This is a genomic window from Nonomuraea coxensis DSM 45129 (assembly GCF_019397265.1).
Taxonomy (GTDB): Bacteria; Actinomycetota; Actinomycetes; order Streptosporangiales; family Streptosporangiaceae; genus Nonomuraea; species Nonomuraea coxensis.
The window spans coordinates 223,631-663,426 of sequence record NZ_CP068985.1 but is presented as its reverse complement, the minus strand read 5'-3'; the positions used below and the strand labels follow the sequence as shown (position 1 = coordinate 663,426).

Annotated in this window: 461 protein-coding genes, 5 tRNA genes and 7 pseudogenes (2 of these 473 running past the window's edge); 212 read left to right on the top strand and 261 right to left on the bottom strand. The window is 71.0% G+C overall.

Going from position 1 to position 439,796, the window contains the following annotated elements:
- The 3 genes from Nocox_RS03430 to dcd form a co-directional block, all read right to left on the bottom strand.
- Window positions 1-853, bottom strand: the 5' portion of a protein-coding gene (locus Nocox_RS03430; RefSeq protein WP_020544728.1) for an inorganic phosphate transporter. Its footprint begins 152 nt before the window's first position; the window shows 853 of its 1,005 coding nt (coding positions 1-853); it begins with the start codon at window positions 851-853; the stop codon falls past the left edge of the window.
- A gap of 9 nt (window positions 854-862) precedes the next feature.
- Window positions 863-1,480 (bottom strand): DUF47 domain-containing protein, encoded by a 618-nt coding sequence (locus tag Nocox_RS03425; RefSeq protein ID WP_020544729.1) that lies wholly within the window; start codon window positions 1,478-1,480, stop codon window positions 863-865.
- Window positions 1,481-1,731: 251 nt separating this feature from the next.
- Complete coding sequence (gene dcd, locus Nocox_RS03420; protein ID WP_026214653.1) at window positions 1,732-2,307, bottom strand: dCTP deaminase; 576 nt, start codon at window positions 2,305-2,307, stop codon at window positions 1,732-1,734.
- Between the two features lie 142 nt (window positions 2,308-2,449).
- On the opposite strand from dcd, the gene Nocox_RS03415 reads away from it, so the two are divergent.
- From Nocox_RS03415 to Nocox_RS03395, 5 genes are all read left to right on the top strand, one after another.
- A tRNA-Gly gene (locus tag Nocox_RS03415) sits at window positions 2,450-2,520 on the top strand.
- A gap of 92 nt (window positions 2,521-2,612) precedes the next feature.
- Window positions 2,613-2,945 (top strand): DUF6247 family protein, encoded by a 333-nt coding sequence (locus tag Nocox_RS03410; RefSeq protein WP_020544731.1) that lies wholly within the window; start codon window positions 2,613-2,615, stop codon window positions 2,943-2,945.
- Window positions 2,946-3,191: a hypothetical protein gene (locus tag Nocox_RS03405; RefSeq protein WP_020544732.1), complete on the top strand. Its 246-nt coding sequence runs from the start codon at window positions 2,946-2,948 to the stop codon at window positions 3,189-3,191.
- A gap of 394 nt (window positions 3,192-3,585) precedes the next feature.
- A complete protein-coding gene (locus Nocox_RS03400) occupies window positions 3,586-3,960 on the top strand; it encodes a type II toxin-antitoxin system RelE/ParE family toxin (RefSeq protein ID WP_020544733.1) in 375 nt (124 codons plus the stop codon).
- A complete protein-coding gene (locus Nocox_RS03395) occupies window positions 3,957-4,286 on the top strand; it encodes a helix-turn-helix domain-containing protein (RefSeq protein ID WP_020544734.1) in 330 nt (109 codons plus the stop codon). Before Nocox_RS03400 ends, Nocox_RS03395 begins: the two co-directional genes overlap by 4 nt.
- A gap of 291 nt (window positions 4,287-4,577) precedes the next feature.
- Here Nocox_RS03395 and Nocox_RS03390 read toward each other — a convergent pair whose 3' ends face one another.
- Window positions 4,578-5,261, bottom strand: a complete 684-nt coding sequence (locus Nocox_RS03390) for a tyrosine-type recombinase/integrase (RefSeq protein ID WP_051112635.1) — start codon at window positions 5,259-5,261, stop codon at window positions 4,578-4,580.
- Window positions 5,262-6,021: 760 nt separating this feature from the next.
- On the opposite strand from Nocox_RS03390, the gene Nocox_RS03385 reads away from it, so the two are divergent.
- Window positions 6,022-6,858 carry a transposase family protein gene (locus Nocox_RS03385; RefSeq protein WP_157383200.1) on the top strand — a complete coding sequence of 279 codons (837 nt, stop codon included), beginning with the start codon at window positions 6,022-6,024 and terminating at the stop codon, window positions 6,856-6,858.
- A gap of 361 nt (window positions 6,859-7,219) precedes the next feature.
- Window positions 7,220-8,074 carry an HARBI1 family protein gene (locus Nocox_RS03380; protein ID WP_219495500.1) on the top strand — a complete coding sequence of 285 codons (855 nt, stop codon included), beginning with the start codon at window positions 7,220-7,222 and terminating at the stop codon, window positions 8,072-8,074.
- Between the two features lie 258 nt (window positions 8,075-8,332).
- Here Nocox_RS03380 and Nocox_RS03375 read toward each other — a convergent pair whose 3' ends face one another.
- The 5 genes and pseudogenes from Nocox_RS03375 to Nocox_RS03355 all read right to left on the bottom strand — a co-directional run bounded on the left by Nocox_RS03375 (window position 8,333) and on the right by Nocox_RS03355 (window position 12,612).
- A complete protein-coding gene (locus Nocox_RS03375; RefSeq protein WP_211212877.1) occupies window positions 8,333-8,929 on the bottom strand; it encodes an HAD family hydrolase in 597 nt (198 codons plus the stop codon).
- 296 nt (window positions 8,930-9,225) lie between these two features.
- Window positions 9,226-9,354, bottom strand: a pseudogene (locus Nocox_RS42760) (integrase core domain-containing protein); the annotation flags it as partial.
- 215 nt (window positions 9,355-9,569) lie between these two features.
- The gene (locus Nocox_RS03365) at window positions 9,570-10,943 is read right to left on the bottom strand and encodes an AAA family ATPase (RefSeq protein ID WP_020547992.1); all 1,374 of its coding nucleotides are present in this window, start codon (window positions 10,941-10,943) and stop codon (window positions 9,570-9,572) included.
- A gap of 78 nt (window positions 10,944-11,021) precedes the next feature.
- Window positions 11,022-11,243 carry a hypothetical protein gene (locus Nocox_RS03360; RefSeq protein WP_051112755.1) on the bottom strand — a complete coding sequence of 74 codons (222 nt, stop codon included), beginning with the start codon at window positions 11,241-11,243 and terminating at the stop codon, window positions 11,022-11,024.
- Between the two features lie 79 nt (window positions 11,244-11,322).
- The gene (locus Nocox_RS03355; protein WP_020543074.1) at window positions 11,323-12,612 is read right to left on the bottom strand and encodes an IS256 family transposase; all 1,290 of its coding nucleotides are present in this window, start codon (window positions 12,610-12,612) and stop codon (window positions 11,323-11,325) included.
- A 53-nt stretch (window positions 12,613-12,665) separates the two neighbouring features.
- Between Nocox_RS03355 and Nocox_RS03350 the strand changes: the two genes are divergently transcribed.
- Window positions 12,666-14,081, top strand: coding sequence for an IS630 family transposase (locus Nocox_RS03350; RefSeq protein WP_219495573.1), 1,416 nt, complete (start codon window positions 12,666-12,668; stop codon window positions 14,079-14,081).
- 177 nt (window positions 14,082-14,258) lie between these two features.
- Here the strand turns inward: Nocox_RS03350 and Nocox_RS03345 are convergent, their stop codons facing one another.
- The 6 genes from Nocox_RS03345 to Nocox_RS03320 all read right to left on the bottom strand — a co-directional run bounded on the left by Nocox_RS03345 (window position 14,259) and on the right by Nocox_RS03320 (window position 18,399).
- A complete protein-coding gene (locus Nocox_RS03345; protein WP_026214385.1) occupies window positions 14,259-14,546 on the bottom strand; it encodes a DUF6204 family protein in 288 nt (95 codons plus the stop codon).
- Entirely contained in the window at window positions 14,534-15,187 is a 654-nt protein-coding gene (locus Nocox_RS03340) for a TetR/AcrR family transcriptional regulator (RefSeq protein ID WP_020543455.1), read from the bottom strand. Before Nocox_RS03340 ends, Nocox_RS03345 begins: the two co-directional genes overlap by 13 nt.
- A 10-nt stretch (window positions 15,188-15,197) precedes the next feature.
- Window positions 15,198-15,809, bottom strand: a complete 612-nt coding sequence (locus Nocox_RS03335; RefSeq protein ID WP_020543454.1) for a TetR/AcrR family transcriptional regulator — start codon at window positions 15,807-15,809, stop codon at window positions 15,198-15,200.
- A gap of 51 nt (window positions 15,810-15,860) precedes the next feature.
- A complete protein-coding gene (locus Nocox_RS03330) occupies window positions 15,861-16,589 on the bottom strand; it encodes an ABC transporter ATP-binding protein (RefSeq protein ID WP_020543453.1) in 729 nt (242 codons plus the stop codon).
- Window positions 16,586-17,728 (bottom strand): ABC transporter permease, encoded by a 1,143-nt coding sequence (locus tag Nocox_RS03325; protein ID WP_020543452.1) that lies wholly within the window; start codon window positions 17,726-17,728, stop codon window positions 16,586-16,588. The genes Nocox_RS03330 and Nocox_RS03325 overlap by 4 nt, the downstream gene beginning before the upstream one ends.
- Window positions 17,729-17,790: 62 nt before the next feature.
- Window positions 17,791-18,399: an EF-hand domain-containing protein gene (locus Nocox_RS03320; protein WP_020543451.1), complete on the bottom strand. Its 609-nt coding sequence runs from the start codon at window positions 18,397-18,399 to the stop codon at window positions 17,791-17,793.
- Window positions 18,400-18,530: 131 nt separating this feature from the next.
- Here Nocox_RS03320 and Nocox_RS03315 point away from each other — a divergent pair, with 131 nt between their 5' ends.
- Window positions 18,531-19,274, top strand: a complete 744-nt coding sequence (locus Nocox_RS03315) for an MBL fold metallo-hydrolase (RefSeq protein ID WP_026214383.1) — start codon at window positions 18,531-18,533, stop codon at window positions 19,272-19,274.
- 76 nt (window positions 19,275-19,350) lie between these two features.
- Here the strand turns inward: Nocox_RS03315 and Nocox_RS03310 are convergent, their stop codons facing one another.
- The 6 genes from Nocox_RS03310 to Nocox_RS03285 are packed head-to-tail and all read right to left on the bottom strand — an operon-like array spanning window position 19,351 to window position 24,357.
- Window positions 19,351-20,478 (bottom strand): TolB-like translocation protein, encoded by a 1,128-nt coding sequence (locus Nocox_RS03310; protein WP_020543449.1) that lies wholly within the window; start codon window positions 20,476-20,478, stop codon window positions 19,351-19,353.
- Window positions 20,475-21,029: a SigE family RNA polymerase sigma factor gene (locus Nocox_RS03305; RefSeq protein WP_157383078.1), complete on the bottom strand. Its 555-nt coding sequence runs from the start codon at window positions 21,027-21,029 to the stop codon at window positions 20,475-20,477. Before Nocox_RS03305 ends, Nocox_RS03310 begins: the two co-directional genes overlap by 4 nt.
- 22 nt (window positions 21,030-21,051) lie before the next feature.
- On the bottom strand, window positions 21,052-22,290 hold the full coding sequence (locus Nocox_RS03300) for an RNA polymerase sigma factor (protein WP_020543447.1): 1,239 nt from the start codon (window positions 22,288-22,290) through the stop codon (window positions 21,052-21,054).
- Window positions 22,287-22,646, bottom strand: a complete 360-nt coding sequence (locus tag Nocox_RS03295) for a YciI family protein (protein ID WP_246649736.1) — start codon at window positions 22,644-22,646, stop codon at window positions 22,287-22,289. The genes Nocox_RS03300 and Nocox_RS03295 overlap by 4 nt, the downstream gene beginning before the upstream one ends.
- A gap of 50 nt (window positions 22,647-22,696) precedes the next feature.
- Window positions 22,697-23,761, bottom strand: a complete 1,065-nt coding sequence (locus Nocox_RS03290; protein WP_020543445.1) for an ABC transporter substrate-binding protein — start codon at window positions 23,759-23,761, stop codon at window positions 22,697-22,699.
- A complete protein-coding gene (locus tag Nocox_RS03285; protein ID WP_157383077.1) occupies window positions 23,758-24,357 on the bottom strand; it encodes a hypothetical protein in 600 nt (199 codons plus the stop codon). The genes Nocox_RS03290 and Nocox_RS03285 overlap by 4 nt, the downstream gene beginning before the upstream one ends.
- Before the next feature lie 89 nt (window positions 24,358-24,446).
- Between Nocox_RS03285 and Nocox_RS03280 the strand changes: the two genes are divergently transcribed.
- Window positions 24,447-25,439 (top strand): aldo/keto reductase, encoded by a 993-nt coding sequence (locus Nocox_RS03280; protein WP_026214381.1) that lies wholly within the window; start codon window positions 24,447-24,449, stop codon window positions 25,437-25,439.
- Window positions 25,440-25,464: 25 nt separating this feature from the next.
- Here Nocox_RS03280 and Nocox_RS03275 read toward each other — a convergent pair whose 3' ends face one another.
- Window positions 25,465-26,268, bottom strand: a complete 804-nt coding sequence (locus Nocox_RS03275; RefSeq protein ID WP_020543442.1) for an SDR family NAD(P)-dependent oxidoreductase — start codon at window positions 26,266-26,268, stop codon at window positions 25,465-25,467.
- Window positions 26,269-26,419: 151 nt separating this feature from the next.
- On the opposite strand from Nocox_RS03275, the gene Nocox_RS03270 reads away from it, so the two are divergent.
- Both Nocox_RS03270 and Nocox_RS03265 read left to right on the top strand, forming a co-directional pair.
- Window positions 26,420-26,923 carry a GNAT family N-acetyltransferase gene (locus Nocox_RS03270; protein ID WP_020543441.1) on the top strand — a complete coding sequence of 168 codons (504 nt, stop codon included), beginning with the start codon at window positions 26,420-26,422 and terminating at the stop codon, window positions 26,921-26,923.
- A 294-nt stretch (window positions 26,924-27,217) separates the two neighbouring features.
- On the top strand, window positions 27,218-27,370 hold the full coding sequence (locus tag Nocox_RS03265) for a hypothetical protein (protein WP_020543440.1): 153 nt from the start codon (window positions 27,218-27,220) through the stop codon (window positions 27,368-27,370).
- Here Nocox_RS03265 and Nocox_RS03260 read toward each other — a convergent pair.
- From Nocox_RS03260 to Nocox_RS03250, 3 genes are all read right to left on the bottom strand, one after another.
- Window positions 27,354-27,701 carry a DoxX family protein gene (locus Nocox_RS03260; protein WP_020543439.1) on the bottom strand — a complete coding sequence of 116 codons (348 nt, stop codon included), beginning with the start codon at window positions 27,699-27,701 and terminating at the stop codon, window positions 27,354-27,356. The genes Nocox_RS03265 and Nocox_RS03260 overlap by 17 nt on opposite strands.
- Window positions 27,702-27,785: 84 nt before the next feature.
- On the bottom strand, window positions 27,786-28,490 hold the full coding sequence (locus Nocox_RS03255) for a class I SAM-dependent methyltransferase (RefSeq protein WP_020543438.1): 705 nt from the start codon (window positions 28,488-28,490) through the stop codon (window positions 27,786-27,788).
- A 29-nt stretch (window positions 28,491-28,519) separates the two neighbouring features.
- Window positions 28,520-28,822: a MazG nucleotide pyrophosphohydrolase domain-containing protein gene (locus Nocox_RS03250; RefSeq protein ID WP_020543437.1), complete on the bottom strand. Its 303-nt coding sequence runs from the start codon at window positions 28,820-28,822 to the stop codon at window positions 28,520-28,522.
- A gap of 152 nt (window positions 28,823-28,974) precedes the next feature.
- Between Nocox_RS03250 and Nocox_RS03245 the strand changes: the two genes are divergently transcribed.
- The gene (locus Nocox_RS03245; protein ID WP_020543436.1) at window positions 28,975-29,154 is read left to right on the top strand and encodes a hypothetical protein; all 180 of its coding nucleotides are present in this window, start codon (window positions 28,975-28,977) and stop codon (window positions 29,152-29,154) included.
- Between the two features lie 95 nt (window positions 29,155-29,249).
- Entirely contained in the window at window positions 29,250-30,233 is a 984-nt protein-coding gene (locus Nocox_RS03240) for an NAD-dependent epimerase/dehydratase family protein (protein WP_020543435.1), read from the top strand.
- 36 nt (window positions 30,234-30,269) lie between these two features.
- Here Nocox_RS03240 and Nocox_RS03235 read toward each other — a convergent pair whose 3' ends face one another.
- Window positions 30,270-31,670, bottom strand: coding sequence for an MFS transporter (locus Nocox_RS03235; RefSeq protein ID WP_020543434.1), 1,401 nt, complete (start codon window positions 31,668-31,670; stop codon window positions 30,270-30,272).
- A 134-nt stretch (window positions 31,671-31,804) separates the two neighbouring features.
- Between Nocox_RS03235 and Nocox_RS03230 the strand changes: the two genes are divergently transcribed.
- Together Nocox_RS03230 and Nocox_RS03225 are read left to right on the top strand one after the other, a co-directional pair.
- Window positions 31,805-33,232 (top strand): purine-cytosine permease family protein, encoded by a 1,428-nt coding sequence (locus Nocox_RS03230; protein WP_020543433.1) that lies wholly within the window; start codon window positions 31,805-31,807, stop codon window positions 33,230-33,232.
- A gap of 59 nt (window positions 33,233-33,291) precedes the next feature.
- Entirely contained in the window at window positions 33,292-33,816 is a 525-nt protein-coding gene (locus Nocox_RS03225) for a hypothetical protein (protein WP_157383075.1), read from the top strand.
- Here Nocox_RS03225 and Nocox_RS03220 read toward each other — a convergent pair.
- Window positions 33,806-35,608, bottom strand: a complete 1,803-nt coding sequence (locus Nocox_RS03220) for an alkyl/aryl-sulfatase (protein ID WP_020543431.1) — start codon at window positions 35,606-35,608, stop codon at window positions 33,806-33,808. The two genes, Nocox_RS03225 and Nocox_RS03220, sit on opposite strands and share 11 nt — an antisense overlap.
- A 128-nt stretch (window positions 35,609-35,736) precedes the next feature.
- Between Nocox_RS03220 and Nocox_RS03215 the strand changes: the two genes are divergently transcribed.
- On the top strand, window positions 35,737-36,363 hold the full coding sequence (locus Nocox_RS03215; protein ID WP_020543430.1) for an HAD family hydrolase: 627 nt from the start codon (window positions 35,737-35,739) through the stop codon (window positions 36,361-36,363).
- 33 nt (window positions 36,364-36,396) lie between these two features.
- Entirely contained in the window at window positions 36,397-37,335 is a 939-nt protein-coding gene (locus Nocox_RS03210) for a ribose-phosphate diphosphokinase (RefSeq protein ID WP_020543429.1), read from the top strand.
- Here Nocox_RS03210 and Nocox_RS03205 read toward each other — a convergent pair.
- Window positions 37,322-38,137 (bottom strand): SDR family NAD(P)-dependent oxidoreductase, encoded by an 816-nt coding sequence (locus Nocox_RS03205; RefSeq protein WP_020543428.1) that lies wholly within the window; start codon window positions 38,135-38,137, stop codon window positions 37,322-37,324. The two genes, Nocox_RS03210 and Nocox_RS03205, sit on opposite strands and share 14 nt — an antisense overlap.
- A gap of 10 nt (window positions 38,138-38,147) precedes the next feature.
- Here Nocox_RS03205 and Nocox_RS03200 point away from each other — a divergent pair, with 10 nt between their 5' ends.
- Window positions 38,148-38,876: a nucleotidyltransferase domain-containing protein gene (locus Nocox_RS03200; RefSeq protein WP_033409157.1), complete on the top strand. Its 729-nt coding sequence runs from the start codon at window positions 38,148-38,150 to the stop codon at window positions 38,874-38,876.
- A 9-nt stretch (window positions 38,877-38,885) separates the two neighbouring features.
- Here the strand turns inward: Nocox_RS03200 and Nocox_RS03195 are convergent, their stop codons facing one another.
- Window positions 38,886-39,446 (bottom strand): TetR/AcrR family transcriptional regulator, encoded by a 561-nt coding sequence (locus Nocox_RS03195; RefSeq protein ID WP_020543426.1) that lies wholly within the window; start codon window positions 39,444-39,446, stop codon window positions 38,886-38,888.
- Window positions 39,447-39,521: 75 nt separating this feature from the next.
- On the opposite strand from Nocox_RS03195, the gene Nocox_RS03190 reads away from it, so the two are divergent.
- The 3 genes from Nocox_RS03190 to Nocox_RS03180 are packed head-to-tail and all read left to right on the top strand — an operon-like array spanning window position 39,522 to window position 41,156.
- On the top strand, window positions 39,522-40,187 hold the full coding sequence (locus tag Nocox_RS03190) for an FMN-dependent NADH-azoreductase (RefSeq protein WP_020543425.1): 666 nt from the start codon (window positions 39,522-39,524) through the stop codon (window positions 40,185-40,187).
- Window positions 40,184-40,498 (top strand): DMT family transporter, encoded by a 315-nt coding sequence (locus Nocox_RS03185; RefSeq protein WP_020543424.1) that lies wholly within the window; start codon window positions 40,184-40,186, stop codon window positions 40,496-40,498. Before Nocox_RS03190 ends, Nocox_RS03185 begins: the two co-directional genes overlap by 4 nt.
- 19 nt (window positions 40,499-40,517) lie before the next feature.
- Window positions 40,518-41,156 carry a maleylpyruvate isomerase N-terminal domain-containing protein gene (locus Nocox_RS03180; protein ID WP_020543423.1) on the top strand — a complete coding sequence of 213 codons (639 nt, stop codon included), beginning with the start codon at window positions 40,518-40,520 and terminating at the stop codon, window positions 41,154-41,156.
- A gap of 60 nt (window positions 41,157-41,216) precedes the next feature.
- Here Nocox_RS03180 and Nocox_RS03175 read toward each other — a convergent pair whose 3' ends face one another.
- Window positions 41,217-41,843: a TetR/AcrR family transcriptional regulator gene (locus tag Nocox_RS03175; protein ID WP_020543422.1), complete on the bottom strand. Its 627-nt coding sequence runs from the start codon at window positions 41,841-41,843 to the stop codon at window positions 41,217-41,219.
- A gap of 60 nt (window positions 41,844-41,903) precedes the next feature.
- Here Nocox_RS03175 and Nocox_RS03170 point away from each other — a divergent pair, with 60 nt between their 5' ends.
- Entirely contained in the window at window positions 41,904-43,082 is a 1,179-nt protein-coding gene (locus Nocox_RS03170; RefSeq protein WP_020543421.1) for an FAD-dependent monooxygenase, read from the top strand.
- Window positions 43,083-43,140: 58 nt separating this feature from the next.
- Window positions 43,141-43,965 (top strand): NmrA family NAD(P)-binding protein, encoded by an 825-nt coding sequence (locus Nocox_RS03165; RefSeq protein ID WP_020543420.1) that lies wholly within the window; start codon window positions 43,141-43,143, stop codon window positions 43,963-43,965.
- Here the strand turns inward: Nocox_RS03165 and Nocox_RS03160 are convergent.
- On the bottom strand, window positions 43,926-44,360 hold the full coding sequence (locus Nocox_RS03160; RefSeq protein WP_020543419.1) for an alpha/beta hydrolase: 435 nt from the start codon (window positions 44,358-44,360) through the stop codon (window positions 43,926-43,928). The genes Nocox_RS03165 and Nocox_RS03160 overlap by 40 nt on opposite strands.
- A 32-nt stretch (window positions 44,361-44,392) precedes the next feature.
- Between Nocox_RS03160 and Nocox_RS03155 the strand changes: the two genes are divergently transcribed.
- Window positions 44,393-44,686 (top strand): response regulator transcription factor, encoded by a 294-nt coding sequence (locus tag Nocox_RS03155; RefSeq protein WP_020543418.1) that lies wholly within the window; start codon window positions 44,393-44,395, stop codon window positions 44,684-44,686.
- Here the strand turns inward: Nocox_RS03155 and Nocox_RS03150 are convergent.
- The 6 genes from Nocox_RS03150 to Nocox_RS03125 form a co-directional block, all read right to left on the bottom strand.
- A complete protein-coding gene (locus tag Nocox_RS03150) occupies window positions 44,665-45,669 on the bottom strand; it encodes an ABC transporter ATP-binding protein (protein WP_020543417.1) in 1,005 nt (334 codons plus the stop codon). The genes Nocox_RS03155 and Nocox_RS03150 overlap by 22 nt on opposite strands.
- The gene (locus tag Nocox_RS03145; RefSeq protein WP_020543416.1) at window positions 45,666-46,640 is read right to left on the bottom strand and encodes an ABC transporter ATP-binding protein; all 975 of its coding nucleotides are present in this window, start codon (window positions 46,638-46,640) and stop codon (window positions 45,666-45,668) included. Before Nocox_RS03145 ends, Nocox_RS03150 begins: the two co-directional genes overlap by 4 nt.
- Window positions 46,637-47,518 (bottom strand): ABC transporter permease, encoded by an 882-nt coding sequence (locus Nocox_RS03140; RefSeq protein WP_020543415.1) that lies wholly within the window; start codon window positions 47,516-47,518, stop codon window positions 46,637-46,639. Before Nocox_RS03140 ends, Nocox_RS03145 begins: the two co-directional genes overlap by 4 nt.
- Complete coding sequence (locus tag Nocox_RS03135) at window positions 47,515-48,567, bottom strand: ABC transporter permease (protein WP_020543414.1); 1,053 nt, start codon at window positions 48,565-48,567, stop codon at window positions 47,515-47,517. The genes Nocox_RS03140 and Nocox_RS03135 overlap by 4 nt, the downstream gene beginning before the upstream one ends.
- Window positions 48,564-50,378 carry an ABC transporter substrate-binding protein gene (locus tag Nocox_RS03130; protein WP_026214379.1) on the bottom strand — a complete coding sequence of 605 codons (1,815 nt, stop codon included), beginning with the start codon at window positions 50,376-50,378 and terminating at the stop codon, window positions 48,564-48,566. Before Nocox_RS03130 ends, Nocox_RS03135 begins: the two co-directional genes overlap by 4 nt.
- Before the next feature lie 192 nt (window positions 50,379-50,570).
- A complete protein-coding gene (locus Nocox_RS03125) occupies window positions 50,571-50,837 on the bottom strand; it encodes a heavy-metal-associated domain-containing protein (RefSeq protein WP_020543412.1) in 267 nt (88 codons plus the stop codon).
- Window positions 50,838-50,954: 117 nt separating this feature from the next.
- Between Nocox_RS03125 and Nocox_RS03120 the strand changes: the two genes are divergently transcribed.
- Both Nocox_RS03120 and Nocox_RS03115 read left to right on the top strand, forming a co-directional pair.
- A complete protein-coding gene (locus tag Nocox_RS03120; RefSeq protein ID WP_020543411.1) occupies window positions 50,955-51,500 on the top strand; it encodes a type 1 glutamine amidotransferase domain-containing protein in 546 nt (181 codons plus the stop codon).
- A gap of 159 nt (window positions 51,501-51,659) precedes the next feature.
- On the top strand, window positions 51,660-53,192 hold the full coding sequence (locus tag Nocox_RS03115; protein ID WP_020543410.1) for an amino acid permease: 1,533 nt from the start codon (window positions 51,660-51,662) through the stop codon (window positions 53,190-53,192).
- A gap of 40 nt (window positions 53,193-53,232) precedes the next feature.
- Here Nocox_RS03115 and lipB read toward each other — a convergent pair whose 3' ends face one another.
- Window positions 53,233-53,871: a lipoyl(octanoyl) transferase LipB gene (gene lipB, locus Nocox_RS03110; RefSeq protein ID WP_026214378.1), complete on the bottom strand. Its 639-nt coding sequence runs from the start codon at window positions 53,869-53,871 to the stop codon at window positions 53,233-53,235.
- Between the two features lie 64 nt (window positions 53,872-53,935).
- On the opposite strand from lipB, the gene Nocox_RS03105 reads away from it, so the two are divergent.
- Window positions 53,936-54,787, top strand: coding sequence for an alpha/beta fold hydrolase (locus Nocox_RS03105; RefSeq protein ID WP_020543408.1), 852 nt, complete (start codon window positions 53,936-53,938; stop codon window positions 54,785-54,787).
- On the opposite strand, the gene Nocox_RS03100 is transcribed toward Nocox_RS03105, so the two are convergent.
- The 3 genes from Nocox_RS03100 to Nocox_RS03090 all read right to left on the bottom strand — a co-directional run bounded on the left by Nocox_RS03100 (window position 54,772) and on the right by Nocox_RS03090 (window position 56,463).
- Window positions 54,772-54,963: a PspC domain-containing protein gene (locus tag Nocox_RS03100; protein ID WP_020543407.1), complete on the bottom strand. Its 192-nt coding sequence runs from the start codon at window positions 54,961-54,963 to the stop codon at window positions 54,772-54,774. The two genes, Nocox_RS03105 and Nocox_RS03100, sit on opposite strands and share 16 nt — an antisense overlap.
- Window positions 54,964-55,024: 61 nt before the next feature.
- Window positions 55,025-55,537, bottom strand: a complete 513-nt coding sequence (locus Nocox_RS03095; protein ID WP_020543406.1) for an HAD domain-containing protein — start codon at window positions 55,535-55,537, stop codon at window positions 55,025-55,027.
- Window positions 55,534-56,463, bottom strand: coding sequence for an AraC family transcriptional regulator (locus tag Nocox_RS03090; protein WP_020543405.1), 930 nt, complete (start codon window positions 56,461-56,463; stop codon window positions 55,534-55,536). Before Nocox_RS03090 ends, Nocox_RS03095 begins: the two co-directional genes overlap by 4 nt.
- Window positions 56,464-56,593: 130 nt before the next feature.
- Between Nocox_RS03090 and Nocox_RS03085 the strand changes: the two genes are divergently transcribed.
- Window positions 56,594-57,460 (top strand): undecaprenyl-diphosphate phosphatase, encoded by an 867-nt coding sequence (locus Nocox_RS03085; RefSeq protein WP_020543404.1) that lies wholly within the window; start codon window positions 56,594-56,596, stop codon window positions 57,458-57,460.
- Here the strand turns inward: Nocox_RS03085 and Nocox_RS03080 are convergent.
- Both Nocox_RS03080 and Nocox_RS03075 read right to left on the bottom strand, forming a co-directional pair.
- Window positions 57,415-58,104: a hypothetical protein gene (locus Nocox_RS03080; RefSeq protein ID WP_020543403.1), complete on the bottom strand. Its 690-nt coding sequence runs from the start codon at window positions 58,102-58,104 to the stop codon at window positions 57,415-57,417. The two genes, Nocox_RS03085 and Nocox_RS03080, sit on opposite strands and share 46 nt — an antisense overlap.
- A 92-nt stretch (window positions 58,105-58,196) precedes the next feature.
- Window positions 58,197-59,345, bottom strand: coding sequence for an MFS transporter (locus Nocox_RS03075; RefSeq protein WP_020543402.1), 1,149 nt, complete (start codon window positions 59,343-59,345; stop codon window positions 58,197-58,199).
- A gap of 92 nt (window positions 59,346-59,437) precedes the next feature.
- On the opposite strand from Nocox_RS03075, the gene Nocox_RS03070 reads away from it, so the two are divergent.
- Genes Nocox_RS03070 through Nocox_RS03060 form a run of 3 tightly spaced genes read left to right on the top strand, consistent with a single transcriptional unit; the run spans window position 59,438 to window position 62,897 of the window.
- A complete protein-coding gene (locus Nocox_RS03070) occupies window positions 59,438-59,761 on the top strand; it encodes an ArsR/SmtB family transcription factor (protein WP_020543401.1) in 324 nt (107 codons plus the stop codon).
- A complete protein-coding gene (gene hrpB, locus Nocox_RS03065; RefSeq protein WP_246649735.1) occupies window positions 59,758-62,238 on the top strand; it encodes an ATP-dependent helicase HrpB in 2,481 nt (826 codons plus the stop codon). The genes Nocox_RS03070 and hrpB overlap by 4 nt, the downstream gene beginning before the upstream one ends.
- Window positions 62,235-62,897, top strand: coding sequence for a hypothetical protein (locus tag Nocox_RS03060; protein WP_020543399.1), 663 nt, complete (start codon window positions 62,235-62,237; stop codon window positions 62,895-62,897). Before hrpB ends, Nocox_RS03060 begins: the two co-directional genes overlap by 4 nt.
- Here Nocox_RS03060 and Nocox_RS03055 read toward each other — a convergent pair.
- Window positions 62,894-64,069, bottom strand: a complete 1,176-nt coding sequence (locus tag Nocox_RS03055) for a threonine synthase (protein WP_020543398.1) — start codon at window positions 64,067-64,069, stop codon at window positions 62,894-62,896. The two genes, Nocox_RS03060 and Nocox_RS03055, sit on opposite strands and share 4 nt — an antisense overlap.
- Before the next feature lie 84 nt (window positions 64,070-64,153).
- Between Nocox_RS03055 and Nocox_RS03050 the strand changes: the two genes are divergently transcribed.
- Window positions 64,154-65,593, top strand: a complete 1,440-nt coding sequence (locus Nocox_RS03050) for an amidase (RefSeq protein WP_020543397.1) — start codon at window positions 64,154-64,156, stop codon at window positions 65,591-65,593.
- A gap of 57 nt (window positions 65,594-65,650) precedes the next feature.
- On the opposite strand, the gene Nocox_RS03045 is transcribed toward Nocox_RS03050, so the two are convergent.
- Genes Nocox_RS03045 through deoC form a run of 4 tightly spaced genes read right to left on the bottom strand, consistent with a single transcriptional unit; the run spans window position 65,651 to window position 69,032 of the window.
- Window positions 65,651-66,496: an aldehyde dehydrogenase family protein gene (locus Nocox_RS03045; protein ID WP_026214376.1), complete on the bottom strand. Its 846-nt coding sequence runs from the start codon at window positions 66,494-66,496 to the stop codon at window positions 65,651-65,653.
- Window positions 66,489-66,686, bottom strand: a complete 198-nt coding sequence (locus Nocox_RS03040; protein WP_157383074.1) for a hypothetical protein — start codon at window positions 66,684-66,686, stop codon at window positions 66,489-66,491. Before Nocox_RS03040 ends, Nocox_RS03045 begins: the two co-directional genes overlap by 8 nt.
- Complete coding sequence (locus tag Nocox_RS03035; protein WP_020543395.1) at window positions 66,676-68,103, bottom strand: aldehyde dehydrogenase family protein; 1,428 nt, start codon at window positions 68,101-68,103, stop codon at window positions 66,676-66,678. The genes Nocox_RS03040 and Nocox_RS03035 overlap by 11 nt, the downstream gene beginning before the upstream one ends.
- Window positions 68,103-69,032, bottom strand: a complete 930-nt coding sequence (deoC, locus tag Nocox_RS03030; protein ID WP_020543394.1) for a deoxyribose-phosphate aldolase — start codon at window positions 69,030-69,032, stop codon at window positions 68,103-68,105. Before deoC ends, Nocox_RS03035 begins: the two co-directional genes overlap by 1 nt.
- Window positions 69,033-69,229: 197 nt before the next feature.
- On the opposite strand from deoC, the gene Nocox_RS03025 reads away from it, so the two are divergent.
- Window positions 69,230-69,376 (top strand): hypothetical protein, encoded by a 147-nt coding sequence (locus Nocox_RS03025; protein WP_020543393.1) that lies wholly within the window; start codon window positions 69,230-69,232, stop codon window positions 69,374-69,376.
- Window positions 69,377-69,485: 109 nt separating this feature from the next.
- Window positions 69,486-72,341, top strand: coding sequence for an ATP-binding protein (locus Nocox_RS43615; protein ID WP_281426316.1), 2,856 nt, complete (start codon window positions 69,486-69,488; stop codon window positions 72,339-72,341).
- A gap of 3 nt (window positions 72,342-72,344) precedes the next feature.
- Here the strand turns inward: Nocox_RS43615 and Nocox_RS03015 are convergent, their stop codons facing one another.
- The 3 genes from Nocox_RS03015 to Nocox_RS03005 all read right to left on the bottom strand — a co-directional run bounded on the left by Nocox_RS03015 (window position 72,345) and on the right by Nocox_RS03005 (window position 74,551).
- Window positions 72,345-72,707: an arsenate reductase family protein gene (locus Nocox_RS03015; protein ID WP_020543391.1), complete on the bottom strand. Its 363-nt coding sequence runs from the start codon at window positions 72,705-72,707 to the stop codon at window positions 72,345-72,347.
- Window positions 72,708-72,795: 88 nt separating this feature from the next.
- Window positions 72,796-73,638, bottom strand: a complete 843-nt coding sequence (locus tag Nocox_RS03010) for a hypothetical protein (RefSeq protein ID WP_033409122.1) — start codon at window positions 73,636-73,638, stop codon at window positions 72,796-72,798.
- The gene (locus Nocox_RS03005; protein ID WP_246649734.1) at window positions 73,613-74,551 is read right to left on the bottom strand and encodes a hypothetical protein; all 939 of its coding nucleotides are present in this window, start codon (window positions 74,549-74,551) and stop codon (window positions 73,613-73,615) included. Before Nocox_RS03005 ends, Nocox_RS03010 begins: the two co-directional genes overlap by 26 nt.
- A gap of 326 nt (window positions 74,552-74,877) precedes the next feature.
- On the opposite strand from Nocox_RS03005, the gene Nocox_RS03000 reads away from it, so the two are divergent.
- Window positions 74,878-75,672: a YwqG family protein gene (locus Nocox_RS03000; RefSeq protein ID WP_020543388.1), complete on the top strand. Its 795-nt coding sequence runs from the start codon at window positions 74,878-74,880 to the stop codon at window positions 75,670-75,672.
- Window positions 75,673-75,914: 242 nt separating this feature from the next.
- Here the strand turns inward: Nocox_RS03000 and Nocox_RS02995 are convergent, their stop codons facing one another.
- On the bottom strand, window positions 75,915-76,328 hold the full coding sequence (locus Nocox_RS02995) for a VOC family protein (RefSeq protein ID WP_026214372.1): 414 nt from the start codon (window positions 76,326-76,328) through the stop codon (window positions 75,915-75,917).
- A 99-nt stretch (window positions 76,329-76,427) separates the two neighbouring features.
- Between Nocox_RS02995 and Nocox_RS02990 the strand changes: the two genes are divergently transcribed.
- The gene (locus Nocox_RS02990) at window positions 76,428-77,291 is read left to right on the top strand and encodes a sigma-70 family RNA polymerase sigma factor (protein WP_020543386.1); all 864 of its coding nucleotides are present in this window, start codon (window positions 76,428-76,430) and stop codon (window positions 77,289-77,291) included.
- A 36-nt stretch (window positions 77,292-77,327) separates the two neighbouring features.
- Here the strand turns inward: Nocox_RS02990 and Nocox_RS02985 are convergent, their stop codons facing one another.
- Together Nocox_RS02985 and Nocox_RS02980 are read right to left on the bottom strand one after the other, a co-directional pair.
- Window positions 77,328-77,684 (bottom strand): hypothetical protein, encoded by a 357-nt coding sequence (locus Nocox_RS02985; protein ID WP_169577037.1) that lies wholly within the window; start codon window positions 77,682-77,684, stop codon window positions 77,328-77,330.
- A gap of 317 nt (window positions 77,685-78,001) precedes the next feature.
- Window positions 78,002-78,235 (bottom strand): hypothetical protein, encoded by a 234-nt coding sequence (locus Nocox_RS02980; RefSeq protein ID WP_157383072.1) that lies wholly within the window; start codon window positions 78,233-78,235, stop codon window positions 78,002-78,004.
- A gap of 258 nt (window positions 78,236-78,493) precedes the next feature.
- Here Nocox_RS02980 and Nocox_RS02975 point away from each other — a divergent pair, with 258 nt between their 5' ends.
- Genes Nocox_RS02975 through Nocox_RS02965 form a run of 3 tightly spaced genes read left to right on the top strand, consistent with a single transcriptional unit; the run spans window position 78,494 to window position 79,943 of the window.
- Window positions 78,494-78,781 (top strand): hypothetical protein, encoded by a 288-nt coding sequence (locus tag Nocox_RS02975; protein WP_157383071.1) that lies wholly within the window; start codon window positions 78,494-78,496, stop codon window positions 78,779-78,781.
- 8 nt (window positions 78,782-78,789) lie between these two features.
- Window positions 78,790-79,170: a hypothetical protein gene (locus Nocox_RS02970; RefSeq protein WP_033409119.1), complete on the top strand. Its 381-nt coding sequence runs from the start codon at window positions 78,790-78,792 to the stop codon at window positions 79,168-79,170.
- The gene (locus Nocox_RS02965) at window positions 79,149-79,943 is read left to right on the top strand and encodes a hypothetical protein (protein WP_157383070.1); all 795 of its coding nucleotides are present in this window, start codon (window positions 79,149-79,151) and stop codon (window positions 79,941-79,943) included. The genes Nocox_RS02970 and Nocox_RS02965 overlap by 22 nt, the downstream gene beginning before the upstream one ends.
- A 44-nt stretch (window positions 79,944-79,987) precedes the next feature.
- Here Nocox_RS02965 and Nocox_RS02960 read toward each other — a convergent pair whose 3' ends face one another.
- The 7 genes from Nocox_RS02960 to Nocox_RS02930 form a co-directional block, all read right to left on the bottom strand.
- Entirely contained in the window at window positions 79,988-80,554 is a 567-nt protein-coding gene (locus tag Nocox_RS02960; protein WP_020543381.1) for a TMEM165/GDT1 family protein, read from the bottom strand.
- A gap of 240 nt (window positions 80,555-80,794) precedes the next feature.
- The gene (locus tag Nocox_RS02955; protein ID WP_026214370.1) at window positions 80,795-81,832 is read right to left on the bottom strand and encodes a UDP-N-acetylmuramate dehydrogenase; all 1,038 of its coding nucleotides are present in this window, start codon (window positions 81,830-81,832) and stop codon (window positions 80,795-80,797) included.
- A 49-nt stretch (window positions 81,833-81,881) separates the two neighbouring features.
- Window positions 81,882-82,892, bottom strand: coding sequence for a hypothetical protein (locus Nocox_RS02950; protein ID WP_020543379.1), 1,011 nt, complete (start codon window positions 82,890-82,892; stop codon window positions 81,882-81,884).
- A gap of 100 nt (window positions 82,893-82,992) precedes the next feature.
- Window positions 82,993-83,421 carry a MaoC family dehydratase gene (locus Nocox_RS02945; RefSeq protein WP_020543378.1) on the bottom strand — a complete coding sequence of 143 codons (429 nt, stop codon included), beginning with the start codon at window positions 83,419-83,421 and terminating at the stop codon, window positions 82,993-82,995.
- On the bottom strand, window positions 83,421-83,870 hold the full coding sequence (locus tag Nocox_RS02940) for a MaoC family dehydratase N-terminal domain-containing protein (RefSeq protein WP_020543377.1): 450 nt from the start codon (window positions 83,868-83,870) through the stop codon (window positions 83,421-83,423). The genes Nocox_RS02945 and Nocox_RS02940 overlap by 1 nt, the downstream gene beginning before the upstream one ends.
- Window positions 83,871-84,062: 192 nt before the next feature.
- Window positions 84,063-84,227 (bottom strand): 50S ribosomal protein L33, encoded by a 165-nt coding sequence (gene rpmG / locus Nocox_RS02935; protein WP_019632658.1) that lies wholly within the window; start codon window positions 84,225-84,227, stop codon window positions 84,063-84,065.
- Window positions 84,228-84,298: 71 nt separating this feature from the next.
- Window positions 84,299-84,372, bottom strand: a tRNA-Met gene (locus Nocox_RS02930).
- A gap of 182 nt (window positions 84,373-84,554) precedes the next feature.
- Here Nocox_RS02930 and Nocox_RS02925 point away from each other — a divergent pair.
- Complete coding sequence (locus Nocox_RS02925; protein ID WP_157383069.1) at window positions 84,555-85,307, top strand: hypothetical protein; 753 nt, start codon at window positions 84,555-84,557, stop codon at window positions 85,305-85,307.
- 75 nt (window positions 85,308-85,382) lie between these two features.
- Here the strand turns inward: Nocox_RS02925 and Nocox_RS02920 are convergent.
- The 4 genes from Nocox_RS02920 to Nocox_RS02905 form a co-directional block, all read right to left on the bottom strand.
- A tRNA-Thr gene (locus Nocox_RS02920) sits at window positions 85,383-85,458 on the bottom strand.
- 39 nt (window positions 85,459-85,497) lie between these two features.
- Window positions 85,498-85,731, bottom strand: a complete 234-nt coding sequence (locus Nocox_RS02915; RefSeq protein ID WP_020543375.1) for a hypothetical protein — start codon at window positions 85,729-85,731, stop codon at window positions 85,498-85,500.
- A gap of 55 nt (window positions 85,732-85,786) precedes the next feature.
- Window positions 85,787-86,323, bottom strand: coding sequence for a C40 family peptidase (locus Nocox_RS02910; protein WP_020543374.1), 537 nt, complete (start codon window positions 86,321-86,323; stop codon window positions 85,787-85,789).
- Between the two features lie 46 nt (window positions 86,324-86,369).
- Window positions 86,370-87,341 carry a GH25 family lysozyme gene (locus Nocox_RS02905; RefSeq protein ID WP_020543373.1) on the bottom strand — a complete coding sequence of 324 codons (972 nt, stop codon included), beginning with the start codon at window positions 87,339-87,341 and terminating at the stop codon, window positions 86,370-86,372.
- Between the two features lie 380 nt (window positions 87,342-87,721).
- Here Nocox_RS02905 and Nocox_RS02900 point away from each other — a divergent pair, with 380 nt between their 5' ends.
- Together Nocox_RS02900 and Nocox_RS02895 are read left to right on the top strand one after the other, a co-directional pair.
- Complete coding sequence (locus Nocox_RS02900; RefSeq protein ID WP_020543372.1) at window positions 87,722-88,663, top strand: ATP-binding cassette domain-containing protein; 942 nt, start codon at window positions 87,722-87,724, stop codon at window positions 88,661-88,663.
- A complete protein-coding gene (locus Nocox_RS02895; RefSeq protein ID WP_020543371.1) occupies window positions 88,644-89,396 on the top strand; it encodes an ABC transporter permease in 753 nt (250 codons plus the stop codon). The genes Nocox_RS02900 and Nocox_RS02895 overlap by 20 nt, the downstream gene beginning before the upstream one ends.
- Here the strand turns inward: Nocox_RS02895 and Nocox_RS02890 are convergent.
- Window positions 89,386-90,447 carry a calcium:cation antiporter gene (locus Nocox_RS02890; protein ID WP_020543370.1) on the bottom strand — a complete coding sequence of 354 codons (1,062 nt, stop codon included), beginning with the start codon at window positions 90,445-90,447 and terminating at the stop codon, window positions 89,386-89,388. The genes Nocox_RS02895 and Nocox_RS02890 overlap by 11 nt on opposite strands.
- A 122-nt stretch (window positions 90,448-90,569) precedes the next feature.
- Here Nocox_RS02890 and Nocox_RS02885 point away from each other — a divergent pair, with 122 nt between their 5' ends.
- Window positions 90,570-91,067, top strand: a complete 498-nt coding sequence (locus tag Nocox_RS02885) for an NUDIX hydrolase (RefSeq protein ID WP_020543369.1) — start codon at window positions 90,570-90,572, stop codon at window positions 91,065-91,067.
- Here Nocox_RS02885 and Nocox_RS02880 read toward each other — a convergent pair.
- From Nocox_RS02880 to Nocox_RS02870, 3 genes are all read right to left on the bottom strand, one after another.
- Entirely contained in the window at window positions 91,064-91,750 is a 687-nt protein-coding gene (locus Nocox_RS02880) for a flavin reductase family protein (protein ID WP_020543368.1), read from the bottom strand. The two genes, Nocox_RS02885 and Nocox_RS02880, sit on opposite strands and share 4 nt — an antisense overlap.
- 115 nt (window positions 91,751-91,865) lie before the next feature.
- Window positions 91,866-93,767, bottom strand: a complete 1,902-nt coding sequence (locus Nocox_RS02875; protein WP_051112562.1) for a S1 family peptidase — start codon at window positions 93,765-93,767, stop codon at window positions 91,866-91,868.
- Window positions 93,768-93,841: 74 nt separating this feature from the next.
- Window positions 93,842-94,429 carry a TetR/AcrR family transcriptional regulator gene (locus Nocox_RS02870; protein WP_020543367.1) on the bottom strand — a complete coding sequence of 196 codons (588 nt, stop codon included), beginning with the start codon at window positions 94,427-94,429 and terminating at the stop codon, window positions 93,842-93,844.
- A gap of 103 nt (window positions 94,430-94,532) precedes the next feature.
- Here Nocox_RS02870 and Nocox_RS02865 point away from each other — a divergent pair, with 103 nt between their 5' ends.
- From Nocox_RS02865 to Nocox_RS02845, 5 genes are all read left to right on the top strand, one after another.
- Entirely contained in the window at window positions 94,533-95,723 is a 1,191-nt protein-coding gene (locus tag Nocox_RS02865; protein ID WP_020543366.1) for an NAD(P)/FAD-dependent oxidoreductase, read from the top strand.
- 35 nt (window positions 95,724-95,758) lie between these two features.
- On the top strand, window positions 95,759-96,970 hold the full coding sequence (locus Nocox_RS02860; protein ID WP_020543365.1) for a cytochrome P450: 1,212 nt from the start codon (window positions 95,759-95,761) through the stop codon (window positions 96,968-96,970).
- Between the two features lie 35 nt (window positions 96,971-97,005).
- On the top strand, window positions 97,006-97,200 hold the full coding sequence (locus Nocox_RS02855; protein ID WP_020543364.1) for a ferredoxin: 195 nt from the start codon (window positions 97,006-97,008) through the stop codon (window positions 97,198-97,200).
- A gap of 110 nt (window positions 97,201-97,310) precedes the next feature.
- Window positions 97,311-97,586, top strand: coding sequence for a GlsB/YeaQ/YmgE family stress response membrane protein (locus Nocox_RS02850; protein WP_020543363.1), 276 nt, complete (start codon window positions 97,311-97,313; stop codon window positions 97,584-97,586).
- Window positions 97,587-97,792: 206 nt separating this feature from the next.
- Entirely contained in the window at window positions 97,793-98,353 is a 561-nt protein-coding gene (locus Nocox_RS02845) for an ATP-binding protein (protein WP_020543362.1), read from the top strand.
- A gap of 5 nt (window positions 98,354-98,358) precedes the next feature.
- On the opposite strand, the gene Nocox_RS02840 is transcribed toward Nocox_RS02845, so the two are convergent.
- Window positions 98,359-99,387 (bottom strand): saccharopine dehydrogenase family protein, encoded by a 1,029-nt coding sequence (locus Nocox_RS02840; protein WP_020543361.1) that lies wholly within the window; start codon window positions 99,385-99,387, stop codon window positions 98,359-98,361.
- A gap of 101 nt (window positions 99,388-99,488) precedes the next feature.
- Here Nocox_RS02840 and Nocox_RS02835 point away from each other — a divergent pair, with 101 nt between their 5' ends.
- From Nocox_RS02835 to Nocox_RS02825, 3 genes are read left to right on the top strand one after another with little or no spacing between them, the layout of a single operon-like run.
- A complete protein-coding gene (locus tag Nocox_RS02835; protein WP_020543360.1) occupies window positions 99,489-100,442 on the top strand; it encodes a helix-turn-helix domain-containing protein in 954 nt (317 codons plus the stop codon).
- 18 nt (window positions 100,443-100,460) lie between these two features.
- A complete protein-coding gene (locus tag Nocox_RS02830) occupies window positions 100,461-100,868 on the top strand; it encodes a PPOX class F420-dependent oxidoreductase (RefSeq protein WP_020543359.1) in 408 nt (135 codons plus the stop codon).
- Between the two features lie 15 nt (window positions 100,869-100,883).
- Window positions 100,884-101,186: an SCO4225 family membrane protein gene (locus Nocox_RS02825; protein ID WP_020543358.1), complete on the top strand. Its 303-nt coding sequence runs from the start codon at window positions 100,884-100,886 to the stop codon at window positions 101,184-101,186.
- A 77-nt stretch (window positions 101,187-101,263) separates the two neighbouring features.
- Here the strand turns inward: Nocox_RS02825 and Nocox_RS02820 are convergent, their stop codons facing one another.
- Together Nocox_RS02820 and Nocox_RS02815 are read right to left on the bottom strand one after the other, a co-directional pair.
- Entirely contained in the window at window positions 101,264-102,079 is an 816-nt protein-coding gene (locus Nocox_RS02820; RefSeq protein WP_020543357.1) for a GNAT family N-acetyltransferase, read from the bottom strand.
- A gap of 33 nt (window positions 102,080-102,112) precedes the next feature.
- Entirely contained in the window at window positions 102,113-102,517 is a 405-nt protein-coding gene (locus tag Nocox_RS02815; RefSeq protein ID WP_033409113.1) for a MerR family transcriptional regulator, read from the bottom strand.
- Between the two features lie 49 nt (window positions 102,518-102,566).
- On the opposite strand from Nocox_RS02815, the gene Nocox_RS02810 reads away from it, so the two are divergent.
- Both Nocox_RS02810 and Nocox_RS02805 read left to right on the top strand, forming a co-directional pair.
- Complete coding sequence (locus tag Nocox_RS02810; protein WP_020543355.1) at window positions 102,567-103,616, top strand: aldo/keto reductase; 1,050 nt, start codon at window positions 102,567-102,569, stop codon at window positions 103,614-103,616.
- A 22-nt stretch (window positions 103,617-103,638) separates the two neighbouring features.
- On the top strand, window positions 103,639-104,076 hold the full coding sequence (locus Nocox_RS02805; protein ID WP_020543354.1) for an NUDIX domain-containing protein: 438 nt from the start codon (window positions 103,639-103,641) through the stop codon (window positions 104,074-104,076).
- 4 nt (window positions 104,077-104,080) lie between these two features.
- Here the strand turns inward: Nocox_RS02805 and Nocox_RS02800 are convergent, their stop codons facing one another.
- Window positions 104,081-104,905: a helix-turn-helix domain-containing protein gene (locus Nocox_RS02800; protein WP_026214367.1), complete on the bottom strand. Its 825-nt coding sequence runs from the start codon at window positions 104,903-104,905 to the stop codon at window positions 104,081-104,083.
- 308 nt (window positions 104,906-105,213) lie between these two features.
- On the opposite strand from Nocox_RS02800, the gene Nocox_RS02795 reads away from it, so the two are divergent.
- The gene (locus tag Nocox_RS02795) at window positions 105,214-105,603 is read left to right on the top strand and encodes a hypothetical protein (RefSeq protein ID WP_020543353.1); all 390 of its coding nucleotides are present in this window, start codon (window positions 105,214-105,216) and stop codon (window positions 105,601-105,603) included.
- Between the two features lie 66 nt (window positions 105,604-105,669).
- Here the strand turns inward: Nocox_RS02795 and Nocox_RS02790 are convergent, their stop codons facing one another.
- A complete protein-coding gene (locus tag Nocox_RS02790) occupies window positions 105,670-106,542 on the bottom strand; it encodes a sigma-70 family RNA polymerase sigma factor (protein WP_020543352.1) in 873 nt (290 codons plus the stop codon).
- Between the two features lie 95 nt (window positions 106,543-106,637).
- Here Nocox_RS02790 and Nocox_RS02785 point away from each other — a divergent pair, with 95 nt between their 5' ends.
- Both Nocox_RS02785 and Nocox_RS02780 read left to right on the top strand, forming a co-directional pair.
- Window positions 106,638-107,051, top strand: a complete 414-nt coding sequence (locus Nocox_RS02785; protein WP_026214366.1) for a VOC family protein — start codon at window positions 106,638-106,640, stop codon at window positions 107,049-107,051.
- A 128-nt stretch (window positions 107,052-107,179) separates the two neighbouring features.
- A complete protein-coding gene (locus tag Nocox_RS02780; protein WP_020543350.1) occupies window positions 107,180-107,374 on the top strand; it encodes a hypothetical protein in 195 nt (64 codons plus the stop codon).
- 46 nt (window positions 107,375-107,420) lie between these two features.
- Here the strand turns inward: Nocox_RS02780 and Nocox_RS02775 are convergent, their stop codons facing one another.
- Window positions 107,421-107,822 carry a YybH family protein gene (locus Nocox_RS02775; RefSeq protein ID WP_020543349.1) on the bottom strand — a complete coding sequence of 134 codons (402 nt, stop codon included), beginning with the start codon at window positions 107,820-107,822 and terminating at the stop codon, window positions 107,421-107,423.
- A gap of 153 nt (window positions 107,823-107,975) precedes the next feature.
- Between Nocox_RS02775 and Nocox_RS02770 the strand changes: the two genes are divergently transcribed.
- Window positions 107,976-108,275: a winged helix-turn-helix transcriptional regulator gene (locus Nocox_RS02770; protein ID WP_211212674.1), complete on the top strand. Its 300-nt coding sequence runs from the start codon at window positions 107,976-107,978 to the stop codon at window positions 108,273-108,275.
- A gap of 20 nt (window positions 108,276-108,295) precedes the next feature.
- On the opposite strand, the gene Nocox_RS02765 is transcribed toward Nocox_RS02770, so the two are convergent.
- Together Nocox_RS02765 and Nocox_RS02760 are read right to left on the bottom strand one after the other, a co-directional pair.
- Window positions 108,296-111,697, bottom strand: coding sequence for a tetratricopeptide repeat protein (locus Nocox_RS02765; protein WP_157383068.1), 3,402 nt, complete (start codon window positions 111,695-111,697; stop codon window positions 108,296-108,298).
- Window positions 111,694-112,110, bottom strand: coding sequence for a hypothetical protein (locus tag Nocox_RS02760; protein ID WP_020543345.1), 417 nt, complete (start codon window positions 112,108-112,110; stop codon window positions 111,694-111,696). Before Nocox_RS02760 ends, Nocox_RS02765 begins: the two co-directional genes overlap by 4 nt.
- Window positions 112,111-112,218: 108 nt before the next feature.
- Here Nocox_RS02760 and Nocox_RS02755 point away from each other — a divergent pair, with 108 nt between their 5' ends.
- Window positions 112,219-113,991 carry a hypothetical protein gene (locus Nocox_RS02755; protein WP_157383067.1) on the top strand — a complete coding sequence of 591 codons (1,773 nt, stop codon included), beginning with the start codon at window positions 112,219-112,221 and terminating at the stop codon, window positions 113,989-113,991.
- 25 nt (window positions 113,992-114,016) lie between these two features.
- Here the strand turns inward: Nocox_RS02755 and Nocox_RS02750 are convergent, their stop codons facing one another.
- Entirely contained in the window at window positions 114,017-114,571 is a 555-nt protein-coding gene (locus tag Nocox_RS02750) for a winged helix-turn-helix transcriptional regulator (RefSeq protein WP_211212673.1), read from the bottom strand.
- 86 nt (window positions 114,572-114,657) lie between these two features.
- Between Nocox_RS02750 and Nocox_RS02745 the strand changes: the two genes are divergently transcribed.
- The gene (locus tag Nocox_RS02745) at window positions 114,658-115,359 is read left to right on the top strand and encodes an SDR family oxidoreductase (protein ID WP_026214365.1); all 702 of its coding nucleotides are present in this window, start codon (window positions 114,658-114,660) and stop codon (window positions 115,357-115,359) included.
- A 31-nt stretch (window positions 115,360-115,390) separates the two neighbouring features.
- On the top strand, window positions 115,391-115,816 hold the full coding sequence (locus Nocox_RS02740; protein ID WP_020543341.1) for a tautomerase family protein: 426 nt from the start codon (window positions 115,391-115,393) through the stop codon (window positions 115,814-115,816).
- Between the two features lie 29 nt (window positions 115,817-115,845).
- Here the strand turns inward: Nocox_RS02740 and Nocox_RS02735 are convergent, their stop codons facing one another.
- Window positions 115,846-116,148: a hypothetical protein gene (locus tag Nocox_RS02735; protein ID WP_020543340.1), complete on the bottom strand. Its 303-nt coding sequence runs from the start codon at window positions 116,146-116,148 to the stop codon at window positions 115,846-115,848.
- 228 nt (window positions 116,149-116,376) lie between these two features.
- On the opposite strand from Nocox_RS02735, the gene Nocox_RS02730 reads away from it, so the two are divergent.
- Both Nocox_RS02730 and Nocox_RS44090 read left to right on the top strand, forming a co-directional pair.
- A complete protein-coding gene (locus Nocox_RS02730) occupies window positions 116,377-116,781 on the top strand; it encodes a hypothetical protein (protein WP_084685676.1) in 405 nt (134 codons plus the stop codon).
- A 29-nt stretch (window positions 116,782-116,810) separates the two neighbouring features.
- On the top strand, window positions 116,811-116,936 hold the full coding sequence (locus tag Nocox_RS44090; RefSeq protein ID WP_157383066.1) for a hypothetical protein: 126 nt from the start codon (window positions 116,811-116,813) through the stop codon (window positions 116,934-116,936).
- Between the two features lie 248 nt (window positions 116,937-117,184).
- On the opposite strand, the gene Nocox_RS02720 is transcribed toward Nocox_RS44090, so the two are convergent.
- Window positions 117,185-117,454 carry a metal-sensitive transcriptional regulator gene (locus Nocox_RS02720; RefSeq protein WP_020543337.1) on the bottom strand — a complete coding sequence of 90 codons (270 nt, stop codon included), beginning with the start codon at window positions 117,452-117,454 and terminating at the stop codon, window positions 117,185-117,187.
- Between the two features lie 126 nt (window positions 117,455-117,580).
- Between Nocox_RS02720 and Nocox_RS02715 the strand changes: the two genes are divergently transcribed.
- The 4 genes from Nocox_RS02715 to Nocox_RS02705 all read left to right on the top strand — a co-directional run bounded on the left by Nocox_RS02715 (window position 117,581) and on the right by Nocox_RS02705 (window position 119,424).
- A complete protein-coding gene (locus Nocox_RS02715) occupies window positions 117,581-117,889 on the top strand; it encodes a hypothetical protein (RefSeq protein ID WP_020543336.1) in 309 nt (102 codons plus the stop codon).
- A complete protein-coding gene (locus Nocox_RS02710) occupies window positions 117,874-118,410 on the top strand; it encodes a hypothetical protein (protein WP_020543335.1) in 537 nt (178 codons plus the stop codon). Before Nocox_RS02715 ends, Nocox_RS02710 begins: the two co-directional genes overlap by 16 nt.
- Before the next feature lie 66 nt (window positions 118,411-118,476).
- On the top strand, window positions 118,477-118,608 hold the full coding sequence (locus tag Nocox_RS43610) for a hypothetical protein (RefSeq protein ID WP_281426315.1): 132 nt from the start codon (window positions 118,477-118,479) through the stop codon (window positions 118,606-118,608).
- Between the two features lie 168 nt (window positions 118,609-118,776).
- A complete protein-coding gene (locus tag Nocox_RS02705; RefSeq protein WP_020543333.1) occupies window positions 118,777-119,424 on the top strand; it encodes an OsmC family protein in 648 nt (215 codons plus the stop codon).
- A 15-nt stretch (window positions 119,425-119,439) separates the two neighbouring features.
- Here the strand turns inward: Nocox_RS02705 and Nocox_RS02700 are convergent, their stop codons facing one another.
- The 5 genes and pseudogenes from Nocox_RS02700 to Nocox_RS02680 form a co-directional block, all read right to left on the bottom strand.
- The gene (locus tag Nocox_RS02700; RefSeq protein ID WP_020543332.1) at window positions 119,440-120,666 is read right to left on the bottom strand and encodes an NAD(P)/FAD-dependent oxidoreductase; all 1,227 of its coding nucleotides are present in this window, start codon (window positions 120,664-120,666) and stop codon (window positions 119,440-119,442) included.
- A gap of 57 nt (window positions 120,667-120,723) precedes the next feature.
- On the bottom strand, window positions 120,724-121,383 hold the full coding sequence (locus tag Nocox_RS02695) for a peroxiredoxin (protein ID WP_020543331.1): 660 nt from the start codon (window positions 121,381-121,383) through the stop codon (window positions 120,724-120,726).
- Between the two features lie 29 nt (window positions 121,384-121,412).
- Window positions 121,413-122,801, bottom strand: coding sequence for an MBL fold metallo-hydrolase (locus tag Nocox_RS02690; protein ID WP_026214364.1), 1,389 nt, complete (start codon window positions 122,799-122,801; stop codon window positions 121,413-121,415).
- A 60-nt stretch (window positions 122,802-122,861) separates the two neighbouring features.
- Window positions 122,862-123,686, bottom strand: a pseudogene (locus Nocox_RS02685) (sulfite exporter TauE/SafE family protein); the annotation flags it as partial.
- Between the two features lie 76 nt (window positions 123,687-123,762).
- Window positions 123,763-124,347: a rhodanese-like domain-containing protein gene (locus Nocox_RS02680; RefSeq protein ID WP_026214363.1), complete on the bottom strand. Its 585-nt coding sequence runs from the start codon at window positions 124,345-124,347 to the stop codon at window positions 123,763-123,765.
- Between the two features lie 205 nt (window positions 124,348-124,552).
- On the opposite strand from Nocox_RS02680, the gene Nocox_RS02675 reads away from it, so the two are divergent.
- From Nocox_RS02675 to Nocox_RS02665, 3 genes are all read left to right on the top strand, one after another.
- Window positions 124,553-124,771 carry a hypothetical protein gene (locus tag Nocox_RS02675; protein ID WP_020543328.1) on the top strand — a complete coding sequence of 73 codons (219 nt, stop codon included), beginning with the start codon at window positions 124,553-124,555 and terminating at the stop codon, window positions 124,769-124,771.
- A 370-nt stretch (window positions 124,772-125,141) separates the two neighbouring features.
- On the top strand, window positions 125,142-125,909 hold the full coding sequence (locus tag Nocox_RS02670) for a MerR family transcriptional regulator (RefSeq protein ID WP_020543327.1): 768 nt from the start codon (window positions 125,142-125,144) through the stop codon (window positions 125,907-125,909).
- A gap of 627 nt (window positions 125,910-126,536) precedes the next feature.
- Complete coding sequence (locus Nocox_RS02665; protein ID WP_020543326.1) at window positions 126,537-126,911, top strand: hypothetical protein; 375 nt, start codon at window positions 126,537-126,539, stop codon at window positions 126,909-126,911.
- A gap of 314 nt (window positions 126,912-127,225) precedes the next feature.
- Here Nocox_RS02665 and Nocox_RS02660 read toward each other — a convergent pair whose 3' ends face one another.
- From Nocox_RS02660 to Nocox_RS02650, 3 genes are all read right to left on the bottom strand, one after another.
- The gene (locus Nocox_RS02660) at window positions 127,226-128,569 is read right to left on the bottom strand and encodes a caspase, EACC1-associated type (protein WP_084685672.1); all 1,344 of its coding nucleotides are present in this window, start codon (window positions 128,567-128,569) and stop codon (window positions 127,226-127,228) included.
- Entirely contained in the window at window positions 128,556-128,900 is a 345-nt protein-coding gene (locus Nocox_RS02655) for an effector-associated constant component EACC1 (protein ID WP_157383065.1), read from the bottom strand. Before Nocox_RS02655 ends, Nocox_RS02660 begins: the two co-directional genes overlap by 14 nt.
- Before the next feature lie 75 nt (window positions 128,901-128,975).
- Window positions 128,976-129,758, bottom strand: a complete 783-nt coding sequence (locus tag Nocox_RS02650) for a COG1361 family protein (RefSeq protein WP_157383064.1) — start codon at window positions 129,756-129,758, stop codon at window positions 128,976-128,978.
- A gap of 792 nt (window positions 129,759-130,550) precedes the next feature.
- On the opposite strand from Nocox_RS02650, the gene Nocox_RS02645 reads away from it, so the two are divergent.
- From Nocox_RS02645 to Nocox_RS02635, 3 genes are all read left to right on the top strand, one after another.
- On the top strand, window positions 130,551-131,219 hold the full coding sequence (locus Nocox_RS02645; RefSeq protein WP_157383063.1) for a hypothetical protein: 669 nt from the start codon (window positions 130,551-130,553) through the stop codon (window positions 131,217-131,219).
- Window positions 131,146-131,568, top strand: coding sequence for a pentapeptide repeat-containing protein (locus Nocox_RS02640; RefSeq protein ID WP_084685670.1), 423 nt, complete (start codon window positions 131,146-131,148; stop codon window positions 131,566-131,568). The genes Nocox_RS02645 and Nocox_RS02640 overlap by 74 nt, the downstream gene beginning before the upstream one ends.
- A gap of 161 nt (window positions 131,569-131,729) precedes the next feature.
- Window positions 131,730-132,293 carry an NUDIX hydrolase gene (locus Nocox_RS02635; RefSeq protein WP_157383061.1) on the top strand — a complete coding sequence of 188 codons (564 nt, stop codon included), beginning with the start codon at window positions 131,730-131,732 and terminating at the stop codon, window positions 132,291-132,293.
- Here the strand turns inward: Nocox_RS02635 and Nocox_RS02630 are convergent.
- Window positions 132,271-133,488, bottom strand: coding sequence for an NsdA family TPR-like regulatory protein (locus tag Nocox_RS02630; protein ID WP_020543324.1), 1,218 nt, complete (start codon window positions 133,486-133,488; stop codon window positions 132,271-132,273). The two genes, Nocox_RS02635 and Nocox_RS02630, sit on opposite strands and share 23 nt — an antisense overlap.
- Window positions 133,489-133,608: 120 nt before the next feature.
- Here Nocox_RS02630 and Nocox_RS02625 point away from each other — a divergent pair, with 120 nt between their 5' ends.
- Window positions 133,609-134,022, top strand: coding sequence for a hypothetical protein (locus Nocox_RS02625; protein ID WP_085996019.1), 414 nt, complete (start codon window positions 133,609-133,611; stop codon window positions 134,020-134,022).
- Between the two features lie 295 nt (window positions 134,023-134,317).
- On the opposite strand, the gene Nocox_RS02620 is transcribed toward Nocox_RS02625, so the two are convergent.
- On the bottom strand, window positions 134,318-135,325 hold the full coding sequence (locus Nocox_RS02620) for an IS3 family transposase (protein WP_219495485.1): 1,008 nt from the start codon (window positions 135,323-135,325) through the stop codon (window positions 134,318-134,320).
- Window positions 135,326-135,354: 29 nt separating this feature from the next.
- Window positions 135,355-135,813 (bottom strand): hypothetical protein, encoded by a 459-nt coding sequence (locus Nocox_RS02615; protein WP_219495483.1) that lies wholly within the window; start codon window positions 135,811-135,813, stop codon window positions 135,355-135,357.
- Window positions 135,814-135,927: 114 nt separating this feature from the next.
- Between Nocox_RS02615 and Nocox_RS02610 the strand changes: the two genes are divergently transcribed.
- The 10 genes from Nocox_RS02610 to Nocox_RS02565 all read left to right on the top strand — a co-directional run bounded on the left by Nocox_RS02610 (window position 135,928) and on the right by Nocox_RS02565 (window position 143,188).
- Window positions 135,928-136,407 carry a hypothetical protein gene (locus tag Nocox_RS02610; protein WP_020546935.1) on the top strand — a complete coding sequence of 160 codons (480 nt, stop codon included), beginning with the start codon at window positions 135,928-135,930 and terminating at the stop codon, window positions 136,405-136,407.
- Between the two features lie 65 nt (window positions 136,408-136,472).
- Window positions 136,473-137,189, top strand: a complete 717-nt coding sequence (locus Nocox_RS02605) for a GntR family transcriptional regulator (RefSeq protein ID WP_020546936.1) — start codon at window positions 136,473-136,475, stop codon at window positions 137,187-137,189.
- A 122-nt stretch (window positions 137,190-137,311) separates the two neighbouring features.
- Window positions 137,312-137,737: a hypothetical protein gene (locus Nocox_RS02600; protein WP_020546937.1), complete on the top strand. Its 426-nt coding sequence runs from the start codon at window positions 137,312-137,314 to the stop codon at window positions 137,735-137,737.
- A complete protein-coding gene (locus tag Nocox_RS02595; protein WP_020546938.1) occupies window positions 137,738-138,004 on the top strand; it encodes a hypothetical protein in 267 nt (88 codons plus the stop codon).
- Window positions 138,001-138,315 (top strand): hypothetical protein, encoded by a 315-nt coding sequence (locus Nocox_RS02590; RefSeq protein ID WP_020546939.1) that lies wholly within the window; start codon window positions 138,001-138,003, stop codon window positions 138,313-138,315. Before Nocox_RS02595 ends, Nocox_RS02590 begins: the two co-directional genes overlap by 4 nt.
- An 86-nt stretch (window positions 138,316-138,401) precedes the next feature.
- On the top strand, window positions 138,402-139,829 hold the full coding sequence (locus tag Nocox_RS02585; protein WP_020546940.1) for an FtsK/SpoIIIE domain-containing protein: 1,428 nt from the start codon (window positions 138,402-138,404) through the stop codon (window positions 139,827-139,829).
- Window positions 139,826-140,029, top strand: a complete 204-nt coding sequence (locus Nocox_RS02580) for a hypothetical protein (protein ID WP_020546941.1) — start codon at window positions 139,826-139,828, stop codon at window positions 140,027-140,029. Before Nocox_RS02585 ends, Nocox_RS02580 begins: the two co-directional genes overlap by 4 nt.
- Window positions 140,026-141,639, top strand: coding sequence for a replication initiator (locus tag Nocox_RS02575; RefSeq protein WP_026215117.1), 1,614 nt, complete (start codon window positions 140,026-140,028; stop codon window positions 141,637-141,639). The genes Nocox_RS02580 and Nocox_RS02575 overlap by 4 nt, the downstream gene beginning before the upstream one ends.
- Window positions 141,636-141,827 carry a helix-turn-helix transcriptional regulator gene (locus Nocox_RS02570; protein ID WP_020546943.1) on the top strand — a complete coding sequence of 64 codons (192 nt, stop codon included), beginning with the start codon at window positions 141,636-141,638 and terminating at the stop codon, window positions 141,825-141,827. Before Nocox_RS02575 ends, Nocox_RS02570 begins: the two co-directional genes overlap by 4 nt.
- Window positions 141,824-143,188: a tyrosine-type recombinase/integrase gene (locus tag Nocox_RS02565; RefSeq protein ID WP_020546944.1), complete on the top strand. Its 1,365-nt coding sequence runs from the start codon at window positions 141,824-141,826 to the stop codon at window positions 143,186-143,188. The genes Nocox_RS02570 and Nocox_RS02565 overlap by 4 nt, the downstream gene beginning before the upstream one ends.
- Window positions 143,189-143,695: 507 nt before the next feature.
- Here Nocox_RS02565 and Nocox_RS02560 read toward each other — a convergent pair.
- Window positions 143,696-143,780: transfer RNA gene (locus tag Nocox_RS02560), tRNA-Tyr, on the bottom strand.
- Window positions 143,781-144,059: 279 nt separating this feature from the next.
- Here Nocox_RS02560 and Nocox_RS02555 point away from each other — a divergent pair.
- Both Nocox_RS02555 and Nocox_RS02550 read left to right on the top strand, forming a co-directional pair.
- Window positions 144,060-144,560 carry a YajQ family cyclic di-GMP-binding protein gene (locus Nocox_RS02555; protein ID WP_246649733.1) on the top strand — a complete coding sequence of 167 codons (501 nt, stop codon included), beginning with the start codon at window positions 144,060-144,062 and terminating at the stop codon, window positions 144,558-144,560.
- Window positions 144,561-145,052: 492 nt separating this feature from the next.
- The gene (locus Nocox_RS02550) at window positions 145,053-145,466 is read left to right on the top strand and encodes an NUDIX hydrolase (protein ID WP_020546947.1); all 414 of its coding nucleotides are present in this window, start codon (window positions 145,053-145,055) and stop codon (window positions 145,464-145,466) included.
- Here Nocox_RS02550 and Nocox_RS02545 read toward each other — a convergent pair.
- From Nocox_RS02545 to Nocox_RS02510, 8 genes and pseudogenes are all read right to left on the bottom strand, one after another.
- On the bottom strand, window positions 145,441-146,925 hold the full coding sequence (locus Nocox_RS02545; protein WP_020546948.1) for a hypothetical protein: 1,485 nt from the start codon (window positions 146,923-146,925) through the stop codon (window positions 145,441-145,443). The genes Nocox_RS02550 and Nocox_RS02545 overlap by 26 nt on opposite strands.
- Window positions 146,926-146,933: 8 nt before the next feature.
- Window positions 146,934-147,785 (bottom strand): zinc metalloprotease HtpX, encoded by an 852-nt coding sequence (gene htpX, locus Nocox_RS02540; protein ID WP_020546949.1) that lies wholly within the window; start codon window positions 147,783-147,785, stop codon window positions 146,934-146,936.
- 102 nt (window positions 147,786-147,887) lie between these two features.
- The gene (locus Nocox_RS02535; protein WP_020546950.1) at window positions 147,888-149,390 is read right to left on the bottom strand and encodes an NADH-quinone oxidoreductase subunit N; all 1,503 of its coding nucleotides are present in this window, start codon (window positions 149,388-149,390) and stop codon (window positions 147,888-147,890) included.
- Window positions 149,387-150,919 (bottom strand): complex I subunit 4 family protein, encoded by a 1,533-nt coding sequence (locus tag Nocox_RS02530; protein ID WP_020546951.1) that lies wholly within the window; start codon window positions 150,917-150,919, stop codon window positions 149,387-149,389. Before Nocox_RS02530 ends, Nocox_RS02535 begins: the two co-directional genes overlap by 4 nt.
- A complete protein-coding gene (locus tag Nocox_RS02525) occupies window positions 150,916-152,835 on the bottom strand; it encodes an NADH-quinone oxidoreductase subunit 5 family protein (RefSeq protein ID WP_020546952.1) in 1,920 nt (639 codons plus the stop codon). The genes Nocox_RS02530 and Nocox_RS02525 overlap by 4 nt, the downstream gene beginning before the upstream one ends.
- 137 nt (window positions 152,836-152,972) lie before the next feature.
- Window positions 152,973-153,254, bottom strand: a pseudogene (gene nuoK, locus Nocox_RS02520) (NADH-quinone oxidoreductase subunit NuoK); the annotation flags it as partial.
- Entirely contained in the window at window positions 153,254-153,877 is a 624-nt protein-coding gene (locus tag Nocox_RS02515) for an NADH-quinone oxidoreductase subunit J family protein (RefSeq protein ID WP_020546954.1), read from the bottom strand. The gene Nocox_RS02515 and the pseudogene nuoK (Nocox_RS02520), both read right to left, overlap by 1 nt.
- Complete coding sequence (locus tag Nocox_RS02510) at window positions 153,874-154,788, bottom strand: NuoI/complex I 23 kDa subunit family protein (RefSeq protein WP_246649732.1); 915 nt, start codon at window positions 154,786-154,788, stop codon at window positions 153,874-153,876. The genes Nocox_RS02515 and Nocox_RS02510 overlap by 4 nt, the downstream gene beginning before the upstream one ends.
- 208 nt (window positions 154,789-154,996) lie before the next feature.
- On the opposite strand from Nocox_RS02510, the gene Nocox_RS02505 reads away from it, so the two are divergent.
- The gene (locus Nocox_RS02505) at window positions 154,997-156,292 is read left to right on the top strand and encodes a serine/threonine-protein kinase (RefSeq protein WP_157383436.1); all 1,296 of its coding nucleotides are present in this window, start codon (window positions 154,997-154,999) and stop codon (window positions 156,290-156,292) included.
- Between the two features lie 21 nt (window positions 156,293-156,313).
- On the opposite strand, the gene Nocox_RS02500 is transcribed toward Nocox_RS02505, so the two are convergent.
- The 5 genes from Nocox_RS02500 to Nocox_RS02480 all read right to left on the bottom strand — a co-directional run bounded on the left by Nocox_RS02500 (window position 156,314) and on the right by Nocox_RS02480 (window position 159,911).
- A complete protein-coding gene (locus Nocox_RS02500; RefSeq protein WP_020546957.1) occupies window positions 156,314-157,264 on the bottom strand; it encodes a hypothetical protein in 951 nt (316 codons plus the stop codon).
- A gap of 196 nt (window positions 157,265-157,460) precedes the next feature.
- A complete protein-coding gene (gene nuoH / locus Nocox_RS02495) occupies window positions 157,461-158,405 on the bottom strand; it encodes an NADH-quinone oxidoreductase subunit NuoH (RefSeq protein WP_020546958.1) in 945 nt (314 codons plus the stop codon).
- Between the two features lie 19 nt (window positions 158,406-158,424).
- A complete protein-coding gene (locus Nocox_RS02490; RefSeq protein ID WP_020546959.1) occupies window positions 158,425-158,967 on the bottom strand; it encodes an NADH-quinone oxidoreductase subunit C in 543 nt (180 codons plus the stop codon).
- On the bottom strand, window positions 158,964-159,488 hold the full coding sequence (locus Nocox_RS02485; protein WP_026215120.1) for an NADH-quinone oxidoreductase subunit B: 525 nt from the start codon (window positions 159,486-159,488) through the stop codon (window positions 158,964-158,966). Before Nocox_RS02485 ends, Nocox_RS02490 begins: the two co-directional genes overlap by 4 nt.
- A 51-nt stretch (window positions 159,489-159,539) precedes the next feature.
- A complete protein-coding gene (locus tag Nocox_RS02480) occupies window positions 159,540-159,911 on the bottom strand; it encodes an NADH-quinone oxidoreductase subunit A (RefSeq protein ID WP_020546961.1) in 372 nt (123 codons plus the stop codon).
- Window positions 159,912-160,054: 143 nt separating this feature from the next.
- Here Nocox_RS02480 and Nocox_RS02475 point away from each other — a divergent pair, with 143 nt between their 5' ends.
- From Nocox_RS02475 to Nocox_RS02465, 4 genes are all read left to right on the top strand, one after another.
- On the top strand, window positions 160,055-161,659 hold the full coding sequence (locus Nocox_RS02475; RefSeq protein WP_020546962.1) for a polysaccharide deacetylase family protein: 1,605 nt from the start codon (window positions 160,055-160,057) through the stop codon (window positions 161,657-161,659).
- A 33-nt stretch (window positions 161,660-161,692) separates the two neighbouring features.
- Entirely contained in the window at window positions 161,693-161,785 is a 93-nt protein-coding gene (locus Nocox_RS44085) for a putative leader peptide (protein WP_425517750.1), read from the top strand.
- 129 nt (window positions 161,786-161,914) lie between these two features.
- On the top strand, window positions 161,915-163,759 hold the full coding sequence (locus Nocox_RS02470; RefSeq protein WP_219495572.1) for a 2-oxoacid:acceptor oxidoreductase subunit alpha: 1,845 nt from the start codon (window positions 161,915-161,917) through the stop codon (window positions 163,757-163,759).
- Window positions 163,752-164,798: a 2-oxoacid:ferredoxin oxidoreductase subunit beta gene (locus Nocox_RS02465; protein ID WP_219495571.1), complete on the top strand. Its 1,047-nt coding sequence runs from the start codon at window positions 163,752-163,754 to the stop codon at window positions 164,796-164,798. The genes Nocox_RS02470 and Nocox_RS02465 overlap by 8 nt, the downstream gene beginning before the upstream one ends.
- Before the next feature lie 37 nt (window positions 164,799-164,835).
- On the opposite strand, the gene Nocox_RS02460 is transcribed toward Nocox_RS02465, so the two are convergent.
- The 3 genes from Nocox_RS02460 to Nocox_RS02450 are packed head-to-tail and all read right to left on the bottom strand — an operon-like array spanning window position 164,836 to window position 168,970.
- Window positions 164,836-166,188 (bottom strand): hypothetical protein, encoded by a 1,353-nt coding sequence (locus Nocox_RS02460; RefSeq protein ID WP_020542724.1) that lies wholly within the window; start codon window positions 166,186-166,188, stop codon window positions 164,836-164,838.
- Entirely contained in the window at window positions 166,185-168,233 is a 2,049-nt protein-coding gene (locus tag Nocox_RS02455) for a glycosyltransferase (RefSeq protein WP_033408716.1), read from the bottom strand. The genes Nocox_RS02460 and Nocox_RS02455 overlap by 4 nt, the downstream gene beginning before the upstream one ends.
- A 2-nt stretch (window positions 168,234-168,235) precedes the next feature.
- Window positions 168,236-168,970, bottom strand: coding sequence for a WecB/TagA/CpsF family glycosyltransferase (locus Nocox_RS02450; protein WP_051112540.1), 735 nt, complete (start codon window positions 168,968-168,970; stop codon window positions 168,236-168,238).
- A 189-nt stretch (window positions 168,971-169,159) separates the two neighbouring features.
- Here Nocox_RS02450 and Nocox_RS02445 point away from each other — a divergent pair, with 189 nt between their 5' ends.
- Entirely contained in the window at window positions 169,160-169,708 is a 549-nt protein-coding gene (locus tag Nocox_RS02445) for a dTDP-4-dehydrorhamnose 3,5-epimerase family protein (RefSeq protein WP_026214243.1), read from the top strand.
- Here Nocox_RS02445 and Nocox_RS02440 read toward each other — a convergent pair.
- Together Nocox_RS02440 and Nocox_RS02435 are read right to left on the bottom strand one after the other, a co-directional pair.
- A complete protein-coding gene (locus tag Nocox_RS02440) occupies window positions 169,647-171,014 on the bottom strand; it encodes an O-antigen ligase family protein (protein ID WP_020542720.1) in 1,368 nt (455 codons plus the stop codon). The two genes, Nocox_RS02445 and Nocox_RS02440, sit on opposite strands and share 62 nt — an antisense overlap.
- Window positions 171,011-171,760 (bottom strand): hypothetical protein, encoded by a 750-nt coding sequence (locus Nocox_RS02435; RefSeq protein WP_020542719.1) that lies wholly within the window; start codon window positions 171,758-171,760, stop codon window positions 171,011-171,013. The genes Nocox_RS02440 and Nocox_RS02435 overlap by 4 nt, the downstream gene beginning before the upstream one ends.
- Before the next feature lie 151 nt (window positions 171,761-171,911).
- Here Nocox_RS02435 and Nocox_RS02430 point away from each other — a divergent pair, with 151 nt between their 5' ends.
- Window positions 171,912-172,712 carry a 2OG-Fe(II) oxygenase gene (locus Nocox_RS02430; RefSeq protein WP_020542718.1) on the top strand — a complete coding sequence of 267 codons (801 nt, stop codon included), beginning with the start codon at window positions 171,912-171,914 and terminating at the stop codon, window positions 172,710-172,712.
- 3 nt (window positions 172,713-172,715) lie between these two features.
- Here the strand turns inward: Nocox_RS02430 and Nocox_RS02425 are convergent, their stop codons facing one another.
- Window positions 172,716-173,525, bottom strand: coding sequence for a hypothetical protein (locus tag Nocox_RS02425; RefSeq protein WP_020542717.1), 810 nt, complete (start codon window positions 173,523-173,525; stop codon window positions 172,716-172,718).
- A 157-nt stretch (window positions 173,526-173,682) separates the two neighbouring features.
- Between Nocox_RS02425 and Nocox_RS02420 the strand changes: the two genes are divergently transcribed.
- On the top strand, window positions 173,683-174,846 hold the full coding sequence (locus tag Nocox_RS02420; RefSeq protein ID WP_020542716.1) for an acyltransferase family protein: 1,164 nt from the start codon (window positions 173,683-173,685) through the stop codon (window positions 174,844-174,846).
- Here the strand turns inward: Nocox_RS02420 and Nocox_RS02415 are convergent.
- Genes Nocox_RS02415 through Nocox_RS02380 form a run of 8 tightly spaced genes read right to left on the bottom strand, consistent with a single transcriptional unit; the run spans window position 174,809 to window position 183,035 of the window.
- Window positions 174,809-175,702 (bottom strand): glycosyltransferase family 2 protein, encoded by an 894-nt coding sequence (locus tag Nocox_RS02415; RefSeq protein WP_020542715.1) that lies wholly within the window; start codon window positions 175,700-175,702, stop codon window positions 174,809-174,811. The genes Nocox_RS02420 and Nocox_RS02415 overlap by 38 nt on opposite strands.
- Window positions 175,702-177,150, bottom strand: a complete 1,449-nt coding sequence (locus Nocox_RS02410) for an oligosaccharide flippase family protein (protein WP_020542714.1) — start codon at window positions 177,148-177,150, stop codon at window positions 175,702-175,704. Before Nocox_RS02410 ends, Nocox_RS02415 begins: the two co-directional genes overlap by 1 nt.
- A gap of 19 nt (window positions 177,151-177,169) precedes the next feature.
- On the bottom strand, window positions 177,170-178,117 hold the full coding sequence (locus Nocox_RS02405) for a hypothetical protein (RefSeq protein WP_020542713.1): 948 nt from the start codon (window positions 178,115-178,117) through the stop codon (window positions 177,170-177,172).
- Window positions 178,117-179,385, bottom strand: coding sequence for a DUF4910 domain-containing protein (locus Nocox_RS02400; RefSeq protein ID WP_020542712.1), 1,269 nt, complete (start codon window positions 179,383-179,385; stop codon window positions 178,117-178,119). Before Nocox_RS02400 ends, Nocox_RS02405 begins: the two co-directional genes overlap by 1 nt.
- Window positions 179,382-180,401: an NAD-dependent epimerase/dehydratase family protein gene (locus tag Nocox_RS02395; protein WP_026214241.1), complete on the bottom strand. Its 1,020-nt coding sequence runs from the start codon at window positions 180,399-180,401 to the stop codon at window positions 179,382-179,384. Before Nocox_RS02395 ends, Nocox_RS02400 begins: the two co-directional genes overlap by 4 nt.
- A 2-nt stretch (window positions 180,402-180,403) precedes the next feature.
- The gene (locus Nocox_RS02390; protein WP_246649731.1) at window positions 180,404-181,075 is read right to left on the bottom strand and encodes a PIG-L deacetylase family protein; all 672 of its coding nucleotides are present in this window, start codon (window positions 181,073-181,075) and stop codon (window positions 180,404-180,406) included.
- Window positions 181,054-181,830, bottom strand: coding sequence for a sugar phosphate nucleotidyltransferase (locus Nocox_RS02385; protein WP_020542709.1), 777 nt, complete (start codon window positions 181,828-181,830; stop codon window positions 181,054-181,056). The genes Nocox_RS02390 and Nocox_RS02385 overlap by 22 nt, the downstream gene beginning before the upstream one ends.
- On the bottom strand, window positions 181,827-183,035 hold the full coding sequence (locus Nocox_RS02380; RefSeq protein WP_020542708.1) for a class I SAM-dependent methyltransferase: 1,209 nt from the start codon (window positions 183,033-183,035) through the stop codon (window positions 181,827-181,829). The genes Nocox_RS02385 and Nocox_RS02380 overlap by 4 nt, the downstream gene beginning before the upstream one ends.
- A gap of 100 nt (window positions 183,036-183,135) precedes the next feature.
- On the opposite strand from Nocox_RS02380, the gene Nocox_RS02375 reads away from it, so the two are divergent.
- Window positions 183,136-183,714, top strand: coding sequence for a dTDP-4-dehydrorhamnose 3,5-epimerase family protein (locus Nocox_RS02375; protein ID WP_020542707.1), 579 nt, complete (start codon window positions 183,136-183,138; stop codon window positions 183,712-183,714).
- On the opposite strand, the gene rfbD is transcribed toward Nocox_RS02375, so the two are convergent.
- The 11 genes from rfbD to Nocox_RS02320 form a co-directional block, all read right to left on the bottom strand.
- Window positions 183,696-184,550, bottom strand: a complete 855-nt coding sequence (gene rfbD, locus Nocox_RS02370) for a dTDP-4-dehydrorhamnose reductase (protein WP_020542706.1) — start codon at window positions 184,548-184,550, stop codon at window positions 183,696-183,698. The genes Nocox_RS02375 and rfbD overlap by 19 nt on opposite strands.
- Window positions 184,547-185,482, bottom strand: coding sequence for a dTDP-glucose 4,6-dehydratase (rfbB, locus tag Nocox_RS02365; RefSeq protein ID WP_033408714.1), 936 nt, complete (start codon window positions 185,480-185,482; stop codon window positions 184,547-184,549). Before rfbB ends, rfbD begins: the two co-directional genes overlap by 4 nt.
- Window positions 185,479-186,546, bottom strand: coding sequence for a glucose-1-phosphate thymidylyltransferase (locus tag Nocox_RS02360; protein WP_026214240.1), 1,068 nt, complete (start codon window positions 186,544-186,546; stop codon window positions 185,479-185,481). Before Nocox_RS02360 ends, rfbB begins: the two co-directional genes overlap by 4 nt.
- A gap of 2 nt (window positions 186,547-186,548) precedes the next feature.
- Complete coding sequence (locus Nocox_RS02355; RefSeq protein ID WP_020542703.1) at window positions 186,549-188,006, bottom strand: sugar transferase; 1,458 nt, start codon at window positions 188,004-188,006, stop codon at window positions 186,549-186,551.
- 266 nt (window positions 188,007-188,272) lie between these two features.
- The gene (locus Nocox_RS02350) at window positions 188,273-188,647 is read right to left on the bottom strand and encodes a hypothetical protein (protein WP_246649730.1); all 375 of its coding nucleotides are present in this window, start codon (window positions 188,645-188,647) and stop codon (window positions 188,273-188,275) included.
- 46 nt (window positions 188,648-188,693) lie between these two features.
- On the bottom strand, window positions 188,694-189,320 hold the full coding sequence (locus Nocox_RS02345) for a GntR family transcriptional regulator (protein ID WP_020542701.1): 627 nt from the start codon (window positions 189,318-189,320) through the stop codon (window positions 188,694-188,696).
- A gap of 10 nt (window positions 189,321-189,330) precedes the next feature.
- Complete coding sequence (locus Nocox_RS02340) at window positions 189,331-190,245, bottom strand: DMT family transporter (protein ID WP_033408713.1); 915 nt, start codon at window positions 190,243-190,245, stop codon at window positions 189,331-189,333.
- Window positions 190,246-190,298: 53 nt separating this feature from the next.
- Window positions 190,299-190,676, bottom strand: a complete 378-nt coding sequence (locus tag Nocox_RS02335; protein WP_157382979.1) for a hypothetical protein — start codon at window positions 190,674-190,676, stop codon at window positions 190,299-190,301.
- 54 nt (window positions 190,677-190,730) lie between these two features.
- A complete protein-coding gene (locus tag Nocox_RS02330) occupies window positions 190,731-191,228 on the bottom strand; it encodes a GNAT family N-acetyltransferase (protein ID WP_246649729.1) in 498 nt (165 codons plus the stop codon).
- An 11-nt stretch (window positions 191,229-191,239) separates the two neighbouring features.
- The gene (locus Nocox_RS02325) at window positions 191,240-191,581 is read right to left on the bottom strand and encodes an MmcQ/YjbR family DNA-binding protein (protein ID WP_425517780.1); all 342 of its coding nucleotides are present in this window, start codon (window positions 191,579-191,581) and stop codon (window positions 191,240-191,242) included.
- Window positions 191,582-191,669: 88 nt separating this feature from the next.
- Window positions 191,670-192,089 carry a VOC family protein gene (locus Nocox_RS02320; protein WP_020542696.1) on the bottom strand — a complete coding sequence of 140 codons (420 nt, stop codon included), beginning with the start codon at window positions 192,087-192,089 and terminating at the stop codon, window positions 191,670-191,672.
- A gap of 770 nt (window positions 192,090-192,859) precedes the next feature.
- Here Nocox_RS02320 and Nocox_RS02315 point away from each other — a divergent pair.
- From Nocox_RS02315 to cpt, 6 genes are read left to right on the top strand one after another with little or no spacing between them, the layout of a single operon-like run.
- Window positions 192,860-193,264, top strand: a complete 405-nt coding sequence (locus tag Nocox_RS02315) for a YbaB/EbfC family nucleoid-associated protein (protein WP_020542695.1) — start codon at window positions 192,860-192,862, stop codon at window positions 193,262-193,264.
- Window positions 193,257-193,604 carry a hypothetical protein gene (locus Nocox_RS02310; protein ID WP_020542694.1) on the top strand — a complete coding sequence of 116 codons (348 nt, stop codon included), beginning with the start codon at window positions 193,257-193,259 and terminating at the stop codon, window positions 193,602-193,604. The genes Nocox_RS02315 and Nocox_RS02310 overlap by 8 nt, the downstream gene beginning before the upstream one ends.
- Before the next feature lie 27 nt (window positions 193,605-193,631).
- A complete protein-coding gene (locus Nocox_RS02305) occupies window positions 193,632-195,779 on the top strand; it encodes an ADP-ribosyltransferase (protein ID WP_157382978.1) in 2,148 nt (715 codons plus the stop codon).
- A 16-nt stretch (window positions 195,780-195,795) separates the two neighbouring features.
- On the top strand, window positions 195,796-196,167 hold the full coding sequence (locus Nocox_RS02300; protein ID WP_020542692.1) for a hypothetical protein: 372 nt from the start codon (window positions 195,796-195,798) through the stop codon (window positions 196,165-196,167).
- Between the two features lie 42 nt (window positions 196,168-196,209).
- Window positions 196,210-196,890 (top strand): NADPH-dependent F420 reductase, encoded by a 681-nt coding sequence (locus tag Nocox_RS02295; protein ID WP_020542691.1) that lies wholly within the window; start codon window positions 196,210-196,212, stop codon window positions 196,888-196,890.
- A 27-nt stretch (window positions 196,891-196,917) separates the two neighbouring features.
- Complete coding sequence (gene cpt, locus Nocox_RS02290; RefSeq protein ID WP_033408712.1) at window positions 196,918-197,451, top strand: chloramphenicol phosphotransferase CPT; 534 nt, start codon at window positions 196,918-196,920, stop codon at window positions 197,449-197,451.
- A gap of 15 nt (window positions 197,452-197,466) precedes the next feature.
- Here the strand turns inward: cpt and Nocox_RS02285 are convergent, their stop codons facing one another.
- Window positions 197,467-197,844: a glyoxalase superfamily protein gene (locus Nocox_RS02285; protein ID WP_020542689.1), complete on the bottom strand. Its 378-nt coding sequence runs from the start codon at window positions 197,842-197,844 to the stop codon at window positions 197,467-197,469.
- A gap of 134 nt (window positions 197,845-197,978) precedes the next feature.
- Between Nocox_RS02285 and Nocox_RS02280 the strand changes: the two genes are divergently transcribed.
- From Nocox_RS02280 to Nocox_RS02265, 4 genes are all read left to right on the top strand, one after another.
- Window positions 197,979-198,509, top strand: a complete 531-nt coding sequence (locus Nocox_RS02280; RefSeq protein ID WP_020542688.1) for a helix-turn-helix domain-containing protein — start codon at window positions 197,979-197,981, stop codon at window positions 198,507-198,509.
- 112 nt (window positions 198,510-198,621) lie between these two features.
- Complete coding sequence (locus tag Nocox_RS02275) at window positions 198,622-198,957, top strand: ArsR/SmtB family transcription factor (protein WP_020542687.1); 336 nt, start codon at window positions 198,622-198,624, stop codon at window positions 198,955-198,957.
- Window positions 198,954-199,424 carry an SRPBCC family protein gene (locus Nocox_RS02270; protein ID WP_020542686.1) on the top strand — a complete coding sequence of 157 codons (471 nt, stop codon included), beginning with the start codon at window positions 198,954-198,956 and terminating at the stop codon, window positions 199,422-199,424. Before Nocox_RS02275 ends, Nocox_RS02270 begins: the two co-directional genes overlap by 4 nt.
- The gene (locus tag Nocox_RS02265; RefSeq protein WP_020542685.1) at window positions 199,421-199,951 is read left to right on the top strand and encodes a DUF6069 family protein; all 531 of its coding nucleotides are present in this window, start codon (window positions 199,421-199,423) and stop codon (window positions 199,949-199,951) included. The genes Nocox_RS02270 and Nocox_RS02265 overlap by 4 nt, the downstream gene beginning before the upstream one ends.
- Before the next feature lie 133 nt (window positions 199,952-200,084).
- Here the strand turns inward: Nocox_RS02265 and Nocox_RS02260 are convergent, their stop codons facing one another.
- Window positions 200,085-200,318 carry a hypothetical protein gene (locus Nocox_RS02260; protein WP_157382977.1) on the bottom strand — a complete coding sequence of 78 codons (234 nt, stop codon included), beginning with the start codon at window positions 200,316-200,318 and terminating at the stop codon, window positions 200,085-200,087.
- A gap of 87 nt (window positions 200,319-200,405) precedes the next feature.
- Between Nocox_RS02260 and Nocox_RS44080 the strand changes: the two are divergent.
- Window positions 200,406-200,510, top strand: a pseudogene (locus Nocox_RS44080) (MerR family DNA-binding transcriptional regulator); the annotation flags it as partial.
- 6 nt (window positions 200,511-200,516) lie between these two features.
- Here Nocox_RS44080 and Nocox_RS42745 read toward each other — a convergent pair.
- Window positions 200,517-200,693, bottom strand: a complete 177-nt coding sequence (locus Nocox_RS42745; protein ID WP_246649728.1) for a hypothetical protein — start codon at window positions 200,691-200,693, stop codon at window positions 200,517-200,519.
- A 158-nt stretch (window positions 200,694-200,851) separates the two neighbouring features.
- Here Nocox_RS42745 and Nocox_RS02250 point away from each other — a divergent pair, with 158 nt between their 5' ends.
- Both Nocox_RS02250 and Nocox_RS02245 read left to right on the top strand, forming a co-directional pair.
- Window positions 200,852-201,457: a DUF1707 SHOCT-like domain-containing protein gene (locus tag Nocox_RS02250; protein WP_020542684.1), complete on the top strand. Its 606-nt coding sequence runs from the start codon at window positions 200,852-200,854 to the stop codon at window positions 201,455-201,457.
- Window positions 201,458-201,508: 51 nt separating this feature from the next.
- A complete protein-coding gene (locus tag Nocox_RS02245) occupies window positions 201,509-202,612 on the top strand; it encodes a protein kinase family protein (RefSeq protein ID WP_033408711.1) in 1,104 nt (367 codons plus the stop codon).
- Here Nocox_RS02245 and Nocox_RS02240 read toward each other — a convergent pair.
- The 6 genes and pseudogenes from Nocox_RS02240 to Nocox_RS42735 all read right to left on the bottom strand — a co-directional run.
- The gene (locus Nocox_RS02240) at window positions 202,572-203,111 is read right to left on the bottom strand and encodes a GNAT family N-acetyltransferase (protein ID WP_026214235.1); all 540 of its coding nucleotides are present in this window, start codon (window positions 203,109-203,111) and stop codon (window positions 202,572-202,574) included. The two genes, Nocox_RS02245 and Nocox_RS02240, sit on opposite strands and share 41 nt — an antisense overlap.
- Before the next feature lie 438 nt (window positions 203,112-203,549).
- Entirely contained in the window at window positions 203,550-203,930 is a 381-nt protein-coding gene (locus tag Nocox_RS02235) for a hypothetical protein (protein WP_246649727.1), read from the bottom strand.
- Window positions 203,931-204,103: 173 nt separating this feature from the next.
- Window positions 204,104-204,310, bottom strand: coding sequence for a hypothetical protein (locus tag Nocox_RS02230; RefSeq protein ID WP_157382976.1), 207 nt, complete (start codon window positions 204,308-204,310; stop codon window positions 204,104-204,106).
- 198 nt (window positions 204,311-204,508) lie between these two features.
- Window positions 204,509-205,027, bottom strand: coding sequence for a type II toxin-antitoxin system RelE family toxin (locus tag Nocox_RS02225; RefSeq protein WP_020542679.1), 519 nt, complete (start codon window positions 205,025-205,027; stop codon window positions 204,509-204,511).
- A 3-nt stretch (window positions 205,028-205,030) separates the two neighbouring features.
- Window positions 205,031-205,339, bottom strand: coding sequence for a type II toxin-antitoxin system Phd/YefM family antitoxin (locus tag Nocox_RS02220; RefSeq protein WP_026214233.1), 309 nt, complete (start codon window positions 205,337-205,339; stop codon window positions 205,031-205,033).
- Window positions 205,340-205,402: 63 nt separating this feature from the next.
- Window positions 205,403-205,495, bottom strand: a pseudogene (locus tag Nocox_RS42735) (peptide-methionine (S)-S-oxide reductase MsrA); the annotation flags it as partial.
- Between the two features lie 122 nt (window positions 205,496-205,617).
- Between Nocox_RS42735 and Nocox_RS02215 the strand changes: the two are divergent.
- From Nocox_RS02215 to Nocox_RS02205, 3 genes and pseudogenes are all read left to right on the top strand, one after another.
- Window positions 205,618-206,736: a helix-turn-helix domain-containing protein gene (locus Nocox_RS02215; protein ID WP_020542677.1), complete on the top strand. Its 1,119-nt coding sequence runs from the start codon at window positions 205,618-205,620 to the stop codon at window positions 206,734-206,736.
- A 5-nt stretch (window positions 206,737-206,741) separates the two neighbouring features.
- Window positions 206,742-207,302 carry a PIN domain-containing protein gene (locus Nocox_RS02210; RefSeq protein ID WP_020542676.1) on the top strand — a complete coding sequence of 187 codons (561 nt, stop codon included), beginning with the start codon at window positions 206,742-206,744 and terminating at the stop codon, window positions 207,300-207,302.
- A 137-nt stretch (window positions 207,303-207,439) separates the two neighbouring features.
- Window positions 207,440-208,221: pseudogene (locus Nocox_RS02205) on the top strand (transposase family protein).
- 105 nt (window positions 208,222-208,326) lie between these two features.
- Here Nocox_RS02205 and msrA read toward each other — a convergent pair.
- Window positions 208,327-208,989, bottom strand: a complete 663-nt coding sequence (gene msrA / locus Nocox_RS02200; protein ID WP_020542673.1) for a peptide-methionine (S)-S-oxide reductase MsrA — start codon at window positions 208,987-208,989, stop codon at window positions 208,327-208,329.
- Window positions 208,990-209,146: 157 nt separating this feature from the next.
- Between msrA and rarD the strand changes: the two genes are divergently transcribed.
- On the top strand, window positions 209,147-210,085 hold the full coding sequence (rarD, locus tag Nocox_RS02195) for an EamA family transporter RarD (protein ID WP_033408705.1): 939 nt from the start codon (window positions 209,147-209,149) through the stop codon (window positions 210,083-210,085).
- On the opposite strand, the gene Nocox_RS02190 is transcribed toward rarD, so the two are convergent.
- From Nocox_RS02190 to Nocox_RS02110, 17 genes are all read right to left on the bottom strand, one after another.
- Entirely contained in the window at window positions 210,047-211,036 is a 990-nt protein-coding gene (locus tag Nocox_RS02190; RefSeq protein ID WP_085996002.1) for a polyprenyl synthetase family protein, read from the bottom strand. The genes rarD and Nocox_RS02190 overlap by 39 nt on opposite strands.
- An 11-nt stretch (window positions 211,037-211,047) precedes the next feature.
- Entirely contained in the window at window positions 211,048-212,640 is a 1,593-nt protein-coding gene (nuoN, locus tag Nocox_RS02185; protein ID WP_020542670.1) for an NADH-quinone oxidoreductase subunit NuoN, read from the bottom strand.
- Window positions 212,637-214,196, bottom strand: coding sequence for an NADH-quinone oxidoreductase subunit M (locus Nocox_RS02180; RefSeq protein WP_026214231.1), 1,560 nt, complete (start codon window positions 214,194-214,196; stop codon window positions 212,637-212,639). Before Nocox_RS02180 ends, nuoN begins: the two co-directional genes overlap by 4 nt.
- Complete coding sequence (gene nuoL, locus Nocox_RS02175; RefSeq protein WP_211212610.1) at window positions 214,196-216,052, bottom strand: NADH-quinone oxidoreductase subunit L; 1,857 nt, start codon at window positions 216,050-216,052, stop codon at window positions 214,196-214,198. The genes Nocox_RS02180 and nuoL overlap by 1 nt, the downstream gene beginning before the upstream one ends.
- Before the next feature lie 73 nt (window positions 216,053-216,125).
- Window positions 216,126-216,371 carry an NADH-quinone oxidoreductase subunit NuoK gene (nuoK, locus tag Nocox_RS02170; protein WP_051112537.1) on the bottom strand — a complete coding sequence of 82 codons (246 nt, stop codon included), beginning with the start codon at window positions 216,369-216,371 and terminating at the stop codon, window positions 216,126-216,128.
- A gap of 47 nt (window positions 216,372-216,418) precedes the next feature.
- Window positions 216,419-217,231, bottom strand: coding sequence for an NADH-quinone oxidoreductase subunit J (locus Nocox_RS02165; protein ID WP_020542666.1), 813 nt, complete (start codon window positions 217,229-217,231; stop codon window positions 216,419-216,421).
- On the bottom strand, window positions 217,224-217,682 hold the full coding sequence (nuoI, locus tag Nocox_RS02160; protein ID WP_020542665.1) for an NADH-quinone oxidoreductase subunit NuoI: 459 nt from the start codon (window positions 217,680-217,682) through the stop codon (window positions 217,224-217,226). The genes Nocox_RS02165 and nuoI overlap by 8 nt, the downstream gene beginning before the upstream one ends.
- 43 nt (window positions 217,683-217,725) lie before the next feature.
- On the bottom strand, window positions 217,726-219,024 hold the full coding sequence (nuoH, locus tag Nocox_RS02155; RefSeq protein WP_020542664.1) for an NADH-quinone oxidoreductase subunit NuoH: 1,299 nt from the start codon (window positions 219,022-219,024) through the stop codon (window positions 217,726-217,728).
- Window positions 219,021-221,396, bottom strand: coding sequence for an NADH-quinone oxidoreductase subunit G (locus Nocox_RS02150; RefSeq protein WP_026214229.1), 2,376 nt, complete (start codon window positions 221,394-221,396; stop codon window positions 219,021-219,023). The genes nuoH (Nocox_RS02155) and Nocox_RS02150 overlap by 4 nt, the downstream gene beginning before the upstream one ends.
- On the bottom strand, window positions 221,393-222,682 hold the full coding sequence (gene nuoF, locus Nocox_RS02145; protein ID WP_020542662.1) for an NADH-quinone oxidoreductase subunit NuoF: 1,290 nt from the start codon (window positions 222,680-222,682) through the stop codon (window positions 221,393-221,395). Before nuoF ends, Nocox_RS02150 begins: the two co-directional genes overlap by 4 nt.
- Entirely contained in the window at window positions 222,679-223,335 is a 657-nt protein-coding gene (gene nuoE, locus Nocox_RS02140) for an NADH-quinone oxidoreductase subunit NuoE (RefSeq protein WP_020542661.1), read from the bottom strand. Before nuoE ends, nuoF begins: the two co-directional genes overlap by 4 nt.
- The gene (locus tag Nocox_RS02135; RefSeq protein ID WP_020542660.1) at window positions 223,332-224,660 is read right to left on the bottom strand and encodes an NADH-quinone oxidoreductase subunit D; all 1,329 of its coding nucleotides are present in this window, start codon (window positions 224,658-224,660) and stop codon (window positions 223,332-223,334) included. Before Nocox_RS02135 ends, nuoE begins: the two co-directional genes overlap by 4 nt.
- Entirely contained in the window at window positions 224,657-225,352 is a 696-nt protein-coding gene (locus Nocox_RS02130; RefSeq protein WP_020542659.1) for an NADH-quinone oxidoreductase subunit C, read from the bottom strand. Before Nocox_RS02130 ends, Nocox_RS02135 begins: the two co-directional genes overlap by 4 nt.
- On the bottom strand, window positions 225,349-225,900 hold the full coding sequence (locus Nocox_RS02125) for a NuoB/complex I 20 kDa subunit family protein (protein WP_020542658.1): 552 nt from the start codon (window positions 225,898-225,900) through the stop codon (window positions 225,349-225,351). Before Nocox_RS02125 ends, Nocox_RS02130 begins: the two co-directional genes overlap by 4 nt.
- 2 nt (window positions 225,901-225,902) lie before the next feature.
- On the bottom strand, window positions 225,903-226,298 hold the full coding sequence (locus tag Nocox_RS02120) for an NADH-quinone oxidoreductase subunit A (protein WP_020542657.1): 396 nt from the start codon (window positions 226,296-226,298) through the stop codon (window positions 225,903-225,905).
- 64 nt (window positions 226,299-226,362) lie between these two features.
- A complete protein-coding gene (locus tag Nocox_RS02115; RefSeq protein ID WP_020542656.1) occupies window positions 226,363-227,616 on the bottom strand; it encodes a geranylgeranyl reductase family protein in 1,254 nt (417 codons plus the stop codon).
- 234 nt (window positions 227,617-227,850) lie between these two features.
- Window positions 227,851-228,567, bottom strand: a complete 717-nt coding sequence (locus Nocox_RS02110; protein ID WP_026214228.1) for a demethylmenaquinone methyltransferase — start codon at window positions 228,565-228,567, stop codon at window positions 227,851-227,853.
- Between the two features lie 78 nt (window positions 228,568-228,645).
- On the opposite strand from Nocox_RS02110, the gene Nocox_RS02105 reads away from it, so the two are divergent.
- Window positions 228,646-229,866 (top strand): NHL repeat-containing protein, encoded by a 1,221-nt coding sequence (locus tag Nocox_RS02105; protein ID WP_026214227.1) that lies wholly within the window; start codon window positions 228,646-228,648, stop codon window positions 229,864-229,866.
- Here Nocox_RS02105 and Nocox_RS02100 read toward each other — a convergent pair.
- Window positions 229,863-230,081: a DUF4229 domain-containing protein gene (locus Nocox_RS02100; RefSeq protein WP_020542653.1), complete on the bottom strand. Its 219-nt coding sequence runs from the start codon at window positions 230,079-230,081 to the stop codon at window positions 229,863-229,865. The two genes, Nocox_RS02105 and Nocox_RS02100, sit on opposite strands and share 4 nt — an antisense overlap.
- Window positions 230,082-230,338: 257 nt before the next feature.
- On the opposite strand from Nocox_RS02100, the gene Nocox_RS02095 reads away from it, so the two are divergent.
- Window positions 230,339-230,560, top strand: a complete 222-nt coding sequence (locus Nocox_RS02095; RefSeq protein ID WP_026214226.1) for a BldC family transcriptional regulator — start codon at window positions 230,339-230,341, stop codon at window positions 230,558-230,560.
- Between the two features lie 162 nt (window positions 230,561-230,722).
- Here Nocox_RS02095 and Nocox_RS02090 read toward each other — a convergent pair whose 3' ends face one another.
- Together Nocox_RS02090 and Nocox_RS02085 are read right to left on the bottom strand one after the other, a co-directional pair.
- Entirely contained in the window at window positions 230,723-230,965 is a 243-nt protein-coding gene (locus tag Nocox_RS02090) for a hypothetical protein (RefSeq protein ID WP_020542652.1), read from the bottom strand.
- 11 nt (window positions 230,966-230,976) lie between these two features.
- Complete coding sequence (locus tag Nocox_RS02085; protein ID WP_020542651.1) at window positions 230,977-231,981, bottom strand: hypothetical protein; 1,005 nt, start codon at window positions 231,979-231,981, stop codon at window positions 230,977-230,979.
- 137 nt (window positions 231,982-232,118) lie between these two features.
- Here Nocox_RS02085 and Nocox_RS02080 point away from each other — a divergent pair, with 137 nt between their 5' ends.
- On the top strand, window positions 232,119-232,409 hold the full coding sequence (locus Nocox_RS02080; RefSeq protein WP_020542650.1) for a PLD nuclease N-terminal domain-containing protein: 291 nt from the start codon (window positions 232,119-232,121) through the stop codon (window positions 232,407-232,409).
- 34 nt (window positions 232,410-232,443) lie between these two features.
- On the opposite strand, the gene ccsB is transcribed toward Nocox_RS02080, so the two are convergent.
- The 5 genes from ccsB to Nocox_RS02055 form a co-directional block, all read right to left on the bottom strand.
- Window positions 232,444-233,427, bottom strand: a complete 984-nt coding sequence (gene ccsB / locus Nocox_RS02075) for a c-type cytochrome biogenesis protein CcsB (protein ID WP_020542649.1) — start codon at window positions 233,425-233,427, stop codon at window positions 232,444-232,446.
- The gene (gene resB / locus Nocox_RS02070) at window positions 233,417-234,979 is read right to left on the bottom strand and encodes a cytochrome c biogenesis protein ResB (RefSeq protein ID WP_020542648.1); all 1,563 of its coding nucleotides are present in this window, start codon (window positions 234,977-234,979) and stop codon (window positions 233,417-233,419) included. Before resB ends, ccsB begins: the two co-directional genes overlap by 11 nt.
- The gene (locus Nocox_RS02065; RefSeq protein WP_020542647.1) at window positions 234,979-235,701 is read right to left on the bottom strand and encodes a cytochrome c biogenesis CcdA family protein; all 723 of its coding nucleotides are present in this window, start codon (window positions 235,699-235,701) and stop codon (window positions 234,979-234,981) included. The genes resB and Nocox_RS02065 overlap by 1 nt, the downstream gene beginning before the upstream one ends.
- The gene (locus Nocox_RS02060) at window positions 235,694-236,251 is read right to left on the bottom strand and encodes a TlpA family protein disulfide reductase (protein WP_020542646.1); all 558 of its coding nucleotides are present in this window, start codon (window positions 236,249-236,251) and stop codon (window positions 235,694-235,696) included. The genes Nocox_RS02065 and Nocox_RS02060 overlap by 8 nt, the downstream gene beginning before the upstream one ends.
- 86 nt (window positions 236,252-236,337) lie before the next feature.
- On the bottom strand, window positions 236,338-236,976 hold the full coding sequence (locus Nocox_RS02055; protein WP_033408801.1) for a histidine phosphatase family protein: 639 nt from the start codon (window positions 236,974-236,976) through the stop codon (window positions 236,338-236,340).
- A 43-nt stretch (window positions 236,977-237,019) separates the two neighbouring features.
- Between Nocox_RS02055 and Nocox_RS02050 the strand changes: the two genes are divergently transcribed.
- Complete coding sequence (locus Nocox_RS02050; RefSeq protein WP_026214225.1) at window positions 237,020-237,877, top strand: DMT family transporter; 858 nt, start codon at window positions 237,020-237,022, stop codon at window positions 237,875-237,877.
- A gap of 4 nt (window positions 237,878-237,881) precedes the next feature.
- On the opposite strand, the gene Nocox_RS02045 is transcribed toward Nocox_RS02050, so the two are convergent.
- The 8 genes from Nocox_RS02045 to Nocox_RS02010 form a co-directional block, all read right to left on the bottom strand.
- Complete coding sequence (locus Nocox_RS02045) at window positions 237,882-238,799, bottom strand: LysR family transcriptional regulator (RefSeq protein ID WP_020542643.1); 918 nt, start codon at window positions 238,797-238,799, stop codon at window positions 237,882-237,884.
- A 197-nt stretch (window positions 238,800-238,996) separates the two neighbouring features.
- Window positions 238,997-240,286 (bottom strand): glutamate-1-semialdehyde 2,1-aminomutase, encoded by a 1,290-nt coding sequence (hemL, locus tag Nocox_RS02040; protein ID WP_026214224.1) that lies wholly within the window; start codon window positions 240,284-240,286, stop codon window positions 238,997-238,999.
- Window positions 240,287-240,333: 47 nt separating this feature from the next.
- Entirely contained in the window at window positions 240,334-240,963 is a 630-nt protein-coding gene (locus Nocox_RS02035; protein ID WP_020542640.1) for a bifunctional DNA primase/polymerase, read from the bottom strand.
- A 132-nt stretch (window positions 240,964-241,095) separates the two neighbouring features.
- Window positions 241,096-242,079, bottom strand: coding sequence for a porphobilinogen synthase (hemB, locus tag Nocox_RS02030; RefSeq protein WP_020542639.1), 984 nt, complete (start codon window positions 242,077-242,079; stop codon window positions 241,096-241,098).
- Window positions 242,076-243,635 (bottom strand): bifunctional uroporphyrinogen-III C-methyltransferase/uroporphyrinogen-III synthase, encoded by a 1,560-nt coding sequence (locus tag Nocox_RS02025; protein WP_157382974.1) that lies wholly within the window; start codon window positions 243,633-243,635, stop codon window positions 242,076-242,078. The genes hemB and Nocox_RS02025 overlap by 4 nt, the downstream gene beginning before the upstream one ends.
- Window positions 243,632-244,546, bottom strand: coding sequence for a hydroxymethylbilane synthase (gene hemC / locus Nocox_RS02020; protein ID WP_020542637.1), 915 nt, complete (start codon window positions 244,544-244,546; stop codon window positions 243,632-243,634). Before hemC ends, Nocox_RS02025 begins: the two co-directional genes overlap by 4 nt.
- Window positions 244,543-245,799 carry a glutamyl-tRNA reductase gene (locus tag Nocox_RS02015; protein ID WP_020542636.1) on the bottom strand — a complete coding sequence of 419 codons (1,257 nt, stop codon included), beginning with the start codon at window positions 245,797-245,799 and terminating at the stop codon, window positions 244,543-244,545. The genes hemC and Nocox_RS02015 overlap by 4 nt, the downstream gene beginning before the upstream one ends.
- Complete coding sequence (locus Nocox_RS02010) at window positions 245,796-246,473, bottom strand: redox-sensing transcriptional repressor Rex (protein WP_020542635.1); 678 nt, start codon at window positions 246,471-246,473, stop codon at window positions 245,796-245,798. The genes Nocox_RS02015 and Nocox_RS02010 overlap by 4 nt, the downstream gene beginning before the upstream one ends.
- 114 nt (window positions 246,474-246,587) lie before the next feature.
- Between Nocox_RS02010 and Nocox_RS02005 the strand changes: the two genes are divergently transcribed.
- Window positions 246,588-246,824 carry a glutaredoxin family protein gene (locus Nocox_RS02005; RefSeq protein ID WP_020542634.1) on the top strand — a complete coding sequence of 79 codons (237 nt, stop codon included), beginning with the start codon at window positions 246,588-246,590 and terminating at the stop codon, window positions 246,822-246,824.
- Here Nocox_RS02005 and Nocox_RS02000 read toward each other — a convergent pair.
- On the bottom strand, window positions 246,814-248,406 hold the full coding sequence (locus Nocox_RS02000; protein ID WP_020542633.1) for a putative quinol monooxygenase: 1,593 nt from the start codon (window positions 248,404-248,406) through the stop codon (window positions 246,814-246,816). The genes Nocox_RS02005 and Nocox_RS02000 overlap by 11 nt on opposite strands.
- Window positions 248,407-248,584: 178 nt before the next feature.
- On the opposite strand from Nocox_RS02000, the gene Nocox_RS01995 reads away from it, so the two are divergent.
- Genes Nocox_RS01995 through Nocox_RS01985 form a run of 3 tightly spaced genes read left to right on the top strand, consistent with a single transcriptional unit; the run spans window position 248,585 to window position 250,926 of the window.
- Window positions 248,585-249,250: a sigma-70 family RNA polymerase sigma factor gene (locus tag Nocox_RS01995; RefSeq protein ID WP_020542632.1), complete on the top strand. Its 666-nt coding sequence runs from the start codon at window positions 248,585-248,587 to the stop codon at window positions 249,248-249,250.
- Window positions 249,251-249,306: 56 nt separating this feature from the next.
- Window positions 249,307-250,029, top strand: coding sequence for a DUF5667 domain-containing protein (locus tag Nocox_RS01990; protein WP_157382973.1), 723 nt, complete (start codon window positions 249,307-249,309; stop codon window positions 250,027-250,029).
- Window positions 250,030-250,047: 18 nt separating this feature from the next.
- Window positions 250,048-250,926, top strand: coding sequence for an HAD family hydrolase (locus Nocox_RS01985; RefSeq protein WP_020542630.1), 879 nt, complete (start codon window positions 250,048-250,050; stop codon window positions 250,924-250,926).
- Between the two features lie 15 nt (window positions 250,927-250,941).
- Here the strand turns inward: Nocox_RS01985 and Nocox_RS01980 are convergent, their stop codons facing one another.
- From Nocox_RS01980 to Nocox_RS01945, 8 genes are all read right to left on the bottom strand, one after another.
- Complete coding sequence (locus Nocox_RS01980; protein ID WP_051112529.1) at window positions 250,942-251,958, bottom strand: LCP family protein; 1,017 nt, start codon at window positions 251,956-251,958, stop codon at window positions 250,942-250,944.
- A gap of 2 nt (window positions 251,959-251,960) precedes the next feature.
- Complete coding sequence (locus Nocox_RS01975) at window positions 251,961-252,542, bottom strand: RNA polymerase sigma factor (RefSeq protein ID WP_020542628.1); 582 nt, start codon at window positions 252,540-252,542, stop codon at window positions 251,961-251,963.
- Window positions 252,543-252,617: 75 nt separating this feature from the next.
- Complete coding sequence (locus tag Nocox_RS01970) at window positions 252,618-253,526, bottom strand: lysophospholipid acyltransferase family protein (protein ID WP_157382972.1); 909 nt, start codon at window positions 253,524-253,526, stop codon at window positions 252,618-252,620.
- Window positions 253,523-254,518: an NAD-dependent epimerase/dehydratase family protein gene (locus Nocox_RS01965; protein ID WP_020542626.1), complete on the bottom strand. Its 996-nt coding sequence runs from the start codon at window positions 254,516-254,518 to the stop codon at window positions 253,523-253,525. The genes Nocox_RS01970 and Nocox_RS01965 overlap by 4 nt, the downstream gene beginning before the upstream one ends.
- Before the next feature lie 22 nt (window positions 254,519-254,540).
- Window positions 254,541-254,639, bottom strand: a complete 99-nt coding sequence (locus Nocox_RS01960; RefSeq protein WP_018654693.1) for a 30S ribosomal protein bS22 — start codon at window positions 254,637-254,639, stop codon at window positions 254,541-254,543.
- 176 nt (window positions 254,640-254,815) lie between these two features.
- Window positions 254,816-255,019, bottom strand: coding sequence for a helix-turn-helix domain-containing protein (locus tag Nocox_RS01955; protein ID WP_026214222.1), 204 nt, complete (start codon window positions 255,017-255,019; stop codon window positions 254,816-254,818).
- 312 nt (window positions 255,020-255,331) lie between these two features.
- Window positions 255,332-256,114, bottom strand: a complete 783-nt coding sequence (locus Nocox_RS01950) for a phosphatase (RefSeq protein WP_020542623.1) — start codon at window positions 256,112-256,114, stop codon at window positions 255,332-255,334.
- A 26-nt stretch (window positions 256,115-256,140) separates the two neighbouring features.
- A complete protein-coding gene (locus Nocox_RS01945) occupies window positions 256,141-257,307 on the bottom strand; it encodes an acetoin utilization protein AcuC (protein ID WP_020542622.1) in 1,167 nt (388 codons plus the stop codon).
- A 134-nt stretch (window positions 257,308-257,441) separates the two neighbouring features.
- On the opposite strand from Nocox_RS01945, the gene Nocox_RS01940 reads away from it, so the two are divergent.
- The 4 genes from Nocox_RS01940 (at window position 257,442) to Nocox_RS01925 (ending at window position 260,966) form a co-directional block, all read left to right on the top strand.
- The gene (locus tag Nocox_RS01940) at window positions 257,442-258,596 is read left to right on the top strand and encodes a sensor histidine kinase (protein ID WP_246649831.1); all 1,155 of its coding nucleotides are present in this window, start codon (window positions 257,442-257,444) and stop codon (window positions 258,594-258,596) included.
- Window positions 258,593-259,255, top strand: coding sequence for a response regulator (locus Nocox_RS01935; RefSeq protein WP_020542620.1), 663 nt, complete (start codon window positions 258,593-258,595; stop codon window positions 259,253-259,255). Before Nocox_RS01940 ends, Nocox_RS01935 begins: the two co-directional genes overlap by 4 nt.
- Before the next feature lie 80 nt (window positions 259,256-259,335).
- A complete protein-coding gene (locus Nocox_RS01930; protein ID WP_020542619.1) occupies window positions 259,336-260,226 on the top strand; it encodes an ABC transporter ATP-binding protein in 891 nt (296 codons plus the stop codon).
- Window positions 260,223-260,966 carry an ABC transporter permease gene (locus Nocox_RS01925; RefSeq protein WP_020542618.1) on the top strand — a complete coding sequence of 248 codons (744 nt, stop codon included), beginning with the start codon at window positions 260,223-260,225 and terminating at the stop codon, window positions 260,964-260,966. Before Nocox_RS01930 ends, Nocox_RS01925 begins: the two co-directional genes overlap by 4 nt.
- A gap of 38 nt (window positions 260,967-261,004) precedes the next feature.
- On the opposite strand, the gene proC is transcribed toward Nocox_RS01925, so the two are convergent.
- Together proC and Nocox_RS01915 are read right to left on the bottom strand one after the other, a co-directional pair.
- A complete protein-coding gene (proC, locus tag Nocox_RS01920) occupies window positions 261,005-261,799 on the bottom strand; it encodes a pyrroline-5-carboxylate reductase (protein ID WP_026214220.1) in 795 nt (264 codons plus the stop codon).
- Between the two features lie 30 nt (window positions 261,800-261,829).
- Window positions 261,830-262,711: a proline dehydrogenase family protein gene (locus tag Nocox_RS01915; RefSeq protein WP_026214219.1), complete on the bottom strand. Its 882-nt coding sequence runs from the start codon at window positions 262,709-262,711 to the stop codon at window positions 261,830-261,832.
- A gap of 163 nt (window positions 262,712-262,874) precedes the next feature.
- Here Nocox_RS01915 and Nocox_RS01910 point away from each other — a divergent pair, with 163 nt between their 5' ends.
- From Nocox_RS01910 to Nocox_RS01870, 9 genes and pseudogenes are all read left to right on the top strand, one after another.
- A complete protein-coding gene (locus tag Nocox_RS01910) occupies window positions 262,875-263,252 on the top strand; it encodes a hypothetical protein (RefSeq protein ID WP_020542615.1) in 378 nt (125 codons plus the stop codon).
- 305 nt (window positions 263,253-263,557) lie between these two features.
- Window positions 263,558-264,343 carry a PQQ-dependent sugar dehydrogenase gene (locus tag Nocox_RS01905; RefSeq protein ID WP_020542614.1) on the top strand — a complete coding sequence of 262 codons (786 nt, stop codon included), beginning with the start codon at window positions 263,558-263,560 and terminating at the stop codon, window positions 264,341-264,343.
- Window positions 264,340-264,672, top strand: coding sequence for a LamG domain-containing protein (locus tag Nocox_RS01900; RefSeq protein WP_020542613.1), 333 nt, complete (start codon window positions 264,340-264,342; stop codon window positions 264,670-264,672). The genes Nocox_RS01905 and Nocox_RS01900 overlap by 4 nt, the downstream gene beginning before the upstream one ends.
- Before the next feature lie 160 nt (window positions 264,673-264,832).
- Window positions 264,833-266,701: a molecular chaperone DnaK gene (gene dnaK, locus Nocox_RS01895; protein ID WP_020542612.1), complete on the top strand. Its 1,869-nt coding sequence runs from the start codon at window positions 264,833-264,835 to the stop codon at window positions 266,699-266,701.
- Window positions 266,701-267,327, top strand: coding sequence for a nucleotide exchange factor GrpE (gene grpE, locus Nocox_RS01890; protein ID WP_020542611.1), 627 nt, complete (start codon window positions 266,701-266,703; stop codon window positions 267,325-267,327). The genes dnaK and grpE overlap by 1 nt, the downstream gene beginning before the upstream one ends.
- Before the next feature lie 19 nt (window positions 267,328-267,346).
- On the top strand, window positions 267,347-268,525 hold the full coding sequence (gene dnaJ, locus Nocox_RS01885; protein ID WP_020542610.1) for a molecular chaperone DnaJ: 1,179 nt from the start codon (window positions 267,347-267,349) through the stop codon (window positions 268,523-268,525).
- A 3-nt stretch (window positions 268,526-268,528) separates the two neighbouring features.
- Window positions 268,529-268,852: pseudogene (locus Nocox_RS01880) on the top strand (heat shock protein transcriptional repressor HspR); the annotation flags it as partial.
- 34 nt (window positions 268,853-268,886) lie between these two features.
- Window positions 268,887-271,460: an ATP-dependent chaperone ClpB gene (gene clpB, locus Nocox_RS01875; protein WP_020542608.1), complete on the top strand. Its 2,574-nt coding sequence runs from the start codon at window positions 268,887-268,889 to the stop codon at window positions 271,458-271,460.
- 196 nt (window positions 271,461-271,656) lie between these two features.
- Window positions 271,657-272,355, top strand: a complete 699-nt coding sequence (locus tag Nocox_RS01870) for a hypothetical protein (RefSeq protein WP_026214218.1) — start codon at window positions 271,657-271,659, stop codon at window positions 272,353-272,355.
- A gap of 110 nt (window positions 272,356-272,465) precedes the next feature.
- Here Nocox_RS01870 and Nocox_RS01865 read toward each other — a convergent pair whose 3' ends face one another.
- Window positions 272,466-272,996 carry a tetratricopeptide repeat protein gene (locus tag Nocox_RS01865; protein ID WP_157382970.1) on the bottom strand — a complete coding sequence of 177 codons (531 nt, stop codon included), beginning with the start codon at window positions 272,994-272,996 and terminating at the stop codon, window positions 272,466-272,468.
- 173 nt (window positions 272,997-273,169) lie between these two features.
- Between Nocox_RS01865 and Nocox_RS01860 the strand changes: the two genes are divergently transcribed.
- The gene (locus Nocox_RS01860) at window positions 273,170-273,514 is read left to right on the top strand and encodes a hypothetical protein (protein ID WP_157382969.1); all 345 of its coding nucleotides are present in this window, start codon (window positions 273,170-273,172) and stop codon (window positions 273,512-273,514) included.
- A 7-nt stretch (window positions 273,515-273,521) separates the two neighbouring features.
- Here the strand turns inward: Nocox_RS01860 and Nocox_RS01855 are convergent, their stop codons facing one another.
- The 5 genes from Nocox_RS01855 to Nocox_RS01835 all read right to left on the bottom strand — a co-directional run bounded on the left by Nocox_RS01855 (window position 273,522) and on the right by Nocox_RS01835 (window position 278,637).
- Window positions 273,522-274,088: a TetR/AcrR family transcriptional regulator gene (locus Nocox_RS01855; RefSeq protein WP_020542604.1), complete on the bottom strand. Its 567-nt coding sequence runs from the start codon at window positions 274,086-274,088 to the stop codon at window positions 273,522-273,524.
- Between the two features lie 153 nt (window positions 274,089-274,241).
- Window positions 274,242-275,930, bottom strand: coding sequence for an SDR family oxidoreductase (locus tag Nocox_RS01850; protein ID WP_020542603.1), 1,689 nt, complete (start codon window positions 275,928-275,930; stop codon window positions 274,242-274,244).
- Window positions 275,931-275,971: 41 nt separating this feature from the next.
- Window positions 275,972-277,054, bottom strand: coding sequence for a CapA family protein (locus Nocox_RS01845; RefSeq protein WP_033408793.1), 1,083 nt, complete (start codon window positions 277,052-277,054; stop codon window positions 275,972-275,974).
- 443 nt (window positions 277,055-277,497) lie between these two features.
- Window positions 277,498-277,719: a DUF397 domain-containing protein gene (locus Nocox_RS01840; protein WP_020542601.1), complete on the bottom strand. Its 222-nt coding sequence runs from the start codon at window positions 277,717-277,719 to the stop codon at window positions 277,498-277,500.
- A 54-nt stretch (window positions 277,720-277,773) separates the two neighbouring features.
- Complete coding sequence (locus Nocox_RS01835; RefSeq protein ID WP_020542600.1) at window positions 277,774-278,637, bottom strand: helix-turn-helix domain-containing protein; 864 nt, start codon at window positions 278,635-278,637, stop codon at window positions 277,774-277,776.
- Between the two features lie 668 nt (window positions 278,638-279,305).
- Here Nocox_RS01835 and Nocox_RS43605 point away from each other — a divergent pair.
- The 6 genes from Nocox_RS43605 (at window position 279,306) to Nocox_RS01810 (ending at window position 284,838) form a co-directional block, all read left to right on the top strand.
- Window positions 279,306-279,437, top strand: coding sequence for a hypothetical protein (locus Nocox_RS43605; protein ID WP_020542599.1), 132 nt, complete (start codon window positions 279,306-279,308; stop codon window positions 279,435-279,437).
- Window position 279,438: 1 nt separating this feature from the next.
- Window positions 279,439-280,089: a hypothetical protein gene (locus Nocox_RS01830; protein ID WP_020542598.1), complete on the top strand. Its 651-nt coding sequence runs from the start codon at window positions 279,439-279,441 to the stop codon at window positions 280,087-280,089.
- A 123-nt stretch (window positions 280,090-280,212) separates the two neighbouring features.
- A complete protein-coding gene (locus tag Nocox_RS01825) occupies window positions 280,213-282,396 on the top strand; it encodes a molybdopterin-dependent oxidoreductase (protein ID WP_020542597.1) in 2,184 nt (727 codons plus the stop codon).
- A 1-nt stretch (window position 282,397) separates the two neighbouring features.
- A complete protein-coding gene (locus Nocox_RS01820; protein ID WP_020542596.1) occupies window positions 282,398-283,012 on the top strand; it encodes an HD domain-containing protein in 615 nt (204 codons plus the stop codon).
- 120 nt (window positions 283,013-283,132) lie between these two features.
- Complete coding sequence (locus Nocox_RS01815) at window positions 283,133-283,951, top strand: Rieske (2Fe-2S) protein (RefSeq protein WP_085996004.1); 819 nt, start codon at window positions 283,133-283,135, stop codon at window positions 283,949-283,951.
- 44 nt (window positions 283,952-283,995) lie between these two features.
- Window positions 283,996-284,838, top strand: coding sequence for an NAD(P)H-binding protein (locus tag Nocox_RS01810; RefSeq protein WP_020542594.1), 843 nt, complete (start codon window positions 283,996-283,998; stop codon window positions 284,836-284,838).
- Here Nocox_RS01810 and Nocox_RS01805 read toward each other — a convergent pair.
- The 3 genes from Nocox_RS01805 to Nocox_RS01795 all read right to left on the bottom strand — a co-directional run bounded on the left by Nocox_RS01805 (window position 284,835) and on the right by Nocox_RS01795 (window position 286,807).
- Window positions 284,835-285,089: a hypothetical protein gene (locus tag Nocox_RS01805; RefSeq protein WP_033408701.1), complete on the bottom strand. Its 255-nt coding sequence runs from the start codon at window positions 285,087-285,089 to the stop codon at window positions 284,835-284,837. The genes Nocox_RS01810 and Nocox_RS01805 overlap by 4 nt on opposite strands.
- Before the next feature lie 23 nt (window positions 285,090-285,112).
- On the bottom strand, window positions 285,113-285,868 hold the full coding sequence (locus Nocox_RS01800) for a sulfite exporter TauE/SafE family protein (protein ID WP_020542592.1): 756 nt from the start codon (window positions 285,866-285,868) through the stop codon (window positions 285,113-285,115).
- 150 nt (window positions 285,869-286,018) lie between these two features.
- Complete coding sequence (locus tag Nocox_RS01795) at window positions 286,019-286,807, bottom strand: ABC transporter ATP-binding protein (protein ID WP_026214216.1); 789 nt, start codon at window positions 286,805-286,807, stop codon at window positions 286,019-286,021.
- 69 nt (window positions 286,808-286,876) lie between these two features.
- Here Nocox_RS01795 and Nocox_RS01790 point away from each other — a divergent pair, with 69 nt between their 5' ends.
- Window positions 286,877-287,593 (top strand): hypothetical protein, encoded by a 717-nt coding sequence (locus Nocox_RS01790; protein WP_026214215.1) that lies wholly within the window; start codon window positions 286,877-286,879, stop codon window positions 287,591-287,593.
- 5 nt (window positions 287,594-287,598) lie between these two features.
- Here Nocox_RS01790 and Nocox_RS01785 read toward each other — a convergent pair whose 3' ends face one another.
- Both Nocox_RS01785 and Nocox_RS01780 read right to left on the bottom strand, forming a co-directional pair.
- On the bottom strand, window positions 287,599-288,216 hold the full coding sequence (locus Nocox_RS01785; protein WP_020542589.1) for a response regulator: 618 nt from the start codon (window positions 288,214-288,216) through the stop codon (window positions 287,599-287,601).
- Window positions 288,213-289,331, bottom strand: coding sequence for a GAF domain-containing sensor histidine kinase (locus Nocox_RS01780; protein WP_026214214.1), 1,119 nt, complete (start codon window positions 289,329-289,331; stop codon window positions 288,213-288,215). The genes Nocox_RS01785 and Nocox_RS01780 overlap by 4 nt, the downstream gene beginning before the upstream one ends.
- Before the next feature lie 121 nt (window positions 289,332-289,452).
- On the opposite strand from Nocox_RS01780, the gene Nocox_RS01775 reads away from it, so the two are divergent.
- The 4 genes from Nocox_RS01775 (at window position 289,453) to serB (ending at window position 293,126) form a co-directional block, all read left to right on the top strand.
- Entirely contained in the window at window positions 289,453-290,130 is a 678-nt protein-coding gene (locus Nocox_RS01775; RefSeq protein ID WP_020542587.1) for an SDR family oxidoreductase, read from the top strand.
- Window positions 290,127-291,137 (top strand): S-adenosylmethionine:tRNA ribosyltransferase-isomerase, encoded by a 1,011-nt coding sequence (locus Nocox_RS01770; RefSeq protein ID WP_020542586.1) that lies wholly within the window; start codon window positions 290,127-290,129, stop codon window positions 291,135-291,137. The genes Nocox_RS01775 and Nocox_RS01770 overlap by 4 nt, the downstream gene beginning before the upstream one ends.
- Before the next feature lie 127 nt (window positions 291,138-291,264).
- Window positions 291,265-291,825 (top strand): hypothetical protein, encoded by a 561-nt coding sequence (locus Nocox_RS01765; protein ID WP_157382967.1) that lies wholly within the window; start codon window positions 291,265-291,267, stop codon window positions 291,823-291,825.
- Window positions 291,826-291,905: 80 nt separating this feature from the next.
- Window positions 291,906-293,126, top strand: coding sequence for a phosphoserine phosphatase SerB (gene serB / locus Nocox_RS01760; protein WP_020542584.1), 1,221 nt, complete (start codon window positions 291,906-291,908; stop codon window positions 293,124-293,126).
- Here serB and Nocox_RS01755 read toward each other — a convergent pair.
- From Nocox_RS01755 to Nocox_RS01740, 4 genes are all read right to left on the bottom strand, one after another.
- Window positions 293,123-293,590: a SixA phosphatase family protein gene (locus Nocox_RS01755; RefSeq protein WP_020542583.1), complete on the bottom strand. Its 468-nt coding sequence runs from the start codon at window positions 293,588-293,590 to the stop codon at window positions 293,123-293,125. The genes serB and Nocox_RS01755 overlap by 4 nt on opposite strands.
- A gap of 350 nt (window positions 293,591-293,940) precedes the next feature.
- Window positions 293,941-296,262, bottom strand: a complete 2,322-nt coding sequence (locus tag Nocox_RS01750) for a sodium-translocating pyrophosphatase (protein ID WP_026214213.1) — start codon at window positions 296,260-296,262, stop codon at window positions 293,941-293,943.
- Between the two features lie 1,093 nt (window positions 296,263-297,355).
- On the bottom strand, window positions 297,356-297,784 hold the full coding sequence (locus Nocox_RS01745; protein WP_020542580.1) for an ATP-binding protein: 429 nt from the start codon (window positions 297,782-297,784) through the stop codon (window positions 297,356-297,358).
- A gap of 1 nt (window position 297,785) precedes the next feature.
- On the bottom strand, window positions 297,786-298,136 hold the full coding sequence (locus Nocox_RS01740; protein ID WP_020542579.1) for an STAS domain-containing protein: 351 nt from the start codon (window positions 298,134-298,136) through the stop codon (window positions 297,786-297,788).
- 409 nt (window positions 298,137-298,545) lie between these two features.
- Here Nocox_RS01740 and Nocox_RS01735 point away from each other — a divergent pair, with 409 nt between their 5' ends.
- The gene (locus Nocox_RS01735; RefSeq protein WP_020542578.1) at window positions 298,546-301,011 is read left to right on the top strand and encodes a DEAD/DEAH box helicase; all 2,466 of its coding nucleotides are present in this window, start codon (window positions 298,546-298,548) and stop codon (window positions 301,009-301,011) included.
- 99 nt (window positions 301,012-301,110) lie between these two features.
- Here Nocox_RS01735 and Nocox_RS01730 read toward each other — a convergent pair whose 3' ends face one another.
- Window positions 301,111-303,429, bottom strand: coding sequence for a fibronectin type III domain-containing protein (locus tag Nocox_RS01730; RefSeq protein WP_219495569.1), 2,319 nt, complete (start codon window positions 303,427-303,429; stop codon window positions 301,111-301,113).
- 1,110 nt (window positions 303,430-304,539) lie between these two features.
- Here Nocox_RS01730 and Nocox_RS44075 point away from each other — a divergent pair.
- Complete coding sequence (locus Nocox_RS44075) at window positions 304,540-304,788, top strand: GNAT family N-acetyltransferase (RefSeq protein ID WP_084685539.1); 249 nt, start codon at window positions 304,540-304,542, stop codon at window positions 304,786-304,788.
- Between the two features lie 356 nt (window positions 304,789-305,144).
- On the opposite strand, the gene Nocox_RS01720 is transcribed toward Nocox_RS44075, so the two are convergent.
- From Nocox_RS01720 to Nocox_RS01685, 9 genes are all read right to left on the bottom strand, one after another.
- Window positions 305,145-305,444 (bottom strand): Rv3654c family TadE-like protein, encoded by a 300-nt coding sequence (locus Nocox_RS01720; RefSeq protein ID WP_246649830.1) that lies wholly within the window; start codon window positions 305,442-305,444, stop codon window positions 305,145-305,147.
- A 367-nt stretch (window positions 305,445-305,811) separates the two neighbouring features.
- The gene (locus tag Nocox_RS43600; RefSeq protein WP_281426321.1) at window positions 305,812-306,096 is read right to left on the bottom strand and encodes a TadE family type IV pilus minor pilin; all 285 of its coding nucleotides are present in this window, start codon (window positions 306,094-306,096) and stop codon (window positions 305,812-305,814) included.
- A gap of 86 nt (window positions 306,097-306,182) precedes the next feature.
- Window positions 306,183-306,320, bottom strand: a complete 138-nt coding sequence (locus Nocox_RS42725; RefSeq protein WP_020542573.1) for a DUF4244 domain-containing protein — start codon at window positions 306,318-306,320, stop codon at window positions 306,183-306,185.
- 768 nt (window positions 306,321-307,088) lie between these two features.
- Complete coding sequence (locus tag Nocox_RS01710) at window positions 307,089-307,937, bottom strand: type II secretion system F family protein (RefSeq protein ID WP_084685557.1); 849 nt, start codon at window positions 307,935-307,937, stop codon at window positions 307,089-307,091.
- Between the two features lie 483 nt (window positions 307,938-308,420).
- Window positions 308,421-309,134 carry a type II secretion system F family protein gene (locus Nocox_RS01705; RefSeq protein WP_051112526.1) on the bottom strand — a complete coding sequence of 238 codons (714 nt, stop codon included), beginning with the start codon at window positions 309,132-309,134 and terminating at the stop codon, window positions 308,421-308,423.
- A 19-nt stretch (window positions 309,135-309,153) separates the two neighbouring features.
- Window positions 309,154-310,332 (bottom strand): TadA family conjugal transfer-associated ATPase, encoded by a 1,179-nt coding sequence (locus tag Nocox_RS01700; protein WP_020542569.1) that lies wholly within the window; start codon window positions 310,330-310,332, stop codon window positions 309,154-309,156.
- A 296-nt stretch (window positions 310,333-310,628) separates the two neighbouring features.
- Window positions 310,629-311,678: a septum site-determining protein Ssd gene (gene ssd, locus Nocox_RS01695; protein ID WP_020542567.1), complete on the bottom strand. Its 1,050-nt coding sequence runs from the start codon at window positions 311,676-311,678 to the stop codon at window positions 310,629-310,631.
- 423 nt (window positions 311,679-312,101) lie between these two features.
- Window positions 312,102-312,461, bottom strand: coding sequence for a hypothetical protein (locus tag Nocox_RS01690; RefSeq protein ID WP_157382965.1), 360 nt, complete (start codon window positions 312,459-312,461; stop codon window positions 312,102-312,104).
- A gap of 213 nt (window positions 312,462-312,674) precedes the next feature.
- Window positions 312,675-313,454, bottom strand: a complete 780-nt coding sequence (locus tag Nocox_RS01685) for a Fic family protein (protein ID WP_026214211.1) — start codon at window positions 313,452-313,454, stop codon at window positions 312,675-312,677.
- A gap of 646 nt (window positions 313,455-314,100) precedes the next feature.
- Here Nocox_RS01685 and acs point away from each other — a divergent pair.
- The 4 genes from acs to Nocox_RS01665 all read left to right on the top strand — a co-directional run bounded on the left by acs (window position 314,101) and on the right by Nocox_RS01665 (window position 318,196).
- Complete coding sequence (gene acs, locus Nocox_RS01680) at window positions 314,101-316,074, top strand: acetate--CoA ligase (RefSeq protein WP_020542565.1); 1,974 nt, start codon at window positions 314,101-314,103, stop codon at window positions 316,072-316,074.
- A 257-nt stretch (window positions 316,075-316,331) separates the two neighbouring features.
- A complete protein-coding gene (locus Nocox_RS01675) occupies window positions 316,332-316,799 on the top strand; it encodes a phage holin family protein (RefSeq protein WP_020542563.1) in 468 nt (155 codons plus the stop codon).
- Window positions 316,789-317,709, top strand: a complete 921-nt coding sequence (locus Nocox_RS01670; RefSeq protein ID WP_020542562.1) for an alpha/beta fold hydrolase — start codon at window positions 316,789-316,791, stop codon at window positions 317,707-317,709. Before Nocox_RS01675 ends, Nocox_RS01670 begins: the two co-directional genes overlap by 11 nt.
- Before the next feature lie 43 nt (window positions 317,710-317,752).
- The gene (locus Nocox_RS01665; RefSeq protein WP_020542561.1) at window positions 317,753-318,196 is read left to right on the top strand and encodes a DUF309 domain-containing protein; all 444 of its coding nucleotides are present in this window, start codon (window positions 317,753-317,755) and stop codon (window positions 318,194-318,196) included.
- Between the two features lie 4 nt (window positions 318,197-318,200).
- Here the strand turns inward: Nocox_RS01665 and Nocox_RS01660 are convergent, their stop codons facing one another.
- Entirely contained in the window at window positions 318,201-319,391 is a 1,191-nt protein-coding gene (locus Nocox_RS01660) for a MarP family serine protease (protein WP_020542560.1), read from the bottom strand.
- Window positions 319,392-319,472: 81 nt separating this feature from the next.
- Here Nocox_RS01660 and Nocox_RS01655 point away from each other — a divergent pair, with 81 nt between their 5' ends.
- Complete coding sequence (locus tag Nocox_RS01655; protein ID WP_020542559.1) at window positions 319,473-319,985, top strand: HEAT repeat domain-containing protein; 513 nt, start codon at window positions 319,473-319,475, stop codon at window positions 319,983-319,985.
- Here the strand turns inward: Nocox_RS01655 and Nocox_RS01650 are convergent.
- Complete coding sequence (locus tag Nocox_RS01650; protein WP_020542558.1) at window positions 319,982-320,632, bottom strand: NUDIX hydrolase; 651 nt, start codon at window positions 320,630-320,632, stop codon at window positions 319,982-319,984. The genes Nocox_RS01655 and Nocox_RS01650 overlap by 4 nt on opposite strands.
- Before the next feature lie 116 nt (window positions 320,633-320,748).
- Window positions 320,749-321,471 (bottom strand): endonuclease III, encoded by a 723-nt coding sequence (gene nth / locus Nocox_RS01645; RefSeq protein ID WP_219495567.1) that lies wholly within the window; start codon window positions 321,469-321,471, stop codon window positions 320,749-320,751.
- 106 nt (window positions 321,472-321,577) lie between these two features.
- Here nth and Nocox_RS01640 point away from each other — a divergent pair, with 106 nt between their 5' ends.
- Both Nocox_RS01640 and Nocox_RS01635 read left to right on the top strand, forming a co-directional pair.
- Window positions 321,578-322,024 (top strand): hypothetical protein, encoded by a 447-nt coding sequence (locus Nocox_RS01640; RefSeq protein WP_020542556.1) that lies wholly within the window; start codon window positions 321,578-321,580, stop codon window positions 322,022-322,024.
- A gap of 128 nt (window positions 322,025-322,152) precedes the next feature.
- Complete coding sequence (locus Nocox_RS01635) at window positions 322,153-322,833, top strand: Crp/Fnr family transcriptional regulator (RefSeq protein ID WP_020542555.1); 681 nt, start codon at window positions 322,153-322,155, stop codon at window positions 322,831-322,833.
- On the opposite strand, the gene Nocox_RS01630 is transcribed toward Nocox_RS01635, so the two are convergent.
- The 4 genes from Nocox_RS01630 to sp36 are packed head-to-tail and all read right to left on the bottom strand — an operon-like array spanning window position 322,815 to window position 325,075.
- On the bottom strand, window positions 322,815-323,606 hold the full coding sequence (locus tag Nocox_RS01630; RefSeq protein ID WP_020542554.1) for an MBL fold metallo-hydrolase: 792 nt from the start codon (window positions 323,604-323,606) through the stop codon (window positions 322,815-322,817). The two genes, Nocox_RS01635 and Nocox_RS01630, sit on opposite strands and share 19 nt — an antisense overlap.
- A complete protein-coding gene (locus Nocox_RS01625) occupies window positions 323,603-324,406 on the bottom strand; it encodes an NUDIX hydrolase (RefSeq protein ID WP_020542553.1) in 804 nt (267 codons plus the stop codon). Before Nocox_RS01625 ends, Nocox_RS01630 begins: the two co-directional genes overlap by 4 nt.
- 55 nt (window positions 324,407-324,461) lie before the next feature.
- Window positions 324,462-324,920 (bottom strand): RidA family protein, encoded by a 459-nt coding sequence (locus tag Nocox_RS01620; protein WP_020542552.1) that lies wholly within the window; start codon window positions 324,918-324,920, stop codon window positions 324,462-324,464.
- Complete coding sequence (gene sp36, locus Nocox_RS01615; protein WP_169577018.1) at window positions 324,920-325,075, bottom strand: Sp36 family protein; 156 nt, start codon at window positions 325,073-325,075, stop codon at window positions 324,920-324,922. Before sp36 ends, Nocox_RS01620 begins: the two co-directional genes overlap by 1 nt.
- A gap of 77 nt (window positions 325,076-325,152) precedes the next feature.
- Here sp36 and bagA point away from each other — a divergent pair, with 77 nt between their 5' ends.
- Together bagA and bagB are read left to right on the top strand one after the other, a co-directional pair.
- Window positions 325,153-326,154 (top strand): ATPase BagA, encoded by a 1,002-nt coding sequence (gene bagA, locus Nocox_RS01610; RefSeq protein WP_026214209.1) that lies wholly within the window; start codon window positions 325,153-325,155, stop codon window positions 326,152-326,154.
- Complete coding sequence (gene bagB, locus Nocox_RS01605; protein ID WP_020542549.1) at window positions 326,151-327,278, top strand: ATPase BagB; 1,128 nt, start codon at window positions 326,151-326,153, stop codon at window positions 327,276-327,278. Before bagA ends, bagB begins: the two co-directional genes overlap by 4 nt.
- Window positions 327,279-327,373: 95 nt before the next feature.
- Here bagB and Nocox_RS01600 read toward each other — a convergent pair whose 3' ends face one another.
- On the bottom strand, window positions 327,374-327,670 hold the full coding sequence (locus Nocox_RS01600; RefSeq protein ID WP_020542548.1) for a WhiB family transcriptional regulator: 297 nt from the start codon (window positions 327,668-327,670) through the stop codon (window positions 327,374-327,376).
- Window positions 327,671-327,913: 243 nt separating this feature from the next.
- Here Nocox_RS01600 and Nocox_RS01595 point away from each other — a divergent pair, with 243 nt between their 5' ends.
- Entirely contained in the window at window positions 327,914-330,190 is a 2,277-nt protein-coding gene (locus Nocox_RS01595; protein ID WP_051112525.1) for a transglycosylase domain-containing protein, read from the top strand.
- A 150-nt stretch (window positions 330,191-330,340) separates the two neighbouring features.
- On the opposite strand, the gene Nocox_RS01590 is transcribed toward Nocox_RS01595, so the two are convergent.
- Window positions 330,341-330,799: a GatB/YqeY domain-containing protein gene (locus Nocox_RS01590; RefSeq protein ID WP_026214208.1), complete on the bottom strand. Its 459-nt coding sequence runs from the start codon at window positions 330,797-330,799 to the stop codon at window positions 330,341-330,343.
- A gap of 89 nt (window positions 330,800-330,888) precedes the next feature.
- Here Nocox_RS01590 and Nocox_RS01585 point away from each other — a divergent pair, with 89 nt between their 5' ends.
- From Nocox_RS01585 to Nocox_RS01575, 3 genes are all read left to right on the top strand, one after another.
- Window positions 330,889-331,755 (top strand): metallophosphoesterase, encoded by an 867-nt coding sequence (locus tag Nocox_RS01585; protein WP_051112524.1) that lies wholly within the window; start codon window positions 330,889-330,891, stop codon window positions 331,753-331,755.
- 66 nt (window positions 331,756-331,821) lie between these two features.
- A tRNA-Pro gene (locus Nocox_RS01580) sits at window positions 331,822-331,895 on the top strand.
- A gap of 94 nt (window positions 331,896-331,989) precedes the next feature.
- Window positions 331,990-332,211 carry a hypothetical protein gene (locus tag Nocox_RS01575; protein ID WP_026214206.1) on the top strand — a complete coding sequence of 74 codons (222 nt, stop codon included), beginning with the start codon at window positions 331,990-331,992 and terminating at the stop codon, window positions 332,209-332,211.
- A gap of 67 nt (window positions 332,212-332,278) precedes the next feature.
- Here Nocox_RS01575 and Nocox_RS01570 read toward each other — a convergent pair whose 3' ends face one another.
- Window positions 332,279-333,283 (bottom strand): helix-turn-helix transcriptional regulator, encoded by a 1,005-nt coding sequence (locus Nocox_RS01570; RefSeq protein ID WP_020542545.1) that lies wholly within the window; start codon window positions 333,281-333,283, stop codon window positions 332,279-332,281.
- A 109-nt stretch (window positions 333,284-333,392) separates the two neighbouring features.
- Here Nocox_RS01570 and Nocox_RS01565 point away from each other — a divergent pair, with 109 nt between their 5' ends.
- The 4 genes from Nocox_RS01565 to Nocox_RS01550 all read left to right on the top strand — a co-directional run bounded on the left by Nocox_RS01565 (window position 333,393) and on the right by Nocox_RS01550 (window position 337,101).
- Window positions 333,393-334,535, top strand: coding sequence for an epoxide hydrolase family protein (locus Nocox_RS01565; protein ID WP_020542544.1), 1,143 nt, complete (start codon window positions 333,393-333,395; stop codon window positions 334,533-334,535).
- A gap of 397 nt (window positions 334,536-334,932) precedes the next feature.
- Entirely contained in the window at window positions 334,933-335,850 is a 918-nt protein-coding gene (locus tag Nocox_RS01560) for a pyridoxamine 5'-phosphate oxidase family protein (RefSeq protein ID WP_026214204.1), read from the top strand.
- Between the two features lie 34 nt (window positions 335,851-335,884).
- Window positions 335,885-336,214, top strand: coding sequence for a hypothetical protein (locus Nocox_RS01555; protein WP_157382962.1), 330 nt, complete (start codon window positions 335,885-335,887; stop codon window positions 336,212-336,214).
- A complete protein-coding gene (locus Nocox_RS01550) occupies window positions 336,202-337,101 on the top strand; it encodes a phosphotransferase (protein ID WP_246649725.1) in 900 nt (299 codons plus the stop codon). Before Nocox_RS01555 ends, Nocox_RS01550 begins: the two co-directional genes overlap by 13 nt.
- Before the next feature lie 43 nt (window positions 337,102-337,144).
- Here Nocox_RS01550 and Nocox_RS01545 read toward each other — a convergent pair whose 3' ends face one another.
- From Nocox_RS01545 to lanL, 7 genes are all read right to left on the bottom strand, one after another.
- Window positions 337,145-338,077 carry a serine hydrolase domain-containing protein gene (locus tag Nocox_RS01545; protein ID WP_246649724.1) on the bottom strand — a complete coding sequence of 311 codons (933 nt, stop codon included), beginning with the start codon at window positions 338,075-338,077 and terminating at the stop codon, window positions 337,145-337,147.
- Between the two features lie 345 nt (window positions 338,078-338,422).
- Window positions 338,423-339,898, bottom strand: coding sequence for a sensor histidine kinase (locus Nocox_RS01540; protein ID WP_020542539.1), 1,476 nt, complete (start codon window positions 339,896-339,898; stop codon window positions 338,423-338,425).
- A complete protein-coding gene (locus Nocox_RS01535; protein ID WP_211212588.1) occupies window positions 339,895-340,599 on the bottom strand; it encodes a response regulator transcription factor in 705 nt (234 codons plus the stop codon). Before Nocox_RS01535 ends, Nocox_RS01540 begins: the two co-directional genes overlap by 4 nt.
- Before the next feature lie 147 nt (window positions 340,600-340,746).
- Entirely contained in the window at window positions 340,747-341,694 is a 948-nt protein-coding gene (locus tag Nocox_RS01530; RefSeq protein WP_020542537.1) for a hypothetical protein, read from the bottom strand.
- Window positions 341,691-342,008: a PadR family transcriptional regulator gene (locus Nocox_RS01525; RefSeq protein WP_084685531.1), complete on the bottom strand. Its 318-nt coding sequence runs from the start codon at window positions 342,006-342,008 to the stop codon at window positions 341,691-341,693. Before Nocox_RS01525 ends, Nocox_RS01530 begins: the two co-directional genes overlap by 4 nt.
- Before the next feature lie 38 nt (window positions 342,009-342,046).
- Complete coding sequence (locus Nocox_RS01520) at window positions 342,047-343,087, bottom strand: radical SAM protein (protein ID WP_033408692.1); 1,041 nt, start codon at window positions 343,085-343,087, stop codon at window positions 342,047-342,049.
- Between the two features lie 303 nt (window positions 343,088-343,390).
- The gene (lanL, locus tag Nocox_RS01515) at window positions 343,391-346,171 is read right to left on the bottom strand and encodes a class IV lanthionine synthetase LanL (protein WP_020542534.1); all 2,781 of its coding nucleotides are present in this window, start codon (window positions 346,169-346,171) and stop codon (window positions 343,391-343,393) included.
- A gap of 188 nt (window positions 346,172-346,359) precedes the next feature.
- Here lanL and Nocox_RS01510 point away from each other — a divergent pair, with 188 nt between their 5' ends.
- Complete coding sequence (locus Nocox_RS01510; RefSeq protein WP_033408777.1) at window positions 346,360-347,196, top strand: phosphotransferase enzyme family protein; 837 nt, start codon at window positions 346,360-346,362, stop codon at window positions 347,194-347,196.
- Here Nocox_RS01510 and Nocox_RS01505 read toward each other — a convergent pair.
- Entirely contained in the window at window positions 347,183-347,968 is a 786-nt protein-coding gene (locus Nocox_RS01505) for an endonuclease/exonuclease/phosphatase family protein (protein WP_020542532.1), read from the bottom strand. The two genes, Nocox_RS01510 and Nocox_RS01505, sit on opposite strands and share 14 nt — an antisense overlap.
- Window positions 347,969-348,090: 122 nt before the next feature.
- Here Nocox_RS01505 and Nocox_RS01500 point away from each other — a divergent pair, with 122 nt between their 5' ends.
- The 3 genes from Nocox_RS01500 to Nocox_RS01490 all read left to right on the top strand — a co-directional run bounded on the left by Nocox_RS01500 (window position 348,091) and on the right by Nocox_RS01490 (window position 353,427).
- On the top strand, window positions 348,091-348,546 hold the full coding sequence (locus Nocox_RS01500) for an iron chaperone (protein WP_020542531.1): 456 nt from the start codon (window positions 348,091-348,093) through the stop codon (window positions 348,544-348,546).
- Between the two features lie 120 nt (window positions 348,547-348,666).
- On the top strand, window positions 348,667-350,046 hold the full coding sequence (locus Nocox_RS01495) for a PQQ-dependent sugar dehydrogenase (RefSeq protein ID WP_020542530.1): 1,380 nt from the start codon (window positions 348,667-348,669) through the stop codon (window positions 350,044-350,046).
- A 57-nt stretch (window positions 350,047-350,103) separates the two neighbouring features.
- Window positions 350,104-353,427 carry an ATP-binding protein gene (locus Nocox_RS01490; RefSeq protein ID WP_157382961.1) on the top strand — a complete coding sequence of 1,108 codons (3,324 nt, stop codon included), beginning with the start codon at window positions 350,104-350,106 and terminating at the stop codon, window positions 353,425-353,427.
- Here the strand turns inward: Nocox_RS01490 and Nocox_RS01485 are convergent.
- Complete coding sequence (locus Nocox_RS01485) at window positions 353,408-354,043, bottom strand: hemerythrin domain-containing protein (protein ID WP_020542528.1); 636 nt, start codon at window positions 354,041-354,043, stop codon at window positions 353,408-353,410. The genes Nocox_RS01490 and Nocox_RS01485 overlap by 20 nt on opposite strands.
- 534 nt (window positions 354,044-354,577) lie before the next feature.
- On the opposite strand from Nocox_RS01485, the gene Nocox_RS01480 reads away from it, so the two are divergent.
- The gene (locus tag Nocox_RS01480) at window positions 354,578-356,173 is read left to right on the top strand and encodes a TROVE domain-containing protein (protein ID WP_020542527.1); all 1,596 of its coding nucleotides are present in this window, start codon (window positions 354,578-354,580) and stop codon (window positions 356,171-356,173) included.
- A gap of 25 nt (window positions 356,174-356,198) precedes the next feature.
- Here the strand turns inward: Nocox_RS01480 and Nocox_RS01475 are convergent, their stop codons facing one another.
- The gene (locus Nocox_RS01475; RefSeq protein ID WP_026214199.1) at window positions 356,199-357,314 is read right to left on the bottom strand and encodes an ROK family transcriptional regulator; all 1,116 of its coding nucleotides are present in this window, start codon (window positions 357,312-357,314) and stop codon (window positions 356,199-356,201) included.
- A 90-nt stretch (window positions 357,315-357,404) separates the two neighbouring features.
- On the opposite strand from Nocox_RS01475, the gene xylA reads away from it, so the two are divergent.
- The 8 genes from xylA to Nocox_RS01435 all read left to right on the top strand — a co-directional run bounded on the left by xylA (window position 357,405) and on the right by Nocox_RS01435 (window position 365,074).
- Window positions 357,405-358,556 (top strand): xylose isomerase, encoded by a 1,152-nt coding sequence (gene xylA / locus Nocox_RS01470; protein ID WP_020542525.1) that lies wholly within the window; start codon window positions 357,405-357,407, stop codon window positions 358,554-358,556.
- Entirely contained in the window at window positions 358,553-359,296 is a 744-nt protein-coding gene (locus Nocox_RS01465) for a sugar phosphate isomerase/epimerase family protein (protein ID WP_020542524.1), read from the top strand. Before xylA ends, Nocox_RS01465 begins: the two co-directional genes overlap by 4 nt.
- Complete coding sequence (locus Nocox_RS01460; RefSeq protein ID WP_020542523.1) at window positions 359,293-360,396, top strand: Gfo/Idh/MocA family protein; 1,104 nt, start codon at window positions 359,293-359,295, stop codon at window positions 360,394-360,396. The genes Nocox_RS01465 and Nocox_RS01460 overlap by 4 nt, the downstream gene beginning before the upstream one ends.
- Window positions 360,397-360,523: 127 nt before the next feature.
- Window positions 360,524-361,876 carry a S8 family serine peptidase gene (locus Nocox_RS01455; protein WP_020542522.1) on the top strand — a complete coding sequence of 451 codons (1,353 nt, stop codon included), beginning with the start codon at window positions 360,524-360,526 and terminating at the stop codon, window positions 361,874-361,876.
- A 1-nt stretch (window position 361,877) separates the two neighbouring features.
- Window positions 361,878-362,087 (top strand): hypothetical protein, encoded by a 210-nt coding sequence (locus tag Nocox_RS01450; RefSeq protein ID WP_020542521.1) that lies wholly within the window; start codon window positions 361,878-361,880, stop codon window positions 362,085-362,087.
- A gap of 41 nt (window positions 362,088-362,128) precedes the next feature.
- Window positions 362,129-363,757, top strand: coding sequence for a lysine--tRNA ligase (gene lysS / locus Nocox_RS01445; protein WP_026214198.1), 1,629 nt, complete (start codon window positions 362,129-362,131; stop codon window positions 363,755-363,757).
- Complete coding sequence (locus tag Nocox_RS01440; RefSeq protein ID WP_020542519.1) at window positions 363,754-364,287, top strand: AAA family ATPase; 534 nt, start codon at window positions 363,754-363,756, stop codon at window positions 364,285-364,287. Before lysS ends, Nocox_RS01440 begins: the two co-directional genes overlap by 4 nt.
- 58 nt (window positions 364,288-364,345) lie before the next feature.
- Window positions 364,346-365,074: a glycosyltransferase family 2 protein gene (locus tag Nocox_RS01435; RefSeq protein ID WP_020542518.1), complete on the top strand. Its 729-nt coding sequence runs from the start codon at window positions 364,346-364,348 to the stop codon at window positions 365,072-365,074.
- 18 nt (window positions 365,075-365,092) lie between these two features.
- On the opposite strand, the gene Nocox_RS01430 is transcribed toward Nocox_RS01435, so the two are convergent.
- Window positions 365,093-365,620: a DUF6886 family protein gene (locus tag Nocox_RS01430; RefSeq protein WP_026214197.1), complete on the bottom strand. Its 528-nt coding sequence runs from the start codon at window positions 365,618-365,620 to the stop codon at window positions 365,093-365,095.
- A gap of 74 nt (window positions 365,621-365,694) precedes the next feature.
- On the opposite strand from Nocox_RS01430, the gene Nocox_RS01425 reads away from it, so the two are divergent.
- Window positions 365,695-366,117, top strand: coding sequence for a hypothetical protein (locus Nocox_RS01425; protein WP_020542516.1), 423 nt, complete (start codon window positions 365,695-365,697; stop codon window positions 366,115-366,117).
- Between the two features lie 5 nt (window positions 366,118-366,122).
- Here Nocox_RS01425 and Nocox_RS01420 read toward each other — a convergent pair whose 3' ends face one another.
- Complete coding sequence (locus Nocox_RS01420; RefSeq protein ID WP_033408690.1) at window positions 366,123-366,554, bottom strand: hypothetical protein; 432 nt, start codon at window positions 366,552-366,554, stop codon at window positions 366,123-366,125.
- Between the two features lie 62 nt (window positions 366,555-366,616).
- On the opposite strand from Nocox_RS01420, the gene Nocox_RS01415 reads away from it, so the two are divergent.
- Window positions 366,617-368,518, top strand: coding sequence for a sensor histidine kinase (locus tag Nocox_RS01415; protein WP_020542514.1), 1,902 nt, complete (start codon window positions 366,617-366,619; stop codon window positions 368,516-368,518).
- Here Nocox_RS01415 and Nocox_RS01410 read toward each other — a convergent pair.
- Genes Nocox_RS01410 through Nocox_RS01400 form a run of 3 tightly spaced genes read right to left on the bottom strand, consistent with a single transcriptional unit; the run spans window position 368,483 to window position 369,914 of the window.
- On the bottom strand, window positions 368,483-368,959 hold the full coding sequence (locus Nocox_RS01410) for an NUDIX domain-containing protein (RefSeq protein WP_020542513.1): 477 nt from the start codon (window positions 368,957-368,959) through the stop codon (window positions 368,483-368,485). The two genes, Nocox_RS01415 and Nocox_RS01410, sit on opposite strands and share 36 nt — an antisense overlap.
- Before the next feature lie 50 nt (window positions 368,960-369,009).
- Window positions 369,010-369,753, bottom strand: coding sequence for an MBL fold metallo-hydrolase (locus Nocox_RS01405; protein ID WP_033408688.1), 744 nt, complete (start codon window positions 369,751-369,753; stop codon window positions 369,010-369,012).
- A 14-nt stretch (window positions 369,754-369,767) separates the two neighbouring features.
- Window positions 369,768-369,914, bottom strand: a complete 147-nt coding sequence (locus tag Nocox_RS01400; RefSeq protein ID WP_020542511.1) for a hypothetical protein — start codon at window positions 369,912-369,914, stop codon at window positions 369,768-369,770.
- A 365-nt stretch (window positions 369,915-370,279) separates the two neighbouring features.
- Between Nocox_RS01400 and rho the strand changes: the two genes are divergently transcribed.
- A complete protein-coding gene (rho, locus tag Nocox_RS01395; RefSeq protein ID WP_026214196.1) occupies window positions 370,280-371,389 on the top strand; it encodes a transcription termination factor Rho in 1,110 nt (369 codons plus the stop codon).
- A 115-nt stretch (window positions 371,390-371,504) separates the two neighbouring features.
- Here rho and Nocox_RS01390 read toward each other — a convergent pair whose 3' ends face one another.
- Window positions 371,505-372,230 (bottom strand): helix-turn-helix domain-containing protein, encoded by a 726-nt coding sequence (locus Nocox_RS01390; RefSeq protein ID WP_020542509.1) that lies wholly within the window; start codon window positions 372,228-372,230, stop codon window positions 371,505-371,507.
- A gap of 215 nt (window positions 372,231-372,445) precedes the next feature.
- Between Nocox_RS01390 and Nocox_RS01385 the strand changes: the two genes are divergently transcribed.
- Genes Nocox_RS01385 through Nocox_RS01375 form a run of 3 tightly spaced genes read left to right on the top strand, consistent with a single transcriptional unit; the run spans window position 372,446 to window position 375,359 of the window.
- Window positions 372,446-372,697 (top strand): hypothetical protein, encoded by a 252-nt coding sequence (locus tag Nocox_RS01385; protein ID WP_020542508.1) that lies wholly within the window; start codon window positions 372,446-372,448, stop codon window positions 372,695-372,697.
- Complete coding sequence (locus Nocox_RS01380; protein ID WP_020542507.1) at window positions 372,694-374,778, top strand: DUF6571 family protein; 2,085 nt, start codon at window positions 372,694-372,696, stop codon at window positions 374,776-374,778. Before Nocox_RS01385 ends, Nocox_RS01380 begins: the two co-directional genes overlap by 4 nt.
- Window positions 374,779-374,792: 14 nt before the next feature.
- On the top strand, window positions 374,793-375,359 hold the full coding sequence (locus tag Nocox_RS01375) for a hypothetical protein (RefSeq protein WP_157382960.1): 567 nt from the start codon (window positions 374,793-374,795) through the stop codon (window positions 375,357-375,359).
- Between the two features lie 360 nt (window positions 375,360-375,719).
- Here Nocox_RS01375 and Nocox_RS01370 read toward each other — a convergent pair whose 3' ends face one another.
- Window positions 375,720-375,896 carry a hypothetical protein gene (locus Nocox_RS01370; protein WP_157382959.1) on the bottom strand — a complete coding sequence of 59 codons (177 nt, stop codon included), beginning with the start codon at window positions 375,894-375,896 and terminating at the stop codon, window positions 375,720-375,722.
- A 165-nt stretch (window positions 375,897-376,061) separates the two neighbouring features.
- On the opposite strand from Nocox_RS01370, the gene Nocox_RS01365 reads away from it, so the two are divergent.
- The 3 genes from Nocox_RS01365 to Nocox_RS01350 all read left to right on the top strand — a co-directional run bounded on the left by Nocox_RS01365 (window position 376,062) and on the right by Nocox_RS01350 (window position 379,682).
- Window positions 376,062-376,316, top strand: a complete 255-nt coding sequence (locus Nocox_RS01365) for a GntR family transcriptional regulator (RefSeq protein ID WP_084685527.1) — start codon at window positions 376,062-376,064, stop codon at window positions 376,314-376,316.
- Between the two features lie 426 nt (window positions 376,317-376,742).
- Window positions 376,743-377,771: a putative RNA methyltransferase gene (locus Nocox_RS01355; RefSeq protein WP_211212586.1), complete on the top strand. Its 1,029-nt coding sequence runs from the start codon at window positions 376,743-376,745 to the stop codon at window positions 377,769-377,771.
- 144 nt (window positions 377,772-377,915) lie between these two features.
- Window positions 377,916-379,682, top strand: a complete 1,767-nt coding sequence (locus Nocox_RS01350) for a S9 family peptidase (protein WP_020542502.1) — start codon at window positions 377,916-377,918, stop codon at window positions 379,680-379,682.
- 244 nt (window positions 379,683-379,926) lie between these two features.
- On the opposite strand, the gene Nocox_RS01345 is transcribed toward Nocox_RS01350, so the two are convergent.
- The gene (locus tag Nocox_RS01345) at window positions 379,927-381,129 is read right to left on the bottom strand and encodes a PP2C family protein-serine/threonine phosphatase (protein ID WP_246649723.1); all 1,203 of its coding nucleotides are present in this window, start codon (window positions 381,127-381,129) and stop codon (window positions 379,927-379,929) included.
- Between the two features lie 27 nt (window positions 381,130-381,156).
- Here Nocox_RS01345 and Nocox_RS42720 point away from each other — a divergent pair, with 27 nt between their 5' ends.
- The 3 genes from Nocox_RS42720 to Nocox_RS01335 all read left to right on the top strand — a co-directional run bounded on the left by Nocox_RS42720 (window position 381,157) and on the right by Nocox_RS01335 (window position 386,399).
- Window positions 381,157-381,510: a hypothetical protein gene (locus Nocox_RS42720; protein WP_246649722.1), complete on the top strand. Its 354-nt coding sequence runs from the start codon at window positions 381,157-381,159 to the stop codon at window positions 381,508-381,510.
- 81 nt (window positions 381,511-381,591) lie between these two features.
- Window positions 381,592-385,767 carry a HAMP domain-containing protein gene (locus Nocox_RS01340; RefSeq protein ID WP_020542500.1) on the top strand — a complete coding sequence of 1,392 codons (4,176 nt, stop codon included), beginning with the start codon at window positions 381,592-381,594 and terminating at the stop codon, window positions 385,765-385,767.
- Between the two features lie 2 nt (window positions 385,768-385,769).
- Window positions 385,770-386,399, top strand: coding sequence for a response regulator (locus tag Nocox_RS01335; RefSeq protein ID WP_026214191.1), 630 nt, complete (start codon window positions 385,770-385,772; stop codon window positions 386,397-386,399).
- A gap of 12 nt (window positions 386,400-386,411) precedes the next feature.
- On the opposite strand, the gene Nocox_RS01330 is transcribed toward Nocox_RS01335, so the two are convergent.
- Together Nocox_RS01330 and Nocox_RS42715 are read right to left on the bottom strand one after the other, a co-directional pair.
- On the bottom strand, window positions 386,412-387,734 hold the full coding sequence (locus Nocox_RS01330; protein ID WP_020542498.1) for an NYN domain-containing protein: 1,323 nt from the start codon (window positions 387,732-387,734) through the stop codon (window positions 386,412-386,414).
- Between the two features lie 186 nt (window positions 387,735-387,920).
- Entirely contained in the window at window positions 387,921-390,530 is a 2,610-nt protein-coding gene (locus Nocox_RS42715; protein ID WP_026214190.1) for a sigma-70 family RNA polymerase sigma factor, read from the bottom strand.
- 136 nt (window positions 390,531-390,666) lie between these two features.
- Here Nocox_RS42715 and pyrE point away from each other — a divergent pair, with 136 nt between their 5' ends.
- The gene (pyrE, locus tag Nocox_RS01320) at window positions 390,667-391,200 is read left to right on the top strand and encodes an orotate phosphoribosyltransferase (protein ID WP_020542497.1); all 534 of its coding nucleotides are present in this window, start codon (window positions 390,667-390,669) and stop codon (window positions 391,198-391,200) included.
- A gap of 7 nt (window positions 391,201-391,207) precedes the next feature.
- Here the strand turns inward: pyrE and Nocox_RS01315 are convergent, their stop codons facing one another.
- Window positions 391,208-391,642 (bottom strand): hypothetical protein, encoded by a 435-nt coding sequence (locus Nocox_RS01315; protein WP_157382958.1) that lies wholly within the window; start codon window positions 391,640-391,642, stop codon window positions 391,208-391,210.
- Between the two features lie 54 nt (window positions 391,643-391,696).
- Entirely contained in the window at window positions 391,697-392,398 is a 702-nt protein-coding gene (locus tag Nocox_RS01310; protein ID WP_033408685.1) for a DedA family protein, read from the bottom strand.
- A gap of 127 nt (window positions 392,399-392,525) precedes the next feature.
- Between Nocox_RS01310 and fbaA the strand changes: the two genes are divergently transcribed.
- The 3 genes from fbaA to Nocox_RS01295 all read left to right on the top strand — a co-directional run bounded on the left by fbaA (window position 392,526) and on the right by Nocox_RS01295 (window position 395,387).
- On the top strand, window positions 392,526-393,548 hold the full coding sequence (gene fbaA / locus Nocox_RS01305; protein WP_026214189.1) for a class II fructose-bisphosphate aldolase: 1,023 nt from the start codon (window positions 392,526-392,528) through the stop codon (window positions 393,546-393,548).
- 34 nt (window positions 393,549-393,582) lie between these two features.
- A complete protein-coding gene (locus Nocox_RS01300) occupies window positions 393,583-393,993 on the top strand; it encodes a DUF3151 domain-containing protein (RefSeq protein WP_020542493.1) in 411 nt (136 codons plus the stop codon).
- A 110-nt stretch (window positions 393,994-394,103) separates the two neighbouring features.
- Window positions 394,104-395,387, top strand: coding sequence for an adenylosuccinate synthase (locus Nocox_RS01295; RefSeq protein WP_026214187.1), 1,284 nt, complete (start codon window positions 394,104-394,106; stop codon window positions 395,385-395,387).
- A gap of 6 nt (window positions 395,388-395,393) precedes the next feature.
- Here the strand turns inward: Nocox_RS01295 and Nocox_RS01290 are convergent, their stop codons facing one another.
- Window positions 395,394-395,942: a GNAT family N-acetyltransferase gene (locus tag Nocox_RS01290; RefSeq protein WP_020542491.1), complete on the bottom strand. Its 549-nt coding sequence runs from the start codon at window positions 395,940-395,942 to the stop codon at window positions 395,394-395,396.
- A gap of 286 nt (window positions 395,943-396,228) precedes the next feature.
- Here Nocox_RS01290 and Nocox_RS01285 point away from each other — a divergent pair, with 286 nt between their 5' ends.
- Entirely contained in the window at window positions 396,229-397,068 is an 840-nt protein-coding gene (locus Nocox_RS01285) for a glycerophosphodiester phosphodiesterase family protein (RefSeq protein WP_246649721.1), read from the top strand.
- Between the two features lie 18 nt (window positions 397,069-397,086).
- Here the strand turns inward: Nocox_RS01285 and corA are convergent, their stop codons facing one another.
- Window positions 397,087-398,130 (bottom strand): magnesium/cobalt transporter CorA, encoded by a 1,044-nt coding sequence (gene corA / locus Nocox_RS01280; protein ID WP_246649720.1) that lies wholly within the window; start codon window positions 398,128-398,130, stop codon window positions 397,087-397,089.
- Window positions 398,131-398,547: 417 nt separating this feature from the next.
- Here corA and purD point away from each other — a divergent pair, with 417 nt between their 5' ends.
- From purD to Nocox_RS01250, 6 genes are all read left to right on the top strand, one after another.
- Entirely contained in the window at window positions 398,548-399,762 is a 1,215-nt protein-coding gene (gene purD / locus Nocox_RS01275) for a phosphoribosylamine--glycine ligase (RefSeq protein ID WP_026214184.1), read from the top strand.
- Window positions 399,763-399,851: 89 nt separating this feature from the next.
- Window positions 399,852-401,483, top strand: a complete 1,632-nt coding sequence (locus tag Nocox_RS01270) for a DUF262 domain-containing protein (protein WP_033408766.1) — start codon at window positions 399,852-399,854, stop codon at window positions 401,481-401,483.
- A complete protein-coding gene (locus Nocox_RS01265; protein WP_020542486.1) occupies window positions 401,480-402,685 on the top strand; it encodes a type II toxin-antitoxin system HipA family toxin in 1,206 nt (401 codons plus the stop codon). Before Nocox_RS01270 ends, Nocox_RS01265 begins: the two co-directional genes overlap by 4 nt.
- Window positions 402,686-402,700: 15 nt before the next feature.
- Window positions 402,701-403,537: a phosphoribosylaminoimidazolesuccinocarboxamide synthase gene (locus Nocox_RS01260; protein ID WP_020542485.1), complete on the top strand. Its 837-nt coding sequence runs from the start codon at window positions 402,701-402,703 to the stop codon at window positions 403,535-403,537.
- 80 nt (window positions 403,538-403,617) lie between these two features.
- Entirely contained in the window at window positions 403,618-404,883 is a 1,266-nt protein-coding gene (gene murA, locus Nocox_RS01255) for a UDP-N-acetylglucosamine 1-carboxyvinyltransferase (RefSeq protein ID WP_020542484.1), read from the top strand.
- A 201-nt stretch (window positions 404,884-405,084) separates the two neighbouring features.
- The gene (locus Nocox_RS01250; protein ID WP_020542483.1) at window positions 405,085-406,374 is read left to right on the top strand and encodes a GTP cyclohydrolase IIa; all 1,290 of its coding nucleotides are present in this window, start codon (window positions 405,085-405,087) and stop codon (window positions 406,372-406,374) included.
- Window positions 406,375-406,639: 265 nt separating this feature from the next.
- Here the strand turns inward: Nocox_RS01250 and Nocox_RS01245 are convergent, their stop codons facing one another.
- On the bottom strand, window positions 406,640-407,077 hold the full coding sequence (locus Nocox_RS01245) for a rhodanese-like domain-containing protein (protein WP_020542482.1): 438 nt from the start codon (window positions 407,075-407,077) through the stop codon (window positions 406,640-406,642).
- Window positions 407,078-407,241: 164 nt separating this feature from the next.
- On the opposite strand from Nocox_RS01245, the gene Nocox_RS01240 reads away from it, so the two are divergent.
- Window positions 407,242-408,183 carry an EamA family transporter gene (locus Nocox_RS01240; protein ID WP_051112522.1) on the top strand — a complete coding sequence of 314 codons (942 nt, stop codon included), beginning with the start codon at window positions 407,242-407,244 and terminating at the stop codon, window positions 408,181-408,183.
- On the opposite strand, the gene hisC is transcribed toward Nocox_RS01240, so the two are convergent.
- The 6 genes from hisC to Nocox_RS01210 all read right to left on the bottom strand — a co-directional run bounded on the left by hisC (window position 408,173) and on the right by Nocox_RS01210 (window position 415,969).
- Window positions 408,173-409,237, bottom strand: coding sequence for a histidinol-phosphate transaminase (gene hisC, locus Nocox_RS01235; RefSeq protein WP_020542480.1), 1,065 nt, complete (start codon window positions 409,235-409,237; stop codon window positions 408,173-408,175). The two genes, Nocox_RS01240 and hisC, sit on opposite strands and share 11 nt — an antisense overlap.
- Before the next feature lie 26 nt (window positions 409,238-409,263).
- Window positions 409,264-409,929, bottom strand: a complete 666-nt coding sequence (locus Nocox_RS01230) for an NUDIX hydrolase (protein ID WP_020542479.1) — start codon at window positions 409,927-409,929, stop codon at window positions 409,264-409,266.
- 45 nt (window positions 409,930-409,974) lie between these two features.
- On the bottom strand, window positions 409,975-411,777 hold the full coding sequence (locus Nocox_RS01225; protein WP_020542478.1) for a DUF4434 domain-containing protein: 1,803 nt from the start codon (window positions 411,775-411,777) through the stop codon (window positions 409,975-409,977).
- Between the two features lie 20 nt (window positions 411,778-411,797).
- Complete coding sequence (locus Nocox_RS01220) at window positions 411,798-412,886, bottom strand: glycosyltransferase (protein WP_020542477.1); 1,089 nt, start codon at window positions 412,884-412,886, stop codon at window positions 411,798-411,800.
- A gap of 19 nt (window positions 412,887-412,905) precedes the next feature.
- Window positions 412,906-414,123 (bottom strand): nucleotide sugar dehydrogenase, encoded by a 1,218-nt coding sequence (locus Nocox_RS01215; protein ID WP_051112534.1) that lies wholly within the window; start codon window positions 414,121-414,123, stop codon window positions 412,906-412,908.
- 160 nt (window positions 414,124-414,283) lie between these two features.
- Window positions 414,284-415,969 carry a glycosyltransferase family 4 protein gene (locus Nocox_RS01210; RefSeq protein WP_020542475.1) on the bottom strand — a complete coding sequence of 562 codons (1,686 nt, stop codon included), beginning with the start codon at window positions 415,967-415,969 and terminating at the stop codon, window positions 414,284-414,286.
- 55 nt (window positions 415,970-416,024) lie between these two features.
- Here Nocox_RS01210 and wecB point away from each other — a divergent pair, with 55 nt between their 5' ends.
- Both wecB and Nocox_RS01200 read left to right on the top strand, forming a co-directional pair.
- Complete coding sequence (wecB, locus tag Nocox_RS01205) at window positions 416,025-417,155, top strand: non-hydrolyzing UDP-N-acetylglucosamine 2-epimerase (protein WP_084685519.1); 1,131 nt, start codon at window positions 416,025-416,027, stop codon at window positions 417,153-417,155.
- 55 nt (window positions 417,156-417,210) lie between these two features.
- Window positions 417,211-419,247 (top strand): glycosyltransferase family protein, encoded by a 2,037-nt coding sequence (locus Nocox_RS01200; RefSeq protein ID WP_020542473.1) that lies wholly within the window; start codon window positions 417,211-417,213, stop codon window positions 419,245-419,247.
- On the opposite strand, the gene Nocox_RS01195 is transcribed toward Nocox_RS01200, so the two are convergent.
- Window positions 419,248-419,907 (bottom strand): hypothetical protein, encoded by a 660-nt coding sequence (locus Nocox_RS01195; RefSeq protein ID WP_020542472.1) that lies wholly within the window; start codon window positions 419,905-419,907, stop codon window positions 419,248-419,250.
- Between the two features lie 309 nt (window positions 419,908-420,216).
- Here Nocox_RS01195 and Nocox_RS01190 point away from each other — a divergent pair, with 309 nt between their 5' ends.
- The 5 genes from Nocox_RS01190 to Nocox_RS01170 all read left to right on the top strand — a co-directional run bounded on the left by Nocox_RS01190 (window position 420,217) and on the right by Nocox_RS01170 (window position 425,580).
- The gene (locus tag Nocox_RS01190) at window positions 420,217-421,890 is read left to right on the top strand and encodes an NAD(P)-binding protein (RefSeq protein WP_246649719.1); all 1,674 of its coding nucleotides are present in this window, start codon (window positions 420,217-420,219) and stop codon (window positions 421,888-421,890) included.
- A gap of 239 nt (window positions 421,891-422,129) precedes the next feature.
- On the top strand, window positions 422,130-424,244 hold the full coding sequence (locus tag Nocox_RS01185; RefSeq protein ID WP_020542470.1) for a sensor histidine kinase: 2,115 nt from the start codon (window positions 422,130-422,132) through the stop codon (window positions 424,242-424,244).
- A gap of 13 nt (window positions 424,245-424,257) precedes the next feature.
- A complete protein-coding gene (locus tag Nocox_RS01180; RefSeq protein ID WP_026214180.1) occupies window positions 424,258-424,665 on the top strand; it encodes a roadblock/LC7 domain-containing protein in 408 nt (135 codons plus the stop codon).
- Window positions 424,662-425,027, top strand: coding sequence for a DUF742 domain-containing protein (locus Nocox_RS01175; RefSeq protein ID WP_020542468.1), 366 nt, complete (start codon window positions 424,662-424,664; stop codon window positions 425,025-425,027). The genes Nocox_RS01180 and Nocox_RS01175 overlap by 4 nt, the downstream gene beginning before the upstream one ends.
- Complete coding sequence (locus Nocox_RS01170) at window positions 425,008-425,580, top strand: GTP-binding protein (protein WP_020542467.1); 573 nt, start codon at window positions 425,008-425,010, stop codon at window positions 425,578-425,580. The genes Nocox_RS01175 and Nocox_RS01170 overlap by 20 nt, the downstream gene beginning before the upstream one ends.
- Window positions 425,581-425,615: 35 nt before the next feature.
- Here Nocox_RS01170 and Nocox_RS01165 read toward each other — a convergent pair whose 3' ends face one another.
- From Nocox_RS01165 to Nocox_RS01150, 4 genes are all read right to left on the bottom strand, one after another.
- Complete coding sequence (locus tag Nocox_RS01165) at window positions 425,616-425,990, bottom strand: DUF742 domain-containing protein (protein ID WP_020542466.1); 375 nt, start codon at window positions 425,988-425,990, stop codon at window positions 425,616-425,618.
- Complete coding sequence (locus tag Nocox_RS01160) at window positions 425,987-428,527, bottom strand: sensor histidine kinase (protein ID WP_020542465.1); 2,541 nt, start codon at window positions 428,525-428,527, stop codon at window positions 425,987-425,989. Before Nocox_RS01160 ends, Nocox_RS01165 begins: the two co-directional genes overlap by 4 nt.
- Before the next feature lie 56 nt (window positions 428,528-428,583).
- Window positions 428,584-429,276, bottom strand: coding sequence for a DUF998 domain-containing protein (locus Nocox_RS01155; protein ID WP_020542464.1), 693 nt, complete (start codon window positions 429,274-429,276; stop codon window positions 428,584-428,586).
- Between the two features lie 157 nt (window positions 429,277-429,433).
- Window positions 429,434-430,567 (bottom strand): S1 family peptidase, encoded by a 1,134-nt coding sequence (locus Nocox_RS01150; RefSeq protein WP_084685513.1) that lies wholly within the window; start codon window positions 430,565-430,567, stop codon window positions 429,434-429,436.
- Between the two features lie 297 nt (window positions 430,568-430,864).
- On the opposite strand from Nocox_RS01150, the gene Nocox_RS01145 reads away from it, so the two are divergent.
- The gene (locus tag Nocox_RS01145; RefSeq protein WP_020542462.1) at window positions 430,865-431,083 is read left to right on the top strand and encodes a hypothetical protein; all 219 of its coding nucleotides are present in this window, start codon (window positions 430,865-430,867) and stop codon (window positions 431,081-431,083) included.
- Here Nocox_RS01145 and Nocox_RS01140 read toward each other — a convergent pair.
- The gene (locus Nocox_RS01140) at window positions 431,077-432,228 is read right to left on the bottom strand and encodes an MFS transporter (protein WP_020542461.1); all 1,152 of its coding nucleotides are present in this window, start codon (window positions 432,226-432,228) and stop codon (window positions 431,077-431,079) included. The genes Nocox_RS01145 and Nocox_RS01140 overlap by 7 nt on opposite strands.
- Before the next feature lie 149 nt (window positions 432,229-432,377).
- Between Nocox_RS01140 and Nocox_RS01135 the strand changes: the two genes are divergently transcribed.
- Complete coding sequence (locus Nocox_RS01135) at window positions 432,378-433,655, top strand: TIGR04013 family B12-binding domain/radical SAM domain-containing protein (RefSeq protein WP_211212585.1); 1,278 nt, start codon at window positions 432,378-432,380, stop codon at window positions 433,653-433,655.
- 21 nt (window positions 433,656-433,676) lie between these two features.
- Here Nocox_RS01135 and Nocox_RS01130 read toward each other — a convergent pair whose 3' ends face one another.
- Window positions 433,677-433,937 carry a hypothetical protein gene (locus Nocox_RS01130; RefSeq protein WP_157382957.1) on the bottom strand — a complete coding sequence of 87 codons (261 nt, stop codon included), beginning with the start codon at window positions 433,935-433,937 and terminating at the stop codon, window positions 433,677-433,679.
- A gap of 185 nt (window positions 433,938-434,122) precedes the next feature.
- Here Nocox_RS01130 and Nocox_RS01125 point away from each other — a divergent pair, with 185 nt between their 5' ends.
- Together Nocox_RS01125 and Nocox_RS01120 are read left to right on the top strand one after the other, a co-directional pair.
- Complete coding sequence (locus tag Nocox_RS01125; protein ID WP_020542458.1) at window positions 434,123-434,311, top strand: hypothetical protein; 189 nt, start codon at window positions 434,123-434,125, stop codon at window positions 434,309-434,311.
- A 100-nt stretch (window positions 434,312-434,411) separates the two neighbouring features.
- On the top strand, window positions 434,412-435,827 hold the full coding sequence (locus tag Nocox_RS01120; RefSeq protein WP_020542457.1) for a xylulokinase: 1,416 nt from the start codon (window positions 434,412-434,414) through the stop codon (window positions 435,825-435,827).
- Window positions 435,828-435,855: 28 nt separating this feature from the next.
- On the opposite strand, the gene Nocox_RS01115 is transcribed toward Nocox_RS01120, so the two are convergent.
- The 4 genes from Nocox_RS01115 to Nocox_RS01100 form a co-directional block, all read right to left on the bottom strand.
- A complete protein-coding gene (locus tag Nocox_RS01115; protein WP_157382956.1) occupies window positions 435,856-437,031 on the bottom strand; it encodes a hypothetical protein in 1,176 nt (391 codons plus the stop codon).
- Complete coding sequence (locus tag Nocox_RS01110; RefSeq protein ID WP_020542455.1) at window positions 437,028-437,540, bottom strand: SigE family RNA polymerase sigma factor; 513 nt, start codon at window positions 437,538-437,540, stop codon at window positions 437,028-437,030. Before Nocox_RS01110 ends, Nocox_RS01115 begins: the two co-directional genes overlap by 4 nt.
- A 61-nt stretch (window positions 437,541-437,601) precedes the next feature.
- Window positions 437,602-438,609 (bottom strand): phosphotransferase, encoded by a 1,008-nt coding sequence (locus Nocox_RS01105; protein ID WP_020542454.1) that lies wholly within the window; start codon window positions 438,607-438,609, stop codon window positions 437,602-437,604.
- A protein-coding gene (locus Nocox_RS01100) for an IucA/IucC family protein (protein WP_020542453.1) crosses the window boundary here: on the bottom strand, window positions 438,576-439,796 show its 3' portion. Its footprint extends 621 nt past the window's final position; 1,221 of the gene's 1,842 nt are visible here — the last part of the coding sequence; its start codon lies off the right edge, out of view; the stop codon is at window positions 438,576-438,578. Before Nocox_RS01100 ends, Nocox_RS01105 begins: the two co-directional genes overlap by 34 nt.

Here is a 439,796-nt window from a genome sequence, read left to right as displayed (position 1 = left end):
AGGTGATCGTGTGCGTGGTGGAGATGGGCGCCCCGAACCCGATGGCGGCCACGTACAGCACCGTGGCCGCCGCCGACTCGGCGGCGAAGCCCTGCGGCGGGTCGAGCGCGATGATGCGCCGGCCCAGGGTGCGCATGATCCGCCAGCCGCCCGCGTACGTGCCGAGCGAGATCGCGCCCGCGGCGGCCAGGATGACCCACTGCGGGATGTCGTCGCCGGGAGAGGCGAACCCGCCGACGACGAGGGCCAGGAAGATCACACCCATGGTCTTCTGCGCGTCCTGGAGGCCGTGCCCGAGCGCCATGGCGGCGGCCGAGACGGTCTGGGCGTAGCGGAAGCCGCGGTTGGTCTTGCCCGGCTGGGCGTGCCGGAAGATCCAGTAGATGGCGATCATGATGACCGCCGCCAGCGTGAAGCCGACCAGCGGCGACAGCACCATGGGGATGACGACCTTCTCGACCACGCCGTCCCAGTGGACGACGCTGGCCGAGGCGAGCGCCGCGCCGACGAGGCCGCCGATCAGGGCGTGGCTGGAGGAGGACGGGAGACCGAAGTACCAGGTGATGAGGTTCCAGGCGATCGCGCCGATGAGCGCCGAGGCGACGATCACCAGGCCGTGGCTGCCGTCCGGTGCGTCGATGATGCCTTTGCCGACCGTCTGGGCGACTTGGGTGCCCAGGTGGGCGCCGATGAAGTTCATGGCCGCCGCCATGAACAGGGCGGCCCTGGGGGTCAGGGCCCGGGTCGAGACGGAGGTCGCGATGGCGTTCGCCGCGTCGTGGAACCCGTTGGTGTAGTCGAAGGCCAGAGCGACGACGACCACGCCGATGACGAGGGCGAGCGTGAGGTCCACTGGTCGGGCCTAGCTTTCCTTGACCGCGATCGACTCGACGGTGTTGGCCACGTGCTCGAAGGCGTCGGCGGCCTCTTCGAGGGCGTCGACGACCTCCTTCATCTTCATGACGGTGAGGGCGTCGTACTCGCCGCTGAACAGCTTGGCCAGCAGCCGGCGGTAGACCTGGTCACCCTGGTTCTCCAGGCGGTTGACCTCGATCCAGTACTCGTTGAGGTTCTTCATCGAGCGCAGGCGCGGCATGGCCTCGGCGGTCAGCTCGGCGGCCCGCTCCAGCACCTCGACCTGGCGCACGACGTCCTTGGGGAGGTGGTCGAGCTGGTACAGGACGATGAGGTCGGAGGCGGCCTCCATCGCGTCCATGACGTCGTCGAGGTTGGAGGCGAGGCGGTAGATGTCCTCGCGGTCGAACGGGGTGATGAAGCTCTCGTTGAGCCGGTTCATGATCGCGTGAGTGCGTTCGTCACCGGCGTGCTCGCAGGCGCGCATCTTCTCGGCCAGGGTCTCCCTGTCCGAGCCGTCACTGATGATCTCCACCAGCAGACGCGATGCCGTGACCAGGTTGTTCGCCGAGTCGGCGAACAGGTCGTAGTAGCTGTCCTCACGTGGCGTGAGACGCAGGCGCACGTCGTTCTCCAGATGTGCGGGGATGGTCCGTGGAAGAGGGTATGGCCTACCAGGCGAAATGCGAACTTCATGTCCCCTTCGCCTAGTGGCTACCCGTGGTAGGTGGTGCGACACGGGGAAAGCCGCTAGTTTTCGGGCCTTTTTGCAGCTCCAGCCCGCCCCGGAGAGCCGGTGACCAGCCCTCGGATCCGGCGGGAGGCCCACTCGTTCACTCGATTGTTCCCCGGCCGTTCACCTGATGTTCATCTGAATCAGATCTTCGTCCGGTGGAAGTTCCGATAGGAGCGCGACGGAGTCGGACCGCGCTGGCCCTGGTAGCGGGAGCCGTACTTGGCGGAGCCGTACGGGTGCTCCGCCGGCGAGCTCAACCGGAACACGCACAACTGCCCGATCTTCATCCCCGGCCACAACTTGATCGGCAACGTCGCCACGTTCGACAGCTCCAGCGTCACGTGCCCGCTGAACCCCGGATCGATGAACCCCGCCGTCGAATGCGTCAGCAGCCCGAGCCGCCCGAGCGAGCTCTTCCCCTCCAGCCGCGACGCCAGATCGTCCGGCAGCGTGATGACCTCGTACGTCGAGGCCAGCACGAACTCCCCCGGATGCAGGATGAACGGCTCCTCGCCGTCCGGCTCCACCATACGCGTCAGATCCGGCTGCTCCACCGACGGATCGATGTGCGGGTAACGATGGTTCTCGAACACCCGGAAGAACCGGTCGAGCCGCACGTCGATGCTGGACGGCTGGATCATCTCCTGGTCGAAGGGCTCCAGCACCAGCCGCCCGGAGTCGATCTCAGCGAGGATGTCACGATCAGATAGCAGCACGGAGAGCAACTTACCGGTCGAGGTCGAACTTCGGCGCCCGGGATTGCTGTTGCGAGCCAAAGTTCCGCTACAGTGGGGGACGCGAGTTTCCCGAAGGCTGCGGGCTGTGAGGTTGTTGCCGGCGCGGGCTTCAGGGGTGCGCGCGGGTGTAGTTCAATGGCAGAACATCAGCTTCCCAAGCTGACAGCGCGGGTTCGATTCCCGTCACCCGCTCCGCTCTCATGCTGTGGCAAGACCGTCTTCTGTGTGCGTGAAAGATGTCGCCCCTCCTCTGTAGTCTCTAGAGGACAAGGAAGGGAGCGGGCATGACCGCACAACCGCAGGACTTCATCTCCGGCGGCACGCCTCTGCCTGAGAAGAACCTGCGGGCGATCCGTGCCGCGTTGGTCGTCCCGGAAGATCGCGAAGCTTTCGACGCCGGGCTCAGGGCCGTGCTCGACGAGGTCAGGGTGAGTCTGGATCTCGGGGCGCTGAACGCTTTCGTACACCGCTGGTGGATCTCCGCCTGTGACACCGCAAAGGATCCCGAGGGGCGCCGTCAGATGCACGTCCGCGCCCAGCAGGCTCTTGCCGGCGAACCCGTTCCTCAGGGGAGGCCGTGGCGGGAGATCCTTGCTGCTCGTGGGATCGATGTCTAGGTGTTCAAGCTCATCATCGATCCCGTAGCCGAGGAACAGATCGCCGCACTACCCGATCCCGCACTGCATCCGCTCGCGGAGCTGTTCGCCCTGCTGGAGACCGCTCCTTGGAGTGGGAACCCGTACAACTCTGCAAATCCCCGGGCGAACATGCTCACGCACCCGTTCGGAGAGCGTGGCCTTGCCACGTACGTGGTCCTGGACCGGCAGCGCGAGGTCTACCTTGTCCGCATTGAATGGCCGTAAGCCCGTGCCCGCTGCGTGCCCGTTCTTGAAGCGACCAGCAGGGAGTCGCGGGGACTCACGGTCACTCGACCGGTACATTCCGGGTCAGCGTTTCCCCTGCGCAGAGGTCTTGATCTCGAAAGAGTTCCCAAGCTGACAGCGCGGGTTCGATTCCCGTCACCCGCTCTCAGTCTGACGACCCAGGTCAACCGGCGGATTCCCGAGACCTGGACTTTGATCGCTTCTAGCCTCCTTTTCGCCCGCAGGCCCGATGGTCAGGGGACTCGCGGTGAATCGAGGCCGCTCGGAGCACCTCGCCATCGGGAGGCTCCGCCCAGTCAACCCCGCGGGTCGCGCGAGGGATCGTGCCCACGATTCGACCGACACGACATGAGTCCTAAGTTATATTCGCTGCATGGCGTGGGATATCATCCTCCTAGAACCGGTGGACGTGTGGTTCTTGAAGCTCTGCGAGTCCGACCCGGACACTGCGGCGCTGATCGAACAGGCCATCGACCGCCTCGCGGAGGTCGGACCCGCGCTGGGGCGTCCGCTCGTTGACACCCTTGAGCACAGCAACCTCAAGAACTTGAAGGAGCTCCGGCCAGGTTCCCGCAAGAGATCAGAGATCCGAATGCTCTTTGTCTTCGACCCCGACCGGGCAGCAATCTTCTTGGTCGCTGGTGATAAAGCAGGACAATGGTCCCGATGGTATGACGAGGCCGTACCACTAGCCGAAGCCCGCTACGCCGATTACCGAGCGGAGCAAGACAAGGAGACCGATCGATGAGCACCGCCCGCCGATGGCAGGACGTCAAAGCCGAGGCACACCGCCGTCACCCCGAGTTGGCGGAGCCGGAACGTCAGGCCAAGGCCCGCACCGAACTCGACGCCTACATTGCCGGCCACCACCTCAAGGAACTCCGCAAGTCTACCGGGAAGACCCAAGCCGAGGTCGCCCAGATCCTGGGTGTTTCCCAGAGCCGGATCTCTCAGATCGAGAACGGGGACATCGAGGCCATGGAACTGGAGACCCTCCGCGCCTACGCCGCCGCACTGGGTGGGCATCTCGACATCACCATCAGCGTCGGACCCCACTCGGTCAAGGTGGCGTAGCCTCATCCCCTTACCCATCGATGGCATGGACCGCGGTCGCAGGCTGATCGTCGTGCCATTAGCGTGCCATTGAACAGGGTGACGAGGGGCAACCGCGGTCACTCACGACCGACCTCAGCCCCAGGTCAGCGCCTCCACGAGCCAAGATCCCTGCAATTCCCAAGCTGACAGCGCGGGTTCGATTCCCGTCACCCGCTCTCATGGTGAAAGCCCAGGTCGACCGATGGATTCGGCGCCTGGGCTTCGGTGTTTCCTCGGGCTGTTGATCTCTGCGTGCCATTAGGGCTGTGATCATCCAGTAGGAACCAGTAGGCCAGGCGGGTCGTCGTCGTCCTCGTCGCGTGCCCGTTCGTGCCCGATTAGGTGCTTGTCGATGGCTTCGGTGATCAGTTTGTCGGCTCCCCGGACGGCGTGTTGATAGATCACCGCAGCCCGGACGTTGTCGTGTCCCATCCGTGCCATGAGGTCCTTGAGGCCCGCGCCCGAGTCCGCCGCGATCATGTTCCCCGTGTGACGGAGATCATGGAAGTGCAGACCTGGAACGCCGATCACCTTCACAGCTTCCACCCACCCGGAGAGCTTGTTGAACCCGCTCCGGCGCATCGGTCGCCCTTGATCCCGGTGAAGACCAGCGCTCCCGCTTCGGGCTTCACGTAGCCGCAGGTGTTCCTTCAGGGCGGGGATGAGGCCTGTGGGATGCCGACGATGCGCCTGCCGGCCTTCGACTTGGGCGGCCAGGCACCGAGCGGCGGCGTTGAAGATCTCACGGGCAACGGTCACGTCGTAGTCGGTCACCGGCCCCGAGGTCGAAACCGTCACCGACGCGTCCGAGGTGTTCAGGTCGAGGCAGGGCTTGCCGGTGTCCCCGAGCCAGGCATGCACCCGCAGCTCCGCCGAACAGAAGGAGACGTTGAACCGCGACGGCTGACCGGGACGCATGGAGACGGTGACGCAGGTGTACGGGCTGAGCGTCATCGACCCGCCACCCCCGGCCCGTTCGGCAAGACGGCGGCGCGGCGCGCCGCCGCACCCCGGCCCTCCGCCCGCCCACCCGCCGTCCGGGCGTGCGGCCTGGGGGCCGGTCCCGGACGGCGGCGGGACACCGGGCCGCGCGCCGCACGCCGGCCACGCCGCACTTACCGAACGCGCCGACCAGGGGTGCCACGCCGCCGCACGGATGCAGCCCTTACGATCGCCACATCGTGGCCGGTCGCCATAGATGGTCGGCGGCGATCGAAGGTCCAGGGCTTCGTTCCTCAGCCCTGGACCACCGGATTGCGTGGAACTCTCCGTGCTGCCTGGGCCATTGGGCTGGGCACTGAAGACTTCTCAAGACCTACAATCCGCACATGAACGCCTTATGCCGGGCCGCAATCGCGGGAAGAGCGCAATCGGGCTGATGGAGGTCTACATCCACCTCTACGGTCCGGAGGACGACTTCACAGGCTCAAATGTGATGCTCCTTGCGCCTTTCCTCGCGGGCTTGCTACTCGAATGGCTGATCAAATTGCCGCGCTGGTGCAGCGTTGGCTCCGTTCGTCAACATTGCAATCATCGTTCTCGCGCTTCACTGAGGTGATCTCAGGGAAATAAATCGGACGATGAGGGATGTCCGGGACGTCGATGGTGGCGTTTCGGGCCTTCCGGGAGAAGTCGTCGAAGGCCGGAGACAGACGTGGAGCCTCCGATAGATGAGTTCTCACCACAAGAAAGCACCATCGCCGAAAGGCTCCACGTGATTGCTCATCGTGCCATGCTCGACGTCTCCCGCGCGGTGGTTCACCACGTTGCCCGTTCACTGCGGGACGAACGACGACGGCTCGGCACCCCCAAGGGCAGCCGCGCCCTGACCCCGTTCTGGCAGGCGGTTCTGATCCTGCGCTGGTTCCGGGGTGAGCACGACATCCCCAAACTCGGCCGCGACCACCGCGTCTCCCGCGCCACCGCCTACCGCTACATTCACGAGGGGATCAACGTCCTTGCAGCTCAAGCCCCTGATCTACACGAAGCCCTCGACCGCGCCCACACCGACGGGCTGGCGTATGTGATCCTCGACGGCACTCTGATCGGCATCGACCGCTGCGCCGAGCAGAGGCTCAGCGTCAAGGGCGAACTCATCGACGCCTGGCACTCCGGCAAGGCCCACCAGCACGCTGGCAAGCTGCAAGCTCTCTCGGCACCCGACGGCCTGCCGTTGTGGGTCGCTGAGGTCGAGCCCGGCTCGGTGCACGATCTGACCGCCGCCCGCACCCACGTGCTGGGCGCGCTGTACGCCGCAGCCGCAGCCGGCCTGCCCACCCTCGCCGACAGTGGCTACGACGGCGCAGGGATCGGCGTCCATACACCGATCAGGCAGCCCGAGGGAAACCAGATCCTCAGCCCGGACAACCGCACCTACAACCGGCTCCTACGCGCTCTGCGCTGTCTCGGCGAACGCGGGTTCGCCCTGCTCAAAGGCCGGTGGCGGACCCTGCAGCACATCACCGTCAGCCCCAGCAGAATCGGCGACATCGCCCGCGCAGCCCTTGTCCTCACCCATTTCGAGCACGACTACCTACCAGCTATTCGCTGAGATCACGTCAATGCCTGACGTTTCCCGAGCTCATGGATCTCGGCGTGCTGCGCGGTAGTCTCCTATTCGCCACCATTGGAGCGGCGGCCATGTGGGAGCGACGGCCATGTTGGTGCAGGCGGATCGAACACTTCGCTTCTCCGTAATCGGCGCACTCATCATCAGGTTCGTCGGCATGTCCTGGAATAAGGACGCGATCAGCGAGGCGGCGCGAGAGCGGAGACTGAGCCGTTGTCGGTAACGAACAGTTGCTGTGCGTGATCTCCTTGGACCCGGCAAGCCAACCTAGTGATCAGCAAGCGTAAAGCCCCTGGTAGAAGTGGTCTTGACTAGAGATCAACTTCAGAACCAGAGGCTTCACGTGCCCACTAGTGTCACATACACCGCGACCCTCGACGTACGTCGCGAGACTGTGCTGTTCCTGGCCGCCCTGCTGCACACTGAACGCCGCCGTCGCGGCACCCGCAAAGGACGCCGGGCGCTGGGCTGCTTCGCCCAGGCAGTCTTGATCCTTCGCTGGTTCCTCGACAACACCCGGATCAAGCAACTGGCCACCGACCACCACATCAGCCGCAAGACCGCCTACCGCTACCTGCACGAAGGCATCGACGTCCTGGCAGCCCACGCCCCCGGCCTGCGGCAGGTGCTCGACAGCGCAGCCGACACGGGCCTGACTCACGTCAACCTCGACGGCATCGTCATCGCCACCGACCGCGTCGCCACGCCCGGCCCGAACGGCGCCGACCTGTGGTGGTCGGGCAAACACAAGCACCACGGCGGCAACATCCAGGTGATCTCCGCCCCGGACGGCTGGCCGTTGTGGGTCTCCGACGTACGCCCCGGCCGCGAACATGACATGACCTGCGCCCGCACCCACGGCATCATCGCCACCCTGGCCACCGCGCGGGACACGGTGCCGGCCCTGGCCGACCTGGGATATGAAGGCGCCGCCGACGTCATCCGGGTGCCGGTGAAGAAGAAGCGCGGCCAGGCCATACTCAGCGACGACCAGCACACCTACAACAAGCTGCTGCGGGGCCTGCGCGGCGTCGGCGAACGCGCGAACGCCCTGCTCACCGTCACCTTCAAGGCTCTGCGCCGAGTCAGCCTCGACCCCTGGCGCATCGGGCAGATCGTCCGAGCCGCACTCGTGCTACTGCACCGCGAGCACGATTGGACCATATCGGCATCACACAACGCGATCTTCGGTTACTGAGAACGACTCACTGGCTCAATCCGGCCTCCCGCTGATCGACCTCGGCTCTCAGCAATACCGATCCGTTTACCTGACGGAGTGGTTCGGCGAATGGGAGGAGGGACCGCCGTCCATCGAACTTGGCTATGCCCGGCTACGCGACCAAGCGGAGATCGAGCTCTACGTCATGACGGGGACAGTCGGGGTACAGGTGGCGAGTGACAGGGTGCCAGAGGCTGACCTGCTCTCCATCCCGGCCGTTGACGATCCCCGGCATGGCTACCGCCCTGTGTAGGGACGGACATCGATGACGGTCATGCCCGCGGCCGCAGCGGCGACGATGCCTTCGTCGCTGTCCTCATAGACGGTGCACCGTTCGGGAACCGCCCCCAGTCGGTGTGCGGCCAGCAGGAAGATGTCAGGCGCCGGTTTACCGCGCTTGACATCCTCGCGAGTGACCACCGTGGTGAAGCGCGACGCATACGGCAGATGCCGCATGGTCTCCAGGATGATGCTGCGGGAACCGCCGGAGGCGACGGCCATCGGCAGGCGACCATACCAGGTGTTGACGATGTCGAGCAGAGCCGGTTGAGCCTGAACGCGGTGGGCCTCTTCGAGAAAGAGCTCGTCGCGATGAGTGACGATTTCTTGCACGGTCACGGGCAAGGTCAGGCTGCGTTCCCGAATCAGGGCATTGATCATCTCTGCTGAGGAGAGCCCAGTCCTGGCGCCGAACCAGGATTCCTCCAGTTCCACCCCGACCTGGGACAACGCCGTGGCCATCGCACGGTAATTGGCGCTTTGGCTGTCTACAAGTGTGCCGTCCCAGTCGAAGAGCAGGCAGTCCGTATCATGCGGAACAAGCTGGGACAGCACGGGAATGATCGCCTTCTTCCGCCGTGAGTGCATCGTACCGAGCGGGAACACATCCTACTGAGCCTTTACCCGGCTCCATGCGACCAGGGGTGGACTGTGCTTCGTAATCTGCCCCGCCGAGCAGCTGCGCGCCGCCGGCATGATCGCATAGTTGGCTTCTCTCCGTACCGAGCCGGAGTGACTGGCAGTGCCTTGATGGCCGGGCCATTAGCGGGCCATTAAGACGGTGACTCATTTGGTGAGTCGGCGGCAGCAAATGAGGGCGGGGGCTCGCCCCGAAGTGTGGACACGGGGTGTTATACGGCGAGCAGCACCTTATCGGTGGTTTGCTGCTCGTAGTCGATAGGGCTGAGGTAGCCGAGGGTGGAGTGTCTCCTTCGGGTGTTGTAGCGGGTGATCCACTTGAAGACGGCCAGGCGGGCCTCGCGCGCCGACGGCCAGCGCTTGGCCCGAATTGCCGCCCGAAGGCTTCCATCACGTCGAAGACGTGTTCCCAACCTGTTCCCGGCCCCAGCACGGTATGCCGCGTCAACGGACCGTACTCGATCGTCACACCGGAAAGGTCCCATCGGCCCGCAACGGCCTGACCAGGGGAAGCGTCAATGAGTGGTATCGCGCAACGTACACGTCGCACCCAAGGTCACGAACCGGTGTACAGCCGCTCCAACCCCACCAACTGCACCCGCCCACCGCTGCGTGCAGCGGCCTCCTGCAGCGCAGGCATGAACCCCGTCCCGCTGAACAGCAGCAGCCGCCCCGGCTCCTCGCCCCTGGCCGCGAGTAGCGCCGCCAGCCGCTCCAGCCGTTCCAAGTGCCCGAGCCCCATGACATCCCCCCACTTGGCCTCTCCGATGGCCAGCAGTGCGCCGTCGGGGTTGCGGACCGCGACGTCCACCTCGTGGCTCGTGCGGGTGGTGGCGTCGTGGATTACCCCGGACTGGACGCTTCCGGCCATGTCGCCCAGCGTCTCCTCGGACGCGAAGTCCTGGCACCACACACGGCACATTCGCTCGTACACCGGTCCCGCCACGTTGCTGCGGAAGCGAGGCTGGGCCGCACGCCAGATCCGCCCGGTACGCCCCTGCCTCACCCGTTCCAACTGTGCCCAGTAGGGGCGCATGATCGCGTGATAGAAGCGGACAAGCGGCTCGGTGATCCGGTACTCGGAGCGGTTCCGGCGGAAGGCGTCCGGGTCGGCCACCAAGAGGCCGGCGTCCTCCAGCACGGTCAGGTGATGGGAGATGTCGACGGCTTTGCGCTCGATTCTGCCCGCTATGCCGCTGCGGGTCGCGTTGCCCTCGGCGACCGCGGCCAGGACCGTGTGATACAGGCCGGTGTCGCGCAGGGTCGGGTCCTCGGCGAGCAGGAAACGCACCTCGCGGAAAAGAGCGCTGGCCGGGTTGAGAACGTACTCGATGACCCAGCGGTCGAAGTCGGCCAGGCTCGCCGGGGCGGCCCCGGCCAGATACTCGGTGCGGTAGGCGGGGGTGCCGCCGACGACGAAGTAGACCAGGGCCGCCAGCCGAGGCTCGGCCGCCAGCCCCCAGAACTCGGCGGCCAGACGGAAGTTGAAGGTGGGCACCACCAGTTCAAGCCCCGCCCGCCCACGTAGCGGCGCTTGACCGGAGAGCAGGCCGCCCATGAAGGAGAGCGACGACCCGCACAGCAGCAGACGTGACCTGGACAGCCCCCGCTGCTCGCGACGTGGCGACAGAGCCTTCTGGATGACCGACGGCAAGTCCTTGGCGTCGCGCACCAGGTAGGGGAACTCGTCCAGGACGACAGGGACGGTTCGCTCAGCACCCAGGGAGAGCAGGCCGTCGATCGCCTCCTCCCAGTTCTCGAATCTGACCCGTCCCGGCGTCCCGGCGAACGCGGAGACGGCCTCCCCGAGTTGGCGCAGCGCCTCCGCCCTGGGCACGGCCTCGGTGGCGGCGTAGTAGAAGCCGCCGGTCGCCTCGCAGACGGCTTCCAGCAGGAAGGTCTTGCCCTGCCGACGTCGTCCGGAGACCACGCCGAGCGTGGCACCCTTAGTGGTGCCGCCTGGAAGTCTCTCGGGGGTTGACGGGCCGAGACTGATCGTGCTTCAGCGTCAGGAGTCGATGCTGGTGACGTAGAGATCGCAGACCAGGTCCAGGGCGTCCTGAGGGGTGCCGCTGAACCAGGGTGCGGCCTCGTAGCGGTCGTTGCTGGGGGTGTGGATGGCCAGCCCCCAGTAGGTGGCCGAGCCCCCGTAACGCAGCCGCATCAGGGGCAGCGTGCCGCCGTCGGTGAGCTGTCCTTCAACGTAGGCGAACTGGCCGTGGTAGCGCACGTGGACCGTGACCAGTTGCGGCCAGTGCTCGTTGGCGTGCAGCGTGGAGCAATAGTCAAGACCTGTGGATTGTGAGTTCCTAGGCGGCTGTCGGGACGGGTGATTCAGCGGGGCGTTCGACGAGCTTGCCGTCGATGAAGACCGCTCCGGCGCGGACCAGGGCGACCAGGTGGGCGCCGTTGACCGCGCGCCAGCGCCGTTGGGCGGACTCGATCAGCTTGAAGGCCATGGCCAGGCCGGCGGCGCGGGAGCCGGGGCCCTTGGTGACCTTGGTGCGGTGCCGGACGGTGGCGAACGTCGACTCGATCGGGTTGGTGGTGCGCAGATGCCGCCAGTGCTCGGCCGGGTAGTCGTAGAAGGCCAGCAGTTCCTCGACATCGTCGGTGATCTTGGCGGCGGCCTTGGGGAACTTGGCGCCGTAGGCGGCCTCGAAGGCGGTGACCGCGGCCAGGGCGTGGTCCTTGCCCTCGGCGTTCCAGATCTCGGCCAGCGCCTTCTTCGCGCCGGGGTGGGCCGACTTCGGGAGCGCCCCGAGCACGTTGGCGATCTTGTGAAACCAGCAGCGCTGTGCTCTGGCCTGCGGGAACACCTCCGACAGCGCCGACCAGAAACCGAGCGCGCCGTCGCCGATGGCGAGCACCGGGGCGCGCATGCCGCGTCGGGCGCAATCACGCAGCAGATCCGCCCAGGACTCGGCCGACTCGCGGTAGCCGTCGGTCAGCGCGACGAGTTCCTTGCGGCCGTCGGCGCGCACCCCGATCAGCACCAGCAGGCACAGCTTGTGCTCCTCCAGCCGGATGTTGACGTGGATGCCATCGGCCCACAGGTAGACGTAGTCGACACCGGACAGGTCGCGGGCGGCGAAGGCGCGTTGTTCGGCTTTCCACTGCTCGGTGAGCTTGGTGATGACCGGGGCCGACAGCCCGCTGCTCGAGCCGAGGAACTGGCCCAGCGCGGGGACGAAATCGCCGGTGGACAGGCCGTGCAGGTAGAGCAGCGGCAGCACCTCGGTGATGGCCGGGCTCTTGCGGCACCACGGCGGCAGGATCGCCGAGGAAAACCGGTGCCGCTCGCCGGTGGTCTCGTCGATGCGCTTGTCGTTGACCCGAGGGGCCTGGACCTCGATCGCGCCCGCGCTGGTCAGCACGGTGCGGGGCTGGTGGTGGCCGTTGCGCACGACCAGGCGGCGGCCGGCCTCGTCGCGCTCGTCGGCGAAAGCGGCGATGTAGGCGTCGACCTCGGCCTTGAGCGCTTCAGCGAGCATCCGGCGGGCACCTTCGCGGACCAGCTCGTCGATGAGCGCCGGCGTCGGGGCGGGGGTGGTGGCGGCGCGGTCGCCGCTGGCGGGATCAGGGACTACGGTGAGCACGGGTGTGCCTTTCCGGCCGACGTTGGCGCGTCGGTCATGCTTGGTGGAATCACATGATCACCGGGAAGGTACACCCCTTTCCCGGCGATCCACAGATCTCAAGCATTGCTCTGCAGCGTGAGCCGCTGGTCCAGCGAGGTCTTGGTCGAGGCGGGGATCGCGGGCATGACCGCCATCTTGCCGTGCAGGCGTGTCAGGCGTGCACACACTGGCACATGCCGGGCAAAGTCGGCGGGTCATTCGTGAAGATCGACTGGAGAAAGATCTCGGTGCCCCGCTGTCGCGCTCGCTTGATCACGCTGACCGCCGCCGAACGGCAGCGGCTTAAGAAGATCGCCTACTCCCACACCGCTGCCTACCAGCTCGTGGTCCGAGTCCAGATCATCCTGGATGCCGCGCATGGCTACTCCAACAACAAGATCGCCCAGCGTCGCGGGGTGACGGTGGACACCGTGCGGTTATGGCGGGGACGCTACCGCAGCCAGGATGGCATCAAGAGCCTGACCGATCGGCCCCGCTCCGGCCGGCCACCTGCCTTCAGCCCGCTCCAGCGCGCCGAGATCAAGGCACTGGCCTGCCAACTCCCGGCCGAGACCGGCGCGCCGCTGTCGCGCTGGAGCTGCCCCGAACTGGCGCGCGAGGCCGTCACCCGCAGCCTGGCAGCGGCGATCTCGGCCTCCACGGTGCGCCGGATTCTGGCCGAGGACACGCTCAGACCGTGGCGGCATCAATCGTGGATCTTCATCCGCGACCCTCACTTCGCCGACAAGGCTGCTCGCGTGCTCGACTTATACGCGCGCCGTTGGGACGACCTTGCGCTCGGCGACGATGAGTACGTCATCAGCGCCGATGAGAAGACCTCCATTCAAGCCCGCTGCCGCTGCCACCCCACCCTGCCCCCGGGCATAGCACGGATGATGCGCGTCAACCACGACTACGAGCGCGGTGGTGCGCTGGCCTACCTGGCCGCCTACGACGTCCACGCCGCTCGCGTGTTCGGCCGCTGCTCGGCCAAGACCGGGATCGTCCCGTTCATGGACCTGGTCACCCAGGTCATGACCCAAGAGCCCTACGCCTCGGCCAAGCGCGTGTTCTGGATCGTCGACAACGGTTCCAGCCATCGTGGCAAAGCCGCCGCCGACCGGCTCACCGCACGCTTCCCCAACGCGGTCATGGTGCACACGCCCGTGCATGCCTCGTGGCTCAACCAGATCGAGATCTACTTCTCCATCGTGCAGCGCAAAGTCGTCACACCCAACGACTTCACCAGCCTTGACCAGGTCGAACACCGGCTGATCGCCTTCGAGCGTCGTTACAACGAGACCGCCCGGCCCTTCAGATGGAAGTTCACCCCGGCCGACCTCGAGGACCTGCTGGCCCGGATCGAGCGACACGAACAGAAAGAGCGCAACTCCCAGCAGCCCACCGGCTGCGACCATCAGCCTGCCGTACTGAACCCCGCCGCATAACCCCAGAAGGATTTACAGCGCGAACCACTTAGCTTGATTGGCGACGAACCGCGAAAGCTGCTCCCACTCCCACTCGCGGTCGAACATGTCCGATGGCCGCGGCAACGTCATGGCGCGCTTCAATCTTTTAGGAGTACAGTTCTTAAAAGTGTACTCCTAAAAGGATCCCAGTCGAAGTCAGGGGCGGCGGCGCGGCTTGATGGTGCGCATGTCGGTCACCGCCACCCGCAGGACGTCATACGTCTGACAGTAGGCGTCGAGGGCGGCGAGGGCTCGCCGGGTGGCGTCCTGCTCATCGTCGTCCGGGCCGGCGGGCATCTGGCAGCGGAAGGTGAACGACGACAGGGTGCCGTCGTGGGTGAAGGCGCCCTGTTCGGTGAAGGCCGCTTCGGACGCGGCGAGTACGGCGGCGCGCCCGGCCTCGTCGAGGTCGCCGAACCGGCCGGAGATGATCACTCGGAACACTGGGTGTCCTTTCTGACGGCGTAGGTGAGGATGTCGCCGGCGAGCAGGTCCTCGGCGGCGTCGAGGATGCCGACGACGGCGGCGGCGATGGTGTCCGGCTCCTCGCCGAGGGCCGTGCGCCGGCCGATCTCGGTGTACACGAGTGCGTGCAGGGCGCCGGTCTGCCAGGCCACCACGCGGGGCAGCGGGGCGTCGGGGGAGGCGCCGGTCTCCTCGGCGAGTACGGCGGCGAGCGCGTCGGTCATCTGCCGGCCGAGGTCCTCCAGCCGGGCCGTCAGCGTGGGCGCGGCCCGCATCATCTCGAAGACGCGGCCGAATCCGTCGGTCAGGCCGAGACCGGGGTCGCGGCGGCGCACCCCGTCGCGCAGGGGGCGCAGCACGGCCGGTACGGCGGCCTCGCCGGGGCGACGGCCGCGCACCATGTCGGCGAGCCGCTGGGGGGACGCCTCGTCCGGTGGCAGGACGAGGTTCTCCTTCGTCTCGAAGTAGTTGTAGACGGTGTTGGCCGACACTCCGGCGGCGGCGGCGACCTCGGCGATCGTGACGTGTTCGAAGCCCCGCTCGACGAACAGCGCGATGGCGGTCTCCCTGATGTGCCGCCGGGTCTCGCGTTTCTTGCGTTCCCGTAGCCCTTCGGACATGGGGAGAACTTTAAGCCGACTCCATACTTGGAGTCGACTGCAATTCGGCCGAGGCGCGGACGAACGGCTCCAGCAAGGCCCGCGCCGACGCCCATACGGTCTGCAGGTCGGTGCCGGACTCGATCAGCCGGGAGCCCGCGAACACGATGGCGTTGATCATTTCCGCCGTCTCGGGCACCGTGGGGACGCCGAGCCGGCGCAGGGTCTCCACCAGCGGCTCCAGGAGGTGCTGGTGCATGGCGCGGCTCTGCTCGGCGACCTTGTCGCCCGGCGCGACCTCCGCGAGGGCGGTCGCCAGCGCGTGCTCGCCCTCGGTGATGAGCTCGAAGTTGGTCAGCACGTACGCGAGCACGCGGTCGCCGGGGGTCGCCGCGGCCTCCATGGCGGCGGCGACCCGGGCGGACCAGCGGGGGAAGACGTCCTCCACCAACGCGTTGAGCAGGTCCTCCGACGACCGGAAGTACTGGTAGAGGCTGGGCCTGGCCAGCCCGGCGCGCGCCGCGACCAGGGTGAGCGTCGGCGGCCGGCCGGTCTCGGCGAGGATCTCCCTGGCGGCGTCGAGCAGCGCCCGGTGCTGGACGGCCCGATGCTCGGCGACGGTCGACGCCCGGATGCGCGGCACCTGCCCTCCTCCCCCCGTGATCGGCCTGCTCCGACAGGCCCCACAGTCGTTCTACTCCGACAGTCTCCCATCCACCATCGACAGGACGCGATCGCAGTGGTGGAGCACGTCGTGGTCGTGGGTGACCATGATCGTCGCGACGTTCGCCTCGTGCGTCTCGTGGGCGAGCAGCGTGACGATGTCGTCGCTGCGGGCGCGGTCGAGCGCGGCGGTCGGCTCGTCCACGAGCAGGACGGCCGGCCGGGTGACGAGCGCGCGGGCGATGCCCACGCGCTGCCGCTCGCCGCCGGACAACTGGTGGGGGCGGTGCCCGGCGCGGTGCCCCATGCCGACGCTCTCCAGCAGCTCTCGCGGGTCGTACCCGTCGCCCGCGCGCCTGCCCGCCACGTCGAGCGCGAAGCGGAGCTGGTCGAGCGCGGTGAGGGCCGGGATGAGGTTGCCGGACTGGAAGACGAACCCGATCCTCTCGCGGCGGTGGCGCGCCTTCTCGCGGGCGCTCGCCCGGGAGATGTCGACGCCGTCGAGCAGGACGCGGCCGGTGTCAGGCGTGGTGAGCGCGCCGGCGACGGCGAGCAGGCTCGACTTGCCGGAGCCGGACGGCCCGACGATCGCGACGAACTCGCCGGGCGCCACGTCGAGGTGGACGTCGTCGAGCGCGGTGACCGTGGCGTCGCCGTCGCCGAGGGACAGGGTGACGCCCTCCACCAGCAGGCCGCTGCTTTCCCGTTCGGCACGGGGCCGGCGGGAGTCAGGGCGCGGGGTCGTGGAGCTGGTGGTCATCTCTGCCCTCCCAGGGCTGCGAGCGGGTCGACGCGGACGATGCGGCCCACGGCCGCCGCGGCGCCGGCGAGGCCGAGGCCGACGAGGAGCAGGGCGGCGAGGACGAGGGGACCTGCCTCCAGCGCGAACGGCATGGGCGTCGTGGTGAGCAGCGTGCCGCCACCCACTCCCGCCAGGAAGCCCACGCCGGTGGACACGACCAGGATGACGGTCGCCTGGATCATCGTGTCCCGCATGAGGTAGCCGGTGGAGGCGCCCATGGCCCGGATGACGGCGAGCTCGTGCTTGCGCTGGATCGTCCACACGGTGAAGAACGTGCCGACGACGAGCGCGGAGATCGCGTACAGGAAGACCTGGATGAGCGTGAGCGTGGAGGTCTCGGCGGAGTAGCCGGGTGAGGCGCTGAAGGAGTCCTCCAGCGTCATGCTCGTGGTGCCCGCGGCGGCGTCGCCGCCGGCGAGGTCGATCACGTTCCCGTCCCGGGCGCGCAGGGCGATGGCCGTGGCCTCCTCGTACGCCCCCTCACGCACCTGGTCGTCCGGACCGGCGCCGGCGTGCACCTGCTGCCAGGAGCGCAGCGGCAGGTACGCCACGTCCACGTGCCCGAAGGTGCGCTGGTCACCGGTGGTGCCGACGACCTTGAGCCGGGTGCCCAGGCGGTCGATGACGACGGTGTCGCCGACGGCCAGGCCCTCGTCCAGGACGGTCTGGCTGACCACGATCCCGTCGGGGTCGCCGAGCCCGGCGCCGTCGGAGACGTCGGGCGCGAGGAACGAGCCGGGCTCGACGCCGAACAGCGCGAGGTCGATCGGCACCTGCGTGCCGGCGGCGGTCGTGGCCTTGGCGTTGACCAGCATGTTGCCGAACGGCGTGGCGTCGCCGACGTCGGAACGGCCCTTCCACGTCGCGGCCTGGCTCACGTTGACCGTGCTGCGGGAGAAGGCGGAGTCGGTCTTGGTGCCCTCGGCGAAGGCGAACGCGGTGACGGGCAGCCGCTGGAGCCCGGAGACGCCGTCGTTGACGAGCCCGGAGGAGAGGCCGGACAGCAGGACGACGAGGATCGCGATGAGGGCGACGACCCCGCCCATCAGGCCGAAACGTGCGCGGGCGAAGACCAGCTCGCGCCAGGCCAGGAACATGGCACTCCTTCACGGAGGGATTTCATGGAGGGATGTCACGGAGACGGACGGGCGCGGCAAACTTACCGACGCGCCGTTGGTAAACATACCAACACCAAGTCGGGATCCGGCACCGCGCCTCCGGCCACCCCACCACGAAAGGCTTCGGGCTGGTCCAGCAGCGCGCCGAAGACATAGCTGCCGGGAGCGTCCGGGTCGTCGCCGGCCCAGAACTCCGTCCAGTGGACGCGGAACTCGTCGCGGGTGAGGCGGCCGTCGCCGTCCAGGTCGAGGCGCGGGAAGATCTCGTCGGTCCCCGCCGGGGCCCCGTTCCACGTCTCGATGAGCACGCCGTACTCGGAGCGGGAGATGAGGCCGTCGCCGTCGAGGTCGATGGCCTCGAACATGGCGTCGGCGGTGCCGGAGACGGCGTCGGCCAGGTCGCCGAGCCCCTCCACGACGCGCAGCACCTCGTCGAGGGAGACCCAGTCGCCGGGACCGGAGGCGGCGCGGAGCACCGGCCACCACCCGGTCATGACGGCGGCCAGCCGCTCCGGGCCGGCGGACCCCGCGACGGCCGTCCAGCGGCGGGCGAGCGCCTGGAAGTCGGCCTCGGTCAGCAGGCCGTCGCCGTCCACGTCCATCGCCCTGAAGACTCCGCCGACCTTCTTACGCTGGAACTCACTGGCCACATTCGCCTCCGTTCTTTCGCATGGAGACTCAATGCTGTCGATAGGTCACTGATCGTGACCATAGTCGGATGAGTGATGGATCTGTCACGCGAGTCACGCGGGCGGCCCGGCCGCTCTGACATTCTGGGCGGATGCGACAGGTCACCGTGCTCGGCAGTTGTGGCGCCTATCCCGAACCAGGCCGTGCCTGCAGCGGTTTCGCGGTGGACTGGGACGGTTTCCGCCTGGTGCTCGACCTCGGCTACGCCACGCTGCCCCGGCTGCTCGCGCACTGGCCGGACGGCGCACCGGACGCCGTCGTCATCACCCACGAACACCCTGACCACTGCGTCGACCTGCACGGGCTGTTCCGGATGCGCTACTACGGCGACCCCGGCGGGCCGAAGCTGCCGCTGTACTGCCCGCCGGGCGTGCTCGACCGCATCGGCGGCCTGGAGCCCGACGTGGACCTGCGCGCGGTCTTCGACGTGCATCCGCTGCCGGGCAGCCACCGGCTCGGCCCCTTCGACCTGACCGGGCTGTCGCTCCCGCACTACGTGCCCAACGCGGGGATCCGCCTGGAGGCCGACGGGGTCGCCCTGGCCTACTCCGGGGACACCGGGCCGACTCCCCTGCTGGCCGCGCTCGGCCGGGACGCCGACCTGTTCATCGTCGAGGCCACCGACCGGGACGGCGAGACCGGTCGCCCCACGCGCAACCTCATGACCTCCGCCGAGGCGGGTCACTGGGCCGGCCGGGCGGGCGCCCGCCGGCTGATGCTCACCCACTTCTGGCCGGGCAACGACCGGGACGCCGCCGTGGCCGCGGCTCGATCCGCCTTCGGCGGCGTCGTGCTGGCCGCCGAGGAAGGGCTCACGATCCCTGTCGGGACGTGAGCGGCTCCCAGTGGGCGACGCGGACGCGCCGCAGCCACAAGTGGGCAGCGACGGTAGCCGTCCGGCGCGCCGCCGGTCACCAGGCCGCCACGAGCTCCTCCCCCTCGCCCAGGGAGGTGGCGTGGCCGCCGTCCACTCTGGTCAGCGGATGGAGGTTGCCCTTCACCAGCAGGTGCCGGCCGGTGGCGTCGTAGCGGATGAGCTCCCACCGGGCCGCGGTGTTCCCGGAGTGGTCCGCGCTGAACACCGTGCGGATCCTCCTGCCGTCCGGCACGGAGTGCTCCGCGATCGCGTAACGCCCCGACCGGGGGGACGTGGCGCCGCCGACCAGGATCGTACGGCCGTCCGGGCTGATCGCCACGCCGGTCGGGGTGCCCACGTCGCGCACCACGGTGCGGCTGTTCCTCAGCGACGCGCCGGCGGCGGCCGTGTCGAGCACGCGCACGTCCGTCCCGGCCGCGAACCCGAGCGTGCGGCGGTCGGCGGCCCACGACAGGCTCCAGATGGCGCCGGCGGCGTTCGTCGTCCAGGAGCGGGTCGTCCCGGCGGGCAGGTCGGCGACCACGAGCCGCGCGCCGGGGCAGAAACGCAGCGTCCTGCCCGTGCCGCACACCCTGCCGTCGAGGCTGTAGGCCAGGCGGGCGCCGTCGTCCGTCGTCGCGATGGAGCTGACGGCGTCACCGGTCACGGGAGCGATCACGTCCCGCATCACCTCGGCGACCTTCCCCCGGTCGTCCACCCGCAGCCGGTGGAACCACGTGGTGCTCACCGCCGTCGTACGCGAGGTCACGCTCCTCGCGACGTAGAACGTCGTGCCCCGTCCGGTCCCCGTGAGCAGGTAGCCGCCGGGAGCGCGGGTGATGCCCGAGGGGGGCGACGGCAGCGTGACCCGGTCGGTGATCCTGCCGTCGCGGGCGTCGCGGACCGTCAGGCCGTCCGCCCCCGCCGTCAGCAGGTAACGCGGACCGGACGACGGGCCGCCTTCCCCCGGAACCACCGGAGGCGGGGCGCCGAACCCGGCCACGACGGCGAACCCGATCACGACCACGGCCAGCGCGGCCATCACCGGGGCCAGGACGAGCACGGGGCGCGGCCGGGCCACCGGCCGCAGGACGGTGTCCGCCGGGCGCAGCGTCTCCGCGCGTACGAGCTCCGCGCCGGCGGCGAAGGCGTCCCGGAGCCGTTGTTCGATCCGCTCGGTCATCGACCCTCCTTGAGTTTCCCGGCGAGCGCGTCGAGCGCGCGGGACACCGTGGACTTCACGGTGCCGCGGCTGACCCCCATGACCTCGGCCGTCTCCGCCTCGGAGAGGCCGAGGTAGTAACGCAGCACCACGGCCTCCCGCCGGCGGCGGGAGAGGCCGCGCACCGCCGCGAACACCTCCCGCCGGGTCTCGCCCAGCAGAGCCTGGGTCTCGGCGGACCAGAACGGCGCCTCCCGTTCGACGCCGAACCGCCGGGCGACGGCACGACGGCGATGAACCGCGCGGCAGCCGTTGAGCACCGCCGTACGGACATAGGGCAGCAGCCGGTCGCGGTCGGCGAGCCGGCTCCATCGGCGGTGGACGGCGGCGAAGGCGTCCTGGACGACGTCCTCGGCCGTCTCCTGGTCGCCCAGCAGGAGGAACGCGAACCGGACGAGGCCGAGACGGTGCTCACTGAACAACTCGGCGACGGCGGCGGCCTCCGCAGGCGTTTCCGTCGCGGGAGGAGGTGGTGGAGGGTCCTCCATCACATTTCTGATCTCACGGTGCATGCCTACCGCATGCGCGGGCGCGTCAGGAGGTTGCTTCGGTGCGCCGGCTTTCTTCGGCGGCGCGTTCGAGCAGCGCCCGGCGTTCCGCCTCGCTGTGCGTCCGGGCGGCGGCCTCGCGGAAGAGCCCGGCGGCCCGGGCGCGGTCGCCGGCCCGGGCGGTCAGGTCGGCCTCGGCGGCCAGGGCGAGCGGGTAACCGTCCAGCGCGCCACCGGCACGCGCCCCGGCGAGCACGGCCAGGCCCGCCCGCGGGCCGTGCGCGTACCCGTGGGCGACCGCGCGGTTGAGCTCGACGACCGGGTTCGGCTGGAGGGCGGCGAGCCGGTCGTAGAGGCGGGCGACGGTCCGCCAGTCGGCGTCGCCGGCGGCGTGGCAGGCGGCGATCCTGGCCTGCAGCACGTACGGGCCGGTGTGCCGCAGGTCGCGCAGCAGGCCGTTCGCCTCGGCGATCGCGGCGCGGTCCCAGCGCGTACGGTCCTGCCGGTCGAGCGGGACGAGCTCGCCGTCCGCGTCGCGGCGGGCGTCGCGCCGGGAGTGCTGCAGCAGGAAGAGGGCGAGCAGGGCGCGCGGCTCGCCCTCGCCGGGCATGAGTCCGGCGAGCAGCCTGGCCAGCCGGATCGCCTCGGCCGCGAACGCGGGCTCCCCGTCGGCGTCGTAGCCGGTGGTGAACAGCAGGTAGAGCACGGCGAGCACGCCGGGCAGCCGTTCGGCCAGCGCGGCCCCGCTCGGCACCCGGTAGGGGATCCGGGCGTCGGCGATCTTCGTCTTCGCCCGGGTCAGCCGGCGGGTCATGGCGGACTCGCTGACCAGGAACGCCCGCGCGACGTCCCGCGTGGGCACCGCGCAGATCGTCCTGAGCGTCAGCGCCACCCTGGCCTCCATCGCCAGCGCCGGATGGCAGCAGGTGAAGATCAGGCGCAGCCGGTCGTCCACGACGTCCTCCTCCGCCACGGGGCCGTCGGTGGCCGCGGTCAGCGCCAGCAGGGCCAGCTCGCGCAGTTTGCGGCGTTCCACGGACGCCCGCCGGATCTGGTCGAGCGCGCGGTTGCGGGCCACGGTCATCAGCCAGCCGCCCGGGTTGCCGGGTACGCCGCTCTCCGGCCACCGCGACAACGCCTGGGCCAGCGCCTCCTGCGCGCAGTCCTCGGCGAGCGTCCAGTCGCCGGTGATCCGGATGAGCGCCGCGACGATCCGCGCGTACGCCTCGGCGGCCGCCTCAGCGACGGCCGCGTCGGCGGGGTGTCTCCCTTCAGGCGCGGTCACTGCTCGAAGTCGGCCACCGGCCGGATCTCCAACCGGCCGCTCCTCGCCATGGGATGCGCCCGCGCGACCTCGATCGCCTCGTCGAGGTCGGCGCACTCCAGCAGGTCGAACCCGACGATGATCTCCTTCGTCTCGGTGAACGGCCCGTCGGACACCAGCAGCTCGCCGTCGCGCACCCGTACGGTGGTCGCCGCGGTCTCCGGCGCCAGCGCCATCCCCTGCAGCCGCTGCCCGGCCGCGTCACGCTCGGCCACCCACACGTCGATGTCGGGGTAGTCGGCGGTGTCGGTGTCCGGCTCCGTGTCGGTGCAGACGAACATCATGTACTTCATCACGCTCTCCTCGTTCGGCTTCACCCTGATGACGTACGGCCGGGCCGGTTCCGGACAGGCGCCGCGAAAATCTTTCAGCCGGTGTGCAGGACCCGGAGACTACCGGGCCGCGCCGGGTCGCGGTCGACGACCTGGACCGGCGGCCACGCCCACTGCCAGACGCCGATGCCCGGCACGCGGGAGAACCGGATCGTCCCCCGGGTCCCTTCGACCACGACGTCCGGCCAGGCCGCGCCCCCGCCGGACCGCAGCGCCTCGGCGAGCACGGCGATCGTGTCGTACCCCTCGAAGGCCACGAAGGACGGCGCTTCGGGCAGCCGCTCGCGGAGGGCCGCCCCGACCCGGACGCCGAGCGGGCCGAGCCGCTCGGGCAGGTAGCGCAGGAACGGGATCGCGGCCCCGTCCTCGCCCAGCGCCTCCTCCCACGCCGCGAGCTCCGGCTGGCCGGCGGGCGCGCCCATCATGATCCCGGCGAGCCGCGGGTCGCGGCGTACGGCCCTGACGATCGACACCGCCGGCTCCGGATGCCCGACCAGGAGAAGGAGGGCGGTCGCGCCGCTGCCCGCCAGCTCGTCGCAGACGGCCCCGGGGGCGCTCATGTCGAGTTCGACGACCGCGCCGCCGCGCGGCGTGAGGTGGTCGCGCAGGATCCGCGTCCCGGACGCCCAGTAGACGCTCGCGTCGGCCGCCACGGCGATCCGGCTGTGGCCCGCGCCGAGGAGGAAGTCGGCGTAGATCCGCCAGCCGTGGGACTGCGCCGGGGCGATGCGCGCGACCTGATCCGTCTGCTCCTCGGTGAGCGCGTCGAGGACCGCCGACGAGCAGAGGAACGGCAGGCCGATCGCGGCGGCGCGGGCGGCGGCGGAACGGGCGACGACGCTGTGGTACTCGCCGGCCAGGGTGGCCACGCCGAGGGCCGCGAGCTCGTCCACGGCCGCCGCCGCCTTCGCGGGATCGGCCGCGGTGTCGCGCACCACCAGTTCGAGCGGCCTGCCGTTGATCCCGCCGGCGTCGTTGACGTCGCTCAAGGCGAGTTCGAGCCCGGCGAGCAGGTGCCGGCCGGCCTGGACCCAGCCGGGCGGGCTCAGCGGTGCGAGGACGCCGATCCTGACGGCCGAGCCGTCCGTGCGCGTGTTCATGGGTGGAGATCTCCGTGGAGGCGGTCGTGGACCAGGCGCCGGCGCTCCGCCGGCAGCCCGCGGGCGGTCATGGCTCTGTTCAGGAGGCCGGCGTCGAACCCGCGCGCGGCCAGGTGGTCGAGGAGGGGTTCGTACCGGTCGGGACGGTCGCGGCGCAGCTCGGTGGCCAACCGCAGCTCCAGGCGTACGACGGGGACGCGATGAGGGCCGCACGGGATCACGACGTAGTGCTCCCAGGGGCCGCGGCCGACGCACTCCATGGCGTCGGAGCCGGTCTCCTGCTCGACGGTGCTGATCTCCACGTGGACCCCGTTCACCTCGTACCGGGTGAAATACTGCGAGCTCGCGGCCAGCCAGGACGCCGCGTGGAGGCAGGGGAAGGACGACAGGGCGGCGGCGAACGCGTCCACGTCCTCCCGCCGGGCCACCAGGAGGTCGAGATCCCCGGTGGGCAGCCGGACGCCCTGCAGCAGGGCGGCGCCGGTGCCGCCCACGCGGTACGCCGGGTCGGCGCCGGCCGCGACCAGGGCGGTCAGGGTCGTCTCCAACGCCGACGTGACATCGACCAGCCGCAGAGACGCACCACCAGCTCCCATGACGATCAGCGTATCGATCCCGTGCCGAGGGTCGGCAGGATGAACGGCATGACGAGAACGGGATCACGATCGAAGGGCGGGGCCGCGTGATGCGTTACCGGTTGCTGGGGCGTACCGGCCTGCGGGTGTCGGAGCTGTTCCTCGGCGCGATGACCTACCGGCAGGTGACGCCGGAGGCGCGGCGGGTCTTCGACCTGTACGAGGAGTCGGGCGGCAACGTGGTGGACACCGCCTCGATGTACGGCGACAGCGAGAACGTCGTGGGCGAGCTGCTGGAGGGCCGCCGCGACCGCTTCGTGCTGGCCACGAAGTACACCCCCACCCGTGACCGCACCGACCTCAACGCGGCGGGCAACCACCGCAAGAATCTGGTCCTGTCGCTGGAGCAGAGCCTGCGGCGGCTGCGTACCGACTATCTCGACCTGCTGTGGGTGCACGTGTGGGACCGGCACACGCCGGTCGAGGAGACGATGCGGGCGCTGGACGACGTGGTCCGTTCGGGGAAGGTGCTCTACGTGGGCATCTCCGACGCGCCGGCGTGGGTGGTGAGCCGGGCCAACACGCTCGCGGAGTGGCGGGGGTGGACGCCGTTCGCCGGCCTTCAGGTGCCCTACAGCCTGCTCCAGCGTGACGTCGAGCGGGAGCTGCTGCCGATGGCGCGGGCGCTGGGGGTCAGCGTGGCGGCGTGGGGGGTGCTCGCGCGGGGGGTGCTGTCCGGCCGCTACGCCGAGCCGGGCGCGGCGGCCTCACGGGTGTCGCCGGAGTCCATCGGCGAGCGGGACCGGGCCGCGGTCCGGGCCGTGCTGGACGTGGCGGCCGAGCTGGGCGTGACGGCGTCGCAGGTCGCGCTCGCCTGGGCGTTGCGGCGCGGCGTGCATCCGATCCTCGGTACGAGCGGCGCCGAGCAGCTCAAGGACAACCTGGGCGCCTCGGCCGTGGCGCGGGCGCTGCCGGAGGAGGCGATCCACCGGCTGGAGTCCGCGGTGACGTTCGAGCTGGGCTTCCCCGGCGACTTCGTCGGCGAGGTGGACCGCAGCCCGGACATCTACGGCGACGCCCTCCCCTACCTCGACGGCCGCTGACCCGGCAGCCCGCCCGCCCGGCCGGTCAGACCTGCTTGAGGAAGCCGCCGTCGACGGCGAGGTCGGCGCCGGTCGTGCTGGCCGAGCGGGGCGAGGAGAGCAGGGCGACCACGTCGGCGACCTCCTGCGGCTCGACCAGCCGGCCGGTCGACAGCTTCATCATCTCGGGCGCCACCTGGGTGATCACGGTGTCGCGGTCGGTCCCGGCCTGGGCGGCGATGATGTCGGCCGCGCCGCCGCTCTCCGTCCACCAGGCGGTGCGCACCGGGCCGGGGGAGACGGTGTTGACCCGGATGCCCTGGGGCGCGAACTCCTCCGACAGGGCCTTGGTCAGGGTGTTGAGCCCGGCCTTGGCGGCGTTGTAGTCGACGTTCATCGGGGCGGGCATGCGGGCGCTGCCCGACGACACGTTGACGATCGACCCTCCGCCCCGGGCGAGCATCGCCGGGACGGCCGCCCGGACCGCGCGGACGACCGAGAACAGGTTGAACTCGAACATCGTCCGCCAGTCCTCGTCGGTGGGGGTGAGGAAGCCGAAGCGCGGCAGCGCCACGCCGGGCGGCGGGCCGCCGGCGTTGTTCACCAGGATGTCGAGCCCGCCGAACTCGGCCACGGCCCGCCCCACGATCTGCCCGGGGGCCTCCGGGTCCATCAGGTCGGCCGGGACGTGGACCAGGTCGCCGGCGAGCGCCTCCAGTTCGGGGGCGCTCTTCCGCGAGACGGCCACGACGCGGGCGCCCTCGGCGAGAAGGGTGCGGGTGACGGCGAGGCCGATGCCCTTGGAAGCGCCGGTGACAATGGCGACCCGGCCGGAAAGCTGGAGGTCCATAATAATTTTCTTTATTTCGATCGGCTGTGTGCTCATTACGTTATGAGTCGCCGTACGAAAAAGGCTGGCGCGATTCAGACTGACAATTACCGCTGATTTCGGACCTGCGATCCGCGACAGGGCGGTAGCATCGCGATTTGTGGTGGATTGGGTGGTTCGGCAGGCTTCGGCGGCGGACGTCGAGGCCGTGGCCGAGTTGCGGGCCGTGGTGATGCGGGCCGATCTCGAACGGCTCGGCCGCTACGACGAGCATCGGGTGCGGCAGCGGCTGCGCGACGGCTTCCTGCCGGCGCATACCTGGGTGATCGAGGTCGATGGGGTCTTCGCCGGCTGTGTCGCGCTGCGGCCGGCGGGCGACGGCGAGGGAGACGGCCGGAGCAGCGGCTACTGGCTGGAGCACTTCTACCTGGACCCCACCGCTCAGGGCAGCGGAATCGGCTCCGCGGTGCTGCGGGAGCTGCTGGAGCGATGCGACCGCGAGGACGCGACCGTCCGGCTGATCGTGTTGCGGGGCAGTCCGGCGCGCCGGCTGTACGAGCGGCACGGGTTCACGTTCGAGCGCGAGGACCCGGTGGACGTGTGCCTGGTGCGTCCGGCAGGGACGCCACGCGGGCGCGGAGGGCTTCGGCGTCGCCCGGGGCCAGTTCGGAGATGAGGCGAGGGCCCGGCGCAGGGACGCGACGCGAGCTGGGCCTCGCCGAGGCGGCGCAGCATACGGCGCCGAGCGCGCGTTTGCCTCCGCCCCGCCAGGCCAGGGAGCGGCTGTAGTAGGCGATCGCCTCCTCGTACGCGCCGAGCTGGGCGTGGAACCAGCCGATGTCGTTCAGGACCCGGCCCTCGCCCGCCTGGTCGTCGGAGCGCCCGTCCTGCGGCAGGAAGCCCCAGCAGGCGCCGGCCAGTTGCCAGGCGTGGACGTCGAACCCGGAGCGGGCCGCCGGTCTTCGCCGAGGTGCTGCGCTGGACGGCCGAGGGGCCCCTGACCGCCGCGTTCTGGTGCCGGCTGCTCTGCGCCGGGCTGCTGCTCGGCCCCGAGGGGCTGGCGCTGTCCCTGGCCGTCAAGGAGTACGTGGCCCGCCTCGCCGCCGCTAGGCGGCTCCGGTGAGCGCCGTCGCGACCACGACCGGCGTCAGGTAGAGCAGCGGGAACGGCACGTGCCGGTACGAACGGGCGCGGAGCACGGTGACGACCGCGCCCGTGAAGTACACCACCAGGCCGATCCCGGCGGCCACGCCGAGCGGGGGCACGACCAGCCCGGCGAGCAGGCCGGCCGCGCCCAGCGCCTTGGCCGTGCCGAGCCAGGGCCACGCGGCGCGCGGGACGCCGTACTCGGCGAGCGGCTCCACGACCCACGTGGCGCCGACGAAGACCGACACGGCCGAGAACCCCACCCAGAGGGCGGTCAGGACGGTGACGACGACAGCGGCGGTGGACATCGGTGGCTCCTTCGGTTGTCACGGATCCGGGCCGTGAACGGCCCGGCATCTCGTTGACCCCTCAGCCGCCGGAAGTGTGACCGCTCAGGAACGGCGCCAGGCGAGCAGGCCGTCGGGAGCGTCCGCACGGGTGAAGCCGGCGCCGGTGAGCTCGCTCTCGATCGTCGGCCAGAGGGGCCGGTATGCCTCGCCGACCAGCTCCTCCTCGCTGATCACCGTGTCCCCCTCGCTGACGCGGTGGACGAAGCGGCCCTCGAAGGTCTCCGCGTCCAGCCGCGTGATCCCGGACCAGACGGAGTAGGTGTGCCGGCCCACCTGGCGGCTCTCGTGCTTCTCGACCGGCCGCGAGGCGGGCGCGCCGCCGTCGTGCCAGGTGAAGACGAGCAGGCCGCCGGGCTCCATGAGGCCGGCGAGCACGGGCCAGAGCCGCTTGCGGTAGTCGTGCGGCAGCGCGTACATGACGTTGATCATCACGACGGCCTCGACCGGCTCCGGCACCCGCGCGGCGAGCGCGTCGCAGGGCAGGACGGTGACCCGGTCGAGGAGCTCGGGACGCCCGCACAGCCGGGACAGCAGGATCCCGCGCATGCCGGCCGAGGGCTCCAGCGCGAAGATCTCCGCCGGGGTCCACTCGGCCAGCGAGACGGTGATCAGGCCGGAGCCGGCGCCGATCTCCAGGATGCTCCGCGTCACCCCGGTCAGGAGCGGCGGCAGCTTCTCACGGATGACCGGGACGTGACCGTTCTCGTGGAACAGGTCGTAGAAGGGGAGGGAGATGAAGTCGGTCATGGGCGGCCACCGTAGTGGACGCGCCGGCCTCAGCGGCGGCTCAGCCACTTGCGCCGGACCTCGTCCTCCACGTCCACGCCGTGATGGCGGGCGAGCAGCAGCACGTGGCACAGGACGTCGGCGAGCTCGGCGCGGAAGTCGGCCTCGATCTCGGACGGGGTGCGGCCCCTGGTCCTGGCCCGGCCGCTGCGGGTGAGGAACGCCTGGGTGAGCTCGCCGACCTCCTCCTGCAGCTTCAGAATGTGCCAGATGTCGTCCCGCTCGATGCCGAGCGAGGCGGCGTACCGGCTGGAGACGGACTCGATCGCGTCGGAGAGCTGCCGCAGGTCCACCCCCGGAGTGTACGGCCCCGCGCCGGCCGGGCCTGCGGGGGATCGAGATTCGGTAAGCGAGGTGCCATGAGGGGCGTTTCGCCACGCTCCGCGCATCCGTGCCGTCCATCATTCGGAACGGACGACGGCGGCGAGAGGCGAGAGGACGGGCGATGCGGGACATCGAGGTGGTGCTGGAAGCCGGTCCGCGCGGCGGCCACGGGCTCACCGTCCTGGTGTCCGGGCGGGCGCGGCCGGGGATGGACCGCGGCGAGCGGGGCGTTCGGAAGCCGCCCCCTCCCCCGGAGTTCGACGACGACGACCTGCTGGACCCGGGCGGCTGCGAGTTCTGAGCGGCCGCGCCCGGCACCGCGGTTTCGCTCCTGGCGATTCCGCTGCGGGCGTGCACGGGTACGCGCGGGCCGCCGCCTGCGCCAGAGTGACTGCCATGAGGATCCTGGTGCTGGGCGGCACGGAGTTCGTGGGGCGGGCGGTGGTCGAGGAGGCACTCGGCCTGGAGTGGGACGTCACGGTGTTCAACCGGGGCACCAACGCGCCCCCTGCCGGCGTGACCGCGTTACTCGGCGACCGCACGGCCCCCGGCGGGCTCGCGGCGCTGGAGCGCGGCGAGTGGGACGTCGTGGTCGACACCTGGTCGTGGGCGCCCTCGGCGGTGCGCGACACGGCCTCGCTGCTCGCCGGGCGGGCGGGCCACTACGTCTACGTCTCCAGCAGGTCGGTCTACGCCGAGCCTGTGGCGTTCGGGGCCGACGAGAGCGCGCCCATGGTGGCGGCCTCGGCCGACCACGACGACCCCTCCGACTACGCCGTGAACAAGGCGGGCGGCGAGCTGGCGGCGGTGGCGGCGTTCGGGGAGCGGGCGCTGCTGGCCAGGGCCGGGCTGATCATCGGGCCCTACGAGAACATCGGGCGGCTGCCGTGGTGGCTCACCAGGATCGCGCGGGGCGGGCCGGTCCTCGCTCCCGGCCCCGCCGACCAGGGGCTCCAATACGTCGACGCGCGCGACCTCGCGCTGTGGTGCCTGCGGGCGGCCGGGCGCGGGATCGGCGGGGCGTTCAACGTGGTGAGCCCGCCCGGGTTCGTGACCATGCGGGAGATCCTGGAGACCTGCGTCGAGGTGACGGGGGCGGCGGCCGAGCTGCGCTGGGTCGATCCTGAGGCGATCCTGGCGGCCGGGGTGCAGCCGTGGACGGAGCTGCCGTTCTGGCTGGTCGGCGCCGACTACGACTTCCTGCACGGCGGCGACGTGTCGAAGGCGGTGGCGGCCGGGCTGACCTTCCGGCCCGTGGCCGAGACGGTGGGCGACACGTGGGCGTGGCTGCGCAGCGTCGGAGGCGAGGCCCCCGTCCGCCCCGACCGCCCCCGCAAGGGCCTCGCCCCGGAGGTGGAGGCCCGCCTGCTGGGCCTGTGAGAGGGAGACCCCTGGCCCCGGCAAGGCGGCCGGGCGTCAGCGGTGGTAGGTGCGGAGGAGGTCGTAGCCGGCGGCCAGCAGGGCGATGAGGACGCACGTGAGCACCACCAGGAGGCCGTGGCGGAAGGCGGTCGGCCAGCCCAGGGGAAGGGAGCTGAAGAAGACGGAGCCGGCGGCGGCGATGCCGATCGACGAGCCGAGGCGCTGACCGGTCTGCAGCACGCCGGCCGCGCTGCCCCCGCCCTGGGGCGGCACCTCGGAGAGGGTGATCGCCTGGTTCGGCGAGATGACCAGGCCGCTGCCCACGCCCGCGACCAGCAGCGGCAGGGCGGTCGCCAGGCCGACGTCGTGGCCGGGCACGAGCACGGTGGCGACCATCGTGGCGCTCAGCCCGACGATCACGGTCGTGAGCCCGGCGGCCACCAGCCGGCGCCCCGCCCGGCCCACGAGTCGCCCGCCGACCACCGAGGCGGAGGCCGACCCCAGCGCGAACGGGGTGATCGACAGCCCCGCCATCAGGGGGGTGTAGCCGAGGCCGCTCTGCAGATAGAGGGTGAAGGCGAAGAAGATGCCGGTGAAGCCCGCGAAGTAGAACAGGGCGATGGCGGAGCCCAGGCTGTAGGAGCGCTTGCGGAAGAGGGCCAGGTTGACCAGGGGTTCGCGGCGGTAGGCGCGTTCCCAGGCCACGAAGGCGGCCAGGACGAGCAGGGCGGCGGGGACGAGGAGCCATTTCGCCTGGCCGTGCCACTGGTGCTGCTGGATGAAGGGCAGGAGGAGGCAGCCGACGCCCAGGCCGAGCAGCAGGACGCCCACCGGGTCCATGCTCTCCCGCCGCCCGGCGAGCTGGGCGGGGCCGGGGGTGGGGAGCACGCGGTGGGCCAGCGGGAGGAGGGCGAGACCGATCGGGAGGTTGACCAGGAAGACCCAGCGCCACCCGAGCTCCGCCCCGAACCCGGTCACCAGGGCTCCGCCGATCAGGGGCCCGGCGGCCGTGGAGACGCCGATGGTGGCGCCGAGGGCGCCGAAGGCCCGGCCGCGCTCGTGCCCGCGGAACATCTGCTGGATCAGCCCCGACACCTGCGGGTTCAGCAGGCCGGCCGCCATGCCCTGGAGGAGCCGTGACACGATGAGCACGTTCATGCTCCAGGCGAGCCCGCAGGCGACGCTGGACAGGGTGAACAGCACCACCCCCCACATGAACAGCGTCCGCCGGCTCCGCGCGTCCCCCAGCCGCCCGGCGGGCACCAGCAGCAGGCCGAACGTGAGCGCGTACCCGGACAGCGTCCACTGGAGCCCGTCCTCCCTCGCGTGCAGGCCCTCGCGGATGGACGGCAGCGCCACGTTCACGATGCTCACGTCGAGCCCGGTCATGAACGCCGCCACCAGGCAGACGGCGAGCGCACGCCCGCGCGGGTCGGCCTGCCACGACGCCTTCATGAACGGCTGCCCTTCCCCCGTCCCCCGGACGGCGTGCGGATATCGTCCTTCCCTAACCAGGATTTCGGCGCCGTAACGATCCCGATATTCGCGAAGGGTGGGTTTCGCCACAGACCGGGAGTAACGTCCGGATCATGGACACGATGGCCGTCGAGCAGAACGGCATCAACGCGGTTCCCGAGGCGGAGCGGCACGGCCGGCCGGGTGACCTCTTCTGGCCGTGGGCCGGCTCCAACCTGTCGCTGTTCGGGGTCGCGTTCGGCGTCTACATCGTCGGGCTCGGGCTCGGCGTCATCCCGGCGATCATCACCGGCGCCGTCGGGTACGCGCTGTCGTTCCTGCTGGTCGGCCTGGTCGCGGTCGCCGGCACCCGGTCCGGCGTGCCGACGATGACGCTGGGCCGCGCGCCCTTCGGCTACCAGGGCAACAAGCTGCCCGCCACGCTGTCGTACATCTCGAACGTCGGCTGGGAGATCGTGCTCGTCACGCTGTCGGCGCAGAGCGGGGCGGCCATCCTCGCCCGGCTCGCGCCCGGCCTCCCCCGCACGACCGCCACCGCCCTCTGCTTCGCGGTCGCGGCGCTCGTCGTGATCGCCGTCGGCGTGTACGGCCACGCGCTGATCATGGTGGTCCAGCGGTACCTGACGTACGCGTTCGTCGTGCTGACCGTCGTCTACATGGCGCTCATGGCGCCCCGGCTCGGCGTGTCGCTGGAGACCACCACCGGGGCCGGCGGCTGGATCGGCGGCATCATCTTCGCGATGACGCTGCTCGGCCTCGGCTGGGTCAACTGCGGCGCGGACTACTCGCGCTACCTGCCCGCCCGCTCGTCCGGCCGGGCGGTGGCGTTCTGGACGATGCTCGGGGGCGCGCTGCCGCCGATGGTGCTGCTGGTGTTCGGGGTGCTGCTGGCGGGCGGCGACCCGAAGCTCGCCGAGGCGGCCGGGGGCGATCCGGTGGCGGCGCTGGCGGGGGCGTTGCCGACGTGGTTCCTGCTGCCGTACCTGCTGACCGCGATCGGCGGGTTCCTGGCGGGGGCGATCATGGACATCTACTCGTCCGGGCTGTCGATGCTGGCGCTCGGGGTGCCGGTGCGGCGGCACCTCGCGGTGCTGATCGACGGGGTGCTCATGGTGCTCGGCGGCTACTACCTGCTGTTCGTCAGCGACAGCTTCTTCGGCACCTTCCAGGCGTTCCTCGCGATCGTCGGCGTGGTGATGGCCGCCTGGGTGGCGATCTTCCTCGTGGACATGTGGCGGCTGCGGGACGGCGGGCGCGCGTACGACGAGTCGCTGCTGCGCCCCGGCGGGCCCGCCGTCAACTGGACGGGGGTCGCCACGCTCGTGGTGGCGTCGGTCGTGGGCATGGGGCTGATCACCTCGGCGGACGAGAACATCGCGAAGGTCGTCGGGTTCCTGATGAGCGAGGAGCTGAAGGGGTCCACGTTCGGGGCGGCGAACATCGGCGTGGTGATCGCGCTGGTGGTGGCCGGGGTGCTGTACTTCGCCGCCACGGCCCCGGCGGGCGCCCGCCGGCGCGCCGCGGGCCGCACCGGCGCCTGAGAACCGTCACCGCCGGGTACGTCGCGTTCATGGCCGATCGCCGTTACTGTTGGTGATCGATGATGGACATACCGTTGCGACTGCTGGCGTGGGCGGTGCATCTCACGCTCTTCGGGCTGCTGGCGATGGCCGTGGTCACCGTGCTGCGCGAGGACCAGGTGGGGGTGGCGGCCGGCGGCGTCCTGCTCGGGGCCCTCTACGCGGCGGGGCCCTCGATGGAGGGCAGGCCGGTGGCCGGGCCGGTGTGGCTCGGGGCGGTGACCGCGCTCTGGCTGGTGCTGGCCGTGGCCTCGGCGCCGTTCGTGTGGCCGGCGTTCCCGCTGCTCTACTCCTATGTGCGGGTGCTGCCGCTCTGGCTGGCGATGTTCGGGGTGGGGGCGGTGACGTCGGTGGCGATCCTGGCCGCGGCGTGGCACGCGGGCGAGCCGGCGGTGCCACTGGTGGTGGGCCCGGCGCTCGCGGCGGCCGTGGTCACCCTGCTCGCGCTGGCCTGCCGTTCCATGCGCGAGCAGGCCGGCCCGACGGCTCGTGACCTGGCGGGGCTGGCGGCTCGTGAGCGGCCCGCGCCTCCCGTCACGCCGTGACGATCGCGAAGTCCCTGATCGGGTGGTCGAGGACGGCCACCAGGCGCTTGAGCGCCGTCGTGTCGCCCTCCCGCTCCACGCCCTCCACGCCCCTGCCCGCCATCAGCCCCACGAGCTGCGCCTTCGTCAGCCGCAGGGTCAGGTCGGGGACCACACCGGCGGGCGGGTTCGGCTGGTGGATGAGGGCGCCGTTGGAGAGCGTCGTGCGGTGGCGCTCGCCGAGGTCGGTCAGGTGCCAGTCGATGGCCAGACGTTCGTGCCAGGCCCGCGGCCCGTCCACCCGTACGGCGAGCGTGTCGAAGATCTGCGCCACGCTCAGCGCGGCGAGCACGTCCGGCGCGGTCCGCTCCGGCGTGGCGGGGACGATGCCGTCGGCCAGCTCCAGCGCGGCCATCAGGTAGAAGTTGCGCCAGGCGGCGTTCTCCGCGCCGTGGCCGAGCCGGGTGTAGACCTCGGCGAGCAGGTCGCGGGCCTCCTTGTTGCCCTCGTCGGCGAAGACGGCGTGGTTGAGGAGCTGGACGGCGAAGCGCAGGTCGCCGTCGTCGATGTAGCGGCGGGCGAAGGCGACCACGGCCGCGCCGCCGCCGAGGCAGGCGACGTACCGGATGGCGCTCTCCCTCGGCGGGTGCTCCCAGAGGTGGGCGGGGTTGCCGTCGAACCAGCCGAGATAGCGCTGGTAGACGGCCTTGACGTTGTGGGCGGTCGAGCCGTGGTGGCCGCGGGCGTGCGAGGCCCGCTCCAGTTCGGGCGGCAGGCGTACGGTCTCGGCGATCTCGGCGGCGGTCAGGCCCTTGTTGAGCAGGCGCAGGGTCTGGTCGTGCAGGTAGGCGTACAGGTCGCGCTGCCGGGTGAGGTGGCCGGCGATGCCGTCGCCGCCCCAGGTGGGCCAGTGGTGGGCGGCGAGCGCGACGTCGGCGTGCGGGGCGAGCAGGGCGAGCGCCTCGTCGAGGTGGCGGGCCCACGTCCGGGGGTCGCGGACCTCGGAGCCGCGCAGGGACAGGACGGCGTGCTGGCCGCGGCCGGCGTTCTCGGCGAGGAACAGCGCCCGGTGCGCGGGGAGGAGGATGCTCAGCTCGGCGGGCCCGCCGCCGCCCAGGGTGAGCTGGAAGAGCAGGTCCACGCCGTCGATCGTCTCCTCCTGCCCGGTGTGGGTGACCTCCAGCGTGGGCGGGAGCAGCGACCGGGTGCCGGGGGCGACGGTCATGCCGAGGCCGGAGCCGAGCTGGCCCTCGGGCGAGCGGGGCAGGGCGGGGCCGTACATGTAGACGGCGCGGCGGGCCCGGGCGGGGCCGGCGTACAGGGTCTCCGCCACCGCGTGCTCCAGGAACCCGGCGGCGGCCAGGATCGGGACGTCGCCGCGGGTGACGCCGCGCCCGCCGCCGTAGTGGTCGGTGTGGGGGTGGGTGTAGACGACGCCGGTGACGGGGCGCTCGCCGCGGTGGGCGCGGTAGAGCCTGAGCGCGGCGGCGGCGCACTCGACGGAGCCGAGCGGATCGATGACGACGACGCCCCGCTCGCCCTCGATCAGGGTCATGTTGGCCAGGTCGAGGCCGCGTACCTGGTAGACGCCCGGGGTGACCTCGTACAGACCTTGGCGGGCGCAGAGCCGGGCCTGGCGCCACAGGCTGGGATGGGCCGTCTCGGGGCATTCGTCGTGGAGGAAGTCGTAGGCGTCGATGTCCCAGATGACCCTGCCGTCGGCCGTTTTGATCACCCCGGGGTCGAGTCTGGCGATGAAGCCGCGATCGGCGTCGTCGAAGTCGCCCGTGTCGCGAACTGGAAGGTCTGCCATGCCTGTTCGCATGCCCGGTAGTGGTTCCCGGCTAGCTCAACAATTCCCCCTTAGAGGATGAATCTCGGGCAATCAGGACAAGCAGGGCAGTCGGCCGTGTGATTAGCTGATCGTTCATGGGAGCGTGTGTGTTCGATCTCGACGGCGTGCTGGTCGACTCCGAGCCGGTGTGGGAGGAGGTGCGGCGGGCGTTCGTGGCCGAGCACGGCGGCACGTGGCAGCCGGACACCCAGGCGCGGCTCATGGGCATGAGCACCGGCGAGTGGGCCGCGTACCTGCACGAGCTGGGCGTCCGCCTGGAGCCTGACGAGATCGCCCGCGGGGTCGTCGACCGGATGGCGGCGCGCTACCGCGACGAGGTGCCGCTGATGCCGGGCGCGGTGGAGACCGTACGGCGGCTCGCGGAAGGGCGCACGCTCGGGCTCGCCAGCTCGTCCCCCCGCCGGCTGATCGACGTGGTGCTGGACGCGGCCGGCCTGGCGGGGTGCTTCGCGGCCACCGTCTCGACCGAGGAGGTCGAGCGGGGCAAACCCGCGCCCGACGGCTACCTGGAGGCGGCGCGCCGCATGGGGCTCGACCCGCGCGGCTGCGTCGCCGTCGAGGACTCCAGCAACGGCCTGCGTTCGGCGCACGCGGCGGGGATGCGGGTCATCGCGGTGCCGCACCCCCGCTACCCGCCCGCGCCGGACGCGCTGGCGCTCGCCTGGCGGGTGCTGCCGGACCTCAGCGCGCTCACCCCCGACCTGATCCGCTGAGTCCCGAGGCTCGCTGGCTATGCTTTCTGGATCGTGAGAGACATCACGGTTTTCAGCGGCAGCGCACATCCCGAGCTCGCTGAGGAGATCTGCGCCCATCTGGGCACGACCCTGCAGCCGGTGAAGGTCGACCGGTTCGCGAACGACGTCCTCGAAGTGCAGCTCCAGGCCAACTGCCGCGAACGGGACGTCTTCCTCATCCAGCCCCTCGTGCCGCCCACGCAGGAGCACCTGGTCGAGCTGCTGCTCATGCTGGACGCCGCCCGTGGCGCGTCGGCGGCCCGTACGACGGTGGTCCTGCCCCATTACGCCTACGCCCGATCGGACAAGAAGGACCAGCCGCGCATCTCGATCGGCGCCCGGCTGGTCGCCGACCTGCTGGTCGCGGCCGGCGCGAGCCGTGTCCTCACGATGACCCTGCACTCGCCGCAGGTGCACGGCTTCTTCAGCGTCCCGGTGGATCACCTGCACGCGCTGCGCGAGCTGGCCCAGCACTTCCGCCGCTACGACCTGTCGAACACGGTCGTCGTCTCCCCCGACCTCGGCAACGCCAAGGAGGCCGCGCACTTCGCCCGCCTGCTCGGCACCAGCGTCGCCATGGGCGCCAAGCAGCGCTACGCCGACGACCGGGTGGTGATCAGCTCGGTCATCGGCGACGTGGCCGGCAAGGACGTGATCATCCTGGACGACGAGATCGCGAAGGGCAGCACCGTGATCGAGCTGCTCGGCCGGCTGCGCGAGCAGAACGTGCGCTCGGTGCGCGTGGCGTGCACCCACGGGCTGTTCTCCGACGGCGCGGTGGAGCGGCTGAGCGCCCTGCCGGAGGTCGCCGAGATCGTCTGCACGAACACCGTGCCGCCGCCCCGGCGGAGCGACAAGCTGACGATCCTGTCGATCGCGCCCGCCCTGGCCGAGGCGATGCGCAGGATCCACGACGGCGAGTCGGTGAGCGCCCTGTTCAGTACATCCTGATCACCTGCGCGGTCACCCGGCGGGCCTGGTGGGAGGCGAGGTAGGTGATCACCTCGGCCACCTCCTCCGGCCGGCCGACCGTGCCGATCGGGCCGTGCGCGCGGGCCAGACTCTCCACCTCCTCGTTGACCCAGCCGGTGTCGGTGATCGGCGGATGCACCATGTTGGCGGTGACGCCGTGGCGGCCCAGCTCGTGCGCCGCCGACATCGTGTAGCTCTCCTGGGCCGCCTTGGCCGCGCCGTAGCTGACCTCGCCGGGGAAGCCCTGCGGCCCCTCGGAGGTCAGGCCGATGATCCGGCCCCAGCTCGCGCCGCGCGCGACGTGCCGCCGGGCGAACTCGGCGATGAGCAGCGCGGGGGCGCGCACGTCCACCGCGAACTGGCGGTCGTGGGTCGCGGCGTCCACCGGCCGGGTCGGGCGGCCGAAGCCGTCGTGCCCGCGCGCCTCGAACGTGTCGCTGAGCCAGCCGCTCGCGTTGTTGACCAGGATCTCGACCGGCCCGAACGCCTCCTCCGCCAGGTCGAACAGCCGGCCGGGCGTCTCCGGGCCGGCAAGGTCGGCCTCCGCCGACTCGGCCCTGCCGCCCGCCTCGCGCACCCGCGCCACGACCTCGCCGGCGTCGCCGGCCCGCAGCCGGTCGTACGCCTCGGGATAGGCGGGATGCTTCAGCGGGTCGAGCCGTTTGTACGTCAGGAAGACCGCCACACCCTGGGCCGCCAGCGCGATCGCGGTGGCCGCCCCGATGCCCTGATTGGCGCCGGTGATCAGCGCGACCTTTCCAGTCAGGCGAGGATCGATCATAGTGACCATCATGCACGTCGCAACCGACCGCCTGCTGAGCCGTTTCCTGGAGGCCGTGGAGCCCGCCGTCCCCCTCGTCGCGCTGTGGGCCCACGGGTCGCTGGCGACGGACGACTACCAGCCCGGCCGCAGCGACCTCGATCTCGTCGCGATCGTGGACGAGCCGGTCACGATGGGGCACTGGCGGCGGATCAAGGCCGTGCACCGGGGGCTGGACCTGCCGCTGGCGGACCGGCTGCACTGCTCGTACATCCCCCGGCAGGAGCTGGCCGAGCCGTCCGCCGAGCACGTGACGTGGGCGCACGAGGAGATCTTCCGCCGTCCGGTGACCCCCGTGACCCGGCGCGAGCTGCACGTGAAGGCGCTCGAACTGTACGGGCCGTCGCCCGCCGGGCTGCTGCCGCCGGTGTCGGACGCCGAGCTGGCCGAGTTCGTCCGTACGGACCTGCGGGACTTCTGGCTGGTGAAGACGCAGGGGCGGCGGCGCTGGCTGCACGACGTCTGGGTGGACCTCGGCACGGTGACGGTCGCGCGGGCCGCGGTCACGCTCGCCGACGGGCGGCTCATCACCAAGCGGGAGGCTCTGGACCTGCTGCCGGGGATGGGGGCGCCCGAGCTCGTGGTGGCCGACGTCACGGCCCGCCGGTACGGCACGCCGCGCCCCCCGCTCAGCCGCTTCCGCCGGGCCAAGCTGGCCCGCGCGTTCATCCGGCCGGCGATCAGGAAGATCCTCGCCTGAGCGCGGCGGTCACGGGGATCCCGGCCCGAGCACGCCGGTCAGGCGGGTGAGCGCCTCGGTGATCCGGCCGGGGGTGAGGCCGAGCCGGGTGCGCTGGTAGCCGTACACCTCGGGGGCGAGGGGGGCGAGCAGCACCTCCACCAGCGCGTCCGGGCCGGGTGTGCCGGCCGCCACCAGCAGGGCCCGCACGTGGGCCCGCCAGAAGCCGTACGCGCCGGTCTCGAAGCGCGAACGCCCCACCTCCGTGCCCAGCACCAGGTGGGCGTGGTCCTCCAGCAGGCGCACCATCGCGGCGTAGAAGGCGGCGAGCCGGTCGGCGGGCGGCGCGCCCGGGCCGAGCGGCGGCTTGCCGCGCAGCAACCGCTCCTGCAGCTCGCGCTCGTGCTCGTCGAGCAGCGCGACGGCGATCGAGGCGCGGTCGGGGTAGCGGCGGTAGAGCGTGCCCCGGCCCACGCCGGCTCTCTTGGCGATGTCGTCCATCGTCACGTCCTGCGGCGGGCGCTCGGCGAAGAGCGCGGCCGCGGCCTCGAGGATCCTGGCCCGGTTGCGGGCGGCGTCGGCTCTCTCCACACGCCCATTGTAGGTGGACACGGCGTCCGGTTATAGTCAAGTGGACACAGTGTCCACATAGCTGGGAGATCCCTCATGCTGCTGCACCTGGACGCCAGCGCGCGCCGGAACTCGTTCTCACGCCTGCTGTCCGCCGAGTACGCCGACGCCTGGCGAGCCGCCCACCCCGGAGCCGGCTACGTCTACCGCGACCTCGCCGCCCGCCCCGTGCCGCACATCGGCGAGGCGTGGACGGAACTGTGCGACCACATCCTGGAGCACGAGATCACCGACCCCGCCCGCTACCCGGAGGCGGCCCGCACGCCCGCTCGGCGGGCCGCCTGGGCGATCGTCGAGCCGCTGCTCGCCGAGGTCGTCGCCGCCGACGTCGTGCTGATCGGCACGCCGATGTACAACTACTCGATCCCGTCGTCGCTCAAGGCGTGGCTCGACCAGATCACCTTCCCCAAGATGTCGCTGGCCGGCCGCTCGTTCGTGGTGACCGGGGCGCGGGGCGGCGCGTACGGCCCCGGCTCCCCCCGCGAGCCGTACGACCACGAGGAGCGCTACCTGCGCGACTTCCTCAAGGGGCACTTCCAGGTCGAGGACGTGACGTTCGTCCACGCCGAGCTGGTCAACGCCCGTCTCGACCCGGCGCTCGCCCACCTGCGGGAACGGCACGAGGAGTCCCTGGCCGCGGCCCTCGCCCAGGTCCGCGCCCAGGCCCGCGAGGAGGCGGCGTCGGAGGAGGCGGCGTCGTGAGCTGGCTCGTCCTGCTGCTGGCCGGGCTGGTCGAGGTGGCCTGGTCGCAGAGCATCAAGCCGACCCAGAACTTCACCCGCCCGCTGCCCACGCTGGTCAGCCTGCTGCTCATGGCCGCCGCCGTCTGGCTGCTGTCGCGGGCCATGAACACCCTGCCGGTCGGCACCGCGTACGCGGTCTTCACCGGCATCGGCGCGGCCGGCGCGATCACGCTCGGCGTGGTGCTCCACGACGACCCCGTGTCCGTGGGGCGGATGGCGGCGCTCGCGCTGATCGTGGGAGGGATAGTGTTGGCCCGGATCACGGCCTGACACGATCGAAGGGCGAGCGATGGCGGAGATCAGGAAGTCGTACGTGACAGCCGCGACGTCGGCGGTGTCGCTGCTCAGCCAGGCGGCCGTGGCGGCGGCCTGGGACAAGCCGAGCGCGCTCACCGAGTTCAGCGTGGCGGGGCTGGCAGGGCATCTGGCGCACCAGGTCGTCCGGGTCCGCGACGTGCTCGACTCGGACGGCGCCGGCCACGAGCCGATCGGCCTGCTGGAGCACTACTCGCGTTCGCCGTGGGTGGAGGCGGGCCTCGACCACGAGACCAACGTCGGCATCCGGCGGGGCGGCGAGGCCGCCGCGGCCGACGGACCGGCCGCACTGATCGAGCGGACGCGGGCGCTGCTCGACGCGCAGATCGCCGCGCTGCCCGCCGAGCCCGCCGACCGGGTGGTCCACTTGAAGTGGTCCGGCTGGGCGCTCACCCTGGACGACTTCCTGCTCACCCGCCTGGTCGAGCTGGCGGTGCACGCCGACGACCTGGCCGCGAGCGTGGGCGTCGAGACGCCCGCCCTGCCGCCGGAGGTCATCGAGCCGGTGGTCGAGCTGCTGGCCCGGCTGGCGGTGCACCGGCACGGCGCGACGGCGGTCATCCGCGCGCTCAGCCGCGCCGAACGCGCCCCGGCCACGATCAGCGCCTTCTGACACCTCCCGGCCCCGCGACCCGCCCCCGGACCAGGGAGTAGCAGGGCCCCGGCCGGGGGCTCAGGCGGTCACCAGGCGCAGGGCGGTGGCCACCTCCCGGCCCGACAGGGCCCGCTCCGGATCGAGCAGCCACTGGGCCAGGAACCCGGTGAGCAGCGCCTGGTAGAGCGCCCCGGTCAGCCGCGCCCGCTCGGGGTCGGCGCCGGGCTCACCGCCGGGCTCACCGCCGGGCTCACCGCCGGGCTCACCGCCGGGCTCACCGCCGGGCTCACCGCCGTCGAACAGCTCGGCGAGCCCGGCCTGGGCCTCCCGGTTCGCGGCGGCGAGCTGCTCGCGCACCTCCGGCAGGTGCTCGACCTGCCCCAGGAGTTCGAGCTGCGTCACCCACAGCGGTCGCAGCCGCCCGAACGACTCCAGCACCCGGTCCCAGGCGACGGCGAAGCGCTCCAGCCGGTCCGCGCCCGGCTCGGCCTCGGCCGACAGCGTGGCCGCCAGCTCCTCGCCCCACTCCCGCATGACCTCGAACAGCGCCTCGTTGAGCAGCGCCTCCTTCGACTTGAAGTGGTAGCCGATGGCCGCGAGGCTCACGCCCGACGCTTTCGCGACGTCGCGCGCCGTGGTGCGGGTGTAGCCCTTCTCGACCAGGCATCGCTTGGCGCCCGCCAGCAGGTCCTCCCTGTTTCCCATGCCGTCAGAGTAGCACAAGCGTCCTAGACAAGCGTCTAAGACGCCTGTACCGTCGGCGGCATGGCGAACATCCTCATCTCCGGCGCGAGCATCGCCGGCACGTCCGCGGCCTACTGGCTGCGCCGCCACGGCTTCACCGTCACCGTGGTCGAGCGGGCCCCCGCCGTCCGCGCCGGCGGCTACAAGGTGGACATCCGGGGCGCGGCGCTGCGGGTGATCGAGCGCATGGGCCTCATGGACGCGGTCCGCGCCCGCGCCACGGACATGCGCGTCGCCACCCACTACGACGCCGCCGGCAAGAAGGTCGCGACCATGGACGCCGACCTGTTCGGCGGGCGCACCGGCGACGACGTCGAGATCATGCGCGGCGACCTCAACGAGCTGCTGTACGAGCTGACCCGCGACGAGGTCGAGTACGTCTTCGACGACTCGATCACGGCCGTCGCCGAGGACGGCACGGTCACCTTCGAACGTTCGCTCCCCCGCGCGTTCGACCTGGTGGTCGGGGCCGACGGCGCGCACTCCAACGTGCGCGGGCTGGCGTTCGGCCCCGAGGAGCGTTTCGTGCGCCACCTCGGCCACTACATCTCGATCTGCTCGGTGCCCGACCCGCTCGGCCTGGACCGCGAGGAGGCGGTGCACGCGGCGCCCGGCCGCACCGCCAACGTCTACAGCACCCGCCAGGACGACGGCGTGGCGCGGGCCGCGTTCATCTGGTCGTCCCCGGCGCTCGTCTACGACCACCGGGACGTCGAGCGGCAGAAGGAGCTGCTGGCCGAGGCCATGTCCGGGATGCGCTGGGAGGTGCCGCGCCTGCTCGACGCGGTGCGCGAGGCCGACGACCTCTACTTCGACGCGGTCTGCCAGATCCGGATGGACCGCTGGTCGAAGGGGCGGGTCGTGCTGCTCGGCGACGCGGCGTACTGCGCCTCCCCCGCCTCGGGGCAGGGCACGAGCCTGGCGATCGTGGGGGCGTACGTGCTGGCCGGCGAGCTGGCGGCGGGCCGTGGCCCGGAGGGCTACGAGCGGGAGCTGCGCGGCTTCGTCGCGGCCAACCAGGCGCTGGCGGACGCCAACCTCAAGGGCATGGTGATCCCGTCACGGCTGGCGCTGTGGTTCCAGCTCGCGATGATCCGGCTGCTCCCCCGCCTGCCGGGCCGCGACCGCGTGGTGGAGCGCGTCGCCGGGCCGATCCGGCAGGCGGCGAACGCCATCACGCTCAAGGATTACATGGAATGAACCATTCCGTTCTGCTAATATAAGAGCAGAACGTTCCGTTCCGAAGGAAGGGTTCACCATGACCGTTCTCGTCACCGGCGCCACCGGGACCGTCGGCCGCCTCCTCGTCGAGGAGCTGCTCGCCGCCGGGCAGCGGGTCCGCGCCCTGACCAGGAACCCCGACACGGCCGGCCTGCCCGAGGGCGTCGAGGTGGTCGCGGGCGACCTCGCCCGGCCCGCCGAGCTGGCGGGCGTCTTCGACGGGGTCGAGGCCGCGCACCTCATCACCTTCGCGGGCGACGACTACGCCCCGCTCCCCGACGGCGCCGCCCTGGTCGAGCTGGCCGCCGAGGCCGGCGTGCGGCGGGCCACCGTGCTTGGCGGGCGCGAGGAGGGCGACCTGGAGCGGGCGCTCGCCGGCAGCGGCATCGAGTGGACGCTGCTGCACCCTGTCGAGTTCATGTCCAACACGCTGCGCTGGTGGGCGGAGACGGTCCGGACGGAAGGCGTCATCAAGGAGCCGTTCGGCGACCGGCTGAGCGCGCTGGTGCACGAGCGCGACATCGCCGCCGTCGCCGCGACCGTGCTCGTCGAGGGCGGGCACGGCGGGCGCACGTACGTGCTGACCGGCCCGGAGGCGATCACGCTCAGGGAGAAGGTCGCGATCCTCGCCGGCGCCGTCGGCAGGGACGTGCGCTTCGTCGAGCTCACCGTGGACGAGGCCCGCGCCAAGTGGCGCGCCGACGGCATGGGCGAGGAGACCGTCGAGTTCCTGGTCCACGCGCTCGGCGAGACGCCGGAGGTCGGCTACACCGTCGTCCCGACCGTCAAGGAGGTCACCGGCCGGGACGCCAGGAGCTTCCGTCAGTGGGCCGAGGAGAACGCCGCCGCCTTCCGCCCCTGATCGGCGACCTCGGGATAGGCGGGGACCGGCGTCGTCCGCCCCCGCAGGTGGCGGTCAAGGAAGGCCGCGAGATGGTCGCGGGTGATCCGGAGCGCCCGCGCGCCGTCGAGCTCCTGCGCGGGGAGGCCGAGCCGGGGCCGCAGCACCGCGTAGTCGACGAAGGCGGAGTGGTCGGTGCCGGCGATCGTGATCCACTTCTTCGGGCCCTTCAGATGGGCCCAGGACTTCTTCCAGGAGTCGTCGGTGCCGTCCCAGGCGTGCGTGCGCGGAGCGCCGATCATCAGGAACGGCCGGTCCAGCCGCTTCACCGGCGGGAAGAAGGTCCCGTCCAGGTTGGCGCCGGCCTTCAGGCGGCGGTCCGTCGCCAGGGCGGCGGCGGAGCTGTTGCCGCCCATCGAATGGCGAGGCGCTGGCGAACCTGCGCGACGTGCTCGGCGTGCTCCGTGCCACCGACCGGGCCACCGACCGGGCCACCGACCGTGCCACCGACCGTGCTCCCGGGTCGCCGCCTGCCGGGCTGCCCGGCCGCGAGGAGGACGTGATCAGAGCCCTGGCCCGCGGCCTGTCCAACGCCGAGATCGGCCGCGAGCTGCGCCTCACCGAGGCCACGGTCAAGGCGCACGTCAGCCGGGTGCTGGCCAAGCTGGGCCTGGCCAACCGGGTCCAGGCGGCCATCCTGGTGCACGACGCCGATCTCGGTCAGCCGGACACGTCCGCGTAGTGGCAGGCCGCCTGCGCCCCGGCGACGGCGGGCAGGACGGCCGGCGGCTCCGTACGGCACCTGCCGTCCACCCCGGCCTCGGCCGCCCGCCCCGAGGCGAGCACCTGGCAGCGGGCGTGGAAGCGGCACCCGCCGGGGATGCGGGTCGGGTCCGGCGGCTCGCCGGTCAGCACCACCCGTTCCGGCGACTCCGGCAGCACCGACAGCAGCGCCTGCGTGTACGGGTGCCGCGGCGCGGTCAGCACCTGCTCGACCGGCCCCGACTCGACGATCCTGCCGAGGTACATCACGGCGACCCGGTCGGCGATGTTCCACGCCAGCCCGAGGTCGTGCGTGACGACCAGCGCCGACAGCCCCAGCTCGGCGCGCAGCCGGAGCAGCAGCGCCAGGATCTCGCCGCGTACGGAGGCGTCCAGGGAGGCCACCGGCTCGTCGGCGATCAGCACCTTCGGATCGAGGGCCAGCGCGCCCGCGATCACCACGCGCTGCCGCTGCCCGCCGGACAGCTCGTGCGGGTGGCGCAGGAAGAACCGGTCCGGCGGCCGGAGCCCGGCGCGGGACAGGGCCGTGGCCACGACGTCCCGCTCGTCGGCGAGGCCGTGGATGCGGGGGCCCTCGGCGACGGCCTCGTACACGGTGTGGCGGGGGTTGAGCGAGCCCATCGGGTCCTGGAGGACGAGCTGGACCTGCCGGCGGTACGCCTTGAGCGCCCGCGCCCGGTAGTCGAGCGCGGCCCCGTCGAAGCGGACCTCGCCGGCGGTGGGGCGTTCGAGGCCGAGCAGGGTGCGGGCGAGCGTGGTCTTGCCGCAGCCCGACTCGCCGACCAGCGCGACGATCTCGCCCTTGCCGATGGCCAGGTTGACGCCGTCGACGGCGCGCGCCCTGCGGCCCCGCGAGCTGAACTCCACGCGCAGGTCGCGGGCCTCCAGCAGGGTGGGCCGCGAGGTCTCGACCGCCTCGGCGGGGGTCTGCGTCTCGGTCATGAGGCTTCCTCCTTGGCCCGTACGTGCACGCAGGCCGCGACGCGGCCGGGACCGGCCGGCCAGAGCTCCACGTCGGTGCTCGCGCATTCCGGCAGCGCGACCGGGCAGCGCGGGTGGAAGGCGCAGCCGGTCGGGAGCTGCATGGGGTCGGGCGGGTCGCCGCCGAGCCCCTGGGGCGCCATGCGCGAGGCCGGGTCGCCCACGGTCGGGAACGCCGCCGCCAGCGCCTTCGCGTACGGGTGCCGCGGGTCGTGGAAGACCTGCGCGGAGGGGCCGTGCTCGACGACGCGGCCGGCGTACATGACCGCGAGCTGGTCGCAGACGTCGGCGAGCACCGACAGGTCGTGCGAGATCATGATCAGCGAGATGCCGTGCTCGGCGACCAGCTCCTTGATCAGCGTCAGGACCTGCGCCTGGACCATGACGTCGAGCGCGGTGGTCGGCTCGTCGGCGATGATCAGCCGCGGCGAGCAGGCCAGCGCCATTGCGATCATCACGCGCTGTCGCTGGCCGCCCGACAGCTCGTGCGGGTAGCTGCGCGCCCGCCAGGCCGGCAGGCCGACCTGTTCGAGCAGCTCGGTCACCCGCTTGCGGGCGCCCTCGGGCTTGGCCAGGCCGTGGACGAGCAGCGGCTCGGCGATCTGGTCGCCGATCCTGCGCACGGGGTTGAGCCCGTGCTGCGCGCCCTGGAAGACGATCGACGCCTCCGCCCAGCGCACGGCCCGCAGGCGTCCCCACGTCATGGCGGCGATGTCCTCGCCGCCGAGGAGGATCCGGCCGTCGACGCGCGCGTCCCGGGGCAGGAGCCGGAGCAGCGCCATGGCCAGCGTCGACTTGCCGGATCCCGACTCGCCGGCGACTCCGAGCGCCGCTCCGGAGTCGAGGGTCAGCGACACGCCGCGCACCGCGGGCACCTCGCCCGCGGCGATGCGGTACGTCACCGACACGTCATCGAGTTCGAGGAGACTCACGCCTTCCTCCTGAGCTGGGGGTTGAGCACGGCCTCCAGCGCCCGCCCCATGAGGGTGAACGCCATGACGACGATGAGGATGGCCAGGCCGGGGATGAGGATGTACCACCAGGCCGCGTTGGTGGCGGCGCCGAAGTCGTAGGAGGCGCGCAGCATCGTGCCCCAGGACGTCTTGTTGGCGCTGGCGCCGAGGAAGGCGAGCGTGGACTCGGTCACGATCGCGCTGGCCACCTCCAGCGTGGTGCTGGCCAGCAGCAGCGGGGCCACGTTGGGCAGCACGTGCCGGGTGGTGATGTGCCAGTGCCCCGCGCCGAGCGCCTTGGAGCGCTCGATGTAGGGGCGGGCCTCGACGGCGAGCGTCTGGGCGCGGATCAGCCGGGCGGTCGAGGGCCAGGTCGTGATCGCGATCGCGGTGACGATCGTCAGTGTGCTGCCGCCCAGGATCGCCGCCAGCACGAGCGCCGTCACCAGCGACGGCAGCACCAGGAACCAGTCGGTGATCCGCATCAGCGCGCCGCCGACCCAGCCGCGGAAGTGCCCGGCCGCGACGCCGACCACGAGGCCGATGACGACGCTGAGCAGCGCGGCGAGGAAGCCGATGAGCAGCGACGTGCGCGAGCCCCACCACACCATGAGCAGGATCGAGCGGCCCGACTCGTCGGTGCCGAACGGCTCGGCGAGGCTGGGCGGCGCGAACTTCTGGCCGGTGCCCTCGACGACGCTGGTCACGTTCTCGCTGATGAACAGCGGGGCGACGAGCGCGAGCAGCACGGCGACCAGCAGGATCACCCCGCCGGCGAGCCCGGCCCGATGGGTGCGGAAGTCGGCCCAGAAGCGGCTCAGCGCGAGGCGGCGCCGCGTCGCGGCGAGGCTCGTCATGCCGACCTCACTCTCGGGTCGAGGATGTGGTAGACCACGTCGGCCAGCGTGTTCATGAGGATCACGGCGACCGTGATCAGCAGGAACGTGCCCTGCATGAGCGTGAAGTCCGGCACCCGCACCGCCTCGTAGAAGAGCTGCCCGAGGCCGGGCCAGGTGAAGATGGTCTCGACGGTGACCGCGCCGCCCACGACGAACCCGATCCGCATGAACACCAGCGTCACGGTCGGCAGCAGCGCGTTGGGCACGGCGTGCCGCCGCCGCACGTCGTCGTCGCGCAGCCCCTTGGCCCGCGCCACGGTGACGTAGTCCTGCCCGACCTCCTCCAGCAGCGACGAGCGCATGACGAGCAGGTACTGGGCGTAGACGACGGCGACCAGCGTCAGGCAGGGCAGCACCATGTGCGAGGCGACGTCCAGCACGTACGCGAACCCGTCGGGCGCGTCCACGCTCTCGATGCCCCTGAACGGGAACAGCCCGGGGATCGGCCCGATGCCGACGCCGAGCACCATCATGAGCAGCAGCCCGAGCCAGAACGTCGGCACCGACCACAGCACCAGCGACAGGCCGGTGGAGAAGCGGTCGAAGCGGGTGCCGTGCCGCCAGCCGGCGCGGGTGCCCTGCCAGATGCCGAGGCTGACCGCGATGACCAGCCCGGTGCCGGCGAGCAGCAGCGTCGGGCCGATGCGCTCGCCGATGAGGTCGAGCACCGGCCGCTTGTACTCGTAGGAGGTGCCGAGGTCGAGCCGGAGGGTCTTGCCGACGAAGTCGAAGAACTGGTCGATCAGCGGCTTGTCCAGGCCCAGCCGGCGACGTTCCAGGTCGAGCTGCGCAGGGGTCATGTTGCGGCCCTGCGCCAGGTTGCGTACGGGATCACCGGGAAGCATGCGGAAAAGGAAGAACGTCCCGACGATCACCATGGCGATGCTGAACAGCGCCCCGCCTGCCTTGGACGCCGCGTAACGCAGCGTGCCACGGCGGGCGGGGCGGTCGTCCGCGGGGCCCGCCGCCTGGACGGCGGGCTCCGCTGACTCGAGAGGTGTGGTCATTCGCGTTCGTCTGCGGTGCTCTTGCGCCGCCTCGTCAGGAAGAAGGCACCCAGGCCGAGGATCACCACGACGCCGACGATCCCGGCGATGAGCCCGGTGTTCGAGCCGCTCTCGCCGCTCGCGCCGGCCGCCGCGGCGGCCTTGACGTCCACGGTGTAGAACGGCCAGTAGCCGCTGCCGCCGTAGAGCAGGCCCTTGTCCTCGGGGATCGGGGTGATGCTGGTGACCTTGTCCTTGCGGTAGCCCTCAAGGTCGTTGGTGTAGTAGATGGCGATGATCGGCGCCTGGGTGTAGAGCCGCTCCTGCATCTGCTTGATCAGCTCGACGCGCTTGGGCCGGTCCAGCTCCTTGAGCTGGTCCTGGTAGAGCTTCTCGAAGGTGTCGTCGCAGAAGAAGGACTCCGTGCCGCCGCCCTCGCCGTTCGGAGCCGGCCGCCGGCTGCACAGGTGCGTGGCCAGGACCTCCTCCGGGTCGGGGTTGACGGACCAGCCGCTGATCGCGATGTCGAAGTTGCCGGTGGTGCCGGTCTCCTCGGTGAACTTGCTGGAGTCCAGCTTGACCGTGGTGACCGTGATGCCGACCTCCTTGAGGAAGGCGGTCAGGTATTCGGCGAGCTTGTCCTCGACCGGCGTGTCGGTGTGGATGGTGAAGCGGAACTCCAGCTTGCGCTTGCCGTCGGGCATCGTGCGGACGCCGTCGGAGCCCTTCTTGTAGCCCGCGTCGTCGAGGATCTGGTTGGCCTTGGCGGGGTCGTAGGTGACCTTCTCCTCGCCGGTGGCCTCCCAGAACCAGTCCTTGTACATCGGCGGCACGATCGAGCCGTCGGCGGGCTTGGCGAGGCCGTTCTGGACCTCGTCGACGAGCTTCTGCTTGTCGATGGCGTAGTGCACGGCCTGGCGGACCTTGACGTCCTTCAGCGCCGGGTGACCGTCGCCGACGGCCTTGCCGTCGGTCGTGGTGGCGCCGTGGTTGACCTGCAGGTACGCCGCGCGCCGGCCCTGGGTGTTCCAGGCCTCGATGTTCGGGTCGTTCTGGATGGCCTCGAACTCCTGCGGGGTCATCCGGCCGAGCAGGTCGATGTCGCCCTTCTTCAGGCCGGCGACGGCGGCCTGCGGGTTGTCGTAGAAGATGACCTGGAGCTCGTCGATCTTGGGCTTGCCCCGCCAGTAGTTGGGGTTGGCCTGCAGCTTGACGTACTGGTCCTTCTTGTGCTCGACCGCGATGTAGGGCCCGCTGCTCACCGAGGGGTACTTCTCGGCGTCGTAGTTGGCCATGTCGGTGACCGACTCCCAAGCGTGCTTGGGCATGATCGGCACCGGGTTCTCCAGCATGGACGCCTGCGGCGCCTTCAGCTTGATGACGAGGTCCTGGCCGTTGGCCGTGACCGTCTCGAAGTTCTCCACCGCGGGGCCGTTCGCCGTCTTGGCGGCCTCGTCGGTCATCATCTTGTTGAACGTCCAGGCGGCGTCCTCAGCCGTGACCGGCTGGCCGTCGGACCACTTCGCCTGGCGGATCTTGAACGTCCAGGTGAGCCCGTCCTCCGACGTCGTCCACGATTCGGCGAGGTCGGGGCTGGGGGCAAGGGTCTTCGGGTCGGGCACCGTCAGGTAGCCGTACATCCAGCGGTGGATGGAGGTCGAGACCAGCCGGACCGCGAGGAACGGGTTCATCGAGTCCATGGACTGCGTCGCGCCGACCCTGAAGATCTTCTTCCCCGCCGCCGGGTCCTGCGCAAGGGCCGCTGTGGTCCCCTGACCTGCTACTAACACCGCCACGCCCAGCGCTACGAAGCGCGCGAGCCATTTCCTCATGAGTGCCTCACCTTCAGGCGGGGTTTTCCTGTGTATGGAAAGGCACACCATACGGAGACCGCGTGTCAACGAAAGACGGAAAATTGTTTCATCTTCGTATCCTTTAGCGGTGTAAATTTTCAGTGCCCGTGGCACCGAGGGCGATGGGGGCCGTCCGCGCGGCCCCCGGACCCCTCCCGGCGGGCCTGGCGGTCAGCCGCAGCCGCAGGAGCCGCCGCAGCACCCGCCGCCCGCCTGGGGCAGCAGCTCGATCCGGCCGGCCAGCTCGTAGCCCGCCTCCTTGACGGCGGCCTCGACCGCGTCCGCGTCGAGCGGCGCGGCGCTCGTCACGGTCACGGCCCCGGACGCCAGGTCCACCTGGACCCCGCTCACACCGGCCACCTTGCCGACCTCCTCGGTCACCGAGCTCACGCAGTGGCCGCAGGTCATGCCTTCCACCTGATAGGTCGTGACGGTCATGACGACTCCCTCCTCACAGTGACGTTCCTCGGGCACTATACCCCCCTAGGGTAAAGACGCATACATCCGGCATGCCCGGATAGAGGGGAGAAAACGGCTACTCATAGGGGAGTTCACATGCTGAACGGCAAGACCATCGCCTTTCTCGTCGCGCCCGAGGGCGTGGAGCAGGTGGAGCTCACCGAACCGTGGAAGGCGGTCAAGCAGGCGGGCGGCACGCCCCGGCTGATCTCCACCGACTCCGGGCAGATCCAGGGATTCAACCACCTGGACAAGGCCGACGAGTTCGCCGTGGACGAAACGGTGGACGAGGCCGACCCGGCCTCCTTCGACGGCCTCGTGCTGCCCGGAGGCGTGGCCAACCCGGACTTCCTGCGCACGCAGCCGGCCGCCGTCCGGTTCGTCCACACCTTCTTCGACACCGGCAAGCCGGTCGCGGCCATCTGCCACGCGCCCTGGACGCTGGTCGAGGCGGACGTGGTCCGCGGACGCACGATGACCTCGTGGCCCAGCCTCCAGACCGACCTCCGCAACGCCGGCGCCACCTGGGTCGACCAGGAGGTCGTGGTGGACACCGAGGGCCCGAACACCCTCGTCACCAGCCGCAAGCCGGACGACCTGAAGGCTTTCTGCCAGGCGGCGACCGACGTGTTCGGCCAGTGACGCGCGGCAGACGGCCGGTGACCTCCTCCTGGAGGTCGCCGGCCGTCGTCGTCCGGCCCTGACGAGATCGAAACTCGCCTGTAACTCCTTGTCCCACGGCAGGAAATGGTCTAGACGTAGACCAAACAGAGCGTCCTCCGCGCCCCCCAGGGAGACCTCATGTCCGTTGACGAGGATTCCAGGCGACTCGCCGAGCTCGGCTACAAGCAAGAGCTGGCCCGCACCTGGAGCGGATTCTCGAACTTCGCCATCTCCTTCTCCATCATCTCGATCCTCGCCGGCTGCTTCACGACCTTCGGACAGGCCTGGAACAACGGCGGCCCCATCGCCATCTCGTGGGGCTGGCCGGTGATCTCGCTGTTCATCCTCATCATCGGGTTCTGCATGGCCGAGCTGGTCTCGGCCTACCCGACGGCGGGCGGCATCTACTGGTGGGCCGCCAAGATGGGCAAGCCGATCCACGGCTGGTTCACCGGCTGGCTCAACCTCATCGGGCTCATCGCCGTCACCGCGTCGGTCGACTACGGCTGCGCCACCTTCCTCAACATCGTCCTCGCCCGCCTGACCGGCGGCGCCTGGGCGGGCACGCTCCCGCAGACGTTCCTGCTGTTCGTGATCGTGCTCGCCCTGCACGCCCTGATCAACATCTTCAGCCACCGGCTCATCTCGCTGCTGCAGAACGTGAGCGTCTGGTGGCACGTCGCCGGGGCCGTGATCGTCGTCGCGATCCTGGTCTTCGCCCCCTCCGACCACCAGTCGCTCGGCTTCGTCTTCGGCGGCACCAACAACAACTCCGGCTTCGGCGACGGCTCCGACGGCCTGCCCTTCTGGCTGTACGTGCTGCCGCTCGGCTTCCTGCTCACCCAGTACACGATCACCGGGTTCGACGCCTGCGCCCACGTCTCCGAGGAGACCCACGGCGCGGCCAGGACCGCCGCCCGCGGCCTGTGGCAGTCGATCTTCTACTCGGCGATCGGCGGCTGGATCCTGCTGCTGGCGTTCCTGTTCGCCGCCACGAACGTGGACGAGCTCAACAAACAGGGCGGATTCGTCGGCGCCATCTTCGAGACCGCGCTGTCCTCGCCGCTCGCCACGGTCGTCTTCGCCATCTCCACCATCGGCCAGTTCTTCTGCGGCATGAGCTGCGTCACCTCGATGTCACGGATGACGTACGCCTTCTCGCGGGACGGCGCGGTGCCCGGCTGGCGGCTGTGGTCGAAGGTGGACCGCAACCGCACGCCCGTCAACGCCATCATCGCCGGCTGCGTCGTGGCCGCCCTCATCACCCTGCCCGCCCTCTACGCCCCCGCGGGGCTGACCACCCCCGTCGCGTTCTACGCCGTCGTGTCGATCGCGGTCATCGGCCTCTATCTGGCCTTCCTCATCCCGATCTGGCTGCGCCTGCGCATGGGCGACGCCTTCCAGCCGGGTCCGTGGACCCTCGGACGCAAGTACAAGGCGCTCTGCTGGATCGCCTGCGTCGAGATCGTCATCGTCTCGATCTACTTCATCATGCCGTTCAGCCCCGCCGGCGTGCCGGGCAGCGACGGCTTCACCTGGACGTCGGTGAACTACGCGCCGATCGCGGTGGGCGTCGTGCTCATCCTCATCGCGCTGTGGTGGACCCTGTCGGCCCGCCACTGGTTCACCGGCCCGCGCCGGACCGTGGACGAGGAGACCGAGACCGTCTGACCGTCCTCCGGGGGGCCTGCCGGCCGGGGCGGGCAGGCCCTCAGGCGGACGCCTCGAACGCCTCGGCGACGGCCTTGCGGACCTCGTCCATGGAGGCCGTCCCCAGCTCGCGCTGGAGCGAGGTCATGTCGACGTCCGGCATGCCGCAGGCCACCGCCCAGCTCCACGGCGTGAGGTCGCCGTCGACGTTGAGCGCGAAGCCGTGGCTGGTGACGCCGCGGCTCTGCCGCATGCCGATGGAGATGATCTTGCGGCCGGTGCCGGACGTCCAGACGCCGGTCAGCAGCTCCGACCCGGGCGGGGTGTCGCGGCGCTCGGCCGGCAGCCCGAGCTTGCCCAGCGCCTCCACCAGGCGCAGCTCCACCTCGCGGACGTAGTCGACGATGCCCTCGTCCTCGGCGAGCTTGACGACGAGGTAGCCGACGAGCTGCCCGGGGCCGTGGTAGGTGAGCTGCCCGCCGCGGCCGGTCTCGGCGACGGGGATGCCGTGCGAGGGGTCGGGCAGGTGGTCGGCCGGGGTGCGGCGGCCGACGGTGTAGACGGACGGATGGCTGAGCAGCCAGAGCGTGTCGGGGCGTTCGTCCCGCTGGCGCTGCCCGACGAGGTCGGTCATGCGCTCCATCGCGGGGTCGTAGTCGACGAGATCGTCCTGGAGGAGTGTCAGCGGCCTTGCCCTCATGGTTCGAGGATAAGCCGCCGCAGGAACGCGGCGGACGCCAGGGACGCCTGCCAGAATGCCCGCTATGCCGACTTTCGCCGCCCATGACGGCACCACGCTCGCCTACCACGTCCACGGCTCCGGGGGCCGGCCGCTCGTCTGCCTGCCGGGCGGGCCGCAGGCGTCGGCGTACCTGGGCGACCTGGGCGGGCTGTCCGCGCACCGGCGGGTGATCACCCTGGACCCGCGCGGCACCGGGGAGTCCGCGACGCCGGCCGACGCCGCGACGTACCGGTGCGACCGGCAGGTCGCCGACGTGGAGGCGCTGCGCGCGCACCTCGGCGAGGACCGCCTCGACCTCCTCGGCCACTGCGGGGGCGCCAACCTCGCCGTCCAGTACGCCGCCCGCCACCCCGCCAGGATCGCCCGCCTCCTCCTGATCACCCCCAGCACCCGGGCGACCGGCGTCGACATCGCCGGGGAGGCGCGCCGCGAGGTCGCCCGCTCACGCGCCGCCGAGCCCTGGTTCGCCGAGGCGTACGCGGCGCTCGAACGGATCACGGCGGGCGAGGGCCGGCCCGGCGACGGCACGCTCATCGCCCCCTTCACCTACGGGCGCTGGGACGCGCCCGCGCGGGCCCACCACGCCGAGGGGGAACGGCGGCTGAACCGGAAGGCCGCGGCCGGGTTCGGCGCCGAGGGCGCCTTCGACCCGGCGGCCACGCGCGCCGCGCTCAAGGCGCTCGACGCGCCCGTGCTCGTGCTGGCCGGCGAGGCGGACGTGGCCGGCCCGCCCCCCGCCATGGCCGAGGTCGCCCGCCTGTTCCGCCGCGCCGGGCTCGTGGTGCAGCCCGGCGCCGGCCACTTCCCGTGGCTCGACGACCCCCTGTGGTTCGCCGAGACGCTGCGGAACTGGCTGGATCAGACGGTGCGGTAACCCTTGGGCTCCTCGGGGACGAGGATCCACATGGCGACGTAGACGACCCAGAGCGGTCCGGGGATGAGGGAGAGGAGCAGCCAGAGGATCCGGACCAGCGTGGGGGGCATGCCCAGCTTGTCGGCGAGGCCGCCGCAGACGCCGGCGAGGATTCTGTGCTCTCGGGAGCGGTACATGTCGTTCCTTCCGTTTCTGGACCTACTGGGTCAACGGACGGGACCCCCTCCAGGACTCCCGTCAGGGACCCTGAGAAAACCCTGTGAGGGTCAGCCACTCCCTTGCCATGCCCAGATGATCGCTGGTCAGTCCGCCCTTGGGAGCCACCTGGACGAGCAGGAAATCGCCGACACCCTGATGGACCCTGAGATACTCCTCGTCCTCCGCCCACACCTGGTCGTCGAACCAGACGAACGGCCGCCGCCCCGCGTACGCCGCCACCGCCGGGGTCTTGAACATCTCGCCGCGCTCGCTCACCGGCGCCGTGCCGGTGTTCACCGTGACGACGGGCAGCGAGGGCAGGCCGATACGCGGCGCGATCCACTCGTTCGCGTGGTGCTCCCACGTCGTCGCCCACACCAGCTCCGCCCCGGTCCCCTCGGCCAGGTCGAGCAGCCGGCGGCCGTGCCCGGGGTCGAGGTGCACGACGTACGTCTCGCCCTCGACGACGCAGCGGTAACGCCGGTAGCCGGGGTGCGGGCGGCCGATCGGGTTGAGCACGCCGTCCACGTCGAGCAGCAGCAGCGGTCTCACTCGACGGCTCCGGCCGGCTGCCGCCGGAACTCCTGGGGGCTCACGCCGCGTACGCGCTTGAACGCGGCGCTCAGCGCGAACGGGCTGCCGTAGCCGACCTTGCGGGCCACCGCCCCGATCGTGGCGCCGGGCTCGCGCAGCAGGTCGGCGGCGAGCGCCAGCCGCCAGCCGGTCAGGAAGGCCATCGGCGGCTCCCCCACCAGCTCGGTGAAGCGCCGGGCCAGCGACGCCCGCGAGACGCCGACCTGGGCGGCCAGCGCGGCGACCGTCCACGGGTGTGCGGGGTTGTTGTGCAGCATGCGCAGGGCCCTTCCCACGACCGGGTCGCCCATCGCTCGGTACCACGCGGGCGCCTCGTGGGTGGCGAAGTAGCGGCGCAGCACGGCGATGAGCAACAGGTCGAGCAGCCGGTCCAGGAACGCCTCCTGGCCCGGCTCGTCCTTGACGATCTCAGCGCCGAGCAGCGTGATGACCGGGCCGCCCGGCTGGACGACGAGCGGCGGCAGCGCCTCCAGCAGCCGCCTGCTGACCTCGCCCTCCATCGTGTACGTGCCGGTCAGCATCACGGTCCCGCCGTCGGCGGCGTTGCCCCATGTCCGCACCCCCAGGTCCATGGCCTGGTGGAGGGTGCTGCCGTCGAGCGTGGTGCAGCGCTGGCCGGGGTGGATGACGATCTGCGGCGCGGTGCCGGGCCGGTCCGCCACCACGTACGGCTCCGGCCCCCGGTTGATCGCCACCTCTCCCGGCCCGAGGCGTACCGGCTCGGCGCCGTCGAGCAGCACCCACGCCTCGCCGCGCACCAGCGCGGTCACCGACAGCGGGGCCTCGTCCTGCACCCGGATCGACCACGGCGGGTCGAGGACGCAGCGCAGCAGGAAGGCGCCACGGGCCCGGGGGCCGTCCAGCAGCGCCGCGAGCTGATCCATGAGTGAGACGATCGCATATGCCGAGGCCCCCGCTCAACCAGGAAGCGTCTCGCCTGCAGGACCGCGCTTGCCGGGGCCGGAGTTCCGCTACCCTCGCTTCGTCACTTCGCGCGTCCGGGAAGGTGTCCACGTGATCGGCTGGCTGGAAGCGGTGATCTTGGGGTTGGTCCAGGGGCTCACGGAGTTCCTGCCGATCTCCTCCAGCGCCCACATCCGCGTGGTGTCCGCCTTCGCCGGCTGGCCCGATCCCGGCGCGGCGTTCACCGCGGTCATCCAGCTCGGCACCGAGACCGCGGTGCTCATCTACTTCCGCAAGGAGATCTGGGAGATCATCTCCACCTGGACGCGATCCTTGTTCGACAAGGAGCTGCGCGGCCACTGGGCGGCCCGCATGGGCTGGTACGTCATCGTCGGCACCCTGCCCATCGCCATCCTCGGCCTGCTGCTGAAGGACCAGATCGAGACGGTCTTCCGCGACCTGCGGCTGGTCAGCACCACGCTGATCGTCTTCGCGGTCATCCTGTGGTTCGCCGACCACACGGCCCGCAACAAGCTGACGCTGGAGCGCCACCTCAGCTTCACCCACGCCGTCGTCTACGGCTTCGCCCAGGCGCTGGCGCTCATCCCCGGCGTGTCCCGCTCGGGCGGCACCGTCACCGCGGGCCTGCTGCTCGACTACCGCCGCGAGGACGCCGCCAAGTACTCGTTCCTGCTGGCCATCCCCGCGGTGCTGGCGTCAGGGCTGTTCGAGCTGAAGGACATCGGCGAAGGGCCGGCCCCCGAGTGGGGGCCGACCATCCTCGCCACCGTCATCTCGTTCGCCGTCGGCTACGCGGCGGTGGCCTGGTTCCTGCGCTACATCAGCACGCACAGGTTCACCGGTTTCGTGGTCTACCGGATCCTCCTGGGGCTCTTCATCCTCTTCGCGATCAGCATGGGCTGGCTCGACCCTCAGGCCGGCGCGCCCTCGGTCACGGCGGGCACGGGCGCCGGGTAGTAGGCCGCCCAGGCTGCGTCCCCCATCCGCAGCACCTTCACGCCCACCCAGCCGAGCGCCACGGCGGGCGCCACCCAGAACGGCACCGTGAGCGGGCCGTACTCCACGGCGAAGGAGCCGACGTAGCCGACGCCCACGACCAGCGGCACCCACCAGTGCACGGCGCCGGCCCGCCACACCGCGAGCAGCACCACCGGCAGGCCGAGCAGGCCGAAGAACATCCACGGCAGCTGGAAGCCGAAGATGACGCCGGGCAGGTTCAGCATCTCGTCGAGGATCTTCTGCGCCTGCTCGGGGGAGTTGCGCTGCCCGAGGTACCACTCGACGGGGTCGATCATGAGCAGCGCCGACAGCGCGAGGTAGCCGAGGATCGTCAGGCCGCCGCTGACGTGCCCGAGCACGCTGGCCCGGCGCCGGGTGAAGTGCACGAGCCCGAGCACGGCGACCGCCATGAGCATCCACGACCAGTGGTAGAGGGCGGACTGGACCTGCGCGAGCACGGGGTTGTCGCCGAAGCTGACCGCCTCGCGGTCGTCGCCCCAGGTTCCCGGGTCGACGACGACGGCGACGGCCTGGAGCAGCGGGGCCACGATCAGCAGGACGCCTGCCGTGACGCGGCGGAAGGTCACCTGGTTCTTCAACATGCCGCGAACGGTAGGCGCCGCTCCCGCGGGCGGTCGTCCACCTGCCGGACGATCCCCCGTCCGCTGCCGGAGGGAGAAGATCGCCCGGCGGGTCAGGCGGCCGGCACCCGCGCGGGGACCGGCGCCCGCGCCGGCCGGTACGTGACCAGCGTGACCACCAGGGCCGTCAGCCCGAACGCGGTGGCGAGCGCCGTCACCCCGGTCCTGCCGAACCAGTCGAGTGCCGCGCCGCCCGCCAGCCCCGCCACGAACAGCCCGAGGTACTGCGCCGACGACAGCAGCCCGAGCCCGATCGGCACGTTGTCCGGCACCGCCGCCACGGTCCTGAACTGCTGCGCGGGGGCAATCAGCCAGCCGAGCACGCCCCACAGGAACGCCCACACCAGCGCGACGGGCAGGGCGAGGTTGGCGACCGGGATGAGGGCCAGGAAGACGGTGGACGCGGCCAGGCCGATGATGATCATCCGGCGGGGGCCGTACAGGTCGGTGAGCCGGCCGCCGAGCTGGTTGCCGGCGACGCCGCCGAGCCCCCACGCCCAGAGCACGGCCGTCAGCGGCAGGTCGAACAGCGACCCGATGTAGGTGTAGGCGGTGAACCCGGCCGCGAACACCAGCAGCTGCGTCGCCAGGACCGCCAGCACCGGCCGTTCGGCCAGCGGCGCGAAGCGCTCGCGCAGCCGCCCGGACGCGGGCATCCTGACCTCGGGCACCACGGCGGCCACCCAGGCCAGGCCCAGCACGCCGAGCCCGGTCACCATCCAGATCGTGGCCCGCCAGCCGGCCTCGCCGCCCAGCCAAGTGCCGAGCGGCACGCCGATCGCCGAGGACACGCTCAGCCCGCCCATCACCAGCGCGAGCGCCCGCCCGCGCCGCGCGGGCGCGCTCAGCGCGTTGGCCACGCCGGACGCGGTCGGGGTGAACACGGCCGCGCCCGCCGCCGCGAGCACCCGCGTGGCCAGCACCAGCGGGTACGTCGGCGCGAGCGCGGTCAGCACGTTCCCCGCCACGAAGACGCCCATGGCGAGCAGCAGCAGCCGTTTGCGCGGCATCCGGGACGTCAGCGCGGCCAGCAGGGGCGAGAGCACCGCGTACGCCAGGGCGAACACCGTCATGAGCTGCCCCGCGGCCGAGCGCGAGACGCCGAGGTCGGCCGAGATGGGCGGGAGCAGCCCGGCGGTGACGAACATGCCGGTGCCGAGGGCGAAGTTCCCGACGGCCAGGGGGTAGAGCCGCGCGCTCAAAGAAGCCTCCAGGGACACACAGTTGGACGCTCATCAAACTGACGTATAGTTGGATTGTTGTCAAACCATTGGACGGAGGTAGGGTTCCAGCCATGCGCCTGCTGCCTCACCCCGCCACCGAGAACATCGAGCTCACCGAGGTCCTGCGGGCGCTGTCCGACCCCGTCCGGCTGGAGATCGTCGCCCGGCTCGCGGTGGCGGGCGAGATGACCTGCACCGTGGCGGGCGACGACCTCGGCGTCCACAAGTCCACGGCCTCGCACCACTACCGCATGCTGCGCGAGGCGGGCGTGGTGCTCACCAAGCAGGTGGGCAGGCTGAAGTACATGAGCCTGCGCCGCGACGACCTCGACCGCCGCTTCCCCGGCCTGCTCGACTCGGTGCTCAACTCCGTGCTGGGCGCGGCCCGCCCGTGACCGCCGTGCCCGCCGTGCCCTCCGACGCGCCGCCGCCCGCCGACACCCTGCCCATCCGGCACGTCCTGCCCGGCCTGCTGGACGCCCTCGACCGGTCAGGGACGGCCGTGCTGACCGCCCCGCCCGGCACCGGCAAGACCACCGTCGTCCCGCTCGCCCTGGCCGAGGCCGGGATGCGGGTGCTGGTGGCCGAGCCGCGCCGGCTCGCGGTGCGCGCCGCCGCCCGGCGCATGGGCGTCAGCTACACCATCCGCGGCGAGCGCCACACCGGGGCCGACCCGAGGGTCGAGGTCGTCACCACCGGCGTGCTGCTCCAGCGCCTCCAGCGGGACCAGGAACTCGCCGGGATCGACACGGTCATCCTGGACGAATGCCACGAGCGGCACCTCGACGCCGACACCGCGCTCGCGTTCCTGCTGGACGTGCGCGCCACGCTCCGCCCCGACCTGCGGCTCGTCGCGGCCTCGGCCACCGCCGACGCCGGACGCTGGTCCGGCCTGCTCGGCGGCCCCGTGGTGGCGGCGAGCGGCGTGGCGCACCCGGTCGAGACCGTCTGGGCGCCGCCGCCGCGCCCGGTCGCGCCGCCGCACGGCCTGCGCGTCGATCCCGCCCTGCTCGCGCACGTCGCCGGCGTGGTCAGGCGGGCGCTCGCCGAGCGCGACGGCGACGTGCTGTGCTTCCTGCCGGGCGTCGGCGAGATCGCCAGGGTCGCCGGGCTGCTCGCGGGCCTGGACGTGGACGTGCTCCAGGTGCACGGCCAGGCTCCCGCCCACGTGCAGGACGCCGTCCTCGCCGCCGGCGCGGCCCGCCGCGTGGTGCTCGCCACGTCCGTGGCCGAGTCGAGCCTGACCGTCCCCGGGGTGCGGGCGGTCGTGGACTCGGGGCTGGCGCGGGAACCGCGCACCGACCACGCGCGCGGCCTCGGCTCGCTGACCACCGTACGCGTGTCGAAGGCGGCGGCCGGGCAGCGCGCCGGCCGGGCGGGCCGCGAGGCCCCAGGAGCCGTCTACCGCTGCTGGACGGAGGCCGAGCACGAGCGGCTGGCCGAGCAGCCGCGGCCGGAGATCGCGCTCGCCGACCTGACCGGCTTCGCGCTGCAGGCGGCCTGCTGGGGCGACCCGGACGCGAGCGGCCTGGCGCTGCTCGACCCGCCGCCCCTGGCCGCCATGTCGGCCGCCGCCCGCACGCTCGGCGCCCTCGGCGCGCTCGACGCCGGCGGCAGGGTGACCGGGCGGGGGCGGCGGATGGCGCTCGCGGGCGTCCACCCGCGGCTGGCCCGCGCGCTGCTCGACGGCGGGCCGCGCGCCGCCGAGGTGGTGGCCCTGCTCTCCGAGCAGCTGCCGAGGGACGCCGGTGACGACCTCGTGGAGGTCTGGCGCGCGGCGCGGCGCGGCGGCACCGGCTTCGCCGCCCGCTGGCGCCAGGAAACCCGCCGGCTCCGCCGCACCGCCACCCCCCGACCGGAGGCGTCCGACGCTTCCGGTTCAGCGACCGGTGCGGTGTCCGGGGCGGCGTCCGCTGCCGTGTCCGATGACGCCGTGGCCGGGCTGGTCGTGGCGCTGGCGTTCCCCGAGCGGGTGGCGCGGCGGCGCGGCGGCGGTTATCTGATGGCCTCGGGCACGCAGGCCCTGCTCGCCGACGGCTCCCGTCTCCTGAGCGCGCCGTGGCTCGCCGTGGCCGTGGCCGACCGCCCCACGGGCGCGGCCTCGGCCCGGGTCCGCCAGGCGGTCGCCATCGACGAGGAGATCGCCAGGCTCGCGCACCCGGTCACGTACGAGGACGAGGTCGAGTGGCGGGTGCCGCCCGGCGGGCGGCGCGGCGACGTCGTGGCCCGCACCGTCGAGCGCCTGGGCGCGATCGAGCTGTCCGCGACCCCGATCGAGGACGCCGACGTCCGCCCCGCCCTCCTGTACGGCCTGCGCACCGAGGACGTGCTGACCTGGACCAGGCAGGCGAGGGAGCTGCGCGACCGGCTGGCCTTCTGCCACCGGGCGCTCGGCGACCCCTGGCCGCCCGTGGACGACCTCGTGGCGCTCGCCGACCGGTGGCTGGAGCCCGAGCTGTCGCGCGCCCGCCGCCGCGCCGACCTGGAGCGGGTCGACGTGGCCCAGGCCCTGCGCCGGTTGGTCCCGTGGAGCGAGCGCCTGGAGCAGGCCGCGCCCGAGCGCGTCGAGGTGCCGAGCGGGTCGCACGTGCGCGTCGACTACTCGGGGGATCAGCCGGTGCTGGCGGTGAAGCTGCAGGAGCTGTTCGGCCTGCGGGAGACGCCGCGGATCTCGGGCGTGCCGGTGCTGGTGCACCTGCTGTCCCCGGCGGGCCGGCCGGTCGCGGTGACGGCCGATCTCGCCTCGTTCTGGGCGAAAGGGTACGGTGCCGTACGCGCGGAGCTGCGTGGCCGTTATCCGAAACATCCCTGGCCGGAGGACCCGCTCACCGCGCCGCCCACCCGACGGACGAACCCGAGGACCCGTTCATGACCTTCGCCGAGCTGGCCGCCCGCGACAACGCCGAGTGGTGCGACACCATGTGCCGCGCCCACGACTCCGGCGGCGTCTTCACCGAACGGGCCTGGACCAGCCCCGTCAGGACGCCGCTCTACTATCCCGACGCGGTGACGCTCTCCCCCGCCGCGACCGCCGCCGACGTGCTCGGCGGCATCGACGCGGGCCCCGGCGCGAGCGTCAAGGACAGCTTCGCCACGCTCGACCTGCCGGGCTTCGACGTGCTGTTCGAGGCGCAGTGGATCCACCACCCCGCGCCGGCGACGCGCCCGTCCCCGATCGTGTGGGAGGAGGCCACGCCCGGCACGCTGCCCGCGTGGGAGCGGGCGTGCTTCGACGGCGAGGTGAGCGGGCTGTTCCCGGCCGCGCTGCTCGCCGAGGTGAGCGTGCTGTGCGGCCGGATCGACGGCGAGCTGGTCTGCGGCTGCGTGCTCACGCCGCGCGAGCGGGTCGTCGGCGTCTCCAACGTGTTCGCCGCCGGCTGCGACGAGGACATCGCCTGGGCCGGCGTCGTCGCGGCGGCCGCCGCCCGCTTCCCCGGCCGCCCGCTCGTCGGCTACGAGCAGGACCCGTCCGCCGCGCTGTACCACGGCTTCCGCGCCACGGGCCCGCTGCGCGTCTGGCTGAAGGGCTAACGCAGGTCCTCCAGCGTGGGGTTCTCGGTCACGGGGAAGGTCCGCGTGCCGACGCCGACGTCCTTGAACCCGCTGGAGGTCGCGACGCACACCACCGGCCCGTCGAACGCGCGCCCCAGCCTCCGGTACGCGGCCAGCCCCGCCGCCCCCGACAGCTCCTGCCACAGCCCGTGCCCGGCGAGGGCGTCCTGGGCCGCCCGCAGCTCCTGGTCGCTCACCCTGACCGCCTCGCCGCCGCTCTCCCGCACGGCCAGCACGCCCCGGTGGCCGCCGACCCCGCCCGCGATGCCGTACGCCGCGCTCGGCCCGGCCTCGACGATCGCGGCGGGCGCGCCGGTGTCGAGGGCGTGCGCGTGCGGGCTGCCGGCCGCGCTCTCGCAGGCGTACATGCGGGGCGTCGATCCGGTCAGCCCGAGCAGCCGCAGCTCGGTGAAGCCCTTCCAGATCCCGAACAGCAGCTCGGCGTAGCCCGTGGGCGCGAACACCGCCGCGGGCACCGCGCCGAGCTGCAGGAACAGCTCGTAGGCGATGGTCTTGTAGCCTTCGGGACCGAACGGGTGCCCGGTGTGGGTGACGGTCTGGTTGCTGACCGGGTGGTAGCCGAGCCGGTCCACGATCTCGCGGAGCAGCGGCCAGCGCCGTTCGGCCGGCACGGACAGGACGCGGGCGCCGTACGCGCGGGCGAACGCCTGCACGGCCGGCGGCGAGTCGGCCGAGGTGAGCACGATCGCGGGCAGCCCGGCGCGGGCGGCGTAGGCGGCGGCCGAGGCCCCGTGGTTGCCCGAGGAGGCGACGACGACGCCGGGAGCGCCGGCCGCGACGGCGGCGCTCACCGCGACCCGGTTGAGCCGGTCCTTGTGCGACCAGGTCGGGTTGCGGGACTCGTCCTTGACGAAGACGCCCTCCAGCTCCACCAGCGGGGTGCCGCCCTCGCCCAGGGTGGGCGCGGCGAGCGGCGGCAGCAGCGGCGCCCAGCGCGCGAGGTCGGGGCCGGGCTCCTGGTCGAACAGGCGGCGGTCGACGCGGTCGTAGTCGTAGACGACCTCAAGGGGGTAGGCGAGTTCGCCGGTGCTGGTGGCGGGGCAGCCGCGGGTCAGGGGCGGGAACAGCGGGTAGGCGGTGGCGCGGTCGCCGAGGGAGCGCTGGCCGGTGGCGAGTGAGGTGCGGATCACATGTTCGGATCCTAACGGTTGCTATCTGGGGGCCATCTCGCGCAACAACTCGCAACAAAGAGTGAAAACCTGCACACTCTAGACATGTTGTGGGCAGGCAGGTCCGCCATCGAGATCGCGACGGCCGTCCGGCAGGGAGAGGTCAGCGCCGTCACCGTCGTCGAGGAACATCTGCACGTCATCGCCGAGCGGGAGCCGGGGATCGGCGCGTTCCGGCTGGTCCGCGAGCAGGTCGTCGAGGAGGCGCAGGCCCTGCGCAAGCGGCGCGACCTGGCCGAGCTGCCGCTCGCCGGGGTACCGGTCGCCGTCAAGGACAACCTGGAGGTCGCCGGCGAGCCCACCCGGCACGGCTCCGCGGCGAGCCCGGCCACCCCCGCGCCCCGGGACCACGAGACGGTCGCCCGGCTGCGCGCGGCCGGCGCGCTGGTCATCGGGCTGACCAACCTGCCGGAGCTGGGGCTGGTGGCGGTCGGCGACAGCGCGTACGGCATCGTCCGCAACCCGTGGAACCGCGAGCGCACCGCGGGCGGCTCGTCCTCGGGCGGCGCGGCCGCCGTGGCGGCCGGCATGGTGCCGCTCGCGCTCGGCAACGACGGCCTCGGCTCCCTGCGCATCCCCGGAGCGGCCTGCGGCGTGCTGGCCGTCAAGCCCGGCGCCGGACTGGTGCCCGCGCCGTCGCCGGACTGGGACGGCCTGACCGAGAACGGCCCGATCGCCGCGACCGCCCAGGACCTGGCGCTCGCCCTGTCGGTGCTGGCCGCCGACCCGTCGCTGGCCGAGGCGTGGCGGACCGGCCGGCGTACGGACCCGGCCCCGCCGATGCTGCGCTCGGTGTGGGCCGACGACGCCGAGGTGTGGCAGCCGCAGCCGCCGCCCCCAGGGCCGGAACCGTTCGACCTGCGGGTGGCCTACGCCCCGCAGCCGCTGCCGGTCGGCCTGCCGGTGGACAGGGAGTTCCAGGCGGCGGTGCGCGCGGCGGCGGAGACCCTGCGCGTGGCCGGGCACACCGTGGTCGAGCACACCCGCAGGCTGCCCGCCTGGCTCGGCCCCGCCACGGTGGCCACCTGGCTCCGCCAGGCCACTGGGACTGCCGAGGGACTGGACGGCGACAGGCTGGAGCGGCGCACCCGGTCGCTGGCCCGCGCCGGCCGGGCCCTCGCCGCCGTGCGCGCGGACGGCAGGCGGGGCCGCGAGCGCTGGCGCGCCTACGGGGCCGATCAGTGGTTCGACAACGCCGACGCGCTGGTCATGCCGGTGCTGGCGACCCTGCCGCCCCGGGCCGAGCGGTGGGGCGAGCGCGGGCTGCTGCGGAACCTGCTGCTGAACGTCCGCTTCGCCCCGGGGGCCGGGCCCTGGAACATGTGCGGCTGGCCCGCGCTCACCGTGCCGGTCGCCACGCACAGCGGCGGGCTGCCGATCGGCGTGCAGCTCGTCGCCCCGCCGGGCGGCGAGCCGCACCTGCTCGGCCTCGCCGCCCAGCTCCAGGCCGCGCACCCTCTCGTACGCCCGCCCGGCTACGCCTGAGGCACCCCGGACCCCGCCGGACCCGCGCCGACCCGGCGTGGCCCGTCGGCCCGGTTGTCAGACGCCCTTGGGGTGCCAGACCGTCTTCGTCTCCAGGAACCTGGTCATGCGCCCGACGCCGGGATCGGCCGTCCAGTCCTCCTGGACCGGCCGCAGGACCCGCTTGAGGTTCTCCGCCGCCTCCTGCTCGCAGCGCAGCGCCAGGTCGGCGTCCGTGACCCCGGTGAGGTCGAGCCCGTTGACGTCCATGTGGGCCGCCAGCCAGGGCGCGAGCTCCGCCTGCCTGCCGGTGAGCAGGTTGACCACGCCGCCCGGCAGGTCGGAGGTGGCCAGCACCTCCGCCAGGGTGATCGCGGCCAGCGGCGACGGCTCCGAGGCCACCACCACGCAGGTGTTGCCGGTCACGATCACCGGCGCGACCACGGACACCAGCCCGAGCAGCGGATCGGCGGGCGCGACCACCGCGACCACGCCCGTCGGCTCGGGCGCCGACAGGTTGAAGTAGGGGCCGGCGACCGGGTTCGCCGCCCCGCGCACCGAGGCGATCTTGTCGGACCAGCCCGCGTACCAGACCAGCCGGTCCACGGCCGCGTCGACGGACTCCAGGGCCGCCCGCCTGCCGCCGCCGTGCTCGTCGGCGAACTGCGCGCGCCGCCCCTCCAGCATCTCGGCGACCCGGTAGAGGATCTGCCCCCGGTTGTAGGCGGTCGCGCCGGACCAGCCGGGGAACGCCTTGCGCGCGGCCACCACCGCGTCGCGGGCGTCCTTGCGCGAGGCCAGCGAGGCGTTGGCGAGGAAGTCGCCCTTGGCCGAGGTCACGGGGTAGGACCTCCCACTCTCCGAGCGCGGGAACGCCCCTCCGATGTAGAGCTTGTAGGTCTTTCTGACGGACAACCTACTCATCGCCCCGCCCCCTCCACGTGGACTCCTGCGACATCTGGACCGGCACGAAGACCTGGCCGCACCGGCTCACGCCGCAGCGGTGGGCGTACCAGCCGGTGCGGACGGGCCGCCCGGCGCGGGCGAAGGCGTGGCCGCGCGTGGCCTGCGCCCGCCGCCCGGCGCGGCCTCGACGGCGATGCTCACACGTCAAGGTAGGCCTCCAACCCGAGCAGGCCGCCCTCACGGCCGTAACCGGACTCCTTGTAGCCGCCGAACGGCGAGGCCGGGTCGAACTTGTTGAAGGTGTTGGCCCAGACCACGCCCGCGCGCAGCCGGTCGGCCATCCACAGGATGCGCGAGCCCTTCTCGGTCCAGATGCCGGCCGACAGCCCGTACGGGGTGTTGTTGGCCTTCTCCACGGCCTCGGCCGGGGTGCGGAAGGTCAGCACGGACAGCACCGGGCCGAAGATCTCGTCCCTGGCGATCGCGTGCGACTGCGCGACCCCCGTGAAGACGGTCGGCGCGAACCAGAAGCCGCGCTCGGGCAGCTCGCACGGCGCCGACCAGCGCTCGGCCCCTTCGGCCTCGCCCAGCTCCGACAGCTCGCGGATCCTGGCGAGCTGCGCGGCCGAGTTGATCGCGCCGACGTCGGTGTTCTTGTCCAGCGGGTCGCCGACCCGCAGCGTCGCCATGCGGCGCTTGAGCGCGGCCAGCAGCTCGTCGTGGATCGACTCCTGCACCAGCAGGCGCGAGCCCGCGCAGCAGACGTGGCCCTGGTTGAAGAAGATGCCGTTGACGACGCCCTCGACGGCCTGGTCGATCGCGGCGTCCTCGAAGACGATGTTGGCGGCCTTGCCGCCCAGCTCCAGCGTCAGCTTCTTGTCGGTGCCCGCGACCGTGCGGGCGATGATCCGGCCGACCTCGGTGGAGCCGGTGAAGGCCACCTTGTTGACGTCGGGGTGCGCGACGACGGCCGCACCGGTCTCGCCCGCGCCGGTGACGATGTTGACCACGCCGGGCGGCAGGTCGGCCTGCCGGCAGATGTCGGCGAACCAGAGCGCGCTGAGCGGCGTGGTCTCGGCGGGCTTCAGCACCACCGTGTTGCCGCAGGCCAGCGCCGGGGCGATCTTCCAGGCCAGCATGAGCAGCGGGAAGTTCCACGGGATGACCTGCCCGGCGACGCCCAAGGGCTTGGTGCCGAACCCGGCGTACTCCAGCTTGTCCGCCCACCCCGCGTAGTAGAAGAAGTGGGCGGCGACCAGCGGCAGGTCCACGTCGCGCGACTCGCGGATGGGCTTGCCGTTGTCGAGCGACTCCAGCACGGCCAGCTCGCGGGCGCGCTCCTGGATGATGCGGGCGATGCGGAACAGGTATTTGGCCCGTTCGGCGCCGGGCAGCGCGCTCCACACGCCGAACGCCTTGCGCGCGGCCTGCACCGCCCGGTCCACGTCGTCGGACGTGGCCGTCGCGATCTCGGCCAGCGGCTCCTCGGTCGCCGGGTTGACGGTCTTGAACGTGGGGCCGGAGCCGTCGGTGAACTCGCCGTTGATGAACAGGCCGTAGGCCGGCTGGATGTCGACGACGGCGCGGGACTCGGGGGCGGGTGCGTACTCGAAGATCGCCATCATCAGTCCAACGTGAAGTAGTCGGGGCCGGCGTACCGTCCGGTGGTGAGCTTCTGCCGCTGCATGAGCAGGTCGTTGAGCAGCGAGGACGCGCCGAGCCTGAACCACTCGGGGGTCAGCCAGTCGTCGCCGGCCGTCTCGTTGACCAGCACCAGGTGCTTGATCGCGTCTTTCGTCGTACGGATGCCGCCGGCCGGCTTGACGCCCACCTGCCGCCCCGTGGCGTCGCGGAAGTCGCGCACCGCCTCCAGCATGACCAGCGTCACCGGCAGCGTGGCGGCCGGGGAGACCTTGCCCGTCGAGGTCTTGATGAAGTCGGCGCCCGCCAGCATCGCGAGCCAGGACGCGCGCCGCACGTTGTCGTAGGTGGACAGCTCGCCGGTCTCCAGGATGACCTTGAGGTGGGCCCGGCCGCAGGCGGCCTTGACCGCGACGATCTCCTCGTACACCTTCAGGTAGTCGCCGGACAGGAACGCGCCGCGGTCGATCACCATGTCGATCTCGTCGGCGCCGGCGGCGACGGCCAGCGCCGTGTCGGTCACCTTGACCTCCAGCGAGGTGCGTCCGCTCGGGAACGCGGTGGCGACCGAGGCCACCTTCACCCCCGAGCCGCGCAGCGCCTCGACGGCCACGGCGACCAGGTCGGGGTAGACGCAGACGGCCGCCACCCGGGGCGCGCCGCCGCCGGGGTGCACGGCCTTGGTGCACATCGCGCGCACCTTGCCGGCCGTGTCGGCGCCTTCCAGTGTGGTGAGGTCGACCATGGAGATGGCGAGGTCGATGGCGGTGGCCTTGGCTGAGGTCTTGATCGAACGGGTGCCGAGCGTGGCCGCCCGCTGGTCGGCGCCGATCCGGTCGACGCCGGGCAGGCCGTGCAGGAAGGCCCGCAGCGTCGCGCCGGACGCGGCGACGTCCGCGAGCGAAGTCGTCATAGTTGACACCATCACAGCATCGCCGACCAGCCCCGCGACCTCCAAACCGATCGCCTAGGGCATAACGGCGGCATCCCTAGGTATCTCCTGCCCGCGTGGGCCCTGGAGATAAGGCATCCACCCGATGTGCGGGGGTGCACCTTAGCCCGATTCTTGAAGATGTCAGCAAGACACACGAAATATCAGGAGACACGGGCATGAATCCCGAAATCGAGTACGAGCTCATGAAGAGCCACGCGAACGAGCTGCGCCGGGCCGCCGCCCAGCACCGCCGCGTACGCGAGGCGGAGCGCGTCAACAAGGCCGGGCGCCGCTCGGTCTTCGGCAAGCGCCGCACGTCATGACCATCCCACGAGAGCCCGGCCACCACCTCCCTCGTGGCCGGGCCTCGATGCCTCCCTAACGCTCACAAATCCGTCGAAAGCATTGATAAGGCATGACATGCTGGATGACATGCGGGGACGAAGCGTCAGTCCCGTCTTCGTCGGGCGGGAAGAGGAGCTGGCGGCCCTCTCCGAGAGCTTCGAGGACGCGCTCAAAGGCAAGGTGACGGCCGTCCTGCTGGGCGGCGAGGCCGGCGTCGGCAAGACCAGGCTGGTCCAGCGCTTCGCCGAGCGCTGCGCGGCCGACGGCGCGCAGGTGCTGCTCGGCGGGTGCGTCGAGCTGTCCACCGAGGGCCTCGCGTACGCGCCCTTCACCGCCGCGCTGCGCCAGCTCGTCCGGGAGCAGGGCCCCGCCGCCGTAGCCGCGCTGCTGCCCGAGGGTGCCGAGCGCGACCTCGCCCGGCTGCTGCCCGAGTTCGGCGAGCCGGTCGGCGACGGCGAGACCGACACCGGCCGGGCCCGGCTGTTCGAGCAGATCCTCACCCTCCTGGAACGGCTCGCCGACGCCCGGCCCACCGTGCTCGTCATCGAGGACATCCACTGGGCCGACCGCTCCAGCCGCGACCTCATCGCCTTCCTCAGCCGCAACCTGCACATCCCGCAGGTGCTGATCCTCATGACGTACCGCAGCGACGACCTGCACCGCCAGCACCCCCTCCGGCCCGTGCTGGCCGAGCTCGGCCGGGTGCAGGGCGTGCACCGGCTCGACCTGCCCCGCCTGACCCGCGACGAGGTCGCCCAGCAGATGACCGCCATCCTCGGCCGCGTCCCCGAGTACGCCAGGGTCGAGAAGGTCTACGAACGCAGCGAGGGCATCCCGCTGTTCGTCGAGGCCATGCTGGACAGCGGCCAGGACGGCGGCTTCCCCGAGTCCATGCAGGACCTCATACTCAACTCGGTCGAACGGCTGCCCGAGGAGACCCAGCGCGTGCTGCGCATCGCCGCGGCCGGCGGCATCAGGGTCGGCCACGCGCTGCTGGCCGCCGTGAGCGGCCTGTCCGACGTCGAGCTGGAGACCGCGCTCCGCCCCGCCATCGCCGGCAACGTGCTCCAGGTCGCCGACAACCGGGCCTACGTCTTCCGCCACTCCCTCATCCAGGAGGCCGTGCACGACGAGCTGCTGCCCGGCGAGCACCAGCGCCTGCACGCCCGCTACGCCGAGGAGATCTCCAAGGACCGCGCGCTCGTCCCGCCCGGCCGCGCCGCCGTCGAGCTGGCCCACCACTGGTACGGCGCCCGCAACGACCTCTGGGCGCTGATCTCGGCGTGGGAGGCCGCGCGCAAGTCGTTCAAGGCGTTCGCCTACACCGAGGCCGTGCAGCTGCTCGAACGCGTGCTCATGCTGTGGGACCGGGTCCCGGACGCCGCCGAACGCATCGGCGCCGACCACACCGCCGTCCTGGAACGCGCCTCCGAGGCCGCGCACGCCGGCGGCGACGTCGACAAGGGCATGAAGTTCGTCAAGGCCGCGCTGAAGCAGCTTGACGAGGCCGCCGAACCCGCCCGCGTGGCGCAGCTCATCGTCCGGCGGGCCGCGTTCAAGAGCGGCAAGGGCCACATGGGTGTCATCGAGGACCTCAGGGACGCCCTCCGGCTCGTCCCGCAGGACAGCCTCGAACGCGCCGAGGTCGTCACCCAGCTCAGCCGCCACCTCATGCTGCGCGGCCGGATCGCCGAGGCGAGCGAGCTGATCACCGAGGGCCTGCGCCTGGCCAGGCGGCACGGCGACCGCTGCCTGGAGAGCGACCTGCTGATGAACCTCGCGCTCGGCCACTCGCTCAACGGCGAGACCGAGTCCGTGATCACGCTCAACGAGCAGGCTCTGGAGATCGGCCGCGAGGAGCAGGCCCACCGCATCATCCTGCGGGCCATCGGCAACAACATCGACTCCCTCATCGAGATGGGCCGCCATGAGGAGGCCCTGGCCCTGGCCGAGCAGGGCTGGGAGACCGCCAGGAAATGGGGCAGGCTGCGCGGCAGCGGCCTGTTCATCATGAACAACTGGGCCGAGGTCCTGGAGGCCCTCGGCCGCTGGGACGAGGCCATCGAGATCGTCGAGGCCGCCCTCGCCTACGGCCCCGCGCTCCGCACCCGCTACGCGCTGCTGCGCGTGCGCGCCGACATCGCGCTCGGGCGCGGCGAGGTGGAGCTGGTCGAGAACATCCTGTCCGAGGTCGGCGTGTTCAAGGACCGCCCCGAGGACTTCGTCCAGGACATCACCAACAACGCGCGGCTGCGCATCGGCTGGCACCTGCTCAGGGGCGAGCCGACGCAGGCGCTGGCCACGGCCGAGCAGGTGCTCGCCCATCCCACGCGCTCCAGCAAGGCCATGCTCGGCTGGCGGCTGCTCTCCCTGCTGCGCACCGTCTGCGACGCCGCCGAACCGGCCGAGCCCGGGCGCACCGCCGCCGTACGGGCGCGGGCCGCCGAGGTCGCCGCGGAGCTTTCGGTCATCGGGCCGGTGGTGGAGGCGTACCGGCTGTCGTACAGCGGGGACTTCGACGCCGCGGCGGCCGGCTGGGAGCGGCTCAACCGCCCGCACAACCAGGCCAAGGCGCTGCTGCGGGCCGCCGCCGACGCCGCCCGCACCGGCGACCGCGAGGGCGCCGCGGCCCTGCTCAAGGTCGCCCTGCCCCTGGCCCGCGCCCTGTGCGCCATCCCGCTCGTCGAGGACATCGAGACCCTGTCACGCCGGGTCGGCGCAGGCGCGCCGCAGTCGCAGGAGCCGTCCGAGCTGCTGACGCCGCGCGAACTGGAGGTGCTGCGCCTGGTCACCCAGGGCCGCACCAACCGCGACATCGCCGCCGAGCTGTTCATCTCGGCCAAGACGGTCAGCGTGCACGTGTCGAACATCCTGGCCAAACTCGGCGTCACCACCCGAGGCGAGGCGGCCGCCGCCGCCCACCGCCTCTCCCTCCTCGCCTGACCCTCACTCCGGGGGCAGCACGGACCGTACGGCCTCCTCGCTCCGCCCCACCACCGCCGTGCCGTCGTCGGCGGTGATGATCGGCCGCTGGATGAGGATCGGATGCGCCGCCAACGCCTCGACCCACCGTTCCCGCGCCCCGGCGTCCTTCGGCCACGCCCCCATGCCAAGCTCCACCGCCACCGCCTCCCCGGTCCTCGCGATGTCCCACGGCTCCAGCCCCAGCCGCCCGAGCACGTCCCGGATCTCCTCCGCGCTCGGCGGATCATCGAGATACCGGCGAACGGTGTAGTCGGCCGCCTCCGCGTCCAGCACCGACAACGCCGCCCGGCACTTCGAACACCCCGGATTGATCCAGATCTCCATACCGCCTGTCACCCTTTCGATGTGGTCGTGCCTGGAGAGAGCCAGACCCGCAGTCGAGGTCGAGCCCCCTGTGAAGTCGCCGGAGGGCTCAGGTTCGTTCCAATGCCTGCACAAGATCGGCGGCCAGCAGAGACGTTGCCAGAGCGACCGTCTCGGGCTCGCCGATTCCCTCCTCCGCGCGTCCGGCCATCATCGAGCCGAGCGCGTCCGGTCCTGTCGCGAACAGCGTCGCCAAATGTTCGACGGCCTGCTCGGTGACCTCGCCGCTGATGGGGTCATGAGCCAGGAGCCTGAACGTGGCGGCCAGTTCCGCGGTATCGGCGTCGATGAGGATGCGGTACATGTCGTGTGCGTCCTTGTCATTCAGCCGGTGGGGGACCGCGACCCGTTCGGCGATCTTGTGGAGCTTCGCCACCAGCAAAGCCGCAGGCCCGGCGACCCTGACTCCATATACGCGGGTATCGGCCGAGTCAAGGGCGGTGACGTCCATCAGCGTATTGTCGACGACAGCGGCTTCGAGACCTCGAGCACGTCGGGTGGCACGGCGATCATGCGGAGGGATGCGGGCTCCGCGCGTGTTCTTCGTACCTGCTCCGGCAAGTGCCTCGGGCACCATCAGATCGACAGGTATGCCCGCGGGGTTCAGCCAGGCTCCGGGTTGTCCCCCCAGGGGGTCGCGGTAGAACCCCGCCCGGCCCATGCATCGTTCCAGAAGCGGATCGTCCTCCAGGACTCTCGGGTCCAGTGCGAGATCGCTGTCCTTGGTCGTTTCGGCGAGGGCGACAGGGCTTCGTGCAGTCCGCAGGTAGACGGCCTGTGCTCCGATCACGATTACGGCGTCGCGATGGGCGTCCAGCGCGGCCAATGCGTCGAGAAGCGCGGACCGAGATCGGACGAGGATGTCGCTACTGCTTACGCCAGGCGGATTCATGTCGCGCCATCCATTCGATGAGTTCTTCGGCTTCAGAGGGGCTGCGTCCAGGACCTGTCATCAGATCGACGGCGACTTGGGGCGGTGCTGCGATCGTGAGACCGGAAGTGTCGGTAAGGGTGCGAGTGAAGACGACGTCGCTCTCAGGCTCGGCCAACATCACGTTCGCGCCGGCATCAGCAGGGCGAAGTTCCCAGAGTCCCGCGGTGTGCTCAGCGTCCGACGTGTAGATCATGGCGGAGCGGGCTGGAGCATAGGGAGCCCAGTTGGCTGCGGCCAGGGTCCCGGTCACGGCGTACCGGGTGGGGTTGTCGACCGCCCGCCGTATGAGGTTGGGCAGGCCTCTCGGTGCTATCCACCGTGTGACGCGGCTGCTTCGTACGAATCCGTAGTCCTCGCTCCAACGCCGCAGCAGCGCAATCCAGTCGGGAACTACGACTGCACCCGAGCTCGTCCGACTTGCCAGGTTCTCACCCTCCAGAAACTCGATCACCCGGTAGGTCGACCCAGTGGACACCTCAGCGACGTCGATCAGCTCACGGATCGCCCACGATCTCTCGTGGTCCAGCAGCGCACGTACGATCTTCGCTGCGGGAGCGCCCTTCAACGTTCCGCGCGGTCTCCCAGGACCGCGCCACGGGTCATGGTCGGCCCCTCGGTCCGCGATGTAGAGACCGGGCCGGGAGACATTCAGGGTGATGTTCCCTGTCGCGTCTATGTAGGACAGGCCGGCCGCCGACAGCCGTTCGCGCACGGGCGGCGACAGGTAGCGGGAGACGACAACCGCATGGCCGCCGGGATGCTCATCCACCGCCGCGTTCAGCTGCTGGCGCAGCGCGGCCGTGTCGCGTCTCTCCACCACGCGCTTGACTTCCACCACCAGCACGACCGAGGTTCCATCCGGTGCTGTCACCTTCCACAGAGCGCCGAAGCGGACATCGGGAGCTCGTAGGCTCAGAGGTTGGAGGTCCCATCCGGCTGGCAGCCGGTCACCCAGCACGGCCATTCCGGCTCGCAAGAGCTCGACCTCATTCCGTGGCTGTGGTCCCGCCTCCATTGGTGCTCTCCATGTCCCTCGACGTTCGGGAAAAATCCTAACTCCGCTGACGACGGAAGATGTGGATTCACCGAACAACAGCCGGAGACAGTTTCCGATGTGGCGCTCCCGAGAGCTCCGCTACCTGGACAAACCTCGCCAAGGGGACTGGATGTCGGTGCACAGTGGCACGATCTCCGAGCATGACGACCTTCGCCGACCTCGCCCGGGCCCATCTGCCCGCCGGCACCGCCGACCAACTGCTCGCGCTGTTGCGTCCGGCGATCCAGCTGTCCGTCGCCCAGGATGACCAGCCGGTGGTCGGGCGGCTGGGTGGAGCCGCGGACCTGCCGGAAGGTGTGCCTTGGCCGGTCGGTCCGAGTGCGCGGCCGCTGTCGCTCGTGGCCACCCTCGACTGCGCGCGCCTCGCCGCCTACGAGGTCGACATCGAGCTGCCCGAGGATGGCGCGCTGCTGTTCTTCGTCGAGTTCGAGGGCGACGGCGATGCCGTGATCCATGTGCCCGCCGGGACGCCCACGCTCCGGCGGTCCGAAGGCTGGGCTCATCCGGAGGAGCCGCTCACCGCGCGAACCGTACTCACCTGGCCGGACAATGTCCAGCCGGAGCTCGCTGAAGCCTTCGGCGGCGATTTGGCGGCGTTCGAGGCGGTGTGGAGGCAGGTGTCGGACGGCCGGGAGTTCATGGAAGTGGTCGGCGAGTACGAGCGGCGCCACCATGGCTCACGGCACCAGGTCGGCGGCCACGCCATGGTTCTGCAGGTGCCGTTCGAGGCCGTTGCCGCCGAACGTCAGGGCGCGGGCTGGTACGGCGAGGAGTCGTTCTACGCCGAGGCCCGCCAGTGGGTGCTGCTCCTGCAACTGGACGAGACGGACCACATGATCTGGGGAGACGGGGCGCACATCATCTGGGGCGTACGCCGGGACCACCTCGCTGCCCGCGACTTCTCCAAGGTCGTCTTCGACGTGCAAGGCCACTGACGTCCAGGGCTCGGGGCGAGGTCAGGGGGCTCGGCGACTACGCGCGGCTCGGTGTCGAGCTCCAGCTCGACACCGACCTCGTCACCGGTCGCTACACCGGCGCCGCCCGGCCGGCCTTTCTGAGGCCGAGCAGGTGGCGGCTGCGCCGAGCACGTCCACTACCTCGGGCGGACTTCCAGCCCTCGTATGGGTTCGGGCGGCTCGGCGAGGGCGCGGAACTTCACGACGTGGTCCTTGACGGGCTACTCCGCGTACGGCTGGTCCTTGCCCTGGGCGCTGTAGCCGAGGCTCCAGATGTAGCCGTCCGGGTCGGCGAAGGTGCCGCCGTAGCCGCCCCACGGCAGAGCACCGGCGGGCTTGAGCACGGTGGCGCCGGCCTTCTCGGCCTCGGCCATGATCTCGTCGACCCGGGCCTCGCTGCGGACGACGTAGGTGAGGACAAGCCCGCCGAAGCCGCTGCCGTCCCGGCTCGTTCCCACCATGTCGGCCAGGCCGTCGCGGCCGTAGAAGCCGACGGGCGAGGCTCCGTCCGACTCGAAGAACACCGAGATGCCGTAGTCGTTCTTGATCTTCCAGCCGAGGCCGTCCGTGTAGAACCGCTTGGCCCGCTCCATGTCCTGGACGCCGAGCAGGATCGAGCTCACGTGCGCTTTCATGGTGTATCCCCTTGTTCGTAGCGTATGGGGCCGGATGTCACATCAGCGTGGATTCGCCGGTCATTTCGTATGACAGGCCGAGACGGAGGAATGTGACACATGGTCGAGCAGGACTGGCTGAGCGAGCGGTTCGCCGAGCACCAGGACCGCCTGCGCGCGGTGGCCCACCGGATGCTCGGCTCACCCGGCGAGGCCGAGGACGCGGTGCAGGAGACGTGGCTGCGGGTCAGCCGCGCCGACACCGGCCAGGTGGAGAACCTGGCCGGCTGGCTGACCACGATCACGGCCCGGGTCTGCCTCAACATGCTTGAGGCACGCCGGTCCCGGCGTGAGGACTCGGCCGGCGCGCTGCCGCCCGAGCCGCCCCCGGACACCTGTCCGGCCGGCCGGGCCGGCCCCGAGGACGAGGCGCTGCTCGCGGATTCGGTCGGTGTCGCGCTGATGGTGGTGCTGGACACGCTCACGCCCGCCGAACGGCTCGCGTTCGTCCTGCACGACGTCTTCGCCGTGTCGTTCGGCGAGATCGGCGAGATCATCGACCGCTCCCCGGCCGCGGCCCGGCAACTCGCCAGCCGCGCCCGGCGCCGGGTGCAGGGCGCGGCGGACGCGTCCGAGGCCGCGCGGTCGGCGAAGCGGGACATCGTCGCCGCCTTTCTCGCCGCCTCCCGTACCGGCGACTTCGCCGCCCTGCTCGACCTGCTCGATCCGGACGCCGTGGCCCTGGAGGTCCGGGGCGCCCACGCGGTGGCGTCGTTCTTCGCGGGCCGAGCTCAGGCCGCGCGGCTCGCCTTGATCGACGGCGTTCCTGGGGCCGTCTGGTCGCACCGCGGCCAGACGAAGGCCGTCTTCACGTTCACCGTGAGCAACGGGAAGATCACCCACATCACCATCGACACCGACCCGGACCGGCTCCGCGACCTCGACATCGTCTTCCTCCACGCCGACCACAAGGAACGGCGATGAGCCCTGACGTCCGAGGCACCGCGCTTCCCTCAGTCCTCACCGAGTACGCCGGTGCGCCAGGATCCCCGCGACCAGCAGAACGACCGCACTCCCGTACCCGACCACCGGCAGCAGATGCCACAGCATCCACAGGACCCGTCCCTCCCAGCCCGCGCAGCCGAGCAGCGTGAAGTACGAGAAGGCCATGAACACCCAGTCGAGCGCGACCACCGCCACGACCAGAACGGCGAGCAGCCCCACCACGGCACTGAACGGCCACCTGGCCCAGGCGGCGACGAGGGTCGACAGCAGCGCGCTCACGGAGGGCAGGCCGTTCAGGGCCACCATGTGTTCGATCACGGGCTCGCGCAGACGGAGCCACGTCCAGTGGAGGTCGTCCCACAACTCCGCCAAGCCGAACGGCAGCGGGTAGTAGCCCGGCGCAGCCCGCAGCGCCGTCCCCCTCGAAGAGGTACGGCAGCCAGAGGGACAGGAAGCTCAGCACGCACATCACCAGCGCGGCCAGGCACCATCGCAGACAGCGGCTACGGGGCATGAGGCTGCCTCTCTGTACGCATGATCGACAGCGGCATTGTGCCCGCGACACGACGCTCCGCCAGCGACTGCATCAACGGGCCGACCACGCTGTTCGATCTCGGGCCCGCCGCCGGACCAGAGTTTCGCCAGTCGGGCTCAGGCCGCCCGGCTCGCCCTGATCGGCGGCGTCCCTGTCACCCTCTTCGACGTGGTTGTGCCTGGATCCCGTTCTCCCTGGCCAGCCGCCGTACGTACGCGTCGGTGAACGGCGAGCGCGCGGCCACGTCGGTGGGACGCTTGCCGGCCTTGAGCGCCGTCACGATGCATTCGACCACGGCGTCACGCGACTTCTCGTGCGCCCGCTCCGTCTCGCGGTAACGGCGCGTGCTCTCCGCGAGCGCATCCAAAGGGTCGATGTCAGTCGCCATACGCGACAAGGTATCGAAAGGCTGTTGCGCCGCCGAGAGGCAGGGACTAACGTTGCCGATACGAAGTATCGATACTGTGTATCGATAGTAGGTCCCGCCCGGTGCACCACCACCCGACGGGACCTGGATCCACTTCCTGCGGATATCAGGAGACAGATCGTGGACAGAAATATACCTTCGGGACCGTGTGATCGCCTGACATGGTGCCGCATTCACCATCCGATCACAGAGACCAGCCGAGAACACATCAGCGCATTGATGGACTTTTCGACCCCCACTCATCTGCTGACCCTTGTGTGCCGTCAAGAAGAACTCAGGCACGCCCAACCCGCTGAACCGTCCATCCGCATCACATACGGACCCACCATCTCGAATTTGAGGCCCGCGTGGCTCGACCTCGCGTTGAGCGAGGCGGATTACCTCGCAGAGCTCCTCAGTCAACTCGCCTTTCACAACCCGGCCGGACTCATCGAGGCTCTGCACACGCTCTCCAACGCCTGCAAGGGAAAGGAACAGAACTGGCATCGGCAGCGGACTTCCGCCTGATCACGCGGATGCGCATACGCGAGGCACGCATCCTGCTGGATCATAAAGAATGGTCGGGAGCGTACTATTTGGCAGGATATGCAGTTAAGTGCGGACTCAAGGTGTGCATCGCACGCGAATTCCGCCAATACTGCATGCCGGATCTTCAGCTCGTCAAAGACGGACACACCCATGACCTCGCCAAGCTCGTCAACCTGGCCGACCTCAAGGGCGCGCTAGCCGTACAGGAAAGCTCCGATCCGGCCTTCGCCGCCAACTGGTCGATCGTCAAGGACTGGAACGAAAGCAGCCGCTATAGGGTCTGGAACGAGAGCGAGGCGAGGAACCTCTACAAAGCCATCAGCCAACGCGGACATGGGGTGCTTCCGTGGGTGAGACGAAACTGGTGAAGCGAGACATCGACGGCGGTGCCCGGCTGCTCCAGGAGTTGAACGACCGGGGCTTCCCCGTCAGTACCGCCCTGTGGGCACACCTGGTGGAAGCCGACGAGTGGCGTCTGATGATCGCGGTCCCGCCGCGCCTGGCAGCCTCGCGAGCGGAGGCCTACAGGCTCGTCCAGGCCGCCATGCTGGATCTCGAACTGGGCTTTCCCCTGAGCCGGACCACCGTGGTGAGCGACGAGGAGCGGTCCGTCCAGAGCCTACGCACGCTGGTAGAGGTCGACCAGAGCCACGCGGTCGGGCTCGCGTTCGGCGCGGCGCGGGTTTGCGGGCAGCAGGTCAGCGAGGGCTTCGTCTACTCCATGGAGGCGCTCGCGTTCGAGCACCAGGTGTTCGCGGCGCTTCGCCGGATGGATGACCTCGGACGTGTCTTCGAAGCGGGCGGAAGCCGCCTGTTCCCCGACGAACCCAGAGAGGTGGACTTCGTCTTCAGCAACGCCAGCAAGATGGTCTTCATCGAAGTGGTGGCGCTGACGCGCAAGGTGGAGGAGAGCCACCTCCGTGAGCTCATGGGATGGCACGCGCGGGTGGCGGACTCGTTCCCCGTCCCTGCGGCGCTGCTGGTCGTCGCCAGGAACGGGTTCAGCGAGCCGGCGCAAACGTACGCGGCGTCCCTGCGTTCCTCCCTCCACCTCGTCACCTGGGGCACGAGGAACGACGCCGCCGCGCTACGGGAAGGCATCACGGAGCTGCTGAACGCAGGAGACGACGCCCGTGATTGACGGGACTTGCGTAAGCTGCAAGTTAGTCACGCACGGCCGGCCCGTCAGATCAGGGCCTGGGCCAGGAGGACGATGCCGAAGACGGCGAAGGCGGCGGCGGCGCCGTAGCGGATGGCCTTCTCGGGGAGGTGGCGGCCGAGCATCCGGCCCACCAGGATGGCGAGGGCGTCGGCGGCCACCATGCCGACCGTCGAGCCGATCCAGGTGCCGACCCAGCCGTGCTGCGTGGCCAGGGTGATCGTGGCCAGCATGGTCTTGTCGCCCAGCTCGCTCAGGAAGAACGCCACGGTCACCGCGATCAGCGCGTTCCTGGTGGTGCGCTGAGCCTTCTTGGACTCCTCCTCGCTCAGCTCGTCGCCGCGCAGCGTCCACCCGGCGAAGCCGAGGAACGCCACGCCGGCCACGATGGAGATGGCCGTCGTCGGGAGGGCGCTGCCGAGCAGGCCGCCCACCGCGACGCTCACCAGGTGCACGAGGGTCGTCGCGATGGTGATGCCCAGAAGCACGGTGGAGGTCTTGAACCGGGTGGCGAAGGTCATCGCCATGAGCTGGCTCTTGTCGCCGAGCTCGGCCACGAAGATGGCGACGAGACTGATCCAGAACGCTTCCAACGGTCCTCTTCCGCGCGAACCGGACCGGAAGCACGAGCCAGGGGATTTCGGGCACGACGACTTCGGCCCGGCAGCGTCTTGTTCGGTGCTGAACTGACTGCCAGGCCGAAGGTCTCGTCCGCCTCACGAAGAAAGGCCCGCGTGACCGGGCGCCGCGAGCGGCGCCAGTGTGTCGACCACGCGATTGGGACTACTCCCCTTCGGTATTACCAACACACCTTAACAGCAACGCCAAGGTTGCTATTCCCCCAGCGCGCAGCCGACCAGGACCGGCTCGTTGACCAGGGTGACGCCGAACTTCTCGCGTACGCCGTCGCGCACCTCGCGGGCCAGCGCCAGCAGGTCGGCGGCGGTGGCGGCGCCGGACGGGTTGGTCAGCGCCAGGGTGTGCTTGGTGGAGATGCGTACGGGCCCGCGCGCGTAGCCCTTCGGGAAGCCGGCCTGCTCGATGAGCCAGGCGGCCGGCACCTTGCGCGCGCCGCCCGGCAGGTCCCAGCCGGGGTGGCCGGGGGCGCGGACGGCCAGCTCGGCGGCCTCCTCCGGGCCGAGGACCGGGTTGGTGAAGAACGAGCCCGCGCTGCGGGTGTCGGGGTCGTCAGGGTCGAGGACCATGCCCTTGCCGCGCCGCAGCGCGAGCACCGCCTCCCTGGCCCGCTCCAGCGGCACCCGGCCGCCGGGCTCGACGTCCAGTCGCCTGGCCAGCTCCTCGTAGCGGACGGGGCCGGAACGGCCGGACAGCTCCAGCGCGTACGTCACCGCCAGCACGACGTAGCGGGCGGGGTCGCGCTTGAACATGCTGTCGCGGTAGGCGAAGCCGCACTGCCTGGCCTCCAGGTCGACGACGTGCCGGGTGCGCCGGTCGTAGGCGCGTACGCACCGCACGGTGTGGGCGACCTCCTGCCCGTAGGCGCCGACGTTCTGGATGGGCGTGGACCCGACCAGGCCCGGGACGCCGGACATGCACTCGATGCCGGACCAGCCCTCGGCCACGGCCCGCCGCACCAGCGTGTCCCAGTCCTCGCCCGCCTCGGCGGTGACGACGATCTGCTCGCCGTCGCGCGAGAAGGACAGGCCGCGGGTGGCCACCTTCACCACGAGCCCGTCGAAGCCCTCGTCGGCCACCACGACGTTGCTGCCGCCGCCGAGCACCAGCGTGGGCACGGCGGCCGCGTCGGCCTCGGCGACCAGGGACACGAGTTGCTCCGCCGTGGTCGCTTCGGCGAAGTCGCGGGCGGGGCCGCCCAGGCCCAGCGTGGTGTACGGCGCGAGCATCTCCATGGGCCACTAGCTTAGGAGGCCCCCGCCATGCCCGGCACGTCCCGCCTGATCACCTTCGGGTCAGGCGCAGGGCGTCGTCGTAGTTGCGCCGGGCTTCGCGGTCGGCGTAGTCGGCGGGCACGTCGTGGGCGTTCAGCCGCACCATCGGCGGCGTGCCCTCGGGCACCACCAGCTCGCCGCGCAGGCCGAGCGAGAGCGCCAGGTCGGCGTTGCGGGCGTAGTGCGCGTCCTCGGGGAGCGCGCCGAGCGCCGCCTGCCGCCGCACCGCGACGATCTCGCCGGTGAGCGCCCGCACCCGGCCGGGGCCGGCCTCGCGCAGGCCGTCGTCGTAGAGGTCCGCGCCGTGCCAGCCGGCCGCCGCCGCGCCCTCGGCGATGGCGGCGAGCAGCGGGGTCAGCGCGTCGCCGCGCAGCGCGACAGAGGTCTCCATGAGGACGTGCACCTCGGAGTCGTCGAGGCGCAGCAGCTTGGCCCGGCTCTCGCCCCAGGTCGCGGTGCCGCCGCGCCAGTGCGGCTGCTCGGCCACCCGCCAGAGCGTGACGCGCTCCGGATGGCGTTCGGCCAGCCCGGCCAGCACGTCGCCCGCGCCGTCCACGTCGCCGAGGTCCAGGGCGAGCACCTTCACGTGCGTGTGCTCGAGCAGCGACTCGACGCAGGCGCGTACGTCCTCCGGCCAGCCGTCCACCAGCAGGCTCACGGCGGCCGTGACGTCCTGGGTCTCCACGCGCTGGCGTTCGGCGTTCAGCCCGGCGTCGTCGAGCCGGTTGGTGGCCAGGGTGGCGTCCCAGACGCGCTGGGCGTGCAGGAGCTCGTCGCCGTGGTCGCCGTGCTGCTCGGGGTCGCCGGAGAAGCCCAGCTCGGCGGCCGGGTTGAGGCGGGCGTGCGTGCCCCGGGGGCGGGCGCCCGCCGTGCCCACGCCCGTCGCCGGCGGAGCGCCGCCGCCTACCCCGTCGTGTCCGGTGGCGGCGCCGCCCGCGGTGTCGCGTCCCGTTCCCGCGCCGCCCGCCACCTGCTCCGGGCGTGCCGGTCGCAGCCGCCCGGGCGGCTTGGCGTCGGTCACGGCGGAGACGGGGATCGACCGGACCGTGGGCCATACCTGTCGCGCAGCTTCAGTCATAGGCACACGGGTACCCGAGCGCCGCCCGACTTATCATGAAATGTCAGGCGAGCTGGACGACCGCCCGCGCCTTCGACAGCACCTTGGCGTCCCCGGCCTTCGCGGTCAGCGCGACGACCACCCGCTTGTCCTCCAGCTTCTCCTCCACGACGCCGCTCACCGAGATCGTCGCGCCCTGGTCGTCGTCCGGCACGACCACCATGGACGAGAACCGCACCCCGAAGTCCACCACCGCGCCCGGATCGCCCGCCCAGTCGGTGACGAACCGCCCGGCCTGCGCCATCGTGAACATGCCGTGCGCGATGACGTCGGGCAGCCCGACCATCTTGGCGAAGCGCTCGTTCCAGTGGATCTGGTTGAAGTCGCCGGAGGCGCCGGCGTACATCACCAGGTTGAGCCGGCGCACGTTGTAGTCGACGGCCGGGATCTCCTGCCCGACCTCCACCTCGTCGTACTTCACCGTGGCAGCCATCAGCCCGCCCCTCCGCGCTCGACGATCGTGTTGTAGGTGACGCAGACCGGCTCGCCCTCGACGGTCGTGACCTCGCTGCGCACGGTCAGCAGCTCGTTGCGCCCCGCGGAGCGGATGTCGGTGATGGTGGCGGTGGTGACGAGCTGGTCGCCGGCGCAGATCGGGCGTACGTACTCGAAGCGCTGCTCGCCGTGGACCACCATGGCGAAGTTGAGCCCGAGGTCGGGGTCGGCCAGCGCCTCGCCGCCGCTCTGGAGGCTGAAGACGATGGGGAACGTGGGCGGCGCGATCACGTCGCGGTAGCCGGCCGCCTGGGCCGCCGCCTGGTCCCGGTAGAGCGGGTTGCCGTCACCGATCGCCGCGGCGAACTCCCTGATCTTCACCCGGCTGACCTCGTAAGGGGCGCTGGGCGGATAGGTCCTGCCCACGAAGTCACGGTTCAAGGCCATCAGTGCTCCCTCGCGTGTCCGTCATCCGAGCGCTGCTGAGGCCGACGGTAACAGAACAAGGTTCGGCTGTCGTCGCGGATGGACGGGTTTTTACGCGACCGCGAGCGGTGCGCACACACGACAAACCGGCGCCCGCGATCGGGACGCCGGTTGTGCGTGATCAGAGGTTGGGGTGGCCCCCCTGGCGAGCCGTTATCGGGTCTCGCGGTGCGCGCGGTGGCAGCGGCAGTTGGGGCAGTACTTCTTCAGCTCAAGCCGATCCGGGTCGTTGCGCCGGTTCTTCCGCGTGATGTAGTTGCGGTGCTTGCACTCCTGGCAGGCCAGCGTGATCTTCGGCCTAACGTCGGTGGCAGCCACTGGGGAGTGCCTTTCTACGTTCGGGATATGGACATACCCGTGCCCAGGTCAGGTGACCTGGGGCTGGGCAGTAGCGGAGGCCGGACTTGAACCGGCGACACAACGATTATGAGCCGTTTGCTCTGCCAGACTGAGCTACTCCGCCTTTGGGCCGGTATGAACCCGGCCCCGTAGAGGATACCCGAAGCGGCGACCAGAGTCGTAACGCACCTGATCGGGCAAGGGTGGAACCAGTATGCATCAGGAACCCCGATAGCAGAAATCCTATTCCCGCCAGGGGCCCGCTCTGCACACTTTCGTGATCAAGGACTGGCACGATCGCCTGCCATGAAACGCATGATCATCATCACCCTGTCCGCCGGCGGCGCCCTGCTGCTGGCCCCTCTGCCCGCCCAGGCCGCGGCCCCCAAGGACCCCGTACGCGCGCTGAAAGCCAAGCTCGTCGCCGGTCACGGCGTCCGCTTCACCGAGACCACCACCCTGGTCGACGGCTCGGACAAGCAGGTGCTGCAGCGCCGCACCGGCACCTTCCAGTTCAGCAGGAAGGGGGTCGCCGCCTCCGACATCACGGCCAAGGGACTCCAGGGGATGGGCCCGGAGCGGGTCATCACCATCGGAAAGACCTCCTATCTGTCCGGCGGCCTCTGGGCGGACAAGCTGCCCTCCGGCAAGCGCTGGTATCGCGTCGGCGGCCTGCACGGCAGCGGCGGCTACAACGGCCAGGTGATCAACCCGGTCGAGCCGGGCACGCTGGCCGCGCTGGTGAAGAAGGGCAAGCGGGCCGGGAACGCGCTGACCGGCACGATCACCTTCAAGGAGCTGGACAAGGTCTCGCCGTGGTTCGCGGCCTCGATCCCGCTGCGCTACCACGACGACACGAAGGTCTCCTACCGCCTCACGCTGAGCGGCGCGGGCCTGGTCACCAGGGTGACCAGCTCGTACGCCGCCACCGGCGTCTTCGACATCTCGGCCTTCGACGGCAAGACGATGACCATCGACACCCGCTTCACCTCGTGGGGCCGCCGGGTGTCCGTCAAGGCCCCGGCCCCCGCCACGGTGTCGACCGAGGTCGACGAGTGACCGCGTATTGAGGGCGCGAAAACACGAACGCCCGGCTCCGAGTGACCTCGAACCGGGCGTTTTTCCTTGTCAGACTGGAGCCCCCAAACGGAATCGAACCGTTGACCTTCTCCTTACCATGGAGACGCTCTGCCGACTGAGCTATAGGGGCCTGTCCGGCGCTGCGGACAGGTGTAACCATACACGGCACTCAGCGATGACGCGAACTGATCCGGGCCTCGACGATCTTCTCCGGCTCGGGCCGGCGCGCGGGCAGCTCGACGACCTCGCAGAGGTCGGCCAGATCGAGGTGCCGGGCCAGCTCGGCCACGGACGAGCAGTCGGCGACCAGCCGGCCGTGCCTGCGCAGCCGGAGCACCTGACGCCCGGCCCGCACGGCGCCCACGACCTCGTATCCGTCGAGACCGACCCATCGCCTTTCCATGCCGCACAGAGTAGCCGCCGGGTCTCTCATTTTCCGCCCGCCCCAGGCGTGTGCCTCAGTAGCGGTAGAAACCGGCGAGGTCCTTCCGGCCGGCGAGGCGGTCGACGCGGACCCGCGCGCCGGTCTCCGGGGCGTTCATCATGAGGTCGCCACCCAGGTAGACGCCGACGTGGTGGGTCCGTACGGTGTCGCCGGCGATCACGCCGAAGAAGACGAGGTCGCCGGGCCGGGGGGCGGAGGGCACGCGGTGCAGGCGGCGTACGTGGTCGTCGGTGTTGCCCGGCCCGAGCACGTCGCGGCCGTGCGCGAGGGCGTACACCCACCGGGTGAAGCCCGAGCAGTCCAGTCCCCGCGTGCGGGCGGCCGGGCAGGGCCGGATGCGGCCCTGGTAGCCCTGGCAGGTGCCGGTGGACGGCCCGGGGAGTTCCGCGTGGCCGCCGCCCCACGAGTAGACGACGCCGAGCCGCCCGAGCTCGTACGCCAGGCGCACGACGCGCGGCTGCGTCCAGGTCGAGACCGGCACGGACGCGGCCACGGTCAGCACGAGAAGCAGGGCCGCCGGCAGGGCCAGGGCCGTGCGGCGCCGACTCATCGCGTCTCCATCCCCCGAAATAACAGGTTTCGGAGCTTATGGTGCCTTATCGGACTTTGATGGTGAACTTCGTCGTTCCGACGGTCACGTTCATGCCCACCGTCCCCCGCGCCCTGCGCGGCGCGGTGGTGAACGTCAGCGTCACCTTCGACCCCCGCGCCACCTCGGCGACCGTGCAGCGGACCGCCGTGCCGCTCACCCGGCAGCCGTCCGGCGCGCGGACCACCCGCTGCCCGCCGAACGTCCGGGCCGCGACCTTGACGTTCGTGACCGGGTAGGGGCCGGTGTTCCTGAGCGTCACCGTGTACGCCTTGCGGCTGCGCGCCGCCGCCGCGACCGAGATCTCGGCCGGCGGGTTGGCCAGGGCCTTGAGGTCGTCCTCCGTGCCGTTGAAGACGTCGCCGCCGCCGGCGAGCGGCCCCTTCTCGGCCGACTGCCAGAAGGTGTGGGAGGTCCAGCTCTTCGGCAGCTCGCCCGGGTCGGCGCCCCAGCGGGCCAGCCACAGCGGGTGGGCGGCGAAGGCCGCCGAGTCGCCGGTGCACGTCCGCCACCAGCTCGTGGTGGTGTAGATGATCGCCTGGAGGCCGGTGCGCTGCTTGTAGCGCTGGGTGAACGCCTTCAGCCAGGCGACCATGTCCTTCGGGGACAGGTCGTAACAGGAGTTCTTGCCGTTCCTGTCGCGGTAGGGATTGTCCTCGACGTCGAGCACTCCCGGCAGGGTGCGGCCGTCCGCGATCCAGGCGCCGCCGTTCTGCAGGAAATAGTCGGCCTGCGCGGCCCCGTCGGATTCATGCGGTTGCGCGAAGTGATAGGCCCCGCGATACAGACCGGCCGTCGCGGCGCCGCCGAACTGCGCGTCGAATATCGGATTACGGACGTTCGTGCCCTCGGTGAGCTGCACGAACGCGAATCTCCCGCCGCCTTCGGCCACATTCGCCCAGTCGATCTCGCCGGTCCAGTTGCTGACGTCGACACCGGCCACCCCGTCGGCCGCGGACGCGGTCCCGCAGCTCCCCATAATCCCCGACGCCGCGATTACCACTGAAATCCCCAGACGTTTCACGCGCGTGATCCTTACGAGGTTTGACAGAACCTCGCAAGGCCAGAAATATCAATAAATCGCATCATGCCCGCCCCCCACCGGGCGGCGCGGCGGGCGGCCCGGCGGGGGGCGGGCGGAAATCGGCGCCTCCGAGCCGGGAAACCGCACGTCAGAGGCCCTGAAATCGCCTCCAGCGACCCCTCGTCACACGTGGTGTTTCCGCAGGTCAGGGCCGTTCATGAACGTGACGTTCGCGTTTGCCAAAGCCGCTTCTTCCTGCACAAACTGGTGCCGATCCCGATCAACCGAGCCCCGACCAGGGGTTTCTTCGTCATGCCCGCAGGAGACCGACCGCCATGATCCATGCCCGGGCGCTGACCCGTACGTTCAGAGTCAAGAAGGAGAAGGTGGAGGCCGTCCGCGGCCTCGACCTCGACGTCGAGGCCGGACAGCTCACGGCCTTCCTCGGCCCGAACGGCGCCGGAAAGTCCACCACCCTCCGCATCCTCACCACCCTCCTGCCCCCGACCTCCGGCACCGCCACGGTCGCCGGGCACGACGTGGCCGCGGAGCCGGCCGCCGTGCGTTCCCGCATCGGCTACGTCGGCCAGCGCGGCAGCGCCGGCGAGGAGTTCCGCGTCCGCGACGAACTGGTGACCCAGGGCCGCTGCTACGGCCTCCGCCCCAGGGAGGCCGCCGCCCGCGCCGACGAGCTGCTCGACCTGCTCGACCTGGCCCCGCTGGCCAAGCGGACGCCGGGCACGCTCTCCGGCGGCCAGCGCCGCCGCCTCGACCTCGCCATCGGTCTCGTCCACCGCCCCGACCTGCTCTTCCTCGACGAGCCCTCGACCGGGCTCGACCCGAAGAGCCGCGCCGAGATCTGGCAGCACATCCTCCGGCTGCGCGAGGCGTACGGGACGACGCTGTTCCTCACCACCCACTACCTGGAGGAGGCCGACACCATGGCCGAACGGGTGGTGATCATCGACAACGGCCGGGTCATCGCCGACGGCACCTCGGAACAGCTCAAGAACGACCTGGCCGGCGACCTCGTCACGCTCACCACCGCCACCGCGGACGACGCCGCGCGGGCCGCCGCCACCATCGGCGGCACGGCGGAGGGCACGACCGTGCGCCTGCGGGTCCCCAACGCGGCCGCCGCGCTGCCCGAGTGCCTGCGCGCGCTCGACGCGAAGCTGGTCGAGGTCGTCACGGCCGAGACCTCCCGCCCCACCCTTGACGACGTGTTCCTCGCCCTGACCGGAAGAAGCCTCACTGATGACGACATTCCTGCGTGACACCGCCACAGTCTTCTCCCGCGAGGTGCGGCCCGCGCTGCGCAATCCGGTGGCGCTGGTGTTCGAGATGGGGCAGCCGCTGCTGTTCCTGTTCCTGTTCGGGGCGCTGCTGGACGGCGCCGTCGGCTCGTCGTGGCAGTGGTTCGTGCCGGGGATCCTCGTGATGATGTGCCTGACCGGGCCCATGTCCTCCGGCTACTCGCTGCTGGTGGAGCTGATCGGCGGCTCGATGGAACGGCTGATGGTGACGCCGCTGAGCCGGACCGCGATGCTGGTCGGCCGGGCGCTCAAGGCTCTCGTGCTGCTGCTGGTCCAGGCCGTGCTGATCATCCTGATGGCGATCCCGCTCGGCTTCGAGCTGCACGCGGCCGGGGTGCTCGCGGGGCTGGCCCAGCTCGTGGTCTTCGGGGTGGGGCTCGGGGCGTTCTCGTTCGTGCTGGCGCTCAGGTCGGCCCCGGGCGGCACGCTGTTCTACGTGGTCAGCCAGTCGATCCTGTTCCCGTTGCTGCTGCTGTCGGGCGTGCTGCTGCCGCTGGAGAGCGCCCCGGCGTGGCTGCGGGCGATCGGGCAGGTGAATCCGGTGACGTACGTCGTGGACGCGCAGCGGGCGCTGTTCGCCGGCGACCTCGCCGACCCGTCCGTCCTGTACGGCACCGCGTCCGCCTGCCTGATCGCCGCGGCCGGCCTCGCCCTGGGGGTCAGGGCGATGCGCAAGGGCCTGATCAGGGGCTGATCGCGAGGAACAGGAACGCCGCGAACAGCACCAGGTGCACCCCGCTCTGCATGAGCGTGGCCCGCCCCGGCACGACGGTGAGCGTGGAGACCACGACCGTCAGCGCGAACAGCACCATGTGCGTGCCGCCGAGCCCCAGGAACAGCGGCCCGTCGAGCCAGATCGAGGCCACCGCGATGGTCGGGATGGTCAGCCCGATGCTGGCCATGGCCGAGCCGTGCGCCAGGTTCAGGCTGATCTGGACCTGGTCGCGGCGGGCCGCCCGGACGGCGGCGATGGTCTCGGGGAGCAGGACCAGCAGCGCGATGGCGACGCCGACGACGGCCTGCGGCAGCCCGGCCGCCGACACCGCCGCCTCGATCACCGGCGACTCCACCTTGGCCAGCCCGACCACCGACACCAGCGCGACCAGCAGCAGGCCGAGGCTGGCCAGGGCGGTGCGGCCGGTGGGCCGGGGCGCGTGCTCCTCTGGATCGACGGGCGCGCCGTCCCGGGCGACCGGCAGGAAGTAGTCGCGGTGGCGGACGGTCTGCGTGATGACGAAGAGTCCGTACAGCGCGAGCGAGACCACCGCCGCGAAGCCGAGCTGCGGGCCGGAAAAGGCCGGCCCGCCCTCGCTCGTGGTGAAGGCCGGCAGGACCAGGCTCAGCGTGCTGAGCGTGGCCACCGTGGCGAGCGCCTTGCCGGTGCCCTCGGCGTTGAACTCCGCGGTCTTCCGTTTCAGCGTGACGGTGAGCAGGGACAGTCCCACGATGCCGTTGCAGGTGATCATCACGGCCGCGAAGACGGTGTCGCGGGCGAGCGTGGAGGTCTGGTCACCGCCGGAGATCATGAGGCTGACGATGAGCGCCACCTCGATCACCGTGACGGCGACGGCGAGCACGAGCGAGCCGAACGGTTCGCCGACGCGGTGCGCGATGACCTCGGCGTGGTGCACGGCGGCGAGCACGGCGCCGGCCAGGAGCAGCGCGAGGAGGATCACGAGCGGACCGGCCGGTTCGCGGCCCCAGGAGAGCCCGAGCGAGAGCAGCGCAAGGGCGGGGATGAGCACGGTCCACAGTCGCGCGGTGTTACGGATCAGGTACAGGGTGTGCCCCCACTTTTGCGGACGGAACGGACTTTTCACCCCAATAATGCCTTGACATCTCCCTAGCTTTGGCTTGGAGTTGCCAGGTGGCCCACCTGATCGCGACGCGAACCGTGCCCTGGATCCCCGTGGCGCACCGCCTCGACGTCATCCGCACCGCCGAGACGCCACCGGTCGCGTCGACCACGTCCGCGTTCGTCCTCGTCGCCGACGGGCTCGGCAGAACCCTCATGACGTACGTCGACAGGGATGGCCGCGGCTGGGACATCCCCGGCGGCCACCTGGAGCCGGGCGAGAGCGCCGTCGAGGCGGCGGTCCGCGAGCTGCGCGAGGAGACCGGGCTGAGCCTGCCGCCCGCCGCGCTGACCGCCTTCGCCTGGCAGCGCGTCGAGCTGCTGGAGCCGCCGCCGGCCGGCTACCGCTACCCCTCACTCGCCTACATGGCCGTCTTCCGGGCCGTCGTCCCCGGGCCCGGCGCTCCCACCGCGCCGCCCGCGGGCTCCGAGAGCGTCAGGGCCGGCTGGCTGCCGCGCGAGGAGATCGCCCGCGTGTGCCCCGACCACGTCTGGCGGGTCCTGGTCTAGAGGGTCCTGGCGCGCTCCAGGTCGGCCGTGCGGTACACCCGCTCGGGGATGGTGGCCAGGGTCGACGGGTGGACCTGCGGGCCCAGGCCGTACAGCTTCTGGAAGCTCATGATGAGCGGACGCCAGGCGTCGGGGTCGATGTGGTCGTCCGTGCCGGCCAGCCTGATCCGCTCGTGCGTCCAGACGCGCCGCACCAGCACCTCGAAGGCGAGCGTGCCGCCGCCCTCGCCGAACGGGTGCACCGCCTCGACCACGGCCTCCATGGCGACCGGGCACTCGGCGGCCCGCGGCGGCGCCACCGTCTCGGACGGCACCGGCGTCAGCCCCGCCCGGCCGAACTTGTCCGCCACGTGCCGGTAGCCCCGCTCCCGCTTGCGCTCGGGGACGGGGTCGCTGCCGGTCGTCAGCGCCAGCCGGTCCACGGCGGCGGCCAGGGCGTCGGAGGGCAGGTTGAGGACGCACTCGCGGGTGCGGAGCAGGTTCTCCGCCGTCCTGGCGCGGGCGCCGAGTCCCAGCAGGCCGCGCCAGCCGAGCCAGAAGGCGGACGACATGGGGGCCAGGTTCGGGGAGCCGTCCTCGTTGAGCGTCGAGATGAGCACGACCGGAGTGCCGAAGTAGAGGATGTTCGGCTCGATGCGGACGTGCTCGCCGACAGCGGTGGTGGTGGTGGTGGTGTTGCTCATGCGTCCCACTGTCGCCGCCGGTCGCCGCCGGGCGCTGGCGGCGATCGGACGTCTCAGCGGGAGGGTCCAGTGGGCTCGGGGCGGTCCGGCGCCGGGCCGGAGGCGCCCCGGGCGCTCACTGCTGGTGGCCATCCGGCGGCGGCGCGAACTGGCCGTAGCGGACGTCGCGGGTGGGGTCGGCGGGGTGCGGGCCGGGGCGGCCGTACTGGTCGTAGTGGCCGGGCTGGTCGTAGGCGCCGTGCTGACCGTGCGGGCCGTAGCCGCCGGACTGACCGTGCTGACCGTGCTGACCGTGCTGACCGTGCTGGCCGTGCTGACCGGGCTGGCCGTAGCCGCCGGGCTGGCCGCCGTACTGGCCGCCGGAGCCGTACTGCGGGCCGGAGGGCTGCTGGGGGCCGGGGCCGTACTGGGGGCCGGAGCCGTACTGGGGGCCGGAGCCGTACTGCGGGCCGGAGCCGTACTGCGGGCCGTACTGGGGGTCGTGGCCGTTGACGTGCTGGCCGGGGGCGGCGGGGAGCTGGTGCTGCGGCCACGGGGGCGAGGGCACCGCGTTGTACGCGGGCTGCGCCGGCGGGCCGTAGGAGACGCCGCGCCGCTTGCGCCGCGTCAGCACGCGGAGCAGCACGAGGGCCAGCACCAGGACGACGAGCACGCCGCCGCCGATCAGCACCCACGTCATCAGGGGCTTGGGCGACTCGTCCTTGCCCGCCGAGATCGCCGTCTGCGACTCGCTGATGTACTTGGCCACGTACGGGTGGTTCGGGAACAGCGCCTGCACCTCGCGGAACTTCGGCAGCGCGTCCTCGTAGTAGTTGCGGAAGTAGTCGTTCAGCGCCTCGTTGTAGCGCGTGGTCGTGGTGGCCTGGGCCGCCTTGATGTTCTTCTCGCCGAGCTTCTCCTTGATGATGCTGACCGGCAGCACGAAGCTCTCGCTCTCCGACGCCTCGCCGCCCTCGCTCACCGTGCCCGCGATCAGCATGCCGATGACCTTGCCGTCCTTGCTGAACACCGGGCCGCCGGAGTTGCCGTGGTAGGACGGGGCCTGGGTCTGGATGTACGGCACGCCGGTCTGCGTGGAGCGCTTGGCGTTGTACGGCCCTTCGGTCAGCGCCGGCTCCAGCTTCGACTCCAGGCTGAAGAAGGGCGTGTTCGTGACGAGGCCGGGGAAGCCGCTGATGTAGAGCGTGTCACCGGTGCGCACGTCGGCGTCCTCGCCGAGCGGCACGGTCGGCAGGTTCTGCTGGCCGTTCACCTTGAGCAGCGCGAAGTCCTTGCCCGGGTAGCTCTCGCCCACCGAGACCAGCTCCGCGGGGACCGCCTTCGCGGTCTTGTCCACGCCGCCGCCGGGCAGGCTCTGCAGCACCGACAGGCTCTGCTTGAGCCCGCGCAGCCGCATGTGGGTGCTGTTGAAGGTGATGTAGATCTGCTGGGCGAGCTTGACCATCTCCTCGTCGGCCTCGATGCCCTGGAGGCCCTTGATGATCTCCTTCGCGTCCTGCTCGTTGAACTTGGCCAGCGCCTGCTGGGCGAAGAGCTGGTTGAGCTCGGTGTCGCCGACCTGGACGCAGTGCGCGCCGGTGACCATGTAGCCGTCCGGGGTGACCCACCAGCCGGTGCACATGCCGCCGACCTCGGCCTCGACCGTACGCTCCGGGGTCGTCTCGACGAGGTAGGCGTCGACGTCGGCGGCGATGCGCTGGAAGAGCCACTTGGCGATGCTGCGCTCGTCGGAGGCGATCTTGCCGTTCTGCACGGCGATGACGGCCTGCTGCGTCAGCTGCTGGAAGGCGTTCTCGTTGATCGTGCTCGTCGGGACGGCGACGGTGCCGGTGTAGGAGAAGCTCGTCAGCTGGACCGCCGGCTGCGTGCGCGCGGCCAGCCAGGTGCCGACGGGGACGTCAGGCCGCTGGTCGGGCGACTCGTCGGCCGCCGCGGGGGCCGCGGGCAGCGCGACCGCCAGGACGACCGCCGTACTCGCGGCGATCTTCGCGAAGGTTTTTCTGAAATATCCGCTCACGGTCGGCCATGGTGCGGTATCGCTCTTGTCCATGGCTTGGAGCCGACTTGGGAACCAAGACGGCGGCGGACCGATCAGGGCGCGGGCGGCGGAGGCGCGCTCACCACATCGTAGAGCGCGTGGAAGAGCGGCCAGGTCAGCGCGGCCATCCGGGCGGGCGGCTCGGGGCATCCACGCTGCAGCCAGTCGGCGGCCACGCCGTACATCGCCCCCGCCGTGAAGGCGGCGGGCACGTCGTGCGTCTGGCGGATGTGCTCGCGCACGCCGTCGGTCAGCCGGCGGCGGATGTGGTCGGCCACCCGCGCGCTGCCCTGCGGCCCGAGCAGGCTGCGGTAGAGCCCGGCGTGCTCGGCCAGGCTGGCGAAGAACGCCTCCAGGGACTGGGTGGCCTCCTCCTGGAGGTCGGCCGAGTCGGGGCCCGGCGAGGGCAGTGACCTGATGAGGCCGTCGATCATCGCGGTGCAGGCGGCCTCGGCCAGCTCGTGGACGTCGCGGTAGTGGTCGTAGAAGGCCGTGCGGCTGACGCCCGCGCGCTCGGCCACGTCGGAGACGCCGATCCTGGACAGCTCCCGCTCCTCGACCAGCGTCAGGAGGGCGCGGGCCAGGGTCGCCTGCGTACGGAGGACCCGCGGGTCGACGGACGGACTTCTGCTGTCTTTCATGCCGGACACATCAAGCAGTTTACCCTTCGCTTACATGTGTCAGTTATCTTGCAGTTGTAAGGTACTGTGGTCAAGTCCGGCCGGCGGGAAGGATCTTTGCGACATGCGCGGCTCTGCAGGTGACGTCCTGATCGTCGGCGCGTCCGCCGCCGGCCTGAGCACCGCCGAGGCGCTGCGCCGGCTCGGCCACGAGGGCCGGCTGACGCTCCTCGACGCCGAGCCCCATCTCCCCTATGACCGGCCACCGCTGTCGAAGCAGGTGCTGGCCGGAGCCTGGGAGCCGGAGCGCGCCCGGCTGCGCGGCCAGGCCCAGCTCGACGCCCTGGACGCGGAGTTCGTCCGGGGCGAGCCCGCCGTGGCGCTGGACCTCGCCGAGCGCGCCGTCACCACCGGGTCGGGGCGCGTCCTGCGCGCCGACGCCGTGGTGCTCGCCACCGGCCTCACCCCGTGCCACCTGCCAGGCCAGAACGGGCAGGAACGTCTCGCCGGGGTGCACGTGGTGCGCGGCCTGGACGACGCGCTCACCCTGCGCGCCCACCTGACCGCGGGCACCCGGCTCGTGGTCGTCGGCGAGGGCGTGCTGGGCGGCGAGATCGCCGCCACCGCCCGCGGCCTCGGGCTGGAGGTCACCCTCGCCGGTCTCGGCCCGGCCGTGCTCGGCGACCAGCTCGGCCCGTTCGTCAGCGGCCTGCTCACCCGTACGCACGCCGCGCGCGGCGTCCGGCTGCGGCTCGGCGTCGCGGTGGAGAGCCTGGCCGGCGAGGGCGGACGGGTCACCGGCGTGCGGCTGGCCACCGGCGAGACGCTGCCCGCCGACGTCGTCGTGATCGCGATCGGCTGCCGCCCGGCCACCGGCTGGCTCCAAGGCAGCGGCCTCGCCCTGGGCGACGGCGTGGAGTGCGACGCCCGCTGCCGCGCCGCCGAGGGCGTCTACGCGGTCGGCGACGTGGCCTCCTTCCACCACGAGGGGCTCGGCAGGCGGCTGCGCCTGGAGAACCGCACCAACGCCACCGAGCAGGCCCAGACGGTCGCGGCGAACGTGCTCGGCGCGGACCGCCCGTACACCCCGATCCCCTACTTCTGGACCGACCAGTACGACGTCAAGATCCAGGCCCACGGCCTGCCGTCGCCGGCGGCCGAGGTGACCGTCGCCGAGGGCGACCCCGAGCGGCACCGTTTCGCCGCCCTCTACCGCGAGGGCGGCCGGGTCACCGCCGTGCTCGGCTGGAACATGCCCAAGCAGGCCCGCCTGCTGCGCCAGCAGGCCCTGGTCCAGCCGCTCACGCCCGCGTGACGACCAACCCGACCGACCTCTGAGGGAGAAGCAGAATGAGCATCGACGAGCAGGTCCTGCCCTACCCCATCCCGAACGATGCGGCGCTGAAGCCGCCCGCGGAGTGGGCCGAGCTGCGCGGCACGTGCCCGGTGGCGCACGTCGAGCTGCCGAGCGGCGACCGGGCCCGGCTGCTGACCCGCTACGAGGACGTCCGGCAGGTGCTGGCCGACCCGCGTTTCACCCGCCAGCTCAACGCGCCCGACGCGGCCCGGCTCTCGGCCGACGGCGGCGGCGTGTTCAACAGCGAGATGGCGATGATCATCCCGGACAGCGGCGAGGAGCACCAGCGCTGGCGGCGGCTGGTCAGCAAGTGGTTCACCGCCAAGCGGATGAACGCCATGCGGCCCGCGATGGCCGGAATCGCCGAGAACCTCATCGACGAGATGGTCGAGCGCGGCGCGCCGGGCGACCTCAAGGCGTCGCTGGGCTTCCCGCTGCCGGTCTACGTCATCTGCGACATGCTGGGCGTGCCGGCCGAGGACCGCGACCGGTTCTCCTACTGGTCGGACACCCTGCTCAACCTGACCCGCTACGGCAAGGACGAGACCGAGGCCGCCCAGGCCGCGTTCTTCCAGTACATGACCGACCTGCTGGCCGGCAAGCGCGCCGAGCCCGGCGAGGACCTGCTGAGCGAGCTGATCGCGGCCGGCGGCCCCGAGAACGGCGGGCTGAACGACCTGCAGATCCTGGTCACCGGCATGGCGTTGCTCGTCGCCGGGCACGAGACCACCGCCAACATGATCGGCAAGATGGTCTCGATGCTGCTCGCCGACCGCGGCCGCTGGGAGGCGCTGCTGGCCGACCGGTCGCTGATCCGCACGACGGTCGAGGAGGCGCTGCGCCTCGACGCCAACTCGGGCTTCGGCCTGCCGCGCTACCTCAAGGAGGGCACCGAGGTCAGCGGCGTCGAGTTGCCCAAGGGCACCACGGTCATCTGCAGCATGGCCGCCGCCAACCGGGACGAGAGCGCTTTCGAGGCCGCCGGGGAGTTCGACCTGACCCGCAGCCCCAACCCCCACCTGGCCTTCGGCGCGGGCGCGCACTCCTGCCTCGGGCAGGCGCTGGCCCGTACCGAGCTGCAGGTCGTGCTGGAGGTGCTGCTGCGCAGGCTGCCCACCCTGGAGCTGGCCGTCCCTGAGGCGGAGCTGGAGCGCGTCGAGGGGCTGGCCGTCGGCGGCCTCCGTACCGTTCCGGTCCGCTGGTAACGACCCTGGAACCACTCGACAAGGAGACATCTGCCATGAAAGTGACCATCGACGAGGACAAGTGCTGCGGCGCGGGGCAGTGTGTGCTCATCGCGCCTGAGGTGTTCGACCAGCGTGACGAGGACGGCATCGTCGTCCTGCTGGACGCCGAGCCGGGCGCGGACCGGCACGCCGCCGTGCGCGAGGCGGCCGCGGTCTGCCCCGCGTTCGCCATCGAGGTGAGCGAATAGCCGCGAAGCGGCTTGTTTCCGCTTTGCGCAAATGGGCAGCACTCGACTGTCAGGTTATGAAGCGTTGACCTGCCCCAGGGTCAGGTCGCCAAGCGACAGGAGCGTGCAGCGTGGCAGTCACCGGCATCATCTCCGCCCTCATCATCGGGCTCGTCATCGGTGTTCTCGGCCGTCTGGTCGTGCCCGGACGCCAGAGCATCCCGATCTGGCTCACCATCGTGATCGGCATCGTCGCCGCGCTGATCGGCACCGCTCTCGCCGCCGCGTTCGGGGTCGCCGACACCGGAGGCATCGACTGGATCGAACTGATCCTCCAGGTGGTGCTCGCCGGCGTGGGCGTGGCGCTCGCCGCCGGGATGTACGGCCGGCGCCGCCACGTGCGGTAAGCAGCCCGGCGTGTCCCCTCGCCGCCTTCACCGTGGGGCGGCGAGGGGGTTTTCCTTTGTAATGATTCGACCAACTTGTACGTGTTAAGCGATCTGCAACCGTTCGGCACGTTCACGCGCGACACTGGCAGTGTGAACGGCGTCCGAGGGCTGCTCGCGGCGCACCTGTCGCCAGCCGTTCCGCCGACGTCGAGAACGGAGGAAGGATGGACAAGCCGGCCGCCATGACGCTGCCGATCGACGCCGACCTGGCCGGGATCCGCCAGGCGGTGCGTCGCTTCGCCGAGGAGGCGGGGCTGGCGGGTGAGCGGCTCCAGAACCTGGTGCTGGCGGTCAACGAGGCCGTCACCAACGTCCTGGACCACGGAGCCGGCACCGGCTCGGTCCACCTGTCGCGGGCCGGCCAGGGCGTGAGAGTGCAGATCGTCGATCCGGCCGGGCGGCTCAGGCCCGCCGACCTGGACCGCTCGCCGCCCTGGCCGCCCACCCACGGGATGGGGCTCTGGGTGATCCGCCAGGTGTGCGACGAGGTACGGCTGGACCATCCAGAAGGGCACTCCCGGCTGGAGCTCTACATGGCCTGCCGGCCCGTCACGGAGCCCGGCGGCACGACGTCGGCCGAGGACGCGCCCCCGCGCGAGGCCCGGCCCCCGGTGCCGCGGCACGTGCTGCGGCTGCGCCGCCACCGCGACCCGCCGCCTCCCGGCGACTCCCCTGAGGACGACCCGGGACGCCCCCGCTTCCAGGACGCCGCCGGCCAGCCCTGACCCCGTCACCGGGCGGCGGCGTGGTCCAGCTCGACCACGATGTGGGGCGCCAGCGCCGCCAGGAAGTCCTCCGCGTCGAAGATCTCCCCCGCCGAGGCCACCCCGGCTGCCCTGGTCCGCCCGGCGAGGATCCGGAGGACGGCCTCCACGGCGAGCGGCGCGCTCACGGCGTAGATGTCCTGTCCCCTCGCCACGGCCCGGCGCTCGGCCGAGCCGGCGCGCACCCGTACGTCCACGACGAACGACTGCGCCGAGCGTCCGAGCTCGTCCACCGCGGCCGGGGCCGGCGTGTCCGCGCCGGAGAGGTCCTTGGCCGCCTCGACCGTCATGTACGAGCACACCTCGGGAATCGCCAGGTGGCTCGGCACGGTCACGATGTCGGCCATCGAGAACTCACCGATGACCTCGCGCACGCCCGCGGGCTCGGGGAACGTCCACGTGCCGGTCGGCGCGGCGTCGTCGCGGTACTCCAGCCGGCCGCCCGCGTAACGCACCCGCCGGCCGTTCCGCCGCCGGCGGGAGACCGCGCCCGCGTCGCGGGTCCCGGTCGTGGGGTGCCAGCTGTCCAGCCCGTACGCCACGTGCGCCGAGTCCGCCTCCCGCCACTCGCCCATCGCCGCCGTGACCAGCAGGTCGCCGAGGCCGCCGTAGAAGGCCATCGCGGGCACGACCACGGCTCCCGCCTCCTTGGCCCGCTCGGAGAACAGCTCGAACGTGTCCAGGTTCGCCTCGATCTCGGCCGCCACGTCCACGTAGGGAACGCCGGCGCGCAACGCCGCCTCGACCACCGGACCCGCCGTGTCGGCGAACGGCCCGGCACAGTTGATCACCGCGTCGGCCCCGGCCAGCGCCCGGTCCAGCGCCGCCGCGTCGTCCACCGACGCCTCACGGACCTCCAGGTCCGGGTACCCGGCGGCCAGGTCCCGCAGCTTGCCGCCGTCCCGTCCCGCGAGGACGGGCACGAACCCGCGCCGCAGCAGCTCCGCCACCACGAAGCGGCCCGTGTGCCCGTACGCGCCGTAAACCGTGATCATCACATCTCCCTCGCCGCCGGAAAGCTTCACCCCCACATCGTGGCGAAGAAGGCGGTCACCGCACGAGCGTCCGGAACGACATGATGCGTACAATTCCGGACGTGAGCACAGTAGCGATAGCCGTCGCCGACGGGATCCTGCACTTCGAGCTGGCCCTGGCGTACGAGCTGTTCAGCGGCTCGCCGCCGATCCCGGTCAGCCACTGGTACGAGCCGGTCATCTGCGGCGCCGCCCCCGTCCGCGCCGACGGCCGTTTCCTGCTCGAACCCGACTGCGGGCTCGACCGGCTCGCCGGCGCCGACACCGTGATCGTCCCCGGCTGGGCCGAGGTCGACGTGGACCCGCCGGCCGACCTCGTGGCCGCCGTCCGCGCCGCGTACGACGCGGGCGCGCGGGTCGCCTCGCTCTGCACGGGCGCGTTCGTGCTGGCCGCCGCCGGGCTGCTCGACGGGCGGCGCGCCACCACGCACTGGGCGCACGCCGAGGCGCTGGCCGCCCGCCACCCCCGCGTCGAGGTCGACGCGGACGTCCTCTACGTGGACGAGGGCGACGTGCTCACCTCCGCGGGCAAGGCCGCCGCCCTGGACCTGTGCCTGCACCTCGTCCGCCGCGACCACGGCTCGGCCGTCGCCAACGCGATCGCCCGGCGGCTGGTCGTCGCGCCGCACCGGCCCGGCGGCCAGGCCCAGTTCGTCGCCACGCCCGTGCCGGAGCCGGACGGCCACCCGCTCGGCGAGCTGCTCGGCTGGACGGTCGAGCACCTGGACCAGCCCCTGACCGTGGAGGACCTCGCCCGCCGGGCGAACCTCAGCTCCCGCCACCTCGGCCGCCACTTCAGGTCGATGACCGGCACCACCCCGCTCCAGTGGCTGCACACCCAGCGGATCCGGCGCGCCCAGGAGCTCCTGGAGACCACGGACGACAGCGTGGACTCCATCGCGGCGGCCACCGGCATGGGCACGGCGGCCACGCTCCGCCGCCACTTCAACCGCACGGTCGGCGTCCCGCCCGACGCCTACCGCCGCACCTTCCGCAGCCGCCGGGCCGCCGGCTGAGCGCGTACGCTGCCGATCATGACCGTTCCGCTCAGCGACGCCGTCCGGCGGCTCCTCGACGCGCCCAACGTCGGCGTCCTCGCCACCGTCAACCCCGACGGCAGTCCGCAGACCTCCGCCGTCTGGATCGGCACCGACGGCGACGACGTCGTCATCTCCTCCCAGGCCGGCCGGCGCAAGATCCGCAATCTCGAACGCGACCCGCGCGCCAGCCTGTGCGTCTTCGACCTCGCCGACACCGAGCGCTACGTCGAGGTCCGCGGCACGGCCGAGGTCACCGTGGACGAGGGGCGGCGGCTCGCGGTGCTCCTGGCCGAGCGCTACGAGGGCGAGGGAGCCGGCGAGGAGTACCTCCGGCTCCCTCCGGAGGCCGTCCGCGTCGTCATCCGCCTCACCCCGCAGCGCGTGCTGGGGAATGTGACCTGAGCTAGCGTGGGGGGCGTGAGGCGTTACCGCAACGGCCGCCTGGCGGCGGTCCTCGCCGGCGCGTACGCCGCGCTGGTGGTGCTCCTCGGCGTCGTCTCGACGGTGATCCTGCTGACCGTCCCGGACCCGATCCTGGTGACCGGCGTCGCCCTCATGATCGTCACCTTCCCCCTCGGGCCGCTCGTGTGGTGGGCCTGGGACGCGGTCCCGTCCGGGCTCGCGGACCCCGTCCTGCTGATCGTGGTCCTCACCGCCGTGGGGGTGCTGCAGGCGTACCTGCTCTGGCGCGTCACCCGCGGCCCGGCGGCGGAAGGATAAGGCTCTCGGGAAGCCCGGACCTCGGCGGCTGCGCGCCGTCCGGAGCCATCTCCCTTCTCCCGCGTCCGCCCGGGGGTTCAGGCCGGTCGGCCGGCTCGGACCCGGTCGTGGTGCTCGCGGACGACGGTGAAGCCGGCCGATCGGTACAACGCCACGGCGGCCTCGTTGGCGGCCGGTGTCGCGACGGCGACCGCGCTCGCGCCGCGCCGGGCCAGGGCAGCGCACGCGCCGAGCACGGCGTCGCGGCCGTAGCCGTGCCCGCGGTGGTCGGGGTGGGTGCCGACCGGCTCAAGCAGCCCGCATCTGCCCGCGCCGGCCAGCCAGCCGGTCGCGGCGGCGGCGGGCTCGCCTCCGGGCGTGCGGACGAGCGTCTCCACGGCCAGCGCGCCCGCCGGCGACCGCTTCATGGCGTGCCACCGCTCGACGGTGAACGTGGAGCCCTCGAACGCGGCCCGCTGCACCAGCACCCGATCGGCCGCGTCGTCCGCACCGACCTCGCCGGCCCGCTCGGCGCGGTCCGGCACCGGGCGCGGCGTCCACGACATGACGAGCCAGGGCGCGCCCTGGTCGAGCTCCCATCCGGGCATCGGCAGCCCGTCGCACCAGTCGTCGCCGGGCCCCAGCACCTCCTCGGCGTCGGCCGCGATCGCACCCACGTCGGCGCCGGGCGCGGCCGTCACGCGCAGCACGGGACCGTCGAGAAAGCCGACCGCCACCGGCGTCCCGTCATCGAGCCAGAGCAGCACGGCCGCGTCGTCGAAGCGCAGGTACCATCCCACGTCCCCGGGATGCAGGCTGCCGCCCGGCACGTCGGCGGGCGTCCACGCGGACAGCGCCCGCAGCGCCGGGCCGGTCTCCGCGGAGGTCAGGCGGCGGCGTACGAGCGAAGGCATGGCCGGCAGCCTAGCCAGGCCGTCCGGCTCCGTTCAAAGGGTTTGATCAGCGCAGTCGGGGACGTGGTCCCGCAGGCCCAGACGGCTCTCGTAGATCCCCACCTTGTGGGTGATCAGCTTGAGGCATTCGTCGAGTTCGTGCCTCTGGGTGAGGACCCGTTCCCGGTGTTCGCGGAGCACTTCCAGCCGTTCGGCCTCGTTGCCCTGGCCCGCCCTGACGAGCTCGGTGTAGCGCCGGATGTCGGTCAGGGGCATGCCGGAGGCGCGGAGCCGGATGCACACGCCCAGCCAGCCGACGTCGTCCTCGTCGTAGACCCGGTGCCCGGCGGGTCCGCGCCGTACCGGCTGGGCCAGCAGCCCCTCCCGCTCGTAGAAGCGGAGGGTGTGCACGCTGAGCCCGGTGCGTTCGGCGACCTGGCCGATGCTCAAACCCGACATGTCGTTGAGTTTGCCTTAGAGCCGACTCTAGGTTCTACGGTTCCGGACCATGAGATATCGCATCCTCGGCGGCACCGGCATCGAGGTCAGCACCTACTGCCTCGGCACCATGATGTTCGGCGCGGCCGGCAACCCCGACCACGACGACAGCATCCGCATCATCCACGCCGCGCTCGACCACGGCATCAACTTCGTCGACACCGCCGACATGTACTCCGCGGGCGAGTCGGAGGAGATCGTGGGCAAGGCGCTGCAGGGCCGGCGGGACGAGGTGGTGCTGGCGACCAAGGTGCACTTCCCGATGGGCGAGGGGCCCAACCGGGGCGGCAACTCGCGGCGCTGGATCATCCGGGAGGTCGAGGCGAGCCTCAAGCGGCTGCGTACCGACTGGATCGACCTCTACCAGATCCACCGCCCCGACCACCGTACGGACATCGAGGAGACCCTCTCCGCGCTGACCGACCTGGTGCGCCAGGGCAAGATCCGGGCCTTCGGCAGCTCGGCCTTCCCCGCGCACGAGACGGTCGAGGCCTACCACGTGGCCCGGCAGCGCGGCCTGTACCGGTTCCGGACCGAGCAGCCGCCGTACAACATCCTCGCCCGCGGCATCGAGGGCGACGTCCTCCCCACGGCGCAGCGGCTCGGCATGGGCGTGCTCACGTACAGCCCGCTGGGCTGGGGGTTCCTGACCGGCCGTTACCGCAAGGGCCGGGAGGTCGACATGTCGCAGGGCCGCGCCGCGCGGGCTCCCGAACGGTTCGACCCGTCGATCCCGGTCAACGCGGCCAAACTGGAGGTCGTCGAAGGGCTGGTGAAGCTGGCGGACGAGCTGGGCCGCACCCTGCCCGAACTGGCCGTCGCCTTCGCCGCCTCCCATCCGGCGGTCACCTCGGTCATCCTCGGCCCGCGGACGATGGAACAGCTCGACGGCCTGCTGAAGGGCGCGTCGCTGATGCTCGACGACGCCGTCCTCGACCGGATCGACGAGCTCGCGCCGCCCGGCACCAACGTCTACCAGCCGGTCGCCCTCTGGAGCCCCGCGCCGCTGACCGACCCCGCCCTGCGCCGCCGCCCGCCCGGCGACCGCGCCGCGAGCTGACCGCGACCGGTACCGTGCTCCCATGAAGGTGCGCGTCACCGGCGTGGTCATCGAGGACGGCCGCATCCTGCTGCTGGACCAGGACACCGGTGACGGCCGCTCGTGGTCCCTGCCGGGCGGGAAGGTCGAGCCGGGCGAGCCGATCGGCGACGCCCTGGTCCGGGAGCTGCGCGAGGAGACGGGCCTCGACGTCCGGCCCGGCCGGCTGCTGTACGTGTGCGACCACCTGCCCGGCGACGGCGCCCACGTCATCCACCTGACGTTCGAGGCCGCCAGGATCGGCGGAGACGTGGGCGCCGTCGCCGAGGGCGCCGACACCACGCCCATCCGCGGCGTCAGGTTCGTGCCGCTGACCGGCCTGACGGCGCTCGGCTTCTCTCCGCGCTTCGTTCAGCTGGCGCGGGACGGCTGGCCCGGCGCCGGCTCCTACATGGGCGCCAAGGCCAACATCGGCCTGTGACCCCTCAGAAGGCGCGCGTGTCGTCCTGGGTGGACACGTACTGTTCCAGGGCCGTGCCGCAGGCCCAGAGCTGGTCGAAGTAGCCGACGAAATAACGCAGGAACTCGACGCTGTCCACCCGGAACCCGCTCAGCTCCTGACTGGCGACCCCGGAGAAAGCGAGAAAAGCGGCGGAGTCGTCGAACAGCGCCATGTTGATGCCGTCCGCGTCCAGCTCCCACCGAATGACCCGGGCATCATAGTTACGAATATCCTTGGTGTCCTCGTAATGGCGGCGCACCCAGTCCCGCATTCCGCGGTTGGAGATGCCGATGATACGCCGCACGGACCGCGCCCCTGGCCGGCGGGCCCAATCAAGCACTGCGGCGAAATAGGCGGCGGCGGCTTCGCTGGTGTAATGGTCCGGCGGTCGCCGCCGCACGTACGTCACCAGAATACGGCTGTGCGTGGCCCGGACCCGCTCGGCCGCGTTGAGATAGAACTGCTCATTGTCGAGATACCAGGCGGGCCGCAGGACGCTCGACTCGGGAACAGCCGGCTCGGGCGTGAAGACCACGCCGTCCGAACGGCTCTCCCGGTCCGCCTGAATCCATCTCCTGCGCCATTCCGCCTCTTCTCCCCCGCATGCCCTGACGAAAGCGCGGGTGTGCTCCCATGACGGGAAACGGTGGCCGTTGAGTATGGCGGAGACCGTCGCGTGGGAGCAGTGCATCGCGGCCGCCAGCACCTGCTGGGTCGGCTTGCCCGCCGCGCGGTGCAGGTCCTGCAGCTCCAGGGCGAAGCGCTCCCGGGGGACCGAGGGGTCGAGCCGGCGTTGCGGAGATGGCATGGGCGTGACCTCGGCTGAAGAGTTGGCCTTACGCCATCATCGCATCTCCGTTCGTTCTTGTCCGCCGCTGTTCGCGGATTTTCGCCTGTCCGTCGACGACCGGCAGGTTCGATCATCTTTCGCACTTGTCGCCGTTGTGGACAGGCCCAAGACCGGAACGCTAAACCTGAGTTCACGGAGTCACGGAGAGGCGGTGATCGGGAAATGTAACGCTAAATCGCTCACGCATTCAAAAAAAGATCGGGCCACCACTTCGACCTAGGCAAGGACGAGAAGTGATGGCCCGTATGGACACGGTAAGGAGCACCATGCCTCACCAGAAGAGAGTACGCCATCGCGTCGCCGATCTGGTCAAGAAGCGTCCGGGGATCATCGGGGCCCTGTTCACCACCGTGATCGTCATGAACGGCACCGTGGCGACGGTGTGCGGCATCGCGATCGGGCTCGCCGTGGCGGTTTTCCTGTGCTCCGTCTCGGCGCTGCTGTGCCGGGCGGTGCTGAAGCCCGACGACCGGTGCTTCGAGCGGACCGTCTACCTGCTCAAGCTGGTGTGTCTCTACGGCCCGCGAGCGCTCCTCGCCGAGCCCAGCGACCGGGTGACGGACGCCTTCATCTCGGCCGTGGCCGTCGAACCGCCCCCGTCCCGGATGCCCCACTGCCCCGAGTGCCTGCTGCACGGCGAGGGCCTGAAGCACTGACGTCCCGGTCCCGTGGCACGGACGGCCCAGCGACGGCGCAGGACCGGAGCCTGGGATCCGGGCCGGTCAACGGCGCTCCTGGTCGCCGCCCGCGAGAATGACGATGTCGAGGTCGCGGAGCCGAAGGGGGTCGGTGTCGATGTCGATGCGGCTGATCCTCCCGTCGGTGACGGTGAACGTGAGGACGGCCTTCGGCCGGCCGAGGTGCGACCAGACGGCCGCCGGTACGCCGTCGACCAGGGCGAGCCTGGCGGCCTGAGCCCGTCCCGAGAAGAAGGCCGCCACGTCGCGGCCACCCCGGACCTCGCCGACCACGGCGTCCGGATCGAGCAGGTCGAGCAGCGCGGCGAAGTCCCCGCCCCTGGCGGCGGCGAGAAACGCCTCGACGAGCTCCCGCTTCGCCGACCGCGCGGCGTCGGACGCCCCTGCCGCTCCCTGCACCCGCCGCCGGGCCCGGCTGGCGAGCTGCCTGGCCGCCGCCGGGGACCGGTCGATGATGGCGCCGATCTCGCCGAACGACACGGCGAAGACGTCGTGCAGCACGAACGCGAGCCGCTCGGCGGGAGTCAGCGCGTTCAGCACCACCATGAGCGCGACCCCGACGGAGTCGGCCAGCAGCGCCTCGTCCTCGGGACCGGCCTGACCGGCGGGCCGGGTGCTCGCGTGCGCCGCGTCCGGCTCGGGCGGCAGCGCCCCGGCCGCGTCCTCACGCCGGGTCCTGCGCGCCTCCAGCATGTTGAGACAGACCCGGGCGACGACCGTGGTCAGCCACCCTCCCGGGTTCTCTATCCGGCCGGTGCCCGCGCGACTGACCCGCAGCCATGCCTCCTGCACCGCGTCCTCGGCCTCGCCTGCCGAACCGAGCATCCGATAGGCCACCGCACGCAGGCGGTCCTGGTGCTCGGCGAACCGTTCGCTCACCCAGTCCTGCTCGACCATCTGTCACATTCCTTCGTCTAGCCGGTCATAACAGTTGACCGGCGTACCGACGCCGATGTGACACCTCACCTCAAGCACCACAAGGAGACAAGACGTTGAAGGCACACGTGAGCTCGATCCTCCTCGGCGTCCGGGACATGGAGGCGTCCAAGCGGTTCTACACGGAGGGGCTCGGCTGGAAGATCAAGGACGACTACGGCATCTCGGTGTTCTTCGCGTCGGACGGAGCCTCGCCTGTCGGCTTCTACGGCCGCGAGGGCCTGGCCGACCAGGTGGGCGTCAGCCCCGAGGGCAGCGGCTTCAGCGGACTGGTGCTGACGTACGTCGTCCGCAGCGAGGCCCGGGTCGACGAGATCATGGCGGAGGCCGGGAAGGCCGGCGCCACGATACTCAAGCCCGCAGGTCCCCTGTCCTGGGGCGGGTACGGCGGTTCGTTCGCGGACCCGGACGGCTACGTCTGGAACCTCGGCTACAGCGCCCGGGGAGAGGACCAGCCCTACGCCGAGTAGCCGCCGGGAATCGGCCAGAACCTCAGCAGCCACGTCCCCTCACACCCGCCCCCGGCATACCCGTCGCCGGGGGTGGGGCTCACGTAGGTGCATGTCCACGCCGGCTGGCGCTCGGCCTCCGCTCGGCGATGCTGCCCGACGCGATGGCCGTCGCCGAGATCGGCGAGTCGTGGCGGCACCTGGAGACCGCACTCATGCTGGGGCTCTGGGCGGTCGCCGGGTTCCTGCCGGCTCCCCTGGTGCTGCGCCGCATGGCCCGCCGCCAGTCGGGCTCGGCCGTCGAGGAGCAGCGCCGCAAGGCCGCGCAGCAGCGTACGACGTGACCGGCGCGGGGGCGGAGGACCGCGGGCACGGGGGCACCCCTACTGGTCAAGGTCCTTCGGCGACTCCCCCCTTCACGCCGAACGGGTTGTCGATGGCGTAGCGCCAACGCCCGTCCTGCCCGCGCAGGGCGACATCGGTGGCGGTGCCCTCGATGTGGACGGGGCGGCCGTCAGGATCCGTGCCGTCGATGACCCAGTCGACGATCAGCAGGGCGATGTCGCCGGCCGTGTAGACGTGTCGGGGTCGAACGGTGATCGGCAGTCCGAGGTTCATGAAGCGCTCGTTGGCGGCACGGGCCTCCTGCCCGGTCAGCGGTGTGCCCGGCTCCGCGACGAACACCGCCCCGCTCTCGTAGACCTCCGCCATCGCCTCCGCGTCACCACTGTTGAACCGCTCGGCGAACACCGTGGGCACGTCCTCGGGACGTTCAGCCAGTTGCCGCGTCATCGATGCACGTCCTTTCAGCAGGTAGAAATTCAGTCAGACGCGGCAACGCCGGGAGGCGCCTTCGTGACTCACCAAACGGTTGGCCACCGGGCCAGGCCCGGCTTGCCCGACGACCCTCTCGCCAAGGTCACCGAACCCGCCCCCTCCTGCCCGGTGGAGATCACCCTCTCGGCCCTGCACGGCCGCTGGACCACCCTGGTGATCCGCGAACTCCTGCAAGGCGCTCGCACGTTCACCGAACTCCGCCATGCCCTGCCCGCGCTGTCGGACAAGGTCCTGTCCGATCGGCCGGCGCACCTGACGGAAGCCGGTGTGCTCGATCGCCGCCGTCAGCCTGGCTGGCCGCCCCGGGTCCACTACACGCTCACCTCTCACGGGCGCCGCCTCGGCCCTGTGCTGCAAGCCCTGTGGGACTGGGGCGCGGCGGTGACCGCGTCCCCACCGGAGAGCTGACCCCATGGGGGCGTACGGGATCAGCCGGCGGCAGGCGGCAGGGCGCGGCCCGAGCGCTCGGCCTTCGCGTACTGGTCCACGAGCTTGCTGTACGTGGTGGACGGGAGGGCCGGACCGCCCTGGCGCAGGGCGTCCAGGAAGGCTCGGGTGGCCTCGGTGATGTGGTGGGCGGGGCCCAGGACGCGCAGGCAGTCGTCGAAGAGCGCGGCGAAGGCGGCGAGGCCGTCGGCCGGGGCGCGGTCGCGCCGGGCCCGCACCTCGGCCAGGCAGCCGCGGACCATGAGCGAGCCGAAGTGGTCGGGCCCCCAGATCCGCAGGGCCACCGGCAGCAGGTCCTCGTACACGGTGACCGACCCGGCGAAGTCCTCGCTGTCCGCGAGCAACTGGGCGTAGGTGGCGCGGACGGGCAGGGTCTCGATGTGGTCGGGCGGCATGATCCGCTGGTAGCCGAGCAGCAGCTCGCGGCACTCCTCGGCCGCCGCGGCCGGCTCACCGGCCTCCCCCCGGCAGTCGAGCAGGCGGCCGCGCATGCCGAGCGTACGCGGATGGTCCGGGCCCAGCACCCGCTCGCAGTCCGCGATCAGCTCCTGGTAGACCGGGATCATCGTGCCGGCCTCCGCCTCGCTGGAGCGGCAGTCGGCCGAGGCGCTGCGCAGCCAGAGGGTGTCCGGGTGGTCCGGGCCCAGCACCTGGCCGTGGATGGAGATCAGGTCCTCGTACACCGCGAGGGCCCCGGCCGTGTCGCCCGTCGCGTCCAGTTTCTCGGCGAGCAACCTGCGGGCGTCCAAGGTCTCCGGATGGTGCGGCCCCAGCACCCGGGTCATGTCCTCCTGCAGGTCGCGGAGGTCGGCGACCGCGCCGGCGTAGTCACCCGCCTCGCCACGCCAGTCGGCCAGGTCCGCGCGCACCGCCAGGGTGAGGAGGTGCTCAGGGCCCAGGGCCCGCCGGCAGTCGGCGAGCAGCACGGCGACCTCCTCGGCTGTCCGGCCCGGGTCACCGATCACTCCCTCGATCTTGAGAAGGTAACGGCGGGACTCCAGCACCTGGGGGTGGTCGGGGCCCAGGAGCGCGCGCATGGAGGCGACGTTCTCCGCCAGGACCTCGGCGGCGGTGACCGGATCGCTCTCCACCAGCGCGTGCTGCCACATCAGGTGCACGGTACGGTTGCCGGCGACGAGCGGGTGCTCGGGCCCGAACAGCTGCTCCAGCAGGTGGGCCGACTCGCTCAGGCCGGCCGGTGCCGCGGTGGCGTCTCCCGCCTCGTTCCGCAGGAGTCCCAGGGTGTAGCGGGCCCGGGAGACGTCGATGTGGTGGGCCCCCAGGACCCGTACCGCGTCGTCGATCATGGCCTCCAGGTCCGCGGCGGCCCCGGCCGGATCTCCGGCGGCCGCGCGCCAGTCGGCCAGTTCGTGCCGCACCAGCAGAGTGCGGTAGTCGTCATGACCGAACGCCGCCAGGTGCTCGTCCAGCAGCTCCGCGAACCGGTCGCGGGCCCCGACGGGGTCGCCCGCCTGGCCTCGCAGGCGCGCGAGCTTGCCGCGGATGTTCAGGGTCATGTCGTCGAGCGGCCCGAGGTGCGTCAGGCAGTCGCCGAGCAGCTCCTCGTACAGGGCGGCGGCGCGCGGCTCGTCTCTCATGTCGTCGTGCAGGGCGGCGATCCGGGAGCGGACCTCGAGGGTGCGGCGGTCGTACGCGCCCCGCACGCGCAGGTGGCCGACGAGCAGGTCCTCGTAGTCGGCTAGCGCACCGGCCAGGTCGCCCCCACCGGCCCGGACGTCGGCGAGGTTGCCGCGGGCGGCGAAGGTGGCGAGGTCGTCCGGCCCGAACAGGCGGGCACAGTCCGCGGCCAGCTCCGAGTACGCCGCCACCGCCTCCGCCGGGGGCGCGGTGAACTTCAGGAAACCGATGGAGTTGGTGCGGCAGGCGAGAGTACGGGGGTGGTCGGCGCCGTACTTCCGCGCGGAGGTCGCCGCGAGCTGCCGGTAGTGGTCCATCGTCGCCTGGTAGAGCCCCGCGCGGGCGAGACTCTGGCCGGTCCTGAGCAGGACCTCGTGCACATCGTGTTCGGACCACAGCAGGTGCTCGTCATGGGAGCGCAGCGCCTCGGCGTTGGCGCGGAACCGCTGGCCGGTGGCGAAGTCGGGCTCCGTCTCCGGCCACGCCTGGAGCAGGGCGTCGGCCGCCGCCCGGACGGTCCGGGCCAGCCGTTCCGGGGGAAGCTGCTCGCGCGTGCTGCGCTGCACCAGCCCGTGGACCTGGACAGGCCGGCCCGGCGCGTGGCTGACGAGGCTGAGCCGGTGCAGCGAGCGCACCGCCCCCAGCGCGTCGGCGGCGTCCACCTCCGTCGCGGAGCCCCGACCGGCGAGGTGGTCCCGCGCGGCGGCGCTGGCGAACAGTTCGGGCGGGATGCCGTCCGGGCTGAGCACGCTGGCCAGCTCCAGCGCGGGGCGCGCCAGGCCGACGGGGTTGAGCCGGTCGGCCAGCTCGACCGAGAGGGACCAGGCCGCCGCCACGGTCACCCGCTGCTGGTCGGGCAGGGCCCCGCTCTCCGGCAGCAGGCCGTCCAGGCGGCGGGTCCGGTCGGCGAGCCGGGCCCGGTAGGCGCGGCAGCCCATGTCCTGGTCCAGCATGTACGCGCACGCCTGCGCGAGGGCCAACGGCAGCCGACCGAGAGCCTCGGCGAGTTCGGCGGCCCCGTCGAGCATCCGGGGGTCCTCCCCGAGCCGGTGGGCCAGATACGACGCGGCCTGCCGTTCGCTGAACGGCCCGAGCTCCACCAGCCTGCGGCCCTGGCTGGCGAGCGCCGCGTCCTGGCGGCGGGTGGTGACCAGGGTCGCGCTCCCGGCCCGCGCGGGGGGCCACAGGTCACGCATGTCCGCGGGCGCGCTCACATCGTCCAGCACCACCATCCAGCGGCGTTCGGTGCGCCCCAGCCAGGCCACGAACCGGGCCGCCGCCTGGTCGGCGTCGGCCACTTCGCCGGGGCAGACATCGGCGGCGGCCTCCGCGTACGCGGCGACGACGGCCTGGCGGGTGGTCGCCGGTATCCACACCAGCAGGTCGACCGCGCCGCCGGCCTGTGCGGAACGGGCCAGGTGCGCGGCCCACTGGGTCTTGCCGACCCCGCCCAGCCCGGTCAGCACGAGCGCCGCGTCCGGGGGCTCCCCGTCGGCCGAGCCGAAGGAGATCAAGGGGGCGTTCGCGCCCCGGGCATGGAACCCCTCGGCGGGCTGCGGCACGGCCCCGACCTGGTGCGGCCACCGTACCGGTTCCTGCTGTCCGTGCAGATGCACGCTGATGAACTGGTCACGAGCGGCCTGGATCACGCGGGCATGTCCGGAAGCGGTGGCCTCCAGCAGAACCTGCGGCTCTGGCTGCGGCTGTCCGGGCTCGTCCGGCCGCCGCGCCGGGGGCGCGGTCACTTCTCGTGGATGGTCTGGTCGCGGCCGGCCTGGTAGACGCGGCCGTGCCCGCTCGCGGTCGCCTTCATCACCAGCGAGCCGACCCGCTCCTGATCGGCCGGCTCCAGCGCCGGGGTGAGCACCTCGTCCAGCACCCGCCGCACCTCGCCGGCCAGCGACGGATCAGCGCGCAGCAGCTGCTGCAACCGGACCTGCCAGGACCCGGCCAGCGCCTGCTCGGTGTCGGCGTCGCCCTCCCCGCGGGCCCGCAGCACCTGCTCGCGCACCTCGACCAGCTCCGCCTCGACGACCTCGGCCTGCTCGGGCCGCACCTTGCGCCACAAGGCGACCGCGCCGTCACGAGCCGACTGCCAGGCATCGGTGGCCATGGCCGTCACCAGCGCGGTGCCGGCGGCCAGGACGATCGGATCCACATGAGCCCCTCTCGTACCGGAAGAACAGTCCTCAGGGTAATGAGAACCGCGGCACCCGGCGAGAGACAGCACAACAACGGAAACGGTGCCGCACTAAGATCGCGTCCCGTGCTCCCCGATGGTTTATGGCGAATTATCAGGACCGTTGCAGTAGCTCTGGTTCTTGCGGCGGCGGTCGCGGGCCTGGTGCTCGGCGACGCCTGGCTCTGGATGGCCGTCGTATGGTCGCCGCCGGCCTACATGGGGTTCTCCGCACCTGACGGGTTCGACACCCTGACGGTGACGGTGCTGCTCGTGGCCGCCCTGGTGAAGGCCGCGCTCCTGTGGCTGATCCTGCGCGCCCCCATGCCGGGACCGCTGGACCGCCGGGCGAGGGCGCTGCGCCTGCTGCTGTATCTGGCGGTGGCGTACAGCCTCGTGCTGTGGCTGCCGATGGCGCTGCTCCCCGACGAGGTCGACGCGGCCTTCCAGTTCGCGCTGTCGGCCGCGATCGACGTGCTCTACCTGCTCGTCATCCGCTGGCGGTCCTGGATGCTGCGTACGGCGGCCGGAGCGGCGTTCGCGGTCGAACTGGCCGGGGCGGCCGACCAGCTGCTCGACGAGCTCGACCTCCTCGAGCTCCGCTCGGGCGGCATCGTGGCGCTGGGCCTGATGCTGGGCGGGGCGGCGTCGGTCGTCCTCACGGTCGTCGGGCAGTGGCGCGACGGCCGGTGGAGCCGCGGCACGCTGATCGCCGGATGGTCGTCACTGGGCGTCTACGCGCTGGTGATCCCGCTCAACCTGCTCTTCGAGGAGATCGCCGGCGGCAGTCCGGCGATGTCCGTCGTGGTGGACACGGCAGGGCTCGTCGGCGCCGTGTGGATGGCGGCGACCGCCCGTGAGCTGCCCACCGGCGACCGCCTGGCGGACCTTCCGCCGGCGCGGCGGCGTGCGGTCCGCGTCGCGGTGGCGGCCGTGGTCGTGCTGCCGATCATCGCCATGATCTCCCCGGAGCAGTCCGCGCACCTCACCTACTCCGACCGGCTGGCGGGCTGCTACCACCGGCCCAGCTTCGGCGACCTGAGACCTGCCGAACGCGACGCCGCGTTCCTGTGCCGGGCGCGGAGCAGAGACGGCGGGGTCCCGCCCATGTTCCCGGACGACCTGTCGGACCAGGCGGTCCTCGCGTACGGGCGGGCGCTGTGCCGGGCGAAGGACCGCGACGAGCAGGAGGCGATTCTGCGGCGGGCCGGGAGCGCGCGGCCCACCTGGGGCGCCGACCCGTGGGACCTCGTCTATGTCTGCCCGGAGACCGTCGGCGCGACCCGTCCCGAACTGCTGCGGTCGACCGCGGAGACGAAGGCGGCGAACGACGCCCACCTCGCCGAGGAGAACGCGAGATGCCGCGATCCATGGCCCCGGACGAAGGGTGTCGTCCAGGCCACGGCCACCTACTTCCTGTTCGCCGACGGCGATCACGGCTATCTGGTCCACGACCCCGAGGACGCGGCCGCCGAGGAGGCGGCGGAACAGGCGGTGGACAAGCTCTACGACGACAGCGCCGGCATCGGGGTGTCCGGCAGCGCGGCGCTCGTCGGGCACGTCGAGGACGTCGCTGACCTGTGCCTGACGGTGAAGGCGCTGCGCACCGCGCCGCCGCGGCGTACGGCCGGGTGGGACCAGGTGACCGAGGTGCCGATCGTCAGCCGCACCGGCCGGCTCACCGTGCCGGAGATGGGCGAAGGCGAGGTGGGCGCGGGCGCCCCGATGCCGAACCTGGCGATCGCGGGAAAGGGCCGCTACCGGCTCCGTGTCCACGTGCGGGTCGGCGAGGCGGGGGAGGAACACCTGGTCGTCGTGTACCCCGGCGCGTCGAGGAAGAGGCTCAAGCTGAAGCCGTGAGCCCGGGGCCGGCGCGCGCTCCTCTTCAGGGCCGTCCGCCTGCGGGCTCCTCGGGATCGCGGCGTTCCCCGGTGCCGGCGCCCGAGGCGGCCAGCCGCGCGGCGACCGCGGGGTTCAGCCGGATCTCGATGTCGTCGCACGGCGTCTCCGGCGCCGCGTCGGCGGTCACGCGGACCCGTACCGGACGGCCGGTGCCGGCCTCGACGAACGACAGGGGCGGGCGGCCTTCCTGGAGGTAGGTGTCGCCCCATTGCATCAGCGACAGGAACACCGGCAGCAGGTCCTGGCCCGCCTCGGTCAGCCGGTACTCCTCCCGTGCCCGGCTGCCCGGCTCCCGGTAGAGAGCGGACGCGACGACGCCCGCGGCCTTCAGCTGTTTGAGCGCCCGGGACACCGCGGGCGCCGAGGTCCCGGTCCGCGCCACGAAGTCGTCGAACCTGGTCGTGCCGTAGAAGCACTCGCGGACCACTAGGAACACCGTCTTGGTGCTGAGCAGGTCGAGCACCCTGGCCGCCGAGCATCCGTCGCCGATCGACCACGCGTCCCGGTCGCCCAGCCGTTCCTCGAACCTCATCGCCATGCCGCCATTGTAACTAACGCTTGTGTTACCCAGCGGGATGTGTTTACATCTCACTAACGAGAACGTTAGCCAGATCGGGGAGCGTTGTGGGAGCAGTAGCGGGCAAGGTGGTCGTGGTGACCGGCGGCCGACGGGGACTCGGCGCGGCACTGGTCGACGAGGCGCTGGCGCGCGGGGCGCGGAAGGTGTACTCGACCGCGCGCTCGGCGTACGCCGACGACCGCCCGGGCGTGGTCACCGCCGAGCTGGAGGTCCGCTCGGCGGAGTCGATCGCGGCCCTCGCGGAGGCCGCGGCCGACGCCGAGATCGTGTTCAACAACGCGGGAGTCCTGCTGCCCGCCCCGCTGCTGACGGGCGACTTCGAGCGCGTCACCACGACGTTCGACGTCAACGTCTTCGGGCCGCTGCGGATCGCCCGGGCGTTCGCGCCGGTCCTGGCCGCGAACGGCGGCGGCGCGCTGGTGAACATGCACTCCGTGCTGTCCTGGCTGGCCGGCAGCGGCGCCTACGGGGCGTCCAAGGCCGCGGCATGGTCCGTCACGAACTCCCTCAGGCTCGAACTGGCCCGCCAGAACACCCACGTCGTCGGCGTGCACGCGGGGTTCATCGACACCGACATGATCTCCGCCATCGACGCGCCGAAGGCGACGCCCGCCGACGTGGCCACGCGGATCCTCGACGGCCTGGAGGCCGGGGCCACGGAGGTGCTCACCGACGAGGCGACCGTCGCCGCCAAGGCGGCCCTGTCCGGCCCCGTGGAGCGCCTGACCTTCTCAGCCACCCGCTGACATCCCCCACCATTCAGGAGGACGCACCGCCATGCCCCTGTGGACGATCCACCACACGCCCGGAATCTTCACCGACGAGGAAAAGCACCGACTCGCCGCCCACATCGCCGACCACTACGAAAAGGTCGGACTGCCCCGGTTCTACGTGGTCACCCTGTTCCACCAGACCCGGCCCGAGGACTTCTACGTCGGCGGGCAGCCCACCCCCGTCGGGGTCCGCATCACCGTCGACCACATCGCCCGCCGCAACCCCGACCAGGAGAGCCGGCGCAGGACCGCCCGCTGGATCACCAGCATGCTGCGGCCCCACCTCGAACGGCACGAGGGGCTGCACTGGGAGTTCCACGTCGACGAGACCAGCGAGGACCTCTGGATGATCAACGGCATCGCACCGCCCCCGGCAGGCTCCGACGCCGAGAAGCTCTGGGCCGAGAACAACGCCCCGTCCCCCTTCTGACCGAGCAGGGGAACCACAGCGTGTGCGGGTCAGTTCCTCGCCACAGAGATCGCCCTCCGCGAGAAGAAGGCAGCGATCAACGTGGTCGCCCCTGCGGCGACCAGGACGGTGGCGGGAATCCGAACAAGGTTCCGCACATCCTCACACCTGTTCCTGTAGTCCTGCTCCTCTCCTCTCCAGTCACGAGTCTCATCCATCATGTAGTCGGGGAGAGAGGCGGCGACGAAGGCAGAACCACACGCCTCACCTTCTGAGGTAACAGGCATCAGGCCGGCAAGCACGCCCGAGCCGATCAGCAGGAAGGCGACGAACGTGAGGAGCTTGGCAGCCATATGAACTCCTTGGCTAGGTTCATCCAAGCCTGATCATTCCAGGCCCTCGGTACGACTTTCGGCACGCGTGCGGCTCTTGGGGCCTCACTCGGTCTCATCTGCGGAAACTCCAAGATCATCACGATGTCCGCCCGACGACGTAAGGACTTCGTCAGAAACGTCGGCCCGGACGGCACTTAGGTTGATCACGACCTTGCCCCGTGCGTGCCCCCGAAGGGACTCCTCAACATGCGCCGATCCCTCCGCCGTACCATGGCCATGGCCCTCGCCCTGATCGCGACCACGTCGTTAGCCCCGCTCGCCTCGCCGCCGGCCGCCGCGGCGAGTCCGGAGCGCCTCCGCGTCGTCCACCTCGGCACCCTCGGCGGCACCTGGAGCATCGCCCGGGGGATCAACAACCTGGGCCACGTCGTCGGCGACAGCCCGCTGGAGTCAGGGGTCAGCCACGCGTTCCTGTGGAAGAACGGCAAGATGAACGACCTCGGCGCGCACGGCGCCCCCGGCTACTGCGGCGCAGCTGTCGCCGACGGGCACATCGTCGTCACGTTCGCGCCCACCCCCGGCTTCGCCGAACTTCGCGCCTTCCTGCTGTCCGGTGACGTCAAGACCCCATCGACCTCCGCCCTGGCCTGACCGCCAACGCCGTCAACGACCACGGCCAGGTGGCCGGCAACTCCGACACGACCGACGGCCGCCGTCGCGGCTTCTTCTGGAACGGCTCCTCCATGACGGCCCTTCCCCCACCACCCAGCCCCGCCCCCTGCCGCTACCCACGGACGCGCAGGTGACCAGCACCCAAGCTTCCGACATCAACAACCAAGGCTGGATCGCCGGCTCCGTCACCTACTACTGGAACACCGGCCGCGGCACCCAGGCCGTCATCTGGCGCTGACCAAGCGTCCGGAACAGGGGCTCCCGCGCTTCCGGACGCGGCCACACCCTCCCCCACCTAGCCGCAGCGAGGGGCCCGTCACCGCATCTCCGCTGGTGACGGGCCTCTTCCCACGCCGGCGGGCGGCCTCGTCAGACAAGCGTCTCAGGCGAGGGCCAGGAACAGCTTCTCCAGCTCGGTGACGCTCATCGGGGGCTGGTCGCCGCGGTTCTGGGCGTCCTGGCAGTGGCGCAGCCCGGAGGCCACGATCTTGAACCCGGCCCGGTCCAGCGCCTTCGACACGGCGGCGAGCTGCGTGAGCACCTTGGCGCAGTCCTCGCCCGCCTCGATCATCGTGATCACTCCGGCCAGCTGACCATGTGCCCGCTTCAAGCGGGTCAGCGCGTCGCCCACCACGCTCTCGTTCAGCTCCATGCCTGGGATTATACCCCAAGGGGTATCTTCGGTGCGCAATCCCACCGCCCGCTCACGGTCCAACGGCCCGCCGATCACGGACCAACGGCCGCTGGCACGCGCGGCCCGGCGGCGGACCCTGGCGGGATGGTGACACAGCACGCTCCGCCGACCACGCCGCTGCTGGAACGCATTCGGGGCGCCATCATCGGCGACGACGAGGTGCTCGACGGCCTGTACGGGCCCCGCCGCACGATCTACGCCGACCACACCGCCTCGGGCCGGTCGCTCGCCTTCATCGAGGACTTCATCCGCGACCACGTCCTGCCGCGCTACGCCAACACCCACACATCGAGATCCTCGGCGACCGGCACGCGCGCAGGCTGTCCATCGTCTCCGTCCGCATCCGCGCCGGCGAGCTGTTCCTGCACCACAACTACGTGGTGGCGGTGCTGAACGACCTGTTCGGCATCCAGGCGCGCGGCGGCTGTTCCTGCGCCGGACCGTACGGGCACCGGCTGCTGGCCATCGACCCCGCGCACTCCCGCGCGTTCGAGGAGGAGATCGGGCACGGCTGCGCGGGCATCAAGCCCGGCTGGGCGCGGATCAATTTCAACTACTTCATCTCCGACGCGGTCTGCGACTACCTCATCGACGCCGTGGACCTGCTCGCCACCGCCGGTCACCGGCTGCTGCCCGACTACCGCTTCGACCCGCGCACCGGGCTGTGGCGCCATCACCGTGGCCCCACCGAGCCGCCGCTGCACCTGTCCGACCTGCGCTTTGACGACCCGTACGCGCCGCTCGCCCCGCGCGTGCGGGCCGGCGAGGACGCCCTGCCCGGCTACCTGGAGCAGGCCAGGGACCTGCTGGCGGCCCGTTCCGACACGCTCGACCCGACCCCGCCCGGCCTGCCGGACGACTTCGAGGAGCTGCGCTGGTTCCCGCTGCCCGAGGTCTGCCTGCGGGCGCCGTGACCGGGGGCCCGCGCTGGGCGGCGGTGAGCGGGCCGCCTCCAGGACGTCCCGGACGGCGAGGTGTGGGTGCACTGCGCCTCCGGCTACCGGGCCGCCGTCGCCGCCTCGATGCTGGCCGCGGCGGGCCGGGACGTGGTCCTCATCGACGACGAGTACGCGGGCGACAAGCATGGGCTGCCGGTCGTGGTCGCCGCCTGAGCGCCCGCCGCCGCAGCCCCGGATGACTTCCGGACGGGGCGAACAGGGGCTTTCGGCCCTCGTCACCTGCCTGAATCGGACGATACACCTGGGGGTATCGGAAGGACGGTGCCCGACCCCGGGCGGCACGCACCACCCGCCTGCCGGAGGCACGCAAAGGAGATCACCATGAACGCCCACGACCAGGCGGCCCCGGCCGCCCACCGGCGGATGACCACGGCCTGCGGCCGGGAGATCGGCGTCGGCCGCCTGCCCTTCACCGGGCCCGAGCACCCGCACGGCCGGGTGACGCTCGACGTCGGCCTGCGCTCGTACGACCACGAGGACGCGTGGCTCAGCCTGACGCCGGCCGAGAGCCGCCGGCTCGCCGAGAGCCTGCTGGCCCAGGCCGCCGCCGTCGAGCGTGACGGGCAGGAGGCCGCCCCCGGCCGGGTCGAGGTGACCCACGCCGGAGGAGAGGCATACGCGATCGCCGTCCGGCAGCACACGCTGCTCGCCGACCAGCCGGCCGACGTGGACGGCGACGACGGCGCCGCCACGCCGACCGAGCTGTTCGTCGCCTCGCTGGCCGCCTGCGTGGCCTTCTACGCCGGCCGCTACCTGCGCCGCCACGACCTGCCCCGGGACGGCCTGCGGGTGACGGCCGAGTTCGCCATGGCCGCCGACCGGCCCGCCCGCGTCGGGGAGATCCGGGTGCGGCTGTCGGCCCCCGGCGTGCCGGAGCAGCGCAGGGCCGCCCTGCTGGCCGTCGCCTCGCACTGCACCGTGCACAACACCCTGCAGCAGCCGCCCGAGGTCACCGTCGAGCTGGTGTGAGCGCGGGCGGTCCGATCACATACGGCCCTTCAGCATGCCGTGCCAGTACAGCGCCGGCAGGCCGTACCGCTTGAGCAGCCACATGTCGCGGCGCTCCTTCCTGGTGTCGATCAGCGGGACGGTCGGGGTGGGCCGCAGGTCGTAGTCGAACTCGGCGAGCACCATCTTGTCGCGGGCGGTCACCAGCGGGCAGGAGGTGTAGCCGTCGTACCGGGCGGTGGCGGGGCGGCCCGCCATCGCGGCCAGCAGGTTCGCCACCACGACGGGGGCCTGCTTGCGGACCGCGGCGCCGGTCTTGGACGTCGGCAGGTTGGCGGCGTCGCCCAGGGCGAAGACGTTCGGGTAGCGGGGGTGGACGAGGGTGTGCTTGTCCACCTCGACGTAGCCGAACGGGCTGGCCGGATCGGAGAACGGGGTGCCGGCCCTGATCCAGTCGGGGGCGCTCTGCGGGGGCACGGCGTGCAGCAGGTCGTAGCGCAGCACGTCCTTGCGGCCGGTGGCGTTGTCGCTGATGGTGGCCTCGCGGTTGGCCGGGTCCAGGCCGACGAGCTCCGACTGCAGCCGTACCTCGATGCCGTAGCGGGCGACCACGCGTTCCAGGATGGGCACGTAGGCCGGGGCCTTGAAGATGGCCGCGTCGGGGATCGCCAGGACGACGCGGATGTCGGCCAGGCGGCCCTTGCGCCGCCAGTGGTCGGCGGCCAGGTAGGCGATCTTCTGAGGCGCGCCGCCGCACTTGAACGGGCCGGACGGCTGGGTGAACACGGCCGTGCCGGAGCGCATCCGCCTGATGAGCTCCCAGGTGCGCGGCGCGTGCTCGGGGGCGTAGTTGCTGCTCACGGCGTCGTGGCCGACGGCGTCGGCGAGCCCGGGGACGCCCTGCCAGTTGAGCTGGATGCCGGGGGCCAGGACGAGGTAGTCGTAGCCGAGCTCCTTGCCGCCGGCGGTGGTGACCTGCCCGGCGTCGGGGTCCACGGTCGTCGCGGCGTCCCGGATCCAGGTCACGCCCTCGGGGATGACCGAGGCCTCCGGACGGCAGGTGCTCTTGAGCGGGGCCTGACCGCCGCCGACCAGCGTCCACAGCGGCTGGTACCAGTGGGTGTCGGCGGGGTCGAGCACGGTCACGCCGCCGACACCGGCCCGGCGCAGGCGGGCCGCGGTGGTGATGCCGGCGGTGCCGCCGCCGATGATGAGCACCCGCCTGCCGCCGGCGCTCGCTGCGTGGGGGTCGTACGAAGGCATCGGACGCCTCATTCCTTGGAAAGGGCCCCGCGGGCGGCCCCGCCCGCGGGGGTCGGATCACACGGTGCCCGGGACGCTGGCGAGGTACCAGTCCGCGAGCTTGACTCGCTCGTCTGCCAGCCGGGCGTCCAGCTCGGCCTGGGTTCGGGGCGCGGGCAGGAGCACGTCGTCGCCCGGCCGCCAGTTCGCCGGGCACGCGACGCCGTCGCGGTCGGAGGTCTGCAGGGCGTCGACGAGCCTGAGGATCTCGGGGACCATGCGCCCGGCGTTCATCGGGTAGTAGAGGATCGCCCGTACGGTCGCCTCCGGGTCGATCACGAAGACGGCGCGGACGGCCGCCGTCGCCGACGTGTTCGGGTGGAGCATCCCGTACGCGCGGGACACCTTCGTGTCGAGGTCGGCCACGATCGGGAACGGGATCGTCACGCCCAGCTTGTCACTGATCGCGCGGGTCCAGGCCAGATGGCTGTGGACGGAGTCGATCGAGTTGCCGAGCAGGGCGACGTTCCGGTCGGCGAACTCCCCGGCGAGCTCGGCGAAGGCGACGAACTCCGTCGTGCACACCGGGGTGAAGTCGGCCGGGTGGCTGAAGAGGACCAGCCAGCGGCCGGCGTAGTCGGCCAGCCGTACCGGGCCGTGGGTGGTCTCGGCGGCGAAGTCCGGCGCCCTGTCGCCGATGAGCGGGAGCCCCGCCGGGGCTGCGGCGTCGATGGTCATGGTGTTCTGTCCCCCTTGGGTGCTGCGGGTCAGGCGTTGGCCGGCGCGACGGTCCGCTGCCAGGCCTCGTAGCCGCCGAGCAGGTCCGACACCCCCGTGCGGCCCTCGTGCTCCAGCAGGCTCGCGGCGATGACCGAGCGGGCGCCGCCGGCGCAGTAGACGACGACGGGACGGTCCTGCGGGATCTCCGCGAGCCGCCCGGCGAGCTGGGCGAGCGGGATGTTCAGCGCGTTCTCGATGGCCGCGCCGCCCTCGGTCTCGGCGGCGTTACGCACGTCGAGGAGGACCGGCTGCTCGGGTCCTTCGAGCACGGCGCGCAGCTCGGTGGCCGTCACGCGGGTGCTGTGGGCGATCTCGTCCGCCATGGCCAGGAAGGCGCTCTCGGGCTCGTGCAGGTAGCCGGTCACCCTGTCGAAGCCGATCCGCCCCAGCCGGGTGACGACCTCGTGCTCGCGGTCCTGGGGGGCGATGACCAGGATCTCCCTGCCGGGCGCGACGACCATGCCGGCGCGTTCGGCGAAGCGGCCGTCGGCGGCGACGTTGATCGAGCCGCGCAGGTGCGCCAGCGCGTACTCCTGCGGGTCGCGCGTGTCCAGGACGACCGCGCCCGCCGCCCGCTCGGCCAGGAACTCCGCCGCGGACAGGGCGACGGTGTGCGCGTCCGCGTCGAGCAGGTCGTGCTGCTTGCGGTTGAGCACCGCGTCGTAGACGAAGTAGCCGGGCGCGGGCGGCTGGCCCTCGGTGACGATCGACACGAACTCCTCCTCGTCCATCGGCGCGCAGGCGTAGTTGGTCAGGCGCTGCTGGCCGATCGTGGACTGGAGCTCGGTGGACAGGTTCTTGCCGCAGGCCGATCCGGCGCCGTGCGCGGGGAAGACGCGGGTGTCGTCCGGCAGCCTCATCAGCTTGTGCTGGACGCTGTCGTAGAGCATGCGGCCGAGCTGGTCGGACGTCACGCCGAGCGAGGCGAGCAGGTCGGGGCGGCCCACGTCGCCGATGAACAGCGCGTCGCCGGTCAGCACGCCGTACGGGACCGGGTCCCCGGCGTGCTCGTACACCAGCACGCTGATCGACTCGGGCGTGTGGCCCGGCGTCTCCATGATCTCCAGCACCACGTCGCCGAGCACGATGCGCTCGCCGTCGGTCAGCTTGCGGATCGGGTACTCGGCCTCGGCCCGGCTCCCGTAGCCGATCCACGCCCCGGTCTTGGCGGCCAGCTCCAGATGTCCGGCGATGAAGTCCGCGTGGAAGTGGGTGTTGATCACGCCCTCGATGCGCAGCCCTTGCGCTTCGGCGTCGGCGAGGTACTCGCTGACGTCACGCCTGGGGTCCACGACGACGGCGCGGCCGGTCTCCCGGTCACCGATCATGTAGGAGGCCTGGGAGAGACAGTCCAGGTAGTACTGGGTGAAGAACATGGTCTTCCTCCTGTTCACTGATGTCTTGCCGAGGAGCTTGTTGCGGGTGGACTTCTTGATGAGGACCAGGGCCAGGACCGCCGCCACCACCCCGGCGGCCAGTGCGGTCAGGCCCCACCCCGTACGGAACAGGTCCGGCGGCACCTGCTGGACCAGCACGAACGTGCCCATCACGAGCACGAACCAGCCGAACCCCTTGCGCAGCCGTTCGGCGTCGATCCGGCCGGCGAGCCGCCCGCCGATGACTCCGCCGACGACCGCGGCGGCGGTGACCGGCAGCGCGATGGACCAGTCGACCGGGACGGACTGCAGGTAACCGGCCAGCCCGGCGAACGACTTCATCGCGATCACGACCAGCGAGGTCGCCACGGCCATGGCCATCGGCATGCCGCCGAGCAGCACCAGCGCGGGCACCACCAGGAACCCGCCGCCCGCGCCCACCAGTCCGGTGACCAGGCCGACGACGGCGCCTTCCGCGATCACGTGGAGGAGCGGCAGATCCTTGGCACCGCCCGGCGACGGTTCGGGCGCGCGGCGGCCGCGGATCATCGCGACCGCGGTGGCCACCATCATCAACGCGAACGCCGCCAGCAGCACCGTCGCGGGCAGGTGCGGGCCGAGCAGGCCGCCGCCGTACGCGCCGGCCATGCCGGCCAGGCCGAAGACGAGCCCCGTACGCCATCGGATGCGTCCGGCCCTGGCGTGCCCGACGGCGCTCACGAGGCTGGTCACGCCCACGACGAACAGCGACATCGCGATGGCGGCCTTGGCCGGGACTCCGGCCAGGTAGACCAGCAGCGGCACGGTGAGGATCGAGCCGCCTCCGCCGAACAGGCCGAGCGTCAGGCCGACGACCACGGCGGCGGCCAGGGTCAGAGCGCTCATGCGATTCCTTCCTATACCCCCAGGGGTATATGCGAGGCAGATGTCCCCGCCGATGGTGGGCCGGGGGGACAGGGGGTCAGGCGTTCGGGCGGCGGATGCAGGCCAGCGCCTGGTCCACGTCGACGCCGGGGCCACGGTTGTACGGCAGGCGGGACAGCAGCATGCCCATGGCGCAGGTGTCGGTCAGCGCGGCGAAGGTCAGGCCCGCGCCGATGAAGGCGGCCACGTATCGCGCGCCCGGCAGCCACAGATCGGCCACGACCGCGCCCAGCACGATGCCGCCCGCGACCAGGCGGACCTGGCGTTCCAGGCTCCACCTCGGCCGGCCGCGCACCACCGGCGCCCCGGCGGCGATCCAGGCGTTCATGCCGCCCGCGAGCACCGTCGCGTCCGGCAGCCCGGCGTCGCACAGTTTCTTGTGCGCCTGGGTCGCGCGCCCGCCGGACTGGCAGATCAGCAACATCCTGCCGCCCGCGTCGGAGACGATCCGCCGCAGGTGGGTGTCGACCTGGTCGAGCGGCAGGTTGATGGCCCCGTCGATGTGCGCGGCATCGAACTCGCCGGGCGTGCGCACGTCGACGACGAGCACGTCGGGGTTGGAGGCGATCATGGCGCGCGCGGTTATGGCATCAACGCTGGCGGAGGCGTTGTCGGTGGTCATTGCTCTCCATCTTCACTGTGCTCGGGATACCCCAGGGGGTACTCTCACGTGCTCCGTTATACCCCCCGGGGTTAGCGCGAGGCAAATCGGGGGCCGCCGGCTCCTCCGGACCGCGTGGCTCGGGAGGGTCCCCGGGGCCGCGTGTTACCAAGGGTGCGCCGCCGGCGGCCGCCGGCAGGTGTGGGAGAACGACGAGAGGGAGGCCATGGCTCCGACGTCCGCCGCCCTTCTGATGATCGCGTCCACCGTGGCCTACGGTCCCGCGCAGACCGACGCCACGACGCGGGTCCGGCCCGCCTCCACGGCCGGCCAGGCCGGTCCCGCCATGAGCGCCGCACGCACCGCGGGCACCACGGAGCTCGCGGCCCGGCCGGGCCTGCGCACGTGCTACGACGACACCTGCAAGGTCACGCTCACGTCTTGACCTGCGGATACAGGCACCGCCACTTCGGCTTGGCCGCGTATTGGCCGTGACCGCGCGCCAGAGGGCATCCGTCTTGGTGTTAGAGGTGTCCAATCCAGTCGTTGTTGCGATCTTGTCCGCACCGGAAGGGCGACCGCCACCGGGGTAGGTGCGTTCGAGGATGTGGAGCCTCTGTTCGTTGCGATCCTCGGTCGCCCGTCTCACCGGGAGCCAATTCTCATGCCAACCAGTCCTGACGCCGGCCCCTGCCGAACTGCACGAACAGGGTGGAAAAGCCTCACTCTTGACCTTCTCGTTATGTCAACTTCTACGGTCGTGCATGAGCCGGAAAGCACCGGCTCGGCGATGGATAAGGACGGGTGAGCCGATCATGGCGTGGTCGATCGCACAGGTGGCGCGGATGTCGGGAGTGACGTCTCGGACGCTGCGCCACTACGACGAGGTCGGGCTGCTGCCGCCTGCACGGGTCGGCGGGAATGGCTACCGCTACTACGAGGAGGACCAGTTGCTGCGCTTGCAGCAGGTCCTGGTGCTGCGTGAGCTGGGCCTCGGCCTGACCGAGATCAAGGAGATCGTCGAGCGGCACACCGACCCCATCACAGCGCTGCGTGAGCACCACCAGCGCCTGCTGGCGGAGCGTGACCGGCTGGACGAGGTTGCCCGGATGGTGGAGCGCACCATCGCCGAACTTCAGCGGAACGAAGGGAAGACGACCATGTCCAAGATCAGTAGACCGGAAAACCTGTTCAAGGGATTCGACGGTGCACGGTACGAGGCCGCCGCCTGCGAGCGGTGGCCGGAGCACTGGCAGCAGAGCGGGCAGCAGGAGCTCCTGGCCAGCCACACTCCGCAGGAGCTGGAGCAGATGCAGCGGGAGGCGACGGCAGGGATGATACGGATGGCCGAGCACATGCTCGCCGGCACCCCCGTCGACGCCCCGCAGGTCTTCGCCGAACTCGACGTCCACTATCGGCACCTGAGCGAGTCCTGGATGCCGACCGCGGCGCAGTATCTACACCTGGCCCGAATGCAGGTGCAAGAGGAGCAGTTCCGGGCGAACTACGAGCAGGTCGCCGAAGGCCTGGCCGAGTACATGCGCGACGCCATGACCGCCTACGCGCACGCCCGGCTGAGCTGAACGCGCAATCGCGATTCCCCGGCAGCTCATCCGTATCGTCTCAGCCCGCCGTTCGCTGCCGAAGCTCGTCCTGACAGTCGCCATAGGAGCGCCGGCCGTAGAGCGCCTGCCGGCGACGGCATCGACAGGTAACTCGTGATACTCGGTCAAGCGGCGGCGGCGCGGCGCGCCGCCGTATGCCCTGCGCTGGCGTCCCCGCGCCGCGCTGCGGCCTGGGGGCCGGTCACGGCGCGGGCGCCGCGCGGGGCATTGTCATACCACGCGCCGCCGTACCGAACCACTCCCACCGACTTGGGCACCACACCATGAGCTGGGCGCTGTCCCGAAACTTGGCCGCGTATCGGCCGTGAGAGGCCGTAGGAAGCCGGTGATCGCCGTGGACAGCCGGACACAACGCGAGAGGCCCGTCACCGCGTTTCCGCTGGTGACGGGCCTCTTCCCGCTGGTGTGGCAGGTGCAAGGTTCGAACTTGCGTAGGCTGAGCCGACGGTTTTACAGCTCGTGACCGTTCCTACCGCGTCAATGCTTCTGACCTGCTGTGCCGTCTTGTCAGAATGCCTCGACCAGCAAGATCATTGCACGTATATTGCACGGCTCCCCGGACGCCACCGTGAGACCCTGGAACCTGTGGATCAACCCGCTGAGGCAGTCTTCCCGACAGACAAGCTAAGCGCGCTTCGCCTTGGCAGGTCCCTCGTCGCCGAAGTCGAGGCGAGCCGGCCGCAGTATCGGGCATGGATCGAGATCCGCCCACTGCGCAGCGAAGCCGACGATACCGCCCGACGAGAAGGCTGGACACGTAACGACGAGAGGCGCGGCTTCCAACTGACACACTGCGAATACGTCATCGAGCACCTCGACGGCTGGGACTACGACATTGGACGCAACGAAATCAAACGCATCGTCGCCACCGACGAGGCTGACCTCCTGACCTTGCTCCAAGAGTGGGGTGCAGCGCCCGAGCGGTTCGCCTATCCCTGGAATACGGACTTTCCGGCGTAGCAGGCGCCTTCGAGATGGAGCCTGTAGCCGTCGGATTAGAAAGTGGAACAGCGGTTGCCACCCTCTCCGGCCCCAGACCTCAGGAAATGATCCGTAGATACCTCAGAACGTAAAGATCATTACGCGTAAGTTCCGGATCATCAAACCCAGGCCCCAGTGTCACAACCCTGCGTATCCAAGCCGCACGAGTAGCCTGGAGAGCATCGTTCAGGACAGCCGCGCACGCATCACCGTCGTTCTTCAACGATCTATGCGACGAGAAAATCCAATACGACCCACCTGTGATCCACCGTTTTTCTCGGCTAGAGGCTTAGCTAGGCGCCCGGACTCTCTGCTTCAATCTCTATGCCGATCATTTCTGTCACCACTCCGAGAGATCGGATAGCCCTAGATGCCTGCACGAGCGTAATCTGCGAGAACGGAAACAGGGATTCAGGGGTCAAAGCTCTTCCAACTTCCCCCGCCAACGCAAAAACGACTTTCCACGGAAAGCTGTCGTCACCCAAAAGACGATCCCGACCACGCTCGCGCACGGCCGAACTGAAAGCCATACGAACTTCCGGTACATTAACCAGCAGATCGACCGCCACAATCGCTTGATTGAATAGATGACTAAGCGCTATCGAGTTTCGCGTCCGCTTCACATATATAAGCTCGTTCAAAGGTCCCAGTAGATCGCAGATTTCAAAGGCGCTGCGCCTACCAGTGCCGGTGCGCACGAAATACCTATCCATGCATATAAACGAAGGGTCTCTAGCTTCGACGGACAAGTTATAATCCCCCTCCTGCTCTACCGCTGGCCAAGAGGGGAGAGCAATGGAAGGGTTGACCGTTATTATCTCAGCTAGCTCCCGCCGACGCAGATCAAGATAGTTACCACCCTTTTCGGAGTGAACCGCATGGGAAGCCGCGTTCCTTGCGAAACGGAAGTTATTCACATTACCCAGAAGGCTGCGGTTGGGAGCGGGAAGATTTTTCCCTAATAGCCCATGCCGAACGTGGGTGTATATGTGCTCCAACGTGAGCCATGTGGGTGCTAACGGTATCCCTGATCTGATAACCCTGACCAACTCGCGAGTGAACGATGTCATCTCGCTGGCCTGATGCTTGAATGGCACCACATGAGCAGGGGCGCTTCCCTCCGTCGCAGCGAATGTATAGACACCGTCAATTGCGACGCTTTGGAGAAGCTGATTGGAGACAGATAGAGCTTGAAGTGCACGTCCAGCGGCACAGCAATCAAGAATTGCTACTTTTGTCCGCGCCGGCGTATCGAGAAACGCTTCTCTTATCCAGGAGTAGCGCAATCCCGTATAGTCGCAGTCACTAGCAACAGTATCAGTCAGGGTGAGACTCAATTCCCCTCTTGGCGTCAGCGTGCCATGCCCTACAAAGTAGAGCATGAAAATGTCACGCGCGTCAGTAGCGATGGACCGAAGTTGCGCCGCCAGCCTCCCAGCATTGCTTGGATTCCTAATCACAGTTACGCGATTTTCTGGCCAACCGCAGAGATCTGCATCGGTGAGCACCTCATAAATTGCATCGAGGCTATTGCATGCTGCGGGGACGGGAACGAAATCCGGATCATCGTAATCCGACACTCCGACAAGCACGGCTCGCGAAGCCGAGAAGTTTCGTGATTCGCTATTGCTGTTCATCTTTGAGTATTTCTTTTAGGAGATGGAGAGGGTCACTTACGCTCTGTGATCTGATCTCGATGGTTTTATCCGCAGCCTTGATCTTGATGGTTATGTCCGATCGACGACTTCTAATCCAGGTTGTGAGAACACGCGCAAAGAGGGCCGTGGTGCCGCTGGATCCAATGACTATCGCCAGAGTATCGAGCATAGAGCCCAGTTCTGTGGCTTTGGGCGCCGTCAGCAGATACCGCACTCTTCCGTGCAGTTGGCTCTCGCCATCAAGCCAGTCGCGCAAGCTGAGCAACTCTTGCCCAGCGGCATCTCCTAAAATCGTTACGTGCACTTCCATGACTTCACCCCTCCGCATTATTTATATGCTCTAGCCGGGAAGGCCGGCCAATAAGTCAGTGATACGAGTGAAACGCTAGCTGCCGTTTCCCTCGCCGACCTCTTCTGTTCCAGACTGCAAGGAGTCGTGCGCGCTAGTTGAAGTGGTGCGCCTAGTTCGCTTTCTCTGCTCCGCGACTACTCGCTGCCACTCCGCCGCTTCGGCTTCTCTGCGTGGACGGGCGAGTTCTTGGGCGACTTTCTCTACTGCTACACGAAGCTTCTCGATTTCTTGCACCTGCTGATGGCGAGTTCTGATGGTGAGGTGTCGGAGCTTACGGTAGATCTCCAAGTCGATCAGATAGGTGAGTGGTTCGACAGTACCGTATGGTCCATCAGCCTCTACTGTTACGGTGTATTTACGAGGCAGATCCTTCTTGAAGAACTGCCATCCGATATCGAAGAGCGCCTCGATTCTGCGCCCAGGTGGCAAATGAGGGATGCCCTGGGTGAAGATGAGGGCATCCGCAAGCTTCTCCCCATCGTCCCCATCCATCGAGGTCTGAACAGGCGGATTGAATCTGATCCGAACGTTGCGGGCGACTGTGGGTCCTACGTTCTCGACTATGAGAACCAGGGCCTCGGAGATGAAGTCGGACGCCCGGATGTCAACGACTACATATGGTTGCTGCGATTCTGTGAATGCGGTGCGGTCGAGCGTAAGCTGTTTGGCAGCAATCTCCGCCTGATCGCGTGCCGACACCGCTTGGTCCTTGGCTGCGTCAGCGGCTCGCTGAGCATCGGCCGATTGATCAATCGCAGCGCTGGCCTGCCGCCTGGCGAACCAGACCGAGAACAGAGAGACCACTATGGCCACCACGGCTGCGATGGCAGTGAAAGTGTCAGTCCACGCAGGACCGCCAGAGGGCGTCAACTTGGTCTCCTTAACCCTTCGGTGAATGGCTGAGCCTTGATCCTCTCAGAACGCACCGTAGTCTGACCGCATGTTCCGCCCGACCTACTTACGCAGTTAGTAGCCTTGAAGATCAGCCATGTCGGTCGGTGAGCCAGGGTGAGGAACGAACCCTGGATCGTCGATCGCCCCCAGCCATTCACGGCGACCAGCCATGCAGTGGCGATCGTAGGGCTGCATCTGTGCGGCGGTGTGGCAACCCTGGTCGGTGCGTTCGGTTGGTACGGCGAGGCCGGCGTGCGGTGCCCGGCCCGGTGTCCCGCCGCCGTCCGGGACCGGCCCCCAGGCCGCACGCCCGGACGGCGGGCGGGCGGAGGGCCGGGGGTACGGCGGCGCGCCGCGCCGCCGCTTGATACCTACAAGAATAATTCGGCAGTGACCTCAAGGCCGCCCGGATCTGGGGCAGCGCTCCATTAGGCCGTCCAACTGATCATCATTCCAGACGAGGACCACGTCGGCAGCGGTGCCGCGCAAGCATCACGGTCCGATTCCGAGATCCTGGTTTCCATGGGCTGGTGGTCTGGCTGCGAGTCCAATGTGGCTATGCGGAGCAGCAGGGGGCGTATCGTTGCGGTCTTTGTCGCGGCAGGCGCATTAGCAGCGCCGGGACTCTTGTGGACAGCTGCCGGAGCACGAGGGCCGCAGTGGCTGTGGTGGACGATATCCTCAGTCGTCGCCGGCGTGACGGCTGTTGTAGGGATGGCCGTGCTTCTCGGACCAGTTGCACGGCGAATGGCTGGGGAGACTGGACCTCTGACCGCGCGCGAGCGCAAGCGGCTCAGCATCAAGGATCGTGTTGACGCCGTCAACAACGCACGGGGCACCGTGCTGCAAGCTGCAACGGGGCTAGTCGTAGTTGCCGGACTGATCTTCACAGGCGCTGGCCTCGTCTACACGGCTCGCACGCTTGACGTATCCGCTCGTACATTGGACGCAACTCGGGAAGGGCAGCTCACAGACCGCTACACAAAAGCGGTTGAGCAGCTTGGCTCCACCAAGGTCGATGTCCGGCTGGGCGGAGTCTACGCGCTTCAGCGCCTCGCCTTAGACTCCGATCGCGACAAGATCACAATCATCGAGGTGCTCGTCGCCTACGTCCGTCTCCACGCACACCCCCCCACGTCCGAATTGGTAAAAGGGCAGGCACGTGTAGACGTGGCCGCCGCGTTAAGTGTGATCGCCCGGTTGAGCCCCAGCGAACCAGAGTTCGCCTTCGACCTCTCTGCCATCGACCTTCAGGGTATGAAGGTTTTCGGGAGCGCCTCTAGCCCGAGCGCACCTAACCGATGCGAACTTGGCCAGGGCCAACCTGGCACAAGCACAACTTCGATACGCGATTCTGTCTGGCGCTACCCTTTTTTCGGCTAACCTGGACGATGCGGACATGTCAGGCGCATACCTGGACCGAATAAAAGCACCTGCAAGCTTTTTTCGGCGTGCGAACCTGAGGAACGCGATTCTCAGCCAAGCGATGCTTACCGATGCCCGCTTCACAAAGGCGAATCTTACATCCGCATCCCTTAAGGATGCGCGTCTGGACGGCGCACACCTGCAAGACGCTGACCTGCGGCATGCTGACCTCACCAAGGCAAACCTCGAAGGCGCCCATCTTGAGCGTGCCGATCTGCGAGGGGCCGATCTCAGGAATGTGACGGGCATGACGCAAGCGGAAATCAAAGCTGTCGCACAGACCGACCCGACAACGGTGTGGGAGTGATCTATAAGAAGCAGCCCTCAGACACAAACTGTCCTGGAAGCTCAGGATGCTGGGGCTCAGTTGCCCGCGACCTCTGAAGAGCCAAGCGCGGGACACGGTGTGATAACAGTGTCTGGTTGGAAGCTATACACCGGGTACGAATAAGGCGGTAGCTTCACGGTGTGGATGATGATGCTGAGCTGACACGCTGGGTTGTGCATGGGGAACGGCTGGTCTATGACAACCGGTGGATCCGGTTGGGGCTGGCCGATGTGGAGATCCCAGGCGGGGAGCGGTTCGAGCATCACGTTGTGCATCTGGATCGGGCCGCAATCGCTGTCGTTCTCGATGAGCAGGATCGGGTGCTGCTGATGTGGCGGCATCGGTTCGTGTTCGATCGATGGGGTTGGGAGCTTCCTGGCGGGCTGGTGGAGGCAGGCGAGGATCCGATGACGACCGCTGTGCGGGAGGTGGAGGAGGAGACCGGGTATCGGCCGAAGCGGGTTGAGCACCTGGTGAGCTATCAGCCGATGGCCGGCATGGTGGACTCCGAGCACATCCTGTTCCTTGTGCATGGTGCCGAACTGGTCGGTAAGCCTGAGGGTGAGGTGGAGGCCGATCGGATCGAGTGGGTTCCGATGGCCGAGATCCCCGACATGATTGCTCGCGGAGACATCTGGACGTCCGGGACGCTGATTGGATTGCTTCAGGCTCAGCAGCGGCTCAACGGCCGAGAGCGCGGTTGACCGCCCGCGAGAGTTCTTCGATGCGGCGTCGTTGGCGGCGGCAGCCGGTCATGGTGGCCAGTTGCTTGGCGCGCTGGATGTGGGGCTGTGCTGCTTCGGGTTCGCCGGCTGCGAGCAGGGCGTGGCCGAGATCGCAGCGGACGCCTGCTTCGGCGCGGTTGTAGGTGCCGTCCATCCCGGCAAGTGCTGAGCGTAGGTCCTCTACGGTGCTGGGATCGCCAAAGCGGAGTAGGCAGCTTCCGCGCCAGCGAGCGAAGTGGTGGGCATTGATGGACAGGTAGGGCATGTCCGGGTCGCCGTCGCCTTCCGGCAGCACGAGGGCGGCTTGGTCGAGCGCTCGGCGGCATGCGGCTTCGTCGCCGAGGATGGCCGCGGCTTCGGCTTCGGCTGCGGCGAGCCATGTTCTGAGGCGGGCGGGGACGCGGTCGCGGTGGGTGGTGTGGATGTGCTGGAGGAGGTCGGCGGCTTCGGCGGGGCGGCCCAGGTCCATGAGGACGTACGCCTGTTCGCCGGAGACGTAGGCCAGAACGGCGGCGCTCTCGGATTCGCGAGCGGCGGCCTTGGCGCGTTCGTAGTGGTTCCAGGCGTCGTTGAGCGCCACGGTGTTGATGGCCTGCCATCCGGCCAAGGAAGCTGTTTCGGCAAGTAGGTGGGCGAGTTGGGCGCGGATGCGTGGGCGTACAGCGTGGCGGTGGGCTCGTTCGATCTGGGCCATCTGGGCGTGCATTTTGTCGGTGATGGCGGGTCCTCCGAGGCGGCGGTCCAGCAGGCGGAGGTTGTTGGTGTCAGTGCGGAGGATCATGACCGTGGTGTCGTCCACTGCTGAGGCGGCGTCCAGTCGGCTGAGGAGTTCGGTGGTTTGCTCTTCGTGTTCGTCGTCGTGGTCGCCGGTCGGTGAGGCGATGTCCAGCGGGGCCAGGCCGAGGAGCATGCGGGCGTGATCGGGCAGGCGTAGGCCGACGGCGATGCGCTCGATGACGGCGAGTTCTTTGATCGTTCCGTTGCCGCGCAGGATGGCGTTGACGCGGGGCTGGCCGAGACCGGTGGCGGTGCCGATGCGGACCTGACTGGCGCCGTATTTGGCTGCGATCCTGAAAAGTCCGGCAATGTCGCGCTTCCTGAGAATGTCCCGGGTCTGTTCGTGTTCCCAGACAGGAGCGGGTAGTTCGATGGGGTCGAACGCGCCATTCTGCATTGCTTACCTCCGGCTTTCGTGCCCGGACGATGCTTTCCCACGCGCGGCGGAGCCTATATCCCGTGGTCGTATATCAGCGTGGGATAGGTCTGAAAAGTATCGGCAATCATGCTGTCCGGCATGACAACGCCAGTCAGATGTACAGAGTGCGACGGGCGGGGCTGGAAGATCGTCACTCGGCGCGGCCATGTCGCTGCCACCGGGCTGGGTCTGGCAGCATCCGCGCAAGAGGACTGCCTGCACTGCCCCGGGCCGGCCGAGACGCCGCAGGAGCGGTTCGAGTGGGAGGTCCGCATCCCCTCGGAGCAGGGCGACGCCCTGGGGCCGTGCGGGTCCTCGGCGTTCCAGGCCACGGCGATGGACGAACTACGCAAGGCGATGCGGAGCGTGCCGGGCGACGTCTCTGTCCGGGGCAGCATCGTGCATAGGGTCTTTGACTTCGGCGCGGGTTCTGACGCTTTGTCAAGCCGTCAGATCTTCCGCGCATATCTGGATCCGGCGGGGTCCGTGCTGTTTGAGCGGATTGCCAAGTGACCGCCTCCATGCTGATCGGCGGCGGTCCCTGTCGATCGGCCGCGTTCCTGCAACAGGAATTGCGCCACCAAGGAATCAATGCCGAGGTCCATGATGGTTATGGGCTGGCGCTGGTTTCGGTCTGGGTGGGCCTGGTCGTGTGGTGCGACGGTATGCGGTTCTGGTGGCGTACCGGATGGAATCCCGATCGCCACCGGGTTATCTATGCGTGGCATCCGGCGAATGACCCTCTCGGGGCGGCGCGCCGGGTGGCAATGCGTTACTCCGAACGGTGCCTGTCAAACCGAATGAGACATCAGGCTACTTGTGTGGTTTGAGGTGAAGCGTCGCTCTGGAGGGTCGTAGGTGGCCTGTTGATCCACACTCTGGCCGGCAGCGACGGCGGGTAGGGGCGCCGGCCGCGGAACCGCTCGGGGCGGGCCAGGAAGGCCGCGTTCAGCGTGGCGACCCGCTGGGCGTGGATCTTGACGGCGGTGCCGTCGTGCACGGACGCGGGAGTGTGCATCGCGATACCCGAATGACGATGCTCGTTGTTGTAATAATCAAAGAACTGCTCACAGAAGATACGGGCGTCTTCGATCGAGCCGAACCTCCCGGGAAACGCCGGGCAATATTTGAGTGTCTTGAACTGCGCCTCCGAGTAGGGGTTGTCGTTGGACACGCGCGGCCGTGAATGCGACTGATCGATCCCGAGCTGCGCGAGCAGGCCAGTGACGGTGTTCGACGTCATCGACGTGCCGCGATCGGCGTGGATCGCGTCAGGTGCGATCCCGCCGTTGCGCTCGATGGCGCGCTCGATGAACTCCTTGGCCAGAGTGCCGTTCTCGGTCGGCCAGATCTCCCACCAGATGACCTTGCGGGAGAAAATGTCGAGGATGACGTAGAGAAGGTAGTGGACGCCGCGCGCCGGGCCTTTCAGTTTCGTGATATCCCAGCTCCATACTTGATTCGGTCCGTCGGCCTCCAGTTCGGGCTTCTTCTTCGCCGGATGGGTGGCCTGCGCGCGCCGCTCGCCGGACTGGCCGCGCTCGCGCAGCAACCGGTACATGGTGGCCTGCGAGCACAGGTAGGTGCCCTCATCCAGCAGGATCGCCCATACCTGGCCCGCCGACTTGTCGGCGAACCGGGACGAGTCCAGCACCGCCAGCACCTGCGCCCGTTCCTCCTCGGACAACTCCGCCGGGTGATGAAACGGCCGGCGCGGACCTTGCCTGCGCGGCTTCGGATTTCGCTGCCGGTACAGGCTGGCGCGGGCCTTGCCGAGTACCTCGCACGCCTTGGTCGTGCCGACGGCCGTCTCCATGCCCGGGAAATGCTCGTCGATGATGCGGTTCAGGTCTCGTCGGAGTCCGCGCTGCGTGAGATGTCGTCCAGCAGCGCGAATGCTTTTCCCGCGATATTCAGCGCGGTCTTCGTCTTCCCCAGTTCGCTGGTGAGCTTTTCGTTCTTGGCCTCAAGCTTGGCCGCGTCGGCTTTGAGCTTCTTGTTCTCGGCCCGCAGCCGGGCCAGTTCCTCAGATTCCGTGTCCTTCTTCGGTTTACCTGTCGAGGAGGCCAGCGTCCCGTTCTCCTGCTGCTTTCGCCAGTGTTCGATGTGCGAGTGATACAGCCTTTCCCGGCGCATCAGGGCGCCACGCTCGGAGCTGCCCTCGGGCAGAGCGTCGAAGGCCGCCAGGATCCGTGCCTTGTAGGCCGCGGTGAACGTCCGGCGCGTCGGCCGGCTCACCTGCTTGTCGGTCGCCTGACCGTTCTGCCCGCTCATGGCGGCCTGGTCGGCGAGGGTCATCGTCACTGTCTCGATCGTCCTGTCTCGCCCTGCTTCGTATCAAAAGGACTCGTTCATCCCATGTCTCACAGCAGTCTGACAGAGAGGGGAACTCCGGTCTCGGCAGGCTTCGGAGTCGTCGTGAGCGACCCGGGTTCGCGCATCGGCTGGAGAGCGACGATCGTGGACACCTTCCACAGCCATGTGCGCACGCGTGCTCTTCACTCGGCGCTGGTCGGGCGTCGGGGCGTGGTGGTGGCGGTCCTGAGCAACGGTACGACGGCGTTGGTTCGGCTCGACGGCTACGCCTGTGAGCTGCCCTATGGCATACGGCGCTGGCCGCTCCAGTGGGATGACCTCGATCTGAAGGAGCCGGTCGTGGTAGCTGCTCCCCCGGCGTTCGTGACCGGGCTGATGAGGACGGGGCAGTCGACCGAGTTGCACGCCGTGGAGCCGGGCGCCGAGGTGGCGTTGTGTTCATCGCCGGCTTGGCCGCTGCCGATGTGTGGTTGGTCGGTGCCCTTCTCTGTGACTGCGCGCAGGGCGTGCCCCACGTGCGTTGCCATGGTGAAGGCTCTTGAGCCGGTTACATCCTGCTGCCCTTTGGACGAGGGCCACTGACAGACGGTTGCCTCAGCCGGTACTGTGCTTATGCGCACGAGTGGAAGAGTGAACGGGCGGTTGAGATGGGCATGGATTTCGCCCCACCCAAGTACGCGCAGGTCATGCGGACGATTCAGGAGCGGATCGAATCGGGCGAGTACGCCCCGGGTGACATGCTGCCGTCTGAGACCCAGTTCGTGCGCGAACTCGGCGTCGGCCGGACCACTGTTGTGCGCGCTCTTCAGACCTTGGCCATGCAGGGGTGGATCGAGCGGGAGCATGGCCGCGGGTCGTTCGTCAAAGGTCGCCCGCAGAGCGCTGCCGAGGCCGTACGCCCCAGCCTGAGCACGACCGAGCAGGGCGAGAACGCGGATGCGGTGCTGGAGGCAGGGCGTGTGGCGGCTCCTCGTCATGTCGCGCGCCTGCTGGGTGTTGCCGAGGGAACGCCGCTGATTGCGCGGAAGAGAGTGGCGCGGCAGGCCGATGTGGTCTCGGCGGTAGAGACGATCTGGGTGCCGCTGGAGCACGCTATCGGCACTGACCTGGACAAGCCCGAGCCTCTGCGGCGGGGTGTCCGCCAGCATCTCCAGGCGGTCAAGCATCTGCGTTTCGACCACATCACCGAGCGGGTCAGCGCGCGCAAGCCGACCAAGGAGGAAGCCGAGCTCCTTGGGTCGTCCAACCCGGTTCTCGGGGTGCTGGCCACCGTGCACGATGCGGCCGGCGACGTGCTGATGGTGGTGAGCCTGGCGCTGCCGGGGAGCCTGCACGTGCTCGAAGATGTCTTCAAGGTGAGCTAACTCTTACCCGCCACTTAACGCTCATCCACTTGTGCGGACGAGTTGCGGTCACCTAGTCTCAACTCATGCGGACAAGTGGACGAGCGAATGAAGAGCTGTCCTCCGCTATCGAGAGGAACAACATGGCCATCCAGGGACCCATCCCCGTCACCTACCCCATGGTCTTCCCGCACGGCTGCTACGTCGTCGGCGAGGTCGAGCCCGTCAAGGACTTCGACGCCTCCGCCGGCGGCCGGTTCGTGCAGGCCCGCGACAAGCAGACCGGTGAGCTGGTCTGGCAGGTCGCGGTCATGGACGGTGACCCGACTCTCAAGCCCGCCCAGAAGACGGTGGCGGTCAAGATCCTCGCCCCGGTGCAGCCGGTGCCCCCGCAGCCGATGCCGGGGCTGCCGTTCACGCCGGTCGAGTTCGACGGCATGTCCGTCACGCCGTACGTCAACGCCGCCGGCCGTCTCGCGTACTCGATCAAGGTTCGCGAGATGCACGCACCTCGCCAGCTCAACCAGCCCGCCCAGAGCAAGGCTTCGGCCGGGAAGGACGCCGCCTAAATGACCCGACGCCGTACCCCGCGCAACAGCGTGATCCGGCTGACCACCGGGCACGCCGCCCGCACCCTCAACCACCCGTTCCCGCGCCGCGAGCCCGTTCTGGCGCTCGACTTCGGCGCCACCTCCGTCCTGGTCACCACCAGCGGGCCGGTCACGGTGGAGGACCTGGAGTTCGCGCGCCAGCTCGCTCGCGAGGCATCGCGCTTCGCCCGTTCGCTGGAGCGCAGCTTCTACGGACTCTCGGACGGGCGCGGGGTGGCGGCATGAGCGCGCACCGGCCCTACACCTACGTCACCTTGTCTCTGCGGCCCGACTCCGAGCCGCAGGTCCGGGTCTCCTTCCACACGCCGCGCCTCCGGGCCGGCGCCGGGCTACTGCTCGACGACCCGCGCCCGTTCCTGGAGTTCACCTCCGACGAGGCGAACGTGCACATCTCCACCACCGGGGCCGGGCCGATCACCGATGCCGATCTGGCCATCGCCCGCGAGATCTTCACCGCTGCCGCTCGCTACCTGGCCGACTGCGAGCAGTTGCACGCCGAACAGGCCGATAAGGACGCCGGCGACTCGGCGGTCTGACACATGAGGCGGGGCCGCTGGAAGCGGCAACTTCCGGCGGCCCCTCGGTTCTCCCACGACTCCACATCACGAGAGGTTCCCAGCTTATGTTCAAGCGGCTGCCTGGCGACGAGGCGCGCAACCTCGTCTCCACCACGCCCGACACGGCCGTCGTCTTCCGTCCGGCCGTCGTCACCACTCCCGCCATCCTCACCATCGTCATCCTCGTCTGGCGCATGCTCGCCGGGCTCGTCCGTATGATCTGGCGTCACCCCATCGCGGCGCTTGTCCCGGTGACCCTCGGCGCTGTCTGGTACGTCTACGGCTGGCCTGCGGCGGCATCTCTGTCCGGGACGGTCGTTCTGGCCCTGATCTCGTGGGCGTTCATCGACCGGCCGTCGTTCGCCCGTCTCGTCGGCTTCCGGCTGCTGGCCTGGTGGCGGCTCGTCTGGGTCTACCGCCGTCACTGGCAACCCGTCATGGTCGTTTCCGGTCTCGGCCGTCACCTCCGGGGCCGTGACTACCTCCCGCGCCTGGGCAGGGTCACCTGCACCTCGTGGGCCGACCTGGTCACCGTGCGCATGCTCAAGGGCCAGGCGGTCAAGGACTGGTCCGATCGCCTCGACCACCTGGCCCAAGGCTTCGGCGCGAAGTCGTGCCGGGTGGCGCTGTCTCGGGCCGGACATCTGACGCTGACCTTTCCGCGCAGCGATCCACTCGCCTCGCCCCTCTCGGCGCTGCCCATGCCGCAGGAGCCGACCGTGGGCCCGGTCGAGATCGGCAAGCAAGAGGACGGGCGGCCGTGGCGGCTGAAGGTGCACGGCACCCATGTCCTCGTCGCGGGCGCGACCGGGGCCGGCAAGGGGTCGATCATCTGGTCCGTCATCCGCACCCTCCTGCCCGCCGCGCGTGCGGGGCTGGTCGAGCTGTGGGCGCTGGATCCCAAGCTGATGGAACTGTCCTACGGACGCGACCTGTTCGGCGAGCGGTACGCGGCCACTCCGGAAGAGTGCGCCGACCTGCTGGACGAGGCCGTGAGCGTCATGCAGAAGCGGGCGGCCCGGTTCGCCGGTCTCCAGCGCTCCCACACTCCCACCGTCGATGACCCGTTCGTCCTGGTCGTGGTCGACGAGGTGGCGTTCCTGACCGCCTACCAGTCCGACCGGCAACTGCGGCAGCGCATCTCCGCCGCGCTGGCCACGCTCACCACCCAAGGGCGGGCGGTCGGCGTGGGCGTCCTGGCCGCGTTGCAGGACCCGCGTAAAGAGGTCATGAACATCCGCAACCTGTTCCCCGACAAGATCGCCCTGCGGCTGGACGAGTCGGAACAGGTGGACATGGTCCTCGGCGACGGCGCACGTGATCGCGGAGCTTTGGCTGACCACATCTCGCCGGTTCCGGAGCTGGGCGCGGGCGTCGGCTACGTCCGGCTGGAAGCCAGCCCCGAACCCGTCCGGGTCCGCGCCGCCTATGTCTCCGACACCGACATCCGCGCCATGGCCGACACCTACGCCTCGCACGGCGGTGCGGCATGAGGATCTGCTTCCACGGCACCGCCGACGAGATCAGCCTCGTTGCGGGGCGCCCGCTGCTGGTCCTGCTGACCGCCCGTGACCTGCCCCGCATGCGGGTCTTCGAGCTGTATCACTCCCGCATCGACGCCTACCCGCGTCTGGAGCACTACCGGCTGTGCGCCGCGATGACCGAGACCACCAACGAAGGGAGGACGGCATGACCCATCCGCACGACCGCGCTCTCCCCCGGGCCGTACGTCAAGCCATGCCGATGGCCCGGGATGTGCTCGTGGAGGTCGCCAAGCTCCACGGTGTCTGCATCAAGCCCGTCCCGCTGCGACGGTTCGACATCGTCACTGGCAGGGCCGAGATCATAGACGTTCCGTGTGGCTCCACTCTGGACAGTAAGTGCCCGTCGTGTGCCAAGCGCAACCGGCAGCTTCGTATGGCTCAGTGCCGTGAGGGCTGGCACCTCGACACCGAACCGGCCATCATCCCGGACGAGCCGAACGAGGAACAGCGCTGGCTGGTCGAGTTCCGCGCCGACATACAGGTCAAGCGTGACGCCGCCGCGCAGGCGGGCGACGACACGACCGATCTGGACGCCATCCTCGCTGGCCTGGACGAGGAGATCAACGCCGCCGGGATGAGGGGCAGCGTCACCGGATCCGCGGTGCCCAAGCGCTCCCGCTCGACCCGGCGGCGGCAGGACGCACCCGACCTGCCCAAGCGCAAGATGACCAGCACCACCCTGGGACGCACTTTCCACACGCCCGATGGCAAGGTCTACCGGCCGTCGCTGTTCGTCACGCTCACCCTGCCCAGCTACGGCAAGGTTCGTGACGGCGTCCCGATCGATCCGGACGCCTACGACTACCGGCAGGCGGCTCGGGACGCGCTGCACTTCTCTAAGCTGGTCGATCGGTTCGTGCAGAACCTGCGCCGGGTCGCTGGCTATGACGTGCAGTACTTCGCCGCCGTCGAACCTCAGAAGCGGCTCGCCCCGCACCTGCACATGGCCATCCGCGGCACACTCCCACGCGCCGAGATCAAGCAGATAGCCGCCGCCACCTACCATCAGGTCTGGTGGCCACAGGCCGACGAGGTGCGCTTCGACGGTGACCACCTGCCCGTCTGGGACGAGCAGGCCGGCTACCTCGACCCGGTCACCGGCGAGGTCCTGCCCACCTGGGACGAAGCCCTCGACGCCCTCGACGAGGACGCAGGACCCCTCCACGTGATCCGCTTCGGCGAACAGGTGGACGTGCAAGGCGTCCTCGCCGGTACGCCGGACGCCGACCAGTGCATCCGCTACCTGTCCAAGTATCTGACCAAGTCCCTCGGCGACGCCCTCGACGGCGGCCAGGCCCAGCGCGAGCACGCCGCCCACATGGTCGACGCCCTGCGCTACGAACCCTGCTCGCCGAACTGCCCGAACTGGCTCCGCTACGGCGTCCAGCCCAAGAACGCCAAAGCTGGGATGACTCCGGGCCGCTGCCGCTCCAAGGCGCACAAGCCCGAACACCTCGGCTACGCGGGCCGTCGCGTCCTGGTATCCCGCAAGTGGTCCAACAAGACCCTGGCCGAGCATCGGCAGGACCGCCGCACGTGGGTGCTGGAAGCCCTCGGCCAGGCCGACGAGCCCACCGACCCGCACCGCTACATCTGGCGGCCCGTCTCGGCCGGTGACGCCAACGTGCCACCCCTCGCCGTACGGCTCCTGCGCACCGTCGCCGAACGTCAACGCTGGCGAGCCCACCTGCGAGAGCTGGAAGCCAGAGCAGCCGGTCAAGATCTTCCGGAAACCGAGGACGTGGGGAGGGCGGCATGATCAAGCGAGACGAACTGCTGACCGTGGCTCAAGTCCTCGACGAACTCGGCGGAGTCTCCCGCCGCACCTTCTACCGCTGGCGCGAGGTCGGCAAGGCGCCAGAGGGCTTCAAGCTGCCCAACGGCGAACTCCGTATCTACCGGAGCGAGTTCACTGCGTGGCTTGAGAGCCTGCGGGAGGCCGCGTGAACACCTCCTACGACGTGAAGTTCTGGGCGATCACGCGGAACGAGTCGAGTAAGACGCCTTCCTATGTCGTCCGGTGGAAGGTCGGCGGCCGTCAGAAGTCGAAAACGCTCCGAACCAAAGCGCACGCCGAGAACCTGCTGTCGGATCTACGGCAGGCGGCCAAGCGCGGGGAGCCGTTCGACATGGAGACCGGTCTCCCGCTCTCCATGCTCCAAGCCAAGAGTGCTCGAACGGTCCTCGACTTCGTCAGGGCCTACGTCGAGATGAAGTGGCCGCACATGGCGGCCAAGAGCCGCGACAGCATGTCTGACGCGCTCGCGACAGCGCTCCCGGCACTCGTGAAGGACAAGCCCGGCCGACCGGACGCAGAGATGCTGCGCACGGCCCTGCGCAAGTACGCGCTTCTCCCTGAAGGGAAACGTCCCGTCCCTCCTGCCGACATGCAGCGGGCGATTCGGTGGCTGGAAGGCGCATCGCTCGACCTGGCCGACCTCGGCGAGGCGAAGACCGTGCGGCTGGCACTCGACGCGATAGCCCTTCGGCTCGACGGCAAGGCGGCCGGCGCAAACACCGTTCGACGTAAGCGCGCCGTGCTGCACGCGGTCTTGGAGTACGCCGTGGAACTGGAGGAGCTTTCGGCAAATCCATTGCACCGGATCAAGTGGAAGCCGCCGAAGACCACGGAGACGGTAGACCCTCGGATCGTCGTCAACCCTCGGCAGGCTCAAGAGCTCCTGACCGCGGTGACCTACGTCGGCAGGCGGGGACGTGGCAGGCGCCTCATGGCCCTGTTTGCGTGCATGTACTACGCCGCCCTCCGGCCCGCCGAGGTGATCGCCCTGCGCATGGACGACTGCGATCTTCCTGCGGCAGGGTGGGGACGTCTCCTCATCGACGTCTCCCGGCCGGAGGTCAACACTCAGTGGACGGACACCGGCGATGCCCACGAGGAACGCGGGCTCAAGCATCGCGGCCGGGATGATGTCCGGCCCGTGCCCATCCCTCCGGCCTTGGTCAAGATAATCCGGGACCACATCGCCGAGTTCGGGCTTGGGCCGGGTGGCCGGCTCTTCCAGAGCGAGCGTGGCGGGGTGATCGCCTCAACGGCCTACACCGAGGTATGGCAGGAGGCGCGGAAGCTGGCCTTGACTCCCGCCCAGGTCGCCTCTCCCCTCGCCCGCCGACCGTACGACCTTCGCCACGCGGCCGTCTCGCTCTGGCTGAACGCGGGCGTACCGGCTCCTGAGGTCGCCGAGCGGGCGGGGCACAGCGTTGACGTTCTCCTCCGCGTCTACGCCAAGTGCGTCGACGGCCACCAAGAGATCGCAAATCGGAGGATCGATGACGCCCTGGCAGCTTGACCCGCCGGAGACCTCCCCTCGGGAGAAACACGGAGATACGATCCAGCCCATGTCGGATCGAACGGTTAGTGAGTACGCGTACACATACGCATCACCTTCCTCGCGACGCGCAGACGGCGGGGAGTGCATCTGGTACCGCTCGCACGAGGGCTCTTATGACCTGATCCGTACCGGCAAGGAGGGCAGGCGGCGGTATCACGTCTTCGATGCTCAGAGCGGAGAGCATCTGGAGGAGTTCACGAGCTGGGATGCCGGCCACCAGTGGATAGAGGAACGGCTGCAATCGGCGTGAACATGCGAGTCAGGGTCCCGGATGATCTCCGGGGCCCTTCGCGTTTCTGGGGCGCACAACCTCCGAAACCGCTGGTCCGACCTGCGAAAACAGCCTCAAGATCATTGCGCGTATATGGCGTGACCACCGACAAACGGCCGCTCAGAGCCGCCTACGGCTGCATGCCCCCGAAACGCAGAAGAGGCCCCGTAGGGCCTCTGACCTGCTGTTACTGCTGGTGGCAGGTGCAAGGTTCGAACTTGCGTAGGCTGAGCCGACGGTTTTACAGACCGCTCCCTTTGGCCACTCGGGCAACCTGCCTTGTCTTCCGCTCTTGCGGCGACACACAGAAGGATAGCGGACTTCGGAGGTGTACGTGACACCGGTTTGTCCTGGGGCGGGTTCTCGCGGCCGGTTGCGTCGGATCGGGGTGTGGGGCGGGGGCGGTGGACTGCATGGGGCGGCGATGCTGGCTAGGCTCGTTCGCTGGGTCCGCGTGTACGGACGGGTCTGGGCTCGGGTGCATCATGCGCGTCGGTGTGCCGGGCACAGGGGTACGTCCGGGTGGTCGGATCCTTAGAGGACTTCGCAGCTGAGAGGGTGGGTGTTGTGGCTGATTCGTCGTTCGACATCGTCAGCAAGATCGACCGGCAGGAGGTCGACAACGCGCTGAACCAGACGGTCAAGGAGATCGGGCACCGGTTCGACTTCAAGGGCACCGGGGCGAGCATCAGTTGGTCAGGGCAGAACAACATCGAGATCAAGGCGAACAGTGAGGAGCGGGCCAACGCGGTGCTGGACGTCTTCAAGGAGAAGGTGGTCAAGCGGGGGCTCTCGCTGAAGATCATTGATGCTGGGGAGCCGAAGCTGTCCGGCAAGGAGTACCGGATGATGATCGCGCTCAAGGAGGGCATCGATCAGGAGAACGCGAAGAAGATCTCGAAGCTGATCCGGGATGAGGGGCCCAAGGGGATCAAGGCCCAGATTCAGGGTGAGGAGCTGCGGGTCAGTTCGAAGAAGAAGGATGATCTGCAGGATGTCATCTCGCTGCTCAAGGGCAAGGATCTGGACATCGCTTTGCAGTTCGTGAATTACCGGTAGTCCGGAATCCGATGATCCGGTAGTGCTGCGGGACGTCGCCGAGGCTGGGTGGCGGGGTGAGAGCGGCTGGTCGGGCGGGATGGCTTGCGGTCGTGGGGGTCGTGGGTCATGGGTCTCGGGTCATGGGTCTCGGGTCATGGGTCCATCGGTCCATCGGTCCATCGGTCCATCGGTCCATCGGTCCATCGGTTGTGATGCGGCAGTGCGCGGCTGGGCCTTCGCCGGCGGTTCTCCACCGGCGGTTGCGGTGTCCGGGGGGCGGCGTGGGCGTGTGGTCGGGGTGGCGGAGTGGGCGGTTACGTGTCCTCCGCCTCGCCACACGCCCAAGTCCAAGTCCAAGTCCGGGTTCAGGTCCGGGTTCAGGTCCGGGTCCGCGTTCGGATACGCGGTCCGCGCCGGACCGCGCCGCGTCGCCGTAAGCTCCCCAATGTGACGAAGATCCCCCTGCGCCGGTTCACGGCACGTGCCCTCCCATTTGACGATCAGGATCGGGTGCTTCTGCTGTACGGGTTCGACCCGGACCGCCCCGACCGTCCGTTCTGGTTCACGGTGGGCGGGGCTGTGGAGGACGGTGAGACGGCGGTCGCGGCGGCGGCGCGGGAGTTGTTCGAGGAGGCGGGGATCCGGGCGGACGCCGGCGGGTTCCGCGGCCCGTACGGGACCACGACCATCTCCTTCGACTGGGGCGGGTACGCCATCACCCAGGACCAGACCTTCTACGCGGTCCGGGTGGCCGAGGCGGCGTCCGCCGTGTCGTTCGAGCACATGGAGCAGATCGAGAAGGACACCACGACCGCCTACCGGTGGTGGAGCGTGGCGGAGCTGGAGAGCACCGAGGAGAAGTACTTCCCGGAGGACCTGGCGGACATCGTCCGCAAGATCATTGCGGCCGGAGAACTCGGGTAGCGCCGGCGATCAGCGCGGTGGCGAGGATCCAGCCGGCGACGATCAGCGTGTACGCCAGCCACTGCGTCCACCCCATCGGGTCGAACGCCTCGCGCTGCCCGAAGGCGGGCAGCGGCAGGAGCAGGTCGAAGGCGTACGCGAACGCGTTGAAATGGGGGCTCTCGTCGGGCTTGATGGCCCGGGGCGGCTGTACGGCGAAGACGACCGTGCCGATCGCCAGCAGCAGCGTGAACCACATGCCGGCCAGCCAGGGCCGGTAGCCGTAGCCGACGGCGGCGTCGAGCAGCCGGCCCCAGATCCGGCCGCCGGGGCCCTGTGTCCGGCGGCGGGCGCGGAGCTTGGCGAGCTGGGCGCGCCGGGCGAGGACGTCGTTGCCGTCGCTGAGGTACCAGGCGGCGAGTTGCTCGTACGGCTGCGGCCGGAACCCCTCGGGATCCCGGGTGACCCATTCGATCCTGCGTTTCACGCCGGAGCCGCGCAGGCGTTCGTAGGTGAGGCCGTTGAGCCGGAGCTTGGCGGGCCAGGTGTCGGGGTCGTCGTGCAGGGTGCCGAGCTTGCTGTGCGCGAGGGTGACGACGCCGTCCACGGGCGTGGCGGGCAGGAGGGACGCCTCGCGGATCTCCAGGTGGCTCATGTGGAGGGCGTAGCGGGTGTCGGGGCTGGTCACGGTGCCGCGCAGGGCGAAGCGGCCGTTGACGCGGGCGCCGCGGAGGCGTACGCAGCCTTCTGCCCGGAATCCGTCGGTCAGGAGCATCACGTCCTCGACCACGACGTTGTCGGCGGCGAGGGCGTTCTTGCCCGGGTTGCGGAGGGTGGCGCCCTCCATGAAGCAGCCGCCGTTCAGCCGGGCGCCCACGAGGCTGACGCCGCCGGTGAAGTCAGAGTTGCGGAAGAACAGGCCGGAGTCGACGACGGCGGCGTTCGCGTAGAAGGCCCATTCGCCGTCGTCACTGACGACCTTGGTGCCGGAGGCCCACAGGCCGCTCTCGAAGACGGCCCTGGTCAGTCGTACGGTGCCGGTGATGTTCGAGCCGGACAGGCTGAGGTGGCCCGCGACGCGCAGGCCGCTCCCGCTGAGGCCGGGGAAGGCGCAGTCGGTCAGCCGGATGGTGCGGGTGGTGCTGCCCATGAGCTGGAGCGGCTGGTCCAGGTGGCAGCCGCTCAGGATCAGTTCGTACGGGATCGTGCCGCCGAGCAGGGCGAGCTGGCCGGTGATGCGGGCTCCGCGCAGCCGGACCGCCGGGACCGCGCCGGCGCCCGCCTCCCGGGCGCCGAGCAGCAGGGACGCGATGACCTTGGCCCGGATCGTCCGCTCGGGGCCCCAGGTGTCGCCGTCCTTGGGGGCGTTGTCGCCGGGGGCGGTGCCGGGCCTGCTCGGCGTCACCGGGCCGAGGTCGACGAACTCGCCGGTCGGGAAGGCGTTCCACAGGCGGCGTTCGGCCTCGGTTAATCGAGGCATACGTCCCATTATCGCCGGTATCCAGCCATGCGTTCCAGCCGCGCGACCCGCTCCGACGTGGGCGGATGCGTGGAGAACAGGCGACCGATGCCGGAGCCGGCGAACGGGTTGGCGATCATGAGGTGGGAGGCGGAGGTCAGGCGGCTGTTCTCGGGGAGCGGCAGCCGGCGGGCGCCCAGCTCGATCTTGCGGAGGGCCGAGGCGAGGGCGAGCGGGTCGCCGGTGAGGCGGGCGCCCGATTCGTCCGCCTGGAACTCGCGGGAGCGGCTGATCGCCATCTGCACCATTCCGGCCGCGACCGGGCCGAGCACCATCATGAGCAGCGCGCCGAGGAAGCCGGGGCCCTCGTCGTCGTCGGAGCCGCCGAAGAAGACCGCGAGATAGCTGAGCCAGGTGATCATGGTGGCCAGAGCGCCGGCCACGGACGAGATGAGGATGTCGCGGTTGTACACGTGCGACAGCTCGTGCCCGATCACGCCGCGCAGTTCGGACTCGTCGAGGAGCCGCGTCAGCCCGTACGTGACGCACACCGCCGCCTGCCGCGGGCTCCGGCCGGTCGCGAACGCGTTGGGCTGCACGGTCGGCGAGATGTACAGCCGCGGCATCGGCTGCCGGGCCTGCGTGCTCAGCTCGCGGACGATCCGGTAGAGGGTGGGCTGCTCGACCTCGCTGACGGGCCTGGCCCGCATGGCGGACAGCGCGATCCGGTCGGAGAAGAAATAGGCGACGCCGTTGCCCACCAGGGCGAGAACGAACGCGATCTGGACACCGGTGCCACCGCCCAACCACGCGCCCACCAGCAGGATCAGCGCCGACATGCCGCCCAGCAGGACGGCTGTGCGCAGACCGTTGTGGTGCAAGGCTCCCCCTTCGTGCTCTGGGTTCACCCCCTTCAACGAAGACGACCCGGCTCTTCGTTCCCCGGCGTGCTCAGCCGTGGGCGGAGCGCGACCTCGCGCGCCTCACCAGGCGGTGAGGTCCAGGACGAGCTGCGGGGCGAGCGAGAACACGATCGCGACCGCCACCGCCACGCCCATCGCGGGCCAGAGCGCGGGAGCGGCGCGGAGCACGACGGGCGTCGGCGCGGCCGGGGTGAACAGGCGGGCGGTCCACAGCGCGTAGTAGTAGAGCCCGATCACCGTGTTGACCGCCATGACCAGCGCCAGCCAGCCCAGCCCGCCCTCGACGATCGCGCGGAAGACGAACACCTTGGCGAACAGCCCCGCGAGCCCCGGCGGCAGGCCCGCCAGGCAGACCAGGCAGAACGCGAGCGCGATGCCCGCCGCCGGGCTGCGGAAGGCGAGGCCGCGGTAGTCGTCCAGCTCGTTCCATCCGGAGGCCCCGGCGGCCCCGGCGACCAGCAGGACGACGGCGAAGGCGCCGAGGTTCATGGCCGCGTAGATGACGAGGTAGGCGACGGACGCGCCGACGGCCTCCCGCGCCCCGACGGCCCCGGTGACGGCGAGCGGGGCCAGGACGTAGCCGGACTGGGCGACGGAGGACCAGGCCAGCAGGCGTACGGCGGAGCGCTGGCGCAGGGCCAGCAGGTTGCCGGCCGTCATGGTGAGCGCCGACAGGATCGCCACGACGGGGCCCCAGGTGCCGGCCTGTCCGGGGAGCGCCGCCGTGAGGACCAGGATGAGCCCGGCGAAACCGGTCGCCTTCGACACGACCGACAGCAACGCGGCCACCGGGACCGGGGCGCCCTGGTAGACGTCGGCCGCCCAGGCGTGGAACGGCACCACCGCGATCTTGAACCCGAACCCGGTCACGACCATCATGACCCCGACCGTGACGACCGGCGCCCCGGCCATGCCCTGGACCTGCCCGCCGAGCCGCGCGGCCAGGCCGGACAGGTGGACGGTGCCGGTCATCCCGTACAGCAGCGACACGCCGAACAGCATCACCGCCGTGGACACCACGGACACGACGAACAGCTTCACCGCCGCCTCGGAGGCGCGGCCGTCGTAGCGTCTCAGCGCGGTGAGGGCGAAGACGGGCAGCGAGACGAGTTCGAGCGCGACCACGAGCATGACCAGGTCGCGGGAGGCGGGCAGGGTCACCGCGCCCACGAGGGTGCAGAGCAGGAGGAAGTGCCACTCGCCTGCCGGGATGTCGCCGCCGGCCAGCTCGGCCATCGACATCAGCACGATCACCACGGCTGAGGCCAGCACCAGACCCGCGAGGACCAGCGTGAAGCCGTCCACGACGTACGAGCACGGGGCCGCGCCTCCCGTCCCGGCCAGGGCGGGCGGGACGCAGAACGTGCCGAGGGTCCGGCCCGCCGCCGCCTGCGCGACGACGAAGCCCAGGGACACCAGGACGCCGGCCAGCGTGACCAGGCCCAGCGCGGCCCGCGTACGGGGACGGCGCGGCAGGAACGCGTCCAGCAGGAGCGCCAGGGCGGCCGTGACGGCGAGCGCGAGCGGCGGCGCGATCGCGAAGTAGTCGATCTGCTGGCTCATGGCAGGGCTCCCAGCAGGGCTTGGACGGCCGGGGTGGTGAGGGAGAGCAGGAGGCCCGGCCAGAGGCCGAACAGCAGGATGAGGGCGACGAGCGGGGTCCAGGCGAGCAGCTCGTACGACCGGACGTCAGGGTGCGCAAGGCTCTGGGCGGGGAGCGGCGGCGGGCGGCCGTGGGTGACGCGGGAGAGCATCACCAGGAAGTACGCGGCCGTCAGCACCGCGCCCAGCCCGCCGATCACCATGTACGTCAGGAACAGGCCGCGCGGCAGCCCGCCCGCCGGCTGGAACGCCCCGAGCAGCGCCAGCATCTCCCCCCAGAACCCGGCGAGGCCCGGCAGCCCGAGCGAGGCGATCGCGGCGAACGTCAGCACCGAGCCGAGGCGCGGCAGCGTGGCCAGCAGGCCGCCGCCCAGCGCCGTCATGTCGGCCGTGTGGTAGCGGTCCTTGATCGCGCCGGCCACGAAGAACAGCAGGCCGGTGATGAGGCCGTGGGCGACGTTCGCGAAGAGGGCGCCGTTGATGCCGGTGGGCGTGAGGGTGGCGAAGCCCAGCAGCACGAAGCCCATGTGCCCGACCGAGGAGTAGGCGATCATGCGTTTGAGGTCGCGCTGGGCCAGGCAGGCGAGGGAGCCGTACACGATGCCGACCACGGCGAACGCGCCCAGCCACGGCGCGACGGCCAGCGCGCCCTCGGGCAGGACGGGGACGGCGATCCGGGCGAAGCCGTACGTGCCCATCTTGAGCAGCACGCCGGCCAGCAGCACCGAGCCCGTCGTGGGCGCCTCGGTGTGCGCGTCGGGCAGCCAGGTGTGCAGCGGCCACATGGGCGTCTTCACGGCCAGGCCGATGCCGATCGCCACGAACGCGAGGATCTGCACCGATCTGGCCATCCCGCTGCCGTCGGCAGCGGCCAGCGCCACGATGTCGAGCGTGCCGGTCTGCGCCCAGACCAGCAGCAGGCCGAGCAGCATCACGACCGAGCCGAGCAGGGTGTACAGGATGAACTTGATCGACGCCGCCCGCCGGCCCTCGCCGCCCCAGATGCCGATCAGGAAGTACATCGGGACGAGCACGACCTCGAAGAAGACGAAGAAGAGCAGCAGGTCGAGGGCGAGGAACGTGCCGATCATGCCGACTTCGAGCACCAGCAGCGTGAACACCAGAGCCCGCGGCCTGGCGCGCAGCAGCTCGCCCGCGCGGGCGCGTCCCCACGACAGATAACCGAAGCACAGGAACGTCAGCAGCGCCGTCAACGCGACCAGCGGCAACGAGATCCCGTCGATCCCCAGGTGGAGGCGGAGACCGAGGCCGGGGATCCAGGGCACGTCCACCTCGAACTGCGGGCTCCCCGGGCGTCCGTGGTCGAACATCGCCACCAGCAGCGCGGCCAGCGCCAGCGTCACACCCGACAGGACCAGCCCGTACGCGCGCAGCACCGGCCGCAGGACGCGCGGGAGGACGACGAGGCCGAGCGCCCCGAGCAGCGGCACGGCAAGCAGCGCGACCGGCAGCCATCCCGTCCCGGTCATGCGAACACCACCGCCCCTACCGCGATCAGCAGGACACCCGCGAGCAGGCCGCTCACGTAGAGCTGCACGTTGCCGTTCTGGGCCAGGCGCAGCACGCCCGCCAGGCCGCGCGCCGCCCGTCCTGAGCCGCGCACCGCGCCGTCCACGACGGTGTCGTCCGTCCTCACCACCAGCCGGGCGAGGGCCAGGACCGGGCGGACGAACAGCGCGGCGTAGCCGCGGTCGACGTAGAACGCCTCCGCGCAGGGCGCCTGGAGCGGGCCGAGCAGGCGGGCGGGGTCGGCGAGCGGGTCCATGCGCCAGAAGGCGTAGACCGCTCCGGCGCCGAGCAGCGCGAGCACCACGCCGACGGCCGCCACGCCGGCGTCCACGTGCAGCCCGCCGGCCAGGCCCAGCAGGAGGGCGGGCACGGCGAGGAGGACGACGGGGACGAGCATCGTCCGCGGGGCCTCGGTCACGTCCACGACGTGGGCCGTGCCGGGCGGCGGCTCGGGCAGCGGCACCGGCACCGCCCTGGCCTCGCCGAAGAACGTCCGCAGCCACGCCCTGGTCGCGTACGCGCCGGTGACGGCGACCGTGGCGAGCGCGCAGCCGTACAGCAGCAGGGCCGCGGCGTCGGTGAGCGAGCCGGTGGTCACGGCGTCGTCCATGGCCGCGAGGACCGCGTCCTTGCTGAAGAAGCCGCCGGCCGGCGGGATGCCCACGAGGGCGGCCAGCCCGATCGTCATCGCGGTGAACGTGACCGGCAGCTCCCTGCGCAGACCGCCCATCCGGGTCATGAGGTTGGAGCCGACGCGGTGGATCACCACGCCCGCGCAGAGGAACAGCAGCGCCTTGAACGCGCCGTGCGTCAGCAGATGGAAGATCGCCGCCGTGTCGGAGCCCGCCGCGAGACCGCCCGCCATGTACGCGAGCTGACTGACCGTCGAGTAGGCGAGCACCCGTTTGAGGTCGTCCTGGGCCAGGGCGGCGAGGGCGGCGCCCAGCATGCCGAGGGCGGCCAGCACCGCCAGCACGTCCATCGTCGGCGGCGCGGCGAGGAAGGCGGGGAAGAGCCTCGCCACGATGAAGATGCCGGCGGCGACCATGGTGGCCGCGTGGATGAGGGCGCTGATCGGCGTCGGGCCGGCCATCGCGTCGGGCAGCCAGGTGTGCAGCGGGACCTGGGCGCTCTTGCCCGCCACGCCCGCCAGCAGGAGCAGCGTGGCCGTGACGAGCGTCGCCCTGGACATCTCCGGCACCGCGGCCAGGACGTCGGCGATGCGGAAACTGCCCGCCGCCGCGCCCAGGACGAAGATGCCGAACAGGAAGCCGACGTCGCCGAGCCTGGTCACGAGGAACGCCTTCACCGCGGCCCGCGAGTTGCCTCTGTCCTCCCACCAGTGGCCGATGAGGAGGTAGGAGCAGAGGCCCATGATCTCCCAGCCGACGTACAGGACCAGGAGGTCGCCCGCGTAGACCACCAGGAGCATCGCGCTGGTGAACAGGCTGATGAACGCGCTGTAGGAGGGGTAGCGGGGGTCGCCGGCGAGATAGCCGACCGAGTAGACCTGGACGGCCAGCGCCACGAGGGTGACCAGGACGCCGAGGAGGGCGGACAGGTCGTCCGCCTGGAGGATCAGCGAGATCGGGACGCCGCCCGTGGTGATCGTGCCGTAGGTACGGCCGGTCGCCTCGCCCGCGTCTGGATTCGTCAGGAACGCGAACCCTCGGTCCCACGCGAGCCAGACCGCGAGGACGGCGGAGCCGGCGGTGGGGATGATCGCGATCCACGCGGCCCGGCTGCCGGCCCGCCTGTCGTCCGCGCCGGCGACGGCCTGCGCGGAGGGACGGCGGTGCGGCCGGCGGCTGAGCAGCAGTCCGGCGAAGGCGGCGGCGAAGGGCAGCAGGACGGCCGACAGCGGGAACGTCGTCACAGCGTGCCCCTCTCTCGCCTGACAGCCTGCCCGCCCCCGCGCCCTCCCTCGGCCTGTGCCTCTCCCCCTGTCGTTCGGTGGCGCTCCTCGCCCGTGCCCTGAGACGCGGCGGCGGGCTCGGCCAGCGCACGGAGACGATCGAGATCGACCGTACGGCGGTTGCGGTAGAGCGCCAGCACGATGGCCAGGCCCAGCCCGACCTCGGCCGCCGCGATGACGATGACGAAGAGGGTGAGGACCTGGCCGCTGTGCAGCCGGTCCGCCAGCCAGACGTCGAACGCGACCAGATTGAGGTTGACGGCGTTGAGCATCAGCTCGACCGACATGAGCACGAGGATCGTGTTGCGGCGCGCCAGCACGCCGTAGACGCCGATCGAGAACAGCAGCGCGGAGACGACCGCCGGATGGACGATGTGCACTACTGGCCCCCGCTCGGCTGGTCGGATGGGCGGTCAGGTGGCTCCGGGTCGCCTCTGGTGGCAGGCGTGGCCGGGCTCGTCGGTGGCGTATCGCCTGGGATGTCCGTACGTGACAGGACGATCGCGCCGATCAGGGCGGCGAGCAGGAGGACCGACAGCGCCTCGAACGGGAGCACCCACGTGGCGAAGATGCTCGCACCCAGCTCCTTCGCCGCACCGCCCCCGGGATCGAGCGGGGTGTACGCCGCGCGGAAGCCGTCGATGACGACCGTGACCAGGACGGCCGCGGTGGCGAGCGCGACCACCGCCGCGACGACGCGGTTGCCGCTGTCGAGGTCGGCGGAGCGGCCGATCGGCGCGCGGGTGAGCATGATGCCGAACAGCAACAGCACCACGATCGCGCCCACGTAGATCAGCACCTGCACCCAGGCCACGAACTCGGCCGTCAGGACGAGATAGCAGCCCGCGAGGGCGCCGAAGCAGACGACGAGCCAGAGGGCGGCATGGACCAGCTGCCTGGTCGTGACAACGAGCAGCGCCGATCCGACCGCTACCGCGCCCAGCAGCAAGAAGACGATTTCTTGCCCTGTGGGTGACAGGTAGGAGGGCACCGCCTCGGTCACGACTCCTCCTCGGGCTCCTTCGGCTCGTCAGGGCCGAGCCTGCCGGGCGGCCGGATGGACCGGGGGTCGGCCATCCTTCGCCGGCGAGGGCTCGGGGCAGCAGTCTGCCCCTGCGGATCGGGCTTCGACTCCGTCTCGCCCGAACCTGTGGACAACTTCTCCACGGTCTCCGGCGTCGCGTCTGACGTGGGGGAAGGGCCTGAGGAGGGCGGCGTGGCCGCGCTCTCGTCGTCAGGTCGGGTAGGCGGGGTGGTGTCGCCTGCGGGGAGGGCGCCGGGCGGGCGGATGCCCCGCACGTTCGACACGGCGCGCCGGGGGCGCTGGGGCCTGCCCGTAGTGCCCGCCTCCGCCTCCTGGCCCCGGCCGGGCGCGGTGCCCGATCCCGGACCGGGTGTGGAGGGCTCCACGGCAGAGGGTTCCTGCGTGGCAGCGGGCTGCTGGGAGGCGGCAGGGCGGGGCGAGGGGGCGGGGCGGCGGGGAGCGGCTGTGAGTTCCTTCGGGGGTTCGGCGCCCGGGTCGTGGGGTGGCGGCGGCGGGACGGTCTGCGTCCAGGCGCTCAGCCGGTCCTTCTCGTGCAGCAGGTTGCGGATGTCACCTTCGGCGTACTCGAACTCCGGCGACCAGAAGAGCGCGTCGAAGGGGCAGACCTCGATGCAGATGCCGCAGTACATGCACAGCGCGAAGTCGATGGCGAAGCGGTCGAGGACGTTGCGCTGGCGCGGGCGGCCGCCTTCGGGAGCCGGGACGGTCTCCTTGTGGGAGTCGATGTAGATGCACCAGTCGGGACATTCCCGGGCGCAGAGCATGCAGGAGGTGCAGTTCTCCTCGACCAGCGCGATGACGCCTCGGCTGCGGGGCGGGAGGGCGGGCTTGACCTCGGGATATTGCTGCGTGACGGATTTGCGCAGCATGTGGCGGAGGGTGATGGACAGCCCCTTCGCCAGTCCCACTCCCGGTATTCGCCCCATGTTCAACATCATGGCGCAAGTAGGCGCGCACGTGAATGAGCGGGGGCGTTGTCCACAGGTTTTCCACAGCCATCCACAGAATGAGGGCCGGTTATCCACAAGCTGGGCGCATGCCCGGTATGAACCACGACGGGGCGATAGTCTTCCCGCCATGCAGCACAGCCAAGCAGTCCGCCCGAGCGGAGGGGCGTGGGCGGCCGCCGTCGTGTGGGCCTGCCTGCCTGCCTTCACGTGCGGGCTGGCGACCCCGTTCACCATCGGGTTCGCCGCGTACTGGCTGCGGAGCGCCTTCCAGGCGGGCGCCGCCTCGGTTTACCTCGTCTGCATCGGTTCCTTCGTGATCGGCGCGGTCTCGTACGACACCATCGAGGACATCCCGCAGCCGCTCGAGTTCCTGGTGTCGTTAGGGCTGGTCGTGGCGTGGTTCGGCGGCGTCGTCCATTCGGCGGTGCTGGTGCCGAGGATGGTCCGGGCGCGGCTGCGTCCGCCCCTGTATCCGCCGCTGCAGGTGCATCCGACGCAGGCGTCCCCCATGACGGGCATGGGCGGTCAGCGGCCCATGCCCGTCATGGGGGATCCACGGCACGTTCCCGGCGTCGGCGGCGACCGGCCCCGGACGCCGCCGCCCGTGAACGTCCAGCAGCGGAGCACCGAGCCCACCCACCAGCGGCGGCCCGGCGAGCCCGAGTGGATCGGGCACTACCGGGTTCTCAGGTCGCTCGGGCGGGGCGGGCAGGGGTCGGTCTACCTGGCGGCGGCGCCCAACGGGACGCGGGTGGCCGTCAAGGTGCTGCACGACCTCGTGGACGAGACGGCACGGGCCAGGTTCGCGCGCGAGGTCGAGGCGGCTCGGCGGGTGGCGACGTTTTCCACAGCCCGGGTCCTCGACGTCGACATCAGCGGGCGGTTCCCCTACATCGTCAGCGAGTTCGTGGACGGGCCCTCGCTGGAGCAACTGGTCAAGAAGCACGGGCCCAGGGACGAGGACGGGCTGACGCGGCTGGCGTTGTCCACAGCCGGTGCGCTGGCGGCCATCCACAAGGCGGGCGTCGTCCACAGGGACTTCAAGCCGAGCAACGTACTCATCGGGCCGGACGGCCCCCGGGTGATCGACTTCGGGATCGCGCGCGGGCTCGACCAGACGACGCTGACGGCCGGGAAGATGGTGGGGACACCGCCCTACATGTCGCCGGAGCAGCTCACGGGCGAGGCCGTGGGGCCCGCCTCCGACGTCTTCAGCTGGGCGGTGACGATGATGTTCGCGGCCACGGGGCGGCCGGCGTTCGGGGAGGACACGGTGCCGGCGGTGTTCAACCGGGTGCTCACGTTCCACCCGGATCTGTCGCCGCTTCCGCCGGGGTTGCGGGGGATCGTGGGGTCGTGCCTCAACAAGCGGCCGGACGAACGGCCGTCGGCCTCGGACGTGATGCTGGCCATCATCCACTGACCGGCCCGGCCCCGGCTGGGGTCAGGGGGTGGCGGATCTGGTGGATCTGGCGAGGGTCGCGTACTCCTCGTGCGACAACCCGTGGACGGCCAGCGTCAGGTCGTTGCGCTTGGCGAAACGGTCGAGGTCGGCCGCGGGCCACGGGCCGGGCAGGTGGTGGAGTGCCTTGCCAAGGCTGTCCAGGACGAACAGGCCGGTCAGGTCCTCGTGGCGGTAGAGGAGCAGACCGGCGGCCAGGCCGGGCGCCCGCCCACGGCGCAGGGTGGCGCGGGTCTGCCCGCCCTGGACGACTTCCAGGACGCTGGGCTGCCGGCCCACCAGGTAGGGGCCCGAGGGCGGGCCGACGATCGAGCCCTGCCCCACCCGCCAGCGGTGCAGCCGGCCGGTGATGGGGCGCATCACCAGGAGGAGCGGGCTGAAGAAGGCGAGGAACAGCCACTTTGCCTCCAGCAGCTCGATGAGGATCCGGCCCAGGGTGGACACGCCGCGCCAGGCGAACCACATCCCGTTCAGGGCCAGGATCGTCATCACGGCCAGGCCGGCCACTCCCGCGCCGACGAGCGCGATCTTGCGGCCTCTGGTGAAGCGGGGCCCGCGGTGCCGGCCGGACAAGCGCCGCCAGCCGGGGGCGCGGGCGGCGAGGTTCGCGGTGATCCTGCCGGGGCTCTGGTAACGGCTCTCCGACACCGGGATCCCGGCCCGTTCGGCCAGGTGCTTCAGCTCGGGAACGGGCCAGCCGCCCGGCAGGTCGAGCAGGACGAGACCGTCGGCGTCCAGCGCGGCCACGCCCTGGAGCTGCTCCTCGGAGCCGGCGGGCTCGTAGCGGTAGACGTAGAGGGCGGCGGGCCTGACCACGGCGGTCGCGCCGGAGGCGCGGTCGGTGGCGGTCAGGGTGCCCGCGTCGGCGGTCATCGCGAGCTGGGGGAGCTTGCCCCCGGCTGTCGCGCCGGTCACCGGGACGAGTTCGTGCATGCGCCGGCACCCCCTGAGCCGTTCCGTCCACCTGAGCGCTTGTCACACTTGAGCGCTTGTCACACTTGAGCGCTTGTCTCGCCTCAGCGCTTGTTCTCGCCTCAGCGCTTGTCGCGGGCGGCTTCGCCATCCCCCTGCCGCCTGCTCGTCCTCTTCGAGGATGGCCGATCCAGGTCCGCTCCGCGGGGCGGAATGGTCACAAAAGGACCTTCACCACTCCGGTCAGGGCGAGTTGCCCGAGTGCCAGCGGCACCAGCACCACCCACGCGAGCTTCTGGAGCTGGTCCTCGCGCAGCCGCGGATACGTCACCCGCAGCCAGATCACCACGAACGCCAGCGCGAACACCTTCAGCAGCGTCCACAGCCACCCCGGCAGGAACGGCCCGTGCCAGCCGCCCAGGAACAGCACGGTGGTCAGGAAGGACAGCACGACGATCCCGACGTACTCGGCGAGCATGAACAGGGCGAAGCGCATGCCGGTGTACTCGGTCATCGGACCCATGATGATCTCGGACTCGGCGATCGGCATGTCGAACGGCGGCCGCCGCAGCTCGGCCAGCCCGGCGACGAAGAAGACCACGCCCCCGACGGCCTGCCACGGCAGCCACCACCACTGCCACGCCTCGACGATGCCGGGCAGCGACAGCGTGCCGGCGGCCATCGCGACCGAGGAGGCGGCGAGCACCAGCGGCAGCTCGTACGACATGAGCTGGGCCGCCGCCCGCATGCCGCCGAGCACGGAGTACTTGTTGGCCGACGCCCAGCCCGCCATGATCGCGCCCAGCACGCCCACGCCCATGACCGCCAGCACGAAGAACAGCCCGAGGTCGAGGTCCACGGCCACGAAGCCGCGGTCGAAGGGGATGACGACGAGCACGACCAGGTACGGCACCAGCGCCACCCCGGGCGCGATCATGAAGACGCGGCGGTCGGCCGCGGCCGGGATGACGTCCTCCTTCTGGGCGAACTTCACCCCGTCGGCGATGAGCTGCGCCCAGCCGTGGAAGCCGCCCGCGTACATGGGGCCGAGCCGCGACTGCATGTGGGCCATGACCTTGTGCTCGGTCTGCCCGACGACCAGCGGCAGCACCAGGAACACGACGATGATGACGGCGAAGCTCAGCACCACGTGCAGCAGCATCGGGCGGCTCCCAGCGGGGTCAGGTGGGCGGCGTGCCCCAGTCGGCGGGTACGCCGGGCGGCAGGGTCTTGCGGCGGCTCGGGGCGCCGTGCCCGGACTCCCCCGGCTCCTTCGCGCCGGGCCACGCCTTCGCCACGCGGGCGGCGAGGACGAAGTCCTTGCGCAGCGGGTGGCCCTCGAAGCCGTCCGGCAGGAGCAGCGGCACGAGGTTGGGGTGGCCCTCGAAGACGACGCCGAACATCTCGTACGTCTCGCGCTCGTGCCAGTCGGCCCCCCGGTAGACGCCGACGGCGCTCGGCAGGCGGGGGTCGGCGCGCGGGACGGAGGTGCGCAGCAGCAGGCGTTCGCGGGCGTCCGGGTTGTAGACGTGGGCGACGATCCTGAAGGCGTCGGGCGGCTCGTCGACGCCGGTCAGCCAGTCGAAGAAGACGTGGCCGAGGTCGTCGCGGGCGAAGGTGAGCAGCTCGATCCAGTCGGCGGGCGCGACGTCGACGGTGGTGTCGCCGTAGGACTCGGTGACGAGCGCCCGGTCGCCGAAGTGGCGGGCGAGCGGGCCGCTCACGCCTCCTCCCCGCGGGACGACGTGTAGCGGTCGCCGAGCCGTTCGCCGGCGATCTTCTCCTGGAGCTTCATGATGCCGTGGAGCAGGGCCTCGGGCCGGGGCGGGCAGCCGGGGACGTAGACGTCGACGGGGATGATCTGGTCGACGCCGTTCGTCACGCAGTAGGAGTCCCAGTAGGGCCCGCCGGAGTTGGAGCAGGCGCCGAACGAGATGACGTATTTGGGGTCGGGCATCTGCTCGTAGAGGCGTTTGACGGCGGGCGCCATCTTGTCGGTGACCGTGCCCGAGACGATCATGAGGTCGGCCTGGCGCGGCCCGTTGGCGAACGGGATGACCCCGAACCTGATGAAGTCGTGCCTGCTCATGGAGGTGGCGATGAACTCGATGGCGCAGCAGGCCAGCCCGAAGTTGAACACCCACAGGGAGTAGCGGCGGCCCCAGTTGAGCACGAAGCGCATCGGCTTGGGCGCCAGCCGCGAGACCGGGCCCACGGTGGGCATCGGGAGATCCGTCGCTGCCATGTCTCCCATTCTCGCGCGGATCGACCGCATCGCAAAGGTGACCGTGGGACTTCAGGTCCAGGTGAGGACCCGTTTGCGCCAGGCGTAGACGATGCCGAGCGCGATGAAGCCGAGGAAGACGAACATCTCGGCGAGCGTCGTCAGCCCGTAGCCGGGCGCGTCGAAGATGGTGGCCCAGGGGAAGAGGAAGACGGCGTCCACGGCGAAGACGACGTAGAGGTAGGTGAAGACGTAGTAGCGGACCTGCGACTGCGCCCAGCCCTCGCCGACGGGGTCGACGCCGCACTCGTACGTGGTCAGCTTCTCGGGCGTGGGGCGGCTCGGGCGGAGCAGGCGGTTGGCCATGAGGGCCCCGGCAACGATGGCGACGCCGATGGCGAACAGCGCGGCGACCAGCACGTACGACCCGAAATAGCCGTCCATGACGCGATCGTAACCCGCGGCGCCGGCGGAACCCAGGGCGCACGTCCCTCTCCGGGCCGGCTAAACCCAAGACCCGTCAAAGTCCCTTCCACTTCCCCACAAATCGGTACAAATGTCATGATCGCCGCCATAGTGTGACATTCATGCACACCAAGCGGTTCGCCATCGGAATCGCTCTGCTGGCGCTCTCGGCCGGCGGCTGCGGCCTCGCCGCCGCCGACCCCGGCAGGAACGTCCTGGTCCCGGCAGAGCCGACGCTGATCGACTTCGTCGACCCGGCGGCCGTCGCCGGCCTGTCCACCAGGACGATCACCGAGGGCCACGCCTCCCACGGATCGCGGTACGTGCACATCACCTATCCCGAGCTGGCCGGCGCGCCCGCGCTCGCCGAGGCGCTGCGCGAGCAGGCGCGGCGGCAGCTCGGCGACTTCCGCACGCGGGCCGGTGACGAGGTCGCCGACCCGCGGCCCGAGCTCAACGTCGACTGGCAGCTCGCCGCCGTCTCCCCCGACGCGGTCGGCGTGCGGCTGCGCAGCGGCGAGTTCACCGGCACCGGCTGGGAGAACTCCACCCGCACGCTCTGGTACGACCCCCGCTCCGGCAGGACCACCGGCTCCACCGGCCTGCTCTCCGGCGACGACGCCAGGCGGAAACTGGCGGCGCTGGTCAAGGAGCAGCTCAAGAGCCGCGGCGCGCAGGTCCAGCGGGACGCGGTCACCGCCGGCGGCGACCAGTTCGACTCCATGGCCTTCAACCGCGACGGGGACCTGGTGGTCGAGTTCGACGACTGCCAGCTCACGCCGTGCCGGCTCGGCCGGCTCGCGGTGGCCGTGCCCGCGGGGCGGGCGGCCCCCCTGCTGTCGGAGCTCGGCCACCGGGCCCAGCGGGCGACCCTCGACGGCACCGCCCACAGCGGCCGGGCCACCAGCACCGCCCCCGCCGACCCGCCGGCCCGCACGCCGGACGACACGCCCGGCGGCCCGGCCGGCGACACGCCCACCGGCACGCCTGGCGGCCCGGCCGGCGACACGCCCACCGGCACGCCCGGCGGGCCGTTCGCCGCGCCTCCGCGTTCGCCGGCCGCCACCAGCAGCCGCGCCGGCACCGTCGACTGCGCCGCCACCAAGTGCGTGGCCCTGACCTTCGACGACGGCCCCGGCCCGTACACGGCCGAGCTCCTGGACATCCTGAAGCGCGAGAACGCCCGCGCCACCTTCTTCGTCGTCGGCGTCAACGCGGCCGCCCAGCCGGGCCTGCTGCGCCGTATGAGCGACGAGGGTCACCTCGTCGGCAACCACAGCTGGGCGCACACGGACCTGTCGAAGCCCGGCACCGCCAAGATCGCCGACTCGCTGGAGCGCGCCCGCGGCACGGTGGCCGCCGCCATCGGCCAGGCCCCGACGCTCGTCCGGCCGCCGTACGGGGCGGTGAGCGGGACGCTGCGCAACGTGGCGCGCGAACAGGGCTACCCGCTGGTGACCTGGGACGTCGACGTCATGGACCAGCAGGGCGGCGCGACCCCAGACATCGCGGATAGGGGTGTGCGTGGCGCGCATCCGGGTGCGATCATCCTGTTGCACGACATCCATCGGGAGTCCGTCGCCGCGGTCCCGGAAATCCTCAAGCGGTTGCGCGGGAAGGGTTACAGCTTCGTCACCGTTCCAGAGTTGTACGGATCCGCCGGCATGCAGGCCGGACGTCTGTACAGGTCGGGGAGCGAGCCGTCCCGCAAGCAGCCCCTGACGTAGCCCATGGGTTGGGGGGACGTATAGTTGGCGCTCGTGACCCGTACCGTCCTGTTCGCCCGCCTGCATGTCGACCTCTGCAGGCTCGCGTCCGGGCTGTGTCGTCGTCGTTCTCCGACCTCACCCTGACGGACTCCCACCGCGTTTACCCGCGTTCGGCGGCTTGCAAACGCGTGACCCTTCCGAGGATCTAGCATGGAAACAGAGAACGCGCCCAATGCAACCGCGCCTTGGCGCGTCGAGGAGGACTGAGCGGCTGTGACAAAGCAGGTCCAGCGACTCGACCGCGTGATCATCCGCTTCGCCGGCGACTCCGGCGACGGCATGCAGCTCACCGGCGACCGATTCACGGCGGGCACGGCGGAGTTCGGCAACGACCTGTCGACCCTGCCCAACTTCCCGGCCGAGATCCGCGCGCCCCAGGGGACGCTGCCCGGCGTGTCGAGCTTCCAGCTCCACTTCGCCGACCACGACATCCTGACCCCGGGCGACGCGCCGAACGTGCTGGTGGCCATGAACCCGGCGGCGCTGAAGGCCAACCTCGGCGACCTGCCGCGCGGGGCGGACATCATCGCCAACACCGACGAGTTCACCAAGCGCAACCTCCAGAAGGTCGGCTACGCCACCAACCCGCTGGAGGACGACTCGCTGGCCGAGTGGCGGGTGCACGCGGTCCCGCTGACCTCGCTCACGGTCAAGGCCCTCGAAGGCTTCGACCTGTCCAAGAAGGACGCCGAGCGCTCCAAGAACATGTTCGCCCTCGGCCTGCTGAGCTGGCTCTACCACCGGCCGACCGAGCACACGATCACGTTCCTCGAGAACAAGTTCGCCAAGAAGCCCGAGATCGCCAAGGCCAACATCGCGGCCTTCCAGGCGGGCTGGAACTACGGCGAGACCACCGAGTCGTTCTCGGTCTCCTACGAGGTCAAGCCGGCCCGCCTCGCGCCCGGCGTCTACCGCAACATCTCCGGCAACCAGGCCCTCGCCTACGGCCTGATCGCCGCGAGCGTGCAGGCGAAGCTGCCGCTGTTCCTGGGCTCCTACCCGATCACGCCGGCCTCCGACATCCTGCACGAGCTGTCCAAGCACAAGCGGTTCGGCATCCGCACCTTCCAGGCGGAGGACGAGATCGCCGGCGTCGGCGCGGCGCTCGGGGCCGCGTTCGGCGGCGCGCTCGGCGTCACCACCACCTCCGGCCCCGGCGTGGCACTGAAGGCCGAGACCGTCGGCCTGGCGGTCACCACCGAACTGCCGCTGATCATCGTGGACGTGCAGCGCGCCGGGCCGAGCACCGGCATGCCGACCAAGACCGAGCAGACCGACCTGCTGATGGCCATGTTCGGCCGCAACGGCGAGTCGCCGGTGCCGATCGTGGCGCCGATGTCGCCGAGCGACTGCTTCGACGCCGCCATCGAGGCGGCCAGGATCGCCGTCAAGTACCGCACGCCGGTCATGCTGCTCTCCGACGGCTATCTCGCCAACGGCTCCGAGCCGTGGCGGCTGCCGGAGGTGTCCGACCTGCCGGACATCTCCCAGGAGTTCACCACCGCCCCCAACGGCGAGAACGGCGCGTTCCTGCCGTTCAAGCGGGACACCGAGACCCTGGCCCGGCCGTGGGCGATCCCCGGCACCGCCGGGCTGGAGCACCGGATCGGCGGCATCGAGAAGGCCGACGGCACCGGCAACATCTCCTACGACCCCGACAACCACGACCTGATGGTCCGCACCCGCGCCGCCAAGATCGCCGGCATCGACGTCCCCGACCTGGTCGTGGACGACCCCGACGGCGACGCCAAGGTGCTGGTCGTCGGGTGGGGCTCGACCTACGGGCCGATCGCCGCGGCCGCGCGCCGCATCAGGGCGGGCGGCGGCAAGGTCGCCCAGGCCCATCTGCGCCACCTCAACCCCCTGCCGGCCAACACCGGTGAGGTGCTCAAGCGTTACGACAAGGTGCTGCTGCCCGAGATCAACCTGGGCCAGCTCGCGCTGCTGCTGCGCGCCCGCTACCTCGTCGACGTCATCAGCTACAACCGTGTGCGCGGGCTCCCGTTCAAGGCCGAGGAGCTGGCCGGAGTCATCCAGGACGTGATCGACAGTGACTGAGCTCGTCAACGGCCAGGGCCTCAGCCTGGTCCCCAAGACCGACGCCAAGCAGAGCCTGAAGGACTTCAAGTCCGACCAGGAAGTGCGCTGGTGCCCCGGCTGCGGCGACTACGCCATCCTCGCCGCCGTCCAGTCCTTCCTGCCCGAACTCGGCCTCAAGCGCGAGAACATCGTCTTCGTCTCCGGCATCGGCTGCTCCTCCCGCTTCCCCTACTACCTCAACACCTACGGCTTCCACTCCATCCACGGCCGCGCCCCCGCCATCGCCACCGGCCTGGCCGCCTCCCGCCCCGACCTCAGCGTCTGGGTCGTCACCGGCGACGGCGACGCCCTGTCCATCGGCGGCAACCACCTCATCCACGCCCTGCGCCGCAACGTCAACCTCAACATCCTGCTGTTCAACAACCGCATCTACGGGCTGACCAAGGGCCAGTACTCCCCCACCAGCGAAGTCGGCAAGATCACCAAATCGACGCCGATGGGCTCGCTGGACAAGCCGTTCAACCCGATCTCGCTGGCCATCGGCGCCGAAGCCTCCTTCGTCGCCCGCACCATCGACTCCGACCGCAAGCACCTGCAAGCCGTGCTGCGCGAGGCCACCGCCCACCGCGGCACCTCCCTGGTCGAGATCTACCAGAACTGCAACATCTTCAACGACAACGCCTTCGAACCGCTCAAGGACCCCGGCCTGCGTGAGGACATCACGCTGCGCCTGGAGCACGGGCAGCCGATCGCCAGCGCCACCAAGGCCGTCGTCCGCGCCGCCGGCGGCGGCATCGAGGTCGTGGCCCGCACCAGCGTGACCGAGGAGCAGATCCTCCTCCACGACGCGCACCACCCCGACCCCAGCCTCGCCTTCGCCCTGTCCCGCCTGGACGAGCCCGCCTTCGAGCACGTCCCGATCGGCATCTTCCGCAGCGTCGACCGGCCCTCCTACGAGACGCTGATGACCCAGCAGCTCGACCAGGCCATCGCCGCGGAAGGCCCCGGCGACCTGAACGCCCTGCTCACGGCAGGCGACACCTGGCGCATCAACTAACCCCGGCTCGACCGCTGCCCGCACTGCGCCCCCGCCGTCACTGACCGCGGGAGGGCGTGATCCGGTAGACGTGGTAGGAGTTCTCGCTCGCGAAGGTGTCGGTGAACCGTCCCGAGGCGTCCACGGGCAGGCGCCGGTTCTCGAACAGCACCTCGACCTGACCGGGCGACAGGCCGCCGGGCAGCGCGAACGTACGCGCTCCCGGCCGGCCCTCCGCCGACGGCATGGCGAACAGGTAGTACGCGCCCTGGTGCGCCTTCAGCATGGTGTCCACGCCGGGGCCGAAGGCGTACTCGATCGACTGGGTGTTGAGCACCGGGGCGAGCTGCCTGATCTGCCGGTTCACCTCGACGACGGCGGGCCTGGTGGTGACGCCGCAGGCGTCGCGGAGCACGTGCTGGCTCTGGCAGGGGCCGCCGAAGCTGTGGTTGAAGTAGATGACGCCCCTGGCCCCGTGGATCAGCGAGCTCATCACCGCGCCCTTGACCTCGTCCGGCTCGATCTGCCGCCGGTCCTCGGCGGCCGGGCGGCCGACCTCGACGAAGGCCCAGATGGGCTGGAGCTTGCCGTCGAGGGCGTCCAGCTTGCGCTGGCGGTCGATGAGCAGGCCGTAGTTCGCCGCGCGGCGGCAGCGCTCCTCGCCGGGCCAGTGCAGCCAGTTCTGGCCGTCCAGGCAGGCGAAGTAGCTGGTGTACCAGTAGACGTCGAGGGAGACGAGGTCGGTGTAGTCGTTGAGGAACCGGCCGGCCTGGCGGTCGTCCTGGTAGATCATGACGCCCTTGCCGTAGTTGGCGTAGTGCGGGCGGCCGTCCTTGGGGAGCCGGTCCTTCAGCGTCTTCATGACGGTGTAGCCGCAGCGTTCCTTGTGCGGGTCGTCGGGGATGCAGAGAGGGCCCTCGCCGGGGAAGTTGCCGGTCCAGCCGTCGTCGCCGGGACCGGCCCACATGTCGGCCTCGTCGGTGATCAGCCAGGCGACGGTCTCGGCCCCGTAGTCCTTGAGCGGCTTGCTGGGCATGGCGAACAGGCCGTTCCTCCTGATCAGCGCCATGTCGCTGGTCTCGGTCAGCTCGACGTAGGTGTTGATGCCGGCCTCGACGTCCTTGTCCACGTCGTCCTGGGTGATGACGGACTCGTACCAGACGCCTACGGGGAAGAACGCCGGGTTCGTCCAGCCGGCGGCCTTGGTGCTCGCGAAGCGGTCGTAGTAGGCGGGGCCGCCCTCCCAGGGGACGCGCGGCAGCCCGGCGACGTCCGGCCGGCCGGTGGCACCGCCGGACGCCGTGGGGCGCGGCCCAGGCTCGCCCTCGGACATGCCGGCGACCGCCCACACGAGGGCCGCGGCGGCGAGCAGCGCCACCGCGGCGAGGAGCACCCGGCCGACCCGCGTCAACGCTCCCCCTCGGCCAGCTCCATGAGCCGGTCGGCCCGCGACGACCAGGACATCCCCAGCACCGACGCCCGCAGCTCGGCGGCCGGCCGCGGCCCGCCCTCCGCCAGCGCGGCCTTGACGGCCGCGACGAACGCGCCGGGCGTGGCCGCGATCCGCACCCGGTCCCGGTAGTGGGCGAGCTCCGGGAAGTCCGTGCTGACCACCGGCAGGCCCAGGGCCAGGTACTCCTTGAGCTTGATCGGGTTGGCGTGCCTGATCCAGTCGTTGTCCTGCCACGGCATGATCGCCACGTCGAAGCCCGAGGCGTACGCCGGGATGCGCTCGTAGGGCACGAAGCCGAACCAGCGCACGTTGGGATGGGCGGTCAGCCGCTCCATCGGCGCGGTGGCGTCCCCGATGAGCACGAGCGACGCCTGCGGCAGCTCGGCGGCCAGGCGTTCGAGCAGCCCGACGTCCACCACGAACTCGTCCAGCGCGCCGAAGAACCCCACGCGCGGCCCCGGCACGGCGGCGAGGTCGGCGGGCGGGTCGGCGACCCTGGTGAAATGGTCGAGGTCCACGCCGTGGTCGAGGAAGCAGGCCCGCTCGCCGGTCAGCTCGCGCTCCTCGGCCATCAGGGTGCGGCTCGCGTAGAGCACCCGGTCGGCGCGGGCCAGCAGCTCACCCTCCATGGCCCCGATGACGGCGGCGTCCGCCTCGGGGAAGGCCGAGTGCCGGTCGGAGCGGTTGTAGAGGAGCGCGTGCCGGGGCATCGGGCGCACCACGTCCCAGGCCGTGGGGATGGTGACCACCATCACCGGGCGGCGCAGGCCGAGCGCCAGGCACACCGCCCGCACCTGGGAGCGTACGAGCAGGGCGTTCACCCGGCGCAGGACCGGCGAGCCGTAGAACGGCAGCGGCAGCGGCGACATCACGTGGAAGCCGGGGTACGGCTGCCGCAGGAACTTCGCCACGCTGCGCAGCTTGCGCAGGACGCGGCGGGTGACGTGGGTGGTGGTGCCGGGCGCGGGCATGCGCATGCCGATGCTGTTGACCACCAGCACCTTGCGGCGGCCGGCGATCGCGCGCATGAGCTGGAAGTCGGAGTGCGCCCGGTTGTGGTACCACCAGTCCTGGGCGGCGAAGCAGACGTACCCCGGCGGGTCGGCCGTCCCCGGCGGGCCGGGCCAGGCGGGCAGGCGGACGAGCGCGCGCAGGGCCGCCCGGTGCTTGGCGCCGCCCTGGCCGGGCCGGGTGAGCGCCCGGACCGCCTCGTTGAGCAGCACCGCGCCGCGCATGGCGAGGGCGCGGGCCCGGCCGTGCCGCTCGCGGTGCAGGCGGACCCGGTTGGCGGTGGCGAGCGCCCAGAGCCGGCTGGAGGTGGCCTGCTCGCCGCCCAGGTGCACGGCCCGCGCCCGCGGCTCGTAGCGGACGGCGAAGCCGTGGTCGCCGGCGCGCAGCATGTACTCGGTCTCCTCCGAGTAGAGGAAGTAGCGCTCGTCCAGCGGGCCCAGCGCGTCCAGGCAGGCGCGGGAGACGAGCCAGGCCGCGCCGGTCGCCCAGTCGGCGGTGCCCGGCCGCTCGTACGCGCCGGCCGCCACGACCAGCTCCCCGAGCGCGGGGACCCGCCCGGCCCGGTGGCCGCCGAGCAGCGCCTCGCCGAGCGCGCGCGCCACGGTGGGCCGCCTGCGCAGCGAGAGGTGGACCGTGCCGTCCTCGGCGGTGAGCCGGGGCACCGCGACGCCGGTGCCGGGCACGGCCAGCGCCTCGCGCAGCGCGGTGATCGCGCCGGGGGCGAGCCGGACGTCCGGGTTGAGCACGAGCACGTCGCAGCCGGGCGCGGCGGCGATCCCGGCGTTCACGCCGCCGGCGAAGCCCGCGTTGCGGCCGGTCGGGACCACCTCGACGGCCGGCAGGGCCGCGCGGGCCGCCGCGATGGTGCCGTCCGCCGAGTCGTTGTCCACCACCAGGACCCGGGCGTCGCCCGCGCCGGCGTCCGCGAGCGAGCGCAGGCAGTCGCCGACGACGCGCTCGCTGAAGTACGTGACGATGACGACCGCCAGCATGCTCACCTTCCCAGGAGACGGAGACGGGCGCGGAGCGCGCCGGCCAGCAGGCGCACGGCGAAGGGGGCGTCGTGGAGCAGGTAGCGCCGCAGCAGGCGGCGCGGTTCGAGCGCGAGCCGGTGCAGCCACTCGCCGCCCGCGCGCTGCAGGGCCTCGGGGGCGCGGCTGAACTGGCCCGCGGCCATCGGGATGCCCGCGCCGCAGCCGAGGAACCAGGCGGCGGGCAGCTCCGGCCGCAGCTCCTGGATCAGCCGCTCCTGCTTGGGGAAGCCGAGGCCGACGAGCACCAGGCCGGGCCTGGCCTCCCTGACGCGCTCGACGACCGCGCGCCGCGCGGCGGGGTCGGCGTCGAACCCGTACGGCGGGGAGTGCGTGCCCGCGATCCGCAGCGCCGGGTAACGTTCCAACAGGGCCCGTGCGGCGGCCTCCGGCACTCCTTCGTCGCCGCCGAGCAGATAGACCGGCCGGCCGTCGCGGGCGGCGCGCCCGGCGAGGGTGTGCACGAGCGAGGCGCCGGTGACCCGTTCCGGGATCGCGGTCCCGGCCAGGCGGCCCGCCCACACGACCGGCATGCCGTCGGCGACGACCAGTTCGGCGCGGGCGACGAGGGCGGCGAGGGCCGGGTCGCGGGTGGCGGCGCGGACGATGTCGACGTTCGCGGTGACGATCGCGCCGCCCCGGCCGGCGGCCCACTCGCGGGAGACGTGGCCGGCCACCCCCGCCTCGGTGACGGCCATGACGTGCACGGCTCCCACGCGGACGCGCGCGGGAGGACTGGTCGCGGTGAAGGGGTCTGCCGGAATGTCCTCGCTCCTTCGCCCTGGCCCAGCCCAGCCCGACCTTTCGCCCGGATCATCGGCATGACGGAGAAATCCGTTACGTGTGGGTCTGGCAGGATGTGTGGGCCCGCCAGCAGGATGAGAGGCATGAGAGTGGAGCGCGGCGCCCTGGAGGGCGTCCTTCTCTTCGTCCCCACGCCGCACCACGACGACCGGGGGTTCTTCACCCGGACGTTCGACGCGGCCGTCGCCGGGAAACACGGCCTCGACCCCGCCGCCTTCATCCAGGACAGCCAGTCGCGCTCGCGCCTCGGCACGGTCCGCGCCCTGCACGGGCGGGTGGGGCGCGGCGAGGCCAAGCTCGTCAGGTGCGCCCGCGGCGCGATCCACGACGTGCTGGTGGACGCCAGGCCCGGCTCGCCGACGTACGGCCGGAGCATGAGCGTGCGGCTCGACGACGAGGACTTCGCCTGCCTGTACGTGCCGCCCGGCTTCCTCCACGGCTTCCAGGCGCTCACCGGGCAGGCCGACGTCTGCTACCGCATCGACAGGGAGCACGACCCGGCCGAGGACGTCTCGGTCCGCTACGACGATCCCGACCTGGCCGTCGCCTGGCCGCTGCCGGCGACCGCGATCAGCGCGCGGGACCTGGCGGCGGGGTCGTGGCGGGAGGCGCAGGCGCGGCTGCTCGCCTGAGCCGGGCCTCCCGCGCGAGCGCGCCGGCCGAGCCGACCAGCAGGAACGACAGCCCGGTGATCACCGCGTACGAGCGCAGGTCGAAGGTCGCGGCCCCGATGAGCGGCACCACCAGGCAGGCGGCCAGCGTCAGCCCGAGGTCGCGGTCGGCCGGGTCGGTGAGCAGCCGGCGGGCGCGGAGCGCCGACCAGATCCCGGCCAGGAAGAGGCCGGCGAAGGCCAGCACGCCGATGATCCCGGTCTCGACCGCGGTGAGGATGTACTGGTTGTCGAAGACCAGGTATTTCGGGGCGTACCAGGTGCCGAGGCCGCGGCCCAGCCACGGGTGGCGGGAGATCTCGGTGGCCGCGGCGGCGTAGTCCATGGTCCGCCAGCGCAGGCTGGAGTCGGTGGACAGGCCCGTGAACAGGTCCAGGATGGCCCCGAGCACCCCCGGCACGACCACCTTGACCGCGCCCAGGAAGAGCACCATCGCCCCGAGCGCGAGCAGCCGCCGCCGGCGCGGCCAGCCGGCCAGCAGCACCGCCGCCGCCCCCGCCACGCCGACGAAGGCCGAGCGCGACACCGAGAACACCATCCCGGCCGCGATCAGCCCCGCGCACAGCCACCAGCGCAGGTGCGGCTGCCGGCGTTCGAGCGCCTGGAAGGCGAAGTGCAGCGCGATCGGCAGGATCATGGCGCACACGACCGCGAACTCGATCGGGTGCCCGGTCGTCGCCGCGACCCTGCTCAGCCCGTTGCGCTCCACGATGAACAGCTCCTCCTGCGTGAAGCGCAGGCCGGGCAGCACCATGTACGGGGTCGGGTCGAACCTGAGCAGGAACTGCGCCGCGCCGATCACGCCGAGCACCGCGCCCATCACCGCGACGGTCTTCAGCACCAGGTCGAGCCGGGCCCGGCCGCGTACGCCGTCCACGACGAGCAGCACGATCCCGATCATCGCGAACGCGCTCACCATCATGTGGTCGGCGAGGTCGAGCTCGTCCCTCGGCAGGTTGCCCGCGGCGGCGTAGGCGTAGGTGGCGATCAGTGAGCAGGCGTGGACGAAGACCGCGCTGCGGACGAGGGTGCGGCCCTTGGCCGCGCCGAGCGTGGTGGTGAGCTGCGCGCAGAACCACCACACCAGCGCGAACAGGCCCACGGCCTCGGCCGGCGTGATGGCGAACGAGAGCCCGCGGAACACCAGCCGGGCCGGGACGATCATCAGGATGACCACGAAGACGACGCCCAGCGTGGCCCCGTCGGCGGCGTGCGGCCGGGGCAGGCCGGCCACGGGCTCCGTCCTGGTGAGGGTGATCGCCTTCACGGGCGCAGCGCCGGCGGCTCGGCGGATTCGGCGGGCTCGACGGATTCGACGGGCTCGGCGGGCTCGGCGGGCTCGGCGGGGGCCGGCCCGGCCCGCCTGCGGCGCAGCGCCGCGGCGAGGCTCTCCGTGGCGTAGCCGGCCGTCAGGGCGGCGAACAGGCCGAGCGCCAGCACCGCCATGGCCGTGCGGCTCTTGCCGCCGCGCTGCTCCTGCGGCTCGGTGGGCGGCACCATCGGCGTGAGCTGGATGTAGGTGCTGACGGGCGCGCCCAGCGTGGCCTGGCGGGCGGCGAGCTCGGTGCCCGCCTGCGCCACGAGCCTGGTGACCAGCGTGTGGGCGGTCTCGGGGGACGGCGACCTGGCGTTGATGATCACGAACGGCCCGCTGGCCAGCAGCTCGGGGTTGGGGCTGCCGTTGTGGACGACGTACGTGGTCTCGCCGCCGGGCGGCGCCCCCAGCCGGGCGGCGGTCTCCGGGGCGCTGAGCGCCTGGAGCAGGATCGAGGCCGCGACGTTGAGCGAGCCGTTGTAGTTGAGCAGCGGGTTCGTCCGGGGGTTCGGGTAGGCGGGATCGTTTGGAACGCTCCCGCCCGTCACGGGGATGGTGAGCACGAGGACCGCGCCCGACTGGTAGACGGTCGGGACGGTGCGGTAGACGGCGAACGATCCGCCGAGGGCCAGCAGCAACGCCGGGACGGTGACGTACCACCGCCGGAACACGACCAGGACCGTCCCCCAGAAGTCCAAGGCGTTTTCCCTCCCGAACCGGATGAACCTTCGATACGGTCATCGGCCCCGGACGTATCCGGCGTTACCAGGAAACTCGTAACGAGATCACCGTATTTCACGATGTCTCACCCGGGGTATTCACGCCATTTCCGTAGGGTGGGGAGCATCGATGCCGTTTTCCGACTTCACCTTCAAACGTGACAATCTCCTTCCGCTGGCGGACAGCCTGCGGGAGTCGTTCCTCAAGGCCAGCCCCTTCCGGCACGTGGTGATCGACGACTTCCTGCCCGCCGAGGCGCTGGAGCCTGTGCTCGCCGAGTTCCCCGAGCCGCGCGACGCCGAATGGCAGCGCTTCGACAACGCCCGCGAGATCAAGCTCGCCCTCGCCGACACCGAGAAGATGGGGCCCGCGACCCGGCACCTGCTGGCGGAGTTCAACGGGCAGGTGTTCGTCGACTTCCTCGAACGGCTCACCGGCATCGAGCACCTGGTGTCCGACCCGCACTACGACGGCGGCGGCCTGCACCAGATCAGACCGGGCGGCTTCCTGAAGGTGCACGTCGACTTCAACCGGCACCGCAGGCTCGACCTGGACCGCCGGCTCAACGGCCTGCTCTACCTCAACAAGGACTGGGAGGAGTCCTACGGCGGGCACCTGCAGCTCTGGGACAAGGACATGACCCGCTGCGAGCACAGGATCCTGCCGGTGTTCAACCGCTTCGTGGTCTTCGCCACCACCGACGACGCCAACCACGGCCACCCCGAGCCGCTGACCTGCCCGGAGGACCGGGCCAGGCGCTCGATGGCGCTCTACTACTACACGAACGGGCGGCCGGACGACGAGACGCTCGACGAGCACGACACCAAGTTCAAGCAGCGGCCCGGCGAGGAGTGGAAGAGCAGCTTCCGGCAGGTCGCCAGGCGGTGGGTGCCGCCCGCGCTGGCCGACCTGGTCGGGCCGCGCAAGTAGGGCTCAGCGCTCGCCGCCGCTGATGACGTCGATGGGACCGGTCTCGGCGTCGTCCACGGCCGGGTCGCGCGGGGCTCTGCCGTTGAGGCCGGCGGGCCTGCGAGGTGTCCCGTTCTCCCGGTTCTCCTGGGGAGGGGGTTCAGGGGCGGCGGACGGCTGGAGGCGGGCGGGGAGGCGCAGCTTGCCGCGCACCGCCGCGTAGGCCGCGCCGAAGCCCGCCAGCAGGCCGACCAGCGCGCCGCCGGCCGCCCCTTGGAGCTTGGGCGCGAGGTCGGCCTCGGGCCCGAGCCGCACCACGTCGTCGAGCTGGACGAACGTGACGGGGTGCGCCTTGAGCTCGTTCTGCCGGTCCTCCAGCTCCTCGCGGAGCCGTTCCTGGGCCGCCGCCAGCACCTTCGCCGCCTCGGCCCTGGAGGGGGCCTCGACCTCGACGTAGACGAACGGGCCCGTGGTGCCGACGCCGAGCAGGGTCGGGTTCGTCCGCCCGTCGTCGATCGTGAGGTCGACCGGGCCGTCCTCGGTGACGCCGACGGACCTGAAGACGTCGGGCGAGTTCATGGCCAGGATGAGGATGCTGGCGGTGGTCCGCAGGTCGTCGGAGAACTGCAGCAGCGGGTTGGTCTGCGCGAGCGGCTTGGTCCGGTCGATCGAGCCGCCGCCCGACGGGGTCACCAGGACCATGGAGGCGCTGGCGACGTACCGCTCCGGCAGGACGAGCCAGCCCGTGAGGGCCAGCGCCGCCGTGAGGACGGCCACCGGGACGGCGACGAACGCGTTGCGGGCAAGACCCAGAATGGCCGTCCAGAATTCCATATATCCCCAGCCCGATTTGCAGCGCAACGGGGCGTCGCTCATCCCCCAGAAATACGTTCCAATCAGGACATCGCACCTTTCCTTCTCCTTGTTACGCGAGCCCGACAGATCGCGATATATCCAGGGCGATGCGCGGGCGGCCGGGGGCGGGGTGGGCATGGACGGGGGCGAGACGCGGCTCGGCGGCCTGGACGGGATCCGCGGCCTCGCCGCGCTCTTCGTGGTCCTGCACCACTGCTGGCTGCTGTCCTTCCCCGGCTTCCCCGCCGACACCGGGCCCGGCTGGGCGGGCTGGCTGCTCTACGGCCACTTCGCCGTCGTCGTCTTCATCGCCCTGTCGGGCTTCTCCCTCGCGGTCTCCCCCGCCCGCTCCGGCTGGCGGCTGGGCGGGCTGCGCCGCTTCGCCCGCCGCCGCGCCTGGCGCATCCTGCCGCCGTACTGGGCGGCGCTGCTGTTCAGCCTGGCGGTCGCCTGGCTGCTGGTGCCGCAGCCCGGCCAGCCCGTCCCCACCGCGAAGACGGTCGTCGTGTACGGGCTGCTGCTCCAGGACGTGTTCGGCTCGCCCAGCCCCAACGGCGCCCTCTGGTCGATCGCCGTCGAGGCGCAGCTCTACTTCGTCTTCCCCCTCCTGCTGCTCCTGGTGCGGCGGCTCGGCGCGTGGGCGATGGCGGCCGTGGTCGCCGTCGTGGTGGTGGCGGTGGGCGTCCTGGCCGCGTACGTGCCGGTCACAGGGATGCTGATGCGGCTGACCCCGCAGTTCGCGGTGCTGTTCGCCGTGGGCGTGCTGGCGGCGGCCGTGCTCAGGACGCGGACCCGGTTCCCGCTGCACTGGGCGGCGGCGGTGGCGGCCGTCCCGGTGCTCGTCCTGATCGTGGCCCAGGGCTCGGAGTGGACGGTCGCCCGGTTCTTCTGGGTGGACCTCGCGCTCGCGCCCGCCGCCGGGCTGCTGCTCGCCGCGGTCGCCCTGGGACGTCCCCGGCCCCTCGTGCGCCTGCTCGACACCCGGCCGGTGCGGGCGCTCGGCTCCTTCTCCTACAGCCTCTATCTCGTCCACGCGCCGATCGTGGTCGCCGTGAACCACTTCCTCGTCGCGCCGCTGCTGGAGCCGGGCGTGGGCCGGCTGGCGGCGCTGCTGGCGGTGGCCGCGCCGGCGTCGGTGCTGTTCGCTCGGGTCTTCGCCGCCGCGTTCGAGCTGCCGTTCCAGCGCCACCGCGGCGCCGCCGCGCTCCGCGACGCGGTCCGTGCCCGCCTGGCGCGGCCGGGCAGGACGCGCGCGGCCGCCGCTACCGGCCGGCCCCCAGGAGCCGGGTCGTCGCCATGAGCTTGCGGCCCCTGCGCACGGCCGTCACCCCGTGCCGGCGCAGGTACATCCGGGCCACCAGCGCCCGTCCCCGCCGCCGCTGCGCGGGCGTCAGCCCGACCTCGCCGAGCGCCCGCAGCAGCTCCCTGCACTGCAGCAGCAGGGCGACCCGGACCTGCCAGGCGGGCACCCCGAGCTTGCGCGCGATGTCGCCCTGCTGCTGGACCTCCCAGCCCCGGCCGGCCAGGACCTCGGGAACGTGGCCCCACGGCCCGGCCAGGGCCATGCGGGCCGCGTAGATCTCGTCCTCGCGCAGCATGGCCCGGCCCCGGTCCACCCGCATGATCCGCTCACGGCGCATGAGGGAGTAGAGAGGGTCCATGGCGAGCGGGTCCTCGTTGAGCATGCGCAGGCACTCGGCGAAGCGGTCCACCGGGTCGTCGGCGAGGTAGCCGGTGCCGGTGTAGGGGGCGGTCCTGGTCGAGCCGTCCGGGGCCGCGTACGCCTGCTGCGTGGTGACCAGCAGCAGGCGCTCGTCGGCGGCGAAGACCTCCAGGCAGCGGGAGACGTACGTGGGGGCCAGCCAGTTGTCGTCGCCCGCCCACCGGTAGAACACGCCCCGCGCCCGCCGGATGGCGTCGGCGAAGTTCGGGAACTGCCCGATGTTCTCCGGCTGCCGGTGGTAGACGACGCGGGGGTCGCTCGCCGCCCAGTCACGGCAGATCTCCTCGGTGCGGTCGGTCGAGGCGTTGTCGCAGATGACCAGCTCAAGGTTCTGGTGGTCCTGGGCGAGGACCGCGCGGATCGTCCCCTCGATGCGGGCGGCGCCGTTGAAGACGGGCACCCCCACGGAGACCAGCGAGTCGGCGAAGGACATCAAGCGCTCCTAGTGACGAGTTTCCTCAGCGCCGCGCCCGGCACCACGATCAGCACGAAGACCAGCAGCCCGGCCCCGCCGGCCACGCCGAGCTGCACGAGCGCGTGCTCGCCCCGGGTGACGCCCTCCAGGACCGCCATCACCGTCCCGGAGACGACCGCGCCCAGGGCCGGGCGCACCAGGCCGGGCAGCACGGGCGCGAGCCGCACTCCCACGCGGTGCAGGACGAGCACCGCCATGGGCACCGCCACCAGCACCGCGACCAGGGCGTGCGAGACGGCCGCGCCGCGGATCCCGCCGAGGTGCGCCCCGGCGAGCAGGGCCGGCAGCAGGACGACCGCCCAGCCGAGGTTGAGCCAGACGGTGGTCCTGGTCGCGCCCAGCCCGGTCAGGATGTCCACCGCCAGGTACGAGATGAGCATCCGCACCACCATCAGGACCGCCAGCCAGCGCAGCACCCCGGCCGAGAAGTCCCACCGCTCGCCGTACAGGAACGTGATGAGCGGATGGGCGAGGAAGGCCATCACCAGCGCGGGCGGCAGCACGAACGCCACCATCACCGGCACCGACCTGCGCACCCCCTCCGACAGCGCCGCCGGGTCCTCCGACAGCCGGGAGAAGCTGGGCAGCGACACGTAGCGCAGCGCGGTGCCGATGATCCCCGGCACCCAGCTCGACACGTTGAACGCCAGCAGGTAGTAGCCGAGCTGCTCGGCCCCGAGCACATTGCCGACGATGACGTAGTCGGCGTTCATGAGCAGGGCCTCCAGCCCGAACCCGACCGCCGACGGGATCCCGATCCGCAGCAGCTTGCCCGCGGTCTCCCTGTCCCAGCCGACCCTGATCGGCAGCCAGCCCCAGAAGAAGATGAGCACCCCGGTGACCAGCGAGGCGGTGACCTGCCCCCAGGCGAAGGCGTACGCGCCCGCGCCCGCGAAGGCCAGGCTTACCGCCACCGCCGCGTTCGCCACGAAGCCGGCCATGATGGCGAGCGTGAGCCGGTCCTGCTGGAAGCGCACCAGGAGGGCGGCGCTGCGCACGGCGGTGAACGCCTCGATGAGGACGACCGCGGTGAGCAGCCGCACCACGCCGGTGGCCTCCTCGTTGCCGGCCAGCCCCGCGAAGACCGGCGCGAACAGCCAGAACGCGCCGTAGGCCAGCGTGGTGACGGCGAAGTTGAGCACGCTGGCCGTCGGCGCGATGTCCTCCACGCGGCCACGCCAGTGGATGACCGCCGCCTGGATGCCGATGTCCTTGACGTGCATGACGATCTGCGTCGCCGCCAGCGCCACCGCGTAGACGCCGAAGTCGCCGGCGGCGAGCAGCCGGGCCAGCACCAGCCCCATGGCGAAGGAGCCGGCCCGGGTCACCAGACTGCCGAGGACGGTCCAGCGCAGCCCGCGGCCCGCGCGGGCGCCTACCTCCTCGACCCGTTCCGTCTCCGCCATGCGTTCCTTTCCTGTGCGGTCACACCCGTTCGAGCCAGATCTCCCGCCAGAACGGCACGAACTCGCGCGGGCAGTTGAGGCTGTGCAGGCCCTGGCAGACCACGTCCTCCAGCGTCACGCAGGGCGTCTTCATGGTCAGCAGCTCGCCGGTGCGCTCGTCGACGCAGCGCTCCACCACGGACTGGACGCGGGTGACGGTGCCGCAGTAGCGCGCCATCTCCTCCTCGAAGCCGAGGCCGCGGTTCTCCATGCGCTCGTTCAGGGTGGCCATGATCTCGTCCTTGGACCGGACGCGGACCAGCTCGCCGGGCTTCAGGTCGAGCACCGCCGTCGGCGTCCGGCCGTGCAGGGCGGGCTTGAGGAAGCCCCAGCGCCGCCCCTCCCGGAGCCGCAGCCGCCGGGGCAGCGTGCGCGTGCTGACCGCCTGGATCCGGTTGAAGCCGCCGATCAGCAGCGCGTGGAGGGTACGGAGCACGCCGGCGTTGCCGGTGCGCACGTCGGTGACGTACTGGCCCATGCTGCGCACCGGCAGGCAGGCGGGCGCGGCCCGCAGCAGCTCGGTGGCCTGGCAGGAGTAGTGGTCGGGCCGGTCCGGCTTGCGGGTGTTGACCTCCAGCAGGGGCAGCAGGCGCCGGTCCGGCTCCGCGGCCCGCGCGGGCGCCTCGCCGATCCGCCTGATCCAGGCGTCCTTCCAGTACATCGAGCAGTTCGTCTGGCAGCCGCCGTGGGCCGAGCCGTCGCAGCGCGCCCCGGTCAGGTGCACGGCCCGCTCCATCCGGCGCAGCCCGGTCCTGGTCTGGGTGTCGCACAGCTTGTGGGCGACCTTGTGCACGGTGAGGCGCCTGCCGCAGTAGGCCGCCATCTCCGGCATGAAAGGCAGGCCGTCGAGCTCGCCGCGCTCGTCCAGGGTGGCGCGGATCTCGGCCTCGCCCCGCACTTCGACCACGTCACCGACCTTGAGGTCCATCAGGCCTTCTCCTTCAGCAATCCGGCGTCCAGCAGTGACTCGGCCGCCCCCTTCACGGCGGCGAACGGCAGTCCGGACCGATCGGCGATGTCGAGCAGGCCATGCTCTCCGTCTGACAGGTTCAACACCCATAACATCGCCATCTGGGCCTGTTTCGTGTCACTCCTGCCGCCCAGAGATCCGTAGAGCCCGCGGCGGCCGAGCTGCGGCTCGCCGTACGGGCTGAGGTTGAGGTACGTACGCTCGTGCTCCAGCACCTCGACGACCCGGGTGAGGGCGTCGAGGGTGTCCTCCATGGCCGCCGGGGTCACGAAGTCCGGGTTGTCGCCCGAGGTGTGATATTCCGGGTATCCCGCGTACGGGGTCCTGGTCAGGCTGCCGAACGGCAGGTCGAAGCCCGGCGAGCAGAACTGGCGCTCGTCGTAGCCGTACGGGGAGAACTCCAGCACCTCGTGCGGCCGGTCCCGCAGCACGTGCGTGACCGCCCGGTCGACGAGCGCGTCGCCCCGGCGGCTCCGCTTGTACGTCAGCGCCCCCGGATCCCCCGCACAGGCCAGCGTCAGCCCGGCCGCGACCAGGTGCAGGCGCTCCCGGTTGCGCGCCAGCCAGGTGATGGCCCCGATCGTGCCCGGCGCGAACAGGAACCGGTAGGTGTGGCGGGGCTCGCGCAGCCGCCGCGCCAGCGCCACGGCCACCGCGATGCCCGCCAGGTTGTCGTTGGCGAGCGACGGGTGGCACACGTGGCAGGAGATCATCACCTCCTCGGGGAGCCGCCCGGGGACGACGTACTCGCCGTAGGTCAGCGAGCCGGCCGCGAGGGTGGAGTCGATGCGCACCTCGAAGGGGCCGTCCTCGTCGCGGAGCCCGTCGAGGGCGTCCTGGCTGAGGCAGAAGCCCCACGTCTCGGCGTAGTAGCTGGTCCGGTACGGCACCAGCCCCGGCTGCTCGGGCAGCGTGTGCAGCCGGGGACGCAGCTCGGCCAGCGAGTACGTCCCCGACACCGGCACGCTGTAGCCCACGACGTGCAGGTTCGACTCCCGGAAGTCGATCACCCGCCGCCCGGAGGCGTCCTTGACGTAGGCGTCGCGGATGTTCCATTCCTTCGGCACCGTCCAGTCCAGCACCTCGGTCCCGGTCGGCACCTCGCGCACGGCCAGCGGCAGGTGCTCGCCGATGATCTCCAGGGTGCCGCGCACGCCGTCGCCCGTGATGCTCCGGCACAGGGGGTGGAGCCGGCGGACGAGGTCGTGCATCTCCTCGCCGTTCACGGCCGGAGCCCGGCGTCGACCGTGCCCGCCTCCCGCCGGTCGGCCAGCCGGGCCAGCCGCGTGTAGCGCCGCTCGAAGTCGTGCGTGGTCAGCCCGTACGTCCGGTACGCCGTCACCAGCTCCTCCGCGCCGGCCTTGACCGTCCAGGCGGCCTCGTAGCCGGGCAGCGCCCGCCGGATGCGCGAGAAGTCCACCCGGTAGGAGCGCGGATCGCCGCCGCTCTCGCCGGTGATCGTCAGCTCGGCGCCGGGCACCGCCGCCACCACCTCGTCGGCGATCTCCCTGACGGTCACGTTGTTGGCCTCGGTGCCCACGTTGAACGCCTGGGCGTGCACGGCCTCGCGCGGCGCCTCGACGGCCCGCAGGAACGCCTCGGCGATGTCGCGGGCGTGCGCCAGGGGCCGCCACGGCGTGCCGTCGGACAGCACCCGCACCTCGCCGGTCAGCACGGCGTGCCCGGCCAGGTTGTTGAGCACGATGTCGGCCCGCAGCCGGGGCGAGAACCCGAACGCGGTGGCGTTGCGCAGGAACACCGGCGAGAAGTCGTCGTCGGCCAGCTCCGCGAGGTCGTCCTCGACCCGGACCTTCGACTCGGCGTACGGTGTGACCGGCCGCAGCGGCGCGTCCTCGTCCACCAGCGCGTCTCCGCCCGAGGCCCCGTAGACCGAGCAGGTGGAGGCGTAGACGAACCGGCGCACCCCGGCGTCGCGGGCCAGCCTGGCCAGCCGGACGGAGGCGTGGTGGTTGATGTCGTAGGTCAGCTCGGGCGCGAGCGAGCCGAGCGGGTCGTTCGACAGCGCCGCGAGGTGCGCGACGGCGTCGATGCCGGTCAGCGCCCCGGCGGGGACGTCCCGCAGGTCCACGGCGTGTCCCGGGGGGTCGGCGGGCGGCGGCCCGAGCACGCAGTCGGCGAACAGGCCGGAGTCGAGGCCGATCACCTCGTGCCCCGCCTCCGCCAGCACCGGGGCCAGCACGGTGCCCAGGTAGCCCTGGTGGCCGGTCAACAGAATCCGCACGGTCAGCCTCCGGAGGCCAGGTCGATGACGATCTTGTCGGTGTGGAACGCCTCGGCGTACCTGGCGCCGCACTCGACGCCGCGGACGCGGGCCAGGCCGAGGAAGGTCTCCCGGTCGTACCAGGGGCGGTGCCGCTGGGAGGGGTAGTGCTCCTGGAGCAGCCGCGCCTTCGCCTCGGCCGTCTCCGGGGCGAGCGGCTGGTAGACGGAGGGGCGGCCGAGGTCGCCGTCCCATTTGACGATCTCGTAGCCGAGCGCGAGACAGCCCCGCCAGACGGTCGGCACGAGCCCGGCCAGGCCGCGGTGGTCCTGGTGGGCGTCGCCCCGCCAGGGGGCGAGGATCAGGTCGGGCGCGGTACGGGCGCGCAGGTCCTCCAGGGCGTTCTTGGCCTCGTCCCAGTGGGCGGGCAGCCGGCCGTCGGGGAGCTTCAGCACGGTGACGGCGAGGTCGGCCCCCGGGCAGAACGCCGCGAGCGCCGCCCGCTCCTCGTCCTCCCGCCCGGTGCCGCCGCCGGACAGCACCAGCGCGTCCACCCGCAGCCCGGGGCGGCCCGCGCAGAGCGTGAGCAGCGTGCCGCCGGCCCCGATCGCGAGGTCGTCGCAGTGCGCGCCGAGCGCCACGACCGCGCCCAGCCCCGCCGGGCGCAGGCCCGTCACCTCTCCCACAGCGCCCACGGGCGCTCGCCCCTCGCCCAGGCGCTGTCCAGCTCCAGGCGCTGGTTCACGGTGTCACTCGGCCGCCAGTAGCCCCGGTGCGGGTACGCGATCAGCCGCCCCCGCTTGGCCAGCTCGGCGCAGGCGTCCGCGACCAGGTCGCCGTCGCGCGGGAGGTGCTCGAAGACCTCCTGGCGCAGCACGAAGAAGCCGCCGTTGACCCAGAGCGGCAGCTCGGCCACCGGCGTGATGGCCCCGACCTGCCCGCCCTCGCCGACGTCCACGACGTGGAAGGTGTTGGTGGGCGGCACGACCATCATCGACGCGCCGGCGTCGGAGGCGGCGAAACGGGCGATGATGTCCGGCAGCGGGGCGTCGGTGAGCACGTCGGCGTAGTTGGCGAGGAACATCTCGTCGTCGCCGAGGAACGGGCGCACCCGGCGCAGCCGCTCGCCGATCGTGGCGTCGAGCCCGGTGTCGATCAGCGAGATCCGCCAGTCGGAGATGTCCGTCGACAGCAGCTCGACGCGCCCGTCCCGCAGCACGAAGTCGTTCGAGCCGGTCTCCTGGTAGGTGAGGAAGAAGTCCTTGATGTGCTGGGCGCCGTAGCCCAGGCACAGGATGAACTCCTTGTGCCCGAAGTGCGCGTAGTAGCGCATGACGTGCCAGACCAGCGGGCGCGGGCCGACGAGCTGCATCGGCTTCGGCATGGTGCCGCCGGGTAAGTCGCTGCGCATGCGGGTGCCGCGCCCGCCGCAGAACAGCACGACCTTCATCCCACGACCTCCAGGCTCGGGATGGGGAAGACCAGCCGGCCGCCCCACTCCCGGACGTACGAGAGCTGGTCGACCAGCTCCTCGCGCAGGTTCCACGGCAGCACCAGCACGTAGTCCGGCCGGTCGGCGGCGATGCGCTCGGGCGGAAGAACGGGGATGCGCGAGCCTGGCGTGAACCTGCCGTGCTTGTACGGGTTGCGGTCCACCGTGTACGCCAGCAGGTCAGGCCGGACGCCGCAGTAGTTGAGCAGCGTGTTGCCCTTGCCGGGAGCGCCGTAGCCGACCACCGTCCGGCCCGCGTCGGCCGCGTCGATGAGGAAGCGCAGCAGGTCGCGCCGGACCTTGGCCACGCGGGCGGCGAAGTCGGCGTACCCGGACAGCTCGTGCAGCCCGGCCGCCTTCTCCCTGGCGAGCACGTCCACCACCCGCTGCGACACCGGCGCCTCCTCCGGCCGCGCCCACAGCCTGATCGAGCCGCCGTGCGTCGGCAGCAGCTCCACGTCCACCAGGTGCAGCCCGCCACTCGCGAGGGCGCGCTGGGCGGAGGCGACCGTGTAGTACTGGTAGTGCTCGTGGTAGATCGTGTCGAACTGGTTGAGCTCCATCAGCGTCAGCAGGTGCTGCACCTCGATCGAGACCCGGCCGCCGTCGGCCACCAGCGCCCGCAGCCCCTCCGTGAAGCCGGTCACGTCCGGCACGTGCGCGTAGACGTTGTTGGCCACCACCAGGTCGGCCGGCCCGTGCCCGGCCCGCACCTGCCGCCCGGTCTCCGGGGTGAGGAAGCCGGTGAGCGTCGGCACGCCCTTCTCCCTGGCGGCCCGGCCGACGTTCGCCGACGGCTCGATGCCGAGGCAGCGCACGCCCCGCTCGACCACGTGCTGGAGCAGGTAGCCGTCGTTGCTGGCCACCTCCACCACGAAGTCCCCGGGGCGCGGCCCGGCGTCCTCGACGAAGCGGCGCGCGTGCTCCACCCAGGAGGTCGAGTAGGAGGAGAAGTAGGCGTACTCGGTGAACGTCTCCTCCGGCGTGATCAGCGGCGGGAGCTGGGCCAGCCAGCAGTTCGTGCAGACCCGCAGGTGCAGCGGGTACGTCGGCTCAGGCGCGGCGAGCCGGTCGGCGGTCAGGAACAGCTCGCACGGCGGGGTCGCGCCGAGGTCCACCACCCCCGCCAGCTCGTCCGCGCCGCACAGACGGCAGGTCGTCACCCCGGCTCACCCCCGGGGCGTAAGGCCGGGACTGCGGTCGTCATCGAAGATCCCTCCCAGAACTGCTTGCGTCGGAGCGGCCGTCTGGCATGCTGCGTTCGTGGATCGCCTCTCGATCGAAGGCTCGTGGCTCTTCACCCCCCGCGTTCACACCGACCCGCGCGGCGCCTTCCTGGAGGCGTTCCGTGCCGCGGAGCTGCCGCACCCGCTCGGCGTGGCCCAGGTCAACTGCTCCGTCTCGCGCGCCGGCGTGCTGCGCGGGGTGCACTTCGCGGACGTGCCGCCCGGCCAGGCCAAATACGTCACCTGCGTGTCCGGGGCCGTCCTCGACGTGGTCGTGGACCTGCGCGCCGGCTCCCCCACCTTCGGCCGGTGGGAGTCGGCGGCGCTGGACGACGAGACGCGGCGGGCGGTGCTCGTCGCCGAAGGGCTGGGGCACGCCTTCATGGCGCTCAGCGAACAGGCGACCGTCGTCTACCTGTGCTCCCAGCCCTACAACCCGGCCGGGGAGCACGGGGTGCACCCGCTCGACCCCGATCTCGGCATCGCCTGGCCGGACGGGCTGGAGCCGGTGCTGTCGGACAAGGACGCCGCCGCGCCGGCCCTCGCCGAGGCGCTGGCGGCCGGGCTGCTCCCCGACTACCGCGCCTGCAAGGAGTTCTACGCCACACTGCACTGACGGCTCCCCATCAGCACCGGCCAGGCGGCGTGCAACGCCTCGCGCCAGTGGCGGATCGGCTCGCCCCTCCGGCAGGCGAGCACGCTGTTCGCCGGGCGGCGGGCCGGCCTCGGGCAGGCGGCGCTCGGCACCGGGCGCACCCGGTCCTGGTCCGCGCCCAGCAGCCCGAAGATCTCCCTGGCGAAGCCGTACCAGGTGGTCTCGCCCGCGCTGGTCGCGTGGTAGACGCCGGGCGGCAGGTCGTCCGCGCGGGCCAGCAGGACGAGGCGGTCGGCCACGTCGGCGGACCACGTCGGCTGGCCGCGCTGGTCGTCCACGACGTCCACGAAGGGCCGCTCCTCCGCCAGGCGGATCATCGTGCGGACGAAGTTGGGGCCGTGGGCGCCGTAGAGCCAGGCGGTGCGGACGACGTACTGGCCGTGGTCGAGGGCGGCGCGCTCGCCCGCCAGCTTCGTGCGGCCGTAGGCGTTGAGCGGGCCCGTCGGGTCGTCCTCCCCGTACGGCCCCGCCGCCGCCCCGTCGAAGACGTAGTCGGTCGACACCTGCAGCAGCCGCGCGCCGACGCCCTCGCACGCCTCGGCCAGCAGCCGCACCCCGTGGCCGTTGACCGCCAGCGCCTCGGCCTCGTGCGTCTCGGCGTCGTCCACGGCGGTCCAGCCCGCGCAGTTGACCACGACGCCGGGCCGGTAGGCGGCCACGAACTCGCGCACCGCGCGCCGGTCGCGCACGTCCAGCTCCGCCCGGCCGAGCGCGAGCACCGGCTCGCCGATCCCCGTCACCCGGTCGAGGACGTCGGCGGCCAGCATGCCGCCCGCGCCCGTGATCAGCCACCTCATCGGTCCTCCCGGTCCCACCGGTCCCGGTGCTCGGCGTACCAGCGGACGGTGTCCTTGAGCCCCTGCTCGAACGGGATCTCCGGGCGGTAGCCGAGCGCCCTGAGCTTGCTGTCGTCCAGCGAGTACCTGCGGTCGTGGCCCTTGCGGTCCGCCACGTGCTCGACCAGGTCCCAGTCGCGGCCGCACGCCTCCAGCAGGCGTCCGGTCAGCTCCCTGTTGGTCAGCTCGGCCGTGCCCGCGATGTGGTAGACCTCGCCGGGCGCGCCCTTCTCGGCCACGAGCCGGATGCCGGCGCAGTGGTCGTGGACGTGGATCCAGTCGCGGACGTTGCCGCCGTCGCCGTACAGCGGGACCTTCTCGCCGCGCAGCAGCCGCGTCACGAACAGCGGGATGATCTTCTCCGGGTACTGGCCGGGGCCGTAGTTGTTGCCGCAGCGGGTGATCGAGACGTCCAGCCCGTACGTCACCGCGTACGCGCGGGCGATGAGGTCGCCGCCCGCCTTGGACGCCGCGTACGGCGAGCGCGGCCGGACCGGCGCCGACTCGTCCCACGAGCCGATGTCGATGGAGCCGTAGACCTCGTCGGTGGACACCTGCACCACCTTCGGCACCCCGGCCTCCAGGCACGCCTGGAGCAGCGTCTGGGTGCCGAGCGCGTTGGTGCGCATGAACTCCGCCGCGCCCGCGATCGAGCGGTCGACGTGGGACTCGGCGGCGAAGTTGACCACCAGGTCGTGGCCGGGCACGACCCGCGCGAGCAGGTCGGCGTCGCAGATGTCGCCGTGCACGAAGTCGTGCCTGACGCCCTGGAGGTTGGCCCGGTCACCCGCGTAGGTGAGCTTGTCGAGGACGGTGACGTACACGTCGTGGAGGCTTCGGGCGAAGTGCGAGCCGATGAACCCCGCGCCGCCCGTCACCAGGACTCTGGTCATGTGGAAATCTGTACCTTGCTGTGATCGCCGAGCACCAGGCGGTGGGCTCGGGGCGTGTTGGGCGCGGGCGTCACCTCGACGTCGTGGCCGATGAGCGAGGACTCCACGCGGCCCACCCCCGAGATGGAGGCCCCGGGCATGACGATCGAGTACTCGATCTCGGCGTCGGCGAGCGCGCAGTCGGCCCCGAGCGAGGTGGAGGGGCCGACGTAGCTGTCGCGGACGCGGGCGCGCTCGCCGATGATCGCCGGGCCGACGACGCGGGAGCGCTCGACCGTGGCGCCCCGCTCGACGACGACCCGGCCGACCAGCTCGCTGGCCGCGTCGACGTACCCGCTGACGCGCGGCTCGACCGATTCCAGGACGAGCCGGTTGACCTCCAGCATGTCGGTGACGTTGCCGGTGTCCTTCCAGTAGCCGGAGATCACCGAGGACTCCACCCGCAGCCCGGCCTCGATGAGCCACTGGATGGCGTCGGTGATCTCCAGCTCGCCCCGCCAGGACGGCTTCAGCTCGGCCACCGCCGCGTGCACCGCCGGGCTGAACAGGTAGACGCCCACCAGCGCGAGGTCGCTCTTCGGCCGCTCGGGTTTCTCCTCCAGCCCGATGACCCGGCCGGCGGCGTCCAGCTCGGCGACGCCGAACTGGCGCGGATCGCCCACCCGGGTGAGCATGATCTGGGCGGCCGGCCGTTCCCGGGCGAAGCGCTCCACCAGGTCGTTGATGCCGCCGACCACGAAGTTGTCGCCCAGGTACATCACGAAGTCGTCGTCGCCCAGGTAGTCGCGGGCGATCAGCACGCCGTGCGCCAGCCCGAGCGGCGCCTCCTGCCGCAGGTACGTCACCTGCAGCCCGAACGCCGAGCCGTCGCCCACGGCCGCCTCGATCTCGGCGTGGGTGTCGCCGACCACCAGCCCCAGCTCGACGATCCCGGCGGCGGCGATGGCCTCCAGGCCGTAGAACAGCACCGGTTTGTTGGCGACCGGCACGAGCTGCTTGGCCGAGGTGTGCGTGATCGGCCGAAGCCGTGTGCCCGACCCCCCGGCGAGCACGAGTGCTTTCACCGCTAGTACGCCCCTTCTCCACGGGTGACGACGGACCAGGTCTTCCACAGGATCTGCAGGTCGAGGATGAGCGACCAGTTCTCGACGTAGCGCAGGTCGAGCCGTACGGACTCCTCCCACGTCAGGTCGGAACGGCCGCTGACCTGCCAGAGCCCGGTCATCCCCGGCTTGACGACGAGACGGCGGCGCACGTCGGTGCCGTACTCGGCGACCTCCCGCGGCAGCGGCGGGCGCGGGCCGACGAGAGACATCTCGCCGCGCAGGACATTGAGGAGCTGGGGCAGCTCGTCGACGGAGTATTTCCTGAGGAACGCGCCCACGGCGGTGATCCTTGGATCGTTCCGCATCTTGAACAGCACGCCGTCGAAGTCGTTGGAGTCGAGCAGCGCGCCCTTCAGCCGCTCGGCGTCGGCGACCATCGTCCGGAACTTCACCAGGCGGAACTCCGTGCCGCCCTTGCCGACCCGCGTCTGGTGGAAGAACGCCGGGCCGGGGCTGGTGAGGCGGATCAGCAGCGCGATGCCGAGCAGCGGCAGGGCGAGCAGCAGCAGCGCGAGCGCCGCCACCAGCCGGTCGAAGACGGTCTTGACGAGCTGCTTGGTGCCGTCGAACTCGGGATGCTCCACGTGCAGCAGCGGCATCCCCGCGACCGGCCTGATGCTGATGCGCGGCCCGGCCACGTCGAGCAGCGCCGGGGCGACGAACAGGTCGGTGCGGGCGGTCTCCAGGCTCCACGCGAGCCGGCGCAGCGCCGCGCCGTCCAGCTCGGGGCAGGCCAGCACCGCGACCGCGTCGGCGCGCTCCCGCTCGGCCACCCGCGCCACGTCCCCGAACGTGCCGAGCACCGGCACGCCGTCGAGGTCGGCGTCGAGGTCGTGGTCGGGCGGCAGGCAGGCGCCCACGACCCGCATGCCGTGGTACGGCTGCCGCCTGAACTGGATCACCAGATCGATGATCGACTCCCGGTGCCCGACCGCGATGACCTGGCGCATGTAGTCGCCGACGGCCCGCCTGCGGTGCAGGCGCTTGCGCATCCTGAAGCGGAAGCCCAGCGTGGCGGCCAGGGCCAGCGGCAGCATCGCCATCACGAAGCTGCGGGCGATCGCGGTCTGGGTGGCGTAGGCCATGATGGCGACGGTGGCCATCAACCCGACGCCGCCGTTGAAGACGGCCTTGAACTCCTCGGTGCCCTCGCCGTTGGCGCGCTGGCGGTAGGCGCCGCCCATCGCGAGGGCCATGGGCCAGCCGGCGACCAGGCCGAACCCCAGCAGATACTCCACCCAGGGGATGAACGCCCCGCCCAGCAGTCGCGCGCCCAGCACGCAGACGCAGGCGAGCAGCGCGCAGGTCGTGTCCCCGTACAGCAGCAGCCGCAGGTACGCCCGCGTCCAGATGCTGGACGCACGGCGTGGCGCGGCTCTGAGGAGCACGACAGCGGACTCCCCGGTCCCCACCCTCATAGCACCACCCTGTGAACTCCGTGCTCCTTGTTAACGTGACGTCCCAATCACCACATGGGTTGACAAAACCCCCTCATAAGGGCGGCGGCCCCCACTAAAGATTAAAGATCGGCTCCACCATGGGGAATGGCATCAACCGTCCACAATCGGACGTTTGATGGGGACGCCGAGGGGTTGACGGAACGCTCCATTTGGTGCAGCGGTCCACAAGAGGGATTTAGGAGGTTTACGGCGACATTTCGGCAGTTTGCCGGTTGATGGACGCTCTAGTCGTATTCGAGGTCAGGCAGCGCCGACGGCGGATCCGGGCTGCGCCAGACGACCACGACCCCGTCGTGCGCGGAGTCGGCCGCGTGCGTCAGCCGGTCGAGGTCGAAGTCCGGCAGGTAGCGCAGCCGGGCGAGGAACGTGGCGTCCGTGGCGGAGCGGGGCACGACACAACCCTCGCCGTCGCGGTCGAGCAGGATGAAAAGGACGTCCTCGCCGGACTCGGTGACGACACGGACCTCCACGACGTCCTCCCACGCGAGGGCCTCGACGCTCCCGTCCGCGTAATGACGGGTGACGCCCTCTTCCGTGACGTACACGTAGGAGTCCGGCATCGGATTGCCGTGCATGGCCGCGATTCTTGCGAGTTCCATGGCCGTCCCGCAAGGGTTCGCACGCAATGGCGCACGAAGCGCCGCGTCAGGCGCCGCCGCCCCAGGAATGGCTGAGATGCGCGGCCACCGCCGCCCTCGCCTCCTCGGCGGTGCCGCCGGCGATCGCGTCCAGCAGCCCGCGGTGCTCGCGCACGAGCACGTCCCGGTCCTCGTAGACCTCGCGCAGGCGGACCAGCCCCAGCCGGGTCTCGGCCGCCAGCACGCCGTAGAGCCGCTCCAGCCGCGGGCTGCCGACGGCCTCGATCAGCGCCTCGTGCAGCGCCATGTGCTCGGCCACGGTCTCCGACCAGACCGCCTCGGCCGGCAGCGCCGCCATGCGCCGCAGCGCCGCCTCCGCCTCCGGCACCCGCCGGCCGGCCACGGCCCGCGCCATCAGGTCCTCCAGCGGGCGGCGGACGTACATCAGGTCGTCGAGGTCCGCGAGCGTCACCTCGGGGACGTACGCGCTGCGGTTGCGCTCCCGCCTGAGCAGCCCCTCGTGCACCAGGACGGCCAGCGCCTCGCGGACGGTGGGCCTCGCGACCCCGTAGGAGGCGGCGAGCTCCTGCTCGGGCAGCGGGGTGCCGGGCGCGATCTCGCCCGAGAGCACCCTGCTGCGCAGGGCGTCGGCGAGCGCCCCGACGGTGGAGACGGGTCTGAGGGGCAACGTCACGCCTGCGACTCTAACGCCGTTCCGGCACGCCCGAGGCGCCCGCCTCCGCCGGTACGCGGACCTCCGGCCGCGCCGCCTTCTCGGGGACCGCCACCGCGGCCAGGCTGAGCGCGAGCAGCACCAGCCCGGCGACCGACACCGGCGCCAGGCGCTCGCCGAGCACCGCGACCCCCAGCAGCGCGGCCACGGCCGGCTCGGCCAGCGCGAGCGTGGCCGCCGTGGCCACCGGCGTGGTGCGCAGCCCCCGCCCGTACAGGAAGTAGGACAGCGCCGTCGTCCCCAGGCCCAGGTAGAGCACCGCGACCAGGCCCCGCGGCTCCCAGCCGACGCCGCCGTTGACGACGAGCACCGGCAGCATGATCAGCGCCGCGCCGCCGAACATGGCGCCCATGACGGCGTTCGACTCGCCGCCGGCGCCGATGGCGCGGGCCGCCGTGACCGCGTAGAAGGCGTAGAGCAGGCCGCCGAGCAGCGCGAACAGCACCCCGGACACCACCTGTCCCGACGTCGATCCGGCCGCCTGGACGCCGCCGCCGACGATGAGCGCCGCGCAGCCGCAGATCGCCGCGGCCGTGGCCGCCGCCCAGCGGCGGCTCGGCCGCCGCCGGTGCAGCAGCCAGGACAGCAGCCCGGTGAAGACGGGCCCGCTGCCGATCGCCACCACGGTGCCGATCGCGACGCCCGTCCGCGCCACGGCGGCGAAGAAGCAGAGCTGGTACGCCGCCACCGCCACGGCCCCGAGCAGCAGCCCCGGGCTCAGCACCCGCCGGATGCCGGACCCGGCCATCAGCGCCAGGGCCGCGCCGCCGACGACGAGCCGGGCGGCGGCGAGCGCCACGCTGTCGGCGGAGACGAGCAGGCCCGCGGTGCCGGCCGTCCCCCAGAGCACGGCGGCGGCGACCACGGCGACAGGTCCGTTCCTCATGCCCTCATTGTCAGACAACCAGACAATGAAGTCCAATCGATTCCGGAACGGGGTCAGGCGATCTCCTCCAGCAACCGGTCGATCGTGCGGTTCGCGGCCTCGGCGACGTCGCTCGCGTAGTCGTCGAGGACGGCGATTGCGTCCAGGACGTCGGGCAGGGCCTTGCGCGGCAGGTCGAGCAGCGTCTCGCTCTCGGCGGTGATCGAGCCCTCGACGTGGAAGACGTCGCCGGCGGCGGCGACGGAGACCTCGAAGCGCACCTCGCGGCCGTCGGGCAGCACGAAGGCGATGCCGACGCGGACGCCGGCGGGCGGGAAGAAGGTGGAGACGTGCTCGTGCCGGACGAAGGGATGCCGTAACCCGGCGAAGATCTCCACCGTCCGGCTCAGCGCCGCCAGGAGGGCGGCCGCGGCCAGACTCTCGCTGTCCACCAGAAAAGGGTAGATCAGCGGCCCCTTCACCCGCGACCGCGCCCCCGGACGCGCTCAGCCGTGCCGGGCGTGGAACTCCACGTCGTAACCGTCCCGCCGTTCGACGCCCTCGGGGCGGAAACCGGCCTTGGCCGCGACCCGGCAGGAGGCCGGGTTGTCCGTGCGGTGCGCGAGCCTGAGCCGGTGGATCCCGAGCCGCTCGAACGCCCACCGCGCCAGCCGGTCGGTGGCCGCCGCCGCGATCCCGAGCCGCCTCACCTCGGGCAGCACCCAGTAGGACACCCACGCGCCCTCAAGCCCGGGCGAGCCGGTCAGCGCGACGTTGCCGACGACGGGCCCGTCGTCGCCGACCGTCACGGCGAAGGCGTGCCCGGCGCCGTCCCAGGACGCGATCCAGCCGAGCGCGTCCTGCGGGGTGACCACCGGCAGCGAGCTCTGCTCCGCCAGGTCGGGGACCCGGAAGGCGCGCAGCACGAGCGGCGCGTCGCTCTCCCGCCACGCCCGCAGCCGTACGGTGCGGCCGGATGCCTGATCGGAGAGCGAAATAGCCACAATGTCGGAGATTACCCGGACTGCACCCGTTGTCCGATGGGGTGGGTCGCCTCGAACTCCGCCACCATCGGCCGCGGCGCCGTCAGGCACCACGCCTCGGCCACGAGCTCGAACAGTTCGTCGGCGTCGATGCGGTCGAGGTGCACGACCACCCAGCCGAAGCGCCCCGCGGTGAACTGCGCCTCGAACACCTCGGGCCGCTCGGCCACCATCGCGAGCTGCTCCTCGATGGTGGCCTTGAGCCCGACGGTCTCGGTCTTCTCCCAGAGGTAGCCGAAGCCCTTGTCACGCACCTTGATGCCGATCCAGTCGCCGCCGTGGCTCAGCTTGACCCCCGGCAGCTCGTCCAGCATCTCCAGGAACTCATCGACGCTCACACCCATGCGGCCTGTCTACCAGAGCCCGCCGACAACTTCCGTTCCCGGCGGGACGGCACCGCGCTCACTCGTAATATCGGACCTCGATGACATTGCCGTCGGGATCGGCGAAATAAATCGTCTCCGGCGCGATTCCGCGCGCGCCGAACGAGTTCGTTCCGGTGCCGGTGACCTCGACCTCGTTCTGCTTGAGCCGCACCTGGAGCGCGTCGAATTCCTCGCGATCGACCGCCAGGCAGAAGTGGTTGAGCGGATGCCCCGCGGCGCCCCGCACCCCGGTGCCCTCGTCCACGCCTCTGGCGCTCTCGTACGCCATGAGGTCGAGGATCGTCTCGGGCGCGACCCGGACGCTCGGGAACCCGGCCTTGCCTTCTCGGAACTCCTCGGCCCGCACCCCGGGCAACCCGACGACCCGCTCGTAGAAGCGCAGCGAGACGAACGGGTCAGCGACCCAGCAGACGAGATGGTCCAGGCGTGCCTCCATGAATGAACCTCCTTGCTCCCAATATCGTCCGCCTTATTCACCCTGTCCACCTGCGCGGCGTGAAAGCAGCCGATTAACACGGCGTTCACGGGAATGACGAAGAAAATTGCCACCGGTGTCGCCGGACGAAGCAATTACCGGCGGCAGTGAACACACGTCAATATGTCCTGACCAATACGGCCGCCGTCACCGCGCCATTTCCGCCCGCGCGGCGACTCCGAAAGTTTCGGTCGGGCGGCGACCGTCTCACGCCTGCCCGCTGACCTCAGGTTAGACGAAGAAACTTTCATTGCCCAGGCCCAGATCCGGCCAGGCAGAGCAGTCGGCACGCCGAAATATTTCGAAAAATCATTGACATGTTTCGCACGCCTTCGCACACTGACCCTCGTCCCCCGGAAGGAGAGCCCGGTGATCATCAACTTGGGCCGTTCCCGGCTCCGCGCGGTGGTCGCCGCGCTGGCGGCGGCGGCGACGTTCACGCTCCCTGGAGCGGCGCCGGCGGCGAGCGCCGACGTCCGCGCGTCCCTCGCGGTCGGGCGGCTCGATCCTCCGGGCGGACGCGACCGGCGTCACAGGCTGCTCCCGCTACGGCAAGGGCGCCCTCGCCCCCGGCGCCGCCACCACGACCTTCGGTTTCCAGGCCACCCGCCCGAACGGCGACACCGCCTATCCCTCCGGCTACGCCTGCGCCTGACAGAGGGACACACCAACCTATATCGTCCCCGTTACGGCAGTGAAAAAAGGGCACGTCCGAGGGGGAAGGTACCTGGTTGAACGAGGAGTTCCGGCTGAACATCGAGGCGCTGGCCAAGGAGTACAACCGGCAGGCCGCCCAACTGCGTGAGGCGTACGGGAAGCTGTCCGAGCTGGCCGTGACCGCCGAGTCCCGCGACCGGATGGTGAGCGTGACCGTGGGGCCCCGTGGCCAGGTCCAGAACATCAGGCTCGACCCCCGGGTGTACCGCAAGCTGTCGCCCTCGGAGCTCGCCAGGGCCATCATGGAGCAGATCGGCGCGGCCACCGGCCGGGTGGCCGGCCAGACCAAGGAGCTCATGGCGCCGTTCATGCCGGAGGGCATCCCTCTGGAGGACGTCTTCGGCGAGGGGGCGAGCATCGAGTCCTTCCTGCCCCAGCCGGTCAAGCCGCCGCAGGAAGGGGAGAAGAAGCGTGGGTAGCCCGCCCCAGCACGGCTACCACGCCGTCTTCAGCGGCCTGCGGTCCCGCTCCGCACGGGCCGACTACACCGTCGACCTGCTTCACGACCTGCGTGAGCGACTGTCCAGGACCTTCACCGTGGAGGGCAACCCCCTGGGGCGGGACCAGTACGGCGAGGCGCTGGCCAAGGAGCGCTACAAGATCGAGGACGCGGTCTTCAACGCCTTCTGGGCCCACATCGATGAGATGGAGCGCCTCCGCGACGGGCTGCGCGGCAACGCGCGGAACTACGAGGACGCCGAGGACCACGGGAACCCCGGTGACGCCGGCGACGATCCCGCGAACCCCGAGGGCTGGTGAGCCTCGTTGGGTTTCGACGGTTTCCTCGTGCCTGACTGGGCGAAGCCGTACGTCGGCTTCGCCGTCGGCACCGACTGGCCGGAAGGCGACGAGGACGGCTGCTTCCGGATCGCAGACGCCTGCGCGCTCACCGCCCAGGCCATCCTGAACGAGGAGACCTCCCAGTTCTTCACCCGGCCGGGGGACGACTGGGACGGCGACGCGCTCAAGGAGTACGTCGAGCGGGTCCAGTACGTGTCCGACCCGACGCTCAAGGAGCTCATCGAGCAGCTCGTCTCGGCCGCGCTCTACTACAACAACCTCGGCATCCAGGTCCAGTACACGAAACGGATGATCGAGGTCTCCGTCTGGTTCATGATCGTCCAGATCGGCTGGCTGCTGGCGGCCGCGACGGGACCCTGGGGAGCGATGTCGCTCGCCTCGATCGGAGCCCGCGTCCAGCTCACCCGGCTGGCCATCGCCCAGCTCGCCAGGCGATTACTCATCAACATCGGCCTGTTCGCCGGCCTGATGGCCGGTATGGACGTGGCGGTGCAGGCGTCCCAGTCGCGGCGCGACCACCTCGACTGGGAGCAGGTCCTGAAGTCGGGCGGCACGGGAGCCCTTCTGGGCACGTTCCTGACGGGTTTCACCGGGCTCCTGCCCGCTCGGTCGCTGCTGGGCCTGATGTACAGGTCGGGTTACGCCAGCTTGAGCACGGACCTGACCATGCAGCTCGCGAGCGGGCAGTTCAACTCGGAGAGGCTCTTCAAGAGCTTCACCTCGGGCCTGGTGGGCGGCGCCGACGCCCACTGGGCGAGCTGGAGCCCGTTCGCGCCCGGCCGGCCCGGCACGGGCTCGACCGCGCACGCCGACCGCACCACGTTCTCCGGCTCCAAGCCCCGCACCGTGCGCGATCAGCCGCCCGGCCCGTTCCGCATCCTCGACAATCCCGGCAGGTCGGGCGACGGTTACGTGGACGGCGGCCTCTGGGGCAGGTACGGCGCCGCGGGCGTCCTCATCCGCAGCACCGACCAGCTGGAGCCGCGCTACCTGCTCATGCGGCAGAGCCAGAACGTCTCCAACGCCGGCAAGTGGCAGCTGCCCGGCGGCGCCCTGGAAAGCCTCGAAAGGCCGGTGAACGGCGCCGCCCGCGAGCTCAGCGAGGAGCTGGGCGTCGACCAGAGCTACCTCGACAAGCTCCAGCTCAAGGGCGAGCACACCGTGGAGGTCGGAGGGAACGGCTGGAAGTACACCAACCTGGCCGCCGACGGGCCGACGTTCACGCCGAAGCTCGACACCTTCGAGGCCAGCGCCGCCCGGTGGTTCACCCTGCCGGAGATCGCCCGGATGGCGAACGGCGATCAGTTGCACCCCGCCCTGGCCAAGGCCCTGCCGGACATCCTGGACCTGTACCACGACGCGCCCGCCACCCCACCGCCCAAGGACCACTACGTGGCGACGGGGACGGAACGCCGGCTCAAGCCGCCCGTGGACTTCTCCACCTACTCGGGGCTGTCCACCGAAGGGCCGAGGCCGTCGCTGGAGCAGACCATCCGCCGCACCGAGTCCGGCCTCTACTACAGCGCGCCGGCCGCGCACATCCCCCGGGACGCGCCCTTCGGCGCCCGCCTCGTCGACACGTCGTTCGGGGAGACGGTCTGGCAGCCCGTGCTCAGGGACATGACGGAGGCAGAGCGGGAGGCGGCCCGCCACTACTCCGCCAGCGGATACCGGGAGATGAACGGCTACCTGCGCAGAGGTGACGACATCTTCCACCGCTACGCGCCGAACGAGATCGAGGGGAGCAGGCGACGGATCACACGGCAGATCGAGCTGCTCAGCGACGTCCTGCGCCGCCAGCCCGTCCCGGAGACGATCGACGTGTTCCGGGCGGTGGATCTCACGAAGGACCTGTTCACGGTGCCCATCCAGGAGCTTCCCGGAACCGTGCAACGCGACCCGGGCTTCTTCTCGACGAACCTCGGCAAGCACGTGGTGTTCGGGCGGAACGTCGAACTGCACCTGCGCGTGCCGCCCGGCACCCCGGCCTTCTACCTGAATCCCATCAGCTCGCTGAACGAGAACGAGCTCCTGCTGGGCGCCGGCGTATCGTGGTTCGCCGAGGACGTGCGACGGGTGAACGGCACGTGGCACGTCTACGGCTGGGTGCTGCCTGAGGACCCCGGGCCCTGACGGAGGAGGGTGAACGATGTCGTTGAAGGACGAGCCCGCGTTCCGGACGGTCTGGGCCCCCGACTCCTATCCACGCACGACGGCCTCCCCCGTCCGCTACGTGCCGGTCGTCAAGGACGACGTCGTCATCGGCTACCTGTGGGCCGCGACCACCGACGACGCCGCCCAGTACGTGCCCCGCGAGCAGGCCGGAGACCCGGCCCTGGACGCCGCCGTGGCCTGGACGCGGCGCCTGCGCTGGGCGAAGGCCAACGGCGTCACCCCGCTCGCGGCCCTGCGGCACTGGGCGGGCGGGCCCGAGGACGAGCGGGCGGGCCAGGTGCCGGCGGGCCGGCCCTCCGAGCTGCCGTCCCTGGCCGCGCTGGAGGAGCTCGCCGCCGCCGGATGACGCTCCGGGAATGCCGGGGCGTCTCCCGGTGATAGAGCAACCATGACGACTATCGCTCTCATCGGCAGCGGACACATCGGCGGCACCGTCGCCCGGCTCGCCGTCGCGGCCGGTTACGACGTGGTGCTCAGCAATTCGCGAGGTCCCGAGACGTTGCGGGACCTCGTCGGGGAGCTCGGCCCGAAGGCGCGGGCGGCCACGGCGGCGGAGGCCGCGGCGGCCGGCGACCTGGTGGTGGTGAGCGTCCCGCTGAAGGCGTACCGCGAGGTGCCGGTGGAGCCGCTCGCCGGCAAGACCGTACTCGACACCAACAACTACTACCCGGAGCGCGACGGGCGGTTCCCCGAGCTCGACGACGACTCGGCCACGTCGAGCGAGCTGCTCCAGCGGCACCTGCCGGAGTCGCGGGTGGTCAAGGTCTTCAACAACATCTTCTTCCGGCACCTCGCGGCGCTGGCCAGGCCCGCCGGCGCCGCCGACCGCAGCGCCCTGCCCATCGCGGGTGACGACGCGGCGGCCAAGGAGGAGGCGGCCGCGTTCCTCGACGCGATCGGCTACGACGTGGTGGACGCGGGGCCCCTGGCGGAAGGCCGGCGGTTCCAGCCGGGCACGCCCGTCTACGGCGACCCGTACGCGGGTGGCGCCGCGAACTTCTGGGAGTCGCCGGGTGTGCCGGCCCCCGCCGAGGCCGTCAGGTCCGGGCTGGCCGCCGCCGGCCGCTGAGGCGCCCGCAGCCCGTACGATGGCGCGATGACCACTCAGGTGATCGTTCTCAACGGCGGCTCCAGCTCGGGCAAGACCTCGATCGCCCGGTCCCTGCAGGAGGTCCTGCCGGACCCGTGGCTCGCCTTCTCGGTCGACACCATGGTCGAGGCGCTGCCGCCCTCCCTGCGGGACTCCGACGCGGGCCTCGACTACGCCCCCGACGGCAGCGTGGTCGTCGGGCCCGAGTTCAAGATCCTCGACGGCGCGTGGACGGCGGGCATCGCGGCGATGGCGCGCGCCGGCGCCCGCGTCGTGGTGGACGACGTGTTCATCGGCGGCCCGGACTCCCAGGAGCGGTGGCGGCAGGCCCTCGCCGGGCTGGGCGTGCTGTGGGTCGGCGTACGCTGCGACCCCGCGGTGGCCGCGGAGCGCGAGGCGGCGCGCGGCGACCGCCCCGCGGGCATGGCCGCGTCCCAGGCGACGACGGTCCACCAGGGCGTGTCGTACGACGTGGAGATCGACACCTCCCTGGCGGGACCGCTCGACTGCGCCCGCGCCATCGCCGCCCACGTCACATGACCCGGCGATCCGGCCTCAGAGCCGCTGGGTCAGGTTGATCAGGTTGCCGTCAGGATCGGTGACGTGGGCGACCCGCTGACCCCACGGCATGTCGTCGGCGGGGCCGCGCACCCTCCCGCCGGCCTTCTCGACCAACGGCAGCAGCGCGTCCACGTCGTCGACGAACACGGCCACGACGACCCGGCCCGGCGGGGCCTCGGCCCCCGGCCCGTAGGCGACCAGCCCCAGGCCGGCGCCGCCCATCCGGAGCTCCACGGAGAACGGCCCGTCGTCGCCGGGCACCCGCATGTGCTCCTCCGCGCCGAACACCTCGACGTAGAAGGACCGCGACCGCTCCAGGTCGGCGGTGCAGAGGATCGGCTGGATGGCGTACGTGCTCGACTGAGTGCTCATGCCCTCTTGGACCGATTTCCGGCCCCGAACTCATCGCTCGCGCGCGCCTCAGCGTTCGTCGAGGATCCAGGCCGTCGGGGTCAGCTCACACTGGTACCAGTCCCCGGAGTGCCCTTCCGCCTCGGCAGCTCGGGATGTTCCTCCGTTCCCGGCGCGCGAGGACCACGCCGCAGGACCTCGGGCTGGAACCCGGCCCGAGGCGGAAGGTCGAGGGGCTGCGACGCGAAGAGGTCGCGGCCCTGGCCGGGCTGAGCACCGACTACTACCAGCGCCTGGAACAGGGCAGGAACGCACGCCCCTCCGACGCCGTGCTGAACGCCATCGCCGACGTGCTCGCCCTGGACGAGGTGGAACGACGCCACCTGACGAGGCTGGCGCAACTGGCCCGGGGACCACGGCCGCCGGCCGGCCGCACGGCGGACCGGGTGCCGAGGAACGCGAGGCTGCTGCTGGCGGCGATCGACCTGCCGGCGTTCGTGGCCACCCGGCACCTCGACCTGCTCGCCTGGAACGACCTGGCCGCGGCGCTGCTCGGCGATCCCGGCGAGCGGCCCCCGGACCGGCGCAACGTGCTCCTCACGCTGTTCGACGAGGAGTTCCACACGTCGGCGACATCGCCGTTGAATGGGACGCCTACCCGCTCCAGCCGCCCCCGGGACCGCTGATGGTCGTCTTCACCCCGAAGCCCGGGTACGAGGAACGCCTGCGCCTCCTGTAAGCCGTCACCTCTCGCACCGCTCATTGAACCTTTTGGTTCAGTGAGCTACAGTGAACCATATGGTTCAGCAAGAGGTCCTTGACCGGACGTTCGCCGCCCTGGCGGACGCGACGCGACGACAGATCCTCATCCGCCTCGGCCAGGGTCCCGCCTCGATCGGCGAGCTGGCCGAACCGTTCGACATGTCGCTGACCGGCATGAAGAAGCACGTGCACGTCCTGGAGAACGCCGGGCTGGTCACCACGGAGAAGGTCGGACGATCACGGCAGTGCCGCCTGGGCGCCGAACGACTGGAGGACGCCATGTCCTGGATCAGGTTCTACCAACGGCTCTGGGAACGCCGGCTCGACGGCCTCGACGCCTACTTCACCCTCAGGAAGGAAGACGACCGATGACCCAGAACACCGAAACCGCCGAGCTCCGCATGAGCCGCGTCCTGCCCGCGACCCCCGAAGAGGTCTTCGACGCCTACACCGACGCCGAGAAGCAGAAGATCTGGTTCAGCATCCTCGACGAGGAGCCCGGCATCGTGGAGATCGAGGTGGACCTGCGCGTCGGAGGCCGGCAGACCGCCGTGTGGGGGCCGAACGCCGAAACCCTGTTCCGCGAGACGCAGACCTTCCTGGTCATCGACCGCCCGCGCCGCCTGGTCACCGAGTCCACCGGCACCAGCCCCGACGGCATGACCATGACGACCACGATCGAGGTCACCTTCGACGAGCACACCGACGGGACCCTCCTCACCGTGGTGCAGGCCGGATTCCCGGCGCCCGAGCTGCGCGACTTCTTCGTACGGGAGGTCTGGGCCGGCGCGTTCGAGCGGATCGAGACGTACCTGCGCGGCGAGCGGCGGCAGCCGTGACACGGGGACCGGGCAGCGCGGAGAGCCGCACGAACGCCCCCAGGACCGCCCCCGACCGGCCACCGCCCGCCCCTGCCGCACGCGGCCACGCCATCCCCGCCGTCACCGTGGCCGCCACCGTGGCCGTCACCGTGGCCGCCGCCCTGATCCTCAACCTCGCCATCTACGGCCTCGGACGCGCCGCCGGCGGCGACTTCCTGTTCACCGCCGCCGGCCGGCCCGCCGAGGTCGACGCGCTCACCGTCGCAGGCTTCACCGTCCTGCCGCTGCTGGTGGGGATGACGATGGTGGCGGCACTCGCCCGCGTCTGGCGATGGGTGGTGCCCGCAGCGCTGGTCATCGCCCCGGCGCTCGCCCTCGGAACCGTCCCCCTCATGACCCTTCCCGCCGATCTCGACACCACCAGCAAGCTCGCGCTGGCGCTGTGCCATGTCGCGCTCGTACCGGTGACCGTCACCGGCCTGCTGAGACTCCGCCGGCCCCGCCCCGAACGACCCACCCCCAGCCCATCCACCGGGCAACCCTGACCCGACGACCGCAACCCGGCGGCACCCTCCCGAGCCGGCCCGGAACCGAAGGCGGCCGGCAGGCCCCAGCCGGGTCAGTCAGAAGGGCGCGCCCGGCTCCGCAGGTACCGCCGGCCCAGCGCCCCGTACCAGATCATGATGGACAGGTGGAGGGCGTACCCGAGCTGTTCCAGCCCAGCACGTCGAAGGCCGGCTCGGTCAGATGCAGTCCGGACCGCTCCGCCACCGCGGCCGGCGCGGCGGCAGGGTCGGCCGGATTCAGGGTCAACCCCGATGGCACCGCGATGGCCGTACCGGCGATCATGGCCACCAACGAGGTCACCAGCAGGACACCGGCAAGCCGGGTACGAGGGTTCGCATCGGTCATGGGCGGTGACGCCAGGACCTTGCCGCAGGGACAAAGTCAACCTGCCGGGGAGGAGCCACGGTGTGGCGGATCGGTCAACTGGCGCGGATGGTCGGCGTGTCCGAACGCACCCTGCGCCATTACGACAAGATCGGGCTGCTGGCTCCCGCCGCGGTGGACCTGTCCACCGGCTATCGCTGGTACGGCGCGGCCGAGCTGTCACGGCTGGAACGCATCCGCGGCCTGCAACGGCTCGGCCTGCCCCTGCGCCGCCACCGCGGCCCATGCCGAGGACCACCTCGCCACGCCGATGTCGATCCTGCCCCGGCAGACCGCGCTGCGGTCACGCCGCCTGCGCGTACGCCGGCTGCGTCTCGACCATCCATCCGAGCTCACGGATGGCAGGCCACCGGGCCGCCCGTCTTGGCGTCGGTGGCCGGTGGCAGCGCTGCGCCTCACCCCGTAATGTGCTGCTCAGCCGGACTTCTTCGACCGGCCTCCCGCAGATCAGGCGTCACCCCCAACCGAGACAAACGAGTACTATCGTGAGTGATATGGAAAACCGCCCCTCGCCCAGGGACCCTCAGCTGTCCCATCTCCGCGCCTCGGACAGCAACAGGGAGCAGTTCGCCGCCGTGCTCGGCGAAGCGATGAGCACCGGCCAGCTGAGCCACGAGGAGTACTCCGAACGCCTGGACAAGCTCTACCAGGCCAAAACCGTGGGAGAACTCCAGCTCCTCACCCACGACCTCCAGATCGACCAGCGCCACCCGGTGACCCCGAACCTCGTCTCAGGCGCGCCTGCCACGGAGTCCTCGCCCGAGAACGTCATCGCCGTCTTCGGCGGCAGCGAGCGCAAGGGCCGCTGGCGCGTCCGGCGCAGGACCGCGGCGTTCGCCCTGTTCGGTGGCGTCCGATTCGACATGACCAACGCCGAGTTCGAGGCGAGGGAGGTCGAGATCAGGGTCACCGCGATCTTCGGCGGGGCCGAGATCATCGTGCCCGAGGGGATGGAGGTGCGCAGCGAGGGCGTCGGGATCTTCGGCGGCTTCGACGTACACGGCAGCGCGGACGTCGATCCGTCGGCGCCGGTGCTCGTGGTGAAGGGCCTGGCGCTGTTCGGCGGGGTGACCGGCAAGCCACAACGGCCCAAGCGCTGAGGACGACGCCGTGGCCGCGCTCCGCGGTCGTCATCGGCCACTGAAGTGATCATGATGACGGACACGCGGCTGACCACCTATCGCGACGTTTCCACCGCCCTGGCCCGCCACGACGACCACGCACTGGCCGAGCTGCTGCAGCGTGAGGCCGTGCCCCTCGGCACCGGCATCGGCGGGACGTCCGCGCGGCTCGAGGTCGGCGGCACCCCGGTCTTCGTCAAACGGGTCCCCCTCACCGAGCCCGAGCTCCGCCACCCGCGCTCGACGGCCAACCTGTTCGGGCTGCCGCCCTTCTGCCAGTACGGCATCGGCTCCCCCGGCTTCGGCGCCTGGCGCGAACTGGCCGCGCACACGATGACCACCGAGTGGGTGCTGACCAGCCGGTCCCCCGGCTTCCCGCTGCTGTACCACTGGCGGGCGCTGCCCGACGCCGAGCCGGCCCCGCTGTACGGACCGCTGGCCGACATCGATCGGGCGGTCACCTTCTGGGAGGGCGCGCCCGGCGTACGCCGCCGCCTCGAAGCGCTGGCGGAGGCGCCGGCGAGCCTGACGCTCTTCCTGGAGCACTTCCCGTACAACCTGGACCAGTGGCTGGACGAGCAGGTACGCGCGGGCGACGCCGACCGCGCGTGCACCCTGGCGGACCAGCGGCTGCGTGAGGCCGTGTCCTTCATGAACGCGAACGGCCTCCTGCACTTCGACGCGCATTTCAAGAACGTCCTCACCGACGGGCGCGGCCTCTACCTGACCGACTTCGGGCAGGCCGTGTCGCCCCGGTTCGACCTGTCGGAGGAGGAACGGGCCTTCTATCGCCGGCACCTCACCTTCGACCGCACCTACACGCTGACGTACATGGTGAACTGGCTGGCCGGCACCTTCCACGGCGCCGACTGGCCGGGACGTCGCGAACTGGTGCGGGAATGGGCGGCGGGAGCACGGCCGACCGGCGTGCCCGGCGGGGTCGCGGCCCTGCTGTCGCGGCACAGCCCGCTGGCCACCGTGCTGAACGACTTCTACCACGCTCAGCAGAGCGAGAGCAAGAAGACGCCGTACCCGCTGGAGGAGATCCGCCAGGTCGCCGCACGGCACGCCCTGACGACCTCAGTGGAGAACGTCAGCTCCTCGCACCACGGACGATGCGATACAGCACGTTAGGACGCAGCGGCCCTTCGGGCTCGGTGGGGTCGTCGAAGTCGTCGGCCGGGTCCCGGGTCATGCCGATCCGGCGCATCACCGCCTGGGAACGAAGGTTGGTGGCCGTCGTGACGGCGAGGATCTCGGGAAGCTCAAGAGCGTCGAATCCGTGGGCCAGGACGGCCAGCGCGGCCTCGGTGGCATAGCCCCGGCCCCAGGCCGAGCGGGCGAGCCGCCACCCGATCTCCACTCCGGTGAACGGCATGTGCTCGTCCACGTCATCCAAGCCCGCGAAGCCGACGAACTCGCCCGTGGCCTCCACCTCGACCGCCCACCACCCGTAGCCTCGCTGGTCGAACTCGGCCTGGAACCGCGCCACGGAGGCGTCGCTCTGCTCGCGGGTCAGCAGGTCGCCCAAGTGCTCCCGGACCTCGGGATCGGCGTTCATCGCCGCCCACGGTTCAAGGTCGGATGCACGCCATCGGCGCAGGATGAGGCGATCGGTACGCAGTTCAGCCATGCTGCCGAGCCAACCTGACCGCCGTGCCCGGGGCAATCACTTTTCTTCCGCTTCCTCGGCGTGACCCGCGCGTCCCGAAGGCGGCCCGGCCGACAAGCAGCAGGCGGCCGTGCTCGGTGCCGTGCCCCGGGCAGGCGACACCTGTCCCGCCAAGGCAGCAGTAGCGCACGCGTCCGCCGCTGGTGACCTCGAACTCCCACTGCTCCAGCTCCTTGCCGTTGTGACGATGAGTCGCAAGGTCACCACGTAGACGATGTTGCCGATCATGACCCGCGCTGATGCGAGGATCAATCCGCAGACTTTCGAAGCATCGCCGTGTATTGGATAAGGCGTGTCGGCACAGCTCATCCCAACCCCGCACAGCCTCGCTGGTACCGAATCGAACATCCCATTCGTCATCAGGAGGCGGCACCGTCACCCGGTCTCCACGCTTCGGGCTCACGCGGAGACCTGTACCGGCCCGAAGTCACCGCTCGTGGCCTTACGAGCCTCGGCGTATTGCGCAGGATCTGCCTTGATTCTGGCAGTGGCCCGCCAGCCCGCTATGACCTCTTGGGTAGTGGCATCGACATCCAGCTCGGCCGCATCGGAGAGCGCCTCAACCAGTTCCAAGGTGAAGGCGCGAAGCTCATCGGGGGAAAGGTGACGCACCCAGGGAAAGACGTCCGGCATCGCCAGAACCAGCGCGCGCGCAGTGGGATCATGCTTGATCAGGGCAAGGAACAGCCGGGACGCAGTTGCCAGCGTCCGATCGCGCTCCTCCTCACGGTCTGCCGCAGTCAGATAGAAATCGGCAGCGTCACGATGGGTTACACGCACACGCCCTAGGCGTACCGCACGCTCTGCGACGGCCCGGGGGTTCCTGGACAGATCAGAGAACGTGACGGGGACCAGCAACGGACCAGGGTGAGTCCTCAGCAAGCGCGCGCATACCTCGTGATGCTTGTCTCCGTGGTTGAGCGCCGCAACCAATGGGCCTGTGTCAAGGACGATCACAGGCAGTGATTGTCCTCCGACTTCAAGATCTCTTCGCTGCGTTCGGCAAAATCCGGCTCAGCCGCCAGCAGACCGATGAATGGCAGGTCACGGACGGCTGGCGGCTCATCGAGCTGATCTTTGACCAAGCGCAGCAGAGGCGCGACCTTCTCCTCGGGGAGCCGGTCCACCAGGTGATGAAGTTCCTCGCGCATCACGCTCATGACGTCATTGCATAGACAAGGCTTTCCAGGAAGCCGGGACACATCTTGTCGACATCTCAGCGATGCGCTCAGGTCTCGCCGGAGGTCAGGCCGACAGGGCAGGCGACGCCCGTACCGCCGATGCCGCAGTACCCATTGGGCACTTTGTACAAATTTTGCTGGTGGTAGCGCTTCGCTTCAGGCAATAAGTTGTGCAGCCTAACGGGGCTTCGACCGGTACTCAGCCCACAGATCGACGGCCTCTTGGAGATCAAGAGCGGCAACATCCTCGCGAGCCATCCCCACTGTGTGGATCAGCCGGTCCGCGAGCCAATCTGGAACCGGTTCTCTAGGGGGCGCTTTCTCCACCCGAATGTGATCGGCAAGCGTGCCAAGACGCTCGATCACCTGGCCGAGTTGGACAATCTCCGGACGGTCGGCCCCCGCCTCGCGAACCCTCGCCGTCGCCTCAGCGTAGACTTCCGCGTCGGCTCGCTCACCGACGGCCCACACTTCACAGATCTCCACCGACTTGTCCTCGGTGATGCGGTAGACAACACGCCAGGTGTTGCGACCGACCACAAGCTTCCGGAAACCGGTCAGTTCCCCGCTGAGCGGGTAGCCGGCCTCGGGATTCTCCAGCAGGAGAAGGATCTTCTTGAGTACCTTGGGCACCGCATCTGGGCCGATGCGCCGGAGGTCATCAACCGCTGGCGCAGTGAAGACGACGTCGGACACGAATCACTCGTCGTCCGGGATGACGGCCAGAGACTCGCGAGTATGCCCGAAAGCGGCGAGCACCTCATCGAGCGAGACCCGCTCGCCCGTGTCCGTGACCGACCGGGCAAGCACAAGCGCCAGATCACGCAGATCAGCCGCCGCTTCCTCAAGCTCATGGAGCCGACGAATACTCACCACGGCCGCCACTGGCTGATGCCGACGGGTGACCACCAGATCGGTCCCCTGCTCCGCATCAGCCACCAGGCGGGCAACGCCTCGCTGGGCCGCCTCTGTGACGGTCAGCTCAGTAGGGTCGTGCAGAACAGTCATGCATCGACTGTACATGTTTCTGTATAGAATCGCAGCCCCCCGCCCAAGCATCGCCTCACGCGCGTCACCGGACGTCAGGCCCACTGGACAAGCGACTCCGGTCCCGCCGACGCCGCAGTACCCATTGGGAACTTTAAAAAGATATTGCTGGTGGTAGTGCTTCACCTCAGGCAACAGAATGATCAGACTGCAAGATTCGTGACTTGACAGCATCTTGGCGACCCACATAGGAGGACACGCTTGCAGGCCGAAGCCATGCATGTTCTATAATCGCACACATGGATGCGGAGGAGCAGAACCAGCTGGGCAGCCGCATCGCGGACGCACGCCGACGAACAGGCCTCACTCAGGCAGAGCTGGCAGTAACGATCTCCCTCGACAGGTCTGCGCTTGCAAAGATCGAGAACGGCTCCCGTCGCGTGTCCGCCTTGGAGCTTTCCCGAATCGCCGACGCAGTCGGTGAGAGGGTCGAATGGTTCTTCGACCAGACACCTGAAGCGATCATCTCACACCGTAATCTTCAGGATCCTGGGGCTGTGAGCCCTGCGATCGACAGACTGATTGAGCTGGCCGCCAGAAACGTTGAGTTCGTCACCTCTCGCACAGTTAAGGCATGGCCGAAGAGCCGAGTGCTTGATCGCCCTAGTTCTGCGAGCGACGCCGAGGACGCCGCCGCAGAAGCGCGCAAGCTGATCGGCTTGGCCCCTGCAAAACCTGCACTCAGCCTTTCCACGGAAGTAGCCAAACTCGGTCTCTTCACCTTCTCCTTCGACATGGGCGCCGACGCCGCCGATGCGGCCTCCATTCTCCTCGAGGAGGGCGGGGTGGCGATTGTCAACGGGAGCCTTCGTGTAGGCAGACGGCGGCTCGCCTTGGCGCACGAGTTGGGTCACTACCTGTTCGCAGACGAGTACAACATCGACTGGCGCATCTCGGAGCATCAGAACGACGACGTTTGGGAGGCCCGACTCGATCGCTTCGGGCGGGCGCTGCTGCTGCCACAACATGGCCTGAAGGCGGACTTGTCTTGCCTGAAGGCGGAAGGGAGCGATCTCCGGACCACTGCCATCAAGCTGGCCAGTGGTTACCAGGTAGACATGTCCACGCTGGCACGCCGGCTGGTGGAATTGGAACTCATAGACCAGAAGGACGCAGGCTTCATTCGCTCTGTCCGCACGACGAAGGCCGACATCATCGAGCACAACCTCGTCGTGCCACAGGAGCTCGAAGCACCCCACCTGCCGGATCCGTACGTCAAGGGAATCCTTACGCTCTACCGGAATGCGGTCGTGTCTGCGGCGCGGGCCACTGACCTCCTCTTTGACACGTGGAGCGAAGACGACTTGCCTGAGGTGCCACAGTTGCCAGAGAGTTCCATCTGGAAGTTCGTCTCGTAGGCGCCATGAGCGATATCGAGACGCTGGTCTTCGACACGGGGCCTTTGAGCCATTTCGCGATCAACAACTGGCTGGGGGTCCTGAAGGCAGTCGTGGGCGACCGCAGGGCATTGATACCTGATGTGGTCGTGGCTGAGCTCAAGGTCGGTGCCGCTCGGGATACCCGAATCGCGGCTGCTTTGGATGCCTCCTGGGTGGAGCAATACGAGCTTCGCTCGTTGGACGAGACAAAGGCGTACGCCCATTTCGCCCGGTTATTGGTGCGCGGCGAGCGGAACCGAGGGGAAGCCGGTGTACTTGCCCTCGCCCAAACTTTGGACGCTACCGCAGTAGTAGACGACCGTGCCGCACGAAAAGCCGCAGAGGATCACGGGATCCAGCTCTCCCCTACCCTCGCCCTACTCTGCTCCTCGATTAGGAGTGGCTTGCTCACTGCCCCCCTTGTTGCCGAGCTTGCAGATGATCTCCTAAGCAGCGAGTATCACCTCCCCTTCAGGCCAGGAGACTTCATAGCCTGGGCGGCGGACAATGGCCTCATCCCCGAGGACCAGCCTAGTAACGTATAGCACGTCAGACCCGTGAGGCTTTTCCAACCTGATCGCGCTGGTCAGCAGGGCGCGGCGCCGGGAGGGGTTGGCATGAGAAGAGGCTCCCGGTAAGACAGCAGTCGGCCAAGATCCGATGCCTCTACCGGAGAGCCTCGTTGCTGTCATACCCTGCCGCGATTCCGCTGTCCAATCGCACCCTGATCCGCCTGGCCGAGCTGATCCACGGCCGGCGTTCCGAGCGCCGCTGCCGATGGCGGCGCCTGGACCCATCCCGGCAAGCCCTGCTGGTCCTGGCCCACCTGCGCAACGGTGACACCTACGCGCGGCTGGCCGCCGACTTCCACGTCGGCACCAGCACCGCCTGGCGCTACGCCCGCGAGGCGACCGACCTGCTCGCCCTGCTCGCCGACGACGTCCACGCCGCCGTCTTACGCGCCGGCCGCCTGGCCTGCACCATCCTGGACGGCACCCTGATCCCGATCGACCGGCTGGCCGACGAACGGCCCTACTACTCCGGCAAATACCAACGCCACGGCGTCAACGTGCAGGTCCTGGCCGATCCAGCCGGCCGGCTGATGTGGGCCTCACCCGCGCTGCCCGGTGCCACGCACGACCTGACCGCCGCCGCGCCACCGGCCTGATCGACGCGCTGACCGCCGCAAGGGTGAGGATCTTCGCCGACAAGGCATATCAAGGCGCGGGCGGCAGCATCCGCACCCCGTTCAAAGGCCATCGGCTGCGGCCTCCGCTGTCGCGCCATCAGCGCTCGGTCAACCGCGCCCACGCTCGCATCCGCGCCTGCGGGGAACGGCCCGTCGCCACCCTGAAGACCTGGAAGGTCTTGACTCGGCTGCGCTGTTGCCCGCACCGCGCCACAGCGATCGTGCAGGCCATCCTCGTCCTGCAGCTCATCGAAGAAGGCCGCTACTCAGGATGAAAAGCGCTCCGTCTTCGAAGCATCAGCGCATCCGCCGAGCATCACCTTGCTCGGCGATGCAAGCCACCGGCTGGAACACAGTACATAGCCCCGCCTTACGCGCCTTCAGGCGTCGCCGGAGGTCAGGCCCACCGGACAGGCCACGCCCGTGCCGCCGATCCCGCAGTACCCATTGGGCACTTTGTACAAGTATTGCTGGTGATAGTCCTCCGCGTAGTAGAACGGGCCGGCTTCGGCCAGTTCGGTGGTGATGTCGCCGTAGCCGGCCGCGCTCAGCACCTCCTGGTACGCCTCCCGCGAAGCCTCCGCCGCCTTGCGCTGCTCGGGTGAGTGGTAGTAGATGGCGGAGCGGTATTGGGTGCCGACGTCGTTGCCCTGGCGCATGCCCTGGGTGGGGTCGTGGGCCTCCCAGAAGATCTTCAGGAGCTCCTCGTACGAGATCCGGGCGGGGTCGTAGACGACGCGGACGGCCTCGGTGTGGCCGGTGAGGCCGGAGCAGACCTCTTCGTACGTCGGGTTGGGGGTGTAGCCGCCCTGGTAGCCGACGGCCGTGGTGACGACTCCGGGGGTCTGCCAGAACTTGCGCTCGGCGCCCCAGAAGCAGCCCAGGCCGAAGTCGGCCACCTCCAGCTCCTCGGGGTACGGCGGGGCCAGCGGGGCGTCCAGGACCGCGTGGCGGGGTGCCACGGGCATCCGCTCCGGGCGGCCCGGCAGGGCGTCCTCCGGCCGGACCATCGATGTCTTGTTGCCGCCGAACAGCCAGCCCATCGCGCTACCTCCAGCTCGCGTCCTCGGGTCAGCCTACCTGGGCCGCCTCGGCGGGCCGGGTGGGCTTCATCTCTCGCAACGTTTTAGGAGATCTACACATTTCCACTTAGAGGATGAAATTTGTGGTTAAAGGTGGTAACGGGCGAAGATAGATTTCATGCCTGACTCTCGGCGCGGTGTGCTGTACGGGATCGCCGCCTACACCATGTGGGGCCTCTTCCCCCTCTACTGGCCTCTCCTCAAGCCCTCCGGCGCCGTGGAGATCCTCGCCCACCGGATGGTGTGGTCGCTCGTGTCCGTTCTCGCGGTGCTCGCCGTACGCCGCCACTGGTCCTGGTTCAGGGAGCTGGCCCGCCAGCCGCGCAAGCTCATCCTGCTCACGCTGGCCGCGATCACGGTCACGATCAACTGGGGCACCTACATCTACGCCGTCAACAGCGGCCACGTCGTGGAGACCGCGCTCGGCTACTTCATCAACCCCCTCGTCAGCGTGCTGTTCGGGGTGGTGCTGCTGCGCGAGCGGCTGCGTCCGCTGCAGTGGGTGGCGGTCGGGTTCGGGGCTCTGGCGGTGGTGGTGCTGACGTTCGACTACGGCCGGCTGCCGTGGGTGGCGCTGGTGCTGGCCGTCAGCTTCGGCATCTACGGGCTGCTGAAGAAGAAGGCGAACGTGGAGGCCACCGAGAGCCTGGCGATCGAGACGCTGGTGCTGCTGCTGCCGGCGCTCGGCTATCTGGCCTTCCTTCAGGCGAGCGGCGGGTCGACGTTCCCGGGGCAGGGGCTGGGGCACGCGGCGCTGCTGGTCGGGGCCGGGCTCATCACGGCGGTGCCGCTGATCTGCTTCGGCGCGGCGGCGATCAGGGTGCCGCTCAGCACGATCGGGCTGCTGCAGTACATCGCGCCGATCCTGCAGTTCGCCTGCGGGGTGCTGATCGCCAAGGAGGTCATGCCGTCCAGCCGGTGGATCGGGTTCTCGATCGTGTGGCTGGCCCTGGCGATCTTCACGTACGACAGCCTGAGGACGGCCCGTCAGGCCGCCCGGGTGCGCAGGGACGCGGCCTCAGCCGGAACGCCGGACCACGTAGTCGCACAGAGCTAGGAACGCCTCGCGGGCCGGGATGTCCGGCAGACCGGAGATGTCGGCCCGCGCCCGGTTCACCCACGCCTCCAGCTCCTCACGCGAGCGTGTCATGGCGGGGTGGGCGCGCAGCAGCTCCAGTGCCTCCTCCACGTCCTCCTCGGCCACGGGGCCGGACAGCAGGGCGGTCAGGCGCGGGGAGTCGCCGGCGGCCAGCGCGTAGAGGACAGGGAGGGTCTTGATGCCCTCGCGGAGGTCGGTGCCCGGGGTCTTGCCCGACTGGGCGCCGGAGGAGGCGACGTCCAGCAGGTCGTCGCCGAGCTGCCAGGCCACGCCGATCGCCTCGCAGGCGCGGCTCAGCCGCTCCTCCACGTCGGCGGGGGCGCCGGACAGCAGCGCGCCGAACCGGCCGGAGGCGGCGATGAGGGAGCCGGTCTTGTCGGCGAGGACGTCGAGGTAGTGCGTGACCGGGTCCTCGCCGTCGCGCGGGCCCACGGTCTCGCGGATCTGGCCGCGGACCAGGCGGGAGAACGTCTGGGCCTGGATGCGGATCAGCTCGGGGCCGAGGTCCGCGAGCAGGTCGCTGGCCTGGGCGAAAAGGTAGTCGCCGGTGAGGATCGCCACGGTGTTGTCCCACCGGGCGTTCGCCGACGGCGAGCCCCGGCGCACGGGGGCCTCGTCCATGACGTCGTCGTGGTAGAGCGAGCCGAGGTGGGTCAGCTCGATGACGACCGCGCCGGGCACCACACCCGGCGCGGACGGGTCGCCGAACTGGGCGGCCAGCAACACCATCAACGTACGGAACCGCTTGCCACCCGCCTCGATGAGGTGCTTGGACGCCTCCGTGACGAAGGCGTCCTCGCTCTCCACCGACGAGCGCAGGAGTTTCTCGACCGCGGCCAGTCCGTTGGCCACGTCCTGCGCCAACCGCTCGTCCTCAATGGGAAGGTCAACCACGGGTGGCGCAGACATAGAGATTCCCCTTATCTAATGAACAGGCTGCTAGCAGCGTCGTTGGCGATACCGAGCACGGACTCCGGGTAGAGCCCCACTCCTACGGTAACCAGCAGCGAAACCGCGATGACCGCCACGGTCCCCGTACTGGGGACGGCGATCGCCGGGCCGTCGGCGGCGGGTTCGCTGAAGAACATCAGCACGATGACGCGGACGTAGAAGAACGCGGCCACCGCGGACGCGATCACGCCCACCACGACCAGGCCGGCCATCCAGCCGCCGATCGGGTCGCCGGGCTGCGTGCCGCTGTCGAGCGCGGCCGTGAACACGGCGTACTTGCCCATGAAGCCGCTGGTCAGCGGGATGCCCGCGAAGGCCAGCAGGAAGAAGGCGAACGTGCCGGCGAGCACCGGGGCCCGCTTGCCGAGCCCGGCCCACCGCGACAGGTGGCCGGCCTCGCCGCCCGGGTCGCGGATCAGCGTGACGACCGCGAACGCGCCAACCGTGGTGACGCCGTAGACCGCGAGGTAGAACAGGATCGCCTTGAGCGAGACCGCGTTCTGCTCGGCGGTGCCGAAGGTCGCCATCACGCCGATGAGCAGGAAGCCCGCGTGCGCGATCGACGAGTACGCCAGCATCCGCTTGATCTCGGTCTGCGTGATCGCCAGCACCGAGCCGACGATCATGGTCAGCGCCGCGATGACCCAGATGACCGGACGCCAGTCCCAGTCGAGGTTGCCGAGGCCGACCCAGAACACCCGCAGCACCGCGCCCACGGCCGCGACCAGCGTGCCGGAGGCCATGAGGGCGGTGATCGGGGTCGGGGCGCCCTGGTAGACGTCCGGCTTCCACGCCTGGAACGGGGCCGCGCCGATCTTGAAGAGCAGGCCCACGCCGAGCATGGCGAGACCGATCATCAGCAGTGGGTCGAGCCCGGACCCGGCCGACAGGGCCTGGTTGATGCCGGGCAGCGAGACGGTGCCCGCGAACCCGTAGACCATGGCGGTGCCGTACAGGAAGAACGCCGAGGAGAACGCGCCGAGCAGGAAGTACTTCATCGACGCCTCCTGCGACAGCAGGCGGCGCCGGCGGGCCAGGCCGCACAGCAGGTAGAGCGGCAGGGACATGACCTCGAGGGCCACGAACATCATCAGCAGGTCGTGCGCGGCCGGGAACAGCAGCATGCCGCCGACCGCGAACAGCACCAGCGGGTAGACCTCGGTGTGGCCGGAGCCGTTGTCGACGGACTCGGCGGCCTCCTCGTCGGCGCTGCCGGGCACGCTCGCGGCCGAGGCGACGAAGTGTCCCTCGTCGTTGATGAGCAGCACGCACACGAACGACAGGACGAGGATGACGCCCCAGAGGAACAGCGACGGGCCGTCCACGGCCAGCGCCCCCATGGCGGAGGGGGCGGTGGACACCTGGCCGCGCAGCACCTGCACCAGCACCAGCGCGAACGCGCCGGCCAGGCTCAGCAGGGTGAGCGGCACGTGGATGGACTTGCGCAGGTAGCGCGGCGCGAACGCCTCGACGAGCACGCCGATGATGGCCGCGCCGAACACGATCAGCAGCGGCGCCAGTGTGCCGTACTCGATCGTGGGTGCGTCAATGGCGGGGTTCACTGACCTGTCCCCTTCTCAGCGATGGTGGAGACCGGCACCTGCACGTTGGTCAGCGTCTGGTGCACGGACGGGTTGATCACGTCGAGCAGCGGCTTCGGGAAGAAGCCGAACCCGATGATCAGCGCGACGAGCGGGGCCAGGACCCAGATCTCGCGGGCGTTGAGGTCCTTGAACGCCTTGACCGGCTCGGCGGTCGGCCCGTTCATGGTCCGCTGGACCATCCACAGGATGTAGACGGCGGCGAGGATGACGGCGACCGCCGAGATCACCGCGGCGGCGGTCAGGGCGCCGGAGCCGTGGGCCTGGCTCTCGTACGTCCCGATCATGACCATGAACTCGCTGACGAAGGACGACAGGCCCGGCAGCGAGAGCCCGGCGAGACCGGCGACCAGGAAGAAGCCGGCCAGCACCGGGGCCACCCGCTGCACGCCGCCGTAGTCGCCGATGAACGGCGAGCCGCGCCGCGCGATGAGGAAGCCCGCCGCGAGGAACAGCGCGCCGGTGGCGAAGCCGTGGTTGACCATGTAGAGGGCGGCGCCGGACGACGCCGTGGACGACATGGCGAACACGCCCAGCACGATGAAGCCGAAGTGCGAGATCGACGTGTACGCGATGAGGCGCTTCATGTCGGTCTGCCCGATGGCGACGATCGCGCCGTAGATGATGCTGATGACCGCCAGCACCACGATCGGCATCGTGAACGCCTTGGCGGCGTCGGGGAACAGCTCCAGGCAGAAGCGCAGCATGCCGAACGTGCCGACCTTGTCCAGCACGCCGACCAGCAGCACCGCGGCGCCGGCCGGGGCCTGGGCCGCCGCGTCGGGCAGCCAGGTGTGCACCGGCCAGAGCGGCGCCTTGATGGCGAAGGCGATGAAGAAGCCGCCGAACAGCCACTTCTGCATGGTCGGGTCCTGGATGGCCCCGACGAGCTCCGGGAACATGAACGTGGACTTGCCGGCCACGACGTAGAGCCCGATGACCGCGACCAGCATGAGCAGGCCGCCGAAGAGCGAGTACAGCAGGAACTTCACGGCCGCGTAGGACCGCTGGGCGCCGCCGTACGACCCGATCATGAAGTACATCGGGATGAGCATGGCCTCGAAGAACACGTAGAAGAGGAAGATGTCGGTCGCCGCGAAGACGCCGATCATCATCGTCTCCAGCACCAGCAGCAGCGAGAAGTACGTCTTCACCGACCGCTTGGGCGTGATGAGCGTGCCGTCGGCGGTCTTCACGCCGTCGGCGTCGTGCCAGGAGGCCAGCACCACGATCGGCACCAGCACCGCCGACAGGGCGATGAGCACCAGGGCCACGCCGTCGACGCCGACCCCGAACTTCACGCCGAAGCTCGGGATCCAGTTGTAGGCGGCGGTGAACTGGAAGCGGTCGCCGTCGGGGTCGAACCCGGCCGCCATGACGCCCGTGAGCACCAGCACCGCAAGCGAGACCAGCAGCGTGACCTGCTTGGCCAGCTTGTCGCTGCCCTTGGGGAGCAGGGCCACCACGATGGCGCCCACCACGGGCACCGCCATGAGTATCGGAAGCCAGGGTGACATCAGATGGTCCCAACGAGGAGCAGGGCGCCGGTCAGCAGGGCGGCACCGATGAAGATGGACAACGCGTACGTCCTGGCGAAGCCCGTCTGGATCCGCCGGAGGCGGCCGGAGCTGCCGCCGATGCCGGCGGCCAGGCCGTTGACCAGGCCGTCGATGCCGCGGTTGTCGAAGAACACCGCGAGGCGGGTCAGCCACTGGCCGGGACGCATGAACAGCGACTCGTTGATCGCGTCGCCGTAGAGGTCACGGCGGGCGAACGTGGTGAGGAACGAGCCGCGCGGCTGCACGGCGGGCACCTCGGCCCGGCCGTAGCGCATCCAGGCGAAGACCGCGCCGACCGCGACGAGCGCGAGCGTGACCAGACCCGGGGTGGAGAACGGCGCGAAGTGCGGCGTCTCGGCCACCGAGCCGCCGACCGCCGGGATCAGGAACTGGTACAGCGTCCCGCCCAGCACCAGCCACGCGCCGAGGCCCAGCGCGCCCAGCGACAGCACCATGAGCGGCACCGTCATGACGGCCGGGGACTCGTGCGGGTGGGCGTCGTCCGCCCACCGCTTCTGCCCGAAGAAGGTCATGAAGACCATCCGCGACATGTAGAAGCCGGTGATGCCCGCGCCGAGCACGGCCAGCCAGCCGAGGACCGGCGCGTGGTGCACCGCGGTCTCGATGATGCCGTCCTTGGTGAAGTAGCCGGACAGCAGCGGGAAGCCGATGATCGCGAGGTAGCCGATGAAGAACGTGACGAACGTGACCGGCATGAACTTGCGCAGTCCGCCGTACTTCCGCATGTTGACCTCGTCGTTCATGCCGTGCATGACCGAGCCGGCGCCGAGGAAGAGGTCGGCCTTGAAGAAGCCGTGCGTGATGAGGTGGCCGATGGCGAAGGCGTAGCCCGCCGGGCCGAGGCCCGCGCCGAGCATCATGTAGCCGATCTGCGACATCGTCGAGCCGGCCAGCCCCTTCTTGATGTCGTCCTTCGCGCAACCGATGATGGCGCCGGCGAGCAGCGTGGCCGCGCCGACGATGGTGACGGCCAGGGCCGCCCCCGACCCCTCGGGGAAGAAGAACGCGCCGGAGCGGACCACCAGGTAGACGCCCGCGGTGACCATGGTCGCGGCGTGGATGAGGGCCGAGACCGGGGTCGGGCCCTCCATCGCGTCGAGGAGCCAGGACTGCAGCGGGAGCTGGGCGGACTTGCCGCACGCGCCGAGCAGGAGCAGCAGGCCGATGGCGAGCATGACGCCGTCGGAGGCGCCGGCCTCGCCGATCTTGCCGTAGAGGTCCTTGAAGGCGAGCGTGCCGAACGTCGTCCAGATGACGAACATGCCGACCAGCAGGCCGAAGTCGCCGACGCGGTTGACGACGAACGCCTTCTTCGCCGCGACCGCCGCCGACGGCTTGAACTGCCAGAAGCCGATGAGCAGGTAGGACGCCAGGCCGACACCCTCCCAGCCGATGAACAGCCCGACGTAGTTGTCGGCCAGCACCAGCAGGAGCATGGCCGAGACGAACAGGTTGAGGTAGCCGAAGAACCTCCGCCGGTGCTCGTCGTGCGCCATGTAGCCGATCGAGTAGATGTGGATCAGCGAGCCCACACCGGTGATCAGCAGCGCGAAGCTGATCGACAGCGGGTCGATCAGCAGCCCCATCTTCAGGTCGAGGTTGGGGATGAACTCATACAGCTCGACCGCGCGGCGGCGCTCGCTCGCACCGAACCCGATCAGCTCGAAGAACGCCAGCACCGCCACGACGAACGAGGCGAGGGACATGGCCACGCCCAGCAGATGGCCCCAGCGGTCGGTCAGCTTGTTGAACACCAGCAGGATGAACGCCCCGACCAGCGGGAGGGCGATCATCAGCCAGGCGTTGCCGATCACGCCGCCGGTGTGCTGGGTGATCTGAGCGATTTCAGACTCCACCAGTCACCTCTTAGTACTTCAGCAGGTTGGCGTCGTCGACGGACGCGGACCTGCGGGTTCGGAAGATCGTCACGATGATGGCCAGGCCGACCACGACCTCGGCCGCGGCCACCACCATCACGAAGAACGCGATGATCTGGCCCTCCAGGTTGCCGACCTGCCTGGAGAAGGTGACGAAGGCGAGGTTGCAGGCGTTGAGCATGAGCTCGACGCACATGAACACCACGATCGCGTTGCGCCTGATCAGCACGCCCATGGCGCCGATGGCGAACAGCAGGCCGGACAGGACGAGGTAGTGCGTGGTCACTTGGTCACCTCACTGCCGTGCTCGGTCGCGTCCTGCTCGGCCTCCGTGGGCGCCTCGTCCTGCTCGGCCGTGTGCTTGAGGGCCTCGGCGAGCCTGGGGTCGGCGGGAAGGCGGTCGTGCTCGACGTCGTAGCGGGCGATGTAGCGGTTGACGGAGGTCTCGGCCACCGACCCGTCGGGCAGCAGCGCCGGCATGTCGATGGCGTTGTTCCTGGCGTACGTGCCCGGCCCCGGCAGCGGGGACGGGTGGTCGCCCTGGAAGCGAGCCTTGGACAGGTCCTTCTGCGTCGGCTTCTCGACCAGCCGCTCGCGGTGCGCGAGCACCATCGCGGCCAGCGCCGCCGTGATGAGCAGCGCCGAGGTGATCTCGAAGGCGAAGACGTACTTCGTGAACAGCGCGAGCGCGATCGAGCGGACGTAGCCGGCCGAGCCGGCGGTGGCCTGCTGGAGGCCGGCTTCCGGGGCGAAGACCGCGTTGCCGACGGCCACGACGATCAGCGTGCCGAAGCCGAGCGCCGCGAGGACCGCCCAGAAGCGCTGCCCCTTGAGCGTCTCGACGAAGGAGTCGGAGGAGTCGACGCCGACGAGCATGAGCACGAACAGGAACAGCATCATGATCGCGCCGGTGTAGACGATGATCTGCACCGCGGCCAGGAACGGCGCGTCCTGCACCGCGTACAGGACCGCGAGGCTGAGCATCACCGTGCCGAGCATCAGCGCGGAGTAGACGGCCTTCCGGTTGAAGACCATGCCGAGCGCCGCGCCGACGGAGACCACGGCGAGCACCCAGAACGTGATGGTCTCACCCATTGGTCCGCCCCAGCCGGTAGTAGTCCTCTTCGGTCTCACCGAGCCGCATGGGGTGCGGCGGCTGCTCCATGCCCTGGGTCAGCGGCGCGAGCAACATCTCCTTGGTGTAGATGAGGCTCTCGCGGCTGGTGTCGGCGAGCTCGTACTCGTTGGTCATGGTGAGCGCCCGGGTCGGGCACGCCTCGATGCAGAGGCCGCACAGGATGCACCGCAGATAGTTGATCTGGTAGGTGCGCCCGTAGCGCTCGCCCGGGGAGAACCGCTCCTCCTCGGTGTTGTCCGCGCCCTCGACGTAGATCGCGTCGGCCGGACACGCCCAGGCGCACAGCTCGCACCCGACGCACTTCTCCAGCCCGTCCGGCCAGCGGTTGAGCTGGTGACGCCCGTGGAAGCGCGGAGCCGTCGGCTTCTTCTCCTCCGGGTAGTTCGTCGTGACGGGCTTCTTGAACATCGTGTGGAAGGTGACCCCGAAGCCCTTGACGGGGTTCAGCCAATCAGTTAGTCCCACTGGGAATCTCCTTGTGCTGCACCCCGTGGTAGTGCGGAAGATCGAGCGGCGGCACCGGGAAGCCACCTGCCGCGGGCTCGTTGGACAGTTGCTCGAACTCGGCGTCGACCTCGGCCTTCCTGGCTTCCTTGCGCCGCTGGTTGACGGTGTCGAACCGCATCCAGATGGCCAGCGCGCCGACCACGATGACCACGCCCAGCGCGACACCGATCATCCGGTTGTCCTCGTTGACCACCACGTTGCGCACCGCGGCCACGAGGAGGATCCAGGCCAGGTTGACCGGGATGAGCACCTTCCAGCCCAGCGACATGAGCTGGTCGTAGCGCACGCGCGGCAGCGAGGCGCGCACCCACACGATGAAGCAGAAGGTCAGCACGAACTTGATGAAGAACCACAGCACCGGCATCCAGCCGGTGTGCGCCCACGTCCAGTCCATCGGCAGCGGAGCCCGCCAGCCGCCGAGGAACAACGTCACGGCGATGCCGGAGGCGGTGAAGGTGTGGAGGTACTCGCCCATCATGATGAGCGCGAACTTCAGCGACGAGGAGTATTCGGTCTGGAAGCCGCCGACCAGCTCGCCCTCGCCCTCGGGCAGGTCGAACGGGATGCGGGCGGCCTCGCCGAACATGCAGACCACGTAGATGAGGAACGACGGGATCAGCAGGACGGCGTACCAGGTGTCGGCCTGCGCCTTGACGATCTCGGAGGTGGACAGCGTGCCGGCGAAGATGAACACCGCCACGAACGACAGGCCCATCGCGATCTCGTACGACACCACCTGGGCCGCCGAGCGCAGACCGCCGAGCAGCGCGTACGGCGAGCGCGACGACCAGCCGGCCAGCACCACGCCGTAGACGGACACCGCGCCCATGGCCAGCATGAACAGCACCGCCACCGGCAGGTCCACGAGCTGCAGCGGCGTCTGGACGCCGAACAGGTTGACCATCGGCGCGAACGGCACGATCGAGAAGGCCAGGAACGCGGGGATCACCATGATGACCGGGGCCAGCAGGTAGAGCACCTTGTCCACGGTCCGCGGGAACAGGTCCTCCTTGAGGCCCATCTTCAGTCCGTCGGCGACGGACTGCAGGAGGCCGAACTTGCCGGCCCGGTTGGGCCCGTAGCGGTGCTGCATCCTGGCGATCAGCTTGCGCTCGAACCAGACGCCGAACAGGATGCCCAGCATCAGGAAGGCGAACAGCATCACGGCCTTGATGATCGTGATCCACAGCGGGTCCTTGCCGAAGTCGGCGAGGGTGGGATCGGCCGCGAGAACGAGGGTCATGAGGCGCTCCCGATGGTGACGATGTCGCCGGCCACCGCGTGCAGGTCACGGGTGACCGAGCAGCCGCCGGAGTTCGCCGGCACCCAGACCACGCGGTCCGGCAGGTCGGCGACGCGCACGGGGAGGGTGACGTCGCCGCCCACCACCAGCTTGTCGCCGTCCACGACGCCCAGCTCGGCGGCCGTGCTCGCGGAGACCAGTGCTTCGGCGGGGCGGGCGGTGCCCGCCAGGTAAGGCTCGCCGTCCTGCAGCCTGCCCTCGTCGAGCAGCAGGTGCCAGGTCGCCAGCAGCGCCTCGCCGGCCGCGGGGGCCGCCTGGGCGCGGGTGGCGAGCTGCGGCGCGGGCACCCGGCTGCCGCGCCAGGAGCCCAGGGCGGACAGCTCGCGCCGGACCGCCTTGGCGTCCGGCAGGCCGAGGTGCACGTCCATGCGGTCGGCCAGGTTGCCGATCACGGCGAGGTCGCTCTGCAGGCCGGGGACCTTGAGCGGCGCGTCGAAGGTGCGGCCGCGGCCCTCCCAGTTGACGAACGTGCCGCTCTTCTCCTGGACGGCGGCGACCGGCAGGACCACGTCGGCGCGGTCGGTGACGGCGCTGGCGCGGATCTCCAGGCTGACGATGAACGGGGTGTTCTCCAGCGCGTCGAGCGCCGCCGCCGGGTCGGCCAGGTCGTACGGGTCCACACCCGCCACGACCAGCGCGTCCAGCTCGCCGTCGCGGGCGGCGGCGAGGATGCCGGCCGTGTCGCGGCCCGGCGTGGCGGGCAGCGAGGCGACGTTCCACACCCGGGCGACCTCGGCCCGCGCGCTCTCGTCGTCGACCGGGCGGCCGATCGGCAGCAGGTTGGGCAGCGCGCCGGCCTCGACGGCGCCGCGCTCACCGGCCCTGCGCGGCACCCAGGCGAGCCGGGCGCCGGTGGCGTTGGCCAGCCGGACCAGCGCCGACAGCGCGCCCGGCGTGGTGGCCAGGCGCTCGCCGGCCAGCACGATCGTGCCCTCGGGCAGCCGGCCGACCAGCTCGCCGATGGCGTCCGCCTCGGCGCCCGGCGCGGTCTGGACGAGCACGCCGCCCATCTTGACCAGGCCCGGGGTGGCGAACGGGGCGATCGAGCTGACCTTGAGGCCCTTCTTCAGCGCCGCCTTGCGCAGGCGCAGGAAGACGATCGGCGACTCCTCCTCGGGCTCGAACCCGACGAGCAGCACGTGCGGGGCGTTCTCGAGGTCGGCGTAGCTGATCTCGATGCCCTTGCCGGCGACCGCGTGGGCCAGGAACTGCGCCTCCTCGGCGGAGTGCGGCCTCGCGCGGAAGTCGACGTCGTTACTGGCGAGGGCGAGCCGGGCGAACTTGGCGTAGGCGTAGGCGTCCTCGACCGTGACCCGGCCGCCGACCAGCACGCCGGCCTTGCCGCGGGCCTTGGCGAGGCCCTCGGCGGCGACCGTCAGCGCCTCCGGCCACGAGGCGGGCACGAGCACGCCCTCCTCGTTGCGGACCAGCGGCGTCTTGAGCCGGTCGGGCTGCGTGGCGTAGCTGAACGCCCAGCGGCCCTTGTCGCAGTTCCATTCCTCGTTGACCTGCGGGTCGTTGCCCGCCAGGCGGCGGGTGACGCGGCCGCGCCGGTGGTCGGTGCGCAGGCTGCACCCGGAGGCGCAGTGCTCGCACGCGCTCGGCGTGGACACCAGGTCGAACGGGCGGGCCCGGAACCGGTAGGCGGCGCCGGTGAGCGCGCCCACCGGGCAGATCTGCACCGTGTTGCCCGAGAAGTAGGAGTTGAACGGCTTGCCGTCGGCCGTCCGCACCTGCTCCTTGGCCCCGCGCTCGAAGAACTCGATGAGCGGGTCGCCGGCGATCTGGTCGGAGAAGCGGATGCAGCGCGCGCACTGGACGCAGCGCTCGCGGTCCAGCAGCACCTGCGTGGACAGCGGCAGCGGCTTGGGGAACGTGCGCTTCTGCTCCTGGAAGCGGGACTCGCCGCGGCCGTTGGACATCGCCTGGTTCTGCAGGGGGCACTCGCCGCCCTTGTCGCAGACCGGGCAGTCGAGCGGGTGGTTGAGCAGCAGGAACTCCATCGCGGCCCGCTGCGCCTTCTCCGCGACCGGCGAGGTGAGCTGGGTCTGCACGACCATGCCCTCGGCGACCTCGATCGCGCACGACGGCTGCGGCTTGGGGAAGCCGCGGCCGTTGCCCGCGTCGGGGATGTCGACCAGGCACTGGCGGCAGTTGGCCGCCGGGTCGAGGAGCGGGTGGTCGCAGAACCTCGGGATCTGGATGCCCAGCAGCTCGGCGGCCCTGATGATCAGAGTGCCCTTGGGGACACTGACCTGGAACCCGTCGATGGTCAGGGTCACCAGGTTCGTTTCTGTCTCTACGACGGTCACTGCTCACCCCAGAGAGTGGACTTCTTCGGGTCGAACGGGCAGCCGCCGATCTCGAAGTGCTTGAGGTACTCCTCGCGGAAGTACTTCACCGAGGAGTGGATCGGGCTCGTCGCCCCGTCGCCGAGGGCGCAGAACGCGCGGCCCAGGATGTTGTCCGCGATGTCGGTGATCGTGCTGAGGTCCTCCTCGGTGCCCTGGCCCTTCTCCAGGCGCTTCAGCACCAGCTTGAGCCAGTAGGTGCCCTCGCGGCACGGCGTGCACTTGCCGCACGACTCGTGCGCGTAGAACTCCGTCCACCGCAGCACGGTGCGGACCACGCAGGTCGTCTCGTCGAAGATCTGCAGGGCCCGGGTGCCGAGCATCGAGCCCTTCGCGCCGACCCCTTCGAAGTCGAGCGGCACGTCGAGGTGCTCGTCGGTGAAGATCGGCGTGGAGGAGCCGCCGGGCGTCCAGAACTTGATCTGGTGCCCGGCCCTGATGCCGCCCGCCATGTCGAGCAGCTCGCGCAGCGTGATGCCGAGCGGGGCCTCGTACTGGCCGGGCCTGGTCACGTGGCCGCTGAGCGAGAAGATGCCGAAGCCCTTGGACTTCTCGGTGCCCATGCCGGCGAACCAGTCGGCGCCGTTGGCGATGATCGAGGGAACAGACGCGATCGACTCGACGTTGTTGACCACGGTAGGCGAGGCGTAGAGGCCCGCCACGGCGGGGAACGGGGGCTTGAGCCGAGGTTGACCTCTGAAGCCCTCCAGCGAGTCGAGCAGCGCGGTCTCCTCGCCGCAGATGTAGGCGCCGGCGCCGCTGTGCACCACCAGCTCCAGGTCGAAGCCCGAGCCGAGGATGTCGGTGCCGAGATAGCCCTTCTCGTACGCCTCCCGCACGGCCGCGTGCAGCCGCCGGATGACGTGCAGCACCTCGCCCCGCACGTAGATGAAGGCGTGGCGGGCCCGGATCGCGTAGGCCGTGATGATGATGCCCTCGACCAGCGCGTGCGGGTTGGCCATCATGAGCGGGATGTCCTTGCAGGTGCCCGGCTCCGACTCGTCGGCGTTGACGACGAGGTAGTGCGGCTTGCCGTCGCCCTGCGGGATGAAGCCCCACTTCATGCCGGTGGGGAAGCCCGCGCCGCCGCGGCCGCGCAGGCCGGAGTCCTTGACGGCCTGGATGACGGCGTCGGGGTCCATGCCGAGCGCCTTCTTGGCCGCCGCGTACTCGCCGTAGACGTCGAGGGTGTAGGAGTCGGGCCGGTCCCAGTTAGCGGTCAGGACCGGGGTCAGCGTGGTCGTCATGCCTCCGGGGCCTTCCATCCGTTGGCCTTGGCCACCTTCAGGCCCTCAAGGGAGGGGCCGGCGGCCGACGGGCCCTCGCCCGCGAGGTCGTCCGGCAGGCCCGCGAGCACCCGCGAGGCCTCCTTGAAGGTGCACAGCTTCTTCGGGCCGCGCGTGGGCGCCACGTCCTTGCCGGCGCGCAGGTCGTCCACGAGCTGCTTGGCCGACTCGGGCGTCTGGTTGTCGAAGAACTCCCAGTTGACCATCATGACGGGCGCGAAGTCGCAGGCGGCGTTGCACTCCAGCCGCTCCAGGGAGATCCTGCCGTCGCCGGTGGTCTCCTCGTGGCCCACGCCGACGTGCTCGGAGAGCTGCTCCCAGATCTCGTCGCCGCCCATGACCGCGCACAGCGCGTTGATGCACACGCCGACGTGGTAGTCGCCGGCGGGCCTGCGCTTGTACATGGTGTAGAAGGTCGCGACGCCCGTGACCTCGGCCTTGCTGATGCCGAGCATCTCGGCGCAGAACTCCTGGCCGTCGTCGGAGACGTAGCCGTCCTCGGACTGCACGAGGTGGAGCAGCGGCAGCAGGGCCGACCGCGTCTTCGGGTAACGGCCGATGATCTCCTTGGCGTCTCGTTCGAGACGCTCGCGGATTTCCGGCGAGTACGTCACCGGTCCACACCTCCCATGACGGGGTCGATAGAAGCCACCGCGGCGATCACGTCGGCGACCTGGCCGCCCTCCGCCATGGCGGGGAAGCTCTGCAGGTTGCAGAAGGACGGCTCGCGGAAGTGCACGCGGTAGGGGCGGGTGCCGCCGTCGCTCACCACGTGGGCGCCGAGCTCGCCCTTGGGCGACTCGATGCTGGCGTACGCCTGCCCGGCCGGCACCCGGAAGCCCTCGGTGACCAGCTTGAAGTGGTGGATGAGCGCCTCCATCGAGGAGCCCATGATGTGGGCGATGTGGTCGGGCGAGTTGCCGAACCCGTCGGGGCCGAGCGCGAGCTGCGCCGGCCAGCCGATCTTCTTGTCCTCGATCATCACGGGCTGGCCCTTGAGCTCGGGGCCGGCGATCCGGTCGAGCGCCTGCTCGATGATCTTGAGGGACTCCTCCATCTCCTTCATGCGGACGAGGTAGCGCGAGTAGACGTCGCAGCCGCGCTCGGTCGCGACGTCGAACTCGTAGGTCTCGTAACCGCAGTAGGGCTGCGACTTGCGCAGGTCCCACGGGAGGCCGGCGGCCCGCAGGATGGGCCCGGTGACGCCGAGCGCCATGCAGCCGGTCAGGTCGAGGTAGGCCACGTCCTTTGTGCGGCGCACGTAGACGGGGTTCTCGTCGAGGAGCTTGCGGATGTCCTTGATCCGCTTGGGCATCTCCTTCAGGAACTCGCCGACCTTGTCCACCGCGCCGGCCGGCAGGTCCACGCTGACGCCGCCGGGGCGGACGTAGGCGTGGTTCATGCGCAGACCCGTGATGTACTCGAACAGGTCCATGACCATCTCGCGGTCACGGTAGCCGAACAGGAACGGCGTGGTCGCGCCGAGCTCCATGCCGAACGTGCCCATGGCCACCAGGTGCGAGGCGATGCGGTTGAGCTCCATCATCATCACGCGGATGGCCTGCGCCCGCGCCGGGACGCGGTCGGTGATGCCGAGCAGCTTCTCGACGCCCAGGCAGTAGGCGGTCTCGTTGAAGATCGGCGAGAGGTAGTCCATGCGGGTGACGAACGTGGTGCCCTGCGTCCACGTCCGGTATTCCATGTTCTTCTCGATGCCGGTGTGCAGGTAGCCGATGACGCCGCGCGCCTCGGTCACCGTCTCGCCGTCGAGCGTGAGGACCAGGCGGAGCACCCCGTGCGTGGACGGGTGCTGCGGGCCCATGTTGACGACCAGCCGCTCTTCCTCGGAGTCGCGGACGCCGGTGACCACCTGGTCCCAGTCGGCTCCGGTGACCGAGTAGACCTTGCCCTCGGTCGCCTCGTCGTAAGACGTGCTCACGAGTAGTACCTCCTCCGGTCCGGCGAGGGGATGGTGGCGCCGCGGTACTCGACCGGGATGCCGCCCAGCGGATAGTCCTTGCGCTGCGGGTGGCCGTCCCAGTCGTCCGGCATCATGATCCGGGTGAGCCCGGGGTGGCCGTCGAAGACGATGCCGAAGAAGTCGTACGTCTCCCGCTCGTGCCAGTCGTGACCAGGGTAGACGCTGACCGTGGATGGAATGTGCGGGTCGGCGTCCGGGCAGGCGACCTCCAGCCGCACCCGCCGGTTGTGGGTGATCGAGCACAGGTGGTAGACGGCGTGCAGTTCCTCGCCCGCGAGGTGCGGGTAGTGGACGCCGGAGACGCCGAGCGACAGCTCGAAGCGGAGCGACGGCTCGTCGCGCATCTTCCTGCACACCTCGACGATGCGCTCGCGCTTGACGTGCAGGGTCAGCTCGCCGCGGTCGACGACCACGCGCTCGATCGCGTCGTCGAGCGCCAGGGCGTCGACGACCTCGTCGAAGTAGCCGCCGTACGGGCGGGGCGTGGACAGCTGCGGCGCGCGGCGCACGACGAGGCCGCCGTAGCCGGAGGTGTCGCCGGAGTCCTGGGCGCCGAACATGCCGCGCCTGGCGACCGGCGGCTCCTGTGCCGCGGGCACCTCGGGCACCTGCGCGTCGGGGACCTCGGGGAGGTTGTCGGGCGAGGTCACTTCGCTGCCCCCTGGTCGATCACCGGCAGCGTACGCAGCGCCTGCAGTTCGAGCTCGTCGATCTGCTTGGCGCGGTGCGCGCCGAACTTCATGTTCTGGATCTTGTCGTGCAGCTTCACGATGGCGTCGATGAGCATCTCGGGCCGCGGCGGGCAGCCGGGCAGGTAGATGTCGACCGGCACGACGTGGTCGACGCCCTGGACGATCGCGTAGTTGTTGAACATGCCGCCGCTGGAGGCGCACACGCCCATCGCGATGACCCACTTGGGCTCGGCCATCTGGTCGTAGATCTGCCGCAGCACCGGCGCCATCTTCTGCGAGACGCGGCCGGCGACGATCATGAGGTCGGCCTGCCGGGGAGACGCCGAAGCGCGCTCCATGCCGAAGCGCGCCAGGTCGTAGTGGGGGCCACCGGTGGCCATCAGCTCGATGGCGCAACAGGCGAGGCCGAAGGTGGCCGGCCACACGGAGTTCTTGCGCGCCCATCCGGCCGCCGCCTCGACGGTGCTGAGGATGAAGCCGCTGGGGAGTTTTTCTTCAAGTCCCATTTTCAGTCCCAGTCCAGACCCTTGCGGCGCCACACGTACGCGTAGGCGACGAGCACGGTGACGATGAACAGGAGCATCTCCACCAGGGCGAACAGCCCGAGCCCCGGCATGATCACCTGGCCCGCGTCGTTGCGCAGCGGCGCGAAGGAGACCGCCCACGGGTAAAGGAAGATGATCTCGATGTCGAACACGATGAAGAGCATCGCGGTGACCATGTACTTGAGCGGGAACCGTCCGCCACCGACGGGCTGGGGCGTCGGCTCGATGCCGCATTCATAGGCGTCAAGCTTGGCGCGGTTCCAGCGCTTGGGGCCGGTGAAGGGAGCGATGGCGACCGAGAAGATCGCGAAGCCCCCCGCGAGAACGGCGAGCACCAGGATGGGCACGTAAAGGTCCATCGCTACGCCTCCTCCGGAGTCGCCGCGCGCGCGGGCGCGCAGCCGGATCTGTTGATTGCGGGATTCATGCTGGTGGGGCGACCTTCGAGAGAGCGTTGATGATCAGGTCTGACGCATCGCCTCGCCGGTCGGTGAGATTACCAAGGAGTTTGATGGCGAAGCGCATCAGCCTCGGGTGTGGCAGCCCGTGCCTGGTCCCGAAGCTCATCACTCCTGGCTTCCCGATCGCCTCGACGAACCATCTGCCGAGCGTGAAGTATCCGCCGTAGGCGTCCTTCAGCGTCCGAGGATAGGTGCGGAGCGTGCGCTCCTGCTGCGCGGGGGTGGTGCCCTTGAGCGACTTGGCGATGACCTCGGCGGCGATCTCGCCGGTCTCCATCGCGTAGGCGATGCCCTCGCCGTTGAACGGGTTGATCGACCCGCCCGAGTCGCCCACGAGCACCAGGCCGCGCGTGTAGTGGGGCTGCCGGTTGAAGGCCATCGGGAGCGCGGCGCCGCGGATGGGGGCCGTCATGTTCTCCTCGGTGAACTCCCAGTCGGCCGGCATGGCCTTGCACCAGCGGCGCAGCAGGTCGCGGTAGTCGAGGTTCTTGAACTGGGCGCTGGTGTTGAGCAGCCCGAGCCCGACGTTCGCGGTGCCGTCGCCGACGCCGAAGATCCAGCCGTAGCCGGGCAGCAGCGTGTCGCCGTCCCAGAGCTCCAGCCAGATCTCCAGGTAGTCGTCGTCGTGGCGGGGGCTCTGGAAGTAGGTGCGCACGGCCACGCCCATCGGGCGGTCGTCGCGCTTGTGCAGGCCCATCCCGAGCGCGAGCCGGGTGCTGTTGCCGTCGGCGGCGACGACCACGCGGCTGCGGAAGACGCGCCCGTCCTTGGTGCGCACGCCGACGATGTGGCCGCTGCGGTCGTCGAGCACGGGCTCGGTGACGGTGACGCCCTCCATGAGGCGTACGCCGTTCTTGACCGCGTTGGCGGCGACGATCTCGTCGAAGTCCTGGCGGGTGCGGACGAGGCCGAAGTCGGGGAAGCGTTCGAGCTGTGGCCAGTCGAGCTCGAAGCGGTGGCCGCCGCCGACGACGCGCAGGCCCTTGTTCCTGATCCAGCCGGGGGCGTCGACGTCGACGCCCATGTTCAGCAACTGCTTGACCGCACGGGGGGTCAGGCCGTCGCCGCAGACCTTCTCGCGCGGGAACCTGGTCTTCTCCAGGAGCAGCACGTCGAGACCGGCCTGGGCGAGGTAAAAGGCGGTTGCGGAACCGGCGGGACCGGCGCCGACGACGATGACGTCGGCGTCAGCCTGAGTGGCTGGTGGCACGGTCACTGGACTGTCCTGTCCTACACACGCGAAGGCTCGGGGTGTGGCGCCTTCGTTCCTTTGTGAACCCCTTCACAAACTTGTCGGCCCGCAGTCTACTGCTTTTCGGGTACATAGTGGCAGTCGGGGACCCGTTCTGTGATCCTTGGGGATCGCGTGTCGGGCGTGACCGGCGGGACCTCGACCGGACAAAAACTGGCGGTCACCACTATTCCTGAAAATTTCGTGTCATCCTGCCGGTCAGGCCGCCTTGAAAGCCCGGTGCATCGCCACGATGCCCATCGTCAGATTGCGCCAGGCCACCCGCTCCCAGCCGGCCCGCTGGATGGTGCTCGCCAGGGTGGGCTGGTCCGGCCAGGCGCGGATCGACTCGGCGAGATATTCGTAGGAGTCGTCGTTGGAGCCGACGACCTTGGCCATCCTGGGCAGCATCCGCATGAGATATTCGCGGTAGACCAGGTCGAACGCCGGCACCGTGACGTGCGAGAACTCCAGGACCACCAGCCGGCCGCCCGGCTTCGTCACCCGGAGCATCTCGCGCAGCCCCGCCTCGGTGTCGTGGACGTTGCGCAGGGCCACCGAGATCGTCACCGCGTCGAAGGAGTCGTCGGCGAAGGGCAGCCGCATCGCGTCGCCGGCGATGAAGGGGATCCCCTCCCCGCTCAGCGCGTTGCCGCCGTGGCGGCGCACGCCGGTGCTCAGCATGCCGAACGAGAAGTCGCAGGCGATGGCGCGGGCGCCGAGCGTGGTGAAGGTGTCGGTGGAGGTGCCGGTGCCCGCGCCCAGGTCGAGCACGACCTCGCCGGGGCCCGCGTCCACGGCGGCGGCCACCGCCCTGCGCCAGAGCCTGACCTGCCCGAGGGAGATCACGTCGTTGACGAGGTCGTAGCGCCGGGCGGTGCGATCGAACATCGCGGCGACCTCGTCCGGCTGCTTGTCCAACTGAGCGCGCGTCATGCGGGAAAGCTTATGGCTATCGGGACAATCAACGGAAAGTAACTATGTCCTCACCGAGAGTCTGCTAGTGGTTGAGGAATGCTTGTTCGTCTCGCCCTCGCGGCGATCATCGCTTCGGCCCCGGCCGCCCACGGTCCTGTCGCTCAGGCCCGCGTGGTGTCGGCCGACCCGGTCGACCACACGCCCCACGTCCTCGACGGCATCGTCAACGCCATCGCCGTCGTCGGCCGCACCGTCGTGGTCGGCGGCTCCTTCAGCGAGGTGAGCGACGCCGCCCGCAAGGAGGTCCTGGCGCGCGACAACCTGTTCGCCTTCGACCTGCCGACCGGCCGCGTGCTGCGGAACTTCGTCCCGAAGGTCACCGGCCCGGTCCACGGCCTGGCCGCCGGCGACGGGAACACCGTCTACGTCGGCGGCGACTTCTACGGCGTCAACTACAACCGCGCCAACGGCCTGGTACGGCTCCGCCTCACGGACGGCGCCCGGGTGACCGGCTTTGCGCCCGACATCGTGGGCGGCTCGGTGAACACCCTCGTCAGGCAGGGCGGCAGCCTCTACGTCGGCGGCGACTTCACCGGCCCGCGCGAGGCCCTGGCCCGCCTCGACGCCACCACGGGCGCCGCCGACCCCGGCTTCACGATCACGCCGGGCAAACCGCTGACGCCCAAGCTGAAGGTGCACGCGCTGGCGCTGGCCGGCGGCCGGCTGGCGGTGGACGGCTCGTTCACCACGCTCGACGGTCAGTCACGGCCGCAGCTCGGGCTGATCGACGTGTCAGGCCCGACGGCCAGGCTCGCGCCGTGGCGGACCGATGCCTACGCCCGCAAGTGCGGCAACCCGTTCCCCTCGTACGTGCGCGGCCTCGACTTCTCCCCTGACGGCCGCTATTTCGTGGTGGTCACCACCGGCGGCGCCGTGGGCGGGATCTGCGACACCGCGGCCCGCTTCGAGACCTTCGCCAAGGGCTCGGCCATCCGCCCCACCTGGGTCAACGCGACGGGCGGCGACTCGCTCTACGCGGTCGCGGTGACGGGGGCCGCGGTGTACGTGGGCGGCCACCAGCGCTGGCTGGACAATCCGCAGGGACGCGACACGGCCGGCCCAGGAGCGGTCGCGCGGCCGGGCATCGGCGCCATTCATCCGAGCACCGGAAAGGCGCTCGCCTGGAATCCCACGCGGGAGCGCGGCATCGGCGTGAAGGCGTTTTCCGCGCAACCTGCCGGCCTACTTGTCGGTAGCGACACAACGAAGCTCGGACGGGAGTACCATGCCCGGATTGGCATGTTCCCCCTGTCCTAGTCGTCCTGCGGCTTCGGCCGGTCGAGCTTGTCGCTGATTCGTGCGCTCATGGCGTCACGCTGCCTGGACAGCAGGACATAGCTGGCCACTCCACTGATCAAGAACGACGCCAGCAGGAGTATCAGCGGGTTTTGCAGGCCGAGCAGCCACAGGAGGGCGAGCGTCACGCCGAACAGGCCGGCGCGGCTGAGGGTGTATACGACAACGGGATGCACAGCTTCGAGGTTACTCGGGCTTGTCCCCCGGTCGCTCTTCGCATCGGGCGCGAGCGCTGCTACTGTTCCCAGTTAGGGAGTTTCGTAAAGAAACACCCACGAGAGCCCCAAAGAGGCTCTATCATATAACAATCGGGCAGTCAGCTGATAACAACCCGTGATCTTCTCCGAAAACCACGGATAAATCAGGCTTCGCTCGACACACTGGTTACCTGTCCGCCCGCTGGCAGGAAGCGGGATGCGAGGGGGAGAGATTGGTGGAGAGTAGCAGCGAGCGTCTGCTGACCCCAGGAGAGGTTGCCGCCCTCTTCCGGGTAGACCCAAAGACGGTTACGCGCTGGGCTGCGGCAGGCCGCATCAGCAGTATCCGCACCCCCGGAGGGCACCGGCGCTTCCGCGAGTCGGAAGTCCACGCCCTTCTCCGAGGCGAGGACGTACTCACGGCCGACAGGCCGGCAGGGGAGTCCCCGCGCGTCTGACGTTCCGTCAAGACGGTGATCCTGCGATCCGGCAGGGTCACCGCCTTCGGGACCCGAGGTTCGCGTGCTTCCGGGCCCACTTCCGTACGGCAAGCACGGGGCGGCGCCAACCGCCGACCGTGGCTGGCGCCTGTCCGACGGCCCCGCGGGGGCGGCCTCGGCTCAGCCGTCGTCCTGCTGCGCCTTGAACGCCAGGAACTCGCGCTCCAGCTCGTCGTTCTCCGCCCGCCAGCGCTCACGGCGCGACTCCAGCTCCTCCTCCGTCAGCGACTCGGCCAGCCACCGCTCGTAGTCCGGATCGCCGGGCCGCAGCTCCGCGTAGGCGTTGCCGATCAGCCGCCCGTCCTCGCTGGCCAGGCTCTGCGGCACGCGCACGGTGCCGTCCGCGAGCCGGATGACGTACATGAGCGAGTCTCCTAGATTCCGTAGCGCCGGTTGAAGAACAGCATGACGTCCAACGCCATCCGCGTGTCACCCCCGAGCATGTCGACCAGCGCGGGACGCTGCCGGGAGGCGATGGCGGCGAAGGCGTCGGCGAAGAACTCCTTGCGGCCGAGCCCGCCGCCCTGGCGGTGGAAGGCGGAGGCCAGGATGGGGCGGGCCTTGTCGTAGAGGCGGACGAACTCCGGCGAGTCCGACACCCAGGCTCCGTAGGCGGAGTCGATGTCGTCGATGGCGTGGCCGACCTCGTGCATCATCACGTCGGGCGTCGGCGATGGACGGTCGCCGACGACGATCTTCCTGTCGCCGTACGCGCCGGCGCAGATGTCCCAGGTGGCGCGGCCGGAGGGTAACGGGGCGCCGCGCAGGTAGCCCATGTCGTCGAGCTCGGGGACGCCGCCCGGGCCGACGTAGATGCCCTCCAGGCCGGCCGCCAGCTTCTCCTTGAGCCGGTCGGGCAGCCGGGCCAGGCTCTCCACGGCGCGGACGACGTCGGGCGGCGGCGGGCCGAGCCTGGCGTCCCACTGGCGGTGCAGGATCGACTCCAGCTTCCCGCAGTGGCGCAGGCCGTCGCCGAGGGACGGGGCGTCGGGGCGGTGCGGCTCGGCGCGCGGCGGGCGGTCGTCGAGCTCGAAGTCGTCCCACGTGTAGCGGGGACGTTCGAGGACGGAGGCGGACAGCCGCTCGTGGCGCTCACGGACCGTGAAGCCGTCCCAGCTCCGCCGGCCGGGCGGCTGGTCGGCGCCGGGCCAGGAGCGCCGTTCCGGCCGCTCAGCGCCCGGCCTGCGGCTCCGCGTGGCGTCCTCGGGCCTCCGGCCCTCCGCGGGCGTCTCCGGGGCCTCTGCGGGCCTCTCGCGCGCGCCGGACCAGAAGGAACGGTCCGCGCCGGTCGGCGCCTCGGCCTTCCGGGAGAACAGGTACGACCCGCGCCGCCACCAGCGGCCGCGGCGATGCCGGCCCTTGTCCTGAGAAAAGGCCATCGCACCCCTCAACGCCCGAGGAACCCCGTGAGTTCCACCGTTTTCGGCTTCCACCGTACGACGGGGATCTTCCGCTAGTCACCCGAAATGGGACATCGGGAAGCACGATCACGTCGCGGATGGCTTACAGTTCGGGCATGGCAGGTGTTCTGATCGGACTGGCGCTGCTGGCCTTCTGGCTCTTCTCGCTCTTCGACGTCGTCACTACCCCAGAGGATGAGGTCAGGAACGTACCAAAGACACTGTGGATCATGGTGGTCGTGCTGATCCCCCTGGTCGGCGGCCTCATCTGGATGGCGCGCGGCCGTCCGAGGGCCGAGCGGCAGGCATGGCCGGTCTCCCCCGGTCCCGGCATGCCGAAGGGCCCCGACGACGACCCCGACTTCCTGCGCGACCTCGACCGGCGCATGCGGGGCGACGAGCACTGACGCGGCCCCGGCTCGGGAGCCGGGGCCGGCCTGATCAGACGTCGGCGTAGCTGTGCATGCCGCCGACGAAGATGTTGACGCCGATCAGGTTGAACAGCAGGCAGGCGAACGCCACGAGCTGCACGACCGTGGCCGCCTTCCCCTTCCAGCCGGCCGTCACCTTGGCGTGCAGGTAGGCCGCGTAGGCCACCCACGTGATGAACGACCAGACCTCCTTGGGGTCCCAGCCCCAGTAGCGGCCCCACGCGCGGTCGGCCCACAGCGCGCCCGCGATCACCGCGAACGTCCACAGCGGGAAGGCGAACACGATCGCCCGGTGCGCCACCCGCTCCAGGTCCTCACGGGAGGGCAGGCGCGACATCCCGTCGCCGCGCACCAGATAGAGCACGCCCGCGACGCCCGCCATCGCGAACAGCCCGCTCGCGATGATCGCCGCCGACACATGGATGGCGATCCAGTACGAGTTCAGCGCCGGCACCACGGGCCCCGCGGCGGTGTAGAACACCTTGACCGCCAGGCCCAGCCCGAGCGCGGCCGTCACCATGACGAAGGCGCCGAGGAAACGCACGTTGTGGCGGAGCTGGGTGAGCAGGAACGCCGTGACGGCGGCGAAGCAGAGCGCCACGACGAACTCGTACATGTTGCCCCAGGGCCAGCGGCTCACGGCGAAGCCGCGGGTCACGATGGCGGCGAGGTTGGCGGCCCAGCCGAGCCAGGCCAGCGCCAGCCCGGCCGTCCCGGCCCGGACCGCCAGCCGCGACGGCGGGGCGGCCTCCTCGGCCACGGGGCCGTCGGCGGGCTCGGCGGTCTCCTCGGCGACGCCGTCGCCGGCGCCTCCTGAGGCGCCGACCGTGACGACCTGCCTGGCCGGCCGGGCGGTCACCCGCCCGGCCTTCTTCCCGGCGACGTAGCGGCCGAAGGCCAGCTCCGTCGCGAAGGCGATCATCGCGAGGACGTAGAGCAGGACCGCGGCGAGGACGGCGAGGTCGCTCAGCTCGGCGAGTTGCTCAGCGGACATCTTTCTCTCCTGCTGATAGAACCTTGACGATGTCGGCGAACTCCTCGGCGAAGCCCGCCGCGGAGCCCTCGGTACGGGTGAGGCCACCGACCTCGACCGTTTCGCCCTTGACCCGGACGAACACCCGCCGCCGCCTGATCAGCAGCGACGCCGCGATGGACACGACCGCGAGGCCGGCGAACACCAGCGCGGGCAGCCGTCCCGGGTCGTAGGCGACCTGCAGCGTCATCCACTGCTTGACGCCGGTGAACTCCAGCTTGCCCGCCCCGCCGGGCAGCTCGACCGACTGCCCGACCGCGAGCGGCTTGGGCACCGCGGTGCCCATCAGCAGCGGCTTGAGCTTCTTCAACGTCTCCGGCGGGGCCAGCTCGTAGACCGACTGCGGCTGCCCGTTGCGCAGCCCGAGGTCGCCGGAGAAGGCCCCGAGGAGCTGCACCTCGGGGTTGAGCTCGCCGGGGAAGGCGGAGGCGTGGGTGCCGTCGGTGAGCGGCACGCTGGTCGGCAGGAACCGCAGCAGGAAGCCGAGCTGCGACGGCTGCGCGTCGGGGGCCTTGACCACGCAGCCCGAGGTCATCGTGGCCTTGTCCTCGATCAGGCAGGGCACAGGGCCCTCGTAGGCGACCTGCCCCTTGCCGTCGGTGACCCTGAAGACGGGCGCGTAGCCGTTGCCGATGAGGTAGGTCTGCGTGCCGTCGATCTCCAGCGGCGTGTTGACCTTGAGCTCGACGTCGCGGGCGGGCGCGTCCGGCGTGTCGTTGACCGTGAGGTGGCCGGTGTAGTCGAGGGCCTGCCCCCGCTTCTCGCCGGCGACCTGGTAGGAGACGGTGAAGTCGTCGAGCCGCAGCGTGAACGGCTGCAGGGACTCGGCCGACACCTGGCTGCCCGGCATGAACCGGTCGTAGGCGGCCACGGTGTTGGCGAAGCCGTCGCCCTCGACGACGAGCACGTTGCCGCGGTAGCCGTAGAGCGAGCCGGCGCCGATCGCGAGCAGGATGCCGAGCAGCGCGACGTGGAAGAACAGGTTGCCGGTCTCGCGCAGGTAGCCCTTCTCGGCCGAGACCCAGCCGTCGCCGGTGACCACCCGGAAGCGCAGCCCGCGCAGCCGCCTCGCGGCCTCCTCCAGGCTCGGCCCGCCGTCGATGACGGCCGCGTGCGGCAGCTTCGTGACGTTCTTCGGCGCGGCGGGCGGCTTGCGGCGCAGCTCGCGCGCATAGGTCAGGGCGCGCGGGACGACACAGCCGATGAGCGAGGTGAACAGCAGCAGGTAGATCGCGGCGAACCAGGTGGAGCTGAAGACCTCGAAGAGCTGGAGGCGGTCGTACCACTCGGCGAGGGCGGGGCTCTCGTCGTAGAGGCGGGCGACCTTGTCGGGGTCGACGCCGCGCTGCGGGATCAGCGAGCCGGGCACCGAGCCGAGCGCCAGCAGGAACAGCAGGATCAGCGCGGTCTTCATCGAGGTGAGCGTGCGCCACGCCCACCGCAGCCACCCCGCGGCTCCGAGCCCGGCCTGCTTCCCGGGCGAACTCTCGCGCTCCAGCTCCCGCACGCTCATCAGATCACCGGCTCGAACGCGCCGATCACGCCCTGCATGGCCGCGATCATCTCCCCCCACAGACCGGTCACCAGCAGCACGCCGACGGCCACCATCATCCCGCCGCCGATCCTCGTGATCAGGCGCGAGTGCCTGCGGATGGCGCGGAACGTGCGGAGCGCCCTGCTGTAGGCGAGCGCCGCCCCCACGAACGGCAGCCCGAGGCCGAGCGCGTACGCGACGGCCAGCAGGGCGCCGCGCGAGGCGCTGCCCTCGTTGAGCCCGAGCGTCAGCACCACGGCCAGCGTCGGCCCGATGCACGGCGTCCAGCCGAGCCCGAACACCACGCCGAGCAGCGGCGCCCCCGCCAGCCCGGCCGCCGGGAGCCGGTGGATGCGCACGTCGCGCATGAGCCCCGGGATCACGCCCAGGAACGCCAGCCCGAGCACGATGGTCAGCACCCCGAGCACCCGCGTGATGACCTCGGCGTGGCCCAGCATGACGGAGCCGAGCCCGCCGAACAGCGCCCCGCTGAGCACGAACACGAGCCCGAACCCGGCCACGAACAGCGCCGCCCCGAGCACCAGCCGCCCCCTCCGGGGGTCGGCGCTCATGCCCGTGACGTACGACAGGTAGCCGGGCACCAGCGGCAGCACGCACGGCGACAGGAACGACACCACGCCCGCGAGCACCGCGATCGGCACGGCGAGCAGCAGCGAGCCCGAGGCGACGACGTCATTCATCGCGGACCTTGGTGACGGTGTCCATGAGGTCGGTGTACTTGACCGCGCCGAGCGCGCGGGCGGCGATGCGGCCCTGCTTGTCGATGATCAGCGTGGACGGGATGGCCGCGGGCGGCACCGTGCCCTGGAAGGCGAGCGCGACCTTGCCCGGCTGGTCGAAGATCGACGGGTAGCCGGGCTGCTCGGTGCGCTCGAAGGCGAGCGCGTCGGCCTGCCTGTCCTTGAAGTCGACGCCGACGAACTCGACGCCGGTGCCCTTGGTCTTGGCCGCGACCTCCTTGAGCACCGGCGCCTCGGCCCGGCAGGGCCCGCACCAGGACGCCCAGAAGTTGAGCACGACGACCTTGCCCTTGTGCGCCGTCAGCGAGGCGGTGCCGCCGTCGAGGGTCGGGCCCTCGACGGCCGGGGCGGGCTTGCGGTCGGCGGCGGCGAACACCTGCATCTTGCCGTCACCGGCGACGAACCGGGTGTCGCCCGCCTCCGGCTGGCCACTCTGGTTGCCGGCACACCCCCCGGCCAGCAGGGCCAGGAGGACGAGGGAGAGTGGCATGGCGCGCACGGAGGAAGATCTCCTTGTACTACAACCGGTAGAGCTTGCAACTCTACCGGTGGGACCGGGCGATCCGGACATCGGGCTCAGGCGCCCGGCACGGACGGCCCGGTGTCCAGCGACCCGGCCGGCTCGCTGTAGCCGATGCTGACGAGCCGGTCACCGTCGAAGGTGAGGGTCGTGAGGCTGGCCAGCGCGCACTGCCGGCGGCGCGGGTCGTGCCAGAGCCTGCGGCCCTCGGCCGCCATCCTGATCGACCAGATCGGCAGCTGGTGGCTGACGAGCACGGTCTCGTGCCCGCGCGCCGCCGCCCGCGCGTCGTCGATCATCGACTTCATCCGCCGCACGATCACCGGGTAGGGCTCGCCCCAGGACGGGCGCATCGGGTTCCAGAAGTAGCGGTAGTTGCGCCAGTCGCGGAACAGCCCCACCCCCTGGGCGACGGGCCGGCCCTCCAGCATGTTGCCCGCTTCGAGGAGGCGCTCGTCCTGCCGGACCTCCAGCCCGAGCTTGGCGGCGAGCGGGGCCGCGGTCTCCAGCGCGCGCTCCAGCGGCGAGCTGTAGAGGGCGACGATGTCACGGCCGCCGACCGCCTTGGCGACCGTCTCGGCCATGAGGTGACCTGTCTCGGACAGGTGGTAGCCGGGCAGCCTGCCGTAGAGGATGCCCTTCGGGTTGTGCACCTCACCGTGGCGCAGAAGGTGGACGACGGTCGTTTCAGCCATGGTGGGCACAGCCTATCGGCTCACCCCGGGATAGGGTCCCCGGGTGAGTCCATGGGCCCTGCTCCTCGTGCTCGTCGCCGCCTTCGCCCACGCCACCTGGAACCTTCTGAGCAAGCGCTCCGCCCAGGCCGACGGCGTCGTCTTCGTCTGGCTCGTGGCGGTGGCCGCCACGGTGCTGTGGGCGCCGCTGTTCGCCGGCTACCTGGTGGTGACGGGCGGCGTGCCGTCCTGGACGGACCTCGCGGTGATCTGCGGCAGCACGGCCCTGCACATGGGCTACTTCCTGCTGCTCCAGCGCGGGTACGGCATCGGCGACCTGTCCATGGTCTACCCGGTGGCGCGCGGCACGGGGCCGATGCTGGCGAGCCTGGTGGCGGTGCTGTTCCTGGGCGAGCGGCCGACGCCGGCCAACGTGGCGGGGATCGTGCTGGTCGGCGTGGGCGTGTTCCTGCTGGGCCGGGGCAGGGGCCGCGCGGACCTGCGCTCGGTGGCGCCCGGCCTGGTCGTCGGCCTGTTCATCGCCGGGTACACGGTGTGGGACTCCCAGGTGGTGGGGCCTTTCGGAGTCGCGCCGCTCGTGCTCATCTACCTGGGCGAGGTCGGGCGGGCGCTGGTGCTGGCGCCGGTCGTGCTGGCGACCCGGCGGGAGCTGGTCGCGCCGGTGTGGCGGGCGCACCGGTGGCGGATCGGCTGGGCGGCGGTGCTGATCTTCGTGTCGTACCTGCTGGTGCTGGTCGCGTTCACGATGGCGCCGGTGACGGTGGTCGCGCCCGCGAGGGAGATCAGCGTGCTGATCGCCGTGGTGCTGGGCGGGCGGCTGCTGGCCGAGGGCGATCTCCCGCGCCGGCTGCTGGCGTCGGGGGTGATCCTGGGCGGCGTCGTGGCGATCGCCCTGAGCTAGTCGTTCAGCGCACGGCCCAGGCGTTCTCCTGCTCCCTGCTGACCTCCATCAGGGTGTCGACCAGGGCTCTGATGGCCGGGCGGCGGGCCGCGTCGGCACGCCAGACGGCGTAGATGCGGCGGGCCTGCCGCGGCCTGATCGGCACCATGGCGACGCCCTCGGGCACGTAGCGGCCGAGCCGCGGCACGATCGCGCAGCCGAGCCCGGCGGCGACCAGCGCGAGCTGGGTCGGGTACTCGTCGGCCAGGCTGGCGATCTCCGGCTCCAGCGAGGCGTTGCGCAGCGTGAACACGAGCCAGTCGTGGCACACGGTGCCGGGCGTGGAGCTGACCCAGCGCTCGCCGTGCAGGGCGGCCAGCTCGATCTCCCGCGAGCCGGCCAGCGGGTGCCCCGCGGGCACTGCCACGTCCGCGATGTCGTCCAGCAGCGTGGCCCTGGACAGGCCGTCGGGCAGCGCCATGGGCCGGTTGAGCCAGTCCTGGACGATGCCGAGGTCCAGCTCTCCCCTGGCGACGTCGCGCACGACCCGCTCGGGCTCGCGCTCGTTGAGCTGGATCCACAGGTCGGGATGACGCTCGCGGAGCGCGACGAGGGCCTGCGGCATGAGGCCGCGGGCGGCGGTGGGGAAGGCGGCCACGTTGAGCCGGCCGACGACCTCGCCGCGCAGCGCCTCGAAGTCCGCCTCCGCGGTCTCGACCAGGGCGAGGATCCGCTCGGCGTGCTCGGCCAGCAGCCCGGCCGCGTCGGTCAGCCGCACGCCGCGGCCGTTGCGCTCCATGAGCCGGGCGCCGGTCTCGCGCTCCAGCTTGGCGATCTGCTGGGACACGGCCGAGGGGGTGACCATGAGCGCGTCCGCCGCCGCGCCGACCGAGCCGTAGACGTGCACCGCGTGCAGAGCCTTGAGGCGGTTCAGGTCCAACATGTAAGCCAGACTAAAGGGTTTAGCGTAGAAAGTCTCGCTTGTGGTTGATTGTGTAGCAGATGAAAATAGATGCATGAGAATCATCAAGTCGAAGAAGCAGCAGTCCGCCGGCCCCTCGTACCTGAAGGAGCTCGCCGAGCAGGCTCGCGAGCAGCGCATCCGCTACCAGAAGCCCGCCCGCTGAGCGTGGCGCCGCGCTACCGCACGGCCGCTGCCGCCTCGGCGGCGGCGGGCAGCGCGGAGGTGACGCGCTCGATCGCCTCGTCGTCGTGGGAGGCCGACAGGAACCACGCCTCGTACGCCGACGGCGGCAGGTAGACCCCCTGGTCCAGCATCGCGTGGAAGAACGCGGTGAACGCGGCGGTGTCCTGGGCCTTCGCCTCGGCGAAGTTCGTCACCTCGGCATCGGTGAAGAAGATCGAGAACAGGCTGCCGGCCCGCTGGAGCCGGTGCGGCACCCCGGCCTTGCCCAGCGCCTCCGCGGCGGCGTCGCCCACCGCGAGGGCCGCGGCGTCCACCCGCGCGTACGCGGCCGCGTCCAGCGCCCGCAGCGTCGCCAGGCCCGCGGCGCAGGCCAGCGGATTGCCCGACAGGGTGCCCGCCTGGTAGACCGGCCCCTCAGGCGCCAGGTAGGCCATGACGTCGGCCCGTCCGCCGAACGCCGCCGCCGGCAGCCCGCCCCCCATCACCTTGCCGAACGTCATGAGGTCGGCCTCGACCGGGTCGAGGCCGTACCAGCCGGCCGCAGAGACGCGGAAGCCGGTCAGCACCTCGTCCACGATGAGCAGCGCCCCGTGGGCCGTGCACAGCTCGCGCAGCCGCTGGTTGAAGCCGTCGCGCGGCGGCACCACGCCCATGTTGGCCGGGCACGCCTCGGTGATCACGCAGGCGATGTCGGCCTGGGCGAACGCCTCCTCGACGGCCGCCACGTCGTTGTACGGGAGCACGATCGTGTCCGCCGCCGACGCCCCGGTGACGCCAGGCGTGTCGGGCAGACCGAAGGTCACCACGCCCGACCCGGCCGAGGCCAGCAGCGCGTCCACGTGCCCGTGGTAGCACCCGGCGAACTTGATCACCTTGGACCGCCCGGTGAACCCGCGCGCCAGCCGCACCGCGCTCATCGTCGCCTCGGTGCCGGAGCTGACCAGCCGCACCTTCTCCACCGGCGCCACCCGGGAGACGATCTCCTCGGCCAGCTCGACCTCGCCCGGGGTGGCGGTGCCGTACGAGAAGCCGTGGGCGACCGCCCCGGAGACCGCCTCGACGACCGCGGGATGGCGGTGGCCGAGGATCATCGGCCCCCAGGAGCACACCAGGTCGACGTAGCGGTTGCCGTCGACGTCGGTGATGTAGGGGCCCTGGCCGGCGGCCATGAAGCGCGGGGTGCCGCCGACCGCGCCGAACGCGCGCACCGGGGAGTTGACGCCTCCCGGCACGATCCGGCGGGCACGGGCGAACAGGTCCTCGGATCTCTCTGTGCGGCTCACCCGACCAGGTTAGTCGGGACGGAGGCCGCCCCAGGGCGAGGGTCCGCTCAGTCGGCCAGCCACTCCAGGATGCGCAGCGGGTCGGGCAGGGGCCGCCCGTCAGGGGGCCGCAGCCAGGAGACCTGCCGGCCGAAGGGCAGCAGCGAGGGCGGCGCCAGCACGTAGCTGTCGCGGCAGTGCCAGCGCAGGCCCGGCGAGTCGTCGATCGCGGCCGGGTCGCAGTCGAGGTGACAGGACCACCACTCGTCCTCGTCCTCGGGGTTGCCGCGGGTGGCCACGTAGAACAAGACCCGGTCGCCTTGAGCGGCGACCGGGCCGGAGCGCGCTCCCGCCTCGTCGATCCTCGTGAGGGCCGTGAGACCGGCGGCGAGAGGCACGTCGAACACGTCGAAGACGCGGCCGGTGGGCAGGATCACCCCCGCCTCGGGCTCGGCCTGCCACCAGCGGGAGAGCTGCGCGGGGTCGGTGGTGGCGAGCAGCGGCCAGGCCGGGGAGAGCGGATGGGCGCCCGGGTCGGGACAACCGAGCCGGTCGCACGAGCACGCCCGCGGCCCCGTGGCCAGCGGATAGGCGCCCGGAACCACGGGCCACCCCATCGCGGCGTAGTCGAGCACGGTCGCGATGCGCGTCGGCCGCGCCCGCTTTTTGGTACGCCGAGCCAGAGGTACCCCCACCATCGGTGTCTCCCGTCGAGTCCCGTGCCTGAAGAGGTCCCGGCTCCGGGCGGGCGTTCGCTCACGCGGGACACACCAGCACTTGTCATCGCACTCTAACGCACAGGTCTCACGAGTTGACGGGAAACCCCTTGGTTAGAGCGTGCGCGCCACCTCGGTGGCCCAGTAGGTCAGGATCAGGTCGGCGCCGGCCCGCTTGATGGCGACCAGCGACTCCATGATCATCCGCTCGCGGTCCACCCAGCCGTTGGCCGCGGCCGCCTCGACCATCGCGTACTCGCCGCTCACCTGGTAGGCGGCGACCGGCACGTCCGCCTCGCGGCGGAAGGCGGCGATGATGTCGAGGTAGGCGAGTGCGGGCTTGACCATGACGGCGTCCGCGCCCTCGGCCAGGTCGAGCCGGAGCTCGCGCAGCGCCTCCTCCAGCGGCCCCGCGGGGTCCTGCTGGTGGGTGCTGCGGTCGCCGAACTGCGGCGCGCACTCGGCCGCGTCGCGGAACGGGCCGTAGAAGGCGGAGGCGTACTTCGCGGAGTAGGCGAGGATCGGCACGTCGGCGTGGCCGGCGCCGTCGAGCGCGGCGCGGATGGCGCCCACCTGGCCGTCCATCATGCCGCTCGGCGCGATCATCTGGGAGCCCGCGTCGGCCTGGGCCACCGCGATGGAGGCGTAACGCTCCAGCGTGGCGTCGTTGTCGACGTCGCCCGACGGGGTCAGGATGCCGCAGTGCCCGTTGTCGGTGAACTCGTCGAGGCACGTGTCGGCCATGACCACGATCGCGTCGCCGACCTCGGCCGTCACCTCGCGCAGCGCCTTCTGGAGCACGCCGTCGGGGTCGTCGGCGGCCGAGCCGCGCGCGTCCTTGACCGCCGGGATGCCGAACAGGATCAGCCCGCCCACACCCGCCTCGGCGGCCTCGTGGGCCGCCTTGCGGAGCGAGTCGGAGGTGTGCTGGAACACGCCGGGCATCGAGGCCACCGGCTGCGGCTCGGAGATGCCCTCCTTGACGAACGCGGGCAGGATCAGGTCGGCGGCGTCGAGCCGGGTGCCCGACACCATCCGCCGCAGGGCGGCATTGCGGCGCAGCCTGCGGGGACGGGCGACGGGGTAGCGCGCGCTCATCTGGCTCTCCTTCTCGCGCCGCGGCGGTTCTGCGAGGGCCTGCGCGGCGTGTCGCCCGCGGCCAGCGCCGCCTGGCGCTGCTTGGCTCCGTACTCGGCCACGGCGGCGGCCAGCGCGGAGGCGGATGGCTTGTCGGCCATGACGTCCACCCGGAGCCCGAACTCCTCGGCGGTCTTGGCCGTCTGCGGCCCGATGACCGCGATCACGGTGACGTTGTGCGGCTTGCCGGCGATGCCCACGAGGTTGCGCACCGTGGAGGAGGAGGTGAAGAGCACGGCGTCGAACCCGCCGCCCTTGATCGCCTCACGGATCGGCGCGGGCGGCGGCGCGGCCCGCACGGTGCGGTAGGCCGTGACGTCGTCGCACTCCCAGCCCAGCTCGGTCAGCCCGGCCACCAGCGTGTCGGTCGAGATGTCGGCGCGCGGCAGCAGCACCCGGTTGATCGGGTCGAGCATCGAGTCGTACGGCGGCCACTCGGCCACCAGCCCCTCGGACGACTGCTCGCCCGAGGGCAGCAGGTCGGGCTTGACGCCGAACTCGACCAGGGCCCGCGAGGTCGCCTCGCCCACGGCGGCCACCTTGAGCCCGGCGAAGGCGCGGGCGTCGAGGCCGTACTCCTCGAACTTCTCGCGCACCGCCTTGACGGCGTTGGCGCTGGTGAAGGCCACCCACTCGTAGCGGCCGGTGACCAGGCCCTTGATGGCGCGGTCCATCTGCTGCGGGGTGCGCGGCGGCTCGACCGAGATGGTCGGCACCTCCTCGGGCACCGCGCCGTAGGAGATGAGCTGCTCCGACAGGCTCCGCGACTGCTCCTTGGTGCGGGGCACCAGCACCCGCCAGCCGAACAGCGGCTTGGTCTCGAACCACGACAGCTTGTCGCGCAGCCCCACGGCCTCGCCCACCACGATCAGCGCGGGCTCGGTGAACCCGGCGTGCTTGAGGTCGGCCTGCAGCCGCCCGAGCGAGGACACGACGGTGTACTGCTCGGTGGTGGTGCCGCCGCTGCTGACCGCGACAGGCGTGGTGTCGGGCTTGCCGCCGGCGATGAGGGCCTTGCCGATGGACACGGCCTCGGCGATGCCGTTGTAGATGACGAGCGTGCCGGGGCAGGCGGCGTGGGAGGACCAGTCCTGCTCCTGCGCGGCGTCCACGACGCGGAACTCGGGCACGGCCGTCGCCGGCGGGATGCCCGCGTAGGTGAGCACGGCCGTCGCGGGCGGGACGCCGGGCACGACCTCGAAGTCCACCTCCGCCGCCGCGCAGGCCGCGACCTCCTCCGTGACGGAGGAGAACAGCATGGGGTCGCCGGGGCACAGGCGCACCACGAGCCCGCCGTCCTTGGCGCGCTTGACGAGGCCCGCCAGCGCGTCGTCGGCCTCGACGACCTGCACGCCCTCCCGGGCGTGGCGCAGCAGCGCGCGGTGCGCCTCCTCGCCGAGCACCACGACGTCGGCCTTGCCGAGCAGCTCGGCGCCGCGGAGCGTGAGCAGGTTGGGGTCACCGGGGCCCGCGCCCACGAAGGCGACGAGACCGGAGATTGGACTATCGGAGCTCAATGGGAATGCTCCCCCATCAATCTGTCGGCCCCTTCGGAGATCATCTCGGCCGCGAGGCGGCGGCCCAGGCTGTCAGCCTCAGAAGGAGAGCCGGCGGTGGACTTGCGGACCGCCTCGCGGCCGTCGAGCGCGACGACCGTGGCGGTCAGGTTCAGAGTGTGCCCGTCATCGACCGCGTACGCACCCACGGGCGCGGCGCAGCCCGCCTCCAGCGCGGACAGGACGGCCCGCTCGGCGGCCACCGCGGAGCGGGTGCGCGGGTCGTCGAGCACGCCGAGGAAGGCGACGAGGTCGGTGAGGTCGGCGCGGCACTCGACCGCGAGGGCGCCCTGGCCGGGGGCCGGCAGCAGCTCCTCGACCTCGAAGATCTGGGCGATCTCGGCGGAACGGCCGAGCCGGTCGAGCCCGGCCGTGGCCAGCACGACCGCGTCCAGCTCGCCGGAGGTGACCTTGGCGATGCGGGTGTCGGCGTTGCCGCGGATCGGGACGTACTCGAGATCGGGGCGCAACGCGCTCAGCATGGCGACGCGCCGCGGCGAGCCGGTGCCGACGCGCGCGCCGGACGGCAGGTCGGCGAACTTGGCGTGCGCGATCAGCGCGTCGCGGTGGTCGTGGCGGGCCGGGAGCGCGGCCAGGACGAAGCGCGGGTCCTGCTTGGTGGGCAGGTCCTTCAGCGAGTGCACGGCGAAGTCGATCTCGCCGTCGAGCAGCTTGTCGCGCAGCGCGCTGACGAACACGCCGGTGCCGCCGAGCTGCGCCAGATGGGCCTTGGTGACGTCGCCGAACGTGGTCACCCCGACGAGCTCGATCGCGCGCCCGGTGCGCTCGGTGTAGCCGTCGGCCACCATCTGGGACTGGGTGGTCGCCAGCTGGCTGCGGCGCGTGCCCAGCCGGAGGGGTTCGGGCGTCACAGCTCCACCTCTCTCACGGCCTCGGGCATCTTCGGGTCCAGGTTGAACAGCTCACGCAGCGCCTCCGCATAATGATCGCCTCCCGGGCAGGTGGCGAGCTGCTTGACACGCACAGTCGGCTCGTGGAGCAGCTTGTCCACGACGCGCTGCACGGTCATCGCGACCTCGTCGCGCGCCCGGGCGTCGAGGTCGGGCACGCGCATCAGCAGGCGGCCGAGCTCGGACTCGACCACCCCCGCCGCCTTGCTGCGCAGGGCCACCACCGTCGGGGTGACCTTGGCGGCGCGCTCGGCGTCGAGGTAGGCGCGAAGCTCCTCGACGACCAGGGCGCGCACGGACGCGACCGCGTCGACCTCCCGCGAGCCGATGCCGGACTCCTGGATCGTCTCCAGGTCGACCAGCCGGACCCCCGGCACCCGGCGCACGGCCGGGTCGACGTCGTGCGGCAACGCGAGGTCCAGCAGGAACGTAGGTCCGCCCAGCATATCCGGCGTGATGATGTGCCTGCCCGCTCCGGTGCAGGTGATCACGATGTCGGCGGCGGCCAGCTCGCCCGGCATGGCGGAGAACTCGACGGCCCGGCCGCCGACGTTGGCGGCCAGCCGGGCGCCCCGCTCGTACGTGCGGTTGGCCACGACGATGTCGGTGACCCCGGCGCGCTGGAGCGTGACGGCGGCCAGCGAGCTCATCGAGCCCGCGCCGACGACCAGCGCCCGGCTGCCGGCGATCTCGCCGGCCAGCGCCAGCCCGGCCGTGACGAGGGAGGCCCCGGCCTGGTCGATGCCGGTGTCGGTGTGGGCCCGCTTGCCGACCCGCAGCGCCTGCTGCACCAGCTCGTTGAGCGTGGCGCCGACGGTGCCCTGGCGCTGGCCGAGCTTGAGCGCCTGGCGTACCTGGCCGAGGATCTGGCCCTCGCCGACGACCATGGAGTCGAGGCCGCACACCACGGAGAACAGGTGCTCGACCGCACGCTCCTCGTAGTGCACGTAGAGGTGCGGGGTGAGCTCCTCGACCGTGATGCCCGTGTGCACGCCGAGAAGCCCGGTCACGGCCGTGAGGGCGGCGTGGAACCGGTCGACCGTGACGTAGACCTCCACCCGGTTGCAGGTCGACACCACCATGGCCTCGGCCACGGACGGATCGTGCTGGACGTCGTGCAGGAGCTTGACCAGCCGGTCACCGGTGAGGGAGACCCGTTCAAGCAGCGCCACCGGCGAGGTGCGGTGGCTGAGTCCGATGGCCAGGATGCTCATTGACTGTCCACCGCCATGAGTGGCCCTCCAGCTTTGCGTTGCTCGTGGAACGCGAGAATCTGCAGTTCGATGGAAAGATCGACTTTCCGGACGTCGACGGTGTCCGGCACGGAGAGCACGACGGGGGCGAAGTTGAGTATGCTCGTCACGCCCACGGCGATCACGCGATCGCAGACCGCCTGCGCCGCTTCCGCCGGTGTCGCCAGAACCACGATCGAGACTCCACGCCGCTTGATGACGGCTTCCAGTTCGTCGATGTGCTCAACATTCAACCCCGCTATGGTGTCGCCCACGACTCCGGGGTCGGCGTCGATCAGTGCCGCCACCCGGAAGCCGCGTGAGACGAACCCGCCGTAGTTCGCCAGCGCGCGGCCGAGGTTGCCGACGCCGACGATGGCGACCGCCCAGTCCTGCGTCAGACCCAGCTCGCGGGAGATCTGGTAGACGAGGTACTCGACGTCATAGCCTACGCCTCTCGTGCCGTAGGAGCCGAGATGCGACAGATCTTTGCGGAGCTTCGCGGAGTTGACCCCGGCGGCCGACGCGAGATCCTCCGAGCTGACCGTCGCCACGCCCCGCTCCGCCATGCCGTGCAGCGCCCGCAGGTACAGCGGCAGCCGCGCGACCGTCGCCTCGGGGATGCCTCGGTCACGGGGCTGGGACGTGCTCTTCACGCGCCGGAGCTCCAGGGGACGGGCGGCCGGGAGCCGCGGGGACGGATTAGAACCGTCTTTCAGGTTAATCCCTTTGTGAACCGATGCACAAAGTAGCGGCGGTACGGTTGCCGTATGCACCGCATCACGTTGCTCGGCAAGCCCGGCTGTCACTTGTGTGAGGACGCGCGCGCGGTCATCGCCCGGGTGGCGGGCGAGCTGGGCGTGCCCTGGGAGGAGATCAGCATCGACTCCTCCGAGGAGCTGAGGGAGAAATACTGGGAGATGATCCCGGTCACGCTCATCGACGGCGTGCAGCACGACTTCTGGCGGGTCGACGAGACCCGCCTGCGGGCCGCGCTCAGTACGTGACCGTGGGGAGCGGCACCACCTTCGCGGCGTTGACGTCGAGCTCGATGACGTTGGTGGCCAGCACCATCGACTGCCGCTCGGTGACGAACCGCTCGACGTGCGGCTGCCGCTGGTGGTCGCGGTAGGCGACCTCGTCGCGGTAGAGCTCGTAGACGATGCGCTGCAGCGGGGCCGACTTGACCGAGTGGCAGGCGTAGACGAGCGTGTCGGGCTCGCCGCGGCGCACGCCCTCGACCGTGGCCTCGGCCAGCCGGTCGAACGCGTCGCCCGCGCCGTCCATGATCGTGAACACGGTGAGCAGGCCGTAGATGTTCGGCGACAGGCGGCCCCCGGCGGGCTGCTGGCCGGGCTGTGGGACCGGCTGCTGGGGCTGGGACGGGGAGAACAGGTCGGCGCCCGAGAAGAGCATGCCGGTGGCCGGGCCGGCCGGGGGCGGGGTGGGCGGCATCGCGTATTCGGGGCGCTGCGGCGGCATGGCCTGCGGGCCGGACGGGCCGCCGAAGGGCTGCGGGGCTGACGGGCCGCCCTGGCGCTGGGGGCCGGAGGGCCCGCCGGGCATCGCGCCGCCGTTCATGATGTAGCCGGTCGCGGGGCCGTCCTCGGGCGGGGGCGGCGCCATGCGGGCAGCGTAGTCGACGTCGCGCTCGCCCGCGCGGTATTCGGCCACCAGGTCGCCCAGGCCGGTGGGGCGGCGGGGCGCGGCGGGCGGCAGGTCGGCGGCCGGCACGGGCTCGGGCATCGCCCGGCGGCCGCGCGGGACCGTGCGGTCGTGGTCGTCCAGCGGCGTCCCGCGCTGGTCGCCGCCGTGGCGGCCGGGGGCGTCGTGGCCGTGGCGGGCCCTGGCGTCCTGGCGGGCGTCCTGGCCGCGCCGGGCGGGCGCGTCGCGGTCGTCGAGGTCGTCGTCCTCGTCGTCGTACGGCGCGAGCGGCCGCAGCACGGTGTACCAGATCGCCGCCGCGGCCACCGCGAGCAGCGCCGTGGTGAACAGCGGGGGCACCGTGAAGCGCATCGCGCCCACCAGGGCGATCCCCGACGGGGCGATCACCAGGGCGGCGTGCAGGTTGTCGGTGTCGTACTCGTCGCCGTTGCGCCACTTGAGCGCCGCGACCACGAGCATCGCCAGCATGATCACCACGGCGATGACGTGCACGCCGATCAGCAGGGAGCCGGGGAAGATGCCCCAGAGGGCCGGCCCCGAGGGCGGGGCCTTGCTCATCTCCTGCGACTTGAGCGGATCGAAGATCATGATGGCGCCAGTGACGATCGTCAGCGCGATGCCCATCAGCCACGCCAGGAAGCGCGGCGGCACCCGCTCGGCGAGGAGCTGGATCATGCCGACGGCCAGCCAGAGCGGCGCGAGCAGCGACCCCGTCACCTGGTAGATCCGGAACGTGACCGTCCCGAATCCCGTCAGGGAGCCGATGCCGACCACCGCCAGCGACAGGAACAGCGCGCCCGCCGCGACGACCCAGCCGATCAGCCAGCCCTCGGGCTCGTCACGCAGCCGTTTGATCAGGGCGCCTGTCGCGAAGGCGGCGAGGAGCGCACCGGCGAACCCTAGGACAGCAACGAGGATCTCCATGGTGACTCCAATGCTGCCGGACGATGCCTCCCAGCCGGTAGCCGAAGAGGGAACAGGTCGATCCTCACGGTATCCGGCGGTTACACCAAGTCATGCAAGCACCTTGTGGATTGTGGAATTTCCGGTTGATTTCTAGAGTGATCGAGCACGCCGCACCCCTTACCCCTAGGGATACCGGATGCCTGACTCGTCACCGTTCGCCGGGCTGCTGGTGCCGGCGCTCGCTGGGCCTGCCCGGACGGGCGAGTTCGCCGTGCGCGAAGAAGCGCCGGAACCCGAGGTGGACGGTGCCGCCGACGTGGACGTGCGGACCCTCGTGCTGCATGCCAAGAACGGCTGCACGGAGTCGTTTGGCACGCTCTACGACCGCTACGTGGACCTCGTCTACCGCTACATCTACTTCCGTGTCGGCTCTCATCAGCTCGCCGAGGACCTGACCAGCGAGACCTTCCTGCGAGCGCTGCGCAGGATCGCCGACTTCACCTGGCAGGGCCGCGATTTCGGCGCCTGGCTCGTGACCATCGCCCGGAACCTGGTGACAGATCACTTCAAATCGGGGCGATATCGGCTGGAGATCCCTACCGGGGAGATCATCGACGTTCCGCTCGACGGCTCGCACATCCCGGAGAACGCCGTGGTCACGGCCATCATCAACGACCGGGTCCTGCGGGCCGTACGAGAGCTCAATCCCGAACAGCAGGAATGTGTCGTCCTGCGTTTCCTGCACGGACTCTCGCTCGCGGAAACCGCGTTGATCATGGGGAAGAAGAGTGGAGCGATCAAAGCGCTGCAGTTCCGGGCCATCCGCGCGCTGGCACGGGCGCTCAAGCACGACCTCGCGTAACCTCCACCATCCACCCGTCGTTAGGCAGGTGTCACGGCCAGACGGGAGCGACTGCCATGGGTAGGGCGCGCAGGCGGCGGGAGCGCGTGCTCGAACACCTCACGGAGCTGCGGAGCCTGCCCATCGGAGGGGCTCCGGAGCCGGACTTCCGCGCCCGGCTGCGCGCCGAGCTGATCTCCCGGCACCGGGCCGAGCGGTCGCCGTACCCGTTCCCGTCCGTCTCCGCGGCGGACCTGCCCTCCCTCGCCTCCGACACGCCCGGACGGCGCCCTGAGGCCGCGCGCCACGCCCGGCCCCGGCCCGCCCGGCGGCCGGCGCCGGCGCGCAGGCGACCGATGCTGTCCCACCTGGCCTCGTTCGGACTGGCGGCGGGGATGATGGTGTCGGCGTTCGCCACGTACCAGTCGGTGCCTGGCGACTCGCTCTATCCGCTCAAGCGGGCCGCGGAGAGCACCCTCGTCCGGCTCAGCGCCGACGACGCCGAACGCGGCGAGCGCGAGCTGGCCTCCGCCAAGACCCGCGCCAGGGAGGTCGCCAGCCTGCTCGGCTCCGCCGAGGACGGCCCGCTGGTCGGCAGGACGCTGAAGGACATGGAGGACTCCACCCGCTCGGGCATCAGCCGCCTCGAACGGGCCGAGCCGCGCTCGCCGAAGATCAAGAAATTCGCGCGGGACCAGAAAGACATGGTCAGCCCCATGCTTCCGCAGCTCAACGGCGACCAACAGGCCCAGGCGGAGGGCTATCTGCACTACATCGAAGGTCTGGTCGCGCCACAGTAGGTAGCTAAGCTGAGGCTCATGCGGCTTTTTGGACGACGACACCACGTCGAGCCCGAGGTTGCCGGCGAGGCGGCGGCCCGGGCGGCGGTCACCGTCGCGCCGGCCGAGCCGGTCGAGCCCGACCTGGAGGCGGCGGCCTTCTTCGACGTGGACAACACGATGATGCGCGGCGCGTCCATCTACCACTTCGCCAGGGGCCTCGCCACGCGCGGCATGTTCACCACCTCCGACCTGCTGAAGTTCGCGGTGGGCCAGGCGGTCTTCCGGCTGCGCGGCAGCGAGAACCCCGAGCACATCGCGGTGGCGAGGGAGACGGCGCTGGCGTTCGTGGCCGGGGCCAAGGTCGACGACGTCGTCCGCCTCGGCGAGGAGATCTACGACGAGGTCATGGCCGACCGCATCTGGGGCGGCACCCGCGCGCTCGCACAGTCGCACCTCGACGCCGGCCAGCGGGTCTGGCTGGTCACCGCCACGCCGGTCGAGCTGGCCCGGGTCATCGCCCAGCGGCTCGGGCTGACCGGCGCGCTCGGCACCGTCGCCGAGACCGGCAACGGCGTCTACACCGGCCGGCTGGTCGGCGACCTGCTGCACGGCCCCGCCAAGGCCGAGGCCGTGCGCGCGCTGGCCCGGCGCGAGGGCCTCGACCTCACCCGCTGCACCGCCTACAGCGACTCGGCCAACGACCTGCCGATGCTGTCCCTGGTCGGCCACGCCGTGGCCATCAACCCCGACAGCGAGCTGCGCGAGCACGCGAGGAAGCACGACTGGCCCGTCAGGGACTTCCGCACCGGGCGCAAGGCCACCATGACGGCCCTGCCGATCGCGGCGGGCGTCGGGGCGATCGCGGGCGGAGTCGCGGCGGGGATCGCCCTCCGCCGCCACTACCGCCGCGTCTGACCCCCGCCCCCTTCTCTACTTCAGGGACTCGAACAGCTCACGGGCCTGGGGTTGCCGCCATTCGATCCGGTTCGGGTCGGTCCTGGAGGGCTGCCACGGCACGACGGCCATGCTGATCCTGGCGCTCGCCAGCTGCCCCGCCAGCCCGGCCATCTCCTCCAGGCCGAGATCGGTCCGCACCGACGCGCGCACCTCGGTCAGCAGGGCCTTCAGCCGGTTCTCGTCGAGCACCGAGCTCTGGGCCTTCTTCGCCATCGCGCGCAGGAGCTGCGCCTGCCGCTTGATGCGGGCGGTGTCCGAACCGTCCCCCGTGGCCCGCGAGCGCATCCACCCCAGCGCCGCCTCGCCGTCCAGCGTGACCTTGCCTGCCGGCAGCCTGAGCTTCGCCCGCGGGTCGTCCACGGGGCGGCTCAGGGTGAGCTGTACGCCTCCGAGCGCGTCCACCACGCCCTTGAAGCCGGTGTAGTCCACCTCGACCGTGTGCCGGAAGGTGAGCCCCGTGAGCTTCTGCAGGGTCTGGCGCAGGCACGGCAGGCCACCCTGGTCGTACGCCGAGTTGATCATGTCCGTACGGGCGGGCCGCCCCGGGCAGCCCTGGATCCGCACCATCGAGTCGCGGGGAACGCTGACCGCCGTCACCGCTCCCCTGTCCTCGGGCACGTGCAGGATGATGATGCTGTCCGAGCGCCGCCCGCCGCCGTCCGGCTGACGGGCGCGGTGGGGCCCGTACGCCGCGTTCTCGCCCTCGACGCTGTCCGAGCCGACCAGCAGGATGTTCATGGCCCCGCTGACGTCCACGTTCCGCGCGGCGGCGGGGGGCACGGCGACCGGCCGGTCGCGGGCCAGCAGCAGCGTGGGCACCACGACCGCGGCGGCCGTGGCGACGGCCACGAGGCCGGCCGTCCACCAGGTGGCCCACCAGCGCCGGGTGGCGCGGGCCCGCAGCAGGCGCTCGCGCTGGCGGACGAGCGTCACGGGCGGCTCGTGCTCCAGTCGCGCGCCGAGGTCGCGGAGCAGCTTCAGGTCGTCCATCGTCACTCCTCCTCCGCCATCGGGTTGGTGTCGCCGAGCGCGGCCCGTACCTTCCGCCTGCCCCTGTTGAGGCGGGAGCGCACGGTGCCGACGGGGATGCCGAGCGCCTGCGCGACCTCCTCGTACGTCAGGTCGCCCCACGCGATGAGCAGCAGCACGTCGCGGTCCTTGGCGGACAGGGACGCGAGGGCGCCGGCCAGCTCGCCGCGCACCGCCTGGGCGCTGACCCCGGCGGCCACCCGGTCGGCGGGCGACTCGGTCGCGTGCTCGACCGGGGCGCGCAGCAGCGCCCGGTAGCGGGCGGCCTCGCTGCGGTGGTGCCGGGAGATGAGCTTGGTGAGGATGCCGAACAGCCAGGGGCGGGCGTCCGGATAGGCCAGGTCGTAGCTCCTCCTGCGGGAGAAGGCGACCAGGAAGGTCTCGCCGACGAGATCCTCCGCGGGCTCGGGACCGAGCCGTTTGGAGACGTAGCGGTAGAGCATGCCGGCGTAGCGGTCGAACAGCTCGGCGAACGCCTCGGGTTCGGTCCATGAGGCGTTCACGAGCTCCGCGTCCGCGCCTCGGGTGGCGGGTTGCAGGATCATCTCCGCCCTTCTCTGGGGGAACGGTCGGAGATGTCTCGCCACAACCCGCCGCGGGAGTTCACGGCGGGCCCGCCGTCAGAGGAACGGCGGGAAGGCGTGCCCGCGGCGCAGCCGCAGCTCGTTGAGCATCTGCTGGATGACCTCGCGCACGTGGTCGGTGACGTTGAAGACGAGCATGGGGTCGTCGGCGGCCTCGGGCTCGTAGTGGTCGGTGCGGATCGGCTCGCCGAACTCGATCATCCACTTGGACGGCAGCGGCACCAGCCCGAGCGGCCCGAGCAGCGGGAAGAACGGCGTGATCGGCACGTAGGGGAGCCCGAGCAGCCGGGCCAGCGACCTGATGTCGCCGATCTTGGGGTAGATCTCCTCAGCCCCGACGATCGCCGTGGGCAGGATGGGCACCCCGGCGCGGATCGCCGAGGCGACGAAGCCGCCGCGGCCGAAGCGCTGCAGCTTGTAGCGCTCGGAGAACGGCTTGCCGACGCCCTTGAAGCCCTCGGGGAACACCCCGACCAGCTCGCCCTTGCGCAGCAGCCGGTCGGCGTCCTCGCGGCAGGCGAGGGTGTGGCCGGTCTTGCGTGCCAGGTGGCTGAGCAGCGGGAGCTGGTAGACGAGGTCGGCGCCGAGCAGCCGCAGCGGCCGGTGGACGTCGTCGTGCATGGCGACCTGGAGCATGAGCGCGTCGACCGGCAGCGTGCCCGAGTGGTTGGCGACGACCAGCGCGCCGCCCTCCTCGGGCACGTTGTGCAGCTCGACCGTCTCGACCCTGAACCAGTGGTTGTAGAGGGGCCGGACGAGCTCCAGGAAGACCTTGTCGGTCAGCTCGGGGTCGTAGCCGAACTCGTCGACCTCGTAGTCGCCGTCGAGCCGCCGCCGGAGGAAGGCCAGCAGCTCGGCGAGCGGGTCGGGGTCGGCCTGCTCGTAGGAGGGCGCGGCGGTGATCGGGATCACCCGGCCGTCGTCGTGCTCATGGGAGACGCTCAACTGGGCACACCTCCGATCGGGTGCAGGCCCCGCGAGCGCAGGAAGTCCTCGAAGGCCGCCCCGGTGCTGAACTTCGGCTTCCAGCCGAGCTCGGTTTCCAGCCGGGAGGTCTCGACCGCGCGGCCGTGGCACATGAGCTTGAGCTGCTCGGGTGAGTACTCGACCAGCCCGAAACGGCGCGCGGCGTTGCCGAGCGCCTCGAACGCGGGCGAGAACAGCGGCATCGACAGCCGGCCCGCCCTGCGCACGCACTGCGACAACAGCAGCACGCCCGCCCCGGCCACGTTGAACGTGCCGGGGTGGTCCTCCGTCGCCATCCGGCGCAGCACCTCGACCGCGTCGTCCTCGTGGACGAACTGCAGCCGCGGGTCGAAGCCGAACACGGTCGGCAGCACCGGCTGGGTGAAGTAGCGCGTCAAGGGCGAGTCGACACCCGGCCCCATGAAGTTGGCGAAGCGCAGCAGCGACACGGTCACGTCGGGACGGCGGCGCGCGAAGCCGCGCACGTAGCCCTCGATCTCGCACGCGTCCTTCGCGTAGCCGTGGCTGGGGCCGTCGTGCGGCTCCAGGTCCTCGGTGAAGACCGCCGGGTCCCGCGGTGACGAGCCGTAGACGGCGGTGGTGGAGCGGACCACCACGCGCCGCACGGTCGCCGACCGCTGGCAGGCGCCGAGCAGCTGCATGGTGCCGATGATGTTGTGCTCTTTCATGGCTGCCCTGCCACCGCCCCGCGAGGGAGCGCTGACCAGGCTCATGTGCACAACGGTGTCGATGTCCGCGGCCGCGATCACCTGCGCGATGTCGGGGCTGCGCAGGTCGACCCGGACGAACTCGGTCCGGCCCAGGGAGACACCGCCATCCCGCGTCAGCGAGGGGGGCGGCACGGTGTCCACTCCGATGACCCGGTCGATGTCCGGGTCGGCGGCCAGAACGTTCGACACCCGGGCGCCGATGTGGCGCGAGACCCCGGTGACGAGCACGGTGTGGGTCATCAGCGCCTCGCAGCTGCGTCGGTTACTTCTTGTTACGCCGCTGGATGCGCGTCTTCTTGAGCAGCTTGCGGTGCTTCTTCTTGGCCATCCGCTTGCGGCGCTTCTTGATCACAGAGCCCACGGGACCCCCAGGTACTGATAGCAAGTCTGAATCGGAGTGCGAGCGCACACCGGCTCACAGACTACCGGCGATCCATGGTAGATCGCCCCTCGGGGGGCGAGAGCCCCGGCCGCGCGTGGCGAGCGGCCGGGCTTCTCCCGCGACAGCACTCACGGCGTGACCATCACGTCGCTACGTCAACCTGCCTCGATGTAGGCCTCCCGCAGATAGTCGTGCACCGCCTGCTCGGGCACTCTGAACGACCGGCCTACCCTGATGGCCGGGAGCTCGCCGGAGTGTACGAGCCGGTACACCGTCATCTTGGACACCCTCATGACCGTCGCGACTTCAGCCACGGTCAGGAACTTCACCTCGCTGAGAGGTCTTTCGCCTGCACCCATCGGACGCCTCTTCCGCACGTGTTTCCGGGTTATCCCCACTGGTGCCATTGCTCACGCACGTGTACTGCCGTCAGCGTAAGTCGGGACTCCGAGTGCGCAAACCCCCTATTTTCTCTCTTGACGGAGCCGCCTGTCAGCCGAACCAGAGAAATCGCTGGTGAGCAGCCGGGCCGAGCACCTCGCCTGGACCTTGGAACTGTCCAAGTTGCCACACATAAGAGTCGCCGGAGCCCTGTCAAAAGTTGGCAAAGGGACGGCGAGCCCCTTGGAATGCAGGCGCGAAAAGACGGTATCGAGCTGACCGGAATGAACTCAGAGGGCTGATGAGACCAGAGTGACCAATCGCTCGGTGAGCGGAGCGTAAAATCGGGGTAGCACATTGTCGTCCAACGGCACGACGACGTCGATCTTCCCCTCCGCCTCGCCGACGAACAGGCCCGGGTCGTTGCTGTCGGCGAAGGCCACCGTCGGCACCCCCGCCTCGCCGGCCGCGCCCGCCCAGCCGTGGTCGGCGATCACCAGGTCGGGCAGGTCGCCGTCCAGCTCGTGCAGCATGTGCCGCATCGGCGCGGCGTCGTGGGTGTGCACGAAGTTGCCCCGGTCGTCGAGCATGGCGACGTCCTGGAGGTAGCGGATGCGGCGCGGGCGGCCGAAGCCGGAGCCCGCGTACGTCCAGCCCTCGCCGGGCGTCAGCAGCCGCGCGCCGTGCCGCTCGCATAGCGCCGCGAGCGGCAGGTGGACCGCCAGCAGGCCGGTGGGGTGGCCGGTCGCGAACAGGATCCGCGGCTCGGGCCTGGCGAGCACGGCCGCGACGCGCTCGGCCATGGCGTCGAGGGCGTCGATGGTCAGCTCGGGGTCGATGGTGTCCTGGCCCCAGCGGTGCCCGGGGTCGGCGACCACGCCCGCCGACTTGGCCATGAGCGCGAGCACGTCGCGGTAGGACCACGGGTGGTCGAAGCTCAGGCCGAGGGCGTAGTAGGGGTCGCCGTTGGCCAGCGAGCTGTAGTGGTCGAGGTTGTTCTCCCGTGGCGTCGCGACGTCACCGGCGATGCGGGTGCGTACGAGGTGATCGCGGAGTTGGTCGCGGCTCAGCACAGCTTTCCTTCGCAGAACATCGGCGCTCACGGCATCGGGTCGAGGCCGTGCAGGGGGAACACCGCTTTGCGGGTGGCGATGACCGCACGGTCGATGGGGTCCGCTGGGTCATAACCGGCCGAGATATCACGAAATTCCGGGTTTCGGCCGTCGGTCATGGTCAACGGGGGCGTCTCGCCGGTGCGCTCCCTCACGTACCTGCGCCACTCCTCGCCCGTCCGCGTGGCCGGGTCGATCGGATGCCCGGACGCCTCGGCCAGCAGGTGCGTCCACGCCCTCGGGACGACCTGGACCAGCTCGTAACCGCCGCCGCCGACCGCGATCCAGCGCCCGCCCGCCGTCGTCTCGTGGGCCAGGCGGTGCAGGGCGGCGTAGGCGGCGCGCTGGCCGTCGACGCTCAGCATGAGGTTGGCGAGCGGGTCGAGCGCGTGGCTGTCGCAGCCGTGCTGGGTCACCAGCACCTCGGGCCGGAACTCGTGCAGCAGCGGCGGCACGACCGCGTGGAAGGCCCGCAGCCAGCCGGCGTCGCCGCAGCCGGCCGGCAGCGCCACGTTGACCGCCGTGCCCTCGGCGCCGGTCTCCTCGGGGAAGCCAGTGCCGGGGAACAGCGTGCGCGGGCTCTCGTGCAGGCTGATCGTCAGCACCCGGGGGTCGTCGTAGAAGACCGTCTGGACGCCGTCGCCGTGATGGACGTCGACGTCGACGTACGCGATCCGGCCCACCCCCCGCTCCAGCAGCCAGGCGATGGCGAGCGCCGGGTCGTTGTAGACGCAGAAGCCGCTGGCCATGGCGGGCATGGCGTGGTGGAGCCCGCCCGCGATGTTGACGGCGTGCTCGGCCGCGCCCTCCCAGATCGCGCGGGCGGCCGCCAGCGAGGCGCCCGCGATCAGCGCCGACGCCTCGTGCACGCCCTTGAACGCCGGGTTGTCCATGGTGCCGAGCCCGCAGCCGAGGTCGGGCGCGCCGGAGACGGACACCCGCTTGACGGCCTCGACGTAGTCGCGCTTGTGGACCATGGCCAGCTCGTCGTCACCGGCGGGGTCGCAGCCGGCCAGCTCGACCCGGTCGAGCACGCCCAGGCCCCTGGCCAGCGCCATCGTCAGCTCCACCCTGACGGGCGCGAGTGGATGGGTGGGGCCGAAGTCGTAGGAGGTGAGAGCGTCGTCCCAGATCACCCGTACCGACCGGCTCATGCCAACCCCTTCACGTGCCGCCTCGCCTTGCGGCCGACGTTACCGCAGCGCGGACTCTCCGTTGTAGCCCGGGCTCAGTGCGGAAATATCCGCTCTGAGCCGGATATTTCATGACTTAGGGTTTGGGCGTGGGCATGGGGCGAACGGTCAGGAGAGCCGTGGAGTTCCTCCGCCGTCCCAGGGTCTCCGACACCGCCCTGGTGATCGCCGTCTCGCTCCCCGCGATCCCCGGGCTGGTCACCATGATCGTCCAGGGCGACGGCGGAGGCACGCTGGAAGCCGCCCACTACCTGGCGGGCGCGGCACTGCTGTGGCCGCGCCGGCGCCGGCCAATCCTCACCGCGACGCTGGTCGCGGGGCTGGACGTGACCGGCTTCGCCCTGCACCTCGTGACGATCGCGAACCTGCCCACGGCCATCGCGCTCTACAGCGTGGGCCGCCACACCTCCGGCCGCGTCACCGCCGCGGCCGGGCTCGCCTTCTACGCCGTCTACGCCGTGGCAGGGGAGATCTTCTGGCCAGGCCGGGGCAACTGGGTGGGCTACCTGTTCGCCGTGGGGTCGGCCGTGGGCGTCGGGCAGCTCGTCCGGCTGCGCGCGGAGCTCAACGAGCGCGGGCGGCACGAGGCAGCCGACGCCGCCGTGCGCGAGGAGCGGCGGCGCATCGCCAGGGAGCTGCACGACATCGTGGCGCACCACATCACCGTCATCACCGCCCTGGTCGGCGGCGCGCGGGCGACCCTCCCGCCCGAGCAGGAGGTCACCAGGAACGCGCTGAAGAGCGCCGAGCAGACCGCCCGCGAGGCGATGACGGAGATGCGCCTCCTGCTCGACGTGCTGAGGGCCGGCGACGTGCTCCGCGACGGCGACCTGATCGGGGCGGGCGGCACAGGGCCGGACGCCGCGACCGGCGTGGGCGCGGAACGGCTGCCCGCGCTCGTCGAGGAGGCCAGGTCGGCCGGGCTGGCCACCAGCCTCACCGTGACCGGCGAACCCGTCCCGCTGCCCGCGCCCGTCGACCTCGCCGTCTACCGCATCGTCCAGGAGGCGCTCACCAACACCCGCAAGCACGCGGCCGGGGCGCGGGCCGGGGTGCGGCTGGCGTACGAGCCTGAGGCCGTCGAGGTCGAGGTCGTGGACGACGGGCGCGCCACGGGCTCGGGCACGCCCGGCTTCGGCCTCGGCGGCATGGCCGAGCGGGTGGCGCTCTGCGGCGGGCGGCTCTCGACCGGCCCGCACACCGGAGGCGGCTTCCGCGTGCACGCCCGCATCCCCTTGGAGAAGCCGTGATCCGCGTGCTGCTCGCCGACGACCACGAGCTGGTCCGCACGGGCTTCAGGCTCATGCTCGACGCCCAGCCCGACCTGTCCGTGGTGGGCGAGGCCGGCGACGGCGCGGCGGCGGTGGACCTCGCCCGGCGGCTGCGGCCGGACGTCGTGCTCATGGACCTCCACATGCCCGACCTGGACGGGGTGCGCGCGACCGAGCTGATCACGGCCGAGCTGCCGGGGGTGCGGGTGCTCGCGCTGAGCACGTTCGACCTGGACGAGAACGTGGTCGCGGCGCTGCGCGCGGGCGCGGGCGGCTTCCTGCCGAAGGACGTCTCCCCCGAGGAGCTGATCGAGGGCGTGCGCGTGGTGCACCGGGGCGAGTCGGCGGTCGCGCCGCGCCTGCTGACCCGGCTGATCGGCGCGTTCGTCCGCGCCTCGCGGACCCCGCCCGCGCCCGCGGGAGCCGCGGGGCTCGCGGGGCTGACCGAGCGGGAGCGGGAGGTCCTCGTCCTCATCGCCCGCGGCCGCTCGAACGCGGAGATCGCCGCCGGGCTCGCCGTCTCCCCCTCGACCGTCAAGAACCACGTGACGAGCCTGTTCGCCAAGCTCGGCGTACGGGACCGCGCGCAGGCCGTCATCGTCGCCTACGAGGCGGGGCTCGTCCGCCCAGGAGAGTAGGACCCTGGTCCCAGAGGGCGTCCCGCAGGACGGTCCCCGGGCAGGAAGAAACCAGCGGTCCGCGCCGCCAGGCTGGGATCATGACAGCCATTCGGGCAACGAACCTGAGCAAACGCTACGGCGCCACCGTCGCGGTGGCGGACCTGTCGTTCGACGTCGAGCCCGGCCGGGTGACGGGCTTCCTCGGGCCCAACGGGGCCGGCAAGTCCACCACCATGCGGATGATCCTCGGGCTCGACCGGCCGTCAGGCGGCTCCGTGCTGGTGGACGGGCGGCCGTACCAGGAGCTGCGGCATCCGCTGCGCAAGGTGGGCGCGCTGCTCGACGCCAAGGCCGTGCACGGCGGGCGGAGCGCCCGTGACCACCTGCTGGCGATCGCCCAGAGCAACGGGCTGCCCGCGAGCCGGGTCGGGCAGGTGCTGGAGACCGTGGGACTGCGCGAGGTCGCGAGGCGCCGCGTCGGCGGCTTCTCGCTGGGCATGGCGCAGCGGCTCGGCATCGCCGCGGCGCTGCTCGGCGACCCGGAGATCCTGCTGTTCGACGAGCCCGTCAACGGGCTCGACCCGGACGGCATCCTGTGGATCCGCACGCTCATGCGCGACCTCGCCGCCGAGGGCCGCGCGGTCTTCGTCTCCAGCCACCTCATGAGCGAGATGGCCCAGACCGCCGACCACCTCGTCGTGATCGGCAAGGGGCGGCTCATCGCCGACACGAGCGTCGAGGAGTTCATCGCGCGCAGCTCGCAAGGGTACGTACGGGTGCGCTCCCCCCGCCTGGCCGAGGTCGCCGACCTGATCGGGACCGGCGAGCGGCATCCCGACCACCTGCGGGTGACCACGATGAGCACCCTGGAGATCGGCACCCTCACGGCGCGGGCCGGCATCCCGCTGGAGGAGCTGACGCACGTGCGGCCCTCGCTCGAAGCCGCCTACATGGAGCTGACCAAGGACAGTCTGGAGTTCACGTCATGATCGACATCATCAGGTCGGAATGGACCAAGATCCGCTCGGTCCGCTCGACGGTCTGGACGCTGGCCGCCACCGCCGTGATGATGATCGGCTTCAGCGCGCTGCTCTCCGCCTCGGTCGCGCACAGCGCCGACGGGCCCGTCGACGTGCCGCACGCGCTCGCGCTGGGCCTGGCGGGCACGATGTTCGGCTCGCTGTCCATCGCCGCGCTGGGCGTCCTGGTGATCTCCGGCGAGTACCGCACCGGCGGCATCCGCACCTCGCTCATGGCCGTGCCCCGGCGTCTCCACCTGCTCGCCGGCAAGGCCGTGGTCTTCACCGTGACCGCGATCGTCGTCTGCACCCTCGCCGCGGCAGGGGCGCTCGCCGTCGGCCTGGCGATCACGCGGCCGGCCGGGCTCACGGCGGGCGACGTCGTACGGGCCGCCGGCGGCGCGGGGCTCTACCTGACCGCGTGCGGGCTGTTCGGGCTGGCGCTCGGCACGCTCGTCCGGCACTCGGCGGGCGCGCTCGTGGCGGCCATCGCGCTGATCCTGGTGCTCCCCGCGGTCGTCACGCAGCTGCCCGGCGCGTGGGGCAGGGCCGTCGCGGAGCACTTCACCACCAACGCGGGCCAGCTCATCATGGCCGGCGGCGGAGGCGGCGGCTCGCTGAGCCCGTGGGGCGGGTTCGGCGTCTACCTGGCCTGGATCGCCGTGACCGCGGTCGCGGGCTGCGTCCTCATGCGGCGCCGCGACGCCTGACGACCTGGCGGCCGGTCACCCGGCGCGGGCGGGACGGCTCAGCCGCTCGCGAGCTCCCGCCCGCGGTCCCTGGCGGCCTCGATCGCGGCCAGGAACGCCGCCCGCACGCTGTGCCGCTCCAGCTCGGCGATGGCCGCGATCGTGGTGCCGCCCGGCGAGGTGACCGCCTCGCGCAGGATCACCGGGTGCTCGCCCGAGTCGCGCAGCATCACGGCCGCGCCGACGATCGACTGCGTCACCATGTCGAGCGCGGCGGCGCGCGGCATGCCCAGCAGGATGCCCGCGTCCACCATGGCCTCGACCAGGTAGAAGAAGTAGGCGGGTCCGCTGCCGGAGAGCGCGGTCGCCGCGTCCTGCTGCGACTCGGGGATGCGCAGCACCTTGCCGACCGGCTTCAGCAGGTTCTCCGTCAGCCGGAGGTGCTCCTCGCCCGCGTGCGCCCCGGCCGAGATGACGCTCATCGCCTCGTCGAACCTGATCGGCGTGTTGGACATCACCCGCACGACCGGCACGTCCACCCCGAGCCGCTGCTCCACGAACGCCGTCGTGATGCCGGCCGCGGCCGAGATCACCAGACGGTCGGCCGGGACGTAGGGGGCGATCTCGGCCAGGAGCGTGGCCATGTCCTGCGGCTTGACGGCCAGGATCAGCGTGTCGGCCGCCTTCGCCGCCTCGGCGTTGGTGACGGTGCGCACGCCGTAGGTCTCGCGCAGCGCCTGCGCCCGCTCGGGCCTGCGGGTGGTCGCGAGGACGTCGTCCGGCTTGAACCCGGCCCGCAGCAGCCCGGACAGCAGGGCCTCGCCCATCTTGCCCGTGCCCAGAATCGCAATCATCCTGGAAGCCTACTCACCGCTTCAAGGCGGTCAGCGGCGCGACATCAGCGACCGCAGGAAGAACCCGAGGTTGCGCGGGCGCTCCGCCAGGCGGCGCATGAGGTAGGCATACCAGTCGTCCCCGTACGGCACGTAGACCCGCATCTGCGACCCCAGCCCCGCGAGGCGGGCCTGCTCGGCGGGGCGGACGCCGTACAGCATCTGGTACTCGAACCCGGTGACGTCGCGGCCGTCGAGCACGGCGAGCGTGGAGGCGATCCGCAGCAGCCGGGGGTCGTGCGTGGCCACCATCGGGTACGCGGTCCCGGCCATGAGCACCTTGAGGCACCGGACGAACGACCGGTCGATCTCGGCGGGCGCCGTGTAGGCCCCCGGCGCCGTGTAGGCCCCCTTGCACAGCCGCACCCGGGCCCCGCCGAGCTTCTCGCACCGCTCCAGCGAGTCCGGCAGGTACGCCTGCACCACCACCCCCACGTCGGGATGCTCGCGCCGCAGCGCGGTGTGCACGGCGTACAGCCCGTGGACGGTGTCGCTCTCCTCGGCGTCGAGCGTCACGGTGACGCCGCGACCGGCGGCGGCCCGGCAGATGTCGGCCGCGCGCTCGTACGCGAGCTGCTCCGACAGCCGCAGCCCGAGCGCGGTGAGCTTGACCGACACGTCCGCGCCCGCGGGCAGCAGGCCGAGCAGGGCGAGGTATTCGGCGACGGCGGCGTCGGCCTGCTCCCGCTCGGTCACCTCCTCGCCCAGGTGGTCGACGGTGACGAGGAGCCCCCGGCGGGTCAGGTCGGCGACCGCGGAGGCGATGTCGTCGGCGACGTAGCGTTTGACCACGTCCCTGGTCAGCGGCGAGGTGGAGATGACGCGCTCGGCGCGTTCGCTTCTGGAGACGGCGAGCATGGCCTGACGGAGCACGGTGACCACACTAACCCCGGCGGGCGCTGAACCGCGGGCCACCCGGATCCGTCGTACAAGTATGCGCACAATGACGAAAGCGACTCTTCTGGCCGGATCCCTGGTTCTCGCGACGAGTTGTGCCACCGCGCCGGCCACGCGACCGGCCGCGTCCTCCGCCTCCGTGACCCCCACCCCGCCGCCGGCGGTCGAGGTCACCCCGGTCACCACGGCCCCGACGTCGCCGTCGGAAGGCCCCGAGCCGGTCAAGCCGACCGGGAACGCGATCAACGTCCACAAGGTCCGCTGGACCAAGGCCAAGCCGGTCTCCAAGGGCAAGAAGGTGCAGCTCACCTGGTGGTCGGGCGTCGCGCCGTGCACGGTGCTCGACCGCGTCAAGGTCAAGGAGACGACGAAGAAGGTCACGATCACCCTGTACGAGGGCACCGCGCCCAAGGCCAGGAACACCTCCTGCATCATGATCGCCGTCGAGAAGACCACCACGGTGAAGCTCAAGAAGGCCCTGGGCAAGCGTGTGCTCGTGGACGGCGCCAAGAGCTGAGCCGAGCGGTCCGTGTCCAAGAGCGGACACCCCTGCTGACAACTGATCGATTACTTGCGATACATCGATCAGGCACCGAAGGCGCGGGGGCGTCGAGGGTGACGTCGTTCCGCCCAGGGGGTTCCCGTGAGACGACTCGGCCGTGCGCTCGCCGCTCTCCTGCTCGTCCCCGCCGGCTGGATCGCGCTGGCGAGCCCGCCCGCGGGGGCGCTGCCGCCCGCGTTCCAGCGGCAGACCATGCTCAGCGGGCTCACCCGGACTTCCCCGCCGATCCGCGCCTGTACGTCCTCTACACCCGCGACACCGTGCCCGGCGGGACCGCGCCGCGCTGGGGGACGGCGGGCGCGAGCGACGACCCGTGCCCGACCCCGCCGGGCGCGACCGGCGACGGCTGCCTGGTCACCGGCCGCCTGTCGGTCGTCTCCCCCACGGGGGCCGAGACCCCGCTGATCACCGACTGGTGCCAGCAGCATCCGAGCCACTCGGTCGGCGACCTGCGCTTCGGCCCGGACGGCGCGCTGTACGCCTCGGCGGGCGACGGCGCCAGCCTCAACTTCGCCGACTACGGCCAGGACAACCTGACCGGTTCCGACGTCACCCCGGACAACCCGTGCGGCGACCCGCCGTCGCCGGTCGGCACGGCCCTGTCGCCGCCGTCGGCCGAGGGCGGGGCGCTGCGCTCGCAGGACGTGCGGACGAACGGCGACCCGGCCGGCCTCGACGGCTCACTGATCCGGATAAATCCGGATACGGGGGCGGCGGCCGCCGGCAACCCCGGCGCCGCGAGCCCCGACCCCAACGCGGCCCGCGTCGTCGCCCACGGCCTGCGCAACCCGTTCCGCATGGCCGTACGCCCCGGCACCTCGGAGATCTGGCTCGGCGAGGTCGGCTGGAACACCGTCGAGGAGATCAACCGGGTCGTGAACCCCACCGCCGGCGTCACGAACTTCGGCTGGCCCTGCTACGAGGGCCCCGGCCGCCAGGGCGGCTACGACAACCTCGACCTGACGCTCTGCGAGAGCCTGTACGCCGCCGGCGCCGCCGCCCACACCGCGCCGTACAGCACGCAGGCGGCGAGGCCTACACGTTGACCGCCGGCAGCGACACCAACCGCCCGCACACCGCCATCTTCACCACCACCACCGCCGACATCGGCGCCCCCAGCCAGCTTCCCCTGAACACCTGGACCCACCTCACCGCCACGTACGACGCCACCACCCTGCGCCTCTACGTCAACGGCACCCAGGTCGCCCAAACCCCGAAAACCGGCGCCATCCGCACCGACAACGGCGTCCTCCGCATCGGCGGCAACAGCCTGTGGGGCGAGTACTTCGCCGGCCTCATCGACGAGGTCCGCCTCTACAACCGCGCCCTCACCCCCACCGAGATCCAGACCGACCTGAACACTCCAGTCGGCTGATCTCTCGCGTCCGCGCCGCGACGCGGAATTGTGGGGCAGGATCGGGAATGCGGGCGCGCTCACAAGGGTTGAGTCGAGTAGGCTCAAGTCGTTTGACAAAGACGACACAAACCCATAGCTTGAGTCCGACCGACTCAACTTTGACTACAAGGACGTACTCATGGCACGTGCGGTAGGTATCGACCTTGGGACGACCAACTCCGTCGTCTCGATCCTCGAGGGCGGTGAGCCCACCGTCATCGCCAACGCGCAGGGCTCGCGGACCACGCCGTCCGTGGTCGCCTTCGCGAAGAACGGCGAAGTCCTGGTCGGCGAGGTCGCCAAGCGCCAGGCCGTCACCAACGTGGACCGCACCATCCGCTCCGTCAAGCGCGAGATGGGCACCAACTGGTCCCAGGAGATCGACGGCAAGAAGTTCTCCCCGCAGCAGATCAGCGCCTTCGTGCTGCAGAAGCTCAAGCAGGACGCCGAGGCCTACCTGGGCGAGAAGATCACCGACGCGGTGATCACCGTCCCGGCCTACTTCAACGACGCCCAGCGGCAGGCCACCAAGGAGGCCGGCACGATCGCGGGCCTCAACGTGCTCCGCATCATCAACGAGCCGACCGCCGCGGCCCTCGCCTACGGCCTCGACAAGGAGCAGGACCAGACGATCCTGGTCTTCGACCTCGGTGGCGGCACCTTCGACGTGTCGCTGCTCGACGTCGGCTCCGAGGACGGCCACGGCTTCGTCGAGGTCAAGGCCACCTCCGGTGACAACCACCTGGGCGGCGACGACTGGGACCAGCGCGTCGTCGACGAGCTCGTCAAGCGCTTCCAGAACGCTCACGGCGTCGACCTGTCCAAGGACAAGATGGCCCTCCAGCGCCTGCGCGAGGCAGCGGAGAAGGCCAAGATCGAGCTGTCCAGCCAGTCCGAGACCAGCATCAACCTGCCCTACATCACGGCCTCCTCCGAGGGCCCGCTGCACCTCGACGAGAAGCTCACGCGCTCGGAGTTCCAGCGGCTGACGGCCGACCTGCTCGAGCGGACCAAGGGCCCGTTCCACCAGGTCATCAAGGACGCCGGCATCAAGGTCTCCGACATCAGCCACGTGGTGCTCGTCGGCGGCTCGACCCGCATGCCCGCCGTGACCGAGCTGGTCAAGGAGCTGACCGGCGGCAAGGAGCCCAACAAGGGCGTCAACCCTGACGAGGTCGTCGCCATCGGCGCCGCTCTCCAGGCCGGCGTGCTCAAGGGCGAGGTCAAGGACGTCCTGCTGCTCGACGTGACCCCGCTGTCGCTGGGCATCGAGACCAAGGGCGGCATCTTCACCAAGATCATCGAGCGCAACACGACGATCCCCACCAAGCGCTCGGAGGTCTTCACCACGGCCGAGGACAACCAGCCGTCGGTGCAGATCCAGGTCTTCCAGGGCGAGCGCGAGATCGCCGCCTACAACAAGAAGCTCGCGACCTTCGAGCTCACCGGCATCGCGCCGGCCCCGCGCGGCATCCCGCAGATCGAGGTCACCTTCGACATCGACGCCAACGGCATCGTCAACGTCTCCGCCAAGGACCTGGGCACGGGCAAGGAGCAGTCGATGACGATCACCGGCGGCTCGGCGCTGCCCAAGGACGACATCGAGCGCATGATGCGCGAGGCCGAGTCCTACGCCGAGGAGGACAAGAAGCGCCGCGAGGAGGCCGAGGTCCGCAACAACGCCGACGGGCTCGCCTACCAGACGGAGAAGTTCCTCCGCGAGAACGACGACAAGGTCCCCGGCGACATCAAGACCGAGGTCAACGACGCCCTGGCCGAGCTGAAGAAGGCTCTGGAGGGCACCGACACCGACGTCATCCGCACCTCGGCGGAGAAGCTCGCCACGGTCAGCCAGAAGATGGGTTCGGCGATCTACGCCGCCGGCCAGGGCCAGCAGGCCGGTCCCGAGGGCGCCCCGCAGGACGCCTCGGCCGGTGAGGGCCAGAAGGCCGACGAGGACGTGGTCGAGGCCGAGATCGTCGACGACGAGCCGAAGAAGGACAAGTGATGCCGCCGCGTGACAACGGGCACGAGGAGCCGGTGATCCGCGACAACCGCAAGATCGACCCGGAGACGGGCCTGCCCCGCGAGCCCGACGCCGCCCAGGAGACGGCCGAGCAGCCCGCCGAGGCCCCGTCCGCCGGTCCCGCCGCCGGCGACGGCGAGCTGGCCTCCCAGCTCGCCGAGCGCACCGCGGACCTGCAGCGGCTCCAGGCCGAATACGTCAACTACCGCAAGCGCGTCGAGCGCGACCGCGCCGCGGTCAGGGAGCAGGCGGTGGCGGGTGCGCTGACCGAGCTCCTGCCCGTGCTCGACGACATCGGCCGCGCCCGCGAGCACGGTGAGCTCACCGGCGGCTTCGCGAAGGTGGCGGAGTCGCTGGAGGCGACGCTCACCAAGCTGGGCCTCACCGCCTACGGGCAGAAGGGCGACCCCTTCGACCCGACCGTCCACGAGGCGCTGATGCACAGCTACTCCGAGGACGTGAGCGAGCCCACCGCGGTCGAGGTGTTCCAGCCCGGCTACCGCATGGGCGAGCGCGTCCTGCGGCCGGCGCGGGTGGCCGTGGCCGAGCCCGCCGAACCCCAGGAGCCCGCCGCGGGCGGCCTGGGTGAGACCGAAGACGAAAGCTGACGAGGACGAAGGGCCGTAGATGAGCACCAAGGACTACTTGGAGAAGGACTACTACGCCGTCCTTGGTGTGCCCAAGACCGCGACCGCCGACGAGATCAAGAAGGCCTACCGCAAGCTGGCCCGCCAATACCACCCCGACAGCAACCAGGGCGACACCGCCAAAGAGGCCAAGTTCAAAGAGGTCTCCGAGGCGTACGACGTCCTGTCCGACACCAAGCGCCGCAAGGAGTACGACGAGGCGCGGACGTTGTTCGGCTCCGGGGTGGGCGGCCAGCGGCCGGGGGCCGGCGGGTTCTCGTTCGACTTCGGCGACCTGTTCGGGGGCACCGGGCAGGGGCAGCAGGGGGGTGCCGGAGAGCGGCTCGGCGACCTGTTCGGCGGGCTGTTCAACCGCGGTGGCGGCGCGTCGACCCGCACCACCACCACGTCCAGGCCGCGGCGTGGTCAGGACATCGAGTCCGAGGTCACGCTCTCGTTCACCGAGGCGGTCGAGGGCACCACGGTGACGCTCAGGCTGACCAGCTCGGCCGCCTGCGCCGCGTGCACCGGCACCGGCGCGCGGGCGGGCACGACCCCGAGGGTCTGCCCGACCTGCGAGGGCACCGGCGCGGCCAGCCGCAACCTGGGCAACTTCGCCTTCTCCGAGCCCTGCCGCGACTGCAAGGGCCGCGGGCTGATCGTGGACGACCCCTGCCCCGTGTGCGAGGGCAGCGGCCGGGCCAAGAGCACCCGCACCCTCCAGGCCCGCATCCCCGCCGGCGTCGCCGACGGCCAGCGGGTCAAGCTCAAGGCCAAGGGGGCGCCGGGCGAGAACGGCGGCCCCGCGGGCGACCTCTACATCCACACCCACGTCAAGCCGCACGCGGTTTTCGGCCGCTCGGGCGACAACCTGACCGTCACCGTGCCGGTGACGTTCACGGAGGCCGCTCTGGGGGCCGAGATCAAGGTGCCCATCCTCAAGGGCATGCCGGTCACGCTGCGCATCCCGCCGGGCACGCCCAACGGGCGTACCTTCCGGGTGCGCGGCAGGGGCGTGGCCCGCAAGGACGGCAGCAAGGGCGACCTGCTCGCCACGGTCGAGGTGCTCGTGCCGAACACGCTGGACGACAAGTCGCGCGAGCTCCTCAGCGAGTTCCAGACCGCGACCGCGGGCGAGGACCCGCGCGCCGACCTCATTCAGCGAGCCAGAAGCGAGTAGCCGATGGACGCCAACTATTTCGACCTGTCCGACGACACACCCGTCTATGTGATCTCGGTGGCCGCGCAGTTGTCCGGGCTGCATCCGCAGACCCTGCGCCAGTACGACCGGCTCGGCCTGGTCAGCCCCGGCCGTACGGCCGGGCGCGGCCGCCTCTACTCCACAAGAGACATCATCCAGCTCCGCGAGGTGCAGCGGCTCTCCCAGGAGGAGGGCATCAACCTCGCGGGCATCAAGCGGATTCTCGAGCTCGAGAACGAGACCCTGCGGCTGCGCGAGGAGGTTCACCGCCTGCGTGCCGAGATGCGCATGGTGAGAGCGCTGATCCGCTACGAGCTGCCACCGGGGGCCTGAGAACGACATGGACTACAAGCTCACCCAGAAGAGCCAGGAGGCGCTCTCGGGAGCCATGCGGCGCGCCGCCGCGGAGGGCAACCCCGAGATCGCCCCGGCTCACCTGATGACCACCCTGCTCGCGCAGACGGGCGGCACCGCCGTGCCGCTCCTGGAGGCCGTCGGCGCCGACTGGCGCGCGTTGCGGACCCGTACCGAAGAGTTGCTGGCCGGGCTGCCGAAGGCGCAGGGCGCGACCGTGGGGGCTCCGTCGAGCTCCCGCCAGCTCCTCACCGTCATGAACACCGCCGCCCACCACGCCAACCGGCTCGAGGACCTCTACGTCTCCACCGAGCACCTGCTGGTGGGCCTCGCGGCCGACGGCGGCCAGGTCGCCGACCTGCTGAAGGCGCAGGGGGCGACCGCGCAGGCGCTGCTCGACGCGTTCGAGAAGGTCCGCGGCAACGCCCGCGTCACCAGCGAGACGCCCGAGGACACCTACCAGGCGCTGGAGAAGTACGGCGTCGACCTGACCGAGCGCGCCCGGGGCGGCAAGCTCGACCCGGTCATCGGCCGCGACACCGAGATCCGCCGCGTGGTGCAGGTGCTGAGCCGGCGCACCAAGAACAACCCGGTGCTGATCGGCGAGCCCGGCGTCGGCAAGACCGCCGTCGTCGAGGGCCTGGCCCAGCGCATCGTGGCCGGCGACGTGCCGGAGTCGCTGCGCGGCAAGCGGCTCATCTCGCTCGACCTCGGCGCGATGGTCGCGGGCGCGAAATACCGCGGCGAGTTCGAGGAGCGGCTGAAGGCCGTGCTCTCCGAGATCAAGGAGAGCGACGGGCAGGTCGTGACCTTCATCGACGAGCTGCACACGGTCGTCGGCGCGGGCGCGGCCGAGGGCGCCATGGACGCGGGCAACATGCTCAAGCCCATGCTGGCCCGCGGCGAGCTGCGCATGATCGGCGCGACCACGCTCGACGAATACCGCGAGCGCATCGAGAAGGACCCGGCGCTGGAGCGCCGCTTCCAGCAGGTCTACGTGGGTGAGCCCACGGTCGAGGACTCCATCGCGATCCTGCGCGGACTGAAGGGCCGCTACGAGGCCCACCACCAGGTGCAGATCTCCGACGGCGCGCTGGTCGCCGCCGCCGCGCTGTCCGACCGCTACATCACCAACCGCTTCCTCCCTGACAAGGCGATCGACCTGGTCGACGAGGCCGCCTCGCGGCTGCGCATGGAGATCGACTCCCGTCCCGTGGAGATCGACCAGCTCCAGCGGGCCGTCGACCGGATGAAGATGGAGGAGCTGGCCCTGTCGAAGGAGACCGACGAGGCCTCCGTCCAGCGGCTGGAGCGGCTCCGCCAGGAGCTGGCCGACCGCCAGGAGGAGCTCAACGCCCTCGTCGGCCGCTGGGAGCAGGAGAAGGCCGGGCTCAACAAGGTCGGCGAGCTGAAGAAGCAGCTCGACGAGGCCAAGAGCGCGGCCGAGCGGGCCCAGCGCGACGGCGACTTCGAGGCCGCCTCCCGGCTGATGTACGCCGAGGTGCCGCGGCTCGAACAGGCGCTCAAGGCCGCCGCCGAGGCCGAGCAGCCGGAGAACGCCATGGTCAAGGAGGAGGTCGGGGCCGACGACATCGCCGAGGTGATCTCGTCGTGGACCGGCATCCCCGCCGGGCGGCTGCTGGAGGCCGAGACGGCCAAGCTGCTGCGCATGGAGGACGAGCTGGGCAGGCGGCTCATCGGCCAGCGGGAGGCCGTGCGCGCGGTCTCCGACGCCGTACGCCGCAGCCGGGCCGGCATCGCCGACCCCGACCGCCCGACGGGCTCGTTCCTCTTCCTCGGGCCCACGGGCGTGGGCAAGACCGAGCTGGCCAAGGCGCTGGCGGAGTTCCTGTTCGACGACGAGCGGGCGATGACCCGCATCGACATGAGCGAATACTCCGAGAAGCACAGCGTGGCCCGGCTCGTCGGCGCGCCTCCCGGCTACGTCGGCTACGAGGAGGGCGGCCAGCTCACCGAGGCCGTGCGCCGGCGCCCCTACACCGTGGTGCTGCTGGACGAGGTCGAGAAGGCCCACCCCGAGGTCTTCGACATCCTGCTCCAGGTGCTCGACGACGGGCGGCTGACCGACGGCCAGGGCCGCACGGTCGACTTCCGCAACACGATCCTGATCCTCACCTCCAACCTCGGCTCGCAGTTCCTCATCGATCCCAAGCTGGAGAACGACGCCAAGCGCGACGCCGTCATGGCGGCGGTGCGCTCGGCCTTCAAGCCGGAGTTCCTCAACCGGCTCGACGACGTGATCCTCTTCGACGCCCTCGGCACGGAGGAGCTGGCCCAGATCGTCGACCTCCAGGTCGAGCGGCTGAGCCGGCGCCTCGCCGACCGGAGGCTGACGCTGGAGGTCACGCCGGCGGCCCGCGAGTGGCTGGCCCTGACCGGCTACGACCCGCTCTACGGCGCCCGTCCGCTGCGCCGCCTGGTGCAGTCGGCCATCGGCGACAAGCTGGCCAAGGCCGTGCTGTCGGGCGAGGTCGCCGACGGCGACAAGGTGACCGTGGAGCTCGGCGACGACGAGCTGCTCGTCCAGCGCGCGGCCTGACGTCCGCGCGGAGCCCGGGACCCCGTAGGGTTCCGGGCTCCGTCGTCTCACGGCACGGGTCCCCATGGCAAGGTCATCGGCCGGCCCGCTCGGTAAGGTTCGCCCCACCCTTCGGACAAGCCCCGCACGCCTCTCCTCCCGGCGGGCTAGCTTCGGCGTTCGTCAGACGACCGACAACGACCAGGGAGGCGTGCACGTGACGTCCCACAAGTTCCGGACCATCGTCGCGACGGCCACGCTGGCCGCGCTGGCCGCGGGTGTGAGCTGGTTCGCCGCGGGCCCCACGGGGGCGGACGCCTGCGGCGCGAGCGTCACGAGCGGCCTCCTCGGCTGCGCCGGGCAGGTGGAGCTGCGGCCGGACGACGTCCCGGGCGCGGCGCAGCTCGCCCCGGAGGTGAACCACCTGGCCATGGCGGCGGGGCGGCTGGCGCGGCAGCTCGGGCTGGCCGGCCTGTCCGCGGAGGGCTCGCTGCCGGGCAAGGTCGATCTCGGCGGCGTGCCCGCCAGCTGGGGGATGCCGTCCCTGACCTCCGCCTCCCCGCGGTCCTCGCAGGCCGCGTCAGGACCGGCCGGGATGCGGGACCTGTCGACGGCGGCGCACGTCGCCGCCCTGCCGACGCTGCCCCAGGTGCCCGCCCCGCCGGGGACGACGCCGCGCGGGCGCGTCGCCGGGGAGCCGAAGCCGGGCGGCGCGGCCCGGCCGCAGGACAGGATCGCCATCACCCCGGCGGACCCGATCGGGGTGCGGCAGCCGGTGGGCGAGGTGGGCTCGCAGGTCATCGGCGAGCTGCTGCCGCGGGCGCTCGGCGACCTCGACGGCTCGACGGTGCTGCCGGGGCACGATGCCGGCCTGGCCGGCCTCACCGGCCTCGTCCAGGGCCTCGGCCTCCACTGACCCCTCCGTCCCGGCGCCCGGGCCTCCCTCCGGGCACGGCGGAATGGCGTGCGCACCTGGAACGGTGCACACGCCGATCCCGGCGGCCCGCCCTCGCTCAGGGCGGGTCGTCAGTGGGTGAGCGCGTCCAGCTCGTCCTCGGGCAGGCCGAGATCGACCCTGATGCGGTAGCGCGTACGCAGCGCCGCATCGTGCTCCGGGTCGCTCTCGTCGGATCCCAGCGCGGCCTGGGTCGCCCACTCCAGACCACCCTGGAGATCTCCGTACGCGACCAGCGTCTCGGCGATCGTGTGGGCGGTCGCCGTGGAGACGCCGCCCTCCGCGCGTATCGTCTCGATGACCTCCCTCGCCTCATCCGGCCGGTCGAGCTCGAAGAGCGTGTCGGCGATGCCGGCACGCGGGTCGAAGCCTGTCTCGCCGCCGTCCTCGAGTGCGCGCTGGAAACACTCCATCGCGCGCGCGGGCTGTCCGGCCGCCCGCCACTCCTCGGCGGCGAGGACCAGGATGGACGCCCTGGAGACGTCGCCCGACGAATATCCGAGCGCGACATCGTAGAGCCGACTGGCCAGGGAATCGTGGTCGTCGGCCAGAAGGGCCTGCTCAAGCAGACGATCAAGGTGCTCACGGGTCACATGCGCCACACCGCGAGACTACCGAGCCACGTGCGCCTTTGCCCGGTCAATGCGCATCGCGGGTCGGTCGGGATTTCGCTCACCCAACGGTAAATTCTGCTCACGCTCCGCGTGTTGGCGCTGCTCAAGGGGGATAAACGGATTGCTTTGCGTCCTCGCGAGCGGAAGGGGCTGTCATGGGCATGTCCAAGCAGACGACCTTCGCGCTGGCGTGTGTGGTCGTGTTGTCGGCTCTGGTGCCCGGTGTCGCCGGCTATCTGACGGCCCGGATGGAGGCCATCGAGGCCGCGGAGCGCAACCTGCGGGCGCTGGAGGCACGGCTGCAGCTCCGTGAGGCGAGGGACGCGCGGCCGGTGTCGTACTCGGTGCCCTGCCTGCGCACGCCGTCCACGCCGCAGTTGCAGGAGTTCTCCGCCAGCGCCCTGGGGCGCGAGGAGCACGCCGGGCGCCGGCAGCCGGGCGAGGCCGCGTCCGACTGGCTGCCCGGCCTGCTCCAGGACGTCGAGCACGCCGTGACGGGCGAGTAGTCCTGGCTCAGAGGGTGGGCGACCACGATCTGAGCTGGCGCGACAGGAAGCCGCGGATGAGCTGCCTGGCCGCCTCGATCATCTCGGGGTCGCCGTCGGGGCGGCGGCGGAAGGCCAGCTTGAGCACCGCGTCGCCGGCCTCGACCGCCGCCAGCACCGACACGTCCAGCCGCGGGTCGTCGGCGAGGCCGAACTCGGTCAGGAACAGCCCCCGGAGGCGGCCGGCGATGACCGTGTTGTTCTCGGAGTCGGAGTCGAGCAGGTTGAGATCGACGGCGTCGCCGAAGTGCAGGCTCTTGAAGCCGGCGACCGAGCGGTGCATGTCGACGTAGACGTCGATGATGGCGTCGACCGCCTCCCACCACCCGCGGTAGTCCTCCTCCAGGAAGCGGCGGTCCACCCGGCGGACGAACTCCTCGACGTTGCGCCGGGTGAGCTCCTGGGTGATGGCCCGTTTGTCGGGGAAGAACTGGTAGACCGAACCGATCGCCACGCCCGCCCGCTCCGCGATGCGGGTGGTGGACAGGGCCTCGTAGCCGGACTCGTCGAGCAGCTCGGCACAGGCGTCGAGCATGCGCTCGACGCGGCGCGCGCTGCGGCGCTGCGCGGGCCGCCGCCTCAGGGCGGGAGGCTGGGAGCAATCGTTCTCAATTTGCGGCGAAGACACGGATTCATCTTCTCCTGTGGGAGCGATCGTTAGTTGGAAAATTTCTGGATTTCTCGCTCGTCACCTCAGCCTCGCCAGCACCCGCGTCAGCCGGGGCGAAATCCGGGAGAGCGCATAACCTGTTCTGGCTTCCAGGTTGACCGGAACGACCGCCTCATTACGGTCCACGGCCCGCAGAATGTGGGCGGCCACCCGCTCGGCCGGATACCTGCGGCGCGCGAGCCACCGCACGGCGAGGTCCTTGCGGTCCGCGCCGACATAGGTGGTGTGCTCGGCCATGGGCGTGGACACGAACCCCGGGCAGATGACGCTCACCCCGATCCCGTGCCCCGCCAGCTCGGCCCTCAGGCTGTCGCTGAGCGCCTTCACGGCGGCCTTGGACACCGAGTACGCCGGCAGCAGCCGCGTCGGCGTGAACGCCGCCAGGGACGCGACGTTGACGAGGTGCCCGCCCTGCCCGCGCGCCACCATGGCGGCCCCGAACAGCCGGCAGCCGTGAATGACGCCCCAGAGATTGACGTCGAGGGTGCGGCGCCAGTGCTCGACGGTGTGATCGAGAATGGGACCGGCGACGGTGATCCCGGCATTGTTGACCACAATGTCCGGCACTCCATATTCCGCAATGATATTTCGCGAAAAATCAGCCATCTGATCGGCATTCGCCACATCGACCTGCACGGCCCACGCCGTGCCCCCGAGTTCCTTCCTGATCCCTTCGGCCGCCCGCGCCGCGGCGGCCCCGTCCACGTCCGCGCACACCACCTCTCCCCCGTGCGCCGCGAACGCCCGCGCCGTCGCCAGCCCGATCCCCGACCCGGCGCCGGTGACCACCACCAGCCGGTCGGCGAACGCCCGGCGCGCGGCCCCCGCCCGCGCCCGGCGCAACTCCCGCGACGGGGGCGCGCCCTCGACGTGCGCGACGAACTCGGCGATCACCTTCGCCACCGTGTCAGGACGGCCGCGCTGCGCCCAGTGCCCGGCGTCGATCGCGCGCCGCCAGAGCCGCGGCGTCCACCGCTCGCACCAGCCCGCCAGCGCCGAGGTCAGGAAGGGGTCGTGCGCGGCCTCGACGAGCTGCACGGGCAGGTCGATCACGGGCGGCTCCGCGGGGCCGGGGCGCCGCAGGTTCGCCCGGTAGAGCCAGAGGCCGTTGCGCGCGTCACGTACGAGGGTGGGGGCGGGATGGCCGTCCCTCGGGGGCGCGCCCTCGCGGCGCAGCCGCCGCGCCAGCAGCCGTGGCACGAGCGAGCGCCAGGCCAGCTCGGGCACGACCGGCGTCAGGAAGACCCCGATGTAGGCGGACCGCGCGAGCTGCGCGAGCCGGTCCCGCCGCCCGCCGTGCCGGGCGAAGTCCGCCAGGTGCCCGGTCCCGGGCCCGCCGAGGCTGGTGAACGAGGCCAGCCGCTCGCGCAGCCCGGCCCGCCCGGCCGCCTCCCACCCCTGCACCGATCCCCAGTCGTGGCCGACCAGATGGACCCTCCGCCCGCCCGCCACCGCGTCGAGCACCGCCCGCAGGTCGTCCATCAGGCGGTCGAGGCCGTAGTCGCGGGGATCGCGGGGCGCGGACGAGTCCCCGGCGCCGCGTACGTCGTAGCGCACCACGTGGAAGCGGCCGGACAGCCGGGCCGCGACCTCGTCCCAGACGCGGTGCGTGTCCGGATATCCGTGGAGGAGCAGCACGGCCGGATCGGCGGGGTCGCCGTCCTCGTAGACCGCCAGCCGTACGTCGCCGGACTCGACCTGCCGCATCGCGACCCCCTATTGGACGCTCCGTCCGAAATATAGATCGCCTAGGGCCGCGCGGAAAGGCCGGTGCAGGACCTCAGCGCCTTCCAGTCCGTCAGCGCCTGGGTCTTCGCCGCCCCCGTCATCGGCACCGGGACGCCGCCCTGGATGGTGGCCGGGGTCCAGCGGTCCTTCAGCACCTTCCTGCCGTTGATGGTGAGGGTCAAGACGCCGGTCCGGCCCGTGGTGGACGGATTGGAGTTGTAGAAGACGAAGTTGCCCATGCCGTAGTTGACGTAGGCGTTCCCGAGGTAGCCCGAGCCGAGCAGGATGTGCGCGTGGCCGCCGACGATGACGTCGGCGCCCGCCTTGACCAGCTTGGGAGCCAGGGAGAGCTGCGCCTCGTTCGGGCACTTCTGCATCTCGGTGCCCCAGTGCAGGTGGACGATCACGGTGTCGGAGTTCCTGCGCGCCTGGCGCACCGCCCGCAGCAGCGCGGCCTCGTCCTTGGCGGAGGCCAGGCCGCCCTTGTCCGCGGTGGCCGTCCACGCCTGGATGAACTCGGAGTCGAGCACCTGCGTGGCGCCGATGATCGCCACCCGGTTGCCGTTCACGGTCTTCCTGTACGGCTTGTACGCCTCCGCCGCGTCCTTGCCGATGCCCACCACGGGGAACTTGCTGCGCTTGATCGCGGCCAGCGAGTCGGCGAGCCCGCTCTCCATGTAGTCCATGCCGTGGTTGTTGGCCATGGACACGACGTCCACGCCGGCCGACTTGAGCGCGGTGAACGCGCTGGCCGGCGCGCGGAAGGTGAACTGCTTGCCCGGCGCGGGCGTCCCCGCCGTGGTGATCGCCGTCTCCAGGTTGACCATGGTGAGGTCGGCCTGGCGCAGGACGTTCGCGATGGGCCCGAGCGCGGTGCGCGGGTTGGACAACCGGGGCCGCAGGATGCCCTCGAAGTGCACGTCCCCGCCGAACGAGATCGTGTACGGCCGCTTCTGCGGCGTCGGCTTCTTCGTCGGCGACACCGCCGCCTGCTGGTCCGCCTGCTTGGCCTGCAGTTCCTTGTCCGGCGCCGAGGAGCAGGCGGCCAGCGAGACCGCCGACGCGACGGCGGCGAACAGGGGGAGGGCACGGGGGAGTCTCATCTGCCGCACTTCCGCTCGAATCCTGACATTCAGGGATCGAGCATGCCATGCGGGGGTCATTACCAGGCAAATCGCAGCAATTTGACCATGCCCACGACGGCCGGGGGCATGCTACGGGGAGGCGGCCGTGCTGGGGCGGGCGGACGCGAGGACGGGCGGCGCGGCCCAGGCAGCCGGCGCGCGGTCCCGAGCCGGAGCCCTGGGCGCAAAAAAATGCGCCGCGCGAGCCGCGCGGCGCATTTCTTCCGGCCCATGAAGGCCGGTGGAAAAAGATCTGGTAAGACGTCTTGTCGCCCGCCGGAGCAAAGGGGGGACTGGCTTGATCATCCGGCGTGATCGTGTGTCATGATGTCTGCGAAAACCAAAGCCGCGGTCCAGAAGGACCCCGCGGGGAGCGGCCCTGCGCTGTTGCCGTCATCAACGTCGCCGGGCCGTTTCCTTTCTCAGGCGCCGGCGAGCGTCGACAGGTCGAATTCGCCCTCACGGACACCGGAGGTGAACGCGGCCCACTCGGCGGGAGTGAACACGAGGACGGGGCCGTCCTGCACCTTGCTGTCACGCAGCGCGACGTTGCCGTCGGACAGGGGCGCGACCTCGACACACGCGTCTGCGCCATTGCAGAAGGTGCTCTTCCGCCAAGCCGCCTTGGAAAGGTGGTTGTGCATTATCTCCCCAAATAGCTGAAGGGGCGTCGTTGCCCCTTGTTGAGGTGGTCGTCGTCACCGTCGCCACACCATGGCCTTGTGCTGGATGAGAACACGTGACTCGTCCTCGTCCAGAGCCTCCGATCTGATGTGCTCGAAGGCTGTCTCATATCCGGCCACGCGTTCGAGGTCCTCGACGAAATCGGCAGTGTACAGCTGTTCCAGATAAACAACATCGTCAAATGCCGCGAACTGCAGGTGAATGAAAGTACCGGTGTTGACCGGATGCACCGAGTCCAGGGTCAGGACGTGCAGTTTCACGTGCGGAAGCATGGAGATCTCCAGCAGATGCTCCATCTGCTCGCGCATCACCGAGTATTCGCCGAAGCGGCGCAGGAGCACCGACTCGTCGAGCACGACCGTGAGCCGGCACGGCTCCGTGCGGTGCAGGACGCGACGCTGCCGGTCGAGGCGGGCCTCGACGCGGCTGCGGACACCGCTGTGCGTGATGCGCGCGATGCCCCGGGTGGCCAGGATGACCTCCCGCGCGTAGTCCTCGGTCTGCAGGAGGCCCGGCACGATCTGGGGTTCCCATGATCGCTGGTAGATCGCCTCCGCCTCCAGCCCAAGGAATCTTGTGTATTCCTGGGGCAGGCTTTCCTCGTAATCCTCCCACCAGCCGCGCTGCTCCGCATCCCGCAACAGGCCGATGAGTTCGTCAAGTTTGCCCCCATCGACGCCGTAAAGCTGCACCAGCGCCTTGATGTCGTCGGCGCTGGGCATCGTACGGGCGGCTTCGATGCGGCTGACCTTGCTGGCCGACCAGCCGAGCTCCTTGGCGGCCTTGGCTCCCGTGAGCTTGTTACGCTCACGCAGCAAACGCAGCTCCTGGCCGAGCCGGAGTCTGCGTACCGTCGGGCTGCCCTGCTGCGATGGCACCGTCCGCTCTCCTTGTCCGGAAGGAAGGTGTAACCGGCGGGGATCGTTTCCGGGACGGCGTTCTGGGCCGTTCCCACAATCGTACATGCAAGTTGCACGTGCAGTGCCGCGTGCCCTTGCCAGAAGGCTGTCACGGAGAGAGCTTAGGAGCAAGGAGGGAGCACGGATCGGATCGGCCTTGTGCAACTTGCACCGCAAGTCGCGCGCAAGAAAATCAAAACTTCCGCGCGAGAGGTATTGCGACTCGCCCACCTGCGGAGGACGATCGTAGGGACAAGGTTTCTCTGACGCTGAGGAGGCCGGGCATGACGTCGAACGCGGCGCACGCACCTGGCCATCCCCCCACGACCACGCCCCCGTGCATGCCGGGGCGGAGGGATCGTACGACCACCTGACGAGGGCGGCGCCGGACCACCGGCGCACCCGTGCCCCCGAGCACGAAAAAAGCCGGGCACAGAAAAATGCCGGGCCGCGGCTGCCGGCCTGCTCCCCGCATAAGGGCTGCCACCCTGCGGAAGGAACGGCCGCCAGCCGACGGACCGGCCAAGAAGCCACCTCTAGAAATGCCGCGAAAGGGGTCTTCTATGTACTCACAAGGTACCAAGGGACATGCCCGAATCAAGTCCCGGATCCGGGAACTCGTCTCCTGGGCCGATCGCGAGATCTGCATGGAACCCGACGAGTTCGCCTACCACATCGGCTGGACCGTGGCCAGGACGGGGTTCGGCGCTCGTCGCTACCGGGATCCACGTTTCGACCAGCTCCGCGTGCCCGGCAAGGTGCGTGAGGGGGTGACGTGAGGTGCCCAGGAACCCGCGGAACCAGATCTACCCCGGCTACGAGGACCTGCCCGCCGCCGGGCGCGGAGGGGTCCTCGTCCGGCTCTGGCGGGCGCGTTCCGAGCTGCTGCTGGCGGCGGCGCTGGGGATGTTCGCGCTGCTCCTGCTGCGGGCCGCGAGCGCCGGCCACCTGCTGCCGTTCGCCCTGGTGACCAGCGCGATCTCGGTGCCGGCGGCGGTCACCAGGAGCGGCCGCGGCTGGGTCACCGCCCACTGCTGGTGCGTGATCTCCCGGCACCGCCTGCAGCGGGTCTGCCTGGAGACGACCATGCACACGAGGGCCGGGCGCATCCCGCTGATCCTGTGGATCACGCCGACCCCCACCGGGGAGAAGGCGCTGGTGCTGACGAGGGCCGGCATCTGCGCCGAGGAGTTCGACGCCTACAGCGAGGAGATCGCCGCGGCCTGCTGGGCGCGCGGCGTGAACGTCTACCGGCACCGCACCCGGGCGCAGTTCGTCGTCGTGGAGATCGTCCGCAGGGACGAGGCCCCCGGCACGTTGTCGCCGCGGCTGGACCGGCTCTTCGGCCGGCGCGCCTGGGTGCCGCTCCGGCCCGACCTGAAGGAGCCGCCTGATCTGCGCAGCCGGTGGGAGGCGGTGCGGATCGGCTAGAAGCCTGGGGATACATGGGGCCTTCCCCAGGGGGTAAGCCTCGGAGACCGCGGGGGCTCCGGGGCTTCCCCATGCGCGCGGCACGCGCCAAGATGAGTTCATCTTACGAACTCAGGAGTCGTGATGACGTCGACCGTCCACCGGACTTGTCCCCTGTGCGAGGCCGTCTGCGGCCTGACCCTCACCCTCGACGAGGGCGGGCACGTGACCAGCGTCCGCGGCGACAGGGACGATCCGTTCAGCAAGGGCTTCATCTGCCCGAAGGGGGCCAGCCTCGGCCGGCTCGACGAGGACCCCGACCGGCTGCGCCGCCCGGTCGTGCGCGAGGGCGAGCAGTGGCGCGAGGTCGGCTGGGACGAGGCGTTCGCCGCCGTGCGGGAGGGCCTCGGCCGGGTCACCGACCGCGGCTCCGTCGCCGTCTACCTCGGCAACCCCAACGCGCACACCATGGCGGGCGCGCTCTACGCCGGGCCGCTGATCCGGGCCCTCGGCACCCGCAACGTCTTCTCCGCCAGCACCGCCGACCAGATGCCGAAGCACGTGTCGAGCGGCCTGATGTTCGGCTCCCCGATGGCCGTCCCGGTCCCCGACCTGGACCGCACCGACCACCTGCTGATGCTCGGCGCGAACCCGCTGGAGTCCAACGGCTCGCTCTGCACCGCCCCCGACTTCCCCGGCCGGCTGAAGGCGCTGCGCGGGCGCGGCGGCCGGCTGGTGGTCGTGGACCCGCGCCGCACCCGCACCGCCGCGCTCGCCGACGAGCACGTGTTCATCCGGCCGGGCACGGACGCCTACCTGCTGTTCGGCATGGTCCACACGCTGTTCGCCGAGGACCTGGTCACGCTCGGGCGCGAGGTCAACGGCCTGGACGAGGTACGCGAGGCCGCCAAGCACTTCCCGCCCGAGGCGGTGGCCCGGCGCACGGGGGTGCCCGCGGCGGTCATCGAGCGGCTGGCCAGGGAGCTCGCCGCGGCGCGCACGGCCGCCGTGTACGCCAGGATCGGCACCTGCACGGCCGAGTTCGGCACGCTGGCCCAGTGGCTCGTGGACGTGCTCAACGCGCTCACCGGCAACCTCGACCGGCCGGGCGGGGCGATGTTCCCCAAGCCGGCCACCGAGTCCGGGGGCCGGCGGCGGCCGTACGCGACGGGCCGCTGGCGGAGCCGGGTGCGCGGGCTGCCGGAGGCCAACGGCGAGCTGCCGGTGGCCACGCTGGCCGACGAGATCGAGACGCCGGGTGAGGGACAGATCAGGTTCCTGCTGACGGTCGCGGGCAACCCCGTGCTGTCGGCGCCCCACGGGGCCCGGCTGGACGCGGCCTTCGAGCGGCTCGACTTCATGGTCAGCGTGGACCCGTACCTGAACGAGACCACCCGGCACGCGAACGTCATCCTGCCGCCGCCGCGCGTGCTGCAGTCAGGGCACTACGACTTCGCGCTGCTCGGCTTCGCGGTGCGCAACTACGCGCGTTACTCCCCTCCTCTGCTGCCGATGGACGACCGGCCGTCCGAGTCCCAGATCCTGGCCAGGCTGGCGATGATCGCCTCCGGCATGGAGGGCGGGGACCTCGACGCGTTCGTCATCGACGAGACGCTGCGCAAGGCCGTCCAGACACCGGGCTCGGGCGTCGAGGGGCGGGACCCGGCCGAGCTGCGCGCCGCGCTGGACGGCCGCGACGGCGGCGAGCGGCGGCTCGACCTCATGCTCAGGCTCGGCCCGTACGGCGAGTGGTCCGGCAAGGGCGACCTGTCGCTGCGCACGCTCCTCGACCACCCGCACGGCCTGGACCTGGGCCCGCTGGAACCCCGGCTGGACGAGCTGCTGCGGACCGCCTCCGGCCTGGTCGAGCTGGCGCCGCCGCAGCTCCTGGAGGACGTCGAGCGGCTGCGCGCGAAGCTGGAGGAGGAGGCGCCGGAGATGGTCCTCATCGGCCGGCGCCACCTGCGCTCCAACAACAGCTGGATGCACAACGTCGGCCCGCTGGTCGGCGGCAGCAACACCTGCACGCTGCAGATCAACCCGGCGGACGTGGCGCGGCTCGGTCTCTCCGGCGAGGCCGTGGTGCGCTCGGCGAAGGGGCAGCTCACGGTGCCGCTGGAGCCGACGGACACGATCATGCCGGGCGTGGTCAGCCTGCCGCACGGCTGGGGTCACGCGGGCAGCGCGCAGCGCGTGGCGGCCGCGCACGCGGGCGTGAGCGTCAACGACCTCACCGACGAGAGCGCGGTGGACGCCCCAAGTGGTAACGCAGTGTTCAACGGAGTTCCGGTCACGATTTCACCAACCGGGGTGATCACCGCACATTAGGGTGCTGCGCGTGACTATCGCGCCAGAAGAGGACCGTCGCCTGAACGCCCAGATCGCATTCGCCGTCGAGATCGACAAGTTGAAGCGGATCATCCGCCGCAACCATCTGATCGACGGCTCCCGCCGGGAGAACACCGCCGAGCACTCCTGGTACGTGGGCACCCTGGCGATGGTCCTCGGCGAGCATGCCCCGCCGGGCACCGACCTCCAGCGGGTGGTGGCCATGCTGCTGGTGCACGACCTGGTGGAGATCGACGCCGGTGACACGTTCATCTACGACCCGGTCGAGGTGGCCGCCCAGGTGGACGCCGAACGGGCCGCGGCCGAGCGCATCTTCGGCCTGCTGCCCGCCGAGCAGGGGGCGGAGCTGCGGGCGCTGTGGGACGAGTTCGAGGAGCGTGAGACGCCGGAGGCGCGCTTCGCGAAGGCGCTCGACCGCTTCGCCCCGATCCTGGCCAACCATCACACCGAGGGCGGCACCTGGCCGCTGTTCAAGGTGCGGGCCTCGCAGGTGCGGGAGAAGGTGCGCATCATCGAGGAGGGCTCGCCCACGCTCGGCCGGTACGCCCTGGAGCTGGTCGCCCTCTCCGTGGCCAGGGGACACCTCGCCGAGTGATCCCCGTATGCCTGGGGTAGGGGACTTGTCGTGAAAGAGACAGTACGAGCCAAGCGGCGGCATTTGAGGAGATTCGCCGGTCCGGTCGCTCTGGCCGATCGGCTCGAGAAGTCGAAGGCCATGGACCGGCCCATCCGGGTGCTGGCCAAGGCCGTACGCGCCCGCGTCAAACCGGGCTGGCTGCGCGACCTGCTGCACGGCGTGCCCATCGGCGAGCCGCTGCATCCGCCGCTGGCCTCGGTCACGCTGGGCTGCTGGATGTCGGCGGCCGTGCTGGACGCGGCGGGCGCGGACCCGCGCGCGGCGCGGCTGATGCTGGGCACCGGCATCGCGAGCGCGCTGCCGACGGCGGCGGCCGGGCTGACCGACTGGTCCTCGCTCCACCGCGAGCAGCAGCGGGTGGGTTTCGTTCACATGGCGGGGAACCTGACCGCCCTCGGCCTGTTGTCCGCCTCGCTGATGCTGCGGCTGAAGGGGCACGAGCGGCCGGGCAAGGCGCTGTCCTTCGCGGGGCTCGGCGTCGGCATGCTGGGCGCCTACCTGGGCGGCCACCTGGCCTACCGCCAGGCCGCCGGGCCCAACCACGCCCCGCAGGTGGCCCACCTGGTGCCGCTGGGATGGCACGACCTGTGCCCGCTCAAGGACCTTCCCGACGGCCGGCCGGTCGCGCGGCGGCTCGGCTACATCCAGCTCTTCGTGCTGCGCCGGGGCGAGGCGGTCACCGTGCTCGCCGACCACTGCCCGCACCTGGCCGGGCCGCTCCACCAGGGGCGGCTGGTCATGGAGAACGGCGAGGCGTGCGTGGTGTGCCCGTGGCACGGCAGCACGTTCCGGCTCGCCGACGGCACGGTGCGGCACGGTCCCGCCACCGCGCCCGCGCCCATGTTCGAGACGCGGATCCGGCGCGACGGCACCATCCAGGTACGGCCCCAGACCTGAAGCGCGCTTGACCTGAAGTTCGCTTGAGGTCCTACGGTCGTGCCATGGGCAAGATCCTGGTGACCGGCGCGACCGGAAATGTCGGCAGACATGTGGCTTCCCAGCTCGCGGAGGCGGGGCTGGACGTGCGGGCGCTGACCCGCGACCCCGGACGGGCCACGCTGCCCGTCCAGACCGTACGCGGCGACCTGACCGCGCCGGAGAGCCTGGAGCCGGCGCTGCGTGACGTGGAGAGCGTCTTCCTCCTCTGGCCGAGCTTCACCGCCGACGGCGCGGACGAGGCGATCACGGCGATCGCGAAGCACGCCAGGCGCGTGGTGCTCCTGTCCGCCCACGGGGCCGACGATCCGGGGAGCCACTACCACGAGGTGGAGCGGCTGGTGCGGCGCTCCGGTCTCGGCTGGACGTTCCTGCGGCCGGGCGGCTTCGCGGTCAACACCCTGGGCTGGGCGGACCAGGTGCGGCGGGGGGTGGTGCGCTGGCCGTACGGGCAGGCGGCGCGCTCGCTCATCCACGAGAAGGACATCGCGGCGGTGGCGGTCCACGTGCTGACCTCGGCGGGGCACAACGGGGCCGCGTACGTGCTGACCGGCCCCGAGCGGCTGACCCAGGCCGAGCAGGTCCGGGTGATCGGCGAGGTGGTCGGACGCGAGGTGCGCTGGGAGGAGCAGCCGCCGGAGGAGGCCAGGGAGCTGCTGACCGCGATCTGGGGCGCCCCGGAGTTCGTGGAGAGCGCGCTGCGCACCTGGGAGAGCTTCGTGACCGCCCCTGAGGTCGTCACCGACACCGTGGAGCGGCTGCTCGGCCGGCCCGCGCTGACCTTCCGCCAGTGGGCCGCCGACCACGCGGCGGCCTTCTCCGCGCCATCCTCCCAGCCGTCCTCCTAGTCGCCGTCCTCCCGGACGTCGCCCGCCCGCTCGGACCGCTCGTCCGCCGGGTGCTCGACCAGGGCGAGGACGCGGCTGGACATGAACCTGGCCGTGCGTACGGGGGTGCCGCCGCGGGTCACCTCGCTGACCTCGACGAGCCCCCGGCGCGTGGCGATCTCGACCCGCCGGCCGGCGCGGGTGGCCCTGATCTCGTACGTGCGGGGGGTGTCGCCCGCGTCGATGACGATCTCCACCCGGTCACCCTTCATGTCCGGGTTATACCCATTTTCCGCTATCCGTACACCAGTACGATAATCGCCGTGACGCCCACGGCGACGATGACGCCGCGCAGCACCGGAGCCGGGATCCGCCGCCCCACCCGGGCCCCCACGAAGCCGCCGACGATCGCGCCCAGCGCCACGCCGAGCACCGCCTGCCAGTCCACCTCCGCGACCACGACGAACAGCACCGCCGCCACCCCGTTGACGATCAGCGCGAGCACGTTCTTGGCCGCGTTGATCCGCTGCAGTCCGTCGTCGAGGAAGCTGCCGAGCAGGCCGATGAGCAGCACGCCCTGGGCCGCGCCGAAATAGCCGCCGTAGACGCCGGCGGCCAGCACGGCGAACCAGAGCACCGGGCCGCCGTGCGGATGCGTGTGCTCGCGCCGGGCGGCCAGCCAGCCGTTGAGCCGGGGCTGGATCACGACCAGCACGCAGGCCAGCGCGATCAGGACGACCACGACGACCTGGAACACGCCCGGGTCGAGGAACAGCAGCAGGATCCCGCCGATCAACGCCCCCAGCGCGGAGGCGAGGCCGAGCCTGAGCAGCCGGTCGCGCTGCCCGCTCAGCTCGGCGCGGTAGCCGTAGGCGCCGCTGAACGAGCCCGGCACCAGGCCGATGGTGTTGGAGACGTTGGCCGTCACGGGATCGACGCCCATCGCCACCAGCGTCGGGAACGTGATCAGCGAACCGGAGCCGACGACCGCGTTGATGGCGCCCGCCACCACGCCGGCCGCGCCGACCGCGACCAGTTCCCACCCCGTCACGAGCGCTCCTCACGTGCCGCCAAGGCTCTCCAGGACCTCTCCCATCTGCGATGGGACGATCCAGATCCTATTTGCCGCGCCTTTGACGACCTCAGGCAGGGTCTGGAGGAGTTCGTGGGCGAGCGGACACCTGTGCCCGCCCGCCGGCCCTCAGTGGGCCCGGGCGTACCAGCGGCCCCCCGCGCTGCGGTCCAGCGTCAGCGGCACCCCGAACGTCTGCGACAGGTTGTCGGCCGTCATCACGTGCTCCAGCGGCCCCTGCGCCACCACCGAGCCGTGCCGCAGCAGCAGCCCGTGGGTGAACCCGGCCGGCACCTCCTCCACGTGGTGCGTCACCAGGGCCAGCGTCGGCGAGCGGTAGTCGCCGGCCAGCGCCGACAGGCGGCGCACCAAGTCCTCGCGCCCGCCGAGGTCGAGCCCGGCGGCCGGCTCGTCGAGCAGCAGCAGCTCAGGGTCGGGCATGAGGGCGCGGGCGATCTGCACCCGCTTGCGCTCGCCCTCCGACAGCGTGCCGAACCTGCGCCTGATCAGGTGGGCCGCCCCCATCATGTCGATGAGCTCGACGGCCCGGGTCACGTCGTTGGAGTCGTACTCCTCCGTGTAGCGGCCCATGATTCCGTACGACGCCGTCAGGACGAGGTCGATGACCTTCTCCTCCGGCGGGATCCGCTCGGCGAGCGCCGCGCTCGCCAGCCCGATGCGCGGCCGCAGCTCGAACACGTCGGCCTGCCCCAGCCGCTCGCCCAGCACCTCGACCACGCCCTCGCTCGGGTAGAGCAGCGTGGCCGCCACCTGCAGCAGCGTGGTCTTGCCCGCGCCGTTGGCGCCGATGACGACCCAGCGTTCGTCCTCGTTGACCTCCCAGTCGATGCCGCGCAGCAGGGCCGCTCCGTCCCGCCTGACGGCGACGTCCTGGAGCCGCAGCACCTGACCACCCATCCCCGTTACCTCCTTCAGGAGTCACCCTCGGGACAAACCTATTGCAGGGCGAGCGCATATCGTGGATCGGTGCGCCCTGAATCACCTGTCTGTCCGTCCCTGGTCGCCTGGGGCAACGCGTGGCTCGCCGGTCACGTGGGCCTCGACGAGGCGGCCGACCACGTGGAAGCCGCCGGTGGCCCCGCCGTCGCGGGTGAGGTGCCGCTGCGTGCCTACCTCGCGAACCTGCGGGCGAGCGGCCTGCGGGAGCTGCGCCTCGCCCTGCCCGCGCCCGGCGACCCGCTCGGGCTGTCGGGGCCGCCGGCGTTCAACGCGGCCGCCGTCGACGCCGGGCAGGCCGTGATCGCCGTGCTCGACGACCGCAACCTCGGCCTGGTGCCCGCTCCCGACCGGCGCGGCTCGTCCTACGTCGGCGTCCGCCTGGGCGTGCACGAGTCCGGCCCCGTCCGGCACGACCTGCCGTCGCTCGCGGAGGCCGAGCGGGAGCTGTCCGACGCCATGCGCGCCGCCACCGACGCGCTGTCGTCGGGCGAGGGGCCCGCCCAGGGCCGCCCCGAGCTGGGCCGGCACGGCGGCGAGCTGGCTCCCGGCTATCCCGCGCGGGCGCACCGCGTCTCCACCCTGGCCACCCGGCTGGCCGCCGTGCTCCACCTGGCCGACGAGCGGGGGCTCACCGCGGCGCAGGTCGCCCGGCGGGGGAACGCGCTGCGCGAGCTCGACCGGGCGGTGCGCCGGGCCCTGGTGGCCGCCCACCACGCCATCTTCGAACCCCTCCGCAGCCCCTAGCCCGGTCAGGCCAGGTCGTGGCGGACCGCGTACAGCGCGGCCTGGGTGCGGTCCTGGACGCCCAGCTTCATCAGCACGTTCGACACGTGCGTCTTGACCGTCTTCTCCGCCACCGAGAGCTCCCTGGCGATCTCCCTGTTGGACCGGCCGGCCGCGATGAGCCGCAGCACCTCGCGTTCGCGTTCGGTCAGCGGCACCGGCGCCCCGGCGGGCGACGCCTCCCCTGACAGCATCGCCTCCGCGGCCTCGGGGGCGAGCAGCACCTGGCCGCCGTGCACCGTACGGACCGCCTGGACCAGGGCGATCGGATCGACGTCCTTGTAGAGGAAGCCCGCCGCGCCGGCCCGCATGGCCGGCCCCACGTCGCCGGGGTCGCTCACGGACGTCAGCACCACCACGCGGGTCCGTCCGCCCGTCAGCCGCTCCAGCGCGCCGAGGCCGTCCAGCACCGGCATCCGCAGGTCCAGCAGCAGCACGTCGGGGGCGAGCCGCCCGACCAGCTCGACGGCCTGCTCGCCGTCGCCCGCCTCGCCGACGACCGTGATGTCGTCCTGCAGGTCCAGGAACGTCCGCAGGCCCTGCCGCACCACCGGATGATCGTCGGCGATCAGCACCCGGATCACACACTCACCTCCACGCGCACCGTGGTTCCCCGGCCGGGGGCCGACTCGACCGTCAGCACGCCGCCGACCGCCTCGGCCCTGTCCCTCATGGAAACCAGCCCGAGGCCGCGTGATTCCCCCGGCTCGAACCCGGCGCCGTCGTCGCGCACCGACAGCGCCAGCGTGCCGCCCTCGTACGCCAGGCGGACCTCGACCTCGCCGGCCCCCGAGTGCCGCAGCGCGTTGTGCAGCGCCTCCTGGGCCACCCGCAGCACCGCCACCTCGGCCTCCGGCCGCAGCGGCGGCAGCTCGGCGCACACGAACGACACGACCGGCGGGTGGAGCCGGTCCAGCAGCCGTACGTGCTTGCGCAGCGTCTCGGCCAGCCCGTGCCGGTCCAGCTCGGCCGGGCGCAGCTCCACGATGACCGCGCGCAGCTCGGCCAGGGCCTCGCCGGCCAGGCGCTGGACGTTCCCCAGCTCGGCCGCCGCCCGCTCGGGGGCCTGCTCCAGCAGCGTGCCCGCCGCCTGGGCGCTCAGCCGCAGCGAGAACAGCTTCTGCGTGACCGCGTCGTGCAGCTCCCTCGCCATGCGGTTGCGCTCCTCCAGCATGGCGAGCTCGCGGCCGCTCTCGTAGAGGCGGGCGTTGGCCAGCGCGATCGCCGCGTGCGCGGCGAACAGCGTCAGCAGCTCCTGGTCGGCCTCCGTGAACTCCGCGCCCGGCGTGCGCTTGTTGGCGAGGAAGATGATGCCGAGCACCTCGTCGCCGTCGCGGATGGGGACGCCGAGGAAGTCCTTCATGATCGGGTGCGCCTTCGGCCACCACTCGAACCTCGGGTCCTCGCGCAGGTCGGGCAGCCGCACGGGAGCGCCCTCGCGCAGCATCGCACCCAGCATGCCGTGCTGGCGGGGCAGCGGCCCGATCGCCTCCCACTGCTTGTCGGTCAGGCCCTCGGCGACGAACTCGGCGAACGAGCCGTCGTCGTCGGGCACGCCGAGCGCGGCGTAACGGGCGTCCAGCAGGCGCTGCGCCGAGCGCACGATCACCTGCAGCACCTCGCGCACGGACAGGTGCCGGGTGACGGCGAGCACGGCAGAGCTCACCGCGTGCAGAATCTCGTCTCGTTCGGCCGTCACGGCCTCCACTCTAGGGACCGCCCGCCCATGAGCCCGCCCGCGGTCCTAGGACGAAGTGCCGAGGCCGGGCCGGGCCTCGGCCCGATGCCGGCGGGCCGCCCGCGTTCCTAGCGTCGGAGGCATGACGGACACCTCATCCACCAGGAACCGTACCGCTCTCGTCACGGGGGCCTCGCGCGGGCTCGGCCTCGCCCTCGCGCGCGCCCTGGCCGGCGCGGGCTGGAACCTCGTCCTCACCGCCCGCGGCGCCCGCGACCTGGAACGGGCCGCCGCCGAGCTGGGGGCCACCGCGATCCCCGGCGACGTGGCCGACCCGGCGCACGTACGGCGGCTGGCCGAGGCGGCCCCCGCGCTGGACCTGCTGGTCAACAACGCCAGCGACCTCGGCCCGACGCCGCTGCCCCGGCTCGCGGACCTTCCGCCGGAGGCGTTCGGCGCGCTGCTGGCGACGAACGTGACCGCGCCGCTCGCCCTCGTCCAGGCCACGCTACCGGCGCTGCGGTCGGCGCGCGGCGCGATCGTGAACGTCACCTCCGACGCCGCCACCGGCGCGTACGAGGGCTGGGGCGGCTACGGGGCGAGCAAGGCCGCGCTGGAGCAGCTGTCCAACGTGCTCGCCGCCGAGGAGCCGGACGTACGGGTCTGGTGGGTCGATCCCGGCGAGATGAACACCCGCATGCTCGCCGACGCCGTGGGCGCCGAGGAGGCGGCGGGGGCCGCGGACCCGGCCAAGGTCGCCGCCGCGCTGCACGACCTCGTCTCCGCCCGCCCCGCGAGCGGCAGGGTGAGCCTGCAATGACCGCTCAGGCCCTCGACTTCGAGCTGCCGCCCGGCCTGTCGGCGCAGGAGCCGCCCGAGGTGCGCGGCCGGTCCCGCGACGACGTGCGCCTGCTGGTCTCTCGCGGCGGGCGGCCCCCCGAGCACCGCCGCTTCCGCGACCTGCCCGACCTGCTCGGCCCCGGCGACCTCCTCGTGGTCAACAACTCCGCGACGCTGCCCGCGGCCGTCCGGCTGGACCGGCTGGCGGTGCACTTCTCGACGGCGCGCGAGGACGGCACGTGGCTGGTGGAGCTGCGGCGGCGTACGGACCGGGCGAGCGAGCCCTACGCCGGGGGCGAGCCCGGCGAGTGGCTGCCGCTGCCGGGCCGGGCCACGCTGCGGCTGCTCGGGCGGGAGACGCCCCGGCTGTGGCGGGCGGCGCTGGACCGGGACGTGGAGGCGTACCTGCGGGCGTACGGGGTGCCGATCCGCTACTCGTACGTGGCGGGCGACTGGCCGATCGAGGCGTACCAGACGGTGTTCGCGACCGTGCCGGGCAGCGCGGAGATGCCGAGCGCGGCGCGGCCGTTCACCGAGGGCCTGGTAACGGCGCTGGTGGCGCGCGGGGTCGGCATCGCGCCGATCACCCTGCACACCGGCGTGGCCTCGCCGGAGAAGGACGAACCGCCCTACGCGGAGCGGTACGAGGTGCCGGCCGCGACTGCGCGGCTGGTCGAGTTGGCCCTCCGGAGCGGCACCCAGGTGGTGGCGGCGGGAACGACCGTCGTCCGGGCCCTGGAGAGCGCCGTGGGCGCGGACGGGCGGGTGCGCGCGGCCTCGGGCTGGACCCGGCACCTGGTGACCCCCGAGCGGGGCGTGCGGGCGGTGACCGGGCTGCTCACGGGGCTGCACGAGCCCCGGTCCAGCCACCTGCTCATGCTGACGGCCGTCGCCGGCGAGAAGGCGCTGGCCCGGGCGTACGAGGCGGCGCTGCGGGAGGGGTACCTGTGGCACGAGTTCGGCGACACCCACCTGATACTGAAGTAACCGACTTTACAGAGATTTTAATAACTGATATACACAGCGGGCATTTACGGGGGGCTTGTTGTATTACACGGCCCCGAGTCCAATTCCCTTACCCGGAGAGGTAATGCACAAGTCCCTTACCAAGGGCATGCTGGCGACGCTCGCGGCCGGTGCTCTGCTCGTTCCCGCTGTTCCCGCTTCGGCGGCCGTTTCCGCCACCGCTTCCACCGCCGCTTCCAGCGCGGTGTCCGCGAAGGCGGCCGAGCCCTACTCCTCCTTCGCCGTGAAGGTGTCGGCGACCAAGAAGGTCAAGGCCGGCAGCTACATCAAGTACAAGATCTCCGCGGTCAACGTGGGCCCGCACTTCGCCTCCGCGGAGGCCTGGTGGGTCGGCGGCGCGTTCCCCAAGGGCGTCGACCCGAGGAACATCCGCTACTCCACGAGCGGCAAGAAGATGGAGTGCATCCTGCTGACCGCCCGCGGCTTCTTCTGCTGGGCAAATAAGGACATTGCGGTCGGAAGTTCGTTCTCCGTTACTTTCTACGCAAAGACCAAGAAGAGCACTCGCGGTTCGCAGAAGGCGACTCTCGGCGTCATCTCCTACAACCTCGACCAGGGCATGGAGAACATGGACATCCGCGAGCTCGACCGGCTCGGGGTGCCCGGTTACCTGTTCGCCAAGTCCGTGAAGACCACGGTCGTGCGTTAACGGCTCCGGCTCATGCGCCCGCGTCCGAATGGCGAGCCTGCTGCGCGAGCATCGGACCGGGCGCAGTACCGTGGCTGGATGTGGACCCGCGCACCCTCCTGATCACCCTGACCGGCCCCGACCGGCCCGGCGTCACCTCGCGCCTCTTCTCCGTCCTGTCCGGCTTCCCGGTGACCATCGCCGACATCGAGCAGGTCGTCATCCGCGGCCGGCTCACGCTCGGCGTGCTCGTCGCCTACGCGGGCGGACGGTCCACCGGCACCGGCACGACGCTCGGCGCCCTGTGGACCGCCGTCGAGCGGGTGGCCGAGGACCTCGGCATGGAGGTCGAGCTCTCCACCGGCTCCCAGGCCAAGGAGCATCGCCGCCGCGGCCGGCTCTCCGTCAGCGTGCTCGGCGCCACCCTGCAGCCCGCCGCGATCGCCGGCATCGCCGGCCGCATCGCCGCCGCCGGCGCCAACATCGACCGCATCGAACGCCTCGCCCAGTGGCCCGTCACCTGCATCGAGCTGTCCGTCTCCGGCGCCAACCCCGCCGCGCTCCGCGTCGAGCTGGCCGCCGAGGCCGCCGCCCAGGAGGTGGACGTGGCCGTGCAGCGCACGGGCCTGTCCCGCCGGGCCAAGCGGCTCATCGTCATGGACGTCGACTCCACGCTCATCCAGGGCGAGGTCATCGAGCTGCTCGCGGCCCACGCCGGCTGCCTCGACGAGGTCGCCCGGGTCACCGAGCAGGCCATGCGCGGCGAGCTGGACTTCGCCGAGTCCCTGCGCAGGCGGGTGGCACTGCTGGAGGGGCTGCCCGAGGAGGTGTTCGCCGAGGTGCGCAAGGAGGTCGTGCTGACGCCCGGCGCCCGCACCCTCGTCCGCACGCTCAAGCGGCTCGACTACCGCTTCGCCATCGTCAGCGGCGGCTTCACCCAGATCACCGACGCGCTGGTCGAGGAGCTGGGCATCGACTACTCCGCGGCCAACGTCCTCGAAGTCGTGGACGGGCGGCTGACCGGCCGCGTCGTCGGCGACATCGTCGACCGGCCGGGCAAGGCGCGCGCCCTCGAACGCTTCGCCGCCGCCGCCGGCCTGCCCATCTCGCAGACCGTGGCCATCGGCGACGGCGCCAACGACCTCGACATGATCGCGGTGGCCGGGCTCGGCATCGCGTTCAACGCCAAGCCCGTCGTGCGTCAGGCCGCCGACACCGCGGTCAACACGCCCTACCTCGACTCGATCCTCTACCTCCTCGGCATCTCACGTGACGAGGTGGAGGCCGCCGACGCCGAGGACGGCGTCCTCACGCCCCGCTAGGAGCCTTCTTCGCCGCCGGACTGGGGGTCCCAGCGGGCGACCAGGCGGCCCTCCCCCAGGTGGAGGTCCGCCCACGGCGAGCCGATCTCGATCACCGCGAACGCCCCAGGGCGGAATCCGTAGTCGCCGCCCGCCAGCCCCAGCGCCAGCTCGTGCACGCCCGGATTGTGCCCGCACAACACCACCGTGCCGAGGCCGGGGTCGGCGCGGCGGAGCACGTCCAGCAGCTCCTCGGGATACGCCTCGTAGATCTCGCGCTCGTAACTGATCTCCAGCTCGGGGAAGGCCAGCTCGGCGGTGCGCCTGGTCCTGACCGCCGGTGAGCAGAACACCGCCTCCGGCGCCAGCCCCGCCTCCCTGATCTCGTCGCCCGCCCGCGCGGCGTCCCGCTCCCCGCGGCCGGTCAGCGGCCGCTCCCGGTCGGCCAGGCCCGCCACGTGGGCCGCCTTCGCGTGTCTCAGCACGATTAACGTCCGCACCGGATCACCCTGTCCTCGAGGCCCAGACGGACAGCCCGATCAGCACGGCCAGAATGACGATCATGGCCAGCAGGATGTAGCCGAGGGTTTTGGCGCCGTTCGGCTGCTTGTCGCTCTCCACGCGGACAGTGTCCCATCGAGCACCCGGGGTGCCGCGCCCACCTGCCCCATCTCTCACCCATCCCGCGCCTCCCACCGGTGGCCCAATCCCCCGGAGCCCCTCCTTCCCCCGCCCGCCACCGCAAACGCCGCACGTCCCGCCGCGGGACAGCGGAACGCCCGCCCCCCCGGACGGGGAAGCGGGCGTTCGCGGGACGTCGGGCGGCCGGCCGTCGTCAGGACGCGACCGGCTCCTCCTCCCGGTGGTTGTCGTTGTCGTTGGTCGGCTCGGACGTCACCGACCGCCGCTTGGAGATCACGATGGCCACCACCACCACGGCCACGGCCACCACCGTGATGCCGATCCGCAGCACCGGGTTGCCCGCGTACAGCACCACCGCGGGGGCCACCAGCAGCGCCACCAGGTTCATCACCTTGATCAGCGGGTTGATGGCAGGACCGGCGGTGTCCTTGAACGGGTCGCCGACGGTGTCGCCGATGACGGTCGCGGCGTGCGCCTCGGAGCCCTTGCCGCCGTGGTGCCCGTCCTCGACGAGCTTCTTGGCGTTGTCCCAGGCGCCGCCGGAGTTGGCCAGGAACACCGCCATCAGCGTGCCGCAGGCGATCGCGCCTGCGAGGAACGCGCCCAGCGGCGCGTACCCGAGGGCGAAGCCGACGGCGATCGGCGTCATGACCGCGAGCAGACCGGGCGTGGCCAGCTCGCGCAGCGAGTCGCGGGTGCAGATGTCCACGACGCGGCCGTACTCGGGCTTCTGGGTGCCGTCCATGATGCCCGGGTTGTTGCGGAACTGGTCGCGCACCTCGAAGACCACCCGCATCGCGGCCCGGCCGACGGCCTGGATCGCCAGGCCGGAGAACAGGAACACCACCGCGGCGCCGATGATCAGGCCGACCAGGACGTTGGGGTTGTCGATGCTGAGGCTGAAGTTCTGGAAGATGCCGAGCGCGTCCTTGATCGCCGCGTCGGCCCGCGCGAGCTCGCCCTCCACGGCCGTGCGGAAGGCGCCGAACAGCGCGGTGGCCGCCAGGACCGCCGTAGCGATCGCGATGCCCTTGGTGATCGCCTTGGTGGTGTTGCCGACCGCGTCGAGGCTCGTCAGCACCCGCGCGCCCTCGCCCTCGACGTCGCCCGACATCTCGGCGATGCCCTGGGCGTTGTCGGAGACCGGGCCGAAGGTGTCCATGGACACGATGACGCCGACCGTGGTCAGCAGGCCGGTGCCGGCCAGGGCCACCGCGAACAGCGCGAGCGTCACGTTCCCGAAGCCCAGCAGGAACGCGCCGTAGACCGCGCCGCCGATGATCAGCGCCGAGTAGACGGCCGACTCCAGGCCGACGCTGATGCCGGCCAGGATGACGGTGGCGGGGCCGGTGCGCGAGCTCTCGCCGATCTCCCGCACCGGGCGGCGCGTGGTCTCGGTGAAGTAGCCGGTCAGCAGCTGGATGGCACTGGCCAGCACGAGGCCGATGAGGACCGCGCCGATCGCGATGAGCCGCGGGTCGGCGTCGGACTGCACGCGCGAGCCGGTCAGGCCGGAGAAGCTGGCCGGCAGGTACCAGAACGCGGCGGCGGCCACCAGCACCGCCGAGATGGCGGCGGAGATGAAGAAGCTGCGGTTGATGGCGGCCATGCCGTTGCGGTCGCGGTCGCGCATGCCGGTGACGAAGATGCCGATGATCGCCGTGATCACGCCGATCATGGGCACGATCAGCGGGAAGACGAGCCCTTCCTCGCCGAACGCCGCCCGGCCCAGGATGAGGCTGGCGACCAGCATGACCGCGTACGACTCGAACAGGTCGGCCGCCATGCCGGCGCAGTCGCCGACGTTGTCGCCCACGTTGTCGGCGATGGTGGCGGCGTTGCGCGGGTCGTCCTCGGGGATGCCCTGCTCGACCTTGCCCACCAGGTCGGCGCCGACGTCGGCCGCCTTGGTGAAGATGCCGCCGCCGACCCGCATGAACATCGCGAGCAGCGCCGCGCCGAAGCCGAACCCTTCGAGCACGCCCGGGGCGTCACCCTGGTAGAGGAGCACGACCACGGCCGCGCCCAGCAGGCCGAGGCCCACGGTGAACATGCCGGCCACGCCGCCGGTGCGGAACGCGATCCGCATGGCGCGCTTCTCGCCCGCCTCGTTGGCCGCGGCGGCGACGCGGACGTTCCCGCGCACGGCCAGCCACATGCCCATGAACCCGGTCAGCGCGGAGAAGACCGCCCCGACCACGAAGAAGATCGAACGCCCGATCCGGACGTCGGTCTCCCCTGGTAGCAGGAGCAACAGGAACGGGATCACGACGACGAAGATCGCCAACGTGCGGAACTGCCGCGCGAGATAGGCGGCGGCGCCTTCCTGTACGGCACGGGCGATGTTCTGCATGCGTTCGGTGCCTTGGCCCGCGCCCAGCACCTCGCGCACTAGACCACCTGCCACGGCCAGCGCGATCAACGCGACCGCGGCGACCACGACCACGATGGTGAGATTGTTTCCGCTCAGGGCCAGATTTGACGCTGGCTCCGCTGCCAGCATGTGCCTGCTCATCGTTCTCCTCGGCAAGACCGGTCGTCCTGCCCGGGCGGTGCTGCGCCCCCTCCTCGGCGGGTGTTGCGGCACCATCCGGGTTGTGGGTGCCGCTTCCGGTTGAATCCGCGTTCCGCCGGATCACCTTGGCCGGTGCGGGGAGTCTACGCAGGCAGGGAACGGATATGAAGGCTCCGAAGGTCACTAATTATCCGCGAGTCCAGTAAGAGCCGGTCAGGGGCCCGGTTTGCGGCCTGACAAGAGGAATTTCCCCGGGGTTAAGGTCATGACAAGGTACCGATATGGGCTGACCGAAACCATGCTCCATCGAACGCTTGCCCGGCGGTCGCGCGGGGGCGGGGCGTCGCCGTCGTGCGCGGGCGTCGTGCGAGCGTCGTGCCTGCCGGGCGCGGAGGTCCGGCGGGTCGGCGCCGTGCGCGACCAGCCTTTCGACCATGAAACTCGGGCTTTCGCGCACCGCGTGCATCAGTGGGCCGTTGCATAAAAGCATGCGAATGATCCCATACCTGGACCGACAACCGTGCCGTTACCCAGCAATGTTGATCATTCGGAGGGCGCGCCCATAACGGGAGTTCCGCCCAGAACGCGAGATTGTTGCGGGGCATGCCTGCCGGCAAGCGCCTTCAACGACACACAAAGCCCAACTGCGACCGCCCAGGACCACTGAGCCGGGGACCACTGGGCCGGGGACCGCTGGGCCGGGGACCGCTGGGCTGGAGGGGTCACGCTGCGCGAGCTCAGCCCGTCACCGGGCACTGAGGGGTGCATGGGGCGCCGCACGGCCGGCGGGGGTCTCTGGGGATGGCACAGACCCGTCTCAGGCGGTCCTGGACCCTTCAGAGGGCGCGGGAGCCGCTTTCCGGCCACTGGAGCCGGCCATACCGGACGAAGGCGCCGGTCAACGCCTCGCCACGGTGGCCGGGGTCCGGGCGCCGTGACGGCGGCCGGCCACGTGCGGGTCAGGAGCGTCACCCTGGAGGCCCCCGGCCACGGTCGGCGGGTGGGGGCGGGGTGGCTTGCCGTAAAAGATAAAAAAAGGGGGGGTGTCAGGCGCCCGGGGGCGCCTGAAGCACTCAACGGAGGGCGGCGCCCCTCAAGGCGCAGGAATCCCGTTGGTCGCGGGCCAGCTCATCCGGATGTCGGTCCCCTTGGGGGTGGGGAAGACCTCGACGTCGTCGGCCAGCCCGGTGATGACCGCGAGCCCGAAGCCCGTCATGAACGAGTCGGACAGCATGCCCAGGTCGAGCGGCTGTTCCTGATGGATCTCGTCGCTGGGGGCATGGTCGCTGACCGTGACCTCGAACCGCCCGGAGTCGTCTCGGAGCTCGATGCGGATGGGCTCGCCCGGGCAGTGGGCGCGGTGCGCCTCGACGGCCCGGGAGCATGCCTCACCCACGGCGAGCCTGACCTCGTCCAGCAGGGACTCCTCCACGCCGGTGCGGCGGGCGATGGCCGTGGCCACCAGCCGCGCGGTGCGCACGTGTGCGGGGAGGGCGCTGAACGTCAGCTCGACGGTAGCCATGCTACTTGTCTTTGCCGTGAGCTTCCTTGGCCTCGTCGACCGAAGCGTAGATCCCGAAGACCTTGGTCAGACCGGTGATCCGGAAGATCTTGAGGATCCGCTCCTGCGTGCAGACCAGCTCAAGGGAGCCGTCGTGCGCCCGGACCCGCTTGAGCCCGCCGACCAGGACACCAAGGCCCGTCGAGTCGAGGAAGTCGACCTTCTCCATGTTGACGAGAAGGTGGAAGTTTCCCTTGTTCACCAGGTCGATGAGGAGCTCACGCAATCTCGGCGCAGTGTAGACGTCGATCTCACCCTCGACCTCGACGATGGTGAGTCGGTCCTCGTTGTGGTGATCCAACTTCAGATCCACAGATCCTCCAGCGCCTCGCCTGCGAAAGTACTCTTGCCGGCCTGGCAATCTGGAGCGTGGCCCCAGACTGTCCGACCCTGACGCGCGGCATTCAACCACGCGTCTGGCTTGTGTCTATACGAAATCACGATTCCCGGCGACTTTGCCCACTGATGCAAGACTGGAAACAGTGACTTCCTCCGCATCCTCCCCAGAACAGGCAGGTCCACTCCTCCGCCACCTGCTCGGTGTTCCCGCACGTCATGAGCGTGTCACCCATGTGGAGCATGTTCCAGCACGTCAGGCGGGTCAAGCCGGTTGGCCCGATTGGGCGCCGGACGTGCTGGTTACGCGCTTGGCGAACCGCGGGGTGACAGGGCTCTGGCCACACCAGTACGAGGCCGCCGACCTGGCATTCCGTGGCCGAAACGTGATCGTCTCCACGGGCACGGCGTCCGGGAAGTCCCTGGCGTACCTGACCCCGGCGGTCGCGTCCTGCCTCGACGGCGGGACGGTGCTGTACCTGACGCCGACCAAGGCCCTCGCCGCCGACCAGTTGCGCGGGCTCCGCGAGCTGCACGTGACGCAGGTGCGCGCGGCCACGTACGACGGCGACACGCCGTTCGAGGAACGCACCTGGGTGCGGCGGCACGCCAACTACGTCCTGACCAATCCCGACATGCTGCACCGGAGCATTCTGCCGGGGCACGCCCGCTGGAACTCCTTCTTCCGCCGGCTGCGCCTGGTCGTCGTGGACGAGTGCCACGGCTACCGCGGCGTGTTCGGCTCCCACGTCGCCCAGATCCTGCGCCGTCTGCGCCGGGTGTGCGCGCGGTACGGCTCGACGCCCACGTTCCTGCTCGCCTCGGCGACGGCGAGCGAGCCGGGGGCGTTCGCGATGAGGCTGACGGGGCTTGAGATGGACGAGGTGACCGTGGACGCCTCCCCCAAGGGCTCCACCACCATCGCGCTGTGGGAGCCGCCTCTGACCGAGCTACGGGGCGAGGGAGGGGCGCCGGTGCGGCGTACGGCCACGGCGGAGGCCGCCGACCTGCTGGCCGATCTCGTGCTGGCCGACGTCCGTACTCTGGCCTTCGTCCGCTCCCGGCGCGGCGCCGAGACGGTCGCGCTGGCCGCCCGCGCCAAGCTGGCCGACGTGGCCTTCTCCATGCCGTACACCGGCGCCCCCCTCTCTTCATCCCCGGTTGCCCCCCGCCCGGAGACCGCGAGCCCGGCCACGCCCCCTCCGGCCACCCCTCCACAACCTGACACCGCCCGCAACACCACGCTCGACATCAGCCCCGACACCACTCCCGACATCGCCGCCAACATCGGCCCCAACATCACCCCCGACATCGGCCCCAACACCACCCCCGACATCGGCCCCAACACCACCCCCGACATCGGCCCGGACATCGGCACCGACATCGGCACCGACATCGGCACGGCCGACGATTCCAGCCGTAGCCCCGGCAAGGGCTCCAGCCATGGCCCGGGCAGCACCTCCTCCCCCAACAGGCGCGAGAACCCACTGTCCTGGGCCTTGCCCGACATTGCCGACCTGTCCAACCTCCCCGACAAGATCGCCGCCTACCGCGCCGGCTACCTCGCCGAAGACCGCCGCGTACTGGAGAAGGCGCTCCGCGACGGCACCATCATGGGCCTGGCCACCACGAACGCCCTCGAACTCGGCGTCGACGTCTCCGGCCTCGACGCCGTCCTGATCGCCGGCTGGCCCGGCACCCGCGCCAGCCTCTGGCAGCAGGCGGGCCGCGCCGGCCGCGACGGCCAGGACGCCCTCGCCGTCCTGATCGCCAGGGACGACCCCCTGGACACCTACCTCGTCCACCACCCGCAGGCTCTGTTCGGCCGCCCGGTGGAGGCGATCGTCCTGGATCCCGACAACCCGTACGTCCTGGGCCCCCACCTGTGCGCCGCGGCCGCCGAGATCCCGCTGACCGAGGCCGACCTGCCCATCTTCGGCCCGACCACCGCCGACGTCCTGGACGACCTGGTGAACCAGGGCATGCTCCGCGCCCGCCCGACCGGCTGGTTCTGGACCAGGCGCGAGCGCCCCACCGACCTCGCCGACATCCGCGGCGGCGGCGGATCCCTCATCCACGTCGTGGAGGCGACCACCGGACGCCTCCTCGGCAGCGTGGACGAGCCCTCCGCCCACACCACCGTCCATACCGGCGCGGTCTACATCCACCAGGGGGAGACGTTCCTCGTGGAGGCGCTCGACCTGGAAGCCGGCGTGGCCCTGGTCACGGCCGCCGCTCCCGACTACTCGACGTTCGCCCGCGACATCACCGACATCTCCATCCTTTCCACCCAGCGCTCCCACCCTCTGGGGCAGGGCACGCTGCACTTCGGCGAGGTCGAGGTGACCAGGCAGGTGGTCTCGTACCTCAAGAGGCGCTTCCAGTCAGGCGAGATGCTCGGCGACGAGCCCCTCGACCTGCCGCCTCGCACCCTCCGCACCCGCGCCGTCTGGTGGACCCTCCCGGCGTCGGCCGTCGCCCCTCTCGCGGAGGCGGGCATCGACCTCGGCGGCGCGGCCCACGCCGCCGAACACGCCTCCATCGGCCTCCTCCCCCTGTTCGCCACCTGCGACCGCTGGGACATCGGCGGCGTCTCCACCGAACTGCACGCCGACACGGGCCTGCTGACGGTCTTCGTGTACGACGGCCACGAGGGCGGCGCCGGATTCGCCGAACGCGGCTACGCACGGGCGAACGACTGGCTGACGGCCACCCGCGAGGCGATCACCTCCTGCGAGTGCGACCGCGGCTGCCCGTCCTGCATCCAGTCACCCAAGTGCGGCAACGGCAACGAGCCCTTGGACAAACGAGGCGCCATCCGCCTCCTGAACACCCTGCTCGCCGCCGACTGACTCCGCATCACGGGACCCCGCCGAGCCCGTCCCCGGACCGCCGCCCGAAAACACCCCTCCGACGGTTCGCAGCGCCGTGCTCACACCCGCCCGGAGTCCCTAACTGAGCCCGCCCTTGTGCCGACGCCCCGCGTAGGCGGACGTACCGCCCCCAGCAGAACCACCCGCCCCCGCACCGTCAGCACCATCGACCCTGTCACTCCCCGCACCACCGCCACCGCGCCTCACAGCACCGTCAGACCCGACCGCCCCAGCACCACCAGATCCGACCGCCCCGACACCGTCAGGTCCGATGGCCCCAGCACCACCAGGTCCGGCGGTGCCAGCACCGCCGGATCCGACCGTCCCGACCTCGCCGGTGCCGCGAACCGTCCCGCCGTCCGCGCCGTCATCATCCGGAGCCCAGAAATCCAGCGCCCCGGGCTGCGGCCGCTCCCAGAACCCGCTGTCCTCCATGGATCTGGGCGAAGGCGGCAGATAGTCATCCCACCGCTCCTCGATCCGCACAGCGGGCCGCGGCACCGCCGCCACGGTCGACTCAGACACCTCGATCACCGCCGAACTGGGCAGCGCGATCCGCACCGGCTCCTGCCGCCCACCGTGTCCGCCCAGGTGGGCCGCATCACCTTCGCGTCCCTGCCCACCTGCATAGGGCAAGCCCCTCCTGTTCGGGTTGCCGCCACGGCCCTGGCCACCGCCACTGTGACTGTGAACGCCTTCAGAGCCTTGATCACCCTGAACACCCTGAACACCAGAGCGACCGATCGTCGGCGGAACCACCTGCGCCGCGCCTTCCTCCATCGGGAGCACCCCTCGCGCAGGAGCGACATCCCCGACAGGGGAGACACCCGCCCCACTCACCCCTGCCCCAGGCATCGCAGACACTTGCCGCAGAACCTGACCACCGCCCGCGGACGCCGCCCCGCCGTCCCCCGCGCCCGGCCGCTGCCAACCAACAGGCAATGACGACGGCTCACCACCACCCCGCGCTCCACCGGAAGCCGAAGCCTGCTCATCAGCCGCCTGCGATCCCTGCGGCATCCGCGTCTTCGCCACCGCAAGGATCACCGCGGGCCTGCGCCGAAGCGTCACCCCGGCCTCCGCCCCTTCTCCACCCACACCTCGCGAGCCACCCGCCCCCGAAGGACGGGCCTGGGTCCCGGTCCAGGAAACACCGGCGCCCGCTACCGCCCCCGAAGCAGGGGAGGCAGAAGCGCCCTCCGCCATCGCCGGCGCTCCAGCTCTCAGGGCCTGCGAACTCCCGCCCCTTCCTCCCTCAGCGGCCAGCGCCCGCCGCCGAGCCCAGGCTCCGGCATGCGCGCCGAGCAGCAACAGAAGCAGTCCACCCGCGACATACAACCCGTACTGCCCGACACCCCCCAACACGGACTCACTCGACTGCGCCTTCACCCCGTTCACCTGCACGGACGCGGCATCCGCGCCACCCTCGCCGCCGCCGTCTCCCCGATCGCTCCGATCCTCGCCGGTCCCACCTGACGGCGTCAGTCCGTCGTTTCCTTCCTGCCGCCCATCAGCAGTCGGGATGGGCAGATTGCCCTTCGTGTCCGTGTCAGGGATCGCGGGCACCTTGGTGGTCGCCTTCGGCCGGTGGGTCGTCGCCTTACGCGACGGCTGAGTCTGCTTCCTGGCAGGCAGCGTCGGCAGCGGATCGACCCTCTCGGACACCTTGGGCGTCGTCCGCGTCTTGTTCACTTCCTTCTTCGGCTGAGCCGCAGGCGCAGCCGGCACGCTGACGTAGGCGGTGCCCGACTCGCCCGACCCGATCGACCCCCCGTCGCCATCGCTCCGGAACGCCCTGACCGTGAACCCCACCTTCTGCCCCGCCGCCTTGGCCGGCACCGCGAGCACCGCCTTGCACGACCCGCCGCTGCACGCGCTGTCCGCCGCCAGCCGCCCCACGACCCCCGACTGCGTGTTCGACACCTGGTACGTCTGCAGATCGGGCTCGGTCCCCTTGCTCCAGGTCACGACGACCTTCGTGGTGCCCTGGAGGTCCGCGCTCACATTGCCCGGTTTCTCGGCGGGCCGCCGCAGCTTGAAGGTGCTGCTGTCGTACCTGGTGCCGGTGATCTCCCCTTTGAGGGTCACGGTGAAGGTCCCGTTCGGGGCGCTGCCGGCGTCGAACGTCCCGGAAACGGTCTGGTTGGCACCCCCGCCGGCGACTTTCACCGACCCGGTGGACGGCCCGTCGACATACAGCCCCATGCGCAGCTGCATGAGCCCCGTACGTGCGGAGACGGTGACCGACGACCCGGAGACGACCTGCCCGTCCGACGGCGAGGTGATCTGCCCGGAGGCGCCATTTCCCGCCGTCACGGCCGCATGAGCGGATCCACCGAACACCATGGACCCCACCGCGACGATCCCCGCGGCCACCACTCTGCCAACTACCGTCACGACGCTTCCCTCCATCGAGAGACTCGCGCCACCCGGCCCACTCGCGAGGAGCGAGTCAAGCGACGACCGGAAGTGCAGTTCGCCCGGCGATACGGTCACCGACCGCCCCCGGCCCCGCACCCTGACGACTCCGTTCCGGCTCTCCCAGACCCTTCATCACGAACTGCCTGGACCGAGGGTAAGCGGAACGTTACGTGAGCAAGCAGACTCTTGGACACCAAGTCCAAGAAGTCGTGACTCGATTGCGACCTAGCCTCACAAACCCCAAAAGCCACCCTTCTCCACCACCTCTGCCACTACCAGCAAACCCTCCTTACAAGACACGGCACCCACTGCCGACTCCACACATCAAGCAGCACCCAAACCGCATTTACGGGCACGCCCCATATCCCCGACACTCCGCTCACACGCGGACCTCGTAGCGCTTCTCCAGCGCACTGACCGATAGACACCGCACTGAAATTCACGACAAGATATTCATCAGCAAAACTCGACCACCCATCCCCGCTTCCATTTCTGCAATTACGCTTTCCACGGCCCATAACCGAGATCTCGGCCAATAGCCCCGCCAGCATGCGGGAAGCTAATCTCTTGACCGTCATTACCGCACCCCCGAATCGCCGAAAGCGCCATGCCCGACCGGCTGATCCGCGCTGATGCCCCAGCGAACAGGCGGCAACGTCCCAAGGGCCAGAGTCGGGCGCACCCAGCCCCACAGGCGCAGGAGCAGGCGCAGGCGCGGGCGCGGGCGAGTGCAGTCGCCCCAGCACCGAAAGTTCTGCGCGTTCTATGATCATGGGCCCATGAGCCAATTGCCCACGCTGTCCGCCACGGAAGTCACTTCCGAACGACTCCTGCTTCGTAAACTGCACCCACCGACCGTGAGGGATTCTCGAGCTCATGACCGACCCTGAGGTTCAAGAACACCTCGGTGGACCTCGCCCGCGAGGCGAGGTCGAGCAGCATTTCGATGCAAGCATCGCGAACCCGACTCCCAGGCCAGGCAATTTCGTCATCGCCGACAGCACGACGAACCTACTCATCGGAACATTGATGCTCGCCCGCCGGTAGGCCGATCGTCCCGGACATGTCGCCGAGGACGGCGGAGAGCTGGAACTGGGCTATGTACTGCGACGCAATGCGTGGGGCGCGGGATTCGCGTACGAGGCCGCAACGGCCGCGTTGCGCGCCGCGGCCGACGAACTTCCCGACCAGCCGGTCGTGGTCGTGACCCAGACCGCGAACCAGCGTTCTCTGAAACTCGCCGCCCGCCTTGGCTTCCACCCCATCAGCACCTTCCAGGAGTTCGACGCCGAGCAGACTCTCTGCACGGCTCCTTTGTCCAGCTTCCGCAGCTGATCTCCATCTCTCGCACGCCAACCTCTGCACCTCGGTCTCGTACGGCGGCAAGGGCCCCGAGCGAGGCCGCCGCAGCCCCGCCTCCTTGTCCGGGGCCGCTCCGTCGCCGCCCTGGCACAGCGGCCCTCAGCCGAGCGGCCCGGCGTTCGTGTGCTCCCAGGCCGCCCGCCGCCAACTGCCGCTCGGGCGCGCCCTCCCTCCTCGTTCTTGATCGCTGGGATCGGCCCGACGTCCTCATCGACAACCGCGCTGGGCTCTCGTCTCTCCCGGCGGCCACCAGCCCGCCCGGGAGCGGTGGTGTCGCCGCAACCCGCCTGTATAACCGGCCTGCGGTCTTTCGCCCCATCATGATCCGGTCACGTGGCCGGGCCTGCTCTGGCTCGCCCCGTGACGGTCCGGGTGCCTACGATCGGCAGCGAGATCGACAGCGTCGTCCAGACATCGGCCACCTCGTCGTTGATCTCGCACCGGGTCATCTCGACGCCGTTGTCGGTTGCCAGGGCGCCGGCTCGGGCACACGCGGCCAGCGGATCGAGCAGCGCGAGCCGGGCGGCCGCCAGAGCGCTGAGGTCAGCGGCGTCGTTCACGCGGTGGCGGGCCACCCGCGCGGTGCCCACCATGGCGAAAGCCATGGCTACGGCCATCAAGAGCCCCATCAGGGCCACACCCCACAGGGTGGCGGAACCGCGTTCTCCGGCATCGGCACAATCCCCTCGCGCGCCAGTCCACGGCCGTCGATGCGCGGCGAACTGCGCGCGTCTTCGCTGACAGGACTGCGACGGACGTCGCCTGCCAGGTGTCGGTACTCGAACCCTTCCTCGCACCGGTTTCCCTTCACCCGCAGTTCGTACGGAACGTTCTTCTTCGTGGGAGGTGATGACGCCCTCCCCCGGCTCTGCTGACTTGAGCCGGGACGTGAACCATGGGGCCGGGGCGACGTACTTCATCACCGGGCGGAGCGATGACGTTGGCCCCATGGTCGCGACGGTGCGGCACTGCTGCGGCAGATGTGATGATTCGCGGCTACGGCTCTGTGTCGGCGACGGCGGAAGCGGATACGCGCACCGGCGGGAACGCCGAACCCCATGCTGGTCGCACTTGAACGGCGATCTGAACTTTCGTCGTCTCGGAGTCGCGGGTGATGTCTACTTGCGCATTCGCACTCGTGGCCTGGCGAGCGACCGCGCGGACTTCGTCCACGGGCTCGCCTCTCGCGGCGGCTCGGGCTGCGGAGCGCGCCGCGTCCACACACTCGAGCTGGACGGCGACGGACTGGATGGCCCAAAGGCCGGCTGCCAGGACAATCATCAGCGCCGGAAGAACAGCGGCGGTCTCAGCGGTCACGGAGCCTCGCTCTGCCGATGCGCCTCGGGGAAGCCGGCACGGGCGGAAGGTCATGCGTCCGTGTTGAGTGCTCGGCTGATGATGCCGGTAAGCAGCTCCGCGACCTCGGTGCCGCTGACGATCTTCATGAGGAGCGCCGCGAACGCGCAGGCCGCAATGGTCCCTACGGCGTACTCGGCGGTCGACATGCCCCGCTCGCGGTTTGTGGCCGCGTAGTGCAGCCATTGGTTGTGCCGAGGGTGACGGTTCCGGTGTCTCGGGTTGCTCGCGCTTGTCCTGTGGCGGTCGGCGCCAGGGAGTTCGGCCGCGGTCGAGGGCACCTGGGGATCGTCCGTTTGGGGTGCTGCATGTCGCGGCGTGAGGGCTTCGTCAACAGGGGGTGCCGGGGCTGTGGTCGTCGCGTCGTCGTTGGCGGCGAGGTGGTGGTTCGTCCGCCGGATGGAACGGTTGGTCGGAGGCTCAGGGGTGCTGTCGCGGTTTCGCTTCAGGGCGGGGGTGGGCGACGAGGGAGTAGGGGCGGCTTCGGGGGTGGACGTCGTGGCGTCCGGTGCGGGGGTGGACTTGTGCATCGTGCCTCCAATTGCTCGGTGGAGCCGGTTCTGGCCGGCGGGTTCCAGGTTCGTCGAGATCGGGTTGGCGAGAGCTGCCGAGCGGCGTTCTGTGGATAACCGTGCGCCGAGGCATGGGTCCGCGATCAGGGGAGGTGCCGTGCCGGGGCATCCGGGGGAGGACCAGACCATGGGCTTGTTTGCTGAAACCTGAGCTGGTGCCGCTGCCCCTTGTGGCGGTGATGGCGTGCTGCGAGACGTGTTGTGGCTTGGCGCCGGCCCAAGGCGCGCCCGGCATCGCCACCGCAGTTGCCAGAGGATGCGCCGCCGCCAGAGGTTGCCCCGTTGTCGGGGGTTGCCCCGTTGCTGCCCCCTTGCCGAAGGTTGCGCTGCTGGCGGAGGTTGCGGCTATGGGAGGACGAGGGTGGAAGCGAGGCCGGCCACCACCGGGATGATGCCCAGGAGGACGAACGCCGGGAGGAAGCACAGGCCCAGGGGGGCCACTGCCTTGACCCCGACACGTCTCGCTGCCGCCGCGGCGGCGGCTCTGGATGTGGCGCGGGCGTCGTCTGCCAGGCGGGCTAGGGCATCGGCCACGGGAGTGCCGCTCTGGGTGGCTCTGATCATGGTTCGGGACAGCTGGCCCAGTGCGGGGTCCTTCGCGAGGAGGGCCCAGGTGGGTTCTGGGTCCGCGCCGAGGCGGAGTTGACTGCTCACCCAGGTGAGGCGCCGACCGAGAGGTCCGCCTATCGCGTCGGCGGCGATCTCGGTGGCGGAGCTGACCGGGCAGCCCGCGAGGAGGCAGGCGGTCATCAGGTCGGCCGCGAAGGGGAGGTCGGTCTGGAGCTGCTGCTGGTCCTGTTGTGACTGCGCGGGTTGTCTTTTGTGCAGGTAGATGCCGGTAACGAGAGTGATAGCAATGCCTGAGACCACGCCGGTAGTGCCGCCGATCAAGACGGTGACCGCGAGCCCTGCCGAGGTGGCGGTGAGGACGGTCTTTCGGGTGACGCCTCGGTGGGGCCCTTCGCCCGGGTGATCGAGCCACGTCGCGGGCGGCTCGTTGTCGGCGAGGTGTGCGGGAGCCCGGGAAACGAGCGCGGCTGAGTGGGCCAGGGATTGGGGGTTCGTGCGCTTTCGGTGGTGAGGGCCGGGTGACAGCAGGTTGAGGCGTCGCTCGTCGTGTGGGGTGAGGCGTGCCTTCAGGCGGGCCAGGCGTTCCTTCGGCGTGTGGGAGGGGAGCCAGACCCAGATGGCCATGGCGGCGCACAGCGCGGAGAACAGGGGGAGCAATGGGGTGGTCCCGTCGGTCTAGGTGGTACGCGGGATTGCTTTGGTGCAGGTGATGATGGTGCGGAGGCCAAGTTGCGCGATCGGCTCGCGAGGGCCGAGGCGGTTCTGGTGGCGTGGCCGTTGACGAAGGCGCGATCAGCCCGCGAAGGGGTGATCAGTCCGCGAAGACGCGACCGGTCCGCAGAGGCCCGATCGGCCCAGAGCCGCGCTCGAACCTAGAGACGCGCTCACCCCGTGGAGGCACATTCGGCCCGAGGTTCCACGCTCGGCCCAAGGAGGCACATTCGGCCCGAGGAGGCACGCTCGGCCCGAGGAGGCGCGCCCGGCCCATGGAGGCGCGGTCGGGTTTATGAGGCGCGCTCGGTTCACGTGCTGGCGCCTGACGGCTGCGGCGGGTGGGGTTTCGGGAGGGGTGGGCGGCCGTGTGCTGGGGGTGTGGGGTGGGCGGGGTCAGCGTTCGGCTTGGGTGGACATGCGGTGGGTCCACCACAGGCCGCAGGCGTTCAGGGTGATGCCTGTCGCCAGGCAGGCGAGGCCGGGGAGGCTGCCGAGCAGGAAATGCAGGGGATGCATGTTCAGCGTGGCGGCCATGAGGAGGCCCAGTAGGGGGAGGACGGCCAGCATTCTGGCTGTGGTGCGGGGGCCGGCGAGTTGGGCGGCTACGTCCTGGCTGTGGAGCTGGGCTGTGCGTAACGTGGCGGCGACGCGGTCGGACAGGGCGGCCAGGCCGGCTCCCGCGGTGATGCTCACCTGCCAGCAGGCCGCCAATTGGCGCAGGCCCTCGCCGCCCTGGGCCGGGGCCGCGTTCGCCAGGGCCGCCGGTACGTCGCCGCCGTCTCTGGCGGCGGCGAGGACTGGGCGTAGGAGGTCGGGGTCGGGGACGGCGACCGCTGACATCGCCCTGGTCAGGGCCTCGCCCGGGGTACGGCCTGTGGATAGTTCGGCGGAAAGGGCCTGGCAGAGCTCAATGGAAGCCAGTCGCCAGGCTTCGGTACGGCGTTTCGGGCTTGGTGGAGCGAGGAGGAGAGTCCGAAAAGGGCGGCGTTGGGGTGATTTGGGAGGCGCGGCGAGCTTGGCCAGGCGTGTTGTGGCGGTGCCGGGAGTTGTCCACAGCCATACGGCGAAGCCTGTGGACAACGCAGCCAGCCAGACGGTGGTGGGCACGGATTTCTTCCTTCGCAGGTCAAGGGTGAGGGGGGCCCTGCGTGCTCGGTGGGTGGTGAGCAGGAGGGCAGGGGCGAGAGCGTACGGCGTGGGAGAAGGCTTCGTAGCCGGGGCCGAGGTGGGTGTTGCCTGACGGGTCGAAGGTCACGGCCGGCAGGGACTCGACGAGGCCCGTCGATGTCCGGGTGAGCAGACAGATCTCGGCAATGCGTCTTCGGCCGTTGTGGCGGTCGCGGGTCAGGTGGATGACGGCGTCCAGGGCGGCAGCCAGTTGACTGTGGACGGCCTCCCGGCTCAGTCCGGCGGCGCAGCCCAGAGCTTCCAGCCGAGGTGGTACGTCGCCCGCGGTGTTCGCATGAAGGGTGCCGCAGCCGCCCTCGTGGCCCGTGTTGAGGGCGGCGAGCAGGTCCACGACCTCCGCGCCCCTGACTTCGCCTACCACGAGGCGGTCGGGACGCATGCGCAGGGCCTGGCGCACCAGGTCGCGCAGACCCACGCCGCCGGCGCCCTCAAGGTTCGGCGGACGGGTTTCGAGACGGACCACGTGGGGGTGAAGGGGGCGAAGCTCGGCCGAGTCCTCCACGAGGAGGAGGCGTTCGCCCGGGTCGGCCAGGGAGAGCAGCCCTGAGAGCAGGGTCGTCTTGCCGGTGCCCGTGCCGCCGGTCACCAGGAAGGCCAGCCTGGCGGAGACCATCGCCGTGAGCATCGCGACGGCCGGCTGCGTGATCGTGCCAGCCGTGACGAGGTCGTGCAGGGTGAACGTACGGCGTGGCGGCAGGCGCAGGGACAGGCAGGTGCCTTCAGGGGCTATGGGCGGGAGCACGGCGTGGAGGCGTACGCCGCCCGCCAGTCTCGCGTCCACGTACGGGGAGGCGCCGTCGAGGCGTCTTCCCGCGGCGGCGGCGAGGCGCTGGGCGAGGCGGCGTACGGCGGCGTCGTCGGTGAAGCGGATGGAGGTGCGGCTGAGGCCGGTGCCGTCGTCCAGCCACACCTCGTCGGGGCCGTTGACCAGGACGTCTGTGACGTCCGGGCGGGCGAGGAGCGGCTCCAAGGGGCCGGCGCCGATCAGGTCCGCGCAGAGGGCGCGGGCGACGGCGAGGATCTCGGCGTCGCCGTAGACCGCCTTCTCGGCTCGCAGGGCTACGGCGACCTGGGCGGCACTGGGTTCGGCACCGGTGCGGGCCAGGCGGACGCGCACGGCCTCGACGAGTTCAGGGGAAATGGGTGGTGGAGGCGCTGCGGGTGGGAACTTGGGCGGCCAGGTGGGGGTTACGCCGGGTTTGGTTGGCGGCGAAGGCTCAGGAGGCGGCGTTCTGGCCAGTGGTGGGGGCGTTCTGGCCGGTGGTGGGGGCGTTCTGGCCGGTGGTGGGGGCGTTCTGGCGGGTGGGGGTGTGCGTGAGGTTTTGATGGGCTGGGCGGGCGCGTCTGGGTGGGTGTGGGGCCGTGTCATGTGGATTGCCTGTTCGGTGGATGGCGGAGCGGGTTCGGGGTTGGTCAGGGGCTGGTGGGGAGGAGGTCTTGGAGGAGGGAGGCGCAGAGAGCGCCGAGGGCGGTGCGGGGGCCCAGTTTGGGGAGTTCGCCACGGTTGAGGGTGGCGGTGAGGCGAGGCTGGTCGGGGAGGGTGCCCGCGCAGGGGATGCCGAGGGAGGTGACGGCAGTGTCGGCGTCCACGATGCCGGGGCGGAGGATCGTACGGAGGTCTGTCGTGTGCTTGCCGGCTTCGCCTAGGACCTGGATCGCGGAGAGGACGCCGCGTACGTCCGCCGCGGCCACCAGCAGAGTGGTCTTCGCCCTGGTGAGGGCTTCGACGGCGGCCGGGTCGAAGTGACGCGGCAGGTCCACGACCACCAGGTCGAAGCCTCGCTGACCCGCGTCGAGGACCGATCGCATGGCCTGCGCGGGGATCGGAGCCGCCTCCCCCCTCTGGAAGGAGAGGATCGCGAGGTCCCCGAACGCGGGCAGGGCCTTCTGGAGGGCGCTGCTGCTGATGCGGCCCTCTCGGGCGACGAGGTCCCCCCACCGGGCTCCCGGCGCTTCCTCGTGGCCCAGCAGCGCGTCCATGCCGCCGCCCAGCGGGTCAGCGTCCACGAGGAGGGTACGGAGTTGGGCGGCGCCGGAGGCGTGAAGGGCGAGGCAGGCCGACAGGACGCTCGCGCCCACGCCGCCTCGGCCGCCCAGTACGCAGATCACCGGGCCTGAGCGAGGTTCGGGCTCCATGGCGTCGGCGAAGCGGTCGACGAGGTCGCGTTCGTCGCCGGGGAGGGTGACGACGGCTTGGGCGCCTGCTGCGACGCATCTTCGCCAGGTGTCGGGGTCGTCCGGGGTGCGGGTGACGAGGAGGACCTGGTCGCGGGGCGGGGGCGCGGTCGCGGCCACGGCGTCCGCCTGGTCCGCGCCTACGGCCACGAGTGGGGCGAGGTTCCAGTACGGGCGGGCGTGGGCGGGGAGCTGGGCCACGTCGAGTTGGGCGCCGGCTGCCGCCGCTATGCGGACCAGGTCGTCGAGCAGGGCGGGGTCGTCGGTGATGACCAAGGGGCGGTGCATGTGGGCCTCCCGTTCGTGGTGGGTGGTGGGAGGTCCAGGGTGAGGCGGAGGGCGGGTGCGGCGAAGGGCCGAACGGGGTTCTGTGGATGAGGCGGCTCGGAGCGGGCGAGCCTGTGGATGAGGCGGCTCGGCGCCGCTGGACCTACAGATGGATGAGATGCGCCGGCGTCAGGGGGCTGTGGATGATGTGTCCCGGCGTCAGTGAGCCTGTGGACCCCTCAGCCCTCGGCGTTGGCGGCTCGTAAAAGAGGTGGCGTCCGTGTGGATGTCCGGTGAAGGACGGGGACGCCGTGGGGGCCGGGACGGCGTACCTGCCGGGCCGGAGGCGGGGCTGGGACGGGAAAAAGGGGCGACCCCCGCCGGGGGGGGAGAGCGGGGGTCGCCTGATCGGTCCGGCTCCGGGGGGGTAGAGCCGGTCCCGTTTCAGAAGAAAGCTTTCATCACTTCACCGCAGCCTGGCAAGGGACTTGCAAAGCCATCCCGCGCAAGTGCGCTCCAGTTCCTGGGCGATACCAACGTATGCTGCCCGATCCGATCGAGTTTCGTCGAGCAGTAATCTCGCATTTTCGCCAAGTTTTTTCCTGAACTGATAACGATCACATAAAGAAGATCACGGAGAGTGATCGTCGCGGCTGGTCGCCGGGCGGCAGAAGGCTTCGGCACGGGTGGGACGGGGGTGCCGGCGCGGCTGGTGAGGGGACGGGTAAAGGTCTTGGCCTGAGGGGTTCCCATCAGGGCGAATCCGTCGTAGAAAGGTGTTACGGACCAATGGTCCGGGTGCATCCAGCCGGGCACCCACGTGCGACCAGCCGCGGGAGGCGCGTCGTGGCGGGCTTGACCCGCTCCGACGAATAGAGGTGCACGCTTGGTAACCCGGCGTGATGCATTGGCAGACGGCGTCTCAGCATTGAGACGCCGTCAGCTATGTCGGTAGGCGGTCTTACCAGGTCCTTCGCAGGCGGAGTACGTTACGGTCGGCCGCCGGGCGCGGACGGGTCAGCCTCTTTGCATGGCCTCACAGATGGCGGTCGTCTCGCGGACTCCGAGGCTTACCGCGGAGGCACAGTGCTGTACCCATCGGGCGACGCCCTCCGGAGTGCCGCTCAGGTAGGACCGCAGCGCCTCCGCGTACGGCAGCTCGAAATGCCCCACCTCGACGGCCACCAAGGACTTCGGGTCCAGCCCGTACTCGACCAGGGTCAGCCGCTCGGCCGAGCGCGCCACCACGCCGTCCACCACGCCGAACGGCCTCAACACCGCCAGCTCGGCGTGCACCACGGCCGCCAGCACGATCGCGGGAGCCTTGGTGGGGCGTTCGAGGAGGTCCATGAGACCGTCCATGCGTACGGCCGTTTCCTTGGCGTCCGGGGCCGGGCCCAGGCCGAACGGGTCGGGGGCGTCGTCCTCCGACCTGGGACGGCCCAGCGCATCCTCGGGGGCGAGGCCGGCGGCGGCGACCGTGTGCAGGCGGGCGAGGACCTGCCGGGGGGCCCGGCGCCAGGTCGGGCCCAGCCTGCCCATCTCCGCGGACGCGCGCAGGGCGCCCTGGACCAGCGGGTCGTGGATCTCGTCGCGGCGCAGGGCGTCCAGGGGGAAGTCCGCGCCCTCGATGGCGGCCGAGGCTCGGGCGCCGCGCAGGGACGACTCCGTGGAGACCGCCGGGCTGGCGCGGCGGAGCACTCGGTGGCGGTACAGCCGGTCGACGGACTGGCGGGCCTCGTCCACGGCCTCCTGGACGCCGGGGAAGGTCGCGATGACGGCCAAAGGGTCACTCACGAGCACTGACCCTACCGGGCCGGTACGGTCCACCTGCGGCAAGGCAGGGGCAAGGCAGGGCGAGGCAGGGCGGAGGGGTTCGGGGAGCGGGGCGGACTCGGAGTCTCGTGGGGGCGAAGGCGTGGGGCTTGGCGATCGGGCTCATGGCCTCGCGACTACAGCTACGAGCCGGGTTCGGCGGCTGAATGAGACTGGGAGTGGAGGGCCCAGGGCGAGGGCCCAGGGCGAGGGCCCAGGGCGAGGGCCCAGGGCGAGGGCCGAGGGCGAGGGCGAGGGCCGAGGGCGAAGGCGAGGGCCGAGGTTGGGGTCGAGGGCGGAGGGCGTAGGGGCGAGGCGCCGCAGTTGGAGGGGCCAAGTCGCAAAGGGCCGGGGTCACGCAGTGCGTCCGGGATCGCCGCCGCTCCCCCCTTTCCTGCACGCCCCCAAACCCTCACCCCCAGGGGGCCCATAAACCCGCCACCCCCACTCCCATATTCTCTGGATTTCAGGATGACAACATTTCAATTGCGAAGATAACCCCACCCGATAACCAGCCCCCCGCCCCCCGCCCCGAGGTACAGACCTGTCTAGACCTCTTGTGTGCGGGGGTCGTGAGCTGGTGAAGTGGGACACGACCTATCCAACCTGGCCATAGAAGGAGCACGAGGTGGCCCCGGAGACCCCTGGCAACGAGACCCAGGCGCTGTCCAATCTGCTGCAGGAGAACCGCCGGTTCGCACCTCCGGCCGACCTCGCCGCGGCCGCGAACGTGACGGCCGCCTCGTACGACGAGGCCGCCGCCGACCGTCTCGCCTTCTGGGAGCGCGCGGCCGAGCGGCTGAGCTGGGCCAAGCGGTGGGACAGGACCCTGGAGTGGAACGCCCCCTTCGCCAAGTGGTTCATCGGCGGGGAGCTCAACGTGGCCTACAACTGCGTGGACCGCCACGTGGAGGAGGGCCGGGGCGACAAGGTCGCCTACTACTGGGAGGGCGAGCCGGAGGACGACACCCGCGTCCTCACCTACAACGACCTGAAGACCGAGGTCAGCAAGGCGGCCAACGCGCTGGCCGAGCTGGGCGTGGGCAAGGGCGACCGGGTCGCGATCTACATGCCGATGATCCCCGAGCTGCCGATCGCGATGCTGGCGTGCGCCCGCATCGGCGCGGTCCACTCGGTGGTGTTCGGCGGTTTCTCCGCGACGGCGCTGAAGAGCCGCATCGACGACGCCGACGCCAAGCTGGTGATCACGGCGGACGGCGGCTACCGCCGGGGCAAGCCGAGCGCGCTCAAGCCGACGGTGGACGAGGCCGTCGCCGCGTGCCCGCAGGTCGAGAACGTCCTCGTGGTCCGGCGCACCGGCGAGGACGTCGCGTTCGGCGAGAAGGACCTGTGGTGGCACGACGTGGTCGACCGTCAGAGCGACCAGCACACCCCGCTGCCGAACGACGCCGAGGACCCGCTCTACATCCTCTACACGAGCGGCACCACGGGTAAGCCGAAGGGCATCCTGCACACGACCGGCGGCTATCTGACGCAGACGGCCTGGACGCACCACGCGGTCTTCGACCTCAAGCCCGAGACCGACATCTACTGGTGCACGGCCGACATCGGCTGGGTCACCGGCCACTCCTACATCGTCTACGGCCCGCTCGCGAACGGCGCGACCAGCGTCATCTACGAGGGCACTCCGGACACGCCGCACCGCGGCCGGTTCTGGGAGATCGTGCAGAAGTACAAGATCACGATCCTGTACACGGCGCCGACGGCGATCCGGACGTTCATGAAGTGGGGCGACGACATCCCCGCCAAGTACGACATGTCCAGCCTGCGGGTCCTGGGCTCGGTCGGCGAGCCGATCAACCCGGAGGCGTACGTCTGGTACCGCCGGCACATCGGCGGCGACCGCTGCCCGGTCGTCGACACGTGGTGGCAGACCGAGACCGGCGCCATCATGATCAGCCCGCTGCCGGGCGTCACCGCCGCCAAGCCGGGCGCCGCGATGCGCCCGCTGCCCGGCATCGCCGCCGACGTGGTGGACGACCAGGGCAACAGCGTCCCCGACGGCGGGGGCGGCTTCCTCGTCGTACGCGAGCCGTGGCCGTCCATGCTCCGCACGATCTGGGGCGACGACCAGCGCTACATCGACACCTACTGGAGCCGTTTCGAGGGGATGTACTTCCCCGGCGACGGCGCCAAGAAGGACGAGGACGGCGACCTCTGGCTGCTCGGCCGGGTGGACGACGTCATGCTGGTCTCCGGGCACAACATCTCCACCACGGAGGTGGAGAGCGCGCTGGTCAGCCATCCGAAGGTGGCCGAGGCGGCGGTCGTGGGCGCGACCGACCCCGTGACGGGTCAGGCCATCGTGTCGTTCGTGATCCTGCGCGGCGGCGCCGAGGAGAGCGACGACATCGCGACCGAGCTGCGCAACCACGTGGCCAAGACGCTCGGCCCGATCGCGAAGCCGCGGCAGATCCTGGTGGTGCCCGAGCTGCCGAAGACCCGTTCCGGCAAGATCATGCGCCGCCTCCTGCGCGACGTGGCCGAGAACCGCAGCATCGGCGACGTCACGACGCTGGCCGACAGCACGGTGATGAACCTGATCGCCGACAAGCTCCCGTCCGCGAAGTCGGACGACTGACCTACCGGCGACCACCCCCGAGGGGCGCATGTCACACGGACGTGGACGTGCGCCCCTCGTGCGTCGGCGCTATGTTCTCCGATCGGGTAGTTCTGGGAGTGATAGCGCGGCTCGTCCTTGGGAAGTCCCTCGGCGTGCTCGGCGGCGCGAACGGGCCCCAACTGGCGCGGCGGTGCCGCCGCACCTCCGGGTACGCGACCGTCGCGCTGCGCTGGATGATGATTGACACGGCCACCGGGCCTCGATAGGAGACGTTCATGCCGCAGACTCCCGAGGAAGAATCCCTGGGCTCCCTGGTCGCCCAGGCGAGCAGTCAGATCTCGACCCTGGTCCGCTCGGAGATCGAGCTGGCCAAGGCCGAGTTCAGGTTCGACGCCAAGCGGGTGGGCATGGCGGGCGGCCTGTTCGCCGCCGCGGCGTTCATGGCGCACCTGTGCCTGATCCTCGCCTCGTTCACGATCGCCTTCGTGCTGGCCCAATGGCTGCCCACCTGGGCGGCCTTCCTCATCGTGACCGTGTTCTACCTGCTGGTCGCGGGTCTGCTGGTGTTCGTCGGGGTGCGGCGACTGAAGGGCCTGGCCGGGATGAAGCGCACCGCCGCGTCGCTCAGGGGCCTCAAGGAGATCGCCACCCCCGAGGACGAGGCGGCGACGCTTCCCGCGACGGCCCCCGACGGCCGGCCGGCGGCCCGAGATCGGGAGCCGGTGGCCCGAGATGCGACCTGACGAGTCGGTCGTCCAGATCGAGGGCCCCTGGACGCACCGGGCGGTGCACGCGGGCGGCACCCGCTTCCACGTCGTGGAGGCCGGCGACGGCCCGCTGGTCCTGCTGCTGCACGGGTTCCCGCAGTTCTGGTGGACCTGGCGGCACCAGCTCGTCTCGCTGCCGAAGGCGGGCTACCGGGCGGTCGCGGCCGACCTGCGCGGCTACGGCGGCAGCGACAAGCCGCCGCGCGGCTACGACCTGCCCACGCTGGCCGCCGACGCGGCCGGGCTGATCCGCGCGCTGGGCGAGACCGGGGCGATCGTCGTCGGGCACGACTGGGGCGGGCTGCTGGCCTGGACGATGGCCGTGCTCGACCCCAAGTGCGTGCACCGGCTGGTCGCGGTGTCCGCCCCTCACCCGCTGCGGCTGCGCAACGCGCTGCTCACCGACCCGATGGGGCAGCTCAGGGCCAGCAGGCAGGCGCTCGGCTTCCAGGTGCCGCTGCTGCCCGAGCACCGGCTCACCCGCAAGGACGGCGCGCTGGTCGGCCGGTTCCTGCGCGACTGGGCGGGGCCTGGCTGGCCGGAGGCCGAGGAGGCGCGGGTCTACCGCGAGGCGTTCGGCATCCCGGCCGTCGCGCACTGCGCGCTGGAGTACCACCGCTGGTTCGGCCGCTCCCAGCTGCGGCCCGACGGGCGGCGCTTCGCGCGCGCCATGCGCGCGGAGGTCGAGGCGCCCACCCTGCACCTGCACGGGGCGCTCGACCCGCGCGTGCTGCCCCGTACGGCCCAGGGATCGAGCCGGTACGTCGCCGCCCCCTACCGATGGCGGCTGTTCGAGGGCGCCGGCCACTTCCCGCACGAGGAGATCCCGGGCACGTTCGACACCGAGCTGCTCAGCTGGCTGGCCGACCCCGAACCCGACCGATGAGCGGGCCTGACCGATGAGCGGGCCCGACGAGAAAGCCTGAGACATGAGAGACCGCGACCCCGAGGGCCGGCCGCGCAACGCCCGGCCCCGCGACGCCTACGGCAGGCCGCTCCCCTACGGCTCGCCCGGCGTGCCGAGGGTTCCCGACGACTACGCGCCCACCGCCGGGCAGGCCCTCGCCGACGGGCGGCGGTTCCTGGCGGAGGGGATGCCGTTCCACGCCCACGAGGTGTTCGAGGGCCGGTGGAAGTGCGCCCCTGAGGAGGAGCGCGAGCTGTGGCAGGGGCTGGCGCAGATCTGCGTCGGGCTCACGCACCTGCAGCGCGGCAACGGGCGCGGGGCGCTGACGTTGTTCGCGCGGGGCGCGGCCAGGGTGCAGGCGTCCGGCGGCGCGTACGACGCCGTCGGCAAGGCCGCCTCCGGCCTGGGCCAGGACAGCGACCCCGGCGAGGCGATCGCCCTGATCCTCGCGAAGCTGCCGCGCTGACGGGTCAGTCGCACTTCTGGGTGCTGGCCGGCGAGGTGTCGGTGCGGCCGAGCGAGGCGTCGGAGGCGACCTCGTCGGCCGTCAGGACGTAGCCGGTCTCCTGCTCGTTGACGGCTGCCGCGAAGATCACGCCGAACACGCGGCCGTCCACGGTCAGCAGCGGGCCGCCCGAGTTGCCGGGGAGCACGATGCCGCGGATCTGGTAGACCTTGCGGGTCACCGTCGTGTCGCGGTAGATGTCGGGGCCCTCGGCGTCGAGCTTGCCGCCGATGCGGGCGGGCTCGGCGGTGAAGCCCTTGCCCTTGGGGAACCCGGCGATGATCGCGTTGTCGCCGCGGCCGCCCTCGCCGTCGAAGGTGAGCTGGGGCAGGTCGAGGCCGGGGACGTAGAGGATCGCGATGTCGCGGCGCGGGTTGTAGCGCACGACCGTGGCCCGGTGGCGGACGTTCTCGTGGTCGACGATCTCCAGGTCGCGGGTGACGCCGGCGACGACGTGCGCGTTGGTCATGATGCGGCCGGGGGCGTAGACGAAGCCGGTGCCCTCGATGTGCTTGTTGCAGCTCTGCGCGTCGCCCTGCACCTTGACGATGGCGCGGCGGGCGCGGGCGAGCCGGTTGCCCTGCAGCACACTCTGGTCGGGCGGCGGCACGTCGAAGAGCTGGCCCGCGCCGATGTCGTCGAAGACCGGCGGGAACTCCGAGCGGTCGATGAACCTCTTGAACGGCGCCTGCCAGTTGCGCGCCGTCTGCGGGATCGCGTCGTCGACGGTGGTGAGCAGCGCGGAGTTCTTGACCTGGTCGACCAGCGGCGTGAACGACGTGGAGACGATCAGCGACCCGATCAGCCAGGCGATGACCAGCACCGACAGGGCGCTGGCGAACGTGCCGCCGACCGCGTCGGCCACCTTCGCCGGCTCCCACGTGACGTGGCTGCGCACGACCGCGCCGATCGTCGAGGAGGCGAACTGCCCGATCGTCGCGGACAGGAACACGATCACGATGGCCAGCAGCGCCTGCGGCGTGTCGCCGTCGACCACGGCCCGGGAGACGGGGGGCGCGATGAAGACCCCGAGCACGGCGCCGCCGACGAACCCCACGAAGCTCATCGCCCCGATGATGAAACCCTGGCGGTAACCCGAGATGCCGAAGGCGATCACGAGGCCGATCAGGATGAGGTCAAGCAGATCACCGCGCACGCTTCAAAGGTATCCAGGGATAAGGTCAAGCGTGCACGTCTTCGGCCAGGACCGCGTCACCCTCCTGGCTACCTTGGCGCTATGCCGCAGGCTGAGGGAACAGTTCGCGATCTCATCGAGGCCGCCCTGCGTGACGGCGATCCCGACGGCCCGCTGCGCTGGCACGTGATCTCCGTGCTGCGCCAGCGCGGCGACCTGGAGTCGTTCATCGAGGCCCGCCGGCTGTGCGCCGCGGAGACCGTCACCGAGCGGCTGCTCGGGGTGGACATCATGGGGATGCTGCGGCCGTTCGCCGACCGTACTCTGCCGGTGCTGCGCTATCTCGCGGCCAGCGAGAACGACGTCATGGTGCTCTATTCGGTGCTGATCGCGTTCGGGCACCTCGCGGACCCGCGCTCGCTGCCGTCCGTGATCGAGCTGGCCGCGCACCGGGACCCCAGGGTGCGGTACGGGGCCGCGTACGCGCTGCAGCACGTGCTCGGCGACCCGCCGGACCCGTCCGGCCTGGCCGCGCTGCGGACGCTGGCCGCCGACAGCGACGCCGACGTGGCCGGATGGGCCTCGCTCGGCGTCGCCCTGTGGTCGGGCCGTTAGCCGCCGCGCCCGGCGCGGACCAGGGCCTCCAGCGGCATCTCCGTCACCCGCGAGGTGTCCCACGGCCGGTCGAGCCCGCCCGCGCCGAGCGTGCGGTCGAGCACCATCGCGGTGAAGCCCCACACGAGCATGCCCCGCACCTGGAACGCCGGCCCCGCGTTGCCGGTGGGCAGCCGCAGCATGAACCGGTTGGCCGGGTCGACCAGCTCGGCGATCGGCACCCGCTCGACCGAGTCGACCTCGTCGGGTGAGGCCGCGTGCACCGCCGACGGCTCCCGCCACCAGGCGACGACGGGCGTGACCCGGTTGTCGCTGTGGTGCAGGTAGAGCTCGGGCAGGGTGCCGAGCACGTGCACCCCGCGCGGGTCGGCGCCGGTCTCCTCCTCGGCCTCGCGCAGCGCCGCCTCGACGGGGCCGCCGTCCTCGGGGTCGACGCCGCCGCCGGGGAACGCGGGCTGCCCGGGGTGCCTGCGCCCGCGCGTGCTGCGCTGGATGAGCAGCACGTCGGGACCGTGCGGGCCCTCGCCGAACAGCATGAGCACCGCCGCGAGCCGGCCGCGCCCGTCGGGCGGCCGCAGGTATCGGGGGACGCTGAGCCGCTGGGACTGGTCCGCCAGGTGGATCAGCCAATGGGGGACTTGGGTCACGCATCCTCCAACACGCCGGGGCTCCTGCTGCTTCCCCCATGCCGTCAGGCCGTCAGGCCGTCAGGCCGTCAGGCCGTCAGGCCGTCAGGCCGTCAGGCCGTCAGGCCGTCAGGCCGTCAGGAGAAGGGGCCGGACCTGACGAGCTTGCGCGCCTCGGCCTCGGACGTCGGCCCCGTGCCGTACGACGGGCAGAGCGCGGCGAGCGGGCAGACGCCGCAGGCGGGGCGCCGGGCGTGGCAGATGCGCCGGCCGTGCCAGATGACCCGGTGCGAGAAGATCGTCCACTCGCGGCGCGGCAGCAGCTCGCCCACCACGTGCTCGATCTTGACGGGGTCGGTCTCCTCGGTCCAGCCGAACCGCCGCACCAGGCGCTGGAAGTGGGTGTCGACGGTGAGCCCCGGGACGTCGAAGGCGTTGCCGAGCACCACGTTGGCGGTCTTGCGGCCGACGCCCGGCAGGGTCACCAGGTCCTTGAGCCTGCCGGGCACCTCGCCGCCGTAGCGTTCGCACACGGCCTGGGCCATGCCGATGATGCTGTTGGTCTTGGCGCGGAAGAATCCGGTCGAGCGGATGATGTCCTCCATCTCCGACCGGTCGGCGGCGGCGTAGTCCTCGACCGTGGGATATTTCGCGAAGAGGACGGGGGTCACCATGTTGACCCGCTTGTCCGTGCACTGCGCGGACAGGATGGTGGCGACCAGCAGCTCCAGGGGGTTGCGGAAGTCGAGCTCGCAGTGGGCGTCCGGGTAGGTCTCCGCCAGGACGCGGTTCATCCTGCGCGCCCGCCGCACGAGTGCGAGCTGGGTCTCCGGCTTGCGCCCCGCCGCTTTCGTCGCCATGACCGCAAGGGTAGAAGGTTCCGCCGGTGCTTGAACCCCGGACGCCGGGGCGTCGTACAACCTGGCGACACGGGAGGGTGACCTGGCACGGGAGGGGTGGAGGGCCATGGGCGGTCAGGGCGCGACGGTGGCGGAGTTCGTCCGGGTCTCGGGGCCGCTGCGCGGGCCGGCGCTGCACCGGCTGGCGCTGGCCTGCGCGGCGACGATGGCGCGGCTGCACGGGCGCGGCGTCGCGGGGCTGCGGCTGAGCGAGGAGAGCGTGGCGCTCGGGGCGCACGGTCAGGTGTTCATCGGCTGGACGCCGTCGGCGGCGGCGTACGAGGGCGCGGTGGCCGACGACGTACGGGCCTGGGCCGACCTGATGGTCTTCGCGGCGACCGGCGTCCGCGACGGCGATCCGCACGCGCTGCCGCCGGCCCTGCGTCTCGCGGTCGCCCAGTGCCGCCGTCCCGACTGGGCGGCGCGCCCGCGCGCCGCCGATGTCCTGCGGGTTCTTCTCGGCCGTTCCGTCGCGAGCGCGATGGCCTCCGTGGACGACCTGCTCGCCTGCTGAACCGGAGCTTCCGGTAACTTTCCCCCTGGACTCGACACACCCGGACGAGCCAGAACACTCCGGCATTCCCATAACCTGTGTGTGCCGCCTTGAGTGGGGTGAGTCACAATGGCAGCAGAGGAGGCAGAGTGAACACCGACGATGTGCTGGGCAAGGCCCCCCTGTTCGCCGCGCTCGATCGCGAGAGCGCCGCGGCGCTGCGGACGAGCATCACCGAGGTCCAGCTCTCCAAGGGGCAGACGCTCTTCCACGAGAACGAGACGGGCGACCGCCTTTACGTCGTGCTCGAAGGCAAGATCAAGCTCTCCCGCACGTCCCCGGACGGCCGGGAGAACCTGCTGAGCGTGCTGGGGCCGAGCGAGATGTTCGGCGAGCTGTCGCTGTTCGACCCGCGGCCGCGCACGGCCACGGCGACGGCGCTGACCGAGGTGCGGCTGGCGGGCCTCGGTCACGACGACCTGCGTCCCTGGCTCACCGGCCGTCCCGAGGTGGCCCTGCACCTGCTGCGCGCGCTCGCGCAACGGCTGCGCCGCACCAACGACGTGCTGGCCGACCTGGTCTTCACCGACGTGCCCGGCCGGGTGGCCAAGCAGCTCCTCGACCTCGCCGAACGGTTCGGCACCAAGACCGAGGACGGCCTGCGGGTCCACCACGACCTCACCCAGGAGGAGCTGGCCCAGCTCGTCGGCGCCTCCCGCGAGACGGTCAACAAGGCGCTGGCCGACTTCGCCCAGCGCGGCTGGCTGCGCATCGAGGCCAAGGCCGTGGTGATCCTCGACACCGACCGCCTCTACAACCGCTCCAGATAGTCGAGCTGGGCCCGCACCGACATCTCGGCGGCGGGCCAGAGCGAACGGTCCACGCCGGCGTAGACGACGCGGACGATCTCACGCGGGGTGCGCGCCCCCTGCGCCCGCGCCGCCCTGATCTGGTCCAGCCGCTCGCGCCGGTGCGCGAGATAGCCGTCGAGCGCCGCGATGGGGTCGGCCAGCACCGGGCCGTGCCCCGGCAGCAGCGCCCTCGCCTCCAGGCGCTCGGCCGCCTCCCTCAGCCGGTCGAGGCTGCGCAGGTAGTCGGCGAGGCCGCCGTCGCGGGCGATGATCGTGGTGCCGCGGCCGAGCACGGTGTCGCCGGTCAGCATCGCGCGGTCCTGCGGCAGCCAGAAGCACAGCGAGTCGAACGAGTGCCCCGGCGTGCCGTGGACGTGCACCTCCAGGCCGCCGACCGTGACCACGTCGCCGTCGGCGAGCCCCTCGCCGCCGAGCCGGTGGCGCGGGTCGAGGGCGCGTACGGGGGCGCCCACCAGCGCGGCGAAGGTGCGGGCGCCGCCGCTGTGGTCGAAGTGGCCGTGGGTCAGCAGGATCTCGGTGACACGGCGGCCGTCGAGGTGGGCGCGCACCCGTTCGAGGTGCCCGGCGTCGTCGGGGCCGGGGTCGACGACGATCGTCTCCTCGCCGGCGCCGATCACCCACGTGTTGGTGCCTTCGAGCGTCATGACGCCGGGGTTGGGGGCGAGGATGTTGACGGCGTGCTCGGTGCGGGTGCCGTCGGGGGTGTCGAGCGGGATGTGGAGTCCGCTCACGTGGTCACCAGCCGCATCTCGCCCTCGACCTCCACGGCCCTCGGCAGGATGGTCACGATGTCGCGGGGGGCGGCCAGCACCTCGGCCACGCTCCCGTACGCCGACAGCTCGCTCAGCGTGCGGTGGGTCGGCGGCATGAGGAAGATCTCCCCCTGACGCGCCCGCTCGACGGCCTGCGCGGGCCGCGTCCAGGCCACCTTGTCGGCCTCGCCGCCCACGTCGCGGGTGCGCTGGCCCTCGGGCAGCACGGCCACGAAGAAGCGGGTGTCGAAGCGGCGCCGCTCGATCTCCGGCGTGATCCAGTGGGCCCACGGCTTGAGCAGGTCGGAGCGGAGCACCAGCCCTCTCCTCGCCAGGAAGTCGGCGAAGGCGAGGTCGTGGCCGATCAGCGCCAGCCGGTCGGCCTCCCAGTCGTCGCCGGTGGTGTCGGCCACCACGGAGGCGGCGTCGGGGCCGGCCAGCAGCACCCCCGACTCCTCGAACGTCTCGCGCACGGCCGCGCACACCAGGCCCCGGGCGAGCTGCTCGTCGGCGCGGAAGGCCGCGCCCCACTCGGCGGGCGACGGGCCGGCCCACGCCACGGCCTGGTCGGTGTCGCGGACGTCCACGGACCCGCCGGGGAAGACGTACGCGCCGGCCGCGAAGGCCATGGTGGCCTTGCGCCTGAGCAGGTAGGTCTGCGGCCCGCCGGGGCCGTCCCGCAGGATCACCACCGTGGCGGCGTCCCGCGGGGTCACCGGCTCGATCCTCCCGGCGATGAGATCCCTGGCCCGCGTGGCGAGCTCGGCTGGAAGCGGCATTCCGGTCACATGACCTCCTCTAGAACATCACTCGGTCATGGTGACATATCTCCGCTCAGGCGACTTCAGCGATCAGCTCCACCTCGACCGGGACGTTCAGCGGGAGGGCGGCCACGCCCACCGCGCTGCGCGCGTGCTTGCCCGCCTCGCCCAGCACCTCGCCCAGCAGCTCGCTGGCGCCGTTGCCGACCTTGGGCTGGTCGGTGAACGACGGGTCGCTCGCCACGAACACGACGACCTTGACGATCCTGACGATCTTCGACAGGTCGCCCACCTCGGCCTTCAGCGCGGCGAGGCCGTTGAGCGCGCAGATGCGGGCCATCTCGTAGCCCTGCTCCAGGCTGACCTCGGCGCCCAGCTTGCCGGTCGCCGCCGGCTTGCCCTCGACGATCGGCACCTGGCCGGAGGTGTAGACGAGGTTGCCCGTACGCACCGCCGGCACGTACGCCGCCACCGGCTTGACGACCTCGGGCAGCGTCAGCCCCAGCTCCGTCAGCTTCTGCTCCGGCGTCATCACGGCTTCTCCCTCTTGAAGTAGGCGACGAGCTGCTCGGGCGAGGCGCCCTGCACGATCTGGACCAGCTCCCAGCCGTCGGAGCCGAAGTTGTCCAGGATCATCTTGGTGTTGTGGATGAGCACGGGGGCTGTGAGGTACTCCCATTTCTTCATGAGGGCCAGAGTAGTGTGAGCAATCTCAAAGGGTGGTCACCGGCTTCCGACAAGTAACCGTTCGGTAGCCTCGAAGGGTGGATTCTCCGCACACCGATTGGGCGGACGTGCGGCTGCACGTCGTCACCGGCAAGGGCGGCACGGGCAAGACGACCGTCGCCGCCGCCCTCGCGCTCGCCCTCGCCTCTGGCGGCAAGAAGGTGCTGCTCGTCGAGGTGGAGGGCAGGCAGGGCATCGCACAGATCTTCGACCTGCCGCCGCTGCCGTACGAGGAGCGCCGCATCGCGGTCGCGCCCTCCGGCGGCGACGTGTACGCGCTGGCGATCGACCCCGAAGACGCCATGCTCGAATACCTGGAGATGTTCTACGGCATGCGCCGGGCCGGCCGGGCGCTCAGCAAGATGGGCGTCGTCGACTTCGCGACCACCATCGCCCCCGGCTTCCGCGACGTGCTGGTCACCGGCAAGACCACCGAGGCCGTACGCAGGCGCAACCGCAACGGCCGCCGGGTCTACGACGCCGTCGTGCTCGACGCGCCGCCCACCGGCCGCATCACCCGCTTCCTCAACGTCACCCAGGAGGTCGCCGGGCTCGCCAGGATGGGGCCGATCAAGAACCACTCCGACCTGGTCAGCAGCGTCGTGAAGAGCCCGGAGACCGCCGTGCACTTCGTGACCGTGCTGGAGGAGATGCCGGTCCAGGAGACCCTGGACGGCGTCGCCGAGGTGCGCTCCGCGGGCCTGCCGCCGGGCGGGATCTTCGTCAACATGGTGCGCGAGTCCCAGCTCCCGCAGTCCGCGCTCGACCAGGCCGCGACGGGCCGCTTCGACCCCGGCGAGCTCGTGCTCGGGCTGAAGGCGGCCGGCCTGGCCGACGGCGCGGAGGCCACGGCGCTCGCCGAGGCCCTCGCCGAGGAGGTCGTCGAGCACGCCCACCGCACCGAGCTGGAGCGCGCCGAGCGCGAGTCGCTGGCCGAGGCCGGGCTGCCGAGCTTCGAGCTGCCGCTCCTCGCCGACGGCGTCGACCTGGCCGGCCTGTACGAGCTGGCCGAGACCATCCGCACCCAGGGAGCAGCGTGAAGAAGCCCGTCAGGCTGGACATCGACGCGATCCTCGACGACCGCGGCACCCGGATCATCGTCTGCTGCGGCGCGGGCGGCGTGGGCAAGACCACGACCGCCGCGGCGCTCGGGCTGCGGGCCGCCGAACGCGGCCGGTGCGCGGTCGTGCTGACCGTCGACCCCGCGCGGCGCCTGGCGCAGTCGATGGGGCTCAGCGAGCTCGACAACACCCCGCGCCTGATCCGCGAGTCGGACGACGGCGGGCAGCTGTTCGCGATGATGCTCGACATGAAGCGCACGTTCGACGAGATCATCGAGGCGCACGCCGACCCGGAACGGGCCGCGCAGATCCTGTCGAACCCGTTCTACCAGTCGCTGTCGTCCAGCTTCTCCGGCACCCAGGAGTACATGGCGATGGAGAAACTGGGCCAGCTCCGCCGCTCCGACGAGTGGGACCTCATCGTGGTCGACACGCCGCCGTCGCGCTCGGCGCTGGACTTCCTGGACGCGCCCGAGCGGCTCGGGCGGTTCTTGGACGGCCGGTTCATCCGGCTGCTGACGGCACCGGCCAAGGCCGGGGGCCGCAGCGCGTTCAAGCTGCTCAACGCCGGGTTCGGGCTGATGGCCGGGGCGCTGACCAAGCTGCTCGGCGCTCAGGTCATCAAGGACCTGCAGACGTTCGTCTCCGCGCTGGACGCCGTCTTCGGCGGGTTCAGGCAGCGGGCCGAGCTGACGTACCAGCTGCTTCAGGCGCCGGGGACGGCCTTCCTCGTGGTCGCCGCGCCGGAGCGCGACGCCATGCGTGAGGCGTCGTACTTCGTCGAGCGGCTGGCCGAGGAACGCATGCCCCTGGCCGGCCTGGTGGTCAACCGGGTGCACACGTCCCCCGCCGCCGCGCTCTCAGCGGCACGGAGCGCCGCCGCGGCCGAGGACCTGGAGTCCAAGGGCGAGCACGAGCTGACCGCCGCCGTGCTGCGGCTGCACGCCGGTCGGATGCAGCTCGCCGCTCGCGAGAACCGCGAACGGGAGCACTTCGTCACGGCACATCCCACGGTGCCGGTGGCGAAGGTCCGCGCCATGTCGGAGGACGTCCACGATCTGACCGGTCTGCGGCAGATCGGGGAGCTGCTGGCGAGCGCGTAGCCGCTCTTCCCGGGGGAACTCCCGGGAGTCTCATGGGAGCACGGCCGGCGGACGGCGCCGGCCGTGCGTCAACGCTCTCGGCTCGCCGGGCCCTGTCAGCCCGCGATCAGCTCGTTGGTTCGCTCGTACTCTTCTTTCGCCGACTCGAGCAGCTCTCGCCACGAGTCGACGTCGGGACGCCGCCGCAGCAGCGCACGTCGTTCGCGTTCGGTCATACCGCCCCACACCCCGAACTCGATGCGGTTGTCCAGCGCATCGGCGAGGCACTCGGTACGGACCGGGCAACCCCGGCAGATGAGCTTCGCCCTGTTCTGCGCGGCGCCCTGCACGAACAGGGCATCCGGATCCGCACCTTTACAGGCGGCACGGGAGGTCCAATCCGTGATCCACATTTTCGACCCCACTCCCCTTAGGTGGTCAGTCGTCATTTGGGGCCGACGGGCGCGGGCGCCGAGCCTCCGTTATTCAGTTGCCGCAGGGAGAACGTACGCAACGAGACGTTCGGGCCGACAGACCCCCAGAGGACCAAATTCTCGCGGCCCTGTTGACCGGGAATGACTAGTCACCTGGCCCCGTCAAGGTGAAATGTGGCGCGGCTACCGATTCGGTCAGCCTTTAGACGTACCCTTGGTACCGTGCAAGCGCAGCGCAAAGATCGGCCCAATCCCGTCCTGACCCTGGTGCGACTGATCATCGCCGCGACCGCGGCCGGGGTGCTCGCGGCCGCCGTGGCCCTGCCCGCGGTCGGCGGAGCCGGGATGTCGACCAAGAGCGCGCTTGAGGGGCTCAACCTCAAGCCGGAAGAGCTGGACGAGCCGCCTCTTCCCGAACGCACCAAGATCCTCGACGCCAACGGCAAGCAGATCGCGCTCTTCTACTACGAGAACCGCCAGTCGGTGACCCTCGACCAGGTGGCGCCGATCATGCGCGAGGCGCTGATCGCGATCGAGGACTTCCGTTTCTACCAGCACGGACCGATCGACGTGGAGGGAACCGCCAGAGCGCTGGTGAAGAATCTCACCAGCGGCGGCGTGACGCAGGGCGGCTCCTCGATCACCCAGCAGTACGTCAAGCAGGTTCTGGTCAACGCCGCCGAGACGCCGGAGGAGCAGGCGGCGGCCATCGCCCCCACGGTCTCCCGCAAGCTGTCCGAGCTGCGCTACGCGATGGCGATCGAGAAGAAATACTCCAAGGACCAGATCCTGGAGAAATACCTCAACATCGCCTATTTCGGTGCCGGAGCGCACGGCATCCAGGCCGCCGCCAGGCGCTTCTTCGACAAGCCCGCCTCCAAGCTCAACCTCGCCGAGGCCGCCACGCTGGCCGGCGCCGTCCAGAACCCGGCACGCACCGACCCCAACGTCGGCCCCGAGTCCCGCGAGCGGCTGCTGCAGCGGCGCAACACCGTCCTCGACCGGATGGTCGAGATCGGCAAGATCTCGGCGCAGGACGCCGCCGCGGCCAAGGAGAAGAAGCTCGGCTACAAGGACGTCGAGTTCCCCGGCGGCTGCGAGGAGAGCGAATACCCGTACTTCTGCCTCTACGTCCAGTACGAGATCCTCAACAACGAGGAGTTCGGCAAGAACCCCGACGAGCGCAGGAAGCTGCTCCAGCGGGGCGGCCTGACGATCAAGACCACGATCGACCCCAAGATGCAGGCCGCCGCCGAGAAGGCGATCAAGAAGTACGTGTCCACCAAGGACAAGCCCGTGGCCTCGCAGGCCATGGTCGTTCCCGGCACCGGCGAGATCAAGGCGATGGCCGCCTCGCGCAAGTTCGGCGGGAGCAAGAAGAAGAACGAGATGAGCTACAACATCGTGGCCGACGCCGCGCACGGCGGCGGCCGCGGGTTCCAGCAGGGCTCGACGGCCAAGGTCTACACGCTGGCGGCGGCCCTGGAGGAGGGCCTGAAGTACGGCGACGGCTTCCCCGCCCCCGCCGGCTACAAGGCCGACGCCTACAGCACGTTCAAGAACTGCAAGGGCGAGAACGTCGGCGACCCCGGCCACACCGTCATGAACTCCAGCGAGGGCGGCGGCGGCTTCAAGACCCTGGAGACCGGCACCTGGGGCTCGGTCAACACCTTCTTCCTGCGGCTTGAGCAGAAGGTCGGGCTCTGCGACACGGTCAAGATGGCCAAGAAGCTCGGCGTCAAGCGCGCCGACGGCAACAAGCTGTCGGAGGTGGAGACGTTCACGCTCGGCGTCAACGAGGTCGACCCGGTGACGATCGCCAGCTCGTACGCGGTGTTCGCCTCACGCGGCCAATACTGCAAGCCGCTCGCGATCACCGAGATCACCGACCGCAACGGCAAGGTGAAGCAGTACAAGCCGAAGTGCTCCCAGGTGCTGGAGGAGGAGGTCGCCGACGCGGTCAGCGGCATCCTGTCCGGGGTGTTCACCAAGGGCACGATGACCGAGGTCGGCGGCATCGGACGGGACGCGGCCGGCAAGACCGGAACGACGGACAACTACATGTCCGCCTGGTTCGCCGGCTACACCCCCAACCTGGCCTCCGCCGTATCGCTCGGCGACCCGCGCGGCGCCGCGAACCACGAGCTGATCGGCATCACCATCGGCGGGCGCTACTACTCGTACGTGTACGGCGCGTCGATCTCCGGGCGCATCTGGAAGGACTCCATGATCCAGGCGCTGAAGGGGGTCGAGCCGGTCGACTTCAGGCCGGTGGACCGCTCGCGCTTCGGCGGGTGCACCGACCACTGCGCGCCCAAGCCCAAGAAGAAGAAGGACGACAGGAAGCCCGGCGACCGCGACAACCCGTTCGACATCTTCAACCCGCCGGACAACGAGGACCGCGGCTTGGGCGACAACGGGCGCGGCCGTGACGACAACGGGCGGGGGCGCGGTGGCGACATCGGCCCGGCCATCGTGCCGGGCTTCGGCGGCGACTGACCTCCGGCTCCGCTCGGTGCGCCTGGGCCTCCTGCCGTCGCCAGGAGGCCCTGTGGCCGCCGTAGAACCACCCAGAAGCGCCGCAACACCCCCGAGGACTCCAAGGGGCGCCGGCTGCCGCCCGGAGCCTTCCTGAGCCCTCTGGAGCAGCTATTGGGCGGCGAGGCGGGCGCGTACCGTGGCGGCCACCCGCCCGCCCTCGGCGCGGCCCGCGACCCGCGGGTTCACGGCCTTCATGACCTGCCCCATCGCCTGCGGCCCCGACGCGCCCGTCTCCGCGATCGCCGCGTCCACCAGCACGACCAGCTCCTCGTCGGACAGCTGCGCCGGGAGGTACTCCTCCAGCACCGCCTGCTCGTCCAGCTCCGCCTGAGCCTGCTCGGCGCGCCCGGCGTTGCCGAACGCCTCTGCCGCCTCCTTCCGCTTCTTGGCCTCCTTCGTGAGGACCTTGATGACCTCGTCGTCGGAAAGCTCCCTGGCCTCCTTGCCGGAGACCTCCTCGACGTTGACCGCGGCCAAAGCCATCCGGATCGTCCGGAGACGTACCTCGTCGCGGCTCTTCATCGAGGCCGTGAGGTCGGCCTTCAGCTTGTCCTTCAATGCGCTCATGCGGTCCATCTTGCCGTCTGCGCGGACACCTCGTGCCCGATGTCGGGCATCATGAGTGGGTGAGGAAAGCCGTCGCAGTGCCCCTGTCCATGTTCGGTCTCGGCCTGGCCGGGCTGGGTTACGCGTCCGTGGTCGAGCGCAACTGGTTCCGGCTGCGCCGCTTCGACGTCCCCGTCCTGGAGCGCGGCCAGCGCCCGGTGCGCATCCTCCACCTGTCCGACCTGCATCTGACGCCACGCCGCTCGATGCTCATCACGTGGGTCCGCTCCCTCGGCGAGCTCAAGCCCGACCTGGTGGTCAACACCGGCGACTCCATCGCCCACCCGGACGCCGTCCCCGCGCTCCTCCACGCCCTGGAGCCCCTGCTCTCCCGTCCCGGCCTGTTCGTCTACGGCTCCAACGACCTCTACGCCCCCAAGCCGAAGAACCCGGCCCGCTACCTCTGGCGCACCTCCAAGAACGAGCGCCGCCAGCACGTCCCCAACCTCCCCTGGGAGGAGCTGGGCGCCGGCATGGCCGCCGAGGGCTGGCTCGACATGAACAACACCACGGCCCGCATCAAGGTCGGCGACCTCGACGTGGCCGTGGCCGGCATCCACGACTCCCACATCTCCCGCGACCGCTACGACCTCGTCGCCGGCCCGGCCCCCGCCGACGCCGACCTGCGCCTCGGCGTCATGCACTCCCCCGAGCCGCGCAACATGAGCCTCTTCGCCGCCGACGGCTACCAGCTCCTGCTGGCCGGCCACACGCACGGCGGCCAGCTCTGCGTCCCCTTCTACGGCGCCCTGGTCACCAACTGCGGCATCGACCGGGCCAGAGTGAAGGGCCTGAGCCGCCACGACGGCTCCTGGCTGCACGTCTCGGCCGGCCTCGGCACCTCGCCGTACGCCCCGGCCCGCTTCGCCTGCTTCCCCGAGGCGTCCCTCCTCACCCTCGTACCGCGCCGCACCTAAAGGCGGTCACAACCACCTTGGGAGTCCGCTAGACTTCTCCAGGTACGCACCGATCGGCGCGTGCACCGGGGTGTAGCGCAGCTTGGCAGCGCGCTTCGTTCGGGACGAAGAGGTCGTGGGTTCAAATCCCGCCACCCCGACAGATGTGCCGCAGGTAGAAGGCCGCTTCCGAAGCTCGGAAGCGGCCTTTCCCGTCTCCTGAGTGACCAACTGCGTGACCATCCTCTTCGGGCGATGCCAGAGAGGCCGTGCCGCGACGCGGCCGCCCTGATCATGGACCACCGGCTGGACATGGTCGCCGGGAACCGCCTGGCCAGGCTCATCTACGGCCGGGAAGTACCCGATGACCCGCGCTTTGTCTCACCCGTCGGCGAGCCGGCGCTGCGCCTGCTGAGCGCGCTCAGCGGGGATGGACATCCCACGGTGAACGGCCTGCCGGCAACGAACGTGTCATGAGCCACAAGAAGCCGCCGGCGTCGGCGATCGGCGGGGTCGACGTCGCAGGTGATGCGACCGGCGGCGTCTACGCCGAGGGATGGCTGCTGTGCGCGGAGCAGGCAGAGGCTCGCCGGCTGGCGTCGATCGCGCGCTGGTAGCGCTTCGTCAGGTCGTGCAGCGCGTCAACCAGTTCCGGCGCGTCAACGATCGTGAAGTCCGCGTCCAGCAGGCCCAGATGGAGGGCGAGCATCTGCGGATGGTCCGAGCCTGGCTCGAAGGCGCACCGGTCCTCGCCAAGGGACTCCACCTCCACGGGGATCGGCAGCCGACCTCGCACGTACGACGCGGGCGCGTGCACGATCACCCGTGCCCGGTACCGCCAGGTCGCCTCGCCGGCTCCGCGGGCCACCTGCGCCGTGATCTCCGGGTCGGGCGGTAGCTCACGGGGCATGAAGCGCGGCCCGGCCGGCGTCCGCGGCTCGATCCGGTCGACCCGGAAGGTACGCCAGGCGTCCCGGTCCAGGTCCCAGGCCACCAGGTACCAGCGCCGCCGGTCGTTCACCAGGCGGTACGGCTCGACCGAGCGCCGGCTGGCCGCGCCGGCATGCGCCCGATAGTCGAACCGGAGCCGCTCATGGTCCCGGCACGCGCTCGCGATCACGGTCAGCACGTCCGGATCCACCTGCGGGCCAGGCGACGGCATCGGCAGCGCGTACGACTGGAAGGCGCTGACCTGGTGGCGCAGCCGCGCGGGAAGCACCTGCTGCAGCTTGGCCAGCGCACGCACCGAGGTCTCCTCGATGCCCGCGATCGAGCCGTTCGCGGCGGTACGCAATCCGACGGCGACCGCTACCGCCTCCTCGTCGTCCAGCAGCAGCGGCGGCAGGGCGCCGCCCGTGCCGAGCCGGTACCCGCCGGCCACACCCGGCCGCGCGTCGACCGGATAGCCCAGCCCGCGCAACCGGCCGATGTCATTACGGATGGTGCGGGTGGTGACGCCGAGCCGGGTGGCGAGCTCGGTACCGGTCCAGTCGCGTTGAGCCTGCAGCAGGGACAGCAGGCGCAGCAGCCGCGCCGAGGTTCCTGACATTCTTCGATCCTGACGACTATCTAGGAACGATCCTTTCCCTCATTGTCCCTACTCTTCTCCACGTGAGCGCAAGAGCGCCCGGACAACCCCCAGGCCGTACCGGCCTCTGTTGACTAGGAGAAGCGCCATCAGCGACGGCATCCAGCCTTTCCGCATCGAGATCTCCCAGGCCGACGTCGATCACCTGCACCACAGGCTCGCCGACGCCCGCTGGCCCGACGAGTTGCCCGGCGTGGAGTGGGCCCGCGGCATACCGCCGGCCTACCTGAGGGAACTCGCCGAGTACTGGCGCACGCAGTACGACTGGCGCGCTCAGGAGGCGCGGCTCAACCAGTACCCGCAGTTCACCACCGAGATCGACGGCCAGCGCATCCACTTCCTGCACGTCAGGTCCGACCAGCCCGACGCGAAACCGCTGCTGATCACCCACGGATACCCCAGCTCCGTCGCCGAGTTCCTGCACCTGATCGAGCCGCTGGTCAACCCGGTTGAGGGTCAGGCCTTCCATGTCGTCGCCCCGTCCCTGCCCGGGTACGCCTTCTCCACCCCGCTGGGCGGGACGGGCTGGGCGATGGGTCGCACCGCACGCGCCTGGGCCGAGCTGATGCGCCGGCTCGGCTACGAGCGGTACGGCGTGCACGGCGGCGACGTCGGCGCGGGCGTGTCCGGCATGGTCGCCGACCTCGACGGCGAGCACGTCATCGGCGTACACGTGGTGACCGATCCACTGACTGCCGCGAGCACCGCCACCTTCCTGCCCGGAATGGCGGACCGGCTGAATGAGAACGACCCGGTCGACAAGCTGATCCTGGACCGGATGGACGCCTTCACCAGGGAGGGTTCCGGCTACCTGGCGATCCAGAACAGCCGGCCGCAGACCATTGGCTACGGGCTGGTCGACTCGCCGCTGCTGCAGCTCGCCTGGATCGCCGAGAAGTTCCACGAGTGGACCGACCTGCCGATCGGCCGCGACCAGTTGCTCACCACGGTCAGCCTGTACTGGTTCACCGGCTGCGGCGCCACTGCCGCGCACACCCTGTACGAGCAGGCGCACTCCTCGGACTGGGGTGCGCCGCCGGCCGTACCGCAGGGGTTCGCGGTCTTCGGAGCGGACGACACCGTACGAAGGCTGGTCCCGGCGCCGGCCGACGCGCACTGGACCGAGTTCCGGCACGGCAGGCACTTCCCGGCGATAGAGGCCCCGGCCGAGTTGGCCGCGGACCTGCAAGCCTTCTTCGCACCGCTGAAGTGACCGATGTGCTGAGCCGGCGTGGCCTCACCCGGGCCGCGCCGACTCGCCGGCATGCCGAGAGTAGCGAGGAAAGGCGAGGTCTCCGGGTTGACGCGGGCCTGCGTCTGGCTTTTCGAGGTCGATGCGTCGAATGTGTCCCGCGTATGGATTCGTTGGGCGACCGCGACTGCTCAAACGATGGGCGAGGTCAAGCAGAGCGATCTCTGTGATGATCAACTCGCCCCCATGCAGGCCAATGCCGTAGCTACCAGCAAGATCGCTATCTGACGGCATCGGGGAGTGCGGTGCTGACGCGTCGCGGCGTTGACCTCAACCGCGGTTCAGGTTGTAGCGTCCCGCTTCGGCGGCTGGGGCGATTTTCCCATGCCTGCAGCCGATTCCGTTGAGAGGATTGTGAATGCAGCTAGATTCGGATGTGCTCGAAGTCCTGTCCGAAGTGAAGGTCCTGGAACTGGGCACGATCGCTCGCGACGGGGGTCTTGACGTCCGCCCGATGGCGGCGACCTGGATCGCCGACACCCAGCAGATCGCGATCACGACTCCGCTCGCGTACGCACAGAAAACGTTCAACATCCGGCGGGACGGCCGGGTGTCGGTGCTGTACTCGGACTTCACCGGAAGCGGGCTTTCCGGCAAGTCCGCCATCCTGGTCCAGGGCGTCGCCACCGCGCCGGACGTGGTGGCCAGGCCGGAGGACATCAAGGAGTACTGGCGGGAGCTGTTCCGCAAGACTCCCGGCCTGACCGAGGAGTTCGCCTCCGACGAGGCCAAGGCCACGATGGACTGGTACTACCTGCGCCTGCCGGTCTTCGTGACGCCCGAGCGGGTGCATGTGCTCGAGCCGGTCGAGGCCGGCGGTTCCTTCGAGCCGTTTCCGCCGTGGGGCGCGCCGATGGGCGAGCAGATCGAGGACGCCCTCACCCGCTACCCGTCGGCGGCCTTCGCCTCGCGGGACGCGGGTGGTCACCCGTACGCCGTGCGCGCCAGGATCTCGGCGGGTGACGATGGCAAGCTGCGGGTCCGCACCGCGCAGGACTTCGAGGGCCGGATCGGACCGGCGACCCTGCTGTGGCACCGGCACAACGGGCAGTCCGGCGACATGTGCTCGCTGCACGTCGCGGGCACTGCGATCGGGTCCGGCACGGAGTGGGAGTTCCACCCGGAGCGCATTCCGGGCTCGTCGGCCGCCGACGACGGTGCCAACGACGACTGGATCGCCGACGCGCGTGCCCGCACCGAGCGCTACCTCAAGCGGCGCGGGATCACCCCGGCGCCGATCGACTGGGCCGAGCTGGCGGTCCTGGCTCGGGCATGACGGCGGTCGAAGTCCTCTCCGGCGTCCTGTGCCCGTGATCCCTCGCCAGGTCCTGGACGCAGCCATCGCCACGCACGGATACCGGGAGCGTCGCGTCGACGGGCGTGCCGGCCGTGGTGCCGAGGCGACGCCTGGCGCGTGGCTGAACGGCCGGCGGGTGATGGCGATCGACGGGTTCGTCGTGGACCTGCCCGACACCGAGGCCAACGTCGCTGAGTTCGGCCGCGACAGCGCGGGCGGGTATGAGACCGCCTTTCCACAGGCCCGGGTGGTGGCCATCAGCGAGTGCGCCGGCCACGACGTCACCGAAGTGCCTGCTCTGGGAGAGGATGTCTCGTCCAAGGAAAGTCAATGGGAGAGATGACCGGAATGCCCGAGCCTGCCGACGCGATCACCGACGAGTTGCTGGAGATCGCCGACGCCCTTCTTCCCGGCCACTCCCTGGACGGCGCGCGGGTCACAGCGGGCAACCTGCACCACGTCGTCCTCGTTCCGGGAACGGCGGCGGTGCGGGTGAGCAAGCGTCCGTCGTCGGCGGAGGAGATGCCGCGCCGCATGGAGGTCCTGCGGGAGGTCGCCGAGGCCGGGCTGCCGTTCGCGGTGCCGGAGCCGCTCACGCCCGTGACCCGGTTCGGGGAGCGCGCGGCGGTCGCCGTCTCCTGGATCGACGGGAAGGCACAGCCGGAGGGGCAGGGCGACCCTGAGCAGATCGGGAGACTGCTCAGGGCTGTCCGGGAGGTAGCCGTCACGCCACGCCTTGGGCGGTTGCTCAACGCACCGAGGGATCAGGGGTGGGGCGAGGTCCTGGCTGACGAGGTCGTTCCGCGGCTGCCGGACAGGTGGCGGAGCGAGGTTCACCGGCGTCTGGAGGCGGCCATGGCCTTAAAGGCCGTGCCGGACGCGCTGGTCCACGGTGATCTGGGCGGCGCCAACGTGCACTGGAGCCGGGACGGCGAACTCGTCGGCGTCCTGGACTGGGATCAGGCCCACCTGTTCGACCCCGCCGTCGACGCGGCTCTGATGGCCTGGCACGGCTGGGACACCGTCAAGAAGGCGGTGGACCCCGACACCTACCGGCGCGCCCGGATCTACGACGCCGTGTTCGGCGTCGGGCATCTCGTCGGGGTCCTGGACGGCCGTCCGCTGGTGAACGTCGAGGGGTACGTACGCAGCATCGTCGACTGGCTTGAGAAGAACGCCTGGCCCACGGGCTCCGAAGTCGCGGGGGAGGCCGCCGCCTTCTCCTCCTGAGCGGGCCCGGTGGAGAAGGCGGCGGCCGAGAAACTCCTTTCGGTCACTTGGTCCGGGTGCGGGCCACCTCGGCGGCCACGGCGCGGAGGACGGTGAAGGCCTCCTCCAGGTCGATCTGGCCGCCAGGTGTCGAGGTGACCGACTTGACGATGACCACATCATGCTTCGGCGAGACGTAGATGTGCTGGCCGCCGAACCCGGTCGCCATGTAGTCCTTCTCGCCGCCGCCGCCCAGCCACCAGTGCAGGCCGTACCGTTCGTTGAAGGAGGCGGACGGCTTGGTCGATCGCCGCACCCAGGAAGCGGGCACGACCTGCTTGCCGTTCGCCTTGCCGCCCCGCAGGTAGAGCAGGCCGAAGCGGGCGAAATCGCGGTCGGTGGCGTAGTAGCAGCAGTAGCCGAGGTTGTCGCCGGAGGAGTCGTTGCCCAGCAGCAGGGACGACTCCATCCCCGCCGGCTTCCAGATCTTCTCCTGGACGTACCGGTGGTACGGCATGCCCGTCGTCTGCCCGATGAGCCGGGCGAGCACGAAGGAGTTGACGCTGGTGTACTCGAACCGGCTGCCCGGCTTCCAGCCGCGCTTCTGCCGCGCCGCGAAGTTCTTCAGCGGCCGCCCGCGCTGCGCGAGGGCCTGCAACTGCGGCGCTCCCTTGGTCTCCTCCCACTCGATGCCCGAGGACATGCGCAGCAAATTCTTGATGCTCACGCCGTCGAAACCGGAGCCCTTCAACTCGGGCAGATAACGGGTCACCGGGTCCTCGATCGAGCGGATGTGCCCCTCGTCCAGGGCTATGCCGATCGCCGCCGAGGTGAAGGACTTCGCCACCGACCAGGACTGGAACCGCATGTTACGGTCGGCGCCGACGTAGCGTTCGAGGACGACGTCCTGGCCGTCGAGGACGACGAAGCCGTTGGTCTTGCTGGCTGTGAGGAAGTCGTCGAGCGTATGCTCCTCCCCCTTATAGGTGTAGTTCACCGCGAGCTTTCTCGGCGCGTCGCGCAACACGACGGGGTTTCTCGACGGGTGTACCAGGTCTGTGCCGATTGCCGCGGAGGCCGTCTCCGCGCTCGCCGGAGCGGCGAGCGCGGACGAGGTGGTCTGGGCGAGAGCCGGATCCGGGGCGCTCAAGGGAATCACGGCGGCGGCCACCGCCAGGGCGGCGACCGCCAGCCTCCCTGTGTGTCTCGGTCGGCGACGAGCGGTGCTGGGGTGGGACACGTTCCCTCCTGTGAACCGTCGCGGGCCACATGCCCGCGTATCGTCACGAGAGAGTGGCGGGTCTTCTTGGCATATTTCTGGGAACGGAGCCGAGCGTCTCCGTCAACGCCGGAACACCGCCAGCCAGGCACCCCGATCCGCAGACCGGCTCGCGCTTTCGTGGGCGGGCTGCCGCTCGCCTCCCGCCTCTGGTAGGCGTACCACGAAGAGGGTGCCCGGTCCATCTTCGGGATCCGTCACCTCGACCTCGCCCCCGTGCAGTCTCGCCTGCTGCCGTACCAGTGTGAGCCCGAGTCCGGAGCCCGGGCTGGCCGCGCCGCGATGGAACCGGTCGAAGATCTTCTCCCGTTCGGTGACCGGGATCCCCCTTCCGCGATCCCGTACGGACAGCACCACGCCCCCGGCGCTCTCGGCTCTCTCGGCCGTCAGCGTCAGCGTGACCTCGACCCGCCCCGCCTCGTCCGCCCCGTGGATCGCCGCGTTGTCGAGGAGGTTGTCCACGATCACGCGCAGCCCTTCCTCCCAGCCCCGCACCCGCGCCATGCCCGCCTCCGCCAGGGTGATCGTCGCCTGCGGATGGCGCCGGCGCGCGTTCTCGACGGCGTCCGCGACGATGTCGGCCAGATCGAGGTCGGTGAACGTCGTGGTGTCCACGAGTTCGCCACGGGCGAGCCCGCGCAGCAAGGTGATCAGCCGTTGCAGGCGCAGGTGCTCCCCCTCCAGGTCGGCGATGATCTCGGCCTGGTCGTCCGGACCCAGGCCGGGATGACGCAGCAGGCCGAGGTTGGTTCCCATGCTGGTCAGCGGGGTGCGCAGCTCGTGCGCCACGGTCGCGGCGAAGGCACGGGCGATCTCCAGCGCCTCTCCGGTACGGCTCACGGCCTCGTCGCGCCGGGCCAGCGACTCGTTGAGCAGGGCGGCCAGCTCGTCGATCTCGGTGACCCGGGAGGCGGTGCCCAGGCGCACCGTTCCGGGCGCCGACCGGCCGAGCTCGCGGGCCTGCCGCCGCAGCACCACCAAGGGATGCACCGCGAACCGCCCGAGCACGAGCCCGGCGCCGACCCCGGCCGCCGCCGCGATCAGCGTCACGGCCCCCAGACGGCGCCGGAGCAGTGCGATCTGCCGCTCAAGGCGCTGTTCCGGTTCGAACACCCAGATGCGGGCGAGGTTGCCGGCTGGGCCGAGATCGGCGGCGACGTACCGCCACCGTCGCTCCCCCTCGGTGTAGCCGCCGGGGCCGTCCACGGTGGGGGCGGGCCGGCCGCGCGGCGTGTCCCCGATGACGAGCACCTCGGCGCCGGGCACGTCCACCACCACTCCGCCCGGGTTGTCGGCGCCCAGCGCGGCGCCGGTCAGTCGCTGGGCGAGAAAGTCCGGGCGCGTCCCCTGTCTGAGCCGGTAGGTCCAGACGTACGCCTTGGCCATGGGGGTCAGCGCGCTGAGCCGCGCCTCCAGTCTCCGGTCGCGTTCGGCACGCAGATCGGCGCTCACCAGGCCCAGCACCAGCACGCCCGCGAGCAGCACCAGCAGCGGCACGATCGCCGCGAGGCACACCACGAACCGGGTGGACAGCCTCACGCGGGGGCGTCCCGCAGCACGAAGCCGACCCCGCGTACGGTGTGCACCATCCGCGGCTCGCCGTCCGCCTCCAGCTTGCGCCGCAGATACCCGATGAAGGTGTCCACCGCGTTGTCGGTCACCTCGAAGTCGTAGCCCCACACCCGCTCCAGCAGCACCTGCCGGGTCAGGACGATCCCGGCGTTGAGCGCGAGCACCTCCAGCAGCTCGAACTCGCGCCGGGTCAGCTCGACCCGCCGTCCGTTCACGGTCACGCGCCGGGTGGCGGGATCGATGGACAACGGCCCTACGCGTACGGCCTCTCCTCCGGGCCCGTCACCGGCCGCCGCGCGGCCCGCCCGCCGCAGCAGGGCCCGTAAGCGCAGCACCAGTTCTCTGAGGTCGTAGGGCTTGACCACGTAGTCGTCGGCGCCCGCCGCCAGGCCGGCCACCCGGTCGGCGACCTCGTCCAGCGCGGAGAGCATGAGCACGGGCACCTCCGCCCCCCGCTGCCGTAACCGCGCACACACCTCGATGCCGGACATCCCGGGCATCGACACGTCCAGCACGATCGCGTCCGGCGGCTCGCTCTCCGCGATCTCCAGCGCCGCCGGCCCGGACCCGGCCGTCCGGACCTCGAAGCCTTCCAGGCGAAGCCCCCGCCGCAGCGAGCGCAGGATCGCGGGATCGTCGTCCACCGCGAGAATGCGATACTCGCCCATCCTTGTCCCCCCGTGCATGCCCCCGAGCCAGCCGGCGGAAGAACCTGTGCTGTGATCGCATGCTAGAGGGAGGAAAGGTAACCTGTCGGTGATATCACCACAAAGTGGCCCGCCCGATCCCAGCGACGGCGAGACCTTCTCGCGTGCTCACCGCTGGATCCCGGAGCTGTTGCGCTCACCTCTCCGGGCCTTGACCTTCACTCCCCAGTGCTTCCGCAGCCGCTCAACACCCGCGTTGACGGCCACCACGGCGGGCAGCGTGTAGAAAGCCGAGCCCCAGCCCTGCTCAAGGAACACGTTGACGATGGCGAACGCCATCAAAGGACCGAGCAGCCCCCACGTTCGACTTTCGGCGGCGAGGATCCAGCACATGAGCCGATACGTTCGATAGAACCTCGGTTGATCCGGGGCGCGCAGGGCCGCGCGGAGTTGACAGACCCTCCTCAGTTGCTGGAGGGCGTACATGACCTGCAGCGCCCGGGTGGCCTTGGCCTCGGCAAGGGCCTGGAGCTCGCCGCAGAACTCGTTCGCGAAGCGGGCACGATACCGGTCGGGCAGAAGCCAGAGCTCAACTCTGATGAGGTGCTCGCTGACGCGAGACACCGTGGATTCCCGTGTGCGACCGCCGGTCACCTCGTCGTCCGCTTTCAGCACCCAGTGCTCTCTCAGCTCCTCGGCAATCGCATTGCTCGCTTCGAAGGCGGCCGACAAGGCCGAGCAGAATGGGTATGTGAGAGCGTCGGTCGCCTCGGAGGCGGTGAAACCGGCGCAGGCGCAGACGAAGTCCAGTTCCCGCGCGACAGCGCGGGCCAGATTGTAGGCGCTGCCGAGGTCGGCATTGCTCGCGAGTTCGGATGCGAGTTCGCGAGCAAGGGTCAGAGACTCGTCGAACTCGCGAGCGAAGGCGTAATAGGAGCCGTATCGACCGGCGCCGGCGCCTGCCGACTGCACCCACCGCAGAGCGTCGGCGAACCTGTGATCGAGATTCGGCGCCTGGTCCAGCTCGAGGATGAGGCTGTCAGCGAGACCTCGGATGTGCGCGAGGCGTTGACGGTCCAACTCGACGGCGCCTGAACCAGCGCGCTTCTCGCTCACGTCGCCTCACCGGCTCTCTTGAACCGATGTCCCAGCAGGCTGGAGAGCTTTGCCTGGGTCCGGGCGAGTGCGGTGCGGGCGTGTTCCGCTCCATCCGGTGTCAGCCGATAGTAGCGGCGGCGGGGACGTCCGACTTCTCGTGGATCTACGTCTTCGGGGCGGGATTCAAGCCACCCGACACCCTCGAAGCGAACGAGAATGGGGTGGATCGTACCGGGAGCGAGGCCCGCGGCTTGACAGATCTCGAGTCCGTACATCTCGCGCGTGGGGTCTTCGAGGAGGGCTCGGAGAACGAGCTGGGTGGGGATGGTCATGCGGGGCGTCTTACCCATGGTCGAACTCTAACTAGGGGTCAGGTGGAGTCCGGCCCGAATGACAAAAGCCGTCGGTCGAGTCTCGCCCGTACCGCGTCCGAGCCGAAGTGGTAGTCGATGCGCCGGGCGGCCTCCGCCCATTGCCGCATGGTGCGGGCCGGCGACAGCGCCGCCACCACGAAGGGGTCGCTCCAGCGGGCCCTTGCCCGCTTCCAGAGGACCTCTGCGGGCTCGTGCAGGATGTTGCCCACGGTGCCCTCGTACATGGGCATCGCGCGTGCCTCGCCGTCCGGTTCGAGCTGGAGGGCGTTGATGACGGCGCCCTTGGCGACGAGTTCGGGGTGCATCTGGAGGATGCGGTTGTCGGTGCTCGTGACGGTGACGGATTCAGGGGCCAGCGTACGCAGCCGTCGTCCATGGGCGGGATCGTTCAGAAGCTTGATCTGTTCCTCGGTGAGCAGTTCGTGCTCGTCGAATCCGGGCCGGTTGGCCAGTCCGCCGGGAACGACCGCGCCGAAGGCGATGAATCCCAGTTCCGGGAATCGAGGGGCGACGACCTCGCAGAGGGCTGCCATTTCCGTGAAGTTGCGCTGCAGCAGCACGCAGTCGATCCCGAAGGACACGGGTCTTCCGCTCCGGGTCCTGTGCTCGGCGCTGATCTCGTCCAGCAGTCGCAGTGCTCGCATCGCGTGCGCGAACGATCCCTTTCTCGCGCGGATCCGGTCATGGGTGCCGGGGGTCGCGCCGTCCACGCTCACGGCTATCCGGCCGCACGTCTCGGCCAGGCGGCGCGCCGTCTCTCCGGTCATCGCCCAGCCGCTGGTGTAGAGGGCCACCTCCAGCCCCGCGCCCGCCATCCGGTCGATGACCTCGACGATGTTCCTGACCAGCAGGGGTTCGCCGCCGGCGATGGCGACGCCTTGCGGGCGCATGGCCACGATGGCGTCGGCCACACGCAGCATGTCCGCGTCGCTCAACCGGCGGGAGGGCCGCCTGCCGGATTCGGAGTAGCAATGGACACAACGCAAGGGGCAGGCATAGGTGACGTCCCAGATCACGCCGTCCGGCAGGTCGCTCATGGCCGATCTCCGTGATCTCTCGATGGTCGTGGGAGCAGGCGGTCAGGGATGAGAGGCTCGGGCGGGCGCGGGGCGCGGAGCCCGAGCCCCTCATCCGGTGGTGGCGGCGGCGCGAACTCAGAACGTCGAGTCGCAGGTCAACGGCATGCAGCTGGTCGTGCAGCTCACCGTGCAGGTCGGCGTCTGAGGCCAGCGACCATGCTCACGAGTGCCCGAAGGCATGGTCTGCAGGACGTCGATGTCGGTCGTCATAGAGGTTCACCTCCTTCCTGGGTACGGGCGGCGGATGAGGCATCAGGGAGTTCACCGCCGAAGGCCCGGCGTGGCGGGCAGCCAGAGGCGCGGGCCGCCGTGCCGCAGCCGCAGCAGCATGCCGAGCACCCCTGCCAGGCCGGTGTTGTAGCCGGCGGAGACACCCTGGAGGGACTGGTCAGGGACGACCATCCGGCCGTCGTGGAGCGCGTGGCGGGCGTGTACGGCGGCCGCCAGTTCCCCGGCCCACCCGGCATAGCGGGCATCGCCCGTCGCGTCCGCCAGGTCGAGCAGGAACTCGGCGTTGCCTGCCAGGCCGTGGCAGGCGACGGGAAGCGAGTACCAGCGGTCCTGCCGTACGGCGGCCGCCGCCTGGCGCGCCAGCTCCAGATGGCGGGGCTCCTCGGTGACCAGGCCGAGCCGTACGAGGAAGGTGCCGACTCCCGAGGAGCCGCTGCACCAGTTGGTGAGCCGCTCCCGGCCGTCGGGCCTCTCACCGCTGGGCCACCACGCGCGGCCCCGTTCCAGGATCGCCACCTCGGCCAGTGCGGCGCCTGCCTCGGCGGCGAGCTCCACGTAGTCGGGTCGGCCCAGGCAGGTCCCGGCCAGCAGCAGGAAGGTTCCGATCCCCGCGATCCCGTGGGCGAAGCCGTAGTGCGCCACCCCGGCCAGGCCGGAGGGGAAGTCGGCGGGTATCCGCCAGAAGATCCCCTCCTGTCGTCGCTGCACCGTCTCCACCAGAGCGTCGGCGTACGCGAGCGCCCGCTTGGCCAGAGCCGGTTCTCCAGTGGCCTGCCACAGGTGCAGGGTGGTCAGGCCGGCGCCCGCCGCCCCGTGGCAGACATCCGGGTTGGGCCAGGTGGAGGGCAGATCGTGGGCCAGTGCCAGGGCGCGTTCCGCCAGGGGCTCCTCGCCCAGGTGGACAGCCGCGTCGTGGAGGGCCCAGGCCGTGCCCGCGCGGCCGAAGTACAAGCCGGGGAGGATCTTCGGAACCGTACGCAGCCGCGCGTCGATCCAGTGCGCGGTCCGGCGGATCGCGTCGTCCAGGCCCGGGCAGAGCCCAGGGTCCGCCTGAGCGGCCCTGACCAGGACGGCGAGTACGCCCGCCGCCCCGCACTGCACGTTCAGCGGGTCGCTGTCGTCGGGCAGCGGCCCCGGGGGCCACAGCCGTGGCGCCTCCTGCCCCGCCATGGTGGCGATCAGGTGGGCCAGGCCGTCGCGGAGCAGGCGATCCCGCGTCGCCGGGGTGATCCGGTCGCCGGGCGTTCTCCTCGCGACCGGCCGGGCGGGGAGGGAGCGCACGAACTCCCGCGCCCGCTCCAGGGACCAGCGCCGTTCCGGCTCGTCGGCCATCAGGCCGGACAACAGCGGAGCGAACCGCCGCAACGTCGGATGGGAGTGACCGACCGTGTCCGTCAGCAGCATGAGCCGGTCGTGGGCGCCGCGCGCGTCGGCCCGGGGAAGGTCCTGGATGAGGTCGGGTTCGATCCCGGTGATCAGGAAGAACACCAGGGCGCCCAGGGAGAACAGATCGGCGGTGCGCTCGGGCGACGGTCCCACGTCAGGCGCGAACACCACCTCTGGGGCGCCGTACCCCGGCGTGTACGCGCGGATCACCGGACGCCCGGGCTCCGCGACCGCCTCCAGGTCGATCAGGCGCAGCGTGCCGTCCGGGGCGACCATCACGTTGTTGTGGGACAGGTCCCGCAGCACGAAGCCGCGCCCGTGCACGGCGGACACCAGGTCGATCACCTTGCCCGCGAGCTCCGCCGCCGTGCCGGCGTCCAGGCCCAGCGTGTGGGCGTAGTCCTGCCGGTGGTTCAGCCGGCCCAGAAGATCGCTGACCCAGACGCGCAAGGACGTCCCCGGCAGGAGTTCTTCGGCCAGAAAGAGGTTGTCGCCCTGCGCGAAGAGGTCGACCTTGCGAGGGGTCAGCCCGAGCGGGGCCAGGGCGTCGAGCGTGGCGGCCTCGCTCCGCAGCAGGTCCCTGGAGTCGGTGTCGGTCAGGGCGCCGCCGACGTGGGCGCGGGCCTCCTTGATGATGACCTCGTCACCTGTGAGCTGGTCGGTGGCTTGATACACGCCGCCCTTGTTGCTGTGCTTCAGCGCCCGGGTGACGACGAAGCGGTCGTTCAGCAGGACTGTCGTGCCGGGCGGCGCGGGCTCCCGCTCCGGCTCCGGCTCGCGGTCCGGCTCCGGGGACGGGGACGGGGGCGGCCCGGCCCAGGGAGGCGGGGAGAACCAGGCCTGGCGCTGGTCGGCGACCGTCGTCCCGTCCGGGGCGCGCAGTCCCGGCTCCAGGGCTCCGTCGTTGCTCAGGTGCGGCACACCGGTGAAGGCGCCGTACCGGTAGTGCACCAGGCTCCCAGGCCGCCACGGCCGATCCGACAGGATCTTCGGCCCGGGAAGACCCGCCGTGGCGCGGTGCAGCTCCTCGGCCAGGATGGCGCACTCGTCGTCCCCGGCCGGGTAGGCGGTGATGAACTTCCCCGCGCCGCCCCGGTCGTAGTTGCGGCTCACCAGCAGGACCACCTCCTTCAGCCCTGCGGCGAACTTGAAGGGGCAACCCCGGCGTACCAGCACCTCGGCGGCGCGGGCCAGCACCACAGGCGACGACAGCGGCGTCGCCGACACGTGCAGCTTCCAGCCCTGCGCCCGGCGGGTCCAGTGCGGCGGCTCCACCCGGTGCCAGAAGCCGGACCTGGCCGATGTCCAGCCGGAAGCCGCGCGGCGGCGTAGCACCGCGTCGGCGATGTCGGCGAGCAGGCTCTCGGCGTCGTCGGCCGGGTCGTTCCCGAGGCTGGTCCCGTGCGGGGGGATCGCGTTCTCCATGCGGGCGGTCCTCCGTCCCTCCCTAGGAGCGGCAAAGGTCGATCGGCGGCAGTCGCCTCTCACTGGGGCAGGGCGTTCCATCCCGTTCCACGGCGAAGGCGGAACGGCGTCGCAGAGGGCTTGGTATCGTGCCCGGGTCGTACCGTTTGGAGAAGGTGGCCGCGTTCGAGGGGGAGGGCCGGGCGAGGATGCAGGCTTCAGATGTGTCGCGCGCGGTGGCCGCGGCCAGGTCGATCGTCTCATCGTTCGGGCTGACGGCCGACGACGCGATCGTTCTTCATGACTCCAACAAGCTCACCCTGCGGCTGTTGCCGTGTGACGTCGTGGCCCGGGTGGCGCCGGCGGCGGATCAGGTCGCGCGGTTCGAGGTCGAGCTCGCCCAGAGGCTGGCCGGGGCCGGTTGCCCTGTGGCTGCTCTCGACCCTCGCGTGGAGCCGCGCGTCCATGAGCGTGACGGGTTCGTGGTCACGCTGTGGACGTACTACGAGCCTGTGTCGTCTCGGGAGATCTCGCCGATCGATTACGCCGAGGCCCTCGAACGGCTGCACGCGGGCATGCGCGAGGTCGATGTCCCGGCGCCGCACTTCATGGATCGGGTCGAGCACGCTCAGCGGCTCGTGGCGAGCCGCGAACTCACTCCGGAACTCGCCGACGCGGATCGGGAGCTGCTCGATGACACGTTGCGGAGGCTGAGGCGGGTGATCGGCGAGCGCGGCGCCGCCGAGCAGCTTCTGCACGGCGAGCCGCACCCGGGCAACGTGCTCAGCACCGAGCACGGGTTGCTCTTCATCGACCTGGAGACGTGTTGCCGTGGGCCGGTCGAGTTCGACCTCGCTCACGCGCCGGAGGAAGTCGGCGAGCACTACGCGGGGATGAGTCCGGCCCTGCTGCGCGAGTGCCGGACCCTTGTGCTCGCGATCATCGCGACCTGGCGGTGGGAACGCGGCGACCAGCTCCCGAACGGGCGGCGGCTGGGCGCGGAGTGGCTCGACCGGATCCGGGCGCTCGGGGTCACCTCCGGCTGATCCAGGCGTGCAGGGGGACGTGGTCGGACCAGGTGCCGCGGGCGCGGTCGAGGAAGCAGCGGCGTACGCGGCCGTCGCCGGCGAACAGGTAGTCGATCTTGCGTTCGCGGGTGGCGTACGTCCAGCGGTTGCGCGGGTCGCATTCGTCGCGGCCCTTGTAGGCGACGGCGGCGTCGCGCGGCGTCAGGTTCAGGTCGCCGCCGACGACGTCCGCGCGGAGCTTCAGCAGCTCGCGGAGCTGGGCGTGCCGGTAGGGGGCGCCCTTCTGGCGGTCGTCGTTCCGCATGCCGGAGGAGAGGTGGCTCGTGCAGAACGCGCGGTCGGTCGTGCAGATCGCGTAGCGGCGGGGGCCCCACGGGGGCGAGGTGAGCGGGTGCACCTCGAAGTGGCGGTCGTCGCCGGCGACGGCCAGGGTGACGCTCTGTGTGCCGCGCGGCCTGCCGGTCCGGTCGGGGTGGCACTCGTACGGGGAGCCGTCCGGGTGCGTGAGCGGGGCCGACCTGACGCTCCAGGCCCGTCCGGTGCGGGTTTCCAGCTCGCGTTCCAGGTCGGCGTCCGCGCCCGTGCAGAACTCCTGGAGGAAGATCGCGTCGGTCCTGGTGGCCAGTACGGCGACGTGCCAGGCCAGTTCGGTGGTGGAGCGGCGATGGAGCGGGCAGGCGGCGTTCGTGCCCGCGCAGACGTTCCAGGTCATGACGTGCAGGGTCGGCGCGTGGAGTCCGGGGGTGGTCTGCACCGGCAACAGGGCGGCGATCAGGATATGTCCGATCATCGTCGCTGATTTCATCACACACGCTCCCGGTGCGCCTCAGGTCAGTTTTCAAGAAGCCGGACGGGCAGGCACCTCCCTAGCATGGGAAACGCCCAACAAGCAGCACCACGGGAGGAACCGGCATGAGCGCCGCCAAGAACACCAAGGCCACCACCTTCGAGGGGTTCACGGAGGAGGAGCGGGCGGCGATGAAGGAGCACGCCCAGGAGCTGAAGAAGGCGGCCAGGCGTGGCTCCAAGAAGGCCGACCTGGAGCAGGACGTGCTCGCGAAGATCGCCGAGATGGAGGGGCCGGACCGGGAGATGGCCGAGCGCATCCACGCCATCGTCAAGGCCGGCGCGCCCGAGCTCGCGCCGAAGCTCTGGTACGGGATGCCCGCGTACGCCAAGGACGGCAAGGTCCTCTGCTTCTTCCAGCCCGCCACGAAGTTCAAGACCCGCTACGCGACGCTCGGCTTCAACGACGTCGCGAACCTCGACGAGGGCACCATGTGGCCGTCCGCCTTCGCCCTCACCGAGCTGGGCCCCGACGAGGAGGCGCGGATCGCCGCCCTCATGAAGAAGGCCGCGTCCGGGTGAACGTTTCATCGAGGCGGCGCAGGTGGGCGGGGGTCTCCCGGGACGGCGCGTTGAGACAGCGCCGGAGGGATGCCTAGGGTACTGACAGCGGTATGCCCCGATCCGGTCAAGGAGTCCGTCATGCGGCGCGGTCGCGTCATCCCGGCTCTGGTCCTGGCCCTGCTCGCGTTCCTGGTCACCGCGCCCGAGGCGCGGGCGCAGGCGGTGGGCGGGTTCGACTTCGACCGGGCGGAGGTGGCGGTCACGGGGCTGGAGGTGCCGTGGGCGATCGCGTTCCTGCCGGACGGGAGCGCGCTCGTGTCGGAGCGGGGCACCGGCCGGATCATGCAGGTACGCCCGGGGCAGCCGGCCACGGCGGTCGCCACGATCAGCGGGGTGAGCGCGTCGGGCGAGAGCGGCCTGCTGGGGCTCGCCGTCTCGCCGTCGTACGCGCAGGACGGCTGGGTGTACGCCTACTTCACCAGCACGGCCGGGGACAACCGGCTGGTCAGGCTGCGGCTCGCGGCGCCCCAGACGCAGCCGGCGCTGCTCACCGGCGTGCCGAGCGCGACGATCCATGACGGCGGGCGGCTGGCGTTCGGGCCGGACGGCATGCTGTACGTCTCCACCGGCGACGCCGGCACGACCGCGAACGCCCAGAACCTCAACAGCCTGGCGGGCAAGATCCTGCGCCTGACGCCCGAGGGCGGCGTGCCGGCCGACAACCCGTTCCCCGGCTCGCGGGTCTACAGCTACGGCCACCGCAACGTGCAGGGACTCGCCTGGGACGCGCAGGGCCGCATGTACGCCGCCGAGTTCGGCCAGAACACCTGGGACGAGATCAACCAGATCGTGGCGGGCGGCAACTACGGCTGGCCGACCTGTGAGGGCGTCTGCTCCGGCTCCTCCTTCCGCAACCCGATCGTCACCTGGACGACCGCGGAGGCGTCGCCGAGCGGCCTGGCGTACGCGAACGGCACGCTCTTCGCGGCGGCGCTGCGCGGGCAGCGGGTGTGGGCGGTGCCGCTCACGGCGAGCGGCACGGCGGGCACGCCGGTCGCCGAGCTGCAGGGCGCGTACGGGCGGCTGCGCGCCGCCGCGGTGGGGCCGGACGGCTGGTTGTGGCTCTCGACCAGCAACCGGGACGGCCGTGGCACCCCGGTCGCCGCCGACGACCGGATCATCCGGGTCCCGCCGTCCGGCGGCGGCCAGCAGGACGCCTGCGCCGTGACGGCCACCACCCAGACCCAATGGGGCAACGGGTACGTCGTCCAGCCCGTGACGGTCACCAACAACGGCGCCGCCTCGATCAGCGGCTGGACGGTCACGTTCACGCTGCCGGCCGGCCACGCCGTCACCGGCTCGTGGAACGCCGCCCTGACGGTGAGCGGCCAGACCGTGACGGCGCGGAACGCCGGGCACAACGGCTCACTCGGGCCGGGGCAGAGCACGACGTTCGGGTTCCAGGCCGGCCGGCCGGACGGGAACACGCAGCTCCCGTCCGGCTACCGCTGCGCCTGAACCCCGGCCGGCCGCCGCGGATTGCCAGGAGCTCGCCTTTTGCCCCACTCTGTGCGGGTGACCCATGGACCGTTCCCGCCCGATCCGGAGGAACCGCCCGCGCTCACGCTCCGCGTGCTCGGCCCGCTCCAGGCCGAGACGCACGGCCGGACCGTGGACCTCGGCCCCGCCCGGCAGCGGGCGGTGCTCGCGCGGCTGGCCGTGGCCGGCGGGCAGGTCGTGTCCACCGACCGGTTCATCGACGACCTGTGGCGGGGGCAGCCGCCGCCCAAGGCGCTGGCCGCGCTCCAGGTGTACGTCTCCAACCTGCGCCGCGTCCTGGAGCCGGACCGGCCGCCGCGCGCGCCGGCCCGGGTCGTCGTGAGCGCCCCGCCCGGCTACCGGCTGCGGCTGCCGGACGACGCCGTGGACGCCTGGCGGCTGCCCCGGCTCGTCGAGGAGGCGGGCGCGGCGCTGCGGCAGGGGGCGGGGGCGGTCGCGTACGAGCTGCTGAACCGGGCGCTCGGGCTGTGGACCGGGGCGGCGTACGGGGAGTTCGCCGACGAGGAGTGGGCCGTGCCCGAGGTGGAACGGCTGGCCGAGCTGCGGCTGCTGGCCGTGGAGCACCGGGCCGAGGCCGCGCTGCTGCTGGGCAGGCACGCGGAGGTCGTGGCGGAGCTGCGCGGGCACGTGGAGCGGCATCCGCTGCGGGAGAGCGGCGTACGGCTGCTGGCGCTGGCCTGTTACCGGGCGGGCGGGCAGGCGGAGGCGCTGTCCGTGCTGCGGCGGGCCAGGGAGCGGCTGGCGGACGAGCTGGGCGTGGACCCCGGGCCTGAGCTGCGGGCCCTCGAACAGGACATCCTCCGCCACGCCGACACGCTCCACGCCCCGGAGCACACCGGACCCACCGCCCAGCCCACCGCCCGCTCCGCCCAGCCCGCCACCGCCCAGCACCAGGAGGCCGCGCCCGAGGAGCCTGGGGAGCCCGAGGAGCCCGCGGTCCCGGTGCTCGTCGGCCGGGCCCGCGAGCTGGCGATCCTGCGCGAGGAGGCTGCCCAGCCCACCCACCGCACCGTCTGGCTCGGCGGCGAGCCGGGCGCGGGCAAGAGCACGCTGGCCGAGGCGTTCGCGGCCGAGCTGGCCGGGCGTGGCTGGCGGGTGGCGTTCGGCCGCTGCCCGGAGACCGACGGCGGGGCCCCGCCCGCGTGGGCGTGGAGCGAGATCGTCCGCCGGCTCGCCGCGGAGCACCCGCCCGAGGACCCGGCCGGGCTGGCCCCGCTGCTGCACGACGGCGTTCCCATCCCCAACCAGTTCCTGCTCGCCAGGGCCGTCGCCGGCTACCTCGCCTCCCGCGCGCCCCTGCTGGTGGTGCTGGAGGACGTCCACCGCGCCGACGGCGAGACGCTGCACCTGCTGCGCCACCTGCCGCGGACCGCCCGCCTCCTGGTGGTGGCCACCTTCCGCCCCGCCGAGACCACCGAGGACCTGGGGACGACGCTCGCCGCGCTGGCGGCGGGCAGCCGGCACGTGGAGCTGTCGGGACTGGGCGAGGACGCGGTCGCCGAGCTGCTGGAACGCCACACCGGGAAACCTCCCGACGCCGCGACCGTGCGCGCGGTGCGCGAACGCACGCTGGGCAACCCGCTGTTCGTGTGCGAGATCGCCCGGCTGCTGGCCTCGGAGGGCCCGGGGGCCACGCGGGCGCTGCCGCCCGGCGTACGCGACCTGATCAGGCGCAGGATCGCGCGCCTGCCCGCCACGGCGCAGACCGTGCTGCGCAACGCCGCCGTCGTCGGCCGCGACGCGGACGTGGACGTGCTGGTCGCGCTGCAGGACGGCGACGAGGACACGGTGCTCGACGGCCTGGAGGCCGGGGTCATGACCGGCCTGCTGTCCGAGCCGGGCCCGGGGCGGGTGCGGTTCACGCACGTCCTGGTGCGGGAGGTGCTGTACGAGGACACGGCGCGGATCCGGCGTACCCGCCTGCACGGGCGCGTGGTGGCGGCCCTGGAGCGGCTGCGGCCCGGCGAGGTGGCGGCGCTGGCGCACCACGCGCTGGAGGCCGGGGCGCAGGGCGCGGTCGGCCACGCCAGGGCGGCGGCGGCGCAGGCGGCCGGGCTGCACGCGCACCGGGAGGCGGCGGCGCTGTGCCGGGCGGCGTTGCCGTACGCGGGTGACGACGCGACCCGGCTGGAGCTGCTGTGCGGGCTGGTGTCGGCGCTCGGCCACGCGGGCGACGTGGCGGGGGCGGTCGCGGCGCGGGCCGAGGCGGTCCGGCTGTCGCCGGGGGTGCGCGCGCTGACCTCGTACGACGCGCCGGTGATCTGGACCATCCAGCCCGACACCCGCTACGACGCCGAGTTCGTCGCGGCCGTGGAGCGGGAGCTGGCGGCCGGGCACGGGCCGGAGGCGCGCTGCCGGCTGCTCGCCGCGCTGGTCTTCGCCCTGGAGGGCCACGACGACGAGCGGGTGGAGGCCGCCGGGGCCGAGGCGGTGGCGCTGGCCCGCGAGCTGGGCGGGCCCGACCTGCTGTGCCTGGCGCTGAACGCCCGCTACTTCGCCGTGCTCGCCCCGGAGCGGCGGGAGGAGCTGGCCGCGCTGGGCGGGGAGCTGCTGGAGCTGGGCCGGGCGCACCGGCTGGTCGGCTACCTGACGCTGGCGCACTTCGCGCTGCTCATGGCCGCGCTCGGCCGGGGCGACCTGGAGGCGGCGGGCCGGCACGCCGACGCCGGGCTGGAGTCCTCCACGAGCGGGCAGCTCGGCCTGTCGCTGGTCGTCCTGTCGCTCTTCGGGGCGCTGCGGCAGCTCGTCGAGGGCGACTTCGACGCGGCCGAGGAGGCGTACACCGCGATCACCCGGCAGATGGCCGAGCGCGGCGCGGTGAACGCCGAGGCGATGGGCATGCTCAGCAGGTTCGCGGTGCGCCTGGCGCGCGGCGACGTACGGGACTCGCTCCCCGAGCTGTCCGCCCTGCACGCGCGCCTGCCGAACGCCGGGACCCGCGAGCTGTACGCCCGCGCCCTGGCCGAGGCCGGCGACCCGGACGCGGCCCGCCGGGTCTGGCGGCCCGGCGAGCGGCACTCGCGCGACTACTACTGGCTGCTGTGGGAGGCGATGCACGCGCAGACCGCGGTGGCGCTCGCGGACCGCGAGGCGGCCGAGCGCTGCTACGGCACCCTGCTGCCCTGGGACGACCGGGTGGCCGGGCTCAGCAGCGGCTCGGTCACGCTCGGTCCTGTCGCGCTGGTGCTGGGCGACCTGGCCCGGCTGCTGGAGCGGCCCGGCGCGGGCGCGCACTACGCGCGGGCGGCGGAGGTCGCTGAGCGGATCGGCTCGCCGCACTGGGCCGCGGCCGCCCGCGAACGCCTCGGCCAGGCGGATGTCACACGGCCCCGAAGATGAGCCGCTGGCGGCGCCGGTGACCGCGGCTGAACACCGCGATCAGCGCCCCGAGCACCGGCCCCGCCGCCTTGCGCAGCTCGGCCAGCTCTTCAGGACGCGCGTACTGCGCCATGCGCGGCAGGTCGAAGGCGGTGTCGCCGCCCTTGCGCACCTCGGTCTCGACGGTGTGCCAGTCGGCCTCGGAGACGTACTTGTCGATGATCGGGAACAGCAGCCGTTCCTCCTCCTCGATGTGCTCGTCGAGCAGGTCGGCGAGGACGCCGAGGTTCTTGGCCAGGCGCCTGGGCGCGGCAGGGTCCTTGCCGAGCCGCCCGGCCGCCTGGGTGATCTCCTCCAGCAGCGGGTCGAGCTGGGTGTGGTCGTCCGTGAGGTCGGTCAGGTCCACCTCGGCGCCGGCCGAGCGGACGATCACCGGCCAGAGCACGTCGTCCTCGGCCTTGTGGTGGTGGTGGATGCCGGCGCACAGCTTCGTGGCGAACGTGGCGATCGCCTTGAGCCTGGCGGCGTCGGCCTGCTCGTCGCCGGCGGCGATGCCGTCCATCACGCGGGCCAGGCGGCGCGTGTCGCCGCGCATGGCCCGGTGGGTGATGCGGAATCCGATCGTGTTGGGCGCCATGGGGTCACTCCTCAGCTAGGGAACGCCACCAGGGTGCGCCCCCGCTCTTGGGCGCTTCTTGGTGTCGGCTTGGCAGCCGCTAGCGGGACTGACATTTCCTGAATAGCCGGAAATAGAGGTGTGAAACGTCACGCCCATCACTATGGTGGGAAGCGCTTCAGGTGCGAAAGCTCCGGTTCCTTCATCTCCTCTGTTGAATGAAACAGACCCGGCGCCAATGTGTTCTCTGAAGCTCACAACTGGATATGCACCTTCCCGGTGCGCCGGCAAGAGGCTGTCGCCCATTCGGTGGGCAGTCCGTCGCCGCTTTGACCTCGGGAGGGATACGACTTCAGAGCGTGCCCGGTGCGCAGGCATGGGTTACTTCCTTTGGGAGGGTGGTGTTGCAGGTTCGAGTCCTGCCACCCCGCACTCGCGGGGTGTAGCTCAATTGGCAGAGCACACGAACAGTCACCTATGCCGACCTTGTCCTCGGGCGCGACCTCTTTGGGCGGAACCCCTCTCGACCACCATTGAGAGGGGTTCCGTCGCGTCATGAGCAAGTTCAACACCACGGGCACCCGGCCCGCCGTCTCCAGCCCGGTCAAGACCGGGGCGCCCCCGTCCGGCGCCACGCACGAGGGCGCGCCCGGCTACGCGAGGGACGTCAAAAGCGAGCTTTTCCTGCTCGCGGTGTCGAACATGGTCGGCGAGGACACCTTCTACGAGAAGGCCGGCGACCGCGACGACCGCTTCCGCGCTCTCGTCCACCAGGTGGCCGTGTCCGACGTCGCGTGGCTGGCCCGGTTCCTGCCGTGGCTGCGCGGTGAGGCCAACATGCGTTCCGCGCCGATCGTCGCCGCCCTCGAAGCGGTCAAGGCGCGCCTCGACGCGGGCGAGCAGGGCATGAACCGGCAGCTCGTCAACGCGGTGCTGCAGCGCGCGGACGAGCCCGGCGAGGCGCTCGCCTACTGGACCTCCGCCTACGGCCGAGCCATCCCGAAGCCGGTCAAGCGCGGCATCGCCGACGCCGTCCAGCGGCTCTACAACGAGCGGAACCTGCTCAAGTACGACACCGACTCCAAGGGCTACCGGTTCGGCGACGTGATCGAGCTCGTCCACCCCTCGCCCGCCGCGGGCAAGCTGTGGCAGGGCGACCTGTTCCGGCACGCCCTCGACCGGCGCCACGGGCGTGACGGCGACATCCCCGAGTCGCTGGCGACCCTGCGCCGGCGCGCACACCTGATGTCCATCCCGGTCGCCGAGCGGCGCGCGATCGTCGCCCGGAGCGGGTCCGACGCGGTCGCGGCCACGCTCGCCGACGCGGGCATGACGTGGGAGGCGCTCGCGGGCTGGCTGCAGGGGCCGATGGACGCCAAGGCGTGGGAGGCCGTCATTCCGTCGATGGGCTACATGGCCCTGCTGCGGAACCTCAGGAACTTCGACCAGGCAGGTGTGCCGGACGACGTGGCAGGCCAGGTCATCGCCAAGCTCGTCGATCCGGAGCGGGTGGCCCGGTCGCGGCAGCTCCCGTTCCGGTTCTTCTCCGCCTACCTCAACGCGCCGTCCTTGCGCTGGGGGCATGCGCTGGACAAGGCGCTCACCCTGGCGACGTCGAACGTGCCCGCCTTCAAGGGGCGGACGCTCGTGCTCGTGGACACGTCCGCGTCGATGACGTCCAGCCGCGTCTCGCGCAATTCGAGCGTGTCACCGGCTCAGGCGGCGGCCCTGTTCGGGATCTCGCTCGCGGTCAAGGGCGGCGTGGACCTGTACGGGTTCGCCGATGGCGTGTTCAAGCACGAGGTCGGCAAGGGCTCGTCGGTGCTGCGCGAACTGGATCGGTTCGTCGCCCGCACGGGTGAGGTCGGTCACGGCACGCAGATCGCCGCGTCGGTCCGGCGCACCTACTCGGGCCACGACCGGGTCATCATCCTGTCCGACATGCAGACCATGGGCGGCTACTACGCCGGCAACGTCACCGACGCGGCGCCGAAGCACGTCCCGATGTACGGCTTCAACCTGGTCGGCTACCAGCACGGCGCGATGCCCAGCGGCAGCGGGAACCGGCACGAACTCGGAGGGTTCTCCGACTCGACCTTCAAGCTGGTTCCCCTGCTTGAGGCGGGCCGTGACGCGGATTGGCCGTTCTGACCCGTGCCATCGTGGGGACGCGCGGTCAGAGGCCGAGGGTCTGGGCGGGGTCGGCGAGGACGCGCTGGATGACGAGCCCGGCCGCGCCGAGCACCGCCGCGTCCGCGCCGATCCCCGACACGACGAGCGGGGGCGGCGTGCCGCGCATCGGGGCGAGCCGGGCGCCGAGCCCGTCCGTCACGGGCCCGCCGAGCCAGGGGAAGAGGGGGGCGTAGACGCCGCCGAGCACGATCCTGCCGGGGTCGAGCAGGTGCACGGCGGAGGTGAGCGCCACCCCGAGCGCGTCGCCGGCCCGCGCGCACGCCTCCAGGGCCCGCGGCTCGCCCGCCTCCAGCCGCTCGACCAGCTCGGTCACCGACTTCAGGGGGCCGAGGAGCGCGTCCTGGCCGGCGTACACCTCCAGGCAGCCTCGCCCGCCGCACCGGCAGGCGGGCCCGTCGGGCACGACGACGACGTGGCCCAGCTCGCCGGCCAGCCCGTACGTCCCCCGGAACAGCGCCCCGCCGACGACGAGGCCGGCGCCGATGCCGATCTCGCCGGAGACGTACAGGAAGTCGGCCTCCCGCGAGCCGAACCACAGCTCGCCGAGTGCCGCGAGGTTGGCCTCGTTGTCGACGGCGAGCGGCAGGTCGCCGGCGAGGCCGGCCACCCGTACGTCCCGCCAGCCGAGGTGCGGCGCGCTCCGCAGCACGCCGTCCTCCACGGTGCCCGGCACGGCGAGCGCGGCTCCCATGACGCGCAGCCCGTCGGCCGCGGCGGCGTCGGTGGTCTCGCGGGCGAGGTCGCGCAGCAGGCCCAGGACCTCGGCGGGGTCGGAGTTGCGGTTGTCGGCGGGGCGGGTGCGGCGCAGCCGTACGGCGCGGGTCAGGTCGACGACGCAGGCGGCGAGGTAGTCGATGTTGACCTCCAGCCCCAGCGTGGCCACGCGGCGCCCGCTCAGGCTGACGGCCACCCCCGGCCGGCCGCGCTCGCCGCCGCGCACGGCTCCGCCCTCGCTGACCACGCCGGCCTCCAGCAGGTCGGCGACCAGGCTGGAGACGGTGGTCTTGGTGAGCCCGGTCCGTTCGGCGAGCGCCGCGCGGGTATGGGGTCCGGTGCGGTGGATGGCGTCGAGCACTACGGCCAGGTTACGGGCGCGCATGGAATCATGCCGTACTCCTCTTGACGACACCCGGTCCACCTCCTCAGGATTATGTACAGATTATGGACTAAACAACCGGAGCGCAGGAAAATGACCGCATTCATCCCGACCCCCGATGATCGCTTCACCTTCGGCCTCTGGACCGTCGGCTGGCAGGCGCGCGACCCGTTCGGCGACGCCTCCCGGCCCGCGCTCGACCCCGTCGAGACCGTCCACAAGCTCGCCGAGCTCGGCGCGTACGGCGTCACCTTCCACGACGACGACCTGCTCGCCGTCGAACCCGACCGCGACAAGGCCATCGCCGCCTTCAGGAAGGCCCTGGACGAGACCGGCATGAAGGTCCCCATGGCCACCACCAACCTCTTCACGCACCCGGTCTTCAAGGACGGCGCGTTCACCAGCAACGACCGCGACGTGCGCCGCTACGCCCTCCGCAAGGTCATGCGCAACCTCGACCTCGCCGCCTCGCTCGGCGCCACCACGTACGTGTGCTGGGGCGGCCGCGAAGGCGCCGAGTCCGACGCCGCCAAGGACGTCAGGGCCGCGCTCGACCGCTACAAGGAGGGCCTGGACCTCCTCTGCCAGTACGTCATCGACAAGGGCTACGACATCCGCTTCGCCCTGGAGCCCAAGCCCAACGAGCCGCGCGGCGACATCCTGCTGCCCACGATCGGCCACGCCCTCGGCCTGATCGGCGAGCTGGAGCACCCCGAGATGGTCGGGCTCAACCCGGAGGTCGGCCACGAGCAGATGGCCGGGCTCAACTTCGTCCACGGCATCGCCCAGGCGCTCTGGCACGGCAAGCTCTTCCACATCGACCTCAACGGCCAGCACGGCCCCAAGTTCGACCAGGACCTGATCTTCGGCCACGGCGACCTCAAGAGCGCGTTCTTCCTGGTCGACCTGCTGGAGCACGGCGGCTACGACGGCCCGCGCCACTTCGACTACAAGCCGCTGCGCACCGAGGACCCGCAGGACGTGTGGGACTCCGCCGCCGCCAACATGCGGACCTACCTCATCCTGCGCGAGAAGTCCCGCGCCTTCCGCGCCGACCCCGAGGTCCAGCAGGCCCTCGCCGCCTCCCGCGTGACCGAGCTGGCCCAGCCCACCCTCGCCGCCGGCGAGACGTGGCAGGACCTCGCCAAGGACGACTTCGACGTCGAGGCGGCCGCCGCGCGCGGCTTCCACTTCACCCGGCTCAACCAGCTCGCCCTCGAACACCTCATGGGAGTCCGCGGATGAGCACGCCGATCAGCGTCCAGCTCTACACCGTCAGGGATGCGCTGGCCGCCGATCGCGACGCCGTGCTGCGGCGGCTCGCCGGGATGGGCTACACGGCGGTCGAGCCGTACGACCCGGCCGCCGACCCGGAGGGCTTCCGCAGGGTGGCCGACGACCTCGGGTTACGGGTGTCGGCCACGCACGCGTACGCGCTGCTCACCGAGGACACGAATGCCGTGCTCGACGCGATCGCCACGATCGGCACCGATCTGGCGATCGTGCCGGGCGGCATCGCCCACGAGGAGTTCACCACCCCCGACGGCCTGCGGCGCACGGCCGACCTGCTCAACGGCCTGGCCGAGCGGGCGGCCGGGCACGGCGTGCGGATCGGCTACCACAACCACTGGTGGGAGATCGAGCCGCGGATCGACGGCCGGCACGCCCTGGAGGCGCTGGCCGACCTGCTCGCGCCCGAGGTGTTCCTGGAGATCGACACCTACTGGGCGGCGGTCGGCGGCGCCGACGTGCCCGCCCTGCTCGGCCGCCTCGGCGGGCGCGTCCTCGCGCTGCACGTGAAGGACGGCCCGGTGGTCAAGGGCGAGCCGCACACCGCCGTGGGGGCGGGCGCGATGCCCGTGCCCGCCGTCCTCGCCGCAGCGCCGGACGCCTGGCGGGTCGTCGAGCTCGACGAGTGCGCGACCGACGTCTTCGGCGCGCTGGCCGACAGCCACGCCTACCTCACCTCCCTGGAGGCCCTTTGACCGCAGGCCCCGTCGGCGTCGCCCTGGTCGGCGCCGGTGTCATCAGTGGCCAATACCTCCGTAACCTCACCTCGTTCCCCGACGTGCGCGTGCTCGCCGTCGCCGACCTCGACGCCGGGCGGGCCGCCGCGGTCGCCCGCGAGCACGGCGTGCCCGTCTCCGGCACGCTCGCCGACGTGCTCGCGCTGCCCGAGGTCGAGCTCGTCGTCAACCTCACCGTGCCGGCCGCGCACGCGGCCGTCGCGCTGGAGTCGCTGCGCGCAGGCAAGCACGTGTACGGCGAGAAACCGTTCGCCATGAACCCCGCCGAGGGCGCCGCGATCCTCGCCGAGGCCGCCGCGCGCGGCCTGCGGACGGGCGGCGCGCCCGACACCTTCTTAGGCGCCGGGCTGCAGTCCGCCCTGCACGCCCTGCGCTCCGGCCTCATCGGCGAGCCGGTCGCCGTCACGGCGGCCACGCAGAGCCTCGGCCCCGAGTCCTGGCACCCCAATCCCGAGTTCTTCTACCAGCCGGGCGGCGGGCCGCTGTTCGACCTCGGCCCCTACTACCTGACCGCCCTGGTGTCCCTGCTCGGCCCGGTCGCCCGGGTCGCGGCGAGCACCCGCAGGGCCCGCGTGGAGCGGGTCGTGGGCTCCGGCCCGAAGGCGGGCGCCACGTTCCCCGTGGACGTGCCCACCCACGTCAACGCCCTGCTGGACTTCCCCGGCACGGCGACGGCGGCGGCCACGTTCAGCTTCGACTCCCCCGTCAACCGCCGGATGATCGAGATCATCGGCACCGAGGGCGCGCTCTCGCTGCCCGATCCCAACACCTTCGAGGGGCCGCTGCTGGCCCGCGGCGCGCACGACACGGACTGGCGCGAGCTGCCGGTCTCGGGCACCACCACGAGCCGGGGCATCGGCGTCCTGGACCTGGCCAGGTCGCTGCGGGCGGGCACGCCGCACCGGGCCTCCGGCGAGCTGGCGTACCACGTGCTGGACCTGATGACCGCGATCGCCGAGGCGGGCGAGCGCGGCGAGTTCCAGGCGATCACCTCGACCACGACCGCGCCCGAGCCGCTGCCGGACGGCTGGGACCCGCACGCCGCGACCCTGGCGTGAGACCGGGGCGGCGCGGGGGCGGCACCCGCGCCGCCGTGGTCGCACCACGGCATTGCCAAAGGCCGGTCAGGGCATGTATCACGGAGCGTAATCGAACGACCACGCTCGTCCTCGTGAAGGTGATCACATGCGTGTCCTGATCCAGCTCCGTCCCGCGGCCGACGTCGTGGCGTCCGTGCTCGACCCCGGGGTCGCCAGCACGGTGTCCGACGTCGTCCCCGGTCTGCCCGGCATCCTGCTCGACGAGGCGTACGGCCCGGTGGCGGTGCCGCGCGCCCGGCCCAGCGCGGCCCACGGCGGCCCGCTCTCGCTCTCCTCGCGCGTCGAGTTCTCGATGTCCCCCGAGGACGCCTCGGTGCTGGTCCGCGGCGAGCTGCCCGACTCGGAGCTGCCGGCCAGGCTCGCCCGCCTGCGGTCGGCGGTCCACGAGGTGGCGGGCGTCTTCGCCGACCCCGAGATCCGCCCGGCCGGCCCCACCTGCGGCGGCGACGGCCCGGCCGGCGACTGGCAGGAGGTCAGGCGGCTGCTGGGCGCCCCCGACCTGTGGGAGCAGGGCCACGACGGCGAGGGCGTGACCGTCGCCGTCTGCGACACCGGCATCAACGCCGCGCACGTCCGCTCGGTCCTCGGCGAGGAGGTCAGGATCGACGCGGAGCGGAGCTGGGCGCCGCCCGGCGTCCGCAAGACGCCCGGCCGCTATCCCGTCCAGCACGGCACCATGTGCGCCTTCGACGCGCTGCTGCCCGCGCCGAAGGCCACCCTGCTGGACATCCCGATCCTGCTCTCGCGGCAGGGCGCCATGGCGGGCCTGCTCTCCGACGCCGTCGCCGCCTACTCCCACCTGCGCGACGTGCTCAACGCCATGCCGGAGGAGTCGAGGTCGCTGGTGGTCTCCAACAGCTGGGGCCTGTTCAGCCCGGAGCACGACCTGCCGCCCGGCCATCCCGGCAACTACTCCGACAACCCCGCGCACCCGTTCAACCTGATCGTGGGCAGCCTGGCCGACGCGGGCGCCGACATCGTCTTCGCGGCGGGCAACTGCGGGCGCGACTGCCCCGACGGGCGCTGCGGCTTCCGCGAGCGGCCGATCGTCGGCGCCAACGGCCATCCCGACGTGCTGTCCGTCGGCGGGGTCGACGTCCACGGCGAGCGCGTCGGCTACTCCTCCCAGGGGCCGGGCCGGCTCGCCGACCGCAAGCCCGACCTGTGCGCCTACACGCACTTCGCCGGCTCGGGCGCGGTCGGCGAGGCCGACAGCGGCACCTCCGCCGCCTGCCCGGTCGCGGCCGGGGTGGTGGCCGCCGTCCGCACCACGCGCCCGGCCGCGCAGCTCTCCCCCGAGCAGCTGCGCACCCAGCTCAACCGCACGGCCGACGACCGCAGCACCGTCGGCTACGACTACGACTACGGCTGGGGCGTCATCGACCCGCCCGCCGCGCTCGCCGCCCTCGGCCGCGCCCGCGGGGCCCGCGCGGCCTGACGTGATCCTGCTCCAGGTCCACCTGCCGCCCGGCGCCACCCTCGCCGACGCCCTGGAGGCCCTCGGCCTGACCGAGGAGGAGGTCGACACCGCCTACGGGCTGGTGTGCGTCCTCCCCGAGGCCGGGCTGCACGTCCTGCGGGTCACGGAGGAGGCCGGCCGCCGGGCCGGCGGGCAGGTCTTCTCGGATCCGCCGATCGAACCCGGCTGATTCCGTTGGCTCCTGCCCTCCGGAACCGGGACAATAGCCCGATGGTTGAACGTGGCGATGGCGACTGGGTGTCCAGGTTCGCGGACGAGGTGATCTCCGAGGCGGAGCGGCGCGGCACCGGCGGACCGATCGTCTGCGCCTCCGGTCTCAGCCCCTCGGGCCCGATCCACCTGGGCAACCTGCGCGAGATCATGACCCCCCACCTGGTGGCCGACGAGCTGCGGCGGCGCGGCGTGCCCTGCGACCACCTGCTGTCGTGGGACGACTACGACCGCTTCCGCCGGGTGCCGGCCGGCATCGACCCGTCCTGGGCGGAGCACATCGGCAAGCCGCTGACCGCGGTGCCCGCGCCGCCCGGCAGCCCCCACCCCAACTGGGCCGAGCACTTCAAGGCCCCGATGGTCGAGGCCATGGCCGCGCTCGGCGTACGGTGCCGGATGATCAGCCAGACCGAGCAGTACACCTCGGGGGCCTACCGGGAGCGGATCCTGCTGGCGATGCGCGAGCGGGCGGCGATCGACGCCGTGCTGTCGCGGCACCGCACGAAGCAGGCCGAGCAGCCCGCGGAGCCCGAGCGTCCCGGAGAATACTTCCCCTACCGGCCCTACTGCGAGCTGTGCGGGCGCGACCTCACCACGGTCACCGCGTACGACGACGAGACCACCGAGCTCGCCTACACCTGCGAGTGCGGCTTCGGCGAGACCGTCCGCCTGGCCGAGCACGACCAGGGAAAGCTGGTGTGGAAGGTCGACTGGCCGATGCGGTGGGCGTACGAGGGGGTGCTGTTCGAGCCGTCCGGCGTCGACCACCACTCGCCCGGCTCGGCGTGGACGGTCGGCGGCCGGATCGTCGGCGAGGTGTTCGGCGGCGAGCGGCCCATCGGCCCCATGTACGCCTTCGTCGGCATCACCGGCATGGCCAAGATGAGCAGCTCCAAGGGCGACGTGCCGACCCCGTCCGACGCCCTGGAGATCATGGAGGCCCCGGTGCTGCGCTGGCTGTACGCCCGCCGCAAGCCGGCCCAGTCCTTCAAGATCGCCTTCGACCAGGAGATCCACCGGCTCTACGACGAGTGGGACGCGGTCGGCCGCAAGGTCGCCGCCGGGCAGGGGCAGCCGGCCGAGCTGGCCGCGTACGAGCGGGCGGTCAGCACCGCCGACGGGCCGCTGCCGCCGACCCCGCACCCGGTCCCCTACCGCACGCTGGCCTCCATCGCCGACATCACGACCGGCCACGCCGAGCAGACCCTGCGCATCCTGCGCGACCTCGACGGCGTCGAAGCCCTCGACGCCGCCCGGCCGCGCCTGGACCGGGCGCTGCGCTGGGTGGAGCTGCACCTGCCCGCCGACCAGCGCACGCGGGTGCGCGAGGAGCCCGACGAGCGGCTGCTCGACTCGCTCGGCCAGGACGAGCGCGAGTCGCTGCGGCTGCTGGCCGACGGCCTCGACGACTGGTCGCTGGACGGGCTGACCACGCTCGTCTACGGCGTACCCAAGCTCCAGGCGGGCCTGCCGGCCGACGCCGCCGCGACCCCGGAGCTGAAGGCCGCCCAGCGGGCCTTCTTCGCCCTCCTCTACCGGCTGCTCGTCGGCCGCGACACCGGCCCGCGCCTGCCCACGCTCCTGCTCGCGGTGGGCGCCGACCGCGTACGCAAGCTGGTGGGCGCATGAGCGCCTTCCTCATCACCGGCATCATGGCCTCGGGCAAGTCCACGGTGGCCCAGCTGCTGGCCGAACGCCTGCCGCGGGCCGCCCACGTCCGCGGCGACGCCTTCCGCAGGATGGTGGTCTCCGGTCGCGCCGAGATGACCTCCGAGCCGTCGGAGGAGGCGTTCCGCCAGCTCCGCCTGCGCTACCGCATCACCGCGACCGCCGCCGACCTCTACGCCGAGGCCGGATTCACCCCGGTCGTCCAGGACGTCGTGCTCGGCGCGGAGCTGGAGCACCTCGCCTCCCTGATCCGCACCCGTCCTCTGCACGTGGTCGTGCTGGCCCCCCGGCCCGAGGTGGTGGCGGCGCGGGAGCGGGGGCGGGCCAAGACCGGTTACACCGGCGGATGGACCCCCGCACTGCTCGACGACGTGCTCCGCCGGGAGACCCCGAGGCTCGGGCTCTGGCTGGACACTTCGGAACAGACCCCAGAGGAAACAGTGGACAAAATCATCACTAGAAGGGATGAAGCGATGATCGTCAAATCATAGAACGATCTATGCAAGGCGCTGTCAAGCGGGCTGCATGCGCTGTGGAGAATCTGGAGTCATGAACAAGCAGCATTCCGCCGCCAGCGTCAGCGTCATCGTGCCCGCGATGAACGAGGCCGAGAACCTTCCCCACGTCTTCGCCACGCTGCCCGAATGGATCGACGAGGTGATCCTCGTCGACGGCAACTCGACCGACGACACCGTCGCCGTCGCGCGGAAGCTGCGCCCCGACCTGCGGGTCGTCGTGCAGACCAGGCGCGGCAAGGGCAACGCCCTCATCGAGGGCTTCCAGGCCGCCACCGGCGACATCATCGTCATGATCGACGCCGACGGGTCCACCGACGGCCGCGAGATCCGCGGCTTCGTCGACGCGCTGCTCGCCGGCGCCGACTTCGCCAAGGGCTCCCGGTACGCGCCCGGCGGCGGCTCCGACGACCTCAGCCCGTGGCGCTCGCTCGGCAACAAGGCCCTGACGGGCCTCACCAACCTGCTCTACGGCACCCGCTACACCGACCTGTGCTACGGCTACAACGCCTTCTGGGCCCACCACCTGGACGCGCTCAACCTCGATTGCGACGGTTTCGAGATCGAGACGCTGATGAACGTCCGCGCCGCCAAGGCCGGGCTGCTCATCAGCGAGGTGCCCAGCCACGAGCGCTCCCGCATCCACGGCACCAGCAACCTCAACGCCGTCCGCGACGGCTGGCGGGTGCTGCGCACGATCCTCAGGGAGCGGACCGGGCGCGAGGACGTCCCCGCGCACACCCAGGTCGCCCTCGCCAAGTGAACAGGTGGCCGCCGGCGCTCATCGGCGGGCGTTGCGCAGCCGGATCCCGCTGAACTCCAGGCTGCTGGCCGTCACCTCGTTCCAGAACGACCACAGGTTGGGCAGCACCCGGAGCTGGATGCCCGCCCGCTCGTGCAGCTCGAACAGGTCGCCGACCGGCTCCGGCGGGCCCAGCGGCTCGACGGGGACGGTGGCGACCACGGCGTGCGGCGGGTCGCCGATCGGCGCGAACTCGGCCGCCGGCAGCCGGTAGGCGAACAGCTCGACGTCCCGCATCGCCTGCAGCCAGCAGTATTCGACGGCGTGCACCCGGTCGCCGCAGCCGGCCCCGATGATCCTGACCCGGTCGTCCTCGGTGGTGCGCGGGCCCACCCACGCCATCGCGCGCGGGCAGGCGCGCGGGAACCAGTAGTCGGGGCAGCGCTCGGGGCCGACCGCCCACACGTACGGCTCGGCCAGCGAGGTGGTCACCGCCACGTGCGGGACGAACCGCGCGATCGTCGGGTCCTCGGAGAAGTGCAGCACCTGACCGGGCTCTGGTCTCATGAAAGTCATCATCGCGCATACCCCCGCGCCCGCCGGGCAGATGAAACCCACTCTTACGACAAGGGGTGAGTCGGATGATCTTCCTGGGTCTGATCCTGGTCCTGCTCGCCGTCGGCGCCGGTGTCCTGGTCTTCACCGAGGAGAGCAGCAGGTACATCCTCTTCGGTTACACCTTCGAGCTCAACCAGGTCGAGATGTTCCTCGCCGGGGCGGTCACGGCGGCCGTCCTGCTCGCGGGGCTCTGGATGATGAGCTCGGGCGCGCGCCGCACGGCCAAGCAGCGTCGCAGCCTCCGCAGCCAGCGGGCGGAGGCCTCCAGCCGCGTCGCGCGACTGGAGGAGGAGAAGCGCGAGCTCGAACGGCGTCTCGAAAGCGAGCACGCCGCCAAGCAGGCTCCCGTCAAGCCGGTTCCCGCGCAGCGGGAGCACACCGGCCGCCACACGGTTCCCGACGACGACCGCCTCGTGGCCCGCGGCTCCGAGGACACCAGGGCGTAGGGCCGTCAGGTCACGCTCTGCGGCTGCCGGCGCGAGGGCATGAGCTTGCCCTCGCGCCACAGCGCGAACCCCGTCACCAGCGCGCCCACGCCCTCCCAGAGCCCGACGCCGAAGAACTTCGCCGGCGCGGCCCCGGTCAGCACGAGCGTGGTGAAGACCGCGAAGGTGACCAGCCGGAACGGCACGGTCCAGCGGAAGAACGGCGTGTAGTCGGCCGCCGCCGCGAACAGGTAGTAGACGCCCATGTTCACCGCCGCCATGGACGAGGCGGCCATGTAGACCAGCGTGTAGTCCCCGGGCGGGCGCACGTCGAGGACCTCGAACCCCAGCATGGCCAGCAGCGTCGCGGGCGAGACGAGCCCGAGCAGGCCCAGCGCGAAGGCCAGGAACCCGAAGACCGCCATGGTCCAGCCGGAGAAAGAACGCGGAAGACGCACAGAAATCCTTCCAAAGGGGGGTGTAATCTGCGAGGCGATCTCATCATGCACCCGGAGGTCGCATGCCCCCCAAGCGTGGCCGTCCCATCGCGGTGAAGCTCCTCGTCCTGCTGCTCGTCCCCCTGCTGTCCCTGGCCGGGCTGTGGGCGTTCGCGGCGGGCCTGACCGGCGGAGACGGGCTGCGCCTGCTCTCGATCAACGACCTGGCCACGAAGGTGGCCCTGCCCTCGGAGAAGGTCAACGTCGAGCTGCAGAAGGAACGGCTGGCCTCGATCGAGTTCCTGGTCGGCGGCCTGCCGCTCAGCAAGGTCACCGAGCAGCGCACCCGCACCGACCTCGCCGTGTCGGCCTTCCGCTCCTCCGCCAGGCCCGTGCGGGACCTGTCGCCGGAGATGGCGACCCAGCTCAACGTGGTGTTCGGCAAGCTCGACCAGCTCACCGAGGCCCGCCGCGGCGTGGACGCCCGCACGCGGGCGCCGCTCGACGTCATCACCGGCTACAGCACCATCGTGGACGCCTTCTTCCGCATGTACGACGCCATGATCCTGGTGCCCGACACGGCCCTCTACCGCCAGGCGCGGGCCGTGACCATGCTCGGCGAGGCCATGGAGATGCTCTCGCGCGAGCGGGCGGTCATCGCGGTCGTCCTCTCCGCCGGCCGGGTGGGCGCGCGGGAGCGGGAGGCGTTCACCGGGATGGTCGCGACCCGGCGGCTGCTGTTCGGCCAGGCGCTCGGGCAGCTCGACGACAAGCTGCGGGGGCCGTACGAGAAGCTGGTCACCTCGCCCGTCAACAAGGAGTTCCTGGCGGCCGAGAACGCCGTCCGCGACCAGGCGACGGCCGCCGGCCTGCCCGCCGCGGCGGCGACGTGGCCGGTCGACGCCCGGAACCTGGCGGCCGCGGTCGAACGCGCCCAGGCGTCGCTCACCACGGGCATCACCGGCCGGATCACGCCGGCCGCCGTCGGGCTGCTGGTCAAGATCGGCGTGGCCGGCGGCGTGGGCCTGATCGCCGTGGTCGCCTCGATCCTGCTCTCGCTGCGTTTCCGCCGCCGGCTGGTGGAGGAGCTGGCCGGGCTCCGCGACGCCGCCACCGAGCTGGCCGAGGTGCGCCTGCCCGCCCTGGTCGCGCGGCTGCGGACGAACACCTCAAGGCCGACGCCCGAGGAGACCGCGCCGCTGAAGGTCGTGACGCACAGCTCCGAGGTGGACGACATCGTCACGGCGTTCAACCGGGTGCAGTCGACCGCCGTCGAGGCCGCCGTGGACCAGGCCCGGCTGCGCCATGGCGTCAACCAGGTCTTCGTCAACCTGGCCCGCCGCAACCAGTCGCTGCTGCACCGCCAGCTCCTCCAGCTCGACAGCATGGAGCGGGCCGCCGAGGAGCCCGGCATGCTGGCCGACCTGTTCAAGCTCGACCACCTGACGACCCGCATGCGCCGGCACGCGGAGAGTCTGATCATCCTGTCCGAGCAGAGCCCCGGCCGCGCCTGGCGCAACCCGGTGCCGATCCACGACGTGCTGCGCGCCGCCGTGGCCGAGATCGAGGAGTACGAGCGGGTCGAGGTGCTCACGACGCCGCCGGTCTCGCTCCTCGGCTCGGCCGTCACCGACGTGGCCCACCTCATCGCCGAGCTGATCGAGAACGCCACCCTCTTCTCACCGCCGCAGACCCGGGTGGACGTGCGCACCTCGACCAGCCCGCACGGCCTCGTGGTCGAGATCGAGGACCGCGGGCTCGGCCTGCCCCGCGCCGAGCTGGACGAGCTCAACGACCGGCTGACCCGCACCCCCGAGTTCGACCTGGCGCAGAGCGAGCGGCTCGGCCTGTTCGTGGTCGGCAGGCTGGCGGCCAGGCACGCCATCAAGGTGACCCTGGTGGCCTCCCCCTACGGCGGCCTGACCGCCCTGGTGGCGCTGCCGGCGTCGCTACTGGCCGATCAGCCGGCCCTGGCCGGGCGTTAGGTAGGCGATCGCGCCGGAGACCCTGGCCGCCACGGCGGCCACCAGCCGCGCGTGGGCGTGGCCGGCCAGCAGCCGCCCGGCCTCCTCGACGGTGAAGAAGCCGTAGCCGTCGAGCTCCTCGGTCTGCAGCGTGATCGGCGTGTCCGAGCGCACCTCCCCGCAGTCGAACATGAAGTTGACCATCGGGAACGGCACGTTGGGCACCCGGTCGACCCAGGCCACCGTCAGCAGCGGGCCGACCTTCACGGTGAGCCCCACCTCCTCGGCCACCTCCCTCGCGCACGCCTGCGCGGGGTCCTCCCCGGCGTCGATGATGCCGCCGGGGAAGCCCCAGTGCTCGCGGTAGTTGGGGTCCACCAGCAGGACCCGGCCGCGCTCGTCCGTGATGTACGCGGCCGCCCCGCAGACCGCCCGGTTGACCGTGCCCCAGAAATCGTCCACCCACGAACTATGGCAGAACCCGGAGCAGCGCCGGCCCTAGGTCAGCGCGCTCACAGACGGACGAACGGCTCGCTGAAGTGGGAGGTGGCGAGCACGGCGCGCTCGGCCCGCAACCGCTCCAGCACCTCGGTACGGGTGCGGGCGGCGGCCTCCCGGTCGTCGTCGTAGCAGTAGTGGACGCCGGGGTCGTCGAGCTGGACCGGGTGGAGGACGAGGTCGCCGGTCATCGCGAGGTCGCCGGCCCTGACGATCTGGTGGCCGGGCGTGTGACCGGCGGTCAGGTGCACGTGGACGCCGGGCGCGACCTCGGCGCTGCCCTCGACGATCTGGAGCTGCGCCTTGACCGGGGCGACGAGCCGGTCGAGCGCGCCGTCCCCGGCGGCGTCGAGCTCGGTGCGCTGGAGCACGACGGCGGCGTTCTCGAAGGCCGGGCGTCCGTCGTCGGTCACCACGCCGCTCGCGTGGTCGCTGTGCAGGTGGGTGAGGACGACGGTCTCGACGTCGGCCGGCGCGACGCCGGCCGCGGCCAGCTCGCCGAGCAGCGTCCCGGGAACCGGCGCCCAGCTCGCCGCGAGGGAGCCGTGGCCGCCGATGCCGGTGTCGACCAGCGTGAGGCGGCCCGTCGCCGAACGCAGCAGATAGCAGTGGAAGTGCAGGACCCACGGCGCGTCCGGGAGCCCCGAACCGGGGAACATCTCGGGCAGCGGGCGGCGGATCGCCGCCCCCATGGGGCCCACGGCGTCGCAGAGAGGCGTGACCTCGACGCCGGAGACAGTGATCGGTCGATGCGGCACGAAGCCCAGACTAGCTAGGCGGCGACCGGCTGGAGCGGGGCGACGTACTCGTTCTCGAGGTCGGCGGCGTAGACGGCGCGGCAGCAGCTGGCGCAGCGGTACATGATCGGGCCCTCGTCGAGCTCGTGGTGGCACCGCGGGCAGTGGTTGACGGTCTTCATGATGGTGCTCCCCCAAGGAGTTCTCTGTCTGCGTCCAGGAAACCCCGGCGGAGTTGCAGAGGCCCTGCATGTCACTTGACACCATGGCGCCGCTGCACGGGGGGTTCTGCGCCTTTCGAGCATTGTCACGCGCGGCGTCGCGGATTCGCGGCGGAAACGCCGACAACCGCCCGGGAATAGTCCGAGTGGGCTAGACGTTTCATAGGTCGGATCGTGTGGTAGGTTCCCACCAAGCGTTGAGCTTCTTGCTCCGCCGATCTTCACAGATCTTCGTCACAGCCTCGCCCCGGCTCGTCCGGCAGGCCCGGCTTCCTCATCATCCGCCGGCCACATCTGCGGCCCGGCACCTTCCCAAGAGGTTCACCATGTCTGTGCACACCATTCCGCGGCAGCGCGCGGACTCCGCCGACCGGCGGGTGAGCGGCCTCCTCGACGTACGCGACAAGAGCGCGTTCATCAGGACCGGGCACCTTCCAGGAGCGGAGGACGTCCGCGTCTCCCCCGAGAAGATCAAGCAGTACGGCCTGCGTCCCGGCGACCACGTCGTGGCGTCGTTCACGGGCGGCAAGTTCGTGGGCGTCGAGTCGGTCAACGGCTCGCGGCACTGGCGGGAGCGGCCGGCGTTCGCCGAGCTCGTGCCCGTCCATCCGGCCGAGCGGCTGCGCGTCGAGACCGAGTCGCTCAGCACCCGCGTCATCGACCTGTTCGCGCCCATCGGCAAAGGCCAGCGCGGCCTGATCGTCGCCCCGCCCAAGGCGGGCAAGACGATGGTCCTGCAGGCGCTGGCGGCCGGGATCGCCCGCAACCACCCCGAGGTCCACCTGCTGGTGGTGCTGGTGGGCGAGCGGCCCGAGGAGGTCACCGAGATGCGCGCCGGCATCCCCGGGGAGATCTTCGCCTCCACCTTCGACCACCCCGACCGCGACCACGCCGCGATCGCCGAGCTCGCCGTCGAACGGGCCAAGCGGCTCGTCGAGGACGGCCGCGACGTCGTCGTGCTGCTCGACTCCCTGACCCGGCTCGGCCGGGCCTACAACAACCTCGCGCCCGGCGGCGGCAAGGTCCTCACCGGCGGCCTCGACGCCGGCGCCCTCTACCCGCCCAAGCGCTTCTTCGGCGCCGCCCGCAACGTCGAGGGCGGCGGCTCGCTCACCATCCTCGCCACCGCCCTGATCGACACCGGCTCCCGCATGGACAACAGCCTGTACGAGGAGTTCAAGGGCACCGGCAACATGGAGCTGCACCTCACCCGCGAGCTGGCCGAGCAGCGGCTGTTCCCCGCCGTGGACCTCGACGCCTCCGGCACCCGTCGCGAGGAGATCCTGCTGCACCCGCAGGAGCGCCAGATCGTCTGGGGGCTGCGCCGCTCCCTGTCCGGCCTCGACCGGCAGCAGGCCGCGCGGATGCTCATCGGCAAGCTGCGCGCCACCTCCTCGAACGCCGCCTTCCTGCTGGAGACGGCCGCCGCCGCGTGACGGCCGCCGCGCCGCATGCCACCGCCCTTAGGGGCAGCGGAGGATGGAAATCCTGGTCGACGGGCCGTGCTCCACCCTCGAACGCCGTCCTCATCAAGGAGGCCGCAGGCGTCGTTCAGCCGAAGGCGCGTTCCGCCTGCCCCAAGGTGAGGATGTAGTCGAAGTTGGGCGGCTCGCCCACCGCCTTCTCCAGGGTCTTCACGACCTTCCGCGGATCGTCGTACGGGCCGGAGACGTAGAGTGGCTTGCCTTCCTTGCCGAACGTGACCGCCGACGCGCCGGCCCACTCCCCGAGGTGGACAGCCGCCTTGTCGAAGTCCGCGTGCGGCTCGAAGCCGAGGCCGCGGGCGTAGTCGACGGCGCCGAGGACGAGGTGCCTCGCGAGCTCGAACGGCGCCTGCTGGGAGCCGGCCTCATAGGCCGAGAAATACCGCTCGCGAAAGCGGCGCAGGTCGCGCTCGTCACCGATCTGCGGTCCGTGAGCGTTCTTGACACCGAGACAGTAGACGTCGACCAGGTAACCGCAGACCGATACCTTGTCCCACCCATGTTGACGTGCCACCACCACGCTCACGAGGCCGCCCGATATGTCATCTTCCTGCGCCGCCTCGTCGACCCACCCGCGGGACGGGTCGACGATGAGGCCGATGCTCCATCCCCTGTTGATCCAGCATCCGACCACCTCCCCCGCCCTGTCGTCGGGGCGAATCTCCGCGGCGACGCGGCGGATGAGCGGGATGACCGCCGCCGGGGCGACACCGAGAGCGCGGGCGATCTGTTTGGGGGATTTGCCCTGGCCGCGGAGCTCGCGGACCTGGTCGAGAAGGCTGGGGTGGTTCATGGGAGGTAAATCCTATGGTGCTGTCTCCATCTTTGCCGTGGGATCAGGTGAACGCGCCGGACCGGCCCTTGCGGTGGGCATCGACGTACCCGACCGGCAGAAATACGGTTTTCGCCCGGCAGCATGACGCCGGAGTGGCGGCGTGGCAGAGTGAATCGGAATGTATTCGAGACTCGCCGGGCGCGGTCCGCGTACAACATCGGTGGGAGGTCAGCATGGCTACTCGTGCCGAGTTGTTGAACGCGCTGCGCCGCGCACAGGAGTTGTCGGACCAGCACTGGCATTCCCTGGACCGGCCGCTGCTGCAGCTGTCGAGCGGCCGGACGTGGACGGGACCGACCGCCGACAGGTTCGCCGGTGACCTGGCGCACCAGCGCGCGGAGCTGTGGCGGGGGCTGCGCGGCGTCATCGACCACCTCCACGAGACGCTCTCCCACCAGACCGTGATGGGACCGAGGGACGAATGACGTTCTCCTCGATCCACGCCGGAGAAATGCACCAGCTCGGACACAGCGTGCAGAACGCGGGAAAAAGCCTGACCGAATGCGCGGCCCAGCTCCGCGCGATTCTGAACGAGGTCGAACTCACCCACCCCGGAGCGGCCGCGATCGGCCGGATCGGGCAGTGGCTGACCGACCAGGCCCCCGACCTCTACCGGCGGCGCGACCTCGCGTACGAGGCCGAGAAGGTCGACGTGGACGTCTTCGGCAACCCGCTGCCCGGCGCGGTCGTACCGGCCGGGATGACGCGGATCGACGAAACCAGGCTCATCCCGGCCGCGGTCCGCGCCGAGGCCGCGCAGGCGGCCCCGCTCTTCACGGCCGCCGCCCGCGGCGACGCCGGCGCACTGGAGAAGCTCGCCCCCTTCAGGGAACGGCTGTCCGACCCGCGGTTCGCCACCGCCCTCCTCGAACAACTCGGCCCACGAGCCCTGCTCGCCATCCCCGCCGCCATGGGCACGCGGGTGCGCAAGGCCCTCGACGCCGACGACGGTTCGGCGGCCGCCGTCCGCCGGCAGAACCGCGACGTCCTGTCCATGCTGAGCAAAGCCCTCGCCACGGCCACCGACCCCACCAAGGACGCGCGCCTCGGCCGGAAGTTCCTGGAGGAGTTCAAACGGCAAGGACGCGCCGAGATCCCCGCTCCGGACATGGGCGGCCTGACGAACCCCGGCTACTGGTCGCTCGGCCAGATCCTCGCGGCGGCCCCGAAGCAGGCGTACAGCGAGTGGTTCATGAAGACCATCGGCCAGGACATGATCCGCTGGGACCGCGACTACCTCAAGCAGCACCGCGAACGGTTCCTCCCGAAGGACACCGATGTCTACAACCTGCCCGCCCCCACCGACACCCGCCCGTTCCAGAACTCCGACACCATCGGCGCCGCCGACCCGCTCGCCGCCCTGCTGACCGTCGCCGCCACGTCCCGCGAACGCGCCCAGACGCTGCTCGACGACCGGGACCTCCTGAAATACCTGATGAGCGACCGGCGCCCGCAGTGGGCGATGGGCGATCACGGGGAATCGCTGGGCACGGCCATGGAAGCCGCCATGAAAGGCCCCGACGCCGACTCCAAACGACTGACCGTCATGGCCACCCAGATCCTCGCCGACGACGTGAAGCCGCACGTGTCGTTCAACGACGCCGGGGAGGTCGAGCTCAAGAACCCCTCCGAACTCGACTGGCTTTCTGGCACCCGCGACAACCTGGGCCGCATCCTCGCCGAACACACCGACGACATCGTGTCCTCTTACTACCAGAACCATCCACGGCTGCCCGACAACGAACTCGTAGGCGACGTCGAGGGGAAGAAGACAGCACGCTTCAACCCGACCGACCTCGATCTCGTCCTGCTCGACGTGGCTGCCGATGAACAGGCATACCAGGCCCTGCTCCTCGGGCAGGTCGCGGACATGCGCGGGAAGATCGATCAGGCGATGGCGACCCGCAACAGGGACTGGCTGAACAACGTGATCGCACTCAACTCCACCGCCCTGGGGCATCTGGTGGAGGCGCGACGAATGGCTCTTGTCGGCCGAGGCAAGGAGGCCGACGCAGTGGACGAGGCGTTGCGGAAACTGGTCCAAGCGGGAGTCGGCCTTGTCCCGATCCCTTTCGCCCAGCAGGTGGGCAAGGTGGGACTCAAAGCGGCCGACACCATCTATGAGAACTTCGTCAGCAACGGTTACGCGAAAGCCGGGGACTGGCTGGTGCAGCAGAGCGGCCACGCCGGAGGAAACATGACCAAGGCCGTCGGCGACGCCGCTACGAACGACAAGACCGTCCAGCAGTTGATGAAGCAGATGATGGAATCCTCTGCCGTAGCTCACGAATCTTACAGCCATGATGACCTCAGAGGGCCTTTCGTGACCGGCGACCCGCCACGAATCAAACCTCCACTCCACATGACCAGGAGCGAATACGAAAGCTTCGTGGACTGGATAGAGGAGAACTCCACGGTGCCGGCCGATTACAAGGAAGTCCAACAGACCACCGCCGTCGGAGCCGAGGAGTTCCGCGACAATCTCAAATCTGCGACCCAGAAATGAGTAGGATCACTGGGTTGCTCTGTGCGACCGCCGCTGCCACGCTGATCACCGGGTGCACGCCGGACAATCCCGCAACTTCTCCGTCCCCGCACCTCAATCCCGCACGGGGCTCTGTTGCCGACCGCGCCCCGTATCTCTGTTACTTCATCCCGCAGTCGGCGGTGGCCGACGTTACCGGCTACAACGGTCCCTACGATACCGGCGACGAGAAACGCGATCCTGATGGCTACAGCTGCGTCATATCCAATGATGAGCAGAGTATTTTCATCACCCGCTATGACGTCTCGGCCCCCTCGAGGGTCATCGAGAACTTTCTCGAATTCGGAAAGGAGAGCAATCTGGTCAAGCTGCCCGAGAAACTGGGCAAGGGGGGGATAAGCGACTTCGATATCCGACTGTATCCCTACCGGAGGGCGTCCGCCTGGTTCCGCTGCGGATCCAACAACTCGCTGATCGCCATCACTGTCAAGCGCAATCCCGCCCGGGACCAGGACCACGACCTTATCCAGCTGATGGAAATCGCTCAGCGGCGGTTCGCCGAGATGTTCAAGTGCGAGCCCGGCGGCCCGCCTCAGGGTTAGCGCGTCACGGTGACGTTGGTCGCCTGGCTCCGACGGTGTTTCGATCGGCACCCGACCCTCCCACGCTGCTTTCACCGGGCCTCACCACGCAAGAGCTGCTCGAAGGTGCGCCTGGCTGTCGCGATCAACGTCCATGCTGTTTCGTGGACGGTCCGCTTGTCCCGGTCGGTACGGCGGACGAAGCCCTGCCCGGCGGCGCAGCACAGTTCGTACGTGATCGACCGGCATGCGCACGTCCACGAGACCACACGGACGCGCGCCGCCCGGCGGGCCGGCTCATGCCAGGTCAGCACCAGATGGCCCGGCAAAGGGGGCGCGGCATGCGGCCCATGGAAGCCACAAACCTCCCTCGCCACGCCGTCACCACGTCCTTCCCTCGAAGATCTCCACGAGGTTCTTGAGCGCGACCTCGACGCGGCCCAGCACGAGGTGGCGGGCGTGATCGCCTGCGGGCAGCCGGTATCCGTACCGCTCAAGCAGGACTCGGACCTCGGCCGCCAGAGGGTCGAATCGCAGGTCCGTGGCTGGGCATGTCATAGGTCGGGCCTCCGCCATCCGATCGAGGGCCCGACCCCAGCTCTGTCCCGCTGGCGTGGACCCAACTTCAGCGAACGTGAAGGCATCGTAGCCCAACTTGGCCATGGCTGGCCAGGGCCTGGCCTGCCTATCTCGGGAGAACCCTGGCCGCCTAGCCTTCCCGTCGTGAGAATCGATCCGGATGGGCTGCGTGCCCCTTACCTCCAACTTGCGGACGCCCTTCGCGCCCGCATCGAAGCAGGCGAGATTCCGCCGGGCCGCAAGGTGCCGTCCCAGATGGAGTTGGAAGAGGAATCCGGACTGTCCCGGAACACCGTGAAGAAAGCGCTCGACGTACTCAAGAACGAGGGCCTTCTGATCACCGCGCCCGGTCGCGGACTGTTCGTCGCAGAACGTCACCACAGCAAGCCAGCCGAGTAGGTGGCGTACCGGATTTCCGCCGTCGCCGCCTGGCGCCGACAAACCGGTCGCCCCGACTTGTCACCAGCGACGAGGACGGAGTTTCGGCTGGTTCGGCATACACCCAGTCCATGACGCGCTTAAGCAACGTGCCGGGATACCTGGGACGCAACCGCGCTCAACCATCGAGGCCCCGTAACGCTCTACCGCCAGCTCGTACACGATCAGAGGCGACGGCTCCTATGTCGGGACGAAGAATTCCAGCAGGACGTGCCGCTCCTGTCCGAGACGCAGCTCGCGCAGCACTACGAGGTGTCCAAGGGCACCGTTCGGCGTGCCCTGGCGTTGCTCCGTGACCAAGGGTCGGAGTTCACTGTGGCAGGCCGGGGCACCCACCCATCTCCTCCTGCATAGCGCTCCACGGCCTATGGCGTGAGAATGGGCCGCATGCTGGCTGACATCGTCGAATACCTTGTGTGCCCGGTCTGTCGTGCGGGCGTGCGGCTGGGTGAGCGGGAGCTGCGGTGTGCGAGGGGGCATGGGTTCGATGTCGCGCGGCAGGGGTACGTCAGCCTGCTCGTCGGTTCCCGTCCGCCGGGGACGGCCGACAGTGCGGAGATGGTCGCCGCGCGTGCCGCGTTCCTCGACGCGGGGCATTACGCGCCGCTGGCGGAGGCCGTGGCGGGGGCGGTGGCCGAGGCGGTGGGGGCGGACGGGCCGGCAGAACATGAGTCCGTTACCGAAACCAATGACGGCAGCCGGTTGAGGGCGTACCGTGGGGCGGGAATGGAGGCCGGTCGCGGCCCGGGGCAGGCAGAAGGCCCTGAGTCCGGCCGGAACGGCGGCGAGGGTCGTCGCGCGGAGGGCAGGTCCGCGCCGGTGATCGTCGACGCGGGCGCGGGCACCGGGCACTACCTGGCGGCCGCGCTCAATGCCGTGAACGATGGCATCGGGATGGCGTTCGATGTGTCGAAACACGCAGTACGCCGGGCGGCGCGGGTGCATCCGAGGGCGGGCGCGTTCGTGGCCGACGTCTGGAGGCCGCTGCCAATCAGGGATGAGGTGGCGGACGTGGTGATCGACGTCTTCGCGCCCAGGAACGGCCCGGAGTTCGGGCGGATCCTGCGGCCGGGCGGGGTCGCGGTGGTCGTGACGCCGGCCGCCGAGCATCTGAGCCCGCTGGTGGGCGAGCTGGGGCTGCTCTCCGTGGATGAGGAGAAGGAGCGCCGGGTGGCGCGCAGCATGGAGGGCTTCGTACTGGCGGGGCGGCGCACGGTCGCGTTCGACATGGAGTTGGACGCCGGCGAGGTCGCCCAGGTGGTCGGCATGGGCCCGAGCGCGTGGCACACCGATCCGGCCGCGCTCGACGCCCGCATCGCGGCTTTTTTCTCCCCTGGCAGGGAGAAAGTGGTGACCCGCGCGGCGTTTCATCTGTCTATCTTCGAGCCCGCACCGCGTTCAAGACCTGCTCCTTGACTGACGTGTGCGACTGGTGTTACTGATGGGGCATTTAGTCCGAAATTCCCCCACATTCCCCAAGTATTTCTCCCAGACAGGCGCAATACTGGACGGCATCCCGGGCCCGGAGGCGCGGGACATCAACGGGAGGGGGCGCGCCGCATGAAGGCGGAGGAACGCTGGCAGGCCAGGTTCCGGGCCTCGCGCATGACGCTGCCGTCCTGGGCCCGCCAGGCTCCGCACCGCTCCATCTACCGCTCCAACGCCACCGGCAAGTGGGAGGTCTACGCCTGGGACCGCGTCACCGGCGCCGTCCGCCAGGTCACCGACCGGCCCAAGGGCACGGCGTACGCGGCCCTCGACCCCACCGGCCAGTGGATCTACTGGTTCGCCGACACCGAGGGCGACGAGTTCGGCGTGTGGTGGCGCCAGCCGTTCACCGGCGGCCCCGACCAGGAGGTCGCCCCCGGCCTGCCGCCCGGCCAGCCGGGCGGCATCGTCCTGTCGACGACGGGCGTGGCCGCGATCAGCTGGGCCAGCGAGGGCACCTTCCGCATCCATCTGGGCCGCGCCGGCGAGCCGTTCCGTCAGCTCTACGAGCACACCGAGGCCGCCTGGGTGGCCGCCATGTCGCTCGACGGCTCCCTCATCGCGATCAACCACGGCGAGTACGGCGACTTCCGCCATCCGGCGCTGCGCGTCGTCCGTCCCGACGGCAGCGTCGTGGGCGAGCTGCACGACGGCCCCGGCAAGGGCGTGACCGGGCTCGGGTTCGCCCCCGTCCCCGGCGACCGCCGGCTGCTGGCCCTGCACGAGCGCCGCCACCGCTACGAGCCGCTGGTCTGGGACCCGGCGACCGGGGAGCAGCGCGAGATCTGGCTGAAGGACTCGGGCGACCTCGACGCCCACTGGTACGACGACGGCCGCGCCCTGCTCATCCTGCGCGACGACCGGGCCCGCAGCCATCTGCACCGCTACGACCTCGCCGGCGGCACCCTGACCTCGATCGAGACCCCGCACGGCGTCATCGACGAGGCGGCGCCCCGGCCCGGCGGCCACGTCGAGTACTCCTGGTCCAGCGGGTCCAGGCCGCCCGTCATCCGCTCCACCAACGGGCAGGTCGTGGTCAACCCCGGCGGCCCGGCCGCGCCGCCCAGCGTGCCGGTCGAGGACCTCGACGTCGAGGGCGAGGGCGGACGCGTCCACGCGCTGATCTCCAAGCCGGAGCACGGCCTCGCGCCCTACCCCACCGTCTTCCTGCTGCACAGCGGGCCGACGACGCACGACCGCGACTCCTTCTCGCCCACGGTCGCGGCCTGGGTGGACGCGGGCTTCGCGGTGGTGCGGGTCAACTACCGCGGCTCGACCGGCTACGGCACGGCCTGGCGCGACGCGCTGCACGGCGACGTCGGTCACATCGAGCTGGCCGACGTGGCGGCCGTGCGGCAGCGCGTCGTCGAGCGCGGGATCGCCGACCCCGCCCGGCTGGTGCTGGCCGGTTCGGCGTGGGGCGGCTACCTCACGCTGCTCGGTCTCGGCACCCAGCCCGACCTGTGGGCGGCCGGCATCGCGGCGGCGCCGATCGCCTGCCACCAGACGTCGTACGAGGACGAGGTCGAGAGCCTGCGCGCCTACCACCGGGCGCTGTTCGGCGGCTCACCCGACGAGCGGCCCGACCGGTACGCCGCCAGCTCCCCCATCACGTACGTGGACCGGGTGAGCGCCCCACTGCTGATCCTCGCGGGCGAGAACGACACGCGCTGCCCGTTCCGCCAGATCGAGAAGTACGTGGCCAAGCTGGCCGAGCACGGGCGCGAGCACGAGCTCTACACCTATGACGCCATCCGGGGCTCGCTGGTGGTCTCGGAGCGGATCGCGCAGATCGCGTTGCAGCTCGACTTCGCCAGAAAGCATGTGAAATCCCGCTGACATATGACATGTCGTAAAGAGTTGGCGGTTTCGGTGTCTTGATCGTCGGCGGTCCGCGCTGTCAGGCTCGCGCGGAGCGCCGTCACGACCGGGTCCCCGGGACGTACGGGCCCCGGCCGCCCGGCCACGCCCTCCCCGGCCCCGCCGCCGTTCGGTCCTGCCCCGACCGGCGCGCCGCCGGCGCGGAGGGCGGGCCCGGCGCCGGTCACGAGAAAAGGCACCGGCCACGAAGAACAAAGCGACGTCAGCGGGCGCGCAGGACGACGATGGCGAGGTCGTCCGCGCTGGGCTCGGTGGCGAACTCGGCCACCCCGCGCCGGATGCGCTCGGCCACCGCCCGCGCCGACAACCCGGCGCACTCGGCCAGCATCCTCGCCAGGCCGCCGTTGTCGTCGAGCAGCCGCGCGCCGTTGCGCCGCTCGGTGACGCCGTCGGTGACGGCGAGCAGCACGTCGCCGTGTTCGAGGTGGAGGGTGTCGGCCTCGAAGACGACCTCGTGGAAGACGCCGAGCAGCGACTGCGGCGTGGTCACCGTCTCGACCTTGCCGTTGGGGCGCAGCCGCAGCGCCTCGGGGTGTCCCGCCGAGACCAGCCGCACCTCCAGCCCGCTCGCCACCGGCGTGATGTCGCCGTGCAGCAGCGTCAGGAAGCGCGCCCGTTCGCCTTCCTCCAGGATCGCCTGGTTGAGCCGCCCGAGCACGGCGGCCACGCCGTAGCCCTCGCGGGCCAGCAGCCGCAGCGTGTGCCGGGCCAGGCCGGTCACGGCGGCCGCCTCGGGCCCGGTGCCGCAGACGTCGCCGATGGCGAAGCGCCAGGAGTCGTCGCCCGCCTTGAACAGGTCGTAGAAGTCGCCGCCGACCTCGTTGGCCTCGCCGGCGGGCTCGTAGATGACGCCGTAGTCGAGCCCGGGCACCTCGGGCTCGTTGGGCGGCAGCAGGCTGCGCTGGAGCGCGCGGTTGGCGGCGGCCTGCTGGGCGTACAGCCGGGCGTTGTCCATCGCCAGCGCGGCGCGCCTGGCGATGTCGTCGGCGAACTGGATGACCTCGTCGGGGAAGCGGTCGGGCCGGCCGAGGCACATCAGGCCGAGGCCACGCCCGCGCGCCGTGAGCGGCACGGCCAGCACCTGGGAGTCGGGCAGGTGGATGAGCGAGGTGACCCGGTCACCGGCCCCGCTGACGTCCATGCCGTTGAGCTGCTCGCGCAGCCCGTCGATCCTGGCCTCGTCGGCGTGCCACAGGTAGGCCAGCCGCAGCGGCCCGGAGTCGCCGCCGGAGGTGTAGACCGCGCACCAGCTCGCCAGGCGCGGCACCACGATCTGGGCGATGATGGCGGGCACCATGTCGGGGTCGAGGGTGCCGGCGAGCAGGTCGCTCGCGTCGGCGAGGAATCCCAGCCAGTGCGGCCCGCGGGCGCTCTCCTCCACCCACTCGGCGGCCACGCGGTCCACGGAGCCGGGTAGCGTGAGTCTTGCCCAGTGGACACGGGAATCGCCCCTGAAGGTGACTCCCCACTCGTCGACGTTCGCGGAAGGAGCTTTCGGATCACCCTGGGAAACCATGCGCTGCCGGAACTCGACCTGCACCGCATCCCCAAGATGTTTCCAAATCACCTCAAAGGGCTCGTCAGCGACTTGCTCCGCCAAATCCCCCGCGACCTGCTCGGCGGTGTGGAGCACGCCACCGGTGGCCCACGCGGTCATCACCTCGTGCGTGAAGCGCATCGCGGCCGTCACAGCGGTCTCACCTGGCGCGAACGTCGCGGCCAGCACCGCATGGGGAGAAGCAGTCATCCCATCGTGCCTACCACACTTCCCACCGGCTTGGGGTAAATCCAAGGGCAGGACTGCAAGCTACTCAACGTGACAGACTTGAATCACTCGCCGAGGCCCAGTGCGAGTGAAGGAGGCCCCATGACCACGGCCAAGGCCGCGCCGACACCAGAGGAGAGGACTTACACCGAGTCCGATCTCGTGCCCATTCTGGAGACCCTCTTCTCGTGGCGTGACGGCGATTTCCGGCGGCGGGTCCCCCACGCACCTCCGGGCATCCTGAGCGAGGTGCGGCTGCTGCTCAACGAGGTGGCCGACCGCCGCGAGCATCTGGCCAACGAGCTGGTCCGCGTACGTAAAGAAGTGGTCAAGGAAGGCCGCTTCAGCGAGCGGCTGACGCCCGGCCCCGGCGTGGGCGCCTGGGCCGAGAGCGTCGAGTCCGTCAACATGCTGATCGACGCCCTGGTCAGCCCGGTCAGCGGCGCCGCCGACGTCATCGACGCGGTGGCCAAGGGCGACCTGTCGCGGCGCATCGACCTCGACCGCTCGGCCCGCGGCGAGGTGCGCCGCCTGGGCAAGGCCATCAACGGCATGGTCGACCAGCTCGCGCTGTTCAACTCCGAGGTGACCAGGGTCGCCCGCGAGGCCGGCACCGAGGGGCGGCTGGGCGGCAGCGCCAACCTGCGCGGCATGTCGGGAAGCTGGCGCGACCTCACCGAGGCCGTCAACACGATGTCCTCGCGCGTCGCGGCCCAGGTGCGCGACATCGCCGTCGTCACGACCGCGGTCGCCAAGGGCGACCTGAGCCGCAAGGTGACGGTCGACGCCGTGGGCGAGATGTTCGAGCTGAAGAACACCGTCAACACCATGGTCGACCAGCTCTCCGGCTTCGCCGAGGAGGTCACCAGGGTGGCCCGCGAGGTGGGCACCGAGGGCCAGCTCGGCGGCCAGGCCCAGGTCACCGGCGTGTCGGGCGTCTGGAAGGACCTCACCGACAACGTCAACTTCATGGCCAACAACCTCACCTCCCAGGTGCGCAGCATCGCGACCGTGGCGACGGCGGTGGCCCAGGGCAACCTGTCGAAGAAGATCACCGTCGACGCGCAGGGCGAGATTCTCCAGCTCAAGGACACCCTCAACACGATGGTCGACCAGCTCTCGTCGTTCGCCGACGAGGTCACCCGCGTGGCCCGCGAGGTCGGCACCGAGGGCAAGCTCGGCGGGCGCGCCGAGGTGAAGGGCGTGTCGGGCGTCTGGAAGGACCTCACCGACAACGTCAACTCGATGGCCAACAACCTGACCTACCAGGTGCGCAACATCGCCCAGGTCACCACCGCCGTCGCCAACGGCGACCTCACCCGCAAGATCGACGTGGACGCCCAGGGCGAGATCCTGGAGCTCAAGTCCACCATGAACACGATGGTCGACCAGCTCTCCTCCTTCGCCTCCGAGGTCACCCGCGTGGCCCGCGAGGTCGGCACCGAGGGCCAGCTCGGCGGCCAGGCCCAGGTGCGCGGCGTGTCCGGCGTCTGGAAGGACCTGACGGACAACGTCAACTCGATGGCCAACAACCTCACCTCGCAGGTACGCCAGATCGCGGCGGTCTCGTCCGCGGTGGCGCAGGGCAACCTGTCGAAGAAGATCACCGTTGACGCCCAGGGCGAGATGCTGCAGCTCAAGGACACCCTCAACACGATGGTGGACCAGCTCTCGTCGTTCGCCTCCGAGGTCACCCGCGTGGCCCGCGAGGTCGGCACCGAGGGCCAGCTCGGCGGCCAGGCCCGGGTGCAGGGCGTGTCGGGCGTGTGGAAGGACCTCACCGACAACGTCAACTTCATGGCCAACAACCTGACCTACCAGGTGCGCAACATCGCCGAGGTCACCACCGCGGTCGCCAACGGCGACCTCACCCGCAAGATCGACGTGGACGCCCAGGGCGAGATCCTGGCGCTGAAGACCACCATCAACCGCATGGTCGACCAGCTCTCCTCCTTCGCCTCCGAGGTCACCCGCGTGGCCCGCGAGGTCGGCTCGGAAGGCCAGCTCGGCGGCCAGGCCCGGGTCGAGGGCGTCGAGGGCACCTGGAAGCGGCTCACCGAGAGCGTCAACGAGCTGGCCGGCAACCTCACCACCCAGGTGCGCGCCATCGCCACCGTCACCAGCGCCGTCGCCCGCGGCGACCTCACCCGCTCGATCGCCGTCGAGGCGCAGGGCGAGCTGGCGGAGCTCAAGGACAACATCAACTCGATGGTGGCCAACCTCCGCGAGACCACCCAGGCCAACCAGGAACAGGACTGGCTCAAGTCCAACCTGGCCCGCATCTCCCGGCTCATGCAGGGCCACCGCGACCTGTTCGAGGTGGCCAAGCTGACCATGAGCGAGCTGACGCCGCTCGTCTCGGCCCGCTACGGCGCCTTCTACGGCATCGACCCCGAGGGCGACCACGAGCTGGTGCTGATCGGCGGCTACGGCGTGCGGCCCGACAAGGCGCCGCGGCAGCGGTTCGCGATCGGCGAGGGCATCGTCGGGCAGGCCGCGGCCGAGGGCAGGCACATCGTGCTCGACGACGTGCCGCCGCAGTTCATCACGATCGACAGCGGGCTCAGCCAGTCGACGCCCGCGCAGATCGTGGTGCTGCCGATCCTGTTCGAGAACCGCGTGCTCGGTGTGCTGGAGCTGGCCTCGTTCACGCCGTTCGGCGAGGTGCACCTCGACTTCCTGCGGCAGCTCGTCGAGACCATCGGCGTCACCATGAACACCATCATCGCCAACTCCCGCACCGAGGACCTGCTGACCGAGTCGCAGCGGCTCACCCGCGAGCTCCAGGAACGCTCCGACGAGCTGCAGCGCCAGCAGGAGGAGCTGCGCAGGTCCAACGCCGAGCTGGAGGACAAGGCGGCGCTGCTGGCCAAGCAGAACCGCGCCATCGAGATCCAGAACTTCCAGATCGAGCAGGCCCGCCGCACGCTGGAGGAGCGCGCCGAGCAGCTCGCGGTCTCCTCGCGCTACAAGTCCGAGTTCCTCGCGAACATGTCGCACGAGCTGCGCACGCCGCTCAACAGCCTGCTCGTGCTGGCCAAGCTGCTCACCGAGAACGCCGAGGGCAACCTCACCTCGCAGCAGGTCGAGTTCGCCCGCACCATCCACAGCGCGGGCTCGGCGCTGCTCCAGCTCATCAACGACATGCTCGACCTGTCCAAGGTCGAGGCGGGCCGGATGGACATCCACCCGATCCAGGTGGCGCTGCCGAAGATGGTCGACCTGCTGGAGGCGGCGTTCGCGCCGCTGGCGCAGGACAAGGGGCTCGCGTTCACCGTCGACATCGAGCCGGACGTGCCGGGCGAGCTGCGCGCCGACGAGCAGCGGCTGCAGCAGGTGCTGCGCAACCTGCTGTCCAACGCGGTGAAGTTCACCCCGCGCGGCGAGGTCAAGCTGCGCGTGTCGATGGCGCCGCCCGGGGTCGACTTCGACGACGACACCCTGCACGACGCCCGCGACCTGCTGGCCTTCCAGGTGATCGACACCGGCATCGGCATCGCGCCCGACAAGCGCGAGGTCATCTTCGAGGCGTTCCGCCAGGCCGACGGCACCACCAGCCGCAAGTACGGCGGCACCGGGCTCGGCCTCGCCATCTGCCGCGACATCGCCCGCCTGCTGGGCGGCGAGATCCACGTGGAGAGCGAGCTGGGCCAGGGCAGCACGTTCACGCTCTACCTGCCCGCCTCCTACACCGGGCCGCTCGCCGCGACCGACGGCGGCGTGGCGCGCCGGCAGCTCATGAGCCCGCCCTCCGACGGGCCGGCCGCCCATGTCGTCCCCGAGCCGCCGCTGCCGCTCGACCTGCCCATGCCGGAGCTGGTCGAGCCGCCGGCCGAGACCCCGTCGCAGTGGCAGGGCGACGACCCGCTCAACGGCGCCAAGATCCTCATCGTGGACGACGACATCCGCAACGTGTTCGCACTGACCAGCGTCCTGGAGCGGCACGGCTCGACGGTCGTCTACGCTGAGAACGGCCGGGAGGGGATCGAGCAGCTCGAACGGAACGAGGACGTCGCGCTCGTGCTGATGGACATCATGATGCCGGAGATGGACGGCTGGGCCACCACCTCGGCCATCCGGCGCATGCCGCAGTTCGCCGACCTGCCGATCATCGCGCTCACGGCGAAGGTCATGCGCGGCGACCGCGAGAAGAGCATCGCCTCCGGCGCGTCCGACTACGTGCCCAAGCCGGTCGACGTCGACCGCCTGCTCGAACGCCTGCGGGGCTGGCTCAGCCGCGGCAAGGCCACATCCGACTCATCAGCCGAAGGGGCGTGATCGTGCCGGATCGTGCCAAGATCCTGCTGGTCGACGACCGCGAGGAGAATCTCATCGCGCTCGAGGCCATCCTCAGCTCGCTCGACCTGGTGCCGGTGCGCGCCCGGTCGGGCGAGGAGGCGCTCAAGGCGCTGCTCAACAGCGAGTTCGCGCTCATCCTGCTCGACGTGCGGATGCCGGGCATGGACGGGTTCGAGACGGCCGCGCACATCAAGCGGCGCGAGCGGACCAGGAACATCCCGATCATCTTCCTGACCGTGGTGGACAGCGCGCCCGACTACGCCTTCCGCGGCTACGCGGCCGGCGCGGTGGACTACCTCACCAAGCCGTTCGACCCGTGGGTGCTGCGGGCCAAGGTGTCGGTGTTCGCCGAGCTCTACAACATGAACAGACGGCTGGCCGAGCAGGCGTCGCTGCTGCGCGAGCGGGTCACCGGCGAGCTGCCGCCCGGGGCCGGCGACCACGCTTCCGTGCTGCCCGAGCTGTCGCGGCGGCTGACGGCGGTCGAGGACGAGCTGGCCCGGCTGCGGGAGCTCGTCCGCAAGTCGCAGGACCAGGCGCTCGCCGCTCCGCTGTCCGACCTGACGGACCGCCTCTCGCACCTCCGGGCCGGCTTCGACGCCCTGTCCTGACGGTTTCGCGATCTAGCTTCTGGCCCGCTCCAGCGCGTCCCAGAAGCCTCTGCGCAGGGCGTGCCTGACCTCGTCGTGGAGCAGGAAGTCGATCGGCAGCGACGACCCCTGCAGCAGCCGGGCCTCCAGGTCGGACGGCATCCGGGGCTTGCGGGCGAGCACGGCCTCCAGCCACAGCGCGGGCGCGTCCCTGGCGACGGACTCGCCGAAGTCGTGCCCTTCGCGGTGGGCGGCCTTGACGGCGTCGGACAGCGTGGTGGCGCCGGCCGTGGCCGCCGGCGGGATGACGGGCGCGGCCTGCGGCCCGGAGTACGAGCCGAGCTGCGACTGCTGGTAACCCCCGCTCCCGGACGGCGAGGCGAACTGCCCCGTGCTGGGCGACTGCGAGGGGGGCTGCGCCTGCTGCTGCTGCGTGGACGGCTGGACCGGGATGGGCCCGGTGACCGGCGCCGGGGACGGCGACTGCTCGATCTGGTAGCTGGTGTAGGTCGGCAGGACCGGCGGGGTGGACGAGTGGCCTCGTCCGGAGGAGGCCGATCCGTTCGCGGAGTGCTGCCCGGTCGAGCCCGTGGCCGACGCCCCGGACGGACCCGCCGCGTGGCTCCCGGACGAGTGCGACGTGGCCGGCGGCAGCGACGACGAGGGCAGCGAGGAGGAAGGCAGGGAGGAAGAAGGCAGCGTGGACGGCATGGACGACGGCGGCGGTGGTTGCGCGGGCGGCAGCGCGTGGGTGCCCTGCCCGTTGGTCAGCGGCTGGGGCTGGTGATGGTGGTGGCCGTTGGACGACGACTCGCTGACGCCGGAGACCATCGCGACGTACGGCCGCAGGTGCACCGCCCCCAGCTCGACCAGGTCGTCGCACTCCTGCCGCAGCGACCGGGACCCGGCCCAGCCGCCCTCGGCGGCGACGTGGATGACCGTGACCCGGATGCCGAGGTCCTGCGCGTCGCAGACGACCTGCGCGAGGTCCTCGTCGCCGCTGACGACCACGGCGTCGCAGATGGCGTTGTTGCGGGCGAGCGTCATGAGGTCGCGGTGGACCTGGGCGTCGACGCCCTCGCGCCGGCCCGGCCTGATGCGCGACAGCCTGAGCTTGAGCCCCGGTATGTCGGCCAGCGCGTCGTGCTCCGGCGTGCGCCGGCCCTCGACCGTGGCCTCGTACCAGTAGCAGCGCAGCAGCGGCAGCCCGGTGCGCTCGCGCGACAGCCCGGTCATGAGCTGGAGCAGCCCCGGGTAGTCCCAGGCGACCGATTCGCGATGGCGCGTGCCGTGCACGGTCATCGCCCCGTCCGCCAGCAGATAGCCGGCGTCCACGAACAGCGCGCAGCGATCCACTGACACCGCCCCTTTCCTGGTGGTCCGACCTTGCTGGCTCTGCACCGTCAGAGACCGGACTCGGCGGCCCTCTCTCAGGGTAATGAAAGCAGGTGATCGTCCGAGGGTTAATCCCGACGATTCGCCCCTCGGCCGTCGATGCCCTGGGCCGCCTAGGCGAACCGTACCAGTTTGTCCCTTTCGCGGTCACGACCGTGCCCGCACACTCAGCGCCGCCACCCCGAACAGGACCACGTCCTTGTCGGTGACGACCGTCAGCCCCGGGTCGGCGCCCAGCTCCGCGCCGACCGTGTCGACGTCCACGCCGAACGTCATCTCCGCAGCCCCGCCCGAGGAGCCGTCGAAGACGTTGGCGCGGTCACGGTCGCCGCCCTCCGGGGTCAGGGCGCCGCTGCCGAGCGAGACCCGGTCGCCCGCGAGGCCGGCGTCGCCCTCCCAGGTGACCAGCTCCGCCCGCGCGGGCGCGGCGGCGGGGGTGAGCCCGCCGATCGGCAGGCGTACGCGCCGCCGTGGCCCGCCGACGACGGTCGCGGTGTCGAGCACCACAGCCTGACTGTACGGCTCGCGCGGATCGGTGACGACCAGCACCAGGCTCCACCCGGCGTGCCCCGACACCCCCTCCGTGACGGGCGCGTCGGCCGCCCACCACAGGCCGGTCCTGCGCGCTCCCGCCGCCAGCATGCTGACGTCGGCGAACGCCTGGTAGACCGGCCCGTTCGGCAGCTCGCGGACGGCCGCGTTCGAGGGATGGACGGTGACGTACGACCGCCGCCCCGGCGGCCGCACCCTGATCGGCCCGGCCCGGTCGCCGCTCGCCGACCAGTAGAGCCCGGCCCACACCACCCGCCCGCCCTTCGGCAGGACGAGCCGGGCGGCGCTGGAGGTGCGGGTCGACGGGTCGTCGTCGCGGTCGAGCGGCGTCATCGGCCACAGGTCGTTGTCCCGCTGGTCGCCCTGCCGCCGCCGGGCCTCCGCGCAGCCCTCGCGCTCCTCGGGGCAGGTCAGCAGGGCGTTGCCGACCGCGCGTACGGTCACCTTGCCGTCGGTCGCGAACCTGGCGGGCGCGCCGGTCGCGCGCACCCCCTCCTCGGCCCGCGCCCGCACCAGCAGCGGCCCGGACTCGACCCGCACCGCGGGGCCGGCGCCCTCGGGGGCCTCCTCGGCGACCCGTACCCGCAGGAACACCGCCGTGCCCTCGCCGGCCGGCAGCGGCGCCCGCTCGCACCTGGCGCCGCCGGCGGCGGGACGGCAGGCCCAGCCGTCGGCCGTCCCGACGGGTCCGTGGAGCGCGGCGGCCTGGTGGTGGCGGGCCGTCGGGATGAGCGTGACGCCCGCCGGCAGGTCGACCAGCACGGCCAGGTCGCCGCTGGGGACGTCGCCGTCGTTGCGCAGCCGGATGCCGACGATGCCGGGCTGGGCGCGGACGAGCGCGCCGAGAGGGCCCACGGCGGCCCGGAGCCTGGCCTGGCCGGGCGGCGTGCCCGCCGGCTCGGCGGACGCGGCCGGAGGCGGCACCAGCGCGGGGCGCTCACTCGCCCGCGGCCCCAGGAGCGGGGACGAGGGCGGGGGCGGAGGGGCCGGGACGGGCGCGCCCGTCCGCATCGCGGGCGACACCGCGACGGGCCGGCCGGCCGGCTGGTCGGCGGAGATCAGGAGGACGGCGGCGGCCATCGCCCCCGCCACCACGAGCCCTCCACCCAGAACAGCCCGCCGCTGCCGCCCGCCCTTGCCCAGCGCGGGCCCGCCCAGCACAGACCCGACCAGCACGGGCCCATCCATTCCAGATCCCAGCCCAGACCCGACCAGCTCAGACCCGACCAGCACGGGCCTGTCCTGTGCGGGCCCGGCCAGAGAGGTGCTGCCCAGGGCGGGCCGCTGTTGCCGTGCGGCTCTGCCGAGTGGGCCTCTGCCCAGGGCGGTTCTGGACAGGGCGGTTCTGGACAGGGCGGTTCGATGCCGGCGCGCGGTTCTGCGGAGGGTGGCGACGGCGCGCAGGAGGCCGGCTGTGCCGCCGGTGCTTCTGGCGAGGGCGGCGGCGTAGCCGCCGAAGAGGGGGCCGATGAACAGCGGGCCCACCATCACCCGGAGCCCGCGGTTGACGTCGGTCAGCTCCAGCAGCACGCCGTTGCACTCCTCGCACCGGCCGACGTGCTCGTCGATCATCCGGGAGTCGCGCCTCGCGAGCCCGCCCCGCACGTACGCGCCCATCCTGCCGAGCACCGGCCGGCACTCGCGCCGCGGCTGCGAGCCGAGATGGAGCTGGAGGTACGCCTGCCGCAGCCCCTCACGCGCCCGGTACGCCAGGGCGGCCACGCCGTTGACCGACAGTCCGAGCAGAGGGGCGACCGCGGCGGGCCCGCACCGCTCGACCTCGACGTGCCACAGCACGGCCCGCCACCGCTCGGGCAGCGACAGGTAGGCGCGGGCGATGAGGGACTTCTCCAGCCCGACGAGCGCGGGATCGACGAAGGGCACGCCCGGGTCGTAGTCCTCGATCCCGCCGGTGGCGAGCCCGGCGCTCTCGACGCGGGAGCGGTCGTGGACGGTGCGGCGTACGACGGTCAGCAGGTAGGTGCGGAAGCCCGACTCAGGACCGCCGCCCCTGCCCACGAGGTCGAGGATCTTGGTGAACGCCTCCGCGACGACGTCCTCGGCCTCCGTGCCGCGGACGAGCTGGCGGGCCAGCGCCCGGGCCGCGGCCGCGTGGCGCTCGTAGAGCTGCCCGTAGGCGGCGGCGTCGCCTCGTGCGGACGCGCGCAGAAGATCCGCGTCGCTGCGCGGCGGTTCGACACTCATGGTGACCTCGCGATTACGTGGCGTTGCCTCGCGCATACATTCCGCACTCCCCGTCTTGGCTAAACCGGGAGACGGGCTTTGACCGCGGAGCCGTACCGGCGGGGTCCGGCCTGACCAGGACCTTAAGCTTGGACGCATGACAGACCGCGACAATCTGCTGGCCGAGATCAAGAAGAAGGCCGTCGTGCACGGCAAGGTCACGCTCTCCTCGGGCATGGAGGCCGACTGGTATCTCGACCTGCGGCGGATCACGCTCGACGGCGTGGCCGCGCCCCTCGTCGGCAGGGTGATGCTCGACCTGACCGACGACCTCGGCTACGACGCCGTGGGCGGCCTCACCCTCGGGGCCGATCCGGTGGCGGCCGCCATGCTGCACGCGGCGGCGGCGCGCGGGCGCGCGCTCGACTCGTTCGTGGTGCGCAAGGCCACCAAGCAGCACGGCCTCCAGCGGCGCATCGAGGGGCCCGACGTGGCCGGGCGGCGGGTGCTGGCCGTGGAGGACACCTCGACCACCGGCGGGTCGGTGCTGACCGCCGTGGAGGCGCTGCGCGAGGCCGGGGCCGAGGTGGTGGCCGTGGCCACGATCGTCGACCGGGGGGCGCGCGAGCGGGTGGCCGGTGAAGGGCTGGACTACCGCACCGCGTACACGCTGGAGGACCTGGGGCTCTGAGCGGCGCTCAGCCGCCGGAGGCGCGCACCGTGAACGCCTGCCTGGCGCCCGGCTCGCCCTGCGGGCGGGGCAGGCCGTTCTCGGTGACGCGGACGGTGCCCCCGTCGCTCACCACGACGTCCAGCTCGGTCTCGAAGTAGTTGACCTCTTCGCCCCTGCTCATCTCGCGGTGCTGGAGCACGTCGCCGCCCGGCACCCGTACGGTGACGGTGGGGCACGTCTCCGCCAGGCACTCGATGCGCACGGTCGGCACCCGCGCGCCCGGTTCGCCCACGGGGGTGGCCGGCGCGGAGGCGCGCTCGCGCTCGGCCTGCGACGGCGCGCTGAGCGTGCCGATCAGCGCCCGCGCGCCGACGACCAGGAGTGTCACCAGGGCAACCGCCGCGAGGACGGCGAGCGCCAGGCGGGCGAGGCCCATCGGATCCGACCTGTGGCGTCCCACACAGGGAGCGTACCGCGTGGTATGCGGCTCTTCCCGATCTCCGCCGGCTCAGATCTAGAAAGGGTCGCCGACGCGGTGGTGCTTGCCGTTGGGGGAAGGCAGCCGCTTGGCCTCGCGGCGCTTCTTGATCACCTCGACGAAGATCGGGATGAGCGAGATCAGGACGATGAGGAACACGCCCGGCAGGATGTACTTGTCGATCTGCTTCGGATCGACCTGGCCGCCGAGGTAGTGGCCGAGCAGGAGCAGGCTCTCGACCCAGACGACGCCGCCGATGACGTTCCACACGAAGAAGCGCCGGGGGTGCATCTCCAGGACGCCCGCGACGGGGTTCATGAACGTGCGCACGATCGGCACGAACCTCGCCAGGACGACCGCCTTGGCGGGGCCGAACTTCTCGAAGAACTCCTCGGCCCGGAGCACGTGCTCCTTCTTGAACAACTTCGAATCGGGTTTCTCGAACATCCTCCGCCCGAAACGCGCACCCAGGAAATGCCCGAGCTGGGCGCCGGCGATGGCGCACAGCGGGGTGCCGACCACCAGGAGCGGGAACGAGAGCGGCTCGATGCCCATGCCCGCCGCCACGGATGCGGAGCTGAAAATCCCCGCGGCCACCAACAACGAGTCGCCGGGCAGGAAGAATCCGAGCAGAAGACCCGTCTCTGCGAAGATGATGGCCAGCACACCGATCGTGGCGAAAGTGCCGAGAATGGTGAGCCACCACGTCGGGTCGAGGAGATTCAAGAGCCAGTCCACGGGCAGAGCCTACCCTTAGCGGGCACTCGGGACGTGTCCCCCGCACGGGCGTTGTCTCTACCACCACGGGTAGTGAGCCGGAATACTGGGCCCTGGCGCACAGCCGTTACTTCTCAGGGAGATGATCATGCCTATTGCGACTCCAGAGGTCTACGCTGAGATGCTCGACCGGGCCAAGGCCGGCGGATTCGCCTACCCGGCGATCAACGTGACCTCATCGCAGACGTTGAACGCCGCCCTGCGCGGGTTCGCCGAGGCGGAGAGCGACGGCATCGTCCAGGTCTCCACGGGCGGCGCGGAGTTCCTGTCCGGCACGACGGTCAAGGACATGGTCACGGGTGCGACCGCGTTGGCCGAGTACGCCCGCATCGTCGCCGAGAAATACCCCGTCACCGTGGCCCTGCACACCGACCACTGCCCGAAGAACAAGCTCGACGGCTTCATGCGGCCGCTGATCGACATCTCGCTGGAGCGGGTGTCCAAGGGCCTCGACCCGCTCTTCCAGTCGCACATGTGGGACGGCTCCGCCGTACCGCTGGAGGAGAACCTGGAGATCGCCAAGGAGCTCCTGGACAAGTGCGCGCGGGCCAGGATCATCATGGAGATGGAGATCGGGGTCGTCGGCGGCGAGGAGGACGGCGTCGTCGGCGAGATCAACGAGAAGCTCTACACCACGAGCGAGGACGCGCTGGCCACCGCCGAGGCGGTCGGCGTCGGCGACAACGGCCGCTACATGCTGGCCGCGACCTTCGGCAACGTGCACGGCGTCTACAAGCCGGGCCACGTCAAGCTGCGGCCGGGCGTGCTGAAGGAGATCCAGGAGGCGGTCGGCGCCAAGTACGGCAAGGACAAGCCCTTCGACCTGGTCTTCCACGGCGGCTCCGGCTCGACCCTGGAGGAGATCCAGGAGGCCATCTCCTACGGCGTGGTCAAGATGAACATCGACACCGACACGCAATACGCCTTCACCCGCCCGATCGCCGACCACATGTTCCGCAACTACGACGGCGTGCTCAAGGTGGACGGCGAGGTCGGCAACAAGAAGACCTACGACCCGCGCTCGTACGGCAAGGCCGCCGAGACCGGCATGGCCGCCCGCGTCGTCGAGGCGTGCCGGCACCTGAAGAGCGCTGGGACGAAGATCTCGTAGCCACGCGCCTGGCCCGGCGGGTATGACTTGTCCTATGGATAACCTTCTCGCCGGGCCGCCCCCGACTCATCTGCCGGACCTGCCCGAGGCCAGGGAGGCGCTGGAGTCCGGCGCCAAGGCCTCCGACGTGGCCGCCCGCTACCCCGCCCACCCGGCGGCGTGGGCCGCGCTGGCGGAGGAGTACTTCGCCCAGGGGCACGCGGTCACCTCCTACGCCTTCGCGCGCACCGGCTACCACCGCGGTCTCGACCAGCTCCGCCGCAACGGCTGGAAGGGACACGGGCCCATCCCCTGGGAGCACGAGCCCAACCGCGGCTTCCTCCGCTGCCTGTACTCCCTGGCCAGGGCCGCGCAGGCGATCGGCGAGAAGGACGAGGCCGAACGCTGCCTGCAGTTCCTCAAGGACAGCACAGAAACCGGCTACGAGGCCCTGACGAAGGGGTAGGAGCCGCGCGGCCCCTTGGGACGAAAGGGCACGTTCGGGTAGTCTCTCTACGCAAGAGCCCCTGTCGCGCTTGCGCCAGGGGTTTCGTTTTGTGCTCGGGAGACTGAACCATGCCGGCTGCCGTTCTCGTTGGTGCCCAGTGGGGCGATGAGGGCAAGGGCAAGGCCACCGACTTGCTCGGTGGCGACGTCGATTACGTCGTCCGCTATCAGGGGGGCAACAACGCGGGACACACGGTCGTCATCGGCGACCAGAAGTACGCGCTGCACCTGCTGCCGACGGGCATCCTGTCGCCGGAGGTCGTCCCGGTCATCGGCAACGGCGTGGTCATCGACCCGGGCGTGCTGCTGAGCGAGATCGACGGGCTGGCCGCGCGGGGGATCTCCGCCGAGCGGCTGCTGATCTCGGCGAACGCGCACCTGATCATGCCGCACCACAAGGCCCTGGACAAGGTCACCGAGCGCTACCTCGGCAAGGCCAAGATCGGGACGACGGGGCGCGGCATCGGTCCCGCGTACGGCGACAAGATCGCCCGGATGGGCGTGCGCGTGCAGGACCTGCTCGACCCCGGCATCCTGGCGAAGAAGATCGAGGTCGCGCTGACCGAGAAGAACCAGGTGCTCACCAAGGTCTACAACCGGCGCGGCATCGAGCCTGAGGCGGTGCTGGAGGAGTACCTCGGCTACGCCGAGCGGCTCAAGCCGCACATCGCCGACACCTCGCTGGTGCTGTCGAAGGCGCTGGACGAGGACAAGTTCGTGCTGCTGGAGGGCGGGCAGGGCACGCTGCTCGACATCGACCACGGCACGTACCCGTTCGTGACGTCGTCCTCGCCCACCTCGGGCGGCGCGTGCGCGGGGGCGGGCATCCCGCCGAACCGGCTCACGAAGATCATCGGCATTCTCAAGGCGTACACGACCCGTGTCGGCTCGGGCCCGTTCCCGACGGAGCTGACCGACGAGATGGGCGACTGGCTGCGTACGACCGGCGGCGAGTACGGCGTGACCACGGGCCGCAACCGCCGCTGCGGCTGGTTCGACGCGGTCATCGCCCGCTACGCGACCCGGATCAACGGCGTCACCGACTACTTCCTCACGAAGCTGGACGTGCTGTCCGGCCTGGAGCGCATCCCGGTGTGCGTCGCGTACGAGGTGGACGGCGTCCGCCACGACGAGATCCCGATGACGCAGACCGACTTCCACCACGCCAAGCCGATCTACGAGGAGTTCCCCGGCTGGCAGGAGGACATCACCGGCGCGAAGACGTTCGCCGACCTGCCGCCGAACGCGCAGGCGTACGTGCGGACGCTGGAGGAGATGAGCGGGGCTCCGATCAGCGCCATCGGCGTCGGCCCCGGCCGCGACCAGACCGTGGTGGTCCGCTCCCTGGTCTGAAGCCGCTCAGGCGGCGAGGACGGCGGCGGTCACCGGAGTGTGGAGGGTCCAGCCGAGGGTCTCGTAGAGTGCCTGGCCCTCGGCGGTGGCGACGAGGACGCCGGCCCGCGCCCCCCGGCGGGCGGCGTGGGTCGCGAGCGTGCGCATGACGACGGTGCCGAGGCCGCGGCGGCGATGGCCAGGCGCGGTCTCCACCCGGTCCACGACGGCCGTTCCGCCGGAGACGGCGAACTGGCCGCGGGCGGCGACCTCGCCGGCCGGGGTCAGCAGGCGGGCGGCCGTGACGCCGGCCCGGGTGGTGACGGCCAGGGCGTAGCCGGGCGGGGGCCCGGGCGGCGTCATGCGGGCCAGGCCGGCCAGGCGGGTGGTCATCATGGACTCGTGGTCCTTGACGAGCCAGGGCCGGGGCAGCAGCGGGGCGATCGCGTCGGCGGGGGCGCAGAGCTTGAGCCAGGTGCCCGGCGTGGTGAGCGTGGCGGTGAGGCGGCGCACGGTCTCCGGCGTGGGGTCGGCGACGATGTGCCGGGCGACGTGGCCGGGCAGGCCGACGTCCACGCGGAGGCCCCACGGTACGCGTACCGGCTTGGGGGTGCCGCGGGAGATGACCCAGCCATCAACCCATGCCCGAACTATTGGGAAATGGGCAGGTTTAAGGACCTTTGCCATAAAGAACAGCCTATTGTCCCTTGAGGCGGGTCCGACCGGGCGTAGCAGGATAAAAAGGACACGGCGTGGCACTGCCTCTGGACGCCCCGCTCCAGATAGGGTCCCGGTTGTGCGCGTTGAGATTCATGGTCACCGGGGCGCCCGGGGCCTGTGGCCGGAGAACACCCTGCCGGGGATGAGCCGCACGATGGAGCTCGGCGTTCACGCGCTGGAGCTCGACGTGGCGCTCACCGCCGACCGGCGCCTCGTGCTCACGCACGACCTGACGGTCTCCGCGGTGACCAGCGCCGACCGGCGGCCGCTGCGCGAGGGCGATCCCCTCCACCCCTACGTCGGCAAGCCGATCAACGCCCTCACGCTGGCCCAGCTCCACACGCTCGACGTCGGCGTACGGCTGCCGCGCCACCCCGGCGACCCGTTCGCGCTCACCCAGGTCGCCATGCCGGAGACCAGGATGCCGACGCTCGGCGCGGTGCTCGGGCTGGTCAACGCCTACGACGCCGAGAGCGTGCGGCTGCACGTCGAGCTGAAGTCCGACCCCACGAGGCCGGAGCTGACGGCCGACCCCGAGATGTTCACCGAGCTCGTGGTGGACGAGCTCGACCGGCACGGCCGGCTCGGCAACGTCGCCGTGCTCAGCTTCGACTGGCGCGTCATCCGGCACGCCGCCCGCATCGCGCCCGGCGTGCGCCGCTTCGCGCTCATCGAGCCCGACACCCTGCACTGGCACGACGACCTCGGCGCCGACGTGCCAGCCGCCGCCCGCGCGGCCGGGGCCACCACGCTCTCGCCCGAGCACGTCATGGTGGACGAGAAGCTGATGGCACAGGCCGCCGCCGCCGGCCTCGACGTCGCCGTGTGGACGGTCAACGACGTGGCGCTCGGGGCCAGGATGCTCGACCTCGGCGTGTCCGGCATCGTGACCGACTACCCCGACCGCATGCGCGAGCTGTGGCGCGAGCGGGGGCTGGAGCTGCCCCAGCCCGTCGCCCCGCTCAAGCCGGTCGGCGTCTGAGCGTTCGAAGCCGACCGTTCAGAGCCAGCCGTTGCGGCGGAAGCCGCGGTGCAGGAGCACGCAGGCGGTGATCATCACGGCCAGCACCGCCGGATAGCCCCACACCTGCTTGGTCTCCGGCATGAAGTCGAAGTTCATCCCGTAGATGCCGGCGATCATGGTGGGCACCGCCAGGATGGCCACCCACGAGGAGATCTTGCGCATGTCCTCGTTGGCGAGGGCGTTCGAACGGGCGAGCGCGGCCTGCAGGATCGAACTGCACAGCTCGTTGGAGGACTCCACCTGCTCGCACACCCTCGACAGGTGGTCGCCGACGTCGCGGAAGTACTCGCGCATCTCCGCCGGGATCACCCGCCGCTGCGGCAGCGCGGACAGCGGCGCCTGCAACGGCGTGACCCCCCGCTTCATCTCCAGCATCTCCCGCTTGAGCTGGTAGATCCGGTTGATGTCACGGGAGCTGACGTCGGCGAAGACGGTGGCCTCGACCTCTTCGAGTTCGAGCTGCATGAGGTCGGCCACCTGGAGGTACTGGTCGACCACGTGGTCGGCGATGGCGTGCAGCACGCCGGCCGGGCCGCGGTTCATCAGCTTGGGCTTGTCCTCAAGGCGCTCGCGCACGATCGTGAGCGGGCAGTGCTCGCCGTGCCGCACCGTGACGACGAAGTCGGCGCCGAGGAAGACCATGATCTCGCCGGTGGCGATGATCTCGTTGTTGCCGCTCGACTGGTCGTGGTCGAGGTAGGCGATGGTCTTGAGCACCATGAACAACGAGTCGCCGTACCGCTCGACCTTGGGGCGCTGGTGGGCCTTGACGGCGTCCTCGACGGCCAGCGGGTGCAGGTCGAACACCTCCGACAGCCACTCGACCTCGGGGGACTCGGGCTCGTGCAGGCCGACCCAGACGAAGGCGTTGGCGCCGTCGGCGTCCTTGTTGTGCTCGCGGACGAGGTCGAGCGCCTCGGCGATGCCCGTGGCGGGCACCTTCCTGCCCCGGACGTACGCGCCGAACTCGACCACGGACTGCACAGGCGGCACGCGGGGAACGGCGACGGGCTTCACCATAGTGTGAGCAGCCCGCTGCATGGGGTAACGGTTGATACGACGGAAAAGCGTGGACGAGCGCATGGCAGTCCCTTTCCGCCCGACATGGCGCGCTCCACGCGACGAAAAAGTCACCTCACTGGCGTGGAGGCACGATCAGGCTGCCGGATTGGAGTGGTCGGGGGCATACGGGGAGTACGTGCAAAAGTGGCACGTACTGCTGGGATCACCAGGATTCATCCCGGACCACCTCCAATCGCAAGAGACGCCGCAAAGCCGCCTTAACCTACCACAGGCGGCTGAACGTAAACGACGATACCCTTCCGGCGGCACACCGCTCAGGGAGAACCGCGCAAAGGTCCGGCGACTCTTCCGGCAATCGGCGCATCCGGGACCTGCACCGGCTTCCGGTCCCCCGGGCCTGCGACAATGGAGCCCGTGCGCGTTCTAGTGATTGGATCCGGAGGGCGTGAGCACGCCCTGTGCCGTTCCCTGAAGCTCGACCCCCAGGTCACCGAGCTCCACTGTGCCCCCGGCAACGCCGGCATCGAGCAGGTCGCGACCGTCCACGCGGTCGACCCGCTCGACCCCGCCCAGGTGGCCGGGCTGGCCACGCGGCTGCGGGCCGACCTCGTCGTGGTCGGGCCCGAGGCCCCGCTCGTGGCCGGCGTGTCCGACGCGGTGCGCGAGGCGGGCATCGCCTGCTTCGGGCCCTCGCGCGACGCGGCCATGATCGAAGGCTCCAAGGCGTTCGCCAAGGAGATCATGAACGCGGCCGACGTCCCCACCGCGCGGGCCCGCACCTGCTCCACCGAGCAGGAGGCCGCGGCGGCGCTCGACGAGTTCGGCGCCCCCTACGTCGTCAAGGACGACGGGCTCGCGGCCGGCAAGGGCGTCGTGGTCACCGACGACCGCGAGCGGGCGCTCGCGCACGCGCGGGCCTGCGAGCGCGTCGTGATCGAGGAATACCTCGACGGCCCCGAGGTGTCGCTGTTCGCGCTCTGCGACGGCAGCACGGCCGTGCCGCTGCAGCTCGCCCAGGACTTCAAGCGCGCCTACGACGGCGACCAGGGCCCCAACACCGGCGGCATGGGCGCCTACACGCCGCTGCCCTGGGCCCCCGAAGGGCTGACCGACCAGGTCATGCGGGAGATCGTCCACCCCACGATGGCCGAGCTGTCGCGGCGCGGGCTGCCGTACCAGGGGGTGCTCTACGTCGGGCTGGCCCTGACGGCGAAGGGGCCGAAGGTCGTCGAGTTCAACGCGCGCTTCGGCGACCCCGAGACCGAGGTCCTGCTCGACCGGCTGGAGACGCCGCTCGGCGGGCTGCTCATGGCCGCGGCCACCGGCGAGCTGGGGCTCGACCCGGTGTTCAGGCCGGGCGCGGCGGTCACCGTGGTGATCGCGGCCGAGGGCTACCCGGAGGCGCCGGTCAAGGGCGACCCGATCACGGGGCTCGCCGACTCCGAGCACGCCTACGTGCTGCACGCCGGCACCACGCGCGACGGCGAGCGGGTCCTCTCCGCGGGCGGCCGCGTGCTGGCCGTGGTCGGCAACGGCCCCGACCAGGAGAGCGCCCGCGCCAACGCCTACGGCCTGGTGTCCCGCATCGGACTGCGCGGCTCCCACCACAGGACGGACATCGCCCTGTGACGCGACCGCTGAGCTGCTCGCACTGACGCTCGAAATCAGCGGTGCATGTCGCTCGGGTGACCTACGATGGCCTGGCGAAGGAGGCGGTGATGACCACGGTCACCAGGCCACACGTCACTCAAGTAAGGCCACCCGAACTTGTCGACATGGCACTGTCGGGTCGCATCCGCCTTCCCTCCTTCCAGCGCTCATACCGCTGGAGGCGTGAAGACGTCGTCAAGCTCTTCGACAGCATCCTCCGCGGTTACCCCATCGGTGATCTCCTGATGTGGAGCAGGCCCGCGGGCAGCGCCGAACTGACGATCGGTCCGCTCACCCTCGACGTGCCCGCGACACCGGAGGCACTCTGGGTGATCGACGGGCAACAGCGCATCACCAGCCTGGTCGGCGCGCTCGCGGCCCCCCCGGACACCGTGGATCCTCGCTTTCGCATCTTCTTCGATCTACGGACGGAGAGCTTCGTCTCAGCAGGACAACGGGACGACGTCCCCGACCATTGGTTCCCGTTGCCCACCGCGCTCTCCAACAGCCGCACTCTCTCCTGGCAACGCGAACGCCCGTGGCTCGCTGAGCAGGATTTCTCGCGATGCGACGAGCTTGTGACCGCCATCCGCGACTACCCGATCCCGATGTACGTGGTGAAGGCGGACGACGAACAGACGCTGCGTGAGATCTTCGACAGGCTGAACAACTTCGGACGCCGCCTGCGGCGTGCGGAGATCTTCAACGCCCTGCACACCGTGTCCGGGCAGATGAAGCCGTCGGGCCTCGCCTCACTTGCCGAGAGCATCAGCGGCTTCGGTTACGGCGAGGTTCCTGAGCAGGTGCTCATGCAGTCGGTGCTGGCGGTCAGAGGCGGCCGGATCGACCGGGACTTCCGTGCGGAGTTTCAGCACGACCGGGACCGGCACGAGTCCTTTCAACTGGCGGAGAAGTCGCTCGGCACCGCGATCGAGTTTCTTCGGGACGAGGTCGGAATCCCTCATCTCCGGCTGCTGCCTTACATGTTGTTCCTGCCCGTTCTCGTGCGCTTCGCCGCATTGTTCGGCTATCCGGAAGGGCGCGCCGCGGAGTTGCTCCGGCGCTGGGTCTGGCGAGGCTCCGTCCTGGGCGTCACCCCGCAGGGCAACACAGTGGCGCTGCGGAAGAACGCATCGGCCGTCGGAGACGATCCGATCGAAAGCGCCGACAGACTGCTCAAGCTGCTGCCCTCAGGGAGGGAATGGCTGCCGGACCTCCGGGCAACCAAACTCAACCAGGCACGGGCGAAAGTCAACCTTTTGGGCATGCTGTCCGTGCGTCCACGCATTCTCGTTTCAGGTGAAGGTGATGACGGCAGGACGTTCTCCGTCGGAGACCCGATAGATCCAGTCCGCCTGCTCGACGGTCCGACCAGCCCGCTGATACCCATTGTGGAATCCGGCACGGAGCTTGGTGGCGGGGTGGCCAATCGTCTCGTCCATCCCAGCACTCTGACCAGGGCGGACATAGATCGCGCGCTTGACGGTCCGACGGCGGTGAACGGCGAGGTTCTCCTGAGTCATTTCATCGACAGCACGGCCATGGAGTGCCGGCGGCGCGGTGACCACCAGGGGTTCCTAGCTCTGCGAGCCCGCCGGATAGCGACGACCATCATCGACCACGTCCAGGAAGGCGCCCTCTTCGGATTCCCCGACGGCCCGGACATCACTCAACTGCTCGAACCCGGAGAACTCGCATGAGCAAGTCCGGCACGGACGCGCACGTGTTTCTGGGTGACCGTCAGGTCGGCACGCTCAGTAATCGCGCCGGCCGGGTGGCCTTCCACTATTCCGACAGAGCGCCGGAACGCCCCGTCCTGGGCCTCCACTACGAGTACGATCCACGACGCGTGGACAAGGCGCCCGGCGGCCAACTCCCTTCGTGGTTCGCCAACCTGCTTCCGGAGCGCGAATCCGGCCTGCGGCGCTTCTTCACCGCTCAACTTGGCCTCAAGCACGTCAGCGATTTCGCGCTCCTTGTTCACCTGGGCCGCGACCTGCCCGGTGCCGTACATGTGCGGAGCGATGACCCTGACCTCGCCGACCGGTTCTTCGGCGCCGGTCCCGAGGTTCGGCGGCAGGCCGCCAAAATGAGCTTCTCGCTGGCAGGCATGCAGGTCAAACTCTCGATGCGGCAGATTCAGCAGGGCGAATACCGTTACGTGGGCGTGGGTGGCGACTGGATCGTCAAGTTCCCCAGCGGCAAGCACGACCTTCTGCCGGAGAACGAGAACGCCATGATGACCTGGGCACGACTGGCCGGCATGAACGTGCCCGAACATCACCTGGTATCTCCGGAGCACCTGCAGGAGGTGCCTCCCGAACTGGCCGGATCCGGCGGGAGCGCTTTCGCGGTGCGCCGCTTCGACCGCGACGGCGAGGAGCGCGTTCATCAGGAGGACTTCGCGCAGGTCTTCAATCTCCTTCCCTTCGAGAAGGACCGGGGCAGCGCCGAGGCGGTCGGCCGGGTGATCGCACGGGAATGCCCGGACGACATGACGGAGTTCGTGCGGAGGCTGACCGCGTGCATCGTCATGGGAAACACTGACGAGCATCTGAAGAACTGGTCCCTCCAGTATCCGGGCGGCCGCGCGAGACGCCTGTCACCCGCGTACGATCTCGTCTCGGTGACGTCGTACGACGCCTTCAGACGCGACGTCCTCACGCTGCCCATCGCCGACCAGGCCGATCCGATGTACATCTCGCTCGACCACTTCCGGCGGTTCGCCGATGCCCTGTCCATCGACCCCGAGGCGACGGTCGCTACAGCGCGGGAGACGGCCGCCCTCATGGCCGAAGCGTGGCCGGAGGTGATGGCCGAGTGCGAGGTGCCCCTGTTCGTTGCTCAGCATGTGGAGACCCGTCTGCGCTCCCTCCCCCTCGTCGGACGCGGTGAACGGTAGTGGCAGACTGACCGTGTGAAGCACGTGCACTCCGGCAAGGTACGCGACCTCTACGAGACCGACGAGGGTCTGCTGCTGATGGTGGCCTCCGATCGGATCTCCGCCTTCGACCACGTGCTGGAGCCCGACATCCCCGACAAGGGGGCTATTCTCACGCAGCTCTCGCTGTGGTGGTTCGACCAGCTCAAGGACATCGTGCCCAACCACGTGGTGGCGCGCGGCGGCGAGGCGCGCGCCGTGCTGTGCCGGCCGCTCAGGATGGTGCAGGTCGAGTGCGTGGCGCGCGGTTATCTGGCGGGCGGCGGGCTGAGCGAGTACCGCGCGGGCGGCGCGGTCTCCGGCGTGCGGCTGCCCGAGGGGCTGGAGGACGGCTCGCGGCTGCCGGAGCCGATCTTCACGCCGTCCACGAAGGCGCCGCAGGGCGAGCACGACGAGCCGATCCCGTACGAGCGGGTGGTGGCCGAGGTCGGCGCGGAGACCGCCGAGGAGCTGCGCAGGATCACGCTGGCCGTCTACACGCGCGGCGCGCAGGTCGCCGCCGAGCGCGGCATCATCCTCGCCGACACCAAGATCGAGCTCGGCTGGGACGCCGACGGCGTTCTGACGCTGGGCGACGAGGTGCTGACGCCCGACTCCTCGCGGTTCTGGCCGGCCGACGAGTGGCGGCCCGGGCGGTCCCAGCCGTCTTTTGACAAGCAATATGTACGCGACTGGCTACTTTCGCCCGAATCCGGATGGGACAAATCCTCAGGAAACCCCCCACCCCGTCTTCCCGACCATGTCGTCGAGCGCACCCGGCAGCGATACCTAGAAGCGTATGAGCGGCTCACAGGGGTTCCCTTTAGCGGATGATTCGGCTGGGTCATCTGGTGCGAGCGACTACTGTTGGCCCGATCAAGCCCTTCCCCGCTGATTTCAAGGAGCCGCACGAAATGGTCCGTTACCGCGTGCGCGGTGGCAACGCACTGCGTGGAACCGCGTTCATCCAGGGCGCGAAGAACGCCGTGCTCCCCATGATCGGTGCGGCCCTGCTCGCCGCCACGGGGCGCACCGTCCTGCGCAACGTGCCGATCATCGAGGACGTCCGGCGCGCGGTCGAGCTGGCCGAGGCCGTGGGCGCCTACATCGAGCTCCACGAGTCCGAGCGCACGCTGGTCATCGACGCCTCCCGGGTGAGCAGCCCCGTGCTGCCCGCCGAGATCGCCCGGCGCTTCCGCGGCTCGGTGCTGTTCACCCCCGCGCTGCTGCACCGCCTCGGCGAGGCGATCGTCGAGGGGGTCGGCGGCTGCAACCTCGGCAGCCGCAACCTCGACTTCCACTACCTCGGCTACAAGCGCCTCGGCGCGATCGTGGACGAGGGGGAGACCGTCATCCACGTCAAGGCCAGCGGCCTGACCGGCGCGACGCTCTACCTCGACACCCCGTCCCACACCGGCACCGAGAACCTCATCATGGCCGCCTGCCTGGCCAAGGGCACGACCGTGATCGAGAACGCCGCGCTGGAGCCGGAGGTGCTCGACGTCATCGACATGCTCACCAAGATGGGCGCGCGGATCAGCGGGGGCGGCACCGGCTTCATCACCGTCGAGGGCGTGGAGGAACTGCACGCGGTCGAGCACACCGTGATGCCCGACCGGCTCGACGCCGGCGTGTTCGCGATGGCCGCGGCGATCACCGGGGGCGAGCTGAGCCTCGTCGGCACCGGCCTCGACCTCGGCGTCGTGCGCTACAAGCTGGAGCAGATGGGCGTCGAGTTCGCCCGCCAGGGCGCGGTGCAGCACGTGCGCTGCGAGGGCCCGCTGCGCCCGATCAACATCATCACCGACACCTATCCCGGTTTCGCCACCGACCTCCAGTCGCCCATGATGACGGTCGCGGCGCTGGCCGAGGGCACCAGCTACATCCACGAGCGCATCTTCGACGGCCGCTTCGCGCTGGCCGGCGAGCTCAACAAGATGGGCGCCAACGTCGAGGTGGACGGCAGCCGCGCGGTGGTGCGCGGGCGCACCCCGCTGACCGGCGCCCGGGTGACCGCGCACGATCTGCGCTCCGGCATCGCGCTCGTGCTCGCCGGCCTCGCGGCCGAGGGCGAGACCGTCATCGACTCGGGTTACCTGATCGACCGCGGCCACGCGCATCTTGCCGGGCGAATGCGCGCGCTCGGCGCGGACATTACACGAGAGATTTCCGAGCGCTAAAAAACGGTGGAAAAACCGCATTGAGCTGCCAAGACATGATGTCGGGCGGTCAACCAGAACGGCTTTCCGGAAAAGTCGGGCGTGACATTACGGCCCCCGCGAGCGATCGTTCCAAAAGAGAGCACTGCAACGGACGGCAGGATGGGACGAACATTGGTCGAGAGGGCCGAAGAAACTCCCCGAGTGTCACGCCCGGGCGCCATGACCCCGGACCTCACCATCGGCGTGGTCGGACCCCACGACCTGGTCGAGCGGGTCATGCTGATGGGTCACGCCGCTGCACCGCTGCCGTGTCGCCTCGTCGCCGCCGCGTACCGCGACGAGCAGGAGGCGCCCGACAAGGTGACACGGCTAGGTCCCGGTGTCGACGCATGTCTGTTCGCCAGCCCGGTCCCCTATGACCTGGCCAGGCGTTCCGGCGTGCTGACGATGCCGGCGACCTACGTGCAACTCGGCGGAGCGGCATTGGTGGCGGCGCTGGCGAAGGCGGCGCTGGACACTCGGATCGACCCCCAGAGGGTCAGCATCGACGTGATAAGCCGGGCGGACGTCGAGGAGGCGTACACCGACCTCGGCATCCCGGCAACGGACGTGCACAGCCGCGACGAGCCGGGAGCCACCGGCACGATCGCGGCCTACCACGAACGCCTGGCCCGCCAGGGGGTCACCACGGGGGCGCTCACCTGCCTCCCCGCGGTGGCCGAACGCCTGCACGCGGCGGGGGTGCCGGTCATCAGGATCCGGCCCACCTCGGCGGCGGTGCGCACCGCGCTGCACACCGCGGCGCTGCTCGGCGCGCACCACCGGCTGGAGGAGTCGCAGCTCACCGTGGTGCTGGTGGAGGTGCCGACGCTGCGCGAGCCCGTACGCCGCGCCGCGCCCCGCTACTGGCGCGACGAGCTGCGGCTGTCGCTGCACCGGCTGCTGGTCCAGGAGTCGAACCGGATCAACGCCACCGTCTGGCCGATCGACGATCACAGCTACCTGGTCACCGCGACCAGGGGCTCGATCGCGGCGGCCACCGACGGGTTCCGGGTGTTGCCGTTCGCCGCCAGGATCCGCGACGAGCTGGGGCTGGCGGTCGAAGTGGGCGTGGGCATGGGGCGCACGACGCACGACGCGGAGTCGCACGCGCGGGCCGCGCTGGCCCGTACCCAGGCGGGCAAGCAGGCACAGGGCTTCGCCGTGGACCGCGAGGGGCGGGCGCTCATCCCGGCCCCGCGGATGCCACCGGCCGGTGCCACCGCGCTGAAACCCAAGGGCGTGGAGGTGCTGGCCAGGCTGGCGGCGAAGCTGGAGGGCGGCGACACGGTGGTGGACGCGGAAGGAGCGGGCAAGATGCTGGGGGTCACCCCCCGGACGGCCCGGCGGTTGCTGCGCACGTTGGTTGACGAGGGACTCGCGTGGCCGCTACCGCCCAACCGCACTCCGCAGCCGGGCCGCCCTCGGCAGCTCTACCGGCTGATCGTGGAGAAGCTGGGCCCGAGGTGACCCGCTCCGGCGGGGTCGATCCAGTCCTGGGCAAGGGGTCGCGGTGACCGGCGTTTTGACCAACGTTGTCACCTTTGCGCACCTGCGCATTGACTCTTGCCGCGTTATTGGTTGACCCGGCCGGATCCGGGTATGTTCTCGGACGCCCCCGATCGACAAGATTCGGACGGGGGCGCCAACTTTTTCGGCCATCGGCCGCCAGAAGGCCGCTGCGCGGCGCTGTAGCAGCGCTGCGCAGCGCCGCCGGCTCCGCGACGGGTTCCGGTCAGCAGCCGCAGGCGATGGCCTCCACCGGTGCCGTGAGCGCGTCGACCGGGCGGCGGGTGACGCCGGAGGCGGTCTCGATCTCGAAGCCCTCCCGCGCCCAGTACTCGAAGCCGCCGATCATCTCCTTGACCTGGTAGCCGAGCCGGGCGAACTCCAGGGCGGCGCGGGTCGCGCCATTGCAGCCCGGCCCCCAGCAGTAGGTGACCACCTGGGCGTCCGGCGGGACGAGCGCGGCAGCCCGCGCGGCGATCTCGCGGGTGGGCAGGTGGACCGCGCCGGGCACGTGCCCCTGGTCCCAGCTCTCCCCGCTGCGGGAGTCGACGACCACGAGGCCGGGCCGGCGCGCGGCGAGGTCGGCGGCGACGTCGGAGACGTCGGTCTCGAACGTCAGGCGGCCGGCGAAGTGGGCGACGGCCTCGGCGTTGATCGCGGACATGGGGACTCCTCCCGGTACGGACTTCCGGACGCCGCGATCCTGACAGCCGGTGCAGGACACCCGACAGTGGCACGAATGCCGACTATCGCTCACATTTCGCCACCCATCCCACAGTCCGATACCCGCGAGCGTTCTGTCGGACCCGCCGGGTAAGGTCATGAGCCATGCCTGGCAACACTGCTGACACCCCCCGCCCGCTGATGGTCTGGGGCGCGTTGGCCATCGTCTACGTGGTGTGGGGCTCGACCTACCTCGGCATCAAGATCGCCATCGAGACCATGCCGCCGATGCTCAGCGGCTCGCTGCGGTTCGCCGTCGCCGCCCTCCTGCTCGGCGCCTTCCTGCTGGTGCGCAAGGGCACCGGCCCGTTCCGCATGTCGGGCCGGCAGCTCGGCGGGGCCGCGCTGGTCGGGGTGCTGCTGCTGACCGGGGGCAACGGCATGGTGGCCGTGGCCGAGCAGCACATCTCCACCGGTCTCGCGGCCCTGCTCGTGGCGTCGGTGCCGCTCTGGCTCGTGGTGTTCCGCATCGCGGCGCGGGACCGGCCCGCGCTGCTCACGCTGCTGGGCGTGCTCGTCGGCTTCGGCGGGGTCGCCGCGCTGTCGATCGGCGGCGGCGGCGAGACGGCGAGCACCACCGGGATCGTGGTGATCCTGCTGGCCTCACTGTCGTGGTCGATCGGCTCGTTCCTGTCGGCGCGCGTCCCGATGCCGCCCAACGTGTGGGCGGCCAGCATGGTCGAGATGGCGGCCGGCGGCCTCGGCCTGCTGGTGACCGGGCTGTCGTTCGGCGAGCGGCTCGACGTGGCGGCGGTCTCGGGGCGCTCGTGGGCGGGCCTCGCCTACCTGATCCTGGTCGGCTCGCTGGTCGGCTTCACCGCCTACACCTGGCTGCTCGGCAACGCGCCCATCTCACTCGTGTCGACCTACGCCTACGTCAACCCGGCCGTCGCGGTCGTGCTCGGCGTGCTCGTGGTCAACGAGGTGGCCACGACGCAGATGCTCGCCGGCGGCGCGGTCATCCTGGTGGGCGTCGCCCTGGTGGTCTCCACCGAGCGACGCTCCAAGGTCAGGACGGCGGTCACCGCCGAAGAGGTCAAGGTCTAGCGGGGAAGCTTTCTGCGGCGGCCAGGAAGGCGTCGTTCGCCTCGGGGTCGGCGATCGTCACCCGGCACCCCTCCGGGTGGAACGGCCGCACCGCGACGCCCTCCGCCGCGCAGGCCGCGGCGAAGTCGGCCGTGCGCTCGCCGAGCCGCAGCCAGACGAAGTTGGCCTCCGAGCGGGGCACCGTCCAGCCCTGCGCGATCAGCGCCTCGCTCACCCGGGTGCGCTCCTTGACCACCCGCTCGACCCGCTCCAGCAGCTCGTCCTCGGCCTGGAGCGAGGCCACGGCGGCGAGCTGGGCGAGGTGGTTGACGGCGAACGGCACGGTGGTCTTGCGCACCGCCGAGGCCACCGGCTCGTGGCCGATGAGATAGCCGACCCGCAGGCCCGCCAGCCCGTACGCCTTGGAGAACGTGCGCAGCACGCACACGTTGGGCCGGTCGCGGTAGAGCTCGACGCCGTCGGGGACGTCCTCGTCGCGGACGTACTCGCGGTAGGCCTCGTCCAGCACCACCAGCACGTCCTCGGGCACGCGGTCGAGGAAGGCCGTCAGCTCGCGGCGGCGGATCGCGGTCCCGGTCGGGTTGTTGGGGTTGCAGACGAAGATCAGGCTCGTCCGGCCGCTCACCGCCCCGGCCATGGCGTCGAGGTCGTGGTCCTCGCCCACGAGCGGCACGCGGACGGACGTCACTCCCGCGAGGTCCGCCAGCAGCGGGTACGCCTCGAACGAGCGCCAGGCGTAGACGACCTCGGCCCCGGGCTCGCCCACCGCCTCCAGGAGCTGCTGCGCCACCGTCACCGAGCCCGGCCCGGTCGCCACGTGCTCGGGCGGCACGCCGTAGCGCGCCGCGATCGCCTCGGTGAGCGCGACCGAGCCGGCGTCGGGGTAGCGGTGGATCTGCCGCGCGCCCTCGGCGACCGCCTCCACCACGGACGGCAGCGGGTCGTAGGGCGACTCGTTGGAGGACAGCTTGTAGGACCGCCCGTCGGGTGCGGCAACCGCCTTGCCCGGTTTGTACGGGGCCATGCTGTCCAGGATCTGGCGGAATCGAGGCATGCCCCTACCTTAGTTCCTGACCGGGACTAATCCTTGAGCGAGCGCAGCATCGGCGGATGCAGCAGCTCGGCGGGCCCGCGCCGGTAGAGCTTGGCGGGCCGGCCGCCGTCGCGCGTGGTGGTGCCGCCGGTCTCGACGAGGAAGCCCTCGGCCTTGGTGACCTTGCGGTGGAAGTTGCGCGGGTCGAGCGGGCGGCCCCAGACGATCTCGTAGACCCGCCGCAGGTCCGCCACCGTGAACTCGGGCGCGCAGAAGGCCGCGCCCAGCGAGGTGTACTCCAGCTTGGCGCGGGCCCGCTCGACGCCGTCGAGCATGATGCGGCGGTGGTCGAAGGCCATGACGGTGAGGGCGTCGACCGGCTGCCAGCTCATGTGGGCCTTCTCCGAGGCGGGCAGGTCAGGGGCGAGGCCGAGGTAGGCGACGCTCAGCACGCGCTGGCGCGGGTCGCGGTCGGGGTAGCCGTAGGTCTGGAGCTGCTCCAGGTGCACCGGCGCGCCGGGCAGGCCGGCCCGCTCGGCCAGGATGCGCCGGGCGGCGTCGGGAAGGTCCTCGTCGAGCTGGATGAACCCGCCCGACAACGACCAGCGCCGCAGGAACGGCGGGTTGTCGCGGCGCCAGACCAGGGCGCTCAGGGCGTTGTTGCGCACGGTGAGCACCACCAGGTCGACGCTGACCGGCACGCTCGGGACCATGCACCGCACGTTACACGCACCGGCGAGCGGGCCGCGAACGGCCGGTCAGGACGTGATCCGCACGTGCAGGGGCTCGGTGGAGACCAGGCCCTCTGTCCCCTTGACGGTGATCCGTACCCATTCGCCGGCCGGCACCTGAGTCCAGTCGAACGGCACCCACGCCGTCGCCATGCCCTCGGGCAGCTCCTCCAGCGGGTCCTCGTCCAGCCAGCCGACCTCGGAGACGACCAGGTCGCGCACGCCGCCGGACCACTCGACGGAGACGGTGCCGTCCTTGAGGTTGTAGCCGCGCACCTCGACACCGTCCTGGATGTCGCGCGAGTGCCTGATGGCGTCCACGGCGATCGGCCGCCGCCAGTCGGCGGTGATCTCCTTCTCCAGCGACGGCTGGCCGCAGGTCATGAAGTCGCTCCACATGTAGGAGACGACCTTCTGGACGTACCGGCCGGTCATGGTGACCGCCTGGTCGAGGCGTTTCTTGTCGGTCTTGCCGCGGGTGCCCTGCGGGGCGCACGGCTGCTCGCCGGACGGCTCGAACGCCTCCACGTTCGCCCACAGGTCCACCTGGTAGCCGGCCTGGACCATCTGCTCGCGGGCCAGCGACATCTCGCGGTAGTAGTCGCGGGTGGAGCCGTGGTAGGCGGTGCCGTACGTGGCCTCGCCGACCACCGGCCGCAGCCGCTCGTCCACCTCGGCGCGGCGCTCGTCCGGCCAGAACAGGCCCACCTTGCCGGTGCCGCGGCTGTCCTGCGGCGCGATGATGCCGACCCCGGTCTTGGCCAGCTCCTTGAACGCCTCCGCCACCTGCTTGGGCGTCTGGCCGAACGGCACCCGCTTGCGCGCGTCCATGTAGGGGCTGATGAGGATGGGCTTGCCCGGCAGTTCCTGCTCGACGATCGTGTGCTGGTCGGCGTAGACCTCCAGCGTCGGGTTCGAGGCCAGCGTGTCCGACATCTGCACCTCGAACGGCTGGTAGACGCCGCCCAGGGATTCACGGTCGGCGACGCGAGCGCCGTAGTCCTGGAGGATCCGCCGGGTGAGGGTGGTCAGCGTGCCGAGGTGCTTCTTGTTGGCCCTGATCGGGGTGTCGGGGTCGCGGGGCGCGAGCGGCAGCGCGGGGAAGACGCGCATGCCGAACCGGTCGCCGAGGTCGAGGAGCTGGGTCAGGCTGTCGGTCTCGGCGCCGGCGACGAGGATCAGGTCGTAGGGGGCGCCCTTGGCGGAGAAGTCGCAGGTGGAGTCGTCCGAGCCGTCCGGCTGGGTGATGATGCGGAAGTAGGTGCGCTTGCCGGCCCTGATCGTGTGCTCCACCTCGGGGCAGCGGAACAGGTCGGGCCCGTACGACTCGTCGGTGCGGTAGACGTAGACGCGGCCGATGCGGTTGCCCGGGTTGGCCTTCCTCAGGTCGCGCTCGGCGGCGTCGTGGCAGCTCATGCCGTCCTCGCGGCAGCCCTTGTAGAGGGAGTCCAGCTCGCCGTCCCTCGTCAGGATCTCCCCGGAGGACGAGACCGTGCGGAACTGCAGCCCGTAGCCGATCCTGATGATGGTGTCGCCGCCGACGTCGTGGATCTCCTTGAGCTGGGTGCGCCAGGTGCAGGGGTTCGACTTCGGGGTGATCCAGTAGCCGGTGACCGCGTAGGGGGCCTTCTCCTTGGTCTCGAACGTTCCACAGTCGTCGGTGAACTCGCTCACCTTGGGCGTGGGGGCGTCGGCGGAGGGAGTGGGCGTGCCCGGGGTGGTCCTCACCACGGACGCGACCTTCTGCTCGGGGCCGGGCTGCAGCACGATGACCACGGCGGCCACCACGGCCAGGATCGCCACGCCCACGACGAAGAGGAGCCAGCGCATCTTGGACGACCCGCCGCCCGCTATGGCTTGACCCCCGCCCACGCTTCGAGCTGGGCGACGAAGCGCTTGGCGGAGTTGGGCCAGTGGTGGTTGGCGCGGGCCGCCGCGTAGCCGCGCGCGCCCTGCGCCTTGCGCTCGCGTACGTCGTCGCGGAGCGTCAGCACGGCCTGGGCCACCGCCTTCGGGTCCTGCCAGGGCACGACCACGCCGCTGTCGTAGCGCTCGACGAGTTCCACGGCGCGCGGCGAGGGGGTGGTGATGACCGGGATGCCGTGCGCCATGTACTCGACGATCTTGGTGGGCATCGAGTGGCGGTAGTTGGGCTCGTCGTGCAGCAGCGACAGCCCGGCGAGCGCGCCGTCGAGCCGCTTCAGCGCCTCGTCGTTGGGCATGAAGTCGCGCCACTCCAGCAGGCCCTCGGTCACGGCCTGGTTGAGCACCGGACGGCTCTGCGGGTCGGCGTAGCCGATGAGCTCCACCGCCACCCGGTACGGCTGCAGCAGCTTGGCCACCTCGACCGCCTCCAGGACGCCCCGTGCCCGCGACAGCCAGCCGAGGTAGACCACGCGGTCGTCGCCGGGCGGGGTGACGGAGTCGGGCACCCAGGTCTCGTTGGGCACGATCGGGTGGGCGTCCTTGAACCGGCCCGCGTACGCGGTCTCGGCCAGCAGGAGGTGCAGGTGGCGCTCGGCGGTGCCTTCGAGCAGGCGCGCGAGGAAACGCACCGGCGGGCGCAGCGGCGAGGGCAGCCACGGCTTGAGCGAGAGCGTGGCCGGGGTGTCCTCGTGGACGTCCCACACGACCGGCGGCCGGTTGCGCACGCCCCACACCGCGAACAGCAGTTCGGGGTCATGGATCAGCACCAGGTCGACCTTGTCGCGCATGCGCTTGAACAGCCGGCGCGCGGCCCAGACGGCGGCGACCCGCTTGCGCTGGGCGGCCCGGGGCAGATCGACGCCGTTGACCCAGGGACGCGGGACGACGCCGAAACCGGTGAACGAGGCGGCATACGTGACCTCATGACCGGCATCCACGAGCGCGCGGATCTGCCGATGCAGGATCCTCGCGTCCTCGGGGTTATGCACCACCGTCATGACGAGCACGTGCACTGCGCGCAGCCCTCCGTCGCTACAGCCGCTCGACGCGTTCACCCTCGGCGAGGACGCCGCGGGTGTCGAGCACGAGCCTGGCCTTAGCCTCGACCATGTCGAGATCGAACGCGGCATGCTGCTGGAGCAGCAGCGTCACGTCCGCGTCGACCACGGCCTCGGCCAGATCCTCCTCACGCGGCACCGGGGTGCCGTCCACCGACCATTCCTTGACGTACGGGTCCGCGAACGAGAGGTCGGCGCCCAGTTCGAGCAGCGCGCGGGCCACCGGCAGTGCCGGGGTCTCCCTCTCGTCCGCGATATCCGGTTTGTAGGTGACGCCGAGCATAACGACTTTGGCGCCGTTCACGGCCTTCTTATGCCGGTTGAGCAATCGCTGGACGCGCGCCACCACGTACGACGGCATCCGCTCGTTGATCTCCTGCGCCAGCTCCACGAACCGGAACGGGTAGCCGAGCTTGCGCACCGTGTAGGACAGGTAGGACGGGTCGACGGGGATGCAGTGCCCGCCGACGCCCGGTCCCGGCAGGAACTTCTGGAAGCCGAACGGCTTGGTCGCCGCCGCCTCGATCGACTCCCACAGGTTGACGCCGAGCTCGTCGCAGAAGATCGCCATCTCGTTGACGAGGGCGATGTTCACGTGCCGGTAGGTGTTCTCCAGCAGCTTGGCCATCTCGGCCTCGCGGGTGCCGCTGACCGGCACGACCTGCTCGATGAAGCGGCCGTAGAACGCCGTCGCGCGGTCCCGGCAGGTCGCGGTGTAGCCGCCGACGACCTTGGGGGTGTTGCGCAGGCCGAACTTGGGGTTGCCCGGGTCGATGCGCTCGGGCGAGAAGGCCAGGTGGAAGTCCTCGCCGGCGGTCAGGCCGGAGCCCTCCAGCAGGGGGCGGACCAGTTCGTCGGTGGTGCCGGGCCACGTGGTGGACTCCAGCACGACGAGGGTGCCCTTGGTGAGGTTGCGGGCGACGGCCTTGGAGGCGCCCTCGACCGCGGAGAGGTCGGGGCGGTGGTCCTCGTCCAGCGGCGTCGGCACGCAGATGACGATGGTGTTGCTCCGGGCCAGCACGCTCTCGTCGAGCGTGGCGGTGAAACCGTTGGCCAGCATGTGCTCAAGGTCGGCGTCGGTCAGGTCGTCGATGTAGGACCGCGCGGCGGTGAGCGCCTCGACCTTGCGGGGGTCGACGTCGACACCGACGACGCGCAGACCAGCGGCGACCGCCTCCTTGGCGAGCGGCATGCCGACGTAGCCCAGGCCGATGACAGCCAAGTCTATTTCTGTCACAGCTGTGCCTTTGGGAGCCGGATACAACACTTCATGGTGGCAAAGGTTATCTCAAGTCCACCTAGCTCACGCCTAATGCGACCGAAACCGTCACAACGTCCAGGCAACACCAAGGTCAACTTTCGGCAAGCGACTGGTAAAGGGACCGGTAGGTCTCGGCAACGCGGCTCCAGGTCCGCTTCGCGGCCACCTCCGCGCGACCGGCCTCACCCATCTCGGCCCGCCTGGCGGGATCGTCCCTGAGCCCCGCCACGGCCTTCGCCAGCGCCTCGGGATCGCCCGGCGGCACCAGCAGGCCGGCGCCGTCGGAGCCGACCAGCTCCGACAGGGCGGGCAGGTCGCTGAGCACCACGGGCTTGCCGAGCGCCATGGCCTCGACCGGCTTCAGCGGCGTCACCAGCCGGCAGACCCGCAGGTCCTCGCGCGGGCAGGCGAAGATGTCGATGGCGTCCTGGGCCTGCAGCGCCTCGTCGGGGCCGACCCGGCCGGGCAGGATCGCGTCCTTGAGCGCCAGCTCCTCGACCAGCGTCAGCAGGTTCTCCCGCTCGGCGCCGTCGCCCACGATGAGCACCCGGACCGGCGTGCCCGCGTCGCGCAGCAGCGCGGCGGCCCGCAGCAGGGTGGCGAAGCCCTCGTAGGCCACGATGCTCGACACCGAGCCGATGACGATCTCGCCGGGTGCGATGCCGTGGGCGGCGCGGAAGGAGGCGCCGTCGTAGCGGGCGGTGAGCAGGGAGTCGTCCACGGCGTTGGGCGCGAGGTGGATGCGCTCCCTCGGCACGCCGCGCTCGACGATCTCGGTGGCCATGGTCTCGGCCAGCGTGACCACCGCGTCGGCCTCGCGCATCAGGAACGCCTCGCGCTCGCGCTGGAGCACGTGCCGCTCGCTGCCGACCCTGATCGGGTCGCGGGAGGCCCAGGTCTCCTCCAGGAAGCCGCGCACCTCGTAGACGAACGGCGTGCCCGTGCGCTCGCGCACGGCGTGGGCCACCGACCCGTTGCGGTGGTCGGTGGCGGCGTGCAGGACCTGCGGGCGGAGCTGGGTGACGAGCTTGGTGACCGAATCGGCGCCCCTGACCATGCGGCCGCGCATCTCGAAGGGCACCTCGCCGTGCCCGTCCGGCAGGTGCCGGTAGTAGGGGATGCCGTCGATCTCCTCGTACGGCGGCGCGTCGGCGTGCCCCTGCATCATCGGCCAGCCCCAGCTCGTGACCACGTGCGGGTCGAGCCCCGCGGCCTTCTGGGAGGTGACGATGCGGTGGGTGCGGACGGTGTAGCCGGCCTGCGTGTACGGCAGCGCGTTGGTGACCAGGTGCAGCACCCGCCCCTTGACCCGCTCCAGGATGGCCACCTTGGGGCCGGGCGGGATCGGGTCGGGGCTGATGGCGGCCAGCTCGCCGCGGTAGTAGGCGGCCCTGCGCTTGATGAACGGGTATTTGGTGTGGGCGTCCAGCACGGCGGCGGCCTCGCTCACCCGGCCGGCGTCCCACAGCGCCTTGGCCTCGTTCCACGGGCCCTTGAGCACCCGCATGCCGAGCTTGCGCACCATGCGCCGGGCACCGCGGGCCGCCGGCCAGGCCACGCTGCCCACGATGGGCCGCAGCCGGGGCGGGAGCGCGTCGGCGGCCGCCTGGGCGACGCGGACGGGGTCGGACTTGACCTTGGTCGCGACGACGCGGGAGACGATGATCGGGTGCTGGACGAAGCCCTTGAGAAGCCCACCGACACCGGCACGGGCGGACTTCGCGGAAACCCTGCCGGCGCTTTGGGAGGAGTCTTGACGACTGGCGTCGGATGCCACGCGGTGACCGTACCATAGGCAGCGTTTTTTCCCTTCCGCTATGAAAGGCGAGGTCATGAGGGAGAACCCCCTGGTCCTCCACGTATTGGGAGCTCGTCCCAATTTCGTGAAAGCGGCCCCGGTGGTGCGGGCACTCGGCGGGCTCGGCGTGCGGCAGGGCATCATCCACACCGGTCAGCACTACGACGCCCTGATGTCCGACGTGTTCTTCGCCGACCTCGGCCTGCCGGAGCCGGTGGCCAACCTCGCGGTCGGCTCGGGCAGCCACGCCAGGCAGACGGCGGCCCTGCTCGTGGGCCTGGAGGAGGTCGTCCAGGAGCACGACCCCGACCTGGTCGTGGTCTACGGCGACGTCAACTCGACGCTCGCCGCCATCCTCGTCTGCGCCAAGCTCGGCGTGCCGACGGCGCACGTCGAGGCGGGGCTGCGCTCGTTCGACCGGGGCATGCCCGAGGAGGTCAACCGGGTCGTCACCGACGCGCTGGCCGACCTGCTCTTCGCCACCTCGCCCGAGGCGCTCGCCTACCTGGCCGGCGAGGGCGTGCCGGCCTCCAAGGTGCACCTGGTCGGCAACCCCATGATCGACAGCCTGTACGCGGCCCTCCCCTCGCTGGACCCGGCCCCCGTGATCGCGCGGCTCGGCATTCCCGATCGGTATGCCGTCGCGACCCTGCACCGCCCGGCCAACGTGGACACCGCCGAGGCCGCGAAGGAGCTGGTGGACGCGGTGCTGGAGGTCTCGCGGCAGGTCCCGGTCGTGGTGCCGGTGCACCCGCGCGGCAAGGCCAGGCTCGCCGAGGCCGGTCTCGTGGACGGCGGGACGGTCAGGGTCGTCGATCCGCTCGGCTATGTGGACTTCCTCTCACTCGTGCGCGGGGCCGCCCTGGTGGTCACCGACTCCGGCGGCGTGCAGGAGGAGACGACCGTGCTGGGCGTCCCCTGCCTCACGCTGCGGCCCAACACCGAGCGGCCGATCACGATCACGCACGGCACGAACCGCCTGGTCACCCCCGCCCTGCTGCCCGCCGCCGCGGAGAAGGCGCTGGCCGACGGCGCCGCCACCCCGGCGGGCGAGCTGCCGGTGCTGTGGGACGGCAAGGCCGGGCCGCGCATCGCCACGGTGATCGCCGCCTGGCTCAAGGGCGACAACCTGGCACCGGCTTCCCAGGCGAAACGCCCCGAATAGCCACCAGCGGCGGCGTAACATGGCAAATCTCCCCTGAGCGTTAGGCGTCATCACCATGGCCGAAACCCCTGAGCCCCCCTCGTTCCAGCGACTCGGTCCCGTCAACTGGCTGCCCGAGGAGCGCAAGGTCGTCGAACGTCACGAGGCGGAGCTCAGGGAGCTGCGGCGACGTCTGGAGATCGCCGAGGCCAAGGCCGCGTACGCGGCGTGGAAGCTGGAGGCGACCCAGGCCAAGCGGACGTACAAGCTGGGCGAGGCCCTGGGCTCGAAGAGCCCGGGGAAGATCATGGACGCGGTCCGGTCGAAGGAGCGCGCGCCGAAGCCGCCGATGCCCGTCACCGAGGCCGTCGAGCTGGCGAACAACCGGCCGCCGCTGGTCGAGGTGCCGGCGGTGAAGTGGCCGGCCGGCCCGGTCAACCGGCCCGACCTCAAGGTCGCGGTGATCCTCGACGACTTCTCCAGGATGGCCTTCCGCTACGAGTGGGACCAGATCGAGTTCGGGCTCAAGGACTGGCCGGAGATCTTCGCCGACAAGCGGCCCGACCTGCTGTTCTGTGAGTCGGCCTGGCACGGCAACCAGGGGCGCTGGCGCTACCAGATGACCGGGACCAACGCGCCCAAGGAGCCGCTGCGCGAGCTGGTGGCCTGGTGCAGGAGCGAGGGCATCCCGACGGTCTTCTGGAACAAGGAGGACCCGCCGAACTTCGACTTCTTCATCGACACGGCCAAGCTGTTCGACTACGTGTTCACGTGCGACGGCGACATGCTGCCGAAATATCGGGAAATTCTGGGACACGACCGGGTGGACGTGCTGCAGTTCGCCGCCCAGCCCCGCGTCCACAACCCGATCCAGCAGAAGCAGGGCCGCCTCCACGACGTGGTCTTCGCCGGGATGTACTTCCGCGACAAGCACCCCGAGCGCCGCGAGCAGATGGAGACCGTCCTCGACCCGGTGCGCGAGCTGGGCCTGCACATCTTCGCCCGCAACGGCGAGGTGGACGAGAAGTACGCCTGGCCGGAGAAGTACCGGCCGCACATCGTGGGCGAGCTGCCCTACGACCAGATGCTGGCCGCGTACCGGATGTACAAGGTCTTCCTCAACGTCAACTCCGTGCTCGACTCGCCGACCATGTGCGCGCGGCGGGTCTTCGAGCTGTCGGCGTGCGCGACCCCGGTCGTCACCGGCTGGTCACGGGCCATCGAGGAGACCTTCGGCGACCTCATCCCCGTCGCGCGCGAGCCGGTCGAGTCGTACAACCAGGTGCTGCACCTGATCAACAGCCCCGAGCTGCGCGCCAGGATGGGCCACCTCGCCATGCGCGAGGTCTTCGACAAGCACCTGTTCTCGCACCGCGTGGACCAGATCCTCCAGGACCTCGGCCACCACGTGGAGCCGCGCACCCGCGCGATCTCGGTCGTGCTGCCCACCAACCGCGCCTCCCAGATCGAGCACGCCATCTCGTCGGTGGCCAAGCAGCTCCACCGGCCGCTCCAGCTCGTCATGGTGCTGCACGGCCTCGACATCGACCCCGTCGTGGTGGCCGACAAGGCGCGCATGGCCGGGATCACCGACGTCGTGGTGCTGCCCGCCGCCGCCGAGCTGTCGCTCGGCGCGTGCATGAACCTCGGCATCTCGGCCGCCGAGGGCGACCTCATCGCCAAGATGGACGACGACAACCTCTACGGCGAGCACTACCTGTCGGACCTGGTGCGGGCCTTCGACTACTCCGACGCCGAGCTGGTCGGCAAGGGCGCGCACTACGCCTACTTCGAGGGCTCCAACACCACGATGCTGCGGCTGCCCGGCCTGGAGCACCGGTACTCGTTCCTGGTGCAGGGCGGGACGTTCCTCGGCAAGGCGGACATGTTCCGCTCCTACCGGTTCGCCGACATCACCCGGGGGGAGGACACCGAGCTGGTGCGGCGGCTCAAGGAGGACTCCGTCAAGATCTACTCGGCGGACCGCTTCAACTTCGTCTACTGGCGCAGCGCCGACGCCTCGATGCACACCTGGCAGGCCGACCACATCAAGCTGACCCGCAACGCGCAGTTCGCCTTCGTCGGGCGGCCTGACGACCACGTGCTCATCTGATCAGCGCGTCGCCCTGGCGAGGTTCTGGTCGGCCAGCTTCGCCAGCTCGTACAGGCCGTCCGGCTGCACCTGGCGGCCCACGACGAGCATGCTCATGATGAGGTTGCCCCTCCGGATCATGACCGAGCCGATCTCGGCGTTCTCCTTGGCGCCCGCGGCCGTGGTGAGGTAGGCGCGCGACTGGTCGCCCTTGGCCGGCATGGGCAGCATGCGGGTCCGGTAGACGACCTTGGCGCCGTCGACGTCGGCCGTGTAGGTGGTGCACTTCTGCGGCAGCGGCGCGGGGAAGGCGGCCGACGGGAGCGCGACCACGGCCTGGGTGATCGAGCCGCGCTCGGCGGCGAAGGCGATCACGGCGGCGGGGGCCTTGGCGACGTCGGGCTTCGCGGCGTCGAGCTGGGCCGCGCCCGCGCACTCCGGACGCTCCAGCCGGGCCTGGCGGACCGCGGCGAGGCCCTGCTGCGTGGACTTGAGCGAGCCGAACGCGCCCAGCTCCGGCCCGTACGAGACGCGCATGCCCTCGGGCACGGGCAGCAGCGCGGCCCGCAGCCTCGTGACGTCGGAGGACGACGCCCCGGGGCCCTGCGCCGGCTCGACGGCCGCGGCGGCGGGCGCGGGCGGGGCCTGCGCCTCCGACGAGCATCCGGCGACGACCGTCATGCTCAGGAAAATGCCGGAAACGGCTTTAAGCATGAGTTCTCCAATTCCTCTGGCGGCATTCTCGTGAACGTTAGAGGAGTCGCGGGCCCGCCACCCCGGCAACGTCGCTATTCGCGTAATTAAGCGGGTTTGTCATCGCCGGACTCAAGGCCCGTCCGAGCCTCCGGCCTGCCGCGAGACGCCCCCGCCCCTCGGCCGGGGACACTCCCGGAGCCAAACCGGCATTCGCCGCCATAGGCCGCGCAAAATGTTTCTCTGGGCGCTGCGCGTCCCGCACCCGCCGATTCCGGGGCTGCCGATGATCGCGCCATGACTCTGACGCCACGGGACCTCGGGATGAACCTGTCCATTTCCCGCCGCGACTTCTTCGACGGCATCGCGGTGAGCGCCCTGGGAAGCGTGGCGTCCGTGAGCGGCCCCGCGGAGGCGGCGCGGCGGACCGCGCCCCTGCCGCCCCCTTCGTACGGCTTCCGCGGCGGCGCTCCCGAAGCCCTCGCCGTGCCCCACGCGCTCAGGGACGGCCGCTTCTGGCAGTACGCGGGCCCGCCCGAGCCCACCGGCGAGAGCTACGACCTCGTCGTGGTCGGCGGCGGCCTCAGCGGCGTCAGCGCCGCCCACGAGTGGCTGCGCCGCCGCCCGGACGCGAGCGTGCTGGTGATCGACAACCACGACGAGATCGGCGGGCAGGCGCGGCGGGTGATGTTCCACCGGCAGAGCGGCCGCGGCAGGACCGGCGCCGGGCTGGTGGACGCGGTCATGTGCGACGAGGAGAGCTTCGGCGCCGACACGCTGGTCCGGCTGACCGGCGACTGGGTCGCGCGGCTGCCGATCGCCGCCCGCGCCAGGGACGACCTGCGCAGGCTCCGCCACGACCCGCCCGACTGGTTCCCCGGGCTGCCGGCGGAGGCCAAGCAGGAGCGGCTGGCCGGGCTGACGTACTCGGCGTTCCTGCTGGAGGCGTGCGGCGCGCACCCGGACGTCGAGCGCTTCTGCCGGACCATGTCCTGCCCCGAGTGGGGCTACGACACCCGGGCGCTCGGCGCGATCGACGCCTGGGGCACCGGCTACCCCGGGTTCGGCGGCCTCGGGCTGGAGAAGGACAAGCCGTCGCGGTACAACTCGCCGACCGTCAGGAGGCAGTGGGGCGCCGGCGACGCCGAGGTCCACCTCTTCCCCGAGGGGAACCAGGCGCTGGTGCGCACGATGGTCGAGCGGCTGCTGCCCGACCCCGGCTCCCCCGACCGGCCGGGCGACCGGGTGCGGTTCCGGCTGTCCAGCCCGGTCGTGTCGGTGCGCGACGGCGAGGGGGCGGCGAGCGTCGCCTACTACGACGGGCACCGGGTCAGGAGCGTCGCGGCCGGATCGGTCGTCCTGGCCTGCTGGAGCGCGGTGATCCCCTACCTGGTGCCGGAGCTGCCCGCCGAGCAGCGCCAGGCGCTGGGCGAGGCGGTACGGGTGCCGCTGCTGCACGCGAGCGTACGGGTGCGCGACTGGGACGCCTGGCGGCGGGCCGGGGTGCGCCGGGTGCGGTGGACGGGGGCGTACTGGTCGCTCGCCGAGCTCGAACCGCCCCGGCGGGCGGGCGAGCCGGCCGAGGTGCACCTGCTGGCCACGCCGTGCCGGGCGGAGCTGGGGCCGAAGGAGGGGGCGGCGGCCGGGCGGCGGGAGCTGATCAGGACGCCGTACGAGGTGCTGGAGCGGACGATCCGCGAGCAGCTCGCCCGGCTGCTCGGCCCGGCCGGCTTCGATCCGGCGCGGGACGTGGAGGGCATCACGGTCAACCGCTGGGGGCACGGGAACGCCCCGGAGTACTGCCGGCCCTGGCACACCTTCTACCCGGACGGGCCGTTCCCGGCGGAGGCGGCCCGCCGCCGGTTCGGGCGGATCGCGATCGCGGGATCGGACGCGGCCCCGGCCGCCCGCGCCGACGCCGCCGTGACCGCGGCCTTCCGCGCGGTGGAGGAGCTGACATCGGGGAGCTGACGCTGTGAGATCCCGCTGGTCCCGGCGGCGGCTGGACGCCCGATGGCTCACGGAGCGGGGATCTTGTCCCAATAATCACGGTAATGAACGTGTTCCTCCCACTGCGCCGGAAGCATAAACGGTGCTAGTCTCCTGTGCGATCTTCCGGAGGTGTATTTACACAAGGTGTGGAAATGCCCCCGACTCGAGGTTGGGACATGGGCTCGCGAAACCGGTCTATTCGGTTCAAGATCTTCTTATTGCTGCTGCTACCCCTCCTGTCTCTGAGCGCGCTCTGGGGTTTCGTCCTCAACCTCACCATGGGCGACGCCCAGTCACTGCTCCGCGGAAGCACGCTCTACCGGACCATCGGCGTCACCACCTCCGACCTGGGCCTTCAACTCCAGGCCGAGCGCATGCGCACCGCCGAGGCGCTCACCACCCGTGAGCTCACCGAGGTCCTCGGCGCCCAGCGCGCCCGCACCGACCGCGCCGTCGAGGACCTCCGCCGCGCCGTCACCGAAGCCGGGGGCACCGCCGCCGACGACCTCCGCGCCCCGCTCGGCACGCTCTGGAACGCGCTCGACCGGCTCGGCCCCATCAGGGCCGACATCGACGCCGGGCGCGGCTCACGCCTCGGCGGGCTGAGCGCGTACAACGCCGTCGTCGACGCGCTGTTCACCGTCTACGCCCAGCTGCTCACCCTCTCCGACCTGGCCATCGTCCAGCAGGCCACCGCGATGCAGACGATGGGCCTGGCCAGGGAGTACATCGCCAGGGAGCAGGCCCTCGTCATCGTGGCGCTCGGCGAGCGACGGCTCACCGGGTCCGAGGTCTCCGCCTTCACCGAGTACGCCGCCTCGCGCCGCTTCCTGCACGCCCGCGGCCTCGCCGGTCTCGACGTGACCCTGCGGCGGCCGTACGAGCGGCTCTTCGCCTCCGAGACCTTCCAGACCTTCATCGCCATGGAAGCGCGGATCGCCCAGACCGGCACCCCGCCCACCAACGGCGCCGCCTGGACCGCCACCGTCGACAAGCTCAGCGCCCAGCTCGACAAGGACGCCCAGACCTCCTCCGAGGTCCTGGCCGCGCGCACCTCCGACGCCGCCACCGCCACCATCGCCCAGATCGCCGTCGCGGGCGGCGTCGGGTTGATCGCGGTGCTCGCGTCGATCATCATCTCTGTACGCTTCGGCCGGCGCCTGGCCGGCGAGCTCGGCGGGCTGCGCGCGGCCGCGGTCGAGCTGTCGGAGCGGCGGCTGCCCGACCTCGTGGCGAGGCTGCGCAAGGGCGAGGACGTCGACGTGAAGAAGGAGGCCAAGGCGATCAAGGTCAGCGGATCCGCGGAGATCACCGACGTGGCCAGGGCCTTCGGCTCCGTCCAGCGCACCGCCGTCAACGCGGCCGTCGGCCAGGCCGCGCTGCGCCGCGGCGTCGGCCAGGTCTTCCTCAACCTCGCCCGGCGCAAGCAGGGCCTGCTGCACCGCCAGCTCGCCCTGCTCGACGGCATGCAGCGGCGCACCCACGACCCCGACAAGCTCGAAGAGCTCTTCCGCCTCGACCACCTGACCACCCGCATGCGGCGGCACGCCGAGAGCCTGATCGTGCTGTCCGGCGCCGCTCCCGGCCGCGCCTGGCGCAAGCCGGTGCCGGTCATCGACATCGTCAGGGCCGCGGTCGCCGAGGTCGAGGACTACACCAGGGTCGAGGTCCAGCCGATGCCGGTCAGCGCGTTCGACGGCGCCGCCGCCGCCGACCTCACCCACCTGGTCGCCGAGCTCGTCGAGAACGCCACCATCTACTCACCGCCGGACACCGTCGTCCAGGTGCGCGGCGACCAGGTCAGCAACGGCTACGCCATCGAGATCGAGGACAAGGGCCTCGGCCTGTCCGCCACCGAGTACGCGGCCACCAACCGCATGCTCGCCAACCCGCCCGAGTTCGACCTGGCCGACAGCGACCGGCTCGGCCTGTTCGTGGTGGCGCGGCTCGCCGAACGGCACGGCATCAAGGTCATGCTGCGCCGCTCGCCCTTCGGCGGCACCGCGGCCATCGTCCTGGTGCCGCGCTCCATGGTGACCGAGCAGAGCGCGCTGACGGCCGGCAGCGGCGGCGAGGAGATGGCCGCGGTGCCGAGCCGTACGAGGAAGAAGGCGCTCGCGGTCGTGACCTCGGGCACCCACAAGGGGCTGCCCCGGCGCGTGCGCCAGACCGGCCCCTCGTCCAAGCTCGCGGAGGCGTCCCAGGGCCCGCCGCGGCCGCCCGCTGAGGAGAAGCCCGCAGAACGCTCTCCCGACGAGGTCCGCGACCTGTTCTCCGCCTTCCAGCGGGGAACCCAACGCGCCCGAGAAGAAGCCTCCGAGGAGGGGCCATGAGTAAGGGGGATGCATGAGTGTGCCGACCACCAACACCGGTGAGCTGAACTGGCTGCTTGACGACCTGACGTCGCGGGTCGCGGCGGTGCGCCAGTCGGTCATCCTGTCGACCGACGGGCTCGCGATCGGCTACTCCAAAGGGCTGACCAGGGAGGACGCCGAGCACCTGTCGGCCGTGGCGGCCGGTTTCCAGAGCCTGGCCCGCGGCACCGGGCGCCACTTCGGCGGCGGCGACGTGCGCCAGACCATCGTGGAGATGGAGTCGGCGTTCCTGTTCGTGACCGCGGCGGGGCAGGGCACCTGCCTGGCCGTGATCGCGGAGGCGAACGTGGACGTCGGGCACATCGCGTACGAGATGGCGATGCTGGTCAAGCGGGTGGGCCAGCACATCACCACCAACCCGCGCGCTGGAGCGTCATGAGCGACAGCCCGCAGTGGTTCGATGAGGAGGCCGGACCCGTCGTCCGGCCCTATGCTCTCATCCGTGGCCGCACCCGCCCCTCCGGGGACGTGTTCGACCTCGTCGCGATCGTGCGCGCCGTCGGCGAGACGCCGACCGGCGAGCTCGGTCCCGAGCAGCGACTGATCCTGCGGGCTGCCCGGGCTCCGATCTCGGTGGCCGACCTGGCCGTCGAGCTGGACCTGCCCGTCGGTGTCGTCCGGGTGATCCTGGGCGACCTGCGTGACCACGGCCTCATCTCGGTGTCGTCGCCCTCCGCCGGAGGCTCGCGCACGAACGAGCGCATTCTCAAGGAAGTGATCAATGGACTCCGTGCTCTCTGAGGATCCCGTCGCGCTGAAGATCCTCATCGCCGGCGGATTCGGCGTCGGCAAGACCACCCTGGTCGGCTCGATCAGCGAGATCAAGCCGCTGCGCACGGAGGAGGTGCTCTCCGACCGCGGGGTCGGCGTGGACGACCTCGACGGCGTGGAGGCCAAGACCACCACGACCGTGGCGATGGACTTCGGCCGCATCACCATCCGCGACGGGCTCGTCGTCTACCTGTTCGGCACCCCCGGGCAGGAGCGGTTCTGGTTCATGTGGGACGAACTGTCCTACGGCGCGTTAGGGGCCGTCGTGATCGCCGACACCCGGCGGCTCACCGACTGCTTCCCCTCGGTCGACTACTTCGAGCAGCGCGGCACGCCGTTCGTGGTGGCCGTCAACTGCTTCGACGGCGCCGACCGGCACACCGTGGACGACGTCCGCATCGCGCTCGACCTCGACGACGACGTCCCGGTGATGCTGTGCGACGTACGCCGGCGCACCTCGGCCAAGGAAGTGATGATCACCCTGGTCGAACACTCCCTGCGCACGCTCACCTCGGCGAACTGACGGGGGCATGCACGACGGCGCGCGGCCGAGGGGCGCTACAGCGCCCTCAGGCCGTTGATCACCTCGCGGAGCAGGCTCTCCGTGGGGGAGTTCGCGCGGTCGCGGTGCGGGCGCACCGCCACCAGGCCGTACTCCAGCAGGTCGCCCAGCAGCACCCTGATCACGCCGACCGGCAGGCCCACCTCCGAGGCCAGCTCGGCCACCGGTCTGGACGTGCCCGACAGGCAGGCGATCACGCGGCGGTGCTGAGCGCTCAGCTCGGCGCCGGACGGGGCGGGCAACCCCGTCGAGACGACGTTCGCCAGCAGGTCGAGCGCCGAGGACGCGGGTCTCGTGCGTCCACGCGCGACCGCGTAGGGCCGCACGACCGGCCCCGCCTCCTCGTCGACCCACTCGTGCTCGCGGCTCACGGTTGAGATCCCCCATCCTGGTCGCTGTCCTGCCGGCCGCGCTGCCAGCCGGACTGGAGCGAGGAGAGCAGCGCCCGTGCCTCCTCGGGCGAGCGCTCCGCCGCGGGCGCCGGCTCCGGCGGCGGGGCCTCCTTGAGGCGCGGCGGCAGGCCGTTCTGGCGCTGCCTGCGCGGCAGGACCGCCGACGGGCGTCCGTCGCCGGCGCTCTGCGGCGGGCCCGCCTGCTCGACGGGCTGCGGCCCGCTGGTCCGCGCCCGGCGCGGCAGGACCGCCGGCGTGTCACCGTTCCGCGCCGAGGGGTCCCCGGAACCCTCACCGCCCCCGAACGGTGAGCCCGCGGAACCGTCACCGCCTCGGAACAGGGAGACCTCGGGGGCCTCGCCGCTCCCGAAGGGCGTGGGCGCGGGCGTGTCGCCGCCGGAGGGCGTGGGTGGGGCGGGCTCCAGGGGCGGCCGGGGGCCGAGGTCGTCGTCCATGGGCTGGGTGGGCTGTGGCAGGGCGGGGCTGCGTCTGCTGGTGTGCACGCGCCGCGGCAGGCCCCCGTTCGCGGCGCTCCCGTTGCTCCCGTTGACCGCGTTACCCTTGCCGGTGCCGTTGGCCGCGGGGCCGTCCGTACGCACGACCGACACGGCCACCGGCTCGAACTGCGGCGCCTGCGGCGGCGTCACCAGCGGCTCGACGAGCGACCCTGGAACGAGCACGATGGCGGTGGTGCCGCCGTACGGCGACGGCTTCAGCGTCACCTTGATGCCGTGCCTGGCCGCCAGCATGCCGACGACCGCGAACCCCAGCCGTTCGGTCTGCGCCGCGTCGAACTCCGGCGGCCTGGCCAGCCGGCAGTTGATGGCCTGCCGGGTGGCCTCGTCCATGCCGAGCCCGCGGTCCTCGATCTCGACGGCGAAGCCCCTGCCGACCATCTCGCCGCGGACCGAGACCTCGTTGCTGGGCGAGGAGAAGGCGGCGGCGTTCTCGATCAGCTCGGCGAACAGGTGCATGAGGTCGGCGACGGCGGCTCCGGAGACGCCGGCCTCGGGCATCGGGTAGACCCGGACCCGGGTGTACTCCTCGACCTGGGCGGCGGCGCCGCTCAGGACGTCCTCCATCGGGATGACGCCGCGCCATCTGCGGCCGGCCGAGCCGCCGGACAGCAGCACCAGGCCCTCGGCGTGGCGGCGCATGCGGGTGGTCAGGTGGTCGAGCTTGAACAGCCGCTCCAGCGCCTCGGGCTCCTCGGTCTGGCGCTGCATCTCGTCGAGCAGCCTGAGCTGGCGCTGCAGCAGCGACTGGCTGCGCCTGGCCAGGTTGCGCAGCGCCTCCGACAGGCCCTCGCGGAGGTGGGCCTGCTCGACGGCGGCGTCCACGGCCGTGCGCTGCACGCTGTCGAAGGCCGCCGCGAGGTCGGCGACCTCGCTGGTGGCGTTCCTGCTGACCCTGATGGGCGGGGCCTCGGCCTCGATGTCGACGCGCTCGCCCTTGCGCAGCTTGGCGACGACGTCGGGGAGCCTGATCTCGGCCAGGTCCAGCGCGGTACGGCGCAGCGCCGCGAGCTCGCGGGTGATGCGGCGGCCGAACCGTACGGAGATGAAGATGGAGAAGATGACCGCGACGAGGCCGAGCGCGCCCGCGACGGCGGCCTGGACGATGATGGCGACGCCGGCCGGCTCCATCCGCTTCAGCAGCCGGTCGCCGGTGCGCCAGACGGCCTCCTGGTATTCGGCCTGCACCTGGTCGGCGACGCCGCGCCAGAGCTCGACGTCCAGCGGCTGGCCGCCGATGGTGCTCTCCACCAGGTTCTCCATGGTGACGTACCTGGGGGAGTAGTAGATCCGCTCGAAGGGGGCGCGCAGCTCGGTGTCGAGGTTGGCGAGGGCCTTCGGGAACAGGTACGTCCTGGAGCCGTCGATGCCGGACAGCATGTGGAGGTCGTGCATGGTGGCCCGGCCGTTCGAGGCGATGATCAGCGCGTGCTCGCGGCTGAGCAGCTCACGGACCTCGTCGGCGGCGATCACGCCCTGGGCCTGGAGCGAGAGCTCGACGTCGGTGCTCATGTTGAGGCGCGAGTACAGCAGGTGGATCTCGTCGGAGATCTTGGCGAACTCGGTGACCAGGCTGCCCGGGGTGAGCCGGCGCTCGTCCACCTTGCGGCGGATGTCCGGGATGCGGTCGATGGCCGAGAAGACCGTCTGGAGCTGGTTCTTCATGTCCGGCGTCAGCGCCGCCTGGACGTCCTCGGCGGCCGCGTTCTGGGCCAGGCGCTTCCTGCTCGCGTCCACCTTGGCGCGGGACTCGGCCAGGGCGTCGGGATCGGTGATGTTGTTCCCGAGGCGCTCGGCGGAGGCCAGGCGCTCCTTCTGCAGGTTGCCGATCAGGCCGTCGGCGTTGTTGATGACCCCGGTCCAGATCGTCTCGACCTTGAGCAGGTTGAGCGCCGCTCCCGATGTGGTGCTCGCGGCGAAGCCCCACAGCGCGACCAGGGAGACCAACGGGATGACGAGCAGCGTCGAGATCTTGAATCGGATGGATCTGCCCGATGCCATGACACCTGCTCCCGGATAGAAGATCGCGGGAGAGAATAGCATCGAAACACATGGTTTTAAGATCGACTAGCGATAAATCTGTGATATGTCGGGAAATCTGCGGCTTCGGGGCCCCTGGGGGTGCCGCTTGCGACCCGCCCGAAACGCAGCCGGGCCAGCCAGAACGCCAGCACGCCCAGCAACGTCACCTCCGCCCCCAGCAGCAGCCGCTCCACGAGCCCGATCATGACCCGCTCCCCAGGCAGGGCCACGTACGTGATCGCCAGCAGCCCGAACCCCCCGGCCAGCGTCACCCACTCGACGACCCGCGCCACGGGCTTCCACGCGGCGTCCGCGTTGAACCGGGGCACCAGGAGCGCCCCGGCGGCCGGCAGGCTCACGAAGGCCGCGACGGACACGTACCGGTGGATCTGCGCCGCCAGGTCGAGGTCCTGCCCGATCGGCGTCGTCGGGATGACCGCCGCCACCACCAGCGCCCCTGACCACAGCAGCAGCAGGCGCTCCGGCATCCCCCGCACCGGAGCGCCCGCCGACCGCAGCCCCGCCAGCAGGGCCAGCGACCCGAGCCCGAGCGCCGCCATCGCGACCTCCGTGACGCCCCCGCGGTCGGCGACGGCGTACTCGCTGACGGTCACGTTCATGGGGTCGAGGTAGGGGTCCGGGCCGAACTGACCGGCCACCACCGCGATCACCGCGAACACGATCGCGCCACAGGCGGCGGCCGGGAGGAGCTTCTTCGCTGCGGTCATGACACCACCATCCCGCCGGCGCCCCGGCCCCGGCATCCGGCGCCACCCCCGAGCCGCCCCTGACCCGACCCTGATCCCCTCAGGGTCGGGGCACGCGGAAAGACCGCGCAGCGCGCCCGGGTCTGGTGGGCGCGCTGCGCGGCGTGCGGGGGAAGGATCAGCCGGTACGGAGCGTGAGCCCGTACGCGCTCAGTGCCTCGTTGACCGGCTGGTGGTACGTGGTGCCGCCGATCGAGCAGTTGCCCGAGCCGCCCGAGGTCATGCCCTGGGCCTGGTTGCCCGAGATGAACGAGCCGCCGGAGTCGCCGGGCTCGGCGCAGGCGCTGGTCCTGGTCAGGCCGGAGACCGTGCCCTGCGCGTACCTGACGGAGGCGTTGTGCTGCTGGATGGTGCCGCAGCGCCAGCCGGTGGTGGAGCCGGAGCGGCAGATGGACGCGCCCACGGACGCCTGCGTGGACCCGCGTACGGTCACCAGCGCGCCGCCGGAGCCGCGCACGTACGGCGTGGCGGTGTTGCCGCTGTCCGCGGCGACCCAGGCGTAGTCGTTGCCGGGGAAGGACGAGCCCTGGAAGGTGCCGGACGGGTTCGAGGTCCGGTTGCCGGCCCGGCCGCAGTGCCCGGCCGTGGTGAAGCCCTGGACGCTGCCCCGGGTGACGGGGAAACCGACGCTGCACCGGCTGGAGCCGATGTAGTACGCCGAGCCGCCGATGATGTTGATGTAGAGCTTCGGCTGCTCGGCCGTCGCCGCCACGCTCACCGCGCCGCGGTCCACGCCGGCGGCGGCGACCAGCGCCTCGGCGGCCTCGACCGTGGGGGCCTGGACGGAGACGGTGTTGGTGGTGACGTCGACGTACCAGAGGGTGGCGCTGCCCTGGGCCTTGCGGGGGGCCTGGTCCAGCTTCTGCTTGACGGCGTCGAGGTCGGCGAGGGAGCGCTGGACGACGACGGGCTGCGCGCCGCGCGCCGAGATGGCCGGAGCGGCGGCGGCGTCCGTGGTGGCGACGTTGAGCTTGGTGGCGTCGGCGTTGAGCCAGGCGCCGCCGTACGAGCCGCCGAGCTGGCTGCTCAGCGCGCTCTCCGTGGCGGCGGCGCGTTCCTCGTTGGCGAGCCGGGTGACGACCTGCGCCTCGGAGAGGCCGAGGTCGCGCTCCATGGCGTCGATCACGGCCGGGGGGACGGACGGGGAGGCGGATTGAGGCGCGGGTTCTGCTGCTGCGGCTGGGCTCAGGGGGGTGGCCAGGCTGACGGCGAGGATGATGCCGCCGGCCAGCGCACAGCGTTTACTCAACATGTGCACTCCTCGGAGTGGGGGTGCTGTCAAGTTAACGGCTGGTAGGGCGGCTGTTCAGATACCAAATGCGTCCCTATTTCGGTGTTATGGCGGCTTTTTGGGCCTGGTCCAAAAACGGACATCTTCCGCCTTAAAGGCGAATGCCGAGGTAGGGCGGTAAGGTCCCGGTGCTGGAGGTGTTGTCGGTGCGCAGCGGCGCTCCTGGTCGGCGTCCTTTCCGGATCACGGCTGTCCCCGCTCGCCTCGCTGCTGCCCGGCCTCGCCCTGACCGGGCTCGCGGTCGCGGCCGTCCTCGACGTGACCTGGTCGCGGATCCCCGGCGCGTACCTGCCGGGCTACGAGCGGCTGACGGGCTTCGGCGCGCCGGTCGCCGGGTGCGTGCTGCTGGCCGCCTCAGTCTTTCCCTCGCGGTGGCGGGCCCGGCCGCCCGCGCCGGAGGCGCCTCCTCCCCCGCAGCCGGAGGAGGAGGCACCCGCGCCGCCGCCGCTGCCCAAGCGGATCCCGTCCCGCTACTGAGGGACGGCCCGCGCCCGGCGGCCGGACAACACGGCGACCACCAGGTACGGCAGCGCGAACAACGCGAACGCGGCCCCGTTCGACAGCCGCCCGGAGACCGCGCCGTACCCGGCGTAGACGGCGAGCGTGATCACGTTGACGCCGAGCCCGGCCACGGACGTGACGGTGGCCCTGGCCGCCCCGCCGATCCGCTCCTGCAGCCGGGCGTCGGCCACGATCCCGGCGAGCTGGAACGCCCCGAACGCCCCCGCGATCAGCACGAACCCGGCCGGATGCCCGCTGAGCGCCCCGGCCGCGAGCGCGACGGCCGCCACCGCGACGGTGAGCCCGTAGGCCCGGTCGGGCAGCCGCGCCGCGGCCCCGGCCAGCAGCCCGCCGGCCGTGGCCCCGATCCAGACGACGAGCACCAGCAGGGGCACGGCGCTCTCCGCGACGCCGGTCTCGACGCCGAGGAACGGGACGTACTCCTCCAGCGCGCCCCAGATCGCCGTGACGACGGCGACCAGCAGCAGCGCCCGGAACACGGCGCGATCGGCGCGCGCCACGGCGAGCCCGGACCGCAGCACCGCGACATAGCCCCCGTCGCCGGCCGCGCGCGGGGCGCGGTGCTCGGGCAGCGTCAGGGCCGTGACGGCGCAGAGGACGCAGGCCGCCACGCTGGCCACGCCGACGACGGCGTAGCCGCCGGCCGCGAAGGCGGGCACCGCCAGCCCGATGGCGAGGGCGTTGGCGACGAGCCCGGCGGCCTCCGCCCGGCCCATGACGGCGGCGTAGCGCCCTTCCTGGCCCCGCCGTTCGAGCTCCTCGTACGCCAGGGCCTCGAACGAGCCGGACACGAGGGCGCCCTGCGCCCCCCACAGCACGAACCCGGCGGCGAAGGCCCAGAAGGACGGGACCGAGACCCACAGGGCGTAACCGGCCCCGGCCAGCAGCGGCCCGAGGAACAGCAGCAGCCGCCTGGACACGGCGTCGGCCCAGGCCCCTGACGGGACCTCCAGCACCATGCCGGTCACCGACCAGATGACGAACAGCACGGAACTCTCGGCGACCGACAACCCGGCGTCGGCGAACAGCAGCGTATAGACCGGGTAGAGCAGGATGAATTCGCCTAAGAAGGCATAGGCGTACAGCTTGGTGACGAGCATGAGGCCCTCCAGCAGGACGAACAGGATCTCCGGGAGCTCGTCGCCCCGGAGGTCCGCGCGCCCCGCGCGGGCCTGCGGCCGTCAGTCATCAATGTCGCTGGGTCATGACCGTGAGTCTAGCCACCCGGCGGCCGGTGTACGCTCCGGACGTGGCCAGGGCAGTGACGGTGGTGGTGCGCTATCGCAAGGCGGTGACGTACGGCGTGCACGCGCTGCTCGCCGCGCTGGAGACCGCGCAGGTCGAGCACGAGCTGCGCCTCGGCACCACCCCCGAGGAGACCGCCGGGCACATCAGGGCCGCCGAGGGCGACCGCGTCCTCACGCTCTGGTCGTTCTACTCGCCCGACGCCGAGGCCATGGCCGCCGAGCTCGCCGTGGTCAGGGAGCTGAGCGGCGGGCGCGGCCTGCACATCGCGGGCGGCGTGCACGCCACGGCCGAGCCGCAGCAGGTCATCGACGCCGGCTGGGACCTCGCGGGCATCGGCGAGGGCGAGTCCACGATCATCGCGCTGGTCCGGGCGCTGCGCGAGGACACGCCGCTCACCTCCGTGCCCGGCCTCGCCGTCAGGGACGCCGACGGCGTCGCGCTCCGCACCCGGCCCGCGCCGCAGCTCCCGCTGGACGCGTTCCCGTCCTTCGTCGGCAGGAACGGGCCCATCGAGATCACCCGGGGCTGCCGTTACACCTGCCGTTTCTGCCAGACGCCGTTCATGTTCGGCGGGCAGTTCCGGCACCGGTCGGTGGCGAGCGTGCGTGAGCACGTCCGGGGCATGGTGGAGCGCGGGCTGAAGGACATCCGCTTCATCACGCCCACCTCGCTGTCGTACGGCTCCCCCGGCCCCGATCCCGACCTCGGCGCCGTGGAGGAGCTGCTGGCGGGGGTGAAGGAGGAGCTGCCGCCGCACGGCCGGGTCTTCTTCGGCAGCTTCCCGTCGGAGGTGCGGCCCGAGCACGTGACGCCGGAGGCGATGCACCTGCTCAAGCGGTACGTCGCCAACGACAACCTGATCATCGGCGCCCAGTCGGGCTCGGACAAGGTGCTGGCGGCGTCCGGGCGCGGCCACGACACCTCGCCGGTGCGCGACGCGGTCCGCATCGCGGTCGAGCACGGCTTCCGGCCCAACGTCGACTTCATCTTCGGCATGCCCGGCGAGGACGAGGCCGACCAGGCCGCCTCGCTCCGGCTCGCCGCCGACCTGGCCGAGCTGGGCGCGCGCATCCACACGCACACGTTCATGCCGCTGCCCGGCACGCCGTGGCGGGACGCCGAGCCGGCCTTCATCCCGCTGACGACGATGCGCGAGCTCGACCGGCTGGCGCAGCGCGGCGACGCCTACGGCCACTGGCGCAAGCAGGCCGAGCACTCCGCGCGGCTGGCCGAGACCGCCAAGAACTACCCGCGCCGCGCCCGGCGCCGGCGCGCCTGACCGGGCTCGGCTCTCGGCGGGTCAGGCGGGGCGGCCCGGGCCGTCGTCCTCGTCGTCGTCGTCGAAGGCGGCCTGGAGCGCCCGCTCCAACGCGTCGCTGACCGGCCGCAGCACCTGCGAGAACGCGTTGACGAGCGGACCGAGGATCTCGGACACCTCGGACATGAGGTCGGGACTCTTGGTCTCGGGAGGCGCCCAGCGCATGGCGTCGGCGCTCAGCGTCTCCCATTCGTCGACGACACCGTCGATGGCGTCGAGCACATGATCAGGATCGCTTGGCATGACCGCTCCCGGCGGCGGAAAAACAGGTCCATATCACCGTAACCCAGCCGGGAACGCGGCGGCCGCTCAGGCCGATGGGAGTGTGGCGATGACGACCCGATGGCGGGACACACGGCGGGAGTAACGCGCGAAGTGTCGGGGGGAAGCCGTAGCGTTCTCCCCGGTACCCGAGCGAGGAGAGGCCGATGCACGACACCGAAGAGGCGCTGTTCCGGGCGGTTCACGGCATCGCGGGGCGGTTCGCCGGCCAGCCCGTGCCCGTGGTCATGGAGGCGCTGCTGCGCGGCCTGCCCAAGGCCCCCGGCCTCGAGGTGACGGAGATCCGCAAGATCGCCGAGGAGATCAGCGTCGGGCGTGACCCCTCGGGCTGGTGAAGGTCTGATCACGAGGCGGCAACGGGCACAGAACGGCACGGCGGGCTACCATTTCTCCCGTCTGACCCAGCTTGCGCTGGAACACGTGAGGAGTCCGTGAATGACGCTGGTCGCCGGGGTCGATTCTTCGACGCAGAGTTGCAAGGTCGTCATTCGTGACGCGGAGACGGGTGCGCTGGTCCGCGAGGGCCGGGCCCGGCATCCCGAGGGCACGGAGGTTCATCCGTCACACTGGTGGGCGGCGCTGCTGGAGGCCCTGGAGGGCGCCGGCGGGCTCGACGGGGTCGCGGCCGTCAGCGTGGGCGGGCAGCAGCACGGCATGGTCTGCCTGGACGAGTCCGGAAATGTCGTACGCGAGGCCCTGCTCTGGAACGACACCCGCTCCGCCCAGGCCGCCGCCGACCTCACCACCGAGCTGGGCGGCCCCCAGGCGTGGGCCGACGCCGTCGGGTCGGTGCCGGTGGCGTCGTTCACCGTCACCAAGCTGCGCTGGCTGGCCGAGCACGAGCCCGCCAACGCCCGCCGCACCGCCGCCGTGTGCCTGCCCCACGACTGGCTGACCTGGCGGCTGGCCGGGGCGCTCGCCTCCGGCGTCCCGTTCTCCCGCGCGGGCTGGGCGGACGCGCCGCTCGCGCCCCTCGACGCCCTCGCCACCGACCGGGGCGACGCCTCCGGCACCGGCTACTGGTCGCCGTTCACCGGCTCCTACCGTACCGACCTGCTCAAGGTCGCCTTCGGGGCGACGCCGCTGCTGCCCCGGGTGCTCGGCCCCACCGGCCGCGCCTACGACGGCGACGTCCTGCTCGCCCCCGGCACCGGCGACAACATGGCCGCCGCGCTCGGCGTGGGCGCCCGCCCCGGCGACGTCGTGGTCTCCCTCGGCACCTCGGGCACCGCGTTCGCGGTCGCCGACCGGCCCAGCGCCGACCCGACGGGCGCGGTGGCGGGGTTCGCCGACGCGACGGGCCGCTTCCTGCCGCTGGTGTGCACGCTCAACGCCGCCCGCGTGCTCGACGCCGCCGCCCGCATCGCCGGCGTCGGCCTCGGCGAGCTGAGCGACCTCGCGCTCCAGGCGCCCGCCGGAGCCGGCGGGCTGACCCTCGTCCCCTACCTGGAGGGCGAGCGCACCCCCAACCGCCCCACCGCCACCGGCTCGATCCACGGGCTGACGCTGGCCACCGCCACGCCCGCCCACCTGGCCCGCGCGGCCGTCGAGGGCATGCTGTGCGGTCTCGCCGACGCCCTCGACGCGCTCCGCACCCAGCCCGAACGGGTGCTCATGATCGGCGGCGCCGCCCGTTCGGAAGCCGTACGCCGCATCGCGCCGACCGTCTTCGGCGTGCCCGTCACCGTGCCGCCCCCCGCCGAGTACGTCGCCGACGGCGCCGCCTACCAGGCGGCGACGCTGCTGACCACGCCGGAGTGGCGGGCGGAGGAGACGGCCACCTACGACGGCGAGGCCGTCCCCGAGATCCGCGCCCGCTACGCCCGCGCCACCGAGCACATCCTCGACTGACCGGCCCCGGGAGATCGGCCGCGGGCGCTCATCGGCCCGCGGCCGGGGCGTGGGGCTCGCGCCAGAGCTCCCGGCCGGCGGCGTCGTACCCGACGACCTCGAACCCCTTCCTGAAGATGTCGCCGTCGCGCCCGTGCCTGCCCCCGAACAGCCGCACGCCGATCCCCCACGGGTCCTTCCTGGCCGCCGCGGTCGCCTTCCGCCCGTCGGGGAAGACCAGCTCGACCTCGGCCGTACGCGTGTCCGACACGACGCCGAACCACCGGTGCTCGCGCTCGTGCAGCAGCACCGGGATCCTCCGCCCGCCCAGGTCCCTGAGGAGATCCTCGGCCCGTACGAGGTCGGCGGCCACCGGATCCCCGTCCAGCCGCCAGATCAGCGTCCGGTCCGGGACCTCGGACACGCCGGCGCTCAGCCCGCCGCCCAGCCGCAGCACCGTGCCGACCGGCTCGGCCGTCGCCTCCGGGACCGTCCTCGGCGTGTGCGCCGCCGTGGCCACCGTCATGCCGTGCGCGTCCGTGAACTCGAAGCCCGTCACCCGCGCCGTGGCGGGCAGGGTGACCGTCCAGATGGCCCGGGGCGCGCCGTCCGGACGTCTGATCTGCCCGGGCGTCCGCTCTCCCGTGGCCGAGACGGCGTTCACCCCGGTGACCTGGTCGCCGGCGGTGCCGAAGTACAGCGTCTCCTCGGGCGGCGGCCACGTCTCGGTGGTCCCCTCCAGGGACGCCTTCCCGCCGACCGGGGCGGCGTTGCAGGAGGACCACGACCCGCCCGTCCTGCTCCGGCGCAGCAGGCAGAAGGCCGGCGCGCCGTCGGAGTTCCGGGCGTACCACAGCTCCACCGCCCCGCCGAGGGCCGGATCGTCCACGACCAGCCGGTCGCCCATCGGCGGCCTGTCCTCCGGCGCCGGCTCATGGGGGTACGGAGGCACGGAGACGGTGGACGGCGCCGGCTGGAGGACGCCGGTGGCCACGTCCCCGCCACCGCCGCCCAGCCCCAACGTCCCGGCGGCCACCGGCACCACGACCGCGGCCGCCACCGCGCTCCCCAGGGCCGCCAGCATCGCCACCCGGCCCCGCCGCCTGTCCCGCGACCGCGCCACGACCCGCCCCGGCAGGCCGGCCGGCGACCGCGGCGCGCCGTCGGCCGCGTACCGGAGCGTGCTCCGCACCAGGGTTTCCACCCGCTCGTCCTCGTTCATCATGAAGTGCCCTCCTCGGCCTCGCGACGGTGGTCTGAAAGGGCGGAACGCAGCTTGCCGAGGCCCAGGGAGGCGTGGCTGCGGACCGTCCCGCGCGAGATCCCGAGCACCCGGGCGATCTCCTCGTCCGCCAGGTCCTCGTAGTAGCGCAGGACGAGCACGGCCCGCTGCTTGCGCGACAGCCCCTTGAGCGCCTCCCACAGCCCCTGCTCCGCCTCGGACGGCAGCAGGTCATGGCGTACGCCGCCGGGCCCGTCGGGCAACTCCCCGAACAGGTGCTCCCGCCTGCGCCGCCGCCAGACGCCGATGTGCAGCCTGGCCATGATCGTGCGCGTGTACGCCTCGGGGTCCTGCTTGCGCCGCACGCGGGGCCAGGCCCGATGCAGCCGGATCAGCGCCTCCTGCGTCAGATCGGCCGCGTCGTGGGCGTTGCCGCTGAGCACGTAGCCGTACCGCAGCAAGGCGTCGGCCCGATCCGCCACGAAGCTCTCGAACCTGGAGTCATCCCCCAAGATCCAACCTTTCCTCGTTCCGTCCCCCTCTAGACGGACCGAGCCCCCGAACTGTTGAAGTTCAGCCGGATGCGGACTCCAGGGTGAGCGTGAGGTAGCGCAGCGCCGCGGCGGCGTCCTCACTGTCGCCGTGCGGCCGGCGCAGGTCGGCGACGAAGGCGGCCACGTCGGCGAGCGGCCACCACCGCCGGTAGAGGGCGAGGCCGGCCGGCGTCACGGCGCGCCCGCTGAGGCGGGTGTAGTGGGCGAGCACCTCCTCGTCGCCGCCCGCTCTCCCCCCGCCGGTGGTGAGCATCCACAGGTCCCGCTCCGGCGGGGCGATCTGCACGGTCGCCCAGTCGATCAGCCAGGTTCCTGCCGGTGCGCGCATCACGTTGCCGGGGTGCGGCTCGCCGTGGGTGACCACCCAGTCCGCCGCGCTCGCGCGCACCTCGCCGGCGAGCCGGTCGAAGTCGGCGAGCCAGGCGTGGACCCGCCCCGCGTACGAGGTCAGCGCCTCGCGGGCCGGCTCGGCGCACGGGCCGCCGGTCCAGGGCCGGTCGAGGTCGGCGAGCGCCGCCATGAGGCCGGCCCTGCCGGGCAGCAGCAGGTCGGCGCGCGGGGCGAGGTGGGCGACGGCGGGGGTCGCCCGATGCAGCCGGGCCAGGAGGCCGGTCAGCTCGGCCAGGTCCTCGCGCCGGTGCGGCCCGAACTCCCCCGACGTTCCGTCGATCATCGGGAACACCGACAGGGCGTACCGCGAGGAGAGCCGCCACGACGTCTCGCCGTTCCTGGCCGGGACCGGAGCGAGGACGAAGCCGAGCCCGGCGTCGCGGCGCAGGGTCAACGCGGTCGTCAGCGAACGCCGCAGCCGGCCGAACTCGTCCTCGCGGCCCGCGTGATCGAAGCCGAGGTCGTCCACCTTGACGAACCACACCGCCGCGCGCCGGTCGGTCACCGACCAGTGGTAGCTGCCGAAACCCACCGGAAGGTACTCCAGCGAACTCGCCTCGACGGCCCAGCCGTCGCTGAGCGCCGAGATCAGCTCGTCCTCCGTCAGGCCCGCCGGTCTGTCCCGCACGGGCGGCATCCTGCCATGACCTCAGGGCTGGGCGCGTACCGCGCGATCGGGTTCGCCAGGTCCCCGACGAGCTGGAGCGCCGCCGACGGGTCGGCCAGGTCGACCATCTGCTGGTTGTCGCGCAGTTGCAGCCGGTTGAGGCAGGACAGCGCGAACGTCTCCGCGAACAGGTCGTAGCGCTCGAACCTGGCGGCCAGGTGCGGGACCGACGCCTGGTAGTCGGCGGCGCACTCGGCCACGGTCCGCCAGAAGGTCTCCTCGTCGAGCACGCCGGCGGCGGCCAGGATGTCGCTCAGGAAGCGGAAGAAGCAGTCGAAGACGTCGGTGAAGATCGACAGCAGCTTCATGTGCTCCGGGACGTCCGCGCGGACGCGGTCCACGCCCGGCGGCAGCGGCGCGTCCGGATCCATCACCACGATCTCCTCGGCGATGTCCTTGAAGATCACCCGTTCGACCGTGCCGCCGTCGAGGACCAGGATGACGTTCTCGCCGTGCGGCATGAACGCCAGGTCGTAGGCGTAGAAGCTGTGCAGCAGCGGGGTGAGGTAGGCGTCGAGGTAGCGCCGCAGCCACACCTCGGGGGCCAGGCCCGACCGCTCGACCAGCGCGCCCGCGAAGGACCGGCCCTCGCGGTCGACGTGCAGGAGCGAGGCCATGGTGGCGAGCCGCCGCCCCGGCTCCAGGTCCGGCACCGGGCTCTCCCGCCAGAGCGCCGCGAGCATCTTGCGGTACGGCGAGTACCGGTCGGTGGCGGCCTCGTACTGGCGGTGGCGGTAGCCGACGGCGGCCCGCTCGCGCAGGACCGTCAGCCGGGTCGCCCGCAGGACCTCGTCGCCTGCGACGATCCCGGCCAGCCAGTCGTTGATCGCCGGCGTCGCCTCCATGTACGCCGCCGACAACCCCCGCATGAAGCCCATGTTCAGCACCGACAGCGCGGTCTTCACGTAGTGCCTGGACGGGACGGTGGTGTTGAAGAAGGTGCGGATCGACTGCTGGGCGAGGTACTCGTCGTCGCCGGGGCCCAGGCAGACCAGGCGCCGCTCGGCGATCTCCGCGGCGAACGTCACCGACAGCTTGTTCCACCACTGCCAGGGGTGGACCGGGATGAGCAGGTGGTCGGCCAGGTCGAGTCCCTGCTCGGCCAGGGTGGCGGCGAAGCGGCCGAGCGTCTCCTCACCGAGTTCGTCGCGCATGAG

What these genes read in the sequence shown, in the direction of transcription:
- Nocox_RS03135 (WP_020543414.1), bottom strand. Translation starts at nt 48,567, where the DNA reads ATGACCACACCTCTCGAGTCAGCGGAGCCCGCCGTCCAGGCGGCGGGC.
- nth (WP_219495567.1), bottom strand. Translation starts at nt 321,471, where the DNA reads ATGGCGACGAAAGCGGCGGGGCGCAAGCCGGAGACCCAGCTCGCACTC.
- Nocox_RS02085 (WP_020542651.1), bottom strand. Translation starts at nt 231,981, where the DNA reads ATGGCCTTTTCTCAGGACAAGGGCCGGCATCGCCGCGGCCGCTGGTGG.
- Nocox_RS02340 (WP_033408713.1), bottom strand. Translation starts at nt 190,245, where the DNA reads ATGAGGAACGGACCTGTCGCCGTGGTCGCCGCCGCCGTGCTCTGGGGG.
- dnaK (WP_020542612.1), top strand. Translation starts at nt 264,833, where the DNA reads ATGGCACGTGCGGTAGGTATCGACCTTGGGACGACCAACTCCGTCGTC.
- Nocox_RS02845 (WP_020543362.1), top strand. Translation starts at nt 97,793, where the DNA reads ATGGACAAGCCGGCCGCCATGACGCTGCCGATCGACGCCGACCTGGCC.
- Nocox_RS02940 (WP_020543377.1), bottom strand. Translation starts at nt 83,870, where the DNA reads ATGGCCTTGAACCGTGACTTCGTGGGCAGGACCTATCCGCCCAGCGCC.
- Nocox_RS02775 (WP_020543349.1), bottom strand. Translation starts at nt 107,822, where the DNA reads ATGACGCGGCAACTGGCTGAACGTCCCGAGGACGTGCCCACGGTGTTC.
- Nocox_RS03115 (WP_020543410.1), top strand. Translation starts at nt 51,660, where the DNA reads ATGTCCGTTGACGAGGATTCCAGGCGACTCGCCGAGCTCGGCTACAAG.
- Nocox_RS01855 (WP_020542604.1), bottom strand. Translation starts at nt 274,088, where the DNA reads ATGCTCGACGCCTGTGCCGAGCTGCTCGACGAGTCCGGCTACGAGGCC.
- Nocox_RS03130 (WP_026214379.1), bottom strand. Translation starts at nt 50,378, where the DNA reads ATGAGGAAATGGCTCGCGCGCTTCGTAGCGCTGGGCGTGGCGGTGTTA.
- Nocox_RS02000 (WP_020542633.1), bottom strand. Translation starts at nt 248,406, where the DNA reads ATGGAGATCCTCGTTGCTGTCCTAGGGTTCGCCGGTGCGCTCCTCGCC.
- Nocox_RS02830 (WP_020543359.1), top strand. Translation starts at nt 100,461, where the DNA reads ATGACCGTTCCGCTCAGCGACGCCGTCCGGCGGCTCCTCGACGCGCCC.
- Nocox_RS03410 (WP_020544731.1), top strand. Translation starts at nt 2,613, where the DNA reads ATGACCGCACAACCGCAGGACTTCATCTCCGGCGGCACGCCTCTGCCT.
- Nocox_RS02820 (WP_020543357.1), bottom strand. Translation starts at nt 102,079, where the DNA reads ATGCCTTCGCTCGTACGCCGCCGCCTGACCTCCGCGGAGACCGGCCCG.
- Nocox_RS01525 (WP_084685531.1), bottom strand. Translation starts at nt 342,008, where the DNA reads ATGACCATCCCCACCCAGCTCGTTCTCCGAGCCCTCCTCGAAGACCCC.
- Nocox_RS02715 (WP_020543336.1), top strand. Translation starts at nt 117,581, where the DNA reads ATGGTGACACAGCACGCTCCGCCGACCACGCCGCTGCTGGAACGCATT.
- Nocox_RS02700 (WP_020543332.1), bottom strand. Translation starts at nt 120,666, where the DNA reads ATGCCTTCGTACGACCCCCACGCAGCGAGCGCCGGCGGCAGGCGGGTG.
- Nocox_RS03310 (WP_020543449.1), bottom strand. Translation starts at nt 20,478, where the DNA reads ATGACCGAGCGGATCGAACAACGGCTCCGGGACGCCTTCGCCGCCGGC.
- Nocox_RS01985 (WP_020542630.1), top strand. Translation starts at nt 250,048, where the DNA reads ATGCGGCTTTTTGGACGACGACACCACGTCGAGCCCGAGGTTGCCGGC.
- Nocox_RS01710 (WP_084685557.1), bottom strand. Translation starts at nt 307,937, where the DNA reads ATGGCCATCTGGGTCTGGCTCCCCTCCCACACGCCGAAGGAACGCCTG.
- Nocox_RS01995 (WP_020542632.1), top strand. Translation starts at nt 248,585, where the DNA reads ATGCCTGACTCGTCACCGTTCGCCGGGCTGCTGGTGCCGGCGCTCGCT.
- Nocox_RS02045 (WP_020542643.1), bottom strand. Translation starts at nt 238,799, where the DNA reads ATGTTGGACCTGAACCGCCTCAAGGCTCTGCACGCGGTGCACGTCTAC.
- Nocox_RS03235 (WP_020543434.1), bottom strand. Translation starts at nt 31,670, where the DNA reads ATGAAGGCGTCGTGGCAGGCCGACCCGCGCGGGCGTGCGCTCGCCGTC.
- Nocox_RS03260 (WP_020543439.1), bottom strand. Translation starts at nt 27,701, where the DNA reads ATGTCCACCGCCGCTGTCGTCGTCACCGTCCTGACCGCCCTCTGGGTG.
- Nocox_RS02005 (WP_020542634.1), top strand. Translation starts at nt 246,588, where the DNA reads ATGCACCGCATCACGTTGCTCGGCAAGCCCGGCTGTCACTTGTGTGAG.
- Nocox_RS01430 (WP_026214197.1), bottom strand. Translation starts at nt 365,620, where the DNA reads ATGAGACCAGAGCCCGGTCAGGTGCTGCACTTCTCCGAGGACCCGACG.
- Nocox_RS01380 (WP_020542507.1), top strand. Translation starts at nt 372,694, where the DNA reads ATGACGTTCTCCTCGATCCACGCCGGAGAAATGCACCAGCTCGGACAC.
- Nocox_RS03395 (WP_020544734.1), top strand. Translation starts at nt 3,957, where the DNA reads ATGAGCACCGCCCGCCGATGGCAGGACGTCAAAGCCGAGGCACACCGC.
- Nocox_RS02620 (WP_219495485.1), bottom strand. Translation starts at nt 135,325, where the DNA reads ATGGAGACGGCCGTCGGCACGACCAAGGCGTGCGAGGTACTCGGCAAG.
- Nocox_RS02215 (WP_020542677.1), top strand. Translation starts at nt 205,618, where the DNA reads ATGGATGCGGAGGAGCAGAACCAGCTGGGCAGCCGCATCGCGGACGCA.
- Nocox_RS01815 (WP_085996004.1), top strand. Translation starts at nt 283,133, where the DNA reads ATGGACCGGCCCATCCGGGTGCTGGCCAAGGCCGTACGCGCCCGCGTC.
- hisC (WP_020542480.1), bottom strand. Translation starts at nt 409,237, where the DNA reads ATGCCTCGATTCCGCCAGATCCTGGACAGCATGGCCCCGTACAAACCG.
- Nocox_RS02735 (WP_020543340.1), bottom strand. Translation starts at nt 116,148, where the DNA reads ATGGCTGCCAAGCTCCTCACGTTCGTCGCCTTCCTGCTGATCGGCTCG.
- Nocox_RS01485 (WP_020542528.1), bottom strand. Translation starts at nt 354,043, where the DNA reads ATGGCGCCCAACACGATCGGATTCCGCATCACCCACCGGGCCATGCGC.
- Nocox_RS02425 (WP_020542717.1), bottom strand. Translation starts at nt 173,525, where the DNA reads ATGGAATTCTGGACGGCCATTCTGGGTCTTGCCCGCAACGCGTTCGTC.
- Nocox_RS03340 (WP_020543455.1), bottom strand. Translation starts at nt 15,187, where the DNA reads ATGTCCGAAGGGCTACGGGAACGCAAGAAACGCGAGACCCGGCGGCAC.
- Nocox_RS03200 (WP_033409157.1), top strand. Translation starts at nt 38,148, where the DNA reads ATGCACGTCGCAACCGACCGCCTGCTGAGCCGTTTCCTGGAGGCCGTG.
- Nocox_RS01270 (WP_033408766.1), top strand. Translation starts at nt 399,852, where the DNA reads ATGACCACGGTCACCAGGCCACACGTCACTCAAGTAAGGCCACCCGAA.
- dnaJ (WP_020542610.1), top strand. Translation starts at nt 267,347, where the DNA reads ATGAGCACCAAGGACTACTTGGAGAAGGACTACTACGCCGTCCTTGGT.
- Nocox_RS03140 (WP_020543415.1), bottom strand. Translation starts at nt 47,518, where the DNA reads ATGACGAGCCTCGCCGCGACGCGGCGCCGCCTCGCGCTGAGCCGCTTC.
- Nocox_RS02855 (WP_020543364.1), top strand. Translation starts at nt 97,006, where the DNA reads ATGAAAGTGACCATCGACGAGGACAAGTGCTGCGGCGCGGGGCAGTGT.
- Nocox_RS02165 (WP_020542666.1), bottom strand. Translation starts at nt 217,231, where the DNA reads ATGGGTGAGACCATCACGTTCTGGGTGCTCGCCGTGGTCTCCGTCGGC.
- Nocox_RS02280 (WP_020542688.1), top strand. Translation starts at nt 197,979, where the DNA reads ATGTTCCTCCGTTCCCGGCGCGCGAGGACCACGCCGCAGGACCTCGGG.
- Nocox_RS01425 (WP_020542516.1), top strand. Translation starts at nt 365,695, where the DNA reads ATGATCTTCCTGGGTCTGATCCTGGTCCTGCTCGCCGTCGGCGCCGGT.
- Nocox_RS02270 (WP_020542686.1), top strand. Translation starts at nt 198,954, where the DNA reads ATGACCCAGAACACCGAAACCGCCGAGCTCCGCATGAGCCGCGTCCTG.
- Nocox_RS01925 (WP_020542618.1), top strand. Translation starts at nt 260,223, where the DNA reads ATGATCGACATCATCAGGTCGGAATGGACCAAGATCCGCTCGGTCCGC.
- Nocox_RS02805 (WP_020543354.1), top strand. Translation starts at nt 103,639, where the DNA reads ATGAAGGTGCGCGTCACCGGCGTGGTCATCGAGGACGGCCGCATCCTG.
- Nocox_RS03220 (WP_020543431.1), bottom strand. Translation starts at nt 35,608, where the DNA reads ATGGCAGACCTTCCAGTTCGCGACACGGGCGACTTCGACGACGCCGAT.
- Nocox_RS02535 (WP_020546950.1), bottom strand. Translation starts at nt 149,390, where the DNA reads ATGAGCCAGCAGATCGACTACTTCGCGATCGCGCCGCCGCTCGCGCTC.
- Nocox_RS01190 (WP_246649719.1), top strand. Translation starts at nt 420,217, where the DNA reads ATGACTCTGACGCCACGGGACCTCGGGATGAACCTGTCCATTTCCCGC.
- rfbB (WP_033408714.1), bottom strand. Translation starts at nt 185,482, where the DNA reads ATGACCAGAGTCCTGGTGACGGGCGGCGCGGGGTTCATCGGCTCGCAC.
- Nocox_RS03330 (WP_020543453.1), bottom strand. Translation starts at nt 16,589, where the DNA reads ATGACCACCAGCTCCACGACCCCGCGCCCTGACTCCCGCCGGCCCCGT.
- Nocox_RS03240 (WP_020543435.1), top strand. Translation starts at nt 29,250, where the DNA reads ATGAGGATCCTGGTGCTGGGCGGCACGGAGTTCGTGGGGCGGGCGGTG.
- nuoI (WP_020542665.1), bottom strand. Translation starts at nt 217,682, where the DNA reads ATGTTCAAGAAGCCCGTCACGACGAACTACCCGGAGGAGAAGAAGCCG.
- Nocox_RS02740 (WP_020543341.1), top strand. Translation starts at nt 115,391, where the DNA reads ATGCCCCTGTGGACGATCCACCACACGCCCGGAATCTTCACCGACGAG.
- Nocox_RS02795 (WP_020543353.1), top strand. Translation starts at nt 105,214, where the DNA reads ATGCCTCACCAGAAGAGAGTACGCCATCGCGTCGCCGATCTGGTCAAG.
- Nocox_RS02790 (WP_020543352.1), bottom strand. Translation starts at nt 106,542, where the DNA reads ATGGTCGAGCAGGACTGGGTGAGCGAACGGTTCGCCGAGCACCAGGAC.
- Nocox_RS01140 (WP_020542461.1), bottom strand. Translation starts at nt 432,228, where the DNA reads ATGCTCGTCACCAAGCTGTACGCCTATGCCTTCTTAGGCGAATTCATC.
- Nocox_RS01860 (WP_157382969.1), top strand. Translation starts at nt 273,170, where the DNA reads ATGTCCAAGCAGACGACCTTCGCGCTGGCGTGTGTGGTCGTGTTGTCG.
- Nocox_RS01175 (WP_020542468.1), top strand. Translation starts at nt 424,662, where the DNA reads ATGAGCGACAGCCCGCAGTGGTTCGATGAGGAGGCCGGACCCGTCGTC.
- Nocox_RS02385 (WP_020542709.1), bottom strand. Translation starts at nt 181,830, where the DNA reads ATGAAGGTCGTGCTGTTCTGCGGCGGGCGCGGCACCCGCATGCGCAGC.
- Nocox_RS02595 (WP_020546938.1), top strand. Translation starts at nt 137,738, where the DNA reads ATGACCCGACGCCGTACCCCGCGCAACAGCGTGATCCGGCTGACCACC.
- Nocox_RS02945 (WP_020543378.1), bottom strand. Translation starts at nt 83,421, where the DNA reads ATGGCTGCCACGGTGAAGTACGACGAGGTGGAGGTCGGGCAGGAGATC.
- Nocox_RS01655 (WP_020542559.1), top strand. Translation starts at nt 319,473, where the DNA reads ATGCCGCAGGCTGAGGGAACAGTTCGCGATCTCATCGAGGCCGCCCTG.
- Nocox_RS02420 (WP_020542716.1), top strand. Translation starts at nt 173,683, where the DNA reads ATGGACGGGGGCGAGACGCGGCTCGGCGGCCTGGACGGGATCCGCGGC.
- Nocox_RS02570 (WP_020546943.1), top strand. Translation starts at nt 141,636, where the DNA reads ATGATCAAGCGAGACGAACTGCTGACCGTGGCTCAAGTCCTCGACGAA.
- Nocox_RS02035 (WP_020542640.1), bottom strand. Translation starts at nt 240,963, where the DNA reads ATGGTGGGGGTACCTCTGGCTCGGCGTACCAAAAAGCGGGCGCGGCCG.
- Nocox_RS01440 (WP_020542519.1), top strand. Translation starts at nt 363,754, where the DNA reads ATGAGCGCCTTCCTCATCACCGGCATCATGGCCTCGGGCAAGTCCACG.
- nuoH (WP_020546958.1), bottom strand. Translation starts at nt 158,405, where the DNA reads ATGCTGCTGCACGTGGTGCTGAGCTTCGCCGTCATCATCGTCGTGTTC.
- Nocox_RS01570 (WP_020542545.1), bottom strand. Translation starts at nt 333,283, where the DNA reads ATGTCAGGAACCTCGGCGCGGCTGCTGCGCCTGCTGTCCCTGCTGCAG.
- Nocox_RS02980 (WP_157383072.1), bottom strand. Translation starts at nt 78,235, where the DNA reads ATGGCGACTGACATCGACCCTTTGGATGCGCTCGCGGAGAGCACGCGC.
- Nocox_RS01745 (WP_020542580.1), bottom strand. Translation starts at nt 297,784, where the DNA reads ATGGCTACCGTCGAGCTGACGTTCAGCGCCCTCCCCGCACACGTGCGC.
- Nocox_RS01850 (WP_020542603.1), bottom strand. Translation starts at nt 275,930, where the DNA reads ATGCGGCAGGTCGAGTCCGGCGACGTACGGCTGGCGGTCTACGAGGAC.
- Nocox_RS01480 (WP_020542527.1), top strand. Translation starts at nt 354,578, where the DNA reads ATGAGCAAGTTCAACACCACGGGCACCCGGCCCGCCGTCTCCAGCCCG.
- cpt (WP_033408712.1), top strand. Translation starts at nt 196,918, where the DNA reads ATGACCACTCAGGTGATCGTTCTCAACGGCGGCTCCAGCTCGGGCAAG.
- ccsB (WP_020542649.1), bottom strand. Translation starts at nt 233,427, where the DNA reads ATGTCCGCTGAGCAACTCGCCGAGCTGAGCGACCTCGCCGTCCTCGCC.
- Nocox_RS02475 (WP_020546962.1), top strand. Translation starts at nt 160,055, where the DNA reads ATGCACACCAAGCGGTTCGCCATCGGAATCGCTCTGCTGGCGCTCTCG.
- Nocox_RS02120 (WP_020542657.1), bottom strand. Translation starts at nt 226,298, where the DNA reads ATGGACCTTTACGTGCCCATCCTGGTGCTCGCCGTTCTCGCGGGGGGC.
- Nocox_RS01230 (WP_020542479.1), bottom strand. Translation starts at nt 409,929, where the DNA reads ATGGTCCCGAGCGTGCCGGTCAGCGTCGACCTGGTGGTGCTCACCGTG.
- lanL (WP_020542534.1), bottom strand. Translation starts at nt 346,171, where the DNA reads ATGGAGAACGCGATCCCCCCGCACGGGACCAGCCTCGGGAACGACCCG.
- Nocox_RS02055 (WP_033408801.1), bottom strand. Translation starts at nt 236,976, where the DNA reads ATGGCTGAAACGACCGTCGTCCACCTTCTGCGCCACGGTGAGGTGCAC.
- proC (WP_026214220.1), bottom strand. Translation starts at nt 261,799, where the DNA reads ATGATTGCGATTCTGGGCACGGGCAAGATGGGCGAGGCCCTGCTGTCC.
- Nocox_RS03045 (WP_026214376.1), bottom strand. Translation starts at nt 66,496, where the DNA reads ATGAGTAGGTTGTCCGTCAGAAAGACCTACAAGCTCTACATCGGAGGG.
- Nocox_RS01990 (WP_157382973.1), top strand. Translation starts at nt 249,307, where the DNA reads ATGGGTAGGGCGCGCAGGCGGCGGGAGCGCGTGCTCGAACACCTCACG.
- Nocox_RS42725 (WP_020542573.1), bottom strand. Translation starts at nt 306,320, where the DNA reads ATGTCGACCGCCGAGTACGCCGTAGGGACCATTGCGGCCTGCGCGTTC.
- Nocox_RS02275 (WP_020542687.1), top strand. Translation starts at nt 198,622, where the DNA reads ATGGTTCAGCAAGAGGTCCTTGACCGGACGTTCGCCGCCCTGGCGGAC.
- Nocox_RS01200 (WP_020542473.1), top strand. Translation starts at nt 417,211, where the DNA reads ATGGCCGAAACCCCTGAGCCCCCCTCGTTCCAGCGACTCGGTCCCGTC.
- lipB (WP_026214378.1), bottom strand. Translation starts at nt 53,871, where the DNA reads ATGAGGGCAAGGCCGCTGACACTCCTCCAGGACGATCTCGTCGACTAC.
- Nocox_RS01250 (WP_020542483.1), top strand. Translation starts at nt 405,085, where the DNA reads ATGACCCCGGACCTCACCATCGGCGTGGTCGGACCCCACGACCTGGTC.
- Nocox_RS01115 (WP_157382956.1), bottom strand. Translation starts at nt 437,031, where the DNA reads ATGATGAACGAGGACGAGCGGGTGGAAACCCTGGTGCGGAGCACGCTC.
- Nocox_RS01535 (WP_211212588.1), bottom strand. Translation starts at nt 340,599, where the DNA reads ATGGGCGAGTATCGCATTCTCGCGGTGGACGACGATCCCGCGATCCTG.
- Nocox_RS03050 (WP_020543397.1), top strand. Translation starts at nt 64,154, where the DNA reads ATGTTGTGGGCAGGCAGGTCCGCCATCGAGATCGCGACGGCCGTCCGG.
- Nocox_RS03025 (WP_020543393.1), top strand. Translation starts at nt 69,230, where the DNA reads ATGAATCCCGAAATCGAGTACGAGCTCATGAAGAGCCACGCGAACGAG.
- Nocox_RS01810 (WP_020542594.1), top strand. Translation starts at nt 283,996, where the DNA reads ATGGGCAAGATCCTGGTGACCGGCGCGACCGGAAATGTCGGCAGACAT.
- Nocox_RS02675 (WP_020543328.1), top strand. Translation starts at nt 124,553, where the DNA reads ATGGCTCCGACGTCCGCCGCCCTTCTGATGATCGCGTCCACCGTGGCC.
- Nocox_RS02240 (WP_026214235.1), bottom strand. Translation starts at nt 203,111, where the DNA reads ATGGCTGAACTGCGTACCGATCGCCTCATCCTGCGCCGATGGCGTGCA.
- nuoF (WP_020542662.1), bottom strand. Translation starts at nt 222,682, where the DNA reads ATGACGACCACGCTGACCCCGGTCCTGACCGCTAACTGGGACCGGCCC.
- Nocox_RS03120 (WP_020543411.1), top strand. Translation starts at nt 50,955, where the DNA reads ATGCTGAACGGCAAGACCATCGCCTTTCTCGTCGCGCCCGAGGGCGTG.
- Nocox_RS02580 (WP_020546941.1), top strand. Translation starts at nt 139,826, where the DNA reads ATGAGGATCTGCTTCCACGGCACCGCCGACGAGATCAGCCTCGTTGCG.
- Nocox_RS03255 (WP_020543438.1), bottom strand. Translation starts at nt 28,490, where the DNA reads ATGACCGACTTCATCTCCCTCCCCTTCTACGACCTGTTCCACGAGAAC.
- Nocox_RS03125 (WP_020543412.1), bottom strand. Translation starts at nt 50,837, where the DNA reads ATGACCGTCACGACCTATCAGGTGGAAGGCATGACCTGCGGCCACTGC.
- Nocox_RS01675 (WP_020542563.1), top strand. Translation starts at nt 316,332, where the DNA reads ATGCCGCAGACTCCCGAGGAAGAATCCCTGGGCTCCCTGGTCGCCCAG.
- Nocox_RS02065 (WP_020542647.1), bottom strand. Translation starts at nt 235,701, where the DNA reads ATGAATGACGTCGTCGCCTCGGGCTCGCTGCTGCTCGCCGTGCCGATC.
- Nocox_RS01350 (WP_020542502.1), top strand. Translation starts at nt 377,916, where the DNA reads ATGAAGGCGGAGGAACGCTGGCAGGCCAGGTTCCGGGCCTCGCGCATG.
- Nocox_RS02895 (WP_020543371.1), top strand. Translation starts at nt 88,644, where the DNA reads ATGACGACATTCCTGCGTGACACCGCCACAGTCTTCTCCCGCGAGGTG.
- Nocox_RS02970 (WP_033409119.1), top strand. Translation starts at nt 78,790, where the DNA reads ATGCGCATACGCGAGGCACGCATCCTGCTGGATCATAAAGAATGGTCG.
- rarD (WP_033408705.1), top strand. Translation starts at nt 209,147, where the DNA reads ATGCCTGACTCTCGGCGCGGTGTGCTGTACGGGATCGCCGCCTACACC.
- Nocox_RS02245 (WP_033408711.1), top strand. Translation starts at nt 201,509, where the DNA reads ATGATGACGGACACGCGGCTGACCACCTATCGCGACGTTTCCACCGCC.
- Nocox_RS02060 (WP_020542646.1), bottom strand. Translation starts at nt 236,251, where the DNA reads ATGCCACTCTCCCTCGTCCTCCTGGCCCTGCTGGCCGGGGGGTGTGCC.
- Nocox_RS01495 (WP_020542530.1), top strand. Translation starts at nt 348,667, where the DNA reads ATGCGGCGCGGTCGCGTCATCCCGGCTCTGGTCCTGGCCCTGCTCGCG.
- lysS (WP_026214198.1), top strand. Translation starts at nt 362,129, where the DNA reads ATGGTTGAACGTGGCGATGGCGACTGGGTGTCCAGGTTCGCGGACGAG.
- Nocox_RS02585 (WP_020546940.1), top strand. Translation starts at nt 138,402, where the DNA reads ATGTTCAAGCGGCTGCCTGGCGACGAGGCGCGCAACCTCGTCTCCACC.
- Nocox_RS01980 (WP_051112529.1), bottom strand. Translation starts at nt 251,958, where the DNA reads ATGGACGACCTGAAGCTGCTCCGCGACCTCGGCGCGCGACTGGAGCAC.
- deoC (WP_020543394.1), bottom strand. Translation starts at nt 69,032, where the DNA reads ATGACGACTTCGCTCGCGGACGTCGCCGCGTCCGGCGCGACGCTGCGG.
- Nocox_RS03080 (WP_020543403.1), bottom strand. Translation starts at nt 58,104, where the DNA reads ATGTTGAAGAACCAGGTGACCTTCCGCCGCGTCACGGCAGGCGTCCTG.
- Nocox_RS01370 (WP_157382959.1), bottom strand. Translation starts at nt 375,896, where the DNA reads ATGACATGCCCAGCCACGGACCTGCGATTCGACCCTCTGGCGGCCGAG.
- Nocox_RS02720 (WP_020543337.1), bottom strand. Translation starts at nt 117,454, where the DNA reads ATGGAGCTGAACGAGAGCGTGGTGGGCGACGCGCTGACCCGCTTGAAG.
- Nocox_RS01385 (WP_020542508.1), top strand. Translation starts at nt 372,446, where the DNA reads ATGGCTACTCGTGCCGAGTTGTTGAACGCGCTGCGCCGCGCACAGGAG.
- Nocox_RS02915 (WP_020543375.1), bottom strand. Translation starts at nt 85,731, where the DNA reads ATGGAAAGGCGATGGGTCGGTCTCGACGGATACGAGGTCGTGGGCGCC.
- Nocox_RS02625 (WP_085996019.1), top strand. Translation starts at nt 133,609, where the DNA reads ATGACAACGCCAGTCAGATGTACAGAGTGCGACGGGCGGGGCTGGAAG.
- Nocox_RS01285 (WP_246649721.1), top strand. Translation starts at nt 396,229, where the DNA reads ATGAGCCGCACGATGGAGCTCGGCGTTCACGCGCTGGAGCTCGACGTG.
- xylA (WP_020542525.1), top strand. Translation starts at nt 357,405, where the DNA reads ATGACCGCATTCATCCCGACCCCCGATGATCGCTTCACCTTCGGCCTC.
- Nocox_RS02705 (WP_020543333.1), top strand. Translation starts at nt 118,777, where the DNA reads ATGAACGCCCACGACCAGGCGGCCCCGGCCGCCCACCGGCGGATGACC.
- Nocox_RS01340 (WP_020542500.1), top strand. Translation starts at nt 381,592, where the DNA reads ATGACCACGGCCAAGGCCGCGCCGACACCAGAGGAGAGGACTTACACC.
- Nocox_RS02125 (WP_020542658.1), bottom strand. Translation starts at nt 225,900, where the DNA reads ATGGGACTTGAAGAAAAACTCCCCAGCGGCTTCATCCTCAGCACCGTC.
- Nocox_RS01945 (WP_020542622.1), bottom strand. Translation starts at nt 257,307, where the DNA reads ATGAGCCGGTCGGTACGGGTGATCTGGGACGACGCTCTCACCTCCTAC.
- Nocox_RS01505 (WP_020542532.1), bottom strand. Translation starts at nt 347,968, where the DNA reads ATGATCGGACATATCCTGATCGCCGCCCTGTTGCCGGTGCAGACCACC.
- Nocox_RS02865 (WP_020543366.1), top strand. Translation starts at nt 94,533, where the DNA reads ATGCGCGGCTCTGCAGGTGACGTCCTGATCGTCGGCGCGTCCGCCGCC.
- Nocox_RS03280 (WP_026214381.1), top strand. Translation starts at nt 24,447, where the DNA reads ATGCGTTACCGGTTGCTGGGGCGTACCGGCCTGCGGGTGTCGGAGCTG.
- fbaA (WP_026214189.1), top strand. Translation starts at nt 392,526, where the DNA reads ATGCCTATTGCGACTCCAGAGGTCTACGCTGAGATGCTCGACCGGGCC.
- Nocox_RS03170 (WP_020543421.1), top strand. Translation starts at nt 41,904, where the DNA reads ATGGCGAACATCCTCATCTCCGGCGCGAGCATCGCCGGCACGTCCGCG.
- Nocox_RS02405 (WP_020542713.1), bottom strand. Translation starts at nt 178,117, where the DNA reads ATGGACCTCAAGGTCGGTGACGTGGTCGAAGTGCGGGGCGAGGCCGAG.
- Nocox_RS01720 (WP_246649830.1), bottom strand. Translation starts at nt 305,444, where the DNA reads ATGGGGCTCTTGATGGCCGTAGCCATGGCTTTCGCCATGGTGGGCACC.
- nuoH (WP_020542664.1), bottom strand. Translation starts at nt 219,024, where the DNA reads ATGACCCTCGTTCTCGCGGCCGATCCCACCCTCGCCGACTTCGGCAAG.
- nuoL (WP_211212610.1), bottom strand. Translation starts at nt 216,052, where the DNA reads ATGATCGCCCTCCCGCTGGTCGGGGCGTTCATCCTGCTGGTGTTCAAC.
- Nocox_RS02660 (WP_084685672.1), bottom strand. Translation starts at nt 128,569, where the DNA reads ATGAACAGCAATAGCGAATCACGAAACTTCTCGGCTTCGCGAGCCGTG.
- Nocox_RS03010 (WP_033409122.1), bottom strand. Translation starts at nt 73,638, where the DNA reads ATGAATCCGCCTGGCGTAAGCAGTAGCGACATCCTCGTCCGATCTCGG.
- Nocox_RS02455 (WP_033408716.1), bottom strand. Translation starts at nt 168,233, where the DNA reads ATGCTGGCGGTCGTCATCGTCACGTACTTCAGCGAGCGCGTCGTCGGC.
- Nocox_RS02695 (WP_020543331.1), bottom strand. Translation starts at nt 121,383, where the DNA reads ATGACCATCGACGCCGCAGCCCCGGCGGGGCTCCCGCTCATCGGCGAC.
- Nocox_RS01215 (WP_051112534.1), bottom strand. Translation starts at nt 414,123, where the DNA reads ATGCCGCTCGCCAAGGAGGCGGTCGCCGCTGGTCTGCGCGTCGTCGGT.
- Nocox_RS02080 (WP_020542650.1), top strand. Translation starts at nt 232,119, where the DNA reads ATGGCAGGTGTTCTGATCGGACTGGCGCTGCTGGCCTTCTGGCTCTTC.
- Nocox_RS02645 (WP_157383063.1), top strand. Translation starts at nt 130,551, where the DNA reads ATGGCCGTGCTTCTCGGACCAGTTGCACGGCGAATGGCTGGGGAGACT.
- Nocox_RS03190 (WP_020543425.1), top strand. Translation starts at nt 39,522, where the DNA reads ATGCTGCTGCACCTGGACGCCAGCGCGCGCCGGAACTCGTTCTCACGC.
- Nocox_RS01240 (WP_051112522.1), top strand. Translation starts at nt 407,242, where the DNA reads ATGCCTGGCAACACTGCTGACACCCCCCGCCCGCTGATGGTCTGGGGC.
- Nocox_RS02110 (WP_026214228.1), bottom strand. Translation starts at nt 228,567, where the DNA reads ATGACGCGCGCTCAGTTGGACAAGCAGCCGGACGAGGTCGCCGCGATG.
- Nocox_RS02800 (WP_026214367.1), bottom strand. Translation starts at nt 104,905, where the DNA reads ATGCCATCTCCGCAACGCCGGCTCGACCCCTCGGTCCCCCGGGAGCGC.
- Nocox_RS02260 (WP_157382977.1), bottom strand. Translation starts at nt 200,318, where the DNA reads ATGACCGATGCGAACCCTCGTACCCGGCTTGCCGGTGTCCTGCTGGTG.
- Nocox_RS43615 (WP_281426316.1), top strand. Translation starts at nt 69,486, where the DNA reads ATGCGGGGACGAAGCGTCAGTCCCGTCTTCGTCGGGCGGGAAGAGGAG.
- Nocox_RS02510 (WP_246649732.1), bottom strand. Translation starts at nt 154,788, where the DNA reads ATGCTGCGCAAATCCGTCACGCAGCAATATCCCGAGGTCAAGCCCGCC.
- Nocox_RS02485 (WP_026215120.1), bottom strand. Translation starts at nt 159,488, where the DNA reads ATGGCAGCGACGGATCTCCCGATGCCCACCGTGGGCCCGGTCTCGCGG.
- rho (WP_026214196.1), top strand. Translation starts at nt 370,280, where the DNA reads ATGTCTGTGCACACCATTCCGCGGCAGCGCGCGGACTCCGCCGACCGG.
- Nocox_RS02220 (WP_026214233.1), bottom strand. Translation starts at nt 205,339, where the DNA reads ATGACTGTTCTGCACGACCCTACTGAGCTGACCGTCACAGAGGCGGCC.
- Nocox_RS02900 (WP_020543372.1), top strand. Translation starts at nt 87,722, where the DNA reads ATGATCCATGCCCGGGCGCTGACCCGTACGTTCAGAGTCAAGAAGGAG.
- Nocox_RS02880 (WP_020543368.1), bottom strand. Translation starts at nt 91,750, where the DNA reads ATGAGCAACACCACCACCACCACCACCGCTGTCGGCGAGCACGTCCGC.
- Nocox_RS03290 (WP_020543445.1), bottom strand. Translation starts at nt 23,761, where the DNA reads ATGAACACGCGCACGGACGGCTCGGCCGTCAGGATCGGCGTCCTCGCA.
- Nocox_RS01625 (WP_020542553.1), bottom strand. Translation starts at nt 324,406, where the DNA reads ATGCCGCTTCCAGCCGAGCTCGCCACGCGGGCCAGGGATCTCATCGCC.
- Nocox_RS03325 (WP_020543452.1), bottom strand. Translation starts at nt 17,728, where the DNA reads ATGTTCCTGGCCTGGCGCGAGCTGGTCTTCGCCCGCGCACGTTTCGGC.
- Nocox_RS02925 (WP_157383069.1), top strand. Translation starts at nt 84,555, where the DNA reads ATGAAACGCATGATCATCATCACCCTGTCCGCCGGCGGCGCCCTGCTG.
- Nocox_RS01125 (WP_020542458.1), top strand. Translation starts at nt 434,123, where the DNA reads ATGCACGACACCGAAGAGGCGCTGTTCCGGGCGGTTCACGGCATCGCG.
- Nocox_RS01600 (WP_020542548.1), bottom strand. Translation starts at nt 327,670, where the DNA reads ATGTGGATCACGGATTGGACCTCCCGTGCCGCCTGTAAAGGTGCGGAT.
- Nocox_RS02730 (WP_084685676.1), top strand. Translation starts at nt 116,377, where the DNA reads ATGCGCCGATCCCTCCGCCGTACCATGGCCATGGCCCTCGCCCTGATC.
- Nocox_RS01750 (WP_026214213.1), bottom strand. Translation starts at nt 296,262, where the DNA reads ATGAGCAGGCACATGCTGGCAGCGGAGCCAGCGTCAAATCTGGCCCTG.
- Nocox_RS01155 (WP_020542464.1), bottom strand. Translation starts at nt 429,276, where the DNA reads ATGACCGCAGCGAAGAAGCTCCTCCCGGCCGCCGCCTGTGGCGCGATC.
- Nocox_RS02410 (WP_020542714.1), bottom strand. Translation starts at nt 177,150, where the DNA reads ATGGCGGAGACGGAACGGGTCGAGGAGGTAGGCGCCCGCGCGGGCCGC.
- Nocox_RS03100 (WP_020543407.1), bottom strand. Translation starts at nt 54,963, where the DNA reads ATGTACCGCTCCCGAGAGCACAGAATCCTCGCCGGCGTCTGCGGCGGC.
- Nocox_RS01180 (WP_026214180.1), top strand. Translation starts at nt 424,258, where the DNA reads ATGAGTGTGCCGACCACCAACACCGGTGAGCTGAACTGGCTGCTTGAC.
- Nocox_RS01930 (WP_020542619.1), top strand. Translation starts at nt 259,336, where the DNA reads ATGACAGCCATTCGGGCAACGAACCTGAGCAAACGCTACGGCGCCACC.
- Nocox_RS02680 (WP_026214363.1), bottom strand. Translation starts at nt 124,347, where the DNA reads ATGACCACCGACAACGCCTCCGCCAGCGTTGATGCCATAACCGCGCGC.
- sp36 (WP_169577018.1), bottom strand. Translation starts at nt 325,075, where the DNA reads ATGAAGAAATGGGAGTACCTCACAGCCCCCGTGCTCATCCACAACACC.
- Nocox_RS02320 (WP_020542696.1), bottom strand. Translation starts at nt 192,089, where the DNA reads ATGGAGGCACGCCTGGACCATCTCGTCTGCTGGGTCGCTGACCCGTTC.
- Nocox_RS01825 (WP_020542597.1), top strand. Translation starts at nt 280,213, where the DNA reads ATGACGTCGACCGTCCACCGGACTTGTCCCCTGTGCGAGGCCGTCTGC.
- Nocox_RS01105 (WP_020542454.1), bottom strand. Translation starts at nt 438,609, where the DNA reads ATGCCGCCCGTGCGGGACAGACCGGCGGGCCTGACGGAGGACGAGCTG.
- Nocox_RS02285 (WP_020542689.1), bottom strand. Translation starts at nt 197,844, where the DNA reads ATGAGCACTCAGTCGAGCACGTACGCCATCCAGCCGATCCTCTGCACC.
- Nocox_RS01435 (WP_020542518.1), top strand. Translation starts at nt 364,346, where the DNA reads ATGAACAAGCAGCATTCCGCCGCCAGCGTCAGCGTCATCGTGCCCGCG.
- Nocox_RS01355 (WP_211212586.1), top strand. Translation starts at nt 376,743, where the DNA reads ATGCTGGCTGACATCGTCGAATACCTTGTGTGCCCGGTCTGTCGTGCG.
- Nocox_RS01455 (WP_020542522.1), top strand. Translation starts at nt 360,524, where the DNA reads ATGCGTGTCCTGATCCAGCTCCGTCCCGCGGCCGACGTCGTGGCGTCC.
- Nocox_RS02350 (WP_246649730.1), bottom strand. Translation starts at nt 188,647, where the DNA reads ATGGAACTCGCAAGAATCGCGGCCATGCACGGCAATCCGATGCCGGAC.
- Nocox_RS02905 (WP_020543373.1), bottom strand. Translation starts at nt 87,341, where the DNA reads ATGGGGAGCTGCGGGACCGCGTCCGCGGCCGACGGGGTGGCCGGTGTC.
- Nocox_RS03230 (WP_020543433.1), top strand. Translation starts at nt 31,805, where the DNA reads ATGGACACGATGGCCGTCGAGCAGAACGGCATCAACGCGGTTCCCGAG.
- Nocox_RS01575 (WP_026214206.1), top strand. Translation starts at nt 331,990, where the DNA reads ATGCCAGAGAGGCCGTGCCGCGACGCGGCCGCCCTGATCATGGACCAC.
- Nocox_RS01225 (WP_020542478.1), bottom strand. Translation starts at nt 411,777, where the DNA reads ATGCGCTGGCTCCTCTTCGTCGTGGGCGTGGCGATCCTGGCCGTGGTG.
- clpB (WP_020542608.1), top strand. Translation starts at nt 268,887, where the DNA reads ATGGACTACAAGCTCACCCAGAAGAGCCAGGAGGCGCTCTCGGGAGCC.
- Nocox_RS02750 (WP_211212673.1), bottom strand. Translation starts at nt 114,571, where the DNA reads ATGGCGATGAGGTTCGAGGAACGGCTGGGCGACCGGGACGCGTGGTCG.
- Nocox_RS02910 (WP_020543374.1), bottom strand. Translation starts at nt 86,323, where the DNA reads ATGAGTCGGCGCCGCACGGCCCTGGCCCTGCCGGCGGCCCTGCTTCTC.
- Nocox_RS02230 (WP_157382976.1), bottom strand. Translation starts at nt 204,310, where the DNA reads ATGAGCGTGATGCGCGAGGAACTTCATCACCTGGTGGACCGGCTCCCC.
- Nocox_RS02210 (WP_020542676.1), top strand. Translation starts at nt 206,742, where the DNA reads ATGAGCGATATCGAGACGCTGGTCTTCGACACGGGGCCTTTGAGCCAT.
- Nocox_RS03225 (WP_157383075.1), top strand. Translation starts at nt 33,292, where the DNA reads ATGATGGACATACCGTTGCGACTGCTGGCGTGGGCGGTGCATCTCACG.
- Nocox_RS02840 (WP_020543361.1), bottom strand. Translation starts at nt 99,387, where the DNA reads ATGATCACGGTTTACGGCGCGTACGGGCACACGGGCCGCTTCGTGGTG.
- pyrE (WP_020542497.1), top strand. Translation starts at nt 390,667, where the DNA reads ATGACAGACCGCGACAATCTGCTGGCCGAGATCAAGAAGAAGGCCGTC.
- murA (WP_020542484.1), top strand. Translation starts at nt 403,618, where the DNA reads ATGGTCCGTTACCGCGTGCGCGGTGGCAACGCACTGCGTGGAACCGCG.
- Nocox_RS02530 (WP_020546951.1), bottom strand. Translation starts at nt 150,919, where the DNA reads ATGACCGGGACGGGATGGCTGCCGGTCGCGCTGCTTGCCGTGCCGCTG.
- Nocox_RS43600 (WP_281426321.1), bottom strand. Translation starts at nt 306,096, where the DNA reads ATGATTGTCCTGGCAGCCGGCCTTTGGGCCATCCAGTCCGTCGCCGTC.
- corA (WP_246649720.1), bottom strand. Translation starts at nt 398,130, where the DNA reads ATGGTGAAGCCCGTCGCCGTTCCCCGCGTGCCGCCTGTGCAGTCCGTG.
- nuoK (WP_051112537.1), bottom strand. Translation starts at nt 216,371, where the DNA reads ATGGGCGTGCTGATCAGGCGCAACGCGATCGTGGTGTTCATGTGCGTC.
- Nocox_RS01550 (WP_246649725.1), top strand. Translation starts at nt 336,202, where the DNA reads ATGGGAGAGATGACCGGAATGCCCGAGCCTGCCGACGCGATCACCGAC.
- Nocox_RS01130 (WP_157382957.1), bottom strand. Translation starts at nt 433,937, where the DNA reads ATGCCAAGCGATCCTGATCATGTGCTCGACGCCATCGACGGTGTCGTC.
- Nocox_RS03180 (WP_020543423.1), top strand. Translation starts at nt 40,518, where the DNA reads ATGGCGGAGATCAGGAAGTCGTACGTGACAGCCGCGACGTCGGCGGTG.
- Nocox_RS02105 (WP_026214227.1), top strand. Translation starts at nt 228,646, where the DNA reads ATGCTTGTTCGTCTCGCCCTCGCGGCGATCATCGCTTCGGCCCCGGCC.
- ssd (WP_020542567.1), bottom strand. Translation starts at nt 311,678, where the DNA reads ATGCACCGCCCCTTGGTCATCACCGACGACCCCGCCCTGCTCGACGAC.
- Nocox_RS03060 (WP_020543399.1), top strand. Translation starts at nt 62,235, where the DNA reads ATGACCTTCGCCGAGCTGGCCGCCCGCGACAACGCCGAGTGGTGCGAC.
- Nocox_RS01670 (WP_020542562.1), top strand. Translation starts at nt 316,789, where the DNA reads ATGCGACCTGACGAGTCGGTCGTCCAGATCGAGGGCCCCTGGACGCAC.
- Nocox_RS02355 (WP_020542703.1), bottom strand. Translation starts at nt 188,006, where the DNA reads ATGAGGGTGGGGACCGGGGAGTCCGCTGTCGTGCTCCTCAGAGCCGCG.
- Nocox_RS02325 (WP_425517780.1), bottom strand. Translation starts at nt 191,581, where the DNA reads ATGCTGGACGAGCTGCCGGGGGTCAAGCTGAGCCACGGCGGCGACTGG.
- hemB (WP_020542639.1), bottom strand. Translation starts at nt 242,079, where the DNA reads ATGAGCGCGCGCTACCCCGTCGCCCGTCCCCGCAGGCTGCGCCGCAAT.
- Nocox_RS02630 (WP_020543324.1), bottom strand. Translation starts at nt 133,488, where the DNA reads ATGCAGAATGGCGCGTTCGACCCCATCGAACTACCCGCTCCTGTCTGG.
- Nocox_RS02860 (WP_020543365.1), top strand. Translation starts at nt 95,759, where the DNA reads ATGAGCATCGACGAGCAGGTCCTGCCCTACCCCATCCCGAACGATGCG.
- Nocox_RS01805 (WP_033408701.1), bottom strand. Translation starts at nt 285,089, where the DNA reads ATGAAGGGTGACCGGGTGGAGATCGTCATCGACGCGGGCGACACCCCC.
- Nocox_RS01160 (WP_020542465.1), bottom strand. Translation starts at nt 428,527, where the DNA reads ATGGCATCGGGCAGATCCATCCGATTCAAGATCTCGACGCTGCTCGTC.
- Nocox_RS01770 (WP_020542586.1), top strand. Translation starts at nt 290,127, where the DNA reads ATGACCGCTCAGGCCCTCGACTTCGAGCTGCCGCCCGGCCTGTCGGCG.
- Nocox_RS03205 (WP_020543428.1), bottom strand. Translation starts at nt 38,137, where the DNA reads ATGATCGATCCTCGCCTGACTGGAAAGGTCGCGCTGATCACCGGCGCC.
- Nocox_RS02955 (WP_026214370.1), bottom strand. Translation starts at nt 81,832, where the DNA reads ATGGAGATGCTCGCGCCGTACACCACGCTGGGCCTGGGCGGCCCCGCC.
- Nocox_RS03160 (WP_020543419.1), bottom strand. Translation starts at nt 44,360, where the DNA reads ATGGGCGGCAACAGCTCCGCCGCCGCCCTGGCGACGGACCGCCGCCTG.
- Nocox_RS01300 (WP_020542493.1), top strand. Translation starts at nt 393,583, where the DNA reads ATGGATAACCTTCTCGCCGGGCCGCCCCCGACTCATCTGCCGGACCTG.
- Nocox_RS02605 (WP_020546936.1), top strand. Translation starts at nt 136,473, where the DNA reads ATGGGCATGGATTTCGCCCCACCCAAGTACGCGCAGGTCATGCGGACG.
- Nocox_RS01795 (WP_026214216.1), bottom strand. Translation starts at nt 286,807, where the DNA reads ATGGGTGGTCAGGTGCTGCGGCTCCAGGACGTCGCCGTCAGGCGGGAC.
- Nocox_RS01415 (WP_020542514.1), top strand. Translation starts at nt 366,617, where the DNA reads ATGCCCCCCAAGCGTGGCCGTCCCATCGCGGTGAAGCTCCTCGTCCTG.
- Nocox_RS01585 (WP_051112524.1), top strand. Translation starts at nt 330,889, where the DNA reads ATGTTCGGTCTCGGCCTGGCCGGGCTGGGTTACGCGTCCGTGGTCGAG.
- Nocox_RS01975 (WP_020542628.1), bottom strand. Translation starts at nt 252,542, where the DNA reads ATGATCCTGCAACCCGCCACCCGAGGCGCGGACGCGGAGCTCGTGAAC.
- Nocox_RS01475 (WP_026214199.1), bottom strand. Translation starts at nt 357,314, where the DNA reads ATGCGCGCCCGTAACCTGGCCGTAGTGCTCGACGCCATCCACCGCACC.
- Nocox_RS43605 (WP_020542599.1), top strand. Translation starts at nt 279,306, where the DNA reads ATGGAACCCGACGAGTTCGCCTACCACATCGGCTGGACCGTGGCCAGG.
- Nocox_RS02810 (WP_020543355.1), top strand. Translation starts at nt 102,567, where the DNA reads ATGAGATATCGCATCCTCGGCGGCACCGGCATCGAGGTCAGCACCTAC.
- Nocox_RS01765 (WP_157382967.1), top strand. Translation starts at nt 291,265, where the DNA reads ATGCTGGCGACGCTCGCGGCCGGTGCTCTGCTCGTTCCCGCTGTTCCC.
- Nocox_RS02190 (WP_085996002.1), bottom strand. Translation starts at nt 211,036, where the DNA reads ATGTCTGCGCCACCCGTGGTTGACCTTCCCATTGAGGACGAGCGGTTG.
- Nocox_RS01520 (WP_033408692.1), bottom strand. Translation starts at nt 343,087, where the DNA reads ATGAGCGACCTGCCGGACGGCGTGATCTGGGACGTCACCTATGCCTGC.
- Nocox_RS02505 (WP_157383436.1), top strand. Translation starts at nt 154,997, where the DNA reads ATGCAGCACAGCCAAGCAGTCCGCCCGAGCGGAGGGGCGTGGGCGGCC.
- Nocox_RS03105 (WP_020543408.1), top strand. Translation starts at nt 53,936, where the DNA reads ATGCCGACTTTCGCCGCCCATGACGGCACCACGCTCGCCTACCACGTC.
- Nocox_RS03275 (WP_020543442.1), bottom strand. Translation starts at nt 26,268, where the DNA reads ATGGACCTCCAGCTTTCCGGCCGGGTCGCCATTGTCACCGGCGCTTCC.
- Nocox_RS01560 (WP_026214204.1), top strand. Translation starts at nt 334,933, where the DNA reads ATGCAGCTAGATTCGGATGTGCTCGAAGTCCTGTCCGAAGTGAAGGTC.
- msrA (WP_020542673.1), bottom strand. Translation starts at nt 208,989, where the DNA reads ATGGGCTGGCTGTTCGGCGGCAACAAGACATCGATGGTCCGGCCGGAG.
- Nocox_RS02430 (WP_020542718.1), top strand. Translation starts at nt 171,912, where the DNA reads ATGCCGTTTTCCGACTTCACCTTCAAACGTGACAATCTCCTTCCGCTG.
- Nocox_RS03070 (WP_020543401.1), top strand. Translation starts at nt 59,438, where the DNA reads ATGCGCCTGCTGCCTCACCCCGCCACCGAGAACATCGAGCTCACCGAG.
- Nocox_RS01170 (WP_020542467.1), top strand. Translation starts at nt 425,008, where the DNA reads ATGGACTCCGTGCTCTCTGAGGATCCCGTCGCGCTGAAGATCCTCATC.
- Nocox_RS42715 (WP_026214190.1), bottom strand. Translation starts at nt 390,530, where the DNA reads ATGAGTGTCGAACCGCCGCGCAGCGACGCGGATCTTCTGCGCGCGTCC.
- Nocox_RS01465 (WP_020542524.1), top strand. Translation starts at nt 358,553, where the DNA reads ATGAGCACGCCGATCAGCGTCCAGCTCTACACCGTCAGGGATGCGCTG.
- Nocox_RS02445 (WP_026214243.1), top strand. Translation starts at nt 169,160, where the DNA reads ATGAGAGTGGAGCGCGGCGCCCTGGAGGGCGTCCTTCTCTTCGTCCCC.
- Nocox_RS03315 (WP_026214383.1), top strand. Translation starts at nt 18,531, where the DNA reads ATGCGACAGGTCACCGTGCTCGGCAGTTGTGGCGCCTATCCCGAACCA.
- Nocox_RS01640 (WP_020542556.1), top strand. Translation starts at nt 321,578, where the DNA reads ATGGGCGGTCAGGGCGCGACGGTGGCGGAGTTCGTCCGGGTCTCGGGG.
- Nocox_RS03390 (WP_051112635.1), bottom strand. Translation starts at nt 5,261, where the DNA reads ATGACGCTCAGCCCGTACACCTGCGTCACCGTCTCCATGCGTCCCGGT.
- Nocox_RS01195 (WP_020542472.1), bottom strand. Translation starts at nt 419,907, where the DNA reads ATGACGGTCGTCGCCGGATGCTCGTCGGAGGCGCAGGCCCCGCCCGCG.
- Nocox_RS02090 (WP_020542652.1), bottom strand. Translation starts at nt 230,965, where the DNA reads ATGTACGTCATCCGGCTCGCGGACGGCACCGTGCGCGTGCCGCAGAGC.
- Nocox_RS02480 (WP_020546961.1), bottom strand. Translation starts at nt 159,911, where the DNA reads ATGGACGGCTATTTCGGGTCGTACGTGCTGGTCGCCGCGCTGTTCGCC.
- Nocox_RS01390 (WP_020542509.1), bottom strand. Translation starts at nt 372,230, where the DNA reads ATGAACCACCCCAGCCTTCTCGACCAGGTCCGCGAGCTCCGCGGCCAG.
- Nocox_RS01265 (WP_020542486.1), top strand. Translation starts at nt 401,480, where the DNA reads ATGAGCAAGTCCGGCACGGACGCGCACGTGTTTCTGGGTGACCGTCAG.
- Nocox_RS02995 (WP_026214372.1), bottom strand. Translation starts at nt 76,328, where the DNA reads ATGAAAGCGCACGTGAGCTCGATCCTGCTCGGCGTCCAGGACATGGAG.
- Nocox_RS03350 (WP_219495573.1), top strand. Translation starts at nt 12,666, where the DNA reads ATGATCACCGGGAAGGTACACCCCTTTCCCGGCGATCCACAGATCTCA.
- Nocox_RS01590 (WP_026214208.1), bottom strand. Translation starts at nt 330,799, where the DNA reads ATGAGCGCATTGAAGGACAAGCTGAAGGCCGACCTCACGGCCTCGATG.
- Nocox_RS01245 (WP_020542482.1), bottom strand. Translation starts at nt 407,077, where the DNA reads ATGTCCGCGATCAACGCCGAGGCCGTCGCCCACTTCGCCGGCCGCCTG.
- Nocox_RS02590 (WP_020546939.1), top strand. Translation starts at nt 138,001, where the DNA reads ATGAGCGCGCACCGGCCCTACACCTACGTCACCTTGTCTCTGCGGCCC.
- Nocox_RS02500 (WP_020546957.1), bottom strand. Translation starts at nt 157,264, where the DNA reads ATGCACGAACTCGTCCCGGTGACCGGCGCGACAGCCGGGGGCAAGCTC.
- Nocox_RS03285 (WP_157383077.1), bottom strand. Translation starts at nt 24,357, where the DNA reads ATGGGAGCTGGTGGTGCGTCTCTGCGGCTGGTCGATGTCACGTCGGCG.
- Nocox_RS02600 (WP_020546937.1), top strand. Translation starts at nt 137,312, where the DNA reads ATGGCCATCCAGGGACCCATCCCCGTCACCTACCCCATGGTCTTCCCG.
- Nocox_RS02545 (WP_020546948.1), bottom strand. Translation starts at nt 146,925, where the DNA reads ATGCCTCGATTAACCGAGGCCGAACGCCGCCTGTGGAACGCCTTCCCG.
- resB (WP_020542648.1), bottom strand. Translation starts at nt 234,979, where the DNA reads ATGAGCGTGCGGGAGCTGGAGCGCGAGAGTTCGCCCGGGAAGCAGGCC.
- Nocox_RS03150 (WP_020543417.1), bottom strand. Translation starts at nt 45,669, where the DNA reads ATGACCGAGACGCAGACCCCCGCCGAGGCGGTCGAGACCTCGCGGCCC.
- Nocox_RS03000 (WP_020543388.1), top strand. Translation starts at nt 74,878, where the DNA reads ATGACGACCTTCGCCGACCTCGCCCGGGCCCATCTGCCCGCCGGCACC.
- rfbD (WP_020542706.1), bottom strand. Translation starts at nt 184,550, where the DNA reads ATGAGGTGGCTGATCACGGGCGCGGGCGGCATGCTGGCCGCCGACGTC.
- Nocox_RS03035 (WP_020543395.1), bottom strand. Translation starts at nt 68,103, where the DNA reads ATGATGGCGATCTTCGAGTACGCACCCGCCCCCGAGTCCCGCGCCGTC.
- Nocox_RS03245 (WP_020543436.1), top strand. Translation starts at nt 28,975, where the DNA reads ATGCGGGACATCGAGGTGGTGCTGGAAGCCGGTCCGCGCGGCGGCCAC.
- Nocox_RS01840 (WP_020542601.1), bottom strand. Translation starts at nt 277,719, where the DNA reads ATGCACAACCACCTTTCCAAGGCGGCTTGGCGGAAGAGCACCTTCTGC.
- Nocox_RS02655 (WP_157383065.1), bottom strand. Translation starts at nt 128,900, where the DNA reads ATGGAAGTGCACGTAACGATTTTAGGAGATGCCGCTGGGCAAGAGTTG.
- wecB (WP_084685519.1), top strand. Translation starts at nt 416,025, where the DNA reads ATGAGGGAGAACCCCCTGGTCCTCCACGTATTGGGAGCTCGTCCCAAT.
- Nocox_RS02990 (WP_020543386.1), top strand. Translation starts at nt 76,428, where the DNA reads ATGGTCGAGCAGGACTGGCTGAGCGAGCGGTTCGCCGAGCACCAGGAC.
- Nocox_RS01940 (WP_246649831.1), top strand. Translation starts at nt 257,442, where the DNA reads ATGGGGCGAACGGTCAGGAGAGCCGTGGAGTTCCTCCGCCGTCCCAGG.
- Nocox_RS01510 (WP_033408777.1), top strand. Translation starts at nt 346,360, where the DNA reads ATGCAGGCTTCAGATGTGTCGCGCGCGGTGGCCGCGGCCAGGTCGATC.
- Nocox_RS01775 (WP_020542587.1), top strand. Translation starts at nt 289,453, where the DNA reads ATGACGGACACCTCATCCACCAGGAACCGTACCGCTCTCGTCACGGGG.
- Nocox_RS01620 (WP_020542552.1), bottom strand. Translation starts at nt 324,920, where the DNA reads ATGACGCCGGAGCAGAAGCTGACGGAGCTGGGGCTGACGCTGCCCGAG.
- Nocox_RS02295 (WP_020542691.1), top strand. Translation starts at nt 196,210, where the DNA reads ATGACGACTATCGCTCTCATCGGCAGCGGACACATCGGCGGCACCGTC.
- Nocox_RS01400 (WP_020542511.1), bottom strand. Translation starts at nt 369,914, where the DNA reads ATGAAGACCGTCAACCACTGCCCGCGGTGCCACCACGAGCTCGACGAG.
- Nocox_RS01665 (WP_020542561.1), top strand. Translation starts at nt 317,753, where the DNA reads ATGAGAGACCGCGACCCCGAGGGCCGGCCGCGCAACGCCCGGCCCCGC.
- Nocox_RS03090 (WP_020543405.1), bottom strand. Translation starts at nt 56,463, where the DNA reads ATGGATCAGCTCGCGGCGCTGCTGGACGGCCCCCGGGCCCGTGGCGCC.
- Nocox_RS02180 (WP_026214231.1), bottom strand. Translation starts at nt 214,196, where the DNA reads ATGTCACCCTGGCTTCCGATACTCATGGCGGTGCCCGTGGTGGGCGCC.
- Nocox_RS01955 (WP_026214222.1), bottom strand. Translation starts at nt 255,019, where the DNA reads ATGGGTGCAGGCGAAAGACCTCTCAGCGAGGTGAAGTTCCTGACCGTG.
- Nocox_RS02015 (WP_020542636.1), bottom strand. Translation starts at nt 245,799, where the DNA reads ATGAGCATCCTGGCCATCGGACTCAGCCACCGCACCTCGCCGGTGGCG.
- Nocox_RS02815 (WP_033409113.1), bottom strand. Translation starts at nt 102,517, where the DNA reads ATGTCGGGTTTGAGCATCGGCCAGGTCGCCGAACGCACCGGGCTCAGC.
- Nocox_RS02870 (WP_020543367.1), bottom strand. Translation starts at nt 94,429, where the DNA reads ATGAAAGACAGCAGAAGTCCGTCCGTCGACCCGCGGGTCCTCCGTACG.
- Nocox_RS03165 (WP_020543420.1), top strand. Translation starts at nt 43,141, where the DNA reads ATGACCGTTCTCGTCACCGGCGCCACCGGGACCGTCGGCCGCCTCCTC.
- Nocox_RS02250 (WP_020542684.1), top strand. Translation starts at nt 200,852, where the DNA reads ATGGAAAACCGCCCCTCGCCCAGGGACCCTCAGCTGTCCCATCTCCGC.
- Nocox_RS02415 (WP_020542715.1), bottom strand. Translation starts at nt 175,702, where the DNA reads ATGTCCTTCGCCGACTCGCTGGTCTCCGTGGGGGTGCCCGTCTTCAAC.
- Nocox_RS02975 (WP_157383071.1), top strand. Translation starts at nt 78,494, where the DNA reads ATGGACTTTTCGACCCCCACTCATCTGCTGACCCTTGTGTGCCGTCAA.
- Nocox_RS03400 (WP_020544733.1), top strand. Translation starts at nt 3,586, where the DNA reads ATGGCGTGGGATATCATCCTCCTAGAACCGGTGGACGTGTGGTTCTTG.
- Nocox_RS01690 (WP_157382965.1), bottom strand. Translation starts at nt 312,461, where the DNA reads ATGCACCCGGACCATTGGTCCGTAACACCTTTCTACGACGGATTCGCC.
- Nocox_RS01295 (WP_026214187.1), top strand. Translation starts at nt 394,104, where the DNA reads ATGCCGGCTGCCGTTCTCGTTGGTGCCCAGTGGGGCGATGAGGGCAAG.
- Nocox_RS01845 (WP_033408793.1), bottom strand. Translation starts at nt 277,054, where the DNA reads ATGAGACTCCCCCGTGCCCTCCCCCTGTTCGCCGCCGTCGCGTCGGCG.
- grpE (WP_020542611.1), top strand. Translation starts at nt 266,701, where the DNA reads ATGCCGCCGCGTGACAACGGGCACGAGGAGCCGGTGATCCGCGACAAC.
- Nocox_RS01500 (WP_020542531.1), top strand. Translation starts at nt 348,091, where the DNA reads ATGAGCGCCGCCAAGAACACCAAGGCCACCACCTTCGAGGGGTTCACG.
- Nocox_RS02780 (WP_020543350.1), top strand. Translation starts at nt 107,180, where the DNA reads ATGCTGCCCGACGCGATGGCCGTCGCCGAGATCGGCGAGTCGTGGCGG.
- Nocox_RS02690 (WP_026214364.1), bottom strand. Translation starts at nt 122,801, where the DNA reads ATGTTCTTCACCCAGTACTACCTGGACTGTCTCTCCCAGGCCTCCTAC.
- Nocox_RS02575 (WP_026215117.1), top strand. Translation starts at nt 140,026, where the DNA reads ATGACCCATCCGCACGACCGCGCTCTCCCCCGGGCCGTACGTCAAGCC.
- Nocox_RS02450 (WP_051112540.1), bottom strand. Translation starts at nt 168,970, where the DNA reads ATGGCCGTCACCGAGGCGGGGGTGGCCGGCCACGTCTCCCGCGAGTGG.
- Nocox_RS03175 (WP_020543422.1), bottom strand. Translation starts at nt 41,843, where the DNA reads ATGGGAAACAGGGAGGACCTGCTGGCGGGCGCCAAGCGATGCCTGGTC.
- Nocox_RS03305 (WP_157383078.1), bottom strand. Translation starts at nt 21,029, where the DNA reads ATGCACCGTGAGATCAGAAATGTGATGGAGGACCCTCCACCACCTCCT.
- Nocox_RS02300 (WP_020542692.1), top strand. Translation starts at nt 195,796, where the DNA reads ATGTCGTTGAAGGACGAGCCCGCGTTCCGGACGGTCTGGGCCCCCGAC.
- Nocox_RS01965 (WP_020542626.1), bottom strand. Translation starts at nt 254,518, where the DNA reads ATGACCCACACCGTGCTCGTCACCGGGGTCTCGCGCCACATCGGCGCC.
- Nocox_RS01120 (WP_020542457.1), top strand. Translation starts at nt 434,412, where the DNA reads ATGACGCTGGTCGCCGGGGTCGATTCTTCGACGCAGAGTTGCAAGGTC.
- Nocox_RS01150 (WP_084685513.1), bottom strand. Translation starts at nt 430,567, where the DNA reads ATGTTGAGTAAACGCTGTGCGCTGGCCGGCGGCATCATCCTCGCCGTC.
- Nocox_RS02670 (WP_020543327.1), top strand. Translation starts at nt 125,142, where the DNA reads ATGGCGTGGTCGATCGCACAGGTGGCGCGGATGTCGGGAGTGACGTCT.
- Nocox_RS03015 (WP_020543391.1), bottom strand. Translation starts at nt 72,707, where the DNA reads ATGGAGATCTGGATCAATCCGGGGTGTTCGAAGTGCCGGGCGGCGTTG.